Annotated in this window: 352 protein-coding genes, 4 tRNA genes and 1 pseudogene (1 of these 357 running past the window's edge); 161 read left to right on the top strand and 196 right to left on the bottom strand. The window is 45.6% G+C overall.

From position 1 onward, the window contains the following. On the top strand, positions 1-272 hold the 3' end of the coding sequence (locus tag CLV98_RS02460; RefSeq protein WP_229203202.1) for a sugar ABC transporter substrate-binding protein. Its footprint begins 616 nt before the window's first position; the window shows 272 of its 888 coding nt (coding positions 617-888); its start codon lies beyond the left edge, outside the window; the stop codon is at positions 270-272. A gap of 135 nt (positions 273-407) precedes the next feature. Here CLV98_RS02460 and CLV98_RS02465 read toward each other — a convergent pair whose 3' ends face one another. The 4 genes from CLV98_RS02465 to panD all read right to left on the bottom strand — a co-directional run bounded on the left by CLV98_RS02465 (position 408) and on the right by panD (position 3,300). Further along, positions 408-1,088: a zinc metallopeptidase gene (locus CLV98_RS02465; protein WP_109672478.1), complete on the bottom strand. Its 681-nt coding sequence runs from the start codon at positions 1,086-1,088 to the stop codon at positions 408-410. Between the two features lie 87 nt (positions 1,089-1,175). Then, the gene (rfaE2, locus tag CLV98_RS02470; RefSeq protein WP_374755170.1) at positions 1,176-1,655 is read right to left on the bottom strand and encodes a D-glycero-beta-D-manno-heptose 1-phosphate adenylyltransferase; all 480 of its coding nucleotides are present in this window, start codon (positions 1,653-1,655) and stop codon (positions 1,176-1,178) included. A gap of 144 nt (positions 1,656-1,799) precedes the next feature. After that, positions 1,800-2,828, bottom strand: a complete 1,029-nt coding sequence (locus tag CLV98_RS02475) for a lysylphosphatidylglycerol synthase transmembrane domain-containing protein (protein WP_109672481.1) — start codon at positions 2,826-2,828, stop codon at positions 1,800-1,802. Positions 2,829-2,952: 124 nt separating this feature from the next. Next, entirely contained in the window at positions 2,953-3,300 is a 348-nt protein-coding gene (gene panD, locus CLV98_RS02480) for an aspartate 1-decarboxylase (RefSeq protein ID WP_109673040.1), read from the bottom strand. A 293-nt stretch (positions 3,301-3,593) separates the two neighbouring features. Here panD and CLV98_RS02485 point away from each other — a divergent pair, with 293 nt between their 5' ends. Further along, positions 3,594-4,778, top strand: a complete 1,185-nt coding sequence (locus CLV98_RS02485) for an FG-GAP repeat domain-containing protein (protein WP_109672483.1) — start codon at positions 3,594-3,596, stop codon at positions 4,776-4,778. A 68-nt stretch (positions 4,779-4,846) separates the two neighbouring features. Here CLV98_RS02485 and CLV98_RS02490 read toward each other — a convergent pair whose 3' ends face one another. Next, a complete protein-coding gene (locus CLV98_RS02490) occupies positions 4,847-6,376 on the bottom strand; it encodes a malate:quinone oxidoreductase (protein ID WP_109672484.1) in 1,530 nt (509 codons plus the stop codon). Positions 6,377-6,607: 231 nt separating this feature from the next. Further along, positions 6,608-8,578: a T9SS type A sorting domain-containing protein gene (locus tag CLV98_RS02495; protein WP_109672486.1), complete on the bottom strand. Its 1,971-nt coding sequence runs from the start codon at positions 8,576-8,578 to the stop codon at positions 6,608-6,610. Between the two features lie 617 nt (positions 8,579-9,195). Here CLV98_RS02495 and porU2 (CLV98_RS02500) point away from each other — a divergent pair. Beyond that, positions 9,196-12,123, top strand: coding sequence for a putative type IX secretion system sortase PorU2 (gene porU2, locus CLV98_RS02500; protein WP_109672487.1), 2,928 nt, complete (start codon positions 9,196-9,198; stop codon positions 12,121-12,123). A 32-nt stretch (positions 12,124-12,155) separates the two neighbouring features. After that, on the top strand, positions 12,156-15,497 hold the full coding sequence (porU2, locus tag CLV98_RS02505; RefSeq protein ID WP_109672489.1) for a putative type IX secretion system sortase PorU2: 3,342 nt from the start codon (positions 12,156-12,158) through the stop codon (positions 15,495-15,497). Between the two features lie 494 nt (positions 15,498-15,991). On the opposite strand, the gene CLV98_RS02510 is transcribed toward porU2 (CLV98_RS02505), so the two are convergent. The 13 genes from CLV98_RS02510 to CLV98_RS02570 form a co-directional block, all read right to left on the bottom strand. After that, entirely contained in the window at positions 15,992-17,902 is a 1,911-nt protein-coding gene (locus CLV98_RS02510; RefSeq protein ID WP_109672491.1) for an asparagine synthase-related protein, read from the bottom strand. Between the two features lie 318 nt (positions 17,903-18,220). Continuing rightward, entirely contained in the window at positions 18,221-18,904 is a 684-nt protein-coding gene (locus tag CLV98_RS02515; RefSeq protein ID WP_109672492.1) for a hypothetical protein, read from the bottom strand. 122 nt (positions 18,905-19,026) lie between these two features. Continuing rightward, entirely contained in the window at positions 19,027-19,662 is a 636-nt protein-coding gene (udk, locus tag CLV98_RS02520; RefSeq protein ID WP_109672494.1) for a uridine kinase, read from the bottom strand. Positions 19,663-19,769: 107 nt separating this feature from the next. Continuing rightward, positions 19,770-21,590 carry a hypothetical protein gene (locus CLV98_RS02525; RefSeq protein WP_109672495.1) on the bottom strand — a complete coding sequence of 607 codons (1,821 nt, stop codon included), beginning with the start codon at positions 21,588-21,590 and terminating at the stop codon, positions 19,770-19,772. A gap of 41 nt (positions 21,591-21,631) precedes the next feature. Further along, positions 21,632-22,342 (bottom strand): 2-phosphosulfolactate phosphatase, encoded by a 711-nt coding sequence (locus tag CLV98_RS02530; protein WP_109672497.1) that lies wholly within the window; start codon positions 22,340-22,342, stop codon positions 21,632-21,634. Between the two features lie 54 nt (positions 22,343-22,396). Continuing rightward, complete coding sequence (gene gcvT / locus CLV98_RS02535) at positions 22,397-23,476, bottom strand: glycine cleavage system aminomethyltransferase GcvT (protein WP_109672498.1); 1,080 nt, start codon at positions 23,474-23,476, stop codon at positions 22,397-22,399. A 211-nt stretch (positions 23,477-23,687) separates the two neighbouring features. After that, positions 23,688-24,818 carry a DUF6786 family protein gene (locus tag CLV98_RS02540; protein ID WP_109672500.1) on the bottom strand — a complete coding sequence of 377 codons (1,131 nt, stop codon included), beginning with the start codon at positions 24,816-24,818 and terminating at the stop codon, positions 23,688-23,690. Between the two features lie 118 nt (positions 24,819-24,936). Then, positions 24,937-26,400 (bottom strand): capsule assembly Wzi family protein, encoded by a 1,464-nt coding sequence (locus CLV98_RS02545; protein ID WP_109672502.1) that lies wholly within the window; start codon positions 26,398-26,400, stop codon positions 24,937-24,939. Between the two features lie 203 nt (positions 26,401-26,603). After that, positions 26,604-27,683 carry an L-rhamnose/proton symporter RhaT gene (rhaT, locus tag CLV98_RS02550; protein ID WP_109672504.1) on the bottom strand — a complete coding sequence of 360 codons (1,080 nt, stop codon included), beginning with the start codon at positions 27,681-27,683 and terminating at the stop codon, positions 26,604-26,606. A gap of 124 nt (positions 27,684-27,807) precedes the next feature. Continuing rightward, a complete protein-coding gene (locus CLV98_RS02555) occupies positions 27,808-28,515 on the bottom strand; it encodes a hypothetical protein (RefSeq protein WP_109672505.1) in 708 nt (235 codons plus the stop codon). Between the two features lie 77 nt (positions 28,516-28,592). Beyond that, positions 28,593-29,192, bottom strand: a complete 600-nt coding sequence (gene gldD / locus CLV98_RS02560; protein WP_109672507.1) for a gliding motility lipoprotein GldD — start codon at positions 29,190-29,192, stop codon at positions 28,593-28,595. Between the two features lie 116 nt (positions 29,193-29,308). Continuing rightward, positions 29,309-31,147, bottom strand: coding sequence for a glutamine--fructose-6-phosphate transaminase (isomerizing) (gene glmS / locus CLV98_RS02565; RefSeq protein ID WP_109672508.1), 1,839 nt, complete (start codon positions 31,145-31,147; stop codon positions 29,309-29,311). A gap of 243 nt (positions 31,148-31,390) precedes the next feature. Further along, the gene (locus CLV98_RS02570; protein WP_109672510.1) at positions 31,391-32,197 is read right to left on the bottom strand and encodes a glycogen/starch synthase; all 807 of its coding nucleotides are present in this window, start codon (positions 32,195-32,197) and stop codon (positions 31,391-31,393) included. Positions 32,198-32,418: 221 nt separating this feature from the next. Between CLV98_RS02570 and panC the strand changes: the two genes are divergently transcribed. Further along, positions 32,419-33,264: a pantoate--beta-alanine ligase gene (gene panC / locus CLV98_RS02575; RefSeq protein ID WP_109672512.1), complete on the top strand. Its 846-nt coding sequence runs from the start codon at positions 32,419-32,421 to the stop codon at positions 33,262-33,264. A gap of 58 nt (positions 33,265-33,322) precedes the next feature. Here the strand turns inward: panC and CLV98_RS02580 are convergent, their stop codons facing one another. The 3 genes from CLV98_RS02580 to CLV98_RS02590 form a co-directional block, all read right to left on the bottom strand. Continuing rightward, complete coding sequence (locus CLV98_RS02580) at positions 33,323-34,792, bottom strand: Gfo/Idh/MocA family protein (RefSeq protein ID WP_109672513.1); 1,470 nt, start codon at positions 34,790-34,792, stop codon at positions 33,323-33,325. 262 nt (positions 34,793-35,054) lie between these two features. Then, positions 35,055-35,852 (bottom strand): SDR family NAD(P)-dependent oxidoreductase, encoded by a 798-nt coding sequence (locus CLV98_RS02585; protein ID WP_109673041.1) that lies wholly within the window; start codon positions 35,850-35,852, stop codon positions 35,055-35,057. Positions 35,853-35,980: 128 nt separating this feature from the next. Then, positions 35,981-37,699, bottom strand: coding sequence for an IlvD/Edd family dehydratase (locus CLV98_RS02590; RefSeq protein WP_109672515.1), 1,719 nt, complete (start codon positions 37,697-37,699; stop codon positions 35,981-35,983). 126 nt (positions 37,700-37,825) lie between these two features. On the opposite strand from CLV98_RS02590, the gene CLV98_RS02595 reads away from it, so the two are divergent. Then, positions 37,826-39,067, top strand: a complete 1,242-nt coding sequence (locus CLV98_RS02595; RefSeq protein WP_109672516.1) for a serine hydrolase — start codon at positions 37,826-37,828, stop codon at positions 39,065-39,067. 14 nt (positions 39,068-39,081) lie between these two features. Here CLV98_RS02595 and CLV98_RS02600 read toward each other — a convergent pair whose 3' ends face one another. Next, on the bottom strand, positions 39,082-39,570 hold the full coding sequence (locus tag CLV98_RS02600; RefSeq protein WP_310588697.1) for a MerC domain-containing protein: 489 nt from the start codon (positions 39,568-39,570) through the stop codon (positions 39,082-39,084). A gap of 138 nt (positions 39,571-39,708) precedes the next feature. On the opposite strand from CLV98_RS02600, the gene CLV98_RS02605 reads away from it, so the two are divergent. After that, positions 39,709-40,119 carry a Fur family transcriptional regulator gene (locus tag CLV98_RS02605; RefSeq protein WP_109672520.1) on the top strand — a complete coding sequence of 137 codons (411 nt, stop codon included), beginning with the start codon at positions 39,709-39,711 and terminating at the stop codon, positions 40,117-40,119. 43 nt (positions 40,120-40,162) lie between these two features. On the opposite strand, the gene CLV98_RS02610 is transcribed toward CLV98_RS02605, so the two are convergent. From CLV98_RS02610 to CLV98_RS02640, 7 genes are all read right to left on the bottom strand, one after another. Continuing rightward, on the bottom strand, positions 40,163-40,717 hold the full coding sequence (locus CLV98_RS02610) for a hypothetical protein (protein WP_109672521.1): 555 nt from the start codon (positions 40,715-40,717) through the stop codon (positions 40,163-40,165). Between the two features lie 44 nt (positions 40,718-40,761). Continuing rightward, positions 40,762-43,086, bottom strand: coding sequence for a TonB-dependent receptor (locus CLV98_RS02615; protein WP_109672523.1), 2,325 nt, complete (start codon positions 43,084-43,086; stop codon positions 40,762-40,764). 287 nt (positions 43,087-43,373) lie between these two features. After that, a complete protein-coding gene (locus CLV98_RS02620; RefSeq protein WP_109672525.1) occupies positions 43,374-44,435 on the bottom strand; it encodes an NHL repeat-containing protein in 1,062 nt (353 codons plus the stop codon). A 132-nt stretch (positions 44,436-44,567) separates the two neighbouring features. Then, positions 44,568-45,530, bottom strand: a complete 963-nt coding sequence (locus CLV98_RS02625; RefSeq protein ID WP_109672527.1) for a 1-phosphofructokinase family hexose kinase — start codon at positions 45,528-45,530, stop codon at positions 44,568-44,570. A 42-nt stretch (positions 45,531-45,572) separates the two neighbouring features. Then, positions 45,573-46,355, bottom strand: coding sequence for an SDR family NAD(P)-dependent oxidoreductase (locus CLV98_RS02630; RefSeq protein WP_109672528.1), 783 nt, complete (start codon positions 46,353-46,355; stop codon positions 45,573-45,575). Between the two features lie 108 nt (positions 46,356-46,463). Further along, the gene (gene clpX / locus CLV98_RS02635) at positions 46,464-47,708 is read right to left on the bottom strand and encodes an ATP-dependent Clp protease ATP-binding subunit ClpX (RefSeq protein ID WP_109672529.1); all 1,245 of its coding nucleotides are present in this window, start codon (positions 47,706-47,708) and stop codon (positions 46,464-46,466) included. 330 nt (positions 47,709-48,038) lie between these two features. Beyond that, positions 48,039-48,713, bottom strand: a complete 675-nt coding sequence (locus CLV98_RS02640) for a ClpP family protease (protein ID WP_109672531.1) — start codon at positions 48,711-48,713, stop codon at positions 48,039-48,041. Between the two features lie 234 nt (positions 48,714-48,947). Here CLV98_RS02640 and CLV98_RS02645 point away from each other — a divergent pair, with 234 nt between their 5' ends. Further along, positions 48,948-49,313, top strand: a complete 366-nt coding sequence (locus CLV98_RS02645; RefSeq protein ID WP_109672532.1) for a helix-turn-helix domain-containing protein — start codon at positions 48,948-48,950, stop codon at positions 49,311-49,313. A 59-nt stretch (positions 49,314-49,372) separates the two neighbouring features. On the opposite strand, the gene tig is transcribed toward CLV98_RS02645, so the two are convergent. Together tig and CLV98_RS02655 are read right to left on the bottom strand one after the other, a co-directional pair. After that, positions 49,373-50,728: a trigger factor gene (tig, locus tag CLV98_RS02650; protein WP_109672534.1), complete on the bottom strand. Its 1,356-nt coding sequence runs from the start codon at positions 50,726-50,728 to the stop codon at positions 49,373-49,375. A gap of 154 nt (positions 50,729-50,882) precedes the next feature. Continuing rightward, positions 50,883-50,964 (bottom strand) — tRNA-Leu (locus CLV98_RS02655). Positions 50,965-51,141: 177 nt separating this feature from the next. On the opposite strand from CLV98_RS02655, the gene CLV98_RS02660 reads away from it, so the two are divergent. From CLV98_RS02660 to CLV98_RS02675, 4 genes are all read left to right on the top strand, one after another. Then, on the top strand, positions 51,142-53,430 hold the full coding sequence (locus CLV98_RS02660; RefSeq protein ID WP_109672536.1) for a RelA/SpoT family protein: 2,289 nt from the start codon (positions 51,142-51,144) through the stop codon (positions 53,428-53,430). 110 nt (positions 53,431-53,540) lie between these two features. Next, entirely contained in the window at positions 53,541-54,032 is a 492-nt protein-coding gene (locus tag CLV98_RS02665; RefSeq protein ID WP_109672537.1) for a Fur family transcriptional regulator, read from the top strand. An 86-nt stretch (positions 54,033-54,118) separates the two neighbouring features. After that, positions 54,119-55,408, top strand: a complete 1,290-nt coding sequence (locus CLV98_RS02670; protein ID WP_109672538.1) for an adenylosuccinate synthase — start codon at positions 54,119-54,121, stop codon at positions 55,406-55,408. Positions 55,409-55,679: 271 nt separating this feature from the next. Next, positions 55,680-56,612 carry a class I SAM-dependent methyltransferase gene (locus tag CLV98_RS02675; protein WP_229203167.1) on the top strand — a complete coding sequence of 311 codons (933 nt, stop codon included), beginning with the start codon at positions 55,680-55,682 and terminating at the stop codon, positions 56,610-56,612. Between the two features lie 4 nt (positions 56,613-56,616). Here CLV98_RS02675 and CLV98_RS02680 read toward each other — a convergent pair whose 3' ends face one another. Then, a complete protein-coding gene (locus tag CLV98_RS02680) occupies positions 56,617-59,562 on the bottom strand; it encodes a DEAD/DEAH box helicase (protein WP_109672540.1) in 2,946 nt (981 codons plus the stop codon). 770 nt (positions 59,563-60,332) lie between these two features. Between CLV98_RS02680 and CLV98_RS02685 the strand changes: the two genes are divergently transcribed. Further along, on the top strand, positions 60,333-63,164 hold the full coding sequence (locus CLV98_RS02685) for a T9SS type A sorting domain-containing protein (protein ID WP_109672542.1): 2,832 nt from the start codon (positions 60,333-60,335) through the stop codon (positions 63,162-63,164). 609 nt (positions 63,165-63,773) lie between these two features. Here CLV98_RS02685 and CLV98_RS02690 read toward each other — a convergent pair. The 9 genes from CLV98_RS02690 to CLV98_RS02725 form a co-directional block, all read right to left on the bottom strand. Then, positions 63,774-64,001 (bottom strand): hypothetical protein, encoded by a 228-nt coding sequence (locus CLV98_RS02690; protein ID WP_211319959.1) that lies wholly within the window; start codon positions 63,999-64,001, stop codon positions 63,774-63,776. A gap of 39 nt (positions 64,002-64,040) precedes the next feature. Continuing rightward, positions 64,041-64,400, bottom strand: a complete 360-nt coding sequence (locus CLV98_RS02695; protein ID WP_109672545.1) for a hypothetical protein — start codon at positions 64,398-64,400, stop codon at positions 64,041-64,043. A 35-nt stretch (positions 64,401-64,435) separates the two neighbouring features. Continuing rightward, entirely contained in the window at positions 64,436-64,612 is a 177-nt protein-coding gene (locus tag CLV98_RS23370) for an RNA polymerase sigma factor (protein WP_158281189.1), read from the bottom strand. A 124-nt stretch (positions 64,613-64,736) separates the two neighbouring features. After that, positions 64,737-66,194: a DUF1501 domain-containing protein gene (locus tag CLV98_RS02700; RefSeq protein ID WP_109672547.1), complete on the bottom strand. Its 1,458-nt coding sequence runs from the start codon at positions 66,192-66,194 to the stop codon at positions 64,737-64,739. A gap of 44 nt (positions 66,195-66,238) precedes the next feature. Further along, positions 66,239-68,557: a PSD1 and planctomycete cytochrome C domain-containing protein gene (locus CLV98_RS02705; RefSeq protein ID WP_109672548.1), complete on the bottom strand. Its 2,319-nt coding sequence runs from the start codon at positions 68,555-68,557 to the stop codon at positions 66,239-66,241. Between the two features lie 108 nt (positions 68,558-68,665). Continuing rightward, positions 68,666-70,534: a sulfatase-like hydrolase/transferase gene (locus CLV98_RS02710; protein WP_229203168.1), complete on the bottom strand. Its 1,869-nt coding sequence runs from the start codon at positions 70,532-70,534 to the stop codon at positions 68,666-68,668. A 397-nt stretch (positions 70,535-70,931) separates the two neighbouring features. Continuing rightward, entirely contained in the window at positions 70,932-71,153 is a 222-nt protein-coding gene (locus CLV98_RS23705) for a transposase (RefSeq protein ID WP_211319969.1), read from the bottom strand. Positions 71,154-71,591: 438 nt separating this feature from the next. Next, positions 71,592-71,951: a DUF6088 family protein gene (locus tag CLV98_RS02720; RefSeq protein WP_211319960.1), complete on the bottom strand. Its 360-nt coding sequence runs from the start codon at positions 71,949-71,951 to the stop codon at positions 71,592-71,594. Positions 71,952-72,381: 430 nt separating this feature from the next. Then, on the bottom strand, positions 72,382-73,488 hold the full coding sequence (locus tag CLV98_RS02725) for a Fic family protein (protein WP_109672550.1): 1,107 nt from the start codon (positions 73,486-73,488) through the stop codon (positions 72,382-72,384). A 627-nt stretch (positions 73,489-74,115) separates the two neighbouring features. On the opposite strand from CLV98_RS02725, the gene CLV98_RS02730 reads away from it, so the two are divergent. The 3 genes from CLV98_RS02730 (at position 74,116) to CLV98_RS24105 (ending at position 76,165) form a co-directional block, all read left to right on the top strand. Beyond that, positions 74,116-74,844: a DUF6088 family protein gene (locus tag CLV98_RS02730; RefSeq protein WP_109672552.1), complete on the top strand. Its 729-nt coding sequence runs from the start codon at positions 74,116-74,118 to the stop codon at positions 74,842-74,844. Next, positions 74,841-75,827, top strand: a complete 987-nt coding sequence (locus tag CLV98_RS02735) for a nucleotidyl transferase AbiEii/AbiGii toxin family protein (RefSeq protein ID WP_109673044.1) — start codon at positions 74,841-74,843, stop codon at positions 75,825-75,827. Before CLV98_RS02730 ends, CLV98_RS02735 begins: the two co-directional genes overlap by 4 nt. Positions 75,828-75,958: 131 nt before the next feature. After that, entirely contained in the window at positions 75,959-76,165 is a 207-nt protein-coding gene (locus tag CLV98_RS24105; RefSeq protein ID WP_211319961.1) for a transposase, read from the top strand. Positions 76,166-76,291: 126 nt separating this feature from the next. Here the strand turns inward: CLV98_RS24105 and CLV98_RS24110 are convergent, their stop codons facing one another. Next, complete coding sequence (locus tag CLV98_RS24110; RefSeq protein WP_211319962.1) at positions 76,292-76,534, bottom strand: hypothetical protein; 243 nt, start codon at positions 76,532-76,534, stop codon at positions 76,292-76,294. Positions 76,535-77,133: 599 nt separating this feature from the next. Between CLV98_RS24110 and CLV98_RS02745 the strand changes: the two genes are divergently transcribed. Continuing rightward, entirely contained in the window at positions 77,134-77,358 is a 225-nt protein-coding gene (locus tag CLV98_RS02745; protein ID WP_109673045.1) for a transposase, read from the top strand. Positions 77,359-77,467: 109 nt separating this feature from the next. Here the strand turns inward: CLV98_RS02745 and CLV98_RS02750 are convergent. Together CLV98_RS02750 and CLV98_RS02755 are read right to left on the bottom strand one after the other, a co-directional pair. Further along, positions 77,468-77,556, bottom strand: a tRNA-Leu gene (locus tag CLV98_RS02750). Between the two features lie 66 nt (positions 77,557-77,622). Continuing rightward, positions 77,623-77,695: transfer RNA gene (locus tag CLV98_RS02755), tRNA-Gly, on the bottom strand. Positions 77,696-78,205: 510 nt separating this feature from the next. Here CLV98_RS02755 and CLV98_RS02760 point away from each other — a divergent pair. Both CLV98_RS02760 and CLV98_RS02765 read left to right on the top strand, forming a co-directional pair. Beyond that, positions 78,206-79,273: a TerC/Alx family metal homeostasis membrane protein gene (locus CLV98_RS02760; RefSeq protein WP_109672554.1), complete on the top strand. Its 1,068-nt coding sequence runs from the start codon at positions 78,206-78,208 to the stop codon at positions 79,271-79,273. A 46-nt stretch (positions 79,274-79,319) separates the two neighbouring features. Next, positions 79,320-83,285, top strand: a complete 3,966-nt coding sequence (locus tag CLV98_RS02765) for an AAA domain-containing protein (protein ID WP_109672556.1) — start codon at positions 79,320-79,322, stop codon at positions 83,283-83,285. Here CLV98_RS02765 and CLV98_RS02770 read toward each other — a convergent pair. Next, entirely contained in the window at positions 83,282-83,989 is a 708-nt protein-coding gene (locus CLV98_RS02770) for a 3-keto-disaccharide hydrolase (RefSeq protein WP_229203170.1), read from the bottom strand. The genes CLV98_RS02765 and CLV98_RS02770 overlap by 4 nt on opposite strands. Before the next feature lie 110 nt (positions 83,990-84,099). Between CLV98_RS02770 and CLV98_RS02775 the strand changes: the two genes are divergently transcribed. Further along, a complete protein-coding gene (locus CLV98_RS02775) occupies positions 84,100-84,489 on the top strand; it encodes an HIT family protein (protein ID WP_109673047.1) in 390 nt (129 codons plus the stop codon). Between the two features lie 7 nt (positions 84,490-84,496). On the opposite strand, the gene CLV98_RS02780 is transcribed toward CLV98_RS02775, so the two are convergent. Beyond that, the gene (locus CLV98_RS02780) at positions 84,497-85,969 is read right to left on the bottom strand and encodes a capsule assembly Wzi family protein (RefSeq protein ID WP_109672557.1); all 1,473 of its coding nucleotides are present in this window, start codon (positions 85,967-85,969) and stop codon (positions 84,497-84,499) included. Between the two features lie 1,342 nt (positions 85,970-87,311). Between CLV98_RS02780 and CLV98_RS02790 the strand changes: the two genes are divergently transcribed. From CLV98_RS02790 to CLV98_RS02840, 11 genes are all read left to right on the top strand, one after another. After that, positions 87,312-88,853, top strand: a complete 1,542-nt coding sequence (locus CLV98_RS02790) for a sugar transferase (protein WP_109672561.1) — start codon at positions 87,312-87,314, stop codon at positions 88,851-88,853. Positions 88,854-88,900: 47 nt separating this feature from the next. Then, positions 88,901-90,001, top strand: coding sequence for a glycosyltransferase family 4 protein (locus CLV98_RS02795; protein ID WP_109672563.1), 1,101 nt, complete (start codon positions 88,901-88,903; stop codon positions 89,999-90,001). A gap of 45 nt (positions 90,002-90,046) precedes the next feature. After that, positions 90,047-90,757 carry a class I SAM-dependent methyltransferase gene (locus CLV98_RS02800; RefSeq protein ID WP_109672565.1) on the top strand — a complete coding sequence of 237 codons (711 nt, stop codon included), beginning with the start codon at positions 90,047-90,049 and terminating at the stop codon, positions 90,755-90,757. A 151-nt stretch (positions 90,758-90,908) separates the two neighbouring features. Next, positions 90,909-92,012 carry a hypothetical protein gene (locus tag CLV98_RS02805; protein WP_146202218.1) on the top strand — a complete coding sequence of 368 codons (1,104 nt, stop codon included), beginning with the start codon at positions 90,909-90,911 and terminating at the stop codon, positions 92,010-92,012. 40 nt (positions 92,013-92,052) lie between these two features. Then, entirely contained in the window at positions 92,053-93,075 is a 1,023-nt protein-coding gene (locus CLV98_RS02810) for an acyltransferase family protein (RefSeq protein WP_109672568.1), read from the top strand. A 12-nt stretch (positions 93,076-93,087) separates the two neighbouring features. Next, complete coding sequence (locus tag CLV98_RS02815) at positions 93,088-93,879, top strand: glycosyltransferase (RefSeq protein ID WP_109672570.1); 792 nt, start codon at positions 93,088-93,090, stop codon at positions 93,877-93,879. A gap of 21 nt (positions 93,880-93,900) precedes the next feature. Further along, positions 93,901-94,866, top strand: a complete 966-nt coding sequence (locus CLV98_RS02820) for an NAD-dependent epimerase/dehydratase family protein (protein WP_109672572.1) — start codon at positions 93,901-93,903, stop codon at positions 94,864-94,866. A gap of 13 nt (positions 94,867-94,879) precedes the next feature. Continuing rightward, complete coding sequence (locus CLV98_RS02825; RefSeq protein ID WP_109672574.1) at positions 94,880-96,202, top strand: HAD-IIIA family hydrolase; 1,323 nt, start codon at positions 94,880-94,882, stop codon at positions 96,200-96,202. Further along, positions 96,177-97,172 (top strand): GHMP family kinase ATP-binding protein, encoded by a 996-nt coding sequence (locus tag CLV98_RS02830; protein ID WP_109672576.1) that lies wholly within the window; start codon positions 96,177-96,179, stop codon positions 97,170-97,172. The genes CLV98_RS02825 and CLV98_RS02830 overlap by 26 nt, the downstream gene beginning before the upstream one ends. Positions 97,173-97,207: 35 nt before the next feature. Next, the gene (locus CLV98_RS02835; protein ID WP_109672578.1) at positions 97,208-97,777 is read left to right on the top strand and encodes an SIS domain-containing protein; all 570 of its coding nucleotides are present in this window, start codon (positions 97,208-97,210) and stop codon (positions 97,775-97,777) included. A 171-nt stretch (positions 97,778-97,948) separates the two neighbouring features. Then, the gene (locus CLV98_RS02840) at positions 97,949-99,898 is read left to right on the top strand and encodes a hypothetical protein (protein ID WP_109672580.1); all 1,950 of its coding nucleotides are present in this window, start codon (positions 97,949-97,951) and stop codon (positions 99,896-99,898) included. Positions 99,899-99,927: 29 nt separating this feature from the next. Here the strand turns inward: CLV98_RS02840 and CLV98_RS02845 are convergent, their stop codons facing one another. The 12 genes from CLV98_RS02845 to aspS all read right to left on the bottom strand — a co-directional run bounded on the left by CLV98_RS02845 (position 99,928) and on the right by aspS (position 114,923). Then, complete coding sequence (locus tag CLV98_RS02845; RefSeq protein WP_158281190.1) at positions 99,928-100,782, bottom strand: SGNH/GDSL hydrolase family protein; 855 nt, start codon at positions 100,780-100,782, stop codon at positions 99,928-99,930. A gap of 151 nt (positions 100,783-100,933) precedes the next feature. Beyond that, a complete protein-coding gene (locus CLV98_RS02850) occupies positions 100,934-101,836 on the bottom strand; it encodes a glycosyltransferase family 2 protein (protein ID WP_109672583.1) in 903 nt (300 codons plus the stop codon). A 25-nt stretch (positions 101,837-101,861) separates the two neighbouring features. After that, positions 101,862-103,127, bottom strand: coding sequence for a hypothetical protein (locus CLV98_RS02855; protein ID WP_109672585.1), 1,266 nt, complete (start codon positions 103,125-103,127; stop codon positions 101,862-101,864). Between the two features lies 1 nt (position 103,128). After that, positions 103,129-104,592: a polysaccharide biosynthesis protein gene (locus CLV98_RS02860; RefSeq protein WP_146202219.1), complete on the bottom strand. Its 1,464-nt coding sequence runs from the start codon at positions 104,590-104,592 to the stop codon at positions 103,129-103,131. Between the two features lie 29 nt (positions 104,593-104,621). Next, positions 104,622-106,205 carry an N-acetylneuraminate synthase family protein gene (locus tag CLV98_RS02865; protein WP_109672589.1) on the bottom strand — a complete coding sequence of 528 codons (1,584 nt, stop codon included), beginning with the start codon at positions 106,203-106,205 and terminating at the stop codon, positions 104,622-104,624. After that, positions 106,150-106,830, bottom strand: coding sequence for an inositol monophosphatase family protein (locus CLV98_RS02870; RefSeq protein WP_109672591.1), 681 nt, complete (start codon positions 106,828-106,830; stop codon positions 106,150-106,152). Before CLV98_RS02870 ends, CLV98_RS02865 begins: the two co-directional genes overlap by 56 nt. A gap of 8 nt (positions 106,831-106,838) precedes the next feature. Then, positions 106,839-107,507 carry an acylneuraminate cytidylyltransferase family protein gene (locus CLV98_RS02875; RefSeq protein ID WP_109672592.1) on the bottom strand — a complete coding sequence of 223 codons (669 nt, stop codon included), beginning with the start codon at positions 107,505-107,507 and terminating at the stop codon, positions 106,839-106,841. A gap of 198 nt (positions 107,508-107,705) precedes the next feature. Further along, positions 107,706-108,611 (bottom strand): hypothetical protein, encoded by a 906-nt coding sequence (locus CLV98_RS02880; RefSeq protein WP_109672594.1) that lies wholly within the window; start codon positions 108,609-108,611, stop codon positions 107,706-107,708. 25 nt (positions 108,612-108,636) lie between these two features. Next, the gene (locus CLV98_RS02885) at positions 108,637-109,320 is read right to left on the bottom strand and encodes a class I SAM-dependent methyltransferase (protein WP_109672596.1); all 684 of its coding nucleotides are present in this window, start codon (positions 109,318-109,320) and stop codon (positions 108,637-108,639) included. Between the two features lie 271 nt (positions 109,321-109,591). Continuing rightward, positions 109,592-110,605, bottom strand: a complete 1,014-nt coding sequence (locus tag CLV98_RS02890; RefSeq protein ID WP_109672598.1) for a GumC domain-containing protein — start codon at positions 110,603-110,605, stop codon at positions 109,592-109,594. 46 nt (positions 110,606-110,651) lie between these two features. After that, positions 110,652-113,042: an SLBB domain-containing protein gene (locus CLV98_RS02895; protein ID WP_109672600.1), complete on the bottom strand. Its 2,391-nt coding sequence runs from the start codon at positions 113,040-113,042 to the stop codon at positions 110,652-110,654. Positions 113,043-113,147: 105 nt separating this feature from the next. Next, positions 113,148-114,923: an aspartate--tRNA ligase gene (aspS, locus tag CLV98_RS02900; protein ID WP_109672602.1), complete on the bottom strand. Its 1,776-nt coding sequence runs from the start codon at positions 114,921-114,923 to the stop codon at positions 113,148-113,150. Positions 114,924-115,060: 137 nt separating this feature from the next. Here aspS and CLV98_RS02905 point away from each other — a divergent pair, with 137 nt between their 5' ends. The 4 genes from CLV98_RS02905 (at position 115,061) to CLV98_RS02920 (ending at position 121,888) form a co-directional block, all read left to right on the top strand. After that, positions 115,061-115,930 (top strand): YjiK family protein, encoded by an 870-nt coding sequence (locus CLV98_RS02905; RefSeq protein WP_146202220.1) that lies wholly within the window; start codon positions 115,061-115,063, stop codon positions 115,928-115,930. A gap of 62 nt (positions 115,931-115,992) precedes the next feature. Further along, positions 115,993-118,104, top strand: a complete 2,112-nt coding sequence (locus tag CLV98_RS02910; protein ID WP_109672606.1) for a prolyl oligopeptidase family serine peptidase — start codon at positions 115,993-115,995, stop codon at positions 118,102-118,104. Positions 118,105-118,348: 244 nt separating this feature from the next. After that, on the top strand, positions 118,349-120,472 hold the full coding sequence (locus CLV98_RS02915) for a bifunctional aldolase/short-chain dehydrogenase (RefSeq protein ID WP_109672608.1): 2,124 nt from the start codon (positions 118,349-118,351) through the stop codon (positions 120,470-120,472). Positions 120,473-120,604: 132 nt separating this feature from the next. After that, a complete protein-coding gene (locus CLV98_RS02920) occupies positions 120,605-121,888 on the top strand; it encodes a sugar isomerase (RefSeq protein WP_109672609.1) in 1,284 nt (427 codons plus the stop codon). Between the two features lie 40 nt (positions 121,889-121,928). Here CLV98_RS02920 and CLV98_RS02925 read toward each other — a convergent pair whose 3' ends face one another. Together CLV98_RS02925 and CLV98_RS02930 are read right to left on the bottom strand one after the other, a co-directional pair. Next, positions 121,929-122,948 (bottom strand): GntR family transcriptional regulator, encoded by a 1,020-nt coding sequence (locus CLV98_RS02925; RefSeq protein ID WP_109672611.1) that lies wholly within the window; start codon positions 122,946-122,948, stop codon positions 121,929-121,931. A gap of 131 nt (positions 122,949-123,079) precedes the next feature. Further along, the gene (locus CLV98_RS02930) at positions 123,080-124,267 is read right to left on the bottom strand and encodes a DUF6600 domain-containing protein (protein ID WP_109672613.1); all 1,188 of its coding nucleotides are present in this window, start codon (positions 124,265-124,267) and stop codon (positions 123,080-123,082) included. Positions 124,268-124,616: 349 nt separating this feature from the next. On the opposite strand from CLV98_RS02930, the gene arfB reads away from it, so the two are divergent. Beyond that, positions 124,617-125,036, top strand: coding sequence for an alternative ribosome rescue aminoacyl-tRNA hydrolase ArfB (arfB, locus tag CLV98_RS02935; protein ID WP_109672615.1), 420 nt, complete (start codon positions 124,617-124,619; stop codon positions 125,034-125,036). Positions 125,037-125,087: 51 nt separating this feature from the next. On the opposite strand, the gene CLV98_RS02940 is transcribed toward arfB, so the two are convergent. Further along, positions 125,088-128,069: an FAD-binding and (Fe-S)-binding domain-containing protein gene (locus CLV98_RS02940; protein ID WP_109672616.1), complete on the bottom strand. Its 2,982-nt coding sequence runs from the start codon at positions 128,067-128,069 to the stop codon at positions 125,088-125,090. Between the two features lie 370 nt (positions 128,070-128,439). On the opposite strand from CLV98_RS02940, the gene CLV98_RS02945 reads away from it, so the two are divergent. The 5 genes from CLV98_RS02945 to CLV98_RS02965 all read left to right on the top strand — a co-directional run bounded on the left by CLV98_RS02945 (position 128,440) and on the right by CLV98_RS02965 (position 140,438). Further along, positions 128,440-131,496: a SusC/RagA family TonB-linked outer membrane protein gene (locus tag CLV98_RS02945; RefSeq protein WP_229203171.1), complete on the top strand. Its 3,057-nt coding sequence runs from the start codon at positions 128,440-128,442 to the stop codon at positions 131,494-131,496. A gap of 18 nt (positions 131,497-131,514) precedes the next feature. Then, positions 131,515-133,053, top strand: a complete 1,539-nt coding sequence (locus CLV98_RS02950; protein WP_109672618.1) for a RagB/SusD family nutrient uptake outer membrane protein — start codon at positions 131,515-131,517, stop codon at positions 133,051-133,053. A 69-nt stretch (positions 133,054-133,122) separates the two neighbouring features. Continuing rightward, positions 133,123-133,689 carry a hypothetical protein gene (locus CLV98_RS02955; protein WP_109672620.1) on the top strand — a complete coding sequence of 189 codons (567 nt, stop codon included), beginning with the start codon at positions 133,123-133,125 and terminating at the stop codon, positions 133,687-133,689. Positions 133,690-133,722: 33 nt separating this feature from the next. Beyond that, positions 133,723-137,058 carry a VCBS repeat-containing protein gene (locus tag CLV98_RS02960; protein ID WP_109672622.1) on the top strand — a complete coding sequence of 1,112 codons (3,336 nt, stop codon included), beginning with the start codon at positions 133,723-133,725 and terminating at the stop codon, positions 137,056-137,058. Next, a complete protein-coding gene (locus CLV98_RS02965) occupies positions 137,055-140,438 on the top strand; it encodes a VCBS repeat-containing protein (RefSeq protein ID WP_229203172.1) in 3,384 nt (1,127 codons plus the stop codon). Before CLV98_RS02960 ends, CLV98_RS02965 begins: the two co-directional genes overlap by 4 nt. Positions 140,439-140,503: 65 nt before the next feature. Here CLV98_RS02965 and CLV98_RS02970 read toward each other — a convergent pair whose 3' ends face one another. Then, positions 140,504-141,292 (bottom strand): SDR family oxidoreductase, encoded by a 789-nt coding sequence (locus CLV98_RS02970; protein ID WP_109672625.1) that lies wholly within the window; start codon positions 141,290-141,292, stop codon positions 140,504-140,506. A 262-nt stretch (positions 141,293-141,554) separates the two neighbouring features. On the opposite strand from CLV98_RS02970, the gene purH reads away from it, so the two are divergent. The 3 genes from purH (at position 141,555) to CLV98_RS02985 (ending at position 145,890) form a co-directional block, all read left to right on the top strand. Further along, positions 141,555-143,081 (top strand): bifunctional phosphoribosylaminoimidazolecarboxamide formyltransferase/IMP cyclohydrolase, encoded by a 1,527-nt coding sequence (gene purH, locus CLV98_RS02975; protein ID WP_109672627.1) that lies wholly within the window; start codon positions 141,555-141,557, stop codon positions 143,079-143,081. Between the two features lie 195 nt (positions 143,082-143,276). Further along, positions 143,277-144,068, top strand: coding sequence for a hypothetical protein (locus tag CLV98_RS02980; RefSeq protein ID WP_146202221.1), 792 nt, complete (start codon positions 143,277-143,279; stop codon positions 144,066-144,068). Between the two features lie 199 nt (positions 144,069-144,267). Next, complete coding sequence (locus CLV98_RS02985) at positions 144,268-145,890, top strand: sodium:solute symporter family transporter (protein ID WP_109672631.1); 1,623 nt, start codon at positions 144,268-144,270, stop codon at positions 145,888-145,890. A gap of 73 nt (positions 145,891-145,963) precedes the next feature. On the opposite strand, the gene CLV98_RS02990 is transcribed toward CLV98_RS02985, so the two are convergent. Further along, on the bottom strand, positions 145,964-146,410 hold the full coding sequence (locus CLV98_RS02990; RefSeq protein ID WP_109672633.1) for a peptidylprolyl isomerase: 447 nt from the start codon (positions 146,408-146,410) through the stop codon (positions 145,964-145,966). 121 nt (positions 146,411-146,531) lie between these two features. After that, positions 146,532-147,320, bottom strand: a complete 789-nt coding sequence (locus tag CLV98_RS02995; RefSeq protein ID WP_109672635.1) for a lytic transglycosylase domain-containing protein — start codon at positions 147,318-147,320, stop codon at positions 146,532-146,534. 464 nt (positions 147,321-147,784) lie between these two features. On the opposite strand from CLV98_RS02995, the gene CLV98_RS03000 reads away from it, so the two are divergent. From CLV98_RS03000 to moaA, 5 genes are read left to right on the top strand one after another with little or no spacing between them, the layout of a single operon-like run. Continuing rightward, positions 147,785-148,975, top strand: coding sequence for a molybdopterin molybdotransferase MoeA (locus CLV98_RS03000; protein WP_109672637.1), 1,191 nt, complete (start codon positions 147,785-147,787; stop codon positions 148,973-148,975). A 12-nt stretch (positions 148,976-148,987) separates the two neighbouring features. Then, complete coding sequence (locus tag CLV98_RS03005; protein WP_109672638.1) at positions 148,988-149,227, top strand: MoaD/ThiS family protein; 240 nt, start codon at positions 148,988-148,990, stop codon at positions 149,225-149,227. Positions 149,228-149,247: 20 nt separating this feature from the next. Next, positions 149,248-149,697 (top strand): molybdenum cofactor biosynthesis protein MoaE, encoded by a 450-nt coding sequence (locus CLV98_RS03010; RefSeq protein ID WP_109672640.1) that lies wholly within the window; start codon positions 149,248-149,250, stop codon positions 149,695-149,697. Positions 149,698-149,738: 41 nt separating this feature from the next. Continuing rightward, positions 149,739-150,644: a bifunctional molybdenum cofactor biosynthesis protein MoaC/MoaB gene (gene moaCB, locus CLV98_RS03015; protein WP_109672642.1), complete on the top strand. Its 906-nt coding sequence runs from the start codon at positions 149,739-149,741 to the stop codon at positions 150,642-150,644. A gap of 51 nt (positions 150,645-150,695) precedes the next feature. Next, entirely contained in the window at positions 150,696-151,688 is a 993-nt protein-coding gene (gene moaA, locus CLV98_RS03020; RefSeq protein WP_109672644.1) for a GTP 3',8-cyclase MoaA, read from the top strand. Positions 151,689-151,699: 11 nt separating this feature from the next. On the opposite strand, the gene CLV98_RS03025 is transcribed toward moaA, so the two are convergent. Further along, positions 151,700-152,629 carry an alpha/beta hydrolase gene (locus tag CLV98_RS03025; RefSeq protein WP_109672646.1) on the bottom strand — a complete coding sequence of 310 codons (930 nt, stop codon included), beginning with the start codon at positions 152,627-152,629 and terminating at the stop codon, positions 151,700-151,702. An 87-nt stretch (positions 152,630-152,716) separates the two neighbouring features. Between CLV98_RS03025 and CLV98_RS03030 the strand changes: the two genes are divergently transcribed. Next, a complete protein-coding gene (locus CLV98_RS03030; protein WP_109672648.1) occupies positions 152,717-153,001 on the top strand; it encodes a putative quinol monooxygenase in 285 nt (94 codons plus the stop codon). Here the strand turns inward: CLV98_RS03030 and CLV98_RS03035 are convergent. Continuing rightward, on the bottom strand, positions 152,998-153,588 hold the full coding sequence (locus tag CLV98_RS03035; RefSeq protein WP_109672650.1) for a hypothetical protein: 591 nt from the start codon (positions 153,586-153,588) through the stop codon (positions 152,998-153,000). The two genes, CLV98_RS03030 and CLV98_RS03035, sit on opposite strands and share 4 nt — an antisense overlap. A 143-nt stretch (positions 153,589-153,731) precedes the next feature. Then, complete coding sequence (locus CLV98_RS03040) at positions 153,732-155,219, bottom strand: sulfatase (protein WP_109672652.1); 1,488 nt, start codon at positions 155,217-155,219, stop codon at positions 153,732-153,734. A gap of 181 nt (positions 155,220-155,400) precedes the next feature. On the opposite strand from CLV98_RS03040, the gene CLV98_RS03045 reads away from it, so the two are divergent. Together CLV98_RS03045 and CLV98_RS03050 are read left to right on the top strand one after the other, a co-directional pair. Further along, on the top strand, positions 155,401-158,175 hold the full coding sequence (locus CLV98_RS03045; RefSeq protein ID WP_229203173.1) for a PVC-type heme-binding CxxCH protein: 2,775 nt from the start codon (positions 155,401-155,403) through the stop codon (positions 158,173-158,175). A gap of 80 nt (positions 158,176-158,255) precedes the next feature. Beyond that, positions 158,256-159,182, top strand: coding sequence for a hydroxypyruvate isomerase family protein (locus CLV98_RS03050; RefSeq protein ID WP_109672654.1), 927 nt, complete (start codon positions 158,256-158,258; stop codon positions 159,180-159,182). 259 nt (positions 159,183-159,441) lie between these two features. Here CLV98_RS03050 and CLV98_RS03055 read toward each other — a convergent pair whose 3' ends face one another. Both CLV98_RS03055 and CLV98_RS03060 read right to left on the bottom strand, forming a co-directional pair. Further along, positions 159,442-159,750: an isoamylase early set domain-containing protein gene (locus tag CLV98_RS03055; RefSeq protein WP_109672656.1), complete on the bottom strand. Its 309-nt coding sequence runs from the start codon at positions 159,748-159,750 to the stop codon at positions 159,442-159,444. 148 nt (positions 159,751-159,898) lie between these two features. Continuing rightward, positions 159,899-162,157: a TonB-dependent receptor gene (locus CLV98_RS03060; protein WP_109672658.1), complete on the bottom strand. Its 2,259-nt coding sequence runs from the start codon at positions 162,155-162,157 to the stop codon at positions 159,899-159,901. Between the two features lie 296 nt (positions 162,158-162,453). Between CLV98_RS03060 and CLV98_RS03065 the strand changes: the two genes are divergently transcribed. Continuing rightward, complete coding sequence (locus CLV98_RS03065) at positions 162,454-162,891, top strand: DoxX family protein (RefSeq protein ID WP_229203174.1); 438 nt, start codon at positions 162,454-162,456, stop codon at positions 162,889-162,891. A 54-nt stretch (positions 162,892-162,945) separates the two neighbouring features. Here CLV98_RS03065 and CLV98_RS03070 read toward each other — a convergent pair whose 3' ends face one another. Then, positions 162,946-163,917 (bottom strand): aldo/keto reductase, encoded by a 972-nt coding sequence (locus CLV98_RS03070; RefSeq protein ID WP_109672660.1) that lies wholly within the window; start codon positions 163,915-163,917, stop codon positions 162,946-162,948. Between the two features lie 116 nt (positions 163,918-164,033). Here CLV98_RS03070 and CLV98_RS03075 point away from each other — a divergent pair, with 116 nt between their 5' ends. From CLV98_RS03075 to CLV98_RS03095, 5 genes are all read left to right on the top strand, one after another. After that, the gene (locus CLV98_RS03075) at positions 164,034-164,825 is read left to right on the top strand and encodes a M23 family metallopeptidase (protein WP_229203175.1); all 792 of its coding nucleotides are present in this window, start codon (positions 164,034-164,036) and stop codon (positions 164,823-164,825) included. A gap of 262 nt (positions 164,826-165,087) precedes the next feature. After that, a complete protein-coding gene (locus tag CLV98_RS03080) occupies positions 165,088-166,374 on the top strand; it encodes an aminotransferase class V-fold PLP-dependent enzyme (protein ID WP_109672662.1) in 1,287 nt (428 codons plus the stop codon). Positions 166,375-166,503: 129 nt separating this feature from the next. After that, complete coding sequence (locus tag CLV98_RS03085; protein ID WP_109672663.1) at positions 166,504-167,118, top strand: Cj0371 family chemotaxis-regulating polar lipoprotein; 615 nt, start codon at positions 166,504-166,506, stop codon at positions 167,116-167,118. Between the two features lie 30 nt (positions 167,119-167,148). Beyond that, a complete protein-coding gene (locus CLV98_RS03090) occupies positions 167,149-168,321 on the top strand; it encodes a glutathionylspermidine synthase family protein (RefSeq protein ID WP_109672665.1) in 1,173 nt (390 codons plus the stop codon). 86 nt (positions 168,322-168,407) lie between these two features. Beyond that, the gene (locus tag CLV98_RS03095) at positions 168,408-168,806 is read left to right on the top strand and encodes a DUF983 domain-containing protein (protein WP_109672667.1); all 399 of its coding nucleotides are present in this window, start codon (positions 168,408-168,410) and stop codon (positions 168,804-168,806) included. Positions 168,807-169,339: 533 nt separating this feature from the next. On the opposite strand, the gene CLV98_RS03100 is transcribed toward CLV98_RS03095, so the two are convergent. The 4 genes from CLV98_RS03100 to CLV98_RS03120 form a co-directional block, all read right to left on the bottom strand. Next, positions 169,340-172,405 (bottom strand): sensor histidine kinase, encoded by a 3,066-nt coding sequence (locus tag CLV98_RS03100; protein ID WP_158281191.1) that lies wholly within the window; start codon positions 172,403-172,405, stop codon positions 169,340-169,342. Between the two features lie 459 nt (positions 172,406-172,864). Continuing rightward, positions 172,865-173,497 (bottom strand): response regulator, encoded by a 633-nt coding sequence (locus CLV98_RS03105; protein ID WP_109672671.1) that lies wholly within the window; start codon positions 173,495-173,497, stop codon positions 172,865-172,867. A 204-nt stretch (positions 173,498-173,701) separates the two neighbouring features. Next, positions 173,702-181,414: a T9SS type A sorting domain-containing protein gene (locus CLV98_RS03110; RefSeq protein WP_158281192.1), complete on the bottom strand. Its 7,713-nt coding sequence runs from the start codon at positions 181,412-181,414 to the stop codon at positions 173,702-173,704. 963 nt (positions 181,415-182,377) lie between these two features. Continuing rightward, positions 182,378-184,819 (bottom strand): zinc-dependent metalloprotease, encoded by a 2,442-nt coding sequence (locus tag CLV98_RS03120; RefSeq protein ID WP_109673052.1) that lies wholly within the window; start codon positions 184,817-184,819, stop codon positions 182,378-182,380. Positions 184,820-185,108: 289 nt separating this feature from the next. Between CLV98_RS03120 and CLV98_RS03125 the strand changes: the two genes are divergently transcribed. Continuing rightward, a complete protein-coding gene (locus tag CLV98_RS03125; RefSeq protein WP_109673053.1) occupies positions 185,109-186,758 on the top strand; it encodes an ArnT family glycosyltransferase in 1,650 nt (549 codons plus the stop codon). Positions 186,759-186,868: 110 nt separating this feature from the next. Further along, entirely contained in the window at positions 186,869-187,447 is a 579-nt protein-coding gene (locus tag CLV98_RS03130; RefSeq protein WP_109672676.1) for a Fic/DOC family protein, read from the top strand. Here CLV98_RS03130 and CLV98_RS23375 read toward each other — a convergent pair. The 8 genes from CLV98_RS23375 to CLV98_RS03170 all read right to left on the bottom strand — a co-directional run bounded on the left by CLV98_RS23375 (position 187,431) and on the right by CLV98_RS03170 (position 199,066). Further along, the gene (locus tag CLV98_RS23375; protein ID WP_158281193.1) at positions 187,431-187,586 is read right to left on the bottom strand and encodes a hypothetical protein; all 156 of its coding nucleotides are present in this window, start codon (positions 187,584-187,586) and stop codon (positions 187,431-187,433) included. The two genes, CLV98_RS03130 and CLV98_RS23375, sit on opposite strands and share 17 nt — an antisense overlap. Positions 187,587-187,648: 62 nt before the next feature. Further along, positions 187,649-189,574 (bottom strand): sulfatase family protein, encoded by a 1,926-nt coding sequence (locus CLV98_RS03135; protein ID WP_109672678.1) that lies wholly within the window; start codon positions 189,572-189,574, stop codon positions 187,649-187,651. A gap of 3 nt (positions 189,575-189,577) precedes the next feature. Beyond that, positions 189,578-191,176: a sulfatase family protein gene (locus CLV98_RS03140; RefSeq protein WP_229203176.1), complete on the bottom strand. Its 1,599-nt coding sequence runs from the start codon at positions 191,174-191,176 to the stop codon at positions 189,578-189,580. Positions 191,177-191,297: 121 nt separating this feature from the next. Next, positions 191,298-192,752: a RagB/SusD family nutrient uptake outer membrane protein gene (locus tag CLV98_RS03145; RefSeq protein WP_109672680.1), complete on the bottom strand. Its 1,455-nt coding sequence runs from the start codon at positions 192,750-192,752 to the stop codon at positions 191,298-191,300. 21 nt (positions 192,753-192,773) lie between these two features. After that, complete coding sequence (locus CLV98_RS03150) at positions 192,774-196,196, bottom strand: SusC/RagA family TonB-linked outer membrane protein (RefSeq protein WP_109672682.1); 3,423 nt, start codon at positions 196,194-196,196, stop codon at positions 192,774-192,776. A gap of 45 nt (positions 196,197-196,241) precedes the next feature. Further along, positions 196,242-197,246: a FecR family protein gene (locus tag CLV98_RS03155; protein WP_109672684.1), complete on the bottom strand. Its 1,005-nt coding sequence runs from the start codon at positions 197,244-197,246 to the stop codon at positions 196,242-196,244. Positions 197,247-197,297: 51 nt separating this feature from the next. Beyond that, positions 197,298-197,975 carry an RNA polymerase sigma-70 factor gene (locus CLV98_RS03160; protein WP_109672686.1) on the bottom strand — a complete coding sequence of 226 codons (678 nt, stop codon included), beginning with the start codon at positions 197,973-197,975 and terminating at the stop codon, positions 197,298-197,300. A 164-nt stretch (positions 197,976-198,139) separates the two neighbouring features. Beyond that, positions 198,140-199,066, bottom strand: a complete 927-nt coding sequence (locus CLV98_RS03170; protein ID WP_109672690.1) for a diacylglycerol/lipid kinase family protein — start codon at positions 199,064-199,066, stop codon at positions 198,140-198,142. 87 nt (positions 199,067-199,153) lie between these two features. Between CLV98_RS03170 and surE the strand changes: the two genes are divergently transcribed. Next, on the top strand, positions 199,154-199,897 hold the full coding sequence (surE, locus tag CLV98_RS03175) for a 5'/3'-nucleotidase SurE (RefSeq protein WP_109672692.1): 744 nt from the start codon (positions 199,154-199,156) through the stop codon (positions 199,895-199,897). Between the two features lie 30 nt (positions 199,898-199,927). Here the strand turns inward: surE and CLV98_RS03180 are convergent, their stop codons facing one another. Beyond that, positions 199,928-200,836 carry a beta-1,6-N-acetylglucosaminyltransferase gene (locus CLV98_RS03180; RefSeq protein ID WP_109672694.1) on the bottom strand — a complete coding sequence of 303 codons (909 nt, stop codon included), beginning with the start codon at positions 200,834-200,836 and terminating at the stop codon, positions 199,928-199,930. Between the two features lie 20 nt (positions 200,837-200,856). Then, positions 200,857-201,819, bottom strand: coding sequence for a phytanoyl-CoA dioxygenase family protein (locus CLV98_RS03185; protein ID WP_109672696.1), 963 nt, complete (start codon positions 201,817-201,819; stop codon positions 200,857-200,859). A gap of 367 nt (positions 201,820-202,186) precedes the next feature. Here CLV98_RS03185 and CLV98_RS03190 point away from each other — a divergent pair, with 367 nt between their 5' ends. After that, positions 202,187-202,597 carry a group III truncated hemoglobin gene (locus CLV98_RS03190; RefSeq protein ID WP_109672697.1) on the top strand — a complete coding sequence of 137 codons (411 nt, stop codon included), beginning with the start codon at positions 202,187-202,189 and terminating at the stop codon, positions 202,595-202,597. Positions 202,598-202,747: 150 nt separating this feature from the next. Continuing rightward, on the top strand, positions 202,748-203,710 hold the full coding sequence (locus CLV98_RS03195) for an FAD:protein FMN transferase (RefSeq protein WP_229203177.1): 963 nt from the start codon (positions 202,748-202,750) through the stop codon (positions 203,708-203,710). Positions 203,711-203,724: 14 nt separating this feature from the next. Here the strand turns inward: CLV98_RS03195 and CLV98_RS03200 are convergent, their stop codons facing one another. Genes CLV98_RS03200 through CLV98_RS03210 form a run of 3 tightly spaced genes read right to left on the bottom strand, consistent with a single transcriptional unit; the run spans position 203,725 to position 207,904 of the window. Further along, a complete protein-coding gene (locus CLV98_RS03200) occupies positions 203,725-205,920 on the bottom strand; it encodes a PepSY domain-containing protein (RefSeq protein WP_109672701.1) in 2,196 nt (731 codons plus the stop codon). A gap of 12 nt (positions 205,921-205,932) precedes the next feature. Further along, positions 205,933-206,424 (bottom strand): DUF2271 domain-containing protein, encoded by a 492-nt coding sequence (locus CLV98_RS03205; RefSeq protein ID WP_109672703.1) that lies wholly within the window; start codon positions 206,422-206,424, stop codon positions 205,933-205,935. Positions 206,425-206,431: 7 nt separating this feature from the next. After that, positions 206,432-207,904, bottom strand: coding sequence for an ankyrin repeat domain-containing protein (locus CLV98_RS03210; RefSeq protein ID WP_109672705.1), 1,473 nt, complete (start codon positions 207,902-207,904; stop codon positions 206,432-206,434). A gap of 646 nt (positions 207,905-208,550) precedes the next feature. Here CLV98_RS03210 and CLV98_RS03215 point away from each other — a divergent pair. The 3 genes from CLV98_RS03215 (at position 208,551) to CLV98_RS03225 (ending at position 213,800) form a co-directional block, all read left to right on the top strand. Then, the gene (locus CLV98_RS03215; RefSeq protein WP_229203178.1) at positions 208,551-211,016 is read left to right on the top strand and encodes a TonB-dependent receptor; all 2,466 of its coding nucleotides are present in this window, start codon (positions 208,551-208,553) and stop codon (positions 211,014-211,016) included. Between the two features lie 11 nt (positions 211,017-211,027). After that, complete coding sequence (locus tag CLV98_RS03220) at positions 211,028-212,368, top strand: DUF4374 domain-containing protein (RefSeq protein ID WP_109673056.1); 1,341 nt, start codon at positions 211,028-211,030, stop codon at positions 212,366-212,368. A gap of 1,141 nt (positions 212,369-213,509) precedes the next feature. Next, the gene (locus CLV98_RS03225) at positions 213,510-213,800 is read left to right on the top strand and encodes a GIY-YIG nuclease family protein (RefSeq protein WP_109672707.1); all 291 of its coding nucleotides are present in this window, start codon (positions 213,510-213,512) and stop codon (positions 213,798-213,800) included. 548 nt (positions 213,801-214,348) lie between these two features. Here CLV98_RS03225 and CLV98_RS03230 read toward each other — a convergent pair. From CLV98_RS03230 to CLV98_RS03270, 9 genes are all read right to left on the bottom strand, one after another. Further along, positions 214,349-215,437, bottom strand: coding sequence for a helix-turn-helix transcriptional regulator (locus CLV98_RS03230; RefSeq protein WP_109672709.1), 1,089 nt, complete (start codon positions 215,435-215,437; stop codon positions 214,349-214,351). A gap of 275 nt (positions 215,438-215,712) precedes the next feature. Continuing rightward, the gene (katG, locus tag CLV98_RS03235) at positions 215,713-217,983 is read right to left on the bottom strand and encodes a catalase/peroxidase HPI (protein WP_109672711.1); all 2,271 of its coding nucleotides are present in this window, start codon (positions 217,981-217,983) and stop codon (positions 215,713-215,715) included. Positions 217,984-218,356: 373 nt separating this feature from the next. Continuing rightward, positions 218,357-218,935, bottom strand: a complete 579-nt coding sequence (locus CLV98_RS03240) for a YdeI/OmpD-associated family protein (RefSeq protein WP_109672713.1) — start codon at positions 218,933-218,935, stop codon at positions 218,357-218,359. A gap of 33 nt (positions 218,936-218,968) precedes the next feature. Next, on the bottom strand, positions 218,969-219,529 hold the full coding sequence (locus CLV98_RS03245) for a DUF4256 domain-containing protein (protein WP_109672714.1): 561 nt from the start codon (positions 219,527-219,529) through the stop codon (positions 218,969-218,971). A 137-nt stretch (positions 219,530-219,666) separates the two neighbouring features. Then, positions 219,667-220,323, bottom strand: coding sequence for a response regulator transcription factor (locus CLV98_RS03250; protein ID WP_109672716.1), 657 nt, complete (start codon positions 220,321-220,323; stop codon positions 219,667-219,669). A gap of 236 nt (positions 220,324-220,559) precedes the next feature. Further along, complete coding sequence (locus CLV98_RS03255) at positions 220,560-221,360, bottom strand: sensor histidine kinase (RefSeq protein WP_109672718.1); 801 nt, start codon at positions 221,358-221,360, stop codon at positions 220,560-220,562. Positions 221,361-221,362: 2 nt separating this feature from the next. Further along, the gene (locus tag CLV98_RS03260) at positions 221,363-221,878 is read right to left on the bottom strand and encodes a hypothetical protein (RefSeq protein ID WP_146202223.1); all 516 of its coding nucleotides are present in this window, start codon (positions 221,876-221,878) and stop codon (positions 221,363-221,365) included. Positions 221,879-222,057: 179 nt separating this feature from the next. Further along, positions 222,058-222,501, bottom strand: coding sequence for a DUF3299 domain-containing protein (locus CLV98_RS03265; protein WP_229203179.1), 444 nt, complete (start codon positions 222,499-222,501; stop codon positions 222,058-222,060). Next, positions 222,498-222,887, bottom strand: a complete 390-nt coding sequence (locus CLV98_RS03270; protein WP_109672721.1) for a hypothetical protein — start codon at positions 222,885-222,887, stop codon at positions 222,498-222,500. Before CLV98_RS03270 ends, CLV98_RS03265 begins: the two co-directional genes overlap by 4 nt. 74 nt (positions 222,888-222,961) lie before the next feature. On the opposite strand from CLV98_RS03270, the gene CLV98_RS03275 reads away from it, so the two are divergent. From CLV98_RS03275 to CLV98_RS03310, 8 genes are all read left to right on the top strand, one after another. Next, on the top strand, positions 222,962-223,549 hold the full coding sequence (locus tag CLV98_RS03275) for a hypothetical protein (RefSeq protein ID WP_109672723.1): 588 nt from the start codon (positions 222,962-222,964) through the stop codon (positions 223,547-223,549). A 73-nt stretch (positions 223,550-223,622) separates the two neighbouring features. Continuing rightward, positions 223,623-224,831: a GTP-binding protein gene (locus tag CLV98_RS03280; protein WP_109672725.1), complete on the top strand. Its 1,209-nt coding sequence runs from the start codon at positions 223,623-223,625 to the stop codon at positions 224,829-224,831. A gap of 611 nt (positions 224,832-225,442) precedes the next feature. Further along, the gene (locus CLV98_RS03285) at positions 225,443-227,818 is read left to right on the top strand and encodes a TonB-dependent receptor (protein WP_109672727.1); all 2,376 of its coding nucleotides are present in this window, start codon (positions 225,443-225,445) and stop codon (positions 227,816-227,818) included. Between the two features lie 37 nt (positions 227,819-227,855). Next, a complete protein-coding gene (locus tag CLV98_RS03290; RefSeq protein WP_109672729.1) occupies positions 227,856-229,085 on the top strand; it encodes a DUF4374 domain-containing protein in 1,230 nt (409 codons plus the stop codon). Positions 229,086-229,231: 146 nt separating this feature from the next. Next, the gene (locus CLV98_RS03295; protein ID WP_109672731.1) at positions 229,232-230,116 is read left to right on the top strand and encodes a helix-turn-helix domain-containing protein; all 885 of its coding nucleotides are present in this window, start codon (positions 229,232-229,234) and stop codon (positions 230,114-230,116) included. 82 nt (positions 230,117-230,198) lie between these two features. Then, the gene (locus CLV98_RS03300; protein WP_109672733.1) at positions 230,199-230,531 is read left to right on the top strand and encodes a hypothetical protein; all 333 of its coding nucleotides are present in this window, start codon (positions 230,199-230,201) and stop codon (positions 230,529-230,531) included. Positions 230,532-230,535: 4 nt separating this feature from the next. After that, positions 230,536-230,835 (top strand): hypothetical protein, encoded by a 300-nt coding sequence (locus tag CLV98_RS03305; protein ID WP_109672735.1) that lies wholly within the window; start codon positions 230,536-230,538, stop codon positions 230,833-230,835. Further along, a complete protein-coding gene (locus CLV98_RS03310; protein ID WP_109672737.1) occupies positions 230,825-232,447 on the top strand; it encodes a PepSY-associated TM helix domain-containing protein in 1,623 nt (540 codons plus the stop codon). The genes CLV98_RS03305 and CLV98_RS03310 overlap by 11 nt, the downstream gene beginning before the upstream one ends. On the opposite strand, the gene CLV98_RS03315 is transcribed toward CLV98_RS03310, so the two are convergent. The 6 genes from CLV98_RS03315 to CLV98_RS03340 form a co-directional block, all read right to left on the bottom strand. Further along, positions 232,444-232,647, bottom strand: coding sequence for a hypothetical protein (locus tag CLV98_RS03315; RefSeq protein ID WP_109672739.1), 204 nt, complete (start codon positions 232,645-232,647; stop codon positions 232,444-232,446). The two genes, CLV98_RS03310 and CLV98_RS03315, sit on opposite strands and share 4 nt — an antisense overlap. A gap of 25 nt (positions 232,648-232,672) precedes the next feature. Next, on the bottom strand, positions 232,673-233,014 hold the full coding sequence (locus CLV98_RS03320) for a c-type cytochrome (RefSeq protein ID WP_109672741.1): 342 nt from the start codon (positions 233,012-233,014) through the stop codon (positions 232,673-232,675). Between the two features lie 61 nt (positions 233,015-233,075). After that, on the bottom strand, positions 233,076-234,254 hold the full coding sequence (locus CLV98_RS03325) for a cytochrome-c peroxidase (protein WP_229203180.1): 1,179 nt from the start codon (positions 234,252-234,254) through the stop codon (positions 233,076-233,078). Between the two features lie 50 nt (positions 234,255-234,304). After that, entirely contained in the window at positions 234,305-235,228 is a 924-nt protein-coding gene (locus CLV98_RS03330) for an MbnP family protein (RefSeq protein ID WP_109672743.1), read from the bottom strand. 106 nt (positions 235,229-235,334) lie between these two features. Further along, a complete protein-coding gene (locus CLV98_RS03335; protein WP_109672745.1) occupies positions 235,335-235,712 on the bottom strand; it encodes a hypothetical protein in 378 nt (125 codons plus the stop codon). A gap of 322 nt (positions 235,713-236,034) precedes the next feature. Beyond that, positions 236,035-236,430, bottom strand: coding sequence for a hypothetical protein (locus tag CLV98_RS03340; protein WP_229203181.1), 396 nt, complete (start codon positions 236,428-236,430; stop codon positions 236,035-236,037). Positions 236,431-236,540: 110 nt separating this feature from the next. Between CLV98_RS03340 and CLV98_RS03345 the strand changes: the two genes are divergently transcribed. Continuing rightward, positions 236,541-237,092, top strand: a complete 552-nt coding sequence (locus tag CLV98_RS03345; protein ID WP_229203205.1) for a T9SS type A sorting domain-containing protein — start codon at positions 236,541-236,543, stop codon at positions 237,090-237,092. 562 nt (positions 237,093-237,654) lie between these two features. Here CLV98_RS03345 and CLV98_RS03350 read toward each other — a convergent pair. The 4 genes from CLV98_RS03350 to CLV98_RS03365 are packed head-to-tail and all read right to left on the bottom strand — an operon-like array spanning position 237,655 to position 243,651. Continuing rightward, positions 237,655-240,105, bottom strand: a complete 2,451-nt coding sequence (locus CLV98_RS03350) for a TonB-dependent siderophore receptor (protein WP_109672750.1) — start codon at positions 240,103-240,105, stop codon at positions 237,655-237,657. 30 nt (positions 240,106-240,135) lie between these two features. Further along, positions 240,136-240,831 (bottom strand): ABC transporter ATP-binding protein, encoded by a 696-nt coding sequence (locus CLV98_RS03355; RefSeq protein WP_109672752.1) that lies wholly within the window; start codon positions 240,829-240,831, stop codon positions 240,136-240,138. Next, the gene (locus CLV98_RS03360; RefSeq protein WP_109672754.1) at positions 240,824-242,215 is read right to left on the bottom strand and encodes an ABC transporter permease; all 1,392 of its coding nucleotides are present in this window, start codon (positions 242,213-242,215) and stop codon (positions 240,824-240,826) included. Before CLV98_RS03360 ends, CLV98_RS03355 begins: the two co-directional genes overlap by 8 nt. Continuing rightward, on the bottom strand, positions 242,212-243,651 hold the full coding sequence (locus tag CLV98_RS03365; RefSeq protein WP_109672755.1) for an ABC transporter permease: 1,440 nt from the start codon (positions 243,649-243,651) through the stop codon (positions 242,212-242,214). Before CLV98_RS03365 ends, CLV98_RS03360 begins: the two co-directional genes overlap by 4 nt. A gap of 2,692 nt (positions 243,652-246,343) precedes the next feature. Here CLV98_RS03365 and CLV98_RS03370 point away from each other — a divergent pair. Genes CLV98_RS03370 through CLV98_RS03385 form a run of 4 tightly spaced genes read left to right on the top strand, consistent with a single transcriptional unit; the run spans position 246,344 to position 254,755 of the window. Then, a complete protein-coding gene (locus CLV98_RS03370) occupies positions 246,344-247,987 on the top strand; it encodes a type I restriction-modification system subunit M (RefSeq protein ID WP_109672757.1) in 1,644 nt (547 codons plus the stop codon). Positions 247,988-247,990: 3 nt separating this feature from the next. Then, positions 247,991-249,238, top strand: a complete 1,248-nt coding sequence (locus tag CLV98_RS03375; protein WP_109672759.1) for a restriction endonuclease subunit S — start codon at positions 247,991-247,993, stop codon at positions 249,236-249,238. A gap of 18 nt (positions 249,239-249,256) precedes the next feature. Further along, a complete protein-coding gene (locus tag CLV98_RS03380; RefSeq protein WP_109672761.1) occupies positions 249,257-252,103 on the top strand; it encodes a type I restriction endonuclease subunit R in 2,847 nt (948 codons plus the stop codon). A 45-nt stretch (positions 252,104-252,148) separates the two neighbouring features. Beyond that, positions 252,149-254,755, top strand: coding sequence for a UvrD-helicase domain-containing protein (locus CLV98_RS03385; RefSeq protein WP_109672763.1), 2,607 nt, complete (start codon positions 252,149-252,151; stop codon positions 254,753-254,755). 1,522 nt (positions 254,756-256,277) lie between these two features. On the opposite strand, the gene CLV98_RS03390 is transcribed toward CLV98_RS03385, so the two are convergent. Next, positions 256,278-256,351: transfer RNA gene (locus CLV98_RS03390), tRNA-Ile, on the bottom strand. A gap of 259 nt (positions 256,352-256,610) precedes the next feature. On the opposite strand from CLV98_RS03390, the gene CLV98_RS03395 reads away from it, so the two are divergent. The 4 genes from CLV98_RS03395 to lpxA all read left to right on the top strand — a co-directional run bounded on the left by CLV98_RS03395 (position 256,611) and on the right by lpxA (position 261,266). Then, positions 256,611-257,846 carry an HD domain-containing protein gene (locus tag CLV98_RS03395; RefSeq protein WP_229203182.1) on the top strand — a complete coding sequence of 412 codons (1,236 nt, stop codon included), beginning with the start codon at positions 256,611-256,613 and terminating at the stop codon, positions 257,844-257,846. Positions 257,847-257,939: 93 nt separating this feature from the next. Then, positions 257,940-258,989 (top strand): UDP-3-O-(3-hydroxymyristoyl)glucosamine N-acyltransferase, encoded by a 1,050-nt coding sequence (gene lpxD / locus CLV98_RS03400; RefSeq protein ID WP_109672765.1) that lies wholly within the window; start codon positions 257,940-257,942, stop codon positions 258,987-258,989. A 76-nt stretch (positions 258,990-259,065) separates the two neighbouring features. Next, positions 259,066-260,457, top strand: coding sequence for a bifunctional UDP-3-O-[3-hydroxymyristoyl] N-acetylglucosamine deacetylase/3-hydroxyacyl-ACP dehydratase (locus CLV98_RS03405; RefSeq protein ID WP_109672767.1), 1,392 nt, complete (start codon positions 259,066-259,068; stop codon positions 260,455-260,457). Further along, the gene (gene lpxA / locus CLV98_RS03410; RefSeq protein WP_109672768.1) at positions 260,454-261,266 is read left to right on the top strand and encodes an acyl-ACP--UDP-N-acetylglucosamine O-acyltransferase; all 813 of its coding nucleotides are present in this window, start codon (positions 260,454-260,456) and stop codon (positions 261,264-261,266) included. The genes CLV98_RS03405 and lpxA overlap by 4 nt, the downstream gene beginning before the upstream one ends. Positions 261,267-261,322: 56 nt before the next feature. On the opposite strand, the gene CLV98_RS03415 is transcribed toward lpxA, so the two are convergent. From CLV98_RS03415 to tsaD, 3 genes are all read right to left on the bottom strand, one after another. Next, complete coding sequence (locus CLV98_RS03415; RefSeq protein ID WP_109672770.1) at positions 261,323-262,123, bottom strand: hypothetical protein; 801 nt, start codon at positions 262,121-262,123, stop codon at positions 261,323-261,325. A 31-nt stretch (positions 262,124-262,154) separates the two neighbouring features. Further along, positions 262,155-262,961 (bottom strand): MOSC domain-containing protein, encoded by an 807-nt coding sequence (locus tag CLV98_RS03420; protein WP_310588691.1) that lies wholly within the window; start codon positions 262,959-262,961, stop codon positions 262,155-262,157. A gap of 69 nt (positions 262,962-263,030) precedes the next feature. Next, positions 263,031-264,029 carry a tRNA (adenosine(37)-N6)-threonylcarbamoyltransferase complex transferase subunit TsaD gene (gene tsaD, locus CLV98_RS03425; protein ID WP_109672772.1) on the bottom strand — a complete coding sequence of 333 codons (999 nt, stop codon included), beginning with the start codon at positions 264,027-264,029 and terminating at the stop codon, positions 263,031-263,033. Positions 264,030-264,135: 106 nt separating this feature from the next. Between tsaD and CLV98_RS03430 the strand changes: the two genes are divergently transcribed. Further along, complete coding sequence (locus CLV98_RS03430) at positions 264,136-268,716, top strand: translocation/assembly module TamB domain-containing protein (protein ID WP_109672774.1); 4,581 nt, start codon at positions 264,136-264,138, stop codon at positions 268,714-268,716. A gap of 39 nt (positions 268,717-268,755) precedes the next feature. Here CLV98_RS03430 and CLV98_RS03435 read toward each other — a convergent pair whose 3' ends face one another. Together CLV98_RS03435 and CLV98_RS03440 are read right to left on the bottom strand one after the other, a co-directional pair. Beyond that, positions 268,756-269,271: an acyl-CoA thioesterase gene (locus CLV98_RS03435; protein ID WP_109672776.1), complete on the bottom strand. Its 516-nt coding sequence runs from the start codon at positions 269,269-269,271 to the stop codon at positions 268,756-268,758. A gap of 33 nt (positions 269,272-269,304) precedes the next feature. Then, on the bottom strand, positions 269,305-269,691 hold the full coding sequence (locus CLV98_RS03440) for a hypothetical protein (protein ID WP_109672778.1): 387 nt from the start codon (positions 269,689-269,691) through the stop codon (positions 269,305-269,307). Between the two features lie 554 nt (positions 269,692-270,245). Between CLV98_RS03440 and pafA the strand changes: the two genes are divergently transcribed. Further along, positions 270,246-271,853, top strand: coding sequence for an alkaline phosphatase PafA (pafA, locus tag CLV98_RS03445; protein ID WP_109672779.1), 1,608 nt, complete (start codon positions 270,246-270,248; stop codon positions 271,851-271,853). A gap of 127 nt (positions 271,854-271,980) precedes the next feature. Here pafA and CLV98_RS03450 read toward each other — a convergent pair whose 3' ends face one another. The 3 genes from CLV98_RS03450 to CLV98_RS03460 all read right to left on the bottom strand — a co-directional run bounded on the left by CLV98_RS03450 (position 271,981) and on the right by CLV98_RS03460 (position 274,623). After that, on the bottom strand, positions 271,981-272,421 hold the full coding sequence (locus CLV98_RS03450; protein ID WP_229203183.1) for an NfeD family protein: 441 nt from the start codon (positions 272,419-272,421) through the stop codon (positions 271,981-271,983). Further along, on the bottom strand, positions 272,421-273,332 hold the full coding sequence (locus CLV98_RS03455; RefSeq protein ID WP_109672781.1) for an SPFH domain-containing protein: 912 nt from the start codon (positions 273,330-273,332) through the stop codon (positions 272,421-272,423). The genes CLV98_RS03450 and CLV98_RS03455 overlap by 1 nt, the downstream gene beginning before the upstream one ends. Before the next feature lie 127 nt (positions 273,333-273,459). After that, positions 273,460-274,623, bottom strand: coding sequence for an acyl-CoA dehydrogenase family protein (locus CLV98_RS03460; RefSeq protein WP_109672783.1), 1,164 nt, complete (start codon positions 274,621-274,623; stop codon positions 273,460-273,462). A 204-nt stretch (positions 274,624-274,827) separates the two neighbouring features. On the opposite strand from CLV98_RS03460, the gene CLV98_RS03465 reads away from it, so the two are divergent. Beyond that, complete coding sequence (locus CLV98_RS03465; RefSeq protein ID WP_109672785.1) at positions 274,828-276,150, top strand: UDP-glucose dehydrogenase family protein; 1,323 nt, start codon at positions 274,828-274,830, stop codon at positions 276,148-276,150. A 128-nt stretch (positions 276,151-276,278) separates the two neighbouring features. Then, positions 276,279-277,271 carry a UDP-glucuronic acid decarboxylase family protein gene (locus tag CLV98_RS03470; RefSeq protein ID WP_109672787.1) on the top strand — a complete coding sequence of 331 codons (993 nt, stop codon included), beginning with the start codon at positions 276,279-276,281 and terminating at the stop codon, positions 277,269-277,271. 67 nt (positions 277,272-277,338) lie between these two features. Here the strand turns inward: CLV98_RS03470 and frr are convergent, their stop codons facing one another. From frr to dusB, 4 genes are all read right to left on the bottom strand, one after another. Then, positions 277,339-277,899, bottom strand: a complete 561-nt coding sequence (gene frr / locus CLV98_RS03475; protein WP_109672789.1) for a ribosome recycling factor — start codon at positions 277,897-277,899, stop codon at positions 277,339-277,341. 20 nt (positions 277,900-277,919) lie between these two features. Next, positions 277,920-278,639 carry a UMP kinase gene (pyrH, locus tag CLV98_RS03480; RefSeq protein ID WP_109672791.1) on the bottom strand — a complete coding sequence of 240 codons (720 nt, stop codon included), beginning with the start codon at positions 278,637-278,639 and terminating at the stop codon, positions 277,920-277,922. Positions 278,640-278,702: 63 nt separating this feature from the next. Next, entirely contained in the window at positions 278,703-279,218 is a 516-nt protein-coding gene (locus tag CLV98_RS03485; protein ID WP_158281194.1) for an acyl-CoA carboxylase biotin carboxyl carrier protein subunit, read from the bottom strand. Beyond that, a complete protein-coding gene (gene dusB / locus CLV98_RS03490; RefSeq protein ID WP_109672794.1) occupies positions 279,212-280,201 on the bottom strand; it encodes a tRNA dihydrouridine synthase DusB in 990 nt (329 codons plus the stop codon). Before dusB ends, CLV98_RS03485 begins: the two co-directional genes overlap by 7 nt. Before the next feature lie 142 nt (positions 280,202-280,343). Here dusB and CLV98_RS03495 point away from each other — a divergent pair, with 142 nt between their 5' ends. The 4 genes from CLV98_RS03495 to CLV98_RS03510 all read left to right on the top strand — a co-directional run bounded on the left by CLV98_RS03495 (position 280,344) and on the right by CLV98_RS03510 (position 283,202). Further along, a complete protein-coding gene (locus tag CLV98_RS03495) occupies positions 280,344-281,261 on the top strand; it encodes a CPBP family intramembrane glutamic endopeptidase (protein ID WP_229203184.1) in 918 nt (305 codons plus the stop codon). Between the two features lie 36 nt (positions 281,262-281,297). Continuing rightward, entirely contained in the window at positions 281,298-281,519 is a 222-nt protein-coding gene (locus CLV98_RS03500) for a putative signal transducing protein (protein ID WP_109672798.1), read from the top strand. Beyond that, complete coding sequence (locus CLV98_RS03505; protein WP_109672800.1) at positions 281,491-282,324, top strand: phosphatidate cytidylyltransferase; 834 nt, start codon at positions 281,491-281,493, stop codon at positions 282,322-282,324. The genes CLV98_RS03500 and CLV98_RS03505 overlap by 29 nt, the downstream gene beginning before the upstream one ends. A 128-nt stretch (positions 282,325-282,452) precedes the next feature. Further along, positions 282,453-283,202: a carboxypeptidase-like regulatory domain-containing protein gene (locus CLV98_RS03510; protein WP_109672802.1), complete on the top strand. Its 750-nt coding sequence runs from the start codon at positions 282,453-282,455 to the stop codon at positions 283,200-283,202. A gap of 16 nt (positions 283,203-283,218) precedes the next feature. On the opposite strand, the gene CLV98_RS03515 is transcribed toward CLV98_RS03510, so the two are convergent. After that, positions 283,219-284,025, bottom strand: coding sequence for a UDP-2,3-diacylglucosamine diphosphatase (locus tag CLV98_RS03515; protein ID WP_109672804.1), 807 nt, complete (start codon positions 284,023-284,025; stop codon positions 283,219-283,221). Between the two features lie 172 nt (positions 284,026-284,197). On the opposite strand from CLV98_RS03515, the gene CLV98_RS03520 reads away from it, so the two are divergent. Then, on the top strand, positions 284,198-285,565 hold the full coding sequence (locus tag CLV98_RS03520) for an OmpA family protein (protein WP_109672806.1): 1,368 nt from the start codon (positions 284,198-284,200) through the stop codon (positions 285,563-285,565). Between the two features lie 54 nt (positions 285,566-285,619). Continuing rightward, positions 285,620-286,360, top strand: coding sequence for a hypothetical protein (locus CLV98_RS03525; RefSeq protein ID WP_146202224.1), 741 nt, complete (start codon positions 285,620-285,622; stop codon positions 286,358-286,360). An 82-nt stretch (positions 286,361-286,442) separates the two neighbouring features. On the opposite strand, the gene CLV98_RS03530 is transcribed toward CLV98_RS03525, so the two are convergent. Next, positions 286,443-286,961, bottom strand: a complete 519-nt coding sequence (locus tag CLV98_RS03530; protein WP_109672810.1) for a DUF4494 domain-containing protein — start codon at positions 286,959-286,961, stop codon at positions 286,443-286,445. Positions 286,962-287,147: 186 nt separating this feature from the next. Here CLV98_RS03530 and CLV98_RS03535 point away from each other — a divergent pair, with 186 nt between their 5' ends. The 6 genes from CLV98_RS03535 to CLV98_RS03560 all read left to right on the top strand — a co-directional run bounded on the left by CLV98_RS03535 (position 287,148) and on the right by CLV98_RS03560 (position 295,135). After that, on the top strand, positions 287,148-287,783 hold the full coding sequence (locus tag CLV98_RS03535) for a hypothetical protein (RefSeq protein WP_109672812.1): 636 nt from the start codon (positions 287,148-287,150) through the stop codon (positions 287,781-287,783). Positions 287,784-287,930: 147 nt separating this feature from the next. Next, complete coding sequence (locus tag CLV98_RS03540; protein WP_109672814.1) at positions 287,931-289,754, top strand: hypothetical protein; 1,824 nt, start codon at positions 287,931-287,933, stop codon at positions 289,752-289,754. 20 nt (positions 289,755-289,774) lie between these two features. Next, positions 289,775-290,548: an exodeoxyribonuclease III gene (locus CLV98_RS03545; RefSeq protein WP_109672816.1), complete on the top strand. Its 774-nt coding sequence runs from the start codon at positions 289,775-289,777 to the stop codon at positions 290,546-290,548. 46 nt (positions 290,549-290,594) lie between these two features. Then, the gene (locus tag CLV98_RS03550; RefSeq protein ID WP_109672817.1) at positions 290,595-291,185 is read left to right on the top strand and encodes a pseudouridine synthase; all 591 of its coding nucleotides are present in this window, start codon (positions 290,595-290,597) and stop codon (positions 291,183-291,185) included. A gap of 88 nt (positions 291,186-291,273) precedes the next feature. After that, positions 291,274-293,910 (top strand): DNA mismatch repair protein MutS, encoded by a 2,637-nt coding sequence (mutS, locus tag CLV98_RS03555; RefSeq protein WP_109672819.1) that lies wholly within the window; start codon positions 291,274-291,276, stop codon positions 293,908-293,910. A 34-nt stretch (positions 293,911-293,944) separates the two neighbouring features. Then, a complete protein-coding gene (locus CLV98_RS03560; RefSeq protein WP_109672821.1) occupies positions 293,945-295,135 on the top strand; it encodes a nucleoside permease in 1,191 nt (396 codons plus the stop codon). A 180-nt stretch (positions 295,136-295,315) separates the two neighbouring features. Here CLV98_RS03560 and rbp read toward each other — a convergent pair whose 3' ends face one another. The 3 genes from rbp to CLV98_RS03575 form a co-directional block, all read right to left on the bottom strand. Further along, positions 295,316-295,831, bottom strand: a complete 516-nt coding sequence (rbp, locus tag CLV98_RS23830) for an RNA-binding regulator (RefSeq protein WP_229203186.1) — start codon at positions 295,829-295,831, stop codon at positions 295,316-295,318. 46 nt (positions 295,832-295,877) lie between these two features. Next, positions 295,878-296,711 (bottom strand): strictosidine synthase family protein, encoded by an 834-nt coding sequence (locus CLV98_RS03570; protein ID WP_109672823.1) that lies wholly within the window; start codon positions 296,709-296,711, stop codon positions 295,878-295,880. 332 nt (positions 296,712-297,043) lie between these two features. Continuing rightward, entirely contained in the window at positions 297,044-297,325 is a 282-nt protein-coding gene (locus CLV98_RS03575) for a hypothetical protein (protein WP_109672825.1), read from the bottom strand. On the opposite strand from CLV98_RS03575, the pseudogene CLV98_RS24115 reads away from it, so the two are divergent. Further along, a pseudogene (locus CLV98_RS24115) lies at positions 297,318-297,612 on the top strand (GIY-YIG nuclease family protein). The gene CLV98_RS03575 and the pseudogene CLV98_RS24115 overlap by 8 nt on opposite strands. On the opposite strand, the gene CLV98_RS23645 reads toward CLV98_RS24115, so the two are convergent. From CLV98_RS23645 to CLV98_RS03630, 11 genes are all read right to left on the bottom strand, one after another. Next, positions 297,596-297,739, bottom strand: a complete 144-nt coding sequence (locus CLV98_RS23645; protein WP_170120652.1) for a hypothetical protein — start codon at positions 297,737-297,739, stop codon at positions 297,596-297,598. The pseudogene CLV98_RS24115 and the gene CLV98_RS23645 sit on opposite strands and share 17 nt — an antisense overlap. Next, the gene (locus CLV98_RS03585) at positions 297,736-297,999 is read right to left on the bottom strand and encodes a hypothetical protein (protein ID WP_146202225.1); all 264 of its coding nucleotides are present in this window, start codon (positions 297,997-297,999) and stop codon (positions 297,736-297,738) included. The genes CLV98_RS23645 and CLV98_RS03585 overlap by 4 nt, the downstream gene beginning before the upstream one ends. 89 nt (positions 298,000-298,088) lie before the next feature. After that, on the bottom strand, positions 298,089-301,544 hold the full coding sequence (locus tag CLV98_RS03590) for a 3-keto-alpha-glucoside-1,2-lyase-like domain-containing protein (RefSeq protein ID WP_109672829.1): 3,456 nt from the start codon (positions 301,542-301,544) through the stop codon (positions 298,089-298,091). A gap of 68 nt (positions 301,545-301,612) precedes the next feature. Further along, positions 301,613-302,890 (bottom strand): Gfo/Idh/MocA family oxidoreductase, encoded by a 1,278-nt coding sequence (locus CLV98_RS03595; RefSeq protein WP_109672831.1) that lies wholly within the window; start codon positions 302,888-302,890, stop codon positions 301,613-301,615. Between the two features lie 216 nt (positions 302,891-303,106). Beyond that, entirely contained in the window at positions 303,107-304,051 is a 945-nt protein-coding gene (locus CLV98_RS03600; protein WP_109672833.1) for a family 16 glycosylhydrolase, read from the bottom strand. Positions 304,052-304,223: 172 nt separating this feature from the next. After that, positions 304,224-304,724, bottom strand: coding sequence for a GyrI-like domain-containing protein (locus CLV98_RS03605; RefSeq protein WP_109672834.1), 501 nt, complete (start codon positions 304,722-304,724; stop codon positions 304,224-304,226). Between the two features lie 3 nt (positions 304,725-304,727). Next, positions 304,728-306,287, bottom strand: a complete 1,560-nt coding sequence (locus tag CLV98_RS03610) for an acyl-CoA carboxylase subunit beta (protein WP_109672836.1) — start codon at positions 306,285-306,287, stop codon at positions 304,728-304,730. Positions 306,288-306,353: 66 nt separating this feature from the next. Continuing rightward, positions 306,354-306,950: a uracil-DNA glycosylase family protein gene (locus CLV98_RS03615; RefSeq protein ID WP_109673062.1), complete on the bottom strand. Its 597-nt coding sequence runs from the start codon at positions 306,948-306,950 to the stop codon at positions 306,354-306,356. Positions 306,951-307,026: 76 nt separating this feature from the next. Beyond that, on the bottom strand, positions 307,027-307,569 hold the full coding sequence (msrA, locus tag CLV98_RS03620; RefSeq protein WP_109672838.1) for a peptide-methionine (S)-S-oxide reductase MsrA: 543 nt from the start codon (positions 307,567-307,569) through the stop codon (positions 307,027-307,029). Beyond that, positions 307,559-308,011 carry a peptide-methionine (R)-S-oxide reductase MsrB gene (msrB, locus tag CLV98_RS03625; RefSeq protein ID WP_109672840.1) on the bottom strand — a complete coding sequence of 151 codons (453 nt, stop codon included), beginning with the start codon at positions 308,009-308,011 and terminating at the stop codon, positions 307,559-307,561. The genes msrA and msrB overlap by 11 nt, the downstream gene beginning before the upstream one ends. A gap of 157 nt (positions 308,012-308,168) precedes the next feature. After that, positions 308,169-309,698 carry an ATP-binding cassette domain-containing protein gene (locus tag CLV98_RS03630; protein WP_109672842.1) on the bottom strand — a complete coding sequence of 510 codons (1,530 nt, stop codon included), beginning with the start codon at positions 309,696-309,698 and terminating at the stop codon, positions 308,169-308,171. A gap of 210 nt (positions 309,699-309,908) precedes the next feature. Between CLV98_RS03630 and CLV98_RS03635 the strand changes: the two genes are divergently transcribed. The 6 genes from CLV98_RS03635 to CLV98_RS03660 all read left to right on the top strand — a co-directional run bounded on the left by CLV98_RS03635 (position 309,909) and on the right by CLV98_RS03660 (position 316,559). Next, on the top strand, positions 309,909-310,490 hold the full coding sequence (locus tag CLV98_RS03635) for a helix-turn-helix domain-containing protein (protein WP_109672843.1): 582 nt from the start codon (positions 309,909-309,911) through the stop codon (positions 310,488-310,490). A 272-nt stretch (positions 310,491-310,762) separates the two neighbouring features. Beyond that, on the top strand, positions 310,763-311,452 hold the full coding sequence (locus tag CLV98_RS03640) for an HAD-IA family hydrolase (RefSeq protein ID WP_109672845.1): 690 nt from the start codon (positions 310,763-310,765) through the stop codon (positions 311,450-311,452). Continuing rightward, on the top strand, positions 311,449-312,579 hold the full coding sequence (locus tag CLV98_RS03645) for a TIGR03364 family FAD-dependent oxidoreductase (protein WP_109672847.1): 1,131 nt from the start codon (positions 311,449-311,451) through the stop codon (positions 312,577-312,579). The genes CLV98_RS03640 and CLV98_RS03645 overlap by 4 nt, the downstream gene beginning before the upstream one ends. Positions 312,580-312,684: 105 nt before the next feature. Further along, on the top strand, positions 312,685-313,659 hold the full coding sequence (locus CLV98_RS03650; protein ID WP_109672848.1) for an alkaline phosphatase family protein: 975 nt from the start codon (positions 312,685-312,687) through the stop codon (positions 313,657-313,659). Between the two features lie 129 nt (positions 313,660-313,788). Then, a complete protein-coding gene (locus CLV98_RS03655; RefSeq protein WP_109672850.1) occupies positions 313,789-315,159 on the top strand; it encodes an aspartate aminotransferase family protein in 1,371 nt (456 codons plus the stop codon). Between the two features lie 44 nt (positions 315,160-315,203). Next, positions 315,204-316,559, top strand: a complete 1,356-nt coding sequence (locus tag CLV98_RS03660; RefSeq protein ID WP_109672853.1) for a DUF5690 family protein — start codon at positions 315,204-315,206, stop codon at positions 316,557-316,559. Positions 316,560-316,603: 44 nt separating this feature from the next. Here CLV98_RS03660 and CLV98_RS03665 read toward each other — a convergent pair whose 3' ends face one another. The 4 genes from CLV98_RS03665 to CLV98_RS03680 all read right to left on the bottom strand — a co-directional run bounded on the left by CLV98_RS03665 (position 316,604) and on the right by CLV98_RS03680 (position 321,697). Next, positions 316,604-316,828: a hypothetical protein gene (locus CLV98_RS03665; RefSeq protein WP_229203188.1), complete on the bottom strand. Its 225-nt coding sequence runs from the start codon at positions 316,826-316,828 to the stop codon at positions 316,604-316,606. A 244-nt stretch (positions 316,829-317,072) separates the two neighbouring features. Continuing rightward, the gene (locus CLV98_RS03670; RefSeq protein ID WP_109672854.1) at positions 317,073-317,834 is read right to left on the bottom strand and encodes a LytR/AlgR family response regulator transcription factor; all 762 of its coding nucleotides are present in this window, start codon (positions 317,832-317,834) and stop codon (positions 317,073-317,075) included. Continuing rightward, complete coding sequence (locus CLV98_RS03675; RefSeq protein ID WP_109672856.1) at positions 317,831-319,873, bottom strand: histidine kinase; 2,043 nt, start codon at positions 319,871-319,873, stop codon at positions 317,831-317,833. Before CLV98_RS03675 ends, CLV98_RS03670 begins: the two co-directional genes overlap by 4 nt. A gap of 402 nt (positions 319,874-320,275) precedes the next feature. Then, positions 320,276-321,697, bottom strand: coding sequence for an alanine/glycine:cation symporter family protein (locus CLV98_RS03680; RefSeq protein ID WP_109672858.1), 1,422 nt, complete (start codon positions 321,695-321,697; stop codon positions 320,276-320,278). 317 nt (positions 321,698-322,014) lie between these two features. Between CLV98_RS03680 and nhaA the strand changes: the two genes are divergently transcribed. Both nhaA and CLV98_RS03690 read left to right on the top strand, forming a co-directional pair. Continuing rightward, positions 322,015-323,226, top strand: coding sequence for a Na+/H+ antiporter NhaA (gene nhaA, locus CLV98_RS03685; protein WP_109672860.1), 1,212 nt, complete (start codon positions 322,015-322,017; stop codon positions 323,224-323,226). 88 nt (positions 323,227-323,314) lie between these two features. Next, a complete protein-coding gene (locus tag CLV98_RS03690) occupies positions 323,315-324,634 on the top strand; it encodes a DUF389 domain-containing protein (RefSeq protein ID WP_109673064.1) in 1,320 nt (439 codons plus the stop codon). Between the two features lie 36 nt (positions 324,635-324,670). On the opposite strand, the gene CLV98_RS03695 is transcribed toward CLV98_RS03690, so the two are convergent. The 3 genes from CLV98_RS03695 to CLV98_RS03705 form a co-directional block, all read right to left on the bottom strand. Beyond that, positions 324,671-324,910 (bottom strand): hypothetical protein, encoded by a 240-nt coding sequence (locus CLV98_RS03695; protein ID WP_109672862.1) that lies wholly within the window; start codon positions 324,908-324,910, stop codon positions 324,671-324,673. Next, positions 324,910-325,122, bottom strand: a complete 213-nt coding sequence (locus CLV98_RS03700) for a hypothetical protein (protein WP_109672864.1) — start codon at positions 325,120-325,122, stop codon at positions 324,910-324,912. Before CLV98_RS03700 ends, CLV98_RS03695 begins: the two co-directional genes overlap by 1 nt. 364 nt (positions 325,123-325,486) lie before the next feature. Beyond that, positions 325,487-326,857, bottom strand: coding sequence for a tetratricopeptide repeat protein (locus tag CLV98_RS03705; RefSeq protein WP_229203189.1), 1,371 nt, complete (start codon positions 326,855-326,857; stop codon positions 325,487-325,489). A gap of 176 nt (positions 326,858-327,033) precedes the next feature. On the opposite strand from CLV98_RS03705, the gene CLV98_RS03710 reads away from it, so the two are divergent. Then, entirely contained in the window at positions 327,034-327,558 is a 525-nt protein-coding gene (locus CLV98_RS03710; RefSeq protein WP_109673065.1) for a TlpA family protein disulfide reductase, read from the top strand. A 152-nt stretch (positions 327,559-327,710) separates the two neighbouring features. Here CLV98_RS03710 and CLV98_RS03715 read toward each other — a convergent pair whose 3' ends face one another. The 7 genes from CLV98_RS03715 to CLV98_RS03745 form a co-directional block, all read right to left on the bottom strand. Next, entirely contained in the window at positions 327,711-330,833 is a 3,123-nt protein-coding gene (locus tag CLV98_RS03715) for an efflux RND transporter permease subunit (RefSeq protein ID WP_109672866.1), read from the bottom strand. Between the two features lie 7 nt (positions 330,834-330,840). Then, on the bottom strand, positions 330,841-331,938 hold the full coding sequence (locus CLV98_RS03720) for an efflux RND transporter periplasmic adaptor subunit (protein WP_109672868.1): 1,098 nt from the start codon (positions 331,936-331,938) through the stop codon (positions 330,841-330,843). Next, positions 331,925-333,172, bottom strand: coding sequence for a TolC family protein (locus CLV98_RS03725; RefSeq protein ID WP_109672870.1), 1,248 nt, complete (start codon positions 333,170-333,172; stop codon positions 331,925-331,927). The genes CLV98_RS03720 and CLV98_RS03725 overlap by 14 nt, the downstream gene beginning before the upstream one ends. Positions 333,173-333,253: 81 nt before the next feature. Further along, on the bottom strand, positions 333,254-334,624 hold the full coding sequence (locus CLV98_RS03730) for a HAMP domain-containing sensor histidine kinase (protein WP_109672872.1): 1,371 nt from the start codon (positions 334,622-334,624) through the stop codon (positions 333,254-333,256). Between the two features lie 3 nt (positions 334,625-334,627). After that, positions 334,628-335,308 carry a response regulator transcription factor gene (locus tag CLV98_RS03735; protein WP_109673066.1) on the bottom strand — a complete coding sequence of 227 codons (681 nt, stop codon included), beginning with the start codon at positions 335,306-335,308 and terminating at the stop codon, positions 334,628-334,630. A gap of 153 nt (positions 335,309-335,461) precedes the next feature. After that, positions 335,462-335,959 carry an azurin gene (gene azu / locus CLV98_RS03740; protein WP_109672873.1) on the bottom strand — a complete coding sequence of 166 codons (498 nt, stop codon included), beginning with the start codon at positions 335,957-335,959 and terminating at the stop codon, positions 335,462-335,464. 104 nt (positions 335,960-336,063) lie between these two features. Then, entirely contained in the window at positions 336,064-336,591 is a 528-nt protein-coding gene (locus tag CLV98_RS03745) for a hypothetical protein (RefSeq protein WP_146202226.1), read from the bottom strand. A 178-nt stretch (positions 336,592-336,769) separates the two neighbouring features. On the opposite strand from CLV98_RS03745, the gene sucD reads away from it, so the two are divergent. The 8 genes from sucD (at position 336,770) to porN (ending at position 345,948) form a co-directional block, all read left to right on the top strand. Beyond that, complete coding sequence (gene sucD, locus CLV98_RS03750) at positions 336,770-337,648, top strand: succinate--CoA ligase subunit alpha (protein WP_109672877.1); 879 nt, start codon at positions 336,770-336,772, stop codon at positions 337,646-337,648. A gap of 64 nt (positions 337,649-337,712) precedes the next feature. Then, entirely contained in the window at positions 337,713-338,897 is a 1,185-nt protein-coding gene (locus CLV98_RS03755) for a DUF4271 domain-containing protein (RefSeq protein ID WP_109672878.1), read from the top strand. 44 nt (positions 338,898-338,941) lie between these two features. Further along, positions 338,942-339,724 carry a uroporphyrinogen-III synthase gene (locus CLV98_RS03760; RefSeq protein ID WP_109672880.1) on the top strand — a complete coding sequence of 261 codons (783 nt, stop codon included), beginning with the start codon at positions 338,942-338,944 and terminating at the stop codon, positions 339,722-339,724. A 141-nt stretch (positions 339,725-339,865) separates the two neighbouring features. Then, entirely contained in the window at positions 339,866-340,843 is a 978-nt protein-coding gene (locus CLV98_RS03765; RefSeq protein WP_109672882.1) for a PorP/SprF family type IX secretion system membrane protein, read from the top strand. A 341-nt stretch (positions 340,844-341,184) separates the two neighbouring features. Next, entirely contained in the window at positions 341,185-342,252 is a 1,068-nt protein-coding gene (porK, locus tag CLV98_RS03770; protein WP_109672883.1) for a T9SS ring complex lipoprotein PorK/GldK, read from the top strand. Between the two features lie 90 nt (positions 342,253-342,342). Then, positions 342,343-343,155 (top strand): type IX secretion system motor protein PorL/GldL, encoded by an 813-nt coding sequence (porL, locus tag CLV98_RS03775; RefSeq protein ID WP_109672885.1) that lies wholly within the window; start codon positions 342,343-342,345, stop codon positions 343,153-343,155. Positions 343,156-343,261: 106 nt separating this feature from the next. Further along, on the top strand, positions 343,262-344,854 hold the full coding sequence (gene porM, locus CLV98_RS03780) for a type IX secretion system motor protein PorM/GldM (protein ID WP_109672887.1): 1,593 nt from the start codon (positions 343,262-343,264) through the stop codon (positions 344,852-344,854). A 56-nt stretch (positions 344,855-344,910) separates the two neighbouring features. Further along, entirely contained in the window at positions 344,911-345,948 is a 1,038-nt protein-coding gene (porN, locus tag CLV98_RS03785; RefSeq protein WP_109673067.1) for a type IX secretion system ring subunit PorN/GldN, read from the top strand. Between the two features lie 63 nt (positions 345,949-346,011). Here the strand turns inward: porN and CLV98_RS03790 are convergent, their stop codons facing one another. Both CLV98_RS03790 and CLV98_RS03795 read right to left on the bottom strand, forming a co-directional pair. Continuing rightward, complete coding sequence (locus CLV98_RS03790) at positions 346,012-347,304, bottom strand: type IX secretion system plug protein (protein ID WP_109672889.1); 1,293 nt, start codon at positions 347,302-347,304, stop codon at positions 346,012-346,014. Positions 347,305-347,428: 124 nt separating this feature from the next. Continuing rightward, a complete protein-coding gene (locus CLV98_RS03795; protein ID WP_109672890.1) occupies positions 347,429-349,372 on the bottom strand; it encodes an ABC-F family ATP-binding cassette domain-containing protein in 1,944 nt (647 codons plus the stop codon). Positions 349,373-349,580: 208 nt separating this feature from the next. Here CLV98_RS03795 and CLV98_RS03800 point away from each other — a divergent pair, with 208 nt between their 5' ends. Continuing rightward, the gene (locus CLV98_RS03800; protein WP_109672892.1) at positions 349,581-350,165 is read left to right on the top strand and encodes a precorrin-2 dehydrogenase/sirohydrochlorin ferrochelatase family protein; all 585 of its coding nucleotides are present in this window, start codon (positions 349,581-349,583) and stop codon (positions 350,163-350,165) included. On the opposite strand, the gene CLV98_RS03805 is transcribed toward CLV98_RS03800, so the two are convergent. Continuing rightward, on the bottom strand, positions 350,162-350,791 hold the full coding sequence (locus CLV98_RS03805) for a Pr6Pr family membrane protein (protein WP_109672894.1): 630 nt from the start codon (positions 350,789-350,791) through the stop codon (positions 350,162-350,164). The two genes, CLV98_RS03800 and CLV98_RS03805, sit on opposite strands and share 4 nt — an antisense overlap. A gap of 254 nt (positions 350,792-351,045) precedes the next feature. Here CLV98_RS03805 and CLV98_RS03810 point away from each other — a divergent pair, with 254 nt between their 5' ends. The 5 genes from CLV98_RS03810 to CLV98_RS03830 all read left to right on the top strand — a co-directional run bounded on the left by CLV98_RS03810 (position 351,046) and on the right by CLV98_RS03830 (position 359,055). Continuing rightward, positions 351,046-351,609 (top strand): RNA polymerase sigma factor, encoded by a 564-nt coding sequence (locus tag CLV98_RS03810; protein ID WP_158281195.1) that lies wholly within the window; start codon positions 351,046-351,048, stop codon positions 351,607-351,609. Positions 351,610-351,749: 140 nt separating this feature from the next. Next, a complete protein-coding gene (locus CLV98_RS03815) occupies positions 351,750-352,778 on the top strand; it encodes a FecR family protein (protein ID WP_158281196.1) in 1,029 nt (342 codons plus the stop codon). Positions 352,779-352,906: 128 nt separating this feature from the next. Beyond that, positions 352,907-356,473 carry a SusC/RagA family TonB-linked outer membrane protein gene (locus CLV98_RS03820; RefSeq protein ID WP_109672899.1) on the top strand — a complete coding sequence of 1,189 codons (3,567 nt, stop codon included), beginning with the start codon at positions 352,907-352,909 and terminating at the stop codon, positions 356,471-356,473. A 9-nt stretch (positions 356,474-356,482) separates the two neighbouring features. After that, on the top strand, positions 356,483-357,949 hold the full coding sequence (locus CLV98_RS03825; protein ID WP_109672901.1) for a SusD/RagB family nutrient-binding outer membrane lipoprotein: 1,467 nt from the start codon (positions 356,483-356,485) through the stop codon (positions 357,947-357,949). Between the two features lie 110 nt (positions 357,950-358,059). Further along, positions 358,060-359,055: an endonuclease/exonuclease/phosphatase family protein gene (locus tag CLV98_RS03830; protein WP_229203190.1), complete on the top strand. Its 996-nt coding sequence runs from the start codon at positions 358,060-358,062 to the stop codon at positions 359,053-359,055. A gap of 113 nt (positions 359,056-359,168) precedes the next feature. Here the strand turns inward: CLV98_RS03830 and CLV98_RS03835 are convergent, their stop codons facing one another. The 6 genes from CLV98_RS03835 to cobA form a co-directional block, all read right to left on the bottom strand. Next, on the bottom strand, positions 359,169-359,354 hold the full coding sequence (locus CLV98_RS03835; RefSeq protein ID WP_109672903.1) for a hypothetical protein: 186 nt from the start codon (positions 359,352-359,354) through the stop codon (positions 359,169-359,171). Positions 359,355-360,035: 681 nt separating this feature from the next. After that, positions 360,036-361,472, bottom strand: coding sequence for a rubredoxin (locus CLV98_RS03840; RefSeq protein WP_109672905.1), 1,437 nt, complete (start codon positions 361,470-361,472; stop codon positions 360,036-360,038). Positions 361,473-361,502: 30 nt separating this feature from the next. Beyond that, positions 361,503-365,021, bottom strand: a complete 3,519-nt coding sequence (locus CLV98_RS03845) for a nitrate reductase (protein WP_109672907.1) — start codon at positions 365,019-365,021, stop codon at positions 361,503-361,505. A 30-nt stretch (positions 365,022-365,051) separates the two neighbouring features. Continuing rightward, a complete protein-coding gene (locus CLV98_RS03850; RefSeq protein ID WP_109672909.1) occupies positions 365,052-366,356 on the bottom strand; it encodes a NarK family nitrate/nitrite MFS transporter in 1,305 nt (434 codons plus the stop codon). Between the two features lie 46 nt (positions 366,357-366,402). Then, on the bottom strand, positions 366,403-367,746 hold the full coding sequence (locus CLV98_RS03855) for an alginate export family protein (protein WP_211319964.1): 1,344 nt from the start codon (positions 367,744-367,746) through the stop codon (positions 366,403-366,405). A gap of 81 nt (positions 367,747-367,827) precedes the next feature. Beyond that, complete coding sequence (gene cobA, locus CLV98_RS03860) at positions 367,828-368,586, bottom strand: uroporphyrinogen-III C-methyltransferase (protein ID WP_109672911.1); 759 nt, start codon at positions 368,584-368,586, stop codon at positions 367,828-367,830. A gap of 274 nt (positions 368,587-368,860) precedes the next feature. Between cobA and nirB the strand changes: the two genes are divergently transcribed. The 8 genes from nirB (at position 368,861) to CLV98_RS03905 (ending at position 381,500) form a co-directional block, all read left to right on the top strand. After that, positions 368,861-371,374, top strand: coding sequence for a nitrite reductase large subunit NirB (nirB, locus tag CLV98_RS03865; protein WP_109672912.1), 2,514 nt, complete (start codon positions 368,861-368,863; stop codon positions 371,372-371,374). 150 nt (positions 371,375-371,524) lie between these two features. Next, entirely contained in the window at positions 371,525-371,872 is a 348-nt protein-coding gene (gene nirD / locus CLV98_RS03870) for a nitrite reductase small subunit NirD (protein WP_109672914.1), read from the top strand. Positions 371,873-371,950: 78 nt separating this feature from the next. Next, positions 371,951-373,363 (top strand): ATP-binding protein, encoded by a 1,413-nt coding sequence (locus CLV98_RS03875; protein WP_109672916.1) that lies wholly within the window; start codon positions 371,951-371,953, stop codon positions 373,361-373,363. A 69-nt stretch (positions 373,364-373,432) separates the two neighbouring features. Beyond that, positions 373,433-374,107 (top strand): response regulator transcription factor, encoded by a 675-nt coding sequence (locus tag CLV98_RS03880; protein ID WP_109673070.1) that lies wholly within the window; start codon positions 373,433-373,435, stop codon positions 374,105-374,107. Between the two features lie 212 nt (positions 374,108-374,319). Further along, positions 374,320-377,694, top strand: coding sequence for a SusC/RagA family TonB-linked outer membrane protein (locus CLV98_RS03890; RefSeq protein ID WP_109672919.1), 3,375 nt, complete (start codon positions 374,320-374,322; stop codon positions 377,692-377,694). A 15-nt stretch (positions 377,695-377,709) separates the two neighbouring features. Beyond that, positions 377,710-379,194, top strand: coding sequence for a RagB/SusD family nutrient uptake outer membrane protein (locus CLV98_RS03895; protein ID WP_229203191.1), 1,485 nt, complete (start codon positions 377,710-377,712; stop codon positions 379,192-379,194). A 48-nt stretch (positions 379,195-379,242) separates the two neighbouring features. Beyond that, the gene (locus CLV98_RS03900) at positions 379,243-380,166 is read left to right on the top strand and encodes a zinc-binding metallopeptidase (RefSeq protein WP_109672923.1); all 924 of its coding nucleotides are present in this window, start codon (positions 379,243-379,245) and stop codon (positions 380,164-380,166) included. 23 nt (positions 380,167-380,189) lie between these two features. Continuing rightward, positions 380,190-381,500 (top strand): DUF4302 domain-containing protein, encoded by a 1,311-nt coding sequence (locus tag CLV98_RS03905; protein ID WP_109672925.1) that lies wholly within the window; start codon positions 380,190-380,192, stop codon positions 381,498-381,500. Between the two features lie 22 nt (positions 381,501-381,522). On the opposite strand, the gene CLV98_RS03910 is transcribed toward CLV98_RS03905, so the two are convergent. Genes CLV98_RS03910 through CLV98_RS03920 form a run of 3 tightly spaced genes read right to left on the bottom strand, consistent with a single transcriptional unit; the run spans position 381,523 to position 384,358 of the window. Next, positions 381,523-382,308, bottom strand: a complete 786-nt coding sequence (locus CLV98_RS03910; RefSeq protein WP_109672926.1) for a glycosyltransferase family 2 protein — start codon at positions 382,306-382,308, stop codon at positions 381,523-381,525. Further along, a complete protein-coding gene (locus CLV98_RS03915; RefSeq protein ID WP_229203192.1) occupies positions 382,305-383,540 on the bottom strand; it encodes a glycosyltransferase family 4 protein in 1,236 nt (411 codons plus the stop codon). The genes CLV98_RS03910 and CLV98_RS03915 overlap by 4 nt, the downstream gene beginning before the upstream one ends. Then, entirely contained in the window at positions 383,537-384,358 is an 822-nt protein-coding gene (locus tag CLV98_RS03920) for an FkbM family methyltransferase (protein ID WP_109672928.1), read from the bottom strand. Before CLV98_RS03920 ends, CLV98_RS03915 begins: the two co-directional genes overlap by 4 nt. 152 nt (positions 384,359-384,510) lie before the next feature. Here CLV98_RS03920 and CLV98_RS03925 point away from each other — a divergent pair, with 152 nt between their 5' ends. After that, positions 384,511-385,797, top strand: coding sequence for a nucleotide sugar dehydrogenase (locus CLV98_RS03925; protein WP_310588693.1), 1,287 nt, complete (start codon positions 384,511-384,513; stop codon positions 385,795-385,797). Between the two features lie 15 nt (positions 385,798-385,812). On the opposite strand, the gene CLV98_RS03930 is transcribed toward CLV98_RS03925, so the two are convergent. After that, entirely contained in the window at positions 385,813-386,712 is a 900-nt protein-coding gene (locus CLV98_RS03930) for a glycosyltransferase family protein (RefSeq protein ID WP_109672930.1), read from the bottom strand. Between the two features lie 205 nt (positions 386,713-386,917). Between CLV98_RS03930 and wecB the strand changes: the two genes are divergently transcribed. Together wecB and CLV98_RS03940 are read left to right on the top strand one after the other, a co-directional pair. Beyond that, positions 386,918-388,024, top strand: a complete 1,107-nt coding sequence (gene wecB / locus CLV98_RS03935) for a non-hydrolyzing UDP-N-acetylglucosamine 2-epimerase (protein ID WP_109673073.1) — start codon at positions 386,918-386,920, stop codon at positions 388,022-388,024. Between the two features lie 105 nt (positions 388,025-388,129). Continuing rightward, positions 388,130-389,653, top strand: a complete 1,524-nt coding sequence (locus tag CLV98_RS03940; RefSeq protein ID WP_229203193.1) for a lipopolysaccharide biosynthesis protein — start codon at positions 388,130-388,132, stop codon at positions 389,651-389,653. Between the two features lie 13 nt (positions 389,654-389,666). Here CLV98_RS03940 and CLV98_RS03945 read toward each other — a convergent pair whose 3' ends face one another. Both CLV98_RS03945 and CLV98_RS03950 read right to left on the bottom strand, forming a co-directional pair. Then, entirely contained in the window at positions 389,667-390,545 is an 879-nt protein-coding gene (locus CLV98_RS03945) for an FkbM family methyltransferase (protein ID WP_109672931.1), read from the bottom strand. Positions 390,546-390,613: 68 nt separating this feature from the next. Continuing rightward, the gene (locus tag CLV98_RS03950; RefSeq protein ID WP_146202227.1) at positions 390,614-391,414 is read right to left on the bottom strand and encodes a GNAT family N-acetyltransferase; all 801 of its coding nucleotides are present in this window, start codon (positions 391,412-391,414) and stop codon (positions 390,614-390,616) included. 532 nt (positions 391,415-391,946) lie between these two features. Here CLV98_RS03950 and CLV98_RS03955 point away from each other — a divergent pair. The 4 genes from CLV98_RS03955 (at position 391,947) to CLV98_RS03970 (ending at position 395,705) form a co-directional block, all read left to right on the top strand. Continuing rightward, positions 391,947-392,567, top strand: coding sequence for a response regulator transcription factor (locus tag CLV98_RS03955; RefSeq protein ID WP_109672935.1), 621 nt, complete (start codon positions 391,947-391,949; stop codon positions 392,565-392,567). A gap of 175 nt (positions 392,568-392,742) precedes the next feature. After that, positions 392,743-393,273 (top strand): RNA methyltransferase, encoded by a 531-nt coding sequence (locus tag CLV98_RS03960; RefSeq protein WP_109672937.1) that lies wholly within the window; start codon positions 392,743-392,745, stop codon positions 393,271-393,273. Between the two features lie 129 nt (positions 393,274-393,402). Continuing rightward, a complete protein-coding gene (locus tag CLV98_RS03965; protein WP_109672939.1) occupies positions 393,403-393,897 on the top strand; it encodes a histone H1/H5 family protein, HCT subfamily in 495 nt (164 codons plus the stop codon). A 119-nt stretch (positions 393,898-394,016) separates the two neighbouring features. After that, a complete protein-coding gene (locus tag CLV98_RS03970) occupies positions 394,017-395,705 on the top strand; it encodes a lamin tail domain-containing protein (RefSeq protein WP_158281197.1) in 1,689 nt (562 codons plus the stop codon). A 17-nt stretch (positions 395,706-395,722) separates the two neighbouring features. On the opposite strand, the gene pgeF is transcribed toward CLV98_RS03970, so the two are convergent. Next, positions 395,723-396,484: a peptidoglycan editing factor PgeF gene (gene pgeF / locus CLV98_RS03975; protein WP_109672942.1), complete on the bottom strand. Its 762-nt coding sequence runs from the start codon at positions 396,482-396,484 to the stop codon at positions 395,723-395,725. Between the two features lie 153 nt (positions 396,485-396,637). Here pgeF and CLV98_RS03980 point away from each other — a divergent pair, with 153 nt between their 5' ends. Further along, positions 396,638-397,612 carry a glycosyltransferase family 2 protein gene (locus tag CLV98_RS03980; RefSeq protein ID WP_109672944.1) on the top strand — a complete coding sequence of 325 codons (975 nt, stop codon included), beginning with the start codon at positions 396,638-396,640 and terminating at the stop codon, positions 397,610-397,612. A gap of 55 nt (positions 397,613-397,667) precedes the next feature. Here CLV98_RS03980 and CLV98_RS03985 read toward each other — a convergent pair whose 3' ends face one another. Next, positions 397,668-398,183, bottom strand: coding sequence for a DinB family protein (locus tag CLV98_RS03985; protein ID WP_109672946.1), 516 nt, complete (start codon positions 398,181-398,183; stop codon positions 397,668-397,670). Positions 398,184-398,344: 161 nt separating this feature from the next. On the opposite strand from CLV98_RS03985, the gene CLV98_RS03990 reads away from it, so the two are divergent. From CLV98_RS03990 to CLV98_RS04000, 3 genes are all read left to right on the top strand, one after another. Next, a complete protein-coding gene (locus CLV98_RS03990) occupies positions 398,345-399,574 on the top strand; it encodes a metallophosphoesterase family protein (protein ID WP_109672948.1) in 1,230 nt (409 codons plus the stop codon). 496 nt (positions 399,575-400,070) lie between these two features. Next, entirely contained in the window at positions 400,071-401,501 is a 1,431-nt protein-coding gene (locus tag CLV98_RS03995; protein WP_109672950.1) for a circularly permuted type 2 ATP-grasp protein, read from the top strand. A gap of 33 nt (positions 401,502-401,534) precedes the next feature. Further along, a complete protein-coding gene (locus tag CLV98_RS04000; protein ID WP_109672952.1) occupies positions 401,535-402,266 on the top strand; it encodes an esterase family protein in 732 nt (243 codons plus the stop codon). A gap of 46 nt (positions 402,267-402,312) precedes the next feature. Here the strand turns inward: CLV98_RS04000 and pheS are convergent, their stop codons facing one another. Further along, entirely contained in the window at positions 402,313-403,353 is a 1,041-nt protein-coding gene (gene pheS / locus CLV98_RS04005; RefSeq protein ID WP_109672953.1) for a phenylalanine--tRNA ligase subunit alpha, read from the bottom strand. A 355-nt stretch (positions 403,354-403,708) separates the two neighbouring features. Between pheS and CLV98_RS04010 the strand changes: the two genes are divergently transcribed. Continuing rightward, positions 403,709-404,107: a LytR/AlgR family response regulator transcription factor gene (locus CLV98_RS04010; RefSeq protein ID WP_229203194.1), complete on the top strand. Its 399-nt coding sequence runs from the start codon at positions 403,709-403,711 to the stop codon at positions 404,105-404,107. A 97-nt stretch (positions 404,108-404,204) separates the two neighbouring features. On the opposite strand, the gene CLV98_RS04015 is transcribed toward CLV98_RS04010, so the two are convergent. Further along, the gene (locus tag CLV98_RS04015; protein ID WP_170120664.1) at positions 404,205-404,858 is read right to left on the bottom strand and encodes a porin family protein; all 654 of its coding nucleotides are present in this window, start codon (positions 404,856-404,858) and stop codon (positions 404,205-404,207) included. 224 nt (positions 404,859-405,082) lie between these two features. Between CLV98_RS04015 and radA the strand changes: the two genes are divergently transcribed. Beyond that, a complete protein-coding gene (radA, locus tag CLV98_RS04020; protein WP_109672957.1) occupies positions 405,083-406,450 on the top strand; it encodes a DNA repair protein RadA in 1,368 nt (455 codons plus the stop codon). Between the two features lie 2 nt (positions 406,451-406,452). Here radA and CLV98_RS04025 read toward each other — a convergent pair whose 3' ends face one another. Further along, the gene (locus CLV98_RS04025) at positions 406,453-407,367 is read right to left on the bottom strand and encodes a DUF58 domain-containing protein (protein ID WP_109672958.1); all 915 of its coding nucleotides are present in this window, start codon (positions 407,365-407,367) and stop codon (positions 406,453-406,455) included. Between the two features lie 11 nt (positions 407,368-407,378). Next, complete coding sequence (locus CLV98_RS04030) at positions 407,379-407,828, bottom strand: septal ring lytic transglycosylase RlpA family protein (RefSeq protein ID WP_229203195.1); 450 nt, start codon at positions 407,826-407,828, stop codon at positions 407,379-407,381. 409 nt (positions 407,829-408,237) lie between these two features. On the opposite strand from CLV98_RS04030, the gene CLV98_RS04035 reads away from it, so the two are divergent. Continuing rightward, positions 408,238-408,561 carry a DUF3276 family protein gene (locus CLV98_RS04035; protein ID WP_109672961.1) on the top strand — a complete coding sequence of 108 codons (324 nt, stop codon included), beginning with the start codon at positions 408,238-408,240 and terminating at the stop codon, positions 408,559-408,561. A 181-nt stretch (positions 408,562-408,742) separates the two neighbouring features. Beyond that, the gene (gene ychF, locus CLV98_RS04040; RefSeq protein ID WP_109672963.1) at positions 408,743-409,843 is read left to right on the top strand and encodes a redox-regulated ATPase YchF; all 1,101 of its coding nucleotides are present in this window, start codon (positions 408,743-408,745) and stop codon (positions 409,841-409,843) included. A 91-nt stretch (positions 409,844-409,934) separates the two neighbouring features. Here the strand turns inward: ychF and CLV98_RS23975 are convergent, their stop codons facing one another. Together CLV98_RS23975 and CLV98_RS04050 are read right to left on the bottom strand one after the other, a co-directional pair. After that, positions 409,935-410,540, bottom strand: coding sequence for a collagen-like protein (locus CLV98_RS23975; RefSeq protein WP_262512126.1), 606 nt, complete (start codon positions 410,538-410,540; stop codon positions 409,935-409,937). Positions 410,541-410,658: 118 nt separating this feature from the next. Continuing rightward, positions 410,659-411,330 (bottom strand): DUF4230 domain-containing protein, encoded by a 672-nt coding sequence (locus CLV98_RS04050; protein ID WP_109672965.1) that lies wholly within the window; start codon positions 411,328-411,330, stop codon positions 410,659-410,661. A gap of 45 nt (positions 411,331-411,375) precedes the next feature. Between CLV98_RS04050 and miaA the strand changes: the two genes are divergently transcribed. Continuing rightward, complete coding sequence (gene miaA, locus CLV98_RS04055; RefSeq protein ID WP_109672966.1) at positions 411,376-412,296, top strand: tRNA (adenosine(37)-N6)-dimethylallyltransferase MiaA; 921 nt, start codon at positions 411,376-411,378, stop codon at positions 412,294-412,296. Positions 412,297-412,358: 62 nt separating this feature from the next. Here the strand turns inward: miaA and CLV98_RS04060 are convergent, their stop codons facing one another. Then, a complete protein-coding gene (locus CLV98_RS04060; RefSeq protein ID WP_109672967.1) occupies positions 412,359-413,570 on the bottom strand; it encodes a saccharopine dehydrogenase family protein in 1,212 nt (403 codons plus the stop codon). Positions 413,571-413,700: 130 nt separating this feature from the next. On the opposite strand from CLV98_RS04060, the gene CLV98_RS04065 reads away from it, so the two are divergent. Beyond that, positions 413,701-414,183, top strand: a complete 483-nt coding sequence (locus CLV98_RS04065; RefSeq protein ID WP_109672968.1) for a DUF456 domain-containing protein — start codon at positions 413,701-413,703, stop codon at positions 414,181-414,183. Positions 414,184-414,223: 40 nt separating this feature from the next. Here CLV98_RS04065 and CLV98_RS04070 read toward each other — a convergent pair whose 3' ends face one another. The 8 genes from CLV98_RS04070 to CLV98_RS04105 all read right to left on the bottom strand — a co-directional run bounded on the left by CLV98_RS04070 (position 414,224) and on the right by CLV98_RS04105 (position 423,109). Beyond that, positions 414,224-415,597, bottom strand: coding sequence for an alkaline phosphatase family protein (locus tag CLV98_RS04070; RefSeq protein WP_109672969.1), 1,374 nt, complete (start codon positions 415,595-415,597; stop codon positions 414,224-414,226). 84 nt (positions 415,598-415,681) lie between these two features. After that, entirely contained in the window at positions 415,682-416,896 is a 1,215-nt protein-coding gene (gene eboE, locus CLV98_RS04075) for a metabolite traffic protein EboE (protein WP_109672970.1), read from the bottom strand. A 47-nt stretch (positions 416,897-416,943) separates the two neighbouring features. Continuing rightward, entirely contained in the window at positions 416,944-418,122 is a 1,179-nt protein-coding gene (locus CLV98_RS04080) for a 3-dehydroquinate synthase (protein WP_109672971.1), read from the bottom strand. A gap of 167 nt (positions 418,123-418,289) precedes the next feature. Beyond that, complete coding sequence (eboC, locus tag CLV98_RS04085; RefSeq protein WP_109672972.1) at positions 418,290-419,159, bottom strand: UbiA-like protein EboC; 870 nt, start codon at positions 419,157-419,159, stop codon at positions 418,290-418,292. A gap of 1 nt (position 419,160) precedes the next feature. Further along, positions 419,161-420,189, bottom strand: coding sequence for a TatD family hydrolase (locus tag CLV98_RS04090; protein WP_109672973.1), 1,029 nt, complete (start codon positions 420,187-420,189; stop codon positions 419,161-419,163). Beyond that, positions 420,173-421,054 carry an EboA domain-containing protein gene (locus CLV98_RS04095; protein ID WP_109672974.1) on the bottom strand — a complete coding sequence of 294 codons (882 nt, stop codon included), beginning with the start codon at positions 421,052-421,054 and terminating at the stop codon, positions 420,173-420,175. Before CLV98_RS04095 ends, CLV98_RS04090 begins: the two co-directional genes overlap by 17 nt. A gap of 126 nt (positions 421,055-421,180) precedes the next feature. Continuing rightward, positions 421,181-421,810 carry an MgtC/SapB family protein gene (locus tag CLV98_RS04100; RefSeq protein ID WP_109672975.1) on the bottom strand — a complete coding sequence of 210 codons (630 nt, stop codon included), beginning with the start codon at positions 421,808-421,810 and terminating at the stop codon, positions 421,181-421,183. Positions 421,811-421,813: 3 nt separating this feature from the next. Further along, positions 421,814-423,109, bottom strand: coding sequence for an aminopeptidase P family protein (locus tag CLV98_RS04105; protein WP_109672976.1), 1,296 nt, complete (start codon positions 423,107-423,109; stop codon positions 421,814-421,816). A gap of 242 nt (positions 423,110-423,351) precedes the next feature. On the opposite strand from CLV98_RS04105, the gene CLV98_RS04110 reads away from it, so the two are divergent. The 3 genes from CLV98_RS04110 (at position 423,352) to CLV98_RS04120 (ending at position 427,295) form a co-directional block, all read left to right on the top strand. Next, on the top strand, positions 423,352-424,881 hold the full coding sequence (locus CLV98_RS04110) for a S8 family serine peptidase (protein WP_109672977.1): 1,530 nt from the start codon (positions 423,352-423,354) through the stop codon (positions 424,879-424,881). A 246-nt stretch (positions 424,882-425,127) separates the two neighbouring features. Continuing rightward, positions 425,128-426,387 (top strand): Gfo/Idh/MocA family protein, encoded by a 1,260-nt coding sequence (locus CLV98_RS04115; RefSeq protein WP_109673076.1) that lies wholly within the window; start codon positions 425,128-425,130, stop codon positions 426,385-426,387. A gap of 5 nt (positions 426,388-426,392) precedes the next feature. Beyond that, positions 426,393-427,295: a sugar phosphate isomerase/epimerase family protein gene (locus CLV98_RS04120; protein WP_109673077.1), complete on the top strand. Its 903-nt coding sequence runs from the start codon at positions 426,393-426,395 to the stop codon at positions 427,293-427,295. A 93-nt stretch (positions 427,296-427,388) separates the two neighbouring features. Here the strand turns inward: CLV98_RS04120 and CLV98_RS04125 are convergent, their stop codons facing one another. Beyond that, positions 427,389-427,871, bottom strand: coding sequence for a hypothetical protein (locus CLV98_RS04125; protein ID WP_109672978.1), 483 nt, complete (start codon positions 427,869-427,871; stop codon positions 427,389-427,391). 246 nt (positions 427,872-428,117) lie between these two features. Between CLV98_RS04125 and CLV98_RS04130 the strand changes: the two genes are divergently transcribed. From CLV98_RS04130 to CLV98_RS04140, 3 genes are all read left to right on the top strand, one after another. Then, positions 428,118-429,353, top strand: a complete 1,236-nt coding sequence (locus tag CLV98_RS04130; RefSeq protein ID WP_109672979.1) for a spore maturation protein — start codon at positions 428,118-428,120, stop codon at positions 429,351-429,353. Positions 429,354-429,464: 111 nt separating this feature from the next. After that, positions 429,465-430,958 carry a TolC family protein gene (locus tag CLV98_RS04135; protein ID WP_109672980.1) on the top strand — a complete coding sequence of 498 codons (1,494 nt, stop codon included), beginning with the start codon at positions 429,465-429,467 and terminating at the stop codon, positions 430,956-430,958. 63 nt (positions 430,959-431,021) lie between these two features. Continuing rightward, positions 431,022-432,386 carry an efflux RND transporter periplasmic adaptor subunit gene (locus tag CLV98_RS04140; protein WP_109672981.1) on the top strand — a complete coding sequence of 455 codons (1,365 nt, stop codon included), beginning with the start codon at positions 431,022-431,024 and terminating at the stop codon, positions 432,384-432,386. Positions 432,387-432,521: 135 nt separating this feature from the next. On the opposite strand, the gene CLV98_RS04145 is transcribed toward CLV98_RS04140, so the two are convergent. Beyond that, complete coding sequence (locus CLV98_RS04145; protein WP_109672982.1) at positions 432,522-432,860, bottom strand: DUF2853 family protein; 339 nt, start codon at positions 432,858-432,860, stop codon at positions 432,522-432,524. Positions 432,861-433,140: 280 nt separating this feature from the next. Here CLV98_RS04145 and CLV98_RS04150 point away from each other — a divergent pair, with 280 nt between their 5' ends. Next, a complete protein-coding gene (locus tag CLV98_RS04150) occupies positions 433,141-434,148 on the top strand; it encodes an NAD(P)H-dependent glycerol-3-phosphate dehydrogenase (RefSeq protein WP_109673078.1) in 1,008 nt (335 codons plus the stop codon). Between the two features lie 64 nt (positions 434,149-434,212). Next, the gene (locus CLV98_RS04155; RefSeq protein ID WP_229203197.1) at positions 434,213-435,298 is read left to right on the top strand and encodes a sialidase family protein; all 1,086 of its coding nucleotides are present in this window, start codon (positions 434,213-434,215) and stop codon (positions 435,296-435,298) included. A 57-nt stretch (positions 435,299-435,355) separates the two neighbouring features. Here CLV98_RS04155 and rhaM read toward each other — a convergent pair whose 3' ends face one another. Next, a complete protein-coding gene (rhaM, locus tag CLV98_RS04160; RefSeq protein WP_229203198.1) occupies positions 435,356-435,670 on the bottom strand; it encodes an L-rhamnose mutarotase in 315 nt (104 codons plus the stop codon). Between the two features lie 1,820 nt (positions 435,671-437,490). Then, complete coding sequence (locus tag CLV98_RS04165; protein WP_109672984.1) at positions 437,491-438,633, bottom strand: DEAD/DEAH box helicase; 1,143 nt, start codon at positions 438,631-438,633, stop codon at positions 437,491-437,493. Between the two features lie 169 nt (positions 438,634-438,802). Here CLV98_RS04165 and CLV98_RS04170 point away from each other — a divergent pair, with 169 nt between their 5' ends. Continuing rightward, positions 438,803-439,360 carry a DUF2911 domain-containing protein gene (locus CLV98_RS04170; protein WP_109673080.1) on the top strand — a complete coding sequence of 186 codons (558 nt, stop codon included), beginning with the start codon at positions 438,803-438,805 and terminating at the stop codon, positions 439,358-439,360. 97 nt (positions 439,361-439,457) lie between these two features. Here CLV98_RS04170 and fabF read toward each other — a convergent pair whose 3' ends face one another. Further along, positions 439,458-440,711: a beta-ketoacyl-ACP synthase II gene (fabF, locus tag CLV98_RS04175; protein WP_109672985.1), complete on the bottom strand. Its 1,254-nt coding sequence runs from the start codon at positions 440,709-440,711 to the stop codon at positions 439,458-439,460. A 49-nt stretch (positions 440,712-440,760) separates the two neighbouring features. Further along, positions 440,761-441,573, bottom strand: coding sequence for an HAD family hydrolase (locus CLV98_RS04180; protein WP_109673081.1), 813 nt, complete (start codon positions 441,571-441,573; stop codon positions 440,761-440,763). 137 nt (positions 441,574-441,710) lie between these two features. Between CLV98_RS04180 and CLV98_RS04185 the strand changes: the two genes are divergently transcribed. Next, a complete protein-coding gene (locus CLV98_RS04185) occupies positions 441,711-442,607 on the top strand; it encodes an EamA family transporter (protein WP_109672986.1) in 897 nt (298 codons plus the stop codon). 5 nt (positions 442,608-442,612) lie between these two features. Continuing rightward, entirely contained in the window at positions 442,613-444,175 is a 1,563-nt protein-coding gene (locus CLV98_RS04190; RefSeq protein ID WP_109673082.1) for an FG-GAP repeat domain-containing protein, read from the top strand. A 67-nt stretch (positions 444,176-444,242) separates the two neighbouring features. Here CLV98_RS04190 and CLV98_RS04195 read toward each other — a convergent pair whose 3' ends face one another. The 6 genes from CLV98_RS04195 to CLV98_RS04220 all read right to left on the bottom strand — a co-directional run bounded on the left by CLV98_RS04195 (position 444,243) and on the right by CLV98_RS04220 (position 454,332). Then, a complete protein-coding gene (locus tag CLV98_RS04195; RefSeq protein ID WP_109672987.1) occupies positions 444,243-444,815 on the bottom strand; it encodes a plasmid pRiA4b ORF-3 family protein in 573 nt (190 codons plus the stop codon). 181 nt (positions 444,816-444,996) lie between these two features. Beyond that, positions 444,997-445,839: an endonuclease/exonuclease/phosphatase family protein gene (locus CLV98_RS04200; protein ID WP_109672988.1), complete on the bottom strand. Its 843-nt coding sequence runs from the start codon at positions 445,837-445,839 to the stop codon at positions 444,997-444,999. Between the two features lie 122 nt (positions 445,840-445,961). Next, positions 445,962-447,737 carry a RagB/SusD family nutrient uptake outer membrane protein gene (locus tag CLV98_RS04205; RefSeq protein WP_211319965.1) on the bottom strand — a complete coding sequence of 592 codons (1,776 nt, stop codon included), beginning with the start codon at positions 447,735-447,737 and terminating at the stop codon, positions 445,962-445,964. 38 nt (positions 447,738-447,775) lie between these two features. Continuing rightward, a complete protein-coding gene (locus tag CLV98_RS04210; protein WP_109672989.1) occupies positions 447,776-451,063 on the bottom strand; it encodes a SusC/RagA family TonB-linked outer membrane protein in 3,288 nt (1,095 codons plus the stop codon). Between the two features lie 901 nt (positions 451,064-451,964). Continuing rightward, positions 451,965-453,269: a YHYH protein gene (locus CLV98_RS04215; RefSeq protein WP_109672990.1), complete on the bottom strand. Its 1,305-nt coding sequence runs from the start codon at positions 453,267-453,269 to the stop codon at positions 451,965-451,967. 4 nt (positions 453,270-453,273) lie between these two features. Continuing rightward, positions 453,274-454,332 carry a hypothetical protein gene (locus CLV98_RS04220; RefSeq protein ID WP_229203199.1) on the bottom strand — a complete coding sequence of 353 codons (1,059 nt, stop codon included), beginning with the start codon at positions 454,330-454,332 and terminating at the stop codon, positions 453,274-453,276. A 536-nt stretch (positions 454,333-454,868) separates the two neighbouring features. Here CLV98_RS04220 and CLV98_RS23650 point away from each other — a divergent pair. Together CLV98_RS23650 and CLV98_RS04225 are read left to right on the top strand one after the other, a co-directional pair. Then, positions 454,869-455,048, top strand: coding sequence for a hypothetical protein (locus CLV98_RS23650; protein ID WP_170120653.1), 180 nt, complete (start codon positions 454,869-454,871; stop codon positions 455,046-455,048). Beyond that, on the top strand, positions 455,002-455,295 hold the full coding sequence (locus CLV98_RS04225; RefSeq protein WP_109672992.1) for a transposase: 294 nt from the start codon (positions 455,002-455,004) through the stop codon (positions 455,293-455,295). Before CLV98_RS23650 ends, CLV98_RS04225 begins: the two co-directional genes overlap by 47 nt. 527 nt (positions 455,296-455,822) lie before the next feature. Here the strand turns inward: CLV98_RS04225 and CLV98_RS04230 are convergent. Together CLV98_RS04230 and CLV98_RS04235 are read right to left on the bottom strand one after the other, a co-directional pair. Continuing rightward, complete coding sequence (locus CLV98_RS04230; RefSeq protein WP_109672993.1) at positions 455,823-456,617, bottom strand: cation efflux transmembrane domain-containing protein; 795 nt, start codon at positions 456,615-456,617, stop codon at positions 455,823-455,825. Between the two features lie 179 nt (positions 456,618-456,796). Then, positions 456,797-457,114, bottom strand: a complete 318-nt coding sequence (locus tag CLV98_RS04235; RefSeq protein ID WP_109672994.1) for a thioesterase family protein — start codon at positions 457,112-457,114, stop codon at positions 456,797-456,799. Positions 457,115-458,018: the final 904 nt, after the last annotated feature.

A 458,018-nucleotide genomic window follows, 5' to 3' on the forward strand; every position in this document is an offset into this window, starting at 1 on the left:
ACGACGAAATGGGGCTTGGGGCTGTTAAGGCCTTAGAGGCTACCGGAAAGAAAGGACAAGTAATCGTGGTGAGCATCGATGCCATTCCCGATGCGCTGAAGGCCGTTAAGCAAGGGAGTCTGGATGCGACGGTCTTTCAAAATGCTCGGAAACAGGGTAGCCAAGCGGTACTTAAGGCCGTTCAGTTAGCCAAAGGAGATAGCGTTCAAAAACAAACGTTGATCCCCTTTCAACTGGTAACGATCGATAATGTGGATTCCTTTTTAAAGTAAAGTTTACGGTCCTATCATGGTGTCCCCCGAATTGCCAGGTTCCAGCAATGGTTTTAGAATCAATGAGTAGGATATCAAAACATAAAAAAAGCTGCCCCAACGGACAGCTTTTTTTATGTTTTGATGAAGGGGGAGTTAGTCTCTCCTGCCCATCAATAGGCTCACGTAATACAACAGCGTCGCTAGAGAACCCAAAGCCGCTACCAGATATGTTCGGGCGGCCCATTTTAAGGCATCTGCCGACATGGCATACTCCTGCTGGTTCACTACCCCATTGTTTTTGATCCAGGCCAGTGCCCTGTTGCTGGCGTCGTATTCGACCGGAAGCGTTACGAAGCTAAACAAAGTTGTTACTGCAAATAAGGCGACACCTATGGTTAGCGGAATCACGGAGGTGTTAATCATGATGATGCCCAAGAGGATGATCCATTGCATGTATTTTGAGGAAATAGTAAGAAAGGGTACCATTTTCGAACGCATGCCTAGCCACGCATAGGCCGTGGCATGTTGCACGGCGTGGCCGCACTCATGAGCCGCTACAGCCGCTGCCGATACACTTCTCCCATAAAATACGTCGTGACTGAGGTTGACAGTCTTGTCTTCGGGATTGTAATGGTCGGTAAGGCGACCCTCCACAGAGAGTACCCTCACATCAAAAATATTATTGGCTCTAAGCATGGCCTCGGCAATTTCTTTGCCACTCATCCCATTGCTCAGACCTACTTGCGAATACTCTTCAAACTTGCTCTTTAGGCGCCATTGCACGTACATGCTGATGGCCATGACGATAATACCTATAAAATATGCTCCTGCCATAATCGATTTATTAAGTTGTCAATATTTAAACGCCTTTGTGCTCTAAGCCATATATAGACTAACGAATATTTCAAATCTTAAGATACGCTAGTACCCTTGTTTGATTTTTTCGATTAGAGCGGAGGTGGAGTAACCTTGTACCAAGGCGATGGTTTTAACTTCTCCTCCTCTCGAAAGTACAAAATCCGAACCAGCGATGTTTTCGATGGTATAATCGTCACCTTTTACCAAAATGTCAGGTTTTACTGCCTCTATAAGTTGGCTAGGGGTAGGTTCGTCGAACAAAATGACAGCATCGACAAAAGATAAGGCAGCCATAAGTCGCGCCCGGGCGTATTCGTTGACCACCGGGCGGAGGGGTCCTTTAAGTCTACTTACTGAGGCGTCGGTATTTAGTCCTAACACGAGCCGGTCGCCTAAGGCTCTAGCCTTTTCCAGGTAATCGATATGACCAAGGTGCACAATGTCGAAACATCCATTGGTGAATACGACTTTTTGTCCTGCTTTTTGCCAGTCAGCGATGGTCTCTATGGCATTCTCAATATTTTGAATTTTACTTTCAGTGATTGTATTCATTGGTATGGGCTTAAGTGTCATGGATAATTGGGGCTCCTACCCTCAGGCTACTAAATTACACTACTTTCCTCAAAGTGCATTTGACTATTGGTGGCTCAAAAAAATGATGCCGACCTTAGTCGGTAGCTGAAGGGGCTAGCGTTTTGGCTGCAAAGGAGGGGTAGCTTCATGATGGGCATTGCGGGGTTTTTTCAAAAGTACCACTACAAAGGCCAGAGCGCCGACGATCAACATAAAAAGCATCTGAGCTCCATGGATAAAGGTGGCCAGAGTAATCCCATCGGCTTTGGTGAGTCCATAAAGAACCATTACATTCCCCACCAAAAGGTGATAAGCCCCGATTCCCCCTTGAGTAGGGGCCGTCATACCGATGGCACCTACTACCAGCAGGGTGAGCCCCGCCAAAGGTCCTAAGTTGGAGGTTTCAGGAATACAAAAGAACAATACGTAGGAAACCAGAAAATATAAAACCCAAATCATCAGGGTGCTGAGTATAAATAATCCGGGGTGGCGGAGATTCTTGATCGATAATAAACCATCCAACATGCCCTTTCCAAAATCAAGGATCTTGGCTATAAGTGAATTGTTAAGGAGTTTTTGCTGGATGGCCTCGTTCCGAAAGAGCATAATGGCCGCCGCAAGCAACAGGACCGCTAGTCCGGCGAGCCACCATAATGGTTGGCTGTCGGACTTGGCGCCGGTTTTGCTTTGTACGAGCTCCGTAAAGAAGGTGCTGAGCCTATCAAACTCTAAGAGGAAATTTAGGCCAATTAATAGTATCAGAACGATGACATCGAAAATCCTTTCGGCCACTACGGTTCCAAAGCTCCTGTTGACGGGGACGTCTTCTAGGCGGTTGAGGGTTCCACAACGGGTGACCTCCCCCATACGAGGGACGATGTAGTTGGCAAAGTAACCGGTGAGTACGGCAATGGTGCTGTCGGTTAGGCTGGGCGAGTAGCCCAAAGGTTCCATGAGCATGTTCCAGCGCCAGGCCCTGGTAATGTGCGCTGCCAGGAGGAATAGGCAGGAGAGTACGATCCATTTCCAATCGGCCTGGACGAAGCGGTCCATCATTTGAGCCAGATTAATATCCTTGAATACGTACCATATCAGTCCACCGGCAAGCCCCAGGGAGATGATATATCGGAGTGTGTTTTTCATATAATGGAAAGGTCCCTTACCGGGATGAGTTAAATGCGGTATTAAAGTATTGTTATGGCATAAAAAAACGCCCGACAGAGGCTGTGGGCTATGGGTCGGGCGTTGTTGGTGCTAGAGTCGACAATTATACGAGCTGATTGTTATGGTCAGGGAAAACGACCTTCGGTTTAAATGTTTTGGCTTCCTCCTCACTCAGGCTACCATAGGCGATAATGATGACGATATCGCCAATTTGAACCTTTCGGGCGGCTGCCCCATTGAGGCAAATCATGCCCGATTTACGCTCCCCCGTAATGACATACGTCACAAAGCGCTCCCCATTATTATTATTGACGATATGTACTTGCTCATTTTCGATAAGGCCTGCAGCGTCCATTAAGTCTTCGTCAATGGTGATGCTCCCCACGTAATTAAGTTCCGCTTGAGTGACCTTAACCCGGTGTATCTTAGACTTCATCAGTGTTATTTGCATTACTCGGTGCTTCTCGTTGAAAATAGGTTCAATAGGATTATTCCGCACAAAGTTAAGCGATAAATCCCTAGCCTTCAAAACGTACTTGCCTGCTTTCCGGTTCATTTTTATAAATAGCCCTCCTCTTTTTTCTCTCACATCGTTTTATTTAAACGACTTTCCGTTTATTTGGTACGATGCAATCACCTCATTCGAGTGAGGAGTTTTTAGGGTTACTCGACTTTATATTCAGTATACGGGCATAGTTTTGGTTAACTTAAAAGCCTGTGCGTTTTTTTTAAACTGAAATTGTAGTGATACTAAAACACAAACTATTATTACTCTTCCTGATTAGCCTCTTTTTCGGGCAACAGTTACTGTCTGCTCAAGATAGGGGAGGGAGCAACGCTGGATGGGAGGTTTCTTTTAATAAGGAGGTATTGACTAGCCGGTTTATTTCGGAAGGAGCCGCCGTTGGGGACGTCAATCGGGATGGCCAGTTAGATGTGCTTTCGGGTGCGTATTGGTTTGAAGGGCCCCATTGGACGCCCCATCAACTCGCCAAGCCCGATACTTTTAAGGTGGTAGGGGGATATAGCGATTCATTTCTAAATTTCGCTCAAGATGTGAATGGCGATGGATGGGTGGACCTGATCCGGATCGATTGGCCCGGTAAGGCGGCCTATTGGCACGAGAACCCTAAGAATACGAAGGGACATTGGCCCACCCATTTGATACATACTTCGGTGGGCAATGAATCCCCCATATTTGTCGACATGGACGAGGACGGCCGGCTCGATCTGCTCTGTAATGATCCGACGGCCAAGGAGGTAATTTGGTTAAAGGCCCCTTCTGTTCCTGGAGTCAACGAATGGACTAAGTATGTGATTAGCTCCTCGCCCGATCGGGCCACTCATATGTACACCCACGGCTTGGGATATGGGGATGTGGACGGAGATGGACGCAAGGATGTATTGGTGAAAAGTGGCTGGTGGAAAGGCCCTGAAAATATAGAACAAGAGGCATGGGAGTTTGTGCCGGCAAATTTGGGGGAAGATTGTTCTCAGATGTATGTGCTCGATCTCAATGATGACGGCCTTAACGACGTGATATCTGCCTCGGCACATCGCTATGGGATATGGTGGCACGAGCAAGGACGCGACAATGGAGGGGCTGCCACTTGGACGAGCCACCTGATCGATTCGTCGTTTTCACAAACCCACGGCATGGCACTGGCCGATATGAACGGGGATGGGCGATTGGACCTCGTTACGGGAAAGCGATATTTTGCACATAGTGGAAAGGATCCGGGAGGGCTGGAGCCCGCCTTAATGTGCTGGTACGAGAAAGCAGCTGGCACATCCTGGGTTCGACATGTCATAGACCAAGACTCGGGAGTGGGGCTTCACGTAACCATAGCCGACCTCAATAAGGACGGCCGACTGGACCTGGTAACGGGTAATAAGAAAGGTGTGCGGGTGTTTTTACAGAACCCATAAATACGTAAACCGACCTTTATTGGAGGCCGGTTTACGTATTCTTTAGATAAAGGTCTGATTTCTAGTCCTTATACGAAAAATTCTTCTTCAAAATGAGAAGTGCCTAACTCTAGGGTTGCACTCGTACGGATTCTGGTGCTGCGAGCAAGCTCGGCTTCTTTGGCTAGCGAATGCCCATAGGATGGAATCATCTCCTTAAAGGCGTTGTGCCACTCCCGGGTATTGGCCTGGTCCTTAAAACAGCGGTGAATGAGCTCGATCATGATCGATACCGCTGTGGAAGCACCCGGAGATGCTCCTAATAAGGCAGCCAACGAACCGTTGGCGGCGGTCACCATCTCCGTTCCAAACTCTAGAACCCCTCCTTCTTTCTTATCTTTTTTAATCACCTGCACCCTCTGTCCGGCTTTCTCTAGTTTCCAATCTTCGAGCTTGGCGTCGGGGAAATAGTCCTTGAGGGCATTGAGCCTATCTTGGGGAGATTGCCGTACCTGGTCGATCAGATATTTGGTGAGGGGAATATTATGTATCCCTGCCGAAAGCATGGGCTTTATATTATTAAGCTTGATGGAAAGTGGGAGATCCATATAGGAGCCATTTTTCAGGAATTTAGTTGAAAAACCTGCGTAGGGTCCGAAAAGAAGGGCCTGTTTCCCATCGATCATGCGGGTGTCTAGGTGCGGTACCGACATCGGAGGAGATCCCACCGCTGCTTTTCCGTAAACTTTGGCATGGTGCTTTTCGATAATCTCCGGATTGGTACATACCAGCCATTGGCCACTCACTGGAAATCCGCCAAAACCCTTTCCTTCGGGTATATCTGATTTTTCGAGCAAGGGCAAGGATCCGCCACCAGCCCCAATAAATACGAATTTAGATTTTATTTTGGTGCTTACTTTGGTATCGCGGTTTTGTACTTTTAGCGTCCAGCTACCATCCTTTTTGGCTTTAAGGTTTTCTACTTCATGATTCAAGTAGAGGTTAACGCCGTCCTGTTGCTCCAAGTAACGGAACATTTCCCGGGTTAGGGCTCCGAAGTTGACATCGGTACCCAGCTCCATTTTGGTAGCTGCCACGGGTTGGTCGGCGGGCCTACCTTCCATGATTAGGGGAGCCCAGGATTTGATTTCTTCCTGGTCTTCCGAATATTCCATCCCTTCAAACAAATGGTGTGCCGTAAGGCTTTCGAACCTCGTTTTTAGGAACGACACATTTTCTTTACCCCATACAAAGCTAATATGAGGGATATGGTGTATAAAATCGTCTGGGGAATCGATGATATCGTTTTGTACTAAAAAACTCCAAAATTCCTTAGAAACTTCAAAGGACTCGGCTATTTTTATGGCTTTGGTAATGTCTACACTACCGTCCTCTTTTTGTGGGGTATAGTTTAGTTCGCAAAATGCGGAATGCCCCGTTCCTGCATTATTCCATGCATCGGAACTCTCGGCCGTAACGCGGTCCAAGCGTTCATAAATAGAAATAGTGCATTGGGGATTTAGTTTTTTTAATAATACCCCAAGCGTAGCACTCATAATTCCTGCTCCAATCAATACTACATCCTGGGCAGGTACTTTGCTGGTTTTATCAATGGCCATTGGAAGAACAAAAGTTATAAGTTATGAGTCGTGACTCGGAAAAATCCTATTAATTATTTATTAACAGAGATTGACTTAAGTTTTGTTTCCGAAATTCGCTCATTTATTAGGTAAAAAGAAGTCTCTTTCGAAACTTCTTTTTTAGGGACAATTAAAACCTTTTTTGTTTCAATTTTATGGCCATTCTATTTCTGTTTCCTTTTAAGGTATTGTTAATGTAGTTTTGTTTTATCAATATGAGGTCTTGATAAAATTATACGATTCTCTTCCTGCTCGCACACTATAAAGCCCCTCTGAAAGTGTGCTCAAATCGATTTTTGTCTTATAACTTACCGATTGGAACTGCCTTACAATCTGCCCTTTCGAATTGTATATTTCAATGGATTGAGTTGGAGAAGAGGTTTCGATAATTAGGAAATTTTGGGCAGGATTTGGGTAAGCGAGCAGGGGTTGGTAGTCGCCAATCAGGGCGTTGGCAATGCGGCTATAACTCCAGCTGCCATCCTTGTCTACCATCTTCAGACGGTAGTAATATTGAATAGGCGTAGGTGCTTGCAAAAACTCCTGGTCGAAAAAGTTATATTTTGTTAATTTATGGGATTCCCCTTGAGCCGCTACTTGGGTGAGGGCTGTGAATCGATTAGGGTCGGTACCACGTTCTATTTGAAAGTAGTCGGCGTTGGTTTCGTGCGTAGTGGACCAGCTCAAAGCGACCGACTTATTCTCTTGGGCCTCTGCCTTAAAATACGCTAAGGTAACGGGTAGGGCGGTAGAGGGGATGAAATAGCTTGGGGTGTACACAATATTGTTATAAGCATCGGTGGCTTTTAGTTTGAGCAAGCCAGGGTTGGCTGCATATTGTTGGCCCGAAGCGAGAGGGACATGGCAATCGCCAGCATCCATCCAGTCATAGGCGCTCCATCCGGCTTGGGCCATAAGAACAGGGGTGGAACCATTGCCATCGCTGACGATCTGGGGTTGGGGCAATGCCTCGTAGGCCGGGGCCTGTAGAAAGAAGGCCTCGTCGAGGGAATTGGCCCATTGCTGAGCGAGGAACTCGAGCCCCGGACCCGAAAAGTGGACGCTATCGGACCGATACTCAGCCGAGAAATAGGGGTCGGTATCGGGACCGGGGTATACATAAGGGTGGTGTTCCTCGGGAAGTCCCATTCCTGATAAGGCATTTTGTGCTTCAATGACGGGAGGCCATACCCGGCTGGTACCGTTAACCGTAAATCGACTCGCCCTGGCCACTAGCCAGGGAAGGTTGGGCTTGCCAGAAAGGCTGCGGCTGGCGTCTATCACCTCCTTTAGGTCGTCATAATATTGGGCCTTGGTACGTTCTACCACATTGTCGGATTCGCCTTGGTGCCAGAGAACGGCTCTAACGCCCAGTTGGGCAATATAATTGTTGAGGGCTAGTCGGAGATGACCGAATGGCAATCCCTGAGGGAAAGCATAACCCCACGGAGTAACGGTAGGCAGGGGATTGTGAAAGTCGATACTCTCCTTCCAATTCCACAACCCAGTGCTCGACCAGCCTGAATTGAATATCATCACGGGAACACCCAGCTTTTGGACCATTTTGTCTCCGAAACTGCCCCAGCACCAGGCATAATTTCCAAATGGGGCCGTTTTGGTATCCTGATTAAGATGGACATATTCATAACAGGGGAGCTGGACTTGTTCATAGGGTTTAATGGGGACGTTTTGGAAATTGACGCTGCTGACAGCATCTTCCTGTGCGCCAGGGCCCGATACATGGTGGTCGCCCCCAGTGGAGTTGGATTGGCCTGCCACCACAAACACTTCTCCCACGCCCACGTGGTCCACACTAGAGGTGGTGGTAACTTGGCCTGCTTTGATGCCCCGGGCCTCAAGCCGGTACCAGCCGCCACTAACGGTAAGCGAACTCGTGAAGTTACTGCATATATTGGGACCACTTACCTCCTGCCAACCTGTGGCAGGAGCCGCCGTACCTAGTACCGGACCCGAAGAACTCGATGAGAGGGGGACTAGCCTATATTCTATTCGGTCCACACAACTTTGTACATAACCCGACACTTGTAAGGTATGTTGGTTGTTTCCATTGCGCTGGAATACCACCCTATCTTGAGGGCTGGTCAGGATGATTTGTGCTTCTGCCTGAGGGAGTGCGTATAGCATCAGGCAGAAGATGTTTTGAAAGCAGAATTTTTTCATAGTGTGTATAAAGCGATAATTGGTATTATCGGGGTGAATTTTAGCATGTTTTTAGGATGAATGAGGGTTTTGAGCTATTGGCTGGCAATCTACAAAAGTTCATTGTAGAAATATGTAGTCTAAAAGTAGTTTTTATTTCCCGGCAAATTCGACTAGGTCTGACGTTATATGATAAATTGAATGTACTACAAAAAAAGCTATACATCAATCAATAGAAATTCTATAGTTACTAAAATATCGATTATAGTTTCGTGGTATTTGGTTTTATTTTTGAATTAAATATTAGTTTAATGGCATATTTTAATGAAGGTAAGCCATTTGTAAACAAGGAGTTACGCGGAAATGAACGGTGTAAATCAGTCAAGGGTTGTCGGAGGGTCCTGGGGGCCAGGAGCCGTTTTAAGGGAATTAGCCCTTTTTATGATTGAAAGAATTGAGGTAGAGGCAAGTTATCTTAAGGTTGGTAGGACATTTATTTAAATAAAAGGTCAAATTATTGTAACTTTGATCCTTAAAAATCGTATTCTATATGGCAGTTCTGATGCGCTGTCGAACTAATTTAGCTCAAAGCTTCAACAACTTAGAACTATATACCAATAATAAAAACAGCAGATATTATGAAAATAAGGATGTTTACGAGAAAACTATGGTTGTTCGCTATCATATTAGGCAGTGTAGCGGTGAACAGTCAAGCCCAGTGGAGTGGGGCATATGGGAATGAGTGGCTGGAAAATAAATATAGCCAGGAGTGGGTGAAGATTGAAGTGAGTGAAAAGGGGGTGCAAAAAGTGACGCTTACTGGGAATTTTTTGAACAAAGCGAATCAATTGCATTTATATCACAGAGGTGAGGAGGTTGCCTTGATTTCTGCTTCGGAGTCGGAAATTGAATTTTACGGGGTACCTAATGATGGGGAGTCAGACGCTTTACTTTACAGGCCTTATACAGGCGTTCGGGCTAATCCATACTACAGCTGGTTCTCGGATAAAAGTGCTTATTTCCTTACATACTCATCTACTAGTCCAACCAAGTTAGCAGTAAATCAAGCGATTATTGCACCGACGGGTACGCCTGAACCATATCATATAGCAGAGGAACTGATTGTTTATTCGAATAGTGACAATTATGATGGTACCCAAAATTTTGTCTATCATAGTTTGGATCAAAGTTATTTTGTTGAGGGGAAAGGTCGATCAAGTAAGGCTTATCTAAAAAAAGACAATGGTAATGGGACATTTTTTGGGAATCCAGTATTTGGTTATAACTTTCAATTAAAGAATCTAGTAGTTACGCCAACCAAACAGCCTGAAATAGAGATCTTGTTAAATGGTAGAACATTTAGTAGTAATAGCATACAAGCTTCGGTCGGAAAGTCTGCTTCAAGTTTGACAGATTATCCTGGTTTAATTCAATTTTCAGACTTTATACCTTATAAAGCTAATTACACTATTCCAGTTAGTACAGATTTAGCATCTTCAAGCGTAGATATAAATGGAAATGGTTATTTTCAAGTTGAATCTAAAAAAGTTACCACTTCTGATTACTCAACTGGGATTTATTCGGTATCATATACTCTGCTGACTTACCCTCAGGCATTTGATATGAATGCCTCCGAAGAAAAAGTTTTCAAATTGATACCTGCGGCAGGTACCGAGACCACAATTAACATATCCAATGTCCCAACAGGAGTTAGGGTTATGAATATTACGGACCTTAATAATGTAAGTTTGATAAATGGGGTTCAAAATGGAAATGATTTGCAGGTTGTCGTTAAGCGTGAAGTTGGACAGGAATTAATACTTTTGGTGTCGAAAAGGACAATTAATGGAGTTGGAAGTAATGTGGTTTTTAACAATCATATTCCGTCAGACAAGGATTATCTAATAATAACAAATGAGAATCTCTACTCGGAGGCTTTGAATTATGCGTCATACCGTTCCACATTAGGAGGAGGTTACAGAACTTTGGTTGTCAAAATAGAAGATATATATAATCAATATAATTATGGAGAGCCTAGTCCGGTTGCTATACGTCGTTTTGTTGATTTTATGTTAAAGGATGGAGTTCGGGATAAACATAACTTATTGTTAATAGGTCCATCTACAACGGCGTGGAACAAAATGCCTCGAGAACTGGCTGGGGATGTGCCTACCATTGGATTTCCAGGATCTGATGTTCTACTGATAGAGGGTCTCGCTGGAAAGGCATCTGAAGTTGGTGCGATCCCAATGGGGAGAATTCCTGCCACTGAGCCGACACAAGTATCAAATTACCTTAATAAAGTCAAGAGTTATGAAGGCTCTCAAGCAGATTTAACTTGGCGAAAAAATGTCTTACATATTAGTGGTGGTTTAAGGTATAATGAAAATGTGAAATTCGGTAATTATTTGGCTAATGAAGTTGCTAAAGTAACTTCTTTTCCGTTTGAAGGGTCAGTAAAGGCTTTCATTAAGGCGGATGGGGATTACGGCTATCCGAATACAACATTAAATATTGCCTCTGACATCAATAATGGAACAGGGTTTACTGCATATTTTGGACACGGGTCTTCCCATTATACGGATAATAATTTGGGCTATGCCACTGATCCGGCGCGAGGTTACTCAAATTCAGGGAAATATCCCGTAATGTATTTTAATGGCTGTGGTGTTGGAAATATTTTCAATGGAGCTTTTGGCGCATATCCAACCTCCCCTGTATCAAATCAAATACCGCTAAGTTCGGATTGGCTTTTAGCTGAAAATAAGGGTTCAATAGCATTTATAGGTAATAGTTATTATGCATTTGAAACATCTTCTTACGACTTTATCGAGGCATTATATGATCAATTATTCAAAGCTGATGGCTCTAGAGCTACCTTAGGATCGTTACATCGTGCTGCTGGGCTGACAATTATGACGGGTAGTAGTACTGGAAGGATTGCTGCAAGTTCTTATGATATGGCAAATACGCATCAAACGCTATTGTTGGGAGATCCAGCTTTACAAGTTCTTAATGTTACCGACCCACTACCTGTAGAATTAATGAGTTTTAAAGGTAAAATGATGGAGGATAATTCTATTGAATTAAATTGGAGAACTGCTTGGGAGAAGGGGAACAGTCATTTTGAGGTTCAGAGAAGTGGTGACTCCAAGAGTTTTAAAAGTATTGGGGTCGTTGATGGTAAAGGTGATACGAGCTCGGAGAGCTTTTATGTATTTAACGATTTAAATCCAATAGATGGGAAAAACTATTATAGATTAGTGCAACATGATCTTGGCACTGATTTGTCTTCTGGTGTTATGTCTAGAATTATTTATGTGGATGGGTTTACTTCAAAAAATATCATTGTAAAACCTAATCCTACTTATGATAAGGCTCAGTTAGTATTACCTAATGATATTCAAATTGAGTCTTTGGAGTTAACTAATGCTAACGGACAATTATACCCTGTTCTCTTTTCAGGTCTCGAGATCGATTTATCTCAAGTTCCTAAAGGATTGTACTTACTACAAATCAAAACGGTTAATGGGGAAGTGCTTACTAGAAAAATTTTAAAAAATTAATGTTATCAATTAATTAGAGTATCTATAAGCATATGAGAGTAACATTATTTATCCGTCTCTGTATTTGGCTTTGTTTTTTTACCTTTTGTAAGGTAAATGCTCAGTCAAAATGGAGTGGGGTACATGGAAATGAATGGCTAGCTAACCAATATGGGCAACGATGGTTTAAAATAGTTGTTGACAGCGAAGGGTTACAGCGCGTGATTTTACCTGAAGGCCTAAAGACAAAATATGATAAACTGAAACTTTATCGGAGAGGAGTTGAGATAAGTTTAATCTCAGCTACTCCTGATTACATTGAGTTTTATGCCGAAAAGAATTTAGGTGAGTCGGATGCATTATTATATAGACCATATACCGGACATAAAGAAAACCCTTATTATAGCTGGTATTCTGATAAAAGTACCTATTTCCTAACATATGGGGAAGAACGGACAAAACAATCTAATACATTAGTAAGTAAGCTTGAAGATGCCGTAACTGAGAAATTTCATTTGGCAAGTAAAGTACTAACTTTTACTGAAAGTGACACTTATGATGGAAGTCAGAATTATCAATATCATACCTTAGATCAGAGTTATTTAATCGAAGGTAAAGGCCGTTCAAGTAAAGCCATTTTTAAGTTGATAAAGGAAGATGGGACATTTGAAGGGAATCCAAAACTTTTGGTACCCATTCAGATAGAAAACATTGCAGAGACAGAGGATTTATCTCCAAGTCTTACTTTCCAATTGAACGGACGTACATTTAGCAGAAGCTTAGTTAAAGCTTCAATTGGTAAAAGTTCGACTAATCTTAGGGAACTTAATCAAAGTTTTAATCTCGACGGTTTTTCAATATTAAATCAGGTTATAGAACTAAAGGCTCAAAGTGATTTAAATGGAGATGGTAGTTTTGTTATTCAATTTGAACCTTCAAATAATACCTCGAGTTATTCATCAACAAGTATTTTTTCTGTAAATTTTATAGAGGTTAAGTACCCTCAATTATTTAATTTAGGATCAGCGGAGTCTAAAATTTATACTTTTCTTCCAACAAACAGAAATACAAGTACATTTATTGTGCCAGATGCCTCAGATGGAACACGAGCTTTCGATATTTCCGATCCGAGGAATCCAATAATCATCAATGGTATACGGGAAGGAAAGGAACTTAAGTGTACGATTCAGAGAGCCCAAGGGAAGAATGCTGCTGTTATTGTGACGAACGGTTATCAAGAAATTGAGGAAATAGAAGAGGTTCATTTTACAGAGTTAAATCCAGAAGATAGTGACTATTTGATCATTTCAAATGATAAGTTAATTAGTTCCGCACAAAGCTATAGCAACTATCGTTCAAGCTCCATAGGAGGAAGCCATCGTAGTTTAGTTGTTTCTATCAAGGATATTTATAATCAATTTAATTACGGAGAACCCAGTCCAGTTGCTATACGCCGTTTTGTTGATTATATGGTAAGTGCTGGAATCCGTAAGGATCATTATTTACTATTAGTAGGGACTTCAAATACTTTATGGAATCGAATGAAAAAGGAATTGGTAGATGAAGTCCCTACAATTGGTTTTCCTGGCTCTGATTTACTATTAACAGAAGGATTAGGTGGTGTACCTGTGGATGTTCCGGCGATACCTGTTGGTCGCCTGTCGGCTACTGAAAATGAACAGGTATATAATTATTTGAAGAAGGTCCAGAAATATGAAGCCAATACCACAACATACTGGAAAAAGAACGTACTACATGTTAGTGGTGGTAAGTCAGCTAGTGAGATCCAGCAACTAGCCAGCATATTGTCAAACCTTGAAAACGTCGTTAAGTCTGGACCTTTAGGGGGACATATTAAGTCCTTTGTAAAACCAAGTCCAATTGAAGTAAGTGATGTTAATATTACACCTGAAGTCAATTCTGGGGTTGGAATGATCACATATGTAGGACACGGTTCTTCCACTGTAACTGACTATGATTTAGGGTATGTTTCTGATCCAAATAGGGGTTATCTAAATTCAGAAAATTCACCCTTAATGTATTTTAATGGATGTGGGGTAGCTAATATCTTTAATGGACGAAACAATCCAAATGTTTCAGCCGTTGACCGATTGCCGTTGTCAACGGATTGGATTTTAAATGAGACAGGGAGTATTGCAATTATTGCCAATACATATTATAGTTTTGCTTCGACCTCTGCTCGTTACTTGGATAGATTATATAATAAATTATTTAAATCTAATGATGAATTATCCATTGGGCAAATCCAGAAAGCAATTGCTGAAGAGCTTGTATCGAATGGGTTTACTGAATTTGATAGGGCCAATCTTCATCAATCACTTTTACAAGGAGATCCATCCTTAAGGCTTCTTAAAATGGATCCGTTAGACTATTCGGTGCGGAAATCTACTGACATATTTTTGAAATCAATTACACCAGGCAAACTGATTGGCGAAGAGGAAATGATAAATGTAGGTGTTATAGTATATAATAATGGTGCAAATACATCTACCCAGAGTTTTCCTATTGAAATTTCATTGTTAAACAATTTGGGGGAAATTACAAAAGTTAGTCATAATGCCGAAGCGATAGCTTATTCTGATACGATACTCGTGGAAATACCTACTCCAAATAATATATCTAGAGTGACTATTTCAGTTGATCCTGAGAATACACTTAAGGAAATTAATCGTCTAAATAATAAGAACGATCTATTAGTTAATTGGGGAAATGCGAAGGAGGTCGGTTTTTATTCGGGTATTGATCAAACCGATGAAATAGCGCCACTGTTGTCGGTGAAATTCAATAATAATAGAATTGTCAACGAGAAAAGTTTTATAAGTTTCCCATTGATTAGCGTACAATTAATGGATAATAGTTACTTGGTAATAGACAGCACTTTAATAGATTTATATATTAAAGAGTGTTGGGATAGTTCCTGTGAATTTGTCAAGTTGGGATATTCTTCTAATTTATTAGCCATTTCAGCTAATGAGGATGGGTCTCTTATAGTTAATTATAATGCAGAGGGTGTAAGGACAGGGCAGTATGAGTTATTGGTAAATGCGAGAGATATCCATGGAAATTCAATTGAAATGCCCTATAGAGTTAAATTTGAGGTTGGACAAGTTAATAATAAACCTTCGGTCCTTGTATATCCAAATCCATTTAGGGGTTTTGTGAAATTTAACTTTGGTGATCTAAATAGTAAGTCCATAGTTATAGAGTTTTATAATAATAGTGGTCAATTTATTGATAGAGTGACTTCAAATGGTAGCCAGTCGGAGATATTTTGGTTCCCAGAAGATAAAACGGGCTTACTAATTTATAAGGCAAAAGTGACGTCTTTAACTGGGGAAATAACAGATTTTGCGGGTACAATTGTATCTTTATGAATATAATAATCACTTTATATTCGAAACAATAATCAATTCATAGTTATGGTCGGAAGCTTTTCTTATAAATTTCAGAGAAGTATTTGAGACAATTATTAATAGTGAGTTTCTACGATTATCGTATAAATTAAGAAACTTCATTATAATTACATTGGCGGTCAGGCTTGTAAATTCAGTATTATCGTGTAAGTTCTCAATACTGTTCATACCAATAGTCATAGGAGTGAACTTTTTATTTTATAGTACCGTACTTTGATCTTGTAGCGTAAACAAGCTATGGTTGAGTGGTGTTGACTTTTCTGAGATAAGGAGTTGGAGGAAGATTAAAGGTTTTGACAATAGAGATATTAATGATACTTTATATGGATTATCAAGAGGTAACAATGGATATAGTAGGTTCTCTTTTAACTTCTAATACCTAGTATTCCTAGATACCTCTTTTACCCCTAAGCACACCTTGTATTGTAAGGGAATAACTAAGGAGATAAATCATTTTATTTTTCAGTAAAATGGTTGACAAATTCATGATTGTCAATTTTATCTAACCAGATAGCTAGATAAACTGTGCGAGAAACATAAAACAACATACGATTGTAAACATATAGTTGTTGTTGATCATCTTTCAAAAGTTTTAAGGCTCGGAAAAATGTATTTCTATTCACATAATTCCAAACTTTTGAACTTGTCGATAGTAGGGGTTTACTTTGTTCATATAATCCGATAGCTGCGGTACGTCCATACATGCCAAAGTTACCTTTGGATCTTCGTAATCGTACTGATTCCGGTAATATTCCTTTCATCGCTTCTCTAAAATGGGCCCGTCTAATTCCATTCCCAAATTTTAACTCAGAAGGAGTAGATAGGCAAATTTCAAATAATGTTTTGTCATAAAAAGGAAAAATACATTTTACACCATAATAATATTCTAGTATGTAGATTTCCTCTTGAAATAGAACAGCTTGTTCTTGAAAAACATCATTATATTGTTCTGGATCTGTAATATACTCAGGATTTTTTATACTATGTATTGCATTTACTGAATTGCTGTTGAGTAGCTTTTGTTTCTTTAGATTTGGTTGTAAAATATTTTTAGGTAGCAAGAATTTATCTTTTATTTTTCTAAACAAACTATATATGAAAAAAGTATTTGGAATATTAAAAAAAAATTTAGCGTCCTTAACTAATTTAAATAATTCGAAGTAATTGAGTTTAGCCTTTTGTCTTGATAATAGGCTATTAATTGTTTTATAAACGGCTTCGATATGATCTTTGTCCCCAATATTTTGTAATATAAGATTGCTATCATTCAATAAAGCTTTAAGTTTAGTCCATTGCCGATTATCAAATAATCTTATTAGATAATCGCCTCCATATCCAACTATTCCGTCACCTGGGTGCCCACTAAAAAGGTTGGAACATCCTAATTCTTTTGCTTTTAACAACATTGATTGGTTAAAGGAGGATCCGTTCTGCATAAATTCTGGATGTCCATAAAGTCCTATATGTAGACTTGCACTTTCATGGAAATTTGATGTTGGAAGTACCTCGAAGTGCTTAGAATTTATTTTTTTTGACACTTCAAGTGCGTAATAGGATTCATCAGTTAGTTGAGTATTTGTTTTTGCATAGATTGTGTAAATAGGTATTTTGGAGTCACATTCATGTATCATCGAACTAATTGAAGAAGAGTCCAAGCCCCCACTTAATTGCGAGCAAACCTTGGAAATTCCTTTCATTCCATAAGAAGTAGATTGTTTAATTGCATTTTTGAACAAATCGGCAATCTCTGTCAGACTACTTTTTTGGATGGAGTCATTTAATTCAAATTGATTTTTTACCGTAGTTTTACAATGTTGAGAATTTAAATGTATCGTATAGCCTGGCAAAACTGTTTTGAAATATTTGTAAAAAGTTGAATCGTCGTAGGGAGCTGAATCTGCACCAAAGGTAAGGTATTGGGTCATTTTAGTACTATCCAATTCTAAGAAATCCTTAAAGCGATCCGTTGCAACCAATGAAGAAAGGCTAGAAGAAAAGGCAAAAAATTTATTTGGGATATGAATATAATAAATAGGTGTTATTCCAAATATATCCCTTGTAATTTGTATCTCTTTTGAAGCTATACAATAAATGATGGTAGTATCTTTAAAAAATGTATTATTTTGATGTTTTGTACCTAATTCAGTTTCGAATGCTTCATGATTTGGAAAATGACATACCGAATTGTCATCTATTGTATGACTATCAACTTTTCCATTGGTATGAATAATATTGAAGCGAAGAGTGTGGGGAACAGAGAGAGGAGAATTTAAAAATCCCACAAAATTTTTTCCAAAAGAAAATAAATTGTGGGATTTAATCTGCAAATTGTCTATTGATTCTTGGCTAAAATATCCAAAGAACATTTTTAGGAATTATAATAGCTACTAATCACTTAAACTTGGCTAGAAACATTGTTAGCATCCGTACTTCCTGGTTTGGCTCCTTTTGTCAACGTCTTCACATTCCCAATTTTATTTAAAACGGGCTTGCGGTAGCTTTTCTTTGCTGTGTTAGCGTGCGAGTTCATGTTTATCATGTTAGTGTTTTGTTAATATCCTTGATAGTATCCGTAGGTAAAAATACGTCTTTTTTAATTGCCTGCAAATTAAAGGATTAAATATATAAAAAAAAACATTTAATTTGTATTATTTATATATTTAATGTGGTGATGGGTGTCTATTTTAGAGGTTATTACCATAACTTAGAATCGTTCTGGTCTTATGAGTGCCCGATTCGATGATATAATTTCCGATACAAGCCTCATCCTGGCAATACTCGTAGTTGATCTGTTGGTCACTTACCAGCCCAGCTCCTAGACCATATTGTTTGATGCCTATGTACTTATTAATCAGCGAGGAGTCGCGCCGTTCTACTACGGTCAGGCTCCTGTCGAATGACAAGTCGCCAATGGCTAGAGGCTGGTCAATATCCTCATAATGGTACTTCCGTGGGTCTTGACTGTTATATAGGTTGCCATTCCATTCCAGACCCGAGCCCACTGGGAACACCAGCGAGAAGGTGGTTTGGTTATCGAGGTTTGTCAGGATTTTATCGGGAGACTTCGTGATGGCATATTCCTTAGTTTTTTGCCAATAATCGGCTTCAGAATTTCGTGTGTACCGTGCTACGATATAGGTCGTCGAGAATTCCGACTGTTCTGCGATACGGCTCACTTCGTCTTTCTCCTGCCAGGTCTTAACCACGGGGGCCGTTTGGCCTGCCGAGTACGTTGTTTCCGCTACCTGATAGACCTGGTATTGCCCGAGTTCCAATGGATAATAGGCATAGCTATCTATAGGCAAGGTATCGTCCTTCTGGCAGGCGTTGAACGCTATGCTTAGTAAGAAGGCAATAAACGGGGCCAATGGCCTTGTTAGTATAGGTGTTCTCACGGTATAGTGATGATGGTTTAAAATTTGGGATTACGCTCGGCTGGGATGGTGTTGTCCCCTAATAAAACTCCCCTTTTATAAGAAATAGTATGAAGCTAGCGTCTTTCTTCGATTTTCTTTTGCAAAAACCCTTGAAGCACCTCCAAGCCGGTGTCACAATGGGTATTATTATTGATAATGATGTCGGCCTCATAGCGTAAGGGCTCAATAAATTTGTCGTAAGTTGGCCCTACATGGTGTTCCCAGCGGTAGAGTACGTCGTTGAGGTCGTAACCCCTTTCATTATTGTCACGGATGATACGGCGCTTTATCTTGACATGCTCTTTGGCGTCAACAAAAACCTTGAGGTCGATTTGACGGGCAATCTCGGGGAAGAAAAAGACAAATATACCTTCAACGATAATGATGGGTTTTGGGGTGAAATATAATACTTTAGGCGCTATTTTTGGGTTGTTAAAGGTATATTCCGGATGTTCTATCGTCTTGCCCTGTTTTAAAAGGGAGAGGTGCTCCCCAAACAACTGGTGGTCGATGGTTTCGGGTAAATCAAAATTTTCTATCCCATTCAGGTCTTTGGGGATGCGGTGAATGGGGTGGTAGTAATTATCCTGGGAAATACGACAAATATCCTCTTCTGCAAAGGATTCGATCAGGGATTTCATAAAATATGTTTTGCCCGATGCACTTCCTCCGGTAATGCCTATTATAAAAGGCGCCTTCTCTTCTGTCATGACGTTTATTGGGGGCCCGTAATGGCCCTTTTACTTAGTTTGTTGATGCAAATTTCCATATATTCCGTATAGAAACAAGGGGCTAGATAGGGTAATATCCAGAATTTTTATTTTTCTACACGTATTAGCGCACTACCCTTGCCTATCCCCGTCCCACAGCCGCTTTTAAGGCTGCTGATTTTGTATTCCGTAGTTTTTTCTGGCGTTACGGTGATCAGATAGGGGTTCAGAAAAGTCCCACTGATGCTACTTCCATCGGATAGTGTAAAGGACCATGGAGGGAGGCCGTTTTTGAATTTGAGCATGATCCGTTTGGATTGGCCTGGCGCCACGATCCCCTGTCCCGATACTTCGCCTAATGCTTGATTAGGGGCAATAAGGTCGAGCTCAGCCTGGGTGCTCGACACCGCCGGTGACGAGGAGATAATGCGTATTAGCTGGGTTTTGATCGTATCCGTTTGAGCAATCCCCTTTAGCTGTACCTGCATAGCGGTAGGGGTTACGGTGGTGGGCAGGTCTACGAAACGCCCCGTTTTATCGGTGATTTGTACCACAAACCGATTATTAGCATTGAACCGGCCACTGGTCTTATAGGGGATTTCAATAGTTGAGCCCAAGCATGCCATATTCTGCGGCAGCCGATCGATATGGATAGACACTGGTGGGCTCTTTACCGATACTTTGGCTTGTCCCGAAAAAGTCCCAACCCCACAGAGGCCACCGGCAGAGCTAATTTGGTAAACCGTGTTGTAGAGGGGTTTGATCTTGATCTTATGGGGAGACTCCAAAATATTATTCTCGTAAGTTCCATCAGAAAGTAGAACGAACCAAGGCCCTTCTCCACTGAACTTAACCGTGAGTTCGCCGGTCTGGTCCTCGTCTAGGTGCAATGAGTCCTTCAATAAGGTTGTAACGGTGGGTTCTACTAGGCTAATGTTGGTAGCTTGGCTGTACAATACAGGAGCAGTTGAGGCTACCCGCAATTTATAATTGCCGTGTTTGTAGCTGGCTGGAATTTGGGTGACTAGCTGTCCGCTAGAATCAGGAGTAGAAATACTCTTAAATACGCCACTCTTATCGGCCAGTTGGATTACAAATTTATTCCCTTTATTATATTTTCCGGTGGCGTTAATTGGAACTTGGAAAGGGATACCACTGCATACCTTGGCATATTTATCTGAATCCTTTAGCTCAAGCTTCGGTTCAGGGTTGTCGTCGACGTTGACGATAACTTGTCCACTGGCTTGCCCACTACCACATGCATTGGCAATACCCTGAATCGTATAGGCTTTCACTGCTTGTGGCCTCACCCTTACATAATGAGGGTTGGAGAGCGTTTGCATGACCGTCGTGCTGTCCGATAATTGGAAAGACCAGGGAGCCGCACCGCTCAAACTCACCTTCAGAGAAGCTTCTTGCCCTGGCATGATGCGTATGGTTTGGCTGCCATCGATTACCGATAATTGTGCCTGTGGCTTGTCTAAGAGTCGCAGTTCGACTTGGTTGCTCTTGGCAATGGGGATGGTACTGACGACCTGCAGCCTATAGGTTTCACCACCGTTTTTATATGAAGGGATTACGGCTTGTATGGGGCTTTTTTTAAATGGTTTCGAAATGCCTACCGCTTTTCCTTGGCTGTCGATTAGCTGAGCTATAAATGTATTGTCCTCATCGTAGGGCCCCACCGGTTGGAAAGGGATGGATATGGTGGTGCCTGGGCATACCGATAGAAAGTCCATAGAGGGAAGCTGTATTTGGAAAGTATATAAGGTGTCTGCCTGTCCTTTCAGCTCCTTCTCTAAGGCCTCTTCGGCCTCCTTTTCGGTTACTATTTGGGTGGTGTCGGAAGTAGAGACCGCCGGCGACTGGGCTTGTGCGCTACTCACCAGCAACACATAGATTAGCAACAGCAATGGGTAACGATTCATGGAACAAGGTATGGATAGTTCAAAACGAAAGTGTAAGGTAATTAGGGCATCGCAATTAACTTGCCGCCTCTCAATACGGGAACGATGTCGTATAGGTCGGTTTGAAGACAGTAGGAGATATCCTTTTGTATTCCTAGCCGCTGCAAGCGACGTACATGGGACGAGTTCGCTACGCTAGCCAAAAGGTTGTGTCTACTTTCTTGGTACAGCCGCTGGGCCATCAGGGTGCCATCTTCCAGTAGCATAAATTGTTCCTGAAGTGCATCGGCCAAGGCACCAGCGAAGAGGGTATCTTCAAGGTTAGGTCGGCCTTTCCAGCCTGCGCAAAGGACGGTAACATCGTAAACTTCCGACCTTAAATAATTGGCTAAGGCGCCTAAGTTTAAGAAAGATCCTACCAATACCTTTACAGCCGTTGCCTTGGCTTTAGTGATCGACAAAGTCCCGTTGGTGGTTGTCATGGCAATTTCGGCGCCAATAAGGTTATCGGCCATGTAGCTAAAAGGCGAGTTGTCCAACTGAAAACCCTCCTCTTTTTTAGCATTCCGTTCGGCAGCACCTATCATCCCTCTTTCTTGCAATAGGCGGCACTCCTCAAGGGTGGCAACGGGGGTAATGCTCTTGACCCCATAGGCTAGGCCCGTTACCATACAGGAGGTAGCCCTAAAAATATCCGCCACCACGACTATGGAGTTGGATAGGTTATGTAGGTGTAATAATTCAGGAGTTAAACAAACATCTAGTTGTTTCATTAATTTGGGGCCTTGTTACTGGAAAAATAATGTGGATATACGATCAAAAATGAGTTAAGAAACGAAAGGGAGTTTTACCACTTGCGCTTTTAACAATCGATCGCGTACTTTTACAAAAATAGGAGTGCCTGGCTTGCTGAGGGTAGTAGGAACCATTCCAAGGCCTATTCCCTTTTGAAGCGTAGGCGACTGGGTGCCCGATGTTACTTCCCCAATCGGAAGCCCTTCGGCATCGCAGAGTTCATAATGCCCCCTAGGAATTCCTCTGTCTATCATTTCAAACCCAACCAACTTCTGTTTGATCCCAGCCTCTTTTTCTTTCTTTAAGCTTTCGCTATTGACAAAATCTTTGCTGAATTTGGTCACCCAGCCAAGGCCTGCCTGTAAAGGGGAGCGCTCGTCATTCAGGTCGTTGCCGTACAAACAGTAGCCTTTTTCTAGGCGCAGTGTGTCTCTTGCCCCCAAGCCGATGGGCTGAATTCCTAAAGAAGCACCAGCTTCAAAAATGGCCTTCCATACCTTTTCTGCATGGTCGTTAGGGACATATATTTCGAAACCTCCTGACCCGGTATAGCCGGTAGCGGATATCAGAACGTCGGGTACACCGGCGAAGTCGCCTATTTGAAAAGTATAATAGGGCATATTGGCTAGGGCCACCGCAGTGAGTGGCTGTATGGCTTCAGCGGCTTTAGGCCCTTGAATAGCGAATAAGCAGGTGTTGTCCGAGATGTTTTCCATCGTCACACCTTCTGTGTTATATTGCTGTATCCAGTTCCAGTCTTTCTCGATATTAGAGGCGTTTACTACCAGCAAGTATTCGTCGGCTTTGATGCGATACACCAGCAGGTCGTCCACTACTCCTCCTTGTTCGTTTGGTAAATAGCTGTATTGGACTTTGCCATCTACCAATACCGAAGCATCGTTAGCCGACACCTTCTGTATCAAAGCGAGGGCTCCAGGGCCTTTGAGGGTAAACTCCCCCATATGTGATACATCGAATACACCCACGTTATTGCGAACGGCATGGTGCTCGTCCATATCGGAGCTATAACGTACCGGCATTTCAAAGCCAGCAAATGGGACTATTTTGGCGCCCAGATCAACGTGTATCTGGTGTAAAGGAATGGTTTTCATTGTAGACGCTTATTTACTTAATAATTTGCAAAAATAGTCAATGCCAACCAAAGGCTCACAAATTTTATATAAGGACTTCGTTCCAAACGTTTCGGATCATCATCGGGTACGGCTCCTCGCCAAGCAACAGGTGGCGGGTGGGTCGGTCGTCGTTAGGGGTTGGTGCGGTATTTATTGACCTTGGTACACAGGGGGATTGTTCCATGCGTTTTTAGAAGGGGAGGGAGGAAAGAGAAACTTGCAAGTACCGTTGAGCTATGGGCTCCAATAGGGCGTGGGCTCCACTGAAGTGATAGGTTCTATGCCTGTGGCTGAGTCTTTCTCCTTTATTTAGGAAGTGAGCGGCCGAGCTGGATTCCAATTCATAAAAAGGGCCCATTTGGCTGCCGTCCTCTAGTGGGCCATCGTTATAGGCGTTTAACACATCGCCTGCATAAGGGTGGGTGTGGTGCTCCCAGGTCGACTTGAGGTAAGCACCATTCTTATCTAAGTCATAAGTCACTATGGTGAGCAAGCCTTGTTGCCGGTCGTAGCTTCCAACGATCGGATGGGCCAGGGAGGGTGAAAGCCCGATTTTACTCCTATATTGCCCATCGGCCCGAAGAAATAATGCCTTTTCGGCCACCACCAGTCGGTCGGAGGGGATGGGGCCGAAATAATCGGCTGTGAGCCCATTTTGTATATTACCATCGAAAGGGACTATGATGGTCGTAGTGGCTGAGGGTTTAAACATGCCTAAAATCCATATTCCAATGGCCCCGGTAGACGGAGCCCAGTCGGCTCCATGATTGGTAAGCGCATTGGTGGATTCATATCCTACTACCTCCAAGTTGGCTAGGTTAGCCAGTGTAAAGGTGTTCTGAATGTCCTTGTGATTGAGGATTCGAACTTTGCGATATATCTCAATGTCGAATGGTGTTCCTGAGTGATTTTTAAGGGCGGCACGCTTGGAAAAGCTCGCCATTTCGTCATTTCTTTCCAGGCGTTCAAAGGGCTCCGAATCGATAACGGGGGGAGTTTGCCAATGCTCGAAATCGAAGGAACTGCCAGGTGCGAAGTAAAGGGAAAATTGTCCGCCTTCGGGAGAGAGCCAGAGCCGATCTTCCCCACCAAAGGCGTTCATATGTGGGCCGAGTGCACCCGAAGCAATAAGCTCGTAGTTGATCCAGCCATAGCTATTCCCTTCCTTTCCTCCAGCAGTACTGGTCATCACCCGGCCTTGGTAGTCGGGTGCCACAGCGACCATGGCTTTGGGGTTATCAGCCGCTTGTAAGAGAATGGTATCCTGATGTTTTTGTAAAAAATCGAGGTCGTGGCCAAAGCTGCCTTCTGAATGTTTCATATCTTTAAAGTAATCTATATATCCTGGTTCGTATCAACAGGGGTACGTTTCTCAAGTCCTAAGTTACTATCCTCAGGGTGGTTTATTTTTTATTTTCCTAAGAAGCTCCTGTAGTCCGTTAAAATGGCTGTAGTAGGGAAACCCGCAGGCCCGAATTGCGGTCAAGGAGCCGTCCCCGATCTAGGCTCCAAGCGAGTTTAAGCTGGGTCAGATAACGTTTGTTAAATAGCCATTCGGAAGTTAATAATACAGAAGTTTGTGGTATGGCGGGTGTTATAGGGGAGTCGTTAGTGCCTCTGTTGCGGGAATAGGATATCCTACAGGCCATGTGGAGGTCGGCCATCAAGTCGGCCTTTACGGCCAAATACCATACCTGAATCCGCGTATTTGGGAAATAATAGGGGTGACTCCTGCTCACCTCTTCGGTAACTTCGGTGCGTGGAAGCAGGAATGGAGAGCCTAAGCTTCGCTGTCGATAGGTCCAGCCCTGCGCATATTGCGAATGGTTAAAGTAGTTGTCATTTCCCTGAAATATGGAATGGTTTCGTAAAAAAGTACTTCCACTCTGTGAAAGCGTATGGAGGTATTCGAACGCCAACTTGCGGATGGCAGGAAATCGGTAGGGCGACCTTTGAGGCTTCCAGGATAGTCCATACAGCCCATCGGGAATATTTTGGAGGGCGGCACCCGAAACATCTTCAAAGGGGTGTTGATGGTAAAACAGGACCATTCCTTTAGGGCTATTCCATTGTAGGGCGAGCTCGTAGGTGCCCATATGGTTTCCGATGCGGTAGTCCTGATCGAAGGCCGTTAAGTTTGCCGATGCCTTGGGCTTAGTCCCCAGTAGTATGTTGTTCCAATAACGGAGTGATGAGGGGAGCTTTCCATCCAATGCGATGTCGGGGCGGGATTTGAGGTACTCGGCCTCTCCTCCCCATATGACCTGGTGATGAGTCCCCAAGAACACTTTGAAAGGGTGTTTTGATTGGCCAATTTGGAGATAAAGATACTTCTGATGCCAATATGATTTTTTAATATAATCGTCGTTATTAATTCCAACTCCAAAGCCCATATTGATGGAAAAGAGCTGGTTCCAAGGTCTCAAAGGGACGAAATTTCTGCTCGATAACAGGACCCGTGGCCTTGGAAGGGCGTTGGCCGACTGAATAAAGTTGCCAGAAGATAGGGTGCTGTCGGATAGTCCTACTTGGGCTTGACTCCTTCCTACATGGAGTTCCCACGGTCCGTAGCTAATGCCAGCGTTGGCTTCAGGCAATAGTAGGCCAAAATTCCCAAGGCTCCGGTTAAGAACCGGTTGCAGGGCTATGGTGTAATCCCACTTTTGGCTGCTATCGATCTTCTGATAGGGACGGCTCCATCTTAACCGAACAGAGGAAGCTACAGATCCTTCTGGTGTAGTGCCATACCGGTTCGTTGTGAACCAGAATGGGGCATGCGTCCGCTCATTGGCGTAAATATCCATTTGCAAACTGGATTGCCATTGTGTAGCTGATGTTTGTGCCTGAGCACAAACATCGATACCAATGAGTAACAAGCAGAACAGTAGTAACTTTATCAACATTCAGTTGCGGGTATAATGATGATTGTACCGCATTTGCCATGGCCAGATGCAGGATCAAATATGCCTTATTAAACTGTTTTACCCAAATTATTAAATAGATTGATAAAATTCACAATAAAAACTTAATGTTGATTTTAGTATTTAGGGGTATCTGATCGGGATCGAAAACCTAATTTATACGGAAATACGCTGGGTACAAGGCTTTATTCGTGCAAATAATTTCCATATCCTACCACCAAAATGGAGATGATGATGGCCAATATTCCATAAATAATGGTGGATAAGGTTTTACGGCTTACTCCTTTCCATTCCTTAAGGATGAGGCCCCAAGCATTGGCCACTAGAATGATAAATGCCATATGGAGAATCCAGGAACTAGGACCATTACCTAGCTTGCTTTCGCCCATGCCATAGAAGAAAAATTGTAAGAACCAGGTGGTGCCGGCCAAGGCTGAAAAAAGATAATTTGAAGCCAGGGGTGTTTTGGGGTTGGTATAGTCGCCAAAGCTTTTGTTGCGGTAGTTCAGTAACATACACCAGAGGAAGTTGGTGGTAAGCCCGCCGAGCATGATGACGATATAGGTAACGTTGTTTTGATATAGAAATTCGCCCGCTCCGGGATTGATATTTTGCCAGAGATGGTTGGCCTCTTCGGCCATGGACTTGCCGGAATCAATACCGAAAGCGAAACAGGCACTAAGTATACCCGAAATAATGGACACGAATAGTCCCAACCCCAATTTGAATTCTGTTTCTGGCAGATCGGTTCCTTTCCCCTTGAGGTCTCGGTCTTTCATTGATCCTGCCCAGCCGCATATTACGATGCCTATCACGCAGATCAAGAGGCCTAGGAGAACCATCTGTCCCCAGGTGTTGGTAACCAGGTCATATATAGAGTCTTTGCCAGCAGTAGGGACGTAATAATAGTAAATAGAGGGTATAAGGGCCCCAAAAACGGAACATAGGCCCAATATGATACTACTACCCAAGGAGACCCCCAGATAGCGTACCCCGAGCCCATAGGTAAGGCCGCCAATGCCCCAAAGAACACCAAAGATATAGGTGACCCAAATGACGGTATCACTGGCATGAGCCAGGATGTCCCAAAAGTCAGGAATGGTGAGATAAGCCGCTACGGGAGGGACAATAAGCCAGGAAAATAAGCCTCCCACTATCCAGTAACTCTCCCAAGACCATCCCTTTACTTTTTTGTAAGGTATATAAAAACTGCCAGAGGCAAAGCCTCCAAAAAAATGAAAAATAACACCTAAAATTGCTTGCATTGCACGAGGTATTGATGGTTTTAAAAAATTCTAGAAATGGAATTTGTCCATAAATTACCCTGAAAGATGCAATGTGCTATTGAAAGAGCCATCCTGTACCGTACTGCCTTCTATAAATTAGAAATTATTCTTCCGAAAAAAGTTGAGCTTCTAGGTCGTCCATAGTCCCGTCGTCCGAAACAAACAATTCCCTAGGTTTTCTACCGGACTCGGGATTGATGGTCATAAAATTCCGGTACTGCTCATCGGAAATTAAACGGAGTTGCAATGCCCGTTTAAGAACCATGGGAAAGGGGACTCGAAAGAAAGTCGCAATGTCGGAGGCCAGAAATTCGGGAATCTTGACGATATCCTTCCTAAAGAAACTTTCCACCTCTTTTAATGGAAGTAAAGCCTCAAAAACAAGCTGTTCGGATCTATTAAAGAGAGATTCTGCTGTGGTATAAAGGGAGTGTAGGCCCAGGGATACGGTAAGTAGGTGAATCTGGTAGTTGCGCTCCGTTGCTTCGGTGGCGGCATTGACGAAAATCCACCCTTTTTGTTGAAAAATGGCGGAAAAGCCTTTGAATTCAGCCTCACATCCATGGAGCTGGGCGATCTTCATTCCCTCCGGATAAGGGAGTTTATGGCCTATATGGGCTACAATATCCTGAGCAAACGATATGTCGGCCACCTCACCTGGAGGCTCTATGATCCACTCTTTCTGGACGAGTCGCTGAAATAAATCGTCGGCCAATGGGTGGTGTTGTAGCTGGCCTAGGCGGAGTACAATACGGTTTGCATGTACGGAGAAATCCAACGGGAGCTGGTTTTTAGGGAGCTTTTTAGCCATGACCGGGTAACTTATAAGATGATGCGCCTATCAAAGATACGGGTTAAATTGCTCGAAGACAATAAGCTAAAGGTGTTTTAGTTCCAAGTTAAGGTGTTGAGTAGATGCACCATATCTTGTTGGATAAAGTCGATGGCAGGAGCCAACGAATCGTTCTTTACCGCAGTCGGAAAATAGATGGCACCTCTCAAAAAATGGCGGCTGCTGTCGGTGGTATAGAACTGATACGGGCTTGGTACGGGGCCTTCTATCTTGAAAATGATGGCCGTTTTGCCGGTTTTCGACAGTACGCGTTGTTCTTGAATGGAGGAGGCCCTTATCTGGTGCTTTGCTGCGAGCTTATAGCTGTCGTCTATATATTGATGCAAAAGGGTAGGGTTTCCGTTCAGAGGCTTGTAGGTGATCTGAATATTAGCGTCTATATCGGGGTAATGAATGAAGATCCAGTCTTTGCCAGCCGTTTTGAAGGTGTCGGGAAGGACTTGGGCCCATCTTGATACGTCGAATTGATAGGGGTATTTTTTATCGACTTTCACGTACCGGTGTGCGGGTAAGTTAAGCCGGTTATAGCCCTTAGGTTTGGGGGCATAGTAGGCCTCTTTTTGCTGGCCACAGCCTGCTACTAGAATGAGGCAAGCCCAAAGTATGGTGTAAAAATAAGTAGGTGTGAATTTCATTTTAAGCCATCTGACAAGTCACAAAGCTAACGAAATCCTTGGGTTTTTATTGAAATGGGGCCCGTGCTGACTCTCAAAAATAATTGAGTGAACAATTCCGGGCCCCATGCTGAACATTATTCGACGGTCACCGATTTGGCTAGGTTTCGGGGCTGATCCACGTTTCGTCCCCGCATGACAGCGATGTAGTAGGACAGCAACTGTAGAGGGATAACCGATACCAAGGGGGTCAGAAGCTCATGTACCTGAGGAACTTCTATAACGAAGTCGACCATGCCTGGTATCCGTGTATCACCTTGGGTAATAATGGCGATGACCCTGCCTTTTCTGGCCTTCACTTCTTGAATGTTGGATACAATTTTATCATAGGATCCATCCTTGGTGGCTAGGAAGACCACGGGCATATCTTCGTCGATCAAGGCGATTGGCCCGTGTTTCATTTCGGCAGCGGGGTATCCTTCTGCATGGATATAGGAGATTTCCTTCAGCTTTAGGGCGCCTTCTAGGGCCACGGGGAAATTGAGCCCCCTTCCCAAATAGATGAAGTTGCGGGCATAGGTAAATATAAAGGCGATTTCTTTGATTTTGTCGGCGTATTCAAATACCTGTTGCACCTTAGTCGGTATGGTCTCTAGCTCAATGAGCAGCTGCCTATAGGTGTCTTCGGTGAGGGCGCCTTTACGTCTGGCCACGGCAATGGCCATTTGGGTTAGTACGGTCACCTGGGCCGTAAAGGCTTTGGTGCTAGCAACTCCTATTTCGGGCCCAGCGTGGGTATAGGCTCCGGCATGGGTGGCACGGGCAATGGACGAACCGACCACGTTGCAAACTCCAAAAATGGTAGCCCCTTTGGACTTGGCGAGTTCTATGGCCGCTAGGGTATCGGCGGTCTCTCCCGATTGGGAGATGGCTATCACCACGTCATTCTCGCCAATGACTGGGTTACGATACCTAAACTCGGATGCATATTCCACCTCTACATTGATGCGGGCCAGCTCTTCAAAAAGATACTCAGCCACTAGTCCAGCGTGCCAGGATGTTCCGCAGGCTACGATCACGATTCGGTCGGCCTGGGCGAGCTTGTTCATATAGTTCTCTAGTCCCCCCAGTTGAAGGTGTCCTTCACTGGCTATGAGCCGACCGCGCATACTGTCGGCTATAGAACGTGGTTGCTCGAAGATCTCCTTGATCATAAAATGATCGTAGCCCCCCTTCTCTATGGTGGCGAGTTCCATTTCGAGCTTTTGAATATAAGGAATGGTAGGAAGGTTGTCTAGGTCGCTAATGGTCAGTTTATTGTCCCGTACCATTGCTACTTGGTAGTCGTCGAGGTATACCACATCTTTGGTGTACTCTATAATGGGGGTAGCGTCGGAGGCGAAAAAGAACTCGTCTACTCCTAGCCCTATCACCAGTGGGCTTCCTTTGCGAGCGGCTATCAGCTGCTGTGGGGCATCACGGTCAAGAATCACGATGGCATAGGCCCCTACAATTTCTTTTAATGCGATACGAACCGCTCCTTCGAGGTTCTCCCCAGTCTCTTTGCGGATCTCTTCGATAAAGTGGATCAGTACCTCCGTATCGGTATCACTGGCGAATTGGTGTCCCTTTTTAAGTAGGTTTTGTTTTATCGCCCCATAGTTTTCTATGATCCCGTTATGGATGATGGCCAAGGAGTGGTCGTTCGAGAAATGGGGGTGTGCATTACGGTCATTGGGCTCCCCATGAGTGGCCCACCGAGTATGGCCTATCCCCACGGTCGAAGTCGTTGGTTTGTCGGCCATGATGGCTTCCAGCTCCGAGACTTTCCCCTTTTTCTTATAAATGTTCAATTGGTTGCCGTCTATTAGCGCTACACCCGAACTATCATACCCTCTATATTCAAGCCGCTTCAATCCTTTCACTACAATAGGGTAGGCCTGCTTATTTCCAATGTATGCTACAATTCCGCACATCTTCTTTTCGATTTAAATGACTTGATCGAGTATCTTAAATGGATGCAAATTAATGGGAAAAATAGGGCTATATCAAATGTTTTGGAATAGAATAGGTCAATTAACACTCCTAAGTTAAGGGTGTTCGAACACAATTATTTATTAAATATTTTTAAAAAATAATATAGCTAATTGGGGGGGAGATACTAAAAAAGCCTCCTCCATATTCTTGGAAGAGGCTTTTTTAGAAGGATGCTCTGAGGATTAGTTCAGTAGATCCGTATACAAATTGTAGTACGACTCGGAGAAGTTAGCCTCCTCTTCGTCCAACTCTACCTTTTTAGGGGTTTCATTGAAGATTTGATTCAATAGCTCGCCACAATTCTCTTCGGCTTTCAGTACGGCATCCGCATAGGCGCAGCCAATTTTCACAAAGCCTTCAAAGTCGGCAGAATGCAAATGTGCTAAGGCCTCATCGCTTACATCCATGGCCTTGGCCTTGGATTGAAGGTCGGCGTCGAATTTATAATCGAAAGCGTTATTATGAACCGTGAATACGCTCTTGGTATCCTTAAACATCGGATCGTTCCGATAGGTTGTCTTCAAATACATGGGGATTAGGGCGGTCATCCAGTCGTTACAGTGAACGACATCGGGGGCCCAGCCTAATTTTTTGACCGTTTCGAGTACTCCTTTGCAAAAGAAAATAGATCGTTCGTCGTTGTCATCATAAAAATTGTTTTCTTTGTCGAAGAAAACAGATTTACGGTGGAAATAATCGTCGTTGTCGATGAAATAAACCTGTAATTTAGCGTTTGGAATGGAAGCGACCTTGATAATCAAGGGTTTTTCTTCGTCTCCAACGGTAATATTTATTCCTGAGAGTCTAACTACTTCATGAAGCCGGTTTTTGCGCTCATTGATAAGACCAAATCTTGGGACCAAAATCCTGATTTCGGCTCCTCGCTCCTGCATTGCTTGTGGCAGCCTGCGCACATAATCAGCAACATCGGTAGTTTGAAGGAAAGGATTGATTTCACTGGCTACATACAAAATTCGTAGTTTCTCCATAGATATTAGCAGTTTGTGAAAAAAAGTTTTGCAAAATTATACAAAAAAAATCGCATTTTCAAAAGATATTCCAAACTAATTATGATATTGCAGGCATTTTCCTTTAAATTGCCCAGTTGCTTCCGCGCTCAGGAAAGGTCCTTTGGCGTCCATTTTTTATGACTCCTAGTGCCAGAAGCCAACCGGTCATCCCGTTCTTTTAATACCTTCAAGTACCCGGAATGCACGTATTTACCACTGTTTCTGAGCTGCAGGGCTATCTCCAAGCGGCACGCTTCAATAACCAGTCTGTAGGCTTAGTAGCCACTATGGGGGCTCTTCACAGGGGGCATATTTCGTTGATTGAGGCGGCCCTCTCCGAAAATGAGGTAGTCGTATGCAGTATCTTTGTGAATCCTACCCAGTTCAATAACCCCGAAGACCTGGTAAAGTACCCGCGTAGTGAACAGGAGGACCTCGCCTTGTTGCGAAAAGCCGGTTGCCAGGTAGCATTTGTTCCTCTGGTGTCGGAAATGTACCCGACGCCAAGCATTCTTCAGATGGACTTTGGGCCTATAGCTCAAGTGATGGAAGGGAAATCGCGCCCTGGGCACTTTAACGGAGTGGGGGTAGTGGTATCGAAGCTTCTGCATATGATCATGCCTGACAGGGCCTATTTTGGCCAAAAGGACCTACAACAAGTGGCAATTGTCGAACAGCTGATTCGGGATCTTTCATTCTCCGCTCAGCTCGTGGTTTGTCCTACCCTTCGCGAGGAGTCGGGGTTGGCCATGTCATCCCGTAACAAAAGGTTGTCGGACGAGGAATTGAAGCTGGCTGCGCTGATCTACCAAAAGCTTGCAGAAGCGAAAAATCAATTATTGTCTGGCATATCCATTCCTCAAGTTATAGCTTCTATCGAAGCGTATTTCAACCAAATTCCTGAATTTAGGCTAGATTACTTCGAGATAGTGGACCGGGAGACCCTCCAGCGGGTCGAGGGGCTCGCCGAAGGCCAGTCGGTGGCATTATGCATCGCCATCTATTTGGGTGATGTACGGCTAATCGACAATCTGGTGATAGACTAAAACTGGCCGCCCCTCGGGAAGGAACGGCCAGTGCTTTAAGTAAAGGGATGGGGCGCCATTAGAGCTTCCAGTCGCCTCTATATTTGCGTTTTACGAATTGGTTGGCTGGCTCGAAATTGGTAATTTTCATGCTCTTGCCATCCCATAATAGTTTCTTTCTTCCAGGATAATCGAAGCCCTTGCCATTGGCCTTAGTTTCGCGAAGGTTGTAGCTCCGTATGGCTAGGTTACCCATTATTACCGTTTCGGTAAGCGGGCCCGAGTAGTCGAACGAAGAGGTAAGTGCCTTATGTTCCTTACTCTTAAAGCCTGCCTTACAGGCGTCTACCCACGAAGTTTGGTGCCCATATTCGGGCATAGAGGTATATTTGTTTTCGAAAGCGCCTTCTGGCATTTCGATCTTCTCTCCCGACTTCATGTAAATTTTGGGGTTACGGCCATAGGTTCCACAGGTCATTACACCTTTTTCGCCTATCATTAACACACCATTGCTGCTATCATCTTCACCTAAAGGTTCGTTGGCAGGGATCCATTCGGGGTGGAAGGGACGTAGACCGCCATCATGCCAAGTCATTTTGAGGTTGGACTTATTGACCTTGGTCGACGGGAACTGAATTTCTACCCGCGAAGAAGGTGGGCACCCTTCTGGGATGTACTCTGGCGACCAGTCCTTAATAAAGACGGCTCCGGCGCTACATTCTACCGCGGTAGGGTAGCCAAGTTCGAAAATACGGAAGGGAGAGTCGATTAGGTGACAGCCCATATCGCCCAGAGCACCGGTTCCGAAGTTCCACCAGCCTCTCCATTTGAAAGGATGGTAAGCAGGAGTATAGTCTACAAATTCGGATGGTCCTAGGAACAAGTCCCAGTCTAGGGTACTTGGAATGGGTGACTTTTCGGTGGGCACGGGTATGCCCTGCGGCCATACGGGACGGTTGGTCCATACCTCTACCTCACTCACATTTCCGATGAGGCCTTTCTTAAACCAGTCGACCATTTGCTGCTGACCGGGATTGGAGGCTCCTTGATTACCCATTTGGGAAACGAGCTTGTACTTACGAGCCGCCTCGGTAAGCATGCGAGCCTCGTAGATATCGTGGGTTAAAGGTTTTTGAACATACACATGCTTACCGGCTTGCATCGCTGCCATGGCTATAACGGCATGCGTATGGTCGGGTGTGCTAATGGTAACGGCGTCGATGTCCTTGCCCATTTCGTCGAACATCTTCCGGAAGTCTTTATACTTTTTAGCGGTTGGGAATTTCTCAAAGCTCCTTTTGCCTTGTTCCCAGTCTACATCACAGAGGGCCACAATATTTTCAGCACCATTGTTCCAGGCATTGGCAATGTCTGAAGTTCCCTTGCCTCCTATACCAATTCCCGCAATGTTTAGCTTGTCGCTAGGCGCTTTAAATCCTTTTCCTAAAACGTGGCGAGGTACAATGAAAAAGCTACCGACAGCGGCTGCAGAACTTTTTAATAAAAAATCGCGGCGGGTAACCGGATTTATCTTTTTTTCTTCACTCATGACTTAGATGGGGTTAGTAGATTTTTTTTGTATGCAGGATTAAAAGTCGCAAGGTGAGCGTTCATACTGAAATTATTTTTTTGTTAACCTTATAAAGTAGCCCATCTTATCTGTTTTATATACGATTAAAGTCCTATTAGATACCATGGCTTAGGGGGTTGTTTTTTAGGACAAAATGGCTTCCTTGCAGCGGGGGGCAGGCCCAGATGGGCTCTTGGATGCCCTGCTACACGAGGCAATACGCTGGATTTGAAAAGGCTGCTTAGCTAGCAGGATGCCGCTGGTTAGAAAGGTCGGGGAGGGGGCTTACGGAAGTCCAGCCTCCGTCTACCACCAGGCTTTGTCCGGTGATATGTCCCGATTGGGGAGAACATAAGAACAAAGCTGCATGGGCAATGTCTTCGCAGATGGCCGGGCGGCCCAAGGGAGTTATAGCCGACCACATCTTGGGGTAGGTGGGGTCATCTTTGAGGGTACGCTCGGTTAGGGTGGCCCCGGGGGCTACTGTATTGATCGTGATGCCATGGGGCGACAGTTCCAAGACGAGGTTTTTTGCCAGCATCTCTAAGCCTGCCTTGGTCATCGCATAGGCGCCCAGATTCTGATGCGCCTGATGTCCTACTACCGACGACATCAGGAGGATCCGTCCGCCCGATTTTTGGAGTCTCATCTGCCGTGCAGCCGCTTGGGTGAGCAGAAAGGTGCCTACCATATTTACGTCCAGTACTCTGCGGAGGTCGGCCGTTGGGTATTCAAAAAAATCGCCAAAGAGGGTAATGCCTGCATTGGCCACGGCGATAGTCAGTTTTCCGAAGCAGTTGACGGCCTCTTGTACTAGGCCGTCGATGGTGGTAGCTAGAGAGGCGTCGCCAGGGAATGCGATACATTCACCGCCTTCGCTGCGAATCTTTTCAGAGGCCTCTTTGGCGAGCCGTTCATCGAAGTCGTTAAGAATGATTCCCGCGCCTTCTAAGGCCATTTGTCGTGCTATTTCGAAGCCTATGCCTTGCCCAGCACCGGTAATTATGGCTACCTGATCTTGAAATTGTAGCTTGTTCATGATCTTTTTTGTCATTCAGGATTCTGTCAAAGATACGGGTTGGCAGGTGGTAACTGCTTAAGGGTAGCCTCTTTCTCATCGGCTAGTGGATGGGAAAGAGGCTGCCGATTTGGTTAAACACCTTGGAGTTAGTGGGAATCGCGCGTGACTTTATCGCCCGAGCCACCCCGTAAAAAGTCTAAGTCGGCACCTTGATGGGCCTGCATGACGTGATTGAGATGCAGCTTCACATAGCCACGGTTATAGCCTAGTTCCAGCGGCTGGAAGTCGGCCCGGCGCCTTTCTAACTCTGCATCGCTCACCTCGAGGATCAGGCTTCGATTGGCTACGTCTAGGGCTATCATATCTCCATCTTTTACCAAGGCCAAGTTACCACCGACAGCGGCTTCAGGGGAAACGTGTAGGACCACCGTACCAAAGCCGGTGCCACTCATCCGTCCATCGGAAATGCGTACCATATCCACTACACCTTTCGCCAATAGCTTTTTAGGAAGCGACATATTGCCTACTTCTGGCATGCCTGGGTAGCCCTTAGGGCCTACATTTTTTAGGACCAAGATGCTGTTATCGTCGACGGGCAGGTTGGGGTCGTCGAGTCGGGCCTTATAATCGTCGATATCTTCAAATACGATAGCGGGCCCTCTGTGGTTCATGAGTTCGGGCTTTAGGGAGGCGGAGGGTTTTATAACGGCCCCATCCTCGCATAAGTTACCCTTTAGGACGGCCAAGCCGGTGAGGTCCTTAATGGGCTCGGCTAAGGTGGCGATCACGTCGGTATCGAAACATTCGGCAGTGGCGGCATTCTCTGCTATGGTTTTTCCATTGGCCGTGATGGCCTCTTGGTGCAGCAGTCCTAGCATCTCTTTCATCACTACAGGAAGCCCGCCAGCATAGTAAAAGTCTTCCATAAAGTAGCCTCCTGAGGGCTGGAGATTGAGCAATAAAGGAACCTTCTCACATAAGGCATTGAAGTCCTCCAGGGTGAGGTCGACCCCTATTCGGCCGGCTATAGCGAGCAGGTGGATGACAAAATTGGTAGATCCCCCTATGGCAGCGTTGAGCATAATGGCATTTTCGAAGGCCTGCCGGGTTAAAATATCCGATAAGCGAAGGTCTTCTTTGACCATCTGTACGATGCGGCGACCCGATAAATGTGCGATTACCTTGCGGCGTGAGTCGGCAGCGGGAATGGCGGCGTTTTCGGGCAAAGTAAGTCCTAAGGACTCCACCATACAGGCCATGGTGGAGGCGGTACCCATTACGGCACAGTGGCCATTGCTACGGCACATACAAGCTTCAGCATTGGAGAGTTCATCCTGAGAGATTTCGCCCTTTCGGTGCATTTCCGAGAATCGCCACACATCGCTAGTTCCGATACTTTTGCCTCGGTATTTGCCAGTAAGCATAGGGCCTCCAGACACTACGATGGTAGGAATATTGACGCTCGCAGCTCCCATGACGAGTGAAGGAGTGGTCTTGTCGCATCCACAGAGTAGCACTACCCCATCTATGGGGTTGGCTCGTATAGATTCCTCAACATCCATGCTGGCTAAGTTCCTATACAGCATGGCCGTGGGCTTGATCAGGGTTTCGCCGAGCGACATCACCGGAAACTCTACCGGGAACCCACCCGCTTCCCATACTCCTCTTTTTACCGACTCGGCCAGCTCCCTAAAGTGTCCGTTGCAAGGGGTTAGCTCAGAAAAAGTATTGCAAATGCCGATCACCGGGCGCCCATCGAATTCGTCGGCGGGGTACCCTTGATTCTTCATCCAAGCCCTGTATATGAATCCATCCTTTCCCGTTTTTCCAAACCAGCCGCGGCTTCGTAATTGATTATCTTCCATCTTTTGTTTTATTTAGTATTTATGAGGTAAAGCAGCTTTATTCTGAAATATAATTCTATATATTCTTTAAAAGGAAAATATAGTAATTTAGGGGCCTTCATTCCCGCTCTTTAAACGATAGTAATTTTGAATTCAACACGAGACTTTTGGACGATCATCTTCCTAGTAAGTGCCCTTTCGGTGGGCCAGGTGAAGTCACAAAATTTGCTGACCAAATTGATGCAAAAGCATCCAGAACGTTTCGAGCAGGTATTTGCTGAGCCAGAAAAGTTTCAGGTTCAGGTTCGATACACCCGAATCGATCGTAAAAGGAATAATGATCCGCATTTTACTACCTTCGACTACGGAGTTGATCCCAATCAATACTTTTATCCGGCTAGTACGGTAAAGCTCGCAGTGGTTGCCCTGGCCCTGGAAAGGCTCAATAAACTGGGGATAGACAAATATACGCCCATGCTAACGGGTGCTGACAGGCCATCTCAAACTGTAGTTCTGGCCGATTCCTCTTCAGAGTCAGGCCTGCCGTCGGTAGGGCATTATGCCAAAAAAATATTGATGGTTAGCGATAATGATGCCTTTAACAGGTTGTATGAATTTCTGGGGCAGGAGGCCATTAACGACTCCCTCAAAGCGAAGGGTTATTCCAATACCCGAATCACCCACCGACTGAGTATCGCTTTGTCGGCTGAGGAAAATCGATACACCAATCCTGTAACCTTCAAAATGGATGGAAAAGTGCTGTGGGACCAGCCTGGTGCTTATTCGCAAAAGACTTACTGGGCTCCTGAGCCCATATACCAAGGCAAGGGGCATCTTGATGGAGAGGACCGGGTGAGCATGGAGCCTTTCGATTTTTCGCAGAAGAACTACTTTCCTATAGCGGAGCAACACCAACTATTACGGGCTCTGTATTTCCCGCTATCGGTGCCTGAGTCGCAGCGTTTTCAGCTATCCGACGACGATTATACCTTCCTATATCGGTATATGTCTCAATTTCCTGTAGAAACGAGTTTTCCTAAGACTTATACCGACGACTATTATGACGGCTTTTCGAAATTTCTACTTTTTGGAGCCACAAAAACGAGGCTACCTAGGCATATTCGACTTTTTAATAAATCGGGTGGGGCCTACGGGTATTTGTTAGACAATGCCTATGTGGCAGATTTTGAGAAAGGAATAGAATTTATGGTTACGGCTGTAATTTACTGCAACCAGAATGAAATTATTGGAGATGGCGTGTATGAGTACGATAGCATAGGTCTTCCTTTCTTGGCTAATTTGGGGAAGACCATTTTTGAGTATGAGCTAGAGCGGAAGCGGAAAATGCGTCCTGATTTGGATCGCTTCGAAGTAGAGTATGATAAATAATAGGTTAACTGGCCTTATACCCTCAGCTTGAGTCTTGGGGCGATTTGACAGACAAACAAATTATAGAAATGCCCTATAATTAATAGTCCTGAACCTACATAACCCAACCATACAAATAGGGAGTTATGCCCTTCTAGAAGAATACTCATCGAAAAAAGGCCTAGAGCGACCCAAAGGAATAGCTTAAGGCCTCGCGCGGGATGCGACTTGGTAGCGTAAAATACCGCAATGGCATTGATCAAGATAAACAGAAAGTCTAACGACAATAAGCCTGACTGATGGCTATGACCATGGCTCAAAGTAGAACCCAATGATACCGCAGGCAGCAATAAACAATGAATAATACAAAGTATTGATCCAAATATACCGACATAGTCGGCCTTATTATGTGTATGCGTTGTTCTCATGCTAAATGTAATGTTGTTGCAAAAGTAATGAGGTAAAAGTTCTCGTGCAACTTTGTTGCAGTCAATTTTTCTGCCTTCAGTACTGGCACATCTCATTGGGCATAAAGTAAAAGATGGAGCAGGGAAATGGGTAGATTGTCTAAAAATTTTTGAAGTAAAGTGAATAGAACTTAACTTTGACAAGGATCGTTATAAATTTATGGCAATCCCGACAACCGATCAAAATGTATTTAAATGGATGATTTAAGAGAGATTTTGAGGGTACATCATTTAAGAACTACTACCTGTAGGGAGGATGTACTTTCGACTTTTATTGATAAAAAAATTGCACTTTCTCATGGAGATTTAGAGGGGGGCTTGGGAGAAAGCTACGATCGTGTGACTATTTATCGAACCCTCAAGACATTTCTTGAAAAAGGAATCATTCACAAGGTGCTCGACGATGAGGGCTTACGCTACGCCTTATGTTCGCACCAATGTTCCGAAGAGAAGCACCAACACGATCATATCCATTTCAAATGCAGTGAATGTGGCCAAACGAACTGTTTGGAAAACCTGCATATTCCGTCTGTTCAATTGCCCGAGGGATATAAGCCCGAGGGGTTCAATCTGCTGATACAGGGCGTTTGTCCCAATTGTAATTGAACACTGCTACATCCGCTGGGAGTGGATGTAGCAGTGTCTAGGTCTATTCTATAATTAAAGGAAAATCAATATTTACATCGTCGGTGCCTGGTGTGGAAGTACCATCTTTGGTACCTGGCTGATGGCGAAGTTGTACCTTCAGTTTCCCTGAAACAGCACTTGCGGTGTTTACATGGCCGCTTAGTCCCAATGGCAATCCATTGGAGTCCTCATCTGAATAGTGATAAGTTAAGGCCGTAGATGGATTAGGAGTGATCAGAACGAGGTGATCCACTGCCTCTTCCAAAATCTCCCCTGTGATATCGTCGGTTGGATTCTTGCTTTCATCCAAAAACTCCAGTTCTAGCGTATAACTGCTGTTGGGGGCTAGCCGAATGGTATCGAACTGGCTGGCATCATTTCCCCCAGTTCCATCCTTGTCTTGAAAAAGAAAAGTACTGGTCGTCCCCGATGCCTCATCGGTAAAGTGAAGCGTAACTGTGGTAATCAACTCATTTTCCTCATCGGGTTCTAGTTCCTCTCCCGAATCCTTGCATTGCATAAACAGAGGGGCTGCGGCTAAGAATAATAAAAGAGCGATTTTCTTGTTGTTTCTCATGGTTATTACATTTTAGGGTGAAAATTAATTTGATTGGGTAATTATTATGATTGGGTATTGAACTGCCATTTTAACCTTATAGACACCTGTCGTCCAAGTTCCAAAGAATAGTAGCGCAACCGATTCATATAGTCGCGGTAACGGGTGTTGAATAGATTGTCGACCGCCAAGCTGATATTCAATTTATTGGATTCGGAAAGGGGTAATTCTGCACTTAATTTGGCATTCCATAGGCTATAGGCCGGGGGAGGTGGGGCATAATCGCTATTCGGCAGGACGCGTTTCTGTTGGGCCACCCAAAGGTTGCCAAAAGTTAAGTGGAGGTCTGTAAGGCCGGCGACTGGAGGTATTTTCCATATGATGGAATTTTCGATGCGATTAGGGGGGATCATTACCAAGTATTGATCGTTGCTCAGGTCATAAGCCCTTAGGTAGGTAGCTTTGCTGCTCCATGATAGGGCGGGAACGAAGCTCCATAGCCCACTGAGATCGATTCCTTTAAAACTAGCGTTGGTTTGGGTGTACTGAAAGGCGGGAAAGGCCCCTCTGATGGTGAGTATAGGGTCGGGTAATGGGTTGAGATAAATATAATTATGAATCCGATTGAGATAAGTGCCTAATTCAATAGTGAGGCGATCGGAACGATACTGCACACTAAGTTGATTGTTGTAGGCCATTTCGACTCCCAACGAAGCATCTCCACGTTCATATGCCGCTGCTCCATGGTGTACCCCATCGCTAAAAAGCTCACTGACATTTGGAGCCCTCCAGGCTGTCCCTACATTAAGCTGGGCTGAAAGCTGGTCGTTGAAGCGGTAATTAGCCCCAGTTGTTCCCGAAAAATTGGAGAAATTGAATTCATTACTCACTTTTTGCTGGTTCACGAATTGATGCGTGAGCAGATTGCGGTAGTCGAACCGGACACCCGCTTCCAATTCCCATTGCTTATGGGTATAGCGTTCCATGGCAAATAGGCCTACGGTCCATTGGTTAAAATTGGGTATGAGCGGGCGGCCTGTCATCAGGTTATATTGGTATAGGGTACTTATACCCATTTGACCAGTAAATTTTCCTGCTAGTGGCTTATGATCCCATAATAAGTCGGTAGTCAGGGTGTTGAGCTTCATGGCCAACTCCGGATGATTCAGTGCGGCTATGGAGTCGTTTCGTGGAGTATGTAGGTCATATTCAGAACGATCGTTGCGTTGATTGGCTAGGGTCCACTGTAGGCGATTGCCATCGGGAAAGTGGTAGTGGGCCTCCACCTTTGCGAGTTGGTGGCGCACCTCTTGTCTGGGGCGTCCTACCAGATAGGTAAAGCCCGATTGAATTAATGGTTCTCCATTTTCTATTACTTGAAGCAGGTCGGTGATACTACCTATATGCGAGCCAGAGAAAAGGCCTATATGGGTGTCGAAAAGACTATAAAAAGCGTCAATGCCGAAGCCCTTGTAGCGGTAGCCCGTAGAAAGAGAAAAGTTCCGCTCTTTGGTGCCCGTGTTGTCCAAGTAATAATCGGGTGTTTTGGTGTTTCCACCCCGTTTAATGGTCCCCTGTGCTCTCCAAGCTAGGCCTACCTTTGGCAGGCTTCCCTGAACAGTGCCCGACACTACTCCTTGGCGGCCGTTGGTGAGGCCTACCGTGTTGATTTCTCCGCTAATCGGACTATTGTAGGGCAATTCATCCATGTCGACGCGAATCACCCCTCCGATGGCGTCGGAGCCATAACGGACACCGGCAGCACCTTTGATTACCGATATCTGAGTGGCTATAAAGGGGTCGATCTCCGGAGCGTGTTCAGAACCCCATTGTTGCCCCTCTTGGCGCACGCCATTATTCATGATCAATACCCGATTGCTATGCAACCCATGTATCACTGGCTTGGCTATGGAGTTTCCGGTTTGAAGGGTGCTCACGCCTGTGAGCCCTTTCATACTTTCGGCGAGGGTTTGTCCCCTAGTCTCGAAAAGGGCCTTGCCTTTCAGCACATCCAGGGGCTGCGACGAAGGAGCGTCTGAGCGTTGGGCGGTAATCTCAATATCTTTGAGGTGAATCTCTTGTTCAGCAAGGCCTATATTTTCTTCGTGACTTTCTTGTAGGTCGATCTCCAAGTGAAATGGACTATAGCCTACCATCCTACATTCGATCGTATACTTTCCGGGACAAAGGCCCGAAAGTAGATATTCACCACGTAAATCGGTAACGACACCTTGGTTTTTGTCGAGTAGCAGTAAGGTGGCTCCTGGCAAGGGAAGCCCCGTATGTTGGTCCTTAATGACCCCCTTCAGAAAACATTGACAATCTGCTTTTTGTCCACGACTGATAGAAGATATAACTAGGAAAAGCAGTAGCGTTATATAATATTTCATGGGGCTTAAAACGATTTCCGGCCTGGCAATACTTAAATTGTCAGTTGCGCTTGCCTTGGAGTCGTTTTATATAGGTTAATTGCGCTTTTTTGTTACAACGTTGCAAATGTAATTCAAGTGCAACTATGTTGCAATGCTAGGGGCAATTATATTTTCAAAAGCAGAGAGGAAAAGTATGGTGGCAGAAGGTATTTTAACCGCGGTACACCCATGAGGGAGCCGTTTGTTAACTATATCCTGCTACCGATGGCCGAGGGGCCATCGGTAGCAGGATGGGGTTGAAGTGATTATACCCTTTCCAATTTAATGGGATAACTCTTTTTTGCGTTCCATTGACATACATAAATATTATCGTCCTGATCCACGCAAACGTCGTGGCAATGCATGAAAATGGGTTGCTGCTGAACCATGAGCTGCAGCTTTCCATTTTTGTATTCGGGGGAGGTGCCTCCGGGGTTAGAAATCACCTTGTCGTTTTTATCTAGGATCGTAACAAAACCCGAATTGGGTGTTTGATTCAGATAACGTAGCCTCGACCAACACACGCCGGCATAGAGGGTGTCTTCCTTAAAAACCGGGCGACATACGTAGGCGCCAGGTAGGAAAATGGTACTGAGGTATTTCCCCTCTAAGGTGAAACGTTTGAAGGCGTTATGGGCACGGGAGGTGACCAATAGCGTGGGGTTCGCCTTGTTACGATAATCGATAGCTACTCCATGGGCAGTCGAAAACTGCTCATCTCCATCACCCGCTCCACCAAACTTGCCCATAAATTCGCCTGTGGCGCTGTATCTTAGGATCCATTGGGATCCGTAGCCGTCGGCGACGTAGATACTGCCATCGGGGCCGATAGTGGTTTCAGTGGGTTTAAAGGCGTCTCCTTCTTTGTAAGCGCCCACCGTAGACGGATGGCCGATCGTGAGCAGCACTTTCCCTTTAAGGTCCGTTTTGAAGACTTTTCCAAGGTTAGGATCACAGATGAACAAGAACTCCTCCCCATTGGCATTCCAGAGTGTAAGTCCGTGGCCTCCTGGAAAGTCGTGGCCCCAGCTTTCCAATAGTTTACCGGAGCGGTCGTATATCAGGATATTGTTCTTTACTTCATCGCCTACCATGATGAGCCTCCCTTTGCTATCCTGCACCATTTCATGGCAATTGTTGACCGGGAATTTGGACGTATCCAAGCTTCCCCATTGCTGGTGTACCCGGTATCGATGTTTTCCATGGCCGATGATCTCCCCGGTTGCTTTGGGTTGCGCCTTTAGGATATGGAAAGGAGTTATGGTTAGAGCAGCGGCAGCTAGGGCGGCTTGCTTGCCAAAATCGCGTCGATTTTGTTTGATGTTCATGGGTCTTAAATAATTTTGGTCCAGCACTAATGCTCTAATAATAATTCATTCTAGGGCCAATTCTACTGTAGTCCCTCACGAAGATGCATAGCAGGAGTCATGATTGGGGCCCATCGGACTGGCTAGCAAGGCCTAGGAAGAGGTAACATAGCGTTTATCGTAGCGGTTGAGCCAGTCCATTAATTTGCCTACATCTTGCATTTTGAATAACTCGCTTCCGAGATTCATCGTAGCGGCCGATCCACAGGCTACTCCCATGCGAACCGCCTCCCGGAGCGATTTTCCTTGGGCCAAGGTCCATATCATGCCAGCCACCATGCTATCGCCGGCGCCAACGGTACTCTTGGGCTGCACGGGTGGGGCGGGGATATGTTCGACCAGGTCTTCGGTGACGAGCATAGCTCCCATGGCTCCCATAGAAACGACCACAATTTCGCATTGCCCTCTAATGATGAGGGCCCGAGCTGCATCGTCTACCTCATCCATTTCCAATTTGTCGACGCCCACCAGTTCGCTGAGCTCGGTAATATTGGGTTTTAGTAGGTAAAGCCCGCTGTCACTTACCGACCGCAAGGAGTCGCCAGAAGCATCCACGATAAACTTGGCCCCTTGTTGTTGGGCAATATTGGCGACTCGGGCATAAAAATCGTCTGGTACTCCCGGTGGCAAGCTTCCACTTGCAATAATGTAGGATGGTTTGGGGTCGAGGTCTTCGAGGACTTCCAGGACCGTCCGTACTTCGGTGGGCATCATTTCGGTGCCTGGCATGCCAAATCGGTATTGAAAACCGGTACTTTTTTCCAGTATATGAAAGTTCTCCCGAGTCCATTGTTTCGTTTCTACTACCAAGGTCTCTACACCTTCATTTTTGACTAGCTTATGAAGGCGTTGGCCTGTGGGGCCACCTACGGTAAACAAGGCTATCGGGTTACCACCGAGCCTATGTATGGCCTTGGCCACGTTAATACCCCCTCCTCCGGCTTCGAAGGTGGGGGTCTTACAGCGTAGCTTACTTTCGGGAACGATGCGATCTACCTCAGAACTCTTGTCCAGGGCTGGGTTGATGGTTAAAGTTACTATTGGGCCAGTTGCCATGGTTATCGGATTAGTAGGTTATAATAAAGGGACGAGGGGAGCTCAGAAATGATTCCGGTCGGTGACGCTCCAGCCTCCGTCGATGGCCAAAACCTGGCCAGTAGAAAACTTAGAATAATCGGACATGAAGTATACCGCCGAACCGTCTAAGTCCTGGTTTTGGGTAAATCGGCCCCCATCTAATATTTGCTTTTCGGGGATCAGTTGGTGTAAGTCGCTATTTTCCGATTCCGAATTTTCGATTACACCTGGTGCCAAAACATTTACTCGAATATTATTTTTGGCATAGGTAGCGGCTATGGATTTGGAAAAGCCAATCACTGCCGACTTTGCGGTGGCATAGGCGTGGTCCGAAAACAAGTCGGACGAGGGTGCATGGCCTAATACAGAACCCATATTCAAGATAGTGCCTCCTTTATTCATTCCTAGGAAGGTCTGTACGGCAGCTTGGTTGGAGAGCATTAAAGAGGTCAGGTTTAGGTCCAGGGCCTTATTCCAGCTCTCTAAAGTGAGCTTATGAAGGCTTCCTTCGCCAAACTGCCTGCCTGTGCCTCCGGCCACATGATACAGCCCATCGAAGCTACCAAATTCGCGAATGCACAGTTGGATGGCCGCCAGGGAGGTCTGGCTATGGGTAGCATCTCCTTGCATGGCCCTTGCGCTGGAACCTAAGTTGAGTTCCGCAATTAAGCAGTTTTCTGGATTCCTACCGACCACCACTACGGATGCTCCATGGTTTACCATGGCCTTGGCAGCCGAGAAACCTAATCCGGTAGTGCCGCCTATGATCACAATAGATTTGTGGGATAGCCAATTTTCACTCATAATGATTCTTTTTTAATGCAAATTAGAACTATTCTACAAGATATAAAAAAGGCCCTGAAAACTATCGTCGTTTTCAGGGCCTTTTATTAAGTAAGATTTTAGCACACCTTAAGCTACAGAGCGGAGTAAGGCCATCGACGATTTGTCGAACTTCTCCTTCGCATATTCTAAAGTCAGCGTAAAATCGGTGACATCTTTTTGGGATGGGAGGTCGAACATGGCATCGGTCATAATAGACTCACAGATGGCCCTAAGTCCTCTGGCACCTAGCTTACACTCCATCGCTTGATCGACAATAAAGTCCAAGACGGCGTCTTCAAAATGCAACTTGATACCTTCCATGGCGAATAGTTTGGAATATTGCTTCACGAGGGCATTTTTAGGCTCCGTCAAAATACGCCGTAACGTTTCCTTATCCAAGGGATTAAGGTGTGTGAGTACAGGCAAGCGGCCTATCAGCTCGGGGATAAGGCCAAACGATTTTAGGTCTTGCGCAGTAACATACCGGAGTAAGTTTCCTTTGTCGAATATCTCGATGATGCGGTTGTCGCCAGAGAACCCGATAGGGCGGGTATTGATCCTTTTGGCAATATGACGGTCGATCCCATCGAATGCTCCTCCACAAATAAACAAGATGTTTTCGGTATTGATACTGATCATCTTTTGGTCGGGGTGCTTACGGCCTCCTTGTGGGGGTACGTTTACGATAGATCCTTCCAATAACTTCAGCAATGCCTGTTGTACCCCTTCACCGCTGACGTCGCGGGTGATAGAAGGGTTATCGGATTTACGGGCAATTTTATCGATCTCATCTATATAAACGATCCCTCTTTCTGCCGCCTCTACATTATAGTCGGAAGCTTGTAGCAGCCTGGTAAGGATGGTTTCAACATCCTCGCCAACATACCCAGCTTCGGTTACTACGGTAGCATCGGCAATGCAGAAAGGTACTTGTAGGATACGGGCAATAGACTTGGCCAGGTAGGTTTTGCCCGTTCCCGTTTCACCCACCATAATGATATTGGATTTTTCGATCACCACTCCATCGTCTGCCGAGGATTGGTTCAGCCGTTTGTAATGATTGTATACCGCTACGGCTAGAGAGCGCTTGGCTTCATCCTGACCGATAACGTATTGTTCAAGGAATTTTTTTATTTCGGTAGGGGGTATAGACTTTAATTTTGGGAGTTTGGGTTTTTTATCCTTTTTGTCCTCCTTAGAGCCCATCTCTTCGGTAATGACTTGATTCCCTTGGGCTATACAATGGTTGCATATATGGGCATCTATCCCAGATAATAACAACTCTACTTCGCTTTTTTTACGTCCGCAAAACGAACAACTTACTTGTGCCATTTGATTATGCTATACAGTTCTACTTTTTCATCTTTCGGTCTATCCTCAGCCTGGGGCTAATAAGATTACCGTTCTCACCAAACAACACTACCTCCCTTTTGGGTTCAATAGGACCTACGATTCGCGCCATTTTGGATGGGCAACTATTTGAAAATCTTAGGTTTTGAAGGAAATAAGCTTCTGTGTTGATTCTGCAAAGTTCCGATTTTTTGGGCTGCTTACCAAATACAGTTGGAGTTGCCCATCAAAAAACGCCGATGAGTGAATTTCATCGGCGTTTTTTGATGGCATTTCGAAGTCCCTGAGGGGAACTGCAACAGGGATTAGGGCTTAAAGGTCCCTGGTCAATACCTCATCGATAAGTCCATATTCCTTAGCTTCTCCAGCACGCAACCACTTGTCGCGGTCCGAATCGATGCCAATTTGCTCCGCTGTTTGGCCAGTATGTTTAGCCAAAATATCATAAAGTTCGTGACGTAGCTTGACAATCTCCCGGGTGGTGATCTCAATATCGACCGAGGTACCTTGGGCTCCGCCCGATGGCTGGTGGATCATCACACGGGCATGGGGTAGGGCTGAGCGCTTACCTGCCGCACCTCCGGCCAGCAGTACCGCACCCATAGAAGCCGCCAAGCTGGTGCATACCGTTGCTACGTCGGGACGAACGTACTGCATGGTATCGTAAATACCCAAGCCAGCATATACCGAACCTCCAGGGCTGTTAATGTACATCAAGATATCTTTCTTAGGATCGGCCGACTCTAGAAATAGTAGCTGAGCTACCACAATATTGGCTATATTATCGTCCACACCGGTGCCCATAAATATAATGCGGTCGGCCATCAGACGAGAGAATACATCGACCTCTCTAAAGTTCATAGGACGTTCTTCAATCACCGAGCGGGTCATGTTCTCGACCGTGTGGTTCATGTAACCATCGACCGTAAGGCCATTTACGCCAAGGTGGTTGACGGCATATTTTCTAAATTCGTTTCCGTAGTTCATGAATGAATATTAAAATTATTGATCACTAAATAAAGGAATCTTAGGGGAGATAACAAAGCGCATAACGTGGAAGTTTCCCGTTAAGGATGTTGAGGCCCCAAAAATTTGTATTGCAAATTTGTATTATTTTTTTGTTTAAGCGTGTTAGATGGTCTGATATATTGTCAGAATTTGCGAGATGCGATATCAAATGGGATCCGTATTATTGTAAAAAGGTTAAAAAAATGTAGATCCGTGGAGTTAAAAGAAAATTTACCTGAAAAAATTCGTCAGTTACGATTAGCCAAGGGTTTTTCGCAGGAGAACATGGCCGATATGTTGGGGGTATCCACTACGGCATATGGTGACTTGGAGCGGGGACGTACCGAGCTCACGCTCTCCCGAATCGAAAGTGTAGCCAATATATTGGAAGTATCCATGCCTCATCTCTTAGGGATTGCGGATGGCACACTCCCCGAAATCGATTATTTGAGGCAGGAGAATGCACGATTGGTGAGCCTGAATGGACGCTTGCTCAATGAGCTCGAGCAATGGAAGAAATGGTATTGGCAATATCGTACACAAGACGAAGGCACTGGCAGAGAACGTATCGGTTTCTAAAATCAAAAGCCCTGTCTTCGAAAGAAAACAGGGCTTTTGATAGAAAATTATGGAGGTGCTTATGCTTCAGCTTCCTCTTGTTCTCCTTTTGCAAGGGTTTCAAACTCACTCACTTCGATGGTCTGCTCGTCGGTGCTGATTTGGCTACGGATGGCGCCAAATACTTTTTCGTCGAACACTTGGTTATATACATTCGAGTAGTTGTCGCGTTCTTTGTCGGCAAGGTATCCTTGAGCTACACGCTCAATGGTTTCGTTCATGCCTTCGTCGTCGCCGTACACGCCAAACTGTCCCTGTACCATTTGTTTGGTATAGGCCAATATTTCGGGGTATTCCACTTTGATATCGCCAGCCTCAGCAACTTTGTTTTTGATTAGGCTTAGTTTCAACGACTTCTTGAAGTCTTCGAACTGCTCGTCGATTTGTTGACGGGTAAACTTGCCTTCGTTTGAGCGTTCCAACCAGTTTTTAAGGAACTCTTCAGGAACGTCAATCGAGATTTGCTCCAACAAAGCCAACTCAATATCTCTTTTCAGAAGTGCTTCTGTTTCGCGCTCATAGTTACCTTTGATGATCTCGAGTACCTTTTCGTTGAACTGCTCTTCATTCTCCACTTGGCCTGGTCCTAATACTTTTTCGAAAAAGGCTTCGTTGACTTCCGAAGGAGCCATACGTGTGATATCCTCTACTTTCAAGGTGAAATCGCCTGATAAGGTGCCGATATCTTCTTTTTTCTTGCCAGTAACATGAGCAATGGCCGACTCTTCCTTAAAGGTATTTTGAATGTCAAAGACTACTTCATCGTCCTTTTTAAGGCCTACAAACTTGGCTAGAACTTCTTCTTTAAGCTGTTTGGTAGGGATGGCACTCTGGGTGCTAAACTCCGAGGAGTCCTGAGTAAGCTTTCCAAAGACGGTGTCGCCTTCTGCGCTTACCTCTGGGTGGGTAGTTTCAGCAAATCGCTCTTTTAGTCCATCTACAGTTTTGGCCAATTCCTTGTCGTCCACATTGATGGTATAGCGCTTTACAGCTGGTAGCTCGGCAATATTCACTTCGAAGTCCGATGCCAACCCTAGTTCATAGCTGAAAGTCAACGTTTCGGGTTTGTCCCAATCTACCGACTCGGCTTTCTCTGTATTGGGGATGGGATCACCTACCACTTGTAATTTATTTTCGCGGATATAACCACTTACGGTCTTGCTCAGTAGGCTATTTACCTCGTCCACTAAGATGCTCTTGCCATACATACGCTGTACTACATGAGTAGGGACCTTTCCTGGACGGAAACCTTTTAGAGTAACACGCTTGGCGTAGTCCTTGATGGTTTTATCGACCGTTGGTTGGTAATCCTCTTTTACTAATGTGATATTAAGAGATGCTAATGTGGGCGAATTCTTCTCTAACTGAACTTCCATGCGAAATTTATATGATGATGATATAAAGCCTAAACTAGATTGATGATATAAAAAATGCCCTCAAAACTATGTCCTGAGGGCATTTGACGGGTTTTCGGAGCAGTTCATCTGAAAGTCAGATAGGAAACTGACGCCCCGTCACTCCCTTTTTTCGTACGGGCGGAGGGAATCGAACCCCCACGCCTTGCGGCACTAGATCCTAAGTCTAGCACGTCTACCAGTTCCGCCACGCCCGCTTATTTATTTTTTCGTTTCCCGTCGACTGCGAGTGTCGAATTGGGAGTGCAAAGGTATCTTTTTTTATTTTAAACTCGCAAGTTTTTTAAGAAAAAAAATTAAAATATTTTTTTTGATGGGGCTAATGTCCCTGAAATTTGCTACTTTAGTAGGGTTTACAAACTAACTATTTGCGAGTGGAGCAACATGTGGAAGCACTGACCATCGATCTGGAGCAGGAGCGCAAAGATATCTTAAAAAAATATCGCCGGCTGTTAAAAACAGCCAAGCCTTTTTTAAAGGATAATGATGCCAAATTGATCAAAATGGCATTTAATACGTCCGTAGACGCCCATCAGAACATGCGGCGTCGGTCTGGAGAGCCCTATATCTACCACCCCTTGGCCGTGGCACAGATCGTCGTCGAGGAGATAGGCCTGGGCACAACGGGCATCGTGGCAGCCTTGCTCCACGATGTAGTGGAAGATACCGACATGCGTATCGAGGATATCGATAGGATGTTTGGCAAAAAGGTCGCCCGAATTATTGACGGGTTGACCAAAATATCGGGTAGGTTCGAGCATGGCACTTCCCAACAGGCCGAAAACTTTCGGAAAATGTTGTTAACCCTTTCCGACGACGTGAGGGTAATCCTGGTAAAACTTGCCGATCGGCTGCATAATATGCGCACGCTGGATAGCATGCCCAGGGATAAGCAGTTGAAGATCGCCTCGGAGACCATCTTTATTTATGCCCCTCTTGCCCACCGTTTGGGGTTGTATACCATTAAGTCGGAACTAGAAGAGCTTTATCTCAAATACACCGAACCCCACGAATATAGGGCTATAGCAAGGAAATTGAGGGAGACTAAAGGAGCTAGGGATCGGTTTATAGCCAAATTTATGGACCCTATTTCTGCCGATTTGCAAACGGCAGGGCTAAACTTCATCATCAAAGGGCGGCCAAAGTCGATATATTCCATTTGGAATAAGATGCGTAAACAGAATAAGCCTTTCGAAGAGATTTATGATCTATTTGCCATCCGTATCGTGATGGAGTCGTCGGCGGAGGTGGATCGGGAGAAGGCCATCTGCTGGCAGGCTTACTCCATTGTAACGGACCATTATAAGCCCAACCCCGACCGCCTGAAGGATTTCTTGAGCACCCCTCGAGCCAACGGATACCAGTCGTTACACTCCACGGTGATGAGCAAGAGTGGGCAGTGGGTAGAGGTGCAGATCAGGACTTCGCGCATGGACGAGATCGCCGAAAAGGGCTATGCAGCCCACTGGAAATACAAAGGCAACGATACCAAAGTAAAGGGTAATATCGAAACCTGGATCAACCAGGTACGTGAAACATTAGAAAATGGCTTTGGTGATAAAACGGCTGCCATCGAGTTTTTAGACGAGTTTCGGAGTAACTTATTCAACGAGGAAGTTTTTGTCTTTACCCCCAAAGGGGAGCTTAAGGTACTACAAAGTGGGGCTACGGCCTTGGACTTTGCCTTCGATATCCACTCCGAAATAGGGGCTCATTGTATGGCCGCAAAGGTAGGAGGTATACTCGTGCCCATTAGCTATGTGCTCAATAACGGCGACCAGGTCGAGATCATCACCTCCAGCAAGCAAAAACCCAACGAAGATTGGCTGCGGATTGTGATCACCTCCAAGGCCCGAGCACGAATCAAAGACTTTTTGAAGGAAGATAACCGGCAGTTTGAGTCCGATGGACGACAGTTGGTAGAAAAGAAACTGAAGATATTAGGGATTGAGATGACCTCTGAGGTGGTCAACCAACTGAGAGCGTTTTTTGAATGCAAAACCACCACCGAATTTTTCTACAGGATAGGAAAGGGGTATATCCACCTCGACGAGCTTAAGCGCTTTAAGAAGGACAAAGAGGCGAAAGAACGTAAGGCAGGAGAAAGTAGTGCCGCCGCCACAGATACCAATGCCAGCGACGGAAAATCCTTTACGAAGATCCTCAAGAATATCCACGGAGAACGTGCCGATAGCGATACCTTGCTGATAGGCGACGACATGGATAAGATCGACTACAAACTGGCACCATGCTGCAACCCTATTGCCGGCGACGATGTTTTTGGTTTCGTAACCGTCAATGAAGGGATTAAGATTCACAGGACCACCTGCCCCAATGCCGCCGAGCTGATGTCCAAGCACGGTAACCGGATCATAAAAGCCAAATGGGAGTCTAGTAAAAAGGAAGCCTTCTTGGCCGGATTGTTTATTTCAGGTACCGATCGGCTGGGGCTTATCAACGACATCACCCGCATTATTTCCAATGACTTACATATCAATATGAGAGGCTTGACCATCGATACCAAGGATGGGGTGTTCAATGGGGAAATAAAGCTTTATGTTAAGGATAAAAAGCATTTGGATAAGCTTATTGGCAAGCTAGAGGTGGTCGATGGAGTATATAAAGTGCTCCGATTCGATGCCAACCTGCTTACAACCAGTTAACATTTGAACCTAATTAGGGCACCATTGTTTAACAAAATGAGATTAATCAATTAATTTAGACCGAGATTTAACCAAAAAAGCACGTAATTTGTGCGTGATTTTGAATAGATATGCCACAAGCTAGTAAACCAAATTTTGAAGCCGCCAAGAAGATATTAACGGCCTATCTCGAGAATAAAGGGCTACGGAAAACCCCCGAACGCTTTGCTATTCTGGAGGAAATCTATACCCGAGAGGATCATTTTGATGTAGATGAGCTGTATATCAGCATGAAGAATAAAAAGTATCGGGTAAGCCGGGCCACCGTTTACAATACGCTCGACGTGCTGGTGGACTGCGACTTGGTGACCAAGCATCAGTTTGGAAAAAACCTGGCTCAGTTCGAGAAATCGTACGGCAATAAACAGCATGACCACCTGATCTGTACCGATTGTCATAAAGTGATGGAGTTTTGTGATCCTAGGATTCAGTCGATTCAGAATATGGTAGGTGAAATGCTAAACTTCACCGTAATGCACCACTCCTTGATATTTTATGGCAACTGTACCAAGGAGAATTGCCAGAATCGCAATGAAACCGACAAGTTGCCGCTATCCCTCTAAGGTCGGAAGAAGATAATAGTCTGGAGCCAGTTAGTTCCAGCCCCTAATCCTGTTTTGAATAATAGTTATTAGTAACCATATATTGAATGAAAGTTGACGTATTGCTAGGTCTCCAATGGGGAGATGAAGGTAAAGGTAAAATCGTAGATGTTCTGGCACCCCAGTATGAGGTGGTGGCCCGTTTTCAGGGAGGCCCCAATGCCGGACATACCTTAGAATTTGATGGTATCAAACATGTGTTGCACCAAATACCCTCTGGGATATTTAGAAGCGATATTCAGAATATCATCGGCAATGGCGTGGTGCTGGACCCTATCGTTTTCAAAAGAGAGGTTGAGAACCTGGCACAATATAATCTCAATTTGACCGAAAACCTTTTTGTGTCCAAGAAGGCTTCGATCATACTGCCGACTCACGCCCTGCTGGATGCGGCCTATGAAAAGTCGAAAGGAGATTCCAAAATCGGCTCTACCTTAAGGGGTATAGGGCCAACTTATCAGGATAAAATTGCGCGCTTAGGCCTTAGGGTAGGAGATGTGTTGTCGCCGAATTTTGCCAATAAATACAAGAAATTGGTGGATGCCCATAAGGTCATCCTCGAATTCTATCAATACGACTACGCCGACAAACTGGCAGAAGCCGAAGCTAAGTTCCTGGAGTCGATCGACTTTTTGAAGCAGTTTACCCTGGTCGACAGCGAGTACGTCATCAATAATGCCCTTACGGCTGGTAAGACCGTCCTGGCCGAAGGTGCTCAAGGCTCATTACTGGATATCGATTTTGGCTCTTACCCATTCGTAACCAGCTCCACTACCATGGCAGCAGGTGCTTGTACAGGACTAGGAATAGCCCCAAGCCAGGTAGGAGAGGTGTTCGGAATCTTTAAGGCCTATTGTACCCGGGTAGGTAGCGGACCGTTCCCTACCGAACTTATGGATGAAACAGGAGAAAAAATACGCCAAGAAGGTCGTGAATTCGGTGCTACTACAGGCCGCCCAAGACGCTGTGGATGGCTCGACCTTCCTGCCCTTAAATATGCCATTATGATCAATGGAGTCACTCAGTTGATCATGATGAAAGTGGATGTCCTGAATATTTTTGATACCATTAAGGTTTGTACTGAGTACCGGTTGCCCGACGGAACCCTTACCTCACAGCTTCCGTACGATCTGTGCGACGACGAGGTAGTGCCCGTATACCGCGATTTTAGTGGTTGGGAGCAATCTTTAGAAGGCATTCGTGATTTTGATTCTATTCCACCTGCCTTGGCCGAATATATCGCCTATTTGGAGGAAGAGCTCCAACTGCCCATCCGATTCGTGTCCACCGGTCCCGATCGGGAGGCCCTCATCAGCAGAGAAGTGGCTACCGCCTGATCCTCTGGATGTGGATATTACCATCGATGAAGGGTTTGCTTATAATAGGCAAACCCTTTATTTGTTTTGTGAGACGGGGGGGACTTAAAAGTTCCATTCGCTTGGACCGGAAATGGTTAAATGCTCGGGAGAGCTATTAAATATTCCTTAATTGGTTTTTTTTGAAGTAAGATATAACGCTATTTGTACTTTCAATATAAAGCACAATCAACTAGCCCTAAAATATACAGCCGGAATGCGGGAAGTTGATGTTCCAAAAGATAACTGCTAGATGGAAAATTCGAAAATGACCGTAGAGAAACTTAGCCACGAGGCGCACTCGGGGTGGTATAAGGTACAATACGCCACCAAAGAGGCGCAAGAAAAGGCTATTGCCGATTGGAGATACGACCAGGATAATCGAACGATTAACCACTGGATCCACAAGAGGCTGCTGGAGCTGGTGAACCCATTGCTTATTGAGCCGAAAAGCTGGCTTACCGTAGGGGATGGATACGGCTTCGATGCAAATTTCTTCTATACAAAGGGGCTGGATGTGACGGCCACCGACATTTCGGACACCTTCTTGCCGCTTTCTCAACAAGAGGGGTTATTTGAAAAATACGCCGTAGAGAATGCTGAGAAGTTGTCCTTCGAAGATAATACCTACGATTATATTTTTTGTAAAGAGGCCTACCACCACTTTCCGAGGCCTTATATGGCCGTTTATGAAATGCTACGGGTGGCCAAGGAAGGGGTTATCCTTGTAGAGCCTCACGACCCAATCTCCAAAATGCCGTTCTTACTCGCGCTAAGGAATATTTTCGATCGGTTCGATACATCGTTGTTACAGAAATATTGGAAGAATAGATATTCTTTCGAGGCCGTGGGTAATTATGTGTTTAAGCTTTCGGAACGAGAAATGGATAAACTCGCCAATGGAATTGGTATGCCTATGGTGGCCTTTAAGGGCATCAATAACAACTATTATAATGCCGCCGCAGCTCATGAAAAGGCCGACGATTCCTCGGCAGCCTTTCGGAAGATCAAACGAAAACTTCGGATCCATAATCTATTGTCGAAATTCTCCCTGATGCCTACGCAGGTATTATGTGCCGTAATTTTCAAGAAACGACCCTCCGATCGGGTGATGGCTGCCTTGGAAAAGGATGGGTTCCAGATCCATATTTTCCCACCCAACCCCTATGCCAAGAAGGGGCCGTGAGCCCTTAGGCCAACAGATTGAGCACATCTTCCTTGGTCAAGGACTTCATAAAGCCATCTTCGCTGCTGATCAATCCATCGGCGAGCTGTTTTTTAGATTTTTGTAAAGCCAATATTTTCTCCTCCACCGTATTTTTGGTGATAAACTTGTAGGTGAAAACCGTACGATCCTGGCCGATACGGTGGGCCCTGTCTACCGCTTGGGCCTCTATGGCTGGGTTCCACCAGGGGTCTAGGATAAACACATAGTCGGCGGCGGTAAGGTTAAGGCCTAGCCCTCCAGCTTTTAGTGAAATCAGAAAGAGCTTCAATTCTGGCTTATTTTGAAAGTCCTCGACCTGCTGTTGCCTATCCTTGGTAGAGCCGTCGAGGTAAGCATATTTGATGTGGTTTTTATCTAATACTTCCCTGAAAAGATTCAGGTGTTTGATGTATTGGCTAAAGACCAAGATCTTATGGTCTTCACTGATCACCGTCTCAATTTTATGCAACACGTCTTCAAATTTCCCAGATCTGTCGTCATACTCGGGTTGTACCATTTTGGGGTGATTGGCGAGTTGTCGGAGTTGGCTGAGGCCTTGTAGTACGGTCAGTTGCGATTTGCCCATTCCGTCCCTTTCTATTTGCTCCAAAATCTGATTGCGATAGTAGGCTTTGGCTTCTTCATAGGCTTTTTCCTGCTCCGGACTCATTTCCGAATAGGTGATTTGCTCTACTTTTTCGGGCAAGTCGGTGGCTACCTGTACCTTGTTACGCCTTAAAATAAATGGCTTGATGAGATTGTAGAGCCTTTTTGACTTTTCTTCATCGTTTTTCTTTTCTATAGGTATCTGAAATTCGTCCTTAAAAAAACGTTGGGTTCCTAACAGTCCGGGGTTGACAAACGACATTTGCGACCATAAGTCCATGGTACTGTTTTCTACGGGCGTACCCGTCAAAATAAGGCGGTGTGCCGAATTGAGCTTTTTTACCGCCTTGGTGATAATCGAGCCAGGGTTCTTTATGGCTTGCGATTCATCCAGAATGATATAATGAAACCGAAAGGATTGCAATAATGCGATATCGAGCCGGACAATGCCGTAAGAAGTAATGATGAGGTCGTAGTCCGAAAAACGGCTCGTGTCCTTTTCCCGGTAGGTGCCCGTATATAAGAGGACCTTTAGGTCGGGTGTAAACTTGGAAGCCTCCAACGACCAATTGTACAGCAGCGAAGTGGGCATGATGAGCAAGGATGGCTCGGTATGTCCTGTTTCTTTTTGGGCCTGTAATAGGGCCAGAGTTTGCACCGTCTTCCCCAGACCCATGTCGTCGGCCAGGCAACCGCCGAGCCGAAATTGGTTGAGGAAGGACATCCAGTCGTAGCCCGCTTTTTGGTAGGGGCGCAAGGTTCCGTTAAATCTTTGTGGTATTGGCTGAGGAGCAATTTTGTCGAATTGCTTAAGGCCCTCCAGCCTTCTACTCATCACGGTGGTGGCAAGGTTGTCGTCCGATAGCTCTTGGACCAAGGCCATATGGTGCATCTTCAATCGTAGCTGATGATCTTCCCGGCCGTTTTCCGAAAAAGAGAAGAGCTCCGAATATTTGGTAAACCACCAATCGGGGATCACGGCCACTTCTCCGTTAGGTAAGGTAAACTCATGCTTTTCGTGCAGAATGTATTGCCTAAGTTCTAAGAAGGAGATCTCATAGTCGCCAAAAATAACCTTGGCATGGATATCGAACCAATCGCGATTCTCCTGTATGGAGATGTCCAGTGACGAATATCCGAGGAAATACCGCTTGGTATCCGAGGCATTCTGTTTTATGGAGAAGCGCGCCTCGTTGAGATCCTGTATATGTCTCTGCAACCAGCCGAAGGCGGCAGTTTTTGTTAGTTTTATCTTTCCATTCTTGAGCTTCAGGCCTCTCTCTTGTAGGTATTGATGCTTTTGTTTCTCTACAGCCAGGTCGCGCCCTACCTTAAAAAAGGTATACTCGTCACCCTGTTTTTCCATATATACGCTGGAGGCATGAGCGAAGTCGTCGAGGGGAAAGGTGTGGCTACCATATCTAAATGAAAGCTCTATGACCACGTCATTATTAGTACTCGTTAGCTCTTCATCTCCCACAGGGTCTTCGCCAAATAGGGCTGGAGCCAACTTTCCCGTTGCGACCAAGTCGGTAATGGTAAGCGTTGGCCTGGGGGTAGGCTCCACGGTTTTGATGTCGAAGCCCCTGGCTACTACATCGTAAGAGGCAATGAGCGGGCTTATAAACTTACGGTAGTATTGTTCCTCTACACTTCGAGGAATAGCAATGAAATTTTTGGCTAGGAAAGGCTTTATTTTCTTTCCGTCCACCTCTCCCTGAAAATGGTAAAGATGGCCGTCTACCTCTATCCACGCCTTCTCCTCACAGAGGACGATGGCATTCTTATATTGAAATTCGAGTTTTTTTCCGTTATGTAAGATGCTGGGAAAATAATGCGTGTTGTCATCATTGCGGACGAAGTGAAAGCGGATTTTCGCTGGCTCTTCCTCCCATATCACTTTTTTCCAAAGTGGATTCCCATCACTACCCATAATAAAAAGCTCCTTACCTGCCAGCCGCTCCAAGATGCCCTTTTTCTTCCGATCCAGATTTTCGGCAATGGCTTCCTGAAGCATCTTGTCGCCTTTTTGTGGGTCGTAGACTTTTAAGAAAAAATCCACTGCAGAAAGTTTCTTTGGATTGAATTTCTTAAGAATATAATCCTGCTGAATGTCATCAATAAGCTTTACCAACTCGTAATCGGTGTTGTCTATAGCCGATTTGAATTCCTTGACGTTCTTAGAGGAGATGTTCTGAACTTGATAGGTGTATTCGCCTTGGGCATTCAATTGTACCACAAACGATTCGAAAATATACCCCAAATACTCATGACTTAAAATGGCGTATATAATTTTAAAAGGTTGGTTAGGAGCTACTTTCATTTTGTACTGTTTGACGGCTATAGGGAAATGGGGGCAGAGTAGAAGTATGTATAGGCTACTCCTTGCCTGGCATTTAGGATAACTTCAAATATATAATATTGCAGGCTGAAAAAAAAGGGGTGGGTATTGGGGCCAGGAGGAATCTATAAATTGGTAGAAAGATATTGTGATAATAATATAATTGAATATGCTGGGTACTGGAGCGGGGGGCGAATGGTATGGCCGCCAATTTGATGCCTGCAGAAGTATCTTTAAAACTCACTACATAATTTAGTTCAGTTACGAGTTGGAAGGGGCATGTTTCCAACTCGGGAAAACTATTGGATCCTCAAAATTTGAACATCGACCACCGACTAAGGCAACACTTATTTACATTTTAATACTCCTTCGCTTCAGAAAACGCCGCTTTTTATAGCTGCCGTAAAACCGATGTATGGTATGCCATCATTTCAAAAAAAAAGCAGAGGCCATTTTGACGGCCACGGCTTCGTAAGTACATGGTAAAATATTTAAAGGCGATTATATCCTTTTGTAGCTATTCAACAGGGCTTTAGTGTTCAAATAAATACATAATATATATCTATAAATGAAATGTATTATGTATGAAAATATATCATAAATCTAGATTTATACTGTATATTAATTTATATTTGAAAATTACTAAAGTTATATATGAATATACACAAAATTCTATGTACATACTATCTGTTGAAATATTAAATACTATAAAATAATAGAATAAACTACACACTGTCTAAACATTTATCGAAATGAAATCATTTTTTACGCTAATCAAATCACTATCCTTGGCCATGTTGTATTTCACAACATCAGCAACAGCAGCAACTTACAGCGTCACCAGCCTAGCAGATGCAGGGGCAGGTTCTCTTCGTACCGCCATCACCAGCGCCAACGCTGCTGGTGCAGGGCCACATACCATCAACTTCAATGTGCCGGGTGTCATCACCTTGGCTAGCGCATTACCAGATATTACAAGTTCCATAACCTTTAATGGCTATACAACTGGTGCTGGAAGTGTTGCCGGCCCTATAGCTACTAGAAACATCACAGTGGGTATCAATGCCAATGGTGGAACATTTGATGTATTTATAGTAAAAGCAAATAACTGCGTCTTTAGTGGGTTGGCTATTTATGGAATGTCATCTGGGCGTGGAGGAATAAATATTGGAAAATCTGGAGCTTCAGTAAATGGCTGTTGGATATGGGGTTGCTTCCTTCAAACAGATGTATCAGGTATGGCTAATGGAGCTGGTATTGGCATATTATCAAGCCAAGGTATTATTACATCGGGTGTGTCTAATGTGAAAAATATAACAGTTGGGGTCAAGTCAACAAGTACTCCTGCAAATGCTGCGAATGAAGGGAATTTGATTTCCTGTTCTGCAACTACCAACTATGACGGGATTCGATTATACAGTATAGATAATGCAATCATTGCTGGTAACTACATTGGCATCAATAGAGCAGGAAATGCTCCCTTAGTAGTGAATCCTCTAATTAGTGGTTATGGAATCTCCATAAACAATGGGTTAAATTGCCGTATAGGAACGGACGGGAATGGAGTAAATGACTTACTCGAACGTAACTTCATTAGTGGTAATACGAGTGCAGGTATCCTACTTGCAGGCAATACTACGCTGGCTACCACCCTAGGACAATCGGGCAGGTCGCCAGGCAACAACTTAATTGCAGGTAATTATATAGGTCTGGGTGCAGATGGCCTATCTAATGTTGCAAATGATGGAGATGGTATTTTTCTGCTCAACGCTAATGGAAATAGTATTGGCTCCTTAACTGATCCTGCCATGGGTAACGTGATAGGTTGGAATCGGAATGGAATCCTTTTTGGCGCCAATTTTACGATTTCAGGTTCGACATCGATTTCAGCAAACGACCACATAATTGCAAACAACTACATAGGAGTTGGCAAAGATGGGACTACACCAGCGGGTAATACTGGAAACGGCATAGAGATTAAAAGTGGTAGAGGCAATTTGATATCCAAAAACATCATCGCCAACAACTTAATAAATGGAATTGCAATACGAGGCGTATCCACTGCAGATTATTATCCGGATGCTACTGATAATAAGTTAACAGAGAACAGTGTTTATGATAATGGATCCTTAGGAATTGACTTGAACCCCACTTATCTTGTAAATCCCAATGACGGTCTACTGGAAACTCCGTCCGTTACTGTAGCTAATAGAAATATGGACTACCCCATCCTAACACAAAACTGTTTATCGGGGAATAACCTAACGATTGCGGGCTATATCGGAAATGTGGCTGCCGGTACTCCCACCTTTGCAGGCGCTACTGTGGAGATTTTCATAGCCGACCCAAGCCCTGCCAATCAGGGCGGAAATGTGATAGCAGGTGATGGAAAAAACCTTCAACATGGAGAGGGCCGGACCTATATCGGTACGCTTACTGCCAACGGCAATAGTCTTTTCTCAGGTACGCTCAATGTAGCGGGCATGGGCATTACCTCGATCACGGAACTTACAGGCACCGCTACCTCTACAACTGGTAGCACCTCGGAGTTTGGGGCCAATGTGATAGTTAGCGATATTCCCACTGCACCAATTATTGGAGTCATCACCCAGCCAACCTGCACGGTGGCCACCGGAAGTGTCGACCTTAGTGGATTACCTTCCTCTGGAACCTGGACCATCAGCATAAGTCCCGCCGTAGGGGGAGCCACAGGCACAGCGGGTTCTGGAACCACAACCACCATCGGAAACCTTCCAGCCGGAACCTATGCTTTTATGGTTACCTCGGTCGGATCTTGTGCATCTCCTTCCAGTGCTAGTGCTACCATCAATCCGCAACCCGCCAATACCGCACCGAGCTTAACCGTCGGAAGCCCCGTATGTAATGGCGTCACTACTTATAATGTAAGTTTTACCAGCGATGGAACTGTGAGCAGTAGTGCGGGTACTGTCAGTGGCAATATGGTGATCAATATACCAGAAGGCACCAATGTAGTAATAACGTCAACTTCGGCCAATGGCTGCGGTGTTGCTCAGAAGACGGTTACCTCACCCAATTGTGCATTACCCGTAACTTTAATCAACTTCAATGCCGTCTTGGACGAAAGTTCGGTGCGCCTGCAGTGGGAAACGGCTAATGAGATAGACTTCTCTCATTTTGAAGTGGAACGTAGCGTTGAAGGGGTGAACTTTGCAGTCATTTCGACTTTGCAAGGCAGTAATGCTGGGACTTATACGACTGTGGATGCCTCACCAAACGAAGGAGACAATTATTATCGTTTGAAAATGATGGACAAGGACGGAACCTATTCTTTTTCGAGACTGGTGTCTGTTACTGTAGAGCGGAATGGCCGATATGTAAGCGTTGAGAATCCCGTAAGCAATAAGCGCATTATGGTTCGAACCAACCTTGCCGATCCCCGATTTACACTGCTCAGTGTCGTGGGGACAGAAATAGCCATTAAAAAGCTGGGCCAGTCTGGGGAAAATATTTCTTTAGATGTAAGCCACTTACCTACCGGCGTGTATATCCTCCAAGTTATGGCCGAGGGTAGGTATTTGACAAAGAAGATACTCATTCCATAGACTCTATCACGGCTGATTTGAATTGCTTTTGGCGGTCGGTGGTTAGACTTATCCTTAAAACTATTTTCTTGCTTCTGACTGGTGGATCATAACGAAATTGAAAATGTTCTTTCAATATCATTCGTGATACGGTCTCTTAGTAAGGAGATAAAAAAAGAATTAAAATTCCCTATGTCATTTTTAGTGGCATAGGGAATTTTATATAAGACCCGGTCCTTCTATACCCCTAAGGCGGCCCTATGGATACTTCTTCTTTTTACATAAACTAATCTGACTCCGCACCCAGATAGCCTTAATATTGGAACAAAATAAGCCGTGAAATTTACATTATCTTCTTCAATACCCATCTTTATTCTCTCGCCAAAGCCTATGATTAGCCCGCTATGACTGATTATTACTATTCTGAAAACTTTGTTATACCCCGTTAAACGTACCGCTCCACAGAGGAAGTGAGGTGTCAATTTTCAACGTTTCCAAAACGATGCTTCTGTAAAATCGCATCTTAGGATCGCAGGCCTATCCTCCTTATATATGGTAATGTTTTAATAGAAAGATATTAAGTCAAGATTACAACCGTTTACAAGAATTCCCAGAGGAAATATGTTCCTTTTAGCCCATCCTTTTCAGGCAGATGGCCAAAAAGTCAAACCTTCTCCATTTATGGCAGCTGATATTGTCCTTGAATTTTAAATCCCGAAAATCGACCAACACCGAAAAGTTAGATTCTTTGAGTTCGGCCGCAAGGTCGGGAGATAGAACGAGTCCATCCGTTTGGCCCGCTATGGTCGTCCCCGCTTCGATGGTTGCATCCTGTAGTTCTGGGTCATATATAATCAATCCCTTTATATGCGAATCGAATATTTTCAATAGGGCATGCTATCCCGGATTATTAGCCGACTTACTGATCGGCAATACTTGCTTGGGAATATCTCCAAACAGTTCTTTAAGCCATAGACCGGCCATTTGAGCCTGATCAGGATAACGAGGCAGGGTATCGTGTGCCCAGCCGCTGCGGTTGTTGGCACAATAGGTATTAGTAACATATATTTTTTTAGTGCTCGACCTGTTGACAATGCCCTGTAAAACAACGGCCGAAATCTGGGCATCGCGGCTGTTGAATTGCAGGTCTACGATTACCAGTTCCTTGGCCTGTACTTTCACTTTTGGATAAAGCTTGTCAACCGGAATTTGTTCCGATTTGTTGGTTTGAGTATCTGCACAGCTAATAAATAACAATGTGCAAATAGAAAGAAATATCTGTTTCGAAAAGTTTAACCTATGAATGGAGGACAAAACTCCGTATCCTTTGTAAATCGAGTAGCATAATTAAAGAGCAGTCTGTACCGTCGCTTCGTTAGCTCATCGAAAGCCTCGCCGTCTCCGTTTCTGAACCTTGCCCAAAGTTCGGGCAAGCACGATTCATCAGAAGGAATATTAGTACTACTCATGCGTGTATATGTTTTCAAAAAATTTAAAAGAGAAGGAGAATGATAGGTAGGTTCAATATCCAAACTATTTCTGTTCCCCTGCTTTCCCATCCACCAAGGACACAATTCTTAAGGGACCAGTCGCTTAAGCGATAATTCCCTTTACCAAATTTCCAGCCACATCGGTAAGGCGGTAGCGGCGTCCTTGGTGTTTAAACACTAGCTTTTCATGGTCCAGCCCTAGTTGATTTAAAATGGTGGCGTGCAAATCATGGACATGAACCGGATCCCTTATGATATTATAGCCTAGATCATCCGTTTCGCCGTATTCTATACCCGGTTTGATACCTCCGCCTGCCATCCATATGGTAAAGGCCCTGGGGTGATGGTCCCGGCCATAATTTTCTTTTGTAAATTCGCCTTGGCAATAATTTGTTCGTCCAAATTCCCCTCCCCATATCACTAGCGTCTCATCGAGCAGGCCTCTCTGCTTCAAATCGGTCACCAATGCGGCCGATGCCTGATCCACGTCCTTACTTTGAGCCCTTATCTCCATGGGTAAATTGGCATGCCCATCCCAGCCCTGATGATAAAGCTGTACGAAGCGCACACCTTGTTCCGATAGTTTTCGGGCCAAAAGGCAATTCGCAGCATATGTCCCTGGTATTAAGGAGTCTGCGCCATACATTTTAATGATCGATTCAGGTTCTTTACTCATGTCCGTCACTTCGGGTACGGCAGTTTGCATCCTAAATGCCATTTCATATTGCTGTATTTTAGTCACTATCTCAGGATCTTCAAATTCGTCAAATGATCCTTGATTAAGGGCTGCCAATTTGTCCAGCATATCCCTGCGGTCTACCCGATCCATACCGTCAGGGTCGCCAAGGTAAAGTACCGGGTTTTCTCCACTGCTAAACTGCACTCCCTGATGGACGGAATCGAGGAATCCGTTGGTCCATAATTTAGAATAAACGCCCTGTCCATTCCCTATTCCTCTGGATAACAAAACACAAAAGCCGGGCAAATTCTGATTTTCACTACCCAATCCATAACTTAGCCAAGCGCCCATGCTGGGGCGGTTACCTACCTGTGCGCCACTTTGGAAAAAAGTGAGTGCCGGATCATGATTGATGGCATCCGTATTCATCGATTTTATGATACAGATATCATCTGCAATTCCTGCTGTATAAGGTAATAACTCGCTTATGGAGGATCCGGATTTGCCGTGTTGGGCAAAATTAAAAATGGATCCTGCCAGTGGAAACCGAGACTGTTTGGCCGTCATGCCGGTCAATCGCTGCCCCCCTCTCACCGATTCAGGCAGATCTTGGCCATACATTTTGTTCAATAACGGTTTATTGTCAAATAGCTCGTATTGAGAGGGAGCTCCATTCTGAAACAAATAGATCACCCGTTTGGCTTTAGGTGCAAAATGGGGCAAACGAGATACGATGTCGTTTACACTGCTTCCCCCTATTCCTTTTAGCAGGTCGGGGACCAAGAGCGTACCCAATGCTGCACTTCCTAATCCTAAACTAAGTTTAGATAAAAAGTGCCTGCGGTTGACGTTCATCCCAAAATCAAAAATCGGCTTTTCCATATGTATTCGCTATTAGCCCAACGGACGGGGCCGTTTGGGCTATTCTAAGATTTAGTAATGGTTTCTTCCATATTGTATATCGTGCTTATCACCCGCATTAAAGCCGCTGCCTGGTCTTTCGTAATGCCTTTCGGGTGGGGATACTCTCCGACGTTGAGTACTTTATCGGCTTTCCCCTTAGCCTTAGTGAGTTTCAACAATTCGCTGTTATAATATTCCATCAGAAGCTTCACCTCCCGTTCTGTAGGAGAACGACAAACAATTTTACGGAACAATTCGGCAATCTTATCCTCTGTGGACAATTGCCTACCTTCCATCCGTTCGGCTAGCACCCGCGACGCTTCGAGTACCGTAGGGTCATTCATCATGATGAGGGCTTGTAATGGCGTATTAGTCTTTTGCCTCGTCACTTCACAGTGATCCCGGCTGCTGGCATCAAAAACAATCATGGCTGGAGGGGGGAGAGTCAGCTTGATAAATGTATACAGGCCGCGTCGATACAGCTGGTCGCCCTTGTCTTGGACGTACGTTTTAAGGCTCCCCCTATTGGCCGTGGTGGCTTCCCAAATACCCTTAGGCTGATACGGTTTTACACTGGGCCCACCAATTTTAGGTACCAAAAGACCACTGCTCGATAAGACAATATCTCGGATGATTTCGGCAGGAACCCGGTATCTTACTCCTGCTGACAAGTAAATATTTTCTGGATCTTTTTCCTTTTTTTCTTTGGTCAATTTGGACGATTGCCGATACGTGGCCGACATGACGATTTGTTTTACCAGGCGTTTTATATTCCAGCCATGATTCATAAAGTCGACGGCGAGCCAATCCAGCAAGGCGGGGTGAGAAGGCATATTACCCTGCATGCCAAAATCACCCGTACTTTTTACGATCCCTAAGCCAAAAATCTCCTGCCATACCTGATTTACAAATACCCTCGCGGTTAGCGGGTTATCTTTACTAACCGTCCATTTGGCCAATCCTAAACGATTTCGGGGATATTTGGTAGTATCAAAAGCCATCACCGCCTTTAATCCATTGGCGGTAACCAGCTTACCAGGTGCGTCATATACACCGCGATTAAGTATGTAGGTATTTCTTAGGCTGTCCATTTCCCCCATCACCGAAAGGGAGATGGTACTGGTGTCCTTACTGTTTATAAAGGTTAGGAGATTTTTCACCTCATCGTGTTTGATATTTAATATAGGACTAGTGGCCAGTCCATTTCCTTTCAGCGATTCTTGACCGGCCTCCTTGGAATTATTAAAAAAAGCAAACAACCGGTAATAATCTTCCTGTGAAATAGGATCGTACTTATGGTCATGACACTGGGCGCATTCTACGGTGAGGCCCAATAGGCCCGAACTGAACGTCTTGGTCTTGTCCAGATGATACTCAACCCTGTATTCCTCACGAATAATGCCCGCCTCTTCATTGTACTTATGATTACGTAAAAAAGCCGTAGCCAGTATTTGCTCTTTGCTGGCATTGGGCAGCATATCACCGGCAAGTTGCCAAATTACAAATCGATCATAAGGTATATTTTTATTAAAAGCATGGATCACCCAATCTCGCCATGGCCATTGCGTTCGGGCATTGTCGTTCTGGTAGCCGTAGGAGTCGGCAAACCTGCCGATGTCCAACCAATGAAGGGCCATTTTCTCGCCATAGGCTTTTTGACCGATCAACTCGTCGACTAGTTTTTCGTAAGCCTTATCGTCTTCCGCTTTCTCGAACTTCTGCTGGAGCGCCAGTGAGGGAGCCAGCCCGGTAAGATCCAAAGACAATCTTTTGATTAATTGTTGCTGACTGGCCTGTTCATTGGGCTCAAGCCCCTTTTCCTCCATCTTGGCCAGTACAAAATAATCTATTTCATTGATCGGCCAATTATCATCACTTACCTCTGGCAAGGCACTTTGCTTGGGTTTTATAAAAGCCCAATGTTGTTCATATTGGCCTCCCTGCTCAATCCACCGTTTCAGTAAACCTATTTCTTTTTCTGTCAAAAGTCCCAAATGTGACTCAGGGGTCGGCATCTGATAATCGGGATCACTGGAGGTGACCCTCCTATAAAGTTCGGACGCCTCGGGGTCGCCTGGCATAATAGCAAAGGCTTTCCCACTTTTAAGTTTGGCATAGGCACTTTCAGCATTATCAAGACGAAGCCCCGCTTCTTGCTTGTTGGCATCAGGACCATGACAGGCAAAGCATTTGTCCGACAATATGGGTCGTATATCGAAGTTGTAGCTGACGGCTTCGGTCCCGCCAAGCTTCGTTAGCGTCCCGTTATTTTGAAAACAGGAAACCAGCAGAATCACCATTGCAGCAGATAATCCCAATAAAAAATAGATTCGTTTTTTCATTTGTTGGTCTTTATCTATTTAAATCCTATACGGGCCCTCTGGTTACTTTAAGGATTTGAAAACTACCAATTTGACTTAAATGGGACCTTGCTTATAATACATAGGCCATCAAAATTTGAAATCAATTTGATATTTTTCTGGATTTATTCCCCATTTTTCAATTAGCCATTGTGAAGCTCTTAAATCATAACCATTCGGCGAGGTTTTGAGATATTTCTGGGTCATCGCAATGACGGCCTGCTGGGTTTCCTTTGCACTGTCGTTAAGATAATCGAGGGTTGTCAGGGCATGCGTTCTTGCAAATGAATTGGGGGAATTCAACACGGCTATCAGGCTTTTTCTAGCCAATTCCTTTTCTCCCAAATGGTATAAGGCTTCGGAGGCAGCGGTTGCCACATTGGGCGACTTATCCTTTGCGGCTATTTTCAAGGCGGTAATAGCCGGTTTCGCCTTTTCGCCCAATATCAGTAGCCCAGTAGCTCCCCAGTAGCGTTTCGCTGCGTCGTCAGCTCGTAGCAATGCAGTCAATTCTGGAATATTTTTAACGCTCGGTGTCGTCGCCAATTCCGCCGCATTTAGGACTGGCTCTAATTCGAATTTGCCGGAACGCATATAATCATAGCTGGTTGTCGAAGCCGTTCTATCCATTAATTCCGCTTCAGGAATGAAGCCCGTATCTTTGATTCGCAGCATCCAGTCACGATTGGCTTTTTGCAGTCGTTTCAATATAGCTTGGTATTCTGGTTTTTCGGCCAGATTATTGATTTCCCAGGGGTCGTTTTCTGTATCGTAGAGCTCTTCGGTAGGCTTGGATTTCCAAAATGCGGCTTGCGTTTCGTTCAAGCGACCCGCTTTAAACTCTTCTTCCCAAGAGCGCAGGGAAGCGGCCCGCCACAAATATTCGATATGCTGCCCATGGGGCCGAAAAGGGGTATAATTACGAATATACCTGTATTTATTGTCCCTCACGGCTCGAGACATATCATAACGCTCATCCATTCGGTCTTTAAACATAAATACATACCTGGGGGCCGCCGATTTCTTACTACCCAAAAAGGGAACCCCTTGTAAATAAGCTGGTATGGGACGATCGACAATACTTAACAGGGTCGGGGCCAAATCGACAAAACTAATCAGACGGTCTACGGTAGTACCCGTTTGGGCATTGGGCCAAAGCTGTTTATATTTTTCGGGAATATGAATGATAAACGGCACGTGCGTCCCCGTTTCATAGACAAATCTTTTGCTTCGCCCCAGCACACCGCCGTGGTCGGCATAATAAAATACAATAGTATTTTCAGCTTCGCCACTTTCTTCCAGTTCCTGCAACAACTTCCCCACCCAGGTATCCATATCCTCCACTTTGTCGTAATATTGCGCCCAATCCCGACGCATCGCTGGAGTATCCGGATGGTAGGGAGGTAACGACACTTTTTTTGGATTATGGCGTAGTTCGGCTTCAGGTTTTAGCTTATGAATCGAACTCTCATGAGATATGGTGGAGTTAAATACGGCAAAAAAGGGTTGTCCAGGTTTTCTGTTTTTATAATGCGCATTTTTGCCCGACTCATTCCAGATATTTTTGGTTTGGCTACCGTTAACATTATAGTCTTCCTTGTTGTTATTGGTGCAGTAATACCCAGCGTCCCGAAGTAAAGTAGGGAAAAACTTAACCTGCTCCGATTTATCATTAGTGCTTCTCATATACTGATTGCCTCCCGAATTGGCATATACACCCGTAATAATGGTGTTTCGGGTAGGAGCACATACGGGCGCATTGGCATAAGCATGCGTATATCGAAATCCCTTTTTAGCCAGGGCGTCAAGGTGGGGAGTGGTAGCAAACGGATCGCCATAACATCCCAAAAAGGCACTATTATCTTCGCTGGTAATCCATAAAATATTCGGAAGCTTTTCAGCTTTACCAAAAGAAACACCAAGGGCCATGGTAATCAGTAAGGAGAGTAATCTTTTCATCGTGCTTTATTAACCTAATCGTGGCTTTTATGAATTAGTCTGCATCCACTCGGTGCTTAGAATAATAAAGGTACTTATAGGAATAATATAATGGTGTGATTAGGATTAGTATTCAAGAAATGTTTGAAAATCGAGTTCAGATACGATTACACGCAGTAAGGATTTCATATATGTTCCACTGGCCATGCTTTTCCGCCTTCTCTCCCCGATCCGACCAGTCGAGTTTTTTATGACCGTAATTATGCAAAGATCACCTTTGTTACTCATATTCCTCTAAAAGAAAACGGTACTCCTCTGTGAAGGTTTGTTTACGATGATGGTCCTCTTGGTTCTTTACGTAGTCTATTATTGCAGAAACCTCGGATTTACTGTAAGAAAATGCACCATATCCTTCCTGCTAGGAGAACTGGCCTTTCGTGAGCTGGCTTTGGTTAACCCACTTGGAGCTATCACCCTTAATATCCTGTATCAAATCTGACAAGGACTGGGTTGGCCGCATTCCAAAGAATAAATGCATGTAATCGGGCATGCCATTTATTGCCAGAACTGTATGGATATGATTTTGAACAATCCCGGCAATGTATTGGTATAACTCACTTTGCCAGGATTTGCCAATTATGCAATAATGGTTTTATACCGCATTACCGAATGAATATGATATTAATTATAAGTATTTTTATCTTTCGTCAAAACTTTAAAATTCTCAGCAAATAAATTATACAAAACAATTGTTTGTTCGTTCAGCACGGCGAGTCTTATGTGAATGTCGGATCAAAGCCAAATATTGCGAAGTAACATGGGTTATAAAGGAGTCCGATAGATAATGCGGTGCCAACTTTGAAAATCGTATCTTCTCCAATAGCATGGTGAAAGATGACGTATAATGCGTAGGTTACCCAATAATCTTTTTCAATTTAGATTGCCGGTAATTGCATCTGATCTGCAGTGAACTGAATCGCTTGCCGGAAAAGCATTTTGTTTTCGTGAAGCTTCATATGATGTTCCATTTGGTGATCGTATTTTTTTGATTGAGAAATAAAATTCTGTAACGTTCCAGTTAAAACGCAGGTCGGATCTCTTTTTTGCCAATTTGTATTGTGTTACTGATCTGTGTCGTTAGTCCGAGCTGGTTATATATACGGTAACCGGTGAGATAACCCGTAATCTTACCATCATTTTCCAACAAATCTTTAACGACCTGGGCCTGGTTGGGAAGTAGGTTGCCAAAAGGTGTCACTTGGGGTTTGTAATATTTCCCTTTGGACAGTTTTGCAATCCTGCCCGAAACAGCCATCCGGTTAAGTGCCTTTATGACCGCTTCTGTTTGGTTTACCGTGGTAATAAAATCGGAATAGGTGAATATATAACCTTTGGGTAGCCTATCTACTGTAACTGGTATGTAATCAGATGTTTTCATGATTCAGTATCAACATAAATATTCCATTTTTGTCCAGTTTTTTATTTAAAAAACTGGACAAAGTTATTTCTTCCAAGCCGAATAGCTGCATCCTCCAAGCTTACTTTGTATCCATATGTTAAGCAGCAATACTTATCACATTTTAGACAGGATCATCTGATAGGGGGATTTTTGGGCTGAGGGCTTTGGGCTTAAACGGATCAAGGTAAACTAGTGCCTCTCAACTTGGAATAGGCGGAAAACGAGCGGATTTCTTAAAATCTTGACGTGAATCCCGAAGGGATGACATAATTCTAGCAATAGCATAGTTCAAGCGAATCAAAACCCTGAAAGGGTGACATAATTTTTGGGCAGTCGGCTGAATACGATCAAGCTATAAATGGATCAAGACGCTAATTTTGTATCCGGTGATAGGTAATTGAAATTTTTTTTACCTACTAAGTTTCACGAGTTCATAACTCGTGCTTCTCCCTCCCGCATCTTCTTTTACTAAAATACCTTGATCCACTAAGTTTTGAATATCGCGTAAAGCGGTATCGGTGGAGACCTTGGTGATTTTTGCCCATTTGGATGTATTGAGCTTGCCTTCAAATCCATCCAGTAATTTATTGAGCATTAGTTTTTGTCGCTCACTTATATTTTTATTGCTAAAATATTCCCAATAATTGGCCTTTGCTAAAACAGTATCAAGCGTTGTATCTGTTGCAATAAGCGCTCTATCTAGGCAGGACAAAAACCACATGAGCCATTCTGTAATATCCAAATTGCCTTTCTGCGTCTTTTCTAAGATGTCGTAATAGTGTTTACGTTCTATTTGAATCTGGGCAGACATACTATAAAAGCGTTGCGCAGAGTTATCCGAGCGAGCCAGTTGCAAATCAGCGATAGCGCGTGCAATCCTGCCGTTTCCATCATCAAATGGGTGAATAGTTACAAACCATAAGTGAGCAATGGCTGCCTTAATTACTGGATCTAAGCCTTGTCTGTCATTAAACCATTGTATAAACGCAGTCATCTCTGTCGGAAGTTTTTCGGAGGAGGGCGCTTGGAAATGTATCTTTTCTCTCCCCATAGCACCAGAAACTACTTGCATAGGGCCCGCAGTCTCATTGCGCAATTGTCCAACTGCTATCTTGTACATACCGCTTCGCCCGGTTGGAAATAAGGCAGAGTGCCAACCAAAAAGTCGCTCCTCTGACAAGGGTTGATTATAGTGCCGTGTAGCATCTAAAAGCATATCGACCACCCCATCAATATGACGATCTGCCGGAGCCAAGGCTCCTATATCCATCCCTAAGCGTCGGGCAAGCGAAGATCTGACCTGATCTATATTGAGAAGTTCACCTTCAATTTCACTTGTTTTGAGAACATCTTGAGTCAGAGTTTGCAATAAAGCTTCTTCCTGAAGCGGAAACCCTAAGTTTTGCATACGCCCCAAGAGTAGCCCCTGTTTATGGCGCACAGATCCTAGCAATTCTACAATTGCGTCATTTTCCCAATTAAACGTAGGCCACTTGGGATTTTGATAGATATACATATTTTCACCGCAAGTTATGCGTTAAATATAGCATCTATTCACCGCACTGTCAAATTATTTAACGCATTTTATGCGGTAATTAGAGGGGCTTTTCAGCGCATCATTTAGGGGGTTGTTTACTTTTAGCTTGATTATTTGTTGATTATGCAATATGATTAATAATCAGTAAAGAGCGTAGCATGATCTTTAGTTACGATTTTGCATTTAAAAAGTCGAACTATTCTGTTGTTAATGATAATGTGCATGATCCCGAATAATTGGATTTGCTTATGCTTTGAGTGAAAATTCTTCAACTATCTATCAATGACCTACTCAATTATAATCAGGAAAAAACAAGTCATAGTTTTCGGCAACAAGGTCTGCACAGAAATTGGCAACAGGAGTGCTCAACTCCACAAAGACAAATTTACTTATCTAAGTTCCAGGAATAGTTAAAGAGTCAGGTTGAGAATCTGGCGGATTTTTATACACATGTTAGCGGATTTTAATTAATACGCTGATATTTTGGAGTTAAATTTTGATTCTGTTGTTAAATGTTACTTAAGAACTGAATATACTCTCGATTATATGTCAAGTTTTTGAATCTATAAACTTGACAAAAGGTGCGCAACATGTTATATTTGTGACATGATCAGTTTGACTCAAAGAATAACACAACAGATACAAGGGCTGCCAGAAGATATAAGCTTCGGGTATGCCCAGTTGGCCATTGCTGGGCAAGAGTACCAGTCCGCGGCAAAGGTTCTTGAGCGTTTGCAGAAGAAAGGGATCGTGAAAAAGCTATCTAAAGGCCTTTTCTATAAACCTAAAATGACACGTTTTGGTGAAAAACTGCCGGACGAGCAACAGGTGTTAAAGCCATATCTATACCAAAATGGAAAACGGGCAGCCTATATTACGGGGACTTACCTCTATAATCAAATGGGGCTAACCACACAGATCCCGGTTGTTATTCAGATAGCTAGCAAGGATAAACGGATTTTTATAAACAGGGGTACTATCCAGGCCACAGCTGTAAAGAGTTATGTGGATGTAACGGAGAGTAATTTCCAGATTCTCGGATTGCTAGATGCTATGAAAGATCTGAAACAAATTCCAGACATGGACATCCAAGCCGCCTTAACGATTTTCAAGAATCAAATATCTCAATTGGATGAGAAAAAACTCGGTGAGCTGATAGGGTTTGCGCTAAAATACCCGCCTCGGGTTCGCGCATTGTTAGGGGCTATCTTGACCGTGACAGATACCACAATAGATATTCAGCCATTATATAATAGCCTTAATCCTCTCACTACGTTTGTTCTTGGCATTGATAGTAACGTATTAGCTTCTGTGTCGAAATGGAATATTCAATGAATTTGCATGAAAACGAAGAATTGTTTCGCGACGCGGTAACCATTACCGCGCAACACATGCATTTGCCCGAAATTTATATTGAGAAGGATTATTGGGTAACGCTTGCACTTGAACGCATTTTCAAAGGGCCATTAGCAGAGTTTACCATCTTCAAAGGTGGAACTGCATTATCCAAATGCTTTACCTATATCAATCGGTTTTCGGAAGATATAGATTTGGTTGTGATGAAACAGCATGGAGTGTCATCCAATCAATTGAAAGATAGACTTAAACAGATCAGTAGTTCTGTTGCAGAGTGGTTGCCAGAGGTGGAAGTGCCTGGTATAACCAATAAGAAAGGTATGATCCGGAAAACGGCTCATACTTATTCAAAGGTTTTTCTTGGAGATTTTGGGCCAGCAAGGGATGTTGTTATACTGGAATCAAGCTGGCTTGGCTCTTCCGAACCGGCGGTACTTTCACAGGTCAATTCCTTTATATACCAAATGATGGCAGAAAAAGGGCAAGCCGAAATAGCTCGTGAATACGGACTTTTACCATTTGAAGTATCGATACTGGCTCCGACAAGAACCATGTGTGAAAAGATTATGAGCTTAGTTCGTTTTTCTTACACAGAAAAGCCCATCTTAGATTTGCGCAATAAAATACGCCATGTCTATGATCTCCATCAACTGTTAGGTCAGGAAGATATAGCGGCATTTTTCGAATCTTCTGGATTTGATGAAATGTTGCATAAGGTGGCTCAGGAGGATGAATTGAGCTTTAGAAACAATAAGGATTGGCTGTACAACCATCCTCGTGAAGCATTAATATTTTCGGAAATCGATACGGTGTGGGCGGAATTAATGGTTACATATAATGGTCCCTTTAAAACCTTGGTTTTTGGAGAGCTACCAGATCCTGCATTGGTCAAAAAAACACTTTTAAGGATAAGCGATAGACTTTCGTCGGTTGAATGGCGAAGGCTTAAAAGTGCAGAGTAGCTTGATATTGAATATTAGTCAATTTGTCCAGTTTTTTATTAGAGCCTGATTAAGAATCAGAATTGAAAATGAATATGGGCATCGACAAGTAAGTTAAAGTTACGTTCTTTGAAGTGACTAAACTTTTAAAAATGTACCCAACTGACTTATCAGATGCCCGCTGGAAATATATCAAAAAAACATTACAATTCGACGACAGGAAGCGAAAACATAGCCTTCGAGAGATTTGGAATGGTATTCTTTATCTTGTTAAAACTGGATGTCAGTGGCGTATGTTGCCATCAAATTTCCCAAAGTGGCAACTGGTTTACTGGGTGGCCAGCCCCGTATTATTATAAGAAGTGGGCAGATACAGGACAGTTTGATTTGCTTTTAGAAGAATTGAGAGGAAAGGTTCGTGTAAAAATGGGTCAAAAAGCTAATCCATCACTTGGTATTGTGGATAGTCAAAGTGTACGTTGGGGTCATAATAGGTTCTTAAATGGCTTTGATGGCAATAAAAAAGTAAAAGGGGTGAAGTGACATGTGGTTGATAAAAACGGTTTTTTAATTGCAGTAATTCCTGCTCGTCGCAATCCATATTGGAGTTCTTCAATTGCTGCCTTCACCGTATTTTTAACTAGTCCGTTATCACGGTATTCGGGATGTACGGCGTAACCGATTTGAAGACGAGCTTTTCCTTCTAATGGTGTAATTGCGACAAACATAACCTACGCCGTGACGATATTTCCATTTAGGAGAACGTAGGTATATCTTAGCTTGCCATTTGGATAATCTACGGTAACAAAAATTTCAGGGTCGAGAGCTCCTGCTTCAAGAAGATTACTATTTTCTATGAAAGCTTTTGAAATGAGACTAGCCCCTGTATTGGGTCTACGGTGTTCTTTGAGGTTAGGTGGTAATAGTTTGACTTCTAATAGTGTTAGTGATCTGTGTCAAGACAGGAGTGTAGAAGTCTACTTCGGTTGCTTGTGTCTCCAGTGATACGACCAATGAATAACGTGCTTCAGAGTCTGTCTTCTTCAGATTTGCTCTTTCTCGCCACCAGCCTACGACTGGATGTACTGCTAGTAGATTGCAAGTAGCTACTTCTGACGCATAACCGTCCCATTATGCAGACATACTTAACTTCTTTGTCAATCGAAGCACCAATGCCTCTGCTGAGTCCTTCAACCGTGCAACGGTCCGTGCTAAAATAAAGCCCATTAGAGCTAAATCCCTAGGGAGAAAAGATGTTTCTTTTTTCTATTCAGACTCTTACGATTGTATGTCCAAATTTATCAAATTAAGCCTACAAGGAAATACTATGGTTGATTCACAGCGATTAGAGTCGTTCAGGACAGAATCTAGATCGATCCAGACCCATTATGCAGACATACTTAACTTCTTTGTCAATCGAAGCACCAATGCCTCCGCTGGGTCCTTCAACCGTGCGACGGTCCGTGCTAAAATAAAGGCCTTTAGAGCTACATCTCGTGGGGTCAAAGATGTCTCATTTTTCCTATTCAGACTATCCAGGTTATATGCATAATTTCGTGAAATCTCTCCCCCCAAGAAAATCGTTTGATCCAATGTTTGGCATAAATTTTACAGGCACAAAAAAAAGGAGTCACGAAAAAATCGTAACTCCTTGACCGTGATGGTACCGGGGACGGGAATCGAACCCGTACGAGCGTTTCGGCTCACAGGATTTTAAGTCCTGCGTGTCTACCAGTTCCACCACCCCGGCATGCGCCTTGGCACTTGGCTGTGGTCGCTTAGAAAAAAAAGCACCGTCGCCGGTGCTTAATCTCTGAGCGAAAGACGGGGTTCGAACCCGCGACCTCGACCTTGGCAAGGTCGCGCTCTACCAGCTGAGCTACTTTCGCATTTCCATATCGTTTATGGTGATGCAAAAGTAGATAGTCTGGTGATCATACGCAAATGTTTGTAGCAAATATTTTTTCAAAATTTCACAACAATTATTTAACATTTTGTAAATCAATGAGATCCCATGGAGGTTTTTTTTGATTTTTTTTGTCATTTGTGCGGTTCTGGTGAATGAAGAAGCAGGAATGACTCTTTTAGCCGTCAAAAGAGCATAATCGTAGATACTACGAAGACCATACCTAGGGCTAATTCAGCCTGGTTTGCAAGCCTCCAATGGGGCCTTGTCGTGGCAGTAGTTCACCTGGCCCGATTTTTTCTGGTATTGTTCAATAGGTCGGTAATGGGGAGGGGGCTCTGATGGCAACTTCTTGAATTTTGTACCCTACCGTTTATCCTTATTTCGCCGGGCCCTTCTATTTTTGATTACCTTTGCGGAAAATGTTTGAAATGAACCCGCTAAAATGGGATAATCTATTGGTTTTAATCTTTACCTAAAGTATTACTATTTCATGATCTCCAACGAAGTACTATTTTTCGGCGGTTTTATTTTAGTCATCAGTGTGATGCTCCTCCTCGATTTGGGGGTATTCAACAAGAAGGACCACGTAGTCAAGTTCGGAGAAGCGGCCGCTTGGACGGTCGCCTGGATCGCCCTGGCACTCGTGTTTTATGTAGTGATCAATACCCATGGGGATCTGATCCACGGCATGAGCACCTATGAGGAGTTGGTAGCAGTCAAGGATAAATACGCCCCCCATCTTACGCTTATTCCGGGTAATTTTGAGGCTAGTGTGGAAGTATACCGGCGCAATATGTCCCTAGAATTTATTACGGGCTATTTGCTAGAGTATGCCTTATCGATCGACAATATTTTCGTCATTATCCTAATATTTTCGTCATTTGGCGTTCGGCCCAAATACTTCAAAAAGGTGCTTTTTTGGGGCGTTTTAGGCGCTATCGTCATGCGTTTCTTGTTTATTTTCTTGGGTTCAGCCCTCATGCAACGCTTCGACTGGATCATCTATATCTTCGGCCTGTTGCTGGTATATCAAGGTGGTAAAATATTCTTTGAAGGGGGTGAAGATGAGAAGATAGAGCCTGCCAAGCACCCGGTGGTGAAGTTTACTTCCAAGTATTTCCCCGTTTATCCCCGTTATGTGAGGGAGCATTTCTTCGTATTGAAGGGGGGCAAATGGATGTTGACCCCATTATTCGTAGTCGTTTTAATCGTAGAATTTACCGATTTAATATTTGCAGTTGACTCCGTTCCTGCGGTATTTTCGGTGACCAAGGACCCCTACGTGGTGTTTTTCTCTAATATATTTGCGATTATGGGCTTGAGATCCATGTTCTTTTTCTTAAGTAATATCATGGGACTATTCCGTTTCTTAAAATACGGACTCGGGGTATTGTTGGTATTTATCGGTAGTAAGATGTTGGCCCATCACCAGCTAGAGGCTTTAGGCTTTAAGACCGTCTATTCCTTGTACATTATTTTGGGAATACTGGTCGTTAGTATATTGGCATCGGTGTTGATTCCCGAAAAGAAAACTAAAGAAGAGGAGGTTCCGGCCTAATCGTCATTTTTATTAATTTATCAAGCTATCGAATAGAAGGCCTCATATGCAGCAGATTCTCAAGGCATATTTAAAAAGATTGACCAATTTGAGTACCCGAAATAAGTCACTATTGCTCACCAGCCTGCCTGGTGAGCAATTTTTAGATTTACAGGCTACCGATTTTGTCTTGCAGAAACCTGCCTTTGAGTTGATTGTTCAGCTGATAGCCGGGAAAAAGACGATCCCACTTTGCGATGTACAGGATCCTCGAATGGAAAAGGTGAATGTATTGAGCAAGCGCTTGAGGAAGATTAGCCGTACCGAAAAGTTTGTGGCCGACGAGCGCGGTACCCAGGATTTATATGTCGGCTATCCTTTTTTGAAGGGGAAGTTGGCCGATGGCACACCCATTCATGGCCCCTTGCTGTTTTTTCCGGTAACCCTAACCACCGAAAAGGAACAATGGTGCCTGACAGAAAGGGGCGACAGCCGGGTGATACTCAATCGGAGTATGGCTTTGGCATATGCTTATTTTAATGAGGCCCAAGTGTCGGACGACATCCTCGATAAGTCTTTCGAGGATTTTTCTACCGATGCCCTTGCCTTTCGTACGGAGCTTTATGAGTGGCTAAAAGATACCGCCTTGAAGATTAACTTCAATCAGGAGCTCTTCGAGAATATACTGAAACCCTTTGAAGCCCTAAAAAGTACCGATCTGAAGTTGCTGGAGCGTAATGGGGAACTCAAGCTGATGCCAGAGGCCGTTTTAGGTATATTCCCTCAGGCTGGGTCGTATCTGGTGCCCGATTATCAGCAATTGCTGGCGGAGGAGGGAGGCGACTTTCAGTCGGTGCTGCTGCCGCAAGAGGAAGATGAGTACGTGGAACCCGACGATACCCTCCATAGAGAGATCAAAGAAGAAGAGATCCTAACGCCCTTTCCCGTCGACGAGTCCCAGGAGGAAATTATCCTGCAGGTGAAGCGTGGGCATTCGGTGGTGGTACAAGGCCCTCCGGGCAGTGGTAAGTCTCAGCTCATATGCAACCTGGTGTCCGATTTTATAGCCCAGGGCAAAAAAGTACTGGTCGTGTGTCAGAAGCGAGCAGCCTTAGATGTGGTCTATGAACGGCTTGGGGGGATTGGCATGGACCAATTTGTAGGGCTGATTCACGATTTTAAAAACGACCGTTCACAACTCTATGGGCAGCTAAAGCGACAGATAGAGCAGGTGGAGGCCTATAGGAAGCAAAATTATTCGCTGGACGCGGTGTTTTTGGAGCGACAGTTTATTCAAGAGAGCAGGCTCATCGACAGAACTCTACGCGACTTAGATGCTTTTAAGCAGGCACTCTACGACGAGCAGGTAGCTGGCGTTTCGGTAAAGGAGTTGTATCTGAATAGCGATCCAGAGGCTCCACATTTCGACGTGTCGGGCTATTATCGGAATTTTCGTTTCGATATGCGTAGTGAATTTGAGCGTGCCATGGGGCGCTATTTGACCTATGCGCTGCGGCTAAGGTTTCCACATCCCTGGCACGACCGGCTACCGTTTACGCATCATGGCTTGGCCGACTTACGGGCTATGGAAGGCATCCTGAAAAGTTGGCCGCAGGCTTTGGATACCCTCCGGCAGGAATTTGAAAGCCTTACTGGCCAAACTTTTACGCATCGTTACTTGGAGCAACCCAGCCTGCACCGGGAGACATTGACTGAGCTCGCCGGCTGGGTAGATGAAGCAGGCATATGGCAGCTGTACCAGACTTATCTCCGTAGCCCAGACTTGGTGGGCCATAGAATGGCTTTCATTCGTCAGATTCGCGATGAATTCGATGGTTTTTTGGTCGAAGATGGGATAGCGCTGCATATAGATGTAGAGGATCTGGGCATTTGCCAATCGGTACTCACCGAGGCCATCCGCGCTAAGGAGTCGGCGGTGTCGGGTAAGATCTACGATTGGTTTAATAAGAATACTAAACTTGTGACAGGCTTTGCACTTCAGGAAGGGCTGGGGACCAGCTTAGAGGAACTGTTGCTGTTAGAACGGAAGCTGCATAACCGGCTACAACTCGAGCAATGGCTGCAAGATCCACTATTGGGTTATCAGGAGCAGGAGGCTAGGAATGAAGCATCTGGCTATCAAGCCTTTTTTGCACAAGCGGAGCGTGCCATGGAGGCCGTACAAGAGGTGACCAGTTCCGACTGGTCCTCGTTATTAACGGGTCTGTCTACGCGCGCAAACACTATAGCCGATTTTCATAACCATCTTTATCGCTTTAGAGCTTGGCTAGAAAGATGGCAAGAACTCGAAGAAGAAATGGGGCAGTATTTGTCCTTTACCCAGTGCAGGGTGTTGTTGCATGAGCCAGAAGCCTATAGCCAGCGGCTGAGGGAGGCTTTGGAGGTGGACTTCGATGCTATCTGTGAGATGGACCAGTCCTTTGCGGCCATGGGGGACACTGAGCGCCGGGCAGCGATCGATTGTATGACCTTTGCCGAAACCGATACCACCCTCAAATCAACAGAAGTGTTGGCTGCATGGATCAATAGTCTGCAGCTGGCCTGGATAGAGCATATCGAGCAGCTGACGCCGATACTTCGGACGGTATCCTCTCAAAAGATGCAGTTCCTAGAAGAAGAGCTGCAAAGGGCCGTTACCGAAAGGCAGCGGTTGGCCCGGGACATCGTAGGAATCAGGGTTCGAGAGCATACCTATAAGGATGTAGAAAACAACCGCCTAGGCAACAGGGTGACCTACCGGGAGCTGGACCACCAAGTTTCTAAAAAGCGGAAGATCTGGCCTGTTCGCAAGCTGTTGGAAGGGTATTCGGAGGAAATTTTCAATTTGATTCCCTGTTGGCTGGCATCGCCCGAGTCGGTATCGGCCATGTTCCCTCTGGCCGACGATCTTTTTGACCTGGTAATATTCGATGAGGCATCGCAATGCTATGCCGAGTTTGGCCTGCCTGCGGCAGCCCGCGGTAAGCAAGTGGTGGTAGCCGGCGACGCCATGCAGCTGGCTCCTAGTGACCTGTATCGGGTGCGCTATGAGGAGCAAGACGATACCGACGAATATGAGCCCGCCTTGGAAGTCGACTCCTTGCTGGGCCTGGCGGCGCAGTCCTTGGAGCAATATGCCTTAACGGGCCACTATCGGAGCCTGTCTTTGGACCTGATCGCTTTTTCAAACCGTCATTTTTATAATCAAAAACTGAAACTGCTTCCCGATTTTAAGCATATCAATGCCATAGAGCCAGGCATTACCTATCTAAAAACGGATGGTATATGGGTGCAAAATGCTAATTTGGTAGAGGCCGACTTGGTGGCCGATATCGTGTCGAGCCTTGCCGCTACTGGAAAATCCATCGGCGTGGTGACCTTCAATTTCTATCAACAACAGTGTATCCAAGAGCGCCTAGAAGCCGGACATATTGAGGCCAATGGGCTATTTGTGAAGAATATTGAGAATGTTCAGGGCGATGAACGGGATATTATTATCTTTTCGATGGGGTATGCCCCCGACGAGAAAGGGAAATTATCGATGCAATTTGGAAGCTTAAACATGCAAGGTGGAGAGAACCGCCTGAATGTGGCCGTTACCAGGGCTAAAGAGAAGATATTCTTTGTGTCGAGTCTGTGGCCCGACCAGCTCCGTACCGACACCGCCTCCAATGAGGGGCCTAAGTTACTGAAAGCCTATATGCAGTTTGCCTTGTCGGTGAGCGAGGGGAAATTTAAGCCCGACCAGGCTGTGGTTAAGGCACATCGTTCCGACTGGCTATTGAAAGAGAAGTTGGTGGCCGGACACGACAGCCTCAGTACTGAGTTGCCATTTGGCGATCTTACCATCAAAGAAGGAGCGGCCTATAAGGCAATGGCCCTTACCGACGACGACCTGTATTACCACAGCCGAACATCGAAAGAGCCTCACGCTTATCTGCCGCTCCTGTTACGACTAAAAAACTGGCCTTATCAGCGCGTTTATAGTCGTCAATATTGGTCTAAAAGTCTCCGCTTAGAACTGGCTGACTAAAGCTCTTTGATACGGATATTGCGGAACGAAACCTTGTCGCCATGGTCCTGTAGGGCAATCTTCCCTTTTTGAGGCACGCCAAAACCATCCCAAGTTTTAAACTTGCTGTTGGCCACCAATTTGTCCCACTCGGGTCCATTAACTGGGAAGGTTACAATTTTCTTACCATTCAACCAGCTTTCGCCTTTGCCTTTTTTGATAATGACCTTGGCCTTGTTCCATTCACCTGCAGGCTTTACTGCACTGAAATCGGAGGCTGGAATCATGTCGTAAAGCGATCCGGCCTTATGATTTCCATTTTTTCCCGCTTTAGAGTCTGCATGACGCTCGTCGTCGAGGATCTGAATTTCGGGGCCAGTAGAGTAGGGGCAGCAATATTTGGCTTCTTCAGTAACATGGAAGATGATACCGCTGTTACCTCCTTCGCTGATCTTCCATTCCAGCTCCAGGATAAAATCGCCATATTCTTTGTCGGTTACCAGGTCTTTACCTCCTTTTTCGGTGAGGGTTAGCGCACCGTCTTCAATCTTCCATTTAGGAAGGACCTTGTCTTCCTTCCAGCTATGCCATCCATCTAGACTTGTTCCATCAAATAAAGTTACCCATTTTCCTTTTTGGGCGAATGCTTCGGTACCAGAAATGCCTAAGGCGAAGAGTGCTACGAGGGTGGCTTTACCCAAGGCACGGAAATTCATCAATTTCATATTAGATTAGTTAAAAGTTTCAATTGCAATATTAGTTACTTTTAGCTTTCGATTTGATTAAATAATGTTTAAAATTGAGCTTTTCTAAAGCTAAAAAACTGCTAAACACCATGGCCTCTATATTTTCTAAAATAGTAAATGGGGAGATCCCAAGTCATAAAATTGCGGAAAATGACGAGTTCTTAGCCTTTCTCGACGCCTTTCCCATCGCCAAAGGCCATACATTGGTCATCCCCAAGCGAGAGGTAGACTATATCTTCGATCTGGATCAGGAAGAGTACTTACGGCTAATGCTCTTTGCCCGCAGTATTGTACCTGCCCTAGAGCAAGCCGTGCCATGTAACCGGATCGGGATGAGTGTGATTGGGCTCGAAGTCCCCCACGCCCACGTGCATTTGATTCCGCTCAATAGCATGAAGGATGCGGATTTTAGCCAAAAGATCAAGACCAGCCCGGAAGAATTAGCGACTATTGCAGCCAACATCAGGGCCGGACTTTAGGCAATGACTACAGGTTAAAGTCTTTGCGCAGACCAAGAGAAAACCCGACTGATTTTCGGTACAAATCGCCCATATCGGCGGCAACAGAGCCCTTCAGTGTGCTTCCTCCAAGTATGCTCAGATGAGTTTGCAAAGAGAGGATTCCAGAGAATTGTTTGGGATTACCTTCGAAGGGTACGTCGTATATACCTGAATTATTGGAAACAGAAAGTTTGCTCATCCATAAAACCTTCTGGAAAACCGATCCCTGAAGACCCAAATGTAATGCCGCCACCCTGTTATTAGCAGTAAACCAGTAGGCTGGCCACCGCCACTCTGTATCGCTGCTTGGGGGAATAAAGGGGGTTCCAATGGTTCTATTGAAATAAGAATAGCCGTCTCTTACTTGGGCATGATTGAAATAGTTGTCGCGACCTAAAATAATAGTCCTATCCCATTGGCTTCCGCCTTGGCTTTTAGTGTATAAATACTCAAGGGTAATCTGATTAATCTCAAAATTTGACCCGTATGAATTTTGTTTTTTAATGGTAACCCCATTAAGTCCATCTGCCAAATTGTTTAAAGTAAAAAGAGAGCCGTCTTCGTAAATATTTTGTCTATAAAAGAACCAGTGGTAATTAAATCCTAAGTATTGAAGTCCAAAATCAATAGTACCCAAATGGTTCCCTACTCTATTTTCATAGTCAAAGGGGGTAAGTTCTTCGCCTACTGGATACAATTTCCCGGTAACCGCTCTAAAATAATTCTTGATTCCACTGGGCATTTTGCCATTGATAGTTTCATAGGGAGAATACCCGCTCCATTGGACTTGGTGGTTTATACCACCAATCAGTTTAAGGCGGCTATTTTGGTTGCCAATTCTCAGGTATAAGGCTTTTTGATGGAAGAGGAGGTCAGAAGTATAGGGGCGGTTTTTTTCAAAAAAACCATCGGAATAGAAGGCATTAAATGCCAGCCACCCTTTCGTAAATGGAACATCAATAAATCCCATTGTTCCAAGTTGTATTTTAGGAAGAGGCATCGCATTTCCGGACCAGGCATAAGAGCCCATTCCTAAGGTAGAGTCTGCCAATCCAACGTTTTGTTTCTTTCGTCCTACGGATAGTTCCCATCCTTTATAGCGCATGGCAACATAGGCTTGGGGTAGCAGTATTTCATTGTTTTGACTCCTATTTCCCACTACTTCCGCTCCAATACCCACTCTAAACTTTCGGGGCTCGTTGGTAGTCGAAGCGGCTGGCCAAAATTTCTGAATGCTCACCTTTAGTGCACCAGTAGGCGAATCTTTAGGAATGATACCATATTGGTTGGCGTGAAGCCAGAAAGGCGTGATATTGTTGGAAGAACTGAGACCGTATATTTCAACACTGGCGAACGAAGAGTCCGCTTTATCATAAATATTAGGAACTAAGTTTTGACATAATGCTTGGAAACTGATAAATACCGACAGTAAAGTACAAAAGAAATAGTGTGTTTTCATCTATAATTTTATTAAAACAATAGCTTACAGTCTTCAGGGGATTTTAATTAATGGGTGAAATATGAGTACCAGTACGTATCTATCGGTAAGGTAATTTCTTTTCAGTTCTCCTGTTGAACATGCTTTCTTTTTCAAATATAGGCAATACTTTTTCGATTTCAATAACCCTGATTTTTTAGATATTACTAATAATGGAGGTGGATAATTCTTTGTTTGACGAGCTTTTTCTAAGTATTAAGTAGTCCAATTTCGACTACTAGGCCATTCCGTTGATTTTTTACTTATTTGCAGATTGAGTACCCTTCCCTCAGTATGAAAAGAAATACGTCATAATTACGGTTTAGGAGTGGTACTTGGTCGCTGTACGGTCATTTAATCCTTAATAACTTAATGGTTTGGTGTTCGGTTTGCCAATACGATGGTATGGAAGCTTTTAATTGAAAATGTATTGTGGGGTTAGTAGTACAGGACCGAAATTGACGGAGCTTTCTTCTGTGTTTCGTAGGGTGACTACAATTTTTGAGGGGGTATCATTCGTCCAATGAGTCGACAGTAAGTTATGGTTCGGACGCTATATTCGTGGGAAAGGTCCTGCGTGGAAAGAAACGACAAGGGAGGGAACTCAAAGGTAGAATCAGCCATACCCAAACAATGCTTCTTTTGCCCTTGCCTGTATACTACGGCTTCTTATTTTATTATTGTATATGGGTCTGGTAAAAAAAGGTTTCTTTTCGATTTAATATTGAAGTTGGTATTGGTAAAGCCTCTGCGGAGCTTGCATGGTCCTTGGATTGTACCTTTTAAGTAATTACCAGCTTGCTGGAAGGGTGATTCTTTTCTGGGTATAGTGCTATTATTGCTGGTATATATTTCACAAGATATGTCCTTTGTTGGCAGGGCCCTAGAGGGTGATTTAGGGCAGCCAATTGTTGTATCCTGAGTAGATGCTCAGATACAATGAAATGACGGTCAGCACTACGTAATCATGAACGGTATAAGAATTGTAAGGTCAAGTAACTGAAACAAAGTAAATTATAGAGTTTGTATACAATGGAGGCAATAGCCACGAAATTAATATAACCATAGGTGAGAGAATTAGTTTTCGGCTAATTATTGCCTACAATTGTTTTGTAACCTTATATTTTGGTTTAGGTCTATTATAATAGTTGAGGCTTTACTGTAACGCAATGGGATAGGTTACTTACCTAATTTCATATTGTTTAGCTTATGTTTTGTTCAAAAAATAAAGGAGTGAAATTGGAGAATTGGGAGATGCTCGGTCATTTGTTGTTCTAAAAACTGTTCTTTATCTTTGGGTCATATACACCACACTCTACTGAATATGTCATATAAGTACTTAGATTCAGATGCACACCATCAGATAGCTGATAAGCCAGCAGCATTTAAGGATGCTAATTCTATTCTGAATTTTTTGTTGTCCTATTTCTCGTTGAAATCATCATTTACAATTCCAAGCCGCATTGGTGCCATATTTACCCTTCTTTTTTTAGATGGTATGGTGGCGGTAGCTACATGGGTATTCTTCTATGTATATAGGTTCGGGTTACTTCAAAAGGACTTTTTTTGGAGTATGGCTTATCTCGGGTGGCCCGATGTATTTTTAGGGCTTGTAGTGGTGCCCTTTGGCTGGTGTTTTTTGTACTACTTGTCTGGAACGTACTTTGATCTATACAAAAAGGCTCGAATAGTAGAAATCAAGAGGACTTTGGGAGCCTGTCTGATCGGCACCTTCATTATAGCTTGGATCGCTTTCTCTAACGACGCATTGGATTTTGCATATTTTAAAGGGATTTTATGGAAATATGCACTAGTTCATACTTCTCTTACGCTTCTAGTACGGATGCTTTACTTGAGTATGATTCATCATAATGTTGTTTCAGGTAAAGTTCTTTTTAATACACTTATTATTGGAGGAAATGAGAATGCGATAAATCTCTTTAAAAAAATAAAATCTTCAAAAAAATCGTACGGAAATCGCTTTGTGGGCTTCGTTTATTCGTCGCTTGAAAGCTCCAACGGTATGAGTGGTTATTTGCCAAAGCTCGGAAACATAAATGAACTAGAGGCAATTATTGATAAATATAAGATAGAGGAGATCATTGTCGCTGTGGACAGTGATGAGCACAGTTCTTTAAAGAAAATATTACTTCAAGTTAGCTACAGACAAGTTTACATAAAGATTCTACCAGACCTTTACGATATTATATCGGGTTCGGTAAGGATCACGGATATATACGATGATTCCTTATTTATACATATTGCCCCATCACTGATGCCAGGATGGCAGAAGGTAAGTAAACGCATGTTAGATATTGCAGGTTCTCTTTTCGCTTTAGTCGTCTTATCACCTATCTATTTGTTTGCCTCCATTAAGGTGTTGATGTCTTCGCCAGGTCCGATCGTTTATAGGCAAGAACGGGTAGGGTTGTACGGCAAGAAATTTAATATTTTAAAGTTTAGGTCTATGGTAGTCAATGCAGAGGCATTGGGGCCATCTCTTTCTAGCGATGGGGATCCTCGAATCACTAAATGGGGGAGGGTGATGAGGAAATATCGTATTGATGAGCTTCCTCAATTTTTTAACGTTTTGAAAGGGGATATGAGTCTGGTTGGGCCTCGGCCTGAAAGGCAGCATTTTATAGATATTATTTCAAAATCGCAGCCTGAGTATCGTTATCTACATAAGGTCCGCCCAGGGCTTACCTCTTGGGGGATGGTCAAATACGGCTATGCTGAAAATGTAACTCAAATGGTAGAACGTATGAAATATGATATACTGTACATAGAGAATTGCTCCTTGATGCTGGATATAAAAATTATATTTCATACCATTGCTACGGTGCTTGGAGGCCATGGCAAATGAAAATTTAAATAAAGACCACCAGATTATTTTTAATTCCCAACAGTTTAATGCGTAAAAAATTAGTCGTAGTCCAACAATATTTGTCTTGGAAAGGGCATTATCGACAGTATTTTGAGAATCTAATGGATTGGGATCATTACTCCTTATATGCTTCGAATGACAAGGAAACTTATCCTCGATCCACATGGATTCCATCAAGCTTTGATGCGGACAAACCGCTTACTATTTGGACCAAAATAAAAGGACGGTTCTGGGACTCTTTTCGGGTTTATAAATTCTTGGGGAAACAGGATTTTGACGTGATTCATTTTATAGAATTTGAACCGTTGTCCTTTCTACTGTGTTCGGCTGCACTTTTACGAGATAAAACCCTTGTTATTACCATACATTCAAGTGATCGTTTGCATTTCTCGAGTTGGTTGAATAATCAGCTTTCAAGCTTTCAAAGATGGCTGCTGGAGACAGCCCTCAAAAAAGCCGTTAAGCACGATGCCTTTATTGTGACGCATTACCAATGTCATCGTCAACGAATCTGTGAAATAGTGGGACCGGGCTATGAAAAACAAGTGGCTGTGATTCAATATCCCACTCCCTTGCCAGAAACTTTAGTACCTCGAGCCGAAAGAGATATTTCAAATCCCAAATTCTTAATATATGGTCAAATAAGAGAAGATAAGGGTATTTTTGAGTTTCTCTCTGATCCAGCTACCGAATCACTAAATATTACCATTGCAGGAAAGGTCGTTGACACACGCCTTCACTCCCTTCCAAAACGAAGGAATTTGACGGTTATTGACAAGTTTTTGAGTGAGGAAGAAATAAATGAATTAGTGGATTCGCATGATTATATGCTTTTGCCTTATCCGGAAGCATATACCAACGGGGCAGGAACTTTTAAAGATAGTTTAGCCAAGGCGATGCCGGTAGTCTGTAGCAACATCCCAATTTTTAAGGAAATAGTCGATGCATATGGGGTTGGAATTATATTCTCTAAACCTTCTGATATACTTCCAGCCTTGGCGATTGTTGACGAAGAACGGTATGGGGCTTTGTCTAAAAGGTGTCTGGAATATGCTCAGAACTTTGATTGGAAATATATGCGAGCAGAATACTTTAAAATTTACGATCAACTAAAAGAATCTATTTAAAGAATATACACACGGGACAAGCGGGTTCTAATAATTTACTTAATTATGCAAAAGAAGAATAGTTGGCTTAGGGAAAAATTGTTGGATTTGGGTTTGGAAGTAACCCGTTCCTTTGATAGAGGGACTTCTATTTTGGGTTACAACGTAGCGCAGGCCAAGCATCCTGTAGCCGATCGAAGTGCCGTGGCTCTTCAAAAATGTTTACAATTGAAGCCAAATTCCGTGTTAGATGTAGGGTCAGGAGGGGGAGAGCATGCCCGAGAATTTTCCAAGTCGGGGGCACAAGTGATATGTGTGGATTTTGGGACTTCTGTCTATGCACAAAAGGCTATTCCTGATACTACTATTAATGTGGTATATACTGATTTTACCACCTGGGAGCCTACCCAACAATTTGATCTAGTATGGGCGTCCCATGTATTAGAGCATCAGAGAAATGCCGGTTTTTTTATAGAAAGATTGATCGCATGTTGTTCACCGGATGGGCATGTCGCTATCACGGTGCCTAATCCACATCGTAATTTGTGGGGAGGGCATCTCTCCTTATGGACGCCGGGATTTTTGGCTTATAACTGCGTGATGTGTGGGGTGGACCTTTCAGATGCCCAAATGGTATATGGCTACAGAGAGTTCTCGATAATCTTTAAACCCAAAAAGGTGATATTGCCCGATTTAAGCTACGATAGTGGCGATATCCATAGAATTAAACACCTTTTCCCGATGGGTTTTGGGGAGGATACGGATGCGTGGTTTTAGTAAATGGATAATCAAATCTTCTATGTTTTGTGTACGGTAAAATTGGGCCTTTATGAGTAACATGCAAATCGAGAATTTGGGAAAGCCAACGGAGTATAAGTGGTATTTCCTCCAATTATGTATGATAGTCTTTACAATGCTCTCTATATACATGGGTAAGCATGAACTTCTTCCTTTTACACATTTGGCAATTCCAGATAGCGGGTATTACGAGCACTGGGTATTTAGACCTAGGGATAAGGGAATAGCAAATGGATTCTTACATATAAATACTTTTTTGTATTCAATAGGAGTGCAAAGTTTTTTGATTTACAATTCTATTCTCTTACTACTGTCTATCTATTGTTGTTCCATTTTTAAGTGTATTTCATCTCAAGCAGTTTCTTTGGCTAGAGCGGTAATAGTCTTTAATCCATATTTGCTAATCTCGGTTCTGGGACCTACAAAAGAAATAAACCTAACATTTTATTCTCTATTCTCTTTGTTTCTATTTAGTAAGGATACTTTAATTCTAAAATTTCTAAGTATAATTCCTGCCCTAATTGCACTAAGTATTCGGCCTCAGTTTGGTTTAATTATTTTGGTTTCTCTTGCAACTGTGGTCGTTTTAAACTTTGCAAGAAAAACGATCTGGTTTTGTTTGTTGATTTTTGTGAGTTTTTTATTGCTAAATTCTATACCGGCTATAAACTCAATCATCTCAAATTCTGGAGGAGAGGAGTTGGAGTTTTTTGCTTCTTCCAATTATTATGAAGTTGCGATGATTTTGAAATTTATGCAAGAGAGTCCTATCTTACAAATACCAGCTCTTATAATAAAAATGATATTGGTGATGTTCGCCCCTATCGCAAGACCAAATAATATTTTTTCTGAATACATCCCATTATTAGATTGGGGGTACACAATAATGGGCTGGGTGCTTTTTCCGATTAATATGGGTTTTATATTGTTGTTCATTTATCAAAGTGTAGCAAATTATCCCCGAATTAATCGAATGGCTCAACTTATCCTTATTTATGCATTTTTGGGCGTATTTAGCACGATCATCGCTCCTATTATACAAGCCAGATACTTATATCCTTACGCTCCTTTTTTGGCAGCCTGCTTTACATTGCATTCTATTAAAGTAAGGAATAGAATATTTATACTTTCAGCAACTTTAATTGTCTTAATGTTTGTAATTACAGCAGTGTTTTTGCCCAAAAAATGGAATTCTTTGATTGATACACCACAACTGTTTATTTCTTGGTTATAATTAAGCTATTTTATTTGGAAGGAGATTTCACACTAATTTTATGAAGGATAGAATTGAATATATAGATAATTTAAAAGGGTTAGCCATATTGATGGTAGTAGTAGGCCATTTTATACAGTACAACTCTGCAGAAGGAAAAGATAATGTAATTTTTAGTATTATTTATTCATTTCACATGCCGTTGTTCATGTTTATAAGTGGATATGTAGCTCATCTTACGGTCAAACCTTCTATTTTCGGATCATTCGGAGTTTTTATCTTTAATAAAGGGCGAGGGCTTTTATTGCCATTCTTTTCTTGGGCACTTCTGGTTAACGGCTATTTTTTTACACGCGGGTTGGAGTTTAATGTAAAAGTGCGGCTGAGTGAACTTTTATATGACCCAAGAACCGGTTTGTGGTTTATTTGGTATTTGTTTTTCTTGTATATATTTTTTTCCGCTTTCCTTTATCTCAGTAACCGATTAAATCAAAGAAAGAACTTTTGGTGGGATGTGCTGATTGTCATATTTGTAGGGGGAGGGGTTCTGACTTTAAAAATATTCAGAGTAACAGTATATATGGATGCTTTTATTCAATACTTTGCCTATTTTTTTATTGGCGTATTTGTGTGTAAGTACAATAAATTGAAAAATGTGCTACTAAATGTAGATTTTTTTTCTGCTGCTTTATTCAGTTTTTTAATTACCGTGGGGTATTATTCCATAAATAATCCAGACTTTCATTCTATTGGTGTAAGTTTATTTTTAAAGGTATTTATTGCACTTACAGGTATCTTTTGTATTTACTATCTAATTAGGAATACGGCTTTGAAACCATGGGCGTATCGCTTTATTAATAATTGGGGGAAGAAGTCTTTGGTGATATATGCTACGCATTTTAGTTTCACTGCTCTTACCAATTCGATGGCAATGATTCCTCAATTATCTCCATTTTTATTGTTAATTATTAGTTTACTATATGCTGTTTTAGTAATAGAGTTTTGTCTTTTAATATTCGGTATTGTTAAAAAGTGTCCTCCGTTAAATACGTTGCTTTATGGAGCCAAATTTTATAAAAACTAGCTATCAGGAATCATGAAAATGTCTTTGGTAAGTGTTATTTATCCGGTCTATAACGACTCTCCTGATGATATTAGGCTTAGTATGGGAAGTATTATAGGGCAAGACTATAAGGATCTGGAGATTATTGTTATAGATGACAGTACAGATAAAGCGACGATTGCTGCCTTGGACGAGTACCGTACGGATGAGCGGGTTATTATTATCAGGGAAAATGGGAAAAATGGATTGGCACAGGCCCTCAATAATGGTCTTAAAGTCGCCCAGGGGATGTTTATTGCCCGTGCCGATGCCGACGATATTCAAGATCTCTCTCGAATATCGAAGCAAATAAGCTATTTAAAGGCTCATCCTGAAATCGGTATTTTGGGTAGTAATGTTAATTATATTGATGCTGAAGGGAAATTTGTGAAAACGCGTATTTTCCCAGAGAATCCCGACAAAATTAGCCAAGCGCTTCATTTAAGAAATCCTATTTGTCATAGTGTGGTGATGATTCGGAAATCGGTATTGGATCAAATTGGGGTATATGACGTAGACTTTAAGCGGGCTGAAGATTATGAACTATGGTTTCGGGCCGATGCGAACGGAGTGAAAATTGCCAATTTACAGGAGGTTCTGCTTAACTACAAAATGGCCAATGCAGTAAAGAGAGATGATCTTAATTGGAAATTGAACTTGAAATTGAAGAAGAAATATTTTTCAAGAAACTACTTAACAGAAAGTTTAATAGGGATTGCATCCGTCTACTTGTACCTTTATACCCCTAAGTCGGTGCAGAATTTTATATATAATAAACTTGCCTGACAGGCAACAATACTTTCAATAATGAATATTTTAATAACAGGAGGGGCGGGATTTATTGGTAGTCACCTCTGTGACGCACTCTTACAACAACCAGAGTATCGAATCACCGTCCTAGACAATCTTTCTCTTGGGCGATTGGATAATATTGAACATCTGATTGGTACTGAACCTAGGTTTAAGTTTGAAGAGGTAGATATCTTAGATACACCTGCTCTGGAGCGAGTTTTTGCAGAAGGGCGTTTTGATATGGTGTTTCACCTAGCAGCTAATTCCGATATAGCGATCAGTCATACCAAGCCGGAGGTTGATTTGGAGAGTACTTTTAGGACTACTTTTCAGGTTCTAAATATGATGCGGATACATGGGGTGAAGCGATTGGCCTTTGCCTCTACTTCTGCTATATATGGTAATCCCCAAAATCAAAAGCTGACGGAATCTTTTGGGCCTTTATTACCGGTATCTCATTATGGTGCCGGCAAATTGGCGTCGGAGGCATTTATATCTTCCTTCGTAGAGAACTATGGCATTCAGGCCTGGATCGTTCGGTTTCCCAATGTGGTGGGAGAAAGAGCCACCCATGGAGCCATTTTCGATTTTATCAGAAAGGCGCAGAGCGAATCCGCTGATTTGGAGGTGCTTGGGGATGGTAACCAGAATAAACCCTATGTTTACGTCAAAGATTTGGTACAGGCAGTATTGTTTGTTTGGAACAATACATCAGCCTCTATCAATCTATTTAATCTGGGGGTGGACTCCAGGACTCGAGTAAGTAAGATGGCTGAAATTGTATTGGAAGAGCTTGGGTCTAACAAAGAAATTCGGTACACAGGCGGGGCTCAGGGCTGGGTTGGAGATGTCCCCGAATTCGAATATGATCTGTCAAAAATTCATGCATTGGGTTGGAAGGCCTCCCTAAGTTCGGATGAGGCAGTGAGGAAGTCGGTTCAAGAAATTATCAAGCTTCAAGGCTTGGTATCAAAAAAATAGGTATTAATATATCATGAAAGCGGTTATAATTGCAGGAGGAAAGGGTACCCGGTTAGGACTTTCAGACATTCCAAAACCTATGGTGCCCGTATGTGGTAAGCCATTACTAGAGCATCAATTGTTGCTGTTGAAAACTCATGGCATTACAGAGGTGATTTTCCTTACCGGATATCTGTCAGAAAAAATTGAAGATTATTTCCAAGATGGAGCCGCTTGGGGGATGCAATTAAGCTATATTAAAGAAGAAAAGGCACTAGGTACTGGCGGCGCAGTTTTACAACTGCTAGGCAAGATAGACGAACGCTTTTTGGTGTTATATGGCGATGTGGTAATGGATTTTGATATCACAAGTTTTATAGGTTTCGATGCCCAGGAAGACTCCGTTGCTAGCCTGATCGTGCATCCAAACGACCATCCCTATGATAGTGATTTGGTTGAGCGTGATCAGGATCGTATTACCAGATTTATTTCTAAACCCCATCCCGATGGACTGCTGTATGAGAATCTTGTAAATGCTGCTGTATACATTTTTAGTCCGAGAATTTTTGATTATATACCGCAAGGAGTGGCCTCCGACTTTGGTAAGGATGTATTTCCGAAGGTGATCTCAGACGGAGGGCTCCTCAGGGCTTATTTGAATGCGGAGTATATTAAGGATCTTGGAACGCCCGATAGGCTTTCTAAAGTGGAAAAGGATCTTTCAAGTGGTAAGATAGCGCGTTGGAATCTTAAAAATAAGAGACCTGCCATCTTTTTAGATCGGGACGGGGTGATTAATGAGGAAGTGGATAATCTTAGCGATATTACCAAATTTAAACTTCTTCCTGGAGTATCATCAGCTATTAAAAAGATTAACCAATCGGATTTTTTAGCCATAGTCATCACCAATCAACCAGCCGTAGCCAAAGGCTTTTTGACGGTTTCGGAGCTAGAAGATATTCATAAATTATTGCAGACGGAACTAGGCAAAGAAAGGGCCTTTGTAAACCATATTTATTACTGCCCCCATCATCCCGATTCGGGTTTTGAGGGGGAAGTGAAAGCTTTGAAGACTAATTGCAATTGTCGGAAACCTCAAACCGGTATGATTGACCAGGCCGTTGCCCAATATAATATCGATTTAAAGAGTTCCTATTTTATTGGGGATACTACGACCGATATGAGGACTGCAGAAAATGCAGGGATACCCGGCATTCTTGTTGAAACAGGGTATGCCGGTGAAGATGGGAAATACGACGCCAGGGCGCATCTGAAGGTAGAAAACTTAGAAGCTGCCATAGAATGTATACTCACACAAAGTAAAAAAGAAAATGATCATATCGAGAACGCCGTTTAGGATTAGTTTTGCCGGTGGAGGCAGCGACCTAAGGGAATATTACCAAAATTATGGCGGAGCCGTATTAAGTGTTACTATCGACAAATACGTGTATTTATCGATGCACCCCTATTTCAACGAGAAGAAGATTTTTCTAAAATATTCTTCCAATGAACTGGTCGATACCGTCGACCAGATTCAACATAGAATTATTAAACAAGTTTTTTCCAATCTTAATATATCGGGGGTTGATCTTAATTCTAGTGCGGATATTCCGGCAGGTACTGGATTGGCTTCTTCTTCTGCTTTTACGTCTGGACTGTTAAATCTCACCTATGCTTATTTGGGAAAGTTTATAAGTCGTGAGGCGATTGCTAAGATGGCCTGTGATATAGAAATAGAACAATTGAAAGAGCCTATAGGTAAGCAAGACCAGTATGCCTGTGCCATTGGCGGCCTAAATTTTATAGAATTTCGAGAAAATGAGCAAGTCGTCGTCAACAAGGTGAAACTGGGTGCTGGCAATCAGTCCAAGTTGCAGAACAACTTATTGATGTTCTATTTAGGAAATACCCGAAGTGCCAGTAGTATCCTTTCGGAGCAAAGAAAGAATATCATATCTGGGGCTGATAAAAACAATAATCTTCACAAAATGGTCCAACTGGCCTACGATTTGCAGAAGGAGCTTCAAGCCGGTCAGGTGGACGCTATTGGGGAAATCCTGCACACAGGCTGGAAGTACAAAAAGGAATTGGCTTCTCAGATTTCGAATCCTCAAATCGATCATTATTACGACCTAGCCTTAAAGGCTGGAGCAGTGGGTGGTAAATTGTTAGGTGCTGGAGGAGGAGGGTTTCTGCTCTTTTATGTGCCTGAGCAGAGCCACGAATCGGTAAGGGTAGCCTTACAGGAATTGGCAGAACTTCCGTTTCAGTTTGATTTTAGCGGTAGTTCGATTGTCTTCGCCGATGAACAGTTTCCACGCAGCTAATATTAGTTAAAAAAACACTATAACGAACATACAACATGACGAATCAACTAGTAGACGGATACATATCTCAACTTAAGGAAACCTTAGATAAGTTGGATAGAAAAGAGGTGGTGCAGTTTGCCGAGGTGATTGAAAATGCACGCCAGAATGGCAATAAGGTATTTATATTTGGTAATGGAGGAAGTGGTTCCACGGCCAGCCATTTTGCATGTGATATCAATAAGGGGGTTTCATTGGGCTTGGAGAAGCGCCATCGGATCATCGCTCTTACCGACAATATACCGACCATGTTGGCTTATTCTAACGATTTGTCGTATGACGAAGTGTTCGTAGAACAATTGAAGAACTTCTTAGAGCCTGGGGATGTAGTAGTGGGGATATCCGGAAGTGGAAATTCTAAAAATGTGCTGAAGGCTATAGAATATGCGAACGGTCAAAATAACCTGACGGTAGGCCTAACCGGTTTTGGAGGGGGCAAACTCAGGGAAATGGCTAAAATGAGTGTGAATGCTAATTTTAACGATATGCAGATTTCTGAAGATATTCATATGATATTGGTTCATTTGCTAATGAAAATGTTGCCTAAGGCTGAAGTTTTAAGTTGAAAGCAAGGGCCTTCAATTACAGTCACTCCGTCTTTGGAAAACTATAAATGAAATACTTCAGTATTGAGGACGTGATGCGGGCCGGCAATTTTAATTGTGGCCCGCTTTTTGTTAGAACTCCCCTGAAGTTGATTATGACCATTATTGCTCTTCTGAATTCCTATACACATCATGATGAAATTAATTCCATTATTGCTCGTATTGCTGACAAGCACTGTTTTTGCTCAAATTAATAGATTTGACAAAATTAGTGGACCTGAAAGTCAGGCTAGATTGTCCATTTCGAAGTTGCGACAAGATTACCAAGATGATAAGCATACACCGATTCTTCAAGAAGTGTTGACCAATCTTGCCGACTTAGCCGCTAGGAAGGTACCTTTTTTGAATCTGAACGAACTACGGAAAGGAATGGCCGATACTGCTAGCGTAGTCTACATTAATCAGGGGTTGCGGTCAGGGACTTTTAGGTTTGATCCGGCGGACAGGGAGTCTGAGGATGATGGAAGCATGGTAATTGTAGCGGGCGAGAGGAGATATAAAAGGGAAGATTTAGGATATTTAAGGCCAGAATGGTTTGGAGCGGATCCAAATGATGAACAAGATGATGCCTTAGCTATTCAACAAATGTTTAATAAGGCTACAGCAAAAGGCTTGAGTGTACGTTTTAGCAATGGGATTTATTACGTAGGAAAAACTGTATCGTTTAAGTTGGTCTCTGGAGCTCCAAAGTACTATAATAAATTAAATATTGAAGGAGAAGGGGTAGGGCGCACGCGTATCTATGGTTTTCCTGGATTTAGAGGGGACATGTTTGAAGTTAACTCTCAAGATAAAGTAACATTAGGCAAGGATAATTATATCAGCATTCGGAATATTGAATTTAGGGGTTTAGAATGTAGTCGTATTTTGTACTTTCCCCAAGTCACCTCTATTAAGCTATATGACAATATGTTCATGGGGGGCACGGATGCAGGGGTACAATTCGGTGTTAAAGGGGGCACGGCTGCCTATAGTGTATATCTTAAAAATAATTATCATCATGGAGGTACCTATACTGGTGGGCATAATAATGCCTTGTTGAGGCTGATTAGTGCCCGCTTTTTTGTGATTGAAGGAATGGAAACGGACGGAGGGCGATATGGTATCGAGATGATAGGAGCTTCGGATAACAACATTATTGCGAATAGTAAAATTGAGGGATCCAAAAAGGCGGCCGTTTATATAGATGGTAATGGCGGTGGCAAAAATATGATTTACAGCAATACTTTTAACCCTTACGTCGGACATGAGCCTAACGCACAATTTAATGGGCAAATTCATGCCATTGAGATTGTTTCAAACGGGGGAAGTAATTCTTATAATAAAATATTTGGAAATAATCTTTTTGTGGAATCATCGGCTTCTTTACCCATGTCGGCGGTACTTTCCCAGATCAAAGGGAATTTTCGTACTGCGGCTGGGGGCTTTTCAGTACGAGGTCAGCAATCTGGGGCCGTTGGACAACTCAATGGCTATAATAAAGTTAGCAACGAAATCGTGGTATATTTAAAAGAAGGCATATTTATAGAAGGGGAAGAGATAATTCAAGAAGGGACTAAAGCTAGTGCACGGCTAAAAACCATTCGGCCTAGTGTTAGTTATGCCATAAAGATGACCGGAGCGGGAGGTAATAATATGGTGTCGAATAATATTACAAGACTGTTTTCAGATTATGGAATATATTCCACTAGTAATAATAATATTATCAGTGGAAATGCAATAGAGTGCCTAAATGGAGTTTATTCGAAAAACAACATTATTGTAAGTAATAATAATATTTATAGCCCAGGTGGTATAGCTATTAATAATATGGCAGGAGAGATGGTCGCCCTTGGAAATAGAGTGATAGCAGGAGAGCAGAGGGGAGTTGAAGATTATTATTTGAAAAACAAGGGAGGTGTCCTTAATGGAGACTTAGAAATTTTAGGGACTGCCTCGTTTTCGAAAGGAATTAAGTCTAAAGGAGCTATCAATATAGCAGATTTACCTGTATATAAGGACAACACAGAAGCACTAAAGTCAAACCAAAGCAAGGGTACCGTATACCGTACTCCTCTCGGTGATTTGAAAATTGTATATTAGTCCTTTTAAACTTTAAGGACAAGTTTAATTTAGGGCGTTAAGGTTTTAAAAAAATTGATAGATATTTGTGCTATACGGTCCGAAAATTCTTTGGTGGGGTGAAGACCGTCGGAGGTCAATCGGCCAGGCTGTACGGTTACTTCGTTCACTCCTGCCAACTGTGCGTAGTCTAAAAGAGGGAGACCCCATTTTTTTGCTATTTCCCGTTGGGCGGTAACGGCCTTTTCGAAAAATTCTTGGGATACCCCATTGACTTGGTATCGATTAATTAAGGTGGTAATGATAATCCTTAGGTGAGGATTGGATTCCAGGGTTTTCTTTATTATTTGATTATAAGCTCCATAAAAAGTTCTGACATCATAGCTATCAATGTCCCCCAGTTTACCAGATTTAAGACTCGCCATATCATTGGGACCATGGTCTATGACGATGGTGTTACCGTTGTAGGGAGGGACAGTAAAGGCTAAAATTCGGTTTTCATAGCTGTAATTCTGAGAGAAGCCTGCAGCTCTTAGCTGGGAGTAGGTACCGGCCATACCATAGCTACCTTGTTGGCTGGAATCAGGTGCCCTGAATATTATTGTTGAACCAGAGATAGAATTATTGTAAATCTTACATTTTAGGGCTCTAGCAACTTGTTTAGGATAACTGTTATCTCCAAAAGCCCAAGGAATTGAGGTACCCGTCCAAATAATGGTTTGATCTTCCCAACCTGTTTTAGCCTGTGCTAAGCTGTCTTTTAATGACATGGATAAATCCATAATGATATTTAGACAATCATTTAGTTTGGCTTGGGTGATCTTGCCCGTGGTGTTTTTATTGATTGTTTCTTCGGCTTGTTTCCACTGTTCGTCAAGGGTTTTACCATTATTAGTTTGTGCCATTGAAAGGTATGACCAGGTGCATAAAAGGATCATCAGATATTTCATAATCTATAGTTTAAGATGATTGATATAGGAATAGATCGAATAATTTTGGCTGAAGGTGATTCGGACGAAGTACAGGAGTTTATGCTATTACTCAGGTTAGGTGTCTTTAGGCCAAAAGACAGATATGTTTGATAATATTATATATTTGATGGTGAATAGGAAGCCGTAAAATTTCAAATGGGATTTTCCTATTAAAGCTTTTGCCCAAGAGTTGCTCTAGGTGCTGAATGTCTGTTACTCCGTACCTTTTGAGTACCTCCAATAGGCTAATATGGGTCAGGAAAGGGTTGCGTTGGAATAAATTATATTTCTCCACTACATAAATAAATTCACCAACGCCCACTTTGGCGCTGATAGCGCTGTTGGTGACTTGGGTGTCGAGCCCTGCAGAGGTATCTACCAATATATCATCAATATAAGCGATTTTGGGATGTTTAATTTTGTATTCATAGTAGAAAATCACGTCGACGTACCAGAGACTTTTCACATCGAAATTCAATTTTGAATCTATATGCCGCTTAAAAAATGTGGTACTCGGGTTTCCGAGGTAGTTAGCATAAAGAATTAATGAATTATTATTTGCCCATTTTTTCCTGAAGCGTTTATTAATATGATGTGCCTTAGTTTGAGATGGTCCTACATTATTACAACTGGAAACAATAAAGTCAGCATCCGAGTCTTTAGCTACATTTACAAAGGTTTGCAAGGAGTTGGGATTATTTAACCAATCGTCATGATGCATGATTTTGACATATTCGCCTTTTGCACATCGAAGACCTTCATTCCAATTTTCGGGAGAACCTAGCGCAAATTCGTTTTTAAAATATTGTAGCCTTTTATCTTTAGCATATTTGTCAATTACACTTCTTACTTCGCCATTGGGACTATCATCAGTGACGATAACTTCGAAATCCGAAAAGGTTTGTTCCAAAATCGATTGCAGACATCGTTCCAATAATATTGGGTTCTTATAGGCTGGAATACATATTGAAATATATGGTGTGTTCATCGAAACAAGGATAAGAAGTTGATGTCTAATTTTCAAGAATTTCCCGATATCGATTGATACCCATTCCTAAATTTTCTTCAAGTACGAATTTTACTTCATTATTTAATATGTAAGGATCAGCATTTTTAAAAGTAGTTATTCTATCATATAAGGAAGAGGCATTGGTAAATTTATCATCAAGCCCATGAAAGGCATCATTTTCATCGGGTTCATATCGAAAACAGATCATGTTATGATACATTGATTCGTAATACGTAGTTGAATTGTTAACTATAGCAAAATCGTATTCGGATTTTTGCAGCATTTCCTTAAGTTGAATGGTACTATCAGCAAGGGAGAGTCCTAGTTTATGGCAATATTGGGAGTAGAACTGTGCGTCAAGGGAAGGGTGAAGTCGAACAGCAAATTCGATTCCATATTGCTTTTTTAACTCAGCAGCTACTTTTAGGATATTTTGGTTACCGTTATCATAGATTTTTCGACCCAGAAGTATAACTGCACAGCGGAAAGACTGCTGTACGTTTATTTTTTGCAAAGGATATAACGGGTTTCCTGCTGTGAGTATGCGACTTGGATCGATTCCGAAATTTCTCGATAAGTCTGTTTTGTTGGATTCCCCCCATACTAGGATCTTGTTGGCCGTGACATTTTCACCATTTAACGCATCCACCGGGATAAATTTTCGATACGAGGTATAACTCATGCCATGGGTCAATGTGTAGGTTTTGAGGCCTTGATTGTTGGCAAATTGGGTGAAAAGTGCCTCCAGTCGGACCTGACAATTAAAGGAAACCAACGTGTGGCAATTAATCTTTTTGTTTTCTAATTCTTTAATTATGGCTTTGGCGATTGTTCTATAATAGGTTAGTCTTGATGATAAGTAAATTATACTGGTAAGAGGTAAAATTTTGTGTGTTCTTTTCCAGACGAACGCAAAGGAAGCCAAGGCCAAAAAGATATTAGGCAGTATCGAAATTCTATGGTCACTTAATGGTACTATTTCATAATTGCTTAAATCCTTTAGCATTTGCTTTAAAAGACTGGCAAATTCAGGTCTAGTATTTGCTTCGATGACCAAAATTCCCGGTTTCAGCAATCCTGCTACTAATGGTTTAATCAGGGAATTCGATAAGAAAAAACTATAAAATATTTGAGGTAAAGATAATTCTGTTTGATAGGTTAACGTGCAAATATCTAGTGCGAGTACTTTTTCGAAATCAATACCATGATCGTTAAATTTTAGCAGTTCTTTTAGTTCTTTGTATTGAGTAAACTCCTTGTCGTGAATCATGTTAGTATGTGAAGTAGATTATCAGGGCTGAAAACAAGATAAATATAAAAATATAAGGGAAACTGACTTTACTTTCAAACCTCCAAAACACCGGAACATTAAGTGATCGATAGGAATAAGTAGCGGCAAACCAACTTAAAAAAACATAGCCGACTAGCATCCCAAAGGGGATAGAATAAGGACCAATGTAGCCACTTAACAACCAGGCAATGGCTATATATAAACACCCTGATATGGAATCGGCGATATGGGTAATGACATGGTTGGTAGATGTATAAGTATGCAGATGCATGGTTCCGAATCGGTTGGCAAAAATAGCAGCTCCGAGCAGGCACCAAAAGTCCATATCTACAAATGCAACTTTGGATCCGATTAAGTCCAGAAATGGATTAATTAGTATGGAAACGCAAATGAACCCAAACACAAATACCATATGACTCAATTTCATGGCTCTTTTTACAGTTGCTAAAAGTCCGGTTAAATCGTGCTTCACCCTTAAAATGGAGAGCAACGGGATTTTACTGTAAAATGGAGCCATGGATACTTCGCGAATTTGGCTCATGATTCGTAGAGCCAGTAAATAGGATGCAACGGAAACGCTGCTTCCGAACTGGGCATAGACTAGGGATGTCATACTGGTAACCCCTCCCGACATGAGGCCGCTTATGCCACTACGCCATGCTGGTGTCCATATTTTCTTTAAGAATTCCATGCCGACTGGTTGACGAATGCTTACGTTCTTAAATAGCCCATTTTCTACTCTCCTACATAATATGAAGTCTCTTAAAGCTCCAGCCAATAGCCAAAACTGACTGGCAATCATTAAATTAAGGACGGTTGGGGACCAAATTAGAACCAAGTAACTACTTAGAATAGTCCCGGCAGAGGTATAGACTTCAACTCTTCTAACTAAAGCAATTTTATTTAGTCCTTCTAAGAAATTTAAGTATAACTTAGAATAGAAGACTACACAAGTCGAGACAACTACTATTATCCATGCGATCCACGCTTGCTTTACCTCTTGCACACTAGAAAGTGGCTTAAGCATAGACCAAGTTCCAAATGTACACAAGAGGGCAAACAATAGGGCAGTAAGCCATCTATAAACGAGTATCATGGACGAAACGATAGAAGTCATTAACGGCAAGTTGCATTCTTTTTGCTGACTGGTGTCTATTTCTTTTGGATTGGCATATGTGCCAATCTCTGTAGCACCTCCAAAGGCATATGCTATGAAACGAGAAAAAGTTTGCCGAAAGCCGAAATCCACCAAAAGCTGCATCCCTACAATCGTGGCAAATAGATTCCATAATACATTATCTTCCGGAGTAAACCTGTTTAAAACGAACACTAGAAGTCCCAGGTTAGTCACTGATCTGGCGGCATAGCTAAGCCAGGTCATTAACGTTGGGGAATTCCAAAGGTCCAGTTTTTTAATTAAGCCATAAAGTGATTGAATAGACATTACAGATTATTGGGTAATAAATTTAGCATTTAATTATTACCCTTATGGGGGATATACTTGTGATGCTCCATGGTATGAATTTTTTTCGTTTTATTTCCACACATAAGCTCCGCCTTTCGAACATCATGGACAAATTGTTTGAACTCGTTATTATAAAGATCGATTGCAACTCCATCGAAATGCACCCAATCCAAATTGCCTAACTTAACATGTTTTTCGAGCATTTTTGCCCCTGCTGCTACGGCCAGCATGCAGCCCAATGAACCCACATCATGACTGGAGTATCCCGGTAGTAGATTGGAGTATTGATTTTGACTTAACTCATCATAATGTCTTACAACAGCAATCTGGCAGGCTTCAGGAGGAGTGGGGTAGGAAGAGGTGCATTGTAAAATGAAAAGATTACGATCCGTAAGGAAGTTTTCTAAAATAAAATTTTCATAATCTTTATCGGTAAAGCCTGTTGAAATGATAAGATCCCCTTTAAAATGACTACCCACCTTGAGTAAGTAGTTACGGTGGTTGCTGATCGTTGAGGGTAGCTTAATCAAGGGAGGGTCAAACTGGAGCATAAATTCATAAGAATTCCAATCCAGTACAGAAGTGAACCAGGGGATCTCATTTCGACGACATTCCTCATCTACGAGCTCAAATAAAGATTCGTTAAGTTCAACTGCGGTTCGGTAATCGCGTAAAGTGTTCCCAAAGGGAGAGTCATATGGTTTGGATAGTTCTTTCTCTGAATAAAAAGAGTCAACATCTCTTTTTTGCAGTTTAATCATATCGGCGCCAGCTTCTTTGGCCAATTTAATCATTTTTACCAGCCTTTGTGGATCACCAATATGGTTGTTTGTGAATTCGGCTACCACTATAACCTGGTTGCTCTCTTGGCTTCTTTTCAATACTTGTTGATATAATTCCCGATTGGTTGCAAGTAGTCTAGGTTTATGATCAAATTGGAATTCGCCAATTATCTTATTCAAACCCGTCACCGAAATTGAACTATAGTTTTTATTACCAACATGTATTAAATTGATATCAGGATAAAACTTGTTAAAGCCTCTTAAAACACTACTAAATACGGATTCTTGAGTTTTCAAAAAGGCATTTTTGAACTCTAAATCATGCATGTCATAATCATCGTCTTTTAATTTTTCAGATGTAAAATCGAAGCCCAAGAAATAAACTTCGATAGGTAGATTCAAAAAACCTTGATAAATGGTTAGGAATTTGATAGCGGAAAGTACCGTAAAATCAGTCAGGGTGAATTCCGTGTCCTGAATATAACTAAAAGGCTGATCCACTATATCTTGACTGCGAGGTTGGTAATTGGCTTCCAGGTGTTGATCGTCCGGAATTTTTAAATGGTCGGGTGCTACATAAAAATCAGCTTTAAAACCATTTTTTTTTATTTCATTGAAGAAGTCGATTCTATAGAAAAAGGCGACATTTCCGGGAATTATTCTTTCAGAATCATTGAGATTGATAATGAAAAAATTGTTTAATTTTTCCAGAATTATTTCGTGAACAGATTCTCCCTTACCTATGATAGCTATTTTACTTTTCCCCGATTTTAAAGCGATATTTCTGACTTGGCTCAAGAAGTTGTCCATAGTATGTGGTTTGATTTACAGTGACTGATAAATTATTTTCTAGGGCCAAATTAAGCCCTGGCAGTATATCCCATACCTTCGCTCCTTTTGGATTTTCAAAGGTGGCGAAAGATCCTGTGATAACATTATACATATTGTATACACAACACCCAATAATCCGATATTCAAAGCCAGGTTCCAACTTCAGAATATCTTCCTGCGAAAGACTCGATGAAATACCCGCTATCCGAGACTGAAATCTATTAAACCGATCACCAGTGATCAAATAATTGTCCAGTTCTGGAAGGGCTAACATTGACTCTTGATGTATACCATTCTTGTAGACTGATACGGCCACTCCCCATTCTTTAAGACCTGAGACAAAGTTTTCAGTTCCGTCAATGGGGTCCAAAACAATGACATGGTCCTGAACATAATTTTGCATGTTATTCTCTGGGCTTTCTTCAGATATGAGATAGTACTCAGGACACCATTCACTGATATAAGATTTTATGAGTTGCTCGCATAGCAAATCGCCTTGTGAAACAAAACTATTGTCCTCTTTTAATATTTTAGTGTCACGGAGCTTTATGATTGCTGGAAGGTGCTGAATAATTATTTCTTTGATATCGGTGCAGATAGACATATGTGTTTTTATATAGTATGATGATTTAAGACTGTCTTTAAGTATATCTGTTCTGCTATGAAAAAATCAAGATTATTGTCAATATCCATACCTTCTATTTCCGATACGAAGTGAACGGTAGGATTGGGGCCAATAATGCTTCGAAATTCTATCAAGGTTTTTCTTGGTATAAGGCATAAACCAAAATTAATCGCCGAAATATCGTTGAAATCCTGGCTTCTAGGATGTTTGTCCAATTCAAAGTTTAAGGGTTTGCCGTCTTTCCAAAGAAAATGTTTTAGAACTGTTGCCGTTACAATGCTACTATTTTTTTCATTGTAATTGTAGGATTGTATACATTTCGAAAAGGTCTCAGGTTTTATAAAGGGAGATGTGACTGGGGTATATGCAATCAAATCACAATCGGTAGTTTCTCCTAAATGTTTGAAGTATTCATTCGCAGGCGTATTGGACGAGGCGTAAGCGGGATCTCTTTCATGGTAATTTACTCCTTGTTCCAAGGCTATGCTAATTGCCTTAGGGGAGTCTGTATTAACCACAATTTCATCAATCTCCGGAACAAGTTTTAACCATTGTATTTTAAATTCCAATAGACTAGTATTTGAAAATGGGCGAGTGCATTTATCGATCACTCTTTCAGAGCCCTTTCTGACGGGTATAACTGCAGTTATCTTCATATTTTTATCACTTATTGGTATAGATATAAGTCACATCTGTTTATTCTTAATAAAAATTCGAAAACATCTTGGAGCTCGTTTTGAGACTCTAACTATTGCTAATGAACGCCAAATTAAGAACATGAAGTAATCCATGGTCTTGATTGAAGTATTTAAAAATAAATGAACATCAATAAGCCACGGCACTAATAGTAATTCTTACGACCATATTGTACTGGTCATAATTCTTTGTTCATTCTCGGTGCCATGCTCAAACAAACGTGTAAAATTATCACTAATCAGTAGATTTTCTTGTTTAAACTGCCAAAGGGTGTGGCTTTTATTCCATTCGGTATACTCGTAGGTAGTTCCTTTTTTATCAATTACCAATACTTTCTTGTTTTTCTGAATAGTCTGGGCTGTAAATGAATTTTTTCCACTTTCCATCCGATACGCGTCTTTTTTGCTTTTTAATCCATTAATTTTCATTTCGAGCCAAAACTCTCTTTCGACAATAAATGCGTTAGTCCTTAGGTGGGGGTTTGGGAACCGAGGAAAATCGGAAAAATCCAGAATAGATTTAATTAAGGCACCAATTAAGGATAGCCTAGGGCTAATACCTATAGAAAATTTCCCAATTTGAATCGTTTTTTTGGAATAGTTGAGTACGTGGTTTTTGGCTACCTGTTCAGGACTTAAAAAGTAAGCCATACGTTTAAAACCATTAGATGTCCTACTTTGCCAAGATCCCGTAGCACCTACAAGGCCGACATTGGGTTGTTTTATAGCAGAAAGGAAAAATTTGCCCCAATTCGCTGCCAAAATCCTAGAGTAAGTATTCAGAAATAGAAGGTATTTTGATTTTATTTGTTTCGCAATATGACGATAGGCGTAAATATCTTGACCAGACTCTAGGAATGAGGTTTTGTATTCTATATTTCGGCTTTTTAAAAACTGACAATATGGCTCGATATTATTATCGAGTGTGCCGTTGAACAGAATATAGAGTTGATGATCTACGTTTGGGGGGTAGGTTTCGTAGGAATGTACAAATTCGACGAGGTGTTCAATACCATAAGGAACCCACATTAAAAATACAATACCTAATTCTGGATTTTTCTTCATGATTTAGAAGCCCTTTTTATCAAATCTATCGCTTAACTCCAACAGTAATATATTGTAGAGCTAGAAACTGATTGAAGAGTCCTAAAGTGAGCATGTTGGAAACACGCCTTAAATTAACTCCTTTTTCAAAAGTCCCTGTAAACATAAAGGAAGGGATCATTTCGGTAACATCAAATCCTTTTTGCTCAAAGAGGTCACGCATGTTTTTCTTACAGAAAAACCTTAAGTGAGTTTTATCAAATATTCCACCCTCGGGGTTATAGGCGAATGATCCCCCAAGAACTATATGATAAAATGCCGATAATTCACGGATGTTGGGAATACTAGCTATAAACACACCACCGGTTTTGGTCCATTTATTAATTTTTTCCATCGCAGCCCACGGGTCAACCAAATGTTCAAGAACGTCACCACAAATTATCACGTCGAAATAATTGTTGGGTATGTTCAGTTCATCTTTTTCAATATCCGCAATAAACATTTGATCGATAGCTTCGTGGGATTGGTTTGTACCATCTAATTTGAATAATTCAATACCCCATACTTCTTGAGCGTAGCCTGACTTTTTTATAGCCACAAGGGTATCCCCCCCACCAGCACCAATTTCAAGGACCTTTTGATCTGATTTTTTAGGCATCATTGAGAGGATGTCTTTCCTTGTATTAGTATAGTATATTTCATTTTTTGAAATATAAATGTCAGTCATCATATAGTGAAATGTTTAGTGTAAATTGAATGTATGGCAAGATGGCTAAGAATATTTTCGATTGTGCGAAGCAGTTTCCCGACCAAAGGATCAACGAAGTGAATAAATTTAACGATTTTATTTTATAATTTTATAGTGAGGCTTTAGCTTAAGTGAAATTCTTATATCGGCAGTTTTGAAAGATGGCAAAAGGTAAAGGGCCTGAGGGTTTCTTATCACTGAAATCTTAGATTCATGTTTTAGGTTGAATTTGCGTACCTGTTCTTAATAACCATTAAGTAAGTCTAATTTTTCTCCATGGAACTAATAAAAGTATCAGGGTGATCATGAAGCCGGCCAATCCACAACCCACTGCATAGAATAATCGGTTAGGGCTGCTTCTGTTATTGGGAACTACAGGTGGGTTCAATATCTGGAATAAAGGTTTTTCATCCTGCGACGAAATATTAAGTCTCTCTGATTCACCGAGTAAGCTATTGTAAATAGAAAACGCAATAGAATACTCTTCCTGTAGTTTTTGCTCCTCAATTTTTGCGGCGTTGGTAAATATATTCCTATTGTTATCACGATACTTTTGCAATTTGTATCGAGCCTTCCCCATTCTATCCTTGGCCTTTGACAACTGAGCTGTCAGAAAGTCTCCTTGATCTACGTTTTTTCCGTAACGATATTCGTTTACCGAAATTTTTAAATAACTAATGCAATTGGCTAAGGTGATTGTAGCTATCTTAGGATCTTCCATTTCTACCCCGATCGTTACCATGCCGAGTTTACTATCGAAATTAGACTCAATAGAGTTTTTAAGTGAAGAAATAACTAACATTTCTTCGGGCTTAAATTTTACAATACTGTCATTTAGAGAGGTGTTTAGGAAAGTTGGGGGTAATTGAAGTTCAAGTTTTAATTTGTAATAATCAAATAGAGTAGGGAATTTCTTGCCATCTACAGATTCCACCGGTTGCTTCAAAAGGTGAAGAACAGCAGGGTTACTTTGTAATATATTTGGGTATAGGTCCGGTCTAATAGCATCACTTTCACCTGAGGATGTATTCAAACCAGCCAAGCTTGCAAGGGACCCTAGACTACTGAGGCTGCCTCGTGAAAACTCAGGTAATAATTCTGCACTGGCTTTATATTTTACAGTTGCCATGTAACTAAGACCAATTCCCAATCCTCCACCTAAAACGATAGCTAATATCAAAAACTTAAAGTTTTTACCAATTACACGAATTAAATAAAGAACGCTTTTTTCTAAGATATCCTGTTCTTCTATTGGATTGTTTACCATTTGTGATTTAGTATAACTTGAAAGAATTAATCGTTACTTTTCTTAATTAAAATAATCGGATAGCGGTTATCGCAATAGTGGTTATCAAAGAAAACAATGCGAAGCGCTCACCTCTAGACATGGGTTGTTCCAACTTGGGCTCTTTTTCGGGTATTGTAATATGACTACCAGGTTGTACTTTAGGGTAGGTTCTGAAAAATAAAAAATGTGTTGTCCTATGGGTCCGTCCATTGGGATGGGAAATAAAAACCCGTTTCTTTCTAGCTCTTTCACTAAACCCTCCTGCTTGTGAGATATAATCTTTAAAGCTAAAATTGGGATCAAAATTCACAATCGATGGGTTATATACCCCTCCACTAATGCTGACAAGTTCCGATTTTACAGGAATATATAAGGTGTCGCCATTGGTAAGCAACAGATTTGCTGGTGACGAAGGCTTTTCTAAAATGCTTTTGAGGTCAACGGCTACGGGTTGCCCACGACGAAAGAAACGGGCGCCTTGTAAATAGGCTTCAGGCTTTAGCCCACCAGCTTTGGGAAGCAAGTCTGTAATGCGTTCGAAATTATTAATAATAGAATAGTTCCCTGGATACATGACTTGCCCAAGTACGGTAATCGTTTTTTGATATTCGTAACGGGGTGACTTACGAATGTTTATAATATCGTAAGGAGAAAGTTTAAACTGTTGGTCCTCTTCGTTTAATACAAGGTTGTCGGCAATGTTTAAAGTGAAGATCCTAATATTTTGATTGGCGGGTAGGTCAAGGGTGTCTCCTTTTACTCTTCGAGAGACCTCGATTCTGTAAGGAATACCGCCCTCTGAGTAACCGCCGGCTTGAAATATTAGGTCGGAGACCGTTATGTCTTTATAGTAATAATATGGTCCAGGGTTCATTATCTCCCCTTGAATAGTAAGGTAAGTAAATTGTCTTAAGTCCTCGGTTGACTTAATAGTTAAAACATCACCAGGTAATAATTCAATATCAGGTATTTCGCCATTTATGAGCTTACGCAAGTCGATTGCCACGATACCAATTTGTGAGTCCCCATTAACCCGTTCCAAAACGGCCCTATTTAGAAATGCCTTTTGTCCTAAGCCTTGGGCCATTTCAATCAGTTCAAGTACGGTATTATTGCGCTCCTCAAGGGGGAATATGCCTGGTGCTGTCACTGCACCTCTAATTTCTACTTCATTAGTGACTACTTCTAATATCTTTTTGATCGTAAAAATGTCGCCGTTTTGAGGATGGAAATTTGCAATCATAGACGAATCCAAACTACCCGCAAGGTAACTAATTCCCGTATTTCGTTGGTACGTGATTAAGTTTTTATAAGCTGTAGGGGTAAAACCTCCTGCATAGCGTAAAATGTCTTTAATGGTTTCATTTTCTTTGGCTTCATACAATCCTTTCTTTTTGATTTCCCCCTTCAATTCGATACGATTTTGGTAAGGACGAATCAATATAATATCTTGATCTCGTAGAGCGATATTATCACTCAAGTCGGCATCTATCAAGAATTTATATAGATCCATTTTACGGATCATTTTTCCATTCCTAATTACTTCTATATCTCTGTAAGAACCATTGACATTCGGACCTCCAGAAGCATATAAAGCATTAAAAGCCGTGGCAAGGGAAGAAACTGTATAGGTTCCCGGCCTCATCGCTTCTCCAGTAATAAGTACTTGAATGCTTCTGACATCCCCTAAGGTTATCGAAGAATAAGTGCCAGACCCGGGGCGATTTAGGCCCGAATAAGCCTGTCGGAGTCTGTTGATTATCTTTTCATTGGCTTGTTCAATCGTAAGCCCATTGACATAGACGGGTGCTAAATTTAACATTTTAACACTTCCCTCCGGGTTGACTTTCATTCTAAAATTATCTACCGAATTACCATAGATGTCTACGATTAATTCATCATCGGGGCCCAATATATAATTCTTGGGAGTAGCCATCCGTAGGTTAGGTTGGAAGGTCATTGATGAAGAAGAAAAGAAGGACTGGCCAAAAGTGTTTTGAATTCTCAGGTCTTGCTTTCTCCTCCCAGATAGGGAATCTCTGTCGTTATTGGTTTCTTCATCTAATTTATCCTCGCGCGAATCGTCAATTTCATCCCGGTTTGGGTCTACGGAAGGCTGCTCGTTGGGTAAATTCAGTATTTGTTTTTTTACATTTAAGATCTGATCGGTTGTAAACCCGCGATCTCTTGCGGCTTTTTCGATGTCGGTATCCGACATTCCTGATGACTTGGCTCGGTTATAATATTCAGCGGCTTTTGAGTTGGTCACAGGCCCGGCTGGAGTTTCAATTGTTCCAGAGGATGGATTTGTTGAAGGGGAGGAAGGGGCCGTTTCCTGAGCCTGTACGGTAAGTTGTAATGTAAGTAGTAGAGAACAGATGTATAAAGTGTTCCTCCAAATATTTATATAATGCATGTAGTGAATTAGTTACGATTCAACGTCAAACTAAAGATAATATGGGGACATTTTAGAGTCCTTTGCGGCAAAGCTACAAAATGTCCCCATATCTGTTAGTATTTTTTATTTTATTGTGGTCATGGGTTTCACGGATATTTCCAATTCCTTCAACTGTGCCTCGGATATCGTAGACGGTGAGTCGATCATCACGTCACGGCCTGAGTTGTTTTTGGGGAAGGCAATAAAATCCCGGATGGAGTCGGCGCCGCCAAAGAGCGAACAGAGCCTGTCGAAGCCAAAGGCCACTCCAGCGTGCGGAGGTGCTCCGTATTCGAAGGCGTTCATTAAGAAGCCGAACTGCTCCTGAGCCTCCTCAGGAGAGAATCCAAGGATCCCAAACATTTTTTGCTGAAGCTCTCTTTCGAAGATCCTAACCGATCCCCCACCTACTTCCACACCGTTGATCACCAAGTCATAGGCGTTGGCACGTACCTTGCCGGGGTCTGTCTCTAGCAAGGCGATGTCTTCGGGTTTCGGGCTGGTGAATGGATGGTGCATGGCAAACCAGCGGTTCTCTTCCTCTCCATATTCCAATAGGGGGAAGTCAAGTACCCATAGGGCCCGGTAGTCCTCAGGGTTGCGTAGTCCTAGGCGGCTACCCATCTCTAAGCGGAGCTCGTTAAGTTGCTTACGAGCCTTGTCTTCAGTCCCCGAAAGGAGTAGAATCAAATCGCCAGGCTGGGCGTTGAAGGCCGCAATCCAGCTTCGTAGCGTCTCCTCGTCATAAAATTTGTCGACCGACGATTTTACGCTGCCATCGGCATTGTACCGAAGGTAAATAAGTCCCTTGGCACCTATTTGTGGGCGTTTCATCCAGTCGGTCAGTTGATCCACCTCTTTACGGGTGTAAGAAGCACAACCTGTAGCACATATCCCTACGACCATGGGGGCGTCGTCGAAGATACTGAAGCCCTTGCCCGATACCAGGTCTTGGTCGGCTCCCTTAAGCTCTACAAACTCCATTCCGAAGCGAATATCGGGCTTGTCGGAGCCGTAAAGGCGCATGGCATCGGCGTAGGTCATACGGGGTACCTCGGGCACCTCTAGTCCTTTTACATGGAGGAACAGATGGCGCACCATGCCTTCGAAGGTGTTGAGAATATCTTCCTGGGTTACAAACGACATCTCACAGTCGATTTGCGTAAACTCAGGTTGACGATCGGCCCGTAGGTCCTCGTCTCTAAAACATTTTACGATTTGATAATACCTGTCGAAGCCCGCTACCATCAACAGCTGCTTAAAAGTCTGTGGAGATTGGGGCAGGGCATAGAACTCCCCGGGGTTCATACGGCTAGGAACTACAAAGTCTCTAGCCCCTTCGGGGGTAGACTTAATGAGTACGGGTGTCTCTACTTCAATAAAGTCGAGGTTGTCCAGGTATTGACGGGTATATTTGGCCACCTGATGGCGTAGCTGGAGGTTTTTGCGAACGGCATTTCTCCGCAAATCCAAATATCGATATTTCATGCGGATGTCGTCGCCACCATCGGTTTCGTCCTCTATCAGGAACGGTGGAAGCTTAGCCGGATTGAGTATTTCTAGTTCTGAAACCCTGATTTCAATCGATCCAGTGGCTATTTTATCATTTTTGGCGATGCGCTCTATCACTTCTCCTTTTGCAGAAATAACGAATTCTCTGCCCAATGTACGCGCCATTTCTAAGATGCTGGCCGGGGTTTTACCTTCTTCGAAAAGTAGCTGGGTAATACCATATCGGTCGCGTAGGTCGAGCCATACCATGCCTCCCTTATCTCTTACACGCTGAACCCAACCACATAATACGACATTTTGATTTACTTGCTCTAAACTTAACTCCCCGCAGGTATGTGAACGTAACATATAATAATTTTAATACTGGTATAATGAAGGTGCTTCATAATAAATGCAGCAAAACTACGTAATTTTACCAAATCTATCATGAACAGTTATTTATGAATTTTCCAAAGCACGTTGTACAACACATTTTATCGTTATTTTTGTCCACCTGTTTACTGGCAACCCTGAGCTGTAAAACGGGTGATGGCCCGTTGGCCGTGTCTGGCGATGAGTTTCAAACCATACCCACCGTGTACCCGATCGTACCGGGTATCATCGACGAGGCCTCCGGTATTGCTCCTGCCCAATACCTCACCGATTACCTATGGACCATTCAAGATTCGGGAGGCCCTAATTCTGTTTATCTCTTGGCTAAAAACAGCAGTACCATTACCGAATACAGCATTCCTGGGGCCAATAATATCGACTGGGAGGATATTGCATCGGGCCATGGCCCCGAGGAAGGTAAGCAGTATCTTTATGTCGCGGATATTGGCAATAACAGTGGCATTCCGATTAGCAATACCATTTATAGAATGCCTGACCTCCAAAGTACTAATGGTAGTTTCGAAAGCCAATCCGTTGAGAAAATTGAGTTTCGCTATCCCGATGGCTTCCATAATTCCGAAGCCTTGCTGCTCGATCCTACCACCCTCGACCTGATCGTCATCTCCAAAGAGGCAAGCCAAGCGGTCATTTATCGTATTCCATACCCTCAGTCTACTACCGAAGTGAATATGGCTGAAAAGGTAGGGGTAATTCCAGGTATTAACTTGGTGACGGCTGGGGATATTTCTGCTAAAGGGGACGAGATCCTCATTCGCACGTATTTGAGTGTGAGCTACTGGAGAGTGCCTACAGGGCAGACCATCCTTCAAACCCTTCAAACGAGTGCACATCGGAGTTATCTGGTGGCTCTTGAACCCCAAGGCGAGGGAATCTGTTTTGACCACGACCTAAAAGGCTATTTCACGGTGAGTGAGCTGGGGGCTGCCTCCTCGGTGGGGTTAAACTATTTTAAAAGGAAATAGAAGGTGGTAAGCTAGACTTATGCATTCTGGAAGGTCTTTCCCGTTGTATTGAAATCGTAAACATGAAATCAAAATATTTAATAATGAGTTTGTTGTCCTCAGGCTTGGTGGCGGAAGCCGTCCAGGCACAAAAGCTAAATTACCCTATTACCCATACCGTGGAGCAGATCGACGAGTACCATGGTGTAAAAGTGGCCGACCCTTTTCGATGGCTCGAAGATGACCGTTCAGAAGAAACCGAAGCATGGGTGAAAGCCCAAAACGAGCTTACTTTCGATTACCTCGATCGTATTTCATTTAAGGGGAAAATATACCAGGAACTCGAAGAAGCCTATAATTATCCGAAGTACTCGGCACCAAAGAAAAAGGGCGACTATTATTATTTTTATAAAAACGATGGCTTACAAAACCAATCGGTGCTCTACCGCCAGTTAGGCGAAAACGGTACTGTGGAGGTGGTGTTGGACCCTAACGCCCTATCGGCCGATGCTACTACCCGGTTGACGGTCTTTAGTCTTTCTAAAAATGGGAAATATGCCGTATGTGGTTTTTCTAAGGGAGGCTCCGACTGGCAGGAATATCGGGTTATGAACATGAAAACCGTCGAGCTTATGTCCGATAAGCTCGAATGGGTGAAGGTATCGGGGGCTGCCTGGCAAGGAGATGGATTCTATTACAGCCGTTATCCAAAGCCCGATGGAAGCGCTTTGGCGGCGAAAAATGAAAATCATCAGGTCTATTTTCACCAAGTAGGTACCGATCAGCAGGCCGACCGGCTCGTGTTTGAGGACCCTGCCAACCCGCAACGATTCCATACCGTATCAACCACCGAAGACGAACAGTTCGCAGCGCTTTATGTAAGCGACCGTGGCCAAGGGAAGGACGGCAACGGACTTTGGGTGATGGCTCAGAATGAATCGACTTTTCAACCCATAAAGGCCGAAATATCCGACTTTAGCTATGGCCTTATCGAGCATGTTGAAGATGGTTTTTTGATAGAAACCAACGAACAAGCACCTAACGGAAAGGTGATGAAGTGGAGTAGGGGAGATAAAGGCTGGTCGACGCTAATAGCGGAAAAGCCCGAACCTTTGCAAGGGGTGGGATCTGCAGGAGGGAAGCTTTTTGCTTCGTACTCCAAAGATGTTACGACACGGATATATGTGTACGGCCTCACTGGAGCGCTAGAAAGAGAAGTGCCGTTACCAGGGCTGGGAACGGCCAGTGGGTTTGGAGGCGAGGCCGACGACGCCTTCGTGTTTTATACTTTTACGTCTTTTACCTACCCGCCTACCATATTTCGATACGACATCGGGAAAGGAGAAAGTACCCTGTTTAAAAAAGCAGAGCTATCCTTCAATCCCGAGGACTATCAGACCAAGCAGGTGTTTTTTAAGAGTAAAGATGGGACGGCTGTTCCAGCCTTCATTACCCACAAAAAAGGACTAGAATTGGATGGGCAGAACCCAACCATACTATATGGCTATGGCGGTTTCAATATTAGCCTTACCCCCTCGTTTAGTGCCACCCGAATTCCCTTTCTTAACCAAGGGGGCGTGTATGTACAGGCCAATTTGCGGGGTGGTGGCGAATACGGAGAAAAATGGCATGAACAAGGCATGAAGCTTAAAAAGCAGAATGTCTTCGACGATTTTATAGCCGCAGCGGAATATCTGATCGAAGAAAAATATACCTCTTCCGATAAGCTAGCCCTTCAGGGTGGGTCCAATGGGGGCTTATTGGTCGGTACGGTGGTTAACCAACGGCCCGATATCTGTAGGGTCGCTTTTCCGGCAGTTGGTGTGATGGATATGTTAAGGTTTCATAAATTTACAATAGGTTGGAACTGGATAGCCGACTACGGCAGCAGCGACAATGCTGAGGAGTTTGAGGTTCTTTATGGGTATTCTCCGCTGCACAATATTCGGGCTAATACGTCCTATCCTGCAGTTATGATTACCACCGCCGATCATGACGATCGGGTGGTGCCTGCACATAGTTTCAAATATGCGGCAGAACTGCAACGGACTGCCGGACCGGGCTCTGAAAGGCCTCTTTTGATACGAATCGATACCAATTCGGGCCATGGGGCCAGTAATACCAAAAAAGCTCTGGAGACCCAATCCGATATTTATGCCTTTATGTTTAGCAATATGGGGCTGACCTGGAAATGATAAAAAGACTGTCTTCTGGCCCTTAAAATCCCGCTATTGCGGGATTTTTTAGTTTGAAGGGCTCTTAGTATGGTACTTATTAATTTGCTAAACTTTCTTATTTTATTGCTAGATGCAGGATACCACAGGACGGAACCAATTGCGAAGTTCCCTATCCTTGCAGTACGTTTCGGATAGGTAAGAATGCCAGCGCATTGTCTTCCGTATGTATTCATATTGCAACCTTTAGACATAAAATAAAAAAATGGACCAATCAAAAGCCGCTCAGTACAAGCATGTAAGTTATTTATGGGACGACGAAAAGGCGGCCTCCTTCGGGGACGACCAGATCGGATTGCTTCTATATCGATCCAATTTGTTAGGAGCCGATCTTCGCTTAACCAATTATGCCGGTGGAAATACCAGCTGCAAAACCATGGAAAAAGATCCCTTGACCGGTAAAGAGGTAGAGGTGATGTGGATTAAAGGATCTGGTGGTGATATAGGTACACTTACACGCAGCGGATTGGCCGGCTTGTACCAAGACCGCCTTCATAGCTTAAAGAATATTTATAGAGGTCTCCAATTCGAAGATGAAATGGTAGAGCTATTCAACCATTGTATTTTCGATTTGAAATCGAAGGCTCCTTCTATCGATACCCCATTACATGGGCTTCTTCCCTTCAAACATATCGACCATTTGCATCCAGATGCTTTGATTGCCATAGCCGCTTCTAAAGAAGGGGAGGCCATCACCAAAGAGCTTTTTGATGGAGAATTGGCGTGGGTAAACTGGCAACGCCCTGGCTTCGACCTTGGGCTGCAGCTAGAAAAGGCCTTAGCCGACAATCCTGGCATCCGTGGTATCGTATTGGGAGGTCATGGCCTGTTTACTTGGGGTGATACGGCCTATGAGTCGTATATCAATACCCTTAATACCATAGAAAAAGCATCGGAATACCTAGAAGCAAATTATGGTAAATCAAGACCCGTTTTTGGAGGTCGTGTTCTGAACGACGAATCGCCGGAGCGCCGGTCGGAAATCGCCGGAACCCTAGCGCCTTACTTGCGTGGCTTGGCATCCTCTAAGCAGGGTATGATCGGTCACTTTACCGACGATAGCCGCGTATTGGAATTTATTGGAAGTCAGGATCTGTCCAAGCTGGCACCTCTAGGCACCAGCTGCCCCGATCACTTCCTACGTACGAAGATTCGTCCGTTGGTTTTAGATTTTCCTTTTGAGTTACTCACGGGTACCGACCAGGAAATCCTCGCTCAGATTGAGCCTCAATTCGAAGCATACCGGAAAGACTATCAGGCTTATTACGATCGTTGTAAGCGCGATAACAGTCCTGCAGTAAGGGATCCTAACCCAGTCATTATCTTGGTGCCTGGCGTAGGGATGTTCTCCTTTGCCAAAGACAAGCAGACAGCCCGTGTAGCCGCTGAGTTCTACATCAATGCCATCAATGTTATGAAAGGTGCCGAGGCTATTTCGTCCTATGTATCCCTTCCTGAGCAAGAGGCCTTCGATATTGAATATTGGTTATTGGAGGAAGCTAAGTTGCAACGCATGCCCAAGGAAAAAACCGTATCGCGCAGAGTGGCCCTAGTAACGGGTGGTTCGGGTGGTATTGGCAAGGCGATAGCCGCCAAGTTACTTCAGGAAGGTGCCTGCGTAGTGGTATCCGATATCGATGATAAGGCCTTGGCCGAAACTAAGGCCGAGTTCGATGCCAAGTTTGGTAAAGATTTTTCAGAAACAGCTAATGCTAACGTGCTGGATCCTGAGCAAATTAAGGCAGCCATGGAAAAAACTAAACTTCGTTTTGGAGGCTTGGATATTGTGGTCAATTGCGCCGGATTGTCGATCTCGAAACCCCTGGCCGATACGACCATTAAGGATTGGGATATTTTGCAGGATGTGCTCGTAAAGGGGCAGTTCCTCGTGTCGCAAGAGGCTGTGGCCATTATGCGCCAGCAAGGTAATGGCGGTGATATTATTAATATCGCTTCTAAAAATGGCCTGGTTTCGGGCCCCAATAATGTGGCTTATGGAACGGCTAAGGCCGCTCAGCAGCATATGAGCCGTTTGCTTGCTGCCGAATTGGGTGGTGACAAAATCCGCGTCAACATCGTGAACCCCGATGCCGTAATCTCCGGAAGTAAAATCTGGGAAAGTGGTTGGGCTGCTGGTAGAGCAAAAGCTTATGGAATCAAAATTGAAGAGCTACCCGCATTTTATGCTAAACGTACCGTTTTGGGTGCCGAAATCCATACCGAAGACATCGCCAATGGCGTATATATCTTCGTAAGCGGCATGCTTAATAAGAGTACCGGGAATGTGATCAATGTGGATGGTGGAGTACCGGCTGCATTTGTACGCTAATTAAGATACCCGAAAGGAAGTTGAAATACCGATGTATCCGCTCGCGCTAATGTAGACTTTGTCGTCCGCAAAGGGTGTGTGGATACAACCGGTAGGTTTGACTTCCTTTTTTACTTTCAAACCATTGCTAGTATGAGAATAGAAAAAAGTCAGATCGATCAATATAATGATGGCCTATTTTCTAGGCATAATAATCAGTTTATATTTCTGAAAGAGCAGCTAGCCGAGCAAGGCGTCCAAGCCGATGAGATAATTGCCGAGCTGGCGCGATTTCAAGTGGCTATCCCAAGCTGGGCCTTGGGGACCGGTGGTACTCGGTTTGGCCGGTTTTCAGGCTCGGGAGAACCCGGCTCTCTCGAACAAAAAATAGAAGATGTGGGCTTGCTGCATGCCCTCAACAGATCGAGTGGATCTATCTCTCTGCATATACCCTGGGATATCCCCAAACAGGCCGATTCTATAATCGATTTGGCAAGCTCCTTCGATTTGCAATTCGATGCCGTGAACTCCAATACTTTCCAAGATCAAAAAGGTCAGGAATTGTCCTATAAGTTTGGGTCCTTGTCGCATACCGATGCTCAGGTGCGTCGGCAGGCGGTAGCACATAACCTAGAGGTCATCCAATATGGTGAGGCATTGGGGTCCAAAGCCTTGTCAATCTGGCTTTCGGATGGCTCTTGCTTCCCTGGACAGTCCAATTTTGTGAGGGCCTTTCAGAATACCCTGGAGTCCTTGCAGGCTATTTATGAAGGCTTGCCCAACGACTGGAAGATGTTTGTAGAGTATAAAGCCTATGAGCCGAATTTTTATTCGACCGTCATTCAGGATTGGGGTAGTTCGCTATTATTCTGCCAGAAGTTAGGGCCCAAAGCCGACGTATTGGTCGATTTGGGACACCATCTGCCTAATGCCAATATCGAACAGATTGTGGCTACTCTGATGATGGAAGGCCGCCTAGCCGGTTTTCACTTCAACGACTCCAAATATGGAGATGATGACCTTACCGTAGGGAGCATAAGGCCCTATATGTTGTTTTTGATATTTAATGAACTCGTGGAGGGGATGCAACGAGCAGGTAACAGCAGCGATGCGTACGCCTGGATGATCGATGCCAGCCATAACGTAAAAGATCCTTTGGAAGATTTGTTGCAGTCGGTGGAGGCTATCTTGATCGCCTATGCGCAAGCCTTACTAATTGATAGGCCTAAGCTTGCCGTAGCCAGGCAGGAAAACGATGTAGTACGGGCGCAGCAAATTCTCCAAAATGCCTTTAGAACCGATGTGCGTCCCTTGGTACGTGAGATGATGCGCCGCAGTGGTGGAGCACTCGATCCCATTGGCTTATTCCGAGACCTGCAATTACGCACACAACTTACTCAGGAAAGAGGGGCTGTGTCGGTAGCTACAGGATTATAATTGAAGAATACCTTACAGGCCGTTGTGGAAAGCCCAGTACCTAAAGCGATTTACGGATCGTAAGGGTGAAGGGGTTTTTGACAATGGCCTGTTTGTTTTCGACGATCAGTGAGGCTGCCGTCCGCCCCATTTGTTCATGATCGGTAGAGATGGTGGTAATACCATTGAGTAGGATTTCCTTCAGGGGAGTCTCGTTGTAGGAGATGATTCCTACGTCCTTGCCCACTTCCAGGTTCTGTTGCCTGCATTTTTTGATAAGATGTACCAGGTCATTCTCTTCGATGACCACATATGCCGCTTGTGGAGTAACCTCATCATTTTCCTGAAAATCGTAAATGATTTGATGGGAGATCGATTGCTGGATACAAAAGACCCTAAAACCTTTCATGATGTCCTTGGGATAGGGGATGATGGTCGGAAATATGAGTATAAGTTTAGTATAGGACTTTAGTAAATCGGTCGCTTCATTGAGGGATTCTACAATGTCTTTTTCGAAATTCTGATATACACAGGAATATTTCTTACTAGGAAGGTCAATATCCTTATCGAGCAACATCAGTTTCTCGGGCGGGATTAGTTTAAGTATTTCAACGGCTTCATCCTGTTTATCGTAAAAATGGGGCATTACCACATAGTAGTCGTATTCTCCAAGACTGTTTTTGATCAGGTTTTTAAAGATATTGATATTGGAATGATGGATATGTAAGTCCACATTTACATTCTTTCCTATCTGCTCCACAAAGGCGTTGTACACTTGTTTCTTGTAGTTGCTGATTTTGTTCATCACCAGCAGCACCCTGGTGGTATGTTCTATATCGACTCTATTGATAAAATAGCCCTTGCCTCGGACCGAAATAAGAATTCCATCCTTAATGAGATGTTTGTAGGCCTTTTCTACGGTATCTCTGGATAGGAGATATTCCTCACTCAATTGGTTGATGGATGGTATTTTATCTCCTCGTTTTAGTTTGCCTTTACTAATGGCTTGAAGGATCGATTTGCTGATTTGGACATATTTTGGGGCACTCTCCTTAAACTCAATATCGAATTGTATTTCCATTGCTGGATGTCAGTTATGTAATGCCTAAAAATAATACATTTTCCCCTATTATCATGGATATGGGTATATAAAACAAAGCACCTCGTAGTAGATCAACTTCGAGGTGCTTTGATATGGAGGATACCGGTTCCTTATCTGGGTGAACGGCTACTTCTTTCAGATGAGCTAGATTCTCTACTCGATTCGGACCGGGTCGTGCTCGATCTTGCTGGGCTACTAGTACGAGTAGATCTAGAAGGCGAGGCTACACTAGGGCTGCTCCGAACGGTAGGTGTTGAGGAACGTTCTCGGCTACTACTGCGCGAGGGAGCAGGGCTACTGCTGCGTTCCGATCGACTTGGGCTAGTACTAGGGCTAGTGGTTCTGCTTCTTGGGGGCTCATAGCTTCGCGAAGTATTTCCCGATTCTCTTGGAGCCTCTGTCCGGCTGCTGCGGCTGTTATAACTAGGGCTCGACGACCGTTCTACGACTCCCGTTCTACTGCTGGTTGTAGACTCCCTTGGAGGCGTATAGCCCGAACGATCCGATGAGCCGGTCCGGCTGCTCCTTTCATTGCCACTCCGTGTGTCATATACACTGCCTCGACTGTTGGCTGGGGGGCTATAAGGCTGGCTATTCCGGCTCGACTGGTTGACGATAATACGTCCTCGGTCATTGACCACTACCTGACGAACGGGTACACTTCTGCGGGTATATCGTTCGATTTCGTCTCTTCTAGGGCCATATACATACGTCCGGTTGTCGCGACGGTAATAGTTGTTGATGATGGTCGTCTGATTATAAATTCTGGAAATCCGGTTACGAGGTACCCAGTAGCGATGCCAATTGGACGTGTAAAAATGGCGGTTAGGTACGAGTATCCACCAAAAAGAGGGGATATTGACGGCTATATTGATGTTGACGCCTGGTCCTAATGGAGCCCAACCGTAGTATCCACCACCGGAGCGCCAGTTGACCCATGCCGGGCCCCATTCATAACCCGGAATCCAAAACCATCCCAAATAATCGTCAAAGGACCAGCGGCCATAGTGGAATGGCGCCCATCCCCACTCATAGTTTGAGACCCAAGTGTTACCGTACTCAGTCATTTCCCAATATCCGTTGGTAGAGTAGGGCTGAAAGTCTCCCGAGTGGTAAGGGGTCCATACCGAGCCGTATTGAGGACTGGTAGTCCACTGTCCGTAAGGGGAAAGTTCTTGATAAAAAGTTTGGAAACTGATGGAAACTCCCCGTTGAGCTTGGGCCTTTTGGGGGAGCATCCATCCACCGAGCATTAGCAAAGTCAGCGTCAGTGTTTGGAAGAAATGTTTAGTTTTCATGGCTATATGATTGGTTGTATGGTGTATCGATCTATATAAGTAGGATCAAAAAAGAAGGAAATAGTTTAAAGGACTCCAAGCCGAACCGGTAGGCCTCTAGGGATAGGTACTCCTCGTTTTTCTGCATGCATAACGATTTTATTTATTTGAGAATTGTGCGTAAATCTTTGTAAATCAATATTTTTGATGCGTCTGTATTTCTTTTTACTAGCTTTGTAAAGACAATTCAGGAGGCTAATATCCCTATTTTTCGCCCAAAAGGTTAACATGTATTAACAAGCTAAGGAGATGGTTTCCAGCATCATTAACGCCCGATAAAGGGATATTTAAGTATTTTAAGGAAGAAGAAATGATAAGAAGTATAGATCCCTCGCAGCTATTGCAAGAGGTTGTTTTCCAGACGGCCAGAAGTGGAGGCAGTGGTGGACAAAACGTCAATAAGGTAGAGACAAAAGTGGAGTTACGTTTCGATATACCGAATTCACAGCTTTTAACCGAGGAACAAAAGCACCGTTTGCTCCTAAAGCTAAAAACGAGGCTTACCCAAGACGGAATACTCCTCTTGTATGACCAGGCCGCTCGGACCCAGCTGGCTAACAAGAAAGGAGTGATCGAAAAATTCAGGAAACTGATAACCCAAGCTTTTCAACAGGAAAAGTCTAGAAGGGCTACAAAACCTACCCTGGCCAGCAAACTAAGGAGGTTGCAGACCAAGCAAAAGCGGTCGGCCGTTAAGTCGATGCGAGGGAAGCCCAGTATGGATAATTGATGAAGCGTAATAGTCAGGCCATTTTCTACTTTATACCATGGCCCGACTGCTTTATAGCAACGCTTCAAATAATATTTCGGCTGGATGCATGGCTTTGCGTCCGGTGCCATCATGTATTTGGTGCCGGCAACTGGTGCCAGGTGCTGCTATCAGTACTTCTGCGGGCTGTTGCCGTACGGCGGGGAAAAGGACGAGTTCGCCGATCTGCATCGAAAGGTCGTAATGCTCCTCTTCATATCCGAAAGATCCAGCCATTCCACAGCATCCCGACGGTATCAGTTGAACGGTGTAGTTCTCAGGGAGCGATAGCATTTGCTTGGTAGGAACCATGCTCGATATAGCCTTTTGCTGGCAATGACCATGCAATTTGATCAATTTGCTTTCTTTGGTAAAAAGGCCCTTATCAATTTTTTTAAGGGCTATTTCCCTGGCAATAAATTCGTCGAACTGAAGGGCGTTGTTCCCCAATTTTTTGGCATCTTCCACCATTGAGTCATCTACCAAATCGGGGTATTCGTCTCGGAAGGTGAGTATGGCCGAAGGTTCTATGCCAATCAGCGGGGTATCGTGGGCCACTAAATCCTTGAGTAAGGCTACATTCTGTTCGGCCAGCACCTTGGCGTCTCGGAGTAGTCCTTTCGAGAGTTGGGGACGGCCCGAGGGCTTGTGGTTAGGGATGATTACCCGGTAGCCGAGTCTTTCTAATGTTAAAATGGCCTTCTTGCCTATTTCTACATCATTATAATTGGTAAACTCGTCACAGAATAAGTATACCACGGGGGCATTTTGGTTATCTACCGTTTTGGCATGCTTCGTCCACCAGGCTTTCAGGGTACTTGCTTGTAGCAAGGGCATGGTTCGGTCGGGGTGAAACCCAACCATTTTGTTGGCAAAGCGCCGTAATGGAGCGTTTTTGTAGATCAGGTTATAGGCCCAAGGTACATAACTGGCCAAACCTGTCATTTTAGAAAAGTTGCCAATTAGCCAGGATCGCGTCGGCACACCATGGGCATCATGGTACTGTTGTAAGAACTCCATTTTTAGCTTGGCCACGTCCACATTGGAGGGGCATTCGCCTTTACATCCCTTACATGCCAAGCACAAGTCGAACACCTCTTTGATTTCTGGATGGTCGAACCGGTTCTCCTTGGTGGAGTGGGTCAACATTTCGCGTAGAATATTGGCTCTGGCTCTGGTCGTGTCCTTCTCGTTGCGAGTAGCCATAAAGCTGGGGCACATGGTTCCCCCGCTAATTTTCGTCTTACGACAGTCTCCTGCCCCGTTACATTGTTCGGCGTGCTGAAGGATATTTTGGTTGTGGAACCTAAAGTTGGTCTTGAACTCCGGCGTTTTCTGATCGGCCTCATAGCGCAAGAACGAGTCCATGGGGGCCGTGTCCACTATTTTTCCGGGGTTGAAGAGGTTATTGGGGTCCCAATTTTTTTTGATTTCTTTGAACAGCTGATAGTTGTGCTCTCCTACCATTTTAGGAATAAACTCTCCTCTCAGTCGCCCATCGCCATGTTCTCCCGATAGCGACCCATCGTATTTTTTTACTAATGTGGCTATCTCTTCGGCAATCATGCGGAATTGCTGGTGCCCTTCCTTCGTCTTTAGGTTGATGATGGGGCGCAGGTGAAGCTCCCCAGTACCGGCATGTGCATAATGAACTGCAGACATCCCATGTTTTTTGAGAATCTCGTTGAAGTCACGGATATATTGGGGCTGGTCGTACACGTCTACTGCTGTATCTTCGATTACCGCCACGGCTTTTTCGTCGCCAGGTAAGTTGGCCAGTAGTCCTAAACCGGCCTTGCGTAAGGTCCATACTTTCTTGGTGTCCTCCCCGATGATCAGTGGATAATGAAATCCTAGTCCAGCTTCTTTAAGTTCGTTGGTAAGCTGCTCAGAGAGCTCTTCTACTTCCTGTACCGAATGTCTCGACAAGTCCACTACCAAGATGGCAGGGAAGCTGCCGTCCTCCTTATTCTTTACGAAATAGGCATTTTTCTTTTGCTCCACATTGGTGGCGGCACATTCCAGTATATAATCGTCGATGAGCTCTACCGCTTGTGGGTTATATTTAAGTGTTAGTACCGTAGTCCTCAGGGCTTCGTCAATAGTGTCGCAATGGATACACAGCAACCCCTGGGTTTTGGGAGGCACGGGAACGAGATTGAGCTTGATCTCCGTGAGGAAGCACAGGGTTCCTTCGGAGCCTGCCACCAGGCTACACATATTAAAGGGCAAGGCAGTGGGATCTTGCTGGTTACCAAAGGGCTGCATATGGAGCAACATATCCAATGCATACCCTGTATTGCGCCGGCTGATACTCGGTTTGGGAAAATTCTTGCGAATCTCCTCTTGGTTCTGACTGTTTTGAAGTATTTCGTCGGCCTTTAAATATATTTTATCCTCAAGAGTGGCTGAGCCATTTTTAGCCTTTGCGCGTTGGATGAGCTCCTGGTATTCGACCAAGCTTAGGTCGTGGAAATGCGCCTCTGAGCCGTCGGAAAGAATGGCTTGCAACTCCAAAGTATGCTCTCTGGCACTGCCATAAACCAGGCTGTTGGACCCACAGGAGTTATTGCCTACCATTCCGCCTATCATGGCGCGGTTGGCTGTGGAGGTTTCTGGTCCAAAATACAGGCCGTAAGGCTTTAAAGCGTGGTTCAGTTCATCCCTTACCACCCCTGGCTGCACCCGCACCCAGCGCTCTTCGGCGTTGATCTCTAATATATTATTGAAATGTTTGGATACATCCACCACCAGCCCGGCCCCTACTACCTGGCCTGCTAGGGAGGTTCCTGCAGTACGGGGAATGAGGGAAATCTTTTCGCGTATGGCAAAGTCGATAATGGCCTTTAGGTCGGCTATATGTTTGGGGATAGCTACACCCAATGGCATTTCACGGTATGCCGATGCATCGGTAGCATATAAGGTTCGGATAGTCTGGTCCAAATGGAGATCGCCTTCTATTTGATCTGCCAATGATTTTAAGTTTACGCTTAACTGCTCAGGCGAGGTGGTCATAGGTACTGTTCAAGAAAAGATAAGGACACAAAGTTACGAACTGCATGGCTTTGATGTGTTATAAGAAGGGGAAATTTCAGGCATGACCGTTTACCCTGTAGGTAAATGATGGTTTGAGGGGCATATTATTTCGATATTTAAGTTTTGCCATTATAGTACAAGAAAATGGCAAAATAAAATCATTAATATAATTTTATAATTCTAAAGAAAAAGTCGTAATTTGTTATTTTCAAACATATTTTTGCATGAAATGGATATCGACCGATTCGATTTTTATCCCCATTTGAAATAATAAATGTACCTGGGGAGGTTTAAAGTGGCGTCGTTTTTTAACCACATCATGTAGTTCAATCAAACCTAATGAAACCAAATGAAGAACAATTACTCAAAAGTAATGACTGCCTCCGAAATTCGAGAAGTAGACATTCGTTCAAGTTATAGTAGGATATTAGTCCTGTTCCTACTGGTCCTGGCTGCCTTAATGATTAGTTCCACTCTAAGCTGGGCCCAAAATGTATCGATTAGTGGTAGAGTTACCGATCTCCGATCGGAAGGGATACCCGGGGTCACTATCACAGTAAAGGGGACAACTACGGGAACCAATTCCGATATCGACGGTAATTATACCATTTCAGCACCCGCTAACGCTAGTTTAAGTTTCTCGGCCATCGGGTTTGTTACCGAAGAAATAGCCATTGGTAATAAGACGGTGATTAATGTAACACTGAAGGAGGATATTCGAGCCCTTGAAGAGGTGGTCGTGGTAGGATATGGTACGGTCAAGAAAAAAGATGCCACGGGAGCCGTATCCGCGATAGGAGCTAAAGACTTCCAGAAAGGAGTGGTCACCTCTCCTGAGCAATTGATGCAAGGTAGGGTAGCTGGGGTACAAATCTCCCAGTCGAGCGGTGAGCCAGGTGGGGGTATCAATGTGCGGATCCGTGGTACTTCATCGGTATTGGGAGGGAATAATCCATTATTTGTGATAGATGGCGTACCCCTTAGTGGAGACAATACCTCTGGGAGTGGGAGCTCTCAAGGGGTGGGCCGTCAGGCAGCAAAAAATCCTTTGAATTTCTTGAACCCCGATGATATTGCTAGCATAGACATTCTTAAGGATGCCTCTGCCACTGCCATCTACGGTTCTAGGGGGGCCAATGGGGTCGTTTTGATTACTACCAAAAAGGGAAAAGGTAAAGGCTCTTTGGATTACGGATTTTCTGTGGGTATAAGCAATATTACCAAAAAATATGACTTATTAACCGCCGACGAATACCGAGCAGCTGGAGGGCAAGATTATGAAAGTACCACCGACTGGCAGGATGAAGCCTTTAGGACGGGCATTACCCAGCAGCACAACCTATCGTATGGGGGGGGCGATCAAACAGGAAATTATCGATTCTCTCTAGGGTATATGGACCAAAATGGGATCGTAGAGAAGTCAAATGTAAAACGTTATAGTGTCAGCTTTAACGGTCAAAAGAAGTTTATCAACGACAAACTGACCATAGGGAGTAATTTGAGCTTCGCCAATACCCAAGATGCGGGGGTTCCTATCTCCGAAAATTCAGGTTTTGAAGGGGATTTAATGGGGGCAATTTTAAAATCAAATCCTACTCGATCGGTGTTTAATGCGGATGGGTCTTATAATCAGCCAGGTAATACGGAACCCAATCCTATGGCATTTTTAGCCTATTCAAAGGATAATAATAATACCCTGCGTGCATTGGGTAATATCAATGCCGAACTGGAAATTTTGAAGGGGCTTAAGTTTAAAACGGTATTGGGTTTCGATAAATCGATGGCTAGTCGGAAGCAAGCTTTATCTGGCGACTTGGTAGCCTCAGGAATCACCGGTAAAGGGAGGGTGTATGTCCGAGACGTAGAAACGAATAATCAATTATGGGAGAACTATTTTACCTATGATAAAGAATTCGGGAACGTGTCTTTTAATGGACTACTGGGATATTCTTATCAGAGTTTTGAAAACTCAGGTAAAAGCATAGCAGCTGCTAATTTTAGAACTACTGACCTAGATGTCATGATCAATAATTTGGCTTCGGCCGGAACCATTCTCATCAAAGACGCTTCAAATCTTGAAACGATAGGGTCTGTTGTACAGAATTCAAATTATACCAAAGATGAACTGCAATCTTATTTTGGTAGGGTCAATGTAGGCTTGAGTAGCAAATATTTGTTTACCGCTACCCTCCGTGTCGATGGCTCCTCTAAGTTTGGGGGGAATAACAAATACGGTTACTTCCCTTCTGGGGCTTTCAAATGGAAGTTGATGGAAGAAAGTTTTATGCCTGATGGGGTCTTCGACGATCTAGCCCTTCGGGTAGGATATGGAGTGACAGGTAACCAAGCCATTCCACATAATGTGTATGACCGTCGCGATCGGTACAGCGATTATACGATCAATCAGGATGCTAATAAAATTGAAGGCGGTGGGTTGAATGCCGTGGCTTTTAATAACCCTAACTTGAAATGGGAGTCAACAGCTGCACTTAATCTAGGGTTGGATTTCGCCATTCTGAAGAGCCGCCTATCTGGGTCTCTTGAATTTTATGCCAAGTCGACCAAGGATCTGTTATTTAAGGTAGTTGCTGCTCAGCCTGCCCCCAATCCATTTGTCTTCCAAAATTTGGATACGGATATTCAGAACCAAGGCGTTGAATTGGCCTTGAATGCGGCAGTAGTGGATCATAAGGATTTTACCTGGGAGGTATTATTCAATATGGCTTACAACAAAAATTTAGTAAAGAACCTGACAGGGACTTACGATACAGGGGAGATAAACGGTCAAGGTCTGTCGGGTGCCTTTGCCCAACGGCTGGCTGAAGGACAACCCCTCTTCGCCTTTTTCTTAAGAGAGTTTAGTGGCTTCGATGAGGCGGGCAATAGTATCTATCCAAACGGAGACTTTCAACAATTTTTGGGAGGAAAAAGCCCACTGCCGAAGCTTACGGGTGGCTTAACTAATAATTTTAGGTATGGTAATTTCGACGCCAGCTTATTTTTTAATGGAGTGTTTGGGAATTATCTGTATTCGAATACGGAGAATGCGTTTTTTACTCAAGGTTCTTTTGCCAACGGTCGTAACGTGACGAAAGATGTTATAGGTAATGGAGAAGGATCGTTAAATGCACCAGAGGTAAGTACTCGCTTTCTTCAAAAAGGGGACTTCGTCCGCTTGCAAAATCTATCTTTAGGATATCGGGTACCGGTAGGTGATAATAAGGTGATTTCCTCGGCTAGAGTCTATATTACGGGGCAAAATTTATTGACCTTTACCAAATACGATGGGCAGGATCCTGAAGTTACCACAAACAAATCGTTAAATGACATTCCATCATTCGGTATTGATTATACTGCTTATCCACGTGCCAGAACGTGGACGATTGGAGTAAATGTGTCGTTTTAACTAAAAAAAGAATTCAAAATGAAAAATATATCAATATATCAGATCTTAGCGTCAGCAGCCTGTATGTCCTTATTCATAGGCTGTACTGATCTTGTAAATGAAGAGAAGGATTCTATTGTAAGATCCTCGGAAGGGGGAGGGTTTACAGCCGGTAATCCTACAGAACTATTAGCTTCGGCATATAAAGACTTGGGTACTTATACCGACCAGGCTGGGATATATGCCTTGGGAATGCATACCTCTGCAGAAATGATTCCGCCCACACGTGGAGTGGACTGGGGGGATAATGGGGTATGGAGAACCTTAGATTCTCATACTTGGGATGCCTCTCATACCTATATTAGAGACGCCTGGAATAACCTTAATCAGAGGGCATATAAGGCCAATGAAATTATTGCTTCCAATCCTACCCCAGCTCAAAAGGCGGAGGCTCAGTTTTTAAGGGCTTTTAATATGTTTCATGTGATGGACTACTGGGGTGTTACCCCATTTCGGGAAGTGACACAAGGTGCTGACGAGCTTCCACGTGTACTGACTCGTTCAGAAGCCTTCGATTTCATTGTAAAGGACTTGGAAGAGGCTTTGCCCAATCTCGCCAATATAGGGCCTGGTGCTAATAATGGCGTGGCGTCTAAAGCTGCAGCCAACTTTTTATTAGCCAAACTTTATTTGAATAAGGCCATTTACAAGAGTAATTTGGGGGAAGTTAGCTACACCTTCGATAATGCCGATATGGCCAAGGTTGAGCAATATGTAGATGCTATCGAAGCCAATGGGTATAGCTTGGAAAGTAGCTATTTTAAGAATTTTACTTCTAATGCTTCCAACGAAATCATATTCGTTTCCTTGGAAGGGACTCCCCAAAATCGATGGATGATGACCCTTCATTATGATCAGGACCCTAGTGGATGGAATGGTTTTACCACATTGGCCGATTTTTATGATACTTTTGAGGATACAGATATACGTAAAGGCCTTCCTCCAGTCGAAGATGGAACCGAGTTCTCTTGGTTAGGTAAGGGATTCTTGATTGGTCAGCAACGAGGCCCCGTAAAAGATTCTAAAGGTGAATATGTGACCGATGCAGATGGTAAAATACTCATTGAAGATATTATCGACTCCCGGTCAAACAAACCACTGATGTTCTCTAGAGATGTTCCCTTGGCTGGAGCCGCTACCGAAAAAGGAATCCGGGTTATTAAGTACCACCCCGCCGATGCCGGTAAATATGTGCTGATGCGCTTTGGGGAGGCTTATATGATGAAAGCCGAAGCACTATTCAGATCGGGAAATACTGCTGGTGCTTTAGAAATGATTAATGACCTTAGGACTCAAAATAAGGCATCCGCATTGGCTAGCCTCACAGCCGACAATCTGTTTGAAGAGATCGGACGTGAGCTGTATTGGGAAGGTGGAAAAAGAACTATTGAAATCCGCTTTGGGAAATTTGTAAATGGTGAAGGCGCTACTGTCAACGATCCCCATACCGTGCTGTACCCCATCCCCTCTACGGCCATTGTTTCCAATCCCAATCTTAACCAGAATCCTGGATACTAAGTTTGTAGTAATAACCATTGATATAGAAGTGCTCCTGGTATAGGGGTACTTCTATTTTTTAAGTAACTTATGTTTTTCAAACGATTCTTAGGACTTTTATTATCCAGTCTATTACTGGCTTGTGAGCCAAAACCCCAACAAGATCAGCGCCTAGAGGACTATAAATCGGTTCTGGCCGATCACCAAGCACTGATTAGGCTGGAGATTGCCGGCGATACTTTTTATGCCAATGAGTGTATTTTTAAAGGGTCCATATCCCTGAGTAATGGAACCATGGCCATTAATCTAAAGAATCAGTTTGATGGTCAGACGATTGTTTCCTTAAAAATGCCTGACCGCCTTAAAGACTTCCCATGGGAAATAACCTTTGACGAAAGAAAAGGTGCCCAAACGCAAGTTCTTATCGGTAAAATCATCGAGACGAACCCACTCAAAGGATTGGGCTATGTGATGACTTCGGGTAGCCTTACTGTAAAACAAATGGATCCCGAATATTTTCATATGGATCTTCATGGAAAAGGGGTGAAATATGGAGTAGATTTACTCCTAGAGCAACCCGTGGAGATAAAGGGTACTATCGTCTATAAGTCTCCACATGTCTCTTTCGACCATATGAGCTGGTCCGATCTGCAATAATTCTTAATCCGTTATCCGCCGTAAATTTCCGCAATGAAGCTTTATTCTCAAGTAAAATGGAGTGGTCTGCTTTTTCTCATGGCAGTTTTGAACCCTTCCTGTAAGCAAAAAGACTCCACGGCCAACTTTGAACTTTTAGAGGCCTCAAAAACAGGTGTTTATTTTGAAAATACGGTAGCCAACCAAGTGGACTTCAATATTTTTACCTACCGAAATTTTTATAATGGAGGTGGTGTAGCCACAGGTGATGTGAATAATGACGGCTTAGCCGATATCTTCCTGACGGCCAACATGGGTCCAAACCGACTCTTTCTTAATAAAGGAGGATTGGAATTTGAGGATATTTCGGAAAAGGCAGGCATCTCTGGTGTGAAGGGAAAATGGAGCACTGGGGTCGTGATGGTCGACATTAATCATGACGATCTTCTGGATATTTATGTCTGCAATGCGGGTTTCCAAAAGGGTATTGGGCAAGAGAATGAGCTTTTTATTAATAACGGCGATTCTACTTTTACCGAAGCGGCCGCTGCTTATGGGCTAAACGATTCGGGGTATACCACCCATGCCGCTTTCTTTGATTATGATCAAGATGGCGACCTGGATGTGTATATCCTCAATAATAGTTTTATTCCGGTAAACACCTTAAACTACAGCAATAATAGAACATTAAGAGCCAAAGACTGGCCCGTTAGTGACTTCCTGAAGGGTGGGGGCGACCGCTTGCTTAGAAATGACAATGGTCACTTCGTTGATGTAAGTGAACAGGCTGGTATTTATGGGAGTCTTATCGGTTTTGGGCTAGGGGTTACGGTAGGGGATGTTAACGAAGACCATTTGCCCGATATTTATATTTCCAACGACTTCTTCGAAAGAGATTATCTATACATTAATAAAGGCGATGGGACTTTTTCGGAAGAACTAGAAAAGCGTATCAAGCATACGAGCCTAGCCTCGATGGGAGCCGATATGGCCGACATCAATAATGATGGATATCCCGAAATATTCGCTACCGATATGTTGCCTCGGGACGAATATCGGTTACGGACGACCACCTCTTTCGAAAATCATTATGTTTTCAATCTAAAAAAGGAAAAGGGATTTGCAGCGCAGTATATGCAAAATAGCCTTCAATATAATAACCAGGATGGAACTTTTAGTGAATTAGCAAATTTTGCCGGTGTTGCCGCCAGCGATTGGAGCTGGGGCGCATTGATGTTCGATGCCGACAACGACGGTTGGACGGACATTCTGGTATGTAATGGGATCTATCAAGATGTTATAGACCAAGATTTTATAGAGTTTTTTGCCAATGATGTGGTGCAGAAAATGGCCCTCACGGGCAAAAAGGAATCGATGCAAGAAATTGTCAATAAAATGCCTTCTACACCCATTGCCAATATGTTCTTTCACAATAAAGGTGGGCTGCGATTTGAGGAGCAAGGCCAGGAGTTTGGTTTGGAACAAAAAACATTCTCTAATGGGGCCGCTTATGCCGATCTGGATAATGATGGGGATTTGGACCTGGTGATCAATAACGTAAATCAACCTGTATCGATTTATAAAAATCGCTCCGAAGTCATGGCCCATCCAGGTAATTATATAAAAGTAAAACTTCAAGGAGAGGGACTCAATACGAGGGCTATTGGGGCTTCGCTAAAAGTGTATGCAGGGAAGCAGATTTTTACCAGACAACTGTTTCCCTCTAAGGGCTTTCAGTCGAGTACCGAATACCCCCTAACCATTGGGTTAGGGGCGATCGCCCGCATTGACTCGTTGCTGGTGGATTGGCCCGATGGTCGGGTCACTAAGCTAGAAAACCCTGCAATAAACCAGCTTCTAACCCTATCTGTCCAGCAGGCCATTCAGCAAAATATTGAGCCCGCCTCCCATGAACCTTTTTATTATTTTGAACCCCTGAAAAGTGATTTAAAAGCGCATCAGGAAAATAAATATGAGGATTATTATGATGAAAGGAATTTGCCTATGTTGCTCTCGAGGGAAGGGCCCAAGGCTGCAATGGGCGATGTGAATCAGGATGGGTTAGTCGATATGTATGTCTGTGGCGCTTTGGGACAGGCGGGACAGTTGTATTTGCAGGGTAAGGGTGGGTTTCAAATTAGTCCTCAAAAGCTGTTTGATGATATGGCTGGTTTTGAAGATACAGCCGCACTTTTTTTTGATTGTGATCAGGATGGAGATTTGGACCTTATAGTTGGAAGTGGGGGGAACCAAATTCCCCTAGGAAGCGCCGAGCTCCCTTCTCGACTGTATATTAACAATGGAGCGGGGCAATTTCAGCTCAAAAATGGTGCCTTACCACCCAATGGTATGAATACCTCCGTTTTTTGTTCCATGGATTTCGACTCCGACGGCGATTTGGACCTCTTTGTGGGTAGTAGAAGTGTTCCTAAGATTTATGGCGCCAGCCCGACTAGTTCAATTCTCCGTAACGATGGTTCAGGTCAGTTTACAGACGTGACCAAACAAGTGTTCCCTGCATTACATGCTCTGGGGATGATTCGGGATGCCGTATTACACGATATCGATGGAGACGGTAAACAGGAATTAGCAATAGTAGGCGACTGGATGTCGTTACGACTCTTCAAGGTGGTCGGCTCCCAATTTGTAGAATTGAAATCTGGGCTAGAGGATTACAGAGGTTTCTGGGGCAGTGTAAAGGCGGTGGACTTGGATGAGGATGGGGATATGGATTTGGTTCTCGGAAATATAGGAGATAATTTTTCACTGAAGGCTACCGCCGAAAGTCCCCTTAAGCTCTACTTAAACGACTTTAATAAGAATGGGGTGATGGATAAGGTGATTACCAAAACGCTGGATCAAAAGGAATGGCCCATCCTATTAAAAAGAGAGTTGACGACTCAATTTCCCTTCCTTAAAAAGAAAAGCCTTAAACATGCCGAATTTGCGGTGCGTTCTATCGAAGAATTGTTTCCCAAGGATTTATTGAATAGTGCTCATCAGAAATCGGTCAATTATTTGCTCAGTGCATTGGCCATTAACGATGGAAAGGGAGGATTCCGGCTAATGCCTCTGCCCGATCTCGTTCAAACCTCATGTATTACGGCAATAGAAGCAGTGGACGTGAACGAAGACGGCCAGCAAGACTTGGTGTTAGCGGGTAATTATTCACATTTTATTCCCCAATTAGGAGCTTTAGATGCGTGTAATGGTTTCGTGTTGGTGAATGAAGGGGATCTGAAATTTACCGTGTTAAATGCTAAAAAAAGTGGGTTGAATCTTCCAGGAGAGGTGAAGCAGCTCATCGCTTTTGATCTTGCACATCAGCCGCATTTGATAGGCTTGGTCAATAATGAGCAACCTAGCGTATATAAAATTAGAAAACCATGAAAAATTGGATTAGACGATTGAGAAACGGCTGGCTTCGTGTGGCGTCTAACCTTGGGCTAGTCTGCTTGCTGCTGATCGGTACGAGTAGGTGTACGAGCAAAAAAAATGGGGTAGACCCACTTTTTCGGCTGCATATGGAAGAAGAAACGGGCCTTAACTTCTCCAACCAATTAACATCCGACAAGTCCTTTAATATTTTCTATTATATGTACTTCTATAATGGAGGAGGGGTAGCGGCTGGCGATTTGAATAACGACGGACTGGTAGATCTATGCTTCACTGCCAACCAAGAGCCCAACAGAATATTTATTAATAAAGGGAATCTGAAATTTGAGGATATCACCGAAAAAGCCAATGTGGCCGAAGGAAAGGGGTGGTCTACTGGGGTGTCGGTTGTGGATATCAATCAGGATGGCCTATTAGATCTATATATTAGCCAGGTCGGGGATTATGAAGGTATGAGAGGGCATAATTTACTGTATATCTGTCAGGAGATAACTCCAGAGGGGATTCCAGTTTATAAAGAAATGTCGGAGGAGTATGGTTTGGATCTAGTTGTATTTGGTACTCAAGCCCTGTTTTTTGATTTCGATCTGGACGGTGACCTCGATATGTTTCAGCTCAACCACTCCGTCCATCAGAACGGAACCTTCGGCAAAAGAGCGTTCTTTGAAAAACAGTATCATCCCATGGCAGGTGACCGACTCTTCGAAAACAAGGATGGGAAGTACGTAGACATTACCTTAAAGGCGGGCATCCATAGTAGTGCCTTAGGATATGGGCTCGGACTCGGAGTAGGGGATCTCAATCTAGACGGATTTCCTGATCTATATGTTGGGAACGATTTCCATGAAAATGATTATTTGTATATGAACCTTGGCAATGGGCGGTTTGACGATCGGGCGGCCCAAGCCTTGAGACATACTAGTCAGTTCTCTATGGGCGTGGATGTAGCCGATCTTGATAATGACCTTATGCCCGAAATCGTGTCCTTGGATATGCTCCCTTCCGACTACGAGATACTTAAAAAGTCGGAAGGGGAGGATTCTTATAGTATTTTTAATTATAAACTTCAGCAGGGTTATAGCCACCAATATGCGCGAAATAACCTTCAACGGAATAACGGGAATGGTACTTACAGTGAAATTGGACTGTACGCGGGGGTACCAGCTACAGACTGGTCCTGGTCGTCCCTTTTTGCCGATTTTGACAATGATGGCCTTAAGGATTTATTCATATCCAATGGGATCCCTAAAAGGATGAACGACATCGATTATATTCGGTATGTGGCCAATGACGTGGTACAACAGAAAATCAAGGATCGGAATTTTGATGAAAACGATCCAAGTCTGGCAGACAAACTCCCAGAAATTAAGCTTAAAAATAAATTTTTTAGAAATCAGGGGGCCTTGCAATTTGAAGACTTGGAAGCCAAAATTCAAAATGATCGGACTTCCTATTCCAATGGGGCTGTCTATGCGGATCTTGACAACGACGGGGACCTAGACCTGGTGACTAATAATATTAATGATAAAGTATTTTTATATGAGAATGTGAGTGTTAGGAGTCCGAATAAAAACGATTATATCCGGTTGTATTTGAAGGGCGACTCCCTTAACAGAAACGCGATAGGAGCCAAATGTGTGGTATACAAAGGGAGCGGAGCGCAGCTCTATGAAAAATTCCCGGTTCGAGGCTTCTTGTCGAGTATGGAACTACCGATTCATATGGGAGTGGGTAATAGGGACGAAGTGGATTCTATAGCGCTCATTTGGCCCAATGGCCACTATCAGGTGATAGCCCATTCGGAACTAGCCGATTCCTTGAACCTTCAATATTTAACAGGCCTTCCTCGTTTCAATTATTCCTTATTACAAGATTTCAATGCTACGAGCACCCATTTTCCGCATTTTGTCGACCGAGCACAACAGGCAGGTTTATATCTTAAACATACAGAAAATAATTTTGTTGAGTTTGATCGTAATTCGCTGATCCCCTTCGAAACCACAGCGGAGGGTCCCGCGGTAGCGGTGGCGGATGTGAACCACGATGGTCTTGAGGACGTTTTTCTAGGTTCTGCTAAGAATGGTAAAGCCCGGTTGATGTTGCAAACGAAGGAAGGTCGATTCCAGGAGAAATATCAACCCGCCTTGTCTCGTGACTCTACCTATGAGGAAATAGACGCTCAGTGGGTCGATGTCAATCAAGATGGACACCTGGATTTAGTGGTGGCTACTGGTGGTAACGAATTTTTTAATCGTTCGGTTTATCAGCAACCTAGACTCTATCTCAACGACGGAACCGGTACCCTTACGGCTCGCCCCGATGCTTTTAAAGATATTTATGTGACTGCCTCATGTGTGGTAAGCCATGACTTCACAGGTGATGGCTACGTCGATTTGTTTATAGGAGGGAGAGCCGTTCCTACGGCCTATGGTGAGGTGCCCCATTCCTACCTATTAAAAAACGATGGCCATGGACGTTTTACCGAAGTCACCGACCAATATGCTTCTGGCTTATCGCAAATCGGCTATGTAAAGGATGCTGTATGGGTGGATATGGATCGTGATGAGGACAAAGATTTGGTGGTAGCTACCGAATGGGGCGGAATATACCTTTTTGTAAATCGACCTAAAGGGTTCGATCAGCGCGTGATTACCGACCAAAGGGGTTGGTGGAACTTTGTGTTTCCAGTAGATGTGGATGGAGATGGGGATATGGATTTACTGGCGGGCAACTTGGGGCTCAATAGCCGACTGAAGGCTAGTAAAGATCAACCTGTCCACTTGTATGTAAATGATTACGATCAGAACGGCAGAAATGAGCCCATTTTAACGCATTATTTAAATGGAGTAGAGTCCTTATTCCCCACCAAAATGGAATTGGAAAAGCAAATTCCGTTGATTCGAAAGAAATATAATTTAGCTTCCGAATTTTCCAAAGCAAGCTTTGAAACGATCCTTGGAGAGGATAAAATCAAAGCTTCGAAAAAGTGGACGGCAGACTCCTTCGAGACTACCCTTTTCTTGAACGACGGAAAGGGTAATTATGTCGCAAAACCGCTCCCCTACAAGGCGCAGTGGGCGCCGTATTATGCTTCGGCGGTCGTAGAGGCCAATCAAGATTCCCTACCTGACTTCCTGCTCATGGGCAATTTTTATGAGAGCAATGTGCAGATGGGGCGCTATGATGCCGACTATGGCTCTCTGTTGATCAACAGAGGGAAAGGCCATTTTGATGTTGAAAAAATCCCTGAACTGTCCATTACTGGCCAGGTAAAGAAGATTCGTAAGATTAGGGTAGGAGGTGAAGAGATGTTTCTGGTGGTACGCAATAACGATTACCTCATGCTTTTATCAAAAGGGGTAAGCTTAAAATAGGGCTTCATTTATTCTGAGATAACGACGCCCCCAGGTCATGGCCTAGGGGCGGCGCCGTCTGGCGTTTACAAACTCTCCGTCTTCCCGCCATCTACCGGCAGGTTGACGCCGTTGATACTGCCTGCTGCGGGGGAGCAAAGGAAGGCAACAGCAGCGGCAACCTCTTCGGGCTCGGTAAACCGGCGGATAGGGATGGTCTGCTCCATTTGTGTCGACAAATCGTCGACGGTTTGTCCCTGATCCTTGCTACGCATTTCTAACACCGCGTTCAGGCGAGCCGTTTTGGTGTATCCCGGCAAAACGTTGTTGGTGGTGATGCCATAGGGCCCCAGTTCCAAGGACATCGTTTTGGCCCAGCTCGCTACCGCCCCTCTAATGGTATTGGACACCCCCAACCCCACGATGGGTTGTTTGACGGATGTGCTAATTATATTGACGATGCGCCCGTATCCTTCCGACTTCATGAAGGGGATCACTGCTTGCGACAAGATCTGGTTATTGATCAGGTGCATTTGGAACGTTAGCAGAAATTGATCGGGATCGGCCTCTATGATAGGCCCTCCAGAAGGCCCACCGGTGTTATTAACCAATATATGCACCTCGGGGCAGAGCCTTAGGTAGTTTTCTATGGCCTCTTTTACCTCTCCTTTACGAGAAAAATCGGCTACAATATAGCGGTGCATCTGCCCCTGGGAGTCGTCGAGCCGCTCTACACACTGTCGTAGGGCATCCTCATTGCGAGCCATCAGGGTGACGTTGGCACCAAGCTGCGCCAGCTCCATTGCCGTGGCGCGGCCTATTCCCTGGGTGCTGCCACATACTAGGGCGGTTTTTTCTTTAAGATTTAGATTCATATGCGTTTAGTTTTTTAGTTCTATGATGGTCCCTATTGACGTGGGTATTCGGTAAGGTCAGGTACGTATCCCTACTTGCCGTCAAAGAATTGTTCCAGCTCCGTGGCTCCAATACCATGTCATTTGTCTTATTTTAGATTATATTTGCGGTTTATTTCAAAAAAAATTGGGGTACCGTCGACCCATGCTCGTACCGATACTTCGCAAAGGCCTATTTCAGGCTATTTATACCAATATAACTTAATATTATATAATCTCTACCATGTCCAAAAAAATACAATCGGCACTAATCTCTGTTTACTATAAGGATGGGCTTGAGCCTTTGGTACGTATTTTACACCAAAACGACGTTAAGCTTTATTCTACAGGAGGTACGCAGACTTTTATTGAGAACTTGGGAATACCTGTCACCCCCGCTGAGGAGCTTACGGGCTATCCTTCTATTTTTGGTGGACGGGTAAAGACCCTACATCCAGCCATTATGGGAGGTATTTTGTACCGCCGCGACGATGCTGGCGATGTAGCTCAGGCCGAGCAGTACAATATTCCATCAATAGACATGGTCGTGGTGGACCTTTACCCTTTCGAGGAAACGGTGGCTTCTGGAGCTAGCGAAGAAGAAATTATCGAAAAAATTGATATCGGAGGTATTTCTCTGATAAGGGCTACCGCCAAAAACTTTAAGGATACTTTTATCGTTTCCTCTCGTAGCCAATATGCCGATGTAGTGAGTTTGTTGGCTAGCAAAGAAGCGGCAACAGACCTTGACGATCGTCGGACATATGCTGGAAAGGCTTTTGCCGTCTCTTCTCAATATGATGGCGCCATCAATAGTTTTTTCCTTGACCGCCAGGATGCCGAGCTGTATGGCTTTACAGGGCTGCCAGCCCAAACCCTGCGCTATGGAGAGAATCCGCACCAAAAGGCTACTTATTACGGCGACTTGGAGGCTATGTTTGTAAAGCTGCATGGCAAGGAGTTGTCTTACAATAACCTGGTCGATGTGGACGCTTGTGTGAGCCTAATCGACGAGTTTGTAGGTACTGCCCCTACCTATGCTATCATCAAGCATACCAATGCCTGTGGTATTGCCACGGCAGCCACCGCCAAGGAAGCTTATGACAACGCCCTGGCTTGCGACCCTGTGTCGGCTTTTGGTGGGGTGGTTATTACCAATGCCAAGGTCGACCTGGCTACCGCCGAGGAGCTGAATAAACTCTTTATGGAAATTCTGATTGCCCCCGCCTATGATACGGATGCATTGGAGTTATTGAAGTCTAAGAAAAACCGTATACTGCTTAAGCGCAATCCAGAACAATTGCCCGGGGTGATGTTTAAGACCTTGCTCAACGGAGTATTGCTACAGGACAAGGACCTTGTTACCGAAACTGCCGAAGGCTTTACTACCGTGACGACCAAGGCCCCTACACAAGCGGAGGTGACGGCCCTTGAGTTTGCCCTTAAAGTTTGTAAGCATACCAAGTCCAATACGATCGTATTGGCCAAAGAAAATCAATTGATCGCGAGTGGTACGGGTCAAACTTCCCGTGTTGATGCCCTTCGTCAGGCTATCGACAAGGCCAAGGCCTTCGGTTTTGACCTTAACGGTGCGGTAATGGCCTCCGATGCCTTTTTCCCCTTCCCCGATTGTGTGGAAATCGCCCATCAGGCAGGAGTAACTGCCGTGGTTCAGCCTGGCGGATCTATCCGCGATAAGGAATCTATCGCCTATTGCGATGCCCACGGCCTAGCAATGGTTACCACTGGGGTAAGGCATTTCAAACACTAACAGACCGTATCTTCTGTTAACTGCTTTTAAGGGCATTCTTCCGGATTTCGGATGAATGCCCTTTTTCTTGCCAAAGGAGCAGGGAACGGCCATATCCTTTCCGAACGTCAGTGGATAATTTCGGGAGCCAATGCTCGTTTGTATACAGAATCTCTTACCTTGCTCTCTATTATGGGTCGTTGAATATTGCATTTTTTGAAAACAGTAAAGTATCTTTTTTACGCGATTGGTTTGATACTCGCCAGCCTCTTCTATCTATACCCTCAGGTCTTTTATACACATACCCTGTGTCTTTCCGATTTTGAGCGTGTCGATGGCGATATCTATGTGAGCAAGCATTTGGAGGGGCCGCTGAAAAAACAGATCACCACCGTGGTTACAGATTCCCAGCACAGAGTGGGCGCACTGTTTGGTCAATACCAGTCTCATCCCCGAATTGTTGTTTGTGCCACCGAAAGCGAATACAAGCGCTATTGCAATAGCAATGTAGGTGCCGGGTGCAGTGTGGGCACCCCCTGGGGACTTCATTTTGTGGTGGTCCATCTGCAAGGGATCAACACCGATGTGATGAGTCATGAAATGAGCCATATAGAGTTACTGGAACGATTGGGTTGGTGGACGGTCCTGGTCGACGTCCCCCAATGGTTTAATGAAGGCTTGGCGCTTATGGTGGATCGGCGCTTTGTAAAGAGCACCAACCCAGTCCGCCGCTATCGAGGCTATCGCCGTGAATGGCGGCAGTATGCACGAGAACTGGGTTGGCTGTTGCCCCTCGCCCAGTTAGAAGGGATGTCGGCCTTTACCAGCCCCGATCCCGACCGGGTCATGTATGCCTATATGACTTCTGGAAAGGAAGTTTCTCGCTGGCAAATAGAAAGTGGCCCTTTCGCATTAACAAAATTAATACAAAAAATAAAAAGCGGTATTCCCTTTGCCGAGGCCTATGAGCAGGTGAGCTCCGAGGCGGCTGATCGCATTGACTTCTGATAGACAGGGGTTTTGCCCGATGATTCGTTGGGTTCGGCGGAATGAGAGTGAATTGTGTCAAAAATGCACGATAACTTAGAAAAATTAAATAAAGATCGACTTTGTTTTTAATTTTGCTTGCACAATTTTCGGAAAATAATGTACCTTTCGGATTAGAACCTATTATTGTTCCACCTCTTTACCAGTCAAAGGAATAGAAATGCAACATTTACAATTATTAGACTACATTATCTTCTTCGTTTATTTTATCATTGTGGCTGCTTATGGTTACTGGATTTATAACAGAAAGAAAGCGGCTACAGAGTCGACAAAAGATTTTTTCCTTGCAGAAGGCTCTTTGACTTGGTGGGCTATTGGGGCTTCCCTGATTGCTTCCAATATTTCTGCCGAACAGTTTATCGGTATGTCGGGCAATGGTTTCACCATGGGGTTGGCCATTTCGACCTATGAGTGGATGGCGGCGGCAACTTTGATCGTAGTTGCCGTTTTTTTTATGCCCATCTATCTTAAGAACAAGATATGGACCATGCCACAGTTTCTTACCCAGCGGTACAACAAACGGGTGAGTTTGATTATGGCCATTTTTTGGCTTGGCCTCTATATTATGGTCAATCTTACCTCTATCCTATATTTGGGAGCGTTGGCCGTATCGGGTATTTCAGGCCTCAATTTCTGGTTTTGTATGTGGGCCTTGGCCATTTTTGCAATCATCATTACCATTGGTGGTATGAAGGTAATTGGCTTTACCGATGTGATCCAAGTTTTCTTCCTCATTATCGGAGGTTTGGCTACGTCGTATTTGGCGTTGAATCTGGTGGCGGGCGACGCCGCTATTACGATGAATGGGATGTTGGATGGGTTCGCTCAAATGAAGTCCAACCACGACGATCATTTTCACATGATTTTTAAAGAAGGGAATCCGTTTTATTCTCAGCTGCCTGGCTTGACGGTATTGTTTGGAGGGATGTGGATTGTGAACCTAAACTATTGGGGCTGTAACCAGTACATTACCCAACGTGCGTTAGGGGCCGATTTGCCCACTGCTCGTAAAGGATTGCTTTTCGCTGCGGCTCTTAAGCTGTTAATGCCTGCTTTGGTAGTTATACCAGGTATCGCTGCCTATGCTTTATATAGCAAGGGATTGTTCGTGAATGAGCTCACCGAAAATGGGGAGATAGTAGCGGATAAGGCCTATCCTGTACTCTTAAGCCTATTGCCAGTAGGGCTAAAGGGACTTTCTTTTGCCGCCTTAACGGCCGCCGTAGTGGCTTCACTCGCCGGAAAGGCCAACTCTATTTCGACCATCTTTACCTTGGATATCTTTAAGGAGTACTTTGGCAAAAACAAGTCGGAGGAACAATTGGTTAAAATCGGCCGAATCGTTATTGTAATCTCTATGTTGCTCGCTATAGTAGTATCTCCTTATATGGGAATCGACAAAAAGGGAGGTTTTCAATTTATCCAGGAGATGACCGGTCTGGTATCTCCAGGCGTTTTTGCTGCCTTTGTGATGGGTTTCTTCTGGAAGCGTACCAATTCGGCTGGTGCCTTATTTGCTATCGTAGGTGGATTTCTCCTCGCCTTAGGGATGCATAATAACTGGCTTCCAGGTACCGACTGGTCTCAAATTCCGTTCCTAGATCGTATGGGATGGGTATTTTTGATCTGCGTAGTGGTGATGTTCATTCTAGGGCTGGTATTGCCCGACGAAAAGAAAGGTCTGGAGATCGATGTGAGCATGTTCAAAGTCGACACCACCTTCGCAGTAGGTGCCGGTATTGTCTTATTAATCATTGTGATGCTGTATACCAATTTCTGGTAAGGATTCGATATTCTTATTAAAAAAAGCCTGCCTAGTTTCCTGGGCAGGCTTTTTATGTTTTGAGCAAAGTCGCTTAAGCTACTGTATCTTCAATGATGGTGATCTTTTGGATCTTATCCCCTTGGGCAATGAGGTCGACGGTGTCCACACCCTCTACTACCTTGCCAAAACAGGTATGGTTACCGTCCAAATGAGCGGTATTGTTGCGGCTATGACAGATAAAGAATTGTGATCCCCCTGTGTCGCGGCCAGCGTGTGCCATGGAAAGTACCCCACGGTCATGATATTGCTTGCCACCGTTCACTTCACATTTGATCTTGTAGCCAGGTCCTCCACGACCCGTTCCAGTAGGATCACCCCCTTGGACCATAAAGTCGGGTATCACCCGGTGAAATATAAGCCCATCGTAGAATCCTTTTTTGGAAAGCTCTACAAAGTTTTTCACGGCGATAGGTGCATCTTCATCGTAGAATTCGATGAGCATGGTGCCCTTATCCGTTACCATTTCAGCCTTAGTCATCTTGTTATCTGTAATTAGTTGTACGTATAAAAATAAATATCCATATCGAAGGATATGGATATTTAACAACAAAGTAAGCAATATGTTTCCTTATTTACACCCTATGAAAACATTTAGGTGTTCAGGAGTCGATACCGATAGCTGAAACGACAGGGTCTTTGACCTTGTTTTTCTTGTCCATGTCTATTTTTGCCAGCTGGTCTACGATGTTCCCACTTCCCCATGCTCGGCTTCGTTCCGGATTAGAAAACCATTCTTTTACAGCAATAAGCTTATATAGGTATTGGTTCGTTTCTCGGTTGAGCTTCAGTTGGTAGTAATCGTCTTTATTTTGTGCGTTAATTACACTTTTGATATGCGTAGGTCCGGCGTTATAGGCCGCGGCTACTAAAGTCCATGATCCTAGTTGGCTGTGTAGCCTCAAAAGATACTTGGCAGCTGCATGGGTCGATTTGGTAAGGTGCTTCCTTTCGTCTATCGTGTCGTTTACTACCAGGCCGAGATCCCGGGCCGTTGCTGGCATAAATTGCCAATAGCCTCCGGCTCCCTTGTGCGAAGTAACCTCGTTACTCATCGCACTCTCTATGACGGGGATATATTTGAAATCGACTGGTACCCCGTGTTTCTTAAGAATAGACTCTATGGCCTGCATTCTTTTCTCGGTGCGGGTCATCAGTTTACGGAATGTAGGATTGTCGTAATTCCTGACGGTGCTTTGATACTTCTTGGCAACGACTAATTTTTTAACTGGGATCGCTTCTCCACAAAAATCAATTGCCAAAAGTTCTGAATTAAGTTTTTCAACACTTACGTTGTTGACACTCAATTCTTTCTTTTCTACCTTTTTGGCCCGGAAGGAAAACCATCCTAATACCGATACTGCAAAGGCAATAAAGACAAATCTAATCATTCATTTTTTGGTTCGTGAAACATAAAACTAATTAGCCCTCTCAGACTAACGTTGCGACAAAGGTAACGCTATTAGTATTAATAATGTTTCAATAATGTTTAAAAACTTGAAATACAGTGTCTTGTGTGTTGTGTATTTTGTACTAATTCTATATTTGTAAATTTGGCTGTTTCGCTGTTTTAAATTAAAAAATTGGCGTTTTCTCTCGATTAAGGCAATTTTCGTTGGGACATATAATACTTTTCAAAACCGATATGATTGGTTGAAAATTGTACTATACATATATCGTTAATTATTATAAAAACATTAAAGCGTTGATATATAGATAGTTATGCTATTTTTGTTATTATTTTTAAATGCATTATGAGGTCAAAAATGTGCGTTTTGAGGCTTTGGAGCGTTTATTTTGATTTAGGAGCTGTTTTAATAAATGTTAACTTGCATGATTAAACCCAGGGCAAATCATGATAGAAATTAGCATCGCCAAGGAGAAAATAGTGGAATATTCCACAAGACTAGAAGTAGAAAGTAGGTTGCTTACTGCCTCTGCCGGCTACGTGTTGGCCCAGGATATTATAGCCACTCTACCCTTACCCCTTTTTACTCAGTCGGCTATGGATGGCTATGCCATTCGCCACGACGAGGACCGGGTGGCCGAGGAGTGGTTGACCGTGCAGGGGGAATCGAAGGCGGGCAGTGAAAGAAGCATCAATCTGGAAGCGGGGAAGGCCGTACGAATATTTACAGGAGCCCCCCTGCCTCAGGGCGCCACGGCCGTGGTCATGCAGGAGCACGTTACCCGGCAAGGCGATCGGGTGAAGATCAATCTCGAGAACGTAGCCGATGGGGCTCATATAAGATACCAAGGTCAGCAAATCCAAAAAGGAGAGGTGGCCTTGCCAATGGGTAGCTTACTTAGCCCGGGAGCCATTGGATTTTTGGCGGGCTTTGGTATTACCCATGTGGCCGTTTATAGGAAACCCAAGGTGGCGATACTCGTAACTGGCGATGAACTCGTAGATGCCGGACAGCCTTTAAAGCCCGGGGAAATTTACGAGTCCAATTCGGCTATGCTCGAAGCCGCTTTGCTCAAAGAAGGCGTGGAGGATATCCGTATCGATGCCGTTCACGACGATAAAGCCGAGCTGGTGGCCAAATTGGACGGGCTACTCAAATGGGCCGACTTGGTCATCACCTCCGGAGGGATATCCGTTGGTGACTACGACTATGTAGGGGAAGCCATCGATCATCTAGGGGTGCAGACCGTTTTTTATAAGGTAAAACAACGCCCGGGAAAGCCACTCTTCTTCGGTGAAAAGGGTGGTAAGTTGCTTTTTGCTTTGCCTGGCAATCCGGCTTCTTCTTTGGTATGTTTTTACGAATACGTATTTCCAGCGCTGCGCCTGCTCTATGGACGGAAGGATATCCACCTTCAATCCTTTCGAATGCCTTCGTTAAAGGCCTACTCCTTTAAGGGGGAAAGGGATGAGTTTCTGAAGGGACTCCTTACCCCAGAGGGGGTGATGCCGCTTTATGGACAAGAGTCCTTCGCATTAAGGTCCTTTGCCCTGGCCAATGCCCTGATCTATCTCCCCGCCAGCCAGCAACAAGTGCTGCCGGGCGATCTGGTAGAAGTACATGTATTACCCAGCTAAATAGATAGTAAGATGAATATTCAGATCTTATATTTCGGACAAATAGCCGATCGCATAGGGCTATCGGCAGAAAACTTTGACTGGACTTCTGGGCTTCTGGTAAGCACTTTGCGCGAACAGATCCTGGCCAAATATCCCATATTAAAGGACCAAATATTCAAAATTGCCGTAAATCAAAAAATCATGCAGGAGGACATGCCTATTCCATTTCCTGCCGAGATAGCCTGCCTGCCTCCTTTTGCTGGGGGCTAGAGGCCTAAAAACTGAAAATTATGAACAAGGTGCATAAACCCAAGAAGGTGCTCATGCAAGGGCCTATAGACCCACAAATGGTAGCCACTTCCTTGGTTAACCATCAATCCAAAACCAATATTGGCGCCCATGCCCTTTTTTTAGGGCAGATCCGCGCCGACCAAAAAGATAACGGGGTGGTGACGGGTATCGAATATTCTGCTTATGAAGCGATGGCCGAAGAAGCCTTTCACCGCATTAGAGAGGAGGCCTTTACCCGATACGATCTTACCTGTATGCATCTTTATCATAGCCTTGGAGTGGTGCCTGTCGGGCAGATCAGCCTTTTTGTTTTCGTGTCGTCGGCGCATAGGAGGGCCTCTCTCGAAGCCGTCGACTTTCTGGTGGAGCGTATCAAACAAGACGTACCCATCTTTGGCAAGGAGCTAATAGGAGCCACAGGAGATTATATTTGGAAAGAAAATAACTAGCCCCTTCGAGATTGCCAGGGGCGGTCACAAAAAGCAGAATCATGGTCGACATAACCCATAAAACGAATACCCTCCGCATCGCTACCGCCGAGGCCACTGTGTTGGTCAGCAAGCTGGCGACTATCGAGGCCATCATAAAGAAACAAGTACCCAAAGGCGATGTCTTTGAAATGGCGAAGGCGGCGGGACTATTGGCCGTAAAAAAGACGCCGGATCTTTTGCCCGACTGTCATCCTATTCCTATAGAATACACCGGGGTAAACTACAAGATCGAAGGACTCACGATTATCATTGAAGTGACCATCAAAACCATTTATAAGACAGGGGTGGAGGTGGAAGCCATGCATGGAGCCTCCGTGGTGGCGCTCACCTTTTATGATATGCTGAAGCCGATCGATAAAGGGGTAGAGATTCATCAGATTAGGTTACTACACAAATCGGGAGGTAAAAGTGACAGAAGTGCCCCTCCAGCCGATCTGAAGACGGCCGTAGTGGTATGTTCCGATCGGCTTTCGGAAGGCATAGGCACCGACCGGTCTGGGGCTAGGATCGTTGAAAAGCTCGAGACGATGTCGGTGGCTGTACACGACCTAAGTGTGGTGCCCGACGTGAAAGAGGACATTCAAGACAAAATAAGACAACTGACGCAGGCCTCCTTTCGGATGATCTTGCTAACCGGTGGAACTGGACTGTCCCATCGCGACGTTACCCCTGAAGCGGTGCGGGAGTTGCTGGATCGAGAAATACCCGGAATTGCCGAAACCGCTAGGCAATATGGCCAATCTAGGATGCCCCTAGCCATGTTGTCGAGGTCGGTAGCCGGCCTTATAGGGGACACCTTGGTGATCGCCATGCCCGGTAGTACCGGTGGGGTAACCGAATATATGGATGCCCTGTTTCCACAAGTGTTTCATCTTTTTGGAATCATAGAGGGACAAGGTCATTGATAACCCAGCAGCCACAGAGGCTGATTATAAAGAATTTTGAATTTACAACCGATGTCGATACCCATCTTAGATACTTTTGGACGTACGCATACCTATCTCCGCATATCGCTGACCGATAAGTGTAATTTGCGGTGCAGTTACTGTATGCCTCAAGAGGATATGCAGTTTATGCCCCATAGGCATTTGATGCAGGCCGAGGAGATAGCGTACTTGGCCGGTGTATTCGTAGAGATGGGCGTCGATAAGATTCGGTTAACGGGTGGGGAACCTTTGGTGCGTCAGGATTTTGGAACCATCATCGATAGCCTAGGCGAGTTGCCCGCTACGCTCACCCTCACCACCAATGCCATCCAGATAGACCGGTACCTGTCCGCTATTCAAGCGGCCGGAATTTCCTCTCTTAATGTGAGCCTGGACACCCTCGATGCCCATAAGTTTAAGACCATTACGCGGAGGGATCAACTACAGAAAACCCTGGACCATATCGATTTATTATTGGCGGAAGGGCTTACTGTAAAAATAAATATGGTCGTCATGAAGGGAGTCAATGACGATGAAGTCAATGAATTTGTAGGGTTAACCTTACAGAACCCCCGGATGCAAGTTCGATTTATCGAATTTATGCCTTTTAACGGTAACCAATGGGATATGTCCAAAATCGTCTCCTATGATAGTCTATTGGAAACCATATCGCAACGTTATTCTTTTAGCCGATTGCCAGGAGAACTGCAGGATACTGCTCACCTATTTCAAGTAAAGGGTGGGGCTGGCAGCTTTGGTATCATTGGTACGGTGACTCATCCATTTTGTTCGGGATGCAACCGGATACGACTCACTGCCGACGGCAAGTTAAAAAACTGCTTGTTCGATACTACTGAAGTGGATCTGCTGGGCCCTTTGCGTGCGGGAGCGGACGTGAAACCCCTGATCTATGCGCATTTCCGTAAAAAGCATTTTGCCCATGGTGGCCATGGGCAATTTACTGCAGAGAATGCCAAGGATGCATATGAAACCAACAGAACGATGATCGCTATTGGAGGCTAAAAACGCCCATTTTAATGGCGTGCATATCCTAGGGAACTGAGCCAGGTATTCAGGGCCTTGGGCCAGCCTTCGAGGGAGCCTTTATCGGCGGTACGAAGGCCATAGCCATGGCCGCCGAGTGGGTATAGATGCATCTCCGCTGGTATTTTGTGTGCTTTTAATCCCAGATAGTAGGCAATACTATTTTCAACCGAAACGGAACCATCGTTCATGCTATGCACCAAAAAGGCGGTCGGTGTTTGATCGTCAATTTGCAATTCGTTGGAGTAGTATTGGATCAGCTCATCGGACTTCTCATCTCCCAGCAAGTTATTGCGGGAGCCTCCGTGGGCCAGTTCTGCTGAAAAGGATATAACCGGGTAGGCCAGAATAGAAAAATTGGGCCGGGCTAGTGCACTGGCTCTGGAGCCTTTATTATGATGCGTCGATAGGGTAGCCGCCAGGTGGCCTCCTGCCGAAAATCCCATTACGCCTACTTTTTCGGGGTCAATATTCCATTCCGTTGCCCTCGCCCTGATCATCTGCATACCTTGCATGGCGTCCATTAAGGGCACTTCATGCTGGTGAACCATGCCTTTGGGATTTGGGAGGCGATACTTTAATACAAAAGCAGAAATACCACGCTGGTTAAACCACCGTGCCAAATCACTCCCCTCGTGCGATGCGGCCAGTATGGCATAGCCTCCTCCCGGACATATCATTACGGCCGCTCCAGTGGCCTTATCCTTGGGGGCCAGATAGGGGGTGATGGTGGGCACCGTTACCCCACTTATTCTGAGGATTTCATTGGCATCGATCGTCGACTTTTCATGTATGTCATTCTGGATGAAATTCGGTATCTTGCCTTCAGGCCATAAAGGGAGTTCTTCTTGCTGCGCCTGGACACGCTGCTGAGTCATGATAAGCATACCGCTTGCGATAAGTAAAGTAAAAAGCTTCATTAATGATAGGTGTTTATTTTTTAAAAGGGCTGGTTAGTCCTGTTACTACCCAATCTTATGGATAATTCCCTATAAAATTTTCATTTTATGTTAATTAGGATCGTCAGAATGTACTTCCGTCCCGAAGAGGTGGAGGCTTTTAAAAGGCTTTTCGAAGCGTCACGCACTACCATAGCTTCCACCCCGGGTTGTTTGCACTTGGCTCTGTGGCAGGACCTCCACGACCCGAGTATAATGGTCACCTATAGCCATTGGGATACCGAAGCCAGTCTGGATGCCTACCGCCATTCTCCGTTTTTTGAGCAGGTATGGGGCGATACGAAGCGACTGTTTCGGGACAAACCCATGGCCTTCTCGGTGAAGGAGGCTTAGTTCTTAGCTGGATTGATCATAATATGGGCACGATGGGTGCCTGGGTCCATGATCCATGGCATCCCGGGTACATCGGGCTTTAGGGGTAAGCCGGTAGTTTCGGAGGTGGCATAGGGGATGTACACCACATAGCGCAGATAGCCGTCTTTCAATGCTCCTGTGGCCGAATCGTACTGATCTTGCTTTCCGGAGAGGGCAAATAACGTGGTCGGCTGGTCGGGCATCTTTAATTTCCCCTCTTTTACTTCCTTTTCGCGGATGTCGAATACCTCCTTGGCATTTTTACCTTCTTGTTTTAGCTTCCACCCTCTTTCCATAAATGGCTGGAGGCTTTTGTGATAACAAGCCACACTGATGCCGTCTTTGGAGGCGTCGTCGGCAATGCACACCAGCTCGTTGGAGCCTGCGCGTAAAACTTTATAGGTTCCATCGGAGGAGATCCCATATACCTTAGCTCCATCGCGGAGGTCTGCGGGGGCGGCAAGGATGGCAGTGGCTATCTGAACCTCGGTACTGGGGGATGTGGACTGACTGAACGACGGAGACGCCATTCCCAGTGTAAGGGCTATTAATAAGGATTGTTTCATATCTTAAAAATGGTAGGATCAGTAAAAGAACATCTGACTACAAGTTAAGTGATTTTTGGGGGATAGTAAAGGGCTTTCCCAAAACTTGCCTGCATCGGTCCGCCTTCGGATGGGCGAAGGCGAACCGGAAACAGAGAGGTGCCTTATTTATTCTCTTTATTTTTAAAAATGCCCGTGTCGCCAACTCGCCATTTTTTTTCCATCTGGGCGATAACCTTTGGGTTAGAAGCTGCGATATTCGTGTTTTCGAAGGGGTCGGACCGATGATCGTATAGCTCAATATTAGGCATTTGGTTCCTGAAATATTTGGTATATCGATAGTCTTTGTCGCGTAGGGTTATGCCATTTTTAAAGTAACTAAAGGCCCTGTTATCCCATTGCGGAGCGGCTTTTTGTTTTAGCAAGAGGTTCATGCTTTTTCCATCCAAATGCTGCGGTTTCTCTAGCTTGCAGAGTTCCATAAGGGTAGGGTAAATATCGATAGCGCTTACGATTTCATCTCTCTGAATGCCGGATAGGCCCTCTGGCGCCTTAATGATCAGGGCGCTGCGTAGCGACCTTTCGAAAATGGTATGTTTGCCCCATACCCGGTCGTCGCCTAAGTGCCAGCCGTGGTCGCCCCATAGGACTACTACGGTATTATCGTCGAGCCCTAAGGTTTTGAGTTGCCCTAATACCTTTCCCACTAGCGCATCGGTATAGCTAACGCAAGCATAGTACCCATGCTTTACCTTGCGTGCATAGGCATCGGAAACGGGCTTGTCTAGGGAGGCTTTCTCTTCGCCTAGTGCATATTGGTTAAACTCCCCACTCTCATGTAGGCTAGCCGGATGCACATGTGCAGGCAGGTTGGGAGAAGGGGTGAGGCTAATGCTATCCTCGTCGTACAGGTCCCAGTATTTCTGGGGGGCGTTGAAGGGTAAGTGAGGCTTAAAGAAACCGACGCCTAAAAAAAACGGCTGATCGCTTTTGGCCAACTCCTGGAGCTTGTCTACGGCCAGTTGGGCCGTAAGACCGTCGGGATAGCCCTGGTCGCCTACCTTTCCCTTTTCATAGGGCTTCACCTGTTTGTCTTTTGTCATTCTAGAGGCCCCATCGGCATAGGCGAAGAAGGCGTTCCAGCCGGTTTTCCAATGGCCAGAGTCGAATAACATCTCGTCCCAGCTCTGAGGCATCTCGAGCCGATCGCTCTTAGGCTCCGTATAGCCATATACATATCCATCGGCCGAGTGGCTTATTTTTCCCAGACCTACCGTTCGATAGCCGTTGCGGCGGAACTGATCGACGAAGGTTTCGGCGGTGCTGGTTTTGACTCCTGGCTTCATGAGTTTCTCGAAAGCCGAGTTGCTGAGGTGTTCGGTTCTTCTAGGAAGCTGGCCGGTCAGCAGGCTATAACGAGATGCACCACAGGTGGGTACCGTAACATATTGATTCGTAAATAGGGCGCCTTCCTTAGCCAATTGGTCAATATTCGGTGAGTAAATCTCCTTGTTGCCATAACAAGCCAGATCGGGCCTCAGATCGTCCACAAAAATAAAAAGCACGTTGGGTTTCTTTTCTTTCTTTTCGGGAACGGCAAAACTACAAATCAAGAGCAGGACGCCAAATCCCGGAAGGAGGTACTTTTTCATAAGCAATGAATTGGTTAAGATAATGACACTGTGTGGCTAGTTATAAGACTATTTTGGCGGTGAAAATCCAGTTTAATAAAGAGTTGTGTTATAAAAAACTACTATAACTATCTCCAAGGCCTTCTAAGAAAATTTAATCGTGAGAGGTCCTGCCGGACAATTTCACTACCTCATTATTACAATGTTGTTCAAAGTTGTTACTTTTAACCGTTTTTTGGAACTGGCTGATGGCGTAATAGTAAAGTACATTTTGGAATCATTCTCTTTTAGCAAAACAATCCTGTTTTGTATCGTTTTTTCTTTATTTTTTAAGTGTTTTGGAATTGCCCAAACCCCTGACTCTCTGCTGTCTCAGCATCCCGATAGTGTCTATTTGCGGCTCTCAGAGTCAGAAAAGCGCTTTGCCGTTCATGCCCTTGGTGGGCTAAAAGCCGCGGAGGGCCTACAGGCGAAGTTGTTTGCCTCGGAGCCTCAGGTGGTCAATCCCATCAATATCGATGTGGATCATAAGGGACGTGTTTGGGTACTAGAGGCCTATAATTATAGACCGGCCGTCAACGGCAAGTCGGAGTTGGGGATGGGCGACCGCATCGTTATATTGGAAGATAGTGACCAGGATGGCGTGGCCGACAAGACCAAGGTGTTCTACCAAGGTCCTGAACTACAGGCCCCCTTGGGGATATGGGTGATGGGCAATAAGGCCATTGTCTCTCAGAGTCCGTATGTGTGGTTATTTACCGATACCGATGGGGACGACGTTGCCGACAAAAAAGAAGTGCTCTTTAAAGGAATAGGCGGGCACCAGCAGGATGCAGGCATTCATTCCTTTGTATTTGGCCCCGACGGAAATTTTTATTTTAACTACGGCAATGCCGGTGGGCAGCTGGTGGACGGACATAATCGTCCGCTGCTCGACAAGTATGAACGGCCTATCAACTTCAGGAAATACCGAGAAGGGGTGGTGTTCCGTTGCGACCAAAGCTTTCGCAAGGTGGAAATTTTGGCCGAGAATTTCCGTAACTCCTTTGAAACCGCCGTCGATAGTTACGGAACCATGTGGCAGGCCGATCAGGGTGAGCTTGGTCAGGAGAGCGATCGGGTATCGTATGTGATGGAGAATGGAAACTTCGGATATATCGACGAGATGAACGGTAATAGCTGGCGGGTGGATAGGACCAACCTCGAAGATGAAATCCCCCGACGCCATTGGCATCAGAACGACCCTGGCGTGGTGCCCAACCTCCTGCAGACGGGTTCGGGCTTTCCTATGGGGAGTACGATTTATGAGGGTGAACTTTTGCCTAGAATATATTGGGATCAGATATTAGTAGCCGATGCCGGACTTAACTCCCTGAGGGCCTATCCGGTGGTAGACGATGGCGCCGGCTATAAGTCCACCGGTGTGTTGCCGATTCTTGAAGGCGTAAGAGACAAATGGTTTAGGCCTAGCGATGTCTGCGTGGCCCCTGATGGTTCCCTGATCGTCTCGGATTGGTACGATGAGGTGATCGGCGAAAATAAAATGAGCGACCGAAGTAGGGGGCGTATCTATAGAGTGGCCCCGGTAGGGGTGAAGTATACGGTTCCTCAGTACGACTTGTCGATTCCTGAGCAAGCGGTAAAAGCGCTTCAAAGTCCTAACCTGTCGATGCGCTACCTGGCCTGGAACGCCTGTGTGGAACATGGCTGGGCGGCTGAGCCCATGTTAGAGGAGCTGTTCCGCCAATACGACGCCAACCCCAAGCTAAGGGCGCGAGCCCTTTGGGTGCTCAACCGCATAGAGGGTTTCAATAGCCGAAACCTGGACATTGGCTTTAGGTCCTTGAATCCCAATTTGCGCATCACCACCCTGCGCGCCGTGCGCCAGCGCAATAGCGACCCCATTGAATATATCAAAAGGCTGGCGGCCGACCCCCACCCGCAAGTGAGGCGGGAGGCGGCCTTAGCCATCAACCACAACCATACCTTTGAGGCCCTGGACGTATGGCTGCAGCTGGCAGGGCAGTATCCAGGCAACGACCGCTGGTCGGTGGAGGCCCTGAGCATAGGTGCCATAGGGCAGTGGGAAAGAATTTTTCCTGCTTGGCTTGCCAAGGCAGGCCCTAAGCCCGAGGCTGTGCCTGGGGGTGGGGATCTTATCTGGCTCGCCCGTACCCGTAGGGCTATCCCCTATTTGGAAAGACTTGCCGCCGACACCAGTGTTAGCTTCAAGAGTCGGTTGCGGTATTTCAGGGCTTTCGACTTTTTCCATGCCGGATACGAGAAAAATCAGGCCTTGTTGAATGTAGTGAATGTGCCTTCCTCCGACCGTATTCAGGTGGCTAAGCAGGCCCTGATGCACCTCGATCGTAAGTTTGTAGCCAACTCTCAACAAGGATTGACGGTGCTCAGCAAGCTACTGGACGATACCTATGGCACCGAAGATTATATTGAGCTCGTAACCCGTTACCAGCCCTCATCCGAAATTAATAGGCTCTTGCAGCTGGCCGTAGGGCATTCGCAAGAGGTGATAGGGCGCGATGCCGGGGCCTTATTACTCGACCTTGCCGGAGTATCCTATATGAACGAACGTTTGCGCAGTTTGAACGAAAGCCAAAAGTTGGCCTTATTGGCCTCTGTTCAGACGGCCGGGACCCCTGAGGCTATTTATCTATTAAGAAATATAGCGCTCAATGCCGGGCATTCGTTGACCGTCAGGGAGCAAGCGGCCCGTTGCCTTGGGGGCAGCTGGCCAGGAGAAGATGCCGTGTTGAAACTGTTAAAGGAGAATCGTATCGATCATTCAGTGAAAGAAGCCGCATTAGAAGGGGTTAGAAATGCCTTTAGGGAAGAAATTCAGCTGGCCTTAGCACCCTATTACCCCCAATTGGTTGAAAAAGCGTCCGATCCTGAGCCCGAAGTTGCCCCTGATTCCAAAGCCAAGCGCCGTAAGAAAAGGAGGAACAAAGGGTCTTGAGCCTTTATTTTTGTTGGTAGGGGTATATTTGGGCCTTGGCCTGCTTTTAGTCCTGATAAAACCTAAACAGTATAATTGATATGCACCGCAGAAATTTTGTAAAATCTACGATGGGTATAGCTGGAGCCGCTTTGGCTACCGCCGAATCCATGGCCTCTCCCTTCGGCCCCAAGGCTAAGCATTCTTATAACTTAAAATATGCTTCTCATTTTGGTATGTTTGCCAATAGTGCCGGCAAAGACATCATCGATCAGCTCAAATTTATGGCCGATCAGGGATTTATGGCCTTGGAAGATAACGGGATGATGAAGCGCCCCGTCGCAGAGCAGGAGCGTATCGCCAAAGAGATGTCGCGACTGGGTATGGAAATGGGGGTTTTTGTAGTCGATAAAGGAGGAAACGGTGCCAATACGCTCGCTGCAGGCAAGCAAGAATATATCGATATTTTCTTAGATGGTTGTAAGCGAGCTGTAGACGTTGCCAAGCGTGTCAATGCCAAATATATGACCGTAGTGCCGGGGAATTTCGAACGTAAGCTCCCTATAGGCGTTCAGACGGGCCATGTGATAGATGCCCTGCGCCGAGGTGCCGAAATCCTCGAACCCCATGGCCTAGTGATGGTCTTGGAGCCTTTGAGCGATTCCCCCGACCTGTTTTTACGTACTTCCGACCAGACCTACGAGATCTGCCGGGGGGTGAATAGCAAGTCCTGTAAAATCTTGTACGATATCTATCATATGCAGAAAAACGAAGGCCGTATCATTCATAATATCGATATGACCTGGAGTGAGATTGACTACTTCCAGATCGGCGATGAGCCAGGCCGTAAGGAGCCAACCACTGGAGAAATCAACTATAAAAACGTATTTAAATACATCTACGACCGGAGCAAAAAAGAAGGCCGTGACTTTATTATGGGTATGGAACATGGGAACTCTAAGCCTGGAAAGGACGGGGAAATGGACCTTATCAAGGCCTATCAGGAAAGTGATAGCTTTGCGAAGTAGCGTTTTTAGGCTTAAGGCTTAAGGCTGTATGCTTTAGGCTATAAGCTATAAGCATATAGCGCTGGGCCGTGTGATGTGGTCGGGATAGAAAAAGAGGTTGCCATTGGTTTGGCAGTCTCTTTTTTTTGTTTGGAAATTGTTTTAGGAGCTTTGTATATTTTTCTGCAGCATACTACGGGAAAATGGGATAGCTGCTATTATAAAAAACAGGCCAGCATCATCCATAGATACTGGCCTGTTAAGCATAGCATAAAGGCGATTACAAAACTACTACTGAGTTTTCTTCGGCATTCACACCTGCTGGTACGTATTTGTCAGCTTCCAAATCGTTGGTCCATTTCTCGTTGTCGAGCAAATAACGGAATTGGTATTCTCCGGCGGTAAGTTCTACCGTGCCTTTGAAGGAGCCGTCCTTTTGTTTTTTTAATGCAGTAGCTTGTTCAGGATCCCACCCGTTAAATTCACCTACGACCGCCACCTTTTTGGCCGAATCTACCACCTCAGCAGGTAGCGTGAAAGTCACTTTGAACAAAGATCTGCTCTTTACGAAAGTTTTAGTTAAAGCCATATTATGTAGTGTTGTTTGGTTGATAAAACAAATATACAATCTATAATTATACAATGCAATGAATATCAATGCTATAAATAGCTATAATCTTTATAAAGTTCAATCTTTTGTTACGATTTTAGGATTTGGACAGGGTTTGATCCCGTTTTCATTCAATCGTATATCGTAGTCCAAGGAAGCCTCTGATGCCTTGGTGGGGAGCATATACATAGGACGGATCGAAGGTGAGTGCATATGGATTTTCGGCTGTGGGTAGGGCCTCGCCGAGGTCATTAAATTGTACCATTTTGTCGAATGGGTCGTGCGATCGGGCAATGGAATTGACAGGAGGAGTGAAGTTGAGCAGATTTTTAACCCCTCCATATACCTCTAGACCATTCCTGAATTTTTTGGTGATCTGTATATTTTGAAGGGACCAGGCACCGGACATACTGCTGCGGGGATCTAAGGGCCCCAGCGTGGGCAGGCGCATGGGGCCATACAGATTACCCGTATAATCGATGGATAAACCTGAATTTGGAATTTCATAGGTGGCGGTCCATACGCCGGTTATTTTTTCGGTGAGCACTGGACGGGTGCGTTGCTGGTTTTCGTACTGGTAATTATCCATCAAGGTCACCCCCGTGAAAATGGTCAACGGAAACGGGAAGTTGAAGTCCAGGTTCAACGATATACCTTTCGACACGGCGTAGCCATCGAGGTTGTTGTAGATAATCTGATTGGGGTTGGTGTCGTAGTCGGGGAGAATACGATTGGTGAAATAGGTGTAAAATGCCGACGCATCGATGCCAATAAAAGAGTTGCCTAACACCATTTTCTTGACAAAATTCAAATTAGCATTCCAGCTTTGCTCGGGTTTTAACTTTTCCTCTACCAAGACTTGCCGGGAGCCGGTAAGTGCAGCATGGTCCTCGGTGAACAGATTGACGACCCTGAACCCTCGGCCAAAATTGAAGCGAATCACGTCGGTGGGGTTAAATTTGTATTTATAAGCCAGCCGCGGGGTATAAATGTTGCCATGACGACTATTATAATCGTAACGAGCTCCTAGTAACACGGTGTGGTCTCCCAGGGTGATCTCGTCCTGAACGAATAGGCCAGGTAAGAATATCCTGTCGGCTTTGTCTACCTGGGCAGTGGTCTCAGTGGCCACGGTGTTGTCGTTATAGTAAGTATAGCGCAATGGTGTCCCAAAAAGGAGGTCATGTTTTCCCAAGGTTTTATCCCAAAGCATCTGCGCGAAGGCGATCTTTTGATCCGCCATAAAGGGAACATTCCCATAGTAGGAGTTTTGATGATGGCTGCTAAAAGAGTATTGGAACTTAAAGTTTTCTGTTGTGGGGAGATCGTAGGTACCTAGCAGTTCAAAACGCTTGGTATAAATGCTCTCACCATACCGATCGTCCCCGCCTCTATAGCTTTTGTCCCAGTTCATTTGCCCACCCCAGCGGTCTTCATAGAAATACCGTGCGGCTATACTGGTTTGTTTGTTGTCGCTACGGTCGAAGGACCATTTGTTGAACACGGAAATTCTATTTTGTAATGTCAAGTCGGTAAACCCATCTTGGTTATGATCGACTGGATTCTGATAATTGAAATAATTCACTCCCAACAACGAATGCGCCTTAGCGCCAGCCCGGAAAGCGACTCCCAGATCGACGTTGTAATCGAGCCAGGAAGTACTAAAGGCATCAGCCGAAAATAGAGGGGCCTTGGATGGGTTCTTCGTGATGATGTTGATCAGCCCGCCCACAGCTTCCGATCCATAAAGGGTGGAGGCGGGGCCTTTTACGATTTCTACGCGCTCAATCAGGCTATTTGGAATCCCCGATAAGCCATATACCGTCGACAGGCCACTCACCATGGGCATACCATCGATGAGCACCATGGTATAGGGCCCCTCCAGGCCGTTGATATGTATATCGCCGGTGTTACACACATTACAATTGAGCTGAGGACGTACGCCATTGACATAGCTAAGCCCCTCAAATATGCTGGGAACGGGGTTTTTATAAATGAATTTGGCCGTGATAATGTCTACGGGAACGGGGCTATCGAGCTTCGAAACTTCTTTCATGGTGCCGGTTACCACCACTTCGCCTAGGGATTGATCTCCTTCTTCAAATTGAAAGTCTTGAATGGTGTTTTTGGTGACGCTTACCTTTTTCCTGGTAAGGGAGGGTAGGGAAATGTAGCTCACCTTCAGCGTGTATTCGCCTGAAGGTAGGCTGGGGATGCGGTAATTCCCAGTGGTGTCGGCCGTGGAGCCCACCTGGAGTTCCGGTATGAATATGGCCGCGCCTATGGCAGGTTCCCCATTAGAAAGCATGATTTTACCTCTTAATTGGTGTTGGCTCCACGCCGTCGTGACCATCAATAAAAGCAATAAAGTAAATGCTGATTTCATATCTATAAAAATAATATTCGAGATATCTAATTTTAAAATTTAGACAAATCTAAAAATTAATTACGTCATATTTTATTTTTGCTAAATAAATATCCTTAAAAATTATTTAGATCAACTAGAGTTACACGGGTAAAATAGCCCTTTGTGGGTATTTAGTAGGGGGAGGATGGAGTGAAATAGAAGTAGGGGTGTAGGGGGGGATTAAAAAAATTTGGAGTAATTATTTCAATAGTTGATAACAATTCACGTTTTTGCCATAGGGTCTGCGGATCACAACCATTTCAAACTCAAACTGAATGATGATTAAAAATTTTTTTGCTCCCGGGCAAGCTTCAAAACAAGTGGATATTGGATTGTTTATTTTGCGGGTAGGGATATCGATACTCATGATGGGCCATGGTTTTCAGAAATTGAGCCGCTATCTGGAAGGTAACACGGCCTTTGCCGACCCCATTGGCATAGGCTCGGAGGCTACTTTAATATTGGCCATTTTCGTAGAAATGATAGGGTCCATACTACTTATATTGGGACTTTTTACCCGGGCCGTTTTGCTGTTTTTGGGGAGTACGATGCTCGTGGTGACCTTCATAGTTCACGCTGCCGATCCTTTTAAGGTCAAGGAACTTGCCATCGCTTTTCTTCTGGTGTATTTGGTCATGTTCATCACCGGACCAGGGCAATATTCCATCGATCAAAAACTCTATGGCAAGAAGTTTCGGATCAGTAGTTTCTAGGAAAGGGGCATCCAAAAAGGAGTTTTAGTCCTTTTTGGATGGGTGATGAGGGGTTTATTGAGACCATTCGGTAGGTTCTCTGTCCCAGCGGTGGGTCTTTAACTTTTCCATTAAGGAAGCAGCTAGGGCTTCTTTGCCACTGGTGGCTACATTGGACTGCACATGAGGAAGCTTACGCATGCCGGGAATGGTGGTATGTACATCCTCATTTTGAAGGATAAACCGAAGTGCCAGCTCGGGCATGGTCATCCCTTCAGGAATGTCGGCTCTCAGCGCATCTGCGTGATCCACACTTGCGTGCAGGTTTTCGGGTACGAAATAGGTAGAACGCCAGTCGTCGGCAGGGAAAGTAGTTTCCTTAGTAAAGGTTCCGGTGAGGGTTCCTTCGTCGAAGGGTACCCGGGCAATCACCCCCACGTCATGTTTCCTACATAAGGGGAAAAGATGGTCTTCGGGGGCCTGGTCGAAAATGTTGTAAATGACTTGTACGGAATCTATGAGCCCCGTTTCTATTGTCTTCAAGGCATTATTAGGCTCCCAGCGGTTTACACTTATTCCCCATCGAGCTACCTTGCCCTCCTGGCTCAGCTTAGCAATGGCCTCTTTCCAGTCGTCGCGATCGGCCCAGGCATCCTCCCAAACATGAAACTGCAGCAGGTCTATCTGCTCGGTGCCCAGGTTTCGTAAGCTTTTTTCAGTATATTCAACAATGTAGTCGGCCGGGAACACCTCCTCCAGACTGAAGGTCGATTGTGACGGCCATATTCTGTTTTTGGGAGGGATTTTGGTTGCTGCATAAATTTTCTGTTCAGGGAAACGACGGATAAGATCCCCCAGTATCCTTTCGGAAAGTCCCTCGGCATAGCCCCAAGCAGTGTCAAAAAAATTCACTCCCGATGCTACGGCGAGGTCTAGGGAGTCGTCGGTTTCTTTGCGGTCGGAACCGGTCCATCCGGCAAGGCCCCACATTCCGTAGCCTATCTCGCTGATATTCCAGTTGCTTCTTCCAAAACGGCGATATTGCATATTCTAAATAGTTAAGCGTTTATTATTAAGGATAAAATGATTTATTAACTTTAGGAAAACCGATACATTTGCATGAAGAAAAGTTTTCGAATAAATATATACTTTACGGTAAAAAAATGCGAAAGGTTGAGGCTGGACCCTTTAATCGGGATATATTGATGAAGAGTGTGTGGAGTACGATGGGTTTGATGGTAGTGTTGGTGTTTTCGGCCTGGACGAGCGAGTCGCCTCCTGCCAGCAACCTTTTATTGCAATATTGTTCCGATTTTCGTCAAATACAAATGGATGTTCGGGATTGTGCCATTACGCCCGATAGTGCCGCCAGGGCTTTCAAACAGAATATCGATAATATCAGGAAGGTGTTTGGGGAGGATTCCTGCAACAATGGTGCGGGATACGTTTACCCGGTAAAAGGCTATCGGCCCAAGGAGTCGATAGGGGGCAGGGGAAGGGGCTATAGACCCGACGGCTTCGATCTTTTCGACATGGATGTGCAGGGCAGCCATCCGGCTCACGACCTTTTTATCAGGGACAAAAATAAGGATGGACTGGACGATTATACCCAACAACCTGCCGATATACTGGCTTTTAGCTCTGGAATGGTGTTGGCCTGCGAGAAAAACTGGACCGTAGACAGCGACCGCCGGGGAGGAAACTGGATCTGGATCTACGACCCATGCCTGAATGGGGTGTTCTATTATGCCCACAACCGTAAGGTGGTGGTCGATCCGGGACAGTGGGTGGAGGCCGGCGAGAAAATTGCCGAGATGGGCCGTTCCGGATTCAATGCCAATAAGCATCGATCGCCTACCCATCTGCACTTTATGTACCTGCAAATAGATGCCTATGGGCAGCCCCAGCCAGGGAATACCTACGACTGGCTTTTGGAGGCTAGGCCTGTGGATTAAAGGAAACTTTCATTGTCCAAGTCCAATGAATAGTTATAATAATTTGGCGTCATGAAAATGCCTTATTTAGGGTGCAATTTATTGGATATTGCAGCTTTATAAGCCTCTGATAATGAATCTGGATATGTCGTTCGACTTTCCATATATATGAATCGCTAATAGGTATTCCTGCCAAATATTAATCTTTGATTTTGTTGTTTAAGTTCGTATTAATAGGGTATTTTTATATTTTGTAGTAAAAATATTTCCTAAACCTTAAAGAATGAACAATCGAAGGAGTTTTTTTAAGAAGTCGGCTGCCATCAGTTTGGGGGCCTTCGGTGCCCACAGCCTATTTAATACCTTGCATGCCAAAGAGTTTAAAATGGCGGAAAGTCTATTGAATGGGGAAGACGGTAGTCCCGAAGACTATTGGTCGGTCATACAAGAGGCCTATACGGCTAGTAAAAGCGATATCTTGATCTTGAATAATGGAGGTGTTTCCCCGTCTCCAACAGCGGTGCAGGTGGCTTTGGAACGGTATAATCTTACTGCCGCTCAGGGGCCTTCCTATTATATGTGGCGTATTATGGACAAGGGCAGGGAACCACTCCGCCAGCGGCTCGCCGGCCTCGCTGGAGTAGATGCCGACGAGGTGGCCATCAACAGAAATGCTACCGAAGCCCTCAATACCGTTATTTTTGGTATGCCCTTGCAGAAAGGCGACGAGGTAATAGGCACCACCCTCGACTACCCCAATATGATGCATGCCTGGAATCAGCGTAAACTTCGAGATGGGATCGTCTACAAGCAGCTGGTATTCGACTTCCCCATTGAGAACGACGATACCATCGTAAAGGCCTATGAACAGGCCATTACTCCGAAAACCAAGGTCATTCACATCACCCATATTATCAACTGGGTAGGGCAGATTATGCCCGTAAGGAAGATTAGCCAAATGGCCCACAAGCATGGGATTGAGGTGATCGTCGATGGGGCGCATTCCTTCGGTCTGCTCGATTTTAAGATTCCCGATCTGGAGTGCGATTATTTTGGCACCAGCTTGCATAAGTTCTTAAGCGCCCCATTGGGAACTGGGATGATGTGGATCAAAAAAGATAAAATTGCCAAGATCTTCCCCCTTTCAGGTAGCGAACATCCACAGAGTACCGATATCCGCAAGTTTGAAACCTTGGGAACCCGTAGTTTTTGTATCGAACAGGCCATAGGCGAAGCGATTAACTTTCAGGAGGCCATAGGGAGTAAGCGGAAGGAAGAGCGGGTGCATTTTCTCAAGCATTATTGGGGTAGCCAGGCCATCAAAATACCCGGTGTTCGGCTGCATACCTCCTTAAAGCCCGAGTATTCTTGCGCCATTGCGGGCGTAACCGTCGACGGGCTCACCCCTCAGGAACTCGACAGGGCCCTGTTTAAGGATTTTAAAATCCATACGACAGCCATGGTTTACAAAAATGTGAGCTGCGTGCGCGTAACGCCCCATGTCTATACCAGCCTAGCCGACCTCGATCATTTGCTGGAAGCCCTTGACTCCATCGCCCGGAAGGTATAACCTGGTTACCAACCATCACCGTACTCCTCTTGGTCTGTAAAGGATTTGGTCCTTTTCTCATATTCTATTGCCCAATGACCAGAATATGGGGCTATATTTGACTAGTCCAATACTAAATGATAAAAAGGAATGAGTCAGATTAGAAAGGGTGCATTTATAAGGAAAGTTCAAGACATCGGCGTAGGAGCGGCATTTGCCCTCAGCCTGTTGTCGGGCAGTGCCATGATGTCGTCCTGTTCGTCCAATAACGACAACGAGGCCGATTACAGTTACGAAGAAACTAGCTATACCAAAGGAATACGCTCGCATATCAAAGAGGTAGCGCCAGGCGAATTTAAAATTACCGACGAGGAGGCAGTGGATGCAGATAAGTCGGTGGCTATCGTGTCCTATCTCGATGGCCATACGGATTCTCTATCGACGGCCGCTTCCAAAGCGTTAATCGACAAAGAGATTCAGAATAATTCTAACCAAGGATATCATAGCAGCGGATTGTCGTCGATGCTGCTATATGGGGGCATGGGCTATATGCTAGGCAGGAATTCGGGGAATAGTTACATTAATAATTATCGGGCCAATAACCCCGCTCCCGGAACCGCCTATGCCAATACCGCTGCATATTCTAAGTCACAAGGAGCTGTGGAGTCGGCACAAGCCTCTCGCTCCACCCGCACGGTGACCTCCCGGCCATCGGGGGGAAGAAGTGGATTCTTTGGCCGTTCGGCGGGGCGAAGTGGAGGTTGAGGAGAAAATGGTGAAGGATTTTAAATAACTATGATACGATTTACAAATATGCCCAACCCACCAACCGAAGCCTTGAGAAAGGCGGGGTGGGAATGGATGATTGGTGAAGACACCGTGCCTTACCTGGTCGATCAGGTGGTGTCGGTCAATACGTCGGAAGCCGAAAATTACTATAAAGCCGCCAACACCCTCTATGAGATGTTTGTGGAGGCAGGCCAATACGCCATAGACCAGCACCTGTTTAAGGAGATGGGTATTCCTGAAAACTTGATTGAGCTGGTGCGCCAGAGCTGGGACGACGATCGCCATACCCATTTATATGGTCGTTTCGATTTTGCAGGAGGGATCGATGGAGAACCCATCAAATTATTGGAGTTCAATGCCGATACTGCCACTTGTCTGCCCGAAACAGCGGTGGTACAGTGGGCTCAGCTCATGATGAATGGCCATGATGAGGCCGCTCAGTTTAATGCCGTATACGAGACCATGGTCGAACAGTTTCGTTATATACGCAGGGGCAATAACGATCTGACGCCTTCCATACTATTCTCCTCTCTGGAGGGGTATCCTGAGGACTTTGCCAATGTCACCGTACTCATGGAAGCGGCCAAAGAGGCAGGGTTTGAAACGGACCATCGTTTTATTCATGAAGTAGAGTTCTCCTCGGAGCAGGGGATTTTTAAGCAAGATGCGGAAACAGGACATTTTGTGCGCTACGACTTTTGGTTTAAGCTGGTTCCCTGGGAGCAAATTGCCGAAGATGAACCGGAGCTTACAGCCATGCTTACCCAACTGAGTAGAGAACGTAAAGTGCTGATCTTGAATCCGGCCTATACCCTGCTTTTTCAGTCGAAATATATTTTGAAAATCCTATGGGATTTGTACCCTTATCACCCCTTATTGCTTCAAACCGAAGCGAGGCCTTTGTCGTATAAGCAATATGTAAAAAAGGTGATTTTGGGCAGGGAAGGTGCTAATGTGTCCATTGTCCAAAAAGATGGCACGGTGCTAGAGTCGGTAGGTGGTGAGTACGGGGAGCAGCCAAGCGTCTATCAGGAATATGTAGCGCTCAACCAGGATGAGCATGGACAGAGCTACCAGGCAGGGGTCTTTTATGCCGGTGAAGCCAGTGGGCTTGGGTTCCGTAGAGGCAGTAAGATCCTCGACAACAAGGCGCAGTTTGTAGGGCATATGGTGGATTAGTGCACCCTATACGATAGGAGGGGGCATTTTTTTATTTTTCGGGTTAAAAACCTACTTTGCGCTTTACACCCTTAAACCCCATTGCAATGACCCGGTTGACGGCCATAGTAAAACAGAAATGCCCGCATTGCAGGCAAGGTGACTTGTTTGTAAAAAAGAACCCTTATGCCATCAAGGATGCCTTGAAAATGCCCGAACGCTGCCCCATTTGTCAGCAGGATTTTCGTATGGAGCCCGGGTTTTATATAGGGGCCCTGTGGACGAGCTTTCCCTTGGTGATCAGTCTGCTGGCCCTGTTTTCTGTATTGTTTTTGGTGGTGTTGCAGATAGACCTCTATGTGTTTTTTGTGCTGATCGCCATAATCCTGTTTTCTCTACAGCCTATCATTATTAGGCTAGGGAGAGCCATTTGGATCAACGTTTTCGTAGATTATGATCCTGAAGCAGGGGAGAAGGAGGCTAGTCAGCGGGATTTGAGAGTATGATGCGTAGGTCAATTACTCTTATGACTTCCGATACTCTCAAGCGATTTCGAAGATCGACCGCCCAATATTCAACAAGCTGGTAGAGAAAAAGGGTACATATCAGTAGGGCTTGATTTCCTAGGAACCGCAAGTTGTCCTTTAGATCAGTCGTTAACTTCTTAAAAAGATGGTAATTAAAGTACACCAGAGAGAATTAGGAATTCTTTTAAAAAGGGATTAATAAAGATAGAACTTGATGAATATAACTGTATATGGAGTAATTCAATAATTGGCCCACCCGCGCAAAATCAACAGCCATTATAAATATTGGAGTTATTATATTTCCAAGCTGTGGGGATGATAGCACCACTGCTGATGCGGGAAATTATGGGTGCAAATTTGAAGGTCTACTTTAGTTGACGCTGTGGATGGGAAAAGGATAATATAGGGGATTTTGACCATTCTGAACGTCCACCTTGATGGTCATGACAGTTGGCATTCGAAAACTAATATTTTGCCAAATTTCCAATGTCCTCAAATGTTGAACTGTATTATCACCTTCCGACCAAAAAAAGAAGTGTAATTACAGTGCCTTTGTCCCGTGTAGATTGGATCGTGAGTTGTCCCTTCATCTGCATTGCACGATGCCGCATGTTTATTAGGCCATTTCCTTGTCGGTCCAACTGCTTGTCGAAACCTTTACCGTTGTCCCTAATAACCATTTTTACTTTACCCATTGAGTAGCCAATATCCGTGTAAATGGCACTACATTCAGCATATTTGGCGGCGTTATTTATGGCCTCTTTAAATATCAAATAAAAGTTTTTGCGGGTTTGCATGTCCAGTTTCAGGTTATTTAGCGGTGTATCTGTGTTGAAATGAAAATCATAACCTTTGGATTCTGCCAGTTCGCCTCCAAAGTGTAACATGCGGGCAAATACATCGCTGATTTGGTCTTTTCCTGCTTTTACACTCCAGACTATATCGCTTAACCCTTCCTGTACTTGCTGTGCATTTTCCTTTATTTTCTGTACAACTTGCTGATGCTCTGTTTCCACTATTTGCATTAGTAATGCCTGGCTATAAAACGAGATGCTGCTGAGAGTACCTCCAATTTCATCATGCATATCGGCACTGATCCCGTTTCGTATCTGCTGAATTTTAAGGATCTGGCGTAAACGGTATTGGTAAAACGCATAGAATATTGCACCGAGGGAAATTATACTCAGGATAAAAAACCAGACAGACTTATACCACGGTGCCAGCACAATGAGTGGAGTCTGCCATTGGTAGGTACCCCAGTCGGCACCAGCGGCAGAGACTTGGACCTTTAGGTTGTACTCGCCAGGTGGCAAACTGTTAAAAAGCAGTTTATTTCCGTCCTCAAACATATGCCATCTGTCGTCGTTCCATCCTTCCAGTTTATAACGGAACCGATTGAGAGCTGTATTATGGTAATTAGTACTCATGAAAGAGAATGTGAAAAGACGGTCATCGGGCTCCAAAATAATCTTATTACCTTGCTTATGACTGGTTACGGTGTCGGTATGGTTACGGCCGGAGGCATATTTCGAGTAAGATATCAACTGTAACTCGCCCTCTTTTTCCGCACTTGTGTCGAGCCGTGCTGGATCGAAAGCCACAATGCCATTCAGCCCACCAAAATAGAGCGTTCCATCTTGTGATTTAAGATATGAACCGTGGTTGAACTCCATATGGGGCAGGCCGTCAAAAATGGCATAGTTATGAAACTTCTTCGAGTGTGTATTGAATCGAGACAGTCCTTTATTGGTGCTTAGCCAAAGGTTTTCCTGCTCGTCAGGCAGGGCAGCGTAAATATTGTTATCAGGAAGGCCATCTTCCGTTGTAAAAAGGCGTATCTCTTGATTTAGGGTATCAATACGAATTAGTCCCTTTCCAGATCCCGCCCATAATGCATGCTCGTACCAAAGCGTGTGGAATATTTGTAAAGCAGGAAGTTTGATCTTGTCGCCGGCAGTTTGTCCGTAATGTTCATGAATGGTGGCATCCGGGTTTAATACATATAAACCATTGGTCGTGCTGACCAAAATACGGTTTCCTGACCAGGGCATGAAGTGGTTTACCCGCTCGTTTTTAATATACTTGCCTGCTTTCTCATTCAGTAGCACAGGTTTTAGGTCCCGTGTGTCTAGCACAGCCATTCCGCCCCATGTACCCATCCAAAAGGTATATTCATTGAGTTTATAAAAGGAGGTAAACCCCCGGCCGCTGACAAAAGGGAGCTCTACCGAATAATATTGCTCCCTTTCAGGATCTATTTTGATAAATTGGGTACCATCCGTCACTGCATATACTTGGTTGCCGGCAAATAGCACTTTATAAGGTATTACGGTATCACCCGGCACGTTCTTTGGACGTTTTAAAATCATGTGCCTGGTTCTACCTGTCGCCGGGTCTATTTGGTGGAGTAAATTCGGTTTTCCGTCAACCATGAATCCATAAGAGCAAACCCATATTTTTCCCGTAGGATCTTGTGTAATACCCCGAATGCTGCTACCAATATCCCCCGGTTTTTCCAGGGGTACACTCAGGTATTTCCGGAATACTTCGTCAGTCAACGTTATTTTGAAAAGTCCGTCCACACAGGATATCCAGAAACTACCGTCAGTGCTCACCAAGGATGCAAATAGGAAGATGCGTGCCCCTGATTTCTGTTGCAGCCGAGTGGTCAGGTCCGTGAAATGGTTTGTTTTTTGATTTACAAATCCGATTTCCTCGGCCGATTTAAGCCATAGGTTTCCTTTTTTATCAGGTGAAATTATTTTGGGCGCTATCGGCGTATCGATGTCTGTTAGTGGTCCGAACGTACCTGTCCCGAAGAAATATTTACGCATCAAATATTCCTTACTGTCTCCTTGTCGGTAGTATATGTGCAGCCCATCTATATCTTGCTGGACAACACTTGAAACATGGAAGTGCTTGTTAACAAGTTCTTTATTCAACAAACTGATCCTGCGGATAAAATTTGCTTTCGAATCGATTTCATCCAGAAAAACATCTTCACTAAATAAATACGCATTATTTCGAAGATCATTAAAAAAGAAGACGACCAAGCTTTCAGCTGAAAATGAATGGGAAGAAGTTGCGGGTGGAGTGTACACCGCCACGGACCTATAATCCATATTAATCCTGATCAGTTTTCCATACGGAATTGCCATCCATGCATTCTTGTTTTTATCAAAGAAAATATTCAAGGTTTGTTTGGAATCCACGCCCTTTATATTGCGAGAAGGATCGACTGTCCTACAGGTAAGATAGACGGGGTCGAGAATGCTGAAACCATTATTATGCGCCACCCATATATTGCCGTCAGGTGCTGTCCGGAGCTGATTTATCAGAGTACGGCTGCCTATCGACCGGGTCAGTGTTTCTGTAAAGTTTTGAAAGTTGTATCCGTCGTAGCGCCATAGATCCTGTCCGGTAGCTACCCACATAAAGCCACGTCTGTCTTGTGCAAGGCAACGAACATTTCTACTCGGTAATCCTTGCTCGGGCCCGAGCAATTGAATGTTAACGCGCGTTTGAGGAATTTGTGCCAGACAGTTTTGAATGCCATTGAGAACTACTAAAATAAACAAAGAGAAAAAATGAATTTTTCCCGGTAATTCAAAAAGATTAAAAATTGAAAATTCACGTGGCATGTAGAGGAGACTGAGTTCGTGAGAACAAGTATGCAGTATACAGTAAAAATCAACACGATAGTCAAGGTACGGTTACTTTTTATTAAACGGTAAGCGGTGCCCCAATTGGGTCGTATATAGCAAGAATTTACATTTGTACCAGAATAGAACGTTTTGCCTCTTTTGTACTAACTAATTTTACTCTCGAGTGCTATGCTTGTTTCTGGAGTAACCATATTGAATAAACATGCCTGAAATAGATGCGAGTGACGTTGCTATTCCATATTAGCCTGTGACGGTTTTGACCCAAGTCACATTTGCATACGTCCTTTTGGTCGTTGCTCTGGGCTTGTCTGTCCTAGTTTGATTATTAACCAAACTCTGGTAGACTAAAGGTAACCGATAACGACAGTCTTTTCAAACCAGCCTCTCTCTGATTGCCAGACTGATGGCTTCCGTAGCACTGTTTACGTAAAGCTTATCGTAGATATTTCTTATATGATTGTTTACCGTGTTGTAGGAAATGTTACACTCGGCGGCGATTAATTTGTAACTATAACCCTTGGTTAAGTAGGCAAGAATTTCCTTTTCGCGGACGGTAAGATGGTAATCTTTTTTTGATTGTACTTCATTGGCGAAGTACCGCAGTACCTGGGTGGCGATGCTGCCCGTCATAGGCGCTCCGCCTTCTAAAGCCTCTTTTAAGCTTTCCAAAAATTTTTCCGGGGCTGTTTTTTTTAACAGATATCCGTTGGCTCCAGCACGAAGGCTGTCGAATATCCGATCGTCTTCCTCAAAGTTAGTTTGCATCAGGACAGGGAGCTCCTCAAAATTGCTTCGTATCATTTTGGTTGCTTCAATACCGTTTATCCCTGGCATATCGATATCCATAAGAACAAGGTCCGGTTTGGAACCTGCAATATCTGCTACCAGATTATTGGCATTGATAAAGGTACCCGTGCAGGTAAACTCAGGTGACAGATTCAGGAGCATGGCCACACTGTTAAGCCTTTCTTGATTATCGTCGAAAATAATGATTCTTGATGTCATGGTGTAAAATTAACAAATAAGAATGTTGAAGCACTTAGCAAATATTTGCCAACATCACCAGACAGTGAACGGCTTGTCTCGTTGAAATAGCTTACTTTTTTAAAAGGTTGTCCAATTTTAGTGAAGTAGTTGTAATGCTAAACAATAGAAACTGCGAAAATGTAATTTCTATTGTTAACGAGTAATAGCTAATAATCAGAAAAACTACTCTTTAATTACTTTCCTAATTTCAGAGATAAATCCATTCTCGAATTTTACAAAATTGATACCCGGATTCAGTTTTTCTATTGAAATTTTATTCAATCCAATTTGTAAAAGGTTACTTTTTACAGATATTACTCTGCCACTTAAATCATAGGTAGTTATGGTCCAGGTTCCTGTTTCTAGTGCATTAATTTCAATAGATGCTTTGCCCGTACTTGGGTTGGGATAGAAATCACCTACCATAGCTGTTTCTGCATGGCTATCTATTGCTATAATCTTCGAGAAGCTGTAGGTACCATCTAGATCTATCATTTTGAGGCGATAATAGGCGTTACCATTGGGTGCGTCCGAATCAAGGAACATATAATTTCCGGACTCATTGGATACCTGTTTGCCTATTTTTTCAAATACTCGTGCGTTCGTACTTCTCTGTATTTCGAAATGGCTGAAATTGACCTCGGAGCTGGTTTTCCAGTTTAGCTCAGTGTCTTTCTCAGTGGCTTTTCCTGTAAAATAAATCAAAGTAACGGGCAAAGGCTGTGAAATTGATTTAGCTAAAAAACCACTAAAACCCGTAACAGGGAAGGTTACCTCCCAAATGGAATTTGCTGCATTCCAAACAAAAGTGTGATCATCTACATTCCAGACCTTTCCTTCTCCTGGAATATACGTTGGTGAACCCGTGTAGCCCAAGCCTGTCGGACTGGTTCCCGCGTACTTAATAATTTGAAAATTAGCAATTTTTGACAAATCAGATGGGCTGGTGGGCAATAAGCCATTCGTTAAAGTTCCATTATAAGCATTGAAATCGGCTTGTGTGAAATATAAGGTTATGGTACCAGTTGCCGCATCTGGGCTGGTATTTGGTGTAATTTCATAATGCCTTGGCACATAACTAAATGGTGGGGTTGTTTCGAGCCAACTTTTAACAGTGGCAATAGTAAAGCCTGTTGTGGGCACTACCTTGGCGATATATTGACAGTCATTGGCTATCAAAGGCGTTGTCGCTACATTTTGCGTATTTGTTGTAGCTGCTGTAGGGAGCGAAACCTGGATTACATTTATAGTTATTGGTGTTGAAGAAACTTTTAATGCACTATTGGTACAGCTTACTTCGCAATAAAAAAGATCAGTCGTTGAAATTGTTGTCGTAAGATTGGCATCTGTTGCGCCTATAATAGCCCCGCCATTATTGAACCATTGATATGTGATTCCCTTGGTGTTTGCCGGAGGAGATGACAGTGACAAGGTAATGCTTGTACTGGCGCACACATTGTTTTGGCTGACGACCGTATTTCCAGCAGTAGGCGTGTCACTACAATCCGGAAGAACAATATTTACAAAGTAATCTTCAGTTTCACCCTTGGTATATTCACCGCATGCGGAGGTCATTGGCAGCGCTCCATCTCTGGCAGTAATTACTCTCATACGCGTTAGGCCAGGTAAGGCGTTCGCAGGGACGATAAATGAACCCGATTCTGTATATGAGGGACGCAAAGGATAACTTGGAGAACTGAAGACTCTCTCATCAGGAGCGTCAAAAACACCATTGTGGTTAAAATCGATCCACATAGAAGTTGCCATTGGGCCATAAGCATTACAAGCAGTTATTAAAATGGAAAATGGAATAGTCGCTATTATTGGAAGATCGGGGGCGGACACCAAAGTTGTATAATCTGCATATTTCCTTAACACAGATCCTGGACCACCAGTTTGGTCACAATTTGAAGAGTTATTTAAAGTGCCAACAGTAACATTGAATATTTTTTCGTAATTGAGATCAGTAGGGCCAGAAACACAAGAACTATATAGATAGGGCGCTAACACAGTAACTGGCGTTGATGCTGTTGTTAAATTACCATTGGGACAAGTAACCTTACAATAAAAATGATCTGCTTTGGTAATGGTTGAACTATATGTTTCATTGGTCGCACCGGCGATTAGTCCTGCATCGTTGTACCATTGATAAGTATTACCAGATGTAGCAATTAAAGGACTCAGGGAAAAAGTGAAATTAACTTCAGAGTCAACCGGATTTTGAGTAGCTATTGTGTTCATTTGTACTGGGCTGCCACTACAAACTAAGGGTACTGCTATATCAACTAAATAATCTTCTGTTTCTCCATTACTATAATTTTCACAAGCAGAATTTACGGGGAAAATACCCTCACTGGTAATAATTCTCATACGAGTACTACCTGTTAAAGAGGTTCCGGGAATCGTGAACGTACCAGTTTGCGTATAGTTTTTAAAATTCTGCCCTGTTGATTGATAGGCCAGTTCACCCGGGCTATCGAAAGCTCCGTCACGGTTATAATCAATCCAGATCGAAGTTTGGGTAAAATAGGTGCTTGCACCTATTTCTACTGAAAATGGAATCGTAGCTAATTGATTAAATACCGGTGCAGCGACCAAGGTTGTGAAGTCGGAATACCGATTTAATATGGATCCGGGCCCTCCCGTTTGAGAACTGTTCGATGAATTGTTTAGTGTTCCTGCCGTTACATTATAAATATCGATCGATTCGGCACCGTTGGCTATAGAAGGACAATAGCACTTTAAGACAGCAACCGGCGCTGATGTTGTTGTTTGATTGCCGTTGGGACAGGTAACTTTACAATAAAAATTATCTGGACTTGTAATTGTTGTCGTGTAAGTTTCATTTGTAGCACCGGCAATTAAGCCAGCGTCATTATACCATTGAAACGTGTTGCCGGTAGTAGCAACAAAAGGACTTAGAGAGAAAGTATACGTTGATTCGGGACAAACCGAAGTGGCTACCGTTTTCATTGGTATCGGGCTACCACTGCAAGCAGGAGTTGGTACAATATTTACAAAATAATCTTCTGTTTCTCCCGCACTATACTCACCACAGGCAGAGGCCATTGGCAAGCCTCCGTCTCTGGCAGAAATAATCCTCATCCGGGTCAGGCCAGTCAAAGCATCCCTTGGAACTGTAAATGAACCTGATATTGGAGCTTCGTTAGGCAAAACATAAGATGGAGAGTTATACACCCTTTCTTCAGGAGCATCAAAAACACCATTATGGTTAAAATCGATCCAGATAGAAGTTGAAAAATAATTGCCGACGCCGCACCTACCTGTTGCAATAGAAAATGGGATAGTGCCTAATATGGGTAGCTCCGGGGCAGCGACTAACCGGGTATAATCTGAATACTTGTTTAGTACTGACCCTACACCGCCAGTTAGGTTACAATCAGAGGAATTATTTAATCCTCCAACAGTTACATTATATATTTCTTCCCACTCAGAAGTAGTAGCGGTAGAAACACAGGAACAGTAGAGGTAGGGGCCTTCTATAGCAACGGGAGTTGACGTTGTTGTTTTGTTACCATTGGGACAAGTAACTTTACAGTAAAAATTATCCGCTTTTGTAATTGTGGCTGTATACGTGTCATTTGTAGCACCGGCGATCAGGCCAGCATCATTATACCATTGATACGTGTTACCTGTAGTAGTTATTAAAGGACTGAGGGAAAAAGTAAAACTTACGGTAGGGCAGACCTGGTTTTGAGTTGCTATTGTGTTGGTTTGTATGGGTGCACCACTACAAGCAGGAGGTACTGCGATGTTCACTAAATAATCTTCTGTTTCTCCATCAATATAATTTTCACAAGGAGAACTTATTGGATCACTACCATAATTAGTAACGATTCTCATACGGGTAATACCTGTTGAAGCGGTTATTGGAATTCTGAAAGAACCGCTGGCAGTATAATTGCCCCAAATTATTGCTGTCGTCTGATACACCAGTTCCCCCGGGCTCTCAAAAGCTCCATTACGGTTATAATCAATCCAGATAGATGTGTGGGAATAAAAGTCGCTTGCACCATTTTGTACTGAAAAAGGAATCGTAGCCAATTGATTAAATACCGGCGCAGCTACTACGGTTGTATAGTCGGAATATCTATTTAATATCGATCCAGGCCCTCCGGTTTGAGAATCGTTACTTGAGTTGTTTAATGTTCCCGCTGTTACATTATAAATTTCTAGTCTCCTGGTGGCAGTTGCCCCAGAGGTGCAATAGCATTTATCAAAGGTTTTTAAACTAATAGCGACCGGAGTTGATTGCCCCGTTTGTCCACTTTGGACACAAGTAACCTTACAATAATACGCATCAGTAGCTGTAATTGTAGCTGTATAGGTTGCTTTAGTAGCACCCTCAATAGCGCCCGCATTATTAAACCATTGATAAGTAAGCCCGGCAAAAGCATGACCATCAGGTGTAGATAATGATAACGAGAGGTCAATGCTTGAATTAAGGCAAACAGTGGTTTGACTTGCTATTGTATTTCCCGGTTCAGGTAGGCCATTGCACTGCACTGGTGCTAGAATATTTACATAATAATCTTCTGTTTCACCCGCACCATACTCACCACAAGCGGAGAGCATTGGCAACCCTCCATCTCTGGCACAAATAATTCTCATGCGAGTCAGGCCGGGCAAAGTACCTGCTGGAATTACGAATGAGCCAGATGCGGTATAAGATATAGCAAAGGTGTGTTCGTCAGAATTAAATACTCTTTCAATCGGAGCATCAAAAACACCATTATGGTTGTAATCGATCCAGATAGAAATTGACGTCCCTGCAAATCCACCACAAGCACCTGTTGTTACCGAAAAGGGAATGGTATTTGATGCAGCCAGATTCGGTGCAGAAACCAAGGTCGTGTAGTCTGAAAATCTTTGTAATGCAGAACCCGGGCCACCAGTCTGGTTGCAATCAGAGGAATTAGTTAAACTGCCTACAGTTACATTAACTATATCTTCGTAAGCGGGAGTATCAGAAATAGAAACACAAGGACAATAGAGATAGGGCTCTCGTACAGCAACTGGTGTTGAGGTAGTTGTTTTGTTAGCATTAGGACAGGTAACTTTACAGTAAAAGTTATCTGCTTTTGTAATCGTTGCAGTCAATGTTTGATTTGTAGCCCCTGCAATTAAGCCAGCATCATTATACCATTGATAGGTGTTACCGGTAGTCGTAATTAAAGGACTTAGGGAAAAAGTAAAACTTACAGTAGGGCAGACCGGATTTTGAGTGGCTATCGTATTCGTTTGTATTGGGCTGCCACTACAAGCAGGAGGGACGGCAATATTTACTAAATAATCTTCTGTTTCTCCATAAGTATAATTTTCACACGCAGAATTTAAAGGTGTAGAACCGTAGCTGGTAATCACTCTCATACGCGTGTCACCTGTTAAAGCGGTGATGGGAATGGTAAAGGAACCGGTTAAAGTATAAGTTCCAAAATTTCCTCCTGCTGTCTGATAGGCCAGTTCTTCTGGGCTATCAAAAGCACGATTGTGGTTATAATCAATCCAGATAGCAGTATGAGTATAATAGCTACTTCTAATTTGTACAGAGAACGGGATCGTTGCTAATTGATTAAACACTGGTGCAGCCACTATGGTCGTATAGTCGGAATATTTATCCAACACGGATCCAGGCCCTGCGATATGGATATCGTCACTTGAATTGTTTAGTGTTCCGGCTGTTACATTAAAAATCTCTACCTGACCGGTATTGGTAGCCATAGAAGCGCAATAGCATTTTATGACAGCAACCGGAGTCGATGTTGTTGTTTTATTACCATTGGGACAGGTGATTTTACAATAGAAACTATCCGAACCTGTAATTGTTGTCGTATAGGTTGCATGGGTTGCCCCTGCAATTAAGCCAGCATTATTATACCATTGGTACATGTTACCGGTAGTGGTGATTAAAGGACTTAAAGAAAAAATGTGCTTGGATTCAGTACAAACCGGCGTGGCTATTGTTGCAGTTTGTATAGGGGGGCCATTACAAGGAGTCGCCGCTGCAATATTTATGATGTAATCTTCTGTTTCTCCGTTAATGTAATTTTCACAAGCCGAATTTGCCGGATCAAGACCTTCAATCGTAACAACTCTCATACGAGTAATACCTGTTAAAGCGATTAAAGGAATCGTAAAAGAACCATTTTGGGTATAACTTCCTGAATTTACTCCTGTTGATTGAAATACGCGTTCACCGGGATCCTCAAAAGTGCCATTATGGTTATAATCGATCCAGATGGAGGTTTGAGAATAATAGTTGCTTGCCCCGATTTGCACTGAAAATGGGATGGTAGCCAATTGACTAAATACGGGTGCCGACACTAAGGTGGTAAAGTCGGAATATCTATTTAATATGGATCCAGGCCCACCGGTTTGAGACAGGGTAGTTGAATTGTTGAGTGTTCCTGCTGTCACATTATAAATGTCCAGACCACCCGTACTGGTAGCCATCGAAGTACAATAGCATTTATCAAAGGTTTTTAAACTTATAGCAACCGGAGTCGACTGCCCAGTTTGCCCACTTTGGCTACACTTTACCTTACAATAAAATTCATCAGCAGCTGTAATTGTTGCTGTATAGGTTGGTTTCGTAGCGCCCGGGATAGCTCCTGCACTATTAAACCATTGATATGTAAGCCCGAGAAAGGCATCGTCGTTAAGTGTAGATGATGATGAATACGACAAATCAATATTGGTGTTGAGGCAAGCAGTGGTTTGACTGGCAATTGTATTTCCCGGTGCGGGTACACCACTGCAATACACGGGTTCAACAATATTTACGAAATAATCTTCTGTCTCGCCCACTTCATAGCTTCCACAAGCAGAGGCCTGAGGAATACTCTCACCTTTCGCAATTATAACTCGCATTCGCGTTAGGCCTTTCAAAGCACTTTCCGGAATGATGATGGCACCGGTTAGGGTAAGGGGTTTGTTTAAACTAACGCCTGAGTTGTATACACGCTCACCTGGCGCATCAAAGCTCCCATTGTGGTTATAATCGATCCAAATCGATGTTGAGCTTACACTGATACTTCCACAGGGGCCGAGTTCGATGGAAAAAGGGATTGGATTTAGTTGCTTAAGATCCGGGGCAGGAATGGTTGTATAATTTGAATACCTGTATTGTATGGAGCCCGGACCACCCGTTGGATCACAAGTTGAGGAATTATCTAGGGTGCCTATTTTTACATTAAATATCTTGTCGCCATTAGCCGCATTTGAAGCAGAAGAACAGGAACAGTAAAGATAAGGATCATGTATAGCAACCGGGGTTGAGGCCGTTGTCTTTGCACCAGTGGGACAGGTAACCTTACAATAGAAATTATCTGCCCTTGTAATTGTTGCTGTATATGTAGCACTGGTGGCACCTGCAATTAAGCCTGCATTATTATACCATTGATAGGTGTTGCCGGTAGTAGTAATTGACGGACTCAGGGAAAAAGTAAAACTTACAGTAGGGCAAGCCTCATTTTGGGTTGCTATCGTATTCGTTTGTATTGGGCTGCCACTACAAGCTGGAGGTATTACAATATTCACCAAATAATCTTCTGTTTCTCCGTAACTATAATTTTCACAGCCAGAATTTAATGGAGTAGAACCGTAGCTGGTAATCACTCTCATACGCGTATTACCTGTTAAAGCGGTTATGGGAATCGTGAATGAACCGGTTAAAGTATAGGATCCAAAATTTCCTCCTGTTGTTTGAAATACCCGTTCACTCGCGCTCTCAAAAGTACCATTATGGTTATAATCAATCCAGATAGCAGTATGGGTATTATAACTACTTGCAATTTGTACTGAAAACGGGATCGTTGCTAGTTGATTAAATATCGGCGCAGCCACTAAGGTCGTATAGTCGGAATATTTATCCAACACGGATCCAGGCCCTCCGGTTTGGGTATGGTCACTCGAATTGTTCAGTGTCCCTGCTGTTACATTATAAATGTCTGCCTGACCGGTTTCGGTAGCCATAGAAGCACAATAAGTTTGTGCGTAAATGCTGCTTCCTGTAGCGTAAAGGAATAGGGTTAAGCATAACAACGACCGCCAGAATCTTTGAAGGAAGATGATAATCGACTTTGAGTATGAACCGTATAAGGTTTGGGGAATACTGATTTCTGCCTGGCATGTAAGCTTAATAGCATCGGTGGGGAGGTGCTGCTGATTTATACCCAGCCTTAAAGGATCAGGAAAATAAAGAGAAGTTTGCTTTTTCATTGTTGAGTTGGTCAGGCCTAATAGTCATTCTTTCGGGGCTATGCCAGCTTAGTCCTGGGTCATAACACGTAACAGTGCAAAAGAAATCAATCTCTTTACCTGGCACAATAGCAAATTCTTGCTATGTGCACATGGCTTACTATCCGTCGTAGAAAAGAAAAGGAGGAAGGTAAGCTTGGCGGTAAAAGGGGGGATACAACAGGAAGAAAAACCGAAGCTTCTTTTGAAAATTGGTGTATAAATGGGCGGATTTTATCAGAGAAGTTGCAGGAATTTGCTTCTGTATTGCATCGGAACGATGCATTCTGTGACTGGGGTGAAAGCTATGCTCTGTTAGGGGGCAATTCCACTTAATGAGTTCTGTGAAGGATGGTAGCACATGGTGTTGCTTGGTAAGCCGGCGCCCATCCCACTGTGATGCTAAACATTAAAAGCCTGAGGACAGAACATAAAAATCCCATGGTCGAATTTAAGGACGAAGAGGCCTTAATGGTTTTAAGACCAGCCTATTATGCGATTAATTAGAAATTTCGACATGAAATTCAGCATTTAGCCCCTTGAAATAGACCAAAAAGGCTCCCTTCCACAAGGAGCCTTTTTGGTCTGGATAAATGTCTTTTAAGCTTCTTTACCCTTTAGTATACTATCGATCCTTTCGGCCATATCCAGATAATGGGCCTTGACCACTGCTGGGCCCGATGCCGTCTTGAGTTTGGCAGTGATCAGACGCAAGTTGGCCTTTAGCAAGGCGTCTATATCGGTAGAGGTGGTTTTCTTATCCTTCAATATCGTTTCGACACGGCTCACGTAGCTTCTCTGAAGTTGACGTTGGATGGGGTCGGAAGAGCCCTTTGCCAGTACATCTTTCCAGATACCCTGAGATATGGTCGCGATCATTTCTTGAAGGGTATATACCTTCTCGGAGGGGTGCATCAGTTCATTGTCCAGCATCCTAGCCATAGCTTCGGGATTAAACACCCCCGCCAGGGCTCTGTTGTGGAGGCTGCCGATTTTATCGGTAACGCCCTTGTAGCTGATGCGCTGAACGATCTGTGGGTCGAGGAGCCATTCGGGGCTTACTAAGGCATATTGGGCCATCCACTCCGTGGCGGCGCGTTGGGTGTTGGCGGGTACGGGTTGGTATATGGCGCCCGGTTGGTCCTGGGTGCGGAGGGTCTGGTGTACTCCGCCGATATTGGTGGCTACATGGCCGATGTACCGGCTCCAAATCCCTAGCAGTTCTCCATAGATCTCCTCCAGGTCCTCGTAGTTTTCATCTGGCTTGGCGGTCCAGTCGATCAAGTTTTTCGCTACTATTTTCAAGTTTTTCAACCCATAAGTGCTGGCCTTTATGGCATCGGCACCCACCGACTCCGTCTGAGAATCGGGGTCGTAGCCACTGGATCCCGAGCCGAACTGGTAGATGGGGTCCTCCGAATGCTTAGAGACGAAATGGTGCAGAATCTGCTTTTCATCTTCTGGGGTAGTAACGTTAGGATACCAGCGGTAGCCATATTCGATGGCATAGTAATCGTAAGGTCCCATCTGCCGTACAAACCGGATGTCTTGATCGCCTGGTTGAGCTATATAGTTGAACCGGGCATAGTCCATAATGGTGGTGGCGATCCCGAACTTCTGAGTAAAACTTCCCGAACGCAGGCTGTCGGTCGGATAAGCCGAGCTGGCTTTCATATTATGGGGCAAGCCTAGGGCATGGCCTATCTCGTGGCTGATCACCCGGCGCATCATCTCTCCAATCTCTTCGGGTGAGGTATCCAAGGTGCGTGCGGTAGGGTTGGCAGCGCCAGTTTCTATCAGGTAGCGGTTGCGGTAGGAACGTAGGTGGTTGTGGTACCAGATGATATCGCTCTCGATGATCTCACCGGTCCGAGGATCGGATACGCTAGGGCCTACTGCGTTGCGGGTGGTGCTGGCTACATAGCGTACCACCGAATAGCGGGCATCTTCAGGGTTAAACTCCGGGTCTTCCTCCGGGGTAGGGGCATCTTTGGCGATGATGGCATTCTTAAAACCTGCGGCTTCAAAGGCTACCTGCCAATCCTCTATACCCTGCTTAAAATACTTTCTGAATTTTCGCGGCGTGGCCGGATCTAGGTAATAGACGATGGGCTTTACGGGCTCTACGAGCTCTCCGCGCAAATAAGCAGCCGGGTCCTTAGGAACCAGTTTCCAGCGGCGTAGGTACGTTTTGGTGTCCGATTTCAGGGCTTCAGAACTGTAATCCACTTTTTTGGTGGTGAACCATCCCACCCGTTCGTCATACAGCCTAGAGGTCATTTTATCCTCCGGGAGCAGGATCATCGACTGGTTCATTTGCAGGGTAAGGGTCTCGGCGTCTTTGTTGGCAGGAGGAGCCGCCGCCACATAAGTCATGGTATGCAGCACTTCTATATTGGTGGGGAAGGACTTGACAGTATCGATAAACGACCTACTTTTGTCCAGTCGGCTCACCTTATAGTCTTTCCGAAGGTTGGGATTTAGGCCCGACAGCGCCGGTACATCTTCCTCAAAAAGTTTACCCACTTGAATCAAATAACCGGTGCTATCGGTAGCACCCAGTTCGATATCGAAACCAAAAAGGATGGGGGAGAAGTTATTTTGCTGTACCGATTTCCCCAAAGGAATGGTGTCGTTGGCCACGTTGTCGAAGGAGATAGACTTCAATAGCAGCTTATCGTGCTTTACTTCCCAGCGTACCACCTGTTCGTTTACCTTGGAGCCCGCGTTCAGGTATGGACTTAAGTTCGCAGGGATTTGTGCGATCCTGGTCACCCACAAGAGGTCCTTTCCTATCAAATCCTTGGGGATTTCGTAGTAATATTTGTCCTGTACCTGATGCACCTGAAACAAGCCCAAATCGGTTATGGCCTTCTTGGTGATGATATCGGAATAGGTTTTTTTGTCGGATTTTTTTTCAGGTTTTTCAGAAGCTGTTTTCGCTATTTCGGAGGATATAGGCTTGCTTTTGCTTTTTTCAGGGTTTTTACAACCGAGCACCAGGGTGCATAAAACGGCTGCTAGGAGGTATCGATTCTTCACTATAAAGTTTATTTGATGTGGTGGGATAGAACTAGACGGCAATTTAAACAGTTTGCTCAGGTTTTTTATAAAATTCTTTTGACCCAACTTTGAACCGCCGTATAGTCCCCTGCTTCCTATTGCCAACGATTTAATATCGGTGATCTAGAGGCGTTGTACCCGTTAATGTCGTAATTTTGCGACTTATGCAAGGGCTGGATAGCCGCCAGCGGACGAATTGTATGGAGTTTTTTGAAAAAAATAATTGGACAGCATGCTGCTTGATAAAGAAAAAATAAGCCCATTCGCTATGGGACCATCGGATGGACAACGTTTGAATATTTTTGGCTTGTTGTTGATTGTGGCGATTTTATTCAATCTGCCAGCCCTCTGGCTGCCTATTATAGAGCCAGATGGAGCCTTATATGCCACGATTGCCAAGAAAATGGTAAGAGATGGGGATTGGCTCAATATGTATGGGAATGGGAGCGACTGGCTCGATAAGCCCCATTTTCCTTTTTGGGTGACTGCCCTGAGCTATTCCGTATTTGGAATCAATAGCTTCGCCTATAAACTACCTGCTTTTTTGTTTTGGTTGCTGGGGCTTCGTTTTACCTATTTGACGGGAAATTTGCTGTACAACAGGCGGGTAGCCGAGGTGGCCGTGCTCATTCAAGCCACGGCCTTGCACACGGTTTTGGCCAATTTTGACGTCCGTGCAGAGCCTTACCTCACCACTACGATCATAGGGGCTGTGTACTATATGTTGCTGCTCGATCGCGATTCGAGTGGGAAAGCCTTGGTGATGGCGGCCTTCTTTACCGCCGCCGCTCTCATGACCAAAGGGCTGTTCGTGCTCATTACCATAGGCGCCGGGTGGGGGATCTATTGGCTGGTGACGGCCCAGTGGAAATTCCTTGTCGACTGGCGCTGGTGGGCGTGGCTCGCCTTGAGCTTCATTTTTATTCTTCCTGAACTGTACGCCTTGTATGTGCAGTTCGATATGCACCCCGAAAAACTGGTGTTTGGGAAGTACGAGGTGTCCGGGATACGATTCTTCTTTTGGGATAGTCAGTTTGGCCGGTTCTTCAATACCGGGCCCATCAAAGGGTCGGGCGATCCGACCTTCTTTGTACATACCACCTTATGGGCTTTTTTGCCTTGGACGCTGGGACTGTTGGCAGCCCTTTTTTATAAACTGAGGCCTTCCCTCAAAGATGAGCCCAGGCGGTGGGTACTCCTCGGTAGCGTGGCTGTAACGTTCCTGCTTTTTTCACTGTCCAAGTTTCAACTACCTCATTATATTATCATTTGCTTTCCGTATATGGCCATTATTACGGCCAATGGGTTGGTTCAGTTGGACCTACATGCTCGACTGCGTGGGCTAATAATCAGTCAGAATATCATCTTCGGATTGGTGGTGGGCTTGGTTCTGGCCCTTAGCTACTGGGTGGGGCTTCCGCATTGGCCTTGGCTGATAGTAGGCGCTCTGTTGGCCATTGGGGCCGTTTTGGTAGGGAAACGAGCCAATGGGCTGGAGGCTATTATGGTGAAAGGAATGGTTACCTTCTGTCTGATTTCTGGCTTCTTATTTTTTATTTTTTACCCATTTTTGTTTAAATATCAGTCGGGTAGTGAGGTGGCCAAGCAGATAAAGGACGACTGGGCCGGTCTCCCCATAGGGACTTACGATAGCTTTTCCTATGCCTTCGAGTTTTATGCTCCTGGAGAGGTACAACTACTCGACCAGCAAGCCGATTTGGCCGCATTTTTAGAGACGAAACCTGCCCTGCTGTATACTTCCAAGGCCATAGCCGACAGCCTTACCGCCGCCGGATTGAAGACCCAGCTGATTACCGATTCGGAGCATTTCCATATCACCCGGCTGAAAGGTAAGTTTTTAAATCCCAAAACAAGGACAAGCACCTTGGAAGCGCGACGTTTGTTGCTTATTGAATAGGGGGTTTTTATTGCTTTTTGATGAGAAAATAGCGATCTTGTAACCAGTAAATACACCCTGGTAAAATAGCCTTCTGCCAGCGATTTCGACAGACAATATCCTTCCTACTGATGCAAGAAAATGTGAGTCCGCCTATTCTTCCTAATAAATTGGGTCTTACGACTTTTGAGGCCGTTGGGTTTTCGGAGTTTGAGGGTTTTTTGGAGGCGGAGATCCGGCTTACCGAAGCGTTGACGAGTCGTGCCAAATTCGACTTGAAATACATACTGGCTATGCATCGAATGGCTCTGGGGCATCTTTATCCGTTTGCCGGGAAATATAGGGATGTCAATATGTCGAAAGGGGGCTTTGTGTTTCCTTCGGCGCAGTTCTTACCCCAGTCCATGGAATTACTTCAGTCAGAAATACTCGGTAACATGCCGCATCGCTACAACGACCCAGAGTCGTTTATCGTCGATTTGGCAAAAGTACATGCTGAACTGCTATTTATCCATCCCTTTCGGGAAGGCAATGGGCGTACTGCCCGGTTATTGGCCAATCTGATGATGAGAAAGCAGGGCTATGCACCTCTTCGGTACGAGCGAATAGATGCCGAAGTGATGAAGGCTTATATAGGGGCGGTGCAAGCCGCCGCCAGTCAGGAATACCAGCCGATGGAGCGACTCATCCGATTTATCTTTCCAGTCTAGCTTCTATCTTTTCCAGGAGCCTCTGGGCCTCCAAAGGAGGGATGCTGATCCCTTCAATCTGAAAGGAAGCAATGGCCGACTCCACAATTTGTTGTCGTAGTTCGGCCTTAGAAGGGGTTGGATTGTTTTTTTTCTTCATAAAGTAAAAATAGGCATTCTGTAGTGGAATGCCTATTTTCTATTTGTAAGAATGATACCCTATTATTCGCTATAGGTCGGATTGTTGGGGACTAAGCCCAAGCTCCCTAGCACGTCTATACAGGCGGCTTTTACTTTATAAGCTGTCGAATGATCACCTTTTGGTAAGGAGGATAGGCGCTCATGCTGGGTCTTTACCGTTTCCACAAAGGGGGTTCTGTCGGTAAGGTACAATAGCTCGTTCACGGCCATCAGGGCCAGTTCAGGGTTGGGGGAGAGACATAGCGTTTTAAGCTCAGATTCCGCTTGTTTATCCTCAAACACTTCTACCAGGATAGACGATACAATGGCCTTAACGGGTGGATAGCTATCCGACAGCGCCGTTTGTAAGGAGTTTTTAAAGGGAAGAAGTGTCTCTTTATTTTGGGAATGAAGGCCCATAGCGGCCCAGTACCGTACCACCGGACTGGCGTCTGTTAGGAGTTTTACCTGCTGCTTGGCCGACTTCTTAGAACGTATCCCCGAGAGGGAGGCCGCAGCATACACCTTCTTAAAAGGATAGGTAGCGTCGGTGAGGCGGTAGGAATAGGGTGTTGTCGTCTTGGATAGTTGGGCTATTTCGTATTCAGGTAACAGTAGCACATCCCTAGCCTCCGTCAGGTTCTGGTCGAGGCGTTTTCTCATCTTACCCATAAGGGACTTGTAGGCTGGGTCCTGGGCCAAGTTTTTGGTTTCCCATACATCCTTCTCTATATCATAAAGCGATTCCGTTGGCCGAGGGGCGAACAGGCTACTCTGTAAGGCGTTAAGTTTGTTGTTGGCTAAGTCCATACGCATTTGCTGCTTAATATCACCGATTTCCATATAACGGATATATCGTGCCTCAGGCATATAGGGCATGTAGTTGCGGGAGTAAACGAAGCGGCCATCGGTGACGCTACGGACCAGGTCGATGCCGTTGTCGGAGCGGTCGGAGGATAAGACGAGGTGGTCACTGGGTTTCTGACGTTCTTTTCCCATCAGAACCTTACCTTTCATATGCTCAGGAGGAGTACCTCCTGCCAGGCTGATCAGGGTAGGGGCGAGGTCACTGAAGTCGATGAGTTCGTCGGTGATCATCCCACTTTTTTTCCATGGACTCAGATGCTTGTACATGTCGGGTATCCAGAGCACGAAAGGGACCCTATAGCCTAGGTTGATTCCGTTGGTCTTTCCTCTGGGCACGCCTTCGCCATGGTCAGCAAAGAAGAAGATAATGGTACTGTCGCGAAGCTTGTCTTGGTCCAATCGCTCCAAAATCTTTCCTATTTTGTTGTCGGTGAGCTTTATGGCGTTATATACCCTTGCAAACTGCTTCCGCATCTCTGGGCTGTCCCGATAAAAGGGCGGCATCTCGAAGGCATCTTCGGCTATCCGATCGGCTGCGGGAAGCTGGTCTAGGACATCCTTCTGGTACTGGGCATAGGTGTTGGTCATGGTGCGGGACTGGTGGGAGTCCATAATATTGAAAACCGCAAAGAATGGCTGTCCGGCTTTGCGTTTCCACCAGCCAGCCTTATTGGAGCTCTCGTCCCAGGCTTCGTCTATAAAGGCCTGGGTGTTGGCCACGTTATAATCGGTCTTGCTGTTATTGCTCGTATAATACCCTTGCTGCTGCAAATAGTAAGGGAATCCTTTGATGAAGTCGGGGACGGGGTAATTGCTCCGGTGGTTGCCGGTCCCTGCTTCGTAGGTTTTGACACCGGTAATTAGGGCCGTTCGGCTTGGAGAGCACACCGTTCCGGTGGAGAAGGCGTTGGTAAACCTTATGCCCTCCGAGGCCAATTGATCGATGACTGGCGTACGGGCATTTTTATTGCCATAGCACCCTATAAACTGCGGGGAGGTGTCTTCTATGGTGATCCAGAGAATATTGGGTTTAACTTGGGCCTGAGAAGGCAGAGCGACAGTAGCACAAAATAGTGCCACTGCCATGCGGAATACTTTCATAATTTATTGGTCTACTTTTTCGAAATCCGTTTCGTTGACCCATCCTGCCTTGATATCCTCACCGCGCATATAGCGTTCGTAGAAATTTCGGGTTTTAGCCTCGGAGTAAGGATAGTTGTCAAATACAGCTCCATTCCCAAACATACGGGGATCTTTCTGTTTTTTTAATTCTTCTTCCAACTGTTTTTTAAGGGATGCTTTTAACGTTTTGTATGCAGGGTCGTTGGCCAGGTTCTTTACCCCGTCGGGGTCCTGGTCGAATCGATAAAGTTCTTCGCTGCCTTTCTTGCCAAAAGCAAGCTTCCAGAAGCTATCGCTGGTGCCGTTGCGACGGGCTTGGAGTACCTCCGTTTTGGTAGGGCTACCATCGGTATCCAGATACCCCGTTTCGGGGTTCCCCCCAGGCCATCTGTCAGGCTGATAGTTGATGGTATATATATACTTGTCCTTGATGATGCCTCGTACAGGGTATCCCTGGTCATGAGGCCTACCTACATCGGTTCGTTCTTTTCCGACCAACATATGGTCCCGACCTAGGCCGGTCTGGCCCGATTTGCTCGATTGCAAAAGAGGCAGCAGGGACTTTCCTTCCACTTCTTGCATGGTACTCTGCTGATGGCTCACGCCGGCAGCTTCCAGGATGGTGGGGGCAAAGTCGTTGAAGCTGACGAAATCCTCAATTTTTCGCCCCTTGTTTGCAATGCCCTTGGGCCACATAATAGCGAGAGGAAGGTGGTTGTCGTATTCGTAAACGTGGCCTTTTACCCTAGGAAAAGGCATACCGTTGTCGGAGGTCACGATAACGATCGTGTTTTCCAACTCTCCTTTCTCTTTTAAAACAGACAGTATTTTTCCCAGATTTTGATCAAAATATTCTACTTCGAAGGCATAGTCCAACATATCGGTACGGACGGTTTCGTTGTCGGGCCAGTAGGCGGGTACCTTGTCAATGTCCGAGAGTTTCTTCTTGCTTTGGGTAAGCCCCGATCCGTAGGCATAGGACCGATGTGGCTCATGGCCCCCATACCAAAAACAGAAAGGACTGTCGTCGGTACGCTGATCCAGAAAATCTTTAAAATTGGCGGCATAGTCCGTAGAAGATATCGAAGAGGTAGGAGCCTGTAGTTTTTTGTCCTGATAGGCCTTCCCGGTGAGGAGTCGCGGTTTGCCATCTTTGCTGCCAGGATTTCCAGGGGACCATCCTTTTCCCGTATAGCCGGTCTGATAGCCGTTGGCTCCTAAGGCCTCCATCCAGGTGGTAAACTTCGCCGGAAAGTTAGGGACATGATTGGCGGCCTCTTCTAGTTGCCATGGGTTACGACCCGTAAGTATGCAGGATCGGGAAGGAGCACATTTGGCATTGGGTGTATAAGCATTTAAAAACAGGACCCCAGCTGCCGCCACTTCGTCAAAAGCTGGAGTCTGTACCCAGTCGGTTAGTCCGTAGGCGCTCATATGTTGATAGGAGGCATCGTCGGCTATGCAAAACAGGATATTCGGACGCTTTATGTCCTCCTGGCCGTGGCCCTGAGTTTTTTGACAGGCCATAGTCCACGACAATAGGGCGACCACGGCCAACGAATTTTTAAAAGATACCAGCATTTTAGTTGGTTTAAATATCATTTAACAAATATAGTATTTTGTCTTGTCATTGTGTCGGAAAGACGCAATTAAGTTGAATGAGGGGAGGATATTTCCTGCCCCTCATTCTTTTCTCAAATGGTTAAGGGTTTTGTTCCAGATTGGGGTTTAATATGAGCTCTTGCTGAGGGATAAAATAAACGACCCGAGGATCGGTAGGCTCTATGACTTGCGAATTTTGCCCACTTAGCAAATGGTACCCGGGATAGTTTCGCACCAAGGGTAGGTTGTTACGGAAAAGGTCGAATTTGCGCTGACATTCGAAGGCCAATTCCAGGTGTCTTTCTTCTAACACTGCCTCCAAAGCTGTGGCTTTGCCCTGCATATTAGCCGGGGAATAGTGCGCTGACTCGGAGAGTCCTGCTCGAGTACGGATCCGGTTGACGTCGGCCAGGGCCTCGACATCTCGATCCAGCTTGGCGAGGGCTTCGGCACGAATCAGGTATATATCGGCCAGCCGAAGGTATATCGGAGAGCTTAGGGTTTGGATACCATCCTGTCCCGAATACTTGTAAATAAAGTATTTGGGAATCCCATTGCGGTTGGCCAATACGAGTTTCCCGCTTGCATCTTTAATATAAAAGGGAGCGAAGAAGGTGCTCCTAACATCGGAAGGGTGTTGTCCGATCAGGTCTCTATAGGACTGCGATACGTACATTTCTCCCCAGCCTAGCCCACCGGTACCGTCGTACATCGAGCCAATAGAACCTTTCCCCAGGTCATCTACAGGGGTATGTTTAATGGCGAAAATCGTCTCGCTGCTTTCGTTGGATTGGCTGTAGTATTTTTTGAAGGTCTCAGTGTCTGCCAGATTGTATCGGCCGCTATCTATCACTTTATTGGCATACTCAACGGCCTTAGCATTTTCTCCTTTGAAAAGGTACACCCGAGAGAGTAAGGCATAGGCTACCTCTTTGGAGGCATAGCTGTTGCTTTTACTAACGGACATTAATGAAGCGGCCTGGAGTAGATCGGCGATGATAAAATCGTAAACCTCTTTGACGGTACTTCTCGGGGGAAGCGTTTTGACATCGGTATCTTTTCTGATCATCACGCCTAATCCTGCCCCATCATTCTGTGTATAAGGCCGGCCAAAAGTATTGACCAGGTCGAAATGCGCCATGGCTCTAAGGAACAGGTTTTCTCCCAACAGCTGATCCAGGGCAGGAGAGGTTTCTGGGCTGACATTTTCAATGACTTTATTGGCGCCATAGATCAACTCGTAAGCGCATCTCCAAAAGCCCGAGGTCTGGGTCATGTCTACAATATGCCGGTAGTTATAGGCAAAAAAGAAGGTGTTTCCCGTAGAGCCGCTTAGGGTTACGTTGTCACTGGCATATTCGGTCAGGAAGTGGTAGAAGGTAGCATATTCGAGGGTCTTTAATAGGCTATAATTCCCCGTGGTAGCGTCCTGGACTCCTTCTACCGTATTAAAGAGTGTCTGTGCTTCTTTTCCATTATAGGGTTCCAAGCCAAGTTCGCAAGAAGATAGTAGCAGCGCCGTCCAGATTAAAAGGATCGATAATAAACGTTTCATAATTGACGAGATGGTTTAAGGTTATAGGCCTATATTGATTCCAAAAAGAACCTTTTTGCTAATAAAGTAATTGGTGAGGCTTGCGGAAGGATTGTCTAAGGATACCTCTGGGTCCATTCCGCTAAACTTGGTCCAGGTAAGCAGGTTATCGCCCGAGACAAAAATGTTAAGACTGCCCAATTTTAGTTTTTCAATGAAAGCCTGCGGCAAATCGTAGCCTAGCCTTACGTTTCGTAATCGGATATAGCTCCCGTTTTCAAGGTATCTTGACGACATTTTGTTAGAATTGAGGTTACCACCGAGAACGGCCCTGGGGTATTTGGCGATGTCTCCAGGCTTTTCCCATCGTACATCGCCCGGGCGTAGGGCAATGCTGTTGGTAGTAGGGTAGGCTCCATCGGCGCCCAGATTTTCGCGAAGGGCATGGTTGATCTGGTTGCCCTGGGTGAAGGTAAAGAAGACGTCCAGATGAAGGCCTCGGTAGGAGAGGTTATTGGAAAAACCACCGGTAAATTTGGGTAACCCTCTGCCGACAATCTGTCGGGTAGCGAGGTTATAATTGTTGGTAGCCTCCCGGCTTTTTACGCTTCCATCCTCATTATAATGAACGATTTCCCATTGAGGGTCTCCCGTGGCCGGGTCTACGCCTAGCCATTTCCGCATAAACCAAGTGCCTAAAGGCTGTCCCACGATGACCCGGCGGGTTCCAAGGTCTATATCCTGGCCCTGGTATAGGGCCACTACCTTGTTGCGGTTAAAGCCTATGTTTAGATTGGAGGTCCAGGTAAAATTCTCAGTTTTTATATTCACCGTATTAAGCTCTAGGTCCAATCCTTGGTTACGAATCTGCCCCACGTTTTGTATCTGGGTTTTAAAGCCCGTGGCAGAGGAAAGGGGGACATCGAATAGCAGGTTTTTAGTGTCGCGTTGGTAAGCGTCTATAGAGAGTTCTATTCTATTGAAAAAGCCTATATTTAGTCCTAAATTGGTCGTATAGGCCTTCTCCCAGGTGAGGTCAGGGTTTTCTAAACGGGCGGGGATGGCTCCAGCCGTACCGTTGTACTGGGTAGAGTAGCTATACAAGGCCCTGCTTATAAAATCGGTAATGTTGGCGTTGCCGGTAGTTCCGTAGCTGGCACGGAGTTTCAACAGAGATATATACTTTGAATTTTTGATAAACGCTTCATTCGAGAGGATCCACGATCCCCCCACGGCCCAGAAGTTTCCATATTGATTGTTTTGTCCAAACTTGGACGATCCGTCTCGGCGTAAGGAAGCGGTAAGGAAATAGCGGTTGTTGTAGTTATAGTCTGCCTGGGTGAAATAGGAGTTGAAAGCGCTGCGGTATTTGGATCCTGCTATGGCCACTGGGTTAGCCGAAACGTCCATGACGTGCAGGCCTATCGGTACTCCGCCCCCGCTGCTGTTGGTAAAGTCGCCGTAATTGGATTGGAACTCCGCCCCTATCAATCCGGATATTCCGTGCGATCCGAAGTTATGACTCGCTTTAAGCAGATTAGAGTTTAGCAGACTTTGATCATAAATACTGTTGTTGCGCAGCAGTCCTTTGCGGATACCACCGGTAAGTGTTCTGGGATCATCATATATCTCGGCACGCTGATTCTTGAGGCTCACCCGGTTGGTGGTCGAAAAACTTAGCCAATCGTTGATATCATAATTCAGGACCAAGTCGGCCTGGACGTCGCTGGATCGGGATTTGCTATAGTTGTATTGCATCGGGTATAGGAAATTGAACCGGTCGCGGCCAAACCAATCCGACTCGGTTCCGATACGGATGCTCCCATCGTCGTTATAGGGGCGGTCGGTGGGGAGGTTGAAGTAGGTGGTATAAGCCCCACCACGGTCGCCAGAGTAATCGTAATTGGTGCCATCCATGCGTCCATTGATGCGTCCGGTTAGTCGTAGCCGCTGTGAAATTCGATGGTCTAGGTTCATGCGGAGGTTATAGCGCTCATAAGCCGAGGTGGTGATGGTGCCTTTTTCATGATAATAATTGCCACCGATGTAAAACTTGGTTTTTTCATCCCCTCCCGACACAGACACGTCATAGTTTTGAGTAAGGCCTTTCCGATATATCAGATCACTCCAGTTGGTATCGTAATTGAGCAGGCTCTCCGGGAAGTTGACTTGTAAATAATCGTCCAGACTGGTCGGTAGATTTTTGGAAGTCAGATAGGCATTGATTTCTTCGGGGCTTGGATTGGGATTGGTGGCTTCCAACTGCTGGATAAAGCCCTCTCTTTTACCATTATAATCGTTCACATAGAGGGGCCGGGTATAGTCGTAGTATTCTTGGGTATTCATCATTCTGAATTTCCCTCTCGAAATTTCACTAATACCAATAGAACTGTTGACTTGGATATTGGTTTTTCCAGACTTACCGCTTTTGGTGGTGATGACGATGACCCCATTGGCGGCCCGCGACCCATAGAGACCAGTGGCGGCGGCATCCTTCAGGACCGTTACCGATTCGATGTCGCTGGGGTTGGCAGTACCGCCAATCACCCCATCTACGACGTATAAGGGCCCTGCCCCTGCCGAAATAGTGCCCGTACCCCTGATGCGGATGGCTGGGTCAGCTCCCGGTTGCCCCGTTCCCGAGGATATCATTAGCCCTGAAGCTTTTCCTTGAAGCAAATTCCCCAAACTCGGACTCGTTACTCCTTTCAGTTTTTCGGCACTTACCACCGACACCGAGCTCGATAGCTGCGTTTGGTTTTTGGAACTGTAGCCAATCACCACGATTTCATCGAGGGCCTTGTTGTCGGGAGAAAGTTGTATGTTCAGTTGGGTCTGCTGACCTACCGTTACCTCCTTGGGGAGGTAGCCTACGAAACTAAAAATCAATAGGTCGGTAGGGTCGGAGACCTCTAGGCTAAAGTTCCCATCCGTATCGGTAATAGTGCCCGTTTGGGTACCTTTTATTACAATACTTACGCCCGGAAGAGGCTCCCCATTGTCGAGGTCGCTCACCTTGCCTTTAATGGTTATTTCAATGGGTGATGCCTCGATACGAGGGGCCGCCTTATTGCCGATCACCGTCTTGGTGGATGTGTTGGGTGTACTCTGGCTGGTTTTAAGGTTTTTAGACTCTGTGATCATATAGCTCTCACCCTTGTCCAGTTTCTGATATTGTAGCTTTAAAGGGGAAAGCAATTGATCCAAGTTTTTCTCTAGGCTCTTGCTGGGGTTAATGCCGGAAGAAGGCACCTCATAGGAGTCCAGATCCTTCCCGAAAAACAGCAAGTCGATGCCATATTGTTGTTTTAAAATGTTAAGGGCTTCTTTCAGTTTAATGGTTTTGCTTTGTCGGACAGGCTCGGAGCTTTTTCGTTGGACTTGCGCCAAAACCTGTGCTTGAATAGGGCATAGGCCCCCTGTCAGATGCCCAACTAGGAGCATCAGGAGTATTGCTTTTCTCATTTTGCTAAGTGTTTAAATTAACTTAAGATGATTTATAATTAGGGTTTAGGGCTGTATGATGGTTATCGTATCTTGATTCTGACTATATTGAAGGTTAGCCGATTTGGTAAGGGCCAAGATCAGCTCTTCGGCGCTTTTGGCACGGTACGATCCGTAAAGTGAAAAGTTATGTAGTTCCTTCCCTTCAAATTTTAAGAAGATTCCATAATTGTCTTGAAACATATGGTTTAGCTCCTGTAGACTGGTGCCGTCGAAGGTGAATCGATTGTTGATCCAGTCGGTATAGTTCTGGTGAATATTGGTTTTCCTTTTTTCAATATGCCCATCCTGGCTCCTAGTCAACAGGTCGCCGGGGGTCATGAGAAGTTTCTTAACTTCTTTCTCTTGAAGGTATTCCAGTTGTATGCTTCCCTTGTTCAAGAGCACCTTATCACCCCGGCGCCGAGAGTTGACGGTAAACTCGGTGCCCAAAACGACAACCTTTAGGTCGTTGTCAGTTTTGACGATAAACTTCTCATCATTGGGACCATGGGTAACGGCAAAGTTGGCCTCTCCCCTAAGTACGACGTGTCGGTCCATGAAGCGAAACTTAAATCGTGGTATGAGCAGGGTCGTATTGGAGTTCATGACCACGCGGGTTCCATCGTCGAGGGTCAAGGTCCGAATATCGTTATAGGCCGTGTGGTAGGATCTGTACCATAGCTCTTCGCGGTACTGGGCGCCAAAAAGCGTGAGCAACGCCAACACTGCGGCTACGCCTAGCCAGGCTTTCCAGGTCGTTTTCGGAGCGGAGGGCGGCATAATCATTTCATCCGCTACCTCCTGCCTGTCATTAGGATGCGCAAGCATATGGGCGACATAGGCTTCTAGCTTTGGGGTCGGGTCGGGTAGGAATTGGGGGTTCTGACGCTCCCACTCCGCCAGCCATTCATAGTAAAGCTCCCGGTTGTGGGGATCCTTCAGCCATTCACTGATCATCCGCCTTTGGAGCGAACTGCTGTTGCCAGCGAAATGGAGTCGTAGTAGCGTTTTATTTATAGTTGGGTTCATGATTTGTTGATAACCGTATCAATGTTTTGTGGAATAGCGGGTACTTGTGAATCAGCTTAGGCAGAGAAGCAAGAAACATAACCAATAATCCCTAAGCGCATTTTTTAAAATACTTATGGCTTTAAACAAATGGTTCTCCACGGTTCGAACCGATAGGTTAAGTTCAGTAGCGATTTCTTTGGGTTTTTGACCCTCAAACCTACTTCTAACAAAAATTTCCTTGCATTTGGGAGGTAGGGCGTTGACGACCTGCTGTATTTTCCCTAATAATTCATCGATTTGAATCATGTCTTCGGCCGATTCGTCGGAAGGGTGTTCTTCCAAATCAAGACTGTTGATGGGCGTCTTTTGATGATGGGCAGAGGCCAAGTAATTATAGGATCTGTTCCGAACGGAACGGAACAAATAGGCGCGGTAGGAACTGTTGATAGCCTTATAGGACTGGCTGTTCCATAAGTTATAAAATATTTCACTTACGATGTCTTCGGCTACTTCTTTGGAGTACACGAATCGCACGGCATAGGAACACAGGGGAGAATAATACAACCTAAAGAGAAGCTCACAGCCTTGAGCGGGATTGACGTTGAAGATTCCTTTAACAAAGGATTCGTTGTTAACGGGTACCTCTTGCTCTTGTGGCTTGGTTTCTTCTGGCGTTTTCTTAGCACGGTACCTTAAGCCGTCTAAAGAACCTTCCTTGGAGTTTTCCTGTGTAATAAATGGAGCCATAATGCTTTTTTTGCGCTTTCCGTCCTTGAAAAGATTCGAGGATGTACTGGAAGGACAAAAGCAGGGCCAAGTTTACTCAGTCAAAATTGATTTTTTTTATATTTTTTTGACCTTATCGCTCATTGATAGGGTAAAAATCATGTTTATTCTAAAAAAGAATACCTTTATGCAGGGACTATAAAATCCAAAATGCCCTTTTGAATATGAATTTTAAGTTCAGAGAATTTTTGGAGTTTCAGGTATTGGTCATCTATATGGAGATGGGGGCTGTTATAAGCGATACGTACCCGATGTGCCTGTTTGAAAGGCGGATTCCACTGGGGCTCGTTACCTATTATTTTCGCTGCCAAGTATTTCAAAAGCTCTTTGCGGTGTTTGGCTTCGATCATGACTACTTCCAAGCAGCCATCTCCCGGGTCGGCATTGGGAGCCATCTGTAAATTAGACCCCATATAGGGCGTATTCATTACCTCGACCCATAGGTATTCACCAGAATGGTCCTCCCCGTCAATCTCCACATGGCATTCTTTGGGTTCGTAGGTTTCTGCGAGGCGGTGCAGTACTTTCAGAATATAACGAATCTCTTCTTTCGGTGTTTCATGGGTGGGGCGGTCCTCCGACGCCAATTCTTTCAGTAACTTGGGGAAAAGCCCAAAACCGAGACTTTCTAAGAAGAAAGCTGGGCGGTCTAAGCCTTCTACGAGGCCGATATCAAAACTCTTGACATCGCCCTTCCACCAATTGTCACTCAATTTCTTTAGACAATCGTTCAGTCCGAGGGTGAGAGCTATGTTATTGGCTGTACCCAGAGGGTGCAGGGCTATGGGGTATTTTTTCTCTATAAGCTTCCGATTCAAGAGTTCGGCGGTTACCTTCCTGACGGTGCCATCCCCCCCAGCCAACACGATGAAGTCGGCCTCTGAGTCGAGTTTTTGCCAATTTTTGTTGTTGGTCGATCGATAAACACAGGAAAAGCCTTGCTCCTCTAGGGTTTGGATGAGCCATTTTTTGGAGTGGTCCTCTGTACCCGCTCCAGGATTGTGGAAGATCTGAACGATAGCCATAGTCAAATTAATTTTTGGAATACTCATAAAAAAGCGTTCCAGATCGCTGGAGCCGTTGGTATGTGTTTTGTAGTGATAGAGGCTTACTATTTTTCACATAACTACTTTGATCGCATGAATATTCTAATTGCAAACGACGATGGTATATATAGTCCGGGTATCGCCGCTTTGGCTCGGGTTGCTACCCGCTTTGGCGAAGTACGGGTAGTGGCTCCCGATGTGGAGCAATCCTCTATGGGACATGCCATCACGGCCTCTAGGCCCTTGTCCTACAAGAAATCACCCATCGAATTTCCAGGAGCCGAGGCCTATAAGGTCAATGGTACCCCGGCCGATTGTGTAGCCTTAGGGACGCACCTTTGGAGCAAGACCGATCTGGTCCTTTCTGGAATTAATATGGGTCCTAACCTGGGGAATTCCATGTGGCACTCAGGCACACTTGCAGCGGCCAAGCAAGGGGCCCTACTCGGTATCAAATCCATTGCCTTTAGCACCTTTGCCGATAAGCAGGATCCCGACTTTGAGCACCTAGACCCCTTTGTAGAAAAGGTATTGGAGCAGTTGATTCATGATGGAGATGTGGGACTGTACAATGTGAACCTGCCTAGAACTCCCGTTGGGATGCAGTGGACGCGACAGTCGGTACGGTTGTATGATGGGCGAATAGAGCCTGGAATGGACCCTATGGGGCGAAAGCACTATTGGTTTACGGTAGTGCCTCTGGAGCCTGCTGAGGAGGGTACCGACCGATGGGCCGTAGAAAATGATCTGGTATCTATTACCCCACTAAGGCTCGACCTGACCGACGAAAGGGCATTGGCGATACAGGTACAAGCGGCCAAATGGCAACCGTCCTGATCGCTCAGGAGGGTTGCCGCTTCATAGGTTTTAGCTACAGTTCCGATCGAGGTAGTCCATGAGCTCCACGTTATGGCTCATGTCGAACTTCCTAGCCAGCAGGTCGCCTGAGCCAAGGATCAGGTCTAGGTCGCTCATGCCTAGTGGGACGGTGTAGAGCTCCGGAGCGCGTTTCCAATGGCAAAAGGTGAAATTCGTATTGATAATCTCTCCTCTGTCGGCCTCACTTCCCGAAAGTAAGATGGTTTGGAATATATGCTCTTCCGCAAGCGTAGTATAGCGGAAAAATCTGATCAGTTCGGGTTCGCGTTCCAGGGTGTCCAAAAGGTAATTAACTGCTTTTTTGGAAAGACGAACCCAGTTAGACCCGAAGAATATAGGCCTTTCACCGGGCAAGGTTCTGGGCAGGGGGAATTGACCGGAAAGAGCCAGGGCACCGTTTAAAAGCTTTTTGACTGGAGTAGGGGAGTCGTAAGGATACACTACTTTCTTATTGAAAGGCACGTATATATGATACTTGCGCATCCTTTCGGCTACATGGGCATCTGGCGTGTCGGCGACGGGTGTATAATGCATAAAGCTCGCCAATGGGTTGCCGGCCAAGAGGGTCAATATGGCTTCATTGGAACTTAAAAGGTAGTCCTGACCGCTGAGGATGACCAAATGGTCGTAGGCGTATCCACTACGGGCTATGCTACGTATGCCCTCAAGGTTACCTTCTACAAAGCCAAATCGCCCCCAGGCACCGCTCTTTCGATTCTGAACGAAATGGACCTGAGGCATATGCTCCAGTTCCCGTTGAAACGTCGCCAGGTCCACCTTTAAATCGACTTGAATCCAAAATTGGGCCTGTTTGGCGTCTAGCCTTTCTATTAATCTGCGTACCTGTTTGGAGTTTTTATGGACCATCAGTAAATAGGCCACTCGATAATTAATCATGAGTCGGATCGGGTTGTTGCCTATTTATTAATCAATCTGCGAGCCCATTGCCGTAAATTAGTAGGCAGTACTTTCCGCATGAGCCCTTCGGGAAGGTACATCTTATAAGAGTAACCCACATAATTGATGGGGGTGCCGAAATAAGTGCTCTTTACATCTTGGCCCGTAGTGATATCGGTTACCTTCTGAATCGAAATTCTTTCTAAGGCCATATCCGTTTTCATAGGACGGTAATAGGCACAGTTTTCAAAATAAAAATGGTTGACTTGTGTAAAGCGAGTGGAACCTTCCATAGAGATAGGCTCTCCTCCATGCAAGAGGTTGGCCGACCAAATAAGTGCTTGCCCCTTTTTGATGTTCAATATCTTTTTATTGAGATGCTTTTGAGCGACAAGCTGTTCAATAAAATCCTCGTACTTATGGTAATAGTTGGCTAACATATCTTCAATGGACACACTGGTAGAGCCCTTGAGCCCCAATATGGAAAGGTCGTAGAAGGGAAGGCGATGGCTACCAGGATAATAATGTAAGGGTCCATTGCCGTCGTGGACGTCCTCTAAGGCTACCCATACTCCGGCCAGGAAGCGCTCAGGAACGGAATTGAAATGAATCGAATCGCTATGCGTCCGTTGTTGGCTCCCCGTCGAAAAGTTGAGGGTTTGAAAAGGGATAGGACGGCGCTGGTACAGCAAGGATAATATTTCTAATACCCTAGGGGCCGTGGCTATCTTTTTAACAGCATCGTAATCCTTCCAGGCATCTTGGATTCTGTTGGTGTTACGCGATGCAAATATTGGCTTCAACTCTTCAACGGCCCGGTCCAATAGGTCAACGTCTAGCTCTGGGTCGATAATTAAGTAGCCGTTTTCTGAATAAAAACGGATCATTTCTCGGGTTTTATCGTCTAGATTGGCCCTGCTCAGTTCGGCTTCGAAAAAAGGGGATTCTACCCAGGGGGTTTGCATGTTCAATGGAGAGCTCATAGAGGCTTGGATAGGTTGGTAAGTATACGATTTTAAAGACCAAATTAATCGCTTCCGTCCGTATTTATGTTACCAGCAGGTTATCAATATTCGCCTTTTTATCTAACGGTTTTTTATTGATTTTTTTAGCTGAAAATGCACCTATTTTTATGTCAGGTAGCCTTTCAATTATTACGGATAATGGAGCTATGTAACTTTTTATATCTAGGTTAGGCGAAATAAGAGTATGCCCGTCAAAAATGGTTGGTTCCTCATTAGTAGGTACTAAGGACTAGAATGCCCCCTGTTTTAAAAAAAATAAAAGAGTAAAAAGTCTTTTATTTAAATGCCTTTGAAATATCTTTGTTGAAAGGAAAACAAAAAAGACATGGAACCATCAATAGAACGCAGACAAACGATAGAAGGACTGGCCGATATTAAGCTGTTAGTAGACACTTTTTATGGGAAGGTACGGCAAGATGCACTTTTGGCTCCTATATTTAACGAGCGAATAGGGGCCCATTGGCCCCAGCATTTAGAAAAGCTGTATAAATTTTGGCAGACGGTACTGTTGAAGGAGCATACCTATTTTGGGAGTCCTTTTACGCCACATGCCTTGTTGGAGATCGACCATACGCATTTTAGAAAATGGGTTGGTTTGTTTGTTGAGACCATCGATACACTCTTTGTAGGCGAGCGGGCCGAAGAGGCCAAGTGGAGAGCGCAAAAGATGGCCGAGATGTTTGAATACAAAAATGCCTACTACCGGAAAGAATCAGAAAAGCGGGTAGGTGGGTAATTCCTAATTTTGAATGGGCCAGCCTTGGCCGGGTATTGAATGGGTATGTTATGCCTATTTTTCTAAGTATTCGGTGCAATTGCTGGGTGGGTTGCCTATCTTCGGAGTTTTGTTGCCATTATGAAAAATGTTTTGACTTTCCTTTTCGCAATGATTATGCTGAGCTCCCAGGCTCAGGTGTTGCGCAAAAGAACCACGATGCTGATGGGTGGGCGCTTCGATATCACCCTGGTGGCTAAGGATGCCCGCACCGCCGAAATGCATATTGATACGGTGATCGCCGAGATCGCTCGTATAGAGCACCTGATTTCCGACTGGATACCCAGTTCTCAGGTCTCGACGGTCAATGCCCAGGCCGGTATAGCTCCCGTAAAAGTGGATTGGGAGCTGTTGTTGCTAGCCGAAAGGGCCCTAGAGCTATCTAGACTTAGCCACGGAGCCTTCGATATTAGTTTCGCTGCCATGGACCGTATTTGGAAGTTTGATGGCTCCATGACCTCCATGCCAACCCCCGAGGCCATCCGCAGGTCGGTAGAAAAGGTGGGGTATCGTCATATCCTGATTAGTCGGGAGGACAGCACCCTATATTTGGAAAGAAAGGGTATGAAGATAGGCTTTGGAGCGTTGGGTGAAGGCTATGCCGCCGACCGATGTAGGAGCATGATGCAGGAAAGAGGGATCCAGGCCGGGATTGTGAATGGCACTGGCGACATGAGTGCCTGGGGTAAGCAACCCGACGGGAGCGACTGGATGATCGGTATCAACGATCCGGCCGATAGCGGCCGGCTATTGGCTGTGGTCCCCTTGCGGCAAGGGGCTGTGGTGACCTCGGGGAGTTATGAAAAATTTGTAACTTTCAATGGTAAGCGATATGCCCATATTATAAATCCGGTTACCGGATACCCGGCCACAGGCCTCACTAGCGTTACGGTGTTTGGGCCGAGTGCCGAGCAGGCCAATGGGCTGAGTACTACGATGATGGTATTAGGAAAAAAGGAGGGATTAGAATTCCTCTCCAATTTTCCTGAATATAGCTGTCTGATGGTCGCCGACGATGGCAGCATGACGCACTCTCCCAATTTGGATCTAGCAGCATTTCAGATGAAGCCCTAATTCCCGGATGAAGGCTAGTAGCAATCCATTAAGATCTGCCCATGCGACTGGTAATAGCTGACAGACTTATGGAGTCGATGTTGGCAAATAGTCTCCAGCAGTTCCACTACGTCTTTTTGCATGTCCAAGGAGCCGCAGAGCATTATTACCCCTCCACCTTCCAGTGTTTCGATTACTAGTGATTCGTCGCGCTGCAACAGATCCTTTACATAGTACCGGTTATCTTCCCTTGAGCGGGCCAGTTGGAACCCACTGAGCTTACCCTGCTCTACATAATCCTCTACAGAGGCTCGATATAAGCTAAAGGAGGCATGATCGCGGAAACCGCAGTACAGATAAATATTAGTATCGGAAGTGCATTCATCTATCATTCCTAGGAAGGGAGCTATGCCCGTACCATTGGAGACCATCAACACTTGTTGGGCCTTTTGTGGAAAATGAAAATGAGGGTTTTCGTCTATTCGGGCCGTAATGCTGTCGCCTGGCTGCAGGGCATATAGATATTCCGAGCCTAGCCCACCAGGATGTAGCTTCACACTGAGCTGAACCTCCCCGGCCACTTTGCCTATGGAGTATTGGCGCTCTCGGTGGTCGTCGGCAGGATATACGCTGAGCAGGTCGCCGGAGCGGTAGGTGAGGCCATGTTGGGGACGAAGCCGAACTCGGAAAGCATCGTGGGTTTCGGATAGGGTGGTCCTTTCGGTGACCACCAAGGTATGTGGGCGATCCTGTCGGGTGGTCATCAGACTTGCCGGTAGCGTCAACGACACCGCGGCATGTTGGGCCCAGACGCCCGCCCAATGGCCAAACTCGTCGGGCGACTTATCATGGACCGTTTGAATTTCGACGAGTGGAACGGCCCATTCCTGGCGCGAAAGCAGGTGGTCTACTTCAAAGGCAAATTTACAAAAATCGGGATAGGCATGCGAGCCAAATCCTACCACCGAATAAGATACCGACTGAGCCTGCGGGTATTGGGCAAGCTTAGCTGCAAATTGTAAGGAGTTGGTAGGTGGGTTCCCCAGGCCATAGGTGGCCGTTAGCACTACGATATGCTTGGCTCTGGGGAAGGCTTGATAATTATTCAGCTCACTGACATACACTTTTTTGCCTTGCGCTATGAGTTGCTCCTGTATTGCATTGGCAAACCTGAAGGTGCTGCCATTCTCCGAACCCACCAACAGGATGTATTCGCTTTCGCGAGGGGTATGCTTATTGCGAACCCGACCAGCGCGGCGTTTAATGGTAATGGCAAACCCGGAATATATAAAAAACAGGATATTCCCAGAGGCCAAGGCGAGTAGTATCGCCCATAGGCTATTGGTTTTGCCGGTATGGAGGTCTAGGCTGAGTTCGGTCAGGATGACCGACATGGGGTAGCGTACTTCCGACAATACTTCCCCCGTCACTTGATTGACGTTCAGCTCCCGGTCCTTCAGTTTGAGCGTATAATAGTCTTCTACATCATCCGAAAAAGGAAAGTCGATCGACTGTAAGTCGGCCAAGGGAGTTTTAGTGAAGATCTCAAAAAGGGTAGGATCCAAGGCTGGTTCGTCCTGGATGGAGTCGTAGTCCACATCGGGTAGGATATACGCCGTGTCGATTAGCTGAAAGCGCGCCAGCGACAGGTAGGTCCCCGTTAGGGCTATAATACATATCGGTAGTAGCGACAGGCGCCCCCATACTACATGGTAATATTGCGCAAAATTTTCTCTAACGATGCTGGTAAAAAAACGCTTCCACCCCCGTTGGCGTTGTACCACTAGGGCCGCACCCGAAATGGTAATCAGTAGGAGTAAAAAGGAGGTGAGGCCAATGAAGAAACGACCGGTTTCGTGTAAAAATAGAGAACGGTGCAATGCCGTGACCCATTCGAAAAACTCTGATGGAGCCTCTGGCTCCCCCAATAGGGCTCCGGTTGTAGGGTTTACATAGGCCAACAGATTTTCTCCATCCTGGTCCATCCCTTTGATAAGTACAAACTGATTGGCATCTACCGAGAGGTTGCTTACCCCGGGATATTGCTTTCGGAGCTGGGGAATCACCTCGGCGAGGCTAATGTTTTCAAAAGATTCGGTACGATAGGGCTGTAGCTTTTCCTGGATGGGCTTAAAGGCTAATATGATCCCGGTGATCGATGCGAGGGTCAGCAATATAAAAGAAGATACAGCCAACGCCAAGTGGCTGTATCTCCAAATAGAAATAGTCATATATTGGGTGCGTTAGTTGGGGCTAAAGCGTACATAACGAATGTAGCCCGTACCCTCACTCTTTGCTGAGAGGCCTGCCGTGGTCAACGGGATTTCCAGATCAGCTGCATGATATTTATTGTCCTCTACAGCACTTTCAAAACGGAGCTTGTAGCCGGCATTAATTTTTGAAGTTTCGATATCCAAAACATTGACCGCCCTGTCGCCACCCGTTACTGAGGCTCCAGTAATGGCGCTGATATTGCTCGGTTTTTTGGATTGAAATTGATGCCATTTTTTAAGGGTGTTGTACCACTCCTTGTCGGGCCCCAACACATATAGGGTTTTTTCGTAGGCACCTTTCGGGTTGATCAACGAAATTACCACATAGGCACCTTCACCCATATAGTTGGTCATTTGGATCATGCACCTGTACTTGGAAGTCGCCTTTTGGGCCATGACGTCCGAAGGGCTGGCCCATAGGAGTGCCACTAGCAATAAGGCAGTTTTAAATAGGGAAGACATATACTATTTATTTCAGGAAATTAATATCAATTTTATTTTTTGCAAACGATTCGTTTTCAGAGGCCAAGTCGTAAGGCGTTTCGTCAAAGCCCGTCATGGCATCTTTTTTGGCTCCCTTGGCAATGAGGTATTTTAGCAGTGCATCGTCGGTAGATACCATAGCCGCTTTATGAAGAGCCGTCAGTCCTTGCTTATCCTTTGCATTTACGTCTATTTGGAAGGGCTCCAATAGTTTGACGAGCTCTAGGTCGTTTTTAGCTACTGCAAGGTGATAGAAGCTGCTGCCATTGGGCTGCTGCGCGTCTACCTTAAAGCCCTTATCTTGTAATACTTTAAGTTTGGCTTCAAAGGCGTCGGTGCTTCGGCTATTATAGGATTGTACCAAATAGTAGGCTAAGTTGTCACCATTATTGTCAGCTTTGTCGATGCTGGCGCCTTTGCCAATCAAAAGTGCTACCGCTTCAGCAGAGTTGCCTTTTGTAGCCATCATTAAAGCGGTTACGCCTTGGGCATTGGCCTGGTTGATATCCTTTACCTTCGGTAGTAATAGATTCAGCGTAGCTAGGTCGTCATTAGAGGCAGCGGCATTCATAAATACGGTGGTGCCGGTTTCGTCTGCCTGGTTAACATCTACCCCCTTCGATAGGAAATATTCAATGATATCGTTTTGGCCGGGTCTGCGGACAATGGTATGCAGCGCATTCTGACCATTTTTACCAATAAAGTCAGGCTTTACTCCCTGGCTTTCTAGGTATTGATATACGTCCAGTTTGTTGACACTACGACGAGACCCTTGGGCCGCCATGAGCATAGCCGTTCCGTTGGGTTTAATTCCCTTGGCCTGAAGTTTTTTTAGCAAGTCTATATTACCCGATCGTGCCGCATAACTAAAGGCGTTGGCACCACTGGCATCGGTACTCTTCAAATCGAGACCTTTGGAAATAAAATAATTGGTCAGTTTGAAGTCTTCGTCACTGGCTACCGCAATGAGTAAGGCATTGGCTCCGTTTTGGTTGAGGTCTTTTTTAAGATCGGCACCATTTGCCAGGCATAGTTCATATACTTTGGTATTGGTTTGTCCGCTGCCAGCAGCAAAATTCAACGCCGTAGAACCATGGCTATCCACCACATTATCTTTGGCTCCCTTGCCAATTAGGAACTCCATAATTTCTACATTTCCATGAAGGGCAGCCCAATGCAAATAGGTTCGGCTGTCATGAGTGATCTTATCCACTCCGTTTCCGGGTTGGTCGAGCAGATACTTGATGGTTTCGTTGGGGGCCGAAGAGTTGATGGCCAATACTACCGGATCGAAACTATTATTGTTAAATTGAGCCGGGTTACTTCCCTTTTCTATGGCGGCTTTTACTGCTGCAACATCGGGGCTACCTTTCCAAAAGGATGGTTCCAAGAGTAGGTTCTTCTGCGCATGGACAGAGAACCAAGAAAGGGTGCAAAGTGCAAATAAGAGTTTTCTCATATTTAATTAAGGCTTTGATAATATACTTTTAACACAACGGGGCTAATCCCCCTGAAGATGCTGCAAGTTAATAATAATTAGTCTAAATAGACCCAATTGCTGGTGTACCTATGGACAAATTTTATTTGAAGAAGGCGGCTCAAAATTACGGTTCAATACCTATTCTATGATGAATTAGATAAAAGTCTGTCTGTTGAAGTGCCAATATTTGGTAGTGTGATGGTCCACTATAAATAGGCTCCTTCCCATTGTGTGAGGCGCTTGGTTGGCGAAAGAAATTATTATTTCCCTTTACATATATAGGTGCAGTATGGTTTTCGGCCGATTTAGGAACTTCATGTGGCCGTGTCAGAGGTTTTTTGCGAGGAGGCTTTACTAAGTAGTACTAGTGGTTATGAGGGAGGTCGGGGACCTTTGGGATTGGCCAGGTGTTTGTGTTGGGGAGCTTTCGGGAAGGGGAGGCTATGTTTGATATTCTCCGCCTATCGTTACTAGAATTCCTTTTAGCGTCATTTTTCCCCAATGTAGCCTTTTATATTTGCCATTGTTATAATTAGTCTAAATAAGACTTGTCCCGTTCAAGGGTAACTCCTACTTCAAAGGAGAGCATAAGAAGATCATGTATTTAGTCAAAAAAATGGCCCATTTGAAATATACTTTACTCAGTACCGGATTATTCCTTTTTGTAAGCTTCTGCACCGTTGCACAACCCATGGCGCCTAAGCTGGCCACTATCAAAGGGAAGGTCAAGGACGAGAAGGGAGCCATTGTTAGCTTTGTTACCATTCGAGTTGGCGACACCAGCATTGCCACTTTCTCTGAAACGGATGGTACCTTTCAGCTCAAAGAGGTGCCCTATGGGGATCAAAACATCGAAATCAGTTCGATGGAAATAAAGTCGGAAACAATAAAGCTGCATGTCGACCGACCCAGCCACGAGCTAAACCTGGTGGTGGCCAAAACGGCCCTGGACCTTAATGAGGTGCAGATTGTTCAAAAAACTGAAAAAAAAGAACTGGAGACACAGGGCTTTGCTGTGGCCGTGATAGAAACCAAAGAGGCCTCTCTAAGAAATATTACGACCAACGAGCTGCTTAATAGGGCCGTAGGGGTACGGGTCCGTCAGAACGGCGGGGTCGGCTCCAATGTAGAGTATAACCTCAATGGTATGTCGGGGAGTGCCGTGGGGATGTTTTTGGATGGAATCGAAATATCAACTTACGGTTCTTCCTTCAACCTGAATAACATTCCACCTGCCATGATCGAACGGATAGAGGTGTACAAGGGCGTATTGCCGGCTCACCTTTCGGGCGATTATGTAGGAGGGGCTATCAATGTGGTTTTAAAAAAGGATGCTTCTCAAAATAATGTGTCTGGTTCGGTATCCTATGGTTCATTCAATACCTTTCAAGCGGATGTGTCGGGGATCTACCGGAACAAGAAAAACGGATTCACCACAAGGGCAGCGGGGTTTTATACCTATACCGACAATAGTTATACTACCTGGGGTAAGTTTTCCAAATTCGTACATCCCGACAGGACCTTAGAGCGCTATTATAAAGCAAAGCGGTTTAACAATACCTATAAGTCCATTGGTGGAAGGTTTGAGGTGGGGTTTACCAACGTAAACTGGGCGGATCTTTTCTTTGTAGGTTATAATATTTCCGATACCTACAGTGAAATACCCCACGGTACCACTATGGCCAGGCCGTATGTGGGTCGGTTTGGGGAGTACCAGGCCCATGTGGTAAGCTTAAATTACCAGAAGAAGGACTTTCTGACCAAGGGTTTGGCTCTTAATGTTAATGCGGTAAGGAGTTTTCGGAGTACCTATGTTCAGGATACGGTAGGGCAGGTGTACAACTGGGATGGAAACCCAAGGATGCTGATCAGAAATGGTCAGGTGATACCGGTACCCGCCATAGCTGGTATGGGCCAGCAAGGTGAGGCTTCTATTGTGGAGGTAAATCGTAAAATAACCAATATGCGGGCTAACTTGGGCTACACCATTGCGCCAGGTCATCGGTTATCGATCAACCATAAACTCGAAACGACGGATCGGGATGATAATGACTTACTCCTTCCGGTCAATAAGGATTTGGTGACCGTAAGTAAGGTAATGAATAATATTTTGGCGGCCAATTATGAGTCGCAACTCTTGAATAATAAGCTAAAAACGAATCTATTATTTAAGTACACCTTCAATAGTACGATCCAAACACGGCCCGAACTAATAGAGCAGGACGGTGTCAATATTGTGAATCGGGTTCAAAAAAAGACGGTCAACAACAACAAAGGCTATGGGGCTACGGTATCTTATAATATCATCCCTAAAATGTACCTCATAGGCTCCTTTCAAGACTCCTATGTGGTGGCTACCGAAAATCAGCTCTACGGTGATCCAGAAAACAATATCCTGGAGAGCCCTGATCTAATTCCTGAAAAGAATGTGAACTATAATATTGGCTTCCGCTATGGTACTCTGCAAAAAGGAAAGCATAAGCTCACTTTATACGGTAGTCTTTTTTGGAGAAATGGTTACGATAAGATTACCCTTCAGGCGGTGGAAGACGAAATTGTGCAGGGTCGAGAAAGCGATGCAGATATTCAAGTTACCAAATATGTCAATCTGGAAAGAACGCAATCCCGTGGCTTCGAAGGCGAGCTGATTTATGTTTACGACAACCGTTTGAATGTCTTGTTCAACTTATCAAAATTCAGCACGCTCTTTAAGCAACAGTATGATGCTAACGGTAAGCCCCACGACTTGTACGATCTGCAGCTTCCTAACGAACCGTTTTTTACCATGAATGGGAGTGCGCAGTACCGCTGGAAGGATGTGTTCCAAAAGAAATCTATTTTGAATATCTATTATAATACGGGTTTTGTAGCGCCTTTTCGCACCGTATGGATGGAGTCGGATTGGTTTACTACACCCACCCAGTTTTATCATGACCTGGGCGCTAGCTATAGGCTTCCCAATGGTAAGATGGTCGTGAGTGTCGATATAAAAAATATGCTGAACGCAGAGATTTATGACAATTTCGGCGTGCAGAAACCAGGGAGGAGTTTTTCAATTAAGTTAAATTATACAATTAGTAAATTTTTATAATGCAAATCAATATGAATAAGAACCTGTTAAAAGCGCTGATATTAGGGATAACCTTGTCCTTTGCAGGATGCAAGGAGGATGCTACCGATCCGGTAGATGGAGGCGAGGGTTCAGTAGATACCCGCGAGTTTATTTCATTGACGGCCTCTATTCCTGATGCTACAGGCACGGCCGGAAATGGTGGAACTATGGCCTATGCCATTACCCATGAGCAGGCGATAGACCCAAATTTTTCGGTGAATATTTATCAGGATGGATTTGGCTTACGGTCGGCGCGTACCGCTCGTGTACAGGCATCTGAAAATGGCCAGGAGTTATATAATATCCAATATACGGGCGAAGATGGGGGCGTTTTTAATAAATACATCGTCAATGGCGCCAGCAATTATTTGGATACCGGCAATGAACTAGACCTGTCCGATATTGTTGGGACTTCTCCACGTTGGACCAAAGCAGCCGAGAATATCGGAATTGGGGTTCACCTTACCGGAAGCACCACCGTTACCGAAGGCGAAGCTCCCAACCATGTTTTTAAATACACCAGGGGAACCGTTCGGATTGCGGTCATCGATTTGGAAAACGCCAGAGTACCTAACTCTACCGAATTTCCTTTCCCATTCCCGGCTGAGCTAGAAGCACAGGGCTATTCGGTGGGCCGTATCGACGTTCCTATTTTGAATGAAGATCAAACAAAAATCTTTATAGGTTGTAATGTGAGCAAAATCGATCCTACCAAGCTTTCCTACGACGAGAGTGGAGAACCTACTTGGGCGAGTGATACCGACAATAGAACGCTAGGGACGACTACCCTCGTTGTGGATTATCCCTCTTTGCAGAACCCCACCCTGATCTATTCTACCGTCTCTACCACCAACAACCATTCATACCGTACTATGACGCAACACTTAGGAACGGACGGTCATATTTACCAAGCTACCGCTACGGGTGGGAAGGATATTTTGCGCATAAGCAAAGGCACGAATGACTATGATAATAGCTATCATTTCGATTTAGATCAGGCACTAGGCCTTACAGGAACACGTATTCAGGCATTCAGATACATCGAAGATGGTATGGCCGTGGTATTATATAATATTGCCGGCAATGGAGGATATGTTGCCCTGATCGACCTAGATGCCAAAACGGCTACTAAAATTGTCAGCGATTACCAGGCTACCTTGAGCTTTCAGCAATATCAAAATATAGCTGTAAGTGGCGACTACGCCTATGTACCCCTTACTCCAGTGGGAGAGTCGGGAAGGTTGTATGTCATTAACTGGAAAACGAAAGAGGTTATCAAAGGAGCCGTCTTGACCGGACAAACTGGATCGAGCTATATCGGATCGTACTAAGCTAATTGAAGCCAAAGAAACGGAGGAAAGGATAGTCTTTTCTCCGTTTCTTCGTTTAAGAACAAATCGGAAGCGTCTAAGCAATGTCATGCAGTGCTCGGCGAAGCACAGTACAAACCATGTCATGCAGCGCCTGTCGAAGCATAGTCCATACAATGTAATGTTAAGCCCTTCGACAGGGCCCTGTCAAGCTCTGCATGATCAGGGTGACAATCTTGAACTTCATAGCATTGCCAAAACAATGTCATGCAGAGCCTGTCGAAGCACAGTCCATACGATGCAATGTCAAGCAATGTTCAGCCCTTCGACAGGGCCCTGTCAAGCTCTGCATGATCAGGGTGACAATCATGAGTTTTGAAGCACAGTCAAAACGATGTCATGCAGAGCCTGTCGAAGCATAGTCCATACAATGCAATGTCAAGCAAAGTTAAGCCCTTCGACGGGCCCTGTCAAGCTCTGCATGATCAGGGTGACAATCTTGAACTTCATAGCATTGCCAAAACGATGTCATGCAGAGCCTGTCGAAGCATAGTCCATACGATGTAATGTCAAGCAATGTTCAGCCCTTCGACGGGCCCTGTCAAGCTCTGCATGATCAGGGTGACAATCATGAGTTTTGAAGCACAGTCAAAATGATGCAATGTCATGCAGAGCCTGTCGAAGCATAGTCCATACGATGTACTGTCAAGCAATGTTCAGCCCTTCGACGGGGCTTTGTCAAGCTCTGCATGATCAGGGTGACAATCTTGAACTTCATAGCATTGCCAAAACGATGTCATGCAGAGCCTGTCGAAGCATAATCCATACAATGTATTGTTCAACCCTTCGACGGGCCCTGTCAAGCTCTGCATGATCAGGGTGATAATCTTGAACTTCATAGCATTGCCAAAACGATGTCATGCAGAGCCTGTCGAAGCATAATCCATACGATTCAATGTTAAGCCCTTCGACGGGTATGATAAAATCACATACCAGCTCATCGAACGCTACCACTACCCAATAAACAAATCATTATCAGACAAATACACTAAGTAAAAAGAAATATGGATGGTCAAATCGCAAGCAAGTTTCATTTCTAATTTTAATGTGACTTACAATAAAAAATGCGTAATTTCATATTCCACGACACCGTTCATATATCATGAAAAAGTATTATGTATATATCGTTAAATGCCATGATAGTAGTTATTATATTGGAGTTACTAACGATGTAGAAAGGAGAATGGATGAGCACAATGCGGGTAAGATTAAGACTGCATATACCTACTTTCGCAGGCCTGTAGTTTTGGTATTTGTTCAAGAATTCGCTGATATTACTCAAGCAATCGTTTTTGAAAAACAATTGAAAGGTTGGAGTAGAAAAAAGAAGGAAGCTATCATCTCTGATCAGTGGCACTTGCTCCCCGCACTATCTAAAAATAGAAATAAGTAGTAATGTTTTGAGTTAAACAACGTCTATGCAATGTCATGCAGAGCCTGTCGAAGCATAATCCATACAATGCAATGTTAAGCCCTTCGACGGGGCCCTGTCAAGCTCTGCATGATCAGGGTGACAGATGTGAATTTTTGAAACAACGTCTACGAAATGTCATGCAGAGCCTGTCGAAGCATAGTCAAAACGATGCAATGTCATGCAGAGCCTGTCGAAGCATAATCCATACAATGCAATGTTAAGCCCTTCGACGGGGCCCTGTCAAGCTTTGCATGATCAGGGTGACAATCTTGAACTTCATAGCATTGCCAAAACGATGTCATGCAGAGCCTGTCGAAGCATAGTCCATACGATGTAATGTCAAGCAATGTTCAGCCCTTCGACGGGCCCTGTCAAGCTCTGCATGATCAGGGTGACAATCTTGAAATTTGAAGCACAGTCAAAACGATGCAATGTTAAGCCCTTCGAGGGGCTTAGGGTGGCATGTTTAATTAGATATTAATCAATTAGTTACGAAGTTTATCAATGCTAGCTTACTGCCTAGAGCCCTACAAGAGCGTAACCACCCCGGAGTCACCACATGCTGCCGCCAGCGCTTCCAACGATTCCAGGGCCTGAAAGAAATATAGGAGGCTCAGCCTAATCTTATTGGGCAGGTAACCAAAGTGTTTCTTAAAAGCCGCCGTAAAATGGGTGGCATGCTTATAGCCCACCATCTGAGCGACTTCCGAAATTTTGTTTTCTTCTTTGCATAGTAATTCCCGAGCATGTTGCATGCGGTATTTGTGTTGATATCCGAAAACGGTATCTCCAAAAATTAGCTTAAATTGTTTCTTTAAGTTAAACTCATTGGTGCCTACTTGCCGTGCCAAGTCCTTTAATGAAATGGGGGTTTCTAGGTTGCCAATAAGTATCTCCCGGGCATGCTTCATTTTTTTGAGGTCAGTTTCCTGGAGCGGGTCGCTTTGGGTTGGGGGAGGGCATTGCTCGAACTGGTCGAGCTGGAGGGCTATTAGTTCGATGACCTTGGCCTTTAGGAACATACCTTTTTGTTGGCCCTTGCAGTCGTGGTGCAATATATCAAAAAGCACCGAGAGGGTTCGTGGAGTGAGTGGCAAGTGCCGCTGACATAAGAAAGCAGGGCTGTTAGACTGATTCGCACTTTCAAACCGTGCTTGTAGCTTATGCCCTCTGGCCAGGTTGCGGAATAAAAAGTCGGTGCTGATATGAATAGAAAAAGCTTCATTATCCTCTTCAGGTTGCCACTCCACATACCAATTTTTTTTAGGGAGCAGGAGCATATTCTGCTGGTGCGTTTCGAACCGCACGAAGGGCTCTCGCTCGTTTTCGTGACGGTAAGACATAGGGGAGCCCAAACTAAAAAACATTTGGATATGAGACTGGAGCGGTATGACCGCCAAGGGTTTTTGCGAAGGGGAGTGAAACTTCCCATACCAAATATAAATGTCCTCCATTATAAACTCCTTACCCCATCCGATGCGCAGGTCATCCTTATATTCAATATCGTTTTCGATCACTTCATGCTCCTGAAAATTGCCAAAATCTGGAAACTTCCATGAGGCGATCTGGATATCTCGTGCAATTTTATCTCCCTCCATTTGCTCGTAATTTGCCATCCTTTTGGATATTTTTCCATCATCAATAAAAGGACCCTAATATTTAGGCTAACATAATTAGACTAAATACAAACAATAATACAAAGAAGCTTTCAGAATATCCTAATTTATACAAATAGTTACATGGAAGTGTATAAAAGTTTTATTTCTTGCGGCTCTTTGATACTGAGAAGGCTCCTCGTCATTCAGATGGCCTAAGGGAGCTTGCTGGGGCATCAGCAAAAATGGGTGCCCTCGTAAAGGCACCCATTCGCACTGCTATTATACACTTCGGATTACTTGAGGTCGAAGCGGTCCAGATTCATTACTTTATTCCACGCGGCCACAAAGTCTTTTACAAATTTGCCTTGTGCATCGGCACTACCATATACTTCGGCCACTGCCCTTAGCTCGGAGTTAGACCCAAATACGAGGTCGGCTCTGGTGGCCGTCCATTTGGGCTGTCCATTGGCGCGGTCGCTGCCCAAATACAGCTTTCTGTCGTCGGACAGGGCTTTCCATGAAGTATTCATATCAAGCAGATTCACGAAGAAGTCGTTGGTAAGCTGTCCAGGTCTTGCCGTGAAAACACCATATTTCGACCCATCATAATTGGTATCCAAAGCCCGCATTCCACCGATAAGTACGGTCAGTTCGGGGGCAGTCAGGGTGAGAAGATGCGCTCTGTCGATCAATAGCGCCTCAGTAGGTACCGAGAAGCTGGTTTTTTGGTAGTTCCTGAAACCGTCCGCAGCAGGCTCCAAAAATGCCATGGATTCTACATCGGTTTGTTCCTGAGTCGCATCCATGCGTCCTGGGGTAAAGGGTACTACTATGGAGTGTCCGGCATCTTGAGCCGCTTTTTCTACTCCCGCACATCCGGCAAGCACGATCAGATCGGCCATAGAGACCTTTTTACCACCGGCTTGGTTAAAAGTTTGTTGAATGCCCTCCAGTACTCCCAATACTTTTTGAAGTTGGGCAGGGTTGTTGACAGCCCAGTCTTTTTGAGGAGACAAGCGAATGCGAGCACCATTGGCGCCTCCACGCTTGTCGGAACCACGGAAGGTGCTGGCCGAAGCCCAGGCCGTAGATACCAATTCAGATACACTAAGGCCCGATGCCAGTATTTTAGCCTTCAGATCGGCTATATCATGGTCTTCTACCAGGGCATGGTCTACTGCTGGAATAGGATCTTGCCATAATAACACTTCTTGGGGGACGTCGGGGCCTAGGTAACGGGCACGGGGACCCATGTCGCGGTGGGTAAGCTTAAACCAAGCCCTGGCGAAGGCATCCGCAAATTCGTCGGGGTTTTCAAAAAAACGTCTCGATATCTTTTCATACGCAGGATCGAACTTCAAGGCCAAGTCGGTGGTCAGCATGCTAGGGGCATGTTTTTTGTCGCCGTCATAAGCATCAGGAATAATGGCTCCCGCATTTTTTGCTACCCATTGGTGGGCTCCAGCCGGACTTTTGGTGAGTTCCCAGTCGTAGGCGAATAGGTTTTCGAAGAAATTATTGCTCCACTGGGTGGGGGTAGTCGTCCAGATTACCTCCAGTCCACTGGTGATGGTGTCGGCACCTTTACCAGTACCGTAGCTGTTGCTCCAGCCCAGGCCTTGCATGTCAACGTCGGCCGCTTCGGGTTCTTTCCCTACGTGGTCGGCGGGGGCAGCACCGTGGGTTTTTCCAAAGCTATGCCCACCGGCTATCAGGGCTACTGTCTCTTCATCGTTCATGGCCATACGTCCAAAGGTATCGCGGATGTCCTTTGCCGCAGCAACTGGATCCGGATTTCCGTCTGGTCCCTCCGGATTCACATAGATAAGCCCCATCTGAACCGCGGCAAGCGGGTTTTCCAGATTACGCGTGTGGATGGATCCGTCGGCGTCATCGTCGGAAACGAGTACTCCATGTGTTTTGGGGGCTCCTTCCGATCCATGCGCATAGCGAAGGTCACCACCCAGCCAGGTGGTCTCGTTACCCCAATATACATCCTCATCGGGCTCCCATACGTCGGCACGGCCTCCCGCGAAGCCAAAGGTTTTGAAACCCATCGACTCTAGAGCCACATTTCCGGTTAATATCAATAAATCGGCCCATGAAAGGTTGCGGCCATATTTTTGCTTGATAGGCCATAATAACCTACGCGCCTTGTCTAAGCTTACGTTGTCGGGCCAGCTGTTCAATGGGGCAAAACGCTGCTGCCCCGAACCCGCTCCTCCCCGGCCATCGCCTACGCGGTAGGTACCGGCACTATGCCAGGCCATGCGCACGAATAAGGGGCCGTAATGTCCAAAGTCGGCAGGCCACCAGTCCTGTGAGTCGGTCATAAGGGCATGAAGATCCCTTTTAACGGCTTCCAGGTCTAGACTTTTAAAGGCTTCCGCATAGTCGAAATCACCTTCCATCGGGTCGGATAGTGAGGAATGTTGACGAAGGATGTTTACCTTCAAATGATTGGGCCACCAGTCCTGATTTCTGGTGCCGCCACCGCCTACATTTTGCTGCATGCTGCCGTTATGAAAAGGACATTTACTGAGGTCTGCTGATTCTTTTTCCATGTTGATTATTTTTTCTTTAAAAAACTTAATATCCGTTCTCCTGATGAATTATTCTATGTCGTAAAAATAGCAGGTCTTTAGTTATAATAAAAATCGATTGATTCTATAATTCAATAGTTAAAATCTATACATGTCATTTGGTATTGATCTATAGATCGGGGTTATCTATGTTTATTGGCGGCTTATAGGGCTTTTTTTGCTGACCTACTTTTTCTTTAACTCAGGAGCACCTAATTCTAAGGCAAAATGACGTTTTTTGTCGAGAAAAACGATTTTTTTAGTAATTTTTATAATCTTATCGAGAATATTTATGGTGCTGGCAGAGGTGGTTCAGTAGGATAGGCTACTTGTAAAAACGCTTCGTTGTTCAGTTCTAGTCGTTGAGTCCCTTGCCGTCCATGATTTTGCTAAGGTTTTTTTCAATTCGTGCCTCCCGAGTTTTGGATTGTTTGGGCTGAGAGAAATGCAGTAGATAGGCGCGTTGGCGTCCGGGAGTCAGGGCCCCAAAGGCGGCCTGCAGGTCGGGTAGCTCATCGAGCTTTCTTTGAAACTCTTCGGGAACGGAATATTCGCGGGTGGTTTTCATGGGGACTTTTAGTCCTGCTTTTTCAATTTCAAGGGCTTCGAAGATATAGGCTTTAAGTATGGGCGCTCTGGTAATTACCTCTTGAAGTCCGGTGAAGCGCATCTGTCGGGCGGCTTGAACGTTTTCAGATTGTTGTATCAATATCCCCTCTGCGTCAGCAATGAGTGCCCCTTTAAAAAACAGGACGGCACAGTATTCCTTGAAAACATGGATTAATACCACGTTCTGCTTCTGGTAAATGTAACAGGGGCACCCCCATTTCACCTCTTCCGATAGTCCACAGTCGAGCACTACCTGCCTTAACATTCCTATCTCCTGGGTCCAAGGACCGGCTTTTTCAAAATAAAAATCAGCTTTTGGGTTCATCCTATTTTTTGGGTTTATGTTAAAGGGAAATTCCTAGACGCTAAGAGCACCACGAAAGCCTCTAGCGGCATAGTAGGAATCGGCACCGTTATGGTAAACGAACACCCTCCCGTAACGCCGGTCTCCGAAGATCGCCCCACCGCGTTTTCTCGTTTCGGCGGGGGTATATAGCCAGCTGGAGGTTTTAAGGTCAAATTCCCCCAAGGATTGTAAGTGCAGGTATTGCTCCTCGGACAATAGCGCTATGCCCATCTGGGTAGAGAGGTCGATGACACTGTTGGTGGGTTTATTGGCTTTTCGAGCCTGTAGGGCCTCCCGGTCGTAGCAAAGGCTTCTACGCTCTTTAGGACTCTCTGCCGAGCAATCAAAAAACAGGAACTCCCCACGGCCGCTATCGAAGCCCACCACGTCGGGTTCCCCACCAGTGCTTTCCATTTGTTGCAAGGACCATAGCTTTTCTGGACTAGCCTCTAACTTAACCCGAAGTAGGTCCCAATCCAATCCAGAATGCCTAGATTCGTATTTTATAAAACGGTTTTTTAGCGTCTGCAGGAGCGACTGGCTTTGGATGGCTGTTAAAGTGGGTGTATTCATAGGGTTAATCTAATTGATGAAAACTAAAACCGGTGCTTAATAACCCCTATGGGTAGGGTTGATCTCTTGGGCTATTACGATTCATGGGTTAGTAATATGATGGACCTTCAGTCACGCACCTATTATCCGTGGGGTGATCAAGAGGCTTCGAGCTTGACTAAGTTGGCCTTTATGGCTTCTAAGACCATTCCGACCCTGCTTTTTACATTCATTTTTTGAAATACCGATTCTCGGTACCCGTCCACCGTTCTTGGGCTCACGCACATCTTATCCGCAATTTCGGTATAGGTGAGTTCGCTACAGGAGAGTTCAACGAACCGTTTCTCCCGGTCGTTGAGGGCGTATTGTGCTTCCGGTGGGTTATTAACGTCGGGATTAAGGCTCTTGATCAGCTGACTCGTTACATAATCGGTATAGTAAAACCCCTTTTTGACCAAGGACTCTAGGGCTTGCTTCAATTCCTGCGGTTTACAACCTTTAAGCAAATAGCCACGAGCTCCGTTTTGAAGCATTTTTACAATGGCCGTCTCCTTGTCGTTCATCGAGAGGGCAAGGATTTTTATCTGAGGATAATGTATCTGAAGCCAGGAGGCTATTTCAAAGCCATCCATATCGGGCATGTTGATGTCCAATAGCAGGATATCGGGCAGCATGCCGAGCTCAAGCCGTTGGATAAGGGTACTCCCACTCGATACCTCAAATATGACGTCATAACCATCAAAGCGTTGGACTAGGCCCGAGAGCGCCTTAGCCATGAGTTCATGATCGTCTACAATGGCAATTTTAATGTCCATGGATTTTTAATTAACATGATTCACTGCTATGATATGGGTCGGGAATATAGGTCTAAATCCTTATTGTCGAGGCTAATAAATGCGCTGCTCGGTGGTCGGTTACGCAGGCCATGGGCATCAGAATCTATTCAATGAAATTTATTGACAATTTAGAAAATAAAATATTTATTCCTACCCATCCTCCCCATTATTTCCTGGGCAAAGGCTTGGAGCCAAATCGTCTAAGTTTTCCATACTTAGCTAGCTTGCTCCAGGGGCACGGTGATGGAGACGTTCGTGCCGCAGTCCTGAGATGAGGTGATGGTACAACTACCTTGTATGAGTTGGGCCCTACGTTGTATGTTTCGCAGTCCCGCACCCGAGGGTACTAAGGAGACCTGGTTGCCGGTTGCGAAACTAAAGCCTTTTCCGTCGTCTCGAAAGGATAGGGTCAGAAGGTTGGAGCTATAATGTAGGGTTATCGCAATAGACTTGGCTTGGGCATGCTTGATGATATTAGTGAGTACTTCTTGTGCTATTCTGAAGAGGACAATCTCTTTTTCGTAGCCTAAGGGGACCGATTTTCCCGCCGATTCCCAGCTCACTTCGAATTTCTTTGTTTTTTCTATCCGCTCCAGTTCCTGAATTAAACTTTCCTGCAGGCCAAAATCTCGAACGAAGTCACTGTTGTAGCGCTTGGTGAGGGTACGGACCTCTTGGGTGGTTAGCCGGATGATTTCAATGGTTTGGTGGATATAATCGGTGGGGTCCATTTCTGGATTGTCTTCGAGGATATTCAAGTTTAGGTGCGCCACAGCCAGTAGTTGCCCAACATTATCATGAAGTTCTTGAGTAATATAGCGGAGTGTTTCATTTTGAACTTCTATTCGGGCTTGTAGGAGTTCCTTTTCGTAGGTAGCCTGAAGGCCCTCTTTTTCTTTTTGACTATGCAATTGCCTTTTAAAATATAGGACAATCATCGAAATGATGAATAGTATCGTAAGAAAGATTACCGTACTGGCTCCCACCATCCAGGCAATATCATAGGTTGTGTTCATGGTTAATCCAGGTTTTGACTGAGCGCAATTCCTATCAGTACGAGCATGTATAAATCGTTGAAGATATAGCCAGCATCATAAAAACTTCGGGCAATCGCCATATTATGCGGTAGCAGGGTATCCACAAGGCCGGTGATAAAGCGTTTTCCACCAAAGTAAAAAGCCGCCGATACACAAAACCAGAAGGCCGAAGGCAAGCTTGAAGAAATAAACGGCTTCTTAGACAACCGCTGTTTAGAATAAAGCATGCAGAGAAATACCATGGCGATGGATTGGATCAGGAATATTTTTGAAGTCGTACGATCCAGGCCATCCCCCACCGAAATGCCTAAGCTGACCACCGTCAAGACGAGAATGGGGTAGACGATGGCTTTTTTAATACGAGTCGAATCTAAAAGTAGGTAAAAGATCAGGCAATTGGTTATAAGGTGAAAAATGAATGTATTGGTATGCGGTGGACTGGGGCGTTGGGTGTCCCCGGTTGATAAGGGAGCCGACCCCGTCCCATTTGCATACAAATAAAATATTTTCGGCCTTCCTAAAACAGGGGTTTTTTCCCCTATTTTAGAAGGTGTTTCTATAGATTCATTTCCATAAGCCTCGACTCCCAAAATTCTAATAATATGCTTCGAAAGACCATCGCTATGTTGCAATGTGCATGGAGGAGGTGTAGAGCCGGGTAGGGGACTAGCTCCTATCAATTTACCACCTCGGCCTCTGTTAAAATATAATTGAGGTGTTCGATATCGCTGGGGTTTAATACGAGCCTTCCTTTCACCTTCCTGATGGCATCGGTCTTAAAGCTGAGTCGTTTATTTTTAAACTGTAGCTCCATGATAGACTCGGGACCTGCTCCCCCGCAAAAAAAACACATGGACATAGGTTGTGAGGAAAGGACGTACATATTGGACTCAGGATCCACGGGGATCATATAACCGCGTATTTGTATTTCCTTCCCACTAAGGGCGAGTACCTTAGGGCCAAAGGTGGGATAAAGAAAATGCATATCTACTTCCTGATTATATTTCCGAACGAACTTTACATCCGTCAATCTTTTCCAGTCGATGGTGATCGGAAGGCCCGCCATAGGCGATACCAGGTTGGATAAGAAGAAGCCGATCAAGAGTGAAAGTTTTATCATGGGGTTATTTCTTCCAACTGCATTTGGATGGAAAGGATGGCTTCTTTGGCCTGTATCTGGTAGTCGAGCATGGACTCGGCGGTCATGGCAGGCGCTGGCTTATGTTCGTGAGGTCCCTCGTGGGTATGTTCATGTTCGAAGCCAGGGACTTCCAGCAGAGCCTCCTGCCACTGGTCTAGGAGCTGGCTTAGGCTATCGGCCTTGCTTTTCTGGGAAGGGGGTAATGCCCTGTTTTGAAGTATGGATAGGGTTTTATGTAGCTCCTGTGCCGTAGCAGCCGACTCGAGGTGAACCTCATGGGCTTGCTTCAATGTGTCCTGTTCTCCTGAACAGGAGATAAGAAAGAGAATCCCCGCTAATACCGGCAGATAAAGAAATGTTTTCATGGTCGTGAACTTATGTATTTGCAACAATGTTGCAAATATTACAAAATTTTCTGAATTTTTAAGTTTGCTACCCCATGATTCAAAAATCTATCTCTACCTTATCCGCAGTTTTAGTCCTTGCGCTTGCACATGTGGGCTGCTGTTTATTGCCGCTGGTAGCGCTCGCAAGTAGTTCTATCCCGTTTTTTTCCTTTCTGTCGGAATACCAGGATGTCGTGGCTTTTTTTCAGTTAGGAATGCTGGCTTACCTCGGCTTTCACCTCTCCAGGCATTACACCGGTAAGGAACGTTTTCATTCCTCATTGGAGCGCCTTACCTATCACCTAGGACTGGTATTTACCGTTTTGTCGTTGGTGGTGGGGCATTTTGAGCCTTTTCATACCGAAAACCAGCGCATCGCCCAACAACAATTTCAATTCTTTAAAACACATCGCCGCACGGTGTTAGGCTTTACGGGGACTTTTGACGCAGGGTCAATAAAAAAGGAAATCACCCTGGTGAAAGGTATCCGATCGTGTCGGCAAGTCGCTTTACCTGAAGCCCCCCCGACCAAAGGCAGTACCATCGGTTTTTCGATTACCTATCAGACCGAGCAGGTCAGTCTTGAACAGCTTATCGAAGCGTTTCGGCAAAAGGGGCATCGGGTATGGGTTCAAGAATAAGTTCTCTCAGGAGGAGGGGATTATCAGTTTATTTTTATATTTGCAACATTGTTGCAAATATAAATTCAAGTGTATGAACCAAAGAAAATTGCCGGTAACCGTGCTAAGCGGATTTTTAGGGGCCGGAAAAACTACCCTGCTCAACCACCTGCTCCACAATAAGGAAGGCTTAAAGGTGGCCGTGATCGTCAATGACATGAGTGAGATTAATATTGATGCACAACTCGTAAGGGATGAGAATACCTTGAGCCGTACCGAAGAGCGGTTGGTGGAGATGTCGAACGGTTGTATTTGCTGTACCCTCCGTGAAGATTTGATGGTAGAAGTCAAGAAACTGGCTCAAGAGGATCGATTCGATTATCTGCTCATAGAGAGTACCGGTATTTCTGAACCCATACCAGTGGCTCAGACCTTCAGCTTTATGGACCAAGAAAAGGGTATTGACTTGTCGGAATGGGCCACCATCGATTGTATGGTGACGGTGGTTGACGCCCTGAATTTTGCTAAAGATTTTGGTTCACTCGATACGGTCCTAAGCAGGAATATGAATGAGGACGGGACGGATACACGGACCATCGTGAACCTGCTAACCGACCAAATCGAATTTGCCGATGTGATCGTTCTAAATAAAGTCGATTTGGTTTCAGCCTTCGCCTTGAAAGAACTTCGTGCTGTAATTAGCGCTTTAAACCCAACTGCGAAGTTGATAGAGAGTAGCTTTTCCAAGGTAGCCCCCCAGGAAATACTTCATACCGGATTGTTCGATTATGAGAAGGCCGAGCAGTCGGCAGGATGGATACAAGAACTCAATAAGGCTGAAAATGGGGGGCATGTGCCTGAAACGGAAGAATATGGGATCAGCTCCTTTGTATATCGGGATGAGCGCCCTTTCCATCCCCAGCGTTTTTGGGATTATATTTCAAACCATTGGCCTGCGGGAATCATCCGTAGCAAAGGTTTATTTTGGATGGCCTCTCGAACCAACGATGCCTATAACTGGAGCCAGGCAGGAGGATCGGTACGGGCAGAGGCCGCTGGTGTATGGTGGGCTAGTATGAGCCTAAGTGAGCGACAGCGCTACCAGGCATATCAGGAAAATAGGGAACATATTGAGTCCAGATGGGGGCGCTTTGGCGACCGGCAGAACGAGCTGGTCATTATTGGTCAGGATATTGACCGAGACGCCATCTTTCAAGAGCTAGAGGCTTGCCTCTGTAACCCAGCAGAAATAGCCCAAATGCAGGAAAGTCATTCGTTTCCTGATCCATTCCCCTCCATGTAACCCCCTCCCGGCCCATCAAGTGCTCTACCTAGGGAAAGTGAATATGGGAATAGCGCCACACTGTTGAATGGTCCTATTCCCATATATGCTGTAGCCTGCCCATGGAACGAACCTATTTATTAATCCCCGTTTAAAGGTATAATATTAAGAGCTACAAGCCCACTATCCTTGTCTTGCCCAAATATGTGATAGCCACAGATCCCCTACCTAAAACCGGACTGTTTGTAGGCTATCCGGAGAAGGGGGACGTGGGGTTAGTGGAATGGTATAATTATAAGAATATTCAGGACTCGATATAAATGGTTTTTGTTACCATTGTGAAACTTCCGATTTGTCCCACTAAACGGGCAGATTGTATAAGTACACTGTTTAAAATCTAGCTACATTTGTGCTATTATTTAGAATCAGTCTATTTATAATTAGTACACAATCCCTTCCTCTCTCGCTGTAATCCAGGATGAATAGGAGGTTTCGGCTAAAGAAAATCTAAAAACCATATGAACTGAATTATACTTCATCTCCTGTAAATATCTAATGTTAAAGTCCTTAGGGCTTATTCTACCTGCTGACACCCGGTTGTCAGGCCTTCTTACTCTGTATATTTTAAAGCTATGCAAATTAATACTATTCTTATTTCGGGGCTACTCTGTGTACTGTCTCTGCTCACCATGGCCCAAAAGCCAGGGACGGTACTCACGGGCCAGGTTTGGTCGGAGGATGGGGAAGCCCTTCCAGGGGCAACGGTAAGTCTTCAAGGGACTTCTTATGGTACCACGGCTGATGCGGACGGCAGGTATGTGCTGAAGCAGGTCCGGCCCGGTCGGTATCAGCTGTTGGTGGTCTTTATGGGATACGAGACGGTTTCTAAAGACATCACGGTCAGCGTCGGGGAGCCAATCGAGCAGAATTATAAACTCGTGTCTACGACTCGTGAACTGGAATCATTGTCGGTGGTAGGGAGAACTGAAACCACGGAAGTGAATCGCCAGGCATATAATGTCACGGCCATAGATGCCAAAAAATTACAAAACTCTACACTGGATTTGTCCCATGCCCTCGACCGAGTGGCAGGCGTACGGGTGAGGGAAAGTGGGGGCGTGGGTTCCAATATGAATTTCTCTTTGAATGGATTTACGGGTCGCCAGGTGAAATTCTTTCTAGATGGGGTGCCTATGGATAATTTTGGTTCCTCCTTCCAGCTCAATAATATCCCTATTAACCTCGCCGAGCGGGTAGAGGTATATAAAGGGGTAGTGCCGATCTGGCTGGGTTCTGATGCTTTAGGAGGGGCGGTCAATATCGTGACTAGCACCCGGCAGAATAGCTATCTGGATGCCTCCTATTCGTATGGTTCGTTCAATACCCACCGTACGACGGTCAATGCGGGTTATACCAGCAAAAATGGCTTCACGGCCCAGCTGAATGCCTTTCAAAACTACTCCGACAATAACTATTGGATTAACGTCGACGTGGCCGACATCAACACCGGGGCCTATTTTAGAGATCAACGCTTGAGACGCTTCCACGACACCTATCATAACGAAACGGTGATTGCCAATGTAGGGGTGGTCAACAAAAAGTTTGCCGATCGGCTCCTAATAGGGATTACACTGGGTAAGAATCGGGCCGAGATCCAGACGGGCGCCAGGATGGTGAGCGTGTTTGGAGCCTGGCATCGCAAAGGGAATATTGTGATGCCTAGCTTGAAATATCAGAAAAACGATCTGTTTGTCAAGGGATTGAATGTCAATGTTTCGGCTAATTATAACCTGGGTCAGGAGCAGAATGTAGATACCCTCTATCGCCGCTACAACTGGTTTCAGCAATTTAAGCAGTACGATGGGCTAGGTAGTGAGCGCGAACGGTCGCTATACCGTTTTAGAAATAATAATGGTCTGGTCACTGCCAATATGAGCTATCAGATCGATTCTAAACACTCCATTACCCTCAACAACGTCTACAACACTTTTAACCGGAGAGGGGAGGACGAACTTTTTCCTGATGCCGAAAAATATGAGCAGCCTAAGGTGAACAAAAAGAATGTGCTGGGCCTTGGCTATAAGTACGATTATAGCGAGCGCTGGAACACCTCGGTATTCCTGAAGCAGTTTACTCAATACAACCAGTACTCGGTGTCCTACAATCCGAGTGGGAACTGGGGGGACAATGCGTACGAAGAGCAGAAAAACAGTTTTACGAAGCTGGGCTATGGGATAGCTTCTACCTTTTTTCTGCTGGAGAAGTTACAGCTCAAGGGCTCTTTTGAAAAAAGCTACCGTTTACCCGAAACCGATGAACTTTTTGGTGATCTGATCAACCTGGAAGGCAATATCGCACTCGATCCGGAAACGAGCTATAACTATAATCTTGGCTTTAGCTATCAAACCAATATTAATAAGTTCCATCGAATTGGCTTGGATGCCAACCTGCTCTATCGCGATGCCCAGGGCTTTATACGTCCCCGGCTCAATGCCAATCAGACCAAGCAGGTTATGGATAACCTGGCCGATGTGACCAACTTTGGGATCGATGGGGAGGTGCGCTATTCCTACAAACAGCTACTGACGGCGAGTGTAAACCTGACCTATCAGGATCTGCGCAATAATACCCGTTTCGAGGAGGGATATACCATCGAAAGCCCGCTTTACCGCGACCGTATCCCCAATATGCCCTTTATGTTCGGGCATGCCGATGCCTCATTATTCCTGAAGGACTTTATTAAAAAAGGAAATTCGCTCACATTGGGCTATAACCTCCTGTTTGTACATGCCTATTACCTCTATTGGCCGAGTTTGGGTAGCGATAAGCTCGATATCCCCCGGCAGGTAAGTCACGATGTGAATATGGTATATGCCATGGCCAACGGAAAATATAATATATCTCTAGAGTGCAAAAATCTTCTGGATGCTAAGCTGTTCGACAATTTTAGCCTGCAAAAGCCTAGCCGGGGCTTCTATGTCAAACTGCGCTATTTTATTAGTAAATAATTACCCCTTATCATATATTTTAATTCAAAACAAAAACATGAAAAAGTCATATCTTCAATTATATTTAGCATTGGGAATGGGTCTGTTTCTAGCTGGGTGCAGCGACGATAATACCACCGAGCCCACCCCCACGCCGACGCCTACTAGCGCACGTTATGTAGTAGCCTCCTCGCCGATAGGCTCACAAGGGGTGGCCGATTACCTACTGACCACCAGCGACCTCTCCCAAGGCACGATAAGTACTGTAGGGCAGGGTATAGAACAGGACGGCTCGTATCGGTATTATGTTACCCATAAAAACAAATTTTTTAGCCTATTATACGGTCAGGGGAACCCTGGTGCCGTTACCACCTATGAGCTTGATGATAACGGAGCGCTACAAAAAATCTCCGACTTTCAGTCGGAAACGGTACAGGTCTTTACTACGGCCGGGGACGATATCTTGACGATCAAAGTACCTCGTAGCGGAAATGAAAGTGCTTCTTGGTTCCGTATCAATGCCGATAAGTCGCAAATTGTGGGCGAAGGACAAATCAATATTGTATCCCTGGCGGGTAACGGAGAACGGGCGCACTTTACCTGGGCTACCCAGGTAGGCGACAAGGTATATGCCCCTTATATGAGTATCAAGGGGGCGTCGCCCGATGTCTTCGGGACGGCTTATCCCGACAGCAGCTGGATCGCCGTATTTTCTTACCCGAGCATGACCTACGAGAAAACGATCAAAGACGACCGTACCAGCTTCATTGGGTCTTATTTCAATAATGGTCTGGCGGTCGACGAGTCCGGCGACGTGTATGCCTTTTCTCCGGCGGCAGCTACCAATGCAGGAGTGCCCACCTCCACCAACCCTTCGGCTATCATTCGTATCAAAGGGGGGACTACCGAGTTCGATCCCAGCTATTTCTTTAATGTTCAGGAAAAATCGGGGGGCTATAAAATGGCCAATCAAACTTATTTGGGCAGTGGTAAAATCCTACTCTATATGTATGGAAATGTCAACGAAAACGCTGGCAACAAGCGACTGGCCATTGCAGACCTTTATAACCAAACCTTTACCTGGGTAAATGGTATACCCGAAGTGGTTTCTTCTTCGTCGGCATCGTATAATAACAATACCATCAGCGACGATAAAAAGCAGGTTTATGTGGGTATCAATACCGAGGCTGGTAGCTGGGTGTATACCATCGATATAGAATCGGCTGTGGCCCAGCAGGGGCTAAAAGTAGAAGGTGGCGCCATTACCGCCATTGTCAAAGTAAAATAATAGGACGCTTCTCCGCTCATTTCCCATACTTGTTCGCTAAGCAGGGAATGGGAAATGAGGAGGGGAGAGCGGTTTTTTCAGTAGGTCCATCGGTCCTAAGTGGCTGGGTTTATTAAGTTTTTGGTAGAAACGAGGGATAAAAAGATATGGAGAGGAGCGACGACATCAGCAAAAGAAAGCACGAGCCGGAGGCAGGGGCGCCACTACGGCCCCATGCCTCGAGTCATCACCTGAGCGAAGCTTTTTTTGCGATCACGACCATCGAAGAGGAAGCTGATAACAGAAGGACCCGTCTGGCTGGTCCGGGCTATTATGAGGTGACTTGGTTTACCGACGTGGAATCGGACTATCTCCATGTAATCGATGGGAATCAGGTTTCGGTGGTGGCCAATCAGGTATACTTCACGGTGCCCGGTCAAAAACAAAGTTTGGAGCCTCGGGGGGCGCGTGGTTTTCGAATGGCTATAGCAAAGGATTTTTTTGAAGTCACCTTAGGAAGTGATGTCTATTGGCTGGTGAGCGCCGCTTCCAACTTTTCAGTCGTGATTCCCAGTTGTTCTTTAAAGGTGTTGAATATGCTGACTGACCTGATTCGCATGGAGTATATCGGCAACCGTCGGTCGGCCATACTCGGGTCTTATCTGCGCAGCTGGTTCCTGCATTGTATAGAAGTTCAAAAAAGGAACTGTACGCTATCAGCCGAAGATCCACGCCTTCAGGTATTGATAGAAACGGTAGATAGGAATTATCGCCGGCAGCATCAGGTGGCATTTTATGCCAAACGGCTGTGTGTAAGTGCCAAACGACTCAATGAAGTGAGCCGAAAATCGTTTGGAAAAACCATATCCCAGCTCATTAACGACCGACTCATCCTCGAGGCCAAACGGGAAATGGGGGATATCCAAAAACCTATTAAGGAAATTAGCTATGAACTGGGGTTTTCCGAGCCCTCTTACTTTACTCGTTTCTTTAGAAAACAAACGGGCTGTAGTCCACAGGACTTTCGTAAGAAGGTTGTGGATCTAAAATAACCTGGTGCCCCCCCCCATCTCCGCTCTCACCCTGCCGGAGGGAGCCTAGGCATGTGTATCACCTAAAACAGCATTCAGCGAAATGTTTAGTACCATTTTTTTACTATTTCTAATTGGCTTTATCGTGTGGATGAATACCTCTAAGCGGATCGCCTGGCCTGATAAAAACCGGACCCTGACCTATATGGCCAGCAGTCCCAATTATAGCCTGGTGGCGGTGGGAGGCTTATTCCTGATGGCCACCACCCTTTGTGTGGCCTCCATGGGTTTGGGAAGCGGGCTATTTGCCGCAGTCGTGGTACTGATGGCCGTAGGATCGGTCTCTGTTCTATTCTTCCCTTTCCGTTATTTCGGTCTAAAAGGCATTATTATCCTATATATCTGCTCTCTCGTTATCGAACTCCTTACCCTTTAATCGTATGCCTGCCAATAAGAAACACCTTACCAAGTCCCCCTGGCTGCGGCTGAGCAAAATTCTGGCCGGTACTGTGGGTGGCTATGCCGTAATGATGAGCCTGCACCTATTTCTTACCGCCTTTTTGCCCAAAGAAAATGTGATCATAACGGCCTTTTTTACGGGGTATATCCTCTGGGCTTTTTTGCTTCTCTACGCATTCGTTGCATCCAATGTGTGGCGTGTATGGGCGATTTATATCGCCTGTACCTTACTGTTCTCATTGCCTTACCTGCTGAAAATAAATCTCAACCATGGATATTAGGAAGTACAACATCTATTTTCACACCCATACCATCAGCGGGATCTTCATCGCAGCGCTTTTATATGTGATCTTTTTTGCCGGGTCATTCTCCTTCTTTAAGGACGATATCTCGGCTTGGCAAAAGGGGGAGTCGATCGTAGCACATAAGCCCGTGCCGCTATTGAATCCTGTGATCGACTCCTTGGCCGGAAAATACAATATGCTTGGCCGGAATATCGATTTTAACTTCCAGCGACAAGGCCAGGGGAGTTATGTGAGTATGACCGCCTCGGCCGACAGCACCATCAGCAAACCAAAGCCAAAGCCTGCCGGCAAAAGAAAGGGTAGGGGCCGAAGGGGAGGCGACGACGATTCGGCCTACTTTCTTTATAGTTTCCAGGACCATAAAGCCAAGGGCGACTATGCCCAAGCCTACGATATGGGGGAATTCCTGTACCGGCTTCATTTCCTGGCGCAGTTGAATCAGGCCTTTCCTTTCAATATCGGCGTGCCCATCGGTTACCTTATTGCCGGTATCGTGTCGTTCCTATTCCTTTTTGCACTATTGACTGGCCTTTTGCTTCACTGGGACAAAATCAAATCCAATTTTTTCCTGTTCAGGCCTCTAAGCAAATGGAAGACCGTATGGACGGATCTGCATACGGCCTTGGGGGTGATCGGCTTTCCGTTCCAATGGATGTATGCGGTAACGGGAGTGGTACTGATCGTTAACTACGTCATTTTAACCCCTTTTACAAATTTGCTTTACGGGGGTGATTCCGACAAGATTTACCAAAGTCTCCAATACAACCGTAACTTGGAGGTAAGCTATACCTACCAGCCGATGACGGCCGGTTTCGACTTGGACGCCTTCGTGTCGCATTGGAAGCAAGAATGGAAGGGCAGCCCCATTACCCGGGTGTATGTCAGAAACTACGGCGACCAGAGCATGCAAGTGTATATGGAAGCCAAGCCAGATCCTCGGAATAATTTTGCAGGGTCGGGGCTAATCCATGTGGAAGCGGCAACCGGCAAGGTCTTGGCCCAGAAAGCGCCTATCGGTGGAGGTAACTATATCGATGGGGTTAAAAGTCTGGTGTACCATCTTCATTTCGGCGATTTTGGCGGTAAACCGCTGCGCATCGTCTTTTTTATTCTTGGACTCATGGGCTGTGCCGTTATCATATCGGGGATCCTGATCTGGCTCGTGGCGCGCGATAAGGTGAGCACCGAGGGGTATAAGCGTAGGTTTAACTTCTGGGCTAGCCATGTATTTATCGCCGCTTGCATGAGCATGATGCCCGTGACGGCCTTTACGTTCATCATGCTGAAGGTATTGCCAAAGTTGGATCAGACCATCATTTATCAGACCTATTTTTACAGCTGGCTAGTCTCGTCTAGCTATTTTATAATACGGCGTGATCTTGCCCTCACCAACCGCCAAACCCTGGTCTGGTCTGCGGTGCTCAGCTTGGGCGTTCCTATTGCCAATGGCTTTGCCACGGGCCTTTGGATGTGGACCACCTGGCAACAGGGTGCCTTCGATATTTTCTTTATCGATGCCCTCTTCCTAGTCCTGTCGGTATGTTGCACCTTCGCCTACCTCCGTATCCGTAAAACCGCCAAACCTTAATTGGCTATCGGCAGTCGGCAGTCGGCAGTCGGCTTTCGGCGGTCGGCTATCGGCGGTCGGCTTTCGGCGGTCGACAGTTGGCTTTTGGCAGTTGATTTTTGGCTATTGGCGCCCCCCTTTGTCCGCTCGGCGGCTGCCCCTACCCCCCCCCGATGTTTACAAAAAAACACAGGAATAAGCGATTCCTGTGTTTTAAGCATTACTAACAAGTTTACTCCAAATATATTAAGAGTGTTTTTTGGCCAGGGAGTTGATCCAGGCAGCAATTTTGAGTGCATCCTTTTCTGGCACGTTTTTCATAGGGGCCATCGGAGGATACCCCGGCCAGTTGGCCGGCTTAGGGTTATAGATCAATTCAACAATCTGCGGATTGGTGTATTTCTTTTTCGCTACATCCGTATAAGCGGGCCCTACGAGCCTTGCATCGGCCTTATGGCAGGCCAAACAGGCATATTGCTGAAGGAGCTTTTGGATGTCGTCGGGGATGTTGGTGCTGGCCTTTTGCTGGGCGTGGGCTTGCTGAAAGCCCAAAAGTAAGGCGATGATAAATACGCTGATTTTTTTCATAAAAATAGAATAAGAGTGTTGGTGATTCGATGATGCCAAGGAGAGGATAGGCTCCATGGTTTTAGAGGTTAGCTGGTGGTTGGTGAGTTGGGTTATTTACAAAATTATGGTCGGTTAGGGTATGCAGAAATGCGATGATTTTTTTCTTCTGCTGTCCGGTCAGGTTCATTCCGGTGGCTGGTATTAACACATCGAGGGTGGTGGAAGCTTTTATTCCCCGTGAATAATGTTCCAAAACGTCCTCTAGGCTAGCTAGTCGCCCATCGTGCATATAAGGAGCGGTGAGGGCCACGTTTCTGAGGGAAGGGGTTTTGAATTTACCCATATCTGCCTCCCGATAGCTGATCCGGTAGCGTCCTTGGTATAGGCCTTCGTGGGAGCTGTCGCTGAAGTCCGCATCCAATCCGTTATTATGATAGCCCTGATCGGTAAATAGCGCTCCGCTATGGCAACCCTGACATTTCTGACGAACGAGCTCCATGCCCGCCAGCTCCTCGGCCGTAAGGACTCCTGCAGATTTGTGGAGTCGATAGTGGTCGTAGCGCGCGTCTGCCGACACCAGGGAGCGTTGAAATTGGGCCAAGGCCTTCCCAACATTTTGTGAGTTGATAGGTTCCGCAAAGGCCTCTCTAAAAGCGGCCACATAGCTGGGCTCGACATTGAGTTCATCGATGAGCTCGTACAGGTTCTGGGCCATTTCGTCGTGGGCGGTGAGAGGGCCAAAAACCTGGGATTCTAAGTTGGTCGCTCCACCATCCCAGAATAGCCCATTATTTGCCCATGCCAGATTGAACAGGGCAGGGGAGTGACGACTTAAGGCAGAGCCCGCAACCCCTGCAGAGCTAAACTGGACCCCATCGCTAAAGGCGAGGCTGGGGGTGTGGCAACTGGCACAGGACACCTCGTTATTGCCTGAAAGTCGGACATCATAAAATAGCATTCTTCCCAGTTCTATACCCTCTCGGCTCATGGGATTGTCCGTATTAAAAACCGGTGGGGGGAAATGCGCGGGGAGCTGGAAGCTATAGGGCCCAGGTTCTGGGTCTACTTCTTTTTGGCTACATCCGAATACCAGCATGGCAACGATGAGAATGGCTGATTTTAGGTATAAGGTTCCCATTTTATATGCTTCGGGTCGGTAAACAAGGGGCCAGGTGGCATCAGGATTCCCTTGCGCTGGTAGGGCGGCGGTATTCGTCGGAGGAAAATGGTCCGTATTTTTATACAACATATCAGTCATAGCGTAGGGAAAGAAGTGCTGCACATCACCCTGTGCAGCACCTCTAGACGTTATTTGGCCGAATCGATGGTTATAAATTCACTCGCATTATTGGAAAGCGTAGTCATATCGGCCACCGAGCTCGCATTGATGAATTTTTGGTAAGGGGCCAGATTCGGATCTGCCGACCATCCGCTGGGTTTGGAACCCTTGAAGTCCGGCACCGTTGGCAAGCCATTTCCAAAGAGTTTTAAGACATCGGCTTTTAGCTTAATCTCGGCTGTAGAGCCCGCTTCCATGGCTGTAACGGCCGGCAGCGACAGCTCCACGGTACGGTATAGACTGTTCCCACCGATTTCAGCGATAAATTTCGTTGCATCTGAAAGGGGATCCCCACCTTTGGCAAGGAAGGTACCCTTGGTGCGGAGAAAAATATAGCTGGTCTGCCAGGCCCAGCCGCCCACCTGCGACATCTGGTTTACATCTAGCTCCCCAGCCCTAAGGGTAAAGTTGCTATTGTATACGGAATCGACACCGATCGAGAACCGAATTTTGGAATAACTACCCGTAGGGATGTTGCCCACCAGTACCTCTTCCCTAATCTTAGGGTCCGATTTCATGGTAGACTGGTTGTTGGAGGTTGTTCCGTAATAGTACAAGGTATCGCGGTTTTCTACCAAATAATAGGTGTTAGGGACACTTACCACCTCGCCGGCTGGCGTCACAAACTCAATATTGCTCAACCAGTATCTGATCTCGTTGAACTGATAGGTGTTGCCTTCCTGGTCGTTAAAGCTTTTGTTGATCTGGAACGGCTGGCCGTTGACCAAATGCGAAATAGATAACTTGGCCACTCCCTTGGCAGGATCGAAGTCTTCGTTGATATAAATTTCTTTATTAACTATCTTCTCTACTTCCCTGATTTTTTCGTCCTGACAAGACACAAAAATCAGGGCACTTAAGGCAACGGGTATATATTTTAGAAGGGATTTCATTGGTTTAAATTAAATTTTGAATAGGATATTGTAAAGGCAAAGCGATGCCTGTCGTTAGCCTTTTGCCGGGCTAGCGGATAGAATGTCGCCTCAATAAAAGGTTGGGTTATCCTAACTGAGGGGGCTGGAGGATATCTGTGGTAGGAGTCGTATAAATGGGAAGCAAATAATAGTAATCCACCCGTAAGCGTATAACCCTGGTGCCAGCTAGGGAGAGTCGGTAGGCGGGCATAAAAAAGAGCTGGTTAACCGGCATATTCTCGATGCGCTCGGTGGTTTCCTTGTCCCTTTTATCCTGTTGTTCCTTGAGTTTTTTGGCGAGGTAGCACTTCCCGTTGCAGTTCAGCTTGGGTCTGTCCCGGTTTTCGCATAGCACCTTGGCAATATAGCTTCTGTTGATATGAAAATAGGCGATCGTTCCCCATGGACTTAACATGGGTAGCATCACGGCAAAAAGCAGTACATATGCTATAACGGTTCGCATCTAAAATAGAAGGATTCAGATTGTTTTAAAATAAATTTTTTCCGGATATTACGATCATCGCTCCTTATAACCAGCTTAAAACCACTCTCCTGGTTAGGGCATAGGCATCTCGCTGATTGGTATTAAAAGGTCTAAAAGAACCCCAGACCCGTATGCCCCAGTGTTAGCCCTGGTTGCCAACGGCTGGTGGACCGGAGTTTCCGGACAAAGGCATTTCTGACGCAATAGCGTATAGAAGAATAGGTTCAAGTATGCTTCCTGATCCCATAGCGACGGATGCCTAAGAGAATTCTGGTGTGAATGGTGGGGGGCCTAATAGGGATTAGGCAAGTGGTGGATGGAAGATCCGATCGGGCACGAGGCGACCTAAAAAGGCAGATTTGTAAAAATAAGATAAAGAGGATACCTCTTCTTCGGAAATAGGGGCTGGTGGGAAGCTGTATACCGTCATGGTATCCATCACCTGGTAGATCAGGCTCGACATATAGTCTTGCTCCGACTGTTGTTGCTTCTGCCTTTCGGCTTCAGCGACTTTTTCAGCCAGGTAGCACTTGCCATTGCAAATGACCATGGGCTTGTCGCGGTTGATGCACAAGGTGCTAGCAATGAAATCTTTACGTATTTCGTAGTCCAGATATATCAGGGGGATCACCCATGCTTTCAGCAGCATGAGCAAAATAAGGCCTAGGCCAATCCCTTGTCTCTTAAAACTTTTCAATTCGTAAGCTTCGTTGAACAGAACTAGATACTACTGAAGAATATTTGCTGCAAATATAGGGATGGGGGCCTACAAATCAAGGATGAAATTGTGAATAGTTCGGATTGACTGTGGACCTAGGTATCGTTTCAGCTAGTGCCCTTCCTGTTACGCTTATCAGTTTCGAATCGGAAATAGTGCGGACTGGCGTTGAGCTCAGGTGGAGAACGACCGATGAAAAGGCCTGTAGTCATTTCGAGCTACAGAAAAGCAGTAATGCCCTAGAATTTGCCAGTTTGGGTAGCATAGAAGGCTCTTCCCTTGGGGCATATAATTTCACCGATAGTGCCCCCCTGAAAGGCATTAATTACTACCGCCTAAAAATGGTGAACCAGGATCGAAGTGCGGAGTTGTCCAAGATTATTGCGGTGGACTACAGCGCGGATGCCATCTATACGATGGTTCAGAATCCGAGTCAAAACGGAAGTTTTACCGTCTATACCAATTTGACCAACCCCAAGTTTACTTTGGTCCATGTTTCGGGAAAACAGGTTCATCTTACGGTAAGTCGTACCCATGCAAACCAATACCAGCTTACTCTGAAGAATTATACGGAGGGTGTCTATGTGCTTCGATTTGAAAGTGGGGGCACCGTCATTAATAAAAAGATACTGGTTAAATAAGGTAAGATCGGTTTAATACAAAAATGGAGAATGGTTCAATAAAGGATTCCTTTATTTTTCCGATACAATTGTATTATAGAAAGAGGCTGCACTCCTAATACGAGGTGGCCTCTTGTTTTAGTACTCCCCATTTCAGCGGCAAGATGGGTAAAATGAGCCCTTTTAGGGGTTAATTCATCCTTTTATTTTCAAGTGCTTTTGGAAAATCCGGATTGGATTTGTAGGGTACCCTATTCGAATCAAAGAATAGTAACGATTCGTTTTTCCACTTCAAATCCTATAGAATCATATACCTACTTAAAACGACCAATTTTACAGGCCGCTAAATAGGCCTTGGAAGGATAACAATTTGGGGATCTTATGAGCAACAATTGGTCCAATACGTCACAATTAGCTATTGAATTCGAAAGTTTGAACGACCTAAGCAAGATCAATACGGAATCTGAAGTTTAGTTCAAAGTTTAAACCAAAGAGCCCCGATCGGTTCCTGCTAACAGGCTCCGCCGGGGGCTCCGCCGAGGGCTCCGCCGAGGGCTCTTTTTTTTGGAAAAAACTGTTAAACCTAAAATTTATATGTCAACGTAATCATCCCATTCCTTGGGGCACCCGGAAACAAGCGAAGGTAATTCTGTGCCCCGAGCCAGTAATTTTTGTTGAATAAATTGCCTGCATTAACGGCTATCTGCATATTGCTTCTTCCCGGATTGTAATACAATGCTGCGTCGAAGACCGTGAACGCTGGAATAGTAAATGTGCGGTCGAACCAGGGCAGTTTGTTGCCCTGATACTGCAAGCCAAAACCTAGGCCCAAATCTTTCAGCGGTGAAGAATTGCCAAAGTTGTAGCGGGTCCATAGGTTGGCGCTTTGTTTGGGCGTATTTTGTTTTCTAGCACCGATCAGACTTTCATCGGCATCGTGGGTAATGATCGCATCGATATAGCTGAACGACGCATTTATCTGCCAGTTTGGAGTGATATATCCGGCAATATCCCATTCTACTCCCCGGCTGCGCTCACCCCCACGGGTTACGAGCAGGTCAGGATTGTCCGGATCGTTGGCGTTCATCAGGATGTTTTTCTGCTTGATTTCATAAACTGCTACATTCATGTGGATCCTGTTTTCGAACAAATCCGTTTTCAATCCGACTTCTTTCAGATTGCTGGTCAAGGGGTCAAACTGGCTACCTGCTGGTAGCGATCCTGTTTGGGGCATCAGTGTTACGGTATTAGATTGCGGCTGAAAACCTTCCAGATACGTTCCGTAGATATTGGCCGCCTTGCTAATTGCGTAGGTTAGGCCAATCCTGGGCAGCAAAGCCGTTTTCTTTACTGTCAACGTCCCCGGAGCTTGGTAGTTGGTGATGTCTTCAAACCATTCGTTTCTAAGGCTCAGCAGCAGGGTGAACTTATTGTATTGTAGCTGCTCCTGAACGTAGATGGCGTTGGTGGTCGTCAGCGCAGGAGGTAATGCCGAGCGCAGGTTCAAGGAATAATCATCTACGTTTCTGATAGTGTACTGCGGATTTTGCAGATCAAAATAATTTACATTGGGCCGTGGCAGTGTTTTTTCTCCGACAGTAATGGTTTGGTAATCGGCGGCGTTTGCTGCCACGAAGGAAGCAGCCACCGTGCCATCCTTTAACAGAAAGCCCCGTGCGGCATTTTGTCCGCCGCCTCTGAGTTTCTGCCAACTGCTCAGATCATATCCCACTAAAAGTTTGTGGCCGGCAGAACCGGTATTGAAATTCAAATTGAAGTAGGCATTTAGATTGTCAATGCTCCAGTACTGCTGACGCTGAACGAACTGCATAGCTGCTAGGCTGGTGACAGGCTGGTTGGTAATATCAGGTGCAAAGGCATTGGTGGTGCGGTGTTCTTGTAAGTCTTCGGTCCACGATTGCTTCATATATGAGGCATTAAAACTGATCAGGGAGTTGAATTTATGGGTAATATTTCCCATCATGATCAGCTGTTTTGACTTGAAAAAGTCATTTGTCGCGCCCAAATTCAGGCTTTTTGGGGTACTGCTCAGGTCCGTTTTTCCAGATACGGCTCCGAAAATAGGTTGTCCTCGGTCAAGGTTCCCGGTGTCGTTACTGTAAATCAGTTCGGCATTGATCGCCGTTTTGTCGGAAGGAAGGTAGCTGATCGATGGCGAGATCAGAAGCGATTTGCTGCTTACCAGGTCCCGGAAAGAGCGGGCTTCCTGATAGGCTCCGTTGAGCCGGTAAAGCAGGGTTTTGGATTCGTTCAAGGGGCCGGTAAAGTCCATTGTTCCACGAAAAGTACTGAAACTTCCCGCACTCAAGGTCACCTCATTCCGGTTGACGGCCAGAGGTTTTTTGGTCACCAGATTGATACTCCCACCCGGATCCACCGAAGAGAATGTCGCACTGGCGGGGCCTTTAATTACTTCGACGCGCTCAATATTGGTAGTCAGCGGTTGCAAAAAATAATACTGCCGCGTACGCATGCCATTGATAATCTGCCCTTCTTCATTCTGGCTGATACCACGGATGGTATACTGGTTGTAAAAGCTTGATGGAATTACTCCGCTAGCGATTTTGACTGCATCGCCTAGATGAAAAGCCTGCCTGTCGGCCATCAGTTCTTTGGTGATTGTAGAGATTGACTGTGGGATGTCCTTATTGAGTGTAGAAATTCTGGTGGCCGAAAAGGAGTATTCACTGTTATAGTCCCTGGCTACTCGTCCCAATACTTCAACGGTCTGCAATTGATTGGTTTCAGAGATCAGCGCAATCTTTAAAAACTGATTGGTTGGATTGATCTTTGTTTTTTTGTAGCCCAAAATCGAAACTTCTATAGTGCCTTTTCCTTCGATGGAAAAATCCCCGGTGGAATCAGTAACAGTTCCCGTCTGGGAATCCAAAAGTATTACTGAAGCTCCCTGGATTCCTGCTCCTGTGTGAGCATCTGATACGTTACCTGAAATGATTTGGGCTTTTAACAGGAGCGTGTTCAGGCAGAAAAAAATAATTAGTATTGGCCGCATAAAATGGGGTTAGAGGGGCGAGTGGTTCATTTAAACAGTTTTCAGATATAGTGCTTCAAGCTCGTTGGCCGAAATATCACAGGCATGGAGGACCGATTCTAGGTTGCCTTCTTTCATAATCCCGATGCGTGTGGCCACTTCTTTTGCCCTGAAAATATCATGGGTCGCCATCAGAATCGCAGTGCCTTTGGCAGCAAGTGTTTTCAAGATCTCTGAAAATTCATTGGAGGCTTTTGGGTCGAGTCCACTTGTGGGCTCATCTAGCAGTAGCACCTTTGCTTTTTTGGCGACTGCAATTGCAATGCCCACTTTCTGCCGCATTCCTTTGGAGTATCCACCTAGTCTCTGTTCAAATGCCTGGGGTTGTAAACCAGCTGTAGATAGCAATTTTCCGAGTTCTTTTTTGGAATAATCAAATCCCGCTAGAGAAGAAAAATATTCAAGGTTTTCGATTCCCGTCAGATTGGGATACAACATGACGGTTTCGGGAATATAAGCCAGGTATTGTTTGATCTGCTGCGGGTGCTCCACTACGGATACCCCGTCGATACTGGCCCAGCCTTCGCTGGGTTCGATGAAGCCCAGAAAGAGATTGATGGTGGTCGTTTTACCCGCACCGTTCTGTCCCAGCAAGGCAAAAATTTCTCCTGGTTTGATCGTCAGGTTCAGGTTATTTAGGGCAGTATGTTTGCCGTATCGTTTGGTCAAGTTTTTAGCTTCAAGCATTTTGGACGTCTTTGATATGGATAAAATTTCTTTTGAATAATAAGATGGAAATTCCCAGCCCAACAGCCGTCCAGATTAGCATGGTAATCTGGGCACCTGTAAGATTATCCTGCGAATAACCCGCCGGTTGATACTCCGGATAACCTGCCCAGTCGATGGATTCGGTCGGGCTTTCTTCGAAAATGAAGGGATAGAAATACTCCCGAATCTGTTTGTGATGGGCTTTGGTCGATTGCAAATAGCGTATGTGGCTGGTCAGATCGGTGTTTGCAATCTTGTTTAGCAACTGCTGGGCCGAAATAACCGGATTAAATGCAGCTATGTTTTCGGATAATTTCTGTCTTTGAAACAATTTTTCGAAAAGCTTTTCTGAAGAATGGGCCGATTCTAGATCACCCGAAAACTGCATGGCATAATACCAGCCTGGTGAGTATTTGTCATCCGGGATCGGGTATTTCCGGTACTGCGGATAGACGGCATAAAACTTCTCCATGGTCGGTTTCTTAGGCAGATCCCACTTGGCATGGTAGCCTTCCCGTTGTTTGATGGTGGTTTCTGATGCTTCCGGAACCGGCACCCTACTGTTAACGGCCACATTGGCGATACCCGGATAAAGAATACAGAGGAAAATCCAGATGGAAACCAGCGTGGTCGCATTGAAAGACGAACTTTTTCCCAGCGATATTACGAACACCGATATCGTAAACCAAAATAGTATATAGATCAGGAGTACGAGACCGAGCTGTAAAGTAGGATAGGAGAAGGGGAGTTGCAGGTACAGAACCCCGGCCATGAAAATCAGTAGCGAAGTGACTAGGATGATCGCGAGGCGTACGACAAGCTTGTTTACGATGGCTGAGGTGATACTTTCGGTAGTGGTCCGGACAATTTTCCAGACCCCGTTTTCCTGTTCCTCGGAAATAGCATTGTAAGTAAAGGCAATGATCAGCAACGGGAATAGGAAGATGAAAACAAAGGATGCATCCAGATTGCCAACCAGCAGCGTGAGCGGGTTGGTTAGCTCGGAGTCGTAGAGCTGTCCTTCAATGGCCAGCATTTTTACTTTGAGTGTGAATGGATTCACGTCCCTTTGCCCGATAGAGAACTTAGCCCAGGGTGTAGCGGGATGGAAGGTATAGAAAAACGGATAATAGGCTGTCGTGCCGGCAGGTTTACCTGTTCCGTGTGCAACGATCGAATCGAGATGGTTTTTCTGAACTTGGGCAACAGACTGAATCGTTTTTTGCTGGCGGTCGATGATCTTGCTGCCATGGTAAAATCCATAAATTCCAAATAGTACAAGACTGATTGCAACGATCAGAACGGTTTTGCCCAGAAGGAAATTTTTAGTTTCCAGATACAATATTTTCTGACTGATTTTCATAGCTGGTAGGCGCGTTTGGAGGAGATAAAAGTTAAGGATGCCAATCCGGCAAGAACCCAGATGAACAGCGCGACAAGGCTCACCGCTCCATGGGCCAGACTGGCTTTGATCGTAAGAGGCTTGAATTTGAATTCAGCCTGCTGTTGAAAGTTTCGGGCACTTACCTTTTGTTTGCTGTCGTCCTTGTAGCTGATCTGGGTGAGGTGGATTTCGTTCAGATTTTTAGTTTTTTCAAATCTGTACTTTTCGGTCTGTTTCTGGAATTCGGTAAAGGTGTCAAAATCAGTTCCGGCCAGGTTCATGGAGACATTGCGTATGGCCAGAAAAGGATCGGTAAAACTCAGATAGTTAGAGATTGAATTCTGCGCTTTATAAGCCCCGATAAGTTGGTCGAAATGTTTGTTGAAAATCCGGGAGCTGATGTTTTCACCCTCCTGCATGACCAGGGCGCCGTAATTGACGGGCAAAGCCTGCAAGGAATCAACGCCATATTTTTTCAGTGTAGCCGCCTTTAATTCCGAAAAGTGCGGATCGTTGGGATTATGACTGTCACCTTCCTTGCTGACTTCGGCCTCGATGGCTTGTTCAAACGCAATTTTATCGGGAGCAGCGAAAATGCTGCTTCCTAGCGTCTGGGCGCTTTTAGGTACTACTACGAAAAACAGAATCCATACCAGCACGAGCGCCATCAAAGAATTTCTGGCATTGGCACTCATGGCTGAAACCGCTACAACCAGTAAGGTGATGACTAGAAAATAGAGCCCATACAAAAGAACGATAAGTGCCGAACGCATCAATTGTTCGCTGTTGAAACCAGCGGAGAGCGAAATCACGCCTGTCAACAGACTGACCATAAGCAGGGGTAAAAATAAAGCCCAGGTAACCAAGGTAATACCGACAGTTTTACCCAGAAGTATATCCAGGTATGAGGCTTTCTGACAGAGCAGGATTTTTAAAACGCCATTTTGTTTCAGACCTGCGACGGTGTGAAAGCCGATGAAAATGATAAACAATGGAACAAGCACCTGCAATACCAGGGCCATGCTCAGCTCACCGAAACGAAGCATGCCGTTGGAAAAACCAGCTTCGCTCATATTAACGGTGTTCTGGCGGTGGGCTTCCAGAAATACGGAATTACCTACATAACTATCCAGCCCAAAGTCAAAAAAACTAAGGGGTGATTTTTCCCTAAAGACCAGGTACCCGTAGTGTGCCACCCGGTGCGGATGTCGGTTGGGCTGGGTCATCCAATGGTCGTGGACCTCTTCACGGGCAGCGGCCTGCTGCTGATTGAATTTGCTGACATACTGCCAGCCGGTAAAAGTAGCCAGCAGACTGACCGTCAATAGGACGGCATAAAGCGCAAGTGGAATCTTGCTGCGGAATATGGAATTCCATTCCTGCCGGCCAATGATTTGGATAAATTTTAAATGCATGGTTGTAGTGGATTTACCTTAAACGGAGATAGGTAAGGGTTGATACGCTGCAATATTGTTGCGAAATAAAGAACAAAACAGAATATTTGCATCATTGTTGCAAAAATAATTTTTCGAGCAGGATTACACTAAGATATTCTATAAATTAGGCGGTTTTTTTTGATGGATTTACTTATATTTTGGGGAAGTGCCTGTTGCTGTCTAATACTTACTGAATTGGCTGTAGAAGGAGACAAGAGCTTGTAAATTAACTGAAAATCTCTTTCCTTCTAGAACCTTTGAGCAATTGAGTTAGCCAATGCATGAATAAAAAGAGCAGGCAATAGGCATGCGAGCTGTAAAGTGCAGTCCGCCGTGCGGTTCATGAGTCAATCTCAATTTATTTTTCTTTTTTAGTGGATTATCAAGCAACGAAACGGCCCAGCAAGGAGGGGCAAGCCTGAGTACGTCTATAAACCCTGGAGGAACTCAATCGTAATTTAGCTTGGTAGGTACCCCATGCAAATGGATTTTTAAGGCCGAGTTTTTTTCTGTTGCCAACCTTCGCCATCATCCGACTAAAGTTAAAACACTTTTAGCATCGTTTATTTTATTGTCTCTATGCACCATTTCGTTGGTCATCCTTTTTACTTGTTTAGTCTAGACTTTGGTCCGAGGATTTAAGTAGTTAAGAACAAATGTTAGCTAGATATTTTGACCTTAAAATTAAGCTAAGTCATTTGTCTAACATTAAAATCTTATAATTTTAATGTTAGACTAGTAAGTGAGCATCAAAGCATATATGGTACTGATAGCCAACATCATTAAATGACTATTTTAATGTTAGTTACAGCAAATCTGTTCACTGGTACCGTATGTCAGAGGGAATGTCCGGGTAAACGAAACACAATAATAGATTGCAGTGTTAGCCATTACAGCCACGAAACGGACAAAAGGTATCCAATTTTCCTGCCTGTCAACAAGAAGTTTATCAACGAATTGTAAAAAATGCTCATGAATAAAAATTCATCAATGCGCTCCCTTGCAACCCGGCTAATAAACAAATTTGTATTACACAGAAATGAAAAAGGACTTAGAGGATTCCCCTAAGTCATTGATTTTCAACGTGTGCTTGCCTGGGATCGACCCGCGGAGGGCGACCCGCGCTCGGGCGACCCGTCTGCGCCACGGCAGCATTACCTACTGATGATGAATCCATTGCCGAAAAGATGCCATCGGCATCTTACGTTTGTAGCAGAACAAAAACCGATGAATTTCCGACTGCAGGGCAGTCGAACCAAAGCCGTACAAACCTTGAAATTTACTTCTATCCCTGTCATCATTTTTGCCTGTTGTTGGGCAGCGTATTTTTAGGTTAATTCAATCAATTCATGAGCTTATGAACTTTTTTGCAGGGGTTTTGATTTGAAAAACTTCTATCAAAGTATCGGTTTTCAAGTTTTTCTACATTTTTAATAGCATTCTCTTGATTGTCATATTTGTTTAAAGGGAGAATACATTTTTTGGATCAAGACCAAATGTTTTGGAGTAACATGGATGAAGCCTATAACAAAGATGTTCGATACCTACGGCATCGTCATAGACGAATCTTTGTTTGTATTTCTATAAACATTTTATCCCGCTGGGATAATGTTGGACTGGATTTTAATTCAAATTGAATATTTTGAAAATATTGGGGAAAAGATGCATCTAACGTTTGTAGCAGAACAAAAAACCGATGGATCGAACCAAAGCCGTATAATTGCTCCAACCTCTATGAATTAGGTGGGTAAAAACAAAAAGGACCTAGTCTGTTAAGATAAGTCCTTGAGTATCAATGTGGGCCCACCTGGAATCGAATCGGCGGGCGCCCCGCGGGCGGGCGACCCGTCTGCGCGACCCGGTCGAACGCGACGGCGGTCTACGCGACTGCGACAGTACCAACTGATGATGAATCCATTGTCGATCAAGACCAAATGTTTTGGAGTAACATGGATGAAGCCTATAACAAAGATGTTCGATACCTACGGCATCGTCATAGACGAATCTTTGTTTGTATTTCTATAAACATTTTATCCCGCTGGGATAATGTCGCACTGGATTTTAATTCAAATTGTATATTTTGAAAATATTGGGGAAAAGCTGCATCTAACGTTTGTAGCAGAACAAAAAACCGATGGATCGAACCAAAGCCGTATAATTGCTCCAACCTCTATGAATTAGGTGGGTAAAAACAAAAAAAGACCTAGCCTGTTAAGTTAAGTCCTTGAGTATCAATGTGGGCCCACCTGGAATCGAACCGCACGGGCGCCCCGCGCACGGGCGACCCGGTCTGCGCGACCCGGTCTACGCGACGGCGGTCTACGCGACGGCGGTCTGCGCGACGGCGACAGTACCTTAGCGGATGTTTCTAAGAGGGGAGGGGTATAGTAAAGGTTTTATGGTATTATCCTGACAACCACACCCCCGCCCGTCTATACGTCGTGTCATAATTCCAGGTCGGGGAGCCATTTTTGATTCGTGGCAGTTGCCATTCTAATTGCAAAGTGGAGGTTTTAACATTATCCTTCGGTTACAAAGAATTAACAAACGGAATGAACACGACGGTAGTCCTCCCCTATAAATCTTCCTCATCGGTTCCTTTTTTCTATTAAAAAATAGAACATTCATATTTGAAATATTGATATATTACGGCTTTCATTTAGTTAGTAATATGTCTGAGAGTCAAAAAAGAGAATTAGAAAGTAAGCTGTGGGGGATAGCTAATATCCTCCGTGGTAAAATGAATGCTAGTCAGTTTCAGGATTATATCCTAGGGTTTATATTTTATAAATACCTGTCCGATAAGCTGGTCAATGAAGTAAACGAGCTTCTAAAGCCCGATGGCCTCACCTATGCCGATATCGATGAAAATACCGAAGAAGGAAAGCAAGACCTAGAACATCTCAAAGAGATTACGGTTGAAAGACTAGGCTTTTTTCTGAAACCTTCCGAATTATTCGGTACGCTGGCCCGGCGTGGAAACGTCCGGCGTGGTAACGTTACAGAAGATGAAACGAAACCCCTTACCAATACGACCGCAATTTTAGCAGAGGATACTGACGAGGAGTATGCGCAGACCTTTATACTGGAAGATCTGGAACGGGTGCTGAAGAATATTGAGCGTAGCACCCTGGGAACGGATTCACAGGATGACTTCGACAACCTATTTTATGATATAGACCTTAATTCTACCAAGATAGGAAAATCGGTAGATGACCGGAATAAGGTAATTGTAAAAATCCTGACCGCTCTCAATACTATTGATTTCGATCTGGGTAGTACCGATTCCGACGTATTGGGCGATGCCTATGAGTATCTGATCGGACAGTTTGCAGCGGGAGCGGGACAAAAGGCAGGAGAATTTTACACGCCTCAGCAGGTTTCTACCGTATTGGCCAGGATCGTGACCACGGGGAAGAAAAAACTAAAATCGGTATATGACCCTACCTGTGGATCGGGTTCGCTGTTGTTGCGGGTAGCCAAGCAAGTGGATGAGGTAGGGCATTTTTACGGGCAGGAAATGAACCGAACCACCTACAACCTGGCCCGGATGAATATGATACTCCATGACGTATCTTATTTGCAGTTCGATATCAAAAACGAAGATACCCTGGAGCATCCGCAGCATTTGGGTCATCGTTTCGAAGCCATCGTGGCCAACCCGCCTTTTTCCGCCAAATGGAGTGCCAGCCCCTTGTTAATGAATGACGACCGGTATAGCCAGTTTGGTAAACTAGCCCCCAAGGGAACGGCCGATTTTGCCTTTGTGCAGCATATGTATTACCAGTTGGCCGATAATGGGGTACTGGCTACTGTATTGCCTCACGGCGTACTTTTCCGGGGTGCCGCTGAGGAGCATATCCGCAAACATTTTATTGAAGAACTCAATGCCATCGATGCCGTAATCGGCTTGCCTGCCAATTTGTTCTTCGGTACCTCCATTGCCACTTGTATTTTGGTACTCAAAAAATGCCGGGAAGATAATGAGCATATTCTATTTATAGATGCCAGCAAAGGATTCGACAAGCAAAAGACACAGAACTACCTACTGCCGGAGCATATTGATGCCATCGTAGATACTTTCCAAAATCGCAGCGGCGTAGACAAATATGCCTATAGGGCCACCCTGGATGAGGTGCGGGAAAACAACTACAACCTAAATATTCCCCGCTACGTCAATACTTTTGAAGAAGAAGAAAGCATTGACCTGGATGCCGTTGCCGACGAACTGGTACAGATAAACACCGAGTTGGCTGAAACGGAAACCAGTATCTTGGCTTTTTGTAAAGAACTCAACATTAAAGCCCCGTTTTAAGTTATGGAAAAGTTAGTGCCAGAGTTGAGGTTTTCTGAGTTTGAAGGGGATTGGATAAGTATAAAATTTGAGGATGTTGTGGTATCTCTTGATTCAGGTGTCAGTGTGAATTCTGTTGATGTCCCGATAAGTGCTCCTGGGCAAGTTGGTGTACTTAAAACTAGTTGTGTACTTAATGGGAAGTTTTTTCCGAATGAAAATAAATCAATAATTGACATAGATGTTAAACGTGCAAAATTGAATCCTGTTGTGGATTCTGTTATCATAAGTAGGATGAATACTCCTAATTTGGTTGGTGAAAGTGGTTACGTTTCGAAAGGTTACGATAATATATTTTTACCCGATCGACTTTGGTTAGGCCAGGTAGATATGTTAAAAAACAATTCGAAATTTTTTAGTCTAATGCTATCATCTGCAAAACTTCGAGACATTCTAACAAATATTGCGACTGGCACTAGCAATAGCATGAAAAATATTTCCAAATCAAGCTTTTTAGGCATTTCTTTACCTTTCCCCACCCTCCCCGAGCAAACCAAAATTGCCGAGTTTCTAACGGCCATAGACAAGCGTATAGAGCTACTCACCGCCAAAAAGGAGAAACTTACCCTTTACAAAAAAGGTGTGATGCAAAAGATCTTTAATCAGGAATTAAGGTTTAAAATCGATAATGGTCATGGTGAGCTTGTCGAACCACCGGAGTGGGAGGAGAGGAGGTTGGGAGAGGTCGTAATAATTAATCCAGTGTCCAAAGATAAGTTGCCTAATGAATTTCTTTATATTGATTTAGAGAGTGTTGTTAATGGCAATTTGGTTAAAAAATCAATAATATCTAGAGATGATGCACCTAGTAGAGCGCAAAGAATGCTTGAGATAGGTGATGTGATTTTTCAAATGGTAAGACCCTATCAGCAGAATAATTATATTTTTAGAAAATCTTTAGGCAAACCCGTAGTAGCCTCTACAGGATATGCCGTTCTTAGGTCTGATACTAATTCAAATTTTGTTTATCAATTGATTTGTAATCAGTCTTTTACAAACGAAGTTATAAATAGATGTACTGGTACGAGCTACCCTGCTATTAATTCTAAGGATTTGGGGGGCATAATTTTCAATTATCCGAAATCGCAAAGTGAAATTAATAAAATTGGGCAATTTTTAACTTCCATAGATGCTAATATTCTAAGCTTAGACAATCAAATCACCCTCAACCAAACCTATAAAAAAGGCCTATTACAAAAGATGTTTGTATAGTGCCTTATCCCTATCGTTATGAGTACACAGTCGGAATTAGCCCTGGAGCAGAACCTTGTCGTTCAGCTGGTGGAGAATGGTTATGAAAACGTCTGCATCAAGAATGAGGCGGATTTGCTAAGCAATCTCAAAACCCAATTGGAAAAGTTCAATGAAAGGACTTTTACCGATGAGGAGTTTAAACAGATCCTCAACCACCTTACCAGAACGACCAACGTTTTTGAAAAGGCTAAAATTCTAAGGGATAAGTTTTCTTTCAAAAATGCCGATAATGAAACCGTGTACGTCCGTTTCCTAAATATGGAACACTGGTGCAAAAATGAATACCAGGTAACCAACCAAATCACAGTTGATGGTAAGTACCAGACCCGCTTCGACGTTACGATGCTCATCAATGGACTTCCACTGGTACAGATAGAACTCAAGAAACGAGGGCTGGAGCTTAGGGAGGCTTTTAACCAGATAGATCGCTACAAAAAACATTCCTACCATATCGGTATGGGACTGTTTCAATACATTCAGATCTTCGTGATCAGCAACGGGGTGAATACCAAATATTTTGCCCTGACCAAAAAACCAGATTTTAAATTTACCTTTTACTGGACAGACGAAAACAATCGCCGTGTTTCCGACCTTGAGTCCTTTACAAAAGTGTTTTTGGACAAATGCCATGTGTCCAAGATGATCACCCGCTATACGGTACTACACGAAGGCGATAAGGCTTTGATGATCCTAAGACCTTACCAATACTTCGCAGTAGAAAAAATACTGGAGCGGGTGAAGAACTCCCCAACCGTGGGGCCCTCCAAAAATGGCTATGTCTGGCATACCACCGGATCGGGCAAAACGCTGACTTCCTTTAAGGCCAGTCAGATTCTTTCCCGGATTCCCAAAGTAGACAAGGTGGTATTTTGTGTAGATCGGGTAGACCTGGATTATAAGACCACCCTGGAGTTTAATGCCTTTAGTCCCGGTTCGGTCGATGGTTCTGACAATACCAAAAAGCTGGTCAAACAGTTTGCCGACCCTAGTGTGCGGCTTATCGTGACCACCATTCAGAAACTCAATACGGCCATTACCCGGGAGCGGCACCAAAAGACCATGGACGGACTCAAGGATAAAAAGGTCGTCTTTATCTTTGATGAATGCCACCGAAGCCAGTTTGGAGATACCCACAAAAACATAGTACGGTATTTTAACAACCACCAAATGTTTGGCTTTACCGGTACGCCTATCTTTACAAAAAATGCCGCTACGATAAAAAGACAAAAGGTGACCACCGCCATGCTGTTTGGGGAGAGGCTGCATACCTACGTCATTACCGATGCCATCAAAGACCAGAACGTACTGCCTTTTTCGGTGGAGTATACAGGCCGGTACGAGTACAAAGACAACAGTCGGTCAAACCTGGATATTGATGTGGAGGCCATCGATACGGCGGAGCTATTGGAAAGTGAGGAACGGCTCAGTAAGATAGCCCACTACATCATTGGTATTCACGATTCGAAGACCTATAATAGGGCCTTTACGGGTATGTTTTGTATCAGCAATGTTAAGACGCTTATCAAATATTACGACCTGTTTAGAAGGCTAAAAAGAGAGGGGAAGCATGATTTAAGGATCGCCTCGATATTTAGCTATACAGCCAATGAAGCCCCAAACAGTGATACAGGCGAAATACCTGAGGAGGATCTGGATTTTAACAATAGCAAAGTCGATATACATACCCGTGATGTAATGGACAAATACATAGAGGAGTATAACCAAGAGTTTAAGACGTCCTTTTCGACCAAGGATAGCCAGTCTTTTAACGATTACTATAAAAACGTGGCCAAACGTGTAATCGATAAGGAAATCGATTTACTATTCGTGGTCAATATGTTTCTGACTGGCTTTGACAGTAAAAAGCTAAATACCTTGTATGTAGACAAGAACCTAAAATACCACGGACTGATTCAGGCCTATTCCCGTACCAATAGGGTCACCGGTGAAAAGAAATCACATGGAAATATAGTGGTATTCCGTAATTTGAAACAGGCTACCGACGATTCTATAGAACTGTTCTCTACCTTAGACGCCAAAGAGACGATCTTGATAGAGCCTTACGAGGACTATGTAGAAAAATTTGATCAGGCCGTAGCTACGTTATTATCCGTTGTTCCTACGGTTGGTTCTGTGGACGATTTATTGGGTGAAGATGAACAATTGAGGTTTATAAGGGCTTACCGCAACCTGATGCGGATCAAAAATGCAATGGAGACCTTTGTGGATTTTACTTTCGATAGCTTGTCGATGGATGCGCAGACCTTCGCCGATTATGGATCCAAATACCTGGACTTGTACAATGCAACGAAAAGCAGTACCGAAAAGAAAAAGGAATCCATCTTGAACGAGGTCGATTTCCAATTGGAATTGATTCGGCGAGATGAAATCAACGTCATGTATATTTTGCGTTTGTTGGCTCAAAATCGGGGAGGGGATGAGGCCACACGTAAGAAGCGGGAACAGGAGATATTAACCATGGTATCTTCAGATCCTGTCCTGAGTACCAAGCGGGAACTAATAGAAAAGTTTATCTTAGAAAACTTACCCACAGTATCGGAAGACGAGCTGGAGCGAGAATATGAAGATTTCCTCAGCGTAGAAAGGCGGGTTGCCTTCGAAAAACTCACGGCTGAGGAAGATATTAATCCTGAATTGCTTCAAAAAACCATGGACTCCATAGAGTTCTCAGGCCGATTCCCTACCAAAGATGAATTGGTAGATACCCTAAACAAAAAGCCTTCCTTTAGGAAAAGGATTTCGATAGGGGAGCGGCTGGTCGTTAAGTTAAGCGAGTTTGTAGGTAAGTTTATGGAGGGGTGAGGTTAGTTCGATGCACTATTTCGTCGGTCGTTTAAATTGGTAATTATGTACGAATCAATTACAGTTGGGGTCTTGCTTGTCCTAGTATTCATTGGAGGCTATATTAGAAGACAGAGAAAGAAGAAGGAAAAAGTGAGGCTACTCGTATCTTTAACTGGTTCTTTTTTAGTAGAATATGATAACTATTTAGTGGCTAATAAGGAATATGAATCCTTATATAAAGGCTATGTTGCGAATTTCCCATACAATAATTTAAAGAAAAAGTTTTACTACTTATATCAACGTATAGATGAAAATGTGCTGGGCCAGTTATTTCTGAAATCTGATGAGCTGGAGTTGGTGAATTTATTCATTGGATATTATAAACGAACTGAGGAAGATGTTGAAATTCACAACAGACGTTTTCTGGTAAAGGAATTAGTCAAGCGAAAGCGTTTTTTTGACATAGTAGCAGGTGTTCCTCTCGATGCACAGCAAAGAAGAGCTATTATAGCAAATGAAGATAATAATTTAGTTATTGCTGGAGCGGGATCGGGCAAAACAACTACTATAGTTGGTAAAGTTAAATATTTGGTGGATGTATGTGGAGTTAGCCCGGATAGAATACTTTTAATGTCATTTACACGAAAGGCGGTGGAAAATCTTGCTTTGAAAGTCAATGTAAATGGGGTTGTAGCTAAAACCTTTAACTCTTTTGGGCTGGAAGTTCTTAAAGAGTCGATATATAAACAGTCTATTTTTGACTCGAGTCAGTTTCCACATTTGATTCAATCAATTTTCAAAAAACTAATGAATGATGATAATTATTTACGAATGGTTACGGATTTCTTTATCGCACATTACAAAATTGAAAAAGATATTTTTGAGTTTGAAACGCATGGAGAATATATTGACCTCCTAAAAGATGAAAATTTTCAGCCAATCGAATTGGCCAATAGCACTAGGAAGAAGATTACATTAAAACACGAGAAGGTAAAATCTATTGAAGAATGTAAAATTGCCAATTTCTTGTATTTTAATAGGGTAGAGTATATATATGAGTATCCATATGAGTTTAAGACTGCCACTAAACATAAAAAGAACTATCAACCGGATTTTTCAATTTTCGTTGGCGATAAAAGGATTTATTTAGAACATTTTGGCATTAATAAGAAAGGTGAACCCGCTCCGATATTCCATGATCCAGAAGATTATAAGCAGGGGATAATATGGAAAAGAAATCTGCATAGGCAAAATCAAACCATTTTAGTTGAATCCTATTCTTTTGAAAATAGTGAAGGGATTTTATTAGAAAACTTAAAAAAGAATTTAGAGCGACATGGCGTAGTATTTAACTTAATGTCACAGGAGGAGATATGGAGTATACTTCAAAAAAAGGATCCAAAAGGGGAAGCTAAGTTTTTGGAAATAGTGCGAACGTTTATTGTTTTGTTAAAATCAAATAGCAGGTCAATAGAGATAATTAGTTCTGATTTGTCTACCATGGCTAGTGGTTCGAACAGGACTAGATTAATAGCATTTTTGGATATTATTAAGCCCATTTATCTGCAATATCAGAACCATCTTAGTCAAAGAGGTGAAATTGATTTTAGTGATATGATTAATCATGCGACAAAGTGTATTGCAGAAAACAAATTTCGGAAGCAATTTGATTATATTATTGTAGATGAGTTTCAGGACTTGTCAACAGGGCGATTTCAATTAATTAAATCATTAAAGGAGAGTAATCCATTTTGTAAATTATTTGCTGTAGGTGATGATTGGCAATCAATTTATAGATTCGCTGGAGCTGATATAACCCTTTTTAGTGAATTCGAAAAATATTTTGGATACACCCATTATTCCAAAATAGAAACGACATATAGATTTAAAGAACCATTGATTACGATTAGTAGTGAATTCATCCTACAAAACCCCAATCAGCTAAGGAAAGACTTAAAAGCATTTTCAAGTCAAAAGGGTCAAACGAATGTCAATATAATACAATACTACCAGTACGCTACTAAAGAAGAAAAACTTCCAAATTTTTTAGAGAGTTTGATATCAATATTGGAGGAACATATTTTTGCTGATTGTACAACAATAGATGATTTTAAGGGGTCTATTTACTTGCTTGGAAGATACAATTACGATCTAAATAAATTAGTAGCAGATAAAGGGGGTAAGAAAACTGTAGACCTTGCGGCAAAGTTTAAAATCTTAGATGATAATATAACCTATTCGAGTTCCATTGGTGATATCAAAATGAAATTCCTTACAGTCCATAAAGCGAAAGGTTTAGAAGGAGACTATGTTATTATACTGAATAATGATGCTGGGGAATATGGATTTCCATCCTTGCGTTCCGACGATCCGGTCTTGTCTTTACTTCTTAGTGGTGCCGATCAATTTGAAAATGGAGAAGAACGTAGACTTTTTTATGTAGCACTTACACGTGCTAGAGAAAAGGTATTTTTGATGGTAAATAACTCTAATATGTCAAAGTTTATTTCAGAATTAGTTACTGATAAGGAAAAAGAAGCTAAATGTCCGCAGTGTAAAACTGGTAATATAACTTTAAAGACCGGCATGAATAAGGAAACTAAAAAAACTTGGGCATTTGAATCTTGCTCTAATTTTACATTCGGATGTTCGTATCAGGTTTGGAAATAGCAGAAATTCTACCAATTAATAATTAAAGTCAGAGTACTTCCCAAGCACAGCCAAAAGTAGGTTTACGGGTGCCTACCGAACACTAAATGGATGATTGTAGGCGAGTTTGTAGGCGAGTCAAATAAAAAAGGACTTAGGTTTTGAGTCTAAGTCCTTGATTTTAAATGTGGGTCCACCTGGAATCGAACCGGCGGGCGACCTGCGCATGCGCGGGTCGGTCTGCGCAACCCCGGCAGTACCAACTGATGATGAATCCATTGTCGATCAAGACCAAATGTTTTGGAGTAACATGGATGAAGCCTATAACTGAGATGTTCGATACCTACGGCATCGTCATAGACGAATCTTTGTTTGTATTTCTATAAACATTTTATCCCGCTGGGATAATGTCGCACTGGATTTTAATTCAAATTGAATATTTTGAAAATATTGCGGAAAAGCTGCATCTAACGTTTGTAGCAGAACAAAAAACCGATGGATCGAACCAAAGCCGTATAATTGCTCCAACCTCTATGAATTAGGTGGGTAAAAACAAAAAAGACCTAGTCTGTTAAGATAAGTCCTTGAGTATCAATGTGGGCCCACCTGGAATCGAATCGGCGGGCGCCCCGCGCGCGGGCGACCCGTCTGCGCGACCCGGTCGAACGCGACCCCGGTCTGCGCGACGGCGGCAGTACCTACTGATGATGAGTCAGTTGCTCCAACCTCTATGAATTAGGTCGGTGAAAACAAAAAAAGACCTAGCCTATTAAGCTAAGTCTTTGATTTTCAATGTGGGCCCACCTGGAATCGAAGTCGAACGCGACCCCGGCAGTACCTACTGATGATGAGTCAGTTGCTCCAACCTCTATGAATTAGGTGGGTAAAAACAAAAAAAGACCTAGCCTGTTAAGCTAAGTCCTTGAGTATCAATGTGGGCCCACCTGGAATCGAATCGGCGGGCGCCCCGCGCGCGGGCGACCCGTCTGCGCGACCCGGTCGAACGCGACCCCGGTCTGCGCGACGGCGGCAGTACCTACTGATGATGAGTCAGTTGCTCCAACCTCTATGAATTAGGTCGGTGAAAACAAAAAAAGACCTAGCTGTTAAGCTAAGTCCTTGAGTATCAATGTGGGCCCACCTGGAATCGAATCGGCGGGCGCCCCGCGCGCGGGCGACCCGCGGGCGGGCGACCCGTCTGCGCGACCCGGTCGAACGCGACGGCGGTCTGCGCGACCCCGGCAGTACCTACTGATGATGAGTCAGTTGCTCCAACCTCTATGAATTAGGTGGGTAAAAACAAAAAAAGACCTAGCCTATTAAGCTAAGTCCTTGATTTTCAATGTGGGCCCACCTGGAATCGAATCGGTCGGGCGCCCCGCGGGCGGGCGACCCGTCTGCGCGACCCCGTCGAACGCGACCCCGGTCTGCGCGACGGCGGCAGTACCTACTGATGATGAGTCAGTTGCTCCAACCTTTATGAATTTGGTGGGTAAAAACAAAAAAAGACCTAGCTGTTAAGCTAAGTCCTTGATTTTCAATGTGGGCCCACCTGGAATCGAACCAGGCACCTACTGATTATGAGTCAGTTGCTCTAACCGAATGAGCTATAGGCCCTTTTACACTTATTAGAATCGAAGTCGACCCCGGTCTACGCGACGGCGGTCTACGCGACACTACCTACTGATGATGAGCGGACGGCTCGGGGTCAGTTGCTCTAAGCGACCGGGCAAACGCTTTGTGAGCTATAGGCCCGTGACAGCTGCGCTATCGGACTGCAAAATTAATCAAAGACTTTAATTCTCCAAACGATATTGATAAGATATTCTTATTCGTTCCGGGATAGGTTTATTATTTTTGCAAAAAACGATTGATTTTGAATAAACGAAAGATCATCAACGATCCGGTATACGGATTTATAACGATAACCTCGGACCTGCTGTTCGACTTGGTAGAGCATCCTTATTTTCAGAGGCTACGCCGCATTAAACAACTCGGATTGGCCGATCTGGTATATCCTGGCGCCTTACACACCCGCTTTCATCATGCGCTAGGAGCCATGCACCTGATGACCCTCACCCTGCAATCCCTAAAAGACAAGGGGCACCAGATCAGTGACCAGGAGCAGGAGGCTGCACAAGCGGCGATACTTTTGCATGACCTAGGCCATGGGCCCTTTTCGCATGTACTGGAAAACGTGCTGATGCCAGGCGTTAAGCATGAGGCCATCACGCTGGTGTTGATGCAGCAGCTGAACCAGGAGCTGTCGGGGAGGCTGCAGCTGGCCATAGAAATGTTCGAAGGGACCTATTCCCGTCGGTTTTTCCATCAGATGATCTCCAGCCAGCTGGATATGGATCGGATGGACTATTTGAATCGCGATAGTTTTTATACCGGCGTGGTAGAAGGGTCGATAGGGGCCGATCGCTTAATAAAGATGTTTGACCTAAGCCACGACGAATTGGTGGTAGAGGAAAAGGCCTTGCTGAGTATAGAGAGTTTTTTACATGCCCGCCGGCTGATGTATTGGCAGGTATATTTGCACAAAACCCTGCTCTGTGCCCAGGCCATGCTTACCCAGATCATGCACCGGGCCCGGTTGCTGTCGAGGGAGGGCGTCACATTATTTGCTACTCCGGCCTTTACCAAGTTTTTGAAGGAGGAATATAGCCTCGAGGGTTTTCAGGAAAACAAGGAATTGTTGGAGGCCTTCAACGATTTGGACGATAACGACGTATGGGCTTCTGTAAAGGCTTGGACGGCACACGACGACTTCGTGCTCTCCCGATTGTCGAAGGCCCTGTTGAATAGGAATTTATTTAAGATCGCCTTTTTTGACAATCAACCGGACGCCAACGTACTAAACCAACTAAAAAATGAGTTGTTGAGGGAAGGAATTGATGAAAGTCTGATGGATTATTTTTTGGTTTCGGGGCTTACCATCAATTCTGGGTATGAAAACCAGCGGGATCCGATCCGGGTCAAAATGAAGACTGGGGAGCTGTTGGATATCGCAGAAGCATCCGACGTTCCGACCATAGAAGCCTTAACGAAGATTGTCCGCAAGTATTATGTATGTTGGACTAAACCTGTATCTTTGCGAGGTTGGTAATATATGGCTTCCACAAAAGACCCTTGCGGGTGCCCATATTCCCAAATACTTTATACGTGTATCATTACGTAATCTGAATTTAGCCTAAGAAATATGAAATTTACTGTCAGCGAAATTGCAAAAATGCTTGATGGAAAAGTTGTTGGCGATGAGACAATTACAATTAATTCAGCTGCAAAGATAGAGGAAGGCCATCCAGGCTCAATTTCTTTCCTGGCTAATAGTAAGTACGAAGCGCATATTTATGGCACGAAATCGTCGGCCGTCATTGTCAACAAAGATTTTACTCCGAAAACAGAGATTAAAACCACATTAATTTTTGTGGAAAATGCCTATACGGCCTTCACCATTTTGTTGGAAGAATACCAGAAGAGACTTCTGGGGACCAAAGTGGGCGTGGAGCAGCCAAGTTTTTTTGCGGAGACCAGTAGTATGGGGGAAGGGGCCTATAGGGGCGCTTTTTCTTATGTAGGCAATCACTGTAAGATAGGCAAAGAGGTGAAAATTTATCCCAATTGTTATATCGGTAATAATGTGGTGATAGGTGATAACTGTACTTTTCACCCGGGAGTGAAGATATACGATGATACTGTAATAGGTAATAATTGTACTATTTTTGCCAATACCGTCATCGGTGGCGATGGCTTTGGGTTCGCTCCTCAGGCCGACGGCTCGTATAAAGCCATCCCTCAGCTAGGCAATGTGGTCATAGAGGACGACGTCAGCATAGGTTCCAATACGGCGGTCGACTGCGCCACCATGGGCTCCACCATTATAAGGAAAGGGGTTAAGCTGGACAACCTCATACAGATCGCCCATAACGTGGAGATTGGCCGTAATACGGTCATAGCCGCCCAGACGGGGGTTTCCGGCTCAAGCCGAATCGGAGAGCAGTGTATCATTGCCGGACAGGTAGGGATTGCCGGGCATTTGACCCTAGCCAACCACACCAAAATTGGCGCCCAAAGTGGCCTGGGAAAGTCCATCAAAAAGGAAGGCATGTCCCTTTCGGGATCCCCTTCCAGGGATTTGACCGAACATCTACGCTCGATGGCTTCCGTGAGAAGATTGCCTGAAATTGAGAAAAGATTAAAAGAATTAGAGAATATCAGAGAGAATTCCCAGACCTTTGCCAAGGGGTAGGACGATGCTGATCGATCTTATGACAAAAAAATACGAGCCATGTTCTCGTAAGCCTATTAGTAATTGGTAGAATAGAATGAACGAAAAACAACAAACGATTTCCAAGTCGGTATCCGTTACGGGAGTCGGTTTACATACCGGGGTGGTGGCTACAATGACCTTTGTTCCTGCACCGGCCAATCATGGATATAAGTTTCAAAGGGTAGATTTGCCCGGTCAGCCGATCGTCGATGCCGACGTAGACAACGTGGTGGACCTCTCTCGTGGGACGACCATCGAGCAGAATGGAGCCCGGGTCAATACCGTAGAACATACCTTGGCGGCATTGGTCGGTCTACAGATCGACAATGTGCTGATTCAGCTCGACGGCCCCGAACCGCCCATTATGGATGGTAGCTCCATTAAGTTTGTCGATGCGCTGATCGGTGCTGGTATTGAGGAGCAAAACGCCTACCGTAATTATTTTGAGATTCCTGAGTTTATACATTATAAAAACAAGGAGAACAAAATCGAAATGGTGGCCCTTCCCTTGTCTGACTACCGCCTGACGGTGATGGTCGATTATAACTCGAAGGTGATCAGTAGCCAACACGCTTCATTGAATGATATCACCTTGTTTAAGGACGATATCGCTCAGTGCCGCACCTTCGTCTTTTTACATGAACTAGAGGCCTTGTACAAGCAAAACCTGATAAAAGGGGGTGACTTAACCAATGCCATCGTGATCGTAGATAGGGATGTGGAAGATGGAGAGCTGGATCATTTGTCGCAGCTGCTCAACAAGCCCAAGGTGAGCGTCGACGAGTCGAACGGGATCTTGAATAATGTAGACTTACATTTCTCCAATGAAATGGCCCGTCATAAGCTGCTGGACCTTATCGGGGATTTGGCTTTGATAGGACGCCCCATTAAAGCGCAGATCCTGGCTGCAAGGCCCGGCCACGCCGCCAATGTGGCTTTGGCCAAAAAGATTAAAAAGCTTATTAAGTCCTCTAAGTCGGACATACCCCAATATGACCCCAACAAAGCCCCTATTTTTGACATCAATCAGATAGGTCAATTATTGGCGCACCGATATCCTTTTCAGATGATCGATAAGATCATTGCATTGGATGAGAAAAGCGTGGTAGGGGTGAAGAACGTTACGATCAACGAGCAGTTCTTTATAGGCCATTTCCCGGGCAACCCCGTGATGCCTGGGGTGCTTCAGTTGGAGGCTATGGCACAAACGGGCGGTATATTGGTACTATCGAGTGTGCCCGATCCCGACAACTACTGGCCTTATCTTATAGGTATAGATGCATGCCGTTTCCGCCGGAATGTATTCCCAGGAGATACGGTGATTTTTAAATGTGAATTTACTTCTCCCATGAAACGGGGAATCGTCAAGATGAGTGGTCGCGGATACGTGTCCGGTCAGCTTGTATGTGAAGCGGATATGATAGCTAGCCTTGTAAAGAAAAAATGACACAGTCTTTGAGTTATGTTCATCCTGGCGCTAAGATCGCCCAAGATGTAGAAATTGAGCCATTTGCGATGATTCACGACGATGTAGAAATCGGTGAAGGGTCGTGGATAGGCTCGCATGCGGTAATCAATTCCGGAGCACGAATAGGGAAAAACTGTCGTATTTTTCCAGGAGCGGTAATATCCGCTACCCCACAAGACCTGAAGTATAATAATGAGTATACCTTTACCGTCATTGGCGACAACACCACCGTACGGGAATATGCTACCATTAGTAGGGGGACTGAGGAGCATTGGAAGACCGTCGTAGGGTCTGACTGTATGATTATGGCCTATGCGCATGTGGCGCATGATTGCCGGGTAGGGAATTATTGCATCATAGGCAATAATGTTCAGATGGCCGGCCATGTTCATGTGGGCGATTGGGCCATTATTAGCGCCCTGAGTGCCGTTCATCAGTTTGTCAAAATAGGCGCTCATGCCTTCATATCTGGCGCAACTTTGGTGCGCAAGGACGTCCCTCCGTATACCAAAGCGGCAAGAGAGCCCATTTCCTATGTAGGGATCAATTCCGTAGGCCTTCGACGCCGGGGCTTTAGTAACGAAAAAATTATCGAAATTCAGAACGTCTATCGGTATATCTATATGAAGGGCCTCAATAATGCCGAAGCCTTGCAACAAATAGAACTGGGATTACCCCCTTCCGACGAAAGGGATAATATCATCAACTTCGTACGCTCTTCCGAAAGAGGGATCATGCGTAGTCCCTTTCAGACGCACGCTTCTTCGGAAGGAGAGAGCCAAGCTTAGAAATACAGTACCTCATTACCAGCAACCTCCATTTATGGGGGTTGCTTTTTTTGTGGTTATAGCAAGAGCAGGGGCAGCGCTGGGAGCCAATCGAGTATTCCCCGGACCATCAGAGGGGGTATAATTTTGAACCTGCTAAAGAATATCGTGGCCTGTACGACGGCGATCAGCAACAGCAGCACGAGCACCCTATGGGTGAAGCGGTGGGGGCTGTAGTAGATCATCCATAGGTCGATCAGGACGATGAGCAGCAAGCCAACTTTCATCAGGAGGCGGATGGTAGGGCTACTGGTAGGGGCAGGGCTCAAGGGTTGCCGATCAGGACGGGGAATTAACGCATTCTGCAATAGTAAGCCTAGCCAAATGGCCGCCACGCCGAGGGATTCTGGTCCATAGCTCCAATATTGTAGAAAAGCCATCCATATGCCGGCCATAAGGAGCCCGATGAGTGCCAGGCGGCGGTGGAGGCTATAGGCCGAGGCCTTGAAGTAGCGCGGTACTGCCCACAAGTAAGCGGAAGCCAAGGCAAATACGGGGAGTATCAGCAGGGGCCTTGGGGCAAAAAAGGCGAGGATAAGCGATCCGACCATGCAGAGAGAGGCGAGTCGGACGAGGGAAACCTTATGATGCTTTAAGAAAGTCTGTTTGGCTTTGCTACAAGGGCCGGGCCTCCAGTAGGCGTAAAGAATCTGAAAAGCCAGAACGGAAATCCCAAGTAGTACGGGCGTGTCCCAATGAGCCTGGACGGCGCCTGTAGGGAGGGCGCCCAAAAGGATATAAATGCTCAAAGCACCTACGATGACCTGTGGAGATAGGTAGAGGCTATTGCGTAAAATGGAAGCGGGGGATGGTGGCATGGGTAGTCGGAAAATAGCGGGTGGGTATGCGTTAGGCTAAGATCGTAATCGGGTCCCCTTCCTTGACGAGTCCCACCTGGCTACATACCATATTCTGTCCAAAAAGTATTTTGTTGCCCACCTTACGATAGGTGGCGAGTGTTTTGAGGGGTTCACTGCCTTTTAAGGCAGTGGTGGGGTCTATGGTCGTCATCACACATCGGGAACATGGCTTTACGATATGAAAATGAACCTCCCCCTCCCCAATCCTGATTTCTTTTAGGTGGTCTTCCTGGTGGGGCGTAAAGCCCTTCACTACAAAATTGGGCCTAAAGCGGTTCATGGAGAGGGGGTGTTCCAGGCGCTTATTGAGTGCATCGAGGGAGTCCTGGCCTATCAGCAAAAAGGGGAATCCATCGGCAAAGCTTACGTTTTCCTGATTCACCGCGAAGCGGGCGTCAACGGGTCTCGCAGTGTCTTCGGTGAGTTGGACCAGTCGGACGGGCTGCTGCAGTACCTCACTCAGCCAAAGGTCTATGGCCTGATCGACGGCCCTGGCTTCCACCACATCGTCCCATATCGTCACGGGTAGGGTAGGACCGTTGCTGGACTGGTATGGAACCAGTACCGACCCTGCCTCTGGTTTGGAAATGCGTATTCCACCGGGCTCCAGGGTGGTTTGGAGCAAGGCCATAGTAGGGAGGGTACGTTGGGAGAGAAACAGGCCATTGCCGTTCACGATCATCCACCGACGGTCCCACTGAAGGCCTCTTTCCAAGGCCATCCCTTCGCTCAGGCGGATACCTGTCAGGGATTTGATGGGATAGATCCAGATTTCGGAGAGGGTCATGGTGGCCATAAGATGTGGACTAGGATTAAATTATAGTTATTTTAGTTCAGTTAATCGAATAATATAGGAGCCCCAGCCTTACAGGTGCATCCGCGGCATGGGGCTGGCCGATTGATCGGCGAAATCGCCCGCTAAAAATTTATAATGAGCGGCCATGGCGATCATCGCCGCATTGTCGGTACAGTACTCAAAGTCGGGGATATAGGTCTTCCACTGGTGTTTATGAGCCAGCTCCACCAGGGCTTTCCGCAAACCAGAATTGGCCGAAACACCTCCCGCTATGGCTATCTCCTTGATTCCCGTTTCCCTGGAGGCCCGTTTCAGTTTGTTCATCAGGATCTCAATAAGGGTATGCTGTACGCTGGCACAGATATCCGCTAAGTTCTTCGGGATAAACTCGGGCTCTTGCTGGACCTGTTTTTGAAGGAAATACAAGATCGACGTTTTAATACCACTAAAAGAGTAGTCGAGGCCAGGCATTTCGGTCAGCGGAAAGGGGTAGGCCAAGGGGTTGCCCTCTTTGGCGTAGCGGTCTATGAGTGGGCCTCCAGGATAGGGTAGCCCCAGGAGCTTGGCGGTCTTGTCGAAGGCTTCTCCCACGGCATCATCCTTGGTCTGCCCGATTACCTCCATAGCTAGGGGGCTATTCACCCGCACGATTTGGGTATGGCCCCCACTTACCGTAAGGCATAAAAATGGGAAGCTGGGCTGGGGAGCGGTGATAAAATGTGCCAAAACATGCGCCTGCATATGATTTACCTCTATAAGCGGGATTCCTAAGCCCAGGGCCATGGCCTTAGCGAAGGAGGTGCCTACCAATAAGGCGCCTAATAATCCGGGTCCTTTCGTAAAGGCCACTGCATCGAGGTCAATTTTTGCTACTTTTGCATCGGATAAGGCCTTGGTGACGACCGGAAGAATATGCTGCTGGTGCGCACGGGAGGCGAGCTCAGGCACTACGCCCCCATATTGGGCGTGGATAAGCTGGGTGGCTATAACATTGGAGGCTATCTGTCCGTTTACTATTACAGCTGCTGAGGTTTCGTCGCAGGACGATTCAATAGCGAGAATATTCATAGGGTAATCGAAAAATAATTTACAAAAGTAAGCATTAATATACAGTGATGGATAGGTAATCCAACGAATTGGCGAGAGGAAGGGCCGTTTATCATCGTAAAATTTTATGACAACATTCCTTAAGGAACTATTTAATGGACTCGTAGTGGTATTCATCTTTGCCTTGCTGGCATTGGGGATTTGTACCATTGCTTTACAATTCCCTTCTGTTCAGACCCGCGCGGTACGGTATGCAACCCATAGCATTTCCGATAAGCTGGGTTACCCTGTGGGGATACAGCGGGTCAACATCAAATGGTTCGATGTGGTATCTCTCGAAGGGGTGTCGGTAAAAGATACCAGCCAAAAAGAAATGATAGATGTGGGCCGGATCGACGTGAACCTCAATCTTTCACAGTTGATTCAAGAGTCGGACCGCGATATTCATTTAGATGAGGTGAATGTATACCAGCCCAAGGTAAAGTTGGTGGTGGTGCCCGAGGCTGGCATGTTAAATATCGATGGATTTATAGAGCGCATCGCCGAACTCACCGCTCCGGCCACTCCGCGCCCGCCCAATGCGCCAGAAAATAACATTCCCTTTACCATTGGCAAGTCCAAGGTCACCGACGGGAGCCTTTCTTACGACGACCCGAGGATGGAACGCCGGAGGGGTAGTCGGGTGTTCGACTATTCGCATTTTACATTGGAGGGGATTTCTGGAGATCTGAAAGACTTTCTGGTGCAAGGGGATACCATCTCTTTCGATGCTACGGGGTTGAAGGCCCAGGATGTGCAAACCGGTCTGCGCATGCATCGGTTAAATACCAATTTTTTGTTTTGCCAAAAGAAGATGGAACTCAACGACCTAGATGCTTTTATAGGGAGTTCTCATATTCAGGATCAGGTCGCCTTTTACTATAACCGGTCGGGGGAGTTAGGCGATTTTAACCATAAGGTGTTTATCAAAGGCCGCCTGCACGACAGCCGGATTAGCTCCCAGGATCTGGGCTTGTTCTCGACCTACGTGGACGCTCTAGATGAGACCTGGCTGGTGTCGGGGGCATTCAATGGCAAGGTAGACGATTTTGTCTTTAGCCATTCTAGCTTACAATTTGGGTCGGGAAGTATCGTCAAAGGGGATTTGGGTTTTAAGGGCTTGCCCGACCTGGATCGGGTAAGGATGGACTTACGCCTGGAAGATACCCGGATCCTGCCTACAGATATTGTACAGTATTATCCCGATCTGCCGATAAATAACCTGGAGAAATTTGGCCTGTCTACTATTTCAGGACATTATGATGGGGACTTGACTGATTTTACCATCAAAGCCCAAGTGCTGTCCGAATTGGGAAGCACCAATTTTGACCTGCTGTTTCATGTGGTCGACAGCCAGTCTACCACCTATAAGGGAACCGTGCAGACGAAGGGTTTCGACCTCGGCCGCCTGCTGGAGGATCCTGCAACCTACCAAAAGCTCGATTTTGAGGGGAGCATCGCCGGTAAAGGACTCGCTTTGGCGTATGCCTCTACCCAGATGGACGGTCGTATCAGTAAAATCGGTTTTAAGAATTATGCCTACCAAAATATTAAGCTGAAAGGCAATCTTCAAAATCAATATTTTCATGGTGGCGTCAGCGCCCGAGATAGCAATTTTGTTTTCGATCTGAATGGGGAGTTTGATCTCTCCCAGGCTCAAAATTATTTCGATGTGCGGGGCTCGGTGGCCCGGGCCAATCTTCGGGAAATGGGGTTCTCCAAGGATAGTATCACCCTCTCCACCGATTTGGACGTGAAGCTTAGCGGCAATGATATCGACGAATTGATGGGGAAAGCCTTTTTGTTGAATACCTTTTTGTTACATACCGGCAACGGTCGGAATTTGGTGGTGGACTCCCTGTCTTTTTCCTCCAGCATGGACCAAGGGCAACGGACCTTATCGCTCAATAGCGAATTCCTGACGGCCTACCTAAAGGGGGACTTCCTGCCCACGGAAGCCTGGCAGGACGTCACCAGGCTTCTGGAGGAGTATAAGCTATATTTTTTCGATACGGAAGTCAACCGACAGCACTACTACGCCCAAAAGCCACGCCAACAGGTCAAAAAACGATACCGAATCGACTATGGTGTGGATACCAAGGACCTTACCAATTTCTTTTCGTTCCTAAGTCCCGACTTGTCCATTTCTAAGGGCGCCCAGGTTCGGGGCAATTTTAGGCTGGACCAAACCGCTTTTCTGTCGATGAACTTCCTGGCCGATACCTTGAGCTATGGCCACAGCCAATTTGTAAAAACGGAAATTGACCTGGCCACCTCCAAATATACCAACAGCTCGGAAGTACTGGCGTCGATGTTGGTCTTGTCCGATCATCAACGGATCAGCCAGCTGGTGCCCACCAAAAATTTGGTGTTTGAAGGGGCCTGGGATGTGGATCATATCGATTTTAATGGGGGGCTCCGCCAGGAGGGAAGCACCAATAATGCCAACTTGAATGGAGAGATCCGCTTTTTGTCCGATGGGCTGACGGTTGGGTTTAGTAACTCCAAGCTCAATCTGCTGGAGGAGGTATGGGAAGTACCTACCAACGGGCAGTTACTATTTAATGGTTCGGATATCCAATTCAAAAATTTGGGTTTGGTGAGTGGGAAGCAGCGTTTGGGCGTCAACGGGATCATCAGCGCCGATCCCATGAAGTCCTTGGTGCTCGATGTACGTAACTTTAAGCTAAGTTCTTTGAATCCCTTGTTCGATACCCGGTTGTCGGGGATCATGGATGGGACGGCCAAGCTGCGGGATGTGTACAATAACTTACAGCTCGATACCCAGACCAAAATAGAAGGGCTGGGCTATGGGAAATACGAATTTGGGAATTTTGCCGCTGCCGGCGATTGGGACCCCGTCTCGGGAGAACTCATCGTAGAGGCGATTTTAAATAAAAACCTTAAAAAGGTTTTTGATATCACCGGCGTATACAAGCCTAAAGCCCCCGTGAATTCCCTGAACTTAAAGGCCAATTTGAGGCAGTTTGAGCTCAAAGCCCTGGAGCCCTTCGCTGGGGGGCTGGTGTCGGAAGTAGGAGGGGCTGTAATGGGAGCGATAGGGGTGAAAGGCAGCCTGATGGCGCCTATCCTGGAGGGGACGCTTCAGGTGGAGCAAGGTAAAATGAAGTTCGACTATCTACAATCGGTTTTTACCTTTAGCGATCAGATCAATATTAGGGAGGGGGAGTTTTCGGTTAACAACATGGTGCTTACCGATCCCGATGGCAATACGGCCGTGGTGCGGGGAGGCGTGTACCACGACGGCTTCAAATATTTCTCCTTAGGCTTTAACGCCGACCTGAAGGGTTTTAAAATCCTTAACACCAGTCCTAAAAATGGGGATTCATTTTATGGTACTGCTTATGTTACTGGGCCTGTTAGCGTATTTGGGAATATCAACAAGCTGAATATAGAGGCCAATGCCACCAGCAATAAGGGTACCAAAATATATATTCCACTCGACGGAGCCACGGAGGTCGCTACCCAGGATTATATCCAATTTGTAAGCCAACTTCCCCGGCAGGATGGGACCGCTCAGGGGGCTGACCCGGCCATGGAGAAGACTTTGAGTGGGGTTAAAATGGATTTTAATTTCAACCTTACTCCCGACGCCCAGTGTGAAATTATATTTGACCGGCAAACGGGCGATCTCATCAGTGGGGTAGGTAGTGGACGTATTAATATGAATATCGATACTCAAGGCGATTTTACGATGTCGGGGACCTATGAAATAGAAAGGGGTAATTATGATTTTAGCCTTCAAAATGTGATTAGTAAGCGGTTTACCATTAAGCCAGGGAGTAGGATCGTGTGGTCGGGCGACCCGTATGGCGCACAGTTGGACGTCAAAGCGGGTTATACCCAATCGGTATCCCTGTTGGGCGTGTTGCCAAGCAATACGACGGGCACGACCAACGACGCCCTGTCGCGCCGTTACCCTGTGGAGGTGACCATTGGGCTGTCCGATAAACTCCTCGCCCCGCAGATCAAGTATGACCTGAAGATTCTCGACAACCCTACCTTGAGTTCTAATAACTACCAGGGCTATCTGGAGGCCTTTCAAAATAAGTTGAGGACCAACGAGCAGGAGCTCAGCAGGCAGGTGACCAGCCTTTTGGTATTGAATCAGTTGCAACCCGAAACGAACCTGGTAAATCAAACATCGGGGCAGAATTTCCTAGGCAATAGCATCAGCGAGCTGGTGTCCAATCAGATCAGTCGATGGGCTTCGGAGATCAATGAGAATTTGGAGGTAGGGGTGTCAGGACTGTCTTTGGACCAAAATGCACTCAATAACATACAGTTAAGATTCTCCTATCGGTTTCTTAACGACCGTTTCCGGGTAACCCGTGATGGGCGCATCAGCAATGGCAGCGTTGGGGGAGTCACTACCTATAATGCCGCCAGCTTATTAGGAGAGTGGACCCTGGAGTATTGGCTTAACCGCAGCGGGTCGGTCAGGGTGAAGGCCTATAATAGGAACATACAGAATTCCTTTTATTTAAACAGTTTTACGACCGGAGGCGTAAGTATGCAGTTTACCCATAGTTTCAACAGGTTTGTACCCCTTCCCAAACCGGGACTGGAGCCGACTCCCAGCTCCGAAGATTCGCTATCCGAAGCAGAAAACAAAGAGAAGTGGGCTGCCGATAGACCCATCCAATAGGTCATGGGAATAACGGCAGCGATGCCCTGTGGCTAGCTCTTATCTCGTGAGCTCCTGCTTAATAGCATGAATGCGCTGGTTGAAGTCGATTTCCTCGAAGTGAATCCCTGGTACGCATGTCGCTTGTAAATACTCCATAATAGGCTGGGGGTGAGGGACTCTCCGACCATTCTCGATGCTTACGTGTTTGGAGGTAGACCATAATACGGTTTTTAATTCGGTTTTTTGGTCGTTGGTCATGAAATACTCTGTCACCATAGTGTCCTCATTATAATGAATCACCCTGGAGGTAATTCGAACCCATTCGCTGATCTTGGCGGGCCTTACGTAGGCGATTTGGTGCTGGTACACCACCCAACTGGTACGCAACTCCCGGAACATGGCTTCGTAGCTGAACCCGTAAAGCTTGGATACCTGGTCTTCTCGAGCATTGAAAAAATAATCGAAATACTTAGAGTTATTGAGGTGCATCAGGGGGTCGCAGTCCTGAAAACGAATAATCATTCTGGACTCGGCCTCTATGGGCATATTGGCAAGATCTACTGTAAAAAGCATATTTCGAAAGGATTGACTAAGACGAGCTTCTGTTTATTGACCTCTGTACCGAACGGCTATTCCACTGAGCATATAGCCTTCTTTGCTGATGGAGGTATAATACTTGTATTTAACTTCTATAAGGGCATCTGCTCCTATTTTCTGAGCTTTTAACACCAGTTTAGCCAATAGGAGTTCCTTCGTCCTGGCATCGTTACCCCGCATCAACATTTTTTTATCCGTGGTTTGTCCCGCTGTCAGGGAGTCCTCGCTCCCGATTTCAATCAGTCCGATTTCCGAATAGGGACGATCGACCGCCTGGTTTTCGTAAAAAACATCTATGGGGTATTTAGTGGAGCTGGAGATGGGTATGGCGCAGCTAATGACCCCCAATAGGAGCAGCAGGAATAAGGCACTGTGTTGTTTTTTAGGTTTGTTCATGGGTTGGTGTTTGTAAAACTCTTAAATACCCGGTTCGGGTCTTTGATTTATATTCGATGGGTTTAAATAAACTGTGGCAAAGCCCCATTTTATTTAAAGTCATTTTTTGTCTGTCATCTGGGGGGCTAGTTTATAAGCTCCTCGAGCGATTTCCTACCAATGGTTAAAATTAGGGCAAATAGCCAGGTTAAGCAAACGCCCCGCCTGCGCTAAACTAGGATAATAAAATGTGATTTTTGAATATCATGAGAAAGTTTGGCCATAGTGGAAGGATATTTGGCATATTAACCCTTTCTTAATTCCGATATTTGATGGTCCCTTTATACCTTTACGGGGTAGTATATTTTAGTTGATTTGATTGGCCGCTAGAGGTACCCGATAGGAGTGCTGAATGGCTATCACTAGTATGGCAAATATTTGACGCAAGGAGTACCGCTTATCTGCCGACATTTGCTGGTAAAAAATGGTTTTAATATTGTTTTATTCTTTTATTTAATAATTTTTTGATTTTGAGAAAAATAACACTTTGGGTGCTTTTTTGTGCAGTATGTTGCATGGGGCAAGCACAGGCTCAGGCCAAGAAAACCACTAAAACCTCCAGTTTGGCCCGTCCAAAATTGGTGGTAGGGATTGTAGTAGACCAGATGCGCTACGATTATCTCTATCGGTACTATGACCTATACACTGAAGGAGGGATCAAACGGATGATGAATGAAGGGTTTAATTTCCGTAATACGCATTACGGTTATGCCATTACGGTGACTGCCGCCGGTCATTCTTCCATATACACAGGGTCGGTTCCGGCTATCAACGGTATTGTAGGCAACGAATGGTACGACCGAGTTAGTGGGCAAGGCGTCTATTGTGTTGATGACAGCACGGTAGCTACAGTGGGTAGCGATAACGTGTCGGTAGGGAAGATGTCGCCTCGGAACATGTATACGAGTACGGTGACCGATCAACTTCGTATTGCTACCAATTTCAGAGCCAAAACTATTGGGGTAGCTATTAAGGATCGCGGTTCTATTTTACCGGCAGGCTATTCCGCCAACGGCTCCTACTGGTTCGACTCCAAGACGGGGAACTGGGTGACCAGCACCTATTATATGGATGCCCTTCCACAATGGGTGGTCGATTATAATAATCTTAAAAAGCCTGCTGAATACCTGCGTAAGGGATGGGAGCTGCTTTTACCGGCTGAGGCCTATACCCAAAGTACTGTCGACGACGTTCCCTGGGAAGGTGTATTGCAGGGGTCGACCCGTCCGGTCTTTCCCTATGAGTTGGCCGGAACGGCTGGCAATGCCTACGATATAGTTTCCAATACGCCTTGGGGAAATACCATCACCAAAGAAATGGCCATAGCCGCTATTAAGGGGGAGAATTTGGGAAGGAACGGAGAGACGGACTTTTTGGCCGTAAGTTTCTCTTCTCCCGACAAGATTGGCCATAGGGTAGGGCCCAACTCCATTGAGCAGCAAGATAATTTCTTACGCCTCGATCGGGAGTTTGCCGACTTGTTTAGTTTCCTAGATACTTGGGTAGGGAAGGGCGAGTATACCGTCTTTTTGTCGGCCGACCATGGTGTGGCCGATGTGCCGGGCTTCGCTCAGGCCAACAAATTGCCAGGTGGATTAATGAGCTCTTCGGCTATCAATAAGGCGATACAAACAACAATGACCGAAAAATTTGGATCAGAGAATTATATTATAGCTCAAGAGAACTACCAGTTATATCTCGATCATGGCTTGCTGGCTAAGAAAGGGTTTACAGTGGCTCAGGTGAAAGATGCTATCCGGGAGGCTTTGTTGCCGATGGAGGGCATCGCCGATGTTTTGAACTTGAATGAGTTGAATTCTGGCTCGGTAAATGCCTATCAAGCCGAATTATTCAAAAATAATGTTCATGCCAAGAGAAGCGGTGATATTCAGATTATGATTCAGCCAGGCTATCTGTTTGGGTCTAAAACGGGAACTTCCCATGGCACGCCCTATAATTATGATACCCATGTGCCGTTTGTGATGTTCGGTTGGGGGGTCAAAAAAGGAGAAACTCTAAGAAGGACTTCTGTTTGCGATATTGCACCCACCCTATCGGCCTTGCTCCATATTCTGCCCCCAAATGGCAGTATAGGTTTGCCGGCAGAGGAAGCCTTGAAATAGGTTCGAAAACCTTATTAAGGTAAAAAAGCGGGACGCCGTCCGGTTAAAGGCGGCGTCCCGTGAAACTAAAGGCGGCGCGCCGCCTTGTTAAAGGTTAAAAAGCCGACTGCCGAAAGCCGACTGCCGCCTAGGATTCCACCACAATGAGCACAATGCCTCTGGCTTCTATAATCTTCACCTTGCTCCCAGCGCTAATGGGGGTTTTATTTGAAGACAATGCGATCCATTCGGCACCACGGTAGTAAATTTTACCTTCTTTCCCTCCATCAATATCTTTGATCACCATGGCCGTTTCGCCTACAAACTCGGAGTATTCGTGTTGCTTACCTTTTCCTCCCAGGAGGCGTCGTGCATGCTTGCGGAGTAGCAGCATCGATGATAAGGAAATGACGGAAAAGGCGACGATTTGTATTTCGATTCCTGGTAATATGCCGAGTATGGCCAGCAAAGCCGTTAATAATGCCCCTATGGAGAAGAACACAAAAACCAATACGACACTTATCAACTCCAGGACTAGCATGATGAGTCCTACAATTAACCAGATTTGAGGTAGAGACAGGTCTATCATTATTTCTTTTGGTCAGATTTTACTACTGTAAGGGCCGTGGCTATCAGTGAGCCTATGTCGGCGAGGTTTGAGGGAAGTATAAGCGTGTTACCCTCCTTGGCCAACTTGCCGAACTGTTCTACATAGTTCTCGGCCACTTTGAGCTGTACGGCCTCCATCCCTCCTTCTTTTTGTATGGCCTCGGCCACCAGCCTAATCCCTTCGGCATTGGCTTCGGCAACGGAGCGGATGGCCGCCGCTTCACCTTCAGCTTCATTGATCTGCCGTAACCGCAGAGCTTCCGACTCCAGCACGACTTTTTGCTTTTGTCCTTCGGCAACATTTATAGCTGCCTGTTTTTCTCCATCCGATTGCAGGATCACCGAACGCCTTTCACGCTCTGCCTGCATTTGTTTTTCCATGGCGATCAATACACTTTGGGGAGGCGTGATGTTCTTGATTTCATAGCGCAGCACTTTTACCCCCCAACCTATTGCCGCTTCGTCGATACTATCGACTACGGCCCTATTAATGATCATCCGTTCTTCGAAGGTTTTATCGAGGTCCAGTTTTCCTATTTCGCTACGCATGGTCGTTTGGGCCAATTGGATAACGGCAAAAGTATAATCTGAAATACCATAAGCGGCCTTTTTAGGGTCTATCACCTGTATAAAGATGACCCCATCCATACGCACTTGGACGTTGTCGCGGGTGATACAGATCTGCTCGGGAATGTCTATGGCCGCTTCTTTCAAATTGTATTTATAGGCTACGCGGTCGAAAAACGGGATGATGAAGTTGATACCCGGCTGGAGCACGGTATAAAATTTCCCGAGCCGTTCCAGTACGTAGGCTTTTTGTTGGGGAACCACCTTCACAGTCATCAGGATGGTCAATACCACCAGGACGAGGAGAATAACGAATGCAGGCATAGTAAGTAGAGGTTTGTTTATTTTTTATGAAATTAGGTCTAATCTCAAGGGTTTCCTAAGTAACTGGTACCAACGATCTTTCTAGATGGGCTATCGGCCGCTTAGGAGGATGGATGGTATTGTTGATTTATTTTAATATTTCTTTGGAAATTACCATTTTTTGTATTTCGCTGGTTCCTTCTCCAATGGTACATAACTTGCTATCTCTATAAAACTTTTCTACCGGATAGTCCTTGGTAAATCCATAACCACCAAAAATTTGCACGGCTTCGTTAGCGACCCTCACGGCCGTTTCGGAGGAATGGTACTTGGCCACAGCTCCCGACAGGCTTACCTTTTGGCCCTGGTCTTTCTGATGGCCTGCATGGAAAGTGAGTAGCGACGAAGCCTGGATGTCGGTATACATATCGGCGAGCTTAAAGGCGATACCTTGGAAAGAGGAGATGGGCTTTCCGAACTGTTGACGCTCTTTGGAGTAGGCTAGGGCCGCTTCATAGGCTCCAAGGGCCGTGCCCACTCCCAAGGCGGCTATAGAAATGCGCCCTCCGTCCAGCACTTTTAACGACTGGATAAATCCCTCCCCCACTTCACCCAGCCGCTGGCTATCGGGTATCCGGCAGTCTTCAAATAGTAACTCAACAGTTTCTGAGGCCCGCATTCCCAGCTTATTTTCCTTACGCCCGGCGGTAAATCCCGGGGTGCCTTGCTCAATCACAAAGGCGGTGGCCCCATGTTTGTCCCCCGGCTCACCGGTACGGGTAATTAATACGGTTACATTTCCGCTTTTGCCATTCGTGATAAAGTTTTTTGACCCATTAATGATCCATCCATCCCCGTCTTTTACGGCCGTAGTTTTCATATTGCCGGCATCGGAGCCAGTATTGGGCTCGGTAAGCCCCCAAGCACCTATCCATTCGCCAGTGGCCAGGCGGGGTAGGTATTTGGTTTTCTGATCCTCATTGCCAAACATCAGGATGTGGTTGGTACATAGGGAATTATGGGCGGCCATAGAGAGGCCTATGGAAGGGTCGACTTTCGACAGGGCGATAATAGCGGTGATATATTCCTGATAGCCTAAGCCAGCTCCTCCATAGGATTCGGGTACTAGCATCCCCATAAGGCCCAGCTGGCCCAGTTCTCGGAATACTTGTACTGGGAAATGCTGGCTTTCGTCCCATTCCTGTAGCTTGGGGATCATATGTATACTGGCAAAGTCTCTTACCGTGTCTTGTATCAGCCGGCAGTTTTCATTGCGCTCGTCGGAGGGGGTGTGTGCGGTGGTTGGGTTCATAGTCGTTGATGTTTAGTATGTTTTACCAATAATAAAAAGAAATCAACGTAATTCCCGTGCCAATCAATAACAAAAGTAAAATAGGGGGGGAGCAATTCGCTTAAAAAAATTACTTTTGCATCCATATCTAAAAGGTGATTACTTAAATTAATACAATTTTGTTTTTACCCATACATTTCATTTCGATATTTTAAAACACATATTATGAAAATTGCAGTTGTTGGAACAGGATACGTGGGCTTGGTTACCGGTACATGTTTTGCCGAGACGGGAAATCAGGTCGTTTGTGTCGATATAGATGAAAGAAAAGTAAAGATGCTTCAAGGTGGAGAAATACCCATCTATGAACCTGGGCTCGATGTGTTGTTCGATAGGAATGTTGCAGAGGGGCGTTTACAGTTTACAACGAATCTTAGTGAGGGAATTAAGGAAGCGGAGGTAATCTTTTTGGCCCTTCCCACTCCTCCCGGAGAAGATGGCTCGGCCGATTTGAAATATATCCTCAAAGTAGCCGATGACCTGGGCAATATACTGGACCATTATGCGGTGGTCATCGATAAGAGTACCGTTCCTGTTGGTACGGCCGAGAAAGTGACGGCTGCCATTGCCAAAAATGCTAAGGTCGACTTTGACGTAGTGTCTAACCCGGAGTTCCTAAGAGAAGGCGTGGCCGTCGAGGACTTTATGAAGCCCGATCGGGTGGTGGTAGGTACTACCTCGGCGAAGGCCAAAAAAATCATGGAGAAGCTCTATGCCCCTTTGGTGCGGCAGGGTAACCCGGTGATTTTTATGGACGAGCGCTCTGCCGAAATGACCAAATATGCTGCTAACTCATTCTTGGCCATGAAGATTACCTTTATGAACGAGATCGCCAACCTTTGCGAAAAAGTAGGGGCCAACGTCGATGATATCCGTAGAGGAATAGGCACCGATAGCCGAATAGGCAAAAGGTTTCTTTTCGCCGGTATTGGGTATGGGGGAAGTTGTTTCCCGAAAGATGTTCAGGCTTTAGCCAAGACCTCGGCCGACTATGACTATGATTTTAGGATTCTTAAATCGGTGATGGATGTCAATTACGACCAAAAGAAAAAGCTGTTGCCTATGGTGAATAGCTATTTTAATAATGACTTAAAGGGTAAAACCATCGCCGTTTGGGGACTGGCCTTTAAGCCCTATACCGATGATATTCGGGAGGCTCCAGCCTTGGAAAACATAGAAGCGTTATTACAAGCGGGTGCGCAGGTGGTGGTATATGATCCGGAGGCGATGGCCAATGTAAAGGGGCTCCTTGGCGATCAGATTACCTATTGCCACACCCCTTATGCCGCCTTGGACGATGCGGATGGGCTCATGATCTTCACTGAATGGCCTCAGTTCCGCACTCCGGAATTTGACAAAATGGGTAAATTGCTTAAAAATAAGGTGATCTTTGATGGAAGAAACCTCTATGAACTCGAGCAAATGAAAGAATTAGGGTATACCTATTTCAGCATTGGCCGTGGCTGTGTGGATCCTCAAGAAGCCTAATAAGCTTTGGGAAGTCTTTGAAAAGCAAGTTTTTGTACGATTGTTCGATAAACTTGCAGGATATTCGCCAGAGATTCCCTAATATTAATATTTACTAGAGTTAGAAACATAAATAAGCAAATATTTACATGAAACGTGTATTAATTACAGGCGCAGCAGGTTTTCTAGGTTCTCACCTTTGCGAGCGTTTTCTGAAAGAAGGCATGTACGTGATAGGCATGGACAATTTGATAACGGGCGATATGCGCAATATCGAACATCTGATGCCCAATCCGAACTTTGAGTTTTACCACCACGACGTGACCAAATATGTGCATGTTCCGGGTGAGCTCGATTATATCATGCACTTTGCTTCGCCAGCAAGCCCTATCGACTACCTGAAGATCCCCATTCAGACCCTTAAGGTTGGAGCGATGGGGACGCATAACCTCCTAGGACTAGCCCGGGTAAAGAAAGCACGTTTCATTATTGCATCGACCTCCGAGGTGTATGGTGATCCATTGGTACATCCTCAAACCGAAGACTATTGGGGGCATGTGAACCCCATAGGGCCTCGCGGATGCTACGACGAGGCTAAGCGGTATCAGGAAGCCATTACGATGGCCTATCACCGTTACCATGGCATCGAAACTAGGATTGTTCGTATCTTTAATACCTATGGTCCTCGGATGCGCCTCAACGACGGCCGGGTTTTGCCTGCCTTCATCGGACAGGCCCTTAGGGGCGAAGACCTTACCGTATTTGGCGACGGCTCTCAGACCCGGTCGTTCTGCTATGTAGACGACCTCGTAGAGGGTATTTACCGCCTGTTGCTGAGCGACTACGCCCTGCCTGTTAACATAGGGAACCCAGCCGAGATTACCATCAAGGAGTTTGCCGAGGAGATCATTAAACTGACCGGTACGGAGCAAAAAGTTATCTATAAGCCCCTCCCTCAGGACGATCCCAAGCAGCGCCAGCCCGATATTACTAAGGCCCAGGAAATATTAGGATGGGAGCCTAAGGTATTACGGGAAGAAGGGTTAAAAATCACCTACGATTATTTCCGGAACCTGCCCACCGAACGGCTTTATGAAGAGTCGAACCATAGGGGCTTTGAAGGTTTTAGCCAAGATAAGTAAGTATATTAAAGTAAAAAGAGGCCGTTTCAGATGAAACGGCCTCTTTTTATATGCTAAATATTAAATTCTATACCTCCATAATCTCCTTTTCCTTCAGGGAAAGGATCTGCTCTACTTTGGCAATAAAGCTATCGGTAAGCTTTTGTACCTTGTCTTCGCTCTGCTTAACCAAGTCTTCGGCTACGCCTTCTTTGGTTAATTTACGCAAGGCGTTATTGGCATCCTGACGGATGTTACGAATGTTTATCTTTGCCGTTTCTATCTCTGCTTTGGCTCTTTTTACGAGTTCACGACGTCGCTCTTCATTGAGCGGGGGAACGGATATACGAATCATTTCGCCATCGTTGGAGGGGGCAAAACCTAGGTTTCCATTGCGAATTGCCTTTTCGATATCATTGATGATTTTCTTTTCAAAAGGCCTGATCGCGATCGTACGAGCATCAGGGGTATTGATGGTGGCCACATTTTGAATGGGCGTCATTGAACCATAGTATTCGATCTGAAGGCCCTCTAGCATTTGAGGAGTAGCTTTTCCAGCCCTTATTTTACCCAATTCGATCAATAAGTGCTTAATGGCCCCATCCATAGTTTGCTGGGCATCTTCCAGATATAATTCTATTTCTTCCATTACTATTATTTATTTTAGCGTTAGTTCGATATTAAGGTCCCCACCGTTTTACCCATCACCAGGTCGAATAGGTTTCCTGGCTTGTTCATGTCGAATACGATGATCGGCACATTGTTTTCCTTACATAAGGTAAATGCCGTGAGATCCATGATCTTTAGATTTTTATTGAGGGCTTCGTCGAAAGTTAGCCTGTCGTATTTGGTAGCCTGAGCATCTTTTTCCGGATCGGCCGTATACACTCCGTCTACGCGTGTTCCTTTCAGTACCACTTCGGCCTCCGATTCTACCGCTCTAAGCCCCGCCGTGGTGTCGGTAGTAAAGTAGGGGTTTCCAGTTCCGGCGCCAAAAATTACGACTCTGCCCCGCTCCAAATGGCGAATGGCCCTTCTACGAATGAGGGGCTCGCACACTTGCTCCATTTTTATGGCCGACATGAGTCTGGTTTTTAGGCCATGTTTCTCTAGAGAACTCTGAACGGCCATACCATTAATTACCGTGGCTAACATGCCCATATGATCGCCTTGTACCCGATCGATACCAGACTTCTCTACGGATGCTCCTCTGAAAATGTTACCACCTCCTATCACCACGGCCACCTGAACTCCAGCATCTGCGATTTTTTTGATTTCAACCGCATAGTTATCCAGAATATTAAAGTCAATTACCTGACCTTTGTCTCCTCCATTGAGGGCCTCTCCGCTTAGCTTTAGCAGTATCCGTTTATATTTCAGTTGTGACATGTTATCGTTTTGCTGTTTATTTCTCGTAAAAATAATGTTAGTGTATCCAGAAAACCAAGTTATTTACTGAAACTCCATCAATACCTGGTTTTTTTCGACTATATCACCGGCTTTAACCTTAATAGACTTTACCGTGCCACTTCCATTGGATTTAAGTACATTTTCCATTTTCATGGCTACCAGCACCAAGAGGTTATCTCCAAGGCTTATATGCTCACCTTCTGCCTTATAAATGGCCTGGATGAGCCCTGGCATAGGGGCCCTGAGTACATTAAGCTTTTTGGCGGTGCCTGTCTGCATTCCCATGGCCGTCAGCAACAGGTCGAGCTCATCTTTTAGCTCAGTACGAATCTCTACTCCATTGATCAGCAATGTGGCCGACTTGTCGGCTGTGGAGTGCTCCACCACCAAAATGTCGAAAGAGTGATGCCTCCATATCAGATGAAAATGGTGGTCGTTGAGGCGTACCAAGTCGCCCGTAAAGGGCTGGTCATCTATCATGAGCTCCCTCCCTTTAACGGAGAGTTGGAAGATTTGTGGTTCAGTCGTACTGCTGTCGGATACCTTTATTTTTAGCATGCCCATTCCTGATAATGTTCTTTCACTTCTTGCAGGATCTGACAAATCTCGTCGTAGGACATAGACTCTACCAAACGCATGCGGAAGGGTTTGAAATGATCCATTCCCCTGAAATAATTGGTATAATGGCGGCGCATCTCCAGAATTCCTAGGACGGGTCCTTTCCAACGGATGGAGAAGTCCAGGTGTTTCTGACAGGTGGCTACCCGGTTGGCCAAGGTTGGCAGGGCCCTTCGGGTTCCCGTCCTGACGTAATGCTTGATGTCGTCGAAGATCCAGGGGTTGCCAATAGAGGCTCGCCCAATCATGATACCATCTACCCCATAGCGGTTTTTGTACTCCAGGGCTTTCTCTGGGGAGTCGATGTCCCCATTTCCGAATATAGGAATTTGGATGCGACTGTTCTCTTTTACTTTAGCAATGAGCGACCAGTCGGCCTCGCCTTTATACATTTGCACCCTGGTACGCCCATGGATGGAGAGGGCCTGAATGCCGATGTCCTGAAGGCGCTCGGCTACCTCGGTAATGTTTTTGGTCGATTCGTCCCAGCCCAGTCGGGTTTTGACGGTTACCGGCAGTGGGGTGGACTTGACAACGGCCTCAGTCATCCGCACCATTTTGGGGATGTCCTGTAACAAGGCGGCTCCAGCGCCCTTGCAGGCGACATTCTTGACGGGGCAGCCATAGTTGATGTCGATCAGGTCGGGGTTGACTTGCGTAGCGATGTCGGCACAGGAGCCCATCGTTTCGATATCGCTGCCAAACAGCTGAATGCCTACGGGCCTTTCATATTCGAAAATGTCGAGCTTTTTTCGACTCTTCACCGCATCCCTTATAAGACCTTCTGAGGATACAAATTCGGTATACATCAGGTCGGCTCCATGTTCCTTACACACTGCCCGAAATGGGGGATCGCTTACGTCCTCCATGGGAGCGAGTAAGAGTGGGAAGTCCCCTAATTCTATTTTTCCGATTTTCACCATGTTCTTAAACAAATAGCCGTACGAACGGCTTCATTTTGATCCTGCCAGCCTGGGTGGAATGCTCCTTTCAGTATGGGCAATATTTTTACAATACAGAATAAGCTGTAAATTTACATCAATTATGCTTAAAAATTCTCCAAATTTGATTGAATCCCGGGTATCTGGTACCGGCGCTAGTTTATTAGTACTGGTGGGCTTCGTGCTTATAGGTATGGCCATAGGTAATTTGCTAGCGCTGATAGGGCTCACTGCCCTCACCGGCACAGGGATGGATGCCACGCCGACATTGATCACTGATCTGATGTTTTCGCCCGAGGAAGTTCCGAATGGTTGGTATTTGATGATGCTCTTTCAAGGTGTCGTACATCTATTTTCTTACCTATTGCCAGCCTTGCTTTTTATATATTTTATTGAAAGAAAAAGTATGGAGGGAATCAATACCCGCCAGTATACCAGCGGGCGGGTATGGCTGCTTGCAATATTGGTGGTAATATTGTCGATTCCGCTCAATGCGAAGTTTATAGAATGGAATTCGGCCATGCGCTTTCCAGAAGCCCTTTCGGGCTTAGAAAGCTGGATGCGGGAGAAGGAGAATCAGATGGAAGTGCTTACCAAATTCCTGACTACCTACACCCAAGTGGGGCAATTGCTTATCGCCATGGTGGTGGTGGTACTGCTGCCTGCCATGGGCGAAGAGCTGGTGTTTAGAGGGGTGATCCAACGGAAGTTGGCTGAGACCGGCAATATTCATATGGCCATTTGGCTGGCAGCGGCCATCTTTAGTGCGATCCATTTTCAGTTTTATGGTTTTATCCCTCGTATGCTCCTTGGTGCCTTATTTGGATATCTCTATTATTGGTCCGGAAATATATGGGTGGCCATCCTGGCACATTTTGTTAATAATGGCTTCGTATTGGTGATGGTCTACTTGAATCATATAAAAGTACTTGAAATAAATATTGAAGAAACGAAAACAATGCCGATATTGATGGTTTTTGCGTCTCTTTTGAGTACGGCATACATTTTGTACCGAATAAAAACGGCCCCTTCTAAGGGGTGATATCTATTAGAACACCAAATTATTATTGTCCTTACTATGGAAGAAAGTTGGAAAAGAGTATTTAGAAGTGAACGATTGATAAGGGCTGAGATCATGCGCGAAAAATTGGAACAGGAAGAGATCCCCGCCGTGATTTTGAACAAACAGGATAGTAGTTACCCTTTTTTAGGAAATATTGAAGTTCATGTGCGTACTTCTGATTTTGACAATGCCCAAATAATCGTAAAAAATAATGAGTCGCTTGAACAACCTGAGTAATCTACAACAAAGGACTATTACTGGACTCATAGGAGTATTTATTGTTATAGGTTGCATCCTTTACAGCGATTGGACCTTTTTCTTGCTGTTCTGTACCATTAGCGGGCTCACGCAGATGGAGTTTTATAAGCTCCTTGGCCTGGATGGGAATCAACCGCTCACTTATTACGGTACTTTCTGTGGTACATTTTTAATAGGTTTGACGTATCTAATAGAACTGGGCATTGTACCCTTCGAAAATTACTTTTTGATCAGCCCGGTGCTGTCCATGATTTTTTTTATAAAACTTTATAAAAAGCGAGATCTCAAACCTTTTATGAATATTGGCTTTACCTTCCTGGGTATTATTTACGTGGCCTTGCCTTTTTCTTTGATTATAGTGTTGGCTTTGAGCGGGCCTTCCTATAATTACGAAATTATTTTGGGGAGTTTATTGCTCCTCTGGGCCTCGGATATCGGGGGGTATTTTGCTGGTACTAAGTTTGGTCGGAGGAAATTGTTCGAGCGGATTTCTCCAAAGAAGTCCTGGGAGGGAGCCATGGGGTCTGCGGGTTTTGCAGCCATTATAGCCTTCTTTTTGGGGTTGTACTTCACCTCTTTTGCACCCTGGAAATGGTACTGCATAGGGGCAATTATGGTAGTAGTGGGTACTTATGGTGACTTGGTCGAATCCCTATTTAAGCGGAGCATCGCCATCAAGGACTCCGGTACGAGTATTCCAGGGCATGGGGGTTTTCTGGATCGCTTCGACGGCCTTTTGCTTTCAGCACCCTTTATTGTTACCTTTATAAAGTTGTTTCCCTAGTCCTGGAAAAAGCGGTAGGACTAGTATTTTTTGGACAGGCTATACGGCTAGATCCAAAATTTTAAAGTTATTATATTCTTAACCCATCAGTCATTCGTTAATGAGGTGACTGATAATTTGAAATTGGAATGAAGTTAAATATTGTATCGTTGGTATTAATACTCGGTCTTTTGTTGGTAGGAGAGGACCTTCGAGCTCAAGGGGAACAAAAAGCCATCATTTTTTCCGGTATTGTGGTAGGGGGTAAGTCTAGTGAGCGCCTTCCTGGAGCATACATATTCATTCCCAGAGCCGGAAAGGGTACTCTGGCCGATGCCGGTGGTTCTTTTACCATTCCGGTCTTCCCCGGCGACAGTATCGTCTACAGCTATGTAGGATACAAAAAGCAGTATCATGTGATCCCCAGAGGGTATAAGTCCAATACTTATTCGGCTATTGTGGCCATGCAGGAGGATGTTCAGCTGCTCTCCGAAGTGAAGATCTATCCGTACGCCACCGAGGAGGAATTCAAGAAGGCCTTTTTAGCGCTGAAACTTCCAGACCAAGCCGATAGAGATGCCTTGGCGCGTAGTACCGATATCGACTACATTAACAGGATGGCCTCCCAAGTCCCTAATAATGCCCAAACCAACTACCGGTATACCATGGATCAACAAATGTTTGGTAGGGAGTCGTCGACCAATAAAAACTTTGCCACCACATTCCCCTTCTTAAACCCATTTGCCTGGTCGAATTTTATTAAATCGGTTAAGAATGGAGACTTGAAAAAGAAGGACTTCCGGCGCGATTTGGGCAATACCCCTCGTGAGAATATCACCCGTCAGGATTTTTTACCATCTTCCGATGAAGATAAGGAATACAAAAAGAAAATAGAGTAGGGGTCCCCCCCTCCCCCTATTTGGCCAAATAGGGGAGCAACTGTAGGGATTGGTTCTTAAAAACGGCATAGTGCCTTTGGCTTACCCATTCCCCAAGGTTAATGTACCGGCTGGTGTCGTTCACAGGGAGGTCGAGTACCAGGTGTCGATGACCAAACACATAGTAATCGTGATGTTGATGGTTTTCTACCTCCTTGCAATATTGTAGCAACCATTCCCGGTCCGCTCCCATAAACTTTTCCTCCCCTTTGTTGACGTTGGCTATTCGGCTACGCTTGGACCACTCTTTGGCTATCCAGATGCCTACATCGGGGTGGACGAAGCGAAAAAGCCCCTGGAATAGCCGATTTTCGAACACTTTCTTAAGAAATTTGTAGGTATGATCGCCCGGCCCTAAGCCGTCGCCGTGGCCTACCAATAGTGTTTTGGGGGGCTGGCTGGCCTCAATAATTTCAAAGGATACCGGATTGCGGTAAATAGTGGCCCCCAACTCCTCACTAAGATATCCCGACATCCACATATCATGGTTCCCTGTGAATATGATGAGCTCTATACCTTCATCGGCCATCTCCGCAAGTTTGCCTAGCAGCCTTATGGAGCCCTTTGGGACCGCCTGCCGGTATTCGAACCAGAAATCGAAAATATCACCGACCAAAAAAACGACCTGAGCGTCGGATCGGGTGCTTTCTAACCATTTTACGATCTTTTGTTCCCGCTCCCGGCTGGTGAGCAGGTCGGGTACGCCCAAATGATAATCGGAGGAAAAATAAAGTCGTTTGCCCTCCTTGAGTGTGATACTTTGCTTTTTGAAATGAAAATCCATGAATCGAATCGGTATGGTGCGCAATTTACAATCTTCTGATTAATCAGCCTAAAAGAACATATCCGATTCAATTCGTGCCTGTTACTAAGTCGATATGGGAATGGGGGGCGAAATATTGTATTTTTATAGGTGTATTTTAAACTGAAATCCAATTTTGTAACGATTCAACAACATGAAAAATCCAACACTATTATTGATAATGATATTATGTGCGGGTATGAGCGCGCATGCTCAGATAAGAATCAATGACCCGGGAAAGGTAGTAGAACGCCAAGCCGAAAACCGGGCCAATAGGAAGATAGACCAGGCGGTTGATAAGGGATTTGATAAAATAGAGGAGGGCATAGGAAGCTTGTTTAAAAAGAAAGATAAAAAGAGTAAGAACGACGGCGAAAGTCAGACGGAGCAGACAGATTCGGAAACCAACACGGGGGCGGCATCGGCCGCTAGCTCCGGAGATGCGGCCCCAGGAACCATGCCCAAGCCAACTTTACAGTCCTATGGTAAATTTGACTTTATACCAGGAGAAAAGGTGGTAGCTATGGAAGATTTTTCGCAAGATGCCGTGGGCGATTTTCCAGCCAAATGGAATACCAATTCGTCGGGGGAGATTGTAACCATAGAGGGCACCGAAGGGAAATGGCTTATGCTGGGGCCCGACGGGGTGTTTTATCCGGAGTTTATCAAGAGCTTACCCGATAACTTTACCCTAGAGTTCGACCTGGCCTGTACTTCCGAAATGAGCTATTATACGGCGCGGTTAAGGACGGTAATTGCACAGGTTGCTAGCCCTATGGAAGAGTTTGGCCACTGGGGGACCTATAACGGATATAAGAAGGACGCCGTAGAGGTAGGGTTGCACCCTAAAGATGCGGGTGGAGATCAAGGAAATACGGCCTTTGTAGTGTTTGGTGGACAAGCCGGCCAGGAGTTTATGCAAAACGAAAAGAGCTTCCCCGCTTTTCATGTTCCCGACCATAACCTGGTGAAGGTATCTATTTGGAGGCAGAAAACCCGCCTTCGACTGTATGTCGACGATTATAAGGTATGGGATTTGCCGAGGGCTTTCGTTCCTGAAACCAAATATAATTTCATTGCCTTTGCCAACGGAGGGTACTCGGTGGAGTCGGATCGGTATTTTATTTCTAATATCCGCCTGGCAGTAGGGGCTCCTGATACCCGTAGTAAGCTGATCACCGAAGGGAAGTTCTCGACCACCGGGATACTCTTCGATGTAAATTCGGCTAATATTAAGGCGGAGTCGTATGGGGTGCTTAAAGATATTGCTGGAGTTTTGAAAGAAAATGCAGCAGTGAAAGTGAAAATCATAGGCCACACCGACTCCGATGGCGACGATGCCAACAATTTGGCGTTGTCCAAAAAACGGGCTGAGTCGGTCAAAGAGGCTTTGGCGGCCGATTTTGGTATCGATAAGGCACGGATGGAGACCGATGGCAAGGGAGAGTCGGAGCCCGCTTCGCCCAATACTACCTCAGAGGGCAAGGCCAATAACCGCCGGGTAGAGTTTATAAAGCTATAGAGGATTTCAGGAAAATGACCAACTTTGTAGCTTCATATATCGATGATGTTTTCTATGATCAAAACAAAGTTCATTTTTTTGTTCGCCATCTGGCTAGGCATCATGCCAGGCCTGATGGCGCAACCTTCCGAAAAATTGGGGACCGATACCAAGCGATCCCAGCTATGGAAACCGGAACGGGGGCAGTATTATTTTAGCCATAAATTGGTCTTCGATTTTGAACAAAAAATGGAAGGGCAAAAAGGAACCGTGGAAGTGTACCTAGACCCCAAAACGGGCACGCTAGGCTTCGTCAAATCGAGCTCATTTGGAGGTACGGCCCCAGAATTCGATTTTATACTGGCCTTTCCCAACGGAACGTATGTGTCCTGTGGGGTCGATGAGGGTGGGAAAAAATACCGTGTAAAGCAATTGGTGGAGGAGGTGACTCCCGATACAGAAACCGCCCAGCAAAAAAAAGCCGATTTTGAGGCTTTCTGTACGCCTAGCGGCAGCAATAGACTCGTGTATGGCTGGCCTTCGGAAGAGTATGTGAGAGCATACCCAAGGTCCGAAACCACCGATCAGCTATGGCTAGCCACTACTCCCTTCAAAATTGCCCAGCTCTATGGCTTTGAGCTGATGGAAGGTACGGCGAGCTTGCCGATATCTTTCGATTTTATTGATTTGCTGGGCTCCAACCAGTTGCTTACCTCTTACGAGTCGAAGGAGGTGGTGATCAGGCTAAGGGAAATGGTGGCTCATCCGCTTACCCTGCAGACAACCCCCTATCGCGAATTGAAACTAGCCGATTGATGCCTTTGGCAGGATGTACTAAATACTTAGGGAGCGAACGGGTAGGCAAAGCCGGCCCGTTCGCTCCCTAAGTGGATAAGGGCTACTGGTTGTCCTCCGAAGTGGGGGTGGACCGCTCCGCTAGCACTTCCGACAGTGGTCTTAGATTGGCAGGAATCTCCTCTTCTTGCTCTTCGTCGGCCGAGTAAGGGAATACATCCAATATCGGCGTTAAGTTAATGTCTGTTATTTCGTAGGGAATCAACATGGTCTTGAGGCTGTCGGTCATACGCTCCAAGGCCTGGTGAATGCCGTCGGCGTTGATTAGCATATAGTTGACGACCTTTTTTTCTTTCCCGCTTCTTTCATCGACTGAGAAATAGATGACCTTCACCTTAAACCATTGCTCTCCCGTTTCGTAGGTAAACAAATCGGCCAGGCGCATTTTAGAGATGCTCATGACAGAAAAGTCGCTGGCACCAGTCACGATTTGGCTGTAAAGCCTGGCCTCGGATTCGGTATACGACACCGCATCCACCAAATAGGCTTCATTGGTGGTCTTCAAACTTCCTGCCTCATCTTCCTTTTGATATCGAATCTTCCCTAAATACCAACTTGCCATCCTGTTATTTTTGATATGAGTGTTAAAAATGCAAAGGTATATCCTTCTACCTAGGCTTGCAAACGGTTTGGGGGTGGAGTGGGCAAATCGACGGGCTAAAAAGAAAGGGATTAAATGGAACAATCTGGATATCCGTTATGCGTTGTGCACTGGACTTTTTATCTTGCGCAAATTTTAAAGATCAACATGAAAAAAACACTATACATCGTGGCTGTTTTGGCCGTAGTAAGCTTACTGTCTGCCTGTGGCGTGAGTAAGCAGGTATCCGAAGCGAAGACCTTTGGAGAATGTAAATATGACCTGGCTTCTATCGACAGCGTATACCTGGCCGGAATAAGCATACAGGAGTTCAGGGATATCAAAAGTATTAGCGATTTCGATCTGGCCAAATATCCTAAATTAGGCCTGGCATTGTTGCGGAAAGATATACCCCTTAACCTGCGGGTAAATCTGGACATCACCAACCCCACTCGGAAAAGGGCCGCTGTTAACCAGATTGAATACAAGGTGCTTTTGTCCAAAAATGAGATTTTTAATGGCTACTTAAGCCGGCTTATCGAGGTGATGCCCGGTACGGGAAGCACGCGTGTGCCTATTCAGCTCAAAGCCAACGTGTATGACCTGGTTAGTAATAATGAAACCCGCGACGAATTAATCAATATGATATCGGCCTTGAGCGGTAAAAAAGATACCGATCCCACCAAATTTGTAGTAAAAGTGAAGCCTACCCTCGACTTAGCCGGGAAAAGCCTGAACTACCCTGGGTATATTACCTTTGAGAAGGCCATTACCGCCGAGATGATAACAGGGGTGTCAAAATAACCGTAGCAAAATTCGATTTCGATCGGCGACCTGGCTTTTAGGAAAGTATTTGGCACGCTGCATCCCTATTGACTTACCAGTAACAGAATCCTATATGCCTTCGGAATGGTTTTACATCTGAGGGCATTTTGGTTGCTAAACAACCGTATGACGATACCAGATATTTTTATGAACAATCCGTATTTTCCGCAGTATGTGGAACTAGTTATTCTTTTGGTAGGAATGTTTGGCCTAAGTTTTGTGGTCCCTTCGCTTCGTTCCTTACGGACAGCCGCCGGGGTATCTCTTATCTTTCTACCGATCGTTTACTTTTTTGCTCTGTTAGTAACTTACGTTAGTCCGGTTCCCTTTACCGACGATTATAATTTGTTTGAAACCATATCCAAGCTCCATCGCGCCCAGGATTTGGCCAGCTTTTGTAGTGCCTTGTTCGAGCAGGTCAATCAGCACCGTTTTGCCTTCGAACGGCTGGTGATGCTGGCTATGTATTACAGCACCGGAACCGTAAGTGTGCCCGTATTGGTTTTTATTGGCAACCTGTTTATGCTGGGCGTTTTGCTGTTGATTTATCTTATCTTCAAGTCGGAGCGTATCCATTGGCATTATTTCATACCGGTGCCTTATATGTTGTTTAATCTGGTATACAGTGAAAACGCGTATTGGGGGATAGCCGCCATACAGAATACCCCGTTAATTTTTATGGCATTCTTGTCGGTGTATGGCCTGAGCCGCTCGGGCCGAGGCGGATGGTTCCTCGGCTTTTTTGCCGCCTTGGTTACCACTTTTATCAGTGGTAGTGGCTTGCTGACTTGGATCATTGGGGCTCTGTTTTTGGCATTTAAAAGGAAATATAAACGACTGGTAGTGTGGGTGATGCTGACTATAGCCGTGGTTATTTTTTACTTTACCTACGATTATACCATCATTCAGTCCGATAACGAAAGTGTATTAAGGCATCCTTTCTACAACCTGCTATTACTATGGGGTTTTTGGGGCAACGCCCTGTATCTGAATGTCCCGCATCCCTTGGTCAATTATTTCCATGCCGATATGGTTTGGTGTGCAGTATTAGGATTCGTTTTTACCATCATTCTGCTTTTCTGGCTGCTTCGGATCGTCACCATGCCCAAGCTTACCTGGACGTTTTGGTTCCTATTAGGAGCCGCTATGTTTATCATGGGGACTGGAGCGATGTTCGTCATTAGCCGTCCTTCAGGAGGCTTTTTTATGTATGGAGGTGCCATATTCTCTAGACGTTATATGATATTCGGAGTGGTATTGCTCGCTCTGATGTATACCTGTGTGTTGGTCATGCTAAAAAAATCGCCAAGAGGGTTACTCGTCTCTGGTGTTTTGAGTTTTTTGGGGGTAATTTCCTTACATTTTTGTAGCTACTACCTCACGCTGGTCGACTTACGGCAGTCGTACGAATCTTTGGCCCTCGATGGCTATTATTGGCGCGAGTATAATACCTTCCTCACCCAGGGAGATAAATATGGGGATGTGCCCTTCTGGAATCATCCTACGCGTATGAAACAACTCATGGAGGCCATCTCTGAGGACGGGATCAGCAAGGTGAACGTTGCTCCGTCAGCCGAAAATTTCTTGAATTTTGCGAAGCATAATACGGCGCAAAGACCCTTTTTAGGGGAATTTAAAGTCCGTTCGGAGGTTCGGACCGATTGGACCAACCTAGCCTCCGATTTCTTAACCTTGGAGGCGAGTCCACTGGGAGCAGAGCAGGTGAAATATTTTGTGCTTAAAGATAGCACCCATACCCTTCTGCTTCCTGCAGTTCCTAAGCCGCTCGATTGGTGGAGTATGTTTTTGCAAAACCGATATTATAGCGATACCTATCAATATGGGTTATATCGGATGAAACTACCCGCCAGTAATAGAAGCTATGCCGTTTGGTTAGTAACCAACGACGATCAGTATTGGAACACCAACAAGTCCTTAAATATTCATTAAAAATAACGATTCGAAGAATCATGGAAATACTTACCTATAATGTCAATGGCATTAGAGCAGCCATAAAAAACGGATTGATAGACTGGTTGAGTCAGCACAATTTCGATATTTTATGTTTTCAGGAAGTGAAAGCTACTCCCGACCAGGTCGATCTTAGCCCATTCGAAGCTTTGGGCTACAAGCTGGTGGGGTGGCATGCTGCCGAGAAAAAAGGATATAGTGGGGTAGCCATCTTTTCGAGAATCCCAGCCGATTATATTTCTTCAGGGATGCAGATCCCCGTTTACGATAGTGAAGGACGCATTTTACGGGCCGACTTTGGAGATGTTACCCTGTTGAATTGTTATTTTCCATCGGGTACGACCGGGGATATCCGCCAAACCCTTAAAATGAAGTTTTTAGCCGATTTTTTGATCTGGGTAGAAGCGCTGAAGAAGGAACGCCCCAATGTCGTAATCTGTGGGGACTATAATATCGCACATACCGAAATGGATATTCATAATCCCAAGGGCAATCAAAAGTCGTCGGGGTTCTTGCCCGAAGAGCGGGAGTGGATGACCCAATGGTTCGCCGCCGGAAACATTGATACCTTCAGGCATGTAAATCCTGAACTCGTCCAATACAGCTGGTGGACCTACCGGGCAGGAGCCAGGGCCAACAACAAAGGGTGGCGTATTGACTATATATCCGTTTCAGAGCCATTGAAGGGGCGTATTCTGGGTAGCCGGCAGTTTAACGACGCTGTTCATTCCGACCATTGTCCGGTATGGCTCGACCTCCAATTCCCTTCCTAAAGAAACGTATCTGGCTACTTAATACCCAAGCTTAAACCATCGAGATTTGTACCGTTATTTTTTAATATATAAGCCTTTTGGTATGTTGTCGCAGTTCACTAAGGAGGGCGAGCACCCCACCCTGGCCGACTTGGAGTACGAATTTGACAAAGATATATATCCCGTGGGTAGGCTCGATGCTGACAGCGAGGGAATGTTGCTACTGACCAACGACAATTTTCTAAAGACAAAGCTTCTCGATCCCAAAAACAAACATTCTAAAACCTACTATAGCCAAGTGGAGGGGGATATTGATGAGCCGGCATGCGTAATGCTTAGGAAAGGGGTGTCTATTTCGATAAACGGAAAGCGTTATAAGACCCTACCCGCCGGAGCCGAACTCCTACCAGAGCCCACACTTCCTGAGCGAAACCCACCTGTACGCTTCCGAAAAAACATACCGACCTCCTGGGTCGCATTAACGCTACATGAGGGCAAAAACCGTCAGGTGCGTAAGATGACCGCCGCCGTAGGCTTCCCTACGCTTCGTCTAGTACGCTGGTCCATAGGGGCTATACGGCTGTCGGACTTTGACCTGCTCCTGCCCGGAATGGTCGTGGAGCTTCGTAAAGCCGATATTGCCGCTTTGTATCGCTGACGATAATTTTGGGGTATTCCCTGCCAAATCTTGCCAAACCAGATAGAAGAGTTAATTTTGTGGTTACACAATTTCAAAATAAGATTCATTGGCAAAGGCAAAGAAAGAGACTCCCCTTAGTAAGCAGTACAACCAGATTAAGGCCAAATATCCCGGAGCGTTGCTGCTCTTTAGGGTAGGCGATTTCTATGAAACATTCGGCGAAGATGCCATAAGGGCATCCAAAATCCTGGGAATAGTACTTACCAAGCGTAATAATGGAGGAGCCCATGAGGAATTGGCCGGTTTCCCGCATCATTCACTGGACAACTACCTGCCCAAATTGGTAAGGGCTGGGGAGCGTGTGGCCATTTGCGACCAACTGGAGGATCCGTCTACGGCCAAAGGGATCGTGAAGCGTGGAGTTACCGAACTTGTAACGCCCGGGGTGTCTATGAACGACAACGTGCTGGACCTGCGCCGTAACAATTACTTAGCAGCGGTGCATATTGGTGGCGACGACTTATACGGTGTAGCCTTCTTGGATATGTCGACTGGGGAGTTTATGACCTCCCAAGGCCATGCCGCCTATGTCGACAAAATGCTGCAAGGGTTCTCTCCTTCGGAGGTGCTCTATTGTAAGAAAAATAAGGCCGAATTCAATAACCTCTTCGGAGGGAAGTTTCATACCTTTCAGCTAGAGGACTGGTGTTTTGGCTATGACTACGGGTATGAGCAACTTACGACCCACTTTCAGACGACCACGCTCAAAGGCTTTGGGATCGATAATTTGCCCATGGGCATTATTGCCGCTGGCGTTATCCTGCACTACCTCCGCGAAACGGAGCATCGGGAAGTAGGCCATATTGGCAACGTCACCAGGCTAGAAGAGGAGAAGTATGTATGGCTCGATCGATTTACGATCCGGAATCTCGAACTGGTGTATCCGCAGCAAGAAGGAGGGGTGCCCCTCATCCAGATCCTAGACCATACCGTAACGCCCATGGGGGCGCGTATGCTCCGAAAATGGGTGGTGCTTCCCCTCAAAGACCGGGCGCCGATAGAGGAAAGGCTGAATACGGTGGCTTATTTCTTAGGAAATCCAGAGCTTCACGAAGGGCTTATTCACGCCATGAAGCAAATGGGCGACTTAGAGCGGCTGATATCCAAAGTAGCCGTAAGGCGTATCAACCCTCGGGAGCTGGTGCAGCTGAAAAGATCCCTCAGCCAAATAGGTCCTATCAAAGATCTGCTCAGCCAGCTGCGCAGTAGTGGCGAAATAGACAAATCCAGTACGGTAAAAGCCACCCTGAACCGCTATATCGATCAGCTCAATACCTGTAGTTTTTTGGTAGAAAGAATAGAAAAAGAGCTGAGAGACGACGCCCCGATACTGTCCAATCAAGGTAAAATGATACGGTCGGGGGTCGATGCCGAGCTCGACGAACTTCATGCGATCTCCTACGAAGGCAAGGACTATCTGGTAAAACTGCAAAATCGCGAAATGGAGCGTACGGGCATAGGATCGTTGAAGATTGCCTATAACCGGGTCTTTGGGTATTATCTGGAAGTAACGCATGCCCATAAGGACAAGGTGCCCTCCGACTGGATTCGTAAACAAACCCTTGTCAATGCTGAGCGCTATATTACCCCCGAACTGAAGGAGTATGAAGAGAAAATACTCAATGCTGAGGATAGGATCAATGCCATCGAATTTCGGTTGTTCAACGATATCGTCCTCACGGCATCCGAATATATTAGCACGATTCAGCAAAACGCCTTCGTTATTTCGACCTTAGATACCCTCAGTTCCTTTGCCACCGTGGCCAGGAAGCATCATTATACCAAACCGGTATTGACGGAGGGTAAAGAGCTGGACATAAAGGCAGGACGGCATCCGGTGATTGAACAACAATTGCCCGTAGGAGAGTCCTATATTCCTAACGACCTATATTTGGATGACAATACCCAACAGATCATCATTATTACTGGTCCCAACATGGCGGGTAAGTCTGCCCTTTTGCGGCAAACAGCCCTTATCGTGCTCATGGCACAGATGGGGAGCTTTGTCCCTGCTAGTGCCGTTACGATGGGTATTGTCGATAAGATTTTTACTCGGGTAGGGGCTAGCGATAACCTCAGCCGGGGAGAGAGTACTTTTATGGTCGAAATGACCGAGACGGCGAGTATCCTCAACAACCTGAGCGATAGGAGCTTGGTGCTGATGGATGAAATAGGCCGGGGAACCAGTACCTACGACGGGGTGTCCATAGCTTGGGCCATCACCGAATACCTGCATAGCCAAAAGAAGTTTAAGCCCAAGACCCTTTTTGCGACGCATTATCATGAATTGAATCAGTTGGCCGACGATTTTCCACGTATTAAAAACTTCAATGTGGCGGTCAAAGAGGTAGATAATAAGGTGATATTCCTGCGGAAGCTCAAGCCAGGTGGCAGTGCCCATAGTTTTGGTATACACGTGGCGCAGATCGCCGGTATGCCTCAGCCGATCGTGCTTAGGGCCAGCGAAATCATGCAACATCTCGAGAAGGACCATAAGGCGGAGCATCATAAGAAAAAAATGAAGGAAGTTCCTAAAAATAACTACCAACTGAGTATTTTCGAGCCCGCCGACCCGCGTATGGAAGAGCTAAAAGAAAAGATCGGGGCGTTGGATGTCAACACCTTATCGCCCATCGAAGCCTTATTGAAGCTGAATGAACTTCAAAAGTTACTTCAAAAATAGAAGTGTAATTATCCTATATCCTTAAATTTTATAAATGAAAAATTCCACCCGATTTCAGTTAATGGCCATGATGTTCCTCTTATACTTCGTATGGGGATCGTGGTATGGTCAAATGAGTAAGTATATGTTTACTCAGCTAGGGGCTACTGGCCAGCAAGTAGGGAATGCCTATGCCGCATTTTCGATAGCCATGATCATCGCTCCCTTTTTTGTCGGGATGATCGCCGACCGTTACTTTGCCGCCCAAAAGGTATTGGGGGTACTCAGCCTGGCTGGAGCAGGCCTACTGTACTTCCTGACGGGTGTTACCGATGCCGACACCTTCTTTTGGGTCATTCTAGCCTATTGTATCACCTTCGCGCCTACCATGGCCCTTACCACCTCCATTGCCATGCAGCAGGTGCAGGACTCCGAGAAGGAGTTTCCGGCCATTCGGGTGATGGGAACCGTGGCGTGGATCGTCGTGAGTAATATCATTGGGTTCTATGGCTTTGGCGATAACGTCATGATTTTTAAAATTTCGATGGTGACTGCGGCCGTGTTAGGGGTATATTCTTTCTTTTTGCCAAATACCCCCCCCAAACCGAGTACGAGTACCTCTTTTTCTGACATTTTAGGCCTAGATGCTTTTACCCTGTTTAAGGACCGTTCCTTCGCTATTTTCTTTATCTCTTCCCTGCTGATCTGTATTCCATTGTCGTTTTATTATGCCATGGCCAACCCATCTTTGACAGATGCTGGAATGACCAACGTAGAAAATAAAATGTCACTGGGCCAAGCCTCGGAGGTAGTATTTATGCTCCTTATTCCTTTGGCATTTAGAAAGCTTGGTGTAAAGTGGATGCTAATCGTTGGGCTTATTGCATGGATTGTAAGATTTATTGGATTTGGCTATGGGGACGTTAACACCGAATGGTTGCTGTATTTGGCCATTATTTTACATGGCGTATGCTATGACTTTTTCTTTGTGACGGGCCAGATTTATACGGATAGCAAGGCCGGTGAAAAATACCGTTCTTCAGCTCAGGGATTGATCACCATTGCAACCTACGGTATTGGTATGGCTATAGGGTCGTCATTAGCCGGATTGGTGGCCGACCATTATACCGTGGATGGTATAAAAGATTGGTCGAGCATCTGGATGGTGCCCGCAGGGATATCGGCCATTGTCTTAGTACTGTTTATCCTGTTTTTTAAAGACAATAAAGTAAAGGCCGCCAATTAAGGAAAAGGTCAATAACCGCTGTCGGTCAATACTTCTGGTGCCTCCGCTAGTGGTTATATGGGTCCTGTTATTGGAATGAGGACCCGGCCAAGCATACCTATCGAAGGTAAAGGAGCCTAAACAAACAGAACCGACTGAAGCCTTGCTCCGGTCGGTTCTGTTTGTTTATAGCTATAAAGATTAGTACCAGTCGTCGTTAAAGTCGGTATTACGACCACGACGAGAGTCACCTCTTTTTGAACCCATATTTTTCTTGCCTTCTCCACGGCCTTTGCCATAGTCTTTGTAACGGCTGCCACCTGCAGGCTTATCGGCGTCGCGAAAGACGCGTTCACCACGTTTTTCCTCGCTTGAAGCCCCAAAATCGGTGTTTCTTTCCGTGCTGGAAGGGGTGTAGCGATCGCCAGAAGATGTAGGCCTAGGATTGGGGCGAGCGGGCCTAGGAGCACTGGCCTCTCTTTTCTGCGCCTCATTGACAACAAGGGGACGACCATGCATTTCCGCGCCATTGAGCTGGCTGATTGCGAATCGGGCCTGCTCCTCGTCGGGCATTTCTACGAAACCAAAGCCTTTGCTTTGGCGGGTAATCTTATCGATAATGATTTTTGCGGAGTTTACCTCTCCGTACTTTTCAAAAGCTTCCCGCAGCTCGCTCTCTTTAAGTTTAAAAGAAAGACTCCCTACAAAAATGTCCATACAAAACGCCAGTTTGATTGTTTTAGATTGTGAGATACAAAGATATTTATTTAAGCTGGTAAGCTACCACACTGTTTTTCATAAAAGTGGGTACATATACTATTTTTTTACGATTGTCGTAACCAATGTCCGCTGCATTGATCTTTTCGGCACTGGTGTCGAGTATTTTATTGATGGTCCCATCACTTTTTACGGTGTAGACAGTCCCGGTCCAGCAGCTCACCAGATATTCTCCAGGTTTTATTTCTTGAATACCATCGGTGCTGGGTTCCATTCCTTCCGCTACGATGGTCAGGTTAGTCGCTCCAGAAAGTCTTTTTAGTACGCCGTTGTCAGCAATGAGTAGATCGGTGCCTAAGGCCAATAATCCATTGGGCCTGGTCAGGTTTTCGTGGTAGGTCGTGACCACCCCATCCTGCATTTTGTAAATCTTTTTGGTCTGGGTGTCTGTCACGTATATTGCTCCTTTGGCATCTATGGTCAGATCGTTGAGGAATTTGGCTCCTTCTATCGGGTGCTTTTTAATAATTTCCCCCGTCTTGGTATGGATCTCAACGATCTCGTCTAGATCGGCCACATAGAGGCTGTAACCCATTTTGCCCATGCCCTTGGGGGCGTTCAGGCCCGACACCCAATTATTGTCAATAATATTGCCCTTAAGGTCGACTTTCCCTATGCTACCTTGCCCATCTTTTTCGGAAGCCTTACCATCTATATTGGACACATAGAGTAATTTGTCTTTTGCACTAAATAGCACCGATTCGGGTATGGGGAGCTCGGCCTTGGTTTCCCATAGCTTGGTGAGTTGCCGCTGTGCTTGTACGCAGGTACTAGAAACCCATAGCGTAACTAAGCTGAAAAAGACGTAACGAAGCTTCATAAGAAGTGTTATTGTAAAAATATTTGACCTGAACTTCTGAAATTGTACATTTTAACTAACCAAATTTAGTAAAAAAATGGCCTCGAATATTTATAGATATATTTTATTTTTTTTTAAAAAGTTCATATCCATCCATGCAAGCTAAGGATTGATATCGCCCGATAGGCTAAGGAGGGTAGGAATGGGCTCCTAAATGAAAACGATAGATCCTCCATTTTTTAATTTGATGGTAACCTAAAGAAACCAAATACTTGATAGTCAAATAGGTAGTTCCATTTTGTTTGAAGCTATGATATAAAGCAAGTTCAATGCTTTTTCTTGGTTTAGTAACTTCACTTCAGCCTCACTCCATGATGGATTCGAACCAGAGCAGACTCAATCCCAACGCCACTGCCGATGCCTGAGCGGAGTCGAAGGCAGAAGGCGAAGGCAAAAGCAAAAGGTAGTTTTGTAGTATTGCTGGTTTCGACTCCGCTGGTTTCGGCTCCGTTCAACCGGCGGGTAGGTGCCGATGCCTGAGCGAAGTCGAAGGCGAAGGCGAAGGCAGAAGGCGGAAGGCAAAGGCAACAATGTCCCCATACAAAATTAAAGCCTATGAAAGGATATATGTACATATTGAAGTGCGCTGACGAGAGCTATTATACTGGCAGTACCAATAATTTAGAGCTGCGTTTTCAGCAACACCAAAATGGTGAAGGCGCCAATCATACAAAAAAAACATCTGCCTGTTGAACTTGTTTACTATGAGGAATTTAGCAGAATAGATGAAGCCTATTATAGGGAGAAACAGGTGCAAGGTTGGAGTAGAAAAAAGAAAGAAGCACTAATAAAAAATCGCCCCGATAATCTTCACTTATTATCCGTATGTCAAAATATAACACATTCTAAAAATAAAAAATAGCCAAATGCTGCCACTGGGTACCGTTGGTTTTGGTATTGCTGGTTTCGGCTCCGCTGGTTTCGACTCCGCTCAACCGGCGGGCGGGTAGGTGGCGGGTGTTAGTGATGCTGGTTTCGACTCCGCTCAACCGGCGGGTGGCGGTGCCTGAGCTGACGCCACTGCCGATGCCTGAGCGGAGTCGAAGGCAAAGGCAAAAGCAAAAGCAAAAGGTAGTTTTGTCGCATTGCTGGTTTCGGCTCCGCTGGTTTCGGCTCCGCTGGTTTCGACTCCGCTCAACCGGTGGGCGGGTGGGTGGCGGATGGGTAACGTTGCCTGTGCCGATGCCACAGCCGACGCCACAGCCGTTGCCTGACTCGTTGCCTGAGCGGAGTCGAAGGCAGAAGGCAAAGGCAGCCCCCCTACCAAATAAAAAACCCGAAAGCCTGATCGGAAACTATTCGGATCAGGCTTTCGGGTTTATAATTCGGCTTACGGGCTTATTTTTTTCCTTTAGCTTTTTTGCCTTTTTTACCGCTTTCGACAGGTGCCTCGGCAGATGCTTTGGCTAGGTCGAGTATTCTGATGTTTTTAAAGCGTAGTGGGTTGCCATGGCCTAGGTAGCCGATATGCCCGCTGGTACGCTGTAGGCCAGGGTGGTCGCGGTGATCGGCGGTGCCGTTTTTGCTGGCTTCGGCTAGGTCACCATCCAGTATTACCGTACCATTCAGAGTCACTTTTACATGTGAGCCTTTAAGATAGACCTCCTGGTAGTTCCATTCGCCCACTGGTTTTAGGTAGCCTCTTTTGGCGGGGATGATCCCATAAGCCGAACCGTGGTATTGATATTCTTTAAGATTTTTGTAGATATCGGCATCGTTGTCCAAGATCTGCAACTCCGTTCCTACATAGGCAGCATCGCCAGTGAGCGGAGCGCGAATCCCTAGGCCATTATTAGCGCCAGGGGTCAACTGGAATTCGAAGCGATAAACAAAATCGCTGTATTCGTCTTTGGTATACAAGTTGCCGCTACCTCCCCGAGTAGGGTCGATGACGAGCTCCCCATTCTCAATAAAATAGTCGGTTTTGTTACCTATCCATTCGTGCATATTGGTGCCGTCGAAAAGGACTTTATAACCCGCTTTTTGCTCCTCGGCTGTCAGCTGATAGGGCTCAGGGCGAGGGATCTCGCGGATATAGATGTCGCGGTAGGCCACTTCCGTGCCATGGGCCTGCAGCTCTATTTGTTCCTTAGCGAAAATAGGTAGGGAACGATCCCAGTAGTTTTCCAGGGTAACGTTATTGACTACGTTGATGCCGTTAAGGTCAACCGAGACCCGGTCGCCTACCATGGTGATATGGAAGGTGTTCCATTCGCCTATGGCGTTGTCGGCCACCTGGGAGGGTTTGCTAGGGTGCTTTTGGTTGTTATAAAGCCCACCAGAGCCTACTTGGGCTCCTACCGATACCCTAGACGTATCCCAGATCTGTACTTGAGGGGTTCCTCGTAGGTAGATGCCCGCATCCCCTTCTTTCTGGATTTTCCAGTCCACATACATTTCAAAGTCTCCATATTCCTTGATAGTACAGAGGTTATCTCCATGGCCAGTAAATACCAGTTCACCATTTTTGGCTACCCAGTCTTTCATGGCCTGTTGGTCGGCTATTTTCTGTTTATAGGCCAGGGTGTCGGCCGACATTTGGTTGCGCTTAATGGGGTTAGCCACGAGGCCTTTCCATCCGGTAAGGTCTTGGCCATTAAATAGGGAGACGAAGCCTTCGCCTTCGGGCATTTCTGCCAGATGTTTCCGGATCTGTGCCTTTTGGTATTCACTTTCATTTCCGGTTAGCAGTGCTAGAGATTTGTTTAGTAGACTGCGCACTTCAGTACCATAGAACTCCTTGTTGGCGAGTATGGTCATGATCACCGCCTGAGCCGCCGCTTGTTGAAGTTCGGCATCGTCGAGATACTGGCCGGCAAACACCATGGCGTTAAAAGTTCTGGTACGGCCAATCTCCTGGAGGATCATCGTTTTTTGAGCCTTCGTTTTTGCAATGTTCATGGCTTCTCGGAGCATGATCACCTTGTTAGCACGGGTGCTAGTCGACTTTTTGATAGCCGACACATAGCCCGCTAAAGCGGCTTGTAGCTCCTGGCTGTCGTTGGTGTTTTGGCCAATACGGAGGAGTTCAATAGCGGCACTGCCATCGGTCCAATGGGAGAGGGCGTCAATGGCCGTTTTTTTGGTAGCGGCATCTCCATTGGTATAAGCCTTTGCTACGGCTTCAAGGGCCTGGCTTCCCCCAATAGCTGCTAGCACTTCTAGGTAATTGGCTTGTGCCGCCTTGGGAGCTGAGGCCATTTGGGTCAGGATTTTGCTACTCTGGTCGGCCGTTGACCCTGTTTTCTTAATTGCTAAGGCAATGGCCTGCTGTACGTTGTTCAGTTCGGAAGCGCTGGCAGCGGTGTTGGCCAAGGCGTAGAGCTGTGGCAAATCACTGGCAGTGGTCAGCGAGGGTAGCGCTTCATAAGCGGCAGCCTTCACGTCGGCGTCTGTACTGGTGAGTAGTTTGGAAACGGTGGGCAAGCTGGCGTTGGCCGATCGTCCCGCCAAAACGGCGATGGCCGCTGGCTGAGCAGAGGCGGGCAATTGGGGGAGAGCGCTGGCTAGCTGATTCACCATATCGGTGCCTTGCATGGTCTGTAGGGTCGACTGGATGGTGGCAATTTCGGCTGCGTCGCCGGTTTTTAGTAGGGGAATCAATTGTCCTACTACCGACTCACCGCCAATTTTCCCGGCTGCCCATATCGCCGCCATTTTCAAGGAGGTATTTTTAGAGGCCATGGATTTCAGTACCACCGGTAGGGCATCTTGAGACGCCGAAGCGCCAAGCATCCGGATTACCTCGGCCTGCACCTCTGGCTTGGCCTTTTTCATGGCCTTAAGCCAGGAGGTGCTTCCGGAGCTCAGGGTGTATTTTTGTCCTAGTTTAAGGGCTGCTGCCCGGTATTGGGCATCGTCACTTTTTATGGCGGTGGTAAGGATAGGCGTGGCGCCATCCTTTTTGCTGTCGGCGTACACCTTCAATGCTGCCGATCGGGTGGCAGTGGGTATCGCATTTGTACCGGCCTTGATCAATGTTAATGCGGCTTTTTCTGCTATATCGGCCGAGCCATTCCGGCTTAAACGGGCCAGGTATTTCAGGTATACTGCGGTAGCATCCGACTCGTTGTATCCGAAGCCTACCGCTTTGGCAGCACCTTGTAAGGTGGCCATCGACGAAGGAGAGGCGATTTCGGATAGGGCGAAGAGACTGATCTTACGAAGGGTCTCGTCCGAGCTTGTGGCATTTTTTTCTATGGCTGGTGCAGCCGAAACGATCTTAGCTTCTCCCAGTGCCTCGGTAATAGCCAATAGTCCTTCCCCCTTGGCAGTGGCAAAACCTTCTAGCAAGGCGCTACCCGCTTGTTCGGTGCCTATACGGGCGAGTGCTCTGGAGGCAGGGCCCACCAAATCTTTATCGGAAAGGTATGATTTTAGCAAGGCTACGGATTCATCTTGGCCTACCTGTTGCAATTGATAGATCAAAAAGACCTTTCCATAGGTGTCCGACACCTTAGGTAATGCTTGCCCATAGGCGGCGGCTGCTAACTTTCGCCAGGCTTCGTGACCCGACTTGGTGGCGGCGAAGGTAAAACCTCCCAAGGCAAATTTTACCTTGCTGTTGTCGCCTTTGTCGGCCGGAACCAGCATTGTGGCCATTTGTACGAGGCCTTCTACCCCTAATTCGGCTATGTTTTCGTTGTTTTTATTCAGTTTGGCGGCGTCGTTGGCGGGAGTTTGGGCCAATATATCCGCTACCTTCGTCGACAGGGTTCGCCCGGCGTCGGTCTGTGCCCAGGACTGAACGGCGAATAGGCAAAGGAGGACAATAAGTTGATATTGTTTTTTCATAAAATGGGTTGCCTGGTACCCCAGGACTGGATGATCTTACTAAATAGGATTTTTTGAATGGCGGATCGCTAGATGGTCCAAGGGTCACGCATGGGCTGATCGATGAGTCGGTTAGCTCCCTCGTCGTCGATAAACTCTTGCTTGATGGGGTCGAACTTTAGAGAGCGACCCAGCCGTAGCGCTACCAATCCCATATTGACAATCGTACAAGAACGATGGCCATTTTCTTCGTTTAAGGCAAACTTTTTCCTGTTCACCACTGCATCCACGAAGTCGGTTACCTGAGGTTCAGGGTCAGGGAATGCCGCAAGTTTCCGCTTAAGATCGGGAATGTCCGACTCGAAGTTAGGGTATAACTTGCCCTTCGGGCCTTCAATATAGGCCACGTTTTCGTCTTTTCCTTCTCCATCCAATACGATCTGGCAGCCGTCGGCATAGGTGTATGTGATACGTCGCCAGGTTCCTACCGCTTCTGGGTGCTGTTGAGGGGCATCTATCTCTACACTTACCGGGCTGGTGTCGTCCTTGCCCAAGAAATATTGAATGGGGTCGATATAATGCTGGCCCATATCGCCTAGTCCGCCACCATCATAGTCCCAGTAACCTCTAAACGTCCCATGAGTGCGGTGTGCGCTGTACGGTTTATAGGGAGCGGGACCCAGCCACATATTATAATCAAGCTCGGCAGGTACGGTTTCGGGCTTGTTATCGGTTTTTCCTACCCAGTAAAACTTCCAGTCGAAGCCAGTATGCTTGCTGACAGTAACTTTGAGGGGCCACCCCAAGAGTCCCGATTGAACTAGCTTTTTGATGGGTTTTACGGTGGTGTTCATTCCGTAAAAGTTGGAGTCGAAGCGAAACCAGGTGTTGAGGCGAAATACCCGGCCGTGTTGTTGTACGGCTTCTACGAGGCGTTTGCCTTCGCCAATGGTTCGCGTCATGGGCTTTTCGCACCATACATCTTTGCCAGCTCGGGCGGCATCGGCCGCTATGATCCCGTGCCAATGTGGTGGGGTGGCTACATGTACGATGTCTACCTCTGGAAGTTGGATGAGTTCTCGATAGTCCGAAAAGGTTTTTAACCCCTTATCACCTATCAAGTCTGAAGCGATCTGTATGTGTTTTTTGTCTACATCGCAGATGGCCACTACCTTGGTGCCGGCATAGGGGATATGTCCTCTACCCATGCTACCTACCCCCACGATTCCCTTGGTGAGGGTGTCGCTGGGAGCTAAAAATCCTTTTCCCAAAACATGTCGTGGAACGATGGAAAAGGTGGCCAAGGTAGCCAGCGACCCCTTGATAAACTTCCTTCTGGAAGCCGAATTTTGAGTTTTTTCTGTCATTTTCAATGGGTTTAGTAAATAGTAATATTTATTAAAAAATATCCATGAAATTATGACAAATTTTAGAAAGTAACAATTTTCTTTGGGTTCCCATCTTATATTCCTAATTATTGGCGTCTGTATCCACTAGCTAGGGGGCGGTGGCTCAGCGCGAAGCCGTGCCACCGATGTGGGATGGGTGCTCAAGGTAGTCCTTACTGTTTAGCCACTGGTGCTTTATTGAAGGTCTACTGGTTTATAGATCCTTATCCAGTCGACGTTGAAGGTATGGTCCTCTCGATTGGCGAGTTCTTCGTCGGTAGGGGTATAGCCTTGGTCGGAGCGCCAGTTTTGGTCTTCTACGTTGATAATAATATCCATCGCTTTGTTTAGCCCGGTACCGCCCGTGAAGTTTTTGGGGTCTATCGTTTCTAGTCCTGAAACGGTACGGACCAGCTTGCCGTCGATATAATATTCGAGATGGAGAGGGTCTTTCCAATAGACGCCAAACCGGTGGTAGTCGTTACGCCATAGGGTACCATTATAATACCAGCTGCCGGGGTCGGTGGGCTGATAATCTTGAAATGGTGACCTTATAAATACGTGGTGGCTGATATGTATTCTTTCGGCAAACCAGGTGAGGTCTTTTTTTGCCCCTGCCGAGTAACTACTGCCATAGGCTTCGAGGATGTCTATTTCCTGGGTATCATCGGGGCTGAGTAGCCATACGTCCGACGCCAGTGTAGAGTTGCTTATTTTGGCCCTGGCTTCGATATAGACCGGGTATATCACCCTTTCGGTAGAGGTGATGCAGCCGGTGTTTACCTTGTTGGTTCCTGCTACCCGGCTGGCGGGGATCTGAAGCCTGCCATCGGCCACTAGCGAATGAGCCCTGTCCCAGATCGTCAGCCCCGGGCCTGACCAGTTATTATGGTAGAAATCGGTCCATTTCTTTAAAAATTCAGGGCCTTTGTTTTTGGCTTCTGCCTGGTAGTTGAAGTCGTCGGAAAGGCTTTGTAATTTCCATTTTTTGCCTGATCCAGCTGCTGCTGGTACGGGTACGTCTTTCCAATCGTAGGTGATTTGAGGAGGCTCTACTTCGGGAATTGGGACATCGTTTCCGTTATTTTTACAGGAGAAATACAGGGCTGCACACAAAAGGAATAACGAGGTTTTGAACATAACTAATCGCTGTACTAGGTTAAAGAAAGTATTTGATGGAAACCTATGGCCGAGGTGGTGAATAGGTTAGATTTTTTAAACTATTGCGATTTGGGGGAAATATTGCATAATACCAGCGAGTAGAACTGGATAAAAAATAGACAGCGACTAAAATGGAAAGGAATGCTAGTGTCTAAGCTTTTGTTTTGATCGGAATCCAGATTTCTTCTTCCGACTGGGGGTCGTTATGACGGTAAAGGTTGCCTAGGATTTCGAAATGAGGACGATGGTCCAGCGTATAGGTAGGAGAATTGGGAAGCCATTCTCCATAGATATATCTAAAAATACGAGGATCGGTGGGTAAGCCTTGGTAATTAAAAACGGCATAAAGGCCGCCTGGTAGGTCGAGGGTCGACATTTCGGGAGGTACAGACTGGAAGTCGAGGACCTCGATGGCTGCCCATTTTACGAAACTGGAGTGGAGGGTCGAAAAGGTAAAGTCAAAACCGTTGGGGTATATCTGAACAGAAAAGAGGTCGGCCGATACCGGGTTGGTGATTCTTTGTTGTAAGGATCTGAATTGTTGCCAGAGTCGGAAGGTATGATTGTCGGCTAGGCTCATCGTAAGGTGCTGGCCTACGAGTTTTCGTGGGGCACTAGTAACGATACGATGAGGCCAGGATATTTCGGTCATTATTTATAGAGGGATATTGCCATGTTTTTTTTTAGGCAAATGGGCGACTTTATTTTCGAGCATTTCGAAGGCACGAATAAGCTTTTCACGGGTTTGAGAGGGGTATATCACCTCGTCGACATAGCCCCGATGTGCAGCACGGAATGGGTTTGCAAATTTATTGGTGTATTCTTCAACCTTTTCTGCCAGCTTTTCGCTGGGGTTTTCGGCCTGGGCAATCTCTCGCTTAAAGATGATTTCGGCGGCACCGCTGGCACCCATCACGGCGATTTCGGCCGATGGCCAGGCAAAATTGAGGTCGGCGCCGATATGTTTGGAATTCATAACGTCGTAAGCACCGCCATAGGCTTTGCGGGTAATGACGGTGATGCGCGGCACGGTGGCCTCACAAAATGCATAGAGCAACTTAGCACCATTGGTGATGATGCCGTTCCATTCCTGATCGCTGCCTGGTAAAAAGCCAGGTACGTCTTCCAATACCAACAACGGTATATTGAAGCTATCGCAAAAGCGCACGAATCGGGCCGCTTTTTGGCTGGCGTGGATGTCGAGCACTCCGGCCAATACGGCGGGTTGATTCGCCACTATGCCTACACTTCTACCCGCGATACGGCTAAAACCGACTACTATATTTTCGGCAAAATGCTCGTGGACCTCATGAAAGCTTCCTTCATCCACAATTTGGCCAATTACCTCCCGCATGTCGTAGGGTTGGTTGGGGTTTTCGGGGATAATGGTATCGAGGAGAGTCCTGGATTCGTCGGCAAGGGTATAGGGCCAAAGAGAGGGTTCATCTACGCAGTTTTGCGGCATGTAGCTGAGCAATTTCTTTATCGACAACAGGCATTCTATTTCATTTTCGGCGACGAAGTGAGTAACCCCCGACTTGGAAGCGTGGGTCATGGCTCCTCCAAGCTCCTCGGAAGTGATCTCTTCATGGGTCACCGTCTTTACCACGTTGGGGCCGGTAACGAACATATAGCTCGTGTTTTCGACCATCAGAATAAAGTCGGTAATGGCTGGGGAATATACAGCTCCTCCAGCACAGGGTCCCATGATGGCCGAAAGCTGCGGGATGACCCCAGAGGCTAGGGTGTTTTTGTAGAATATATCGGCGTATCCCGCCAAGGAGAGTACACCTTCTTGGATACGCGCCCCGCCCGAATCGTTGAGACCTACGATAGGCGCCCCATTTTTTAAGGCCATATCCATGATTTTGCATATTTTTTCGGCATGGGTTTCGGACAAGGACCCACCGAATACGGTAAAGTCCTGTGCATATACATAGGTGAGCCGACCATTGACTTTTCCATAGCCTGTTACTACGCCGTCGCCCAAGTAATGCTCTTTATCGAGGCCGAAGTCCTTACTTCGGTGCAACACGAATCGTCCGATCTCTTCAAAACTTCCTTCATCCATCAAAACAGAAATACGCTCACGAGCGGTGAGCTTGCCTTTCTTATGCTGAGCGGCTATTCGCTTTTCTCCTCCGCCGAGCATGGCTTCAGCATTTTTACGGTCTAAAGTCTCCTTTTTAGTCTTTTCGATTCGATTCGATTCCATTTTTCTATGCTTGGGTTTTCCGGCTGCCCGGATTGATTCCTAAATATAGAAACCATTTTTGTTTTATTATGAATTTGAAGAGGAATCATCGTCGTGCACGATACCTTGCACCAGCGAATAAAGATGAGGGAGGACCTGGTCTTTGAACCAAGGGTTTTTGGCTTGCCATATATTATTACGTGGCGAAGGGTGTGGCAGGGGGAAATAACGAGGAAGGTATTCTTCGAAGGCTTGAACCGTATGGGTAAGCGTTTTTTTTGCCTGTTGGCCTAGGTAGTAACGTTGGGCATACTGTCCTACAAGAAGTGTCAGGCTAACTTTCGGCATTTTTTCGAGCAGAGGCCGGTGGTAAAGGGGGGCACACTCTTTTCGGGGAGGGAGGTCGCCAGACTTGCCTGTTCCCGGGTAGCAAAAGCCCATGGGCATTAGGCTAAAAAGGTCGGTGTTGTAAAAGCTATCTCGGTCTACCCCCATCCATTGGCGTAGGTTATCTCCACTTTTGTCGTTCCAAGGGAGGTTGGTGTGGTGGACCACCCTTCCTGGGGCCTGCCCTATGATGACGATCCTACTTTTGGGCCCTACGGCGATCACCGGGTTGGGGCCTAGCGGCAGATCGGCGGCGCATCTGGTGCATGCTTTTATCGTTTTCCAGAGATCTTCCATCGGGTTATTTTTTACGGACACAGGCATAGAGGTCCTTCCGTTTCCGGGTAGGTTCTATGCCTGTTCAAATTTGATTTTACGCTTCTGCGGGCTTGAGCCGTTGGGCATAAAGTTTCCGAAGTTTTTGCACTTTAGGGCCGATCACCATGCTGCAAAAGCCAGCATCGGGATGGGTGTTGTAATAATTCTGGTGCTCCTGTTCTGCCTCATAAAAAACGGGTAGGGGAAGCACTTGGGTCACTATGGGGTCGTCAAAAGTGTCGGCGAGCTCCTCGAGAACCGCCTCACTAATCGCCTTTTGCGTGTCGTCGGCATAAAATATTACAGAACGGTATTGGGTACCCCTGTCGGCCCCTTGACGGTTGAGGGTGGTAGGGTCGTGGGTGGTCATAAATACCGTTAACAGATCCTTATAGCTTATTTGGGAGGGGTCGAAGGTGATCTGTACTACTTCGGCATGGCCAGTATTTCCGGTGCATACTTCGCGGTAGGTGGGGTTCTTTGTAGTTCCGCCAGCATATCCAGACACCACGCTTTCGACTCCTTGGAGCCTTTGAACTACGGCTTCAACGCACCAGAAGCATCCTCCTCCGACTGTTGCTATTTCTTTATTCATCATTTTTGTTAAGTTCTATCGATTCAGAATTAATACAATAACGGAGTCCGCTGGGAGCGGGGCCGTCGGGGAATATATGGCCCAAATGGGCATCACAAACGTTGCATTCGGCTTCTACGCGTATCATTCCAAAAGAGGTGTCTTTGGTGTATTTTACGGCATTGTCTTGTATGGGTTGCGTAAAACTTGGCCACCCACTACCCGATTCGAACTTGATAGTAGAATCGAATAAAGGGGTTTTGCAACAGATACAGCTATAGATCCCTGGTTCATGGCTGTTGCACAAGGCCCCGCTAAAGCTGGGTTCCGTACCTTTTTTTCGGGCAATCCTAAACTGCTCTGGCGTTAGGATAGCGCGCCATTCTTCCTCGGTTTTTTCTAACCGTCGATCGGGCTCCGGGTTGCCATGATTGGTGAACCGTATGATATCATTCCATTGAAGCATAATGAATTTGGTTTATATCTAATTTAATTATTCGACCCAATATGAGTGACAACAATAATTGTACCAAAAAAGTCTCCATTGAGCGGGGACATTCTTACACGGGGCCATCCTCCATGTGGGTTGTTTCCGTATTTTTCTAAAAACAATAAGTCAAACTCTAATCTTGATTTTCAGTCTGTTTTATTCTTGTTTGTTCCGCTATAAGCCCATCTTTTATTTTGATGAAATGGGTAACACATGAGGGGATTTCATGCGGGTAATGGGATACATATATCAGGGTCCTTTCGTCGTTATGACAGATGGCGTCGACGATATCCTTAAAATACTCGGTGGCCTGCACATCTAGACCCTGGCAGGGTTCGTCTAAGATGAGCAGGGGCGGGTTCTTGACTAAGGCGCGAGCTAGGAGCACCAGGCGCTGCTGTCCTTTGGAGAGTTGAGCAAAGTCTTTCTCTAACAGGTCTGCAACGTGAAGAATCTCCGCTACCTCCTGAACTTTCTCCAGCTGCTCGGGGGAAAGTTTTTTGAAAAATACACCCGTAGCATCGAAAAAACCCGAAGCGATGGTCTTGTGAACCGGGGTGTGTCTGGGGAAATAGAGGTGAAGCTCTGGTGAAATATGCCCTATTTTCTGTTTAATGTCCCAGATAGACGCTCCAATCCCCCCTCTTTTCTGATCGAACAGGTCGAAGTCGTTAGCGAATCGCTGGGGGTTGTCGGCAGTTATAATGCTGAGTAAGGTCGATTTTCCAGATCCATTTGGGCCCGATAAAGCCCATTTTTCTCCTTTGGCCACCTTCCAGTCAATTCCTTTGAGGATCTGCTCGGAACCATACGTTACGCGTATATTGCGCAGATCGACGGCGTATTCGAAATTGTTGGTATGGGGTAGCCCGAATCGAGCCAGATGCTCAGCAGATGGCAAGGGGAGCTGCGGGCGGTGTTGGGGATGGCTTCGGAATAGTGAAATCGGCTGCTGGCGTGCTATTCTTCCTTCGTCGAGTTCGAGTACATGGGTGATGCACTCGGGGATTTCGGTAGAGGTGGTAACCAGTACGATGCGTGTGCCTTCGTCGGTGAGCACCTTCAAAGCATGGTGCAAAACCTGGCGGCTATGGGTATCTAAGCCCGCAAAGGGGCTGTCGAGTAATAGGAATTTAGGTCGCTTGACCAGTGATTTGGCTAGTAACATTCTCCGGGTCTCTCCATTTGACAGGGTAACGAACGGATGGTCGAGCAGGTGGGTGATCGAGAGTAAATGGGTTATTTTTAGTAAGTTCTCTTCACTAATGCTGCTGGGGGCCAAGTCTACCGACTTGTCGTCGATAGTGCCAATCGGCCGAAGCTGATCCGTAAGTATGGCGCGAACGGTGGGCGCTCTTTCGGCTTCGTATGCGTGGAATCGCTGTTGATAATACTCTGCACCAGCGTTTACGATTCTATTAAAGGAGTAGTCGCTAGGCAGTAGCTCCACTTGCTCGCGTAAGGGGCCGTTTTGGCCGGTGTCTATTTGCCCTTTCCAAAGGGGCCATTTGCCAGCTAGGCATTCTAATAGCGTCGATTTGCCTGAGCCGTTTGGTCCTATAATGGCCCATTGTTCCTGGGGGTGAAGGGTCCATTGTATGTTTTGTAAAATTATGGAATCGTATTTTCGGACCGATACGTCCTTGAAATGCAATGCTTTCATATCATTCTTATGGGTGTTCACCAATATGTTTAGGGAAAATTGCAGTTACTGAAGCTGGCAAATATCCTAAGGAATATTCAGACAACCACTTATATCTTCCTATTTTTGTTGGCCTATCGTTGTTGGATTAGATGCGTAATTGCCTTCTTATTAGCAACGAGAATGAAGGTTAATCTAATTCATTTTAGTGTTCTAACTATTAATACTTGTATGCAAGACGATATTCTTTTTCAAATTAGTAACAAACTCAAAGAAATGAGGAAGGGCAAGGGAGTTACCTTGCAACATATTGCCAATGAGGCCGGGGTTACCAAAAGCCTAGTCTCACAAATTGAAAATAGCAGGACCATTCCTTCCTTGCCCGTAATGTTGGGGCTCATTAAAGCCTTAGATGTGGATTTGAATGAGTTTTTTAAGGATATCATATCCTACGCTTCCGAAGAGCGTGTGGTGATAAAAAGGAAAAAAGATTATCAGAGTTTTACCAAGGAAAACGCCAAAGGATTCTTCTATCAGCGTATTTTTAGCAAACAGTTTAAAGATAACCATATTGATGTGGTACTGCTTCGATTAGAAAAGGGGGCGAAGCGTCCTATGGTACGTACCAATGCCTATGAGTTTAAATACATTCTAAAAGGTACGGTGGAATATGCCATTGGTAGTGAAAAACACATCCTAGAGGAAGGGGATTCCATGTTTTTTGATGCCAATGAGCTCCATAATCCCGAATGTATCAATGGGGATGAAGCCCTGATGTTGGTCATTTATTTTTTCAATGAAATGAATCTATAAGAAGTTTTTTTGCCCGTATTCCTTATCCCAGGAATGGTTTAGTATTAATTAACATACAGGTAATATTTGTTCAAAATAAATCCATTTTCTTTGCAATATAGTTTAAAGTAGAGGTGGATAATTAAGTATTACTTAACTTTCTTTTGATTTTTAAAGAGCCTTTCTTTATTTTTACGGTGGACAGTAATTTGAGTGCTATCGGGCTGAATCGGAATAATCGATTCAGCAATGGCAAGGTCCGTAAATTGAAATACTAAACAGATTTAAAGAAAATGGCAATTGAACTTGTAGTTTTTGATATGGCTGGAACGACCGTCAAAGACCGTAATTATGTTGGGCAGGCATTTCAGCAGGCCATGAAGTTTTATGGATATGATGTTCCGGTGGCTGAGGTGAACCCTATTATGGGTTATGAAAAACCGGTAGCCATCCGTATGATGCTCGAAAAGCAGGGTGTTGAGGAGATTACCGATCTATTGGTCGATCAAATTCATCAGGAATTCGTAGAGAGGATGATGCAGTTCTATCGGGAGTCGGACGATATTGTGGCCCTGCCAGGGGTAGAGGATACATTTGCGATTCTAAAGGAGGCAGGGATTAAAATCGCCTTGAATACCGGCTTTTCGCGAAATATTGCCGAGGTGATCGTCGGTCGACTTGGTTGGGAAAAGAAAATCGATCTGTTGGTAGCTAGTGATGAGGTGGCTCATGGCCGTCCTTATCCCGATATGATTCAGAAAATAATGGCTACTCTAGGAGTGGAGTCGGCGACAAATGTGGTGAAGGTTGGGGATACAGAGGTGGATATTAATGAAGCCAAAAATGCAGGATGCGCACTAGCGATTGGCATAACGACCGGGGCTTTTACGCGAGAGGAATTGTTGCCGTATGAACCGACGCATATTCTCGATCGTATCGATGGATTGTTGGAAATACTTCAATTAAAAACAAAGGCCCTATGAAACCATCTGCTATAGTTGTTGGCGCTGGCATTGTAGGCTTGGCCACCACGCGCGCTTTATGTGAGGCGGGTTACCAGGTCACAGTCTTCGACCGATCGAGTAAGGCTGTAGGGGCCTCTGTTCGGAATTTTGGTATGGTGTGGCCCATCGGGCAGCCCGAAGGAAAGCTCTATGACCGGGCCTTGCGTGCGCAACAGATCTGGAAACAAGTTTTAAAAGAAGGGGATATATGGCATCACCAAGCGGGAAGCTTACATATGGCCTACCATACCGATGAGCTAGAAGTGATGGAGCAGTTCGTGGCTGAAAGTAGCCCACAGCGCCCATTGAAGATCTTGACCCCAGCCGAAACCCTGGCCCAGTCTCAGGCCGTTAATCCTCAGGGGTTGCTGGGAGCTTTGTATTCGGCCGATGAAATGATTGTAGACCCCAGAGAGGCTATTGCTTCTATTCCCGGTTATCTTACAGAAAAATATGGGGTACAATTTCATTGGGATCGGGCTGTTACGGAGATTGCCCATCCCCATGTATCGGCGGGCGGGGAACGTTTTTCGGCCGATGTAATCTATGTATGTGGTGGGGCTGACTTTGAAACGCTTTATCCTGATTTGTTTCGGGAGGCTTCTATTACCAAGTGTAAGCTGCAAATGTTACGTTTGGAGTCCCAGCCCAACGACTGGAAGATTGGACCGTCTCTATGTGGAGGGTTGTCTTTGATCCATTACGATGGCTTTAAGGTGGCGCCTGGGCTTACCGCTCTGAAGGAACGCTATGCCGAGCAATATCCCGAATATTTGAAATGGGGGATACATGTAATGGCCTCCCAAAATGGGTTGGGAGAGATCACCGTTGGCGATTCACATGAATACGGCCTCACCTTCGATCCATTTGACAGAGAATTTGTGAATAAAATGATTTTGGACTATTTGGCGACTTTTGCACAGTTCAAATCACCCAAGATAGCGCAGACTTGGCACGGTATCTATTCTAAAATGAAGGACGGTGCTACTGAAGTCGTGCTTCATCCGGAACCCGGTGTCACGATCGTGAACGGTTTAGGAGGAGCGGGAATGACGCTTTCATTTGGACTTTGCGAAGAAGTGGTGCAGGGTAAATATACCTCTTAGCGTATATTCTAGAGCGGTAGCGTTTGCGCTTGCCGCTCTAGTCCCTATAATTTACGGTTGTTAAGCTTTTGTATTATATATTGATTATTCTAAACCCATACCAGTATGAAATTTGTTAATCGTAATGTTTTCGGCTTGGCTGCTCTTTTGGGCGTTGTGTCCTTATCCTGTGACCAAAAGACTGGCGAAGAGCAGCTTCCATCCAAGATTGTAGACCATGTGATCGTGATAGGGGTCGATGGCTTGAGTCCCGATGGAATTAGGCAGGCTTCTACTCCAGTGATGGATAGCCTGGTAGGACAAGGGAGTATAAAGTGGAAAACCAGAACGGTATTGCCTAGCTCTAGTAGTTCGAACTGGGCCTCGATGATAATGGGCGCAGGGCCCGAGCAGCATGGTATTACCAGTAACGATTGGGAGCTGGACGACCATAGTTTGCCACCAATCGTAGCCGAGGCTGACGGACGCTTTCCTACGATATTTAGTGTGCTGCATAAGGCTCAGCCTGAAGCGACTATTGAGGTCGTCTATCATTGGGGAGGGTATGGCAGATTGTACCAAAAGGACGCTGTGAGCTATGACCGTACCTTCTCAACAGAGGATTCGACGGCCATCGACTTTGTAAGATATTGGAAAGAAAATAAACCCACGCTTGGCTTTTTGCATTTGGACCATGTGGACCATGCAGGTCATCATGATGGCCACGGATCGGAGCCGTATTACGCGTCGGTAACCAAGGCCGATTCCCTGATTGGCCTGGTGATGAATGGCGTGCGGGAATCTCAATTGGAGGGTAATACCTTGGTTATTATTACTGCCGACCATGGAGGAAAGGGTACCGGACATGGTGGCGCTACTCCTGAAGAGGCCGAAATAGCCATGATATTTTCGGGTAAAGGGGTGAAAAAGAGCTATGAAGTGCAGCAACAAGTGTATACCTACGATCTGGCCGCGACAATCGCGTTTGCCTTAGGTGTTCAGCAGCCCTATGCCTGGACTGGCCGACCCGTTAAGGCGGCGTTCGAGGGTTTCTCTGAGCCGAGTAACCTAGAGCTGACAGGGGATAACACTACAAAATAAAGCAGGATAACCTAGGTGGGGTGCTTGTAGCCTCCACTTAGGTTAAATGCGTAGATTGTTATTATTGGCTTGATTCTTTAAGGGTTTTCTGTTTTATTGGAACTAGAAAACCCAACCATAGACTATAATATGAGTATACAACCGAATAGGACCGAAGGTGACGTAAATTTATCCTCGGCTCGTGAGCAATGGTATGCCGTACTTGACGATCCGGCTACGGTAGAGCTCTTGAAACAGGATGCCGATTACTTCTTACATCAGTCTTTGTCTACCCCATGTCTGGATGTTTTGGAATCTTGTGAAGGGATCTATATTACGGACCTGCAGGGGAAGAAGTATATGGACTTTCATGGTAATAATGTTCATCAGATTGGCTATGGGCACCCATTGGTGGTGGAGCGGGTGAAGGAGCAGATGGATAAGTTGCCGTTTTCACCGCGGCGATATACCAATGAACCTGCTATAAATTTGGCCAAGAAAATGGCCGATTTGTTGCCTGGGGACTTGAAAAGGGTGCTTTTGGCACCCGGTGGGACTTCTGCTATCAGTATGGCACTAAAGCTGGCCAGGGTTGTGACGGGCAAGCATAAGTTGGTGTCGGTTTGGGATTCTTTCCATGGGGCTTCTATGGATGCTATATCGGCTGGTGGGGAGATGGACTTCCGGAAAGATTTGGGTCCGTTGCTGCCAGGGGTGGAGCGTATTCCACCTCCTATGACCTACCGAGGGCCCTTTTCCTCGGCCGAAAATGGAGACCTAGCCTATGCCGATTATTTGGAGTATGTTATAGAAAAAGAAGGTGATATAGGTGCTTTTTTGATCGAGACGATCCGGAATACCGATGTTCAAATCCCGTCACAAGCTTATTGGGACCGGATTCGGCAAATCTGCGATAAGCACCAGGTGTTGTTGATCTTAGACGAAATTCCCATTGCCTTCGGGCGGACGGGCAAAATGTTTGCTTTTGAGCACTATCAGATAGAGCCAGATATCCTCTGCTTGGGAAAGGGTATGGGGGCTGGGGTTATTCCTCTAGCGGGGATCGTCACCAGGGAGCGCTATAACCTGGCAGCCAATATTTCTCTGGGGCATTTTACCCATGAAAAGAGTCCATTAGGATGTGTGGCGGCTTTGGCTATGTTAGAGGTGCTGGAAAAGGAAGATATTTTAACGAAAGTCAAAGAGGATGAAGGCTATATGCGGTCGGCCTTAAAGGCCTTGCAGGATAAGTTTCCCCTGATTGGCGATGTGCGTGGAAAAGGGTTGCTGTGGGGGATAGAGCTGGTAACCGATCGCCAAACGAAAGAAAAGGCGATAAGAGAAGCAGAGGCAGTGATGTATGGTTGCTTGGCCAATGGCCTGAGTTTCAAGATTTCGCAAGGAAATGTGCTGCAACTATGCCCACCGCTGACTATTGGTAGGACCGAATTGCAGATGGCCATCACCATTCTGCATGATGCCCTCCAGAAGGTTAGTGATATTGAAGGGAAAGTTTCCTAGTCATTATTTATATAAGAGGGGTTGGACGTGTCGAAATTTTTTAAATGCGTTTTCAGTTATTATGGCTGGGGGCCGATTCATGTTATGCTATCATGGTAGATCAACTTAAAAGTCGCTTACAGCAGTCTGATGTCCTGATGATTCTTTGGACGGTGTTATCGTCGTTTGGGGTTTATTTTTGTATGTATGCCTTTCGCAAACCCTTTAGTGCGGGCCTCTATGAGGGCTTAATGTTGTGGGGGGTAGGGTATAAGGCTATTTTGATTATTGCCCAAGTGGTGGGCTATACCCTCTCCAAATTTGTAGGGATTAAGGTGATTTCGGAGTTGAAGCCCCAGCAACGGGTTTATCTGATCGTCGGTTTGATACTCATTGCAGAAGTCGCTCTCCTGCTCTTTGGTTTGATGCCGCATCCATATGGTTTTTTATTGCTTTTCTTGAATGGACTACCTTTGGGGATGGTCTATGGAGTAGTTTTCAGCTTTGTGGAGGGGCGTCATTTGACGGAGATGCTGGCCATGGGTTTGAGCATTAGTGTGGTGATCGCTTCGGGAATCCTTAAAACCATTTATCTGGATTTGGCCGTACTGTTTCCGCAAATCAGTGAGTTCTGGATGCCTGCCTTTATGGGGGGGATTTTCTTACTCCCGTTTTTGCTTTTTGTGTGGATGCTCACCATTATTCCCGATCCTACCGATTTTGATATAAAACAACGAACAAAACGGTTGCCTATGACCCACTTCGATAAAGTGCAGGTGTTGAGGCGCTATGGGTTGTCGATATTCTGTTTGGTGTTATTTTATGCGGGTTTGGTGGTAGTACGCGATTTTCGCGACAACTTCACGATCGAAATCTGGAACGAAATAGATGCAGGATGGGAAAATGGAGTCTTGGCTCAGACGGAAACCATATCAGGATTTGTAGTTTTTGTCGTCATCGGACTTTTGGTGTATGTCAAGAGTAATTTGCTCGCCTTTAGACTGACCAATCTGATTATGCTAGCGGGGATGTTGCTCTGTGGAGGGGCTACTTATCTGTTTCAAACCGGAGTGATTCAGGGCTTTTCTTGGATGTTATCATTGGGCATAGGTACGTTTTTGACCTATACTGCCTTGCAGACTGTGATTTTTGAGCGTTTTATCGCCTTGTTTCGGGTTAAGGCCAATGCCGGTTTCTTTGTCTATATCTGTGAGAGTATTGGGTACTTAGGGAGTGTTGGTCTGCTGCTGTTCAAAGAATTTTTTATGAAAGATATTAGTTGGTCGTCGGTGCTGATGAACTTTACCTATGGCCAGGTCGTCATAGGGCTAGGGTTGCTGCTAGTGGCCAACTTCCTGCTGGAGTGGCAGCGGGTTCGCTCCCATCCCGAAAGGGAAGCGGTGGTGTTCGAAACGGCATAAAAAAAGGAGGCCTCTAAGGCCTCCTTTTTTTATGCCGTTTGCATTTACTTAAGGTTCTCTATTTTAAGATTTACAATGCTCGCTTTTTGAGTAGGCGTATATTGCTTCTCAACTTCCACTTTTTTAGGAGCCTCTGGTGATGGACTGTCCATTACAGGGATCGATGCGGGCAAGTGAGTATTAATATCCTTATTGGCTGCTTGTGCTGAGATACCAAGGGCAATGCTAAAAAAAGCGATGATGGCGGTGTTCTTAATTGTATATTTCATAGTTTCTGTGTTTTTCTCTTTCTTTCTGAATTCTTATATTATTACAACGCAAAGGTACGGTAATATGTTTCAGTTTGGGAAATAATATTTAAAATATTTTTTTATCAACCCTGTAATTACCTTAAAAAGAGGTTAAAATTGAAGATTTACAAGAGAATCTTAAATTTTTTTAACAGAAAATATTATTTGGTTAATTTCAAGTTAAATAGGAAAAGTACAATTGGTGTTATTATTTTCAATTGCATTATAACCTTTCGACATGATTGAATAATTCGAATAGACGGTCTTTCTTAGTCCTTGACACCGATATTTGTTCACCATCGTCCATGATAATATATCCTCCGTCATTTCTTACGAACTTCTTGATATACTGAGGGTTAATCAGGTGGGAATGGTGCACCCTGACGAATCCGCTTTCCTGCAACACCCGTTCAACCTCCTTTAAAGTCCGACAAATGAGGTGTTTGGATTTGTCGAGGCAGTATAACCTGGTGTAATTGCTCTCACTTTCACAGCGCATAATGGATTTTATTTCAATAAATTCCAGGCCATCTGAGGTAGGAAGGGCCACTTTTGTCTTCAGGCGGTTGGTATTGGTCAGTAAGTCATGCATCATATGCAGCTGATTTAGGGCTAAGGTTTTATTTTTCTTCTCCTTCCACCTTACGATAGTGTCCTGTAAATCCTCCTCGTCTACAGGTTTTAGTAGATAGCTGATTGCACTATAAGTAAACGCCTTGATGGCGTATTGGTCATAGGCGGTCACGAATACCACATCAAAATTCAGGTCTTCCACTTCGCTCAACAGTTCGAAGCCGTTGAGGCCTGGCATTTCTATGTCCAGAAATATCAAGTCGACCTGGTTAGCCTTGATGAACTCAAGGGCCATTTTGGATTCATTGAACTTCCCTAAAATGGTGAGTTCCGGGTGATTTTTTTTAAGTAGCATCGCCAGGCTTTCTGTGCAATGCAGCTCATCGTCTACTAGTATGGTTGTATACATCATAATTCGGGTTTATAGATGAAGGTGATTCGGGTGCCACTGGCTAATTCATCTTCATACAGATCGGTGACAGTAACTTCTATTTTTGATTTAAAATGATCGTTAAAAAGGGCTATGCGCTCATCCGAGATAATCATTCCCAAGCTTTGTTTGTCGTGCATCCTACTATGGGTGGCCGAGGTTTGTCGGCCTACCCCGTTGTCTTCAATGGTGATCATATAGCCGGTTTCGCAGGTACTGACTCTTATTTCTACTTTTTTTTGTGCTTTGTTGCTTGGTACCAGCCCATGCTTAATGGCATTTTCGATATAGGGTTGCAGGAGCATAGGAGGTACTATAATTTCGGTGGTATCCACGTCGTCGGGTATATCGAAGAGGTACTCGAAACCCCTACTGAATCGTAAGCTTTCGAGCTGCAGGTAGAGCCGGTTCATTTCGATCTCATCGTCCAGATTGATAATGTGTTCTCGGGAGTTTTGCAAAATATGACGTAAAAGTTTCGAAAACCTGGTCAGGTAGTTAGAGGCTACCTCATAGTTCTCAGTAAGTATTTGGTATCGGATAGAGTTGAGGCTGTTAAAGATAAAATGGGGGTTCATCTGACTCCTGAGGGCCTTCATTTCCATTTCTGATAATTTTTTCTCCAAATCCGATCGAAGTCCTTTCTGTTTTTGGATTTCAATCAGGCGGTTTTTTTCGATGACTTCCGCAGTTCTTTCCGCCACCATTTTTTCGAGACGTTCAGTTTCAGTAGCGGCCATTCGGCGGTTCAGTACCAATTGGTCGATATAGTCCTTGGAGGCCTGCTCCTTAGCTACTTGGGTGAGCCTTATCTTGTAACCTAAAGCCAGGGCAAAGCATAAACTCTCGAGCAATATCCCTGTTTTAAATAGTATAATAGGGTTGAGTCCTATATCTCCGAAAAACAAATGACGGGTTTTGGGATCCACCATGATGGCAAGGAGACCACCTAGTATAAAAAAGGAGCTACCTACAATAAGGAACCATTTTAAGGGGCTCCTCACTGCGATTCCTATCCAGATTAGCCCAGCGATAGACAGGGGTAGGATGATCAACCTGGAAATGCCAAATGCCTTTTTCTGCAAAAGGAAGTCGAGATGATATAAATTGTATGTCAATAAGGAGAGGCCACCTATGACTAGCAAGAAAATGAATCCCTTAAGGGCTTTGTTTAAGGCGGGATAGCGCTGGTCGATATCGAGGAGGGCCTTTCCAAAAGCGATATATGCGGCGAAGAAAAGGTATTGGATAGGTTCACCTAGCTTGTAGGTGATGGGGTAGTCGAGATAGGCCAGTCGGGCTATAAATGAAAATGGGAGGGTCTTCACCAGAAGCGCATAAATAGCGGCTCCTAATAAATAAAGTGAATAGAGCAAGAATAGGGATTCTCGAACTTTAAGAAAGATAAAAACGAAGAATATCATCGCAAAGCAGACTGCTCCCAAAAAGAATCCATTAAACTCTATCTGCCCGATGCTGCTTCGGTAATTGGCGATGGTCTCCTTGAGGGATTCCTCACGAGTCTGTACGTAAATGTCCCGAAGAGAGCGTGAGCGGCCTTCATCGCTCCAGAGCCGTATATATAAGACCATATGCTGCCCGGGTGCACAGCGGATCGGTATTATATTGGGGTCTTCATAAAATGGCCATCGGTTTAGGTCCACATAGGGGCCACCCAGTATGGTGGGATGAACCTGGTTTTTTTTATCCCAAACCGAAATGCTATCGGCATACCAAATGTCGAGATCGAAGTAAACTGTCGAATCGGTGTCGTTTTTAATGGTGGTTTTGAGCCAGGTGTAATTGGTACTATCGGCTGGGGATTGCCCATTGAGTAGAGTCCACTGCTCCGTTACGGGAATTTGGTTGGGATGGGCGGCACTATGGTTGAGGTGGTAGAGCCTTCCTAGCTTCCATAGGTAGTCGTACTGTTTAATACTCGTCCAAGCCAAGGTGTCCTGGCCTAAAGCAATAGCGGCCAAGCTGTTCAATAACAGTAGAAGTATAACACGTGATCGCATGGCCCTGGTCGTTGGGAATATTACAAAAATACGAGCTTTTGTAGATTATTCATGGGCTGGTTAGCAGGCAAGGGGTTTCGGTTAGTAACTGGTGTAGTGTCTCTTTACAATTTTGAGGACACTACACCAATCTCCGTGGGGTCATATAGGTTCATATGCTAACCGGATGCGAGTCGGGGAGGAGCTTTTTGAAGGCGCCTGCAGATAAGCAGCTGCTAAATAGAAATTGCAATTGACTTAGTGAAGCGCATCAGTGGCTCAATGACGCGCGCTAATGAGCTACTCAAGCAGTATTTTTACCTTACCTTACATACTCGCCATGGCCTCCTAATAGGGTCGCCGGGACGAATGATTCCAGTAAAAATTGGATTGAAATTCTATTTTACACTATACCACACCCTTTTAATCCCATAATTCGGCATTCTTAATATTAAGTTTCTTGGCACTGAATACGGGGTCCTTGCCGGCATCTTTTTGTTCCTTATAGTCTTTTAGCGCTAGTAAAGCGGGTTTTCTAAGCATTAGAATGGCGATGATGTTCAGCCATGCCATGAGTCCCACGCCAATATCACCGATGGTCCAGGCTAGTTCGGCCGTTTTGATAGTCCCATAAAATGTAGCCACTAATATCAGGGCTCGTAGGCCGTAGAGGTATATCTTTCCTTGCTTTTTTCCAATCAGATAGCTTAAGTTCGTTTCGGCTATATAATAATAAGCCATGATGGTAGTAAATGCGAAGAATAATAGGGCTATCGATATAAAGCCACTGCCCACACTAGGCAAATGGGTGTTGATAGCCGCTTGAGTAAAATCCGATCCGATGGTCAGTCCCGGTACGTGCTCTACTAAGAAGCCGCCCTCGGGGTTTACCACATTGTACTGGCCTGTAAACAGGATCATTAGAGCGGTGGCTGTACATACGAAGAAGGTGTCGACGTACACCGAAAAGGCCTGTACCAAGCCCTGTTTGGCGGGGTGGTTTACCTCTGCAGCGGCGGCAGCGTGTGGGGCAGTGCCTTGGCCAGCTTCATTAGAGTAAATCCCCCTCTTAACTCCCCATGCAACGGCCATACCAAATATGCCGGAGAAGGTGGCTTCCAAGTCGAACGCCGATCTAAATATTAGGGCAAAAATGGAGGGGACTTCTTTGATATTCATCAGGATAATAATAATGGCCATCAGCATATAAGCCCCAGCCATAAAGGGCACCACGAGTTCGGCTACTCGTCCGATTCTTTTAACACCTCCAAAAATGATCAATGCCAATGAAAGGGTGACGAAGGCGCCAGTCCATTCGACGGGTATGCCAAAGGCCGTATTGGCACTAAGGGCTATGCTGTTGCTTTGAACCCCAGGTAGGAACAGGGCGGTACTCATGATGGTAGCGACGGCGAATACAATGGCATACCATTTAATTCCTAGCCCTTTCTCGATATAGTAGGCCGGGCCACCTCTGTATTGGTCATTATTAACTTGTTTGTAGATCTGCCCTAAAGTAGCCTCCACATAAGCAGATGCTGCACCCAGAAAGGCAATGGACCACATCCAAAAAACGGCGCCAGGCCCGCCCATAGCGATGGCGGTGGCTACTCCGGCAATATTCCCGGTGCCGACTCGCCCTGAGATGGCGATGGTGAAAGCCTGAAAAGAACTGACCCCTTTTTGAGACGATTCACCTCCAAACAATAGCATCACCATGTCTTTTAAATAGCGCACCTGCAAAAAACCAGTACGAATTGAAAAGTAGATGCCCGAACCGAGACAAAGGATAATTAATGCATTACTCCAAACTATATTATTGATGACTCCAACGATTTCTTCCATATGGGATTTGTCGTCAGGCTATAGGGCCTGACTTTAGTAGATTAATTTTGGTTTAAAGAAAGGTTTATCACTTAAAAATATTAACAAGTAAGTTATTAATTTGCTAATATATCAATTGCTTTCGCTTTAATTTGGAATTATCAGAAAAACATCCAAATTATTCTGGATGTAGTTAGATTGGGAACCAGGGAAGGTATCCTTCCCTGGAATGGTTGTTTTGTGATTTTAGAAATAATTTTCATCATTATATTTATTTTAACTTCAACTACCTCTGAACATATGAAGCAGGGCCAAAAAAATTGGCTAATTTTGTGACCATGGCAAAGCTTATAAACCTCAAACCATTTAAGGAATTTTTCCAATCAGGATCCATCGGTGGACTTATCTTGATTGGATGTGTATTTATTTCGATGATCATCGCCAATACCGATGCAGGCCCTGCCTTCGAGGCTTTGCTTGCTAAGGAGATGGGCATACACACCGACACGCTTCATCTGAGATATCCTATCTTACTCTGGATCAACGATGGTTTGATGGCCATTTTCTTTTTGCTAGTGGGCTTAGAAATAAAGCGGGAGCTTGTTGAGGGGGAGCTGTCGTCCTTGAAAAAAGCGGCCTTGCCAATTTTTGCCGCCTTAGGAGGGGTTTTGGTGCCGGCATCTATTTATTTCCTGATCAATAAAGGGACTCATACGGCCAGTGGATGGGGGATTCCGATGGCCACCGATATTGCTTTCGCCATTGCCATCATCAATATGCTAGGCGATAAGGTGCCTGCATCGTTGAAAATCTTTCTGGCCGCTCTGGCTATTGTAGACGATCTGATGGCCATTTTGGTGATTGCCGTTTTCTATTCATCCAATCTACATTTCGAATATTTATTTTATGCCGGGGGCATCTTTTTATTCCTCCTAGCGCTCAATAAGGTGGGAGTCAAAAGCTTATGGGCCTACCTGATTCCAGGTGCCTTTATCTGGTATTTTATTCACCATTCCGGTGTTCATGCTACTATTGCAGGGGTGCTTACTGCTTTTGCTATTCCTACAACACCCGATGCTAAAGAGTCGCCCTTGGAAAAACTAGAACATATTCTAGTTAACCCAGTCAACTTTTTCATTATGCCTCTTTTTGCTTTGGCCAATACCAATATCCGTTTTCAAAGTGAAATGCTTGAGGGACTTACCACCCCTTTGGGAATTGGTATTATTGCGGGCTTAGTCCTAGGAAAGCCGATTGGCATCGCAACGCTATCCTGGTTGTCGGTTAAGTTGGGTTTCTCCAATTTGCCTAACCGAGCGGGCTGGAAGCATGTTATTGGGGTAGGTATGCTGGGTGGGATTGGCTTCACCATGTCGGTCTTTATCGCCATATTATCCTTTGCCGGCGAGAATTTGATCATGGCTGAAGCGAAATTTGCCATCCTTTTGGGCTCAGTGGTCTCTGGAGCTTTGGGCTATACCTGGTTGTCGCTTTTGGATAAAAAGACGGTAGTTCGCAGCCGTCATCAAGCAACAGAAACTACGGTATAACGTCCCTGCCGGCGACTTGGTAAAATACTCTTTCCCTTTGCGCTATTATTGACATATATTCGCATTTCTTTTTTAAATGACGAATACTATGGGATTAAAGGATATTCTTTCCAAGTTCGATATATCCTCCGAACGGGAAGACTATACCACCATTCATGATACGGTGGAACTGGGAATAGAATTTAAGGGTACTAATTTATGGATCCTTATTTTTGCTATTTTTATCGCCTCCATTGGGCTTAATGTGAATAGTACGGCCGTAATTATCGGTGCCATGCTTATATCGCCTCTTATGGGGCCCATATTGGGCATCGGCTATAGTATAGCGACCTACGATTTTCCCCTACTTCGAAAGTCTATAGTGCATTATTTATTTGCCGTAATGGCCGGACTGGTCACTTCGGCTATCTACTTTTTCGTAACGCCCATCTACCAAGCGCATTCGGAGTTACTAGCGAGAACGCAGCCTAATATTTATGACGTGCTTATTGCGCTTCTGGGCGGCTTGGCCGGTATGGTCGCCTTATCGAGCCGCAACCGGGGCAACGTAATACCGGGTGTGGCCATCGCCACGGCCCTGATGCCACCGCTCTGTACCGCGGGGTACGGCTTGGCTACCCTGCAATGGAATTTCTTTTTTGGTGCCTTGTATTTGCTATTGATCAATACGGTGTTTATAGGTACCGCTACGCTCCTTACGGTTCGAATTCTGAATTACCCCATCCGGTTTTATACCGACGAAGGAAAAAAGCGATCGGCCAATCGTTGGGTTTCGTTTATAGTGGTACTTACGGCCGTGCCCAGTCTTTATTATGGTTATTTGCTGGTTCAGCAGGAACAGTTTACGCAGAACGCCAATCGGTTTGTAGTGAACGAAAGCTATATAGAGGGTGACTACTTGTTGAAAACCGATTTTAATTATGGTCAGAGGGAAATTGTGCTGACCTATGGGGGTAAAAAAATCGGGGAAGATGAAAAACAAAGACTCCAACAACGCCTCTCCATTTATGGGTTGGCCGATACGGAAGTCATTATCCAGCAGGGTTTTTCGGTTAATGATGACGTGCAAGCCGTTCAGGAACTCTCCAAGGCCGACAAATACGCCGCCGAGATCAACCAGCTGAAATCGACCCTTAGTCTGAATTTGGCTAAGGAGGATAGCATTCGCCGGGCTGAGCTGATAGCCGACAATCTTTTTAAAGAGATTAAGTCGTTCTTTCCTGAGATATATTATATCTCGGCGCGTAAACAGGCCTTCTTTGGCGATTCAACCGCGGTTCCTACCTATACTGTGGTGGTATTAGGCTCCAAAGAGTCGAAGAAGACGATGAAAGAGTTACCAAAAATAAAAAAATGGCTTACGGTACGCATGGGGACCGATTCCTTAAAACTCTTTGTAGAAAGGTGATTCTACAAAGAGTTTAGGAGCCGAATAGGGGCGGTGCTATGCCGGATGAGCCGCCTCGGTATTGCCCCAAGCAAGTTCCCGAAATATTTCCTCTTGGGTGGCCTGAACCTGGTAGTACACATTGTTTTTTAGATAGATGGTACTGGCTTCTCCCTTTTTTATAGGAGCAATTTTCATCACATCTTGCTTGTGGATTATAATCTGAATAAGTCGCTGGCCTAGGAGTTGAAAGGTCCCTTTCTTCTCAGCCTCTTTGTGGGGGGTGAGGTGCTCCATTATGCCAAGGCTTCCTGATGATTGGTCGTTTTATGGTAGAGGATATAATACCCGTCCGATATGGCAAAATAGCCTAAGTCTTGCATTTGATGCTCTGCTAAGAATTTGGAGATCTCCTCTCTTGCCTCCACCTCGCCGGGGGTTCCCGAAACCATAATTACTGAACCCGCCTTAATTTTATCTATTCCGCTGTCGCCTATGGATGCTATCATGATTGCGTTGATTTAGTTTTGAATGATTTCAATCGTTTTTACAGATTAAAAAACAACTATGCCAAAACATTCGATTCTTGCTTTTTGATTGGGCTGAAAGTAAGGCGCCGGAGTAAGGCTTTGAAAATCAATAGGTATGAGGCGGGTAGGCCCATAAGGACCTTGGGTATTGTAGAAATAGGGGGCTGAAACGGGGAAAAATGAGGTGGGTATTTGATTCCCTTTTCAGTGTGGAAATCGTCTACTATGGCAGCATTGGTGGGGTCGTCGGGCTGCGAATAAGCAAGACGATGCCATAAAAGATAGCGGCCATAGCCTTATGACGAATAATCAACATAAAGAAGCTATGGCCGCAAGTATTTTATTAATTACAGTAAGATGCTATTAAGGTATAGGCTTGTTTGTAGCCCATTCCACCTGCCGTACTAAGGTCCTCGCAGCCTTCGGGGACGAGTCCAATATTGAGCTTGAACACACCTCGTAGGTAGTAGGCTTCGGTAAAGCTAGGTTCTAGCTTTAGGGTAGTTGTAAGGTCTAAGATAGCTTCCTGCTGATTGCCCCATTCAGAACGAATCAAAGCCCTTTGGTAAAATGCTTCAGAATAATTGGGGGAGAGCTCAATGGCCCTGGTCAGATCCTTGAAGGCAGATTTGGTATTGCCCGATTTGGCATAGCTTGTACCCCGTAAAAAGTAGGCCTCGGCCCTTTCGTTGCTAATTTCCTTTATTTTGAAGTTTACGACTACTTCCTTTCTGAACTGGTTGAGCGTATCTAGAGAGAGCGGACCTACCGATGGCTCAGGTTTTGCCCAAAACTTCAGTGATTTTTTCTTTGGTGCAGCCAGATATTGGTTTTTTACCTTAATGGCCATTTCCAGATCCTTAATGGCGCCCGCCTGGTCATTAAGTTTGGCTTTGGCGAATCCTCTTCCATAATAGGCTTCAACATTATTAGGTTCGAGCTCTAGGGTTTTATCGTAGTCTTGTACGGCACCTTCAAAATCCTCTAGTTTATTTTTTGCAAAACCCCGGTTGGTATGGTACCAGCTTTCGTCGGGATTCAGGGCCATGGCCTTGGTAAAGTCATCGACGGCTCCTTGGTAGTCGCCAAGTTCGAATTTGGCAAGGCCTCTGCTTCCATAAGCGCCCGTCCGTTTGGGGCTTAACTCGATAACCCGGGTAAAATCTGCCAGACTTCCTGCGTATTCTTGAAGGTCTTGCCTGCAGCTTCCTCGGGCATAAAGGGCTGGTACATCGTCGGGATCCATTGAAAGCGCCTTGTCCAGATCTTGAAGGGCCAGTCTTAAGTTCTTAAGCTTGGCATGGCTCACCCCTCGGTTGTAGTAAGTTTTGGCTTGGTCGGGGTCGAGCTCAATGGCCATGCTGTAATCCTGTAGGGCGGAGGAGAATTCCTGTTGTAAGCTCTTGCACACGCCACGGCTTTCGAAATAAAGCGCCTCCTTGGGGTTAATTTGAATGGCCTTATCATAGTCGCTGATGGCTCCCCGGTAGTCCTTTAGGCTGGCTTTCGAAAGACCCCTGTTAAAATAACTCGGAGCATGGTCGGGGCTTAGGGCCAATACTTGGGTGAAGTCCTGGATGGCACCAACATAATTGCCGGTTCTTGCCTTGGTGTTACCTTCTTCGAAATAATCGGCAGCCGAACGTTGCGCAATGGAAGAGGTGGATTTTAGTAGGGTCGTTAAAGCCAATAGGCCTAAGAATAAGTATTTCATGTAGGGTAATCGTTTCCTCGATTCTGATAGTGATAGTTTCGGCTATAAAAGTATTTAATTTCCTCTTGGGCATCAAGTTCCGCAATAGCATTTTTTGGTGTTATTCGCTTTTAGAGGAATTTATTTAATTTTATACCGTTCTTACTTAAAACCTAATCCGAATAATAATGCAAGGAATGAAGAAAATAGTTCTGGTCGTGATGGTACTTGTTTTGGCCGGGGCAATATATTTTGCTTTTAAAGGAAATGACGATACCGACGTGGCTCAATTTGAAGCGCCCATAACGCAACCTACAGGCTCTTATCTGACTGGGATGAGGGATCTTCAAGGGAAGGTAGTACCCATGGAAGAAGATAAGCTGGTGTTCTTGAATGTGTGGGCTACTTGGTGTGGGCCCTGTAATATGGAAATGCCCGGTATCCAGTCCTTATATGACAAGTATAAGGATAATGACAAGGTGGCATTTTATATCGTATCCGATGAGGATGCAGCCACAGTAAATCCTTTCGTGGAGCGTAAAGGGTATCAGCTTCCTTTTTATCAGTATGTAGGTCCTTATCCTTCGGCCTTGGATGGTAACGCTATACCACGTACTTATATCATACATAAAGGAGAGATCGTGGCACAAGAGGTAGGTGCCTCCCAGTGGGATCGCCCAGAGGTGCATCAACTCATTGAAGAAAAAATTGCGGAAATCTAGTAATCTTGGTCTCGTGATGTTCGATGTCCTGTATAGGTTTCTTTTCATTTAGTGGACCGGTACTAATCTTACCTAGCAAAGCGTAACATATGCCATGTCTGCCTATTTATTTTATTATAGGCCGACATGGCTGTTTTTTTTGTCGTGCTGGCCTAGGACCCTAGGTTGAGAAGCACCTCCGACTCCTTTTCTTGTTTCCTGTAAAATATCCAGAATACAATCGGGAATACCATGAGGGTAAGCACGGTGGCCGTAATTAATCCCCCAATAATTATAACGGCGAGGGGTTTTTGAGATTCTGAACCTATTCCTGTCGACAAGGCCGCTGGCAGAAGCCCTATGGAGGCCATCAGGGCCGTCATGACCACCGGCCGGGTTCTAGTTTTTACCCCTTCAAAAATGGCCTGTGTCAACGACCAGCGCTTCCTAAGATTACTATGAAACTCCGATAACAGGATGACCCCATTCTGTATGCATATGCCCAGGAGGGCGATAAAACCAACTCCTGCCGAAATTCCGAAGTTGATCCCCGTGAGGTGCAAGGCCAAGATACCACCCATAATGGCAAATGGGACATTGGAAAGGACGATCAATGCATCCTTGATGTTCCCAAACAAAACGAAAAGAATAAAGAATATCCCAATAAGGCTGAGCGGGACTACTTCGGCGAGTCGCTTGGAGGCTCTTACCTGGTTTTCAAACTCTCCGGTCCATCCTACCTTGTAGCCGATGGGAAGCTGAATGTGGGCCGATACATTTTTTTGAGCCTCTGTGATAGTGCTTCCTAAATCTCGATTTCTAACCGAAAACTTAACACCAATAAATCGCTTGGTATTGTCGCGATAGATAAACGCCGGTCCCGTTTGTTTTTCTATGGTGGCGATTTCCTTCAGAGGGATCTTGCTTCCTTGTAGGGTAGGGACCTTAAGAGCCGCCATATCCTGTTCGTCCTTCCTATACGCTTGTTGAAAGCGAAGCCGGATATCGAATTTTTTCTCTCCTTCGTACTTTTGGCTGGCGGTTTTACCACCGAAGGCCATTTCCAAAACGGCTTGGGCGTCGGCCACTTTGACGCCATAGGCAGCCATTTTTTCCCGGTCTAGCAACACACTCACCTCTGGCTGGCCTACATTTCGCAATATGCCTACATCTTCTATACCAGGCACATGTTCTATTTGCTTAATCACCTCGTTGGCTATTTTATCGAGCTGGTCTAGGTCGTCGCCATATATCTTTACGGCATTGGAGGCGTTAATCCCCGCCACGCTTTCGGCCACGTTATCGATGATGGGCTGGGAGTAGTTGTAGCCAATTCCCTGATAATTGCTCAGCGAATCGTCCATTTCTTTCACCAAATCATCGAGGCTGATCTTGCGCTCCCAGGATTCCTTTGGTTTCAGGTTTACCTGCATTTGTACATAGTAAAAACCGCTGGGGTCGGTTCCATCATTACTCCTGCCAGCTTGAGATAGTACACCGTTGACCTCAGGGAATTCTTGGAGCTCCTTTCGCAAGGTGGCTGTCATCTTCACGGTTTCTGGAAGGCTATAGCTCATGGGTAGCTTAGCCTCTACCCATAATGCGCCCTCGTTGAGTTGGGGAAGAAACTCTGTTCCTAGCAAACTGCTGGAATAGAAAGTGGCCGTCATCATTAGCAAGGCCAGTGTGAGGCTCAGCTTTTTATGCGAGAAGGTCCATAAAAAGCCCTTTTCTACCGCTCGGTTCCAAAAATTCACAAAAGGATTATTCTTTTCCTTAACATTCTTATTGAGTAATAGATGGCATAACACCGGCACCAGAGTCAGCGTAAATAGGAGTGCGCCCAAAAGGGCAAAGCCTAAGGTATAGGCGAGTGGACTAAACATCTTTCCCTCGACTTTCTGAAACGCAAAAATGGGGAGCAGGGCGGTGATAATAATGAGTTTGGAGAAGAAAATGGATTTACCCATCTCGGTGCCCGTTTTCTTGATCGCACTCCCTATGGCCAGCTTGTTGTAGCGAGGTAAGCCTTTTTTGATAGCCAGGTGGTCGAGGGTGACGAATATGCCTTCGACCATTACCACGGCTCCATCGATAATAATTCCAAAATCGACCGCCCCTAAGGAGAGTAAATTTGCACTCATGCCTTTTAGCTTCAGACATAAAAAGGCGAATAGGAGCGATAGGGGGATGATGATCGACACGGTGAGGGTGGTGCGCCAGTCGGCCATAAATAAAAAAACAATGACCGTTACCAATACGATGCCCTCCACCACGTTGTGCATGACGGTCTGGGTGGTGAAATTCATGAGATTGTCACGGTCATAAAAGGTCTCCATGACAACGTCGGAAGGGAGCACCGAAGCGTTGAGCTCTGCTATCTTATCTTTAACTCTGGTCAGGACCTCTTTGGGGTTTTCCCCCTTTCGCATCACCACTATCCCTTCCACAACGTCGTCGTTATCGTTGAGCCCTACCTGTCCTACACGAGGCATGGAGCTTTCTAATACGTCGGCCAGCTGCTTCACCAATATAGGGTTGCCTGCGGCCTCGTCCACAATAATATTCTCGATGTCCTGGATGCTGCTCACCAAGCCCACGCCTCTTACGACGTATGCCTGTCCATTTTTTTCGATAATATCGCCTCCTACATTGATATTGCTCTGGTTGACGGCCTCATATACCTGCAGGGGAGTAATGTCGTATTTTGCCAAACGGTTGGGATCTACACTGACTTCATAGGTTTTTTCCTGTCCGCCAAAGGCCACCACGTCGGCAACGCCCGGAATAGCCCGTAGCTGCCTATCGATGGTCCAGTTTTGGATGGTAAGCAGGTCTCGTGTGTCCCTTGATTTGCTTTGTAAGACATATCGGAATATCTCGCCAGTGGGCCCGTAAGGGGGTTGAATATCCGGCTCTACGTCGTCGGGGAGTGATATATTGCGCAATTGGTTATTGACTTGCTGGCGGGCGAAGGAGTCGTCGACCTCATCGTCGAATATGATTTTGATCACCGATAAGCCAAACATAGTAATGCTGCGTACGCTGGTCTTTTTCTGCACGGAGTTCATGGCGATTTCGACCGGAGTGGTCACGAATCGTTCTATTTCCTCGGCACTTCTTCCGTTCCATTCTGTCACGATGATAATCTGCGTGTTGGTAACGTCGGGAAAGGCCTCTATGGGCATATTCCTAAAGGCTACAAAACCCGATATGGCGAGTAGCCCTACCCAGAAAAAGGTAAACCCCTTGTTTTTAAGAGAGAATGAAATAATATTTCTGATGAACTTGTTCATGGCAGGATTAGTCGTTTAGGGCGTCGTAAATTAGCATCTGGTTATGGGTGATTACGGCTTCCCCTGTTTGAAGACCGTTGGCAATATAAGCCCGGTCGCCGAGCTGACGGTACACCTCTACTGGCCGTGTTTCTATATTGTTTCTATCCTTAAATATCATCACGAAAGTCTTACTCTTATCGAAAATGAGCGCCTTCGAAGGGACAGCCGTCATCTGTTTGCCTTCGGAGTAGGATAGCTTGATATTGGCCCGCATGGAGGGTTTCAGCAAATAGCCCGGGTTATGGAGTTTGATGCGCACCTGCATGGCTTTTGTTTCAGGGTCGATTATATTAAAGATCTTGTCGACTTGGCCATGAAAGACGGTGTCGGGGTAGCTGAGGGTGGTCACCTGGGCGTCGATACCTAGCTTTACCCGATTTATATCACTCTCATTCACGTTGGCTATGGCCCAGACGTTGCTGATCTCGGCGATATCGAAAATGTTGTCCGACTTATCGCTTCTTAGCAACATATTTTCATTGATGTTTTTTTCGATTACGAATCCACTGATCGGAGACCGGGCCTCGTAAATGGCTCCTTTCTTGATATTGTAAATTTTGAAGGTCTCTTGGATCCGTTGTAATTGGGCCATGGCCTTTTCTAGCTCCCCCTTAGCTTCTATGACGTCTCTTTCGACGTTGAGCTTTCCTTCATAAAGTTCTTGTACCACTTTTAGGTTGTTGCGCCTTACTTCCACGTCGTTGCGGGCATCATCGAGCTCCTGCTCAAAACCGGCCACTTCGGTGCTTCGGATAGTCGCCAAGAGTTGCCCTTTTTTTACATAATCGCCGAGTTCTACATAAACCTTGGTGACGTTACCACCCACTACGGGGTACACCTCAATCATTTTATTGTTATCGGCGGTTATTTTTCCATAAAACGAAAGTTCATTTCGTAAAGGAAGGTCGACCGTATGGGCGGTGTCGGTGGTGGCCAGCATCTTGTCGCTTAACACAAAGGTTTCAAGTCTATCCTCCTTGGGTTGTTGCTGGCTACAGCCGGCGAGCAGGGTGAGGGCCACAAGGAATAGGGTAGGGTATTTCAGTCTATTATAGGAATACATTGGCGTTTACGAGTTGGTTAAGATTTTCTCTGGATATAATCAGTTGCTTACGCATTTCATTAATTTGCATCATGCTTTGGTTGTAGCTTTCCATAAAATCGGTAAACTCCATCATGGGGATATTTCCTTTGCGGAAATTCTCGACGACCGCGTCATAGACGAGGTCTAAGGGGGCAGTAGTAGTAGCGAATTGGGCATACTGCTTATGATGTTTCTCCCATTTTTGATAGGCTTCGTTGATCTGTCTTCTCAGCACTTGGGTTCTGTAGTCTTTCTGTAGCTGCGCCTGTGCCAGCTGAGCCTGAGCCAACTTGATATTTCCTTTGTTAGGATTCCAAAATGGCAATGGGATACCTAAAGTGAGGTTGACCTGGTTGTTAAAAGCCCCACCACGCTGGTCGTACGATAGGCCTGCTGTGAGGTCGGGCTTGGCCAAGGATTGTTGCCAACTTAGGTAGAGCTCTTGGTTTTCTATCATTCTAAGATAACTCAGATACTCCGGGTTCGCCGACTGCGCTTGGCTTACCAGCTCCTCAGGGGCGTAGCGGGACCCTTGGCGAAAGGCTACCTCAAGGCTAGCGGAGTCGACTGTCGGGGTGAATGGAGGCTGTAACCCCGTCAACAGGCTAAGGCTGCTCGTTTCGGAAATTACCTCATTTTGTAGCGCGACCAAGTCGTTTTGAAGATTGAGTGAGAGGGATTGGAGCCTTACCAGGTCCTTTAAAGGGAGATTGGCCTTGGCTACCTGTATAGAATAAGCCGCTAACAGGGTGTCGACCCGACTCGCCTGGCTGGCGATATGTTCAATTTTCTTTTGGTTAAAATAAAGACTGTAAAAGTGTTGCTTGAGTTGATAGCGTAAGCTCAACAGTAATTGTTCAAATTGTAGCTCAGCGAGTTCGGCATTCGATTTGGCAAATTCTACTTCATTTCTTTTCTTCCCTCCCAAATAAATCAGTTGCTGGATGGCTAAGGTCTTTTGGCCCGTTTTCCCCGTGTCAAAGAGCCGGTTATTCTGGGAGTTGACGGCGTTTAGTTCGCCAGAGAGATAGGGTAATTCCCATATTTTGGCTTGAATGATCGCCGCCTTGGCAGCGTCGATATGGTATTGTTCGGCTAGGAGCAGGAGGTTGTTTCGGCTAAAGGCCTCTTCACTCTCTTGTAGGGTAAGCTGTGCCAGAGCAGGTACCGTAAACCAAGAGAGTGAAAAAAAGAGCAAGATAAGACGCTTCATAGGTAGGATGCATAGGTTTGATTGCCTCCCAAAGGTCTCGGTGGTAACTTAAAATGGCCTTTATATTGCCTTAAAAAAAGCTTAAGGTCTAAAAATAATAGAAAAAAGATGGGTGTTTTCGGCAGTATATTGATACTGTATGCTCGCCTTGTGGTAGTCGAGGATCCTTTTAACGATCTGCAAGCCCAGGCCCGAACCGTGGGTGTGGCGGGCATTGGCCCCACGCATAAAAGGCTGAAAGAGTTGGTTTTGCTCTTTCAGGGTAAGCGGATTTCCTTGGTTCGCTATCAGGATCAGCAATTGCTGCTTATCGGTTTGGCAGAGCTTTACGTCTACCGCCTTGTCAGGAGAGTACTGGTATGCATTTCTAAAAATATTTGTAAACGCAATCTCCAAAACCTGCTTAGAAGCCTTTACTTCGAGGATATGGGCTATTTCTTCCACCTCCAATATTTCAAAATGCATCTTGAAGTCAGGGTTTGTTTTGCGCACCTGTGCATAGGCGGCGAAAATGATTTCGTCGATTCGCTCAACACCGAATAGGCCTTGGGCCTCCACTGCATTATTCTTAGCCAGAAGGAGTAGGGAGTCTATTAATTCTGATAATTGATTTACATTATTGGAGATGCTAAGAAGGTAGTTTCTGGTGCCGGGACTATGTTCATCGGACTGCAATAGGTTGTCGACCTGGAGCATGATGCGGCTGAGGGGGGTGCGTAGCTCATGAGAGGCGTTGGTGGTAAATTCTTTTTGCGCCAAAAACGATTTTTCTATCCGGCTCAACATCCGGTTAAAGGAACGGGTGAGCTGAGTGATCTCATCTTTATGGTGCTCTTTGATGGGAAGCTGGTAGCTTAGTTCGGAAGCTGAAATATGATTGATCTTCTTTTGGAATATATCTAGTGGCTTGGTAAGGTTACCCACAATGATGTAGGTCAATATCCACATCAGAAGGGTTCCTCCTAGGTAGGTAAGCAGTAAAGTATAAGCCAGATAGTCCAACTTGCTGTTTCCGTATTTGTCTTCTGCCGCAATCAGCACATAGTAGTCGGCCTCTTCGAAGTCGAAATAAATCCCTGCGACTTCACGCCCTTGATCGGTCTTAAAGAAGGTCTTCGTTTTTTTTAATCTTACCAAGTCCGCTTTGTTCCAGGTAATGGAAGCGTCATCGATGCTGCTGTATATCAGTTCATACTGCTCGTTAAAGATGAGTGTTTTTTCATTATAGAGGCTATTAATGCTGTTTTTGTCGATGACTCGAAGTACCTCTTGGTCTATTTCCTTGACGGTCAGTAAGAGGTTTACGGTGGTGAGCGCCTTTTCGTTAAGCCTATTTTCGAACTCATTTTGCCGATACGAGGCCGATACAAAATACACGATCACGATTCCCAGTCCAAAAAGCAAGGAAAAGGCGGCACTTACATAGACCGAGATACGTCGTTTAATGGTCATAAATCAATCGGCTTGCAGGTAATACCCGTATCCGGGTCTGGTATGTATCAATTTTTGAGCATGTTCTTTATCCACTTTTTTCCTTAGGAAATTGATATACACCTCTATGGTATTCAAATTGGTATCGAAATGGATGTCCCAAATCTGTTCGGCAATGGTCTGTTTAGAGAGCGTCCGCCCTTTGGCCTTGGCCAATAACAGCAACAGTTGGTATTCCTTGGGGGTGAGCTCAATGGGCTGGTGGTTGCGGGTTACTTTCATTTCACTCACGTTAATCTCCAGATCCAATATTCGGATGGTCTGCTCACTTTCTTGAGGTATTGAACTCCTTCGTAAAAGGGCCAGGATGCGTATATAAAGTTCTTCGATATGAAAAGGCTTTACCAGGTAGTCGTCGGCACCATTCCTGAAGGCATCAAGCTTATCTTGAAGTTCTCCATAGGCGGTGAGCATCAGAATAGGGGAGACTCGATCGGTATCGCGTATTTTCTGGCATACCTCCAGGCCATGCATGCCCGGAACGTTAATGTCCAACAAATACAGGCCATAGGGCTTTTTATGGATTTGGCGAAAAAATATGTCTCCGTTATAAACGGCGTCGCATTCGAAGTTCTTAGACTTCAGAAAAGTAAGAATTTCTTGAGAAAGAATGGTATCGTCTTCGAGAAGAAGAATTTTAGTCATGTTGAGCGCTTCCATAATGGGCTGCAAACATAATCAAATAGTTTTATGATTGGGAATGGCCGATAGGTCCGGGGAAGAAAGCCTAAAGAGCAAAACAAAGGCCGCCCCCCATTCAGAAGGCAGCCTTATAATAATTATAATCTTTCGGCAGACTTATTCTACGATGAAAGTACCTTTCATCAAAGCATAATGACCAGGGAAGCTACAGATATAAGTGTATTTTCCTTTTTTAGGGGCTGTAAACTCGATGGTATCACTTTCTCCACCACCCAACAGTTTGGTGTGTGCAATAATGCTACCCACTTCCGATTTGGGGATGTACTCATTGTCACGAGCAGCAGCGGCTTTAGAGCCGAAGGCAGGTACGTCTACGCCCTCTTTAAGCAATACCCAGTTGTGGCCCATGGCTGTTTTGGCCAATTTACCAGCATGTGTAAGCTTTAGTTTTACCTTCTGACCCGCCTTTACTTTTATCTCTTTAAGGTCGAACTGCATGGCATCAGTACCTTTTATCTCGATGACTTTGGCTTGTTTGCCGTCCACAAGCTCGGTGGTAGCTGAGGAGTTTACGAATGCTGCATGAGCCATATTCGTAGCCGCCAATGCTATCATGCTAGCGGATAAAAACATTCCGGTTATTAGTTTTTTCATCTTAAAATTTAAAGAAAACTTGTTATATGTTAGTTTAATGAGTGCAAGTTAATATATGGCCGTTTAAAAAAACAACACGTTAACAATTGTTTGAAAACAATATTTTAGAAAAGATATCGGAACTCGTTGGTAAAGGCCTTGCCCATGCTGAGCAGGGTTAAGGCAAGCAGGTAATGTTCCAGGTCTTTTGGGTTTGCTGGGAGGGGTATTTTTCCCGCTTTGGCAGTAAGTGCATATAAAATCATGGCGATGATGATCCATAATGCACTTTTTTGCCGATTGGCTAAGCCTAGCAAAGAGGTGAGCATCACCACCAAAATACAGAATGACTGGACGATCACCCCTAGGTACTGGACACCGAACTCTATAAGGGTTACCAGCATCCCGATGCCGAGCAGGAGGGTAACCCAAAACTGTAATGGGTTGGTAGGCTTATGTCGTATGAGCGACCATGTGACGGAAACCAGACAGATGGGGCCTACCACCGTAGAAGCTAGCAGGAACATTTCGTAGGTCATTTCGAGGCGATGCACCCCCAAATATATCAGGATATCGGCAACGGCGGTTCCCAGAATACAGGAAATAAAAATCCCAAAGAGTAAACAGTTGTAACGAGGTTGGGGTTTAATCATCTTCCACAGAACAAAAAGACAGAAGAAGCCCAGAACAAGGTTAGAAAAAAAATGCGGATTGGCTATAATCTTCATAAATGTTTGACAGGTTCTCAAAAAAGCAATTTACAAATTATACCTACATTTTGCTACTTCGTCGTTTTCGTCCTACTTTTACCAAAAAAACTGATTTACCAACATGAGCGTTTTAGTAAATAAAAATTCTAAGGTTATTGTTCAAGGATTTACCGGTTCTGAGGGTTCTTTTCATGCCCAACAAATGATCGAGTACGGTACCAATGTCGTAGGGGGTGTTACACCTGGCAAAGGCGGCTTGTCGCATTTGGATAGACCAGTATTCAATACTGTGGACCAAGCCGTAAGATCGACGGGTGCCGACGTATCCATCATTTTTGTTCCACCAGCTTTCGCGGCTGATGCTATCATGGAGGCTGCAGATGCTGGCATCGGTGTAATAGTAGCCATCACAGAAGGTATCCCTACCAGAGATATGCTGTTGGCTAAGGAATATATTAAAGGAAAAAATGTTCGTCTTATCGGCCCTAACTGTCCCGGTATTATTACTGCTGAAGAATGTAAAGTGGGGATTATGCCTGGCTTTATCTTCAATAAGGGTACTGTGGGTATCGTTTCTAAGTCAGGAACGCTTACTTACGAAGCCGTGGATCAATTGACTCGCGCCGGACTAGGACAGACCACCGCTATCGGAATTGGTGGAGACCCCATTATTGGTACCACTACCAAAGAAGCTGTTGAGTTATTGATGAACGATGACGAAACAGAAGCAATCGTGATGATTGGTGAAATTGGTGGAAGTATGGAAGCTGATGCTGCCCATTACATCAAGTCGACTGGTAACAAGAAACCCGTGGTGGGCTTTATAGCCGGTAAAACTGCCCCTAAAGGTAGAAGAATGGGCCACGCAGGGGCTATTATTGGTGGTGCCGACGATACCGCTGAAGCTAAAATCAGAATTATGCAAGAGTCAGGAATTTATGTTGCTGAGTCTCCTGCTTTGATCGGAGAAACCATGCTTATCGCTTTAGGTAAGCGCTAAGAATAATGAATACTAATAATTTTTTACGAATAGGGCTGGGGAAACTCCGCCCTATTTTATAACTATGAAGTCCGTCGTCCTTGCTTTATTTTGGGCTCTACTCCTGTTGGCCGGTTCGGTCGAGGTATGCCTAGGGCGTGGCCTCAACCAAACCGTACCTCCTGGTGACTATTTTCCTATTTATGATTATGACCAAGATTGGTTGGTGTATCATCCTAAATATGAAAATTTTGTTCCCTTCTCCAAGGACATTGATCAAGATTCGAGGTCGGTAAGTGTATACGTCGATTTAATTAAAAATCGGCGCTATTTTTTAATGCTTCATACTACTGCTGAAAATTATTTGTTCGTAGAAGGAGCCCTACAAAAACGGCTGGAGGCCGATCAATGGCTCAAGTTGAGTATCGATAGCCTGTATCAAATATATAAGCGCGACGAACTCCTGGTAACCCTCTACGGAAGCCCCGGAATAGAGGGCAAGACCTTGTTAATTTGCAATCAGAAAGATTCGAATTTTGAGATCGGGATGACCGGAGGTACCAACAGCCTGATCAACATAAAACCCATTATTACGAGCCCATTTGGCGACTTTTCGGTGATCGTCGTGTTGTTGATCCTGTTTCTGTGCGGGTTGCTCTTCAATTATAATCAGGCCTATTTTATGAGGCTGATCAACCCCTACGACTTCTTTTCCTACTCTGAAAGGGATGGCCTTCCGAAGATCTATAAGCCCTATAATACCCTCAGTATTCTTTTTGTACTCATACTTTCGATGGTTTTGGCCTATGTGTTCATCTATCTCAACGATGGCCATATACACCTGCTCATGATCAGTTCCCTGTTGTCGGACGGGTCGAATCTGTGGGAATTGTTGCGGGATTTTGGGGTGCTCACCATCGGCTGCTTTTTGGTATTGTTCCTGAAATACACCCTGATGCTGATTGTGGGCAATATGCTGAACCTAGATCAAAAGGTCGATGTTCTATTTCTTAAAATCGTGCAATCGAGTTTTATATTTCATTCGGTATTGTTTATGCTGATCTGGTCCTTAAGCATGCACTTCCCCGGTTGGGATGTTTTGCTGGATCCTTATCTACATTTTCCATTCCTAGTATTTTATTTTCTACGATTCTGCACCCTCTATCTTCTTGTAAACCCATCCGATAGGTTTATTAATCTATATTTATTTTCTTACCTTTGCGTCGTGGAAGTAATCCCCCTAATTATTGGCATTAAATTTGCTATTTAATCGTAGTTGGATGCCGGAACATAAAAATAAATTCGAAATTGTACATGAGTGAGAATATCAACATTGATCAGGATCGGTTAAAAAAGGTAACGAGCCTTTTAGTAAGCCAGTCAAGGCCGGCAGACGAAAATTCTCCGTATTTTGAACTAGCCAGTAAATACAATATTAAGGTTGATTTCCGTCCATTTATTCAAATTGACGGGGTGTCTTATAAGGATTTTCGTAAGCAAAAGGTAAATATTCTCGACCATACCGCCGTTATTTTTACCAGTAGAAATGCCATCGATCATTTCTTTAGAATATGTGCCGAAGCGAGGATAGAAGTACCCGCTACCATGAAGTATTTTTGTATCTCGGAGCAAACGGCCAACTACCTCCAGAAGTATATCGTTATTCGGAAACGTAAGATATTTACAGGTACTAAAACCGCTTTGGAGCTATTGGAGCTCATGAAAAAGCATAAAAAGGAGAAGTTCTTGTACCCATGCTCCGATGTGCGTAAAAATGACATTCCCGAATTTATGGATACTGGGGAGTTTTATTTTACTGAGGCTACCATGTACCAGACGGTATCCTCCGACCTAAGCGATCTAGAGGATGTTTATTATGATATTATCGCTTTCTTTAGCCCTTCAGGTATCAAGTCTTTATTCGAGAATTTTCCCGATTTCAAGCAGAACTCTACTCGGATTGCGGCCTTTGGGCCTACCACCGCTAAGGCCGTAGAAGAGGCTGGTCTTGTTTTGGATATACAAGCTCCCTTGCCCAACGCCCCTTCCATGACGGGTGCCTTGGAATTGTATATTAAGAAGGTGAACGAACAATAAGTATATTTGGAAGTCGATATTTGAAAAGGATGGCTGGGAAATTTTCCTGGCCATTTTTTATTATATGTCAATTTTTTTAGGCAATATGCGTTATTAATTCAGCGAGCTGCAAAAAACCATTTTGTAAAACATCTCTGCCACATGACCCTTACGTTTACCTTTAGAAATATTTTGTGTATTGGCCTGTTAGCCTACTGCTTGTTGGTAGCCGGTAAGGTACATGCCCAGAAAGATGCCCAGTTTAGTTTGTTTTCGCTGAATCAGCTTTATTTGAATCCGGCTGCTGCTGGTGCGGGAGGGCTTACCACCTTCCAACTTACGCACAGGACCCAATATGTAGGCTACCAAGCCACCAATCCCAACGATGCGGGTGGGGCCTTGTCTACCCAGCTGTTTTCGGTGAGCATGCCTTTGAAAAACTTTGGGGTAGGGTTTTATGCCCTCAACGATAAAAGTGGACCAAGAAACGACCAGGACTTTAAAATATCAGCAGCCTATCATTTTGATCTGGGAGCGGGAAAACTTCAATTGGGGGCTAGTGCTGGACTTTTTCGTCAATCTATTGACTATGGTCAGCTGAGATATCGGGATCCCGACGATCCCTTGATACTTAGTGGGGTCATCTCTCAAATAAATCCCGACTTCGCTGTGGGGGCCAGGTATGAGCATGAAAGCTATTATGTAGGAGTTTCGCTGAATCATTTGCTAAAGCCACAATATCAATTGGGTACCGATACGGGTACCAACCCCCTGCCCAGGACGGTTTATTTGAATGCTGGATTGAATTTTGGGGTGGGGTATTTGTTGGATGTTCAGCCTATTGTACTTGCGAAAACCGATATTTCGACCATCTCTGTGGAAGGAGGGGCCACCGTAACTTATAATAAACGCTATTGGTTGGGTGGAACATACCGGCAGCAAGACGCCTTCTTTATCCTGATGGGCGGGTTGTATCTGTTGCCCGATCAGTCATTAAAGCTATCGGGAGCCTACGATTTGGTGATAGGAGGTAATAAATCCAAGGCGCCGTCGTCCTTTGAATTGCAGTTGTCCTATGCTATTTCGGCCCTCAAAACAGGAAAGAAGACTATTATCAGGACTCCACGCTTCAGGTATTAAATTACTGAGTTTGAAGCTACCTTATAGTACCATAAAATACCTAAATAATAATACTAATTTTCTTCGGAAAATTAAATTGTATAAACGGTATCGTGCGAATGGGTTTAGTTTGGCAAACTTTAATTTATATTTGTAAGATAATAATCCGAGACTTAAAGGCGGGAATACCGTCTCGGTAGAGTAGCTTTTATGGTTTTTGGGGTGTTTTTTAAGAGTCTATTTTTTTAAAATGCTTATTCCTTTCAATCAGATTGTTACTTTTGTTTTTTAAAAGGTATACTATATAAACACTGGCCTACGTTTTTAGGCAGACATCTAATACTCAATAATAAAGAACCACTATGAATGTGAAAGTATTCTATCGGGATGGAACCAAAGGCTTGTTCATACTTGCTGCAGTCTTACTGTTACAAAGCTGTAGCTTTATAAAAAACAAGTTTGGAGGAGGGAAAGAGGAAAGCGGCATCCAGAATGGAGAAATTACCGCTACGGCACGAAAAGGATTTAAGCAAACTACTCCGGCGGGGATGGTGGTCATTCCTTCAGGGTCCTTTATTATGGGCCAAGCGGATGAAGACATTGCGTCTTCTATGAACAATATGAACCGTCGTGTAACGATCAGTTCGTTTTTTATGGACGATACTGAAATTACTAATAATGAATACAGGCAGTTTGTGGATGCACTTTTGGTAGACTCTATTTCGGTATTAGGCGAAGAGGAGATCATGACTAAATATTATCCGGATACTACCGTATGGAAGAAGGATTTCGCCTACTCAAACGGTGATCCTTTTCAGGAATATTATTACCAACACCCAGGCTTCGACACTTACCCTGTAGTGGGAGTAAGCTGGGTAGGCGCTCAATACTTTAGCAAATGGCGTACCAATCTGCTTCATGATTTCCAGAACCAGGAGGGGCAGTTCAACTCTACTGGCTTCCGCTTGCCTTCGGAAGCGGAATGGGAGTGGGCCGCCCGTGGGGGTCGTGCTGTAGCAAAATATCCATGGGGTAATCCTTATACCATGAACGCTAAAGGGTGTTTCCTCGCTAACTTTAAGCCACAAAGGGGGAATTACGACGCCGATGGCTATCCTTACACGGCTCCTGCCAACGCCTATAATCCTAACGATTTTGGCTTGTACAACATGGCGGGTAACGTAGCTGAATGGACCCTAGACTCTTATACCGACAATGCGACCGCTATTGTATGGGATATGAATCCCATGTATGTAAATCCTGACGAACCTCGTAAAGTGGTAAAGGGTGGTTCCTGGAAGGATATCGCCTATTACCTTCAAACGGGTACTAGGAGTTATGAGTTTGAAACTGAAACGAGGGCATTTATCGGCTTCCGTTGTGTAATGGACAATGTTAACGACAGAGGCGGCGCTCGTTCACGGAGATAATTTAATAAGCAAAAGAGACAGCAATGTCCCTGTTACCATTTTATATTTTCATCATTTATTATTATTCACTGTAACTGAATTTATTTACCTATGGCTAAGAATAGCGGACCTAGTTTCTTTTGGGACAGACTAGTACCTACCATATACAGCGCAGGTGCTGCTGTTGTAATATTAGGAGCATTATTTAAAATTCAACACTGGGATGGCGGTGGCCCTATGCTAACCATTGGATTAGGAACAGAAGTGGGTATTTTCTTGATTTATGCCCTTCAAACCTTTGTACAGCCCATCAATTCTGAACCCGATTGGACTAAAGTATACCCTGAGCTAGCCGACGATTATACGGGTGCTCCAGTGTCGCGCAGTGCAGGACCTAGCAGTGGCGTAACGGCCAAGCTCGACAATATGCTCGATAATGCTAAAATCTCTCCCGATGTTTTTGATAGCCTTGGTAAAGGATTTAAGAGTCTTTCGGACACAGTAGGTAAAATGTCGGACCTTACCGACGCTACAGTTGCTACTAACGAATACGCCAAAAACGTAAAATCGGCTTCTTCTTCCATTAGCGATATGAACAAGTCGTATGGAGTGGCTATTACGGCTATGTCGTCTATGGCCGATGCTACCAAAGATGCGCAAAGCTACCGTACCCAATTCCAGGAAATTACCAAGAACATGGGCGCTCTGAATGCCGTCTATGAATTGGAATTGCAAGACACTACCAAGCATTTGAAGGCCATGAATGCTTTCTATGGCAACCTGACTACCGCTATGGAGAACATGGCCGATGCTACCAAAGAATCTCAAGTATTTAAGAATGAGATGTCGAAACTTACTACCAATATATCGTCACTAAATGGCATATATGGTAATATGTTGACGGCCATGCGTGGTAATGCCTAAGCGGCCACGGCCTCTTAAACTTTCATTTGCTAAATCCTCCGAGATCCCTTTTAAATGATTGTCTTATCTAAACTAATTGATCACTGATAACTGATTACTGAACAATATGGCAGGTGGAAAAGAAACTCCCCGTCAGAAGATGATTGGAATGATGTATCTGGTACTTATGGCAATGCTCGCATTGCAGGTAAGTTCGGCCATCATTGAAAAATTCATTCTCTTGAACAATTCTCTGGAGCTCTCCTCTGGAGCAGCCAATAAATTAAACCAGGAAACGGTATTGAAAATAAAGGCCGCCGTTGAAAAATCGGGTAACCGGGATGCCGATGTGGCCGTGATGAAACAAGCCGACGAGGTTCGTAAGGCATCCGTAGCGATGATCAACGAGCTGAATTCCCTCAAGCAGGAAATTATTAATACTGCTGGTGGAGGCTTAAACGAAGAAGGGTCTATCAAGAATCCTCAAGAAGAGGGTAAGGTAGCCGAACTGATGATAGGGGGCAAGAAAAACGGCAAGGCCTATGCCTTAAAAGAAAGCCTCAACAAGTATGTTGGCAATTTGAATAACTTGGTTCCCAATAAGTTTCAGATGCTGGCTTTGGATGGTAAGGATGACCCCATCAGCAAAGGGCAGAAAGACCAGAGAAACAAGGATTTTGCTGAGCTGAATTTCGCTCAAACTCCTGTTGCCGCCGCTCTTGCAGTTCTAAGTCAGAAACAAACCGATATTCGTCGGATGGAAGGCGAGGCGTTGAATTACCTTGCTAGCAAGGTGGGAGCCGCCGATATTAAGTTTGACCGCGTGTTGGCGATGGTAAGTGCCGATGCCAAAACCGTTGTAGCTGGTACCAAGTTCAAAGGCCAAATGTTTATTGCAGCCTCAGCTAGTGGGCTCACTCCTCGGATGAGCCTAAATGGTGCGCCAGTGAAAGTAGAAAATGGAGTTGGTCTTATCGAATTTACCGCTCAAGGTGGAGGATATAATGCCGAAGGTATTGCCCGTAGGGAGCTAAAAGGTACCATTACCATTCCTACTCCTTCGGGAAGGGATACCACCTATAGCATGACCCAGGAGTACTTCGTTGTGAAGCCTTCGTATCAAATCGAGACTGGTACATTGCCTCCATTATACTTGGGTTGCGCCAATAAGTTAAGTATACAAAGCCCCGCTTTAGGTGCCTTATGGGCTCCTACTTTCTCTACCGACGGTGGAGAGATCATTGCCAGCCAAGCGAAAGGGAAGTTTACCATCGTGCCTAGCAAGGCGCAGCTAAACATTACCGTGAGCAACTCTGGAAATGTACTTGGTTCGGAACCTTTCCGTGTAAACCGGGTTCCCAAACCTTCCTTGGATGTGCGGGTTAACGGCGCCGCCTTCGACGAACGAAGAGGCGTAGCTGCTACGGGTGCTCGGAGTATTCAGGTGGTAGCCATCCCCGACGAAGGCTTTAAGAACTTCTCTCCTGAAGATGCTCGCTTTAGGGTGGCTCAGGTAGAAATATCCTTGGCAAGAGGTAACCGCCGGATCGACGGGGTAACCCTGAACAGCGGTGGTGGCTCTATCTCCACCTTGGCACAGCAGGCTCAGCCTGGTGACCGTTATGTCATTCGTATCCTTAAAGTACAACGTCAGAACTTCAAAGGAGTAGTGAGTGATGTGGAAATGGGAACGCAGGTACGTACCGTCAATTTGTACTAAAATTGTATTTTCTACGTTGGTTAAACAAGGAAATAAAACAGCATGATATGAGAAGTATGAATGGAAAATCGATGGCATTGACCATGTTGACGCTTGCACTCGGTGCTGGAGCCGTATCGGCACAGGAAAGAGTGGATTCGACCAATAATCAATTTTCAGCGCGTCCCATTAGTGATGAAGACATCATGATGAAACGCACATTATGGAGGCGGGTGGATCTCAAAGAGAAGCAAAACATGTCCATGTTTTCTAAAAATAATGAGATCACTAAATATTTGATAGAAGCGGCTAAAGCCGGTTTGATAGAGGCGTATGCCAACGATTCTTGTGTGACGCCCCTTTCTCAGGCCGATCTGCATAAGCGTTTGGTGATACCTAACCAGGCCGCAGGCCTTTCCGAAGAGGAATTGGCGGCGGGTTTTGGTGCGCCGGCTACCGATGGGGGCTGGGGGGATACCAAAGAAAAGACCGAGCCTACCAAAGCGGCTAATGCCGCTGCCGACGATGGCTGGGGGGCTCCTGCCGCTAAAGAAACTGTAGAAGAAGACGACGGCTGGGGACCACCCAAAAAGAAAAATGCTGCTAAAGAACAGCCTAAAACTGAGGTGGCTGTGGATGCTCCAGCAGCCGATCCTGCCTTCGATAAGTCGTTCAGTACCGATGTGGCAGTTACCGAGGAGGAGTATTTCCCTCAGCAGCTTTCTTTGATCGAGATTAAAGAAGACTGGACTTTCGATAGAAAGCGCTCACGCTTGTATAACGATATTCAGACCATTACGATCATTCTTCCTTCCGATCAGACTGCCACAGGACTAGAACTTCCTGTTGCTTCTTTCCGTTACAAGGATGTAGATAGGCTTTTTAGAAGCGATTCGAAGAAGTATATCTGGTATAATACGCATAATACCGCTCAGAACAAGAACCTGGCCGATGCATTCGACCTTCGGTTGTTCTACGGTAGAATCGTAAAATACTCTAATGCCAACGATAAAGCGTTTTTGGATATTTATGGAGCCGAAAAGGAGGCCCTTATTAAATCATTGAACTACGAACAAGAATTGATGGAACTGGAGCACGGACTCTGGGAGTATTAATTACCAAGTGATTTTAATAAAAAGGGGGATGGTGTCTATTGGCACCATCCCCTTTTTGTTGTCCTATCGACGGCGGTTCCACTCTACCGTCCTGTATCCTATCAGAAGGTCTGAACGCCCCGCAGGAGCCCTGTAATAAACCAATAGGTCATAGTCGTTTTCGGTAGTGGCGTAGTCGCCTTCTACCCAAGTCTCGTCGGGTTGCCCATTTGCTGGTACCAGCACATAGTCATAGTTCACGACTCCTTGTTTAATGAGCATTTCTACCTCGTAACTGCCCGTGTCGGGGTTATAGGTCATTTTGTTGAGTTCGTTCAAATTCCACAGATGGAAGCCACCATTCACGTATACCTCCGCATGGGGGACTTCGGCCATTTTAAGACTAAACCGGACGGGGGTATAATCGGCATCTGTACTACCCCGGCCCGATTCCCGTTGATCTACCACATATTGTCCGTTGAGGTCGTCGATCTGCAGGTAGCCGTTGTCGTTCCTGGGTTTGTCTGCAAATAAAAGCAAGGTGGTATGGTCGGGGCTGCGGACCATCTGTTCTATTCCATACCCCCGACCCGATAGGGTTCGGCTGTCGAAATATCGAAATTCGTTGCCACCAGGGAAGGTGTTCTCTAAATCGAAAAAAGTATATTCCAGTTGCTTGTCAAATGGCCGGACGTGGGAGGGTTTGAAACCCATTTTTGCTTGATCCCATCGGAAATTCTTACGCATTATTACTTTCAAATCGGTTTGAGGTGCTACTAAGTTGAGTCCTGAGTAGTCGATCTTAAAGTCTATTTGTTGGTCGCTAAACTGTTGTTGGATGCCCTGTGAAAACCGAGCCTCGGCCGAGATGTTCACCCGTAGGTCATAAAGCATAAACTTCCTACTCAGTACGGGTTTTCGATCTTGGTCGTATACCACCACTACATAGTTGCCCGACAGCTTAAGACGGGGTATTTGGAAAGAGTAATGGAAATAGGGGATCTTGGTGCTAAAAGATTGTTGCTGGTCGAGGATTGGATAATCATTATACTCATAGGTGAATTCGATGTCGTTAAGGTTTGACTTGCTCCAGTCGGCATTGCAATGCAGGATCTTGGCGGAATACCGGTCGTACTGTGCCGACAGGTCGTCGAATTCCAGCATAAGCCCCTTCGTATTTTGGACCGAAGTGATAGGAGGGCTTATGAGTCGCTTGGGATTATCCGGTTCTTCTATATTCGGATATAGCAATACCGTCGCAATCTTGGGGTTATATATAGCATCCTTGAGTAGTTCTTCGGGCTGCTGGGCCTTGGCCAGGACCACTTCCACAAGGAGTAATAAGGTGAGGTATAATCGCGAATGGGAATGCTTCATAGGTAGGAAATGGTCAATGAATAAAATTCTATTTCTATTTAAATATAGGATAAATATTGGAGGCTGTAAAAAAAAAGAACCACTCCCGAAAGAGTGGTTTTTTTATATCAGTAAGCAGATCTATTTAGTTGGCATACTCCTCAACAAGCATCATGGCCTCTTCCCACTCTGAAGTGGCTTGGTCTAACCGACTTTTGAGGTCGGTATAGGCTTGGTTGACCTTGCTGAGTGCCTGCTGGTCCTGATAGATATCCGGACTGGCCAATTGCGCTTCGATATCCTTCTTCTCTATTTCTAGGGTATTAATGGTGTTCTCTAATTCGTCTACGCGCTTCTGAGCCTTTTTGCGTTTTTGAGCATCCTCATTGGAAAACGTCTTGGTTGGCTTGGAAGGGGCCGGCTCAGGCGCCGATTTGGATTTTTGAGGAGGGGCGCTGCTGACAACCGCATTCTCGCTCACCGCCGACTCCAATCCTCTTTCAGCCACCCATATCTCATACTCCTCATAGGTGCCTGGGTATTCTTTGATCTGATGGTCCTCTATATACCATATTTTATTGGCAATATTCTCTACAAAATACCGGTCGTGGGAAACGACGATATAGCTACCTTCATATTGTTGCAGCGCTTGTATGAGGATATTCACCGACTGCATGTCCAAGTGGTTGGTAGGTTCATCGAGCAGCAGGAAGTTGGCCTGCGACAGCAGTACCTTCGCCAGGGCTATCCTCGATTTTTCTCCTCCCGAGAGTACCTTTATCTTTTTGAATACATCGTCGCTGGAGAATAGGAAGCATCCTAATACCGTTCTGAGTTCTGTTTCCGTTTTGTTTGGATTGGCATATTTGAGCTCCTCCAATAGGTTATGCTTTACATTGAGCGACTCTAGCTGGTGCTGGGCATAAAACGTGAAGGATACATTATGGCCTAGCCGGCGCTTACCTTCTATGGGTTCGTCGCCCGATACTACCCGGAGTACGGTGGACTTACCCCGTCCGTTTGCTCCAATAAGGGCTATTTTATCCCCTCTTTCCATAGTAACGTTGGCCGCATCCAAAATCACCTTTTCGCCGTAGGCTTTGGAGGCATCCTCCAGCTGAAACACATGGCGCCCAGGTTGGGTGGTGAATTGAAAGCGAAAATGAACCTTCGCCGCTTCGTCGACTACCTGGTCTATCACTTCCATCCTATCGAGGGCCTTAACCCGGCTCTGAACTTGTTTGGATTTGGTAGCCTTGGCTTTAAAGCGTTCAATGAACCGCTCCGTTTGTCGAATTTTAGCTTGCTGGTTTTCGAAGGCGCCCTTCTGGATTTCGTTCCTCAACGATTTTTCCTCCAAATAATAGGAGTAGTTTCCGGCATAATAATTGAGCTTTCCACCCGATACCTCCACAGTAGTGTCTATGGTGTTGTCCAGGAATTGCCGGTCGTGAGATACTACGATGACGGCACCCTCATAGGACTGCACGTACTTCTCCACCCATTGTATCGACGGCAAGTCCAAGTGGTTGGTAGGTTCATCGAGCATCAGCAAGGAGGGTTTTTGAAGGAGTAGCTTGGCGAGCATTACCCGCATCCGCCAGCCTCCAGAAAACAACCTTAAGGGGCGTTCCAGGTCGCTAGTGGCGAAGCCAAGTCCTTCTAGTATTGCCTCGGCCTTGGATTGTACGCTGTATCCGTCTAGGGCGTCGAACTCATCCTGTACCCTGGCCAGGCGATCTACCAATTCGTCCTTATAGTCGTGCTCCATTTCATGCAAAATCTTGTCGATCTGTGCCTGTAACTCATTCTGGCGCTCAAAGGCCTGCATGGCTACAGATAATATGGAGTCGTCGGTTTGGTAGGACAGCAAATCCTGGTTAAGGAAACCGATGGTGCAGTCACCCGACATGGAAATACTCCCTTCGTCGGGTTGAAACTCCCCATTGATCATCCGGAGCAGGGTCGATTTGCCCGTTCCATTAAGACCAATGAGTCCAATTTTTTGTTTAGGTTTAATATGTAGCGACGCACTATCATATAGTGCCCGGTCGCCGAGGTAATAACTAAGGTTCGTAATCGCGATCATGCTGCAAAGGTACGGGTAATGTGGCATATATCGAAAGGGTACATGTTGGAATAGTTATAATATCGGATCCAAATGCCCTGAATAGTATGATTTTAGCTCCTTCATGGAGGGTAATAGCATCATTGGGCACTTTTTTGGCTAAATTGTCGGTTTATACCGTACAGTCAACCTGAAGTCATCAAACACAACAGAACTACCCCCAAAGGATATGAATGAGTTATTTCCTATATTTTTAAAGCTCGAAAATTTGCACACCCTTATCGTCGGTGGAGGCTATGTAGGGTTGGAAAAAATTACCGCCGTGCTCGATAATGCCCCCTATGCGAAGGTGACCTTAGTAGCCCCCCAAATAAGGGATGAAATCTGGAAGATAGCTGAAGAAAATCCCCGTATTGCCTTGGTAACTAAGCCGTTTGAAGAGTCGGATTTTGAAGAGAAGGACCTGGTCATTGTAGCTACCAACGACAAACCAGAAAACCAACGTATCAAATCGCTGGCACGAGCCAGGCACCTACTGTGCAATGTGGCGGATACCCCCGCGCTTTGTGATTTTTACCTCTCGTCAGTCGTGCGAAAGGGTAACTTGAAAGTGGCGATTTCTACCAATGGAATGTCGCCTACTATGGCCAAAAGATTGAAAGAGGTGCTTAATGAGGCGCTTCCCGATAATCTGGAAACGGCCATGGAACAGCTTAAGGCAGTTCGGGATATGCTCAAGGGAGATTTTGCCTATAAGGTCGACGAGCTGAACAGGATTACTTCGGTGTTGGTGGAGCCTAAGCCTAAAGGTTAGGGTGAAGTGGCCTGCTCGCCGAGTTTGGCTAGCCGTTGCCCCAGGACGATCAACACAAGGGACAAGAACCCGAAAAATAGGAATAGCAGGAAGGAGTTGGTTAAGACTTTTTGTATCCCCAATTCCGACACATTCACAAAAGGGTAAGGATAGAAATGTCCGGAATACCCGCGTATCAGAATAAATAGCAAATACACGCAAGGGTAAATGAGCCAGGATGGTATCAACCGCCAAGTAAGCTTGTGCTTTTGTTCGTAGAGGTACCAAAACAGCAGGACCAATAATGGGATCACCGTATGTAAAAGTTCATCTACTACCTTCTGAAGGCCTTTAGGGTCCCATATCGGGCGCAATACCAGCTGATATACGATCCCAACGACCAGTATATAGACGGTTAACGCGCTGAGCCGTCCATTGGCTTTCTGCTTTTTCTTTTTCGAATCCGTGATCAACCGATAACTAAAAAAAATGGCGACTAAGCTGTTGGTAAGAATGGTGAAAAAACTAAAGAAGCGAATACTCGTTTCGATGACGTCGGTGATTCGGTTTTCGAGCATCAAATAATATTGGGTGATCACTGCAAACCATGCCAATAGGGCTATAGACATTTCGATCGTTTTTTTCATGCTTCATCAAGGGTCGGTCGTAGGCTGATAGGGAACATTTATGACGAATACTCCTTAAAAATAGCTAAAAAAGCATTGGAGAATTCATAATGACAACAAAATGTTAATCCAGCATATTTTTTATCCCAAGTCCTGTTTTTTTGTTTTGTGGGTCAATAGCTATGGACTTCCGGCACCCAAGGAGATGGAAGGTCTTTATAGGACCAGTCGGAAGTAGCACGCACTCCAAAGAGTATTTTACCCCACCGATAAAAATGAGGAAGGAATCTATTTCAGATGAAAGTTTACTATCCCGACTGCGGAAGGACGACCAGCAAGCTTTGGCTTCCTTAATGGATCGTTATTTCGAGCCTTTATGCGCTTATGGGCATGTTTTGCTTCATGACTGGGCACAGGTAGAAGAGCTGGTAGCCGACGTCTTCTTTAGTATTTGGTCCAAAAGAGAGGAACTTGAGATCCATACCAGTTTAAAATCTTATTTATTTGTTTCTGTAAAAAATAAGGCCCTACAACAGTTACGCAAGGAGTCCCGTATGCCCTTTCAGGACATCGATAGCGCTGCCGATGACGCCGATTCGGAGCCCAATGGATTGGAACGACTCATCCTGCAGGAGTTGAATCAAGACATTATCGATCTGGTACATACCCTTCCAGAGAAACGACGCATTATATTTGAGCTCAATCGATTCGAATCCTTTACCTATAAGGAAATTGCCGAACTGCTTCAGATTTCGGAGAAAACCGTTGTCAACCAAATGAGCTTAGCCATCAAATACCTCCGGCAATATGCTCGAGCAGGTGCACACAACTCCTATTAATTCTGCTAAAACACCTTTTTAAAGGCGATGAGCGGCCCTTCTTTCCCTTACTGAAAGAATGGGCTGGCTTAACAATTTGATAATCTTTTGGGTCGGGACATTGGTAGGCAAATGGGATCGTACCTATGAAAACACATGGAATGGAAACAAATGAATACTGGGTACTGATCGCCAAGCAACTTTCGAGGGAGAGCACGAGCGAGGAAGATGCAGCCTTGGCGGACTGGTTGGCCCTGTCGCCCGAAAATAGAACCATTTTTGAGGAGGTGAAGCGCGACTGGCACGCCAAGCAGCGAGAGAGAGTGCCTGTGTCCTTGCAAAGGGGAAAAGCCATGGTTTTTGAGCGGATTGAAAGAGAGCAGCCTAATGTTCCTGAAAGTTGTGCCGATACAAATGTCAAATGGCTTGGCCTTTCTACCTACCTGAAAATTGCCGCGGCCATCGTGTTGATGGTTGTGGGCGTGCAGGGATATAGGAGCATGGTGGGAGAGACAACCGCTCCTCTAATGGTAAGTACGAATGGCAAGCAGCATCATCCAGAAAAGGTGGTATTGCCCGATGGCAGCACGGTGTGGCTCAATGCCGGTAGTACGATCCGCTACGCCGACCGGTTCGTGGGAGAGGTCAGGGAGGTTTATTTGACTGGAGAGGCTTTTTTTGAAGTGCAGCGTGATGAGGATAAGCCTTTCTTGGTGTATACCGAAGGGGTTACGACCCGGGTCCTGGGGACTTCCTTTAATATCCAAGCCTATCCCGAGGCCGAGGCCATAGAGGTGACGGTGAGCTCAGGGAAGGTGTCGGTAGTGGATTCTACTGGAGTGCTTGGTGAGCTTAGTAAGAACCAGCAAATAGCCTATCATAAACATACGGGCATTTCAATGCGCCAGGTGGTAGATGCCACCGCGGCCAATGTATGGAAAGAAGGGAAGCTGGTCTTTGACGATCAAAGCCTGTTGGCTGTTGCACAAAGGCTAGAAAGGCGATATGGGGTGCAAATAACGTTTGCGCAAGCGTCTATTAAGGCCTGCCCGGTGACGGCCCAGTTCGACGAACAGGAAAGCTTGGAGAAGATCCTGTATATGATTTGCCTGGTCTCGAATACTAAATATGAGTTTCAAGATGAAAAACAAATCCTGATCAGTGGACAGGGCTGTAGTATTTCTAATTAAAAAGAATAGCCTATGACAAAACTACAGAGCCAGATCCGGCAAGCGCATCTGGCTCCTGATTTCCGGGTTACTACCAATAACCGTGGAAAGAAAAATAATCTGTTACAATTATTTATAATCTCAAATTTATGAAAAAAAATTATCTAAACCTTGATTTAAGGCGGTTTGTGCCTGTGGGTGCCTTTACCAAAAAGGTAACCTTTCTACTGGGGACCTTGTTGGTCTTAGCCCTAAGTTCTGTTCAAGTTTCGGCCAAGGACGACAAGAAAAACCAAAGCGGTTCTGTTAAAATAAGCGTTAACCTAGCGTCGGGCACACTAATAAGTGCCCTCAAGCAGATAGAAAGCCAGAGTACTTTCAAATTTGTTTATAACCCCGATCAAATTCGGTCATTCACCATAGCCAAGCAGGGTATTGAGCAGCAAGATATCGATACCATTCTAAAGGGGCTGCTGGCCGGCACGGGGCTGAATTATAAAATAGTAGGAGAGAATGTGGCGGTAGTTCCTGGAAAAGGGGCGGTTAAGAACGAGGGGATCGTGATACGGGGTGTCGTTACAGACGCTACCAACGGGGAGCCTCTGCCCGGGGTGAATATCGTTTTGAAGTCCACTTCGGTAGGTACCGTAACCGATGTAAATGGTGCCTATCAGCTAGAGGTGCCCAATGAGGAGGCCCTATTGGTGTTCTCTTTTATAGGCTATGAAAGGATGGAAATGGCGGTTGGTGGCCGTCAGCAACTCTCTGTGGCCATGCAGGTGGCTGCCAATGGCTTAGATGAGGTGGTGGTAACGGCCATCGGCATTGAGCGCGAAGCCAAGGCTTTGGGGTATGCCGTTTCTAACCTGAAGAGCGAAGCCATCAATGTAGGTGGAAATACCGATTTGGCTACATCTTTGGCGGGTAAAGTGCCTGGTATGCAGCTAACCAGGTCGTCGGGTCCGTTGGGGTCGTCGCGGATCGTGCTTCGCGGAGAAGCTTCCTTGGACATGCAAAAAAATAGGGCCCTGCTCGTTGTAGACGGGGTGCCCGTTACCAACGACCAGAATAGCGACGGTCAGGAGTCGTATTTGGGCGCCGCTGTCGACTACGGCGATGGTCTATCGGCACTCAATCCAAAGGATATCGAGAATATTACCGTTTTACGTGGGGCCTCTGCTGCGGCACTATATGGTTCGCAGGCCGTCAATGGGGTGTTGATGATCACCACTAAAGGAGGTAAGTTTAACCAAGGCCTCAAAGTAAATGTCAACCAGTCGTCTTCGATACAGCAGGTGAATCGTTGGCTGCCTCGCCAGACGGAATTTGGTTCGGGAAATCGTTCCGAAAACGATTATTATGCCTTCAAAGACTCTCCTGATGGTGCCCAGAATAGGAATTCACACTCATGGGGACCAAAATTTATGGGACAGAAATTCTATCAATACGACTCCCCCCATTCGGCAGTATACGACCCAGCCCTTAGAGATGAAATTTGGGAATTCGTACCGGGTGGCCAGACCCCCTGGGTAGGTAACGAGATAGAGCAAAATTTTTATCAAACAGGCTATACCCATTCCACTGGAGTATCGGTGTCGGCAGGTAATAATATGGCCTTTTTTAGAGGTTCTGTCAATTACCTTAACAATAAGTATATCATGGAAAATACCGGCTATAACCGATTGAACCTATCGCTGTCGTCGGGGATTAAGACTGGTAAAACCAAATTTTCAACCAAAATCAATTATGCGCGCCAGAGCTCGGCCAATTTGCCCGCCGAAGGTTACGACCGCACCAATGCGCATTATCAGGTGTTTTGGTTGAGTGCCAATGAGCAGCTTCCTTGGTATAAGAACAAACTGTGGCTGGATGGGCAGCAAGATGTTCAGCAGAACACGATTGGGGCCTTAAGTGCGAACCCTTATTGGATCCTGCACAATTCTATCAATACCCTCGATAAGGACCGGGTATTTGGTAATATCCAGCTCGACCATTCCTTTACCGATCAACTCAAGCTTACAGCGCGTAGTGGTCTCGATTTTTATACCGAGCTACGCACAAGGGAGCGTGCCTGGTCGGAGCCTCGCAATTCCTTTGGAAATTACAGTGAGACCAACCTGAAAACCATTTTGCTTAATACCGATGTAATCCTAACTCAAAATTCTAAGATAGGGGACTTTACAATTGGGGCTACCTTGGGCTTCAACCACCGCTATACCAACGGAAATGGGATGTATGGAGAAGCCACTAGCCTGAAAATTCCAGGAGCATTTAACCTTCAGAATTCAGAGGAGCTACCGCGCGTAAGCAACAGCCGTCGCCAAAAAGAATTGGTATCGGCCTATGGGGTGGCCAACCTATCGTGGAAGGACATCGTTTTCTTGGACGTTACTGGTCGAAACGACTGGACCTCCACCTTGTCGAAAAATAATAATTCCTATTTCTATCCTTCCACTGCGCTGGCTGTAGACCTTACCGAACTGTATGGTATCGATAGCCCGGTATTGTCCTACCTAAAACTTAGGGCTTCCTATGCTCAGGTAGGTTCGGATACCGACCCCTACCGTCTCAATCGGTATTATGTGTCGTCGACGGCTATCTCGGGAGGATATAGCAATCCCTCCACGCTGCCCAATCCCGACCTTCGGCCCGAACGTACCAACTCTATGGAATTTGGGGTAAATACGCATTTATTTAACCATCGCTTCGATCTCGACCTTACTTTTTATAGGGCCGTAACCAAAGACCAGATCCTGTCCTTACCCGTCGACCCCGCTTCGGGATACCAGAGCGCATTGATGAACGCCGGATCGGTTTCTAACCAAGGTGTTGAGCTACAGCTCAATGCCAAGGCTGTGAAGTCCAAAAGCTTTAACTGGGATATTACCGCCAACTGGGCTACCAATAAGGGACGTGTGGAGAAGCTCGTGCCCGGCGTAATCGACGTGTATGTGATTGGCTCCTATGTAGGCTCCAGGGTGCTGGTAAAGGCCGAGCCCGGGGAGCAATTGGGGAGAATCTACGGAAAGGGGTATGATCGTCAAAATGGGCAGATCGTTTTTAAAGATGGCCTAGCTCAACGGGATAATAATGAAGACTTCTTAGGTAATGTATTTCCCGACTGGAAGGCCGGTTTGGTCAATAATCTACGATACAAAAACCTTAACCTATCGTTTCAATTCGACTATACCCATGGAGGAAATGCTTATTCGATTACACATTTCCTGATGAACTATACCGGCAAATCGACTAAGACGGTGTATGGTCGGGAAAGTGGAGCACCTTACCCATCCGGAGCGGAGTATGATATGGCCTCGGGAAGTTGGCTTCAAAACCAGGATGGGCGCTTTGGGGTCATTGGCGATGGAGTGATGCTCGATGAAGAGTCGGGCCAGTATGTCAAAAATAACGTATCGGCACCTGCACCTTACTATTATAATGCCATGTACGAACGCGATCAGATAGAAGGTAATGTGTTTAAAACCACCTCTTTGAAATTAAGAAATGTACGTGTGAGCTATAACTTGCCTTCTATATGGGGTCTTAAAGGGGCTCAAATTGGGGTCTATGGCAATGAGCTGTTTTTATGGACCAAGTTCCCATCTTATGATCCGGAGCTTTCGGTGGTCAACAACGGGGCCTTAACTCCTGGCCTCGAAGCGGTAGGCTCTCCTTCCATGCGTACGATAGGGATTGACTTAAACATTAATTTTTAAAATATAGCAATGAAAAATCTTACTAAAAAAGGGATAGGAGCTCTCTTGGGCCTATTTTTCTTCTGCCTAAGTTCCTGTAACGATTTTCAGGAAATCAATACCGATCCTACTCGGATGACCAATATCAATGCGGCCTCTTTGCTGACTCAGATCATCTATAACACCGGTACTAGCTCAAGAAGCTACGGAGAAATCGGAAATTATATCGGTCAATATTGGACCAATACTTCTCTGATCGATCAGCGCCATCGCTACGATTTTAAAGGATCCGACTCCGAAGATGTATACAATAGCATCTACGGTACGCTTTACGATATCTATGATCTTAAAAAAAGAGCACAAGCCGAACAATTAGACGATTATCTGGGTGCGGGCCTCGTTCTAGAGGTCTATTTGACTACCTACTTAACCGACGTCTTTGGACCCGTGCCCTATAGCGAGGCCATGCAAGGGGATGAACTTAACTTTACTCCCAAATTCGACGATCAGGAGACGATTTATCGCCAAAATCTCGATAAATTGGATCAGGCTTTGGGCCTAATGGAGGTGCTACCAACGGGTAATTTTGTGCGGGGTGGAGATGCCTTTTATATGGGCGATATGAAGAAATGGAGGAAGTTCGCCAACAGCCTCAAGCTTCGTATGTTGATGAAAATGGTGAAAGTGGATCCGACGGTAAAGAGTAAAATTGCGGATGTGATAGCCGCTGGTGAACTCATTTCTAGTGCGTCGGAGACCTGTGCAATTATTTATGATGGCCGATTTGGCCTTCAAAGTACCACTGCTACCGGTACTGCCGGATCGGTTTCTTTGGGGCAAACCTTCGCTGAAGAGCTCCATAACACCCTCGACCCGCGCAGGCCTTTTATGGCTAACTTAGGTAAGGATAAGAATGGACTGCCTGTCAATGTGGATGCCCAAGGCGAACCCATTTATCTTGGCGTGCCGTCGGGAGAAAGTCCAGACATTATTAGAGACTTTAATGGACTGGCTGCCCCGTATACGGGCCTTCGCGGCCTCAGAGCTCCGTCGGTCGTCTTGTCCCACTCCGAAGTAGCGTTTTACATTGCAGAAGCCATTCTGAAAGGCTATACCTCGGGCGATGCTTCGGCCTATTATGAGGCAGGTATCCGCTCCAGCTGTGCCTGGTGGGGGGTAGAAGAAGCCGATATCGTGGCACATTTGGCCAAGCCTACCGTCCGTTTATCAAATGACACCGACGTAGCCCTGCAACAAGTGATGCGTGAAGAATACATCAATTTTTACTATCAGGGCTACGACGGTTGGATCAACTATAAAAGGGTAGGTTTTCCCGTATTACACGTAGGATCGGCCATGGCGACCGACCAAATCATGAAAAGGATGGTATACCCTCCCCTCATTAAGGCCATAAATGCGGCCAACTATTCCCAAGCCGTAAATGACTACCTAGACCATGGCGATGAGCTGGTGTCGGGTAGTTGGTGGTTCCAATAGCCCTCCGTTATCCCTCCATTTAGGGCTTGCTTCCGAGTGGTTTGCCTCCTTTTTCTAATCGGAGCAAACCACTCGGGAATAAAGATTTATTGATTAAAAAATACTATAGAATGTCTAAAATAACCTACGGACTATTGTCCTTGCTATTTTTGGCCGCTTGTGCCAAAACCAATCTTTCTAAGCATTCCGTCGAAACGATAAGCACCACTACTTCGGCCATGGTAAAGCCGGTGGGATACACCTATCCTACTGACTCTACCTTTAAGGTTCTTTCATGGAATGTAGAGCATTTTGTCGACGGCTTCGATGATCCTTATATTAATAACGAAAGGGAGAACAACCCTCCACAAAATATGGCGCTGCGGACAAGCTTGTTGGTCCGCGCCCTACGCCAAGCCAATGCCGACGTAGTCGTTCTTCAAGAATTCGAAAGTGCCAAATTTCTGAATCAATTGGCTCAAGACTCTTTGGCATCCATGGGTTACCTCTATTTTGCCGATGTGACCAGTCATAGCTGGTATATGAATGTGGTAGTGATGAGCCGTTTTCCTATGGGCGTTATTGAGGGCTATGGGGCTGTGACCACCGCCCTGCCCGGTTATTTTAACGAGCAGGGAGTTAAGGAAACCCAAAACCAGCTCAATTCTCGGATGTGGACGATAAAGGTGTTGCCATCCGAAAATTATTCCTTTTTATTGACGGGCGTACACCTTAAAGCTGGACGAAGCGCAAGGGATATTGCCATGAGAAAAGGACAACTCGCTTTGCTTACAGAACGTTTTAATGAGAAACTGCAACAAAATCCGAAAGCAAATATGGTGCTGGCTGGTGACATGAATGCCACCCCAGAGAGCGAGGAAATTAGGTTGATGACTGCTGGCGATGGACTCGTCAATCGGTTTGTTGATACCATCGATCCGTCGGTATTATCACACCCCGCCGATCGGCCCTCCAGACGATTAGACTATATTTTGATGAATCAAAATATGCTTTCTGAGTCCCTAGACGGAGGCGCTCAGGTGGCCAACTTCTTCTCTGCAGACACCATGCGGATCGTTAGCGATCATTTGCCGGTGGTAGCCCGATTTGTAAAGACGGATCGTTAGCCATTATTAATCTTAGTGGCATAATCAAATAAAAGCCTCTTGATTCGATATCAAGAGGCTTTTATTTAGAAATAATTGTCGTTACTATTTCTATTATTCTATAAGTCCTAGAATTAGGCTAAGGTCTTACGCGCCCTTCCTTTCGGCGTATAGTCGCCCTTGACCCACCTGACAAAATTGATGGACTGCGTGGTGTACATTTGTGCGGAAAGGTTCTGCAAATTAGAATTCTCAATTTCTTGAATATATTCTGATAGTAATCTTTCTAATTCGTCAATAGTGTGTTGATTCGTTTTCATAAAAAATATTTTTAAGTGTAGGAATTAATTTGGACCCAAGAGATGGATCTCATTTTGTATTTGCAAACCTAGACTAAGGGTAGCAAAATGAAAAAAAATTGGGGTAATCCCCGTAGATTATGGGGTGAACAAGTATTTTTTTGAATCCTATCTAAATAGATCCAATAACCTATTAGAAGTAATTATTTAGTAAAAAATATATTTACTAAATATGCTTAAATGAATGTGTATATTGGTTTGATGTTTTTAAGTATGTGTTCGGATTGCTTACAAAAAGCTAGCTGGGAAGCTTATTAAAGATTCCCGATGGTACGGGCTAGTTGGTACAAGCGATAGGGCTGAAGCCTCTGTTGATGAATGATTTCCGTTAGAATTAGCACTAGTAAACTCGAATATATTCTATTCTAGTAAAGCCATTTCTGACCTATGCCGAATATTTGAAGGGGGACAGTTTGGTTCATATAGGCTACAGCCAACTTTAGACTTTAGCGAGAAAGTGTTTTATAAGTATTTCTACGCACTTTTTAAGGTAGGACTGGAAGGAATGCCCTATACATACATATGGGATTTGCGTCATGCTTATACCATAGAGAGATTCCTTGGTTAATCATAAAGAATATCCATCTGCGCCGAGCTGCCAGGTAGAAGTACGACTACGAGGTGGGCCAGAGGGAGTACTACCTAAAGTGGGATCATCTCCGATTTGGGACTGTCGCATACAGCACAGCGATAAGCCTCTGGTAGGTTGGCGAAAGGGGTTTCCTTGGTGATTCCTTGGCTGGGATCCCCGTATAAAGGGTCATAGCGGCTCAGGCAATGGGGGCATTGGTAGGATGGATCCTGAGGAGTAGGTCGTTGATTCTCTACCGTTTCTAGCAGGGTGCCAGTCAAGTCTTTGCTGCCACGAGTGCGGTTGTATCGCCTGCAGAGCCGCTCCACCTGGCTAGGTAGCTGGGCTTTAAACAGACCTTTCTCGAAGGGGATAAGGGTTCGGCTGTTTGGATTGAAATGCTCGGTATGATACAGGTCATAAACCGAAAGTAGAGGGAACGATCCGAAACTGAATTTGACTCTTTTTTTGATCAAAACCGATCCGAATACCTCTGATTTGGGTCGGGTTTGAATTCCGAAACACAGGCCAAAGGTTCGCGTATCTTGCTGGTCCATATACCTTAATAGTCTTTTTTTTAGGGCAGTAGCTTCGGGGTTATGATCTTCGGTTTGCCATGCCAACTCGCTAGCGGTATGCCTTACGTTTATCTGGTGCTTGGCGAGTATGTCGCTCCATTGGGCCCTGAATTCGTCGGCTATGCCTTTGATGATCAGGGAGCGCCAGGGAGTAGTGCATAGCTCCCCCACTCGGCTTCGTAAGCATAAGTCGCAGAGGTCCATCAAGAAAGCTATCGAAAACTGCTCGTTTCGTTGGTAAAGTCCTAGCCAGGTGCGGGACTCGTAGCGGTTAAATCCCTCATAATAGGGGAGGGAAAAGACTGGAAGTTGCAGGTCGGGGCCGGCAGGAAGGGATATGTAAGGGCGGGTTTGTTGGATCAGGTCGTTGAGGGCCGCCACAGAAATTGTAGGATGAGGAAGTAGCCTTTTTTCTATTTCCATAGCCAGTTGTCCAATATGATTGGTATAGACGAACTCTGGCCATTTGGTGATGGTGTTTTGTTTTTGGCCCCGGACGTACAGGTACCAATAATGGGGAATAGGGGAGGATATAAAGTTAAGATGGCCCGTAAAAAAAGGGGTAAAGCTTTGATTGCTATCGGAGATATTGATTTTGAGGCGATGCGTCGGCTCCAGGCTGTCGAGTATGGTATGATACTCCTGTGGGCCCAGCCACTGGCCAGTCCTAAAAACTTCTTCGCCACAGTACGAGCTAATGACATTGGGCTGACGGTCGGTATTGAGTTCATAAATAATCCCTTGGGATATGAATTCTTTTTCTAATAACCGGACTTCATCGTTGTGTACCGAGATAAAAAGCTCCTGACGGGATCCGAATCGAACGTGACGAACCCCTACTTTCCAGGCACTTTTTAATATAATATATAGGGTTCCGGGGGAGACGATTCCACCCGTTAGGTTTACTTTGAAAATAAAATAATCTCTCATGATCGTCGATTTTGTTGATTAAAACCCGGTCTAGGCCAACACCTTTTCTAAATGAGTTTCTAGAATAGCGCGCACCTCAGGGCGGCAGGACCCACAACCCGTGCCGGCACCAGTCTGCTGACATAAGGCCTTGAAGTCGTGACAGCCTTGGGCGATCGCCCTTTCCAGATTCCCCGATCCTACATTATTGCAGGAGCACACGATCTTCCCTGAAAGGGCCTCGGCCTTTTGACTGCTTCTTAGGAGTTGCAGGCGCTTTTCAGACAACTCCAGCCCGTCGGCTATGAGGGTTTTAAATTCGGAAAATTCATTTTTATCCCCCACCAAAATGGCCCCTACGAGTTTGTCGCCGGCGACGATGCATTTTTTGTAGTACCGTTTGGCTTTGTCAATAAATATAATTTCCTCGTAGCGGGGGTCGTTGGCGGGCAGATCTATTTTTCCTATGCTACACAGGTGCAAGCCCTCCATCTTAAGGATATTCATAGCGGTGCTGCCCCGGTAAGGTTGGGCTATGTCGCCGGCTATAAAATGGGCCAAGGCTTCGGCTTGTTGTTCCGCTGCCAGGGTGATGCCCCACATTTGTCCCTGCCATTCGGCAATCTCCCCTATTGCAAAAATATGGGGGTCGGAGGTTTGTAAATAATCATTGACCACCACTCCTCGCTTTTTCTCGAGCCCAGCGGCTTCGGCGAGGTCGGTGACGGGCGTGGTGCCTATGGCCAATATGACGGCCTCACAGTCGATCTTCCTGCCCGATTTTAAGCGTAGGCCTTCTATCTGGTCTGTTCCCAAATAGGTGGCCACTTCGTCGTTGAAAAATACCTCGATACCCCGGTCCATAAGCTCCTGGTAGAGCAGTTCACTGGCAATTGGGTCGAGCTGTCTTTCCATAAGCCTCCCGCTGCGCTGGATCACCGTGACTTTACAGCCTGTAGCCACCAGGGAAGCGGCGAGTTCTAGCCCCAGGATTCCCCCTCCTACGATGACGGCACGAGCGTCTGCTGCTTGTAAGTATGGTTTCAGAGAATCGGCGTCGAGGCGCGAACGCATATTGAAAAGGCCGGGGAGTTGAGGTACCCCTTTTGGGATAAAGGCCTTGCTGCCAGTAGCCAGAATAAGCCGGTCATAGGGATGCTCCTGGCCCATGCTATCACAAACTACCCGATTCTTTTTGTCGATATGGGTGATGCTGACCCCTTTATGGACCCGTATGCCAGCAGCTTCGAATCGGTCTTCTCGGAGCTTTACGAGCTGTTCCCAGGTCTGTTCCCCGCTGATGTAATCGGGAAGCAGCACCCGGTTGTAAAAGGGATATATTTCTTTGGAGAACACCTGTATGGAGTCGGTCGTGTTGAGGTGGCGGTAGCTGTTGATAAATCCTAGGCCTGCCGATCCCGCGCCGACGATAATAATCCGCTCCGTTGGCTTGCAGTATCGACTGACTTGAACGGCCGTATATTTAAAATCGGGTTCCTTGGAGCGGGGGTCGACCAAAGCATTGGTCAGATTATTGGCTCTTGTATCGGCCAAGCCAGCAATTTTGCCCCAGTGCATGGGTAGAAAGCAGACCCCCTGCCGAAGGTCCTCGGAACACTCGGCCTTCAGGCGTACCTGGCCTCGGCGTCCTTGCACCACTACCAAGTCGCCATCCTGAATATTCCTGGCCTCGGCATCGGCAGGGTGTATTTGTACCACGGGCTTGGGGATGTGGCGGGTGAGCCGGCTGACGCGACCGGTTTTGGTCATGGTGTGCCACTGGTCTCTGATGCGCCCGGTGGTTAGCACTAAAGGGAATTCAGAGTCCGTCTTTTCAGATTCGTTGTATATGGGCGGCGCATGGATTTTTGCCCTTTTGGTGTTTGTAAAAAATTGGTGATCCTCAAAAAGTCGCTGGGTACCTCCGTTTTCTGCGGGGTGGTTTTTGGGGGATGGCCATTGGATACTCCTTTTTCTTTGGAGTAGCTCATAATTTACACCGGTAATGTCGATGTTGGTATTGGCCGTGCATCGGGCATATTCTAGGTATACGTCTTCGGCTTTGGTGTAGGAAAAAGCCTCTTTAAAGCCCATTTTCTGGGCAAATTTCCAGATGATTTCCACATCGGGCAGGGCTTCTCCCGGAGCTTCCATTACTTTGGGGAGATAGGTGATACGCCTTTCGGCGTTGGTCATGGTGCCTTCTTTTTCGAGCCAGCCTGCCGCCGGTAGCACCAGGTCGGCATGGGCCACAGTATCGGCTCTTTCCGAAATATCCTGTACCACCACGAACTTGGCCTTGCCCATAGCCTTTTCTACCCTATTGATATCGGGCATGCTCACCATCGGGTTGGTGTTGATGATCCATAGGGCTTTCAGCTTACCTTCGTCCAAGGCCTCGAATATCTCTGTAGCCGTGAGTCCAGGTTTTTCTGAGATGGGAACGGGAGTCTGCCAGAAGGCTTCCATGTGGCTGCGATGGGCCGGGTTGGTGACGTCGCGGTGAGCAGGGAGTATATTGGCCAAGCCGCCGGTTTCTCGGCCTCCCATGGCGTTAGGCTGCCCAGTAAGGGAAAAGGGCCCGTTGCCTGGGCTGCCAATCCGGCCCGTTATCAGGTGCAGGTTAATTAAGGAGAGGTTTTTGTTTACCCCAATCACCGACTGGTTTAGGCCCATGGTCCATAGCGAAAGGAATCCCTTTGCTTGCCCTATCCATTGGGCGGCTTGCCGAATGTCCTCCTCCGGTAGTCCACAGGTTATGGCCGCTTCCTGAATACAAATATCGTCGATCAGGCTCAGTAGGTCTTCGAAGCCGTCGGTGTGTTGTTGGATAAAATCGTGGTCAATACTGCCGTTTTCTATCAGGGCCTTAGCCAAGGCGTGGTTGAAGAGCACGTCAGTGCCTGGGCTGATGGGTAAATGTAAGTCGGCCGAACGGGCGGTATCGGTTTTTCGGGGGTCCACGCAGATAATCTTAACATGGGGGTTGGCGGCTTTTCTCGCCTCGATCCTTCTCCACAATATAGGGTGACACCAGGCTGGATTGGCGCCGGTGACCAAAAAAACATCGGCGACTTCTATGTCGTCATAACATACCGGGACGCTATCTTCGCCCAACGAAAGTTTATAGCCTACCACGGCCGAGCTCATGCATAGCCTGGAATTGGTGTCTATATTGTTGGAGCCTATAAAGCCCTTAATGAGTTTATTGACCAGATAATACTCCTCCGTGAGGCATTGTCCTGATACATAGAAAGCTACGGAGTCGGGGCCGTGCTGGCGGATGAGGGTGGCAAATACTGCTGCAGCACGCTCAAGCGCCTCGTCCCAGCTCACCCTCTGTAGTGGCGAGGCTCGGCTGTAGCGCATGCGTGGATAGAGGATGCGGTCAGTCTGATCCATGACGGTATAATGCAGGTTCATTCCCTTGGAGCAAAGCATGCCCTTGTTGGAAGGGTGCTCTGCATCGCCAGTCAGGGTGAGCTGCCCATTGGGCTGTTTCTGTACCACCACCCCGCAGCCCACCCCACAGTAGCAGCAGGTCGATTGAAATTTTTCCGTTTTATCCATAGCACTCAGGTATTTGAATAAGAAGGTGGGCTATTGCCTTACCTTTACTGTTTCTAAGTCGGGAGCAGGATGTGAAACCCTGCTTTTGTTAAAATCGATGAGGGCCAGCACGGCGGCTACCACTGCTATGGCCATTCCTATGTACAAAAAAGCCTGTCCATAGCTGATACCGTTGGACTTAAACAAGAACCCAGCCAATACGGCGCCCACATTTCCTCCTGCCCCCACGATGCCACTTACTGAGCCAATGGCTTTGGGGTTGACAAAGGGGACGATGGCGTAGGTGACCCCATTGGCCATTTTGAGGAACATGGCAAAGCCCAGCATGAGCACTACAGCGGCCGTTAGGTTTCCACTTTGGGAGAAAAGAGCGATGCCTATCCCCTCCATGGCCAAGAATAGGGCTAGTAGGCGGCCCTTACCCTGAAGGCCGAATTTGTTGCCTACCTTATCGGCAATGATTCCTCCAAAGGCCCTGGCAAAAAGATTCATGAGGCCAAAAGACCCTGCCAATATACCAGCCATGGCCAAGCTGGTATCGAAGGTGTCGAAGAAATACAATGCCGCTACATTGTCGAAGGTTATTTCTATCCCAAAGCAGGCCGCATAGGCCAGGAATAAGGCCCAGGTACGGATGTCCATGGCTGCCGCTTTTAAGCTTCCTTTGGTTTTTGGGGAGTCCGTTTGAGTGGTGTGTAGTTCGTCAAAATTGCCCTCTGGCGTGTCTTTGGTATACATATAATAGAGCACAGCAAAAACGAGGAGTAGGAATCCAGGAATGATCATCGCCAGGCGCCAGGCTTGCTCGGGTAGGTATCCTAGGCCTACAAAGCCTGCAAATACCAAGGGCATTACCATATTGGTAACTCCACCACCCAGGTTGCCCCAGCCTCCGGCCACAGCATTGGCGGTGCCCACGATTTTTTTGCTAAACATGACCGAAGTATGGTACTGGGTAACCACAAAGGAGGCGCCTATAACCCCAATGGCTAGCCTAAAGAGCAGGAATGCCTCATAGCTGTGTACCAGTCCTACCATTAAAACAGGAATGGAGCAAATACCCATGAGGGCCGTATAGGTTTTGCGAGGTCCCCAGCTGTCGCAGAGTTTGCCAATAAGTACCCGTGCCACTACCGTGGCCGCTACTGAAGCAATGATGATATTGCCGATCTGATCCTTGGTGAGGCCTAGGTCTACTTTGATGACCGACATGAGGGGGGCCAGGCCGAACCACCCAAAAAAGCATAAGAAAAAGGCCATCCATGACAGGTGGAAAGTGCGCATTTGTACGCCTTTAAAACTGAATATGTTTAATTTTTCAAGGGGCTTGTTCATAGGTTTTCCATTTTTAGAGTGAAAATTGTGTATTGTCTTTTTTATATTAGCGAAGGAAATTCGGCTGAATATTGATCATCAAATAGGCCCAGTCTGCCTGTTTCTGGGCATTAGTGATTCCCTTTAATCTTGCTAAACTATTGGTAGAAAAATAATGGCTGTAGCCTGCCTGAAAGCCTATGGTTGGGCTGAGGTTATACTGGGCGATCAGGTCCACTTCGCTACCCAAATTCCGCGAGGCAGGGTTTCCATCCTCGGTGCTCAAGGCGCTAGCGCTGCTGAAGTGGTGCAGGCTGGCTTGTAGGTTAAGCTTATTGCTGAGTTTTAGGTGGCTATGAAGGTATAGATCGGCCAGGCCTCCTTGGCCAAAACTGCTGGCGGTGTAGTAGTAGTCCATCTGTCCCCAGAACTTATGTGGGGTTCCGTAGAGGGGATCAAAGCTTTTGTTTTTGCTTCCAGTACCTCCTGAGCTTAGGTCGAAGCCCGGGCCAAGGCTTACAGATTCGTTGAGCTGGGCCGTGGCCTTTAGGGTGTACATGTAAGCGGCGATATTCCTGCCTGCCGGGTCCTGCCCTGTCTGCAGATAGGCGCTTGCCTGAATATCCCATACCTTACCCACTTTAGTATGAAGATAAGGCCCAAGAGTGATCCTTTTCCAGGTGCCATTTTCTCCTATTTTTACCCCAGTTTCGCTGAGGGAGTATTTTTGAAAATCGTCTTTGAAGAATAAAAAGGATAGGTTGCCTCTGCCGGTTTTTTTATTGATATAGGCGTATTGCATGGATTTATACATAGTGCCTATGCCGTTGGTGCCGGCCGGGTAACCCACCGGAACTCCATCGTATAGGGTGCCCGATTTGGACTCACGATTCTGGTTATACGCAGCCCCGATATGCAGGGAGAGATTAGGGATTTGGAATTTGAGGATGGCGGCATCGTGCCGACGGCCCTGCTGGAGCCAATCGAGATTTCCTAACAACCGGCTGTCGTCGTATAGCAGCTCCTGTCGGCCTATCTTTAGTTTTATGGCCTTTCCTTGTTGGGTGTGGCTACTGTCGAGCAGGTCTATTTCAGCCCATGCTTCGTGCAACATCAGTCCGTTGTTCGTGCCAGGGCTTATGCGGTTGTTGGTAGAGGCATCTTGTCCCCATATCCGCACATCTTGCACAACGGTTTTTAGGGTCAGTCGGTTTTGGCTATAGCCAACATTGAGGCGGGTGCGTTGTGAGGTGAAAAAGGCCGCAGGGCTTCCTTTGGGAAGAGGCGCCCCTTGTCCATGAAGTACTTCGGTTCTGGTGCGCAATTGCCCTTCGAGGCTCAGCTGGGCCTTTACCGGTGGCCCCGCTAAGAAAAATAGCATTAAGAGAAATAAATGGATAAAAATTTTCATAACGTCCTGGTAATTGGGAGTGAAAGAAAAAAAGTAGAATATAATAGTGCGCCGATAGCTGGGCTCAATGGATTGAATGGGTTAAGGAATAAGCGCCGCCTCTTGCAGCTGTCGAAGTAAGTAGTCGGGTTGTAAACGCACCACCTCTCCAAATACCAATAGCGCTGGTGCCTTCAAGGCTTTCTCCTCCACGAGCCGTTCTATCTCCCATACCTGTCCGATGGCTAGCTTTTGATTGGGCTTGGTGCCCTCCTGAATGGCTGCCACTGGGAGATTCCCTTTTCCGTGTTTTTGAAAGATGGCAGTGATTTCTTTTAGTTTATTTAATCCCATGAGTACCACTACCGTCGCTTGCGACTGGGCAGCCAAGTGCAGGTCTTCCGATAGCTCCCCAGCCTGGGTGGTACCCGTGATGACCCAAAAACTTTGGCTGTACCCTCTCCTGGTTACCGGGATGCCAACGGCTTCGGGCACCGCTATGCAGCTGGATACACCCGGTATCGTATGGCAAATAATTCCGTATTGTTGGGCGTAGAGGATTTCTTCATGGCCTCTGCCAAATACGAACGGATCTCCACCTTTAAGGCGTACCACATGTCCCCGTTTGCGTGCCAGATGAACAATCAATGCGTTGATCTCAGTCTGGGTGAATCGAGCCTGCCCCGCCTTTTTTCCTACATACATTCTTAGACTCCCCTCGGGAGTGTGTTGAAGAAGCCCTTGACAGGCTAATTCATCATAGAGTACCACGTCGGCCTGCTGTAAGGCTTTTATGCCTGCTAAGGTGATTAGCTCTTCGCTTCCAGGGCCGGCTCCGATCAGAGTGAGTTGCGGGGTCATAGCGTTTGGGTTTGGTGTGATCTGTGAAATGTACTATATATAGTATAAAGTAACTATATTGATTGTTTGGTCAAAATTAATAGCAAAATTTGTTAAAACAATACATTTGCAGAAAAATATGCATTAAAAATTAACTATGGAAGAATAAAAAATTAGGAAATATTGAAACTGCCATCTAAATTTGAGGTGAAGAAATATAGGTCAAAATGACTATTTTGTTGGTAAAGTGCAATTATTAATCACGATTTTATAAATCAAATAGTATAAAACAACTATGAATACGAATTTAAACAAGCGCATCGTAGTGGTAGGCAATGGGATGGTTGGCTACAAATTCTGCGAAAAATTAATGGCGAAGCAGAAAAATAAGGGAGAATATTCCATCGCCGTTTTTGGAGAGGAGCCTCGTGTAGCCTACGATAGGGTACACTTGAGTGCTTACTTCGAGGGCAAGTCGGCAGAAGACCTTACCCTCGCTCCCATGGAATGGTACCAGGAACAGGGAATAACGCTTTACCTCTCCGACCCTGTAGTGGCCATCGATAGAGAAGCCAAGACGGTACGTTCTCACCATGGATTGATAGTTCCTTATGACTATTTGATTCTTTCGACGGGGTCGGGGGCCTTTGTTCCGCCTATTCCAGGGGTTGAAAAAGAGGGTGTATTCGTTTATCGTACCATCGAAGATTTGGAGCTGATCCAACATCATGCTAAAAACGCTCGGAAGGGAGCGGTGCTGGGTGGGGGTTTGCTTGGGTTGGAAGCCGCCAAGGCCCTATTGGATCTGGGCTTGCAAGAGGCCCATGTGGTGGAGTTCGCACCTCGCTTGATGCCCCGGCAAATAGATGAGGCCGGGTCCGATATATTAAAGACCCAGTTAGAGTCCTTAGGCCTACAAATTCATTTGTCGAAAGCTACCAAGGCCATCACGGGGAGTACGGCCATAGCTGGGATGCAGTTTGGCGATGGTACGCATTTGGACATCGATATGTTGGTGATATCGGCAGGTATTCGCCCCCGTGACGAACTCGCCAAACTGGCTGGCCTGCAGACCCACCCTCGGGGGGGGATTGTGGTAAATGATTCCCTACAAACTTCCGATCCGGCCATATTCGCCATTGGGGAATGTGCCCTAGTCCACCAGATGATCTATGGATTAATAGCTCCCGGGTACGAAATGGCCGAAGTAGTCGCTACACAATTGGCCGGAGGTAAGAAGACCTTTCAGCCTTATGATATGTCGACGAAGCTAAAGCTGATAGGCACCGATGTGGCCAGTTTTGGAGATCCTTTCTTGGCAGAGCCCGAGTGTAAAACGGTGCGCTATGAAAACAAGGCCAAAGGGGTTTATAAACGGGTCAACATTTCGAGCGATGGAAGTACCCTTTTGGGAGGGATATTGGTAGGGGATGCCAGTCAATACAATATGTTGCTTCAAACCACAAAGAATAAGAGTATTCTTCCGCCCGATCCGGAAGATCTCATCCTAGGAAGTAGGGGAGGAGAAGAGCCAGGTGGAGGGGTAATGAGCCTCCCTGCCGATGCCCTGATTTGTTCTTGTGAAGCCGTTACCAAGGGAATGATCTGTGAACAAGTACAACAGGGATGTACCTCTGTTGACGCTCTGAAGAAAAGCTGTAAAGCTGGAACGGGTTGTGGAGGCTGCGTGCCGATGGTAAAGGACCTGATTCAGGGGGTGCTTAAGCAGCAAGGGGTTTATGTCAGAAATGTGGTGTGTGAGCATTTTGAGCATTCCCGTCAGGAGCTGCTGGACCTTATCAAAATGAATCAGATAAAAACTTTTGGAGCTACCATCGATCTCTTTGGCAAGGGCCATGGCTGTGAGGTCTGTAAACCCCTGGTCGGATCGCTTTTGGCGAGTTTATGGAATGAAAACATACTCACCAGCGACCGGGCGACGATCCAAGATTCTAACGACCGATTTCTGGCCAATATACAAAAAGGAGGGAGCTACTCGGTAGTGCCGCGTATTCCGGGGGGAGAGATAACCCCCGAAAAATTGATCGTCATAGGGCAGGTGGCTCAAAAATATGGGCTTTATACCAAGATTACCGGAGGGCAACGGATCGATATGTTCGGTGCCCACGTAGGAGATCTTCCCCATATCTGGGAAGAACTGATTGGGGCAGGATTTGAAAGTGGCCATGCCTACGGGAAATCCCTCCGCACGGTCAAGAGCTGTGTGGGATCAACTTGGTGTAGGTTTGGCGTGCAGGATTCGGTTTCATTTGCCATAGAAGTGGAGGAGCGCTATAAAGGGCTGCGATCTCCACATAAATTAAAATCGGCGGTATCGGGCTGTGTTCGGGAATGCGCAGAGGCCCAAAGTAAGGATTTCGGTATCATCGCCACCGAAAAAGGCTGGAATCTTTATGTATGTGGAAATGGGGGCTCCAAGCCTCAACACGCTCAACTGCTGGCTTCGGACGTCGACAAGCAGACCTGCCTTCGTTTGATCGACCGGTTTTTGATGTTCTACATCCTGACCGCCGACCCTCTGACCCGGACCGCTACCTGGCTCAATAAAATGGAAGGGGGGATGGAATATTTAAGGGCCGTAGTGGTAGATGACCTACTGGAAATGGGCACACAATGGGAAGAGGAAATGCAACGACTCGTGGACGCCTTCCACTGCGAATGGAAAGAAGTAGTGGAGAATCCTAGCCTAAGGAAACGTTTTACGCATTTTGTGAATGTTCCAGAGAAGGATCCTTCCATAATTTTTGAAGAAATGAGAGGTCAAATTAAAGTCAAGGATTGGGCATAACGGTTAACTCATGAGGCCGTATCAGCGGCGATAGGATGGGTTTATTTTCACTAGCGACAATTGGACCGTAGCCTGCTGACAGCTCTACCCACTAGTCGTGATAAATGCTGTTATTCAATAAATATTTTTTCACTCCAAAATACATAAACGATGAACCATGTTTCAAATGAGCCTATTAACTGGCACTTGGCCTGTACGGTCGAAGATGTGCCGGCCGAAGGGGGAGCCTGTGCCTACATACAAGGCCGGCAGATCGCCATCTTCAATCTGGCCCGTAGGGGCGAATGGTATGCCACCGACAACCAGTGCCCGCATCGGCAACAGATGGCACTGGCCAGGGGCATGACGGGTTGCGAAAATGAAGAACCCAAGGTTGCTTGTCCCTTTCATAAAAAAACGTTTTCGCTTAGGACGGGGCAAGGGCTCAACGATGAGAACTGCAGAATCGACACCTTTCCTGTTCATATAAGGGAAGATAAGGTGTATATTGGCCTTTGAGTGCTAGGTTAGGAAAATTGACGATACCCTGTTCATCCGCTCCGAGGCTCCTAGCGCTGGCTTATTTGAAGTTCATGTATGCAAAAATTAGATAAAAGTGTTGCCGAGAGTCTTACGCGATTCTATATTGTCGCCCTTTTTGTCATTGCCTTTTTGACGATTAGCGGGTTGTTTCTTATTCGTAAAACCATCAGCAGTCTCAATCATGACGGTAGGATTGTCAATGTGGCGGGTCGTCAACGGATGTTAAGTCAACGCCTCACTAAGCTGGCCATTCTGCGGCAGGATGGCCGGCCAACTTCCGATGCGATGGCGCTCGATTCCTTATTAGAACTCTGGAATGATAGCCATCAGCAGTTGTTGAATAAGAAGTTGCTGGTGAATGGGGAGACGGTCACTTGGAAGAGCGATACCCTGGATCGGATGTTTAAGGAGCTGGGGCCAACTTATGAAATACTATATACCAATTTTAGTAAAATAGTGGAAGGAGGGGATGTGGCAGCCCTGGAGGCGATACTGACTTACGAGTCCGAATACTTAAAACGGATGGATGAGATCGTTTTTCAATTTGACCAAGAAAGTTATGCCCGCCTCAAGAACTTGGAACGGATAGAGTGGATACTCGACCTGATGACCATCATGGTGTTGTTTGCTGAAGGTCTTTTGATTTTTAGGCCGGTGGTCAATACGACCAGGCGGGTAGTACGGATGCTGTCGGAATCGGAAGAAAAGCTGCATAGGTCCAATCAAAAATTACATGCTGCTAATGATGAACTCAGGAGAGCTCAAAAGGAGCTGGATGAAGCGCAGGAGGAAAAATATCAGCTGAAGTTGGCGGAACAAAGAATACGCGCTGCCGCTTTGATAGAGGGGCAGGAGGAGGAGAGGAAAAGGTTTGCTCTGGAGCTTCATGACGGAATAGGACAGATGCTCACAGGGCTAAAGCTGCACGCTGAACGCCTCGGGACTATACCCGCCGACGAAGCGCAGCGCCTCAGCAGGGTCGAAAAGCTAGTAGGCCTTATCCAGGAGACCATTCAGACCACCCGGCAGGTGTCTTTTAATCTGATGCCCTCGTCCCTCCACGATTTTGGCATAGGCTCGGCATTAAAAGTGTTGACCCAACAATTGACCGATTCTTCGGGAATTCCTATCCATTATGAAGGAGAAGTGGAGAGAATTGAGCTCACCAAGCAAGCGGCTATAGGGCTGTACCGTATTGCACAGGAGGCCCTAAATAATGCCGTCAGACACGCCCATGCCACTCAAGCATGGGTCCTGTTGCGTAAGGAAGAAGGGAAGGTGATCCTTAGCATTGCCGACAACGGATGTGGCTTTAATACGGATCAGGTGCAGCAGGCCCAGGCCTATGGTTTAGGGCATAATGGTCTTGAAAATATGCGTACGCGAACGCATTTATTAAACGGACAATTTGAGATAGAATCCGTCGCGGGCACTGGTAGTAAACTAACCATTATTATAAATATATAAGGATAATGGTACAGAATGCTGGTAAAACCTTATTTTCGAAGGTTTAAACCTATATCACCTACATTTACTATGGCTATTCGTCTGTTAATCGTCGATGACCACTCCGTGGTGCGTCAGGGAATTATCACTCTTTTGGAAGATGAGGCCGACATTGAAATTGTGGGAGAGGCAGCAGATGGGGTAGAGGTCGAAGAGGCCATAAGGTCGTGTCGGCCCGATGTCGTCTTGCTGGACCTTACCATGCCAAAAATGTCTGGAATAGAGGTGATAAAAAAGGTGATGCCTGCTTTTCCTTCAGTAAAAGTTTTGGTTTTTAGCATGCACAACCAGGTGGACTATATCCTGGCGGCGGTTCATAACGGTGCCGCGGGCTATCTTCAAAAGGACACCAGCAGAGCCGAAATTTTATCGGCCGTGCGGGCAGTATCCACTGGTGAGCTGTACTATCCTCCAAACGTGTCGTCGGTCATTATCCAAAATTTGGTTAAGACCCCTATGGTCAAGTCGCCTCGAGAACCTGTGGCAGGGGGGCACGAGTCTGGTGCATCGGTATGGGATAAAATCACCAGCAGAGAGCGACAGATCCTCGAATGTCTCATTGAAGGCCTCAGTAGCAAAGACATTGCGCAGCGCTTCGACATCAGTGCCAATACCGTGGCCAATCAAAGGGCGAGCATTATTAAAAAGGCAGAGGTGAAAAATACGGCTGAGCTTATTAGTTTGGCATTGCAAGACAGGCCCTAGGATGTTGAAGGGGCATGGAACAGAAAAATAATTGGTAAAAAAGCCAATGCTGATTCAGAATAATTCCGTTTAGTGGAAAATTGTAATATTAAATCTACCAATTTCCAGCTTTGGCGATTGATTTTTCCATTTTTATTTTGATATTGTGTATTCTTGAATTTGATTACCCTAATCATCAACATCGTATCGCCTATATACTTTTACTCGTTTATATGAAGGATTATTACTGTATTCCTGGTTCTTGTAAACCATTCAGGGCCATGCTGCCCGTGTATGTGCTGTTGCTAGTAGGTCTGTTCATCAGTACGCCTGTTCACGCCGCCCCTATTGATGTTCGTGGTAAGGTGCAGACCATTTCTGGGGAGGCCTTGATTGGCTCCACCGTTCAGGTAAAAGGTACCAAACTCGGCACAGTTACGGATGAAAATGGGGTGTTTGTCCTAAAAAATGTGGAGGAAGGCGCCACGCTAATCATCTCCATGATCGGTTTTGTTAGCCAGGAAATAGGTGCCAGTAGGAATCTGACGGTGGTATTAAAGGAAGATGCCGTCGGACTGCAGGATGTGGTAATTACTGGATTTCAACAAATCGATAAGGATAAATTCACAGGTTCGGCCGTAACGCTCAAATCCGACGATGTTCGAATAGATGGCCTTCCCGATGTCAGCAGAATGCTTGAAGGGCGTGCCGCTGGGGTGTCGGTTCAAAACGTGTCGGGGACTTTTGGAGCTGCGCCTAAAGTTCGAATCAGAGGCGCTACCTCCTTAAATGGGGATAACAAACCATTATGGGTGGTCGATGGCGTAGTGCTTGAGGATATCGTCAATATTTCTAATGAACAGCTTTCTAGCGGAGACCCTACCACTTTGCTGGGCTCGTCGGTAGCCGGACTGAACCCTAATGATATTGAGACCTTTGATATTTTGAAAGATGCCGCCGCCGCAGCACTTTATGGGGCAAGAGCCATGAATGGGGTGATCGTGATCACCACCAAGCAGGGTAAGGCCGGAAAGCCTGAAATTAGTTATTCGGGTAACTTTAGTACCCAGCTCAAACCCTCATACCGCAATTTTAATATTATGAACTCGGCCGAGCAGATGTCGGTCTTGGGGGAGTTGGAGAGGAAGGGATATTTGAACTCTAATATCTTGGATAACTCCGACTATGGGGTATATGGTAAGTATTATAGCTTGCTCAATGGGACCGACGATGGCTCCTTTGGGATCCCCAATACCGAGGCGGCCAAGCGAGATTACCTGCTGGGCTTCGCTAGAGCCAATACCAACTGGTACGACCTGTTATTTAGAAACAACTTTTTACAGGAACATTCCCTTAGTATTTCCTTTGGTTCGGATCGGTCACGATCGTATTTCTCTACTAGTTTTTTAAATGATAACGGATGGACCATCGCCGACAAAGTGAGCAGATATACGCTCAATTTTAGGAATAATTATAAAATTTCTGACAAGCTTTCTTTAGGCTTTTCTACGCTCTCATCGGTACGGAAACAGAAGGCTCCAGGCTCCTTGTCGCGCCAGAGCAATCCGGTGGAGGGAACTCAGAGCAGGGATTTCGATATCAACCCATTCAATTATGCCTTGAATACCAGTCGCACCCTAACGGCCTATGACCAAGACGGCAATCTTGAATATTTTAGAAGAAACTATGCCCCTTTTAATATTATTAACGAGTTGAAAAACAATACAATCGACATTAACCTGGTCGATATACGCTTGCAGGGGGATCTTAATTATAAAATTACCCCTCACATTACCTACGACTTTATAGGGGCCTTAAGATATATTAAAACGGGACAAGAGCATCAGATCAGGGAAAATTCTAATATGGCTGAAGCCTATCGGGCCGCAGGGAATTCGACCATTGCCAGCAAGAACAAATTCTTGTACAGCGATCCCGACGACCCTGATGCCTATCCGATTGTAGTATTGCCTCGGGGTGGTTTTTATAATACCAATTCCGATGAACTTACCTTTTACAACGTCAGAAACAACCTACGTTACGACAACGTGTTTGCCGATAAGCACTCCTTCAATGCTTTAATAGGGCAAGAAATTAAGTATACCGATCGGAAGAATACCAATTTTACGGGCTATGGTTATCAGTACGACCAAGGGGGTGTCCCTTATGTCGACTATCGGATATTGAAACAGACTATTGAAAGTAATTTTCAGTATTATGGAATGGAGCAGACCTACGATCGCTTTGCGGCCTTTTATGCCAGCGTAGGCTATACCTTCGACGAAAAATATAACTTTACGGCCTATAGCCGGTATGATGGGTCTAACCGGTTTGGAAAATCGGCCATTGGTCGTTGGCTCCCTACCTGGACGGTGGCAGGGTCCTGGAACCTAGACCGCGAAGAGTTTGTCAAGAACCTGCCGTGGATCAGCTATGCCAAGCTACGGGGGAGCTATGGGCTCACCGCTAGTACCGGGCCGGCCACCAATTCGGCCATATTGCTTAAAAGCTTGATCACCAACAGACCCTTCCTCGATGAGAAAGAGTCGGCCATAAACCTAGAATCATTGGCCAATCTAGAGCTGACCTGGGAGAAGCTTTATAGTGCCAACGTCGGCATTGACGTAGGTTTCTTAGCCAATCGATTCAATATGAGTTTGGACCTTTATCAACGCAAGAGCTTCGATCTTATCGATCAAATCCGTACTTCGGGTATTGGGGGACAAACCTTTAAGATTGCTAACTATGCCGATATGGAATCCAAAGGGATTGATTTGAGCCTCGATGCAGTCCTTTTTAGAACCAAAGATTGGTCTATGAAAACACGCCTCACGGCAGGCTACTCGCATACGCTCATTACCCATGTAGACAATGAGCCCAATATTTTCGAAATGGTTCAGGCGGAAGGGTCCAATATTGAGGGACGCCCTGTTAGGGGATTGTATTCAGTACAATTTAAAGGTTTAAATCCCAGTAATGGGGTTCCTACCTTTCTGAATGAGAATGGCGAAGTGAGTTCGGATGTGTATCTTCAAGATCAGAATATCGCTTATCTGAAATATGAAGGGCCGGTAGACCCTCCATTGACGGGTGGCCTCAATACCAGTTTGATTTATAAGGACTTTACGGCGACGGTATTCGTTACCGGCCAGTATGGCAATAAAATCAGACTCAATGCCCTTTACAAGCCAGGGACAAACTCTAGGAGTGCCTATAGTGACCTCGATGCCATGCCCAAGGAGTTTAACGACCGCTGGGAACAACCTGGGGATGAGCTAACCACCACCATACCAGCTATTTCTGATCTGTTGAGAAATCAATTCTTGGCGGGTATTTATCCTTATACCACGTACAACTACTCCAGTGAAAGAGTGGCTAAAGGGGATTTTGTTCGCCTGAAGTCGGTCTCTTTGGCCTATAAGCTACCCTTGTCGGCCATTCAGCGCTTCGGGATGAAGGCCGCTTCTATCCAAGTGTCGGCGATTAATCCCTGGCTGATTTACTCCGATAAAAAACTCAAAGGCCAGGATCCTGAGTTCTTTAATGCTGGTGGAGTGGCACAGCCCATTCAAAAGCAATTTACAGTGGCTATCAAGTTTACCTTGTAATATATGATATTGGTTATGAAACTGAAGAGATACCGATTATACCCGATTCCCGTATTGACAATATTGTTCTTATGGGGCTGTAATGATTTTTTGGCTACAGAGCCCGATAGCACCCGGGCGAGCCTAGATACCCCCGATCAGGTGTCGCAATTGCTAGCCACGGCCTATCCACAAGGGAGCTATGTGGCCTTTAGCGAAGCCATGAGCGACAATGCTGGTGATAAGGGAGTTGGTGAAGACGACCGGGTCAACAGAGGATCTTACCTTTTTGAGGTTGTCAACGCCTCCGTAGACAAAGAAGATTCCCCAGATATGTACTGGGCCATGGCCTATAAAGCTATAGCAGCGGCTAACCTAGCCCTACAAATTTGTAATAATAGCGAGCAGCCAGAACTTTTTAGCATTCAAAAAGGCGAAGCCTTGGTAGCCCGAGCCTATGCCCATTTTATGCTGGTGAGTTTTTATTCCAAATTCTATAATCCTGAAACTGCCAGTACTGATATCGGAATCCCCTATGTTACCGAACCCGAAGAGGTGGTTAACAAGCAATATGACCGGAAAACCGTGGCATATGTGTATGAAATGATAGAAAAGGACCTGTTAGAAGGACTGCCCCTAATCAAGGATTATGCTTACTCGGTTCCCAAGTACCATTTTAATATTGCCGCTGCCAATGCCTTTGCCAGTAGGTTTTACCTGGTAAAGGGCGAATACGCCAAGGTGGTTCAATATGCTAACGCAGTGTTTCCGTCTGGAGACATTGGGTCCAATCTTCGCCCCTGGAACACCGAATACTTTTCTTTGAGTCCCGAAGCCTTATACAACCGGTATGCCAAGGCCAGCGAAAATGCAAACTTACTTTTAACGGAGACAAATTCTATTTATGGTCGGTTTGTGGCGCGCTACCGCTATGGCCTTACCAACGCCAAATGGAACGAGATTTCGGCCATTAATGGGCTGACGGGTACCAACCCGGCTTGGGCCTTTCCGCTCTATACCCAAGGAGATGGGAACTTGCTTATTCCCAAGCTTTCAGAATATTTCGTCAAGCAATCGGTCAACGCCGAAATAGGAGCCGTGTATGTAATGGTACCCCTGTTTACCGCCGAAGAGGTATTGTTCAATAGAGCAGAGGCTTATCTGTACCTCAATAATACTACCGCCGCCTTGGCCGATATCAATATGTATATGAGTAAGAGACTTCGGAGCTATAGTGCTACAACACATAACGTATCCTTAACCAAGGTAAGGAGCTACTATGGCCTTAGCAATTCCACTCAAAACAATCTTTTAGGTCTGCTATACGCCATTCTAGACCTTCGTCGGGTGGAGTTTGTGCAGGAAGGAATGCGCTGGTTCGATATGCTCCGGTATGGCATCCCGGTGGAGCATACCACTCGGGATGGGCAGGTGATCACCGTCGACGCCGACGATCCCCGCCGACAATTGCAACTGCCGCAATCGGTGGTTCAGTCGGGGATTGCCCAAAACGAACGCTAGAGACTTTATACATTATTCAAAAATAGGATTGGATTAATTTCAATAATTATGAGATTCATATCAAGATACACCTTTGTTTTATTTATTCCTCTCCTGGTATGGGGATTCGCTTCCTGTAAGGAGGAGCCCCTTGGCGACGTAGAGGCTATTTCGGGCTTGGGAGGCGACGTGGTGGTGCCGACAGCTATCGATAACTGGCTGATGGATAGCATTACAGTTCCTTACAATATTGCCTTTAAGTATCGATGGGACCAGTTCGAGTTCAATGATGTGTCGAAGACGTTGGTTCCTCCCGACGAGCAAAAAATTATTCCTTTGGCCAAAGTGGTTCGGAGCGCTTGGATCAAACCTTATATAGACCAAGTAGGTTTGGTGTTTTTTAATAAATATTCTCCCAAATTTTTTGTACTCTCAGGGAGTGTCCAATACCTCTCCAATGGCGCCGTGGTGCTTGGGCAAGCCGAAGGGGGGCGTAAAATTGTGGTTTTCGATGTCAATAATTTTATTACCAAGCAGGAAGCTGGATATGTGCCAGCACGGGATTCGGCAGTGGTTAAGGAATTTGTTCATACCCTGCAACATGAATTTGCCCATATCCTTCATCAGAACATCCTGTACCCGGTAGAGTTCAAAACGGTAACGGCAGGGCTCTTTCAAGGCGAAAACTGGATCAATGTAAGCAATACCGAGGCGCGGCAGGACGGTTTTATTACCGCCTATGCCAGTTCGGGCTTCGACGATGATTTTGTAGAAACGGTGTCCATTATGCTCATCGAAGGGAAGGCTGGCTGGGAAGCCATTTTGAATGCCATTCCCGAAGGCGTCAGTGCGAATGGTACCTCTAAGGCCGATGCCGTTGCCAAGCTTCGCAGGAAAGAGGCATTGGTGGTTAGCTACTTTAAGACGGCTTGGGGGATAGATTTTTATGAACTACAGGCTCGCTCCCGGGCCGCCCTTCAGCCATTATTATAAGATATTCCTTTTAATAAAAAGATATGAAAAATTATTATAACCCCATTTTTCTCCTGTGCTTGCTGGCCGGGCTAATGAGCTGCGAAAAGGAGGATTCGGTATTTGAGCAAACGGCCGACGAGCGACTTAATGCTACCCTGGCCGATTATCAAAGTCAGCTTTCAGGCGCTCCATATGGCTGGAAAGGGGTGATCTATCCTGGAGCCGGTGGGGTGTATAGTTTTTATTTTGAATTCGGAGACAATAACCGGGTGACGATGTACTCTGATTTTGGCCTGGAGTCGGCTGCTACCCCTAAGGAAAGTAGCTACAGGCTCAAAGCCATGCAGACCCCCTCTTTGATATTTGATACTTACTCCTACCTTCATGTGCTAGCGGATCCGTCGGGGAGTGTCAATGGTGGCGAGAATGGCGATGGGCTCAAGTCCGACTATGAGTTTTCTTTTCAACCCAATCCCGACAATCCGGATGAACTGACTTTGATAGGGACGAAGAATCAAACCCGGCTGGTGCTCATCAAGGCTACCCAGGAAGAAGCTGTGGCCTATGACCGTGGTGACTTGGCCAAGAGTTTTGTTTTTAGCAATATTGGTAAATACCTGACCTATTTCAAACGCATTACCTTAGAGGGCAAGGAGTATGAAATAGCGGTGAATCAGATCGCTCGGACCATTACCCTTACCTGGTTGGAGGGGAGCACCGTAAGTTCATTTACAACGGCCTACTACTACAGTTCGACGGGTGTTTCATTCATTACTCCCTTTGTAAATGGGTCGGTCACCGTGAATGGGTTTTCGAATATTACCTGGGACGAGACCAAGTTAAGCCTGGGTTTCACGGCCGCTGGTACCAGTTTGGTAGTTAAAGAAGCCGCCAAGCCTTTGAAGGTAGACGTGGACGCCCCCAAAAGATGGTACAATGCTGCCCTTGCGGAAGATACCTACTGGGTGTCTGAAACAGGTTTTCACCTTAACGGGGTCGACGATGCCTTTAATGTCAATTCATTGACAAATGGTACCGCCTATTATTATTTCTATCTTTATTGGCCAGGATATGGCCCCAATTACGACGGTTTTGGGCCGGTATTCGTCAATGATAACGCCTTAGCCCTGTACTATCTGGATGCTCCCGGTACACCTACCTTTACCAACGATGGCAGGGTGTTATTCTCCGGACTGGGTACGTTGGGCACATACCCTACCAGTGGCCCGGCCTTAGCGATACGGGATTACCTGTACGGTTCAAGTGGGTTTTATCTGATCCAGCTGAGCGATACCACCTACGACATGGTAAGTGCCGATGACGCGAAGGGATGGATTCATTGGGAAAAGTAAATGCGACTTTTCAGGGTGACACTTACCAGTACTTTCCATTTTTTTGTGTGAATAGAAAGGCCCTAACCAGTATGAATAAGTGGTTGAAGAGGGTTGGAATGAGACCAAAATGATGACGAAGTACTATAAATCGATCGATTAGAGACTTCCGATGGTTCTGTACCGACAATCCTCCTACCAGATAACGGCATAGGGCTACAGGAAGGTACTCTATGTTATTTGCTTTTTTGAGACAATTGATTTCCCAGTCGATATCCGCACTCAGGTTGTGAACCAGGTAAGGGCTAGCCAGTTTTTTTTTCGTGATAAAGGACTGATGGCATACCTTCATACCCGTAGCAAAATGCCTCCAGCTGAGGTTGGTGGGGAGCTTATGTGGGGTGTATGCGCTTCTAAGGCCTATCTCACGGCCATCGTCCCGGACCAACATCGCATCGCCATAGAGTATGTCCGGCTCGGTTTTCATAGCCTGCCACACCTGTGACAGCGTATGGCTGTCGAAAAGGCTGTCACCGGCATTGAGGAACCATATATATGTGCCCCTGGCCCACTGCTGCCCCTTGTTCATGGCATCGTACAAGCCTTCGTCGGGTTCGGAATAGACGCGACTAAGCAGGTGTGCATAACGACTGGCAATGGCCAAGGTATGGTCCGTCGATGCCCCGTCTACCAATATATATTCTAAGTCTGATTTGTTTTCGAGTTTATGCCAAGCCTTTTCTACACTTTGGAGGGTTCTTTCCAGATATTTTTCGGCCTGGAAAGTGATCGTAATTATAGTCAGTTTGGGCGTTGAGGGTTCCTTCATAATAAGCTTTGATAAAGGTCGAGGTGTTTCCGGGCAATCACTTCTTGGGTATATTCTCGCATTACTTTTTCTCTGGCTAAAGAGCCCATTTGAGGGGCTTTAAGCACGGCCCGGATACCCGCTGCGAGGGATGTTGCGGATTTGTATTCCGCCACGAATCCATTCTGCTGGTGGTCGATCAGGTCGGCTATCCCTCCGGTATTGAACCCGACGGCCGGTGTGCCACAGGCCATGGCTTCCATAATCGTATTGGGTAGATTGTCCTCCAGAGAGGGCACCACAATGAGGTCGGCAGCATTATAGGCTTGTACCATGGTCGACACCTCCGTGATTTGGCCCAAGTAATGCACCTTTACGCCCATCTTTTGAAATAATGTGGGATCACCTTTTCCAAAAATGAGTACCGCTATATCCGGATCCGGATTGAGTTGAAGCGCTTCTTGTAAGTACACGAAGCCTTTTCTGGGGTCGGAGGTGTTAGCACCTGAAAACAACAGCAACTTTTGGTCGGAGGGGAGTCCTAGGGCCATTTTTGCCTCCACTTTATTATTGGGACTAAATACGCTTGTGTCGATACAGTTGGGGATTCTGTGGGTCGCCATGCCTATTCCTAAAGGAGCTTGGCTGGCCAATTCTGTCAGCCATTGGCTGGGAGCGATAAAGCTTAACTTCCCCTTGGGGTATATGGACCGTTTCTTTTCAAATTGCTCGAAGGAAAGATCATAGGGGCCAGGCTTGGCCAAATAGGGGCATTCCTGACAGTGGGTCTGAAATAGGCTACAACCCCGGCTATAATGGCAGCCGCCCGTTAATGCCCACATATCATGGAGGGTCCATACGATTGGTTTGCCTAAGGAAAGTAGTTTTTCGAGGCCATTTAGGCCTAAAAGTCCAAAATTGAACCAATGCAAATGGATGACATCGGCTCTCTCAATGAGTGGATGCTGGCTAAGGGCTTCGCCGTACTGGGCTGGAGAGAAGGCATAGCGTTCGGAAGGGTCTTTTTCGTGAGGCAAAAAATATAGCCGTTCGCCAATAAAAGGCAACCAGCTTAGTTTTTTTTGCCAGGGCGACTCGGCGACTGGGCATACACCCTCTTCGGTAAAGTTAGCTCTATGTACCAGCATACACGAATTGGCGCCCGACTGGCGCAAGGCCTCGTTGAGTCTTAAAGCGGCAATAGCGGCCCCGCCTTCTCTGTGAAAAGTACTGATATGAACGATATTGATCACCCTTGTTTTGGTTTAGGTCTATAGCCAAAAATATTCAATTGTAAATCCATTACGTCGTTATTTCGATAGCGGTGGTTGATCAACGGGCTCGGTCGGTGCTGTTCGGTATCGACGTGGTATCGAAATCCATTTTCTTCCAATACCTGAATGACGCTGGCCAGGGATTGGTGCTGGCCGATATAGGAATGGAACTCTACAAAAATATTTTCGACCTTATGGAGTTCATACCTGCAATCTTTAAGTACCTCCGTTTCGGCCCCTTCAATGTCCATCTTTAGGAAGTCTACCCTACTCTGAGTAGCCAGGAAGTCGGCCAGGCGAATAGAGGGCACGAGCACCTTGTCGCCCCCCAAAAACATAGAAGAGGAGTCGGCCGCTTCATTGGCAAACCATATGCCCTGGTCGTCGGTCCACACCGCCTTTTCAATCAGGTTGATATCGGTAATATGGTTACGCTCCAAATTTTTTCGGAGGAGCTTGGCAATGCTCGGTGAGGCCTCGAAGGCGGTAATGTTTGCCCCTGGGAATTGCTGTTTATAATACAATAGGCTCATGCCAATATTGGCCCCACAGTCCACGATGACAGGCCTACTATTCTCGGAGTTGAATTGGTAGCTCTGGTCAGCGAATATTTCCTTATACTGCCATAAGAACGACATGCTGTCGGGAACGCTAAGGGCCGTATCGCCAAACTGAACTTCAGTTGGTTTGAAGCGCTGCTTATCGCCATATAGGAAACATAGTCGTAAGAATTGCCGGTATTCGGCAGTTTTGAGGGTATGAAAGGGTTCTTTAAGCAAATAACGCAGCCAGTACATAGTCTGTTTCCATGAAGGTGAATATACAGCTTCAAAGGTATTACTATTGCCGTGTTTTTGGAATTCCTAGGGTTTAAATAAAAGAAAAAGCCTTCCGGCGCGAGGCATAGTCGGTGGTAATTTTGACAAGCATGATTAATATGCATAGCTTTATGGCCCAAAAAAAAGAATCGATGTCGGAGCATACCACCGTTAAAATAGCCATCATTGGCCTAGGATATGTAGGCCTACCCCTCGCTGTGGCTTTTAGTGAGCACTATTCAGTGGTTGGTTTCGATATTAGCTCCCAGCGCGTTCAGGAGCTGTGCAGCCGATACGACCGCACCCTGGAGGTGTCGTCACAGGAATTGGAAGCGGCGCAAAACTTATGTTTTACGGATAGAATCGCCGACCTGAAGGATGCCACTGTTTATATTGTAACGGTTCCAACGCCGATAGACAATTACAAAAAACCCGATCTTGGGCCTTTATTGGCGGCTAGCGCAACGGTCGGGCGGGTATTAAAGCCCGCCGATGTGGTGATTTATGAGTCGACGGTGTACCCGGGGTGTACCGAGGAAGACTGTGTGCCTGTTTTGGAAAGGGAGAGTGGCTTGCGCTTCAATCAGGATTTCTATTGCGGCTATTCTCCAGAACGTATTAATCCTGGTGACAAAATCAATACCCTTAAAAAGATACAAAAGGTTACTTCTGGTTCCACCCCCGATATAGCCCAGTTTGTGGATCAGCTATATAAAAGTATCATTACTGCTGGTACGCATTTGACCTCCAGTATAAAGGTAGCCGAGGCTTCCAAGGCCATAGAGAATGCCCAAAGGGATGTTAATATATCCTTTGTTAATGAGCTAGCATTGATCTTCGACCGGATGGGAATCGATACCACTGAAGTGCTAGAAGCGGCAGGTACTAAGTGGAATTTTTTGAAATATAAGCCTGGCTTGGTAGGTGGGCATTGCGTAGGAGTAGACCCCTATTACTTGGCTTATAAGGCCGAATCCTTGGGGTATTACCCACAGGTAATACTGTCGGGTAGGAGAGTTAATGACACGATGGGGGTCTTTGTGGCCAACAAGCTGGTGAAGTTGATGATCAAAAAGGGGCATAAAATAGAAGGGAGCAGGGTCTTGATTTTGGGGGTGACCTTTAAGGAGGATTGTCCCGATATCCGCAACACAAGGGTAGTCGACGTTTATAATGAGTTGACGGACTTTGGGATGCAAGTACATATTTACGACCCCTGGGCTAGCCCTTCACTGGTGAAAAAGGAGTATGGCCTAGAATTGGCAGCAAGCCCCGTAGGCCCCTATGAAGCGGTGGTATTGGCGGTGGCGCACAAGGCCTTTCAAAGCTTAAGCCTCGTATCGCTAACCCAAGCCAATTCGGTAATCTTCGATCTGAAATCGGTACTTCCGCCAGACGGCGTCGACTCCAGGCTATAAAATCTGCCAGCGTGCTTAGAAAATTTTATAACGAATCAGGTTCTTGATTTTTAACAATAGGGGAAGCTTATAATAGGCTCTAAAGGCCTCAAGTACGCTTGGGGTCGGCTCAATGTCGCCGTTGATCTGAAGGGGAGAGGCACTTAGCGTATTGTCAAAATAGTGGTTAGTGGTTTTAAAATTGGTGCCACTTCCATCGGTACCGATGTTTTTAATTTTGGATCGGACCGGATATACCCCATAGGCATGGTGCTTGGCTTGGGTCCAAGTCCAGCGTACCGCCCAGGAATCGATAAGCCCCTTTTGTTGCTTAACCAACATGGGCCATAGGTCGTCGCCACCCTGCACCATTTTTCGTTTCAACTCTTTACGTAATTTGGAGTCCTCAAAGTCTTTTACTTGCCAATCGGCTTTCTGCCAGCGGTCGTTCCAAGTGCCCCATCCCCAGGAACTAGCCCTTGGGGCCATGTATAAGTCGAAGGGATAGCCATCGGGAATAGCGACAGGAGGGGCGTAGCCAGTCACCGAAAACACTTCCGCCCTGGTTTTAAAGGTCTCCAAGGCTTGGTTCATAAATACAAGGAAGTCTTTGGCACAGATCATATCGTCCTCCAAAACGATGATTTTGCCATGAGCTAACAGTCCTTCACTAACCCCCTGAATTACCGAATAGGCGAGTCCCTTGTTTTGTTCTGATGCTATAATATGTATGCTTCCAAAACCTTTTACCTCCTTTAAATAATCCCTAACTTGGGTTACCAAGTGCCTATCAGCGGCAGTTTTCGGCCCGTCCGAGTAAATGGTCAGGCTCGATTCCGCCGCCCAGTCGCATTGCAATAGGGAAGTGATGGTTTGCTGCAGATGCCATGGACGGTTGTAGCAGAATAAAATGATAGGGGCAAGCGGTTGTTTCATGGTCTGGGATGCAGGGCATAAAGAACGGTGATTGCAAAGTAAAATGAATTAATCCGAAAAATAGCCCCTAATCACTAGGTATTCTATAAGAAGGTAGCGAAGATAGGCATGGGGGCTGATAGATGTTTGTCAAAAGTAAGATGAAGGTCTTAGGATAGATTTTTAGTTTATGTATATCTTTGTTTGTTATAAAACTATGGCACACTTGAAAATCATAAATGTTGTTGGCGTTCGCCCTAATTTTATTAAGGTGGGTGCGCTCCATAGGGCTTTCTTACATAATAAGGATGTCGAATCCAAAATTGTGCATACGGGGCAGCATTTCGATGCTAAAATGTCTGAAGTTTTTTTTGAACAATTAGAGTTGCCACAGCCCGATTATTATTTGGGTATCAACGGGGGGTCGCACTCGGTGCAAACGGCCCAAATGATGATGGCTTTCGAAAGTGTATTATTGGACGAGAAGCCCGATGTAGTATTGGTGGTGGGGGATGTAAATTCTACCGTCGCTTGCGCCTTGGTGGCGGCCAAAGAGCAGGTTCCTTTGGTGCATGTAGAGGCAGGCCTGAGGAGTGGAGATCGGACGATGCCGGAGGAAATTAACCGTATTCTGATCGATAGTGTCTCCAATTTATTTTTTACTACCGAGTCTTCTGCAACCGAGAACTTACTCCGCGAAGGGATAAGCAAGGAGAAGATCCATTTCGTAGGGAATGTGATGATCGACTCGCTGGTACGCTATCGCCAGAAGGCTCAAGAGCTTCATGTTGGGAAGCAATTTGGATTAAAATCGGGGGAGTATGTGCTAGTTACCATGCACCGGCCCGACAATGTGGATAGTGAAGTAGGGCTGAAGGGTGTGTTAACGATGCTAGCATCCATTGCTGAAAGGCAAAAGGTCATCTTTTCTATGCACCCCCGGACGCGCCTCAGTTTGCAGCGCTTGGGACTTCTCCTGCGGCTAACGGCCATGGAAGGAGTGGTGCTCGTAGAGCCACAGGGGTATTTGGAGTTCTTAAGCCTGATGTTGGATGCACGATTGGTTATCACCGATTCGGGTGGCATTCAAGAAGAAACCACTTTTTTGCAAATTCCTTGCATTACTTATCGCTCGTCGACCGAAAGGCCCGTTACCGTGGCCTTGGGGACCAATTATTTGGCATCGGACCTGTCTCCCCAGACGGTACTGGGGCTAGTCGACGAAATCGTTGCGGGGAATGCCAAAAAGGGGAGTATCCCTCCGTTATGGGATGGGCATGCGGCGGGGAGGATTGCCGCTGTAGTATTGGAAACTTATAGAAAGCCCAGCTAGTAGGAGTAAGGATGCGTCACGCTGGCCTTATCATACAGCTACCAGGTGTTTTTGAGAATAAAAAATGATAGAAAGTAAACTTATATTCATTGGTTTTAGGCCAGTTTGTTCATCGTTGTTGTGGGTATAGTCGTTCGTCAGAGTTTAAAAGCGGGACTTGGATCCTATATTGGGGTAGGAGTAGGGATCATCAATCAAATGTATATTTCTACGAAATACCTGTCTGTCGAACAGTTGGCCTTGTCGCGATTGCTTTTCGAAAACAGCTTGGTATTTTCGGCCTTTGCCCATCTAGGGACTCCTTTTATAGCCGATAAATTTTTTGGTCTTTTTCGCAATGATGAAGAGGAGCACCATGGCATTTTACCGTTCTTACTCTTCCTTCCTTTTATAGGTTCTATCCTATTTGCAGGAATATATCTGGCCTGTTCCGACGCCATACAGGGCTACTATGCAGAACGCTCGCCTATGATCCTGAAATACCATGTGTTGGTAATTCCAATTACTATTTTCTGGATTTACATATCGGTGCTGGAGTCTTATTGTCGTAATAATGCGCGCATTGCAGTTCCGGGCTTCATTAGGGAGGTATACCTGCGGCTAGCCAATATGCTTCTAATCCTAATATTCGGATTGGGATGGTTAAGTTTCGATACCCTCATGTATCTGATGGTGGCTTCCTATGGAGTGGCCGTAATCTTTTTATGTATTTATCTCAAACATTTGGGCAAATGGTACTGGCGGTTTCCCAATCGGACGATTCTGAATGGCAAGCTCATCAAGCAGATATTAGGCTATGGGAGTTTTACCCTGCTGGGCGGGCTCGGAGTGAACATGATGCTATTCATTGATCGCTCGATGCTGGCCGGTGAGAGGGGGCTGATAAGTACGGGGATCTTTATCATTGCCACCTATATGGCTGGGGTGATCGAAATTCCACGGAAAGCTATCGCACAAATATCGATCCCCTTACTGTCCGACGCCCTGTTAAGGGGGGACCTGCAGCAAGTAAGGACGATGAACCGCAAGTCGGCACTCAATCAGCTGATCGCAGGTGGTTTGTTCTTCCTTCTGATATGGAGCTGTATCGATGAAATTTTCTTTCTTATTCCCAAAGGAGATACCTATGGGGAAGGGAAGTACGTAGTCTTATTTATAGCCCTGGTCAAGGTTTTTGATATCGGCACGGGCCTCAATACTGAGATTATCTTATATTCCAAATACTTCCGTTTTGCTACGCTGTTTATCTTGGCGGCGGCTGTGTTGGGCTTTAGCCTCAATCTATGGCTTATTCCACTATACGGTTTTACGGGAGCCGCTATCGCCACAGCTTTGACTACCCTCGTATATTCCGTCACCCGGATGACCTTCGTATGGCTAAAGTTTCGAGTGCTGCCCTTTTCCTACAAAACCCTCCAGGTGATGGTCGTATTAATGGCCTTGTACGGTCTGACATGGCTAGCTCCCCATTATGAAAAGAATGTGGTCAATACCCTCCTGTCTATCGTGATGAAGTCGGCATTGCTAGTCCTGATTTTTGCTAGCCTTACCATTTGGTTGCGTATTTCCGAGGAAATTAATGAGCTAGTCAGGGTAGGGAAAGCCAAGGTGTTTGGAGGCAGGAAGTAGCTACCGCTGCCTTTTAAAATTCCAGGTCTTTTACTTTTATTTTGGTCGCTGTTTGTAATCGTTGTTCTATAAACGGGATGTCGCGCAAATAAATGGTATTGGATGGATTAGGCGTGTCAATAGCCTTCAAGCTACGGGTAGATGGGCTATAATTATAAGGGCGAAATCCTACGGCTATCAATTGGTTGTGGATATAATTTTGGCCAAATTCGTACTGCTCACTAAGTCCATTGGTCTCGATAATAATGGCTTTCAACTGATGGTTGGCAATGGTCTTTTGGGCCCCATTGATCACATTGGCTTCATAGCCCTCTACGTCGATTTTAGCCGCCAGGACCGTATCGGGTAGTGTCATATCCAAAGTAGTGACGGGTACGCTGCGAGTAGGTGTGCCCGTTTCTCCTTCTTTCCACACATGGTTAATGGCGTCTAGGCTATCGGTAAAAGTCAAAGTACCCTCTTTGTCGCCTACCCCTAGATTATGCAGGGTAGCGTTCTTTTGAAGCTGATTAAAGGTAATGTTCCGTTCTAGCCGCCGGAAAGTGGAAGGGATAGGCTCGAATGCAATGGTATGTGCGCCGCATACTCCCGCCGCAAGTACCGAATAGACGCCTACATTGGCTCCCACGTCGGCAAAGGTGTCGTTGGGTCGTAATAGATGCATCAAAAAAAGCATCTCCTCGGTATCATATAATCCTGTATAGATCTGCAACTCCGCACTAGACATGCCTTTTTCCACCACCAGATAGGTGTTTTCAATAAAAGGATATACCATGGGGTAGTCGTGCAGGCGTATGGCAACCCCTCTTTTAAAGAAAGTAAATAGGGCGGGTATGGCCTTATTCTTATTGAGTGGATGGCTTAATATTGTTTTTAGCGTACTTAGTTTCATTCTTGGTCAGGACTTTTTGGTACAAGGTAATATCTTTTTTTATTTTCATATAAACTTGACCAAGAAACTTAGATGACTTCGCTGGTTGAATCAAACGCTTTGAACCAATCATTCTTAAAGGTTTCCACCCCGCCGATACGTCTCTTAAAGAGGGCCAAACTAGGCTTGTAGGCACCGGTACTATCCAACGATAGGCCGAAGTCCAAATACGGGATTCCCATATTTTGGCAGTAGGAATAAGCCGCCTCATAAAGGAGGATTTGTGGGCTGAAGTGGCGATAGGCAGGGTCGTCGGCCAATAGGAAGGTAAATAATACCGACGGGCTAACCCTTACCGCCACGGCCAAGGCCAGGAGCTTTCCGTGGAGTTCGGTGCCAAAGAGGATATAATGCTCAGGGAAAAGTAGAAGCATTTCACAGAATTCCTTTTTGTTTATTGAAAGGGTATAGCCTCTCATTTGTCGATGGACTTCGAGCCAGTCGTAGGTGTCGGCTGGGGTGGGACGGGGTTCTAGCGGCCTACTGGAAATCTCGGCCTTTCGAGCTTTTAGGAGCCTCCTCTTTTCCATAATGCTTATGCGATCCACAAAGGGTCGGTGGTCCAACTGAATATGTAAATTTATTTTACGTTCGTAGAGGGTATATCTTCGCTTTTTTAATATCAAATCCATGGCACTTGGCGTTGCATAGATAGGACTTGGGGTCTTGATTAGTAAACTTTGTTGAGCATTGGACTGTAGCCAGGTTTCAATGGTGGTTAGTAAAAAGTCTAAGGCGGGGGCCGGACAGTTGACGGGGCCATTGACGGAGCCGAACGGCAAGGAGGCTACCGATATCCATTGCCTCGGTTTCTTACTAGTGAGAATCATTTGTCCAATAATTTTCTTACTTTTATTACTGTAAAGTAAAAATGAAACGAAACGGTTTTTGTGTATTAATCTAATAAGGCCTAAATTGTAGTAAAATAGGGGTTCAAAGTCGACTAAAGTGGGTTCGCAAGTTTCCCCTTCCATGAGAAATACTTCCCATTGGTTACTTTTTTGGCAGGTGGTAAGTGACGCTTTGATCATAAATAAGGTGCTTATTTGAGTATCAATGATTTAGTGCCAATGCGATAAGGGTATCTTATTTGAAAGGTGTATCAAATAAATACGTCGAACTTGTTCCATGACTTTTATTCAACTGAGTAGAATATACTAGGGTTAGCCATAAGCTTTTCTAATTTCATCGTTATCTTTGTTAATATTCTAAAGAGTATTCCTAAAAGGTATCATTTTATTGTGGCTTATTGGGAGTATTTCTTTAATTTGTTGAGGTTTGCAAGATTTTTATATCATTTTTGTTGTATTAATCTGGCTTGAAGGTTTGCCGTTTTTCTAGTTTTGGACCAAAAAGTTTTTCATGAAACACATTATAATTGCCGAGGATCATGCGGTTGTTCGCATCGGCACCAAGCATTTATTACAATCTTTATTACCAGACGCGGAAATTACGGGCGTTGATGATTTCGATGGAATTATTACAGCCATGAATGAAAGGTCCTACGATCTACTGATCCTCGACATCAACATTCCTGGAGGGAATAATACGAAAATGGTCGAAACGATTCGGGCAAAGGCTCCGGATATTAAAATCTTAATGTTCTCGGGATATGATGAGCAGCTGTATGGATTGCTTTACCTGCAGGCAGGAGCCGATGGCTATTTGTCCAAAGATGCACCAGAGGAGGAGTTTAAGACTGCCGTGACCAGTGTATTGGCCAATCGCAAATACATGAGCGAAGAGATGCAGCAAATTAACATCAATCGCTTGATTAACCCTAAGGAGTTCCAGCCAGATCCGGTAGTGTCACTATCGCCCCGGGAGACCGACGTGATGAATTTGCTCAAGGAGGGCTTGGGCACGGCAAAAATTGCCGAGAAACTCAACCTGCAGCTGTCGACGGTAAGTACCTATAAAGCGCGTATTTTCGAGAAATTGGGTGTTAAGAATATCGTAGAGCTTATTACCAAGATTAAATAGCGCCGCTTTTTGATAAAGCAAGAGGTTTATAGATTCCGCTCAGGGATGATTTTATAAATGTTTAAGCAATATTGAGAATGACCCTAGCAGGCACCTGATGTCGGTTTGGGTCATTTTGTTTTTGGTCGAAGGGAGTTGATTTAAGAATAATAGTAGCCTTAATTACAGTTAAGTTATGAGAAAGTTAATGGTGGAGGAGATGAACCGCCTCAGTGTGGAGGATTTTATCGAGTCAGAGAAATTTCCTTTTCAAATCCTGCTCGATAATATCAGGAGCCTGAATAATGTAGGTTCCTTTTTTCGTACTGCCGATGCCTTCAGGGCCGAGAAGCTGGTCTTGGGAGGGTACACCCCACACCCGCCGCATCGGGAGATCACCCGGAGCGCACTAGGAGCCGAGAACTCGGTAGCCTGGGTGAAGGTCGAATCCTTGGAGTCCTATGTATTGCATCTGAAGGAAAAGGGATACCAGGTGGTGGCCATAGAGCAAGCGGAAGGGAGCATATCTTTGGAGGATTTTGTGCCTATGGAGGGAGTGGGTTACGCATTTATCTTTGGGAATGAGGTAGAAGGCGTAAGAGATGAGCTCATGGCGCTTTGTGATGCATGTTTGGAGATCCCTCAATTTGGTACGAAGCATTCCTTGAATGTATCCGTAAGTGCTGGTATAATTCTTTGGAGTTATGTTTCAAAAAAAATTAACTAAAAGATAATACATATTATTTGGTGGATTGTTTTATAGTTAGAAATTTGTATCTTTTGGTACTTTTTGCCAAAAAAACATTAAGAATAGGAAGATATCTTATTTTCGAGTACCAACACCAATTTTTTGCTTATGAAAGCCAATGTAAAAAAGTTGTCCAAAGCGATAGCGAGTTCAATAACGGATAAGGTAGCTGCGGTTACCTCGGATTCCAAAAAAATTAAAAAATCGATTGGAAAGGTAGCTGACAAGTTGGCCAAGAAGGTAGCCAAACTTGAAAAGGATGAAGCCAAGAAAAAAGACAAGGCTAAAAAGCCGGCTAAGTCTAAAAAAAAAAGTAAAAGCGTTAAAGCGAAAAAAGTAGAAAAGAAGGCCAAAGTAGTAGAAAAGCCTAAGTCTGCGGTAGAGGATGTGAAAGAAAGTTCGGTAGTTGAGGCGCCAGTAGCTCCTAAAGCACCGGTAACTCGCAAGCCACGTACTCCCAGAGCACCCAGGACACCTCGGACTACCGCTGCCCAAAAAAACACCACTACGCGTACCCGTACTCCTCGTGCTAAAGCGGCTGCAGCCAAGCCAGAGCTAGCCTCCGAAACGGAAACTAGCCCTGCTAACGAAGCAGGTAACTAATTTGATGTCAACTGAATCATAGGGGTCGTTTGGAATAAACAAACGACCCCATGTTATTCTTTGGTTCCCTCCTTACGCGACTCCCTATTTGGTGTGAAAAAATCACTGACCATAGGCCTATGTCTTTCAGAGCGTTTTGTATAGGGGTATATTCCGTTTGCATGGTAGGGGTGGAGGCTTTGTCGCAATCCCTCAACGACGTCGTGATTACCGAGTTGATGGCCGACCCGACTCCCCATCATGGGCTACCAGCCACGGAATATTTGGAGCTTTACAACCGGACTGCACAGGCTTTTTCTCTAAAAGGATGGAAATTGAAGATTGGGAATACTTCGATCACCTTGCCAGATACCTCCCTAAGGGCATACTCCTACCTCATATTATCTCATAAGGCCAATCAGCAGCTATGGCTGTCCTATGGCTCCACCTGTGGGCTTCCCACTCTCACTCTGCCCAATTCCGGGGCCTTACTCGCCTTATACACTTCCCAAAACAGATTGATTTTTTCTCTGGATTATCGCCTATCCTGGTGGCCTGCCAACCAGCGTGGGGGTGGGTATTCCCTCGAAATGATGGACCGTAATAGGCCCTGTGTGGGTTCGGCTAACTGGCGGGTATCGCTTAACCTGCAAGGAGGGACCCCTGGTGGGCAAAATAGTGTGGACCGAGATGTGCCCGATCGTAAGGCGCCGGTATATGCTTATTGGGGCTTAGTGGATGGCCGGCGGATCCGAATGGTGGCATCAGAGCGGCTCGATAGCCTGGTCGTTTCCCAACCTCACTTATATAAATTACCCGGAAGGAGCATTGACCGAGTCGAACTAGAGTCGCCGCTTCGGACCAATATCCTGCTATACCTGAATGCTCCCTTGATAGCGAATCAGACCTATAGCTTGGAGGTTATGAACATGACGGACTGCGCAGGTAACCGTACACCCGTTTTTGATGTGCCTGTAGGGATCCCTCTGGAGGCCGACTCTTCCGACGTGGTCATATCTGAATTATTATTCAACCCACAGGCCAATGGCGTCGATTATGTCGAGCTAGCCAATCGTTCTGGCAAATTTATAGACCTGAGTGGTTGGAGTTTAGGTAATCTTAAAAACGGACTAGATGCGAATTTTCATCTTTTGGGCCAGGAAAGTATCTTGTTGGCACCGCATTCCTTTATTATTTTGAGTACGGATGGGCTTTTGGTATGGGAACAGTACCCTTATAAAGGTGAGAGAGGCTATGTAGATGTGTCGGCCATGTCCGCTTATGTGAATTCGGCAGGCGGGGTGGTTCTAAAGGATCGAAATGGGCTGGTAGTCGATCGGTTTTTGTATTCCGAGCAGCTGCATGATCCGCTGCTGAGTCAGGTTAAAGGAGTGGCTTTGGAACGGGTGGACCTAAGTCGTTCGGCTAACGAAATGGGTAATTGGCGCTCAGCATCGGCGCAGAGTGGGTACGGAACACCCGGCTATGAGAATTCGCAACGACATACCCAAGCCCCTACAGGCATGGTGACACTAACGGTCGAAGGTATAAGCCCCAATAACGATGGTGTCGACGATGCCATGGAGATCGTATTTGACCTCGCATCGGCGGGTTATTATGGTACCATTACCATCTTCGACAGCCGGGGTAGGGTCGTAAGAAAGCTGTTGCCGCTGGCTACTTTGGGAGGGCAGGACCGAATCGGCTGGGATGGTACCGACGACCAGGGCATGTTGGTGAGCGGGGGATATTATTTTATTAATACGCAGATCTGGTCCTCCAAGGGTTTTAACCAACAGTTTTATAATAAAGTAGTCGTAGCGCGCTGACCCTTTTAATTTGGCTCTTAAAATCGGAGGCCAATTGTGGCCAGCATTCTACCGGTGGTGCCTTGCTCGTGGCGATAGGAAAAATAATCGCCGGAATTAAGAACCGTGGAATAGGGCGAAACTTCGATTTGATCGGCCTGTAAGCCAGCTGCTAAAAGTTGCTTTCTATTGGCTCCTTTTAGGTCTACCATAAACTTACCTCGTGAAGGGTCCCAGTCCTTAAGGTCTTGGTCGAAGTGTTCGGCCACTTCGGGGCCTACTTCGAAGGACGCATAGTCGATGCAGGTACCTATATAGGCTTGGCAGTCCTTGGCTTGGGTATGGAACGTAGCTTCCATAGTTTTTAAGGTTTTTTCAACAATCTTTCCGGCCGTACCCCTCCAGCCTGCATGGATAGCCGCTATGGCTCCTTGAACAGGGTCGAAAATCAGTATCGGGGTACAGTCGGCAATGGTAACGGCCAGTTGTATATTTACATGGTTGGTCACTAGGGCGTCATAACCTTGATAGGCCCCTGGCTCGGTCACGTGCAGCACTTCCGTTCCATGTATTTGATGCGACTTCGCTACTCGTTCATAGGAGACCTGAAGGGCATTGAAAAATCGATGGTTGTTTTCAAGGATGTTTTCGGGACTATCCGTTCCTTGGCCGCCCAGATTGAGCGAGTGGTATGGGGGCAGGCTTACCCCACCGTGGCGCGTGCTTTCTGCGGCTATGAGTCGCGGCTGGGAGGTCCAGATGGTAGGATTACGGAACAAAGTTGGAATATGGCTATGCATCTTCAAATATAAAGACCATTTTGTCAAAATACGGTATCTTTGGGGCCTGATAACCTGATTGTCTTGTTATTATTCTAAATACATCTTCATAAAAGAACCTGAAGTGTTGATAGTCAGAAGAGTAGTATAGGTCTTAAAACAGCGAAAAATAGTATGCTAAAGGTAAGTGTTTGTGTAGTTACCTATAATCATGAAAAGTTTGTAGCAAAGATGTTGGAGTCTATACTCATGCAGCAAACGACCTTCGATTTCGAAATCATAGTAGGAGACGATTTGTCTAAAGATGGAACCCGGTCGATCCTACAGGCGTATCAGAAGCAATATCCCGATAAGATCAGGCTACTATTGCATGATAAAAACTTAGGATTGAATGGGAAGTTCAATGCGCTAGCCACCTTTGCTGCGGCCAAAGGTGAGTATATTGCCCAGTTCGATGGGGACGATTATCTCACCTCTCCCCATAAGCTTCAGCGACAAGTGGAGATGCTGGATGCTAATCCGCATTATACCGCTAGTTTTCATAATGCCGAGGTGATCTATGACGATAATGCGGCACCGCCTTATTTGGTCAATTGGATTAAAAAACCGGAATTTTATGTCGAAGATTTGATAGGAGAGGACGAGTTGTGCTTTATTGCCACCTCCAGCCTGATGTTTCGTAGGGAAGATTTCGCCAAACATCCCGACCCGGAGTGGACCAACTTATCGACCAGTGGAGATATACCCCGAAACATTATGTTGGCCAAGCGTGGGCCTATCGGGTATATCGATGAGGTGATGTCGGTATATCGGAAAAATCGGGGTGGGGCCAGCTTTGCCGATAACCATTATGGAGCGGATTTCTTATTCAACCGGATACAAATGTATTCTAATATCAACAAGGAGTTGAACTATGAGTACGATGATAGATTAAAAAAGAATATAGCCACCTATTATTATAAGCTTCTATTTTCGAGGGAATACAAGGATCGTTATTGGCCCAAACTGAAGTTTGCCTTAAAATACCTGAAGCTAGCCCAGCCGGAGGGTGATACCCGTAAAGCCGTTCTTCGGGATCATATTATCCCGCCCATTTTGATGAGAATTTATAGTTATTTCGCCATTGGAATGTACCAATTGCGGAAATGATTTGCAGGATCGTTTTGGAGGAGGGGTACTTTTCAAAACGATCCCTTAGATTTTCTTAAAAGAGCTTCTCTTCGGGAGGGGTGACGCCATTCAAGCGTAAATAAATGGTGCACTGGCCTCGGTGATGGGTCTGATGCTCAAAGCCCTTTTCCAGAGCTAATCCACTCTTAACGTCCATTCCAAAAAACTTGATAGATTCATCGAAATCCGAATCTGCCATTCCCTCAATGGCCGATATGACGAAATCGTAGCTGTTCATTACGGCTTCGGTAATGGTAGCCTTAGAGAGGTCATCCCCTTTCTCAATCGACCCCTTCATAGGGCTTTCAATCCCGGATGCTGCGGAAGCGAAAGCATAATTGGCGTCGGCAATATGCCCCATTTGTTGTGCGAAGGAGCGTATATCGGGTGTAGGCTTCATGGCATAGGCTGCCTCGGGCATGGCCTCTAAGTACTCCATGGTGTAGGTCTTAGCCCTTTCCCAATTGGCGATCTGCTGTTGTTTGGTCTCTTGGGCAAAGGCCAAGCCTGCCCATAACAGCCCCATCGTGGATAGTATTAAACGTTTCATATCAGTTTGTTTAAGTGTATATTACCTACAATTTAAAAAGATTGAAGATTAAAAACTATTTATCTAATTGATTTTCAGTTGTATGTAGGTTACTTGTGGAGAGCCTGATGGTTATGGATGGTGGGGGCAATTGAGGTGATATTTGCTAGTAATAAGGGTTTATGAGCGAAAAGTCGAAGCAACATTTAGAGAAATATTTGGATTTGGGCCACAATCAGGTGGAGAACCATGCCAAAACTCAACAGAAGATATTTGAAAAAAAGACGGGAGAACATGCCACGGTAACACGCAAACTATCCGAGTTTTTTAAGACGAACATCGTAGCCTTTGCCTGGCACTATCTTAGGAGCCGCTTTGGCGTCAGGCATCCCTATTGGGCGTATCCGCGACATGGACAGTCAGGTTGTTTTAGGTTACAGTCGAGCCGTTCTCACCAAGACGGGGTTACCTTGGCTTTGGCGTCGGATTGGGCTAGCGACACCGTAGAGTCCGACCGCATTGGGGCCTTAATAGCCACCCATGTTCCCGATTATACGATTCATCTGGGGGACATATATTTTGTAGGAACGGAGGCCGAAGTCCGTGAAAATTTCACGGCCCCTTACGCCTCCTGGTATTATGGACCATCGGGTAGTCTAGCACTTTCTGGTAATCATGAGATGTATTCCAATGGAAACGCGTACTTCAACCACCTGTTGCCAGCCATGTATGTGCGAGAGGGGGAGACCGTTATGACCCAGCAAGCAGGGTTTTTCTGTCTGGAAAATGACCATTGGCGCATCATAGGCCTCGATACCGGCTACACATCGGTAGAGCGACCCTTGGTCGAAATTATAAGCCCACCAGACTGCCATCTTCGTAAGGAGCAGCTGGCTTGGCTGCGCGATGTGGTCAAGATTGGGGACCCTGCCGACCGTCGGGGTATCGTTATCCTCAGCCACCATCCCTATCTTTCCGCCTTTAGGGAAGCCTATAGCCGCCCCGCCGAGCAGTTACAGGAATTAATGGGGGAGGCTCAGCGCCCCATCATATGGTTTTGGGGGCACGATCATCGGATGGTGCTCTATAAAATGGCTCAAATTGGCCATGGGCCGATGGTGTATGGGCGGTGTATTGGGCATGGAGGGATGCCAGTAGAAACGGACCCCGCCGAAAGTAAAGAGGAGCAAGCGAAGATATTGCTCTACGACCGCCGGGTTAGAGTCGTCGTTAAGGGGCATCCAGTAGGGTATAACGGATTTGTAAAGCTAAGCCTGCAAGGGCCGGAGTTGGAGGCGCAATATATCGATCTGGATAACCGGGTGGTGGCCAGGGAACATTGGCTAGTAGATACAAAAAATGGCCAACTCGATTGGGAACTCATAGAATCCCTTTCTGAATTGGCCGAATAATTTATGGCAGCAGGGTCGGATCAGTGATGATCTGCAGTATGCGCCTGATCTTTATAATTTGCGGCAAATGTTACTACCAAGCCAATCGTTCCTAAAGCAAAAATAAAGGTATCAGCAAATACGACCAATACGAGGAACAGAATTATAAAAGTTAAGATGTAGACGAAACTAGGTAATTTCATGGGCTTGTGATATAAGTCGTTTATAATTCGATTATGATATTGCTATCTTTTTTTATTTTGGTTGCGAAAATAACAAATACCTGTAAAATTAGCATGGTCAACGGATTAAATTTATCAAACTATTCCCGATTATTACTTCAGTTACGTCCGACTTCTCTGTGGAATAGGGCATATGAGTAGCTTTTTTGAGCAAGCTTAGTCACCATTCGTTTTTATTTTTATGGTAACTTTATTATATTGTTTTGTAATACCAAACTTTGGCCATATATTGTTCTGAGCGTTTTAGGGATATAATTAAATTAATTTTGTATTGTATGAATTTTTCATTCGCAGACTATAACACCGAAAAGTTTTATGACGAAATGTTTACCCCTGCAGGTGGTATTCGAGCAGGCTATGAGCATTTAAAGCAAAAATTCGAGAGCCTTTCTCATGAGGACTTAACCAACCGGCAACTGGCTACTGAGCGGGCTTTACTGTCGATGGGGATCACTTTCAACGTCTACTCCGAAGGAGAAGGGACCGAGCGAATTATGCCCATTGACATTATCCCACGCATCCTGGCCAACGCCGAATGGCAATGGCTCGAACGGGGCCTCAAGCAACGAATTAAGGCCTTGAATATGTTTATCCATGATGTTTATAATGAACAAAACATCCTCAACGATGGAGTAGTGCCTCGCGACTTGATAGAATCGAGTAAGTGTTTTTTAAAGCCTTGTATGGGTTTGCAGCCTCCCAAGGGAATCTGGTGCCATATCACCGGAACGGACCTCATAAAAGGGGACGACGGGACCTTTATGGTCCTGGAAGACAACCTCAGGTGCCCTTCAGGAGTTTCGTATATGCTAGAAAATAGGGAGTTGTCTAAACAGATATTCCCGGACGTATTAGCAAAAACTGGCGTAAGGCCAGTTTCCGACTATGCGACCAGGCTCCTTCAGATGCTACAAAGCATGGCCGATAGGCCCAATCCTACCATCGCCGTTCTGACGCCAGGTATTTATAATTCGGCTTATTTCGAACACTCCTACCTAGCCCAACAAATGGGGGTGGAGCTGGTCGATGCCCGTGATTTGGTCGTTTCGGATGGTTATGTTAAGATGAGAACGACAACTGGTTTACAGATTGTCGATGTGATTTACCGGCGTATCGATGATACCTTCTTAGATAAAAACGCCTTTAACCCCGATTCTCTAATAGGTATACCGGGTATTTTTGAGGTGTACAAGAAAGGCCGAGTGGCCCTGGCCAATGCCCCTGGCACGGGAGTTGCAGACGACAAAGTGGTGTATGCTTATGTGCCCCGTATTATTAAATATTATCTGGGTGAAGAAGCGATTATACCAAACGTGCGCACCTACATATGTGGGGAGCAGGACGATATGAATTACGTGTTGGAGAATATCGATCAGCTGGTCGTAAAAGAAGCCAATGAAGCGGGGGGATATGGTATGCTGATTGGCCCTAAGGCTACCGCCGAAGAGCATAACGCATTCCGTGAAAAAATTAAGAACAATCCGCGTAATTACATTGCCCAGCCGACTATTTCCTTGTCTAGGGTACCTTGTATGGTGAATGGACACGCTGAAGGCCGTCATGTGGATCTACGCCCTTATATCCTGTATGGGGACCATATTAGTGTAATCCCTGGTGGGTTGACCCGGGTCGCGCTTACGAAGGGATCGTTGGTGGTGAACTCCTCGCAAGGAGGAGGTGGTAAAGATACTTGGGTGTTATATTAACTATTTCAATCGGCGAATAAAATACACACAAAGATGGAAAGGACTGTAACGAGTTGGTTTAGCCCTTGCTTAAATAAAGAAATGGAAGTGGTAATGTATGGGCATTATGGCTTTGCCCTGCTGCTTATCCCTACGGCGAGTTCTAATTTTCTGGAATACGAGGACCAGGGCCTCATCAGGAGTATAGAAAAACAAATCGACGAAGGGAAGGTAAAGGTCTATTGCATCAATAGTATCAATGGGGAAAGCTGGTTAAATCCATATATGAGTCCTGTAGAGCAGGGAGTGAGGCACCAGGCTTATTGCGACTATGTGTATCAGGAAGTTGTGCCTTATATACGTACCACGACGAGCCCAACTAACCTGATCATTACGGCTGGCGCCGGATTTGGCGCCTTGCATGCGGCGAATTTATATTTTAAATTTCCTGATATTTTTGGCGGTGTAATTGGCCTCAGCGGTTGTTATGATCTTAGCCATTACACCAAGGGTTATTTTGACGATAATGTTTATTTTAATTCTCCGAAACATTACTTATCTAACTTAAAAGTGGAGTCCCATTTGAACCTGTACCGAAGCAGCCGTCATATCCATTTGGTGTCTGGGTCGGGTGCTCAGGAGCATCCCCAATACTCCAAAGAACTTTCGGAAGTGTTACAGACCAAAATGGTGGGGCATGAATTGGATATTTGGGGAAAAGAATTCGACCATAATTGGGGAGCTTGGCAGCGAATGTTGGGCCATTATCTCAACACGCGGTTTTAATTGATGATAAACAACAAAGCCCGCCAGTATTTGGCGGGCTTTGTTGTTAGGCTCCTTGAAATTGCCTTATAAATCGAATATCGTTTTCTGTAAATAAGCGAAGGTCGTTAATCCCATACCGCAGCATGGTAATGCGCTCTACACCCATTCCAAAGGCGAATCCGGTATATTCATTGCTATCGATGCCACAATTTTCTAGCACATTAGGATCTACCATGCCCGATCCACCTATTTCTACCCAGCCAGTGTGTTTGCAAATATTACAGCCCGAGCCCCCACATATAAAACAAGATACGTCGATTTCGGCACTGGGCTCCGTAAAGGGAAAGTAAGAAGGGCGGAGCCGGATCTTGGTATCCTTTCCAAACATTTCTTTAGCGAAATGGTATAGGGTGTCTTTCAGATCTTTGAAGGATACCGACTTATCGATGTACAGCCCTTCCACTTGGTGGAAAACACAGTGTGCCCTGGCCGATATAGCCTCGTTTCGAAACACCCGCCCCGGCATGATGGACCGAATGGGTGGTTTTTGACGCTCCATCAAGCGTACCTGTACATTGGAGGTATGGGTACGTAACAAAACGTCTTCTTTGGTTTCTTCTGGACTTTTGGTGATGAAAAAGGTATCCTGCATTTCCCTAGCAGGATGGTTGTCCGCAAAATTCAACGCGCTAAAGTTGTACCAGTCCTTTTCTATTTCGGGGCCATAGGAAACATTAAAGCCCATCCTTTCGAAAATTTCGATGATTCTCCGCTTTACTATCGACAATGGATGCAAGCTGCCTTGCTCATGGGGGATGACGGGGAGGGTCAAGTCCAGGGTTCCTGCCGCTTGTTGTTCGGATTGGTTCTGGATAGTTTCGTTAAATTCTTTGAACTTGCTCTGGGCTAGGTTCTTTAAAGTGTTTAGCTCTTGTCCTAGGCTTTTACGTTGCTCGGGTGCTGCCGACTTCAAGTCGTCGAATAATTCTGTTAATATACCTTTCTTACTAATGAAGCGCATTCGGAAGGCCTCTAGCTGTTCTTTGGATGAAACTTGGCTGTCCTGAATTTCGGCTATATATTCTTTAACGCGGTTGGCAATCATTTTTTCTATTTTATATTCTTAGGAAATATATGCTTGGTGCTTACAGTGGCCTGTGCCTAAGGTATCACGCTGTAGTATTGAGCCAACAAAGATAAATAAAGTTAGGCTATACCAGGGCTATTTTGTGGCTGCGCTCCACGCATTTTTAGAATTGTCACTAAAATATGGAAATTGGCCTATACGTAAAATTACGTATTTCGTTGAGGGGAGCTACGCCTTTTTACTATTTAAAAAACTTTAAAATACTATAAAACAGATAGTTGCGACTTTTATTAAAAGATCGGTTACTTTTTTCAAATACAGAACCTTCTTAAATTTGACATGTAAAAGTTCAAAAAGTAAACCGAATCACGTTATGGAAAACTATACTATTTCAGCTTACTCAAAGCTTCCTGGATCGGGAGTTAGTACCAGATCGGAGTCTATTGCCGTGCAAACCATGGGACATACGAGCTATATTCCCGTAGACGTGATCGTCTTTTTACAAGGAGAGGGGAACTACTCCTATATTTACACTTCTTGTGGAAAGCGGTATTTGGTTTCCAAAACTTTGAAATCCCTATCAGAGAGTCTTACCTCCAACTTTATTAGGGTACATAAATCGTATTTGGTCAATGCCAAATATGTTGTGGATAGAACTGACGACGACCGCATACTCAAGCTTGCCGGTGGACGGGAAGTGGTAGTAGCGCGCAGAAAAATAAAGGAAGTGGCCACTTGGTTGGACCATAAGCGCTGGAGAATTAGCGCATAAGAATTTTTTTGGGAAATTAAATTAGTGGGTTATTTAATTGGAACAGCAGCCATCGCACCGATCGAAGGCTGCTTGTTTTGTTTTAACCCCATTCCTCTTAGAAAAGTTTGAGCCCTAAGGTCACCTGCCAGGAATTGATTTTTTGTTTCAGGGACGTATTACCAGCGGTAGCAGGACCAGTCACCTGAAAGCTGGTAAGGTTAGTAAAGGAGCCTTCGTTACGCACATCGAGGCTGAAGCTACCAATATCCAGTCCTACTCCCACCTGATACCCGAAGGTGGCTTCGGCCATGGCGTCGTTGAAGTTAGAGGTGTAGTGCCGAAGGGCATCCGATAGTTTCTGATTGTCGCCGATCCGGAACGAGGTTACAGGGCCGGCTAGTATGCGAATGGGGCCTCCTTTCAATCCAATGAGCAAGGGGACGTCTATATTGCTATATTTGAAAGTAACGGATTCTTGAATAGGAATTTCGGTATCGGTTTTGATAACATCGAAGGTCCCCCCTTTGGTAGATACCAGTACCTCTGGCTGAATGAATAGTACTTTGCCAAAGCGAGCGTAAATCCCACCTACTGCCCCAGTTTTCGTCTGGAAGCTCGCCTTGAGGTTGTCAGTAACTTCCTTGCCGTCGAAGCCCAAATAGGGGTTCCCTAGGTCGTCGTAGCGGGTCGTGAACACCTCCCCCATAGAGAGTCGGGAGAGGTTAACTCCCCCCTTAATACCAAAGGCGAAGCCTTTCTTCTGGGCCATGGCCCAGGGAGCCAAAGCGAGAAAGAATAAGGTTGTCAATAGGGTTAGGCGAATAGATTTCATGGCTTGTGCGTATTTTTGTGATCTGTGGCAGTATAACGAAGGGCTAATAAAATTATTCCAGCCCAGGTCATTTTTTGATTTTACGTCGAAAACTGTCGTTCTTTTGAACAAAATTAGTACCCTAGCGTTTTAATCAGACAACTTAATTACTTACAACCCCTATGGCCAAAGCCAAGACCGCCTATTTTTGCCAAGAATGTGGCTATAATTCTCCCAAATGGATCGGACGTTGCCCTTCTTGCAGCGAATGGAATACTTTCGTTCAGGAGGTGATAGAAAAGGAAGATAAGCTGACTACCGTTTCCTGGAAATCGGTAAACCTTGGCGGGAGACCCAAAGCCATTGCCGAGATCGTCTATGAAAACGAACCTCGCACCATTACCACCGATGAAGAGCTGAATCGGGTACTCGGGGGGGGCATTGTACAAGGGTCTTTGGTGCTTATTGGGGGGGAGCCGGGTATAGGCAAATCCACCCTGATGTTGCAAATAGCCCTAACACTGGGCAACAAAAGAGTGCTATATGTATCGGGAGAGGAGTCGGAGCAGCAGATTAAGATGCGCGCCGAGAGGATGCTATCCCAGAGTGCCAACTGTTATATACTGACGGAAACACAAACAGCCACCATTTTTAGACAGATCGAAGAGTTTAAGCCGGATATCGTGGTGGTAGATTCTATCCAGACCATGCAGTCGGCTTATATTGAGTCTGGCGCTGGAAGTGTGTCGCAAGTGAGGGAGTGTACGGCCGAATTTATGAAATTTGCGAAGGAAACGGGCACTCCGGTGTTCCTGATCGGTCATATTACCAAAGAAGGATCTTTGGCTGGTCCTAAGGTATTGGAGCATATGGTAGATACCGTCCTGCAGTTTGAGGGGGACCGACATACTACCTACCGTATCTTACGCACCATGAAGAACCGCTTCGGGAGCACTTCGGAGCTAGGCATCTACGAAATGAACAGTGACGGGCTACGGCAGGTGAGCAACCCTTCAGAGATTCTTATTTCCCAGAGGGATGAGCCTGTCAGCGGAATTACGATCGGCTCAATGATGGAGGGGAATCGTCCCTTGCTTATTGAGTTGCAGTCGCTGGTGAGTGTGGCCAACTATGGTACTCCACAACGTAGTAGTACTGGCTTCGATGCCAAGCGTTTGCAGATGCTCTTGGCGGTTTTGGAAAAGCGCGGAGGGTTTCGGTTAGGGGTTCAGGATGTTTTTTTAAACGTAGCGGGTGGGCTCAAAGTCGAGGATCCAGCTATCGATTTGGCGGTAGTGGCCTCTTTGGTGTCGTCCTATGAGGACCGGTATCTTCCTGCGTCGGTGTGTTTTGCTGCCGAGGTGGGCTTAGGAGGGGAAGTAAGGGCGGTGAACCGGATCGAAAGTAGGGTGTCGGAAGCCGAAAAATTAGGATTTGAGAAAATGTATATATCCAAGTACAATAGCAAAGGGATCGATCTGAAGCGTACCAAAATCGAAATTATTCCGGTAGCGCATTTAGACCAATTGTTTATGGAGATCTTTAGGTGATATCAATGCATTTTGGAGTGCTTGGCCAAATAAGCGGTGAGGATAGGTTCGACGCCTTTGTCGATATCGGCTTCTATAAAATCGATCTTATATTGGCCACAGCGTAGTTTTAAGTCCTCATAATAGGTTTTAGAGGCCTTCTGGTAAGAACTCCTCACTTGATCGGCTTGGAGCTTGATACGTTCTCCTGTTTCCAGGTCTATAAATTCATAGGGCCGGTTTTCGAAGGCAAAATCTTGCTCCGTTTTATGATCGGTAACATGAAACAACAGGACTTCATGCAGCTTGTGTTTCAGATGTTGCAAGGCCGAAAATAAATCATCTGTCTGATCGGCTTGGGTAAACATATCACTGAAAATGATGACCAGCGATCTTTTGTGGATTTTTTCGGCAATCTGATGCAAAACGGAGGCAACCTGCGTGCTGCTACGTTCGGGTACCTTGTTGGGAATGGATTCCAGTTCGAGCATCAGGGTATGTGCATGGGAGGGGGTAGACTTTACGGGGGTTTGTAGCTTAATGTCGTCGGCAAAGGTACATAAGCCTACTGCATCCTTTTGTTTTTGTAACAGGTAGGTAAGGCTTGCGGCTGCCAGTGTACTAAAGGTGATTTTTCCATGGGTATCGATGGGGTAGTACATCGACGAGGAAATGTCAAGTAGTATATGGCAACGCAAATTGGTCTCTTCCTCATACCGCTTTACAAATAATTTATCCGTTTTTGCCATCACCTTCCAGTCTATATTTCGGGTCGATTCGCCAGTATTGTAGCGCTTGTGCTCGGCAAATTCTACCGAAAAACCATGGAATGGGGATTTGTGTAAGCCGGTAATAAAGCCCTCCACGAGTTGTCTGGCTAGAAATTCGATATTGCCAAAGGCTCTAACCTTGGCCAAATCCATCGTGTGTTGCTTCATTATGAGGTCGTTTAAGGGGCCATTGATATGATCTTACCGGAGTCTACATCCGTTTCTTCCTGCATGCCCAAGAAAATCATTCCTTCCATGCCCACCACGCGGACAGCCACATTGGCTACTCCTTTGGAGACAATTCCCAGTAATTTGGCGGCTTCTCTGCTCAAGTCGATGATACGGCTTTTGGCGTAGGGGCCTCTATCGTTCACTCGAACCACTACCTTCTCATTATTATCGAGGTTGGTAACCTCCAACATGGTATTTAGCGGATAGGTACGGTGTGCGGCCGAAAGTTCGGTGGTTTTGAAAGTTTCTCCGAAGGCGGTTTTTCTTCCATGTAAAGAAGATGCGTAGTAAGAGGCTCTTCCTTTTTCTGTTGCTCCAAGTACGACTTGGGCCGAGGATTCTTGTAAGGCCCAAATGCTCAAAACTAAAACACTTATATACATCCGTAATGATAACATAGTTTTTAATTAATGTGAAACATCTTCATTACCCGTTTTGGATCCATACTGGCATCGTCATACCCAGGTAAAGGCACCGTATGGAATTAAGAGAACTCCTGAATGGGACAAATTATTGGCCGCCCGGCAAATTTATCACATAATTCTTGAATTGGTACTATTTCTTAGCGGAGGATGTAAGTAGGGTACCCTTCGCTGGGTATCCCCTTCTTATATGATTGGTTCCGGATTTTGACCATTTTGGGTTATGGCTTCTCGGTTAGAAAAGCGGCATTATAATGCCTTTTTGTGCCTTTTGTCCCGCTTTTATGCTATTTCCTAATTTATATGCCGATAATCGAATGGTTTTTTTGTTCCAAGGAATAAACTTTATATTTTAGCGTTCGAAAACCTATTCAAAATAGCTAAAATAGTGGAAGACAGAGAGCAAATCTACTCCAAAAGAGTCAGGGCAGGAAAACGGACTTACTTCTTTGATGTAAGGTCAACAAGGTCTAACGATTATTATTTGACGATTACCGAGAGTCGACGCCACCCGCAAGGAGACGGCTTTACCTATGAGAAGCACAAGATGTTTTTGTATAAGGAGGATTTTGACAAATTTGCCGATGCACTCAAAGAGGCGGTAGATCATGTTAAGACGGAGCTCATGCCTGAGGTCGACTTCACGCAGTTTGAACCCAAACCCGAAGAAGCGAACCTTTTAGGGGAATCGGATCTTAAATGGGATTGATTTACTAAGCTTATTCATACGATATAAGGGCCTTTGGGAGCAGTTCCAAAGGCTTTTGGTTTTGTATCGTGATTTATTCGGGCAATTTCTGGGGAATAGTAGCAGACAATGTTTAATTTTGCGGCTCGGTTTGTGATACTTCCGGCTATTTTAATTTTTGTATTATCTTTTTTATTAATAAATGAGTCTTCAATGTGGGATTGTCGGATTGCCTAATGTAGGGAAATCCACGCTTTTTAACGCTATATCTACCGGGGTCGCTGAGGCTGCTAATTATCCGTTCTGTACTATTGAACCAAACGTAGGGGTGGTAACCGTTCCCGACGAACGTCTGGACGTATTGACCGGCCTGGTCAAGCCTCAGAAGGTTATACCCACCATTATGGAGTTCGTAGATATTGCTGGCCTGGTAAAAGGTGCTAGTCAGGGAGCCGGATTGGGCAATAAGTTTTTGGCCAATATCAGGGAAGTCGACGCCATAGTACATGTAGTGCGGTGTTTTCAGGACGAAAATGTGGTGCACGTAGAAGGAAGGGTAGACCCCGTTTTTGACAAAGAAATTATAGACGCTGAGCTCCAACTTAAGGATTTGGAGTCGGTGGAAAAGAAAATTCAGAAGCTAGAGAAGGCTGCCCGTACGGGGGATGCCAAGGCCAAAGTAGAGCTGGATGTACTGAAACAATATAAGGGTGTACTGGAGTCGGGCCAAAATGCCCGTAGCCTAGCTATTGACCCAGAGCTGAAGGAAGCCGCCATCGGAGATATTCAGCTATTGACGGCTAAGCCCGTATTATATGTAGCCAATGTGGATGAAACCGCTATGCTAACTGGTAACGAATACTCAGAAAAGCTGAGAGAGGCCGTGAAGCATGAAGGCGCCGAAGTGATAGTACTTTGCGCGGCCATAGAGTCGCAGATCGCCGAGATCGAAGATGAAGAAGAGCATGAGATGTTCCTATCGGAATATGGTCTGAAAGAGTCGGGCCTTAGCAAGTTGATCCGTGCCTCTTACGCGCTACTGAACCTAATCACTTATTTCACTGCAGGGGTGAAGGAGGTTCGTGCCTGGACGATCGAGAAAGGTTGGAAGGCTCCCAAGTCAGCTGGGGTCATTCATACCGATTTTGAAAAAGGATTCATCCGTGCGGAGGTCATTAAGATTGCCGATTTTGAAAAATATAAGAGTGAGGCAGCCGTAAAGGAAGCCGGTAAAATGTCGGTAGAAGGAAAAGAATATGTCGTTGAAGATGGCGATATTATGCATTTCCGCTTCAATGTGTAGCAAGTGTTTGCTATAAGTAACAGATACCAATAGGCACAAAAAAGCTGGTAAGCGTTCAACGCCTACCAGCTTTTTTGTGCCTATAAATGGATTATTTCGATACCCGTTGTAGTTGGCCGATCGATTCGCCACTAAGTCCTAGCTTAGCGACTACCTCTTCGTAGTTGTTGAAGTCGACTTCAAGATCTTGGCGGGCAAGGTCTTGGGTAGGCATAATCACCACACGAACATCTTCAAACTTACGAACTGGAGCATTGTCTACCTCTTCTGACCAGTTGGTTTGGTATATATCTACAAAAAACAGATCGTCTTCGATACCATGGACAAATGTAAAGTTACTCGCTGCCGTCTGCCCAAAAGTTACGATGCCAGGCAAAGGCCAGTAAACTCCTCCACTTTTGATGTAAACTAAAACGACCGATTTTTCCAAAATAGCGATGCCACTTTCGGAAAGGCCCGAAAGTCCAGTGTAGTAATTGCCATCTGTAGCGGTAGAGTCCGCTCCCGACGACATCAATAGGGGAAGTGAGCCGGTGCCATCACCGTCTTCACCATCTTCTCCATCCTGTCCTGCCGGACCTTGCGCTCCAGTGTCTCCTTTTTCACCTTGTGGTCCAACTTCCCCTTGGGGGCCTTCACAGGCAAAAAGAGTGACTAAGAAGCCAATAACTAGAAAATACGATAGTTTTTTTAACATGATCTTGATGTTTAAGAGTTTAAAATGGCGAATGAATACGGTTTACGAAGAATAAATACGCTAAATTGGCCTAAAACGTTGAAAGAATATTGATTTGATTCCAAAATACTGAAAAATATTAGGATTCTTCGTCTATTTCCAAATTTTCAATTTTTGCCTGAGTAGGATGGTACTTGCCTAGCTCCTTAATATGGCCCTTATTGCTTTCGGCAAGCTCCATATCGATCTTCCAGTTCATAGTCGCCGCTATCTGAAACATCATGAGTTGCACCTGGTTGGTGGCGATTCGGGGAAGGTCGCTCTCTAGGGCTTTGTCATTCATGGTTTGTTTGGCCTCATTGAGTATGGCCGTGTAGTCGTCGGATTGAAAGCGGTTGAGCCAGCCTTGTTCAATATCGTAAAACTTATAATCGGTGTCCATGGAGAGGATTTCTGGGTCGGGGAAGTAATCGATAATCATTTTACGATCTCCTTCCGAGAAGTGAAAACGCATTTTGCCAAAATCGTAGCCTACCAATACCTTCGCCTTGGCGATAATCAGCGCTTTCTTTTTGTCTTTAATCAGGTTCCAAAAATTTTTGTCGTGCTGGTAATTATAAATTTCCGTGAAATACCCCTCGGCCATCACCACCTTAAAAACCTTTTCGATACTTTCAAGCAGTACGGTCGATTCCGTTGTGGCCATGGACTTGCCCGAATTTTTTGAGAAAAGCCGGTTATATGCGAATATGCCTGCTCCGGCGCCTATGAATAGTGTGAGAATGAAAAAAAATACTGAATTAGCATCCATGATATTTATTTTTGTGCTGATTAAAGTTGAAATAAAAACAGCAGAATGCCAAATACTAAAGAAAAATACCTGATTACCATCGCAGGTCCCACGGCCGTAGGTAAGACTTCTCTGGCTATCAGGCTGGCCCAAAATCTTCAAACAGAGATTATCTCGGCCGATTCCAGACAGTTTTTCAAGGAACTTGAGATAGGCACTGCTAAGCCTACCCCAGCGGAGTTGGCTGCTGTGCCACATCATTTTGTCAATACGCATCATATAGGGGAAACTTACAGTGCAGGAGATTTCGAGAGGGATGCCCTAGTGCTTTTGAGCCGACTCTTTGAAGTATACGACCGGGTGGTGATGGTAGGCGGGTCTGGCTTCTATATTAAAGCACTTTTGGAGGGATTAGATGCCTTACCGGCTCCCTTGCCTGGCTTACGTGAGCGGCTCACGCTCCGGCTGCAGGCCGAGGGCTTGCCGAGTTTGCAAAAAGAAATAGCGGATCTCGACCCCGATTTTGCACAAACGGCGGAGTTTGAGAATCCTCAACGGGTTATTAGGGCTCTGGAAGTATATATCACCGAAGGTCGACCAATCTCTTATTTTCAGCAAACGATGAAAAAAAGTCGGCCTTTTAAGAGCGTGGCTATCGCCTTGGATAGAGATCGACAGGAACTTTATAAGCGCATAGATGACCGTATGGACCAGATGTTGGAAGAAGGGCTGGTTCAAGAGGCGCAAGACCTCCTCCCTTACAGGACGGCCCACGCCTTGCAGACGGTCGGCTACAAAGAAGTATACGGATTTTTGGACGGGGATTATGATGAGCAAGAGATGGTTCGTTTGCTCAAGCAGAATAGTAGGCGCTATGCCAAGCGGCAACTGACCTGGTTTAGGCATCAGGGCGAATTCAAATGGTTTCACCCCGACGATTTTGAGCAAATTTTAAAATATACACAACAGGAAAATTTAGGAGCTTGAGGGATATATCGTTAAAAAAATGCCTCATTTGGAGGCATTTTTTTTTAACGATACTATCAGTCCTAATATTCGTGAGGCAGGGCTTCGTTGACGGTTTCTTGCCATGGCAGACCTTGTACATTGAGCTGCTCCATAAATGGATCGGGGTTGAGTTGTTCGCAATTCCACACGCCCGGTTTCATCCATTCGGGATTGGTCAGCATGAGCATAGCGCCTATCATAGCAGGAACACCAGTAGTGTAGCTTACTGCCTGGGCCCTTACTTCCTTGTAGCAGTCGGCATGGTGGCAGTTATTCCATACATAATAGGTCTTTTCTTCTCCGCTTGAAATACCTTTTATCTGGCAGCCAATGGAGGTCTGTCCCGAATAGTTTTCGCCTAAGCTGTCTGGTGCTGGGAGTACGGCTTTCAGGAATTCCAGAGGTACAATGTCCATTCCCTGGAATTTGATCGGCTTGATGCTGGTCATCCCTACATTTTCAAGGACATTAAGGTGAGTAATATATTGCTGTCCGAAAGTCATCCAGAAACGTGCCCGCTTCAGGGTAGGGAAGTGTTTTACCAGCGACTCTAGCTCTTCGTGGTATAGGACATAACTCTCCTTGGGGCCTATATTAGGGTAGTCTATGGGTTTATGAATCGACATGGCGGGGATTTCAACCCATTGGCCATTTTCCCAATACCGCCCCGGCTGGGTAATTTCCCTGATATTGATCTCGGGGTTAAAGTTAGTAGCAAAGGCTTTTCCATGATCACCCGCATTGCAATCGATAATGTCCAAATAGTGCATCTCGTCGAAATGGTGCTTGTTGGCATAGGCTGTAAACACCTGGGTGACTCCAGGATCGAAACCACATCCAAGCAAAGCCATCAGACCGGCTTCTTTAAAGCGCTCCTGATAGGCCCATTGCCAGCTATACTCAAATTTGGCGACATCCTTTGGCTCATAATTTGCCGTATCCATATAGTGCGTCCCAGTAGCCAGGCAAGCCTCCATCAGCGTAAGGTCCTGATAGGGTAGTGCCACGTTGATAAGGAGTACAGGCCGGAATTTTTCTATCAAGCTGACGGTTTCTGCTACGACATCGGCATCCACCTGTCCCGTTTGAATGGTAACTCCGTGCATTTCCTTGATTTCGGCGGCTATTTTATCGCATTTCGACTGGGTACGGCTTGCCAACATAATTTCCGTAAAAACTTGGCTGTTCATGGCGCATTTATGGGCGACAACACTGCCTACACCACCGGCACCTATGATTAGTACTTTGGACATCGTTCTGATCTTTTTTTATTGAATATAAATTTCCTATTAGCTCTGCTTAGGTAGCCCTGCAAATATCGTGCAAAGATAGGACGAGCCACAGTTTTTTCGTTATTTAACCCCAAAATAGTCTGAATCGGTGATGGATATTTTTTTAGTCGTGTTGGGAGCGTTATGTCTGTTAATCGGGTTGGCGGGTGCCATTCTACCCTTGCCTGGCCCGGGACTAAGCTTTGTAGGGTTGTTGTTGCTTCATCTGAGTGGTTTCGGAACGTTGGACTCCACCTACCTGATCGCCTTTGGGGCCTTAGCCTTATTAATGGCTGTTTTGGATATCTACTTACCCGTGTGGGGGGCTAAGCGTTTTGGAGGTACCCGCTATGGCTCCGTAGGAGCGGTGGTAGGGCTTGTAGCCGGCTTGTTTTTGCTGCCTGGTATAGGACTCCTGTTGGGGACTTTTTTAGGGGCATTGGTGGGAGAGCTGCTGGGGGGATTTCCAGTCAATAAGGCCGTAAGAGCCGCCTTTGGCACCTTTGTTGGATTTATGACTGGGGTGGTCATGCAGGTAATGCTATGCCTGGCGATGATCGTCTTCGCCACCATCTCGCTATGGGGGAGCTTGTAAGGGGTCACTCGTCGAGTGATCCCTCACAAGCTCCCAAGGTCTATTGGGTCGTCGTAAGTCTTTCCCAGATGAGGTCGTAAACTTGAGTAGCTTGAAGTTCGTTATAGGGAAGCGGCTCGCTGGTGATGCATACGGGGTAATATTCCTTAGGCGTATCTATGGCTCCATGCGATCCTTTAATGAGGCTAGCATCTAAAGGGATAAGATCCATCAAATACCTAAACCCAAGCATTTTCCTTGCCAATTTATACCCCGCCCTCAATTTTATAAATGGATTTTTGGGATCCATAAACATTTCCACTGGGTCGTACCCCGGCTTCCGATGTATGTCCACCAGCCTAGCGTAGTCGGGGGCATGGGCGTCGTCGAGCCAATAGTAGTAAGTAAACCAACTTTGTGGGGCGGCCACTAATACCAGGTCCCCGGAGCGGCTATGGTCGATATGATGGGCCTTTTGTTCTTCCTTGTCCAACACCATCGCTATCCCTTGATATTGCTTTAGCAAGGCCTTTATTCGTGCTATTTCCGATTTGTCGTTAAAATACACATGGGCTATCTGATGGTCGGACACGGCGAAGGCTTTGGAAGCGCCGGCATCTAAGAGCTCGTACCACCGCTCTTTGCGTACGCTAATGAGCCCTTCTTGGCGTAAGATTCGGTTAATATGGATGGGGTCGTCTACAGGTTGAATTCCATATTCGGAAAGTAGTATGATCTCGGCTCCTTTCGCTTCATAGTGTTCTATCAATTCCGCGATTAACTGATCTATTTCATGAAGTTCGCGGTGGATTTTTGAAAAATCGGGACCAAACTTTTGCAAACAATAGTCGAGGTGAGGGAGGTATATTAGCGTAAGGGTGGGGTCATACTTGCGATCGACCCACATAGACGCATCGGCTATCCACTTTGAGGACTTTATATTAGCGTTGGGTCCCCAGAAGCTAAATAAGGGAAACTGCCCAAATTCCTTTTGCAGTTCATCTCTTAAGCTCGCAGGATGTGCATAACAATCGGGAGCTTTTACTCCGTCGGCATGGTATTGAGGCCTTGGAGTCACCGAATAGTCGGCGGAGGCATACATATTATACCACCAAAACATTTTGGAACAGGTAAAGTTAGGGTCCAGTGCCTTGGCTTTATCCCATATTTTTTCACTTTGTACCAAATGGTTGGACTGCTTCCAGAACTTAATTTCAGCATCCTGGTGGTCGTACCAGCCATTACCGACTATGCCGTGTTCCGATGGCCATTTGCCCGTAATATAGGTGCTTTGCGCGCTGGTGGTGACCGCCGGTAATACCGGTTTTATAGGAGTTAAATGTTTATTAGTGAGGTATTTTGATAGGTAGGGCGTATGTTCACCAATCAGGTTGGCGCTTAAACCCACTATATCGATCACTACGGTCTTATTCATTTTTAAAAATTGTTTTTTTATACCAGCTCGTCACTAAATAGTAGGGTAGAGCGGGTACAATTATAAAATGGGGCTCCAGTCCTGCTATTCGCTGGTGACGGGGTTGTTAAGGGTTTTTAGGACCCACTCCAGTTCTCTTATGATGGAGTCACCTATTGGTTTTTGCATGTCGTCGGGCAATACTCCCCAGGTATAGGTTTCGACCTCCAAAAATGAAGTGCAAGAATTTTGCTTGTGCAAGGCCAGGGTCTCTTCAATCTGGCTTTGAGTAGATTCAAGAAGTCCGTACTGAGCAATGAATAGGGGTACATGAAAGTGTACCCGCCACTGTCGCTGATGGCCGTTGTAATGGGCTAATGCCTGTGGAAGGTCGGGATAGTGCTCTAGCTCTTCTTCGTCGGTTTGAGCCACTACTTGGTGCAAATAAACGGGCTCATTAAAGGCCTTTATGGCTTGTAGCTTGGCTTGAGGTTCCTCGGTAAAGTCGACCTTCAGTGCCGAGCTAATCTGAATACGCCCCACCTTTATCCCATACTTCTGAAGTTCCTTTAGAATGGTTTTTGGTTGTTCATATCCAACTGCTGCATGGCAAATATCATAGCAGAGCCTAATATGATTCAATATCACCTCTTTAGCCTCTGATTCTTCTACCTGGTATTTGGCCATCAGGTAAGAAATGCCCGTGGGCAAGAGGCTTTTGGTATACCATTCTATAAAGTCGGCAATATTGTCCAGGATGCCATCGGGCTCTGGTTCTATGTCCAAATGAAGGTTCCGACCCGTTTCTTTTTTGATGCGCATGAGTTCGTCTAGGACCTCTAGCATATGGGCGGTGGCTTTTTCGGTTGCAAATAGCCTTTGTGTGTCGCTTTCCCACCATAAGCGATAGGATAGCGGCGGGGTAGATACGCCTCCCTCCATATCATCTGGCAGCAGTTGACTCAATATCCTGAACAACCGAAAAGTATACTCCTGGCGTTGGTCGGTCGTCCAGTCGGGGGTATGTACCTGATCCTTTACGATAGTATCATGAAAGCCGCCGTAGGGAAACCCATTGATAACGAAGACATAAATATTTTCGGCCGTCAACCATTCTTTAAACTCAGCCAGTTTTTCGGGTTTCGAAAGCGCTATGGAAGCTTCGTTGGCTATCCTCAGTCCCAAGCCGAAGGGTTGGTCTGGGGCGAGTTGTGCTTTTATATAGGGCAAGTGCTCCTTTAACGAGGCAAAATGGTCTTCCCAGATTTCACCGGGGTGAATGTTACTGCAATAGGTAAGGTGTCCGTAGGGCGTTTTCATGTTTCCTGTTTTTAGAAAATGCCTTGTGCAAGGCACTCTGATTTACATTATACCAAAACCTGATTAAGGTTTGGGTCCTTTCGGTGCATTTCTTCTAGCACATCCACCGAAATGCCAATTTCTTTTTCGTTGAGCTCATGAACCTCTAGGCTATCGCCAATTTTCGTTAAGAGCATGATCGTCAGCCTACCTCCCAAATGTTCTCTAAATTCCTGAATTCCATTTTTGAGATTGATCTTGTCGTTTTCTGATAATTTTTCGTGGTAGAGCTCAAAGCCAAGCCCCAGTAAAACGTCCAATATGCGTTGTAGGTCGGCAGCGGCAAGTAATCCTATCCTGTTGGCATACACACAGTCGAGGGCTATGCCTATGGCTACTGCTTCCCCATGGCGTACCCTAAAGTCGGTAAGGTATTCCAGCTTGTGGGCTGCCCAGTGTCCAAAGTCTAAGGGGCGTGAAGAGCCAAATTCAAAGGGGTCGCCCCCGGCGATATGATCGGTATGCATTTGAGCACATCGATGTATCAAATAGGACATAACGGCCTGTTGGCGATCCACTAGAGCCGTCACATTGGCTTCTATCCACTCAAAAAAAGCAGGATCCTTAATGAGGGCTACTTTAATGGCTTCCGCTATTCCACCTCGCCAGTCCCGGTCCTCGAGGGTAGCTAGGAAGGCGGAGTCGTTGAACACCGCGATGGGAGGGGCGAATGTTCCCAAGAAATTCTTTTTTCCCTTGAAGTTTATGCTGTTTTTAACCCCCACTCCAGAGTCATTTTGAGCTAACACAGTGGTCGGTATGCGAATCAGCTTAATGCCTCTATGGGATACCGCAGCGGCATAGCCCACCATATCGAGCACTGCTCCACCGCCTATGGCTATCACGAAGGAATGCCTATCGATGCCCTCTGTATCCACCGCTTCTACGAGCCTTTCAAAATGTACAGGGTTGTTTTTGGAAGCTTCTCCTCCTGGTACCAAAAGGGGGGCAGCCAACAGGATATGAGGGATGTTTTCGTTGAAATACCGCTTTATTTTTTCCACAAGACCCTTGTGGTGGTCCGCTACGCCTTGGTCTATGACTACTAGGGCTTTTCTCTGAAAACCTTCGGAACCAGCGTCGGCCAGGTAGTTTTTTAGTTCTGGATTGGAACTACCAAACAGATCCTGAGTAAAATATACTCCGTATTGATAGGTGATCTGAAAGGATTGATGAATCGGTTGCATTATATTAGGGGCAAAAGTAGGCGATGTGTTTAGAAATTGTTACCGTTTTAAAAGAGAACATCAGACGAATTGGTTCCTTAAAAAAACCATATTTATCCTTTAGTTCTCTATACGACTATTTTTTTGCCGTCTTCCTGTACGGTCGCATGTTTTTATTTTGGACGGCATCAGGTGACGGCAAAAGCCTTGGCCAGCCCTAACGATATGGGCAGTAGGCCTAGGACGGCCAATGCCACCGGCCAAAGCCCAAATACCATACACCAGGAAGCATTCATGACAATGAGCGAGATGACCCCTGCTTTTACGGCCTTGCCAATCAGCGGGCCGATAGGGTTTTGGAGGGCGTTCCATAAGGGCCTCCCAATCAGCCAAAGGTGTAGCAGCACGAAAGGTACTGTAGCCATCAGGTTTCCTTGGCTGTAGCCAACCAGGAGCTGTGTAAGGGATACAGAAAGGTATAAGAATGCCGCCAAATATAAGGTCTTTTGTTTGCCCCCATGCACCTCGTCTTGACTGATCATGGTGATAGCACCGATGTATACGATGGGGACTATGGCCAGCCAACCCCACTGGGGAATGGCGCCCGAAAAGATGCTCATACCAAGCAGCAGATTGCCTCCTCGGCATAGGCCCATCACAAGAGGACCCATAAAGAAATGGTGCTTAGCCCAACGGTTGTATACTATAGTGCTCAGTGCAATGAGCAGGGCGACTAGGCCACTTTGGAATCCAACCCTATTGGCCAGAATTATTCCCATGGCAAGCAAGGCTAAGCCCATTATTCTCCCGGCTTGTACGCTTACTTTCCCGCTAGGGATAGGGCGTTCGGGACGTTCGATGGCATCGAGCTCCGCGTCGAACACGTCGTTCATCACTACCCCACCACCATAGAGGCCTAAAGTAGCGCCAAGGAGGGGCCACGCACTGGCATCGGCAAAGGTATATCCTGCTATGGCTAGGCCTGCCAGGATATCGGCCAACGCCGTGACCAGGTTGGCGGGGCGTGTTAGTTGTAAATAAGCTTTTAATGTTCTCACGTTACTGTATCACTAGGGAATCTTTGCTGGGGTTTAGCTGCTGGCCTCCCCGTAAAATTGAATTGCCATGGAACTTATCGGCTTCTTGCTGACTGGTGTCGTCGCCGAAATCGTTCAGGTCGATTTGTCCACTTTTTCCGAAGGCATCGATGGCGTTTTGGTAGGTAACCTTTCGAATGGTTTCTGTAGGGATGCCTCTCATCTTCATTAACGCCGCAGTTTTGGGTATGGCCAGGGGGTCCGAAATTCCCCAGTCGGCAGCGGAGTTGACCATGATGCGCTCGGGGCCATATTGCTCCACAACTTTCACCATTCGTTCGTTGCCCATTTTAGTAAAGGGGTAGATGGTAAATGCAGCCCAAAAGCCTTGGTCCAAAACACGCTTAACGGTTTCCTCATTATTATGGTCGACGATCACCCATGATGGATCCAAGCCATGTTCTAAGGCGATGGCCATACTGCGTTCGGTGCCGTTTTTTTTGTCTCGGTGTGGGGTATGGATTTGGACGGGAAGCTTGGCTTTCTTTGCCAGCTCCAGCTGTAGGCGGAAATACTTTTCCTCGGCGGGGGTCTGGTCGTCAAAGCCGATTTCTCCCACGCCTACCACCCCTTCTTTATAAATATACAGAGGGAGAATTTCCATGACCTGTTCGGCCAAAGGTTCGTTATTGGCCTCTCGCGAATTAAGGCCCATGGTGCAATAATGCTTGATGCCAAACTGAGAGGAACGAAAGCGTTCCCAGCCCACTAGGCTGCTGTAGTAGTCCTTGAAGCTCGAAAGGCCCGTCCGTGGTTGCCCCACCCAAAAGGCAGGTTCGATAAGGGCCACTATCCCCGCTTGCCGCATAGCCTGGTAGTCGTCGGTGGTGCGTGACACCATATGGATATGAGGGTCAAAAAAAGTCATCCCCTCGATAAGCTCCCGGTAGTCGGCCCAGGCCAGGTCCCTATGGGCAGGGTGAGCGATTTGCTGATCCGAGTCTTCAAAATGAGAGGGATTCTGAGAATGTTCGTTAGGGTTGAGGCACATAAGTATTTAGATCATTAAATTCGATATTGGTCCAGGATATGGCGCCACTGCGCACCTGGCGTTCTAAGTCGGGGTGCTGGGCCAGCAAGGTGTGGGCAGGTGGGTAGGAAGAGTCGGCACAGGCCAGAGCCGCCGCCCACTGGTTCTCTATAACCTTGGAGGCAAGTAGGGTAGCCATGTCGGCCAACAGTCGTTCATTCATAAAAGGGCTGGTTAGGCGCCATACCTCGGGAGCTACACTCCTTCCTGCCGCCCAGCGTTCGTGAGCGAAGTCGGACAAGGTCAGCGCCAAGGTGGCGTTTTGCCGTTTCTGGAGCCCATATAAAAGATGGATTGGCTTGTCGTTAAAAATCGTTTTTAGAACCAGCTGGTTCCAAGCCGCTTCACTGAAGTGCTGGGCCGGGTAGGGGTTCTGAATGGCTATGGCATCGAAAACGAGCCCCATATTGGATCGTACGGCTTCCGTAGCTCTGAAAAGCCATTTTTCAGGATAGGGTAACACCGGCAAGGCCGAGTATAGAGCCACCAGTTCATTGATCTCCGCTGTGTCAAAAAGGGTTTCTATATTTTTTGAAAATGACGTAGGATCCATTTGTTCGAGTTGGATCAGTAACCATACCCTGCAGAGGCGGGTTAAGGACCAGTCTTTTACGATGAGTTCCACGCCTTCAGGCCACTCTGGCAAGTCGATCTCCGTATGGTCGAGTAGTACGATGGTCTTACGGAGGTGCCGGGGAGCTGCGACAAAGGCTGTCATCAGTTCCAAGGGCGTAGATTCGCATTGGCTCTCAAGCCATTCCGATTCCGAAGCAAGGGTATTGGCAATGATTACCGTCCACAATCTCTGCTGCACATTTGTTGACATACTGATTACTTAATAGAAGAAGTTGATGGTATGAATTAAGGATTTAAAGAATAATAACTGAATTCTATAACGTCGAGAAAGCATGCTAAGTTTGTTTGCCATGCCGATATTTAGGGTCTGAGGGGATTAAAATTCCATTTCCAGTATTTCTGGATCCATTAAGAGCTTAGAGGTAAGTCGCTCATGATTCTGTTGGGTACCTTGCAAAATCCAATGACCCGATATGTTTTTTTCCTCCTTTCGTTGCTTCGATTCTAATATTTTCAGTCCATTTTTTTTAAATAGGACCTCATAATTGTTGAGGGTTTTGCGCTTATAGATACAATTTAGCCGGTAGTGTCGGATCTGGGAGCGGGAGTTGATCCAGTGCTGTAAGGGATATAAGAGGATCAGAGCGGCACTGGCTATCAAAAAGCATAAGAAGGTTAGTACGTAATAGCCCGAGCCTATCCCCATGCCGATGGCGGCGGTAAGCCACACGATAGCCGCGGTGGTAATTCCCACTACGCGATCATTTTCCCTGAAAATAATACCAGCGCCAATAAACCCAATCCCTGTAATGATATTGGCGGCGATGCGCCCGGTATCGCTGTCTATTTTGAACGAAAAAATGGTAAACATCGTCGAGCCCATACAGATCATGATCATCGTACGAAGTCCTGCTGACTTGCTCCGATACTCTCGCTCAAAACCGATGAGCAAACCGACCAGGAAGGATATTCCTACTTTAAGGATGTCTTCAGGCAACAATTCCATGGCTTAAGCGCGTTGATTCATCAAATCTTCAATCTCCTCGGCTTCAATGGGGATGTCGGCCATGAGGTCTATAGCTCCTTGCTCGGTGATGAGCAGGTTATTTTCGAGCCTAATGCCCAGTCCTTCCTCCCTGATGTATATTCCTGGCTCACAGGTAAATACCATGCCGGGGGTAAAAGGCTGGTATTTGTTGCCCACGTCGTGGACGTCGAGGCCCAGGAAATGAGAGGTGCCATGAGGAAAGTACTTCTTATAGGCGGGCCAGTCCGGATCCTGACGGGCTATGTCCTGGTCGTTGAGTAAGCCCAGTCCTTTGAGTTCCGATTGCATGAGTTGTCCTACTTCCTGGTGGTAGGCGTCCAAAGTGTTGCCCACCACCAGCATACCTTTTGCCGCTTTAAAAACCCTGAGAACGGCATCGTAAACGGCTCTTTGACGGGGAGTGAATCGACCATTTGCCGGGATGCTTCGGGACAGATCACTATTATAATTGGCATATTCGGCGGCTACGTCTAGGAGTATAACATCGCCATCCTTACAGGGCTGGTCGTTTTGGATATAATGCAATACGCAGGCGTTGGCTCCAGAGGCTATAATGGGCTGGTAGGCGAAGCCCTTGGATCGGTTACGGACAAACTCATGCAGTAGCTCCGCTTCTATTTCAAATTCTTGTACGCCGGGCTTTACAAAGGAAAGAACCCTTTCGAAGCCTTGGCGGGTAATATTACAGGCCTTTTGGAGCAAATTCACTTCTATAGGGTGCTTCACCGACCTTATCATGTGCATGAGTGGTGCTATTCTTTCTAGGTGATGCAAGGGGAATTGACGCTTAAAAGAGTCGATAAACCGGGCATCACGTGTCTGTGTCGCTGAGTCGTTGCGGGTATGCTCGTTGGTGTTGAGGTATACATACTGTGCCTCGAAAACCAGGTCGCTTAATATGCGGTCGAATTGATGGGTCCAGAATATGGTATGAATGCCGCTGACGGCTGTCCCCTGCGCTTTAGAGAGTTTTTCCCCTTCCCATACGGCAATGGTCTCATTGGTTTCTCGCAAAAAGAGCACTTCCCTATATTTGGGGTTGGGATGATCTGGAAAAAGCAATACGATCGACTCTTCCTGGTCGACCCCGGTTAAATGGAAAAAGTCGGCATTTTGCTTGAAGGGCATCGAACCGTCGGCATTGGTGGGCAGTACGTCGTTGGCCTGTAAGATAGCCAGTGCTTTGGGTTTTAAAAGCGTATATAATCTCTGACGATTATTTTTGAAAAGCTGAGGGTCGATGGGTGAATATCGCATAATCCATTAGATTCTAACTGTAATTAATGATACAAATTTACGTTTATCGAGTAAAAGTTTGGATTTTTGTACTTGAAAACGCGAGGGCTGATGGGAAATGGCTTAATAATGAAGAACCTACCCGCTCAGCAACGGATCCTAGAGATCGAAATTACAAAATTACCTGGCATTCTATTCTTTTTATAGCGTGGTCGATAACATATTTAATACCTTTATTTAAGCCTAACAATTCGATATTATCCATGAAGCGGAATTTTTTTATTATCCTATTTTTCTTTTTTCCTGGTTTACTTTTTGCTAATTCCAAGTACTGGATCTATCTCAAAGATAAGGACGCCGCATTATCTCCAGCCATCTCGGCTCTGACCATGCAGAATCGACAGGGGCTAGGGATGGCCTCTTTCGATACCTACGACTTGCCCATAATGCCCGCATACGAGGAGGCCATCCGGGGGCAGCAGGTGCAGATCCTACACCGTTCAAAATGGCTCAATGCCGTATCAGCCCATATGAGTATGGAGCAAGTAGCCCGTATAAAAGCCCTGGACTTTGTGGAGGCAGTAGAACCGATTGATCCTGGTTTTTTTATTGCTAGCAACCGGCCGGTAGAGCGTGCTCAAATGGCCCCGGTGATGTCGCAGGTGCAGGCTGAAGCTTTTTTGAAACAGAAAATTACGGCCCAAAATATTACCATTGGGGTCATAGATGCCGGATTTTATGGAGCCGACTCTTCTTTATCGCTTCAACAGGTTTTTGGTAACAACCGGATATTGGGTATCCGCGATTATGTTAAGCCAGGTAGGGCAGGGGAACTGCTCTTTAGTACTGCAGAGTCCTTTTCCGATATGCATGGTACCGAAGTGATGGCCGCCATTTCGGGTATTAATCCCAAAGAGCAGATGCAATATGGGATGGCCACTAATGCCAGTTTTTACTTAGCCCGTAGTGATTATTCTATGCGGGAATATAGGGGGGAAGAGGATAATTGGATAGCCGCTATGGAGTGGATGGACAGCCTTGGAGTGCGGCTTATCAATACTTCCCTAGGCTATGCCAAAGGTTTTTCCGATCCAAAAGAGAACTATAAGCCTGCTGAGATGGATGGCAAGACTAGCGCCATCACCAAAGCGGCGCAGATCGCCTCCGACAAGAAGGGATTGTTGCTAATCGTGTCGGCAGGTAATGAAGGCGACGACAAAAGTTGGGAGGTGGTGTCGGCACCGGCCGATGCCAAAGGCGTGCTATCCATAGGGGCTACCAACAGTACCCTGTGGAATAAGATAGGATACAGCAGTATGGGGCCCGAATCGTTGCCCTATATTAAGCCAAACGTTTCCTGCTTCTCCCTTTATGGCACCTCGCTTTCGGCACCTGTAATCACCGGATTCGCAGCCTGCTTGCTTCAGGCCAATCCTAAGCTTAGCAACAAGGAGTTGATAGAGATTATAGAGAAGTCGGCCCATCTCTACCCTTACGGCAATAATTATGTAGGGTATGGAGTACCTCAGGCCTCTAGGGCTTTGGCCCTGGCTAAGGCGCCCTATTTGCCTTCTCATGCCCAACTGCTCGTCGCTAAAGGGCGTAATATGACCGTTGAGGTGAAGAGTCAGGATAAATTGGTAGCCTTGTACCGTAAGAAAAACAAGAAAGATGTGATCAGCCAACAAATAGGCAAGGTGCAAGATGGCAAGATTAATCTCAAGCGTATTGGACGCGAAAAATATACGACCATCGATCTAAAAGACCGTGTAATTGAGGTTCAATGGGACTAATTTAGGGACTTAAAGCGTCATGGAATAAGCGAGTGCTTGATCTATAAAGAGGGGTTTGTGTGGGTGCGGTTTCGAGCACGCAAGCATTTTTTTTGTGTGTTTACTTCCAAAGTTTAATCAACTTTCTTTATCTTTAAAGCTTTAATTCGTGGTGGTTCTATAAAATCAGCACGGATCAAATACTGACTATCTTAAATCCTTAATCCTATATTACAAATGAATGCATCTCGAAGAGACGTACTGAAAATGGCGGGAATGGCTATCGCTGGAAGCGCATTGCCTACCGTAACCATCCTCAATCCAAATAAGGTATACGCCGGCGTGAATAGCGAAACGCTTAAGGTGGGATTGATAGGCTGTGGTGGACGTGGTTCCGGCGCTGCCAACCAGGCTTTGAAAGCCGATCCTAACGTAGTGTTGCACGCTATGGGCGATATCTTTAAGGATAAAATGGATGCATCCCATACCAACCTTACCAAAGTTCACGGTGCAAAAGTGAAGGTGGATGAAGAAAGAAAGTTCCTAGGCTTCGATGCCTTTCAGAAGGTATTGGACTCAGGCGTGGATGTCGTTATATTGGCTACTCCTCCTCATTTCCGTCCGGAACACCTAACAGCCGCTGTAAAGGCTGGCAAGCATGTGTTCTGTGAAAAACCCGTGGCGGTAGATGCCGCCGGGGTGCGCAAGGTATTGGAGGCTGCCAAGTTGGCTAAGCAAAAAAATGTCTCTTTGATGTCGGGCTTCTGCTGGAGATACCATGAGCCTAAGCGGGCAAGTTTTAACCGGATATTGGACGGTGCAGTCGGTGATATTTCGGCTATCTATAATACTTACGATACCGGTACTTTATGGTCGTTCCCTCGCCAACCAGGCTGGACCGACGCCGAATATGTATTGCGTAACTGGACCTATTATACCTGGCTTGCTGGAGACCATATCGTAGAACAGGCTGTTCATAGCCTCGATATGATGGCCTGGGCCATGGGTGGAAAACTACCCGTTTCGGCAGTAGGAACTGGTGGGCGTCAAGTGCGTACCGATTCTCTATTTGGCAATGTATTCGACCATTTTTCTATTGTTTACGATTATGATAATGGAGTAAAGGGCTTCCACCATTCGCGCCAACAGGCCAATTGCGAAAATAGCTATTTGGTAGAAACGATAGGAAACAAGGGACGGGCGATGGTCAATTGTGCCAGAAATCACCATGAAATTTATGGCCAGAACCCCTGGAAGTACGACGGCCCAAGCAACGATATGTACCAGACGGAGCATAACGAGCTCTTCGCATCTATCCGTAGTGGAAACCATGTAAATGACGGTGAGTTTATGGCACATAGCACCTTGACGGCCATTATGGGACGTATGGCTGCCTATACCGGTAAGCGTATTACCTGGGACCAAGCCCTTAACTCCACCGAAGTACTCGGCCCAGATACTTACAGTTTTAGCATGACCCCTCCAGCCATTGAGGTGGCCAAGCCGGGAATTACTGCTTTTTCTTAATGGATATGGATAGAAGAGATTTTCTGATAAAAAGCGCCCTAGCCGCTACGGCGGTGTCGGCGGTGGGACACCACGCCATGGCTGCCGATGCAAAAGTCGCTGCACAGCCTATGGTCAAGAAAAGCCTGAAATGGGGGATGGTGAAGGAGGATTTGTCGGTGATGGACAAGTTTAAGCTCCTCAAGGACTTGGGTTATGATGGGGTGGAGCTCGACTCCCCCAACGAGTTGGACATGAAAGAGGTGCTAGCCGCTCGGGATAAGACCGGCCTGCTAATACCCGGGACGGTCAACTCGCTGCATTGGAAATACCCTTTGTCGCACCCTGATCCCGCCACGCGTAGCCTTTGCACCAAATCCATCGAAAAAGCGCTTTGGGATACCAAAGCCTATGGAGGTACTACGGTCTTGGTGGTTCCGGGCGTGGTGAATGCGGACGTCTCCTATGCTGAGGCCTATGAGCGGTCGCAGGCAGAGATTCGTAAGTTGCTGCCCATAGCAGAGAAAACCGGTGTTAAAATAGCATTCGAAAACGTATGGAACCAGTTTCTGCTGAGTCCTTTGGAAGCAGCCCGCTATGTCGACGAATTCGACAGTGAAATGGTAGGCTGGTATTTCGATATCGGGAATGTGTTGCGTTATAGCTGGCCCGCTTCGTGGATTGAGGCGTTGGATCACCGTATTTTGAAGCTTGACTTAAAAGAGTTTAGCTTTAAAAAGCAGAACGACGAGGGGTTGTGGAAAGGTTTTCAGGTCGAATTTTTCGACGGTGACGTCAACTGGCCCGTGGTGAATCAGGCCCTCAAGAAAATAGGCTATTCCGGATGGGCCTCTGCAGAGGTGTCGGGAGGCGATCGAAAACGCCTGCTCACCATTCGAGAGAAAATGGATGATATTTTTAAGGCCTAAATGGTTAAATATTAAATAAAAGAGCGTCTCCTATCTGGGGGCGCTCTTTTTAGCTTGTGTATGCTCTTTTACTGAGAGAGAGCTAGGTGTGACTTATGACTTCTTAAATATAGCTCTGCGGTAGCTTTTTATCTGGCGGATTTTAAGTTGTCCTTTTGCGACTTCTACGAGCTTATATTCCTTGAAAACGCCTTCTTTATCCAGAAACCCGATCACACAGGATAGTGGATATGGGCCTTTTATCATTTTTACTTGAGGGCGAATTCCGAAGTTCGGGATGAAAAGGCTGTCGGTAACAGCCAGTTCCATATATTGGATTTTAAGTAAAAACTCGAAAGTAGCCTGGGTTTCATAGGCTTTTATTTCAAACTTCCAGTCGTTAAGGCCATCGGGATCCTTAACTGGTTCCGAATAGGACGCGACGGCCTGTTGGCTCACCCGCTCCCTCGTCTCAGGAATCGTATCATTGATGGCCTTGGTGACCGTCAACTCTTTTTTTTCAGAATTATTAGAGGTACATCCAGCCCAAACCAGAACCGAAATCAAAGCCAGGTTTTTATTTATAGTAAAGCTCATAGTGGTAAAAAATTAAAGATGTTCCCAAAATAGTGAAAACTCAGAGAAATACTGTGCCAGCCGTGTTTGGATTTCTAAACTTAACATTACTTTAAACTCATCATTTTATTCTATTTTTAGGCTCAATTGGTCCTGCCCCTTTTTATATAGGGTAGGAATTATAAGTATTTGCCGTTTTATATCCGTTTTGACACGACCTCTTGGCCTATTTAGGGTCTTATAGCGTGCCAGCCTGACTTTTCCTCTATGGCCCTGAATTATATTTTTGTAGGTTTTTTCGTGATTGCCTTTGCTATTGCGGCACTCAAGTTTTTGTTGACGGGCGACGTGCTCACCTTTAAAGCCATTGTAGAAGGGATGCTGGAGATGGCCAAGGTGGCCGTGATGGACATTGCACTGCCGCTCACTGGGGTCATGACCTTCTTTTTAGGAATACTCAACGTAGGGGAGAAAGCCGGGTTTATCAACGCTTTGGCACGCTTTATTGGTCCATTTTTCAATAAACTGTTTCCGGAAGTTCCCGCCGACCACCCAGCAAATGGGCAGATGATCATGAATTTTTCGGCCAATATGTTGGGGTTAGACAACGCCGCCACCCCCTTCGGGTTGAAGGCCATGCAAAGTCTTCAGGAACTTAATCCGCAAAAAGATACGGCCTCCAACGCCCAAATAATGTTTCTAGTACTGCATACCTCTGGTTTGCAGATCATCCCCCTCACCATTATCGCCCAGCGGGCCATATTAGGTGCTTCTAGCCCCTCCGATGTGTTTATCCCTTGTGTGGTGGGTACCTATGTTACCACGGTCGTCAGCCTAATTATTACCGCTATTTGGCAGAAAATTAACCTTTGGAACCGGACGGTGGTGTTGGGATTAGGTACGGTGACCGGCCTCATGGGACTGGCCTTATGGTACCTGGCGGGCTTGCCTAAGGAGCAAATTGAAACGATTTCGATCGTTACGGGTAACTCCATTTTATTGTCGGTCGTGGCGGGGTTCCTTTTAGGAGGGATGTACAAAAAAGTAAACGTCTTCGATTCCTTTATAGAAGGAGCTAAGGGTGGGTTTACTACTTCAGTGACCATCATACCCTATCTGGTAGGGTTGTTGGTCGCTATTAGCGCTTTTCGTAACTGTGGGGCTATGGATTATATGATCGATGGCATGAAGTGGATGTTCTCGCATACCGGGTGGAATACCGACTTTACCGACGCCTTGCCTGTGGCACTAATGAAGCCTTTGAGTGGGAGTGGTGCGCGGGCACTGATGATCGATGCCATGAAAGAGTTTGGTCCCGACTCATTTGTAGGTCGATTGGTGTGTATCTTTCAAGGGTCAGCCGATACGACCTTGTATATCGTCGCCTTATATTTTGGGTCGGTGGGAATCAAAAATACACGCTATGCCGTCATAGCGGGGCTCATCGCCGATATGGTGGGGGTGTTGGCCGGTATATGGCTGGGTTACTTGTTTTTCCATTAAAAGGTGCATCTGGCTATGAGCCCATTTACCTACTCCTGCAACCGTCCGTAAAAAAGGAATAGCCGTTTGCATACACATCCTGTAATATTGGCCTATAACAAATCCGTCACTATGTTTCATTCGTTACTGAAAACCATACGTAATGTAGCGCTGGTCGCCACTACTCTGGGCGCTGGCATGGCACAAGCACAGACCAATGTGGACCAGCCGGCAAATACTTATTCATTAGAAGATTGCATCCGTATCGCCTTGGAAACGAACCCTCAGGTGAAGATCTCAGAGTTGCAGGTGCGTACCAACGACAATACCCTGCAACAATCCAAATGGCAACGGTGGCCAAGCTTAAGCTTTAGTGCTGGGCAGGGATTTAGCTCGGGTCGGAATATCGACCCCTATACCAACGTGTATGTTCAGCGGAATGTCAATTCCAATAATTTTCAAGTAGGTTCGTCGGTAACCTTATTCAATGGATTTCAAATTCAAAACGCTATCCGACGGAATGAGAGTAACTTGAAAGCCAGTCAGGAGGACTTATTGGTTGCCCGCAACGATATTATGTTGAACGTTGCCTTGTTTTATCTGCAGGTCATTACCAACGAGGAGTTGATCGTGGTGGCACAAAGCCAGCTGGATGCTTCGAAGCTGCAAAGAGACCGTACCGCCCGATTGGTAGAGGCGGGTACCTTGGCAGAGAGTAACCTGCTCGACCTGAAAGCGCAGGTTGCCAACGATGAGTTAAGCCTTGTGAATGCACAAAATAACCTTGAAACTGCCAAGCTAAACCTTAAACAGTTGATGAATATGCCTGGTAGTGAGCAGATAGAGGTGGTGAAGGTGTCGGTGGCCGACCCTACTTTGGCGGCCTACGATGCCAGCATTCAGGAGATTTACGATGTGGCCCTCAATAGCCTGCCACAAATGAAGGCCGCTCAGCTTCGTATTGATGCCGCTGATACCAATATTGAAATCGCCAAAGCGGCAGGAAGGCCTAGTTTGACTTTAAGTGGTGGCATCGGGACGGCCTATTCTAGTGCAGCTCCTAAGGAACGATTTATCGCCGATGGTACGGGTAGTACCGTTCAGGACATCCCTTCCACTACTAGCTATGTGTCCTATGCGGGAGTAAGTGTACCGGTCATCAACAAGGTTACGATTCCGAATGGGACCTATCAGGATTTTGGCTATTTTAACCAACTAGATGGCAATAGAAGTTCCTCAATCAATCTGAGTCTTAGGATCCCGATTTTCTCTAATTTTCAGGTCAAATATAATGTGGCCAATGCCAAGTTACAGAAACAAAACATAGAATATCAGAGTCAGCAGGCGCAGCTTACGATCCGTAAGAATGTGGAGCAGGCCTATATCGACATGGTGAATGCGGCCAAAAGGTATTCGGCAACGGCCAATCAGGTGCATGCCCTCGAAGAGGCCTTTAGGATATCTCAGGTACGTTTCGACGTGGGAGCTATAAACTCTTTAGATTATAATATTGCAAAAGCCAATCTGGACCGGGCCAATTCGAATCTGATACAAACGAAATACGATTATGTATTCCGGACTAAGATCCTTGATTTTTATATGAACCGTCCCTTATCCGATTTCTAACAAAGGGGTGCTTCTGATAGCATACCTCATTTTTCTCCTTATTTTAAGTAACAAAAAAAACATATGGCCCGGAAATCTTCAAATCAAACATGGTGGATAGCAGCAGGGGTGGTTGTCGTACTTATCGCTGGGTTGTTTGGCGCCAAACAAGCCGGACTGATTGGCAAACCCGCCAGCAGTGAAGTAGAATTTGCTACCGTGAGTAGCGTAGATATTATAGAACGGGTGAGTGCCTCTGGCCGGGTGCAGCCCGAAGTAGAGGTAAAGCTCAGTCCCGACGTTTCCGGTGAGATCATTAGCCTCAATGTTGCCGAGGGTGATTCCGTTCAAAAAGGCCAATTATTGCTCAAAATTCGCCCTGATAATTATGAATCTCTGATGGCTAGGGCCCAAGCGGCGGTTAATTCCAGTAAGGCAAGCTACGAACAGTCCAAGTCGATGGTGGCCCAGTCGGAAGCGAGGCTGATTCAGGCCAAGGCGAGCTATGAAAGGAATAAGAAGCTGTATGCCGATAAGGTTATTTCTCCCTCTGATTTCGAGCAGGCGGAGTCCACCTACCGGGTGGCCAAGCAAGAGCTAGAGTCATCAAAAGCCAATGTGTCGGCAGCTAGCTTTAACATCAAAAGTGCCGAGGCAAGCTTAAGGGATGCCGTTGAGAACCTGAGAAAAACCAGCATATTTGCTCCAGTAAGCGGTATTATTTCATTATTGAATGTAGAAGCAGGAGAACGTGTGGTAGGTACCTCTCAGATGGCCGGTACCGAAATGATGCGTATTGCCAACCTTGCGAATATGGAAGTGCGCGTCAACGTCAACGAAAACGATATCGTAAGGGTAAGCCTAGGCGACACGGCCGAAATCGATGTGGACGCCTATAGCTCCACAGGGCGGAAGTTTAAAGGCGTGGTTAAAGAGATCGCCAATACGGCAGCTGGCTTGGCTTCCTCGACTAGTGCGAGTGCCTCAGTCGATGCGGTTACCGAATTTGAGGTAAAAGTGAAAATATTGAATGAATCTTTCGCCGACTTGATGGAGCATCGCTCCAAAAAATCGTATCCTTTCAAACCCGGAATGACGGCCTCTGTCGATATTATTACGGATCGGAAAAATAAGGTGCTCGCCGTGCCAATAGCCGCTGTTACGACCCGTGGCGAAAAACCAAAGGCCGAGGAAGAAACTGACAATAAAGCCAAGGCAAAACAGAAGGAAGAGGCTATCAAAGAAGTAGTCTTTATCGACTCCGTAGGCGTAGCGAAGATGGTAGAAGTAAAAACTGGTATTAGTGACTTCGAAAATATCGAGATCCTTTCTGGATTAAAGAAAGGAGATCAAATTATCTCTGGCCCTTATATTACGGTGTCTAAAAACCTTAAAGCTGGTGACTTAGTAGAGAAGAAAAATGAAGCCGATAAAAAAGAGAAAAAATAATCAAATTAATATCGAGGTAACTGCGTTGTTACTACGTAATAAGTTCGATTTAGTTTAGGTTAAAAAAAATCCTTGCTGTTTTACGGCAAGGATTTTTTATTGTAGCATCAAGAGGTCCTGAGAAAAGGATGCTTTTTAATTGTAAATGCTTTCTTTGCCAAATTTTTTGGCCAGCATATAATAAAATAGGGCACGGTGTTTGTTGCGGTTACTGCTTCCGAATTTCTCGCAAACCTCTTTAATGGCCGCGTCTAGTTCCGGTCCATCGGCCAGGCCGAGTTTCCCTATTAAATAACTCGTTTTTACCCTGTCCAGCTCCGACTGGTCGCTGCAGGATACTTTAGATGCATCGGCATTATAAATGGAGGGACCTAGGCCTTTGGTTACCTTGGCTAACAAGTCGTTGTCTAGCTTCAAGTCGATTTTGGAGGCTTCTTCTTGATACACGGACAGAAGATCATCTAGCTTGCTCATTCTTTAGTCTGTTATAGTGATAGGTACGAATATTTGCTGGTACAATTAATGGTAAGTTTTGTATATATCAAAACATTTGAGGGATTTTTATAGGTTAAAAGCCTTATTTTATGTTTTTCTTTCAGAAGCACTTACCGCTATGAACGTCGGAGCCCGTACTTTAAATAAATTCCGTGTTTGGAGAAGTTGTTTTCTATAAGTTAAATATTTACCTACTTTGGGTACGGAAGTTTTAAAGAGAATAAAAAATAAAATTTTAGGCATTGAGGCGGAGCATATGATGGCAATAGAAGGTTTAACAAAAATAGCAGTGATCGGTGGAGGAAGCTGGGCTACCGCCATCGTTAAGATATTAACGGAGCAATCGCACGTTCAGATTCGCTGGTGGTTACGTAATAAGGCCGATATTCAGCATATCCGCCAATTTCACCATAACCCGAGCTATTTGAGCGATGTACACCTGCCTCCCAAAAAAATAAAAGTCTATGAGCAAGTTGCTGAGGCTTTAAAGGGTAGCCATTTCGTGATTTTGGCAGTTCCTGCCGCTTTTATAAGGGACTCCTTGGCTGGCCTACAGGCACGACATTTTCATGGGAAGGTCATTGTGTCGGCCATTAAAGGCATGATACCACAAGAAAACCTCCTAGTAACCGACTGGATGGCGGCGACCTATGGAGTTCCCCTAGAACAAACCTGTGTGATTGCTGGCCCCTGCCATGCCGAAGAAGTGGCCTTGGAAAAGCAATCGTTCCTTACCATTGCTTCGACCAACCTATCTACGGCCGCATCATTTGCCAAATATATGACCTGTCGATTCGTAGCCGCCCGGCCATTAGGCGACCTCTATGGGGTCGAATATGCCGCCGTTATGAAGAATATCGTGGCCATGGCCTGTGGCATCACCCATGGCCTCGGCTATGGCGATAACTTTCAGGCGGTGCTGGTAGCCAATGCGATGCAGGAAATAGGTCGGTTTGTAAGTACCCTCGACCCTAGGGAAAGGGAGCTGACGTCCTCAGCTTATCTGGGCGACTTGTTAGTGACCTCCTATTCCCAGTTTAGTCGAAATCGCCTATTTGGCAATATGATTGGCCGGGGATATAGTGTTAAGGCGGCTCAGTTAGAGATGAAAATGATAGCAGAAGGGTATTACGCTACCCGAAGTATCATGGAGCTCAATAAAGCTTATGCAGTTTCCCTGCCCATCACCCAAGCGGTTCATGCCATTCTGTATGCCGATCAGTCGCCAGCAGCGGTGATGGAAGATCTGAAAAATCATCTCGCATAATAGTCCAATTGGTTCTTTGAAGGGTACTTGCATTATAACACCTTAGAAACCTATTATGATTGATATGAACCTAATTCCGCGATCCCTTACCTTGGGCCTTATGGCCGGCGGCCTGGCCTTGTTCAGTGCCTGTCAGAGTACGAAAAAGGAAGAACAAGCCGACGAAAACACCGTCAACACGTCCTTCGTCTTTGGAGACGAACGCCCCTTTCCCGAATGTCATGCTTCCACAGTGGTGAGGCTTCCGGATGGAAATTTTATAACTGCCTGGTTTGGAGGTACCAAGGAGAAAGATCCTGATGTAGGCATATGGATGTCCAAGGGACAGCCTGGCAACTGGTCGGCACCGGTCGAAATCGCCAAAATAAGAGAGGATGCCCATTGGAACCCAGTTTTGCAAGTCACCGACGGTGGTCAGGTGATCTTGTATTATAAAGTGGGCAAAGAGATTGCTAGGTGGGAGACCTGGGTACAGACTTCCGACGATGGGGGCGACAGCTGGTCGGAGGCCTATGAGCTAGTACCTGGTGATAAAGGGGGACGTGGCCCCGTAAAAGATAAGCTGATCGTGCTTACCGATGGTACCTGGCTGGCGGGAGCTTCCGACGAGCAGGATGGCTGGAAGGTGTTTGTGGATCGTAGCGAAGATCAAGGTAAAACGTGGACACGCTCTCCATTCTTTAAAATAGACACCATGGCCATCAAAGGAAAAGGGGCTATCCAACCTACTTTGTGGGAGTCGGCTCCTGGTAAAGTGCATATGCTGGTAAGAACAACCGGTGGGAAAATTGGCCGAAGCGATTCGGACGATAATGGTAAGACTTGGTCGGAGATCGTAGCGACTTCCTTGCCCAATCCCAACAGTGGCATAGACCTAGATAGGCTTGAAGATGGCAGCCTCGTACTAGCCTACAATCCCGATGATAGTGATTGGGGATCTCGCTCACCCCTGTCCTTGGCTATGTCGGAGGATAATGGTACTACTTGGCCCGTCCGCTTCGACCTCGACAAAGGCGACAAAGAGGATGAGTTTTCATATCCTGCCGTGATTGCCTGGGGCGATTCGGTGGCGGTAACGTATACTTGGAACAGGCAAAAAATAGCCTTTTGGAAGGGCAGCAAGGCCGATGTCGTAGCCTTGTCGAAATAACAGCACTTGGGGACCGAAATTAGCAGCTTATTCTGGCATTTTTCGGTCCCCAATATTTTATGGTAGATAAAAGACCCGCTCCAATGGCCTGCTTACCGGCGAATGGTCGGGATTGGTGTCCATGATATCGGACATGTATTTCCACCATTTCTGGACGATTTCCGTTTGTCCCAAATCCTGCGAAGAGCCCTCACCCGTTTGTTTCTGTAGGGCAAATAGTGTATTGGTTTCTTCGTCTAGAAATATGGAATAGTCTACTACTCCACTCTCCTTTAACAGACGCACCAGCTCCGGCCATATCTCGTCGTGTCGTTTCTTATACTCCTCCACCTGACCCGGGTGAAGCTGCATTTTAAAAGCTACCGTTTTCAATCGTTCTTTGTGGTTGGTTGGTATTTGTTTACTTAATATGATAAGTAGGGTCGTCTTCTATTTTACTTGCTAGCCGCTTATAGTAGGTACTTGGATTATGCTCGGACGGCTCAGCATGACATTGTTTTGGCAATGCTATGAAGTTCAAGATTGTCACCCTGAGCCCGTCGAAGGGCATGACATTGCTTCGACAGGTTATCACTGACCTTCAAAATAGATATGTTAAAAATGAGCACATTTATAAAGTGTCAACGGCAGCGGTAACATTCATTATTTAATATGCCGCTCCTACGGAGCTCAAATTCGGAATTAAAACAATATTTCTATTAATATGTCGCCACGCTGTGGCTTGCATAGCAACTCGAGAGGAGCGAAATAATATTTTCGACAAGTCCTCTACCATTCCTTTCTCCACTCTCCTTATCCCCCCGCCGGCTCTTAGGCGATATCGCTTTCTGTGCTGCAAGAATTAGTTTCATTAATCTATTGCCACGCCGTAGCACCTTCTGCAGCTCCAGATGAGCGGTAACATTCATTATTTAATATGCCGCTCCTACGGAGCTCAAATTCGGAATTAAAACAATATTTCTATTAATATATCGCCACGCAGTGGCTTGCATAGCAGCTCGAGAGGAGCGACATATTAATTTGGACCAATCCTCTACCATTCCTTTCCCCACTCGCCATATGCCCTGCGGTCTCTTAGGCGATATCGCTTTCTGTGCTGCAATAGATTTATTTCATTAATCTATTGCCACGCCGTAGCATCCTCTGCAGCTCCAGATGAGCGGTAACATTCATTATTTAATATGCCGCTCCTACGGAGCTCAAATATGGAATTGAAACATTATTTCTATTAATATGTCGCCACGCTGTGGCTTGTATAGCAGCTCGAGAGGAGCGACTAATATTTTCTACAAATCCTCTGCCATTCCTTTCTCCACTCGCCCTATACCCCCGCCGTCTCTTAGGCGATATCGCTTTCTGTGCTGCTAGAATTAATTTCATCTAAAATATTGCCCCGCTGTATCTAGCATAGCAGCTCCGGAGGAGCGAAATATTAATAGCAAGCTAATGCTCGTTGGTTTTTAGAGCTCCAGAGGAGCGACATATTATTTTCTACCAATCCTCTACCATTCCTTTCCCCATTCTCCTTATCCCCCCGCGGTCTCTTAGGCGATATCGCTTTCTTTGCTGCAATAGATTTATTTCATTAATCTATTGCCATGCCGTAGCATCTTCTGCAGCTCCAGATGAGCGGCAACATTCATTATTTAATATGCCGCTCCTACGGAGCTCAAATTCGGAATTAAAACAATATTTCTATTAATATGTCGCCACGCTGTGGCTTGCATAGCAGCTCGAGAGGAGCGACATATTAATTTGGACCAATCCTCTACCATTCCTTTCCCCATTCTCCTTATCCCCCCGCCGTCTCTTAAGCGATATCGCTTTCTGTGCTGCTAGAATTAATTTATTACCACACTGTGGTTTTCTCTGTGACTACCATTGATGTGTATTGCAATAAATTGATTATCAGTGCATTACAAATATAACCCTGAGTAACTATTTTTGGAGCAAACAAGCTCTTTGAAAATGACACTTTAATCGTTTTCGTGCGACGGACCGTACTGGGCCTGTTGAACCACGGGCCCTCAAAATAGATATGTTAAAAATCAGCACATGAGTAACGTGTCAACGGCATCACGCAGGCCGTGACAGGACCCGTCGAAGGGCCTAACATTGCTTAACATTGCACTGTTTTGCCTATGCTTCGACGAACTCAGCATGACATTGCTTTGCCTATGGTGTGAATCGTATCAGTAACCCTGTAGCTCCAGGTCGTCGCTTTCCAGCATTTCTACTCTTTTCTTCATCTTTTTTTGGATGACTTTAAAGTGGTGCTCGTCGTCGGGGCAGATTAGCGAGATGGCCTCTCCGGAGGCTTCGGCACGGCCCGTACGACCTATGCGGTGGACATAGTCCTGTGGGGAACGGGGCAGCTCAAAGTTGATTACATAGGGTAAAAACTGGATGTCGATCCCCCTCGATACGAGGTCGGTGGCTACCAGAACACGGAGGCGGCCACTTTTAAATTTGTTGAGGGCCTCGGTCCTTGCTCCCTGGCTTTTTTCGCTGTGGAGCGCGGCGGCATCGATTCCATTTTTCTTTAATTTCTCTACGAGGTTATCGGCAGAACGCTTGGCGGAAGCAAATACCAACACCTGCTCCATCTCCTGAGTTTTGATCAGATAGCGCAATAACGGTCCTTTTCTTTCTGGACTCACCCTATAAGCCCTTTGCTCTATCTGTTCCAGGTCTTGCTTTTCCTCGGCTATTGTTATTTTTAATGGATCTCTTAATAAGCTTTTGTGGATGGCTTCTAAGGCTTCGCCCAAAGTGGCCGAAAAGAGGATACTTTGCTTTTTCTTAGGAAGAAGGAATAGGATATCTTTCATCTCGTCGGCAAAGCCCATATTGAGCATTTTGTCGGCTTCGTCGAGTACCAATATGTCGGTATCGGCGATGGTGAGGGCCCTGCGCGAGAGCAGGTCTATCAGCCTGCCGGGGGTGGCAACCAATATCTCTACATTTTGAAGGCCTATCATTTGGGGATTGATCGACACCCCTCCATAGACGGCGAGGGTCTTGACTTTTCTGGGTAGTTTTTCACCGAAAGCCTGAAAGACTGCGCCAATCTGTATGGCTAGCTCCCTGGTAGGTGCGAGCACCAACACCCTGATGGAACGGTTCTCTGCTGGACCCTTGTCCTGAAACCATTCTAGTATGGGCAGTACGAAGCTGGCCGTCTTTCCGGATCCTGTTTTGGCGTGGCCCAGAATATCCCTTCCTTGTAGAATGGCCGGTATGGCCTTTTCTTGAATGGGGTAGGGGGTCTGATACTGTTGGTCGGCTATGGCTTTGAGTAAGGGTTCGGAGAGACCTAGGGCTTTAAAGGGCATAAATTGTCTTTTGAATATCGGTTATAGGGGCAAAGATACGATTATTGGATGGATCGCCATTCAGAAATTTATAGGGCCTATTTTGTAAGTAATCGGGAAAATGCCCGACTGTGAAGGTAATACTTATGTATTTTTTGATACTTTTATAAAAACTAAAAAATTAGCACTAATGAAAAAAAATGCCATTCTACTCGTTTTAGCCATCTTGATGGCCTTTACCGCTCAAGCTCAAAAATTCCGCGGACTCGATAACAGCCCTCGCGATATTGCCTACTTCCCCGACAACTTTGCCCATGACCGCAAAGGGGATGACAAGGTCTTTGCTAAAGTATCATACAGCCGTCCCTTCGCTAAGGACCGGGAGATTTTCGGCAAGCTGGTGCCTTATGGCAAGGTGTCGAGAACAGGAGCCGATGAGGCCACTGAAATCACCTTTTACCAAGACGCCAAGATAGCCGGAAAATCGGTGAAGGCGGGTACTTATTCTCTTTTTACCATTCCTAATGAAAAAGATTGGGTTATCATCTTAAACAAAGATGTGGACGTATGGGGAGCCTACAAATACAAAGAGGCTCAGGATGTACTACGTGTAACGGTTCCTGTAACTTCTACCAGCAACGATTACGCAGAGAACTTCTCTATCCAGTTTAAGTCGACTGGAGATAAAAAGGGTGAGATGCTGATGGGCTGGGCCAAAACGCTAGTAGCGGTTCCAGTAAGCTTCTAAGCAAAAGCCATTGTAAGTACGAAGGCCACAGCCACTGCTCAAGAGCAGTACTGTGGCCTTCGTACGTATTTGGGGATAAGACCCCTCGATCGTTTATCTATTCGGATATATAGCGACTAAAAATGGAAGTAGCGGTATGCCCTCCAAAGCCGAAAGTGTTGTTAACCACCACGTCGACCTTCTTTTTCAGAGGTGTTCCTAGCACGATCTCGATGGTGTCTGGGATTTTCTCATCCAGATTTTTGGTGTTGATCGTTGGGGGGACCACGTTATCCCGAATGGATAAGATGCTGATGATGCTTTCTACTGCTCCTGCAGCCCCTAGCAAATGTCCCGTCATAGACTTGGTAGCGGTAACGGTCACTTTTTGATCACCAAATACCCGTCTAATCCCCTCTAGCTCGCCAATATCGCCTAGGGCGGTAGAAGTGGCATGGGCGTTAACGTAGTCGACCTGGTCGGGGTGGAGTCCGCCGTCGGCCAAGGCCGTACTAATCCCTAAAGAGGCGCCGAGGCCATCGGGTGGGGTGCCCGTGAGGTGGTAAGCGTCAGCAGCCATACCGCCCCCTTTAAGTTCTGCATAAATACGGGCTCCACGGGCTAGGGCATGGTCGAGGTCTTCTAATACCAAGGCTCCAGCACCTTCGCCCATTACGAAGCCATCGCGGTCTTTGTCGAAGGGCTTGGAGGCTCCTTGTGGATCTTCGTTATTTTTGGAGAGTGCCTGTGCGGCGCTAAAGCCTCCCACTGCCGAGCCCGTTATAGCGGCCTCAGACCCACCGGCTATCATCACCTGGGCTCTACCTAGGCGTATGGTGTCGTAGGCACTGATAATGGCGGTGTTGGACGATGCGCAGGCCGAAACTGTACAATAGTTGGGACCATGCAGCTTGTGCCGGATGGAGATGACCCCCGCCGCAATATCGACGATCATCTTCGGAATGAAATAGGGATTGTAGCGGGGTGTGCCGTCACCACCGTGGTATTCTTTAAGTTGCTGCTCGAAGGTGATAATACCTCCGTTACCACTTCCCCATATGACCCCTACGCCATAGCGCTGCTGTTCGCTCATTTGAGCGAAGTCGAGGCCGGCATCGGCGATGGCTTGGTCGCTAGCCACAATGGCATACTGCGTGAAGCCGTCGTACTTCTTAAGTTCTTTTTTGTCGATGAAGTCCTCTCCTTTAAATCCCTTGACCTCACAGGCGAAACGGGTTTTAAATTTCTCGGCATCAAATTTGGTAATGGGGCCTGCTCCACTTTTCCCTGCCAGAATATTGGCCCAAAATTCCTCTACGGAATTTCCTAGTGGGGTGATCGCCCCGAGGCCAGTAACTACGACTCTTTTCATATAAATTAGGTGAATTGTATTTTAATAATTGATTTCGCCAACCGGTCGTCTATACGCTCTGCGGGGCTAGCAATAGTTTTTGTAAGACCTTTACCACGCCATTATTATCGTTGCTTTCGGCAGTATAGCGGGCTAGTTTCTTGACGTCGGGGTGCGCATTTTCCATGGCATAGGAGTGTCCGGCTTGCTGGAGCATCTCTACATCATTAAAATAATCGCCAAATACCATGGTCTCGGCCTTGTCGATACCCAGGCGCTCTTGTAAAAAGGCCATGGCAACGCCCTTATTAGCCAATTTATGCGAAATGTCGAGCCAGATAGGCCCAGAGACCTTTACCTGGTAGTCGGCATGCAGGTGCTTGAAATGCGGGTAGGCATGCTTCTCAGAACCTTTTAGATTGCAGATGGTGAATTTTAGAAATTCGTCATCCTGTATCTCTAGCAGGTCGTCGACGACCTCATACCGCTCAAAATATAGAGTAAGGTGGCTAAGAAATTCTTTGGCATCGCTTTCTACATAGGCTTTTTTCTTGCCACAAATCACCAGGTAGTTGTCTGGAATTTGGCGCGCAATTCGAATAAACTCGAACACGGCCTCCTTGGGCAAGGCTTGTACATGCAGCTCTTCGTCGCGGAATACTACATAACTGCCGTTTTCGGAAACGAATATCACATCGTCTTTGATGTCGGATAGGGTCTTTTCCAGATTGAAATATTGCCTCCCGCTTGCCGCTACAAATTGGATACCACGCTCCTTTAGTTGTTGAAATACGGGGTAAAACGACTCATTGACTTCATGATTAGAGTTCAATAAAGTTCCGTCCATATCGGTGGCGATAAGACGAATATTAGTAGGTATCATAAGTTTCATTTTCTGTAAAGGCCTGCAAGGTACGACAAAACCTTTTTTTTTGATAAAATCATATTGACCAATATTTATGGCACATGGTGAACCTGCTACTTCGCTGCGCTGTTCGTATGGCATAACCAAATATACGTATGGCCTTTTCTAAGTTTTACTTTTCTGCATTTTTGGCTTTTGTCATTTGGGGCTTTTTTAGTCTGGCCTTAAAGCCTCTATATGCCTATGCTTCCCTGGATATCCTATTTTATAGGGTGTTTTTTTGCGCAGTGATTATGGCGTTTATCAGCCTGGTAGTACGCCGCCAAGTGCTCCGCGAAAGCCTACGCACCTTTAGGCAGATGCCCCTGGCGCAACGCCGCCGCACGGTGGTCCTTACCTTGGCAGGTGGGCTGTTGTTGACGGCTAACTGGTACTTTTTTATCTATGTGATGAACCATATCAGTGTAAAGGTGGCTTCGTTTGCCTATCTGGTATGTCCCATTCTTACCACCGTTACGGCCTATTTTGTACTTTCCGAAAGGCTTTCTTTCTGGCAATGGACGGCCGTGGGGATCAGCGTCGCGAGTTGTCTTATTTTGTCTTTTAACAATTGGGCCGATATCGCTTATAGCCTTATCGTGGCCCTATCCTATGCCTTTTATTTGGTGAGTCAACGCAAAAATGTGGGCATCGATAAATTTCTAGTCTTGACGATTCAAATCGTCTTTTCAGCCCTGATTCTGCTGCCCTTTTTCTCGAAATATTCGGGCACCATTCCCAGCGAACCATTTTTTTATGAGATGATCCTGCTGATAGCCGTGTTGTTTACCATTATCCCGCTTTTTCTTAATTTATACGCCTTGCAGGGTGTCAATTCCTCGACTATGGGGATTATGCTGTATGTCAACCCTTTGATGAATTTTTTGATTGCCTTATTTTACTTCCATGAATCGATCAATAGCTTGCAGCTTTTGGGATATGCCCTAATTTTGCTATCTATCGTGGTATTCAATGAAAGACATTTGTTTCGCCGTCGCAGCATCGCCGGCTAATGGCTATGAGATTCTTATTTTTATTTCCTCTTTTACTATTCCTGGCCTGTTCCAAGCCCCAGCGGCAGGAGCAGGCTCCTCCTGTCGAACCCCTAGCGACGGATCTGGACGGGAAGGCCTTGGCAGCCGTGCATTGTAGCCGTTGCCATGCGTTGGTGGCTCCCGATCTGCTGCCCAAAGCGAGCTGGAAAGAGGATGTGCTGCCCGCCATGGGGCATCGGCTGGGGATCTATGAGGGGGCGCATCAGCCCGACGCCCTTTTCGATCAGGGGGTCAGTGGACAGGTGGTACGTGAGGCCCATGTATTCCCCGAGCAGCCCATGTTGGCCCGGCAGGATTGGCTCAAATTGGTGGCCTACTATATTGATAATGCCCCTGATACGATCATTGCTCCGCAAAGAGAATCGCCTATCACGATGGGAATCGCGCAATTTCGATATAAAGAAGCTAGCTTAGCCCACCGTCCTGCTCTAACGACCCTGGTAAAAATACGCCCTGGCAAAGGCCTCGTTTTTAGTGATTCCAAAAGGAATATAATAACCTTTCTGTCGCCCTCTTTGCAAGAGGAATATAGCCTTCCCCTGCCTGCCTCGACGGTGGGGTATGAGGAGCGGCAGGGGCAGGTATATCTTACCACCACGGGTAGGGGAGTGTTTCCTACAGATGCCTCCAATGGAGGCTTCTACCAGTTTGCTCAGGATCCTATGGGACGAATGGTACGGTCGGGCAGGTTACTGATCGACCGGCTCCAGCGGCCCGTTCAGCTGACGATAGCCGATCTGAACCAGGATGGGCAGGAGGATATTTTGGCCTGCGAATATGGCAATCAGACGGGTGCTTTGGTGTGGTATGAACAAAAGGTTCCTGGAAGCTATACCAAGCATATTTTAAGGGACTTGCCGGGGGCTGTCAGTACGGTGGTTGAGGATATGAACCACGACGGCCTTCCCGATGTGTTGGTCCTGATGGCCCAGGGCGATGAGGGGATATTTCTCTTTAAAAACCTTGGGAAAGGGCGTTTCGAAGAGAAGCGATTGCTGACTTTTTTACCTCTTAATGGCTCCCAGTATATTGAGCTGGCCGATTTTAACGACGATGGTCTCAACGACATCCTGTATGTATGTGGAGATAATGCTGATAAAACGCCTATACTAAAACCCTATCACGGGGTATATATTTTCCTCAATAAGGGGGAGGATCGTTTTGAACAAACATTTTTCTATCCCCTCAATGGAGCCTACAAGGCCGTTGCCAGGGATTTTGACTTGGATGGGGATCTTGATATTGCCGCCATAGCCTTTTTTCCCGATTATGTTCGTCAGCCCGAGGAGAGCTTTGTGTACCTTGAAAATAAAGGACGGATGCGGTTCAGTGGCTCGTCGCTTCCAGAGGCCACCCGGGGGCGCTGGATCGTGATGGATGCTGGCGATATAGACGGCGATGGGGATGTGGACCTCGCCCTAGGATCCTTCGTCTATTTTCAAGCGCAAGGTGATACTACGGGTCTGGGTGAAAAATGGCTTAAGACAGGCCCCTCTGTAGTGGTGCTGGAGAATAAGGCCAAGTAAAAGATTGGCCTCTCTGCTGGGTAATCTTTGAAATTGGAGAACGACCTAGTACGTTCTCCAATTTCGCTTATTCTACCTCAGAAACCATTACTTTCAGGTCGTCCAATTCTATTTCTTTAGGATCGAAAACGAAATCTAGGGGCATTCCCAGCCATTCTTTCATGCTCGCATGCTCAGGGTGCTGCGGATCGGCCAGCACCTCCTTAAGGTGGGCATAGCCTGGGGCTCCGCCACAATCTTCGGGAGGGCAGGCTCCTTGGCCATCCAGGAGGGTAGGGGTTTCGGCACCATCGTCGATAATGGCCTCTAGGGTGATCTGGTGTTCCCAGTCGTCGCCAAAGTCGTAGAGGTAAAGGTATTTCTGGCCTTCGTCTTCAAAAACATCCGAAAGGACGGTCTCCGAAGCATCTAGCTTTTCTTCACCAAAATCGTCGAAATCTTCGTCTACCATGCCGATGACAAGCTCCGTTCGACCACGGCCTACGGGGTTAAACTGAAATAGATGATACATATCCCAGCCGAAGGCCACTTGGATCACTTCGTGAAATTGTTCGAAGGTATATTCCTCCGGTACAGTCACTTTGCGCCAAACGGTAGGTTTAGATACATTCTTTAGTTGAATTTTGAATTGAAATGACATGGTGTCGATCTGTTAATGTTGGGTGCAAATTAAACAGAAATCCATTTTCTCCCGAGGATATATCTATTAATCTTGTAAAAGTGGAGACGCCCAACGGTACTAAAAGCCAACGGGATGCTAAGCTTATACTTAACACCCCGTTAACTGATGGTTATTGGCCTACTGCCAAATAGGTTTCCCTTTATTTGATGAGGGCTTTGATCACCACTGGTTGGTGGTCGGAAGGGTATTTTTGGTCGTAAGAATCGGTAAGGACCCCGTATTTGGATACTTCCACATTTTTGCTGACAAATATATAATCGATACGGTTTTCCATCGGTGCGTCGAACTTGAAGCTGTTGAAGGTCCCTTCGGGCCCGTAAGCGGGGAGCTTGGATACGTCGTGGGCATCGTTCAACAGGGCGCTAATGGTTTTGATCTGCTCGGTGTCGGGGGTGGAGTTAAAGTCGCCGGTGAGGAAAACGGAGGCCGTGCCGGCAATCTCCATGATCTTCTTGACCATCAGTTGGCCCGACTGTTTCCGAGCCTCTACTCCCCGGTGGTCGAAGTGTACATTGAAGAAATAGAAGCTCTTTCCGGTCTTCAAATCCTTAAACTGGGCCCAGCTGGCAATTCTGTTACAACAGGTGGCGTCCCATCCTTTGCCGGGTTTATCGGGGGTTTCACTCAGCCAGAAATCTCCATTTTTTAAAGGCTTAAATCGGTCCTTATTGTAAAAAATAGCGGAATGCTCACCGGCTTCCTTACCATCGTCGCGGCCCTTGCCTAGAAAAGCCAGATCCTTTATTTCGGCGATGTCCTCGAGTTGACCACGCAGGGCTTCCTGAACACCGAAAATATCGAATTCATGGAACTGGATAAGCGCCTTTACCTCTTCCTTGCGGTTGGGCCAGGCATTGACTCCATCGTCAGGGTTGTTATAGCGAATATTGAAGGAAGCCACGGTGATCGGGCTGTTTTTCTGGGCATATCCCGTCGTCAGAAGTGAACAGCCTAACAGTAGACTTAAAAACAGATGTTTCATTTTTAGAGGTTAAAGGTTAAAGGTTAAAGGTTAAATGTCGAAGGTGAAGGTTAAACGTTGAAGGTTAAAGCACCGGAAATTTAAGAATATTTCCGGTGCTTTCTAAGGATCTGTAAGAAGCCTTACCAGCCAGGGTTTTGGCCTAGGACGGGGTTAAAGAGCCTATCAGCCTCTGGGATAGGGTAGAGGTAGTGTTTTTCTTCCCATTTTCTGGGGACGGTATTCAGCCACGATATTTCACCGGAAGTATCTTCGGACAATCTTTGAGGGTTGGGACCAGAACTCGTAGTTTCTGCAACATTGACGTACGTAACACCGGGTAGCGGATTGGTGGGTGGCGTTTTAACGAAAGCAACGTCCATGATCCCATCTTCATTCAAGTCGAAGGGCTGGTTTAAGGCGGGGACATAAAAGCCGTTCCAAGGTTTTTCCATTAGCTCCCCTTTATGCCAGCGAACAATGTCATAGAAACGGAACCCTTCTAAGCATAGTTCTATGGCCCTTTCTCTCCGGATTTCTAGGAGGCTAGGGTTCGATATTTCTGGGAAGTAATTAGTCTGTAGATAGGTGTCGATTTTGGCAGGAAGGGTATTGAGTCCCCCCGTTATGCCAGCACGTTTTCTTAGTGCCCCCACAGTTTTTGTCCAGTCGTCGTTGGTGATAGTACCTAATTCGGCTTTTGCTTCGGCATAGTTGAGCAGAATTTCGGCATATCGCATGAGGACAATAGAGTTGATATTTCGGGTACCACCATCATAATACACATCATCGAGGCACCATTTGATAGGCTGATATCCGGTATAGGTATAGGAGAACACGGGAGGGGCAGGCTCAGGATTTCCGCCATTAATACGTTGGTAATCGCCCATTCTGATGGTTTGTTGGAGACGTTTGTCCCTGTTTTTTACCTCTTGAGAGAAAGTCATTTTTTCATGACCAGGGGTTTCAGTAAAAGGCGTCCCATCGATGTTGAGATAGGTGTTGATATACGTCCTGGTAAAACTTAACCGGGCCCCATAAGTGGAGCTGGTCCACCACCAGTTGGCATCATTGTACACTGCCAGGGCAGGGTCACAAATATAGGATAACATCACTTCGCTACTTACTGGAGTGGTGCTCGTAAATAATTGACGGTAGGAGTTGTCACTACCTCCGGCCTCATTAAGGGAAAATCCCCCATCTGAAATGACTTTGGAAGATGCCTCGATCGATTCCTGTAGCCATTGGTCTGCACTAGCCTGTAGGTTATAGCTAGTATGGTATTTCCTAAAGGTCCCTTCAAAAAGGCAAATCCTAGACTTTATACCATAGGCTACCGACTTTGTGATAAGGCTACGGCTGTTGTCGTTAGTACGGCTTAGATTTTCACAGGCAAAATTGATATCTGCCAGCACGGAGTCCATCACTATGGTTCGGGGGTCACGGCCGTGGTATAGGTCGGGGTCTTCTACGTCCATGGCTTTGTTGATCCAGGGGACATCGCCAAATCTTTTTACTTTTTCGAAGTAAAATACGGCCCTAAAGAAACGCGCCAGGGCATTGTAGTTTTTACGTGTTTCGGCCGGTACAGATTCCATGTTGTTGTTCTCCAAGAAATAGTTAATATTTCTGAGTGGGCTCCAGTCCCAACCCGAGCTCTGGCGAGCCCCAAAGGCACCATCTCTTAAGAAGTCAGGAACTTGGGAACGGGCCCCAAAATCGGTCATTTCGTCGGACCGGATGATGGAATTGCCACTGGGCAACAAATCGTAAAAGGAGTTAGCGTATAATTCAAGGCCTTTTTCACTACCAAAAACGGCGTTCTTGTCGGCTGTTGACTGGGGCACTTGATCCAAGTCCTGGCAGGAAAATGCCACCAAGGCAGTCAGTAATACCAATACTATATTTTTAATTTGCATCTTATTTAATCTTTATAAAGAATGGTGAAGATTCGTGCTTAGAAGGTAACAGAAAGTCCCATGGTAAAGCCTTTTAACATGGGATAGTTATTTCCATTTCCGCTGGTTCCTGAGGTGAGTACTCTATCGGAACCACCTGTGTTTTCGACATCTATATCCTTCGTGATTTTGTATAAAGGCGACCAGGTGAATAGGTTATCTCCAGAAACATAAATACGAGCTGCATGCATTTTTAATTTGCTGGTAACGGCCATAGGGAGATTATAACCTACTTGAATATTCTTGAGCCTTACATAAGCGATGTTTTGCAAGTACTTGGTTTGTTCTTGGCGTAGTTCACCAGACCCATTCTGTGCCACATACCCCCGGTAGCGAGGCAGATATGCATCTGGATTGTCTTCTGACCATATATTCCCTAGCTGCCATGCTGGGATTTTGTTGTACGGACGGTTGTATTGCCCCCAGAAACTAGCAGCTTCTCCTCCAGGGTACCGGTCCTGATGGCCCACACCTTGAAAGAAGGCGGAGATGAAGAAGTCGTGCCAGTCGGCAGCGAGGGTCGTACCGAAGGTATAACGAGGAAGGGCGTTTCCGATGATCTTTTTGTCGCCAGGGTTGTCGACGGTGTTGTCCCCATAGTCGATCACTCCGTCTCCATTCAAATCGCTGAATTTGATGTCCCCAGGCAGTAATACCCCCGTACTCGAGGCCTTTATTAAAACTTGTTTTGGCGAATTGGTGATATCGTCGTTGGAGGTGAAATACCCATTATTTACATATCCCCAGATTTCTCCTAATCGCTGTCCGGCATAGTAATCGGTCAATTTTCGGCTTTGATTGTTGAATTTGTCGATCTTGGCGGTGTAGTCCGAAAGGGTAAGGCGTATGGAATAATGCATTGGTTTGGCGCCTAAGCTAAACTGGTCGTTCCAAGTCAACACTCCTTCCCAGCCTGTGGTGGTAAGGTCGGCATAGTTGCCTTTGGGTACACTGGTGCCAAATACTGCGGGCAGGGTCATCCCCACAGTAAACATTCCGGTCGTCTTTCTTTGGTAGAAATCGGCATTGAAAGTTAATCGGTTTGAGAGCATCGATAGGTCTATACCGATATCGGCGGTGCTGGAGGTCTCCCAGGTCAGGCCGTTTGGCAATACTGCCGACTGTCCCGTCTTTTGTGGGCGAACGCCGTTGAGGATTCTGCCCGACTGGCCTATGCCAAATTGCTCCTGAAAGGCATAGGAATTGATGTTACCATTGCCCAAGGAACCATAAGATCCACGCAGTTTGAACTCGGAAATAAGGTTAGGAGATACCTTCCAAAAAGGTTCGTTGGATATTCTCCACCCTGCCGAGACAGAAGGAAAGAAGGCAAAACGCTGGTTGGAAGGGAATTTCGACGATCCGTCATATCGGCCGTTGAGCTCCAATAAGTACCGGTCTTTAAAGGAATAGTTAATCCGGTAAAAACCACCGGAAATCACCCATTTCTCCCATCCGCCACCGGTAGTGATGGATTGTCCGAGGGCCAGGTTCAAGTCGGTGGCATCTTCATAAATCAGCCCGTTCCGGGTAACATCTACCCCTCGGTAGCTGGATTGTTCTCTATTGAATCCAGCCAAAACTTTAAAATAATGTTGACTTCCTACTGTGGGTTCGAATTCTGCATATAGGTTGGTGGCCGTATATTGGGTAGTTCGGTACTGGTTTTCGAGGGAATTGGTATTGGTACCCACATACTCTATTACCCCTGGCTTGCGGCTATAGGGCACAGGAACCTTGCGTGTATACTCATTATTGTCGGTACCCTGAAAGGTGAAGTTTCCCTTGAAGCGCAGTACATCGTTGAAGAACTTAGAATCGAAGCTAGTCGTATTTCTAAATACACGTTTGTCCATGTCTATGCCATTCTTGCCATACCAGAAATCACCCACCGTATAAGCAGCCGAGTAGGTAAGGGTACCGTCGGGGTTAAACATGGGTGCCATGGTATGCCCTTCATCGGCAATATTCCTCCATATAGAACCTCCTTCGCCGACGTTTAACGGGTTGTGGTATTTCATCGAAGAAAAGTCCGCGTTATTAGAGACAGTCAGCCATTTGTAGAGTTGCACAGACCCCTTGGCTCTTAGACTCATTAGGTTGTATTTGTCAGTATTGTATTTAAACAGTCCATCTTGTCCGAAATAGCGTCCAGTAATCAAAAAATCGGCCTTTTCGTTGCCCCCTGATACTGACAAATTATGTTCGGTCGAGCTGGTGTTTTTCTTGTATAGTTCCTGGTACCAGTCCATATTGCCATAATATACGTATTCGCCGGTCACAGGATCTACATCTACTGTAGGGGCATTGGGATCGCTCTGGCGCTTAGCATATTCATCCAGATAAGCCTGGGAGAACTTAACGGTTTTATTGACATTTTGAGGGGACTGGGAATAGTTGTTCCAAGCGCTCCAGCCTTCATTGAACATCTTGGCAAAGGTATAGCCATCCGTAACAAATTGAGGTGTAGCAATAGGGTTCTTAATCGAGTGATTTAGCGAATAACTGACCGTTGTTTTGTCTTTTACCGGATTTTTGGTTGTAATTAATACCACCCCGAAGGCCCCTCTGGCACCATAAATGGCCGCCGATGCCGCATCTTTAAGGACCGACACGCTCTCAACGTCATTGGGATTGATCCTGCTGGGATCTCCTTCTACGCCGTCGATCAGTACGAGGGCATTGCCTCCCTGGCCAATAGAGGTGGCTCCACGGATATTGTAAGTAGGAGATTGTATGGGTTTACCATCGCCCATGATCAGGTTGAGGTTGGGGATGACCCCTTGTAGTCCCTGGGTAAGGTTGGGGAGGGAGCGGTTGGCTAAAACCTTGCTAGAGACCTGATCTACCGCTCCCGTTAGGTTGGCCTTCTTTTGAGAGCCATAACCTACTACAATCAGTTCGTCCAAGGCTTTAGCATCTTCCTTCAGGACTACATCTAACGATTTGCGATTGTCAACCCTTATTTCTTGTGGTTCGAAACCTACATAACTAAATATAAGAATCACCTGTTCTCCTTCAACCTCTATTTCATATTCTCCATTTCCGTTGGTGGTAGTACCCTGGGTGCTTCCTTTTACGATGATACTTACTCCGGGTAAGCCCATCGCATTTTGCGAATCAGTAACCTTCCCTTTTACCGTGATCGATGTTTGGGTTTGGAAAGGGGCCGCCAGCAGATGAGCTTTGGGCAACCATTTTAAGGTAGAAGCTTGAGTACTGCCTGCTATCGACAGTATAGCTGCGACGATCAGGAAAACACTTCTTCCCAGAAATGTTTTCCCCATGCCTACTGGCCATTTTGTAGTCCTTGTTAACATAAATATTAGGTTAATAAATTTTCTTACAAATGTATTTTGGTAACCCCCGTATTAGTTATGGAAAAATATTATGATATTATGAACATGATATATCGCTGATTTAACGATTTAGCAACATGAGTTGTAGGGGCTATTTACTGTGGCGGTATAATTGCATTTTTATAAGAAATAGCACACCTGGCCTTAAAGGTTATTGAAGGCCATAAGCCTATATTGAATAGGTAGTAAAGCTTGGCTGAATTTTACGGTTCGGGGTAGATGACAAAACTATTTGAATGACCGTTAGCCTAAACATTCGCAGAAGATTACGGTTCGATTGGTGCCACTTAAGAAGATCAAAAAAACACCTGGTCGCTTATTCAGAACCTATGGACATGGCCCACTTAATATGATCCGATGGACTGGGAACGGGTCATCACCTTACAATTTGTTCGCTTGTAACTATTCGTTTTAGTAGCTTTTAAATTTTGCAGCACAATCCGAACTGTTTTCGCTGGCCCGGTATCGCCTTTTTAGACCAAAGGCAACCAACGACTGGGGGAAGCCGGGGAAAAGCGCAACAAGGCAGCCACTTTGCGCCCACGTAGGGGCTTTTCCGAAAAATTCCACACAGCAATGGAGAACTTCGACCCGGAAGGATTCTGTGCGCGTGAATAACAGGAACTTGGAGATAATATAGCCGAGTCTCTAGTTAGAGTACTGGCTCTGTTCAGGACAAAAAGGATTTTCCGTTGAAGAAGGACCTAAACAAATTCCGTAAAGTCAGATAAAAAGGGGCAATATGCTCCAGAATATCCCCTAGCCAGGGTTTTGGCCTAAGACGGGGTTAAAGAGCCTATCAGCCTCTGGGATAGGGTAGAGGTAGGGCTTAATTCCTGCTGTATGTCGCACTGGTCGAGGTTCCGTCTGGGTTAATAAATTCGTATTTATAATTTCCATCGCTATTCCAACCATAGTTTATAGTATAAATTGCCGATTCAACCTCATATTTTAAAATGTATTGGTTAGGTGCTGGATTCTTAAAATCAATGATTTCTGCACCACGTAGAGGTCGTAAATCGGGCCGAACTCCCTTTGTTTTCGCTTGAGGCATTATTTCATTTTCTGGAGCTTGGGTTCTCGGATTTATTTCGACTTTACCTTTCATAGATGCAATCAAATACGGGTATTCTCTAATGGCGTGATATTGATAGGTGCTATCGGTTGTAAAACGTCCAAGACTTTCGTCTAAGGGCTCGTTAGTTTCTCCGTAAACTGGAAAACCATCCAATGCATACGCTATTGGTTTGCCCTTGCCTACTCTAGACTGCAAATGGGAAGGTGGTAAATGATAATGATAGTCATCCGCTCGTCCACAATGTCCGCCCCATTTATCTAATTCTCCAATAGCATTTGCATCTTCGCCACGATTGTTCAATGGATTAAAAATGGGTATTCCATTCGCTGCAATGGCTATGGCTCCTTTCATAAAGTTTTCTTTGGTGGAGAGCGGATTCTTAGCCAATTCAGGTTGTAAGGGAATTGCCCAAGCATTACTGCCAGAATAATCGTGATTGATAGGGACCTGTTGTTGCCAATTGTTGATGCCTGTCATCATTTCATGATCAGGTATTCCATCCGATTCTATATAGAAGTATTTGTCATCTGAGCGAGTAGACACTTTATCAAATACTCCAAAAATAGATTCTAGATAGGAGATATTATTTTTTGCCATTATTATTTCTACACCTGAAGCATTGGATTTACAGCCTATAACGACAAATGCTAGCCCGGTTAGGCTAGCAGCCCATAGTTTAGACTTGTTTTTTTGCTTTAACATGAAGAATGCTAATAGCAATATGGCGACACCAAGGTAAATTAAAACTTTCGAATAGTTAATCGAAAATACTCCATGCTCCGATGTAGTGGTGTTTTTGTCATTAATCCAATTGGTCCTACTCAAAATATATGCTTGCTCCTTATTCGTGAATTCCGAAAAATTGAAGGCTATCACTTTATGTTTATCATTCATCAAATAAACTCTGTCGTCGAGTTTTTCAATAAATTCTGCCTTTAAGGTCATTTCGCCGTTTGAAAAATGCCAAACTTTAGTTGGTGAACCGTGCCCACCTTCATGAGCAGTGACTTGAAAGGATGCAAAAAGAATGATTATTAAAAACAATACCTTTTTCATTGGTTTATTTGATGGTGTAACGTACTAAAACTTCGTTGTCCAATATCACATTGGTCGACCATATGAATTTTGCATCTTCACTGGTATCATCAAAAATCGAGGTAAAATTGGTGTATGCTGATTTATTATCTACTCCAATATCCTGGTTGGTATAGGTGGTTGCATTTGGCCAATTTGAATCATTGAAATTCGCTTTCATCCACTCTTTGGGTAGCTCCCAATGTAACGCATAGAAGGAGGTTCCATCTTGACTACCATTTGTGTCGCAATTTTCGGAATACCTGTAATTGCCTACCTCCGAAACACAATTTAGGTCTTTAATGGGTGCCGTATAAAAGGTCTGCGCTTTCCAGTTTTCATTAGTTGTGGCAATAATATGGTTATTTTTATCCTTGATAACAGCCACCATTCCACCATCGCCCGCATGAAAAGATTTGCCTCTATTTGCTTCGCAACCTATACCTAGGTGTTCTTCCCAGTCCACTAACTTCATTGCTATTGTAAACGGTTTGCTTACTCTAAACTTTATGATGCTAGAATTGAATTCGGTAAACGGAACTTTGTCCTTACCCACTGCTACACCATTAACGTACATTTCGAAATAATTGTCGGCAAATATATAGGCAGTGAATATCTCGCCTTCCTTGTCAATCTCTATAATTCTGGAATCATCAAAATTGGATAGAGCCTCTTGTGGTGTTGCATATTTTTTTCCTTCGCAAGAATTAAATAAGTCTGATGAAAAAGGGAAGCTGACATTTGTGAAATTGGTTTGAGCAGGTACCGTCCATTTTTTACCATCGGTAGAGGTGATCGCTCCAACATCCGTTTTTCGTCCTCGTTCACAAGAATAGATGTCTTCGTTTATGGTGCTGGCTATTCCTTGTGTAATACTTGCAGTTCCCGTGTAACTGGAAGTTTGAGTGATTTTTGCGCTACTATTAGATGATTTTTTTGATGTATTATTGCCACATCCTACCATGAAAGTAAGCATTGCCGACAGAAGGAAATATTGGGTCATTCTTGTAGGTTTTATTTTTATTGAAAAGATTTTTGGATACATATTTAAAGGGTTTTGATTCTTTTAATCAAAAAGGAGTTGTGTAAGGTTGCCAATAGTTGGCAAGCCTGGTAATGGACCTTGCGTTGTATTTAAGCCCGAAACTTACTTTTTAATTGTCTATATAGTCAAGTTATTAACTTGGCGGTAATGATTAATAGTACTGAAGTTTCGAAGTTAATTAACACCCTATTTTCCCTAAACCTAAGACGGAGGGGGCATTTTGTCTTATCTGTCAGTGGTGTCGGATATCGTTTTGAGGATATTAAAATACTACGAAGCCACTAAATATAACTGTATTATTGAGGCTTTTTAAATTTAGGTTCCAAAAAGAGGCTTTCAGTTGAATGATAATCTTTGTGATGACCATAGCCTAATACTAAAACCACCCTGTGAATTATAACCATAGGCACGATAAAGCTAGAGACTGTAAATAAACTCAGTTTAAAAGTTTTTTTAACTTTAAGTCAGAGTATCGGAAAGAAAGAATAGGAAGAAATGCGCGACAAAGCGCTAGAGCAGTTAATGAAGGGAGAGTCATGGACTGGCAAAAATGGGCTGGGCGCCCCCAGGCTTTTGCTCCCTTCTCAAAACAGTTTTTAGATAATCCCTTAGGTGCCGAGAGGAGTGCACACTTGAGCGAAGAGGAGCGTCAGATGGGTAATATGCACAATGGGAAAGGCTCTAAATCGTCTGAAAACGATATCTGGAGAAATTGAATTAACTACACCTCAGGATAGAAAATGTACCTTTGAGCCCCAAATAGATAGGAAGGGGGAAAATACCTTAGCCGATAGTTTAGCACCACACATTATCGCTCTTTACAGTCGAGGAATGAGCATTAGGGGCAATTCTGACCATATCATGGAAATGTTCGACTTCAACGTATCTCGCACTACTCTTTCTGAGTTTGCCGAACGTATTATTCCGCTGGTTAAGGATCGGACAGCCGCTGCTGTGGCATAACAGGCCTTTGGAAGAGCTTTATACCCTTGTTTGGCTTGATGCTATGCATCGCCGGGCGGTCCCGTATATTTCTGAAACGAGGGCCACCGCCGCCCTGCTTTCCTAATGGTAGGGTGCTGCTTAAAATGATCTATTTAGCAGCCGAGAATATTAACAAAAAATGGACGGGGTCGCCCAGACGGGGTCGCCTAGACGGGGTCGCCTAGACGGGGTCGCCCAGACGGGGTCGCCTAGACGGGGTCGCCCAGACTAGCCCTTTGCAAAACTGGGGTTTAATCGCTCAGCAACGGCAGATTAAGTTTGGTGACAGAATGAAACTAGAGCTATAAAAATTCATTTCCAATATGCCAATGCAAAGCTAGCAACGATTGATTTCCTCAAGTGTATATAAATGTCCTTGTGCCTCGGCCCCCCTTGACCAATCCAATCGTAATTTTTAAATACTACTTGAAAATTGAAAAAAGAAACTTGAATGATCAATTGACCCCAGACAGAGTTCATAATACACATCCAAGTACGGTTTTTATCTATTTACTCAGTTTTAAAATTCTAAATGCTCCTTGAATTACCAATACAAAAACGATTGTTCCGATAATTAAATCAGGTTTATTTGAGCTCAACCAATTTACCAAGAGTCCCGCTAGGAGTACACCCAAATTGATAATCACGTCATTTGAGGTAAAAATCATACTCGCTTTCATATGAGCATCTTCCTTGCTTTTTGACTTTTGTAAAATATAAAGACAAATTCCATTTGCTATAAGGGCAAAAATCGAAATGGTAATCATTGTCGAAAAGTCGGGAAGTTTTTCGTTATCAAAAAACCTTCTTAAAACTTCGATAAATCCAATAATAGCCAGTGTAATCTGAAAATATCCAGCAAGTTTCGCAATCTGTTTTTTCTTAACCTGTGTTCCGCCCACCGCAAGCAAGCTTATTCCGTAAACAAAACTGTCGGCAAGCATATCCAGACTGTCGGCAACCAATCCCATCGATTTTGACATGATTCCAGTAGTCATTTCGATTATGAAAAAGGCAAAGTTGATTGCAAGTACAGACCAAAGTAGTTTTTTCTGAGTTGAATTTTCTTTAAAATCTGTTTGGTCAGTTTGTTCCGTTGAGATTTTTTTTCCGCCCAAATTCAGTTCGAGAACAGATTTCTCGATTTGGTCAGTCGGTCCACTATGAAAAACAGTTAGTTTTCGGTTTGGGATGTCAAAGTCCAAATTTGCAATACTTGAAATTCCGTCCAGCTTCATTCGGATTAGATTTTCCTCCGAAGGACAATCCATTTGTGTAATCTCAAAAGTGGTTTTATTCATTCATTTTTTAGTTTCCTGGTAAGCAACCGCCTTGTCCCATTTCCAAAATCAATTATTTCTGGTATGCGCTTGGCGCATAAAATATATACAAATATAAAACGAGAATTATTCCCAGCAGCCGTACGTATAGTGGACGAAGGTACCAGGCTAATGCGTAGCGGGACATAATATTACCCCCCTTAGATATCTTTATTGGAGGTTTTTATCGTTTCATAATCACTCTCAAATAGGCTGATCACTTCAGCTGAAGGAGTTCTGAGTTGATATTCGGAATCACTATTCTTGATTATTTCTCTCATATCTTGCGTTTTCTTATTTTTCCAAAATCCAGCTTTGGTGAATCCGATGGCACATACTTGTCCATTCTGCTCAAAAGTTTGTCGGTGGTAAACCCATTTTTCGTCGGAACCTTCTAGTTTAAGCGTAATGTCGAATTTTTGGAAAATTTTTAATGGTTTTTTATATATTATTTTTTGAGATGCCAGCACACCAAACATTCCTTTTTTATGGTATTGTCATATAACTTTGACCTAAATACCACTTCGTATCTTATTAAGTCCATGTAATAAAAGTATTTGGAGTTTGCCATGAACCGAAGCGCGTCGCAATCCAAAATTCCCACGCTTCTGGTTCTGGTTAATTCAGCAGTGGGGTGGACTTTCTTCCAAAATATTCTTGATCCAATGTAGATATAAATCATGTGTAACCAATAATAAATCATTTTTTAGGTTGGGTTTTGCAGATTACTTAAGTATTTGAGAATCAAAGTTATAAACTACATCGTAAATGATGGAATCCGTTTCGGTTATTTCTTATTAGCAGGTGCATATTCTGGACAATACTGACCCCTTTATAAATGGTTTTGGAGAGTAGACTCCCATGGTAGGGCAATTTTTTTCTTAAATATTCGCACCCGGTGCCCGCCACGCGGTGGCCGCCACGCGGTGGCCGCCACGCGGTGGCCGGCATGCGATGCCCGGCACGCGATGCCCGGCACGCGGTGGCCGGCAATCAGTTCGGTTCTTTACGAATTACGCACCAATCGATCCATTGGTGCTTCTGAGTTTTTCTGGGGGATTATGGCGATACTGGGCCAGATGGGACGTGAGGAAATTGGTATTGGACTCCCTTCGACTCCGCTCAGGGCCCCCCTTGGGATCCGCTTACAGAGCCCCCTCGAACTCCACTCAGGGGCCCCCTTGGGCTCCGCTTAGGGATCGCTTTGACTTTTGATAGAGGTAGGGATTAATTGCATATTAAGAATATGTTAGTATTGAATTAGAGCAACGACCCCGCTAAAAAAGCGGGGGGAACGTTTCAATCCATCTAATCTGGAAATTGGTATTCGACCCTTCGGCTCCGCTCAGGGATCGCTTTGACTTTTGATAGAGGTAGGGATTA

Origin of the sequence: Dyadobacter jejuensis (assembly GCF_003149085.1) — a bacterium.
In the GTDB taxonomy this organism is placed as follows: domain Bacteria; phylum Bacteroidota; class Bacteroidia; order Cytophagales; family Spirosomataceae; genus Dyadobacter; species Dyadobacter jejuensis.

What these genes read in the sequence shown, in the direction of transcription:
- CLV98_RS02580 (WP_109672513.1), bottom strand. Translation starts at nt 34,792, where the DNA reads ATGAGTGAAGAAAAAAAGATAAATCCGGTTACCCGCCGCGATTTTTTA.
- udk (WP_109672494.1), bottom strand. Translation starts at nt 19,662, where the DNA reads ATGACAGAAGAGAAGGCGCCTTTTATAATAGGCATTACCGGAGGAAGT.
- CLV98_RS02680 (WP_109672540.1), bottom strand. Translation starts at nt 59,562, where the DNA reads ATGAAAGTAGCTCCTAACCAACCTTTTAAAATTATATACGCCATTTTA.
- azu (WP_109672873.1), bottom strand. Translation starts at nt 335,959, where the DNA reads ATGAAAAAACTAATAACCGGAATGTTTTTATCCGCTAGCATGATAGCA.
- CLV98_RS02705 (WP_109672548.1), bottom strand. Translation starts at nt 68,557, where the DNA reads ATGAAAAAACGAATCTATTTTTTATTGGGATTATCTGCTGCAATGGTG.
- CLV98_RS04100 (WP_109672975.1), bottom strand. Translation starts at nt 421,810, where the DNA reads ATGGAATTGTTGCCTGAAGACATCCTTAAAGTAGGAATATCCTTCCTG.
- CLV98_RS03240 (WP_109672713.1), bottom strand. Translation starts at nt 218,935, where the DNA reads ATGAACCCAAAAGCTGATTTTTATTTTGAAAAAGCCGGTCCTTGGACC.
- CLV98_RS03880 (WP_109673070.1), top strand. Translation starts at nt 373,433, where the DNA reads ATGGCTATTCGTCTGTTAATCGTCGATGACCACTCCGTGGTGCGTCAG.
- CLV98_RS02625 (WP_109672527.1), bottom strand. Translation starts at nt 45,530, where the DNA reads ATGGCAACTGGCCCAATAGTAACTTTAACCATCAACCCAGCCCTGGAC.
- CLV98_RS03690 (WP_109673064.1), top strand. Translation starts at nt 323,315, where the DNA reads ATGGGATTAAAGGATATTCTTTCCAAGTTCGATATATCCTCCGAACGG.
- CLV98_RS03310 (WP_109672737.1), top strand. Translation starts at nt 230,825, where the DNA reads ATGGATATTAGGAAGTACAACATCTATTTTCACACCCATACCATCAGC.
- CLV98_RS03650 (WP_109672848.1), top strand. Translation starts at nt 312,685, where the DNA reads ATGAAATTTGTTAATCGTAATGTTTTCGGCTTGGCTGCTCTTTTGGGC.
- CLV98_RS03950 (WP_146202227.1), bottom strand. Translation starts at nt 391,414, where the DNA reads ATGATTCTCACTAGTAAGAAACCGAGGCAATGGATATCGGTAGCCTCC.
- CLV98_RS03630 (WP_109672842.1), bottom strand. Translation starts at nt 309,698, where the DNA reads ATGAAAGCATTGCATTTCAAGGACGTATCGGTCCGAAAATACGATTCC.
- CLV98_RS02620 (WP_109672525.1), bottom strand. Translation starts at nt 44,435, where the DNA reads ATGAACATCAAACAAAATCGACGCGATTTTGGCAAGCAAGCCGCCCTA.
- CLV98_RS04125 (WP_109672978.1), bottom strand. Translation starts at nt 427,871, where the DNA reads ATGAGCTTTACTATAAATAAAAACCTGGCTTTGATTTCGGTTCTGGTT.
- CLV98_RS02970 (WP_109672625.1), bottom strand. Translation starts at nt 141,292, where the DNA reads ATGAATCTAAATCTTAAAGAAAAAACCGCCCTAGTATGTGGCAGCACC.
- CLV98_RS02795 (WP_109672563.1), top strand. Translation starts at nt 88,901, where the DNA reads ATGCGTAAAAAATTAGTCGTAGTCCAACAATATTTGTCTTGGAAAGGG.
- CLV98_RS03140 (WP_229203176.1), bottom strand. Translation starts at nt 191,176, where the DNA reads ATGCTGGTATCTTTTAAAAATTCGTTGGCCGTGGTCGCCCTATTGTCG.
- CLV98_RS02825 (WP_109672574.1), top strand. Translation starts at nt 94,880, where the DNA reads ATGAAAGCGGTTATAATTGCAGGAGGAAAGGGTACCCGGTTAGGACTT.
- CLV98_RS02540 (WP_109672500.1), bottom strand. Translation starts at nt 24,818, where the DNA reads ATGAAACATTCAGAAGGCAGCTTTGGCCACGACCTCGATTTTTTACAA.
- surE (WP_109672692.1), top strand. Translation starts at nt 199,154, where the DNA reads ATGAATATTCTAATTGCAAACGACGATGGTATATATAGTCCGGGTATC.
- CLV98_RS04155 (WP_229203197.1), top strand. Translation starts at nt 434,213, where the DNA reads ATGAACCTAATTCCGCGATCCCTTACCTTGGGCCTTATGGCCGGCGGC.
- CLV98_RS03890 (WP_109672919.1), top strand. Translation starts at nt 374,320, where the DNA reads ATGAAGGATTATTACTGTATTCCTGGTTCTTGTAAACCATTCAGGGCC.
- CLV98_RS02590 (WP_109672515.1), bottom strand. Translation starts at nt 37,699, where the DNA reads ATGGAAGATAATCAATTACGAAGCCGCGGCTGGTTTGGAAAAACGGGA.
- CLV98_RS03945 (WP_109672931.1), bottom strand. Translation starts at nt 390,545, where the DNA reads ATGAAACTAAGTACGCTAAAAACAATATTAAGCCATCCACTCAATAAG.
- CLV98_RS03330 (WP_109672743.1), bottom strand. Translation starts at nt 235,228, where the DNA reads ATGAAATCCCTTCTAAAATATATACCCGTTGCCTTAAGTGCCCTGATT.
- CLV98_RS03285 (WP_109672727.1), top strand. Translation starts at nt 225,443, where the DNA reads ATGCAAATTAATACTATTCTTATTTCGGGGCTACTCTGTGTACTGTCT.
- CLV98_RS03095 (WP_109672667.1), top strand. Translation starts at nt 168,408, where the DNA reads ATGACCCGGTTGACGGCCATAGTAAAACAGAAATGCCCGCATTGCAGG.
- CLV98_RS02930 (WP_109672613.1), bottom strand. Translation starts at nt 124,267, where the DNA reads ATGAAAACTAAACATTTCTTCCAAACACTGACGCTGACTTTGCTAATG.
- CLV98_RS04000 (WP_109672952.1), top strand. Translation starts at nt 401,535, where the DNA reads ATGGAAAGGACTGTAACGAGTTGGTTTAGCCCTTGCTTAAATAAAGAA.
- CLV98_RS03005 (WP_109672638.1), top strand. Translation starts at nt 148,988, where the DNA reads ATGAATATTCAGATCTTATATTTCGGACAAATAGCCGATCGCATAGGG.
- CLV98_RS03520 (WP_109672806.1), top strand. Translation starts at nt 284,198, where the DNA reads ATGAAAAATCCAACACTATTATTGATAATGATATTATGTGCGGGTATG.
- nirD (WP_109672914.1), top strand. Translation starts at nt 371,525, where the DNA reads ATGAACCATGTTTCAAATGAGCCTATTAACTGGCACTTGGCCTGTACG.
- CLV98_RS02610 (WP_109672521.1), bottom strand. Translation starts at nt 40,717, where the DNA reads ATGAGAAACAACAAGAAAATCGCTCTTTTATTATTCTTAGCCGCAGCC.
- CLV98_RS03090 (WP_109672665.1), top strand. Translation starts at nt 167,149, where the DNA reads ATGATACGATTTACAAATATGCCCAACCCACCAACCGAAGCCTTGAGA.
- CLV98_RS03050 (WP_109672654.1), top strand. Translation starts at nt 158,256, where the DNA reads ATGCACCGCAGAAATTTTGTAAAATCTACGATGGGTATAGCTGGAGCC.
- CLV98_RS03680 (WP_109672858.1), bottom strand. Translation starts at nt 321,697, where the DNA reads ATGGAAGAAATCGTTGGAGTCATCAATAATATAGTTTGGAGTAATGCA.
- CLV98_RS03280 (WP_109672725.1), top strand. Translation starts at nt 223,623, where the DNA reads ATGAACCAAAGAAAATTGCCGGTAACCGTGCTAAGCGGATTTTTAGGG.
- CLV98_RS03850 (WP_109672909.1), bottom strand. Translation starts at nt 366,356, where the DNA reads ATGAACAAGCCCCTTGAAAAATTAAACATATTCAGTTTTAAAGGCGTA.
- CLV98_RS02665 (WP_109672537.1), top strand. Translation starts at nt 53,541, where the DNA reads ATGCCACAAGCTAGTAAACCAAATTTTGAAGCCGCCAAGAAGATATTA.
- CLV98_RS04015 (WP_170120664.1), bottom strand. Translation starts at nt 404,858, where the DNA reads ATGGCCCAGAAGAAAGGCTTCGCCTTTGGTATTAAGGGGGGAGTTAAC.
- CLV98_RS02640 (WP_109672531.1), bottom strand. Translation starts at nt 48,713, where the DNA reads ATGAACTACGGAAACGAATTTAGAAAATATGCCGTCAACCACCTTGGC.
- CLV98_RS03790 (WP_109672889.1), bottom strand. Translation starts at nt 347,304, where the DNA reads ATGAAGCATTCCCATTCGCGATTATACCTCACCTTATTACTCCTTGTG.
- CLV98_RS04150 (WP_109673078.1), top strand. Translation starts at nt 433,141, where the DNA reads ATGGCAATAGAAGGTTTAACAAAAATAGCAGTGATCGGTGGAGGAAGC.
- CLV98_RS02960 (WP_109672622.1), top strand. Translation starts at nt 133,723, where the DNA reads ATGAAGCTTTATTCTCAAGTAAAATGGAGTGGTCTGCTTTTTCTCATG.
- CLV98_RS04105 (WP_109672976.1), bottom strand. Translation starts at nt 423,109, where the DNA reads ATGCGATATTCACCCATCGACCCTCAGCTTTTCAAAAATAATCGTCAG.
- CLV98_RS03955 (WP_109672935.1), top strand. Translation starts at nt 391,947, where the DNA reads ATGAAACACATTATAATTGCCGAGGATCATGCGGTTGTTCGCATCGGC.
- CLV98_RS02465 (WP_109672478.1), bottom strand. Translation starts at nt 1,088, where the DNA reads ATGGCAGGAGCATATTTTATAGGTATTATCGTCATGGCCATCAGCATG.
- CLV98_RS04120 (WP_109673077.1), top strand. Translation starts at nt 426,393, where the DNA reads ATGGATAGAAGAGATTTTCTGATAAAAAGCGCCCTAGCCGCTACGGCG.
- CLV98_RS03990 (WP_109672948.1), top strand. Translation starts at nt 398,345, where the DNA reads ATGAGCGAAAAGTCGAAGCAACATTTAGAGAAATATTTGGATTTGGGC.
- CLV98_RS03405 (WP_109672767.1), top strand. Translation starts at nt 259,066, where the DNA reads ATGAACGAAAAACAACAAACGATTTCCAAGTCGGTATCCGTTACGGGA.
- CLV98_RS02830 (WP_109672576.1), top strand. Translation starts at nt 96,177, where the DNA reads ATGATCATATCGAGAACGCCGTTTAGGATTAGTTTTGCCGGTGGAGGC.
- CLV98_RS04065 (WP_109672968.1), top strand. Translation starts at nt 413,701, where the DNA reads ATGGATATTTTTTTAGTCGTGTTGGGAGCGTTATGTCTGTTAATCGGG.
- CLV98_RS03190 (WP_109672697.1), top strand. Translation starts at nt 202,187, where the DNA reads ATGGAACCATCAATAGAACGCAGACAAACGATAGAAGGACTGGCCGAT.
- CLV98_RS04190 (WP_109673082.1), top strand. Translation starts at nt 442,613, where the DNA reads ATGAGATTCTTATTTTTATTTCCTCTTTTACTATTCCTGGCCTGTTCC.
- CLV98_RS04145 (WP_109672982.1), bottom strand. Translation starts at nt 432,860, where the DNA reads ATGAGCAAGCTAGATGATCTTCTGTCCGTGTATCAAGAAGAAGCCTCC.
- CLV98_RS02995 (WP_109672635.1), bottom strand. Translation starts at nt 147,320, where the DNA reads ATGATTAGATTTGTCTTTATTGCCTTTGCAGTATCGGTATTAGGATGG.
- CLV98_RS03250 (WP_109672716.1), bottom strand. Translation starts at nt 220,323, where the DNA reads ATGGACATTAAAATTGCCATTGTAGACGATCATGAACTCATGGCTAAG.
- CLV98_RS03635 (WP_109672843.1), top strand. Translation starts at nt 309,909, where the DNA reads ATGCAAGACGATATTCTTTTTCAAATTAGTAACAAACTCAAAGAAATG.
- CLV98_RS03800 (WP_109672892.1), top strand. Translation starts at nt 349,581, where the DNA reads ATGAATGAGTTATTTCCTATATTTTTAAAGCTCGAAAATTTGCACACC.
- CLV98_RS03645 (WP_109672847.1), top strand. Translation starts at nt 311,449, where the DNA reads ATGAAACCATCTGCTATAGTTGTTGGCGCTGGCATTGTAGGCTTGGCC.
- CLV98_RS02765 (WP_109672556.1), top strand. Translation starts at nt 79,320, where the DNA reads ATGCAGCAGATTCTCAAGGCATATTTAAAAAGATTGACCAATTTGAGT.
- CLV98_RS02790 (WP_109672561.1), top strand. Translation starts at nt 87,312, where the DNA reads ATGTCATATAAGTACTTAGATTCAGATGCACACCATCAGATAGCTGAT.
- CLV98_RS04025 (WP_109672958.1), bottom strand. Translation starts at nt 407,367, where the DNA reads ATGAAGCAACACACGATGGATTTGGCCAAGGTTAGAGCCTTTGGCAAT.
- CLV98_RS03315 (WP_109672739.1), bottom strand. Translation starts at nt 232,647, where the DNA reads ATGCTTAAAACACAGGAATCGCTTATTCCTGTGTTTTTTTGTAAACAT.
- CLV98_RS03600 (WP_109672833.1), bottom strand. Translation starts at nt 304,051, where the DNA reads ATGTTCAAAACCTCGTTATTCCTTTTGTGTGCAGCCCTGTATTTCTCC.
- pgeF (WP_109672942.1), bottom strand. Translation starts at nt 396,484, where the DNA reads ATGCATAGCCATATTCCAACTTTGTTCCGTAATCCTACCATCTGGACC.
- CLV98_RS02600 (WP_310588697.1), bottom strand. Translation starts at nt 39,570, where the DNA reads ATGAGATGTGCCAGTACTGAAGGCAGAAAAATTGACTGCAACAAAGTT.
- CLV98_RS04140 (WP_109672981.1), top strand. Translation starts at nt 431,022, where the DNA reads ATGGCCCGGAAATCTTCAAATCAAACATGGTGGATAGCAGCAGGGGTG.
- CLV98_RS02965 (WP_229203172.1), top strand. Translation starts at nt 137,055, where the DNA reads ATGAAAAATTGGATTAGACGATTGAGAAACGGCTGGCTTCGTGTGGCG.
- CLV98_RS03080 (WP_109672662.1), top strand. Translation starts at nt 165,088, where the DNA reads ATGAACAATCGAAGGAGTTTTTTTAAGAAGTCGGCTGCCATCAGTTTG.
- CLV98_RS02570 (WP_109672510.1), bottom strand. Translation starts at nt 32,197, where the DNA reads ATGGAGAAACTACGAATTTTGTATGTAGCCAGTGAAATCAATCCTTTC.
- CLV98_RS03160 (WP_109672686.1), bottom strand. Translation starts at nt 197,975, where the DNA reads ATGGCTCCATTTATTACACAGGAAAACTCCAAGGAAGGTTCTTTAGAC.
- CLV98_RS03025 (WP_109672646.1), bottom strand. Translation starts at nt 152,629, where the DNA reads ATGAAGCTTTTTACTTTACTTATCGCAAGCGGTATGCTTATCATGACT.
- CLV98_RS02770 (WP_229203170.1), bottom strand. Translation starts at nt 83,989, where the DNA reads ATGAAATTGATGAATTTCCGTGCCTTGGGTAAAGCCACCCTCGTAGCA.
- CLV98_RS04200 (WP_109672988.1), bottom strand. Translation starts at nt 445,839, where the DNA reads ATGAAACATCTGTTTTTAAGTCTACTGTTAGGCTGTTCACTTCTGACG.
- porM (WP_109672887.1), top strand. Translation starts at nt 343,262, where the DNA reads ATGGCAGGTGGAAAAGAAACTCCCCGTCAGAAGATGATTGGAATGATG.
- CLV98_RS03125 (WP_109673053.1), top strand. Translation starts at nt 185,109, where the DNA reads ATGGGACCATCGGATGGACAACGTTTGAATATTTTTGGCTTGTTGTTG.
- CLV98_RS03895 (WP_229203191.1), top strand. Translation starts at nt 377,710, where the DNA reads ATGAAACTGAAGAGATACCGATTATACCCGATTCCCGTATTGACAATA.
- CLV98_RS03570 (WP_109672823.1), bottom strand. Translation starts at nt 296,711, where the DNA reads ATGAAGCTTCGTTACGTCTTTTTCAGCTTAGTTACGCTATGGGTTTCT.
- CLV98_RS02525 (WP_109672495.1), bottom strand. Translation starts at nt 21,590, where the DNA reads ATGAATCGTTACCCATTGCTGTTGCTAATCTATGTGTTGCTGGTGAGT.
- CLV98_RS03545 (WP_109672816.1), top strand. Translation starts at nt 289,775, where the DNA reads ATGGAAATACTTACCTATAATGTCAATGGCATTAGAGCAGCCATAAAA.
- eboE (WP_109672970.1), bottom strand. Translation starts at nt 416,896, where the DNA reads ATGAAAACGCCCTACGGACACCTTACCTATTGCAGTAACATTCACCCC.
- CLV98_RS03665 (WP_229203188.1), bottom strand. Translation starts at nt 316,828, where the DNA reads ATGAAATATACAATTAAGAACACCGCCATCATCGCTTTTTTTAGCATT.
- CLV98_RS03075 (WP_229203175.1), top strand. Translation starts at nt 164,034, where the DNA reads ATGCGAAAGGTTGAGGCTGGACCCTTTAATCGGGATATATTGATGAAG.
- CLV98_RS03265 (WP_229203179.1), bottom strand. Translation starts at nt 222,501, where the DNA reads ATGATAAAACTTTCACTCTTGATCGGCTTCTTCTTATCCAACCTGGTA.
- msrB (WP_109672840.1), bottom strand. Translation starts at nt 308,011, where the DNA reads ATGCTTCAATGGAATGATATCATACGGTTCACCAATCATGGCAACCCG.
- CLV98_RS23370 (WP_158281189.1), bottom strand. Translation starts at nt 64,612, where the DNA reads ATGAGTAGTACTAATATTCCTTCTGATGAATCGTGCTTGCCCGAACTT.
- radA (WP_109672957.1), top strand. Translation starts at nt 405,083, where the DNA reads ATGGCCAAAGCCAAGACCGCCTATTTTTGCCAAGAATGTGGCTATAAT.
- CLV98_RS03930 (WP_109672930.1), bottom strand. Translation starts at nt 386,712, where the DNA reads ATGAAACAACCGCTTGCCCCTATCATTTTATTCTGCTACAACCGTCCA.
- CLV98_RS02780 (WP_109672557.1), bottom strand. Translation starts at nt 85,969, where the DNA reads ATGAAAACACACTATTTCTTTTGTACTTTACTGTCGGTATTTATCAGT.
- CLV98_RS02920 (WP_109672609.1), top strand. Translation starts at nt 120,605, where the DNA reads ATGAGAATAGAAAAAAGTCAGATCGATCAATATAATGATGGCCTATTT.
- CLV98_RS02490 (WP_109672484.1), bottom strand. Translation starts at nt 6,376, where the DNA reads ATGGCCATTGATAAAACCAGCAAAGTACCTGCCCAGGATGTAGTATTG.
- nhaA (WP_109672860.1), top strand. Translation starts at nt 322,015, where the DNA reads ATGGCAAAGCTTATAAACCTCAAACCATTTAAGGAATTTTTCCAATCA.
- CLV98_RS03145 (WP_109672680.1), bottom strand. Translation starts at nt 192,752, where the DNA reads ATGAAACGTTTATTATCGATCCTTTTAATCTGGACGGCGCTGCTACTA.
- CLV98_RS03065 (WP_229203174.1), top strand. Translation starts at nt 162,454, where the DNA reads ATGATGATTAAAAATTTTTTTGCTCCCGGGCAAGCTTCAAAACAAGTG.
- CLV98_RS03035 (WP_109672650.1), bottom strand. Translation starts at nt 153,588, where the DNA reads ATGAAACAATCCTTATTAATAGCCCTTACACTGGGAATGGCGTCTCCG.
- porL (WP_109672885.1), top strand. Translation starts at nt 342,343, where the DNA reads ATGGCTAAGAATAGCGGACCTAGTTTCTTTTGGGACAGACTAGTACCT.
- ychF (WP_109672963.1), top strand. Translation starts at nt 408,743, where the DNA reads ATGAGTCTTCAATGTGGGATTGTCGGATTGCCTAATGTAGGGAAATCC.
- CLV98_RS04185 (WP_109672986.1), top strand. Translation starts at nt 441,711, where the DNA reads ATGGCCTTTTCTAAGTTTTACTTTTCTGCATTTTTGGCTTTTGTCATT.
- CLV98_RS04110 (WP_109672977.1), top strand. Translation starts at nt 423,352, where the DNA reads ATGAAGCGGAATTTTTTTATTATCCTATTTTTCTTTTTTCCTGGTTTA.
- CLV98_RS02870 (WP_109672591.1), bottom strand. Translation starts at nt 106,830, where the DNA reads ATGTCTATCTGCACCGATATCAAAGAAATAATTATTCAGCACCTTCCA.
- CLV98_RS04225 (WP_109672992.1), top strand. Translation starts at nt 455,002, where the DNA reads ATGGGAAAGGCTCTAAATCGTCTGAAAACGATATCTGGAGAAATTGAA.
- CLV98_RS03835 (WP_109672903.1), bottom strand. Translation starts at nt 359,354, where the DNA reads ATGAAAACGAATCAACACACTATTGACGAATTAGAAAGATTACTATCA.
- CLV98_RS04115 (WP_109673076.1), top strand. Translation starts at nt 425,128, where the DNA reads ATGGCGGGAATGGCTATCGCTGGAAGCGCATTGCCTACCGTAACCATC.
- CLV98_RS03130 (WP_109672676.1), top strand. Translation starts at nt 186,869, where the DNA reads ATGCAAGAAAATGTGAGTCCGCCTATTCTTCCTAATAAATTGGGTCTT.
- CLV98_RS02840 (WP_109672580.1), top strand. Translation starts at nt 97,949, where the DNA reads ATGATGAAATTAATTCCATTATTGCTCGTATTGCTGACAAGCACTGTT.
- CLV98_RS03735 (WP_109673066.1), bottom strand. Translation starts at nt 335,308, where the DNA reads ATGACTAAAATTCTTCTTCTCGAAGACGATACCATTCTTTCTCAAGAA.
- CLV98_RS03610 (WP_109672836.1), bottom strand. Translation starts at nt 306,287, where the DNA reads ATGGAATCGAATCGAATCGAAAAGACTAAAAAGGAGACTTTAGACCGT.
- CLV98_RS04235 (WP_109672994.1), bottom strand. Translation starts at nt 457,114, where the DNA reads ATGTTTGGTGTGCTGGCATCTCAAAAAATAATATATAAAAAACCATTA.
- CLV98_RS02940 (WP_109672616.1), bottom strand. Translation starts at nt 128,069, where the DNA reads ATGACCACCTCGCCTGAGCAGTTAAGCGTAAACTTAAAATCATTGGCA.
- CLV98_RS03435 (WP_109672776.1), bottom strand. Translation starts at nt 269,271, where the DNA reads ATGCTTTTTACAGTAGATCTTGCCAATATGCCCATAGAGGCCGAGTCC.
- clpX (WP_109672529.1), bottom strand. Translation starts at nt 47,708, where the DNA reads ATGGCACAAGTAAGTTGTTCGTTTTGCGGACGTAAAAAAAGCGAAGTA.
- CLV98_RS03205 (WP_109672703.1), bottom strand. Translation starts at nt 206,424, where the DNA reads ATGTCTTCCCTATTTAAAACTGCCTTATTGCTAGTGGCACTCCTATGG.
- CLV98_RS03540 (WP_109672814.1), top strand. Translation starts at nt 287,931, where the DNA reads ATGACGATACCAGATATTTTTATGAACAATCCGTATTTTCCGCAGTAT.
- CLV98_RS02805 (WP_146202218.1), top strand. Translation starts at nt 90,909, where the DNA reads ATGGGTAAGCATGAACTTCTTCCTTTTACACATTTGGCAATTCCAGAT.
- CLV98_RS03590 (WP_109672829.1), bottom strand. Translation starts at nt 301,544, where the DNA reads ATGAAAAAACAATATCAACTTATTGTCCTCCTTTGCCTATTCGCCGTT.
- CLV98_RS04080 (WP_109672971.1), bottom strand. Translation starts at nt 418,122, where the DNA reads ATGCAACCGATTCATCAATCCTTTCAGATCACCTATCAATACGGAGTA.
- CLV98_RS02885 (WP_109672596.1), bottom strand. Translation starts at nt 109,320, where the DNA reads ATGATGACTGACATTTATATTTCAAAAAATGAAATATACTATACTAAT.
- CLV98_RS02735 (WP_109673044.1), top strand. Translation starts at nt 74,841, where the DNA reads ATGAATTTGCATGAAAACGAAGAATTGTTTCGCGACGCGGTAACCATT.
- CLV98_RS03845 (WP_109672907.1), bottom strand. Translation starts at nt 365,021, where the DNA reads ATGGATAAAACGGAAAAATTTCAATCGACCTGCTGCTACTGTGGGGTG.
- CLV98_RS03195 (WP_229203177.1), top strand. Translation starts at nt 202,748, where the DNA reads ATGATTATGCTGAGCTCCCAGGCTCAGGTGTTGCGCAAAAGAACCACG.
- CLV98_RS03485 (WP_158281194.1), bottom strand. Translation starts at nt 279,218, where the DNA reads ATGCTAAAAATAAAGGTATCCGACAGCAGTACGACTGAACCACAAATC.
- CLV98_RS03290 (WP_109672729.1), top strand. Translation starts at nt 227,856, where the DNA reads ATGAAAAAGTCATATCTTCAATTATATTTAGCATTGGGAATGGGTCTG.
- CLV98_RS02720 (WP_211319960.1), bottom strand. Translation starts at nt 71,951, where the DNA reads ATGAAAACATCTGATTACATACCAGTTACAGTAGATAGGCTACCCAAA.
- CLV98_RS04135 (WP_109672980.1), top strand. Translation starts at nt 429,465, where the DNA reads ATGTTTCATTCGTTACTGAAAACCATACGTAATGTAGCGCTGGTCGCC.
- CLV98_RS04230 (WP_109672993.1), bottom strand. Translation starts at nt 456,617, where the DNA reads ATGAATAAAACCACTTTTGAGATTACACAAATGGATTGTCCTTCGGAG.
- CLV98_RS02890 (WP_109672598.1), bottom strand. Translation starts at nt 110,605, where the DNA reads ATGGTAAACAATCCAATAGAAGAACAGGATATCTTAGAAAAAAGCGTT.
- CLV98_RS02850 (WP_109672583.1), bottom strand. Translation starts at nt 101,836, where the DNA reads ATGAACACACCATATATTTCAATATGTATTCCAGCCTATAAGAACCCA.
- CLV98_RS03150 (WP_109672682.1), bottom strand. Translation starts at nt 196,196, where the DNA reads ATGAGAAAAGCAATACTCCTGATGCTCCTAGTTGGGCATCTGACAGGG.
- frr (WP_109672789.1), bottom strand. Translation starts at nt 277,899, where the DNA reads ATGGAAGAAATAGAATTATATCTGGAAGATGCCCAGCAAACTATGGAT.
- CLV98_RS04170 (WP_109673080.1), top strand. Translation starts at nt 438,803, where the DNA reads ATGAAAAAAAATGCCATTCTACTCGTTTTAGCCATCTTGATGGCCTTT.
- CLV98_RS03085 (WP_109672663.1), top strand. Translation starts at nt 166,504, where the DNA reads ATGAGTCAGATTAGAAAGGGTGCATTTATAAGGAAAGTTCAAGACATC.
- CLV98_RS03155 (WP_109672684.1), bottom strand. Translation starts at nt 197,246, where the DNA reads ATGAACCCAACTATAAATAAAACGCTACTACGACTCCATTTCGCTGGC.
- CLV98_RS03605 (WP_109672834.1), bottom strand. Translation starts at nt 304,724, where the DNA reads ATGACCGAAATATCCTGGCCTCATCGTATCGTTACTAGTGCCCCACGA.
- CLV98_RS03530 (WP_109672810.1), bottom strand. Translation starts at nt 286,961, where the DNA reads ATGGCAAGTTGGTATTTAGGGAAGATTCGATATCAAAAGGAAGATGAG.
- CLV98_RS03300 (WP_109672733.1), top strand. Translation starts at nt 230,199, where the DNA reads ATGTTTAGTACCATTTTTTTACTATTTCTAATTGGCTTTATCGTGTGG.
- CLV98_RS02915 (WP_109672608.1), top strand. Translation starts at nt 118,349, where the DNA reads ATGGACCAATCAAAAGCCGCTCAGTACAAGCATGTAAGTTATTTATGG.
- CLV98_RS03055 (WP_109672656.1), bottom strand. Translation starts at nt 159,750, where the DNA reads ATGGCTTTAACTAAAACTTTCGTAAAGAGCAGATCTTTGTTCAAAGTG.
- CLV98_RS03910 (WP_109672926.1), bottom strand. Translation starts at nt 382,308, where the DNA reads ATGAAGGAACCCTCAACGCCCAAACTGACTATAATTACGATCACTTTC.
- CLV98_RS03535 (WP_109672812.1), top strand. Translation starts at nt 287,148, where the DNA reads ATGAAAAAAACACTATACATCGTGGCTGTTTTGGCCGTAGTAAGCTTA.
- CLV98_RS02875 (WP_109672592.1), bottom strand. Translation starts at nt 107,507, where the DNA reads ATGAAGATAACTGCAGTTATACCCGTCAGAAAGGGCTCTGAAAGAGTG.
- CLV98_RS03670 (WP_109672854.1), bottom strand. Translation starts at nt 317,834, where the DNA reads ATGATGTATACAACCATACTAGTAGACGATGAGCTGCATTGCACAGAA.
- CLV98_RS02685 (WP_109672542.1), top strand. Translation starts at nt 60,333, where the DNA reads ATGAAATCATTTTTTACGCTAATCAAATCACTATCCTTGGCCATGTTG.
- CLV98_RS02700 (WP_109672547.1), bottom strand. Translation starts at nt 66,194, where the DNA reads ATGGAAAAGCCGATTTTTGATTTTGGGATGAACGTCAACCGCAGGCAC.
- CLV98_RS04130 (WP_109672979.1), top strand. Translation starts at nt 428,118, where the DNA reads ATGGCCCTGAATTATATTTTTGTAGGTTTTTTCGTGATTGCCTTTGCT.
- CLV98_RS03185 (WP_109672696.1), bottom strand. Translation starts at nt 201,819, where the DNA reads ATGAGCTCTCCATTGAACATGCAAACCCCCTGGGTAGAATCCCCTTTT.
- CLV98_RS02910 (WP_109672606.1), top strand. Translation starts at nt 115,993, where the DNA reads ATGAAATCAAAATATTTAATAATGAGTTTGTTGTCCTCAGGCTTGGTG.
- CLV98_RS04205 (WP_211319965.1), bottom strand. Translation starts at nt 447,737, where the DNA reads ATGCAAATTAAAAATATAGTATTGGTATTACTGACTGCCTTGGTGGCA.
- gldD (WP_109672507.1), bottom strand. Translation starts at nt 29,192, where the DNA reads ATGAAATTCACACCTACTTATTTTTACACCATACTTTGGGCTTGCCTC.
- CLV98_RS03995 (WP_109672950.1), top strand. Translation starts at nt 400,071, where the DNA reads ATGAATTTTTCATTCGCAGACTATAACACCGAAAAGTTTTATGACGAA.
- CLV98_RS03745 (WP_146202226.1), bottom strand. Translation starts at nt 336,591, where the DNA reads ATGATTAAACCCCAACCTCGTTACAACTGTTTACTCTTTGGGATTTTT.
- CLV98_RS02865 (WP_109672589.1), bottom strand. Translation starts at nt 106,205, where the DNA reads ATGGACAACTTCTTGAGCCAAGTCAGAAATATCGCTTTAAAATCGGGG.
- CLV98_RS03450 (WP_229203183.1), bottom strand. Translation starts at nt 272,421, where the DNA reads ATGATAGACCTGTCTCTACCTCAAATCTGGTTAATTGTAGGACTCATC.
- CLV98_RS03060 (WP_109672658.1), bottom strand. Translation starts at nt 162,157, where the DNA reads ATGAAATCAGCATTTACTTTATTGCTTTTATTGATGGTCACGACGGCG.
- CLV98_RS04195 (WP_109672987.1), bottom strand. Translation starts at nt 444,815, where the DNA reads ATGTCATTTCAATTCAAAATTCAACTAAAGAATGTATCTAAACCTACC.
- CLV98_RS03320 (WP_109672741.1), bottom strand. Translation starts at nt 233,014, where the DNA reads ATGAAAAAAATCAGCGTATTTATCATCGCCTTACTTTTGGGCTTTCAG.
- CLV98_RS03810 (WP_158281195.1), top strand. Translation starts at nt 351,046, where the DNA reads ATGAGGAAGGAATCTATTTCAGATGAAAGTTTACTATCCCGACTGCGG.
- CLV98_RS04220 (WP_229203199.1), bottom strand. Translation starts at nt 454,332, where the DNA reads ATGTATCCAAAAATCTTTTCAATAAAAATAAAACCTACAAGAATGACC.
- CLV98_RS02745 (WP_109673045.1), top strand. Translation starts at nt 77,134, where the DNA reads ATGGTTGATTCACAGCGATTAGAGTCGTTCAGGACAGAATCTAGATCG.
- CLV98_RS03560 (WP_109672821.1), top strand. Translation starts at nt 293,945, where the DNA reads ATGAAAAATTCCACCCGATTTCAGTTAATGGCCATGATGTTCCTCTTA.
- CLV98_RS03755 (WP_109672878.1), top strand. Translation starts at nt 337,713, where the DNA reads ATGAAGTCCGTCGTCCTTGCTTTATTTTGGGCTCTACTCCTGTTGGCC.
- CLV98_RS02820 (WP_109672572.1), top strand. Translation starts at nt 93,901, where the DNA reads ATGAATATTTTAATAACAGGAGGGGCGGGATTTATTGGTAGTCACCTC.
- CLV98_RS03135 (WP_109672678.1), bottom strand. Translation starts at nt 189,574, where the DNA reads ATGAAAGTATTCCGCATGGCAGTGGCACTATTTTGTGCTACTGTCGCT.
- CLV98_RS03960 (WP_109672937.1), top strand. Translation starts at nt 392,743, where the DNA reads ATGAGAAAGTTAATGGTGGAGGAGATGAACCGCCTCAGTGTGGAGGAT.
- CLV98_RS03985 (WP_109672946.1), bottom strand. Translation starts at nt 398,183, where the DNA reads ATGAAACGTTTAATACTATCCACGATGGGGCTGTTATGGGCAGGCTTG.
- CLV98_RS02855 (WP_109672585.1), bottom strand. Translation starts at nt 103,127, where the DNA reads ATGATTCACGACAAGGAGTTTACTCAATACAAAGAACTAAAAGAACTG.
- CLV98_RS03180 (WP_109672694.1), bottom strand. Translation starts at nt 200,836, where the DNA reads ATGATTAATTATCGAGTGGCCTATTTACTGATGGTCCATAAAAACTCC.
- CLV98_RS03640 (WP_109672845.1), top strand. Translation starts at nt 310,763, where the DNA reads ATGGCAATTGAACTTGTAGTTTTTGATATGGCTGGAACGACCGTCAAA.
- CLV98_RS02530 (WP_109672497.1), bottom strand. Translation starts at nt 22,342, where the DNA reads ATGAAACAACTAGATGTTTGTTTAACTCCTGAATTATTACACCTACAT.
- CLV98_RS02605 (WP_109672520.1), top strand. Translation starts at nt 39,709, where the DNA reads ATGGATGATTTAAGAGAGATTTTGAGGGTACATCATTTAAGAACTACT.
- CLV98_RS03460 (WP_109672783.1), bottom strand. Translation starts at nt 274,623, where the DNA reads ATGAACCCAACCACCGCACACACCCCCTCCGACGAGCGCAATGAAAAC.
- nirB (WP_109672912.1), top strand. Translation starts at nt 368,861, where the DNA reads ATGAATACGAATTTAAACAAGCGCATCGTAGTGGTAGGCAATGGGATG.
- CLV98_RS02510 (WP_109672491.1), bottom strand. Translation starts at nt 17,902, where the DNA reads ATGTTCTTTGGATATTTTAGCCAAGAATCAATAGACAATTTGCAGATT.
- CLV98_RS03715 (WP_109672866.1), bottom strand. Translation starts at nt 330,833, where the DNA reads ATGAACAAGTTCATCAGAAATATTATTTCATTCTCTCTTAAAAACAAG.
- CLV98_RS02615 (WP_109672523.1), bottom strand. Translation starts at nt 43,086, where the DNA reads ATGAAATATTATATAACGCTACTGCTTTTCCTAGTTATATCTTCTATC.
- CLV98_RS02555 (WP_109672505.1), bottom strand. Translation starts at nt 28,515, where the DNA reads ATGGCTAAAAAGCTCCCTAAAAACCAGCTCCCGTTGGATTTCTCCGTA.
- CLV98_RS02880 (WP_109672594.1), bottom strand. Translation starts at nt 108,611, where the DNA reads ATGAAGAAAAATCCAGAATTAGGTATTGTATTTTTAATGTGGGTTCCT.
- CLV98_RS04010 (WP_229203194.1), top strand. Translation starts at nt 403,709, where the DNA reads ATGGAAAACTATACTATTTCAGCTTACTCAAAGCTTCCTGGATCGGGA.
- CLV98_RS03245 (WP_109672714.1), bottom strand. Translation starts at nt 219,529, where the DNA reads ATGAATACACCCACTTTAACAGCCATCCAAAGCCAGTCGCTCCTGCAG.
- CLV98_RS02710 (WP_229203168.1), bottom strand. Translation starts at nt 70,534, where the DNA reads ATGAAAAGATTACTCTCCTTACTGATTACCATGGCCCTTGGTGTTTCT.
- glmS (WP_109672508.1), bottom strand. Translation starts at nt 31,147, where the DNA reads ATGTGCGGAATTGTAGCATACATTGGAAATAAGCAGGCCTACCCTATT.
- CLV98_RS03420 (WP_310588691.1), bottom strand. Translation starts at nt 262,961, where the DNA reads ATGGCCACCATGACCCTCTCCGAAATCTGGATCTATCCCATCAAATCC.
- CLV98_RS04210 (WP_109672989.1), bottom strand. Translation starts at nt 451,063, where the DNA reads ATGGGGAAAACATTTCTGGGAAGAAGTGTTTTCCTGATCGTCGCAGCT.
- CLV98_RS03375 (WP_109672759.1), top strand. Translation starts at nt 247,991, where the DNA reads ATGGAAAAGTTAGTGCCAGAGTTGAGGTTTTCTGAGTTTGAAGGGGAT.
- CLV98_RS02495 (WP_109672486.1), bottom strand. Translation starts at nt 8,578, where the DNA reads ATGAAAAAATTCTGCTTTCAAAACATCTTCTGCCTGATGCTATACGCA.
- CLV98_RS02925 (WP_109672611.1), bottom strand. Translation starts at nt 122,948, where the DNA reads ATGGAAATACAATTCGATATTGAGTTTAAGGAGAGTGCCCCAAAATAT.
- lpxD (WP_109672765.1), top strand. Translation starts at nt 257,940, where the DNA reads ATGAAATTTACTGTCAGCGAAATTGCAAAAATGCTTGATGGAAAAGTT.
- rhaT (WP_109672504.1), bottom strand. Translation starts at nt 27,683, where the DNA reads ATGCAAGCAATTTTAGGTGTTATTTTTCATTTTTTTGGAGGCTTTGCC.
- CLV98_RS04070 (WP_109672969.1), bottom strand. Translation starts at nt 415,597, where the DNA reads ATGAATAAGACCGTAGTGATCGATATAGTGGGTTTAAGCGCCAACCTG.
- cobA (WP_109672911.1), bottom strand. Translation starts at nt 368,586, where the DNA reads ATGACCCCGCAACTCACTCTGATCGGAGCCGGCCCTGGAAGCGAAGAG.
- CLV98_RS03510 (WP_109672802.1), top strand. Translation starts at nt 282,453, where the DNA reads ATGAAGTTAAATATTGTATCGTTGGTATTAATACTCGGTCTTTTGTTG.
- CLV98_RS02760 (WP_109672554.1), top strand. Translation starts at nt 78,206, where the DNA reads ATGATCTCCAACGAAGTACTATTTTTCGGCGGTTTTATTTTAGTCATC.
- CLV98_RS03830 (WP_229203190.1), top strand. Translation starts at nt 358,060, where the DNA reads ATGTCTAAAATAACCTACGGACTATTGTCCTTGCTATTTTTGGCCGCT.
- CLV98_RS02895 (WP_109672600.1), bottom strand. Translation starts at nt 113,042, where the DNA reads ATGCATTATATAAATATTTGGAGGAACACTTTATACATCTGTTCTCTA.
- CLV98_RS03370 (WP_109672757.1), top strand. Translation starts at nt 246,344, where the DNA reads ATGTCTGAGAGTCAAAAAAGAGAATTAGAAAGTAAGCTGTGGGGGATA.
- CLV98_RS03465 (WP_109672785.1), top strand. Translation starts at nt 274,828, where the DNA reads ATGAAAATTGCAGTTGTTGGAACAGGATACGTGGGCTTGGTTACCGGT.
- CLV98_RS03675 (WP_109672856.1), bottom strand. Translation starts at nt 319,873, where the DNA reads ATGCGATCACGTGTTATACTTCTACTGTTATTGAACAGCTTGGCCGCT.
- CLV98_RS02545 (WP_109672502.1), bottom strand. Translation starts at nt 26,400, where the DNA reads ATGTTGATAAAGTTACTACTGTTCTGCTTGTTACTCATTGGTATCGAT.
- CLV98_RS03360 (WP_109672754.1), bottom strand. Translation starts at nt 242,215, where the DNA reads ATGAAAATCAGTCAGAAAATATTGTATCTGGAAACTAAAAATTTCCTT.
- CLV98_RS03970 (WP_158281197.1), top strand. Translation starts at nt 394,017, where the DNA reads ATGTCTTTCAGAGCGTTTTGTATAGGGGTATATTCCGTTTGCATGGTA.
- pafA (WP_109672779.1), top strand. Translation starts at nt 270,246, where the DNA reads ATGGGGCAAGCACAGGCTCAGGCCAAGAAAACCACTAAAACCTCCAGT.
- lpxA (WP_109672768.1), top strand. Translation starts at nt 260,454, where the DNA reads ATGACACAGTCTTTGAGTTATGTTCATCCTGGCGCTAAGATCGCCCAA.
- CLV98_RS02945 (WP_229203171.1), top strand. Translation starts at nt 128,440, where the DNA reads ATGAAGAACAATTACTCAAAAGTAATGACTGCCTCCGAAATTCGAGAA.
- CLV98_RS03430 (WP_109672774.1), top strand. Translation starts at nt 264,136, where the DNA reads ATGACAACATTCCTTAAGGAACTATTTAATGGACTCGTAGTGGTATTC.
- CLV98_RS02845 (WP_158281190.1), bottom strand. Translation starts at nt 100,782, where the DNA reads ATGGCACAAACTAATAATGGTAAAACCCTTGACGAACAGTGGAAACAA.
- CLV98_RS02670 (WP_109672538.1), top strand. Translation starts at nt 54,119, where the DNA reads ATGAAAGTTGACGTATTGCTAGGTCTCCAATGGGGAGATGAAGGTAAA.
- CLV98_RS03415 (WP_109672770.1), bottom strand. Translation starts at nt 262,123, where the DNA reads ATGCCACCATCCCCCGCTTCCATTTTACGCAATAGCCTCTACCTATCT.
- CLV98_RS02815 (WP_109672570.1), top strand. Translation starts at nt 93,088, where the DNA reads ATGAAAATGTCTTTGGTAAGTGTTATTTATCCGGTCTATAACGACTCT.
- CLV98_RS03900 (WP_109672923.1), top strand. Translation starts at nt 379,243, where the DNA reads ATGAGATTCATATCAAGATACACCTTTGTTTTATTTATTCCTCTCCTG.
- CLV98_RS03045 (WP_229203173.1), top strand. Translation starts at nt 155,401, where the DNA reads ATGTTGTTCAAAGTTGTTACTTTTAACCGTTTTTTGGAACTGGCTGAT.
- CLV98_RS02775 (WP_109673047.1), top strand. Translation starts at nt 84,100, where the DNA reads ATGGCCTCTATATTTTCTAAAATAGTAAATGGGGAGATCCCAAGTCAT.
- CLV98_RS03515 (WP_109672804.1), bottom strand. Translation starts at nt 284,025, where the DNA reads ATGGATTTTCATTTCAAAAAGCAAAGTATCACACTCAAGGAGGGCAAA.
- CLV98_RS02955 (WP_109672620.1), top strand. Translation starts at nt 133,123, where the DNA reads ATGTTTTTCAAACGATTCTTAGGACTTTTATTATCCAGTCTATTACTG.
- CLV98_RS02835 (WP_109672578.1), top strand. Translation starts at nt 97,208, where the DNA reads ATGACGAATCAACTAGTAGACGGATACATATCTCAACTTAAGGAAACC.
- gcvT (WP_109672498.1), bottom strand. Translation starts at nt 23,476, where the DNA reads ATGAAAACCATTCCTTTACACCAGATACACGTTGATCTGGGCGCCAAA.
- CLV98_RS02675 (WP_229203167.1), top strand. Translation starts at nt 55,680, where the DNA reads ATGGAAAATTCGAAAATGACCGTAGAGAAACTTAGCCACGAGGCGCAC.
- CLV98_RS03200 (WP_109672701.1), bottom strand. Translation starts at nt 205,920, where the DNA reads ATGACTATTTCTATTTGGAGATACAGCCACTTGGCGTTGGCTGTATCT.
- CLV98_RS03470 (WP_109672787.1), top strand. Translation starts at nt 276,279, where the DNA reads ATGAAACGTGTATTAATTACAGGCGCAGCAGGTTTTCTAGGTTCTCAC.
- CLV98_RS03710 (WP_109673065.1), top strand. Translation starts at nt 327,034, where the DNA reads ATGAAGAAAATAGTTCTGGTCGTGATGGTACTTGTTTTGGCCGGGGCA.
- CLV98_RS02860 (WP_146202219.1), bottom strand. Translation starts at nt 104,592, where the DNA reads ATGTCTATTCAATCACTTTATGGCTTAATTAAAAAACTGGACCTTTGG.
- CLV98_RS03855 (WP_211319964.1), bottom strand. Translation starts at nt 367,746, where the DNA reads ATGAAAATTTTTATCCATTTATTTCTCTTAATGCTATTTTTCTTAGCG.
- aspS (WP_109672602.1), bottom strand. Translation starts at nt 114,923, where the DNA reads ATGTTACGTTCACATACCTGCGGGGAGTTAAGTTTAGAGCAAGTAAAT.
- CLV98_RS24105 (WP_211319961.1), top strand. Translation starts at nt 75,959, where the DNA reads ATGTACCCAACTGACTTATCAGATGCCCGCTGGAAATATATCAAAAAA.
- CLV98_RS03325 (WP_229203180.1), bottom strand. Translation starts at nt 234,254, where the DNA reads ATGACTGATATGTTGTATAAAAATACGGACCATTTTCCTCCGACGAAT.
- CLV98_RS03295 (WP_109672731.1), top strand. Translation starts at nt 229,232, where the DNA reads ATGGAGAGGAGCGACGACATCAGCAAAAGAAAGCACGAGCCGGAGGCA.
- CLV98_RS03875 (WP_109672916.1), top strand. Translation starts at nt 371,951, where the DNA reads ATGCAAAAATTAGATAAAAGTGTTGCCGAGAGTCTTACGCGATTCTAT.
- CLV98_RS03575 (WP_109672825.1), bottom strand. Translation starts at nt 297,325, where the DNA reads ATGTACATATATCCTTTCATAGGCTTTAATTTTGTATGGGGACATTGT.
- CLV98_RS03335 (WP_109672745.1), bottom strand. Translation starts at nt 235,712, where the DNA reads ATGCGAACCGTTATAGCATATGTACTGCTTTTTGCCGTGATGCTACCC.
- porN (WP_109673067.1), top strand. Translation starts at nt 344,911, where the DNA reads ATGAATGGAAAATCGATGGCATTGACCATGTTGACGCTTGCACTCGGT.
- CLV98_RS03720 (WP_109672868.1), bottom strand. Translation starts at nt 331,938, where the DNA reads ATGTATTCCTATAATAGACTGAAATACCCTACCCTATTCCTTGTGGCC.
- CLV98_RS23375 (WP_158281193.1), bottom strand. Translation starts at nt 187,586, where the DNA reads ATGAAGAAAAAAAACAATCCAACCCCTTCTAAGGCCGAACTACGACAA.
- CLV98_RS02990 (WP_109672633.1), bottom strand. Translation starts at nt 146,410, where the DNA reads ATGACTAAGGCTGAAATGGTAACGGATAAGGGCACCATGCTCATCGAA.
- CLV98_RS03700 (WP_109672864.1), bottom strand. Translation starts at nt 325,122, where the DNA reads ATGATAGCATCCATAGGCGACAGCGGAATAGATAAAATTAAGGCGGGT.
- CLV98_RS03905 (WP_109672925.1), top strand. Translation starts at nt 380,190, where the DNA reads ATGAAAAATTATTATAACCCCATTTTTCTCCTGTGCTTGCTGGCCGGG.
- CLV98_RS03825 (WP_109672901.1), top strand. Translation starts at nt 356,483, where the DNA reads ATGAAAAATCTTACTAAAAAAGGGATAGGAGCTCTCTTGGGCCTATTT.
- CLV98_RS03655 (WP_109672850.1), top strand. Translation starts at nt 313,789, where the DNA reads ATGAGTATACAACCGAATAGGACCGAAGGTGACGTAAATTTATCCTCG.
- CLV98_RS03365 (WP_109672755.1), bottom strand. Translation starts at nt 243,651, where the DNA reads ATGCATTTAAAATTTATCCAAATCATTGGCCGGCAGGAATGGAATTCC.
- CLV98_RS03705 (WP_229203189.1), bottom strand. Translation starts at nt 326,857, where the DNA reads ATGAAATACTTATTCTTAGGCCTATTGGCTTTAACGACCCTACTAAAA.
- CLV98_RS03980 (WP_109672944.1), top strand. Translation starts at nt 396,638, where the DNA reads ATGCTAAAGGTAAGTGTTTGTGTAGTTACCTATAATCATGAAAAGTTT.
- sucD (WP_109672877.1), top strand. Translation starts at nt 336,770, where the DNA reads ATGAGCGTTTTAGTAAATAAAAATTCTAAGGTTATTGTTCAAGGATTT.
- porU2 (WP_109672487.1), top strand. Translation starts at nt 9,196, where the DNA reads ATGAAAATAAGGATGTTTACGAGAAAACTATGGTTGTTCGCTATCATA.
- CLV98_RS24110 (WP_211319962.1), bottom strand. Translation starts at nt 76,534, where the DNA reads ATGTTTGTCGCAATTACACCATTAGAAGGAAAAGCTCGTCTTCAAATC.
- msrA (WP_109672838.1), bottom strand. Translation starts at nt 307,569, where the DNA reads ATGATGAATAAAGAAATAGCAACAGTCGGAGGAGGATGCTTCTGGTGC.
- CLV98_RS03525 (WP_146202224.1), top strand. Translation starts at nt 285,620, where the DNA reads ATGATCAAAACAAAGTTCATTTTTTTGTTCGCCATCTGGCTAGGCATC.
- CLV98_RS03255 (WP_109672718.1), bottom strand. Translation starts at nt 221,360, where the DNA reads ATGAACACAACCTATGATATTGCCTGGATGGTGGGAGCCAGTACGGTA.
- CLV98_RS03040 (WP_109672652.1), bottom strand. Translation starts at nt 155,219, where the DNA reads ATGAAAAAGTACCTCCTTCCGGGATTTGGCGTCCTGCTCTTGATTTGT.
- CLV98_RS23975 (WP_262512126.1), bottom strand. Translation starts at nt 410,540, where the DNA reads ATGTTAAAAAAACTATCGTATTTTCTAGTTATTGGCTTCTTAGTCACT.
- tig (WP_109672534.1), bottom strand. Translation starts at nt 50,728, where the DNA reads ATGGAAGTTCAGTTAGAGAAGAATTCGCCCACATTAGCATCTCTTAAT.
- CLV98_RS02475 (WP_109672481.1), bottom strand. Translation starts at nt 2,828, where the DNA reads ATGAAAAACACACTCCGATATATCATCTCCCTGGGGCTTGCCGGTGGA.
- CLV98_RS03220 (WP_109673056.1), top strand. Translation starts at nt 211,028, where the DNA reads ATGAATAAGAACCTGTTAAAAGCGCTGATATTAGGGATAACCTTGTCC.
- pheS (WP_109672953.1), bottom strand. Translation starts at nt 403,353, where the DNA reads ATGATTGCCAACCGCGTTAAAGAATATATAGCCGAAATTCAGGACAGC.
- CLV98_RS02630 (WP_109672528.1), bottom strand. Translation starts at nt 46,355, where the DNA reads ATGAGTGAAAATTGGCTATCCCACAAATCTATTGTGATCATAGGCGGC.
- CLV98_RS03500 (WP_109672798.1), top strand. Translation starts at nt 281,298, where the DNA reads ATGGAAGAAAGTTGGAAAAGAGTATTTAGAAGTGAACGATTGATAAGG.
- purH (WP_109672627.1), top strand. Translation starts at nt 141,555, where the DNA reads ATGTCCAAAAAAATACAATCGGCACTAATCTCTGTTTACTATAAGGAT.
- CLV98_RS03965 (WP_109672939.1), top strand. Translation starts at nt 393,403, where the DNA reads ATGAAAGCCAATGTAAAAAAGTTGTCCAAAGCGATAGCGAGTTCAATA.
- CLV98_RS03030 (WP_109672648.1), top strand. Translation starts at nt 152,717, where the DNA reads ATGTTAATTAGGATCGTCAGAATGTACTTCCGTCCCGAAGAGGTGGAG.
- porK (WP_109672883.1), top strand. Translation starts at nt 341,185, where the DNA reads ATGAATGTGAAAGTATTCTATCGGGATGGAACCAAAGGCTTGTTCATA.
- CLV98_RS04050 (WP_109672965.1), bottom strand. Translation starts at nt 411,330, where the DNA reads ATGGATGCTAATTCAGTATTTTTTTTCATTCTCACACTATTCATAGGC.
- CLV98_RS03925 (WP_310588693.1), top strand. Translation starts at nt 384,511, where the DNA reads ATGGCCCAAAAAAAAGAATCGATGTCGGAGCATACCACCGTTAAAATA.
- CLV98_RS03355 (WP_109672752.1), bottom strand. Translation starts at nt 240,831, where the DNA reads ATGCTTGAAGCTAAAAACTTGACCAAACGATACGGCAAACATACTGCC.
- moaA (WP_109672644.1), top strand. Translation starts at nt 150,696, where the DNA reads ATGTCGATACCCATCTTAGATACTTTTGGACGTACGCATACCTATCTC.
- CLV98_RS03840 (WP_109672905.1), bottom strand. Translation starts at nt 361,472, where the DNA reads ATGAGAGATTATTTTATTTTCAAAGTAAACCTAACGGGTGGAATCGTC.
- panC (WP_109672512.1), top strand. Translation starts at nt 32,419, where the DNA reads ATGCACGTATTTACCACTGTTTCTGAGCTGCAGGGCTATCTCCAAGCG.
- fabF (WP_109672985.1), bottom strand. Translation starts at nt 440,711, where the DNA reads ATGAAAAGAGTCGTAGTTACTGGCCTCGGGGCGATCACCCCACTAGGA.
- CLV98_RS03440 (WP_109672778.1), bottom strand. Translation starts at nt 269,691, where the DNA reads ATGAACAAACCTAAAAAACAACACAGTGCCTTATTCCTGCTGCTCCTA.
- CLV98_RS03725 (WP_109672870.1), bottom strand. Translation starts at nt 333,172, where the DNA reads ATGAAGCGTCTTATCTTGCTCTTTTTTTCACTCTCTTGGTTTACGGTA.
- CLV98_RS04060 (WP_109672967.1), bottom strand. Translation starts at nt 413,570, where the DNA reads ATGTCCAAAGTACTAATCATAGGTGCCGGTGGTGTAGGCAGTGTTGTC.
- CLV98_RS02950 (WP_109672618.1), top strand. Translation starts at nt 131,515, where the DNA reads ATGAAAAATATATCAATATATCAGATCTTAGCGTCAGCAGCCTGTATG.
- CLV98_RS03595 (WP_109672831.1), bottom strand. Translation starts at nt 302,890, where the DNA reads ATGACAGAAAAAACTCAAAATTCGGCTTCCAGAAGGAAGTTTATCAAG.
- CLV98_RS04180 (WP_109673081.1), bottom strand. Translation starts at nt 441,573, where the DNA reads ATGATACCTACTAATATTCGTCTTATCGCCACCGATATGGACGGAACT.
- CLV98_RS02985 (WP_109672631.1), top strand. Translation starts at nt 144,268, where the DNA reads ATGCAACATTTACAATTATTAGACTACATTATCTTCTTCGTTTATTTT.
- CLV98_RS03225 (WP_109672707.1), top strand. Translation starts at nt 213,510, where the DNA reads ATGAAAAAGTATTATGTATATATCGTTAAATGCCATGATAGTAGTTAT.
- CLV98_RS03660 (WP_109672853.1), top strand. Translation starts at nt 315,204, where the DNA reads ATGCGTTTTCAGTTATTATGGCTGGGGGCCGATTCATGTTATGCTATC.
- dusB (WP_109672794.1), bottom strand. Translation starts at nt 280,201, where the DNA reads ATGGTGAAAATCGGAAAAATAGAATTAGGGGACTTCCCACTCTTACTC.
- CLV98_RS03815 (WP_158281196.1), top strand. Translation starts at nt 351,750, where the DNA reads ATGGAAACAAATGAATACTGGGTACTGATCGCCAAGCAACTTTCGAGG.
- CLV98_RS03795 (WP_109672890.1), bottom strand. Translation starts at nt 349,372, where the DNA reads ATGATCGCGATTACGAACCTTAGTTATTACCTCGGCGACCGGGCACTA.
- CLV98_RS03455 (WP_109672781.1), bottom strand. Translation starts at nt 273,332, where the DNA reads ATGCCTGCATTCGTTATTCTCCTCGTCCTGGTGGTATTGACCATCCTG.
- tsaD (WP_109672772.1), bottom strand. Translation starts at nt 264,029, where the DNA reads ATGAATATTCTCGCTATTGAATCGTCCTGCGACGAAACCTCAGCAGCT.
- CLV98_RS03230 (WP_109672709.1), bottom strand. Translation starts at nt 215,437, where the DNA reads ATGGCAAATTACGAGCAAATGGAGGGAGATAAAATTGCACGAGATATC.
- CLV98_RS03270 (WP_109672721.1), bottom strand. Translation starts at nt 222,887, where the DNA reads ATGAAAACATTTCTTTATCTGCCGGTATTAGCGGGGATTCTCTTTCTT.
- panD (WP_109673040.1), bottom strand. Translation starts at nt 3,300, where the DNA reads ATGCAAATAACACTGATGAAGTCTAAGATACACCGGGTTAAGGTCACT.
- CLV98_RS03380 (WP_109672761.1), top strand. Translation starts at nt 249,257, where the DNA reads ATGAGTACACAGTCGGAATTAGCCCTGGAGCAGAACCTTGTCGTTCAG.
- CLV98_RS03730 (WP_109672872.1), bottom strand. Translation starts at nt 334,624, where the DNA reads ATGACCATTAAACGACGTATCTCGGTCTATGTAAGTGCCGCCTTTTCC.
- CLV98_RS23650 (WP_170120653.1), top strand. Translation starts at nt 454,869, where the DNA reads ATGGACTGGCAAAAATGGGCTGGGCGCCCCCAGGCTTTTGCTCCCTTC.
- CLV98_RS04165 (WP_109672984.1), bottom strand. Translation starts at nt 438,633, where the DNA reads ATGCCCTTTAAAGCCCTAGGTCTCTCCGAACCCTTACTCAAAGCCATA.
- CLV98_RS03070 (WP_109672660.1), bottom strand. Translation starts at nt 163,917, where the DNA reads ATGCAATATCGCCGTTTTGGAAGAAGCAACTGGAATATCAGCGAGATA.
- pyrH (WP_109672791.1), bottom strand. Translation starts at nt 278,639, where the DNA reads ATGTCACAACTGAAATATAAACGGATACTGCTAAAGCTAAGCGGAGAG.
- CLV98_RS03275 (WP_109672723.1), top strand. Translation starts at nt 222,962, where the DNA reads ATGATTCAAAAATCTATCTCTACCTTATCCGCAGTTTTAGTCCTTGCG.
- arfB (WP_109672615.1), top strand. Translation starts at nt 124,617, where the DNA reads ATGATAAGAAGTATAGATCCCTCGCAGCTATTGCAAGAGGTTGTTTTC.
- CLV98_RS04090 (WP_109672973.1), bottom strand. Translation starts at nt 420,189, where the DNA reads ATGTGCCTCAACCCTAACGAACATTCTCAGAATCCCTCTCATTTTGAA.
- CLV98_RS02800 (WP_109672565.1), top strand. Translation starts at nt 90,047, where the DNA reads ATGCAAAAGAAGAATAGTTGGCTTAGGGAAAAATTGTTGGATTTGGGT.
- CLV98_RS02585 (WP_109673041.1), bottom strand. Translation starts at nt 35,852, where the DNA reads ATGAACAAGCTACAATTTCAAGATCAGGTAGCCATAATTACCGGTGCT.
- CLV98_RS03805 (WP_109672894.1), bottom strand. Translation starts at nt 350,791, where the DNA reads ATGAAAAAAACGATCGAAATGTCTATAGCCCTATTGGCATGGTTTGCA.
- rbp (WP_229203186.1), bottom strand. Translation starts at nt 295,831, where the DNA reads ATGGACATTTTTGTAGGGAGTCTTTCTTTTAAACTTAAAGAGAGCGAG.
- CLV98_RS03695 (WP_109672862.1), bottom strand. Translation starts at nt 324,910, where the DNA reads ATGGAGCACCTCACCCCCCACAAAGAGGCTGAGAAGAAAGGGACCTTT.
- CLV98_RS03920 (WP_109672928.1), bottom strand. Translation starts at nt 384,358, where the DNA reads ATGTACTGGCTGCGTTATTTGCTTAAAGAACCCTTTCATACCCTCAAA.
- moaCB (WP_109672642.1), top strand. Translation starts at nt 149,739, where the DNA reads ATGGTCGACATAACCCATAAAACGAATACCCTCCGCATCGCTACCGCC.
- CLV98_RS03000 (WP_109672637.1), top strand. Translation starts at nt 147,785, where the DNA reads ATGATAGAAATTAGCATCGCCAAGGAGAAAATAGTGGAATATTCCACA.
- CLV98_RS03010 (WP_109672640.1), top strand. Translation starts at nt 149,248, where the DNA reads ATGAACAAGGTGCATAAACCCAAGAAGGTGCTCATGCAAGGGCCTATA.
- CLV98_RS03305 (WP_109672735.1), top strand. Translation starts at nt 230,536, where the DNA reads ATGCCTGCCAATAAGAAACACCTTACCAAGTCCCCCTGGCTGCGGCTG.
- CLV98_RS04095 (WP_109672974.1), bottom strand. Translation starts at nt 421,054, where the DNA reads ATGTCAACAAATGTGCAGCAGAGATTGTGGACGGTAATCATTGCCAAT.
- CLV98_RS03615 (WP_109673062.1), bottom strand. Translation starts at nt 306,950, where the DNA reads ATGGAAGATCTCTGGAAAACGATAAAAGCATGCACCAGATGCGCCGCC.
- CLV98_RS04215 (WP_109672990.1), bottom strand. Translation starts at nt 453,269, where the DNA reads ATGAAAAAGGTATTGTTTTTAATAATCATTCTTTTTGCATCCTTTCAA.
- CLV98_RS03765 (WP_109672882.1), top strand. Translation starts at nt 339,866, where the DNA reads ATGACCCTTACGTTTACCTTTAGAAATATTTTGTGTATTGGCCTGTTA.
- CLV98_RS03760 (WP_109672880.1), top strand. Translation starts at nt 338,942, where the DNA reads ATGAGTGAGAATATCAACATTGATCAGGATCGGTTAAAAAAGGTAACG.
- CLV98_RS03170 (WP_109672690.1), bottom strand. Translation starts at nt 199,066, where the DNA reads ATGAGTATTCCAAAAATTAATTTGACTATGGCTATCGTTCAGATCTTC.
- CLV98_RS02725 (WP_109672550.1), bottom strand. Translation starts at nt 73,488, where the DNA reads ATGTATATCTATCAAAATCCCAAGTGGCCTACGTTTAATTGGGAAAAT.
- CLV98_RS03105 (WP_109672671.1), bottom strand. Translation starts at nt 173,497, where the DNA reads ATGACATCAAGAATCATTATTTTCGACGATAATCAAGAAAGGCTTAAC.
- CLV98_RS03385 (WP_109672763.1), top strand. Translation starts at nt 252,149, where the DNA reads ATGTACGAATCAATTACAGTTGGGGTCTTGCTTGTCCTAGTATTCATT.
- CLV98_RS03210 (WP_109672705.1), bottom strand. Translation starts at nt 207,904, where the DNA reads ATGAGAAAACTCTTATTTGCACTTTGCACCCTTTCTTGGTTCTCTGTC.
- CLV98_RS02810 (WP_109672568.1), top strand. Translation starts at nt 92,053, where the DNA reads ATGAAGGATAGAATTGAATATATAGATAATTTAAAAGGGTTAGCCATA.
- katG (WP_109672711.1), bottom strand. Translation starts at nt 217,983, where the DNA reads ATGGAAAAAGAATCAGCAGACCTCAGTAAATGTCCTTTTCATAACGGC.
- CLV98_RS03820 (WP_109672899.1), top strand. Translation starts at nt 352,907, where the DNA reads ATGAAAAAAAATTATCTAAACCTTGATTTAAGGCGGTTTGTGCCTGTG.
- CLV98_RS04030 (WP_229203195.1), bottom strand. Translation starts at nt 407,828, where the DNA reads ATGTTATCATTACGGATGTATATAAGTGTTTTAGTTTTGAGCATTTGG.
- CLV98_RS02730 (WP_109672552.1), top strand. Translation starts at nt 74,116, where the DNA reads ATGATCAGTTTGACTCAAAGAATAACACAACAGATACAAGGGCTGCCA.
- CLV98_RS03350 (WP_109672750.1), bottom strand. Translation starts at nt 240,105, where the DNA reads ATGCGGCCAATACTAATTATTTTTTTCTGCCTGAACACGCTCCTGTTA.
- miaA (WP_109672966.1), top strand. Translation starts at nt 411,376, where the DNA reads ATGCCAAATACTAAAGAAAAATACCTGATTACCATCGCAGGTCCCACG.
- porU2 (WP_109672489.1), top strand. Translation starts at nt 12,156, where the DNA reads ATGAGAGTAACATTATTTATCCGTCTCTGTATTTGGCTTTGTTTTTTT.